This window comes from Vibrio sp. 1F279, from assembly GCF_041439815.1.
In the GTDB taxonomy this organism is placed as follows: Bacteria; Pseudomonadota; Gammaproteobacteria; order Enterobacterales; family Vibrionaceae; genus Vibrio; species Vibrio tasmaniensis_A.
Genome location: NZ_JBGOOU010000001.1, coordinates 1 through 410,536, shown reverse-complemented (window position 1 = coordinate 410,536; position 410,536 = coordinate 1). Strand labels below are relative to the sequence as shown.

Here is a 410,536-nt window from a genome sequence, read left to right as displayed (position 1 = left end):
AGCAGATCAGATCGTAGGTTCTGGATTTAGTTCCATTGAATTACGCAACAAAGCCACTTGCTCTTTGAACTTTCACTTGCTTAACCGCAATACGAAAAGCTTTTGACTCTGTAATGGACGGATCGCCTAAATATCGGACCATAATAGATTGCGAACGTCCAGGCTCTATAATTGCAGTTACTGGAATCACTAATAGCTCGTCATCTGCAGGCGTCGTGGTCTCTTTTCCGTATTCATTCATAGTCATAAATACTGGAGACAGTTCGACTGTGAGTGGTTCGGTAGACGAATTCTCAACCCTCATTGTCATTTGAGCTCTTTTACCAAGTGGCGTCATCTCCATAGACATCGGCTCTACTTTGAACGCATGAGCTGACAAACAAGTGAGTGACAATAATAAGAGAACAGTCCATTTATGCATGATCCATTTATACATCGCGATGAGCTCCAAATTAAACTAGAGTCGTAATACAACTGAGGTTAAGTTTTAATACAACAAAGGCTTAGATGAAGTCGGAGGCCAAATAATAGCCCCCGACTTATTCAACCTCTAATTTGAGGTGATATTTACGGTTAACGTATCTGAATAACCACCTGCCCATGGGGAGGTTTCTGTTGTCACAATATCAATGGACGCGGCAACACCAGTCGCCAATACTCCTGAACCACCATAAGAGTTACTGATTGAAACGTCATTTAGGCCTGGGCCTCCTGGCGCATTAAGCGTGAAAGGAGCTAAGCCTGAAGGGTTAAATGTTGCTTCGTATGTAAGAGCGTAGTCTTCGCTATCATCGGACTCTAGACCACCCTCAGCACTCGTCAGTGTTACAGTTGCACCATCGACGTCATTACACTTCATGTTAAGGCCACTAACAGAAAGGTTTTGAATTTGAGATACATTACCAAAGTCCATCAGTTGTGTTGAAAGACCAGTAACTTCACATACAGGTGAAACAAAACCAACTAGCTGGACATCACCAGGAGCGGCTTGAACTTGAGCACCAAAAATAGCTGTGACTGTTGCTGCGTAGAGTCACAGCTTTTTCATTAGAAATTCCTTTATCTTAAATGATTGGCTCGAATACTGCTGAGCGTATGTTGTTCTGCAGATACATTGCAGAGCTTTTACTTGGTCACGCTATGAATCGAAGGGTAAACTTCGATCTCAATAACGTCTTGATAATAACCCGCGAAACGCAAGCTATTTTCGAGTGCTACCCTAAGGCTCCCCTGTTGAGAGAAAGGAATAACACCAGAACTGTTTATCATTACTGGTGAAGTAAGTTGGCTGCTGTGCCTACTTTCATAAAGACGAAGCTCGTCTATTTGTAATGACAGATTATAAGTTTCAATAATATCAACCCCTTGGTGTTGATATTTTAAGCCTCCATATTTTGAATTAATCGTTATACCCAACGGACGGTTACAATACATATTAAAAGGCAATAGTTGCACATCACGGCGTTCCGTAAACTTCATGACATTGCCAGAAAAGAAATTTATTTCGCATCGGTCTTTGATCTGGCCATTAATTCCTAACGTTAAGGTGTTAGCACTGGTGTAGAATGAAAGTGACAGACTAAAAATTAACGTTGAGACGATGAATTTGTGAATAAATACGAATGCTCTAATCATCATTTCACCTCTCATTGATTGAATGTAACCTGTTGCTTAACTTTCAAAACTATAAGTGCTTTAAAAAATGGTGAAGTAGTAAAAAAAGTTTATTATTTAGACGAAGTATGAGTTTTAGTATGAGTTTAAGGTAAGGTATAAATAGTACATTTTTAGATAATAATTTTGTTTTCAATTAGATAGGCAGTTTTTGACCCACAGTTAAATTTACGAGTGGATTTTTATTAATTGATAAAATTAGAACTATGGTCTACGGCGTTATTTTTAGTGAATTTTTCGATGGATTATTCTTCCAGGAATATTTTATTTTTAGTTTTATTCACTGGTTTATAATTTGAATGTGACGATTTTTAATTGTAATATTGAAAAGTGGCTATCTATATTAGTTGGTAATTTCTATTTAAATTAGCCTCTTACGATGTTTTTTTAGAATTGGTGTGTTTTATTCTTAAATACCGTACGCGTGGCAAGTAAAAATTAAATTATTACGATTAAATTATTTGATTTTATCGTGCATGAAAAATTTAATCTCACAAATGAAAATCGAAATTTAACGATAATTTAATACTTAAACGCAGGTTTAATACATAGAAGGTATTCACATAGGCCAAAACAAGATTGCGTTCTGTTGCAGTTAATTTAGTTGAGTCTATTAGGCAGATTAGTCGGTATAGGTGAGGTGAATGATTATTTTAAAAGACTAAAGCTTCGTAAGGGAAGCTCTAGTCTTAATTGCTTTAATGCGAATCTTGTTCAGCGTTAAAGCGCACTTTCCAACTTAGTTAGGAAAGTCGCGATGTCTTTTGAACTGATATCTCTATGAGTAACAAAACGTACAGGGTTACCTGGTGACATTGTAATGCCTTGCTCTCCTAACTCCCGTGCGATACGGTTAATATCAATCGACTGATCTAACTTCGCAAACACAATATTAGTCTGAATGAAATCAGGGTTAACTGAGAAACCTTCTAACTTGCTTAGACCAATCGCTAGTTTTTTTGCGTTTTCATGGTCTACTTTAAGTTGAGCCACGTTCTCCGTGAGCACCATTTTACCTGCTGCAGCAAGAATACCAGCCTGACGCATACCACCACCGACCATTTTACGCAATCGACGAGCTTTAGCGATGTACGCTTTGCTACCAAGAAGTAGAGAGCCAATCGGAGCACCCAAACCTTTTGATAAACAAATTGTCATCGAATCGAAGTGTTGTGCGATCTCTTTAATGTGAACATCTAGTGCAGCCGCCGCGTTATAGACACGCGCGCCATCTAAGTGCATTTGCAGGCCGTATTGGTTTACGAACTCACGCGCTTCCGCTAGGTAAGAGACTGGCAGCACTTTACCATTGATTGTGTTTTCTAAACTAAGAAGCTTAGTACGAGCAAAGTGGCTGTCGTCTGGCTTAATCGCAGCAGCAAGCTTTTTAAAATCTAACGTGCCGTCAGGGTTGTTCTCGATTGGCTGAGGTTGAATCGAGCCTAATACTGTAGCGCCGCCAGCTTCGTATTTGTAGTTGTGCGCTTGTTGGCCACAAAGGTATTCGTCACCACGCTCACAGTGCGCCATTAAACCCAGTAGGTTGGCCTGTGTGCCGGAAGAAGTGAACATAGCCGCTTCAAAACCGGTTTCATTTGCAGCCCATTGTTCCAGTTCGTTGACGGTTGGGTCATCGCCATATACATCATCGCCTACTTCTGCATTTGCCATTACATCACGCATAGCTTGCGAAGGTTTAGTTACGGTGTCAGAACGAAAGTCCATGTTTATCTCCTAGAGTACTATTAGGTAGTCATATAATTGGCTATAGATGGCCACATAGTTGGGCTTTGCTTAAACAAGCGATGGTTTTGGTATCGGTAATTTGATCGTTGCGAATTTTATGTTGCAGTTCTTCCAAGCTAAGTTCGATAACCTCTATTACTTCATCTTCATCACATTCAAAGCGGGTAGTAAGGCTTAAGTCTTTTGCGATGAACAAGTGTTGGATCTCATCACAGAAGCCAGCTAAAGGGGTAACTTGTCCCAAGCTCTGGAAATAAGTTGCACTGTAACCCGTTTCTTCTTCGAGTTCGCGTTGTGCACATTGAAGAGGTGTCTCATCAATTTCCATCGTGCCAGCAGGGAGTTCCAAAAGCCATTTTTTAAGAGAAGGACGAAACTGGTTAATGAGGATGATTTTTCCAGACGAAGTGATAGGAAGAATAACGGCCGCGCCGGGGTGGTTTATTGTTGTATGTTTTACCACGACGTTCGTAGGGAGCGTCACGTTCTCTTCTATAAGAGAAATACTTTTCCATTGATGGATAACTTTACTCATGCAATCTGGCCACTTTCCTTGCCAATTTTTCTTATAACTGAAGACGTGTACCACCATAACGTCTATGGTGTCGAAAATAAAAGAAAAATTAGGGTTAACAATAGATTTAGTTTCACACCATTCGTGATGCTACTCTCATAATTGGAATCTATGATTGCGCGAAAATTGCAGCTTAACCATCTGATATAAAGGCAACTCAATAATAAAAGATACTTGTAACAAAGTGCTAACAAATGTATAAAAACGTATCTACACTCTCAACTGTTCAAAGATTTTCGGAGTAACGCATGAACCCTTCTATTTCCTCACATGCTGACAAGGCGCTACTCTCTGAAAGAATCAATAAATTAGCGCATGCTCTCTCTGATGGCGTTTATGAAAGAGAAGACACCATTAAGCTTTGTTTACTGGCGGCTCTGGCTGGCGAAAGTGTGTTCCTATTGGGCCCTCCGGGTATCGCAAAAAGCCTTATCGCTAAACGCCTCATCCAGGCTTTTGACAACAGTAGCTACTTCGAATATTTGATGACACGTTTCTCTACTCCTGAGGAAGTGTTCGGCCCACTAAGCATTCAAGAATTAAAAGACAACGGTCGTTACGTAAGGCTGACCGAAGGCTACCTACCAACCGCGCAAGTTGTATTCCTTGATGAGATCTGGAAAGCAGGCCCTGCCATTCTCAATACGTTACTGACTGTGGTTAACGAAAAGACATTTAAAAACGGCGCAGACATTGAGCGTGTGCCTATGCGCTTGTTGGTTTCAGCGTCTAATGAACTTCCTGACGAAGACAGTGGACTAGAAGCACTTTATGACCGAATGTTAGTTCGCGTGTTCGTCAACCGTATTCAAAACAAACAAAACTTCAAATCGATGCTAACGACAGGTACTTCTCAAGAAGCCGTCATTCCAAAAGGGTTAGCGATTACAGACATTGAATATCATCAATGGCAGAAAGAACTCGATAATCTGGAGTTGACGGATAATTCGTTTAACAAGTTATTTGAGCTAAAAACCATGCTTGAAGACACGGTTAAGAAGCAAGGCTCAGCGTCAGAGTCGGATTTGTATGTTTCGGACAGACGCTGGAAGAAAGCGGTTAAACTATTGAAAGCGAGCGCATTTTTCAGTGGCCGTGATAGCGTTAACCCGCTCGATATTATGCTTCTTCAAGATTGTTTGTGGCATAGCCCTGAATCTCGCGATGTGGTTCGTAGCGTTGTAAAAGATTTTGCGTTGAACCGAGCGTTTGATCAGCAAGAGTCGAAATCTCAAATTGAAATGTCTCGTGAAGAGCTAGAAGAGATTCAAGATGATGTTGAATCGACTCTGTCGGTGTCGCTCTCAGTGGAGTCAACCAGTGGCTTACGACGTAAAGACGTTTACCAACATGATATCAAGAACGCGAAAATGTACAGCGTCGGTAGCGCATACAATCTTATTAAATTGGTTATGCTGCAAAGCAATATGTCGGTGTCTGAATCTGAGAAAGGCGATAGTCGTTGGGTGTATGTAGCCAAAGATGATTTTGACCGCGTTCTAAAAGAAGGTCATGGCGACATTTATGGTTACGTAAACGAAAACAAAAATCTATGCCGCTTAAAGCTCGACTTGGATGCATCGAATCAATTAGTGATCAAAGATATTGCTAATCGTTCTGTATTGGTGAGTGTGGTGACTACTGACGGTTTAGATCAAGAACTGTATAACAAGTGGTTGAACGGCGCTGAGAAAGCCCTAGAACAGTTAACTGCAGCTGAATTCAAGTTAAAAAGAGTACGCACTGAATTCCATGACGCATTACCGCATAACTATATTGACCCTGATTTACCGAAAGCGATGGAATCAAGCTTACAGGCGGTAACACAAGAGCTTGAAACGACAAAAGTGAAGAGTAGCAAGATCGCGCAACGCATTAAGTTCATGAGTCAGTACTTTGAGTAAGAGGGGGAGCATATGTTAGGAGCTGACGGCTTAAACCTCGCTTTGATGGTGGCTGACTCTGGTATCATTGATACCGCGATGAATGATCTTATCGCTCGTTCTCAAGTGATGATGGCTGCTGAGAATAAAGGTGTGAAAACATCAGTCAAAAACCACTTAGTTAAATGGCGCGGTAAAGTAAAAAAACGCGTCACTAAAGTGTGTGAAACCGACCGTTTCCAAGAGGAAATCGCACTTTACCAAGAAGTGATTTACTGGGATGAATCTCAGTTTTTTGACGAGATTGATCGCGTTATTAAGAAGCTGGAGTGGCACTCAGCATTTTATCTACAAGCAAGACGTTTGATGGAAAACAATAAAGGTGTTTATAACGCGATGTTTCCACATTACTTTTGTGATCAATGGTACCAATCGCTGTCAGATGCCATCAAACAAGCTCAAGTCACCGAACTCGAAACAAGCAAAGAAAAAGTCTTAGCTGATCTTTATCAGCGCATGGAAACCATGAAAAACATGGACAAAGTGACAGAGTCGGGCGATGAAGGCAGTGTAGGGCGTTTGTGGGACATGGCATCGGCCAAATTAAGCAAAACAGACCTAACCATCATGAAGCGCCACGCTGAGTTTCTGAATAAGCACAAGGGTTTGCAAGAGATCGCAGAAAAGCTAGGCCGTATGGCTGGTGAGGAAGATGACCCTTCGCTACACAAAGCCCCTGTAGAAGAACTACAGATGGTTGAAGAGAAAAGCGATGAAGCAGTCGATGATATTGTTGGGATTCATGAAAGTGATGATCTCAACAAGATGCTGCCAAACGAAACCATGTTTCTCGCTTACCCTGAACTTGAGGTTATCTTTTATAAGCACTTGGCCGACAAGCGTTTATTGAGCTATCGTTCGCAAGGTAAATCACGGACATTACGTAAAGTGAAAGCGCAAAAGCCTGATAGCAAGAATATCGATATTGAAAAGGGCCCGTTTATCGTCTGTGTCGACGCTTCGGGCTCTATGAGTGGTTTCCCTGAGCAGTCAGCTAAAGCAATGGCTTATGCTTTGATGCAAATCGCTCTTGCGGAAGAGAGAGACTGTTACGTGATTCTGTTCTCTTCTGAGCAGATCACCTATGAGTTAACAAGGCAAGATGGCCTGCGTGAAGCGAGTGACTTTTTAAGCTACTCATTCCATGGCGGTACAGATTTAGAACCTGTTCTGATGAAGTCGATTGATTTGATGACGGGTGACAAATACAAGAACGCAGATTTGATCGTGCTTTCTGACTTTATTGCTCCTAAGCAGTCTGATGAAATGATTGCTCAGGTTGAAAAATTGAAAGAGCACAAAAACCGTTTTCATGCGGTTAGTCTTTCGAAATATGGCAACCCACAACTTATGACGATGTTTGACCATTGTTGGGCTTACCATCCAAGCCTCGTTGGCCGCTTCATGAAGAAGTGGTAGCGGTAGAACATCTTATTTAAATCGTTTTTGCTGTGTGTTTTTTGATTGAAGAGATCGAACATGCAGCAATTTGATTTAAATGTCAGCAAACAGAATTTAAATTCACATTTTTGTTTGACTATCTTCACCCAATCCGTAAAGTAGGCACCCGAACACAGCGGGGCTAACGTTTAGTCGGTTCTAACGTGTTGAAAAATGGCGCCTTGGCAGAGTGGCTATGCAGCGGATTGCAAATCCGTGGACCTCGGTTCGACTCCGGGAGGCGCCTCCATTATCTCTTTCGTAGAGTAATGAAAATGCGATACTAGCTCAGTTGGTAGAGCGCAACCTTGCCAAGGTTGAGGTCATCGGTTCGAACCCGATGTATCGCTCCAAATTTTGTAATGTTGATTCATTTTGACATTAAGATGGTGTTTTACTTTTCAGTAATCGGCATCGCAATAAAGAATTGCGTGCCCTGGTGGTGGAATTGGTAGACACAAGGGATTTAAAATCCCTCGGCGTTCGCGCTGTGCCGGTTCAAGTCCGGCCCGGGGCACCATCTATTTGATTGTTACCTCACTTGGTATTAATCAAAAGAGTTGTTCTCTTAAAACACTATTGAAGGCGCCTTGGCAGAGTGGCTATGCAGCGGATTGCAAATCCGTGGACCTCGGTTCGACTCCGGGAGGCGCCTCCATCACTTAGAAAGCCCGATCAGAAATGGTCGGGCTTTTTTACGTCTTTAGGAAAGTGATTTGGCTTTTGAGTGTTGCTAGTTAAAAGGTCCAAAGCTGATCAGTGAACTGTACTTTTTCGATACTGGATAACACGTTCAAGCCGTCACGCGAAACAACGGTATCATTTAGCTGAAATTTACCATTCCCCAGATCATGAATTTGGTATTCACTTTTAGGGCCATGAGCGATCACTGTATTTACCCCCGCGTTTCCGGTTACGCGGTTGTCATGCTCGTTGATCTCAATATTCGCATCATTGTTACCTGATAGCGTTAGTTTAGTCAGATATTGAGAGTGATGAGTATAGGACGTCGCTGGGTCATACTTCATTTTAAATGTTCCGGTGAATGTATCGGCAAGGTATGCATCGTAAGTCAAGGTTGGAGAGAAAATCTGTTCTACTATCGCTTGTGCATCGGGGTCTTCTTTTGAGAAATCGTCGCGGGTTTTAACTTGGTATAACCCCCACATACCTTTGCCGTTGTATGCTCCCCAAAGCCCGTAGTAGCTATCAATTACAGCGGCAAAGTACTCTTGATCAACGCTGACTTCTTCTTGCCACTCTTCTAAAATATCACGGGGTGGTGTGTAAGCATGGTGTAATGCTTGTCTCTGTATCGCATTAAATTCTTTTTGAAATTCAGGTAATGCGGTTACTGCATCTTCAGGCGCGTTAAAAACCCCGATGCCATAGTCATGGACTAAATGCAGTATTTCCTCATAAGAGGCGTCACGATGCTCTTCATAATCTTGTTGGACATACCATTCACCGCCTTCAACCTGAATCTCTTCTTCGAACAAGGGCTGCCCGGGCAAGTCATCGTTGTATCGTGGCTCATCGTAATAATTCATTAGCTTTAGTATTGCGCCATTGTTGGCCATCGCGTTTGCAATCTCGCGTTTTGAGTCAGTGCTCCCATACTTAGTGCCATCAACAGGGGTTAGATAGTGGTTGAGAACATTGACGGCTTTGACTATTTGATAATCGCTCAGGCGATCCATAATCAAAATATGGATAGATTTGCCATTCGGGGCATTGACCGCGACATATCGGTTGTAGCCTGCTTGAGAGTATTCAGCGAATTGAGAGGGAACGGCTTCAATCGTGACCCCATGTACAACTGACGGTGCTGCGTTTGCCTGATTGAATAGCGATTTACTTTGATTTGAACCGCATCCAATGAGAAAGATAGCTGTCGCTAAGGTAGCTAAAGATAGAGTTTTCATGACACACCTTATTATTCATACGAAGTATCAATATACGGAACTGCAGTGCGTTGTTTAGTGACAGAAGTTGCTGTTAGACAAACCCATACAATACCTTACAAATCGAGGCTTAATTCGTTGCTACTAACTTTACCGGCTGCGAGTGAAGTAAAAATGAAAGCCTTAAATCAATGGGCTTGATTTTGCTACCAGATTTGAGTTCTTTGTTAGGGGTGATTACTTGTCGTTTCAAGATACGTGAGAGTGGCTTGAAGAGTCGTTGAGGATCGGCGATCGAATTCACTTTCAAGTATTTCATAAACCGTATGTGCTTCAAAGTTTGCCAACTGTGGATAAAGTAACGGCTCTTCCAAAAGCAACCCGATCAGTTTCTTCTGGGGACAAACACCATTAAGCGCAAGTTGATTGAGCGCTGCGTGCTGAATGCCGATATACGAATGTTTGATCAATTCTAATAATTGTTGCTCGTCATTGATGTGTTTTATTAAGCCGACTCTTAAAGATAAGCAGGGTGATGACATCAGTGACAAACGGTTCTGTTGTATCCAATCATCGCCAAGCCAGTCGAGGATGTCGCCGATATTTTCGGATTGCTCATCTAGCAAGAGTTCTAACACGAGTAGATTAAAGCGTGATGTTTGTACATCGGAAAAGCTTATGCTGTGTCTACATAAGGCATGAATCCAGGCGTAGAATGCTGCTTTGGTTAGATGACTTATTTTGTCGTCAGAGCAAAGGCTGCACAGCCATGTTTTGTTTGAGCAAAACTCTAGAGCGATCGTTTGATTTTCAAGGCGCTCTATTTTTGCTGATCTTTTCGAGCGCTTCTTTACTGAAGTAGATGCGACGGTAGAGTTAGCGTTAGAGATAGCAGGTGAGTGAGCTTGTTTTAATGCATCAAGTGTTGATGTAATAAGTGCTGGTTGAGTATTAGCGTCAATGATTTCCGCGTTAATCATTTCATTTATAGGGGCTGTGTTCGTTGCTGTTCTACTTTTTACTGAAGAATCCGCAACTATGATACCTGATGTCCCTAAAGTGAGTTCTTTTAAATAGCTTTGGTGGCTAGTTTTTGGGTTTTTCGAAAGGTGTTCAATTAACAGTCGCTTGATAGAGTTACTACAAGCTTCCTGCTGAAGTTGTTGACGAATAAAGGTGACGCTAAGTTGTTCGGAAGTTTCAGTTAATAGGCTGTTTAGGCTGTCGAGTTGTTCTGACTCTTCCAACGTTGAAAACACTTGGTAGAAATGGGGTATAAAGCGGGCAAGTTGAAGCTGTTTGTGCTGACTTTCCAAACTGAAAATCAGCAGAAGGAGCGTTGTGGTTGAATAAGCAACATTGGGTTTATCTTGAAGTTGGTCAATGACGTCCAGCTTATCTTTGTTACTCATTAGCCCTGTGAGTGAATTGAGTGACATACCAGATAACAGCAATTCAAAATTAAGGTGCTTTATATCTACTAGGTAATTCCATTTCGCTAATTGATGTACGGAACTCTTTCTTATTGATGGATTTGAATGAGACAGGCCGTTTAAAAATACCTGCAGATATTCACGACAATCCATTTCAGATAGACGCTGAAATGCCACTTTTTGGCAGCTAATATCAGGGTGTTGTGTGGCTTTGTACAAGACTATTTTGTCTTGAGTGTTTCTCAAAAAAATCCGAGTATCAGCGGTGCTTTTGAGTACGTTGTTTTCATTTAGCAGAGTAGGGGAGTGGCGCGAAAGTAAAGCAATGAGTTTGCCTTTTAGATCTGGCTCCGGGTCATTCTGAAGTCGGTGTAGTAAACGCAGAGACTGTTCGTGATCTAATTCGTGTTTGTGATTGTCTAAAATCCGCGCAGCTATCAAGCGGATGTCATCTCCGTCATTCCAACCGCCATCCCAGTAGTCATTTTCGTCGCATACTGCTTCTAACAATACAGGAACAGCGAGTAGAGAGTGTTGGTTGTTCTCAATAGCCATTAACGATGCCAATTTAATTTCGCTGTCGTCCCAGTATTGATAGCAGTTGAGGATGGGCTCAATAGGCGCTGCATTATCTAAAGCGAGGCATTCAAGACTAGTGAGAACAAGGTCAGGATTCTGGGACTCTAACCTTTCTATAATCAGATATTTAGTGTTTTGAAAACGGCTTAATATTTGTGCTGCCAATACCTGTTCGGATAGGTTTCCAGTCAAATAGATGTTTTTAACTTTGTGAAGTAATTTATCTAGAGACATATATTCAAGCACCACTGAATTAACAAGTTTGAATAATAACTCTTATCATTTCTAATTGTATGATCCTAATCATATCTTTAATGTTTCATGTGTTAATAATAGGGGTAGATGATAGTAACCCCGAAGGAATGTCGATGAGCATCGCACTAAAAAGCTTGGTAGGAGTGTGTGCCCTTTTCTCTGCAACTCTATACGCCGCTCTGCCCCCTATGAGTATAAATACGGCGAAGGCAGAACTCGGTAAACGACTGTTTTTTGATACGCGCTTGTCCGGGGACGACTCGATATCGTGCTCCAGTTGCCACATTCCATCTAATGGTTTTTCTTACCCTGAACCGTTGAGCCCTGCCTATACGGGGAGTGATGGATTTCGCAATGCTCCAACACTTATTAATACAGCCTATAAAGAGGTGTGGTTTCACGATGGTCGTATTGGCACCAACCTAAACGATGTGGTGCGGGAGAATATCACTGAAGACTGGCTGATGAATATGGACATGCGTTTGATGCAGGAACGCCTCAAACAAGATCCAATATACGTCGAGATGTTTAAAGCGGCCAATCTTGGAGAACCGTCAAATGGCGGAGTACGCAAAGCTCTGCCTGAATACCTAAAAACATTGACTTCGAAAAACGTCCCTTTTGACAAGGGTGAGCTTAGCGACTTAGCGAGCCAGGGAGAAAAACTGTTCACAGGCAAAGCGGGGTGCAGCCAATGCCATAGTGGCGCGCTGTTTTCGGACGGAAAGGCACACAATACCGGAGTGCCAGAAAATCATGAGATATTTTTAGACCCCATGCGACATCAATCTTTTCTTGCCTACAACATGTTTATGGGTGTGCAAGATTACTTAACGTTAAAGCGCGATGTTGGTGCGCATGTTCAAACTCATAAAGCGGATGGTAGCGATCGCGGTAAGTTCATAACGCCAACGCTGCGAGAGCTCAGTCAAACTGCGCCGTATATGCACAATGGCATGCTTGCCACGCTTGAAGATGTGGTTGAATTTTATAATCAAGGTGGTGGCGAAGACTCAAACAAAGACTCTCGACTTACCACGCTTTCCCTAACGGACTATGAAAAAAAGGCGCTGGTGGCTTTTTTGGAATCGTTATCTGGAGACGCCCTTATAGGCGAAGAATACGAATGGTTAGACTATGACTTCGGCTACGAATACACGGAGGATTGGTCAAATGCTCGTAACTAAGCGCTCTGTATTAAAGACGGCACTCTTTATTCTTATTGGGATGGCGGGGCTTCCTAATGTTGTTTATGCAAAGGTACAGCTTGAACCTCTCAGGGAAGTACCTGTACCAGCGGACAATAAACAAACGCCTGAAAAAATAGAGCTGGGAAAGATCTTATTTTATGACGGTCGGCTAAGTGGCGATACGACTAGCCCATGTGCTGGTTGCCATATCCAATCTCAGGGCTGGGGTTTTCCTGATGACTTATCCATGGGATATCCGGGTACGGTACATTGGCGTAATAGCCAAACGATTATTAATGCGGCTTATTATGACAAATTTTTCTGGGCGGGCAGCGCTATGTCATTGGAAGCGCAAGCCAAAGATGCAGCGAAGGGCGCGGTCGCGGGTAATGGTGAAGATGACATCATGGAAGCGCGTTTAGCCTTAGTACCTGAGTATGTTGAACGCTTTAAGCGAGTGTTTGGTGATGATACTCCGAAAATACATAACGCTTGGCGCGCTATAGCCGCGTTTGAACGCACGATGATTCAACGTGACACACCAATAGACAACTATTTACTCGGTGACAAAACTGCTTTGTCTGAGCCCCAATTGAAGGGTAAAGCACTGTTTGAAGGCAAAGCGAATTGCATAGCTTGTCACAACGGGGCTTTGGCTTCTGACCAGAAATTCTACAACATTGGCGTGCCGCCAAGCCCTTGGTGGAATGATGATGGACTGGCACAGATAACGTTTCGATTTGAGCTTTATTCTAAAGGTGTCACCGAAGAGATGTACCGCACTACAAAAGCTGATCCCGGTGCTTACTTTCGTGCAAAACGTAAAGAGATGTTAGGTAAGTTTCGCACGCCAAGCCTACGTTATACAAAATACACTGCGCCCTACATGCACAATGGCACTATTCCAACTTTAGAAGCGGTGATTGATTTCTACGACCGAGGTGGTGTGGCGGATGACGGACGTACTACTGGTTACCCTCAGACAAAATCTGCTTTAATTCAACCTCTCGGTTTAACGGAGCAAGATAAAAAGAACTTACTGAGCTTTATCGAAGCATTTTCAGGTGAACAGATTTTTATTGAAGAGCCGACAATTCCAGAATACCAACCGTTATTTACTAAAGAAGAACTTGCTGGAGCAGAAAAATGATCGCCAACTCAGAGCAAAATTCGAGTAAACGACACAACAAATGCATGATGTCACGACGTGATTTTTTACTCTATTCCGGCGCGGCGACTGCCGTCTCTATGGTTCCTCTTACCTTATTTGCAGGAACGGATTCTGAAACTCAGGTTGAAGGTCGTATTGTTGGTTACCCGCGTAAGAAAATCGCAAAGTTAAGTCAACTCAGTAACCACATTCCGGTTCACTTTCAATATCCAGATGAAGGAAAAAACTCGATTGCGATGCTGGTTAAATCCGACATCGAATGTGGCGGTGGGATAGGGTTACAGCGAGATATTGTGGCGTACTCGATGACGTGTACTCATCAAGGTGGGCCTTTAACCGGTGCTTATAAAGCAACAGGGGAGCATCGCATTGTCGGGCAGTGTCCATTCCACCTGTCTACATTTGATTTACGACGTCATGGCATTATGGTTTCTGGTCAAGCCTTTGAGAGCTTACCTCAAGTACTGCTGGAGCTAGAAGGTGATGATATCTATGCGGTCGGGGTTATGGGATTGATCTTTGGTCGCATGGAAAACCTGATCGATGTGGAGGTAGTTTAATGAGTGAATCTTCTTCAAGCAATCAATCTCCTTTAAACCGTCAGTACCTTCAACCGACAAATACTTTACTGCCTCCTGTTCATGCTGAAGTTATCACAACAGCCTGTGATTATTGTATCGTGGCGTGCGGTTATAAGGTTTACCGTTGGCCTGTGAGTAGCCCTTCCGGTGGGCCTGCTGCAAGTGAAAATGCATTTGGTGTCGATTTCCCGGTTCATGCTCTGCAAGCTTGGGTTTCGCCACAGCAACATAATATTGTTTCGCATAATGGCAAACCACACCATGTGGTGGTGGTAGCGGATAAAGACATACAAGTCGTCAATAAAGGCGGTGATTCTTCGGTTCGTGGTGGACTGCTCGCAAGAAAGCTCTATAACCCAGAAACACCAACCAAAGATCGATTGAAGCAACCGCTTGTTCGAATTAATGGACAGTTGCAACCAGTTGAGTGGGATTTCGCATTGGATATAGCAGCCCAAGTCGGCCGTCATGTGATTGATATGCACGGTTCAAACAGTTACTGCGTGAAAACCTATTCTTATCAGTATATTGAAAACACCTACGCGATAACAAAGTATGCATTGCGTCATGTCAATACCGCGAATTTTTCGTTTCATGATACGCCGTCAGATGTCACCGCAACCCCAGGATTTCGAGATGCGGGTTTTGATAATTTTGCTCCAAGTTATGATGATTGGGGCGCGGCAGATACTTTGATGATCTGCGGAACAGATCCGTATGAGACAAAAACCATCATCTTTACGCAGTTTATTATGCCGGCGGTGCATCGTGGGATGAAAACCGTGATTTTGAACCCTCGTGAAACCGCTGGAATAGCGTGGCTTAAAGCTCAAGGTGGATTGCACCTCGATATTAATCCCGGTAGCGATAATCTTGTGATTGGTGCAATTGCTCGAGTGATCTTAGAGCAAGGCTGGCAAGACAATGAGTGGATTGAAAACTGGGTCAATAATAAATGGGAATCGAGCTCAGGTTTTGGTCAGGGTACTCGTAATACGCCATGGCAATGGAGAACCACTTGGGGCAAATTCCAAACGAATGGCTTTGATGATTATAAGCAATGGAATTTGGAGCAGAAAGAGTACGCACCTGAGTATGCCGCATCGATCGCGGGTATTGATGTGGAGAAGATCCACAAAGCCGCTGAGATGTTGGCAATGCCAGTCAACGGTCAACGAGTTAAAGCCTCAATTGGTATAGAGAAGGGCTTTTATTGGTCGAATAATACCGGGAATACCAACGCCATCGCCACCCTTGCAACGATAATCGGTACTGGTGGCCGAGAAGGGCGTGTGATTGGTCGATTTGGTGGGCATCAACGTGGTGGACTAGCCGGTGGGAAACTACCAAGGAATAAGTCACCTGAAAAAGTCGCAGGTAGGCGCAGGCGCTCAATAGACACCGATAGATATCTCTATTCCGGGCATACCCGTATGGCCCATGTCATTGGTACAACATGGATTCAAGCTATGTGTGGTAGTTATGGGTTGAAAGAGAAATTCACCGACTTAACAACACGTAATCCTCACCAAGCGATGCGACGTGATAAACAGCACATTATAGATACACTCAAAAAGCGTGCCGATTCCGGTGGAATGGTCGTCATCAATCAAGATATTTATTTACGTGATCCTATTGGTAAACAATTCGCTGATATCATCTTTCCGGCCGCGACTTGGGGGGAAGAGGATTTCATGCGTGCTAATGGTGAGCGTCGTCTACGCCTTTACCAAAAGTTCGCTGATGCGCCGGGTCAGGCTAAGCCAGACTGGTGGATTGTTGCTCAAATGGCTTCGCGAATGGGGTACGACGGGTTTGATTGGCAAAACTCAAATGACGTAGCTGAAGAGTCATCACGATTTAGCCGTGGTAGCCGTAAAGATTTCAATATGATTAAAGTCGCAGCACATGCTGAAGGAAAAACTCTTCATCAAAAGCTCGCTGAATTTGGTACTGAAGGGATCCAAGGGCCTGTTTTTTATAACTATGATACCAAAAAGCTGATTGGCACTAAGCGCCTACATGACACTGAAATGAGTTGGGATGATCTGGTCGATAAAGGGCTGCAAGATGGCCCTCAAGGCGCCAATATTATGCGTAAACAGCTCACTCAATTTAATAGTCAGACGGGGAAGGTCAATCTTCAAAAACATCCTTGGGATCTGTTTAGTGATTTTCATCGTTGGCTTACCCCAAAACAGGACGAGTTATGGTTTTCGAATGGTCGTATTAACGAGATTTGGCAGTCAGGGTTTGATGATACCGAACGCAGGCCTTACATCACTCATCGTTGGCCTGAAAACTGGATTGAAGTACACCCGGAAGATGCGGAAAAGCGGGGCATAGAAGCCGGAGATGAAGTGCTTGTGTACTCGGAGCGGGTGGCCAATTTTAAAGATACGATTCTGGGTATCGAGTCAGATGATTTTCAGTTTAGTAACCTAATGAAAAATGGTCACATTCAACTGGATTACGCGGAGATTAAAGCCGTTGCGATTGTCACCTCAGCCACGAAAAAAGGTGTGTTGTATTGCAATATGATGGACATGAAGAACCCAGCGAATGCTTTAACAACAAGGGTAGTTGACCAAATCAGTGGTAACTACAACTACAAAATGGGCGTCGCCAAAATAAAGAAAATTGGTGAATCAAAATATAAGCGTGAGTTTGAAGGGTTCTCCTTTGCACCACGTAACATTGTGTAAGGGAAGTTTATGTTTGGCGTATTATTGGTTTTGCATGTATTGGCTGCCACCATTTGGACGGGAGGGCACATTATTCTCAGCGTCGTTATCCTTCCTAAAGTCTTGAAACACCGTTCTCCAGAAATGTTATTGGAATTTGAGCAAGGGTACGAAAAGGTGGGAATGCCTGCTTTGGTAGTTCAAGTGGTGACCGGGTTGATGCTCGCTTATCACATGTTGCCGGACGTTAGCTTATGGTTTGATATGTCGATTCCATTGGCTCATGGCATTGCCGCTAAATTGACGTTGCTGTCTCTGACGGTATTGCTAGCCCTAGACGCACGCTTTCGTGTGATTCCAAAACTATCGAAGGACAACTTGGTTGATATGGCGCTGCACATTGTGCCAGTGACTATTATTTCAATTTTGTTTGTGGTTGTCGGAGTGTCATTTAGAACGGGTTGGCTAGTTTGATATGTTTGCACGTTTAGTGCGGAATATTTGACAATGTCTAAGTTAGATAAGTTAGATAAGTAAGAAGAAATAGCGCCAATTCGGCGCTGTTTCTTCTTGTTACTGACCCCTTACTGTCTTCAGGCTGGCATTCCTATCACACATCAACAGAGAGCTGATGCTTCAAGACAGGGACAAAGGTTATTGAATTTTTTGCTCTGCTTGATCGAGCAAGCCTTGCATCTTTTTCTGAGCTCTGCGACTCACACGTTTTTTGGCCGCGGTGCGAGCTTCTTCTAAGTTAACACTTGGATCACCAACAACCACGAGCGCCACCATTCCGTGTCGGTGGTGCACTTTACATTTGATTCCGTACACACCTGGCTTATCAAAAGTGACTTCCTGAGCGTTTGAACCGGATATCATAAGAGGCTTTGCGCCATCAGGAAGCATCCCTTGAATGCTATGAGCAGTATGAGAGCCAACGGTTCCTTTAAAAAGCACCTTGTCACCAGGTTCGATTTCTACGTAATCAGGAATGAATTGATACATCTTGTCGATGTTTTCAGAATTCATGTCCATCACTTGTTTGATGACCTTTGTTTCAGCAAACGCAGGGGCTGCAATAATAGATAGGATTAGTAAAATTAGGCGCATCGTATTCACTCTATTAAATAAGAATTATTTTCAACAATGCTAATTTATTCAGGGTTTGGTTGGAAGTTGATTTTTACATCACACATGTGAATCAAAAGGGTTCTTGTGTTAGATCAAGCAAACAAACCGATGACCCAAGCTATAAACTGAATTCATCACGACATTAAAGGGCGAACAGCTTTGTTTACATTCCGAATAGGTAGGAGTGGTTTTCACAATTACACATAGTTTTTCACGCAAACGGTGTTCTACATGTATTTATAGGTTTCTATATATATTTATAAGAAGCTAAATGAAAATGATTGTCATTTACTTGCGTTGTTGGTAACCTATTGTGAAACTTTACAACATTCCGCTTAATGCACTGAAGTGTATATAAAACCCCGCTAAACCCTATGTAAACTGTGGTTATTCGTTTGCTTTGCTTGTTAATTAAGCATATCTACCTCTTTTGTTCTACCCCTTTAGGGTAGTTTGTTTTCGTAATTGATTTACATCATATTTTCATTTTCTTTCATAATTCATTATTCGCTCAGTTAAGAAATATATAACCTTCAGGAATTCTTATGAGCAAGATGAAGCTAGTCGTAATCGGTAACGGGATGGTCGGTCATCGCTATATCGAAGATTTAGTCGAGAAGACAGATGTTGCAAACATGGACATCACGGTGTTCTGTGAAGAACCACGTGTTGCGTATGACCGTGTGCACCTTTCTTCTTACTTTTCACACCATACTGCAGATGAACTTTCTTTAGTAAAAGAAGGCTTCTACGAGAAACACGGCATCAACATGCTGATCGGTGAACGTGCTATCAACGTTAACCGTGAAAAGAAAACAGTTTACTCAAGCACGGGTCGTGAAATTCAATACGACAAACTTGTTCTTGCTACTGGTTCTTTCCCGTTTGTACCGCCAATTAAAGGCCACGAAGGTAAAGACTGTTTTGTTTACCGTACTATCGAAGACTTAAAAGCTATCGAAGCGACGGCAAAGAATTCTAAATCTGGTGTTGTTGTTGGTGGTGGTCTACTTGGTCTTGAAGCGGCTGGTGCACTAAAGGCATTAGGTGTGACGACTCACGTTGTAGAGTTTGCTCCCAAGCTTATGGCAGAGCAGCTTGATCTTGCTGGTGGTAATCAACTTCGTCAAAAAATCGAACGTATGGGCGTAAACGTTCATACAAGTAAGAACACGCTTGAAATTGCTCCTGAAGGCACTGAAGCTCGTAACGTAATGCGTTTTGCAGACGGTACAGAGCTAGAAACTGATTTCATCGTATTCTCTGCTGGTATTCGCCCACAAGACAAACTTGCTCGTCAAATGGGCCTAGGTATTGCGCCTCGCGGTGGTATCGAGATTAACGATCACTGTCAAACGACAGACAAAGATATCTACGCTATCGGTGAGTGTGCATCTTGGAACCAAACGTTCTACGGCCTAGTGGCTCCTGGTTACAAAATGGCGACAGTGGCGGTTGACCACGTTGTCGGTAATGAAAGCACATTTGAAGGTGCTGACATGTCTGCGAAGCTTAAGCTTCTTGGCGTGAAAGTAGGTTCTATCGGTGATGCTAACGGCCGCACTCCAGGTTGTAAGAGCTACGTTTACCAAAACGAAGAACAAGAAATTTACAAGCGACTAATCGTTTCTGAAGACAACAAGAAGCTGCTTGGCGCGGTAATGGTCGGTGATACCTCTGACTATGGTGATCTTCTTCAGCTAATGCTGAATGAAATCGACCTGCCAGAGCATCCAGATGCATTGATTCTTCCTGCTCACGCGGGTGCTGAAAAGCCAACACTTGGCGCTGATTCTCTTCCTGAGTCTGCTGTTATCTGTTCTTGTTTCGATGTAACTAAAGGCAAGATTGCACAAGCCGTTGCTGAAGGTCACCATACAATTGGTGATATCAAAGCAGTAACTGGTGCTGGTACTGGCTGTGGTGGTTGTATTCCACTTGTGACTTCAGTACTGAACGCTGAACTTGCTAAAGCCGGTGTTGAAGTGAAGAACGACGTATGCGAGCACTTTGCTTACTCTCGCCAAGAGCTTTTCCACTTGATTCGTATCGAAGAAATCAAAACATTCGATGAGTTACTAGAGAAATACGGTAAAGGCTACGGCTGTGAAGTATGTAAGCCTCTAGCGGGTTCTATTCTTGCTTCTTGCTGGGGTGAGCACATCCTTAAGCCTGAGCTAGTGAAACTGCATGATACCAACGATAACTTCCTAGGTAACATCCAAAAAGACGGTACTTACTCTGTTATCCCTCGTATGGCAGGTGGTGAAGTAACGCCTCAAGCACTAAGCGTTCTTGCTGATGTAGCGGCTGAATACAACCTGTACACCAAGATCACAGGTGCACAGCGTATCGGTCTATTCGGTGCTCAAAAAGATGACTTACCAGCAATCTGGAAGAAGTTAGTTGCTGCGGGCTACGAAACAGGTCAAGCGTACGCGAAGGCGCTACGTATGGCTAAGACATGTGTCGGTTCAACTTGGTGTCGTTACGGCGTTCAAGATTCAGTTGGCCTAGGTGTGATGATCGAGAACCGTTACAAAGGCATCCGTACTCCTCATAAGATGAAGTTTGGTGTGTCTGGCTGTACTCGTGAGTGTGCTGAAGCTCAAGGTAAAGATTTAGGTATTATCGCGACTGACGCAGGTTGGAACATGTACGTATGTGGTAACGGTGGTATGAAACCTCGTCACGCAGACTTACTTGCAAGCGACCTAGACCAAGAAACGCTGATCAAATACATCGACCGTTTCATGATGTTCTACATCCGCACGGCTGCGCCACTACAACGTACTTCGGTATGGATGGACAACCTAGAGGGTGGTGTTGACTACCTACGTGAAGTGATTGTCGACAACAAGCTTGGCATCAATGACCAACTTGAAGCGGACGTAGCTGGCCTTGTGGGTAACTTTGCTTGTGAGTGGACTGACACTATCAACGACGAAGCTCAACTTAAGCGCTTCTCACACTTCATCAATGCTGATGACCGTGATGAAAACGTTGTGTTTGTTGACGATGGCCGTGAACAACACCGCCCAGCAACATTCACAGAAAAACACCCAGAAGCGAAGGGCGACATCCTTCACGTTGAACTGGTTTAATTGGGAGACGACATCATGGCATTTACCAAAGTTTGTAAGATCGAAGACATTATTCCAGGTACCGGTGTTTGTGCGTTGGTTGGTGGTGAGCAAGTGGCTATTTTCCGCCCAACTAAAGCCGAAGAAGTGTTCGCTATTAGTAACACTGACCCGTTTTTTCAATCAAACGTTTTATCTCGCGGTTTAACGGTTGAGCACAAAGGTGAGCTTTGGGTGGCAAGCCCACTTAAGAAGCAACGCTTTAACCTAGCAACAGGTGTGTGCATGGAAGACGAGAGCTTCAGTGTAAAAGCGTATAAAGCTCGCGTTACTAAAGGTGCTGTAGAAGTTTCAGCATAGTTAGTGCGAAATCATAGTTAGTTCGAAATTTCGACACAGTTACTTAGCAAGATTTGATAGATCAAGGGTTCTAGTTATCGACATTGCCTTAATTCGGCAATTAGAACCTTTTCCTATCCGATTTCAACTTTTAATTTTAACTTTTTAAGGACAATCTTATGTCTACTGATTTTAAACCAGCAGAATTCGTTCAAACAATGATCGATGTAGGTGAAGCGAAAACGAAAACGAGTACTCGTGATCTTTTGATTCGAAGCACAATGGCAGGCATCATTCTTTCTCTTGCTGTTGTTGTGGCAATCACGACTATCGTGCAAACAGGCATTGGTATTGTTGGCGCTCTTGTGTTCCCAGTGGGCTTCGTCATTCTAAGTGTAATGGGCTATGACCTAGTAACAGGTGTATTTGGCCTTGCTCCTTTAGCGAAATTTGATAACCGTCCAGGTATTACTTGGGGTCGTATCCTACGTTGTTGGGGTCTTGTTGGTCTTGGTAACCTTATCGGTTCTTTAATTGTTGCAGTGTTAGTGGCAATTTCACTTACAGGTAACTTCTCTTTAGAACCAAACGCAGTTGCTCAAAAGTTCATTGCTGTTTCTACAGGTCGTAGCCTAGGGTTTGAAAACATGGGCATGGACGGCTGGATCACATGTTTCGTGCGCGGCATCTTCTGTAACCTAATGGTTTGTCTAGGTGTGATTGGTAACATGACTGCACGTACAGTTGCTGGTCGTGTAGCAATGATGTGGTTCCCGATCTTCATCTTCTTCGCACTTGTATTTGAGCACACAGTGGTAAACATGTTCCTATTCCCACTGGGTATGATTCTTGGCGCTGACTTCGGTATCGCGACATGGTTGAACTTCAACCTTATCCCAACAATCTTAGGTAACATCGTTGGTGGCCTACTGTTAACGTGTGTTCCTCTATACTTGACTCATGCTAAAACAGCTCCTTCTCTGGGCGCGAAGTAATACGGTAAACGTAAGTTAGTATGAGATTGAAAGCCCCAACAACGTGTTTGGGGCTTTTTTAGTTTGAAAGCTGTCAGTGTATTCTCGGGCAGACAACACCTTAGTTATCATAGGTGCGTTGTTTGCTATTGAGCAAAACATCCGCAATAGATTGTTTTGTTATAATTATTTCTATCTTCGTTAGTATTTAGACTGAATATTTATTTCAACACCTGATAGTCTAAGAGTTAAGGATTTTGATAAGTCATCATGAATACAGTGACTTATCACATAGATTGAAGCTTGAGATAAAACAAGCAAACCTTCGGAGCGCAGAATGTCAGAAGTATCGTCATCGAATGTTAAAGAAGTAAGCAATGGATTTGTTTCATTGGTAGGTGCAGGTCCGGGCGACCCAGACTTACTTACACTAAAAGCCGCACGAGTGATTCAACAAGCAGACGTTTTGGTTTATGACCGCTTGGTATCAAAAGATATCTTAGCGATGGCTAATCCAGAAGCTGAAATGTTGTATGTGGGTAAGAAGCTCGATCACCACTGCGTACCACAAGATCAGATCAACCAACTATTGGTGACCAAAGCACAAGAAAACAAGCACGTTGTGCGTCTAAAAGGTGGTGATTCGTTTATTTTTGGCCGTGGTGGCGAAGAGTGCGAAACGTTAGCTGAGAATGACGTGAGATTTGAAGTGATTCCTGGCATTACTGCAGCCGCAGGAGCGACCGCATATGCGGGAATTCCATTGACTCACCGTGACCACGCGCAAAGCGTACAGTTTATTACGGGTCATTTGAAGAAAGATGGCGAAGATATTGACTGGCGTTCTCTTGCTCAACACAATCACACGATCGTGTTTTACATGGGCTTGAAAGAGAGTCCGAATATTCAGAAGAATTTACTCGATAACGGTATGCGAGAAGACATGCCAGTTGCGATTATCGAAAATGGCACTCGCCAAGAACAGAAAGTGTTTAGAGGTGGGCTACGTGACCTAGCTGATCTTGCTGGCGTTGCAAAGAGCCCAGCACTGATTGTGGTTGGAAGTGTTGCTCAGCTCCATGAAAAACTGGCTTGGTTTAACAAGCAAGCTTAAGTGATTGATGATCAAGCTTAGCTTGTTAGCTTGGTTGATGGTTGATGGTTGATGGTTGATGGTTGATGGTTGATGGTTAACCAAAGGCTTAGCTGACCAAGAATCAAATACTGCAGCGGCTACTCTGTCGCTGCATTTCTTGTTGGCGCATGGGCATTTCGTCAATAATATTGGTGATTAAACTCCAATCGGTTTTACCACTCCACCTGTGTTTCTCTTTCCCGTCTTTGCCAATCAACACGGCAGTGTGTGAACCTTTGGGTATTCCATAACTGTTAGTCACTGCATCCAAATTAAACTCTTCAACTAACCATGCAGGAACGGTGTAGCCGCTTTCGGCGATGACCATGATAACTACATCTCGCTCGTCCAATTGACAATTGTTAATCAAGACTTCATTGAGAAACTCTTTTACGATCGAATCTTCTGTTGGAGCGAAATAAATAACGCTGCGGTGTGGCAGAGCTTTGGAATGAGAGTAGGCTGGGTAGGCGTGTAACGAGTTGACTGACAGAATCATAAACATAACCGTGCTTGTTATTAAAGCGTTCAGTGTTTTGGAAATTACGTTTGTTACCGATGCCTTAGTTATCGCTGCCTTAGTTATGGCTGCGTTAGCTATTGCCGCGCAGCAACGTCTCAATACTGAGTAAATGGTGTCGCTGCCGAGGCATGATCTGATTATTTGTCGGTACTTCATGTTCCACCTTCCTCGATAAACCCAAACAAGCTCTAAGTTAATAACAACTACGTTAAGCCAATAACAACTACGTTAAGCATAGCTAATGAGTTCATTTTTATTAAAGAAAGCGACTCGCATTTTAGAAGTGAATAGAATAGGGTATACGGAAAATCTAAAGGTATGAATTTATGGAAAACATAGCAATTTTGGTCGACGTTCAGAACGTTTACTATACAACACGCGATAAATACCGTTCTAACTTCGACTATAACCAGTTTTGGTATGTTGCCACGGAAGGACGTAACGTTGTCGAAGCCAATGCTTACGCAATCTCAAGCCAAGATCCTAAACAGCGCCAATTCCACCATATCCTTCGTGGTGTTGGTTTTAATGTGAAGCTAAAACCGTTTATTCAGCGTCGTGATGGTAGCGCCAAAGGGGATTGGGATGTCGGTATCGCGTTAGACGCGATAGAGCTTGCGGAGACGGTTGATACGATTGTTTTGGTATCAGGAGACGGTGATTTTGAAATCTTGGTAGAGCGAATCAAAGAGCGTTTTGGAAAGCCTGTTGAAGTGTATGGCGTTCCTGGGTTAACAGCTCAAAATCTTATCGATTCTGCCTCAAAATTTGTACCGATTGAAAAAGATTTTCTTCTATAGAGGAAATCACGCACTTTATAATTGAAATCAATAATAACGATAATTAGAATGCAAACAGTTCTTATTTGTCGGTGTGTGAAATGTCTCGTGTTTTAGTTGTTGATGATGATATTCAGTTGTGTGAGTTACTGGGTGAAGTGTTGGAAAATGAAGGGTATCACGTTGATACCGTTCATTGCGGTGAATCAGCTCTAGAGTTTATTCAATCAAATCCTGTTGATTTAGTCTTACTCGATGTGATGCTCCCTAATTTAAGTGGTATTCAAGTCGCAAGACGTATTTGTCAGCGTTTTGCTACTCCTATCCTTATGCTAACTGCGCTTAATGATGATGCCTCCATGCTAGATGGCTATCAAGCCGGGGCAGATCAATACATCGCTAAGCCTTTCAATGTTCCTGAGCTTTTGACCCGGATTAAGGTGATCTTACGCCGAGTTGGGTTTGAGCGACAAAGACAATCAATGGCTTCATCTAATCAAGGTTTGTGCGAGCAACTTACCCGTTTACCTTTAACGGGCACTGAAAAAGAGTTGCTCGATTATCTGATCAAAAATAATGGCATCGTTGTATCAAAATCTGACTTGCAAATACATGTCTTGAAGAAAGAGCTGTGCCCCTTCGATCGTAATCTAGATATGCATATCAGCAATATACGTCGAAAATTGGTGCAGGCTGGCTTATCAAAGCAACATATTAAAACTGTGCGCGGTCAAGGCTACAGTTACCTAGAGTCGGTAGGAGTATGAGTAACTGGTTTCTACGGTGCCCTGATTTTGTTATCAAGCGTAAGGATGGCTTAACGTTTCAGCTGTTCAGTTGCCTGACAGTGATTTTAGTCAGCATACTCATCCTTCAAGGTGTCGCAGAACGAGCGCTGATGAAAGCTTTGTTGAAGGTACCTGAACCTGTCAAAGCTGAAATGTTGGATTTGGCTTATCAAGCTAATGTACTGATCGAAGAAGGGGACATGGATGAGCTTGCCGACTGGGGCAATGCCCAACGTTATTATTTATTCATTATCGATGAAAACAACCGACCGATTACCCACCGACACATGCATCCGCATTTTGAATTTAAGTTGAAGTACCTGCGTACATTAGACCATCAACTTAGTGATCGTGTGAGTAAGCCTATCTTCGGCTTGCCACTTGATAACGGCAATACACTCGTGATCCAACTGCCAGGCCAGTTTCATCCAGCAAAATCCTTTGCTCCGTATTCCTATGCGCTGAAAGCTGTGATTGCTTTGATCGTGTTATCGCTGTTTTCCATTATTATGGCGAAAAGTCTGCAGCAGCCACTCGATCGTTTAAGGGAGGCCAGTCGAAGGCTCGCACAAGGAGACTTTTCAGTGAGTGTTGTGTCTGAGTTGGATTCAACTACACGTGAATTCAATGAGCTTGCCAGTGATTTTGACCATATGACCTTTGAGATTAAGTCTCTGGCTGAAAAGCAGCGTCGTTTGATTCGTGATGTATCACATGAGTTGAGGACACCGTTAGCAAGGCAGAATCTCGCATTACATTTACTACGTAGTAAGGTCGATGAAAAAAGTATGGGTTTACTCGAACGGATGGAAAGCGAAACGGAAGAGATGAATAAGCTGGTGGGTGAAATTCTTGAGTTCAGTCGCCTAGAAACCTCTCGCTATGATTCTAAGTTAACTCCAATGCATCTTGAGCATTATTGCTCAATGCTAATTGCGCAGATGCAAAATGACTTGAAACCTAATCAAACTTTGACTGGTGATTTGGAAACAGCGACATCAATGGTTAATGTTGATGAGAGGCTACTTTTGAGGGTGATCAGTAACCTTGTAGGAAATGCGATCAAATACGCAGGGGGCAATGCGGATATTGTCGTCAAGACCTACGGGCAGGTCAATGATAAGCGTTACAGTGTCATTTCTGTGGAGGATGATGGTGAAGGTATTCCAGATAACAAGATTGCAGATATCTTTGACCCGTTTACCCGCATTGAGTCAGCCAGAGATAAACAGTCTGGTGGTTACGGTCTTGGACTCGCGATCGTTAAGGAAGCCATGGGAGTGATGAATGGGCATGTTACCGCTGAGAACAGAGAAGGTGGGGGACTTAGAGTGAACCTTATGTTTCCTATCGTAGATTAAGCTTTAGGCTCAGCATTCACGCTCAGCCCCTGTAATGAGAAAATAGTTTCGGCTCAAAGGGCACCCAATAAAAAACGCCACTGTATCAGCAGTGGCGTTTTTGTATACACGCTTTTCATTATCAGGCTAAGGCACAGCCATTAATTGCGCCTTGACTTGAAAGTAAGAGCACCAGAGAAGCTAGATCATGCCTGTTGGCGTGCTAGCTTTACTTCTTCTTCTTTCTCACCGGCTGCTGGGTCATTGAAGCGAGCTTCGTCAAAAGATCCTTCAGATTTAGCCACAATGATAGTTACGGCACTATCACCAGTGATGTTTACGGCAGTACGGATCATGTCAAGAAGACGGTCAACACCCATGATTAATGCGATACCTTCGAGCGGCAGTCCAACTTGGTTCAATACCATCGCTAGCATAACAAGACCAACACCTGGAACACCTGCGGTACCCACAGAAGCCAGTGTCGCTGTTAGGATCACCATTAGGTAATCACCCATAGTCAGGTCGATGTTGTACGCTTGTGCGATAAACGCCGTTGCAACACCCTGCATGATAGCAGTACCGTCCATGTTGACAGTTGCGCCTAGTGGAACTGTGAACGAAGCGACTTTGTTGTCTACGCCCATGCGGTTTTTAGCCGTTTCCATTGTCACTGGAATCGTTGCGTTTGAAGATGCTGTTGAGAATGCAAACATGATTGCATCTTCCATCTTACGTAGGAACGTAATTGGGCTAAGGCCTGTAAACCCTTTAAGCATCGCACTGTAAGTTACTAAACCGTGTAACAGTAGAGTACCAGCTAACACTAAGAAATATTCCGCTAGGTTCCAAATTGCGCTTAAACCAAGGCCAGAGAACAGCTTCGCCATCAAGAAGAACACACCGTAAGGCGCAAGGTTCATCAGCAGCGCAACCAGTTTCATGATTACTTCGTTCAAATCAGAGAAAACCGCAGCGATACGCTCACCTGGTTTACCCGCTGCACTGATTGCAATACCAAACAACACAGCAAATACGATAACTTGTAGCGTTTTGCCCTCAGCCATCGCCTGAATAGGGTTGGTCGGGAACATGTCGATGATGACTTGGCCCAAAGAAGGAGCATCAGCTGATTTGAAAGAGCTCGCAGCAGTAAGATCCGCACCCGCTCCAGGTTGGAACAGGTTACCGATAGTCAATGCTAGAGTGATAGCAACGGCTGTAGTACCGATATAAAGTGCAAGCGTTTTGCCACCCATACGGCCAAGAGTTGATAAATCTTTAAGAGAGCTTGTACCGCACACGAGTGAAACGAAGACGAGTGGTACAACAAGCATTTTTAAACTGGCGACAAAGATCTGTCCGCCTACTTCAAAGAGTCCGTTAACGATGTAGTTGTTAACAAATCCGCTGTCTGCAAAAAGGGATTGAATGGCAAATCCCGTTAATATGCCCACGACCATGCCGAGGATAACTCGACCAGTTAGAGACATAGGTTTCTTGGTATTCATTTAGAACCCTCCTTATTATTTATAACTTTGATACCTTTCCAAAGTGAGCAGGAGATTAGCAGTCGGTTGTTTAAATCGAAAAACAAAAAATGAGTTTGGAATTACAGATGTGATCATAATCACTGATAATCGTTCAAATAAAACAAATTAAAACAAAATAATTCACCATTCATTTACATTTATCGAGTGTTTTATACAAAAAATCGTCGTTCTGAAGGTAATAAATAAGATAAGAGGATTTTGTTATAGATGTTTGCTTATTACATTGACTGCGCAAATGGCGGTGTTTCAAAAAGTTTGGCGCAGAGAACCGATTTTTAATTCAAGTGCTCGTTAAATGACTGTATTGAAATGGTTTCTTTTAACTGCAGGTTAACGGCTCGTCAGCTCGTCTTTACAAAACTTTACGAATGCAAAGAATGTAAATTTAATGCAAATAGTAATAGTTATCACTTATATTCCCCCTCGAAATAATTCAGTGGTACCGGAAACGGTCTAACGGACACATCGAATAAATAACAAAGTGTTCGTCTAAAAGAATAAAAGTGGAGAAAAGGACATGTTTTCAAAAAAGCCATTGGCTTTAGTGATCGGCGCAGTATTAGCTTCACCAGCAGTATTGGCAGAAGCAGTAAAAACTGACGAGCATATGGTTGTTGAAGGTCGTGATTACGGTTATAAAGCCGACACGAATACAACAGCAATGCGCATGGAGGCGACTCAATTAGAGACTCCAGGACAAGTTACGATTATCAGTGAACAAATCATTGATGAGCAACGCGCAAGCACGCTTGGCGAAGTATTAAAAAATGATGCGTCAATTTCAGCGGGTTCTAAATCAACAAACCGTGAGCGCTTCAACCTACGTGGTTTCTCTCTAGGAAGCAGTTCTGGTTACTTGCGCGATGGCGTTCAACACTGGTCTCATTACCGTCAACCGGTAGAACTACTAGAACGTGTTGAAGTACTAAAAGGTCCTGCAGGTTTGCTCTACGGTAAATCAGCACCTGGTGGCCTTGTTAACATGGTTGCTAAGAAGCCTACGTATGAAACTCAAGTTAGCGTAAGCCAAGACATTGGTTCTGACAGCTACACACGTACTACCGCTGATGTAAGCGGTTCCTTGAACGATGATCAAACTCTACGTGCTCGTCTTATTGTTTCACAAGAAAACCAAGACTCTTACCGCACACGTTTTGACGGCACAGATGTAGAGACTGACCGCTTTGTTGGTGGCCTATTTGTTGATTACGATATCAACGAAGATGTGATGCTATCTGCGCATTACGACCGTACTCAAGAGTTGGGTGATCTAGATAACGGCTCAAAGATTGATACGAAAACAGGTAAAGCGATTACCCCAAATACGGTTAATGACCAACGCTTCGCACAAACAGACAACGACGTAGCAAACTACGGTGTGGCTGTTACAGCAAACTTGAGCGATACATGGGCAGTTAAATCGGGTATCAGTCGTCAGTTTTACGAACGTCGCCGTACTGAATCAGATAACGTTATTGATTCAAAGAAAGACAGAAAAACCAAGAAAACACTAGGTTATGGTTACAAAGTGTCAGACCGTCATGATGAGTGGACGTTTGATACGGCTTACGTGGATTTTACTGGTGATGTTGATGCATTTGGTGTGAATCATCGTCTGTTGGTGGGTGCAAATGGGTTGCACTACGATTACAAGCGCCTGTACGTATCAGACTACGCTTGTTTTAACGCTTCAGAAGCAGACACAATGAAAGAGTGTGGCAAAGGCTTTGATATGCCTGCAGACATTCACTATAACAACGATGATTCAGTATCACACTCGAAGAGCCAACACTACGGTCTATATCTTCAAGATTTAGTGACGTTCAATGAGCAGTGGCAAGCACTTGCTGGTGTTCGTTTCGCTTACGATGATACAACGAGCAGTTCTGGTAAAGAAGAGAGCTACAATAACATCCTACCTAAGTTCGGTGCGATTTACTCTCCGGCGCCAAACGGTTCTATTTACGCGGTTTACTCTGAAAGTTTTGAACCTGTAAGTGAGATTTCCGATAAAGATGATGTGAACTTCGGCCATTCTCAAGATGCGAAGAAAGGTACACTTTATGAGCTAGGCTCAAAGTGGGAACTGTTTGATGAGCGTTTATTCGTATCAGGAGCAGTATTCCAGATCACACAAACGAACATGCAAGTTACAGAAGACCTTCCTGCATCTCATGCAAAAGATACTCGTACTACACAGGTGGGTGAGCAAGTTCACACTGGTGTGGAGCTAGCTGCGACGGGCTACGTGACGGATGCGTTCTCTGTAAGTGCATCAACAATGTTCTTAGATGCTGAATATAAGAATGACCCTGCTCTTAATGGTAAAACACCAGCAGACGTTCCTGAATTTACTGCAAGCATCTGGTCTACTTACGCATTCAACAACGGTACTGATGTAAACCTAGGTGTGTATCACGTAGGTGAGCGTTACACTGAAAGTGCTAACACGTTTAAGAAAGACGCTTACACTCGTGTAGATGCTGGTGTTGCACATACGATTAAGTACGATGAAAACTTAGACTTTGTTGCACGCTTTAATGTAGAGAACTTATTCGATACAGATTACCTAGAAGGCGGCAGCACTCGCGGCGTTGTTGTTGGCGAAGGTCGTAACTACATGGCTACGTTACAGGTAAAATACTAATTTGTTAGTAGGGTACTATTGGTAGCTTAAATATTAAGGGGAAGGTTTCGACTTTCCCCTTTCTTGATTCTGCTATTTAGTAAAAATACCCCTAGCAATGCGAGTGGTTTTTAATGATAATGAGACTGCTTATCAATAAAACTCATTTGTTCTTCTTCTAAAGTAAATGACTACAATTATGAATCTTTTAAAAACTAGCCTAGCACTTGCCATCAGTTTGGTTGCAACGTCATCGATGGCAAACAGCTTGGATCAAGCTCAATCAATTCAAAACAAGACCAATAACGCGTCGGCTTCGAGCCAAAAGGTTATTGATAAAAGCTCACAAGCAACATTATTGCTGCAAGCTGAGGTTGAGCGTCTGCAAGAAGAAGTGAAAAATTTAGAAATCTATCACGATCATCTTGCCGCATTGGTTAAGAGCCAAGATCAAGAAGCGCAGAGTATTGAAGGGCAGATCGACGAAATCAAACTAACACGTCAAGGTGTTGTGCCTTTAATGTACAAGATGATCGATGGTCTCCAGGAAGTTATTGAAAGCGATCTACCTTTCAAGACAAATAGCCGTCTGCGTCGCGTTGAAAAGCTGAAAGCGATGATGACTCGTGCTGATGTCAGTGATGCTGAAAAATATCGCCGTATTTTAGAGGCGTACCAAATTGAAGTGGATTACGGTATTAAGCTAAGTTCTTATTCAAGCCGTGTCGAGTTAAGTCAAGATAAAGTGCTTGAAGTTGATATTTTGCATCTTGGCCGCATTTCACTGGTCGCTCGTAACTTAAATGGTACCCAATATTGGTCTTGGGACCAAAATAGCGATCAATGGCAAGAGTTGGATTCTTCGATGAAATCTGAGTTGGACAAAGCGTACGATATTGCTAATAAGCAAGCGTCTCCAAGCTTAATCACTTTACCTGTTTCTTTAACTGTTGCGGAGGTTAAGTAATGAACTTAAAGCCATTAGCAGCATTGCTTTGTATTACGTCAATTTCATTTTCTGCTTTCTCTGCATCAGACACGACAGCTCAGCTTGTTAACAAAGCAAAATCAGAGAGTCGCACGCAAGCGTCTCATAACGTAATTCGTGAAGCTGACTTTAAAAAGACAGAACAAGAACTCAAAGCGATCAAAGCACAGCTTGAAGCTAAACGTAGCTCTATTCAAGGTGCGACCGATGTTCTGACTCAGACATTCAGTGATAACGAAAACAAGCTTGCTCGTTTAGAAGAGAAACTGCGTTTAGAAACAGGTAGCTTAGGTGAGTTGTTTGGCGTTGTAAGACAAAATGCAAAAGACCTTGAACATGAGCTTACGGATACAGTAACTAACGTAGATCGCGCAGCGTATACAGAAACTGTCTATCAAATCGTGGACGCAAAATCATTACCGTCAATGCCCCAGTTAACAGGTCTTTGGTTGAGCATGATGGAGCAAATTCAAGCAAGTTCAGAGATAAGTAAGTCGACAGTTTCACTAGTTAATAGTGAAGGGGTTACTGAAAAGGCAGAAGCTTATCGACTGGGTTCTATTGGTTTAGTCGCTGAGTCTGGTTACGTATGGTGGGATGCTAAACATCAAGATGCAATAGTTTACTTGAAGCAGCCATCACAAGGTCCAACACTGGCGTCGCTTTCTACTTTAGCGAATGGCGAAGTGTCTAACGTGGTCGTCGATCCTTCTCGTGGATTCATGCTAGAACAATTAGCTTTGGAACCAAGCCTAGCTGATCGTCTGCAAGCTGGTGGCCTAGTAGGTAAAGTTATTCTTGGCTTGTTGGCAATTGGCTTAATCATCGCATTGGTTCGTGGTATTTCTTTGGCTATCGCTCGTCAGAAGATTCGTGCACAGCTTAAGAACCCAAAACAAGCAGGTAATAACCCTCTGGGTCGTGTTCTTGCGGTTTACAGCAAAGAGAAAAATCAAACAGTAGAAGCATTAGAACTGCGACTTTTAGAAGCGGTAGTGGATGAACAAACTCACCTAGAGAAAGGTTTATCAATGCTGAAGCTTCTAGCTGCTCTAGCACCAATGCTTGGCTTGCTAGGTACCGTAACCGGCATGATCGAAACATTCCAAGTGATCACACAGTTTGGTAATGGTGACCCTAAAGTAATGGCGGGCGGTATTTCGATGGCACTTGTTACAACGGTACTTGGCCTTGTTGCTGCAATGCCACTGCTATTGGCACACAACATTCTGAGTACTCAGTCAGAGAACATTCGAAATATTCTGGAGAAGCAGGGCATTGGCCTTGTTGCTGAGCAGGCAGAGAAGTCTATTGAACCAAGCGCTGTTGTTTCACAAGTTGGGACTGCCGCGTAATGGATATTTTGTCGGGTTCTCTATTACCAGCGAGTTGGTTAACGAGTAACTGGCTGCTGTCTTTATCAAACTTTATGGAGCAGGGCGGTTTCGTCCTGTGGTGGCTAGCGGCTGTCGTCCTCGTTTTTTGGGTACTTGTGGTAGAACGTGTGCTTTATCTCGCGTTCTATTTTCCAAAGCAACGCCAAGCTTGGATTACAAAGTGGCATGAAAGAGAAGATCACTCTTCTTGGCATGCTAAAGCCATTCGTGAAGGTTGGTTGGGGCAAGCGAGTATCTTGCTTAACCAAAACTTGAACTTTATTAAGCTGTTAGTTGCTATTTGTCCGATGTTGGGTTTGCTCGGTACCGTAACCGGTATGATCTCCGTTTTTGATGTCATGGCGACTCAAGGAAGCAGTGATCCTAAATTGATGGTCTCAGGTATCTCGTTGGCAACTTTACCAACGATGGCGGGTATGGTTGCTGCATTAGCGGGCATGTTTGTTCATGCTCGTTTAGCGAAAGTCTGTAACCGCTTAGAATTGAAATTAGAAAAATCTTTAAGGAGTCAACGATGAGACTCGGTCGACGTCATTCTAAAAACGAAGAGGCTCAAATAGACCTTACTTCGATGCTTGATATCGTATTCATCATGCTTATTTTCTTCATTGTGACGAGTTCATTTGTTCGTGAATCTGGTGTTGAAGTCAATCGCCCGCAAGCTTCAAATGTAGTGAGCCAAAAAGATGCAGGTATCTTTGTCGCGATTACTTCTTCGAATGACATTTTCATAGATAAACGTGTTGTGGATGTTGAACGTGTTCAAGCGACGTTAGAACACTTGTTGCTAGAACAACCTGATGCTTCTTTGGTTATTCAAGCGGATGAACACGCTTACAACGGTACGGTTGTTAAAGTGATGGACGCCGCGAAAGGTGCGGGTGTTAAAAACATCGCGCTCGCTGCTGAAAAGCGATGATCTTGGAGGATCTTAATCAATGATTCGCCTATTTCTTGCATTACCTTTAGCGGGAGCGTTGGGTTTAGCACTATTTTCTTTCATGGCTTGGATGGTCGATAATGGACACCAACGTTCGCCAGAAAATGGTGAGACGTTAAGTTTCAACATGGTGATGGTTGAACAAGAACAAGAAGTACAGAGAAGACAACGTGCAGTCCCGGAACAACCCGAAATGCCAGAGCCGCCACCGCAAGCGCAAACGTCTCAGTCGCAAGCTGAAGTAACGCCTCTGAATTCAATGTCTTCACTGTCTTCACTGGATTTGAATACTTCAATTGAAGGCCTAGCGATTAACGCTCCAACATTTTCTGATTTTGGGTCAAATCAACAGGTAATGCCGCTTTATCGAGTTGAACCTCGTTATCCAGCAAAAGCGCTAAAGCGTGGCGCAGAAGGGTATGTCATTTTGTCTTTTACAATCGATGAAACAGGACGTTCTGTTGATATTCAAGTTACGGATGCAAATCCACGTCGTATGTTTGAACGTGAAGCGATAAGAGCACTTAAAAAATGGAAGTATCAACCCAAAGTCATCGATGGAAAAGCGGTCGCTCAGGTTGGTCAAACCGTGAAACTAGAGTTTAAGTTGGCAAAATGATGAAACAGATATGGATATTAGTGGGCTTGTTGATACTGCCCCTTACAGTACCGGCAAAAGAGCTAACCCAATACACCGTTATTCGTGTTCAAAAGGCGAATAAACTTGCTCAAGAGGAGCAGGTTAAACAGGCGATTGAGGTTTTGGCTAGTTTAGAGTTATCTAAAGGCTATGACAAAGCCTATGTCGCTCGCATGCTTGGTGTGTTTTACTGGCAAGATGGTAAAACAGAGACGGCAATCAAGCAGCTTACTTATGCAGTGGATAGTCGCTTATTGGTCGATGAACAAGCTTGGGTAACGAAACGTATGTTAGCTGATTTACTGCTTAGCGAGCAGCATTTTAAAGCGGCATTACCACACTATTATGAGCTCGTTAAAACAGCACCGGAAACTGAAAAGAAAGACACGCTATGGATGCGAATTGCTCAAGCTGAATACCAAATTGAAAACTGGACGAAAGTACTGGTGGCCATTGGTAATCGCGACAAGTTCAATTCAGAACCACAGTTGTCGCCTCTCTCGTTAAAGCTGGGAGCTCAACTACAGTTAAAACAATGGAAGCAATCAATTCATACGTTAGAAAGTTTAGTTGAACTTCAACCCGAAAAAGACAACTGGTGGCGTCAACTGGTCGGGATTCAGTTAAGACTAGAGCGTAGCCGAGATGCGTTGAATACCTTAGCGCTTGCTGAGCTACAAGGTGTTGAACTGAATAATTCAGACCGTAGGCTACTTGCTCAACTGTACGCGAAACGAGGCATCCCTGAGCGCGCTGCGCAAGAAATTAGCAAGTTAGATGACGCAAACAGCGATGTTCAACTTCTGGCTGAGCAAGCAACCTACTGGCAGCTAGCAAAAGAGTGGGACAATGCTATTGAAGTGTGGACGTTAGCGTCGAACATGAACACTCGATACCATTGGAATGTTGCTCAATTATTGGTTCAGCAAGGTTACTACAAGCGAGCTCTGGTTGCTTTAGACAAAGTGAAAGACAAGAACAAGCAAGCTGACGTTGCATTAGCGAAAGTACGTTCATGGTATAAGCTGAAGAACTTAGATAATGCTCTCGCTCAAGCTAAGCGGGCGAACAACATTGAACCGTCTCCTGAGGCTAAAGGGTGGATCAAATATTTGACCCAGCTGAGAACGGTAAGCGAAAGTGGAAACGCCTAATCACATATAGTTAGAAGCTAGAAAGCAGAGTACTAAATAAGACAGTGAAAGGGTGTCATTTGAATGTTCAAATGACACCCTTTTTTTGTATTCAATAGACTTAAACCTTAAACCTAGGTGCCTGAGCGGTGCTGTTATTTGACTGAGGTAAGAATAATACCAATCACGGTAAGTAAGTGATCATAAATAGCGCAGGAAAAATGCTTGAGAACAAGGCGGAAATTTTCGATAAGTAGTTATTCTACAATCAAAATTTCTAACGATGTTATCGAGTGTTTTAACCAGCTAGGATGAACAGTTATTTACTACGATTGGTATAAAGATAAAGAAAATTCAAGTTAAAGGCTGCACATCTCGCCACTGTGTGATCCCGCAATGATCACTCCGCTTTGGTCTACAATCCAGTTAATGGTGCAGTCACGATAGGGGTTTTTGAAAGAATGTTGTATTTCACCATTCTCGAGTGAGGTTTGAGTTTCTACCCAAGCAAATGTGCGTGACTCCCAAAATGTAACGGCTTGAGAGTGGGGCGTTAAATACAAAGCTTGCGCATCGGTAATATTGGAACCGATGTAACTCTCGATATATTCGTCAGTACTAACAATCTGGCTAGTACAAGCCGTTACCAATACAGCCAAAGCTACAATCATACGCATTTCTAAATCCTTTTAAACTTGCATGGTTATGTCTGTTTTATAGTCAATAAGCTTAAACCACTCTTGAGCTAATCGTCATGCCAATGCCCTTGATAGTGATCTCTGTTCTAAATAGCTTCAACTTCCTTTCTTAAATGCACGGAACTCCGACTAAACAGGGCCATTTTATAAGCTCTAGAGCTCAGGATATCTACGTTTCCCACTTATATTGCCGCGATTCTTATACGTATACAGTTCGATTGTTCTTCAGTAGATGTTATGTGAATTTCCTTGCGACGCGCGAGAAACGTAAACAATGTAAATTGAATGCCAATACGAATTATTATCAACTAAATTATCGCCATAAAATCTATAGGTACTGGTTTGTATGTCGTTAAAAAGTAGGGCAGTTCAATCATGGGCTCGTCGACTTCATGTTTATATTTCTATGGCGCTGTTGTTTGTTGTTCTTTTCTTTTCAGTGACAGGCATCACCCTTAATCGCCCTGAGCTATTTGAATCCAGCCAACCCAATATCCAACACTCTACGCTAACGCTTCCCACGAGTTTGTTTACGATTCAAGACGGTCGACTGAAAGCCGACGAGTCTGCTTTTGAAAAGTTTTTATTTGAAGAAGCAAACCTATCTGGCGTTCCTTCGGGGTTAGACATCTACGCAGAGATTGAAGACGGTGAGTTGCTCATCGGTGAAGTGTCTATGGACTTCAAAGGACCTGGCTACAACGCTTCTGTGTTTGTTGATGTGACTTCTGAAATGGTCGAGGTCGAAACCACGAATTACGGCGTGATTGCCCTGTTGAACGACCTACACAAAGGTCGTAACAGCGGTGAGGTCTGGAAATGGTTCATCGATATCACTGCACTACTGATGGTCTTCTTTGTACTGACTGGCGTGTGCTTACTGTTACCTAAGAAAAAAACACTCAATACCTCTATTAAATGGACGGTATTTGGGTCTGCAATTTCACTTGCTATCTATTTTGTCGCCGTACCGTAACCCGCGATCCGATCCATGAGGCGGTGTGAAGGTGAATTAAAGGCGCAACGGATTTGAAAGGTTGTTAAACATGAAAAAAATGAATTGGAGCAAATCGCTCCTTGCTTTGTCTCTTTTACCAAGCTTAGGCATGGCTGAGGTGATTCCTGACACAGCAAAGCTCGATGTGCATTTCGAGTTACCAAGAATTGAGGCCTCTCCATACAAGCGCCCTTACGTAGCGATATGGGTAGAGAACAGTGAAAGAAAGTCAGTGAAAACGATCGAGCTTTGGGTCGGCCAAGATGAATGGCTTAAAGATTTACGAAGTTGGTGGCGAAAAGTCGGACGTTACGACCGCGAACTCGTTGATGCCGTGACTTCCGCAACACGTCCTGTTGGTCAATATCGTTTTGCTTGGGATGGCAAAAATGATGCCGGTCAATCGTTAGAGCAAGGTGAATACACGGTTCATATTGAAGTTGTACGTGAACATGGTGGCCGAAACTATCTTCGCCAAAAAGTAGCACTCACTGACAAAAATGCTTCTTACCAATTAGAACCAACGGAAGAGACCGGTCAGATTACGCTCAACTATATCGTTAAGTAGTAGATAAAGAAGCGATAAATAATGGTAGCCATCGTAGACGCTCATTGAGTGACACGATTAAAAATTACAAATAATGGAATTGAACATGATGAAACAGACAAAAATAAAGGCGCTTGCTCTTGCGGGTGTAATGGCGTTCGGTCTAGCAGCAACGACGACTGCACAAGCTCACCCTCGTTGGGTTTTGCCTTCTCATTTCACCGTTTCTAAAGAGGGAGGGGATTGGCTAACGTTCGATGTGACGGCATCTCATGGAGCGTTTGTTTATGATAAACCAGCGGGCAGCGAAAATGCATATGTAATTATGCCAGATGGTCGTAACGAGCGTCCCAATTTTGTTGTTCTTAGTAAACGCCGTTCAATCTTTGATTTTTACTTTGAAGAAGAAGGCACACACAAGGTTGCGATTAACAACCAGCCGTCATACTACACGCTATACAAAGCGGGTCGTCGTGACACAGAGAAATGGATTAAAGCAACCAAAGTTGAGCGTGATTCATTGCTACCTGAGAATCCACGTGACGTGATAACACAGCTCAGCTTCACTCGCGCAGAAAGCTACATTACTGTTGGAAAGCCAACGGAAACAGTATTCAAAATTGAAGGCAAGCTTCTTGAGTTGAAGCCCGTGACACACCCTTCCGACATTCTTGAAGGCGAACCGGTGACATTCCAATTCTTCTTCAACGGTGAAATCCAGAAAGACGTGAAAGTAGATATTACTCGTGAAGGTACGCTTTACCGCAACCATCAAGAACAAATTGATTTAGTGAGTAATGAAAATGGTGAAATTACTTTCACTCCGGCCGTTGCTGGTCGTTACATAATGAAAGCGAACTATAAAGGAGAGTTGGTTGACAACCCATTGGCAGACAAAGCAAGTGCGAATGTGCACCTAACGTTCGAAGCTCAGATTCAATAGGCGGTTTTTCCGGGGCTGAATCCTTGAATTATTAGACTACCAACTATCTGACTAGAACTTTTTGGTCACCATTATTAGTTGAAAAAGACAAGGGCTCATTTGAGCCCTTTATTGCTCAGTTTACTACTGAGAATTTGCACTGTGGCTAGGGTACGAACCATGACAATAAAAACAAAACTTAACGTATTAATGACTCCTTGCTTAGCTCTGGGACTTGGTTTCGCTGCATTACCTGTGCAAGCACATTTTCCGTTGATGAGCTGTTGGTTTGAAGGCAAAACGGTTGCCTGTGAAGCGGGTTACTCTGATGGTAGTAAAGCGATAGATTACGCAGTCGCGATGTACGACTACGAAGATAACTTGATAGCGAAAGAGATGACGGATAAACGCTCTATTGTCGAATTTCCAAACCCAAATTCTGAGTTTTACCTTGTGTTTGATTCAGGTCACGAGTTTCCTGTTGAAGTCGACGTTGTAGAGATCAAAGAAAAATGATGATTCAAAGTGTACGCGCTGACACAGGCGGAAGAGAGGGCAAGTGGGTTGGCCTAATCATTATATTCATCCTTTGTTTTGCGACGGTTGCTATTCCGTTTAATCAAGCAGAATCTCATATCGAAGTGACCCTTGATCACCAAGTCTTAGTGACTGATGTTGAACAAGAAAACTTGGCGATGCTGTCAGAACTCCGTTTAGCTCATGAAGAGATTCGTGATCTTCGCATGGACTTAGACGGCGAATGGCCAAGTGTTGTGTCACTTAAAGATGAATGGGTTGCGCCATTTGTTGAAGACCAGAGTTGGAAGCGCAAAGGTTCTCATGCTTGGCTATTGGACGAGCGTGGTTACTACTTTTCTACGCCAAGTGAACACGCTACATCAAGTGAATATGCTGCACAAAGCGATCATGGCTTCGCGGACTCCTTTATTTTGAATGCGAATAGTGTTTCTCCGGAAATCTGGATTTTCTTTGGTGGTGTCGCAAGCCAACCTACTCAATTTGATGAAAACACATTGGAATCCGCAGGCTGGAAACTGGTGGTGAACGAGTCAGAAGTATCTGAACAACATGACGCTGCTTCTCATTAAGCAATGTTTCAAACTTTAGGTTCTCATCAGCAATATGTTCAAAAAGAAGATGTTCACAAAATCAAAAAGCTTACGGACTAATCAGCTCATTGACCATAAGTTCACAAATAATAAGAGATTTACTATGCGATTCATGACTCTATTGATGTCGTTAATGGCGGTGTTATCGACACCCAATGCATTGGCAAAAGAATACACAGTCGACAGCGATAAGTTGACGATAGGTATTACCCTACAGCCTTACTATAGCTACGTAAAAGCAGTGGTAGGTGACAAAGTGAACATCCTTCCTTTGGTTGATGCTGGCTTTAACCCGCATAACTACTTACCACAACCAAATGACTTGAAGCGATTGAGCCAGATGGATGCAATCGTGGTAAACGGTATTGGCCACGATGACTTCGCACTAAAAGTCATTTCAGCTGCGCAACGTGATGATTTAATGGTCATCGAAGCGAACAAAGAAGTACCTCTACTTCCTGCATTAGGCCAGTCTGTTGGCCAAGGCGCGGTGAACCCACATACGTTTGTTGGACTTTCTACAACAATCCAAAAGGTGTACACCATCGCGAGTGAAGTTTCTAAACTCGATCCAGACAATGCAGCTTTTTATCGTAAGAATGCACGTAAGTACGCTAAGCAATTTCGCTTTATGAAGCGTGATGCGATGTTGTCATTAGGTGAACTCGATACATCAGGTATGAAAGTGGCGACCACGCACAATGCTTATGGCTATATCCTTCAAGAGTTTGGTGTGGATGTTGCGGCGGTGATTGAGCCTGCACACGGTGTTGAACCAAGTGCGAGCCAACTGCAAGATACGATCGAGAAAATCCGCGCATCAGGCATTGATGTTCTGTTCTACGAGCTAAACATGCCAAACCGCTTTGTTGACACGATTGAAGCAGAAACAGGCGTTCAGCTTTATCGTTTCTCTCACATGACGCACGGTGAGTATCAAGACGATAAGGTAGAAGTTGAGATGAAGAAGAACTTAGAAACGTTAATCGAAGCCATGAAATTTGCTGCGGCTAACCAGACTAAAAGCGGGAAGGCGTAATGCAAGGTCCATCGATTTCAATCAACCAACTCGGTCTGCAATACGACAACAACGTGATTCTTGATGATATCACGCTAGATCTTAAAGCGGGTGAGTGCCATGTGATCATGGGGCCAAACGGCGGTGGCAAAACCTCTTTGCTACGTTCAGTTCTTGGTTTGACGCCTTTCTCTGGGCAAATCAACATTCATTGGCCAGAAAAGCCAAGCATTGGTTACGTTCCTCAGAAAGCGACCTTCGAATCGAGCTTACCTCTGACGGTAATGGATTTCGTCCTGCTTAACCAAACTCGAATTCCACTGTTTTGGCGTCGTAAGTCTAAGCAATTGGATCTTGCATTAGCGCAACTCGACCGTGTGGGAATGGCGACTCGTAGCGACCGCCGTATGGGTCAATTGTCGGGTGGCGAGCAGCAACGTGTGTTGTTTGCTCAAGCCTTATTGGATAACCCAAGCCTATTGGTGTTGGATGAACCTACGACTGGCATGGATGAGCAGGGCGTTCGTTATTTAGAATCGCTAGTTCGTGAATGTGTTGATGAAGGCCGTACGATTCTTGCCGTTCACCATGATGTAACCGCAGTGCGTCGCCTTGAAGCGAATGTACATGTTGTGAATCGATTCTTGGTGGATAGTGGTCCACATGAACAAGTACTACACCCTACTAAAATCGAGAGTCTGTTTCAGCACTATAGCAGTGGATCTGCCATCCCCAAATCGAAGGAGGTTGCGTAATGGAGTGGTTACGACAACTTGCCACTAGTGGCGTTGAAGCGGGTTTGTTATCAGACAGCTTCATGTATGCGTTTATGGTGAACGCACTGGTTGCCGCATTGTTACTTGGCCCGTTATTAGGTGGCCTTGGTACTTTGGTCATTGCAAAGCGTCTGGCATTCTTCTCTGAAGCGGTAGGTCACGCAGCATTAACCGGTATTGCCATTGGTGTTTTGCTTGGCGAGCCACCAGAAAACCCAATTATTGGTCTGTTTAGCTTCTGTATGATCTTTGCTTTGCTTCTTCACTTTGTAAGAAACAGAACCAACGTGCCATACGATACCTTAGTCGGCGTTTTTCTTGCGCTCGCTTTAGCGGTCGGTGCGGCATTGTTGATGTACGTGGCACGTAAGATCAACATTCACATGCTTGAGAATGTGCTGTTTGGTTCGATTCTGACGGTAACAGATCAAGACTTAGCGATTCTTGCAGGCAGCTGCGCGCTCATCATTTTGCTCTTGATACCGACGTTCAACCGTATTCTTCTCACTTGTATTAGCCCGGATATTGCCAAGGTGCGCGGCTATAACACCAGCTTCTATGACTACCTGTTTGTGATGATGATTACTTTGGTGACGATTGCTGCGGTGAAGATCGTGGGTGCTGTTTTGGTTGGTGCGTTATTATTGATTCCTGGTGCTACGGCGCGATTGTTGACTAAACGCATGGGAAGCTTTGTTTTGCTTTCTGCGTTGCTGGCAACCATTGCATGTTTAGTCGGAACGGTATTACCGATGGAACTTAAACTGCCTGTGCCGTCAGGCGCTTCAATCATCATCGTTTCTGCAACGTTTTTCCTAGCAGCAACGCTATACCGAATTATAAGAAAGGCATAACCATGACTCCTTTAATGAATCGTATTTCAAGCTCAGTAAAAACAGCGGCTCAAGTGGGTGTACTTGGTAGTGTGTTAATGGCTGGATCTGTGGTGTCGCTAAACGTGAACGCAGAAGATATCTTAACGAGCACACCTGTGACTTATGCATTGGCAACAGAGTTAACCAAAGGCACTGACATTACCACTGAATACCTACCACCAAAACGTTACGGTATTGATCGCTTACCTAACTGGTTTGGCACTAAGGGTGAAAGCAAGGTGCTTAAGTCAGGAGAGAAGGCGACCGTTGCGTTAACGCTGTCATCTATTTGGCAAGCGGATCCTACATTTGTATACGCAAGGCAAGGCAATATCCGCTTGGTTGAGGTGGATGCCGCTCAAGCTATTACACCGCGCGCACAAGGTGTTGCCGCGTTGACGCTATCAAGTGGTGAAGTGTCTAAGTATGCTTGGTTAAATCCAACCAACCTAACGCGCATGGCCGCCATCGTGGCTGACGACTTTAAGTTGTTGTGGCCAGCGCAAGCAGAGACGATTGATAGCAACCTACAACGTGTGATGTTGGATGTGCGTGAACTGATTAACAAGCAACAAGCGGTATTATTGGATAACGACGTAGATTCAGTATTGTTACTTTCAGAAAGCTTGGAAGATTTTGCTTCTGGTAGCCAACTGTTTGTTGAAGCACGTATGTTCAAAGCTGAACTGGAATGGACAGAACAAGACAAGGCCAAACTCAAAGCGATGTTTTCTGAAGATGACGCGCTATGGTTAGTGACAGCGAAAAAGCCTACGACTTTGATTAAGTCGCTGGTGCCTAATGAGCGAATTCTTGTAGTTGACTCGGTAGACCGCTGGGGAAGAGCAGGGATTAATGCAAAAGCGCCGTTCGCACGTTGGGAAGTTAAACCATTCAAAGGTTAATTGAATAGCTAAGTCGCTAGGTTAATACGGTAGGATCAAAAAAGCAGCCCAAATAGAGGCTGCTTTTTTTGTTCTTGTTCGTGGCCTCTGGTCAGAGTGCCTAGCAAGAACACTGCGAGTTTAAACTTACTCTGCAGCTTTTTTTTCTTTAGTTTCAATACCAGCTTCTTCTGCTTCAACCGTTGTCTCTACTGAACCCTCAGCTTGCTCTAGAGCGGCTTTCGCTTGTTCTTCAGCTTCCATTTTTGCGCGGTCAGCTTTAGAAATATAGCGAGGCTTGTTGCTACCATGCAGTTTAGAATTCGCCTGTTTCTGCCTTTTCTTTAGAATTTGATTGATTTTTTTCTTACGGTTCATTGCTGCATAGCCTTGTATTTAGTTTATGCGTGGAGGATAATCATTTTAGATCTAGAACTCAATATTTACATGGTATTCAGCAAGGAAAATATCACTATGCAGGCCGTCGAGACCGCACGTTTACGATTAAGAATGATCACACCTCAAGATGCGGCGTTTATTCAGCGATTATATAGCTCAGAAGATTTCCTGCGTTACATCGGAGACAAGGAGATCACTGATACTGACAAGGCTGTTGAATACATAGAAAACAACATTCTCAAAATGCATCAAGAGAAAGGTGTGTGCTTATTGGTGGTTGAAATTAAAGATTCCTCAACGCCGATTGGAGTATGCGGATTAATCAAACGAGATAACTTAGAGTCTCATGACATCGGCTATGGTTTTGTCCCTGAAGTCTATGGGCAAGGTTTTGCATTGGAAGCGGCACAAGCGATAATTGAACAAGCTAATCATAATGCTGATATCGATCATTTAGTTGCCATCACTACCTCTGATAACATTCGAAGTATCGCACTGCTGACTAAGTTAGGTTTTGTGTTCGAACGAGTTGAAGAGGCGATTAATGAAAGCGTCAATCTCAACCTGTACGGTCTCTCATTAGGTAATTAATCATGTTCCAACATAACAACATTCTACATGGCGAACTCGCAACGGAGTACAAAACCGTTATTGCGATGGTACACATCTACTGCAAAGATCACCACGGTGCGGTTCGTCAGAATAACGCGTTATGTGAAGAGTGTGAGCAACTGTTGCGTTATGCAGAGACACGACTTGATAGATGCCCTTATGGCGAAGCAAAGCCGACCTGTAATAAGTGTCCGATTCATTGTTATAAGCCTGACCCTAAAGAGCTGATGCGTTTAGTGATGCGCTATGCAGGGCCAAGAATGCTACTTAAGCATCCGATTTTAGCAATACGACATTTGATTCATGAGAAACGTAAAGTTCCAGAGAAGCCACTGCCGAATGTGTCTAATCGCCATATCCGAATGAACAAGAAGTAACTGGTGCTTTAAATTGGTCGCAGAAGAAACGAAAAAGGTCTGATTGCTCAGACCTTTTGTGTTTCTGCTAACTGCCTTATCAGAAGGCAGTCTTGTAGAAAGAATACTTTATGTATAAAGCTACACCGCTTGAGGCTCTTCGTAGGTAACCGTCAGGTTATTGATCCAGCGTCGGCTCAAATAACGGTGCGAGCATATTGCCAGTTTCACCACTTCTTCAACCAACATCAGGCCATAGATGTATTTGAAATCCCATCCAGCGACAAACGCGCCGTAAACACACACTGGAATGCCCACCATCCACATCGCGATGAAATCCATTCGCAAGCAAAAAGCGTTATCACCACCAGCACGAATAATACCGTTAATGATCACCATGTTGAGCATACGAATCACCACTGCAAAACACATGATCATCATTGCTGGCGAAGCAAGCGGGTACAATGCATCTGTAGAAAGGTTTAACCATGATAGTACATGCTCTTTACCCATAAACAGTAGCAAGCCAACGACAGCGCCAAAGCCAACGACGGCTTTAATGAATGTTAGACCCATGCTCATAGCATCATCAAATTCATCACGGCCCAGCGAATGGCCAAGCAATACTGAACACGCTACGGAGATACCAAAGAAGATCGAGTAACACAGCGATTCGAACGGCGCGAGCATCGAGAACACCGCAAGCTCTGTCGTGCCCATGTGACCAAAGATCATTTGATATGCCATTGTGCCCATTGCCCACAACACGGCATTCATCGTTAGCGGCAACGCAATACGACGGTAAGAAAGCCACAGTGATGGACGGTGTGGTGAGCTTGGGGTGGTTAGCAGCCAGTGTTTACGCACACGCATGTAGCTATACATTAAGCCCACTTGAATCAATCGCGCTAAGGTTGTCGCCAATGCAGCACCCGCAACACCCATTGCTGGAATGCCGAAAGCCCCTTTAATTAGAATGAAGTTAAGTGCAATGTTGAGTGCAATGGTAACACCACCTAGCAATAGTGGGGTTACGGTGTCACCTGATGAGCGCATGCTTGCTTCCACCACTACAACAATGTGAGTTAGAAGTAGAACAGGGAACCCATACCATAGGTAAGTCGCTCCAAGCTCAATCACGGTTTGATCGCTAGTTTGCAACATCATTAAAAACTGAGAACCAAGAGTGATGATTGCTGTAACAGGCAGCAGAACTTTTAAACCAAACACCATCGCGATGGATGATACTGTTCGTGCGCTTTTTCGGTCATTCTTTCCCCAGTATTGAGCGACTAATGTACCGTTTGCTGAGGCCAACCCTGCCATAATCATAATAGCAACGAAGTGCCATTTTGATGCAATTCCCACAGCGGCTGCTGCTTCCATACCAAAATCACTGACCATCAAGACGTCAGCAAGGGCAAGAATAGCAACCAGCGCACTTTGCAAAGCAACAGGCAAACCAAGTTTAACAATACGAGGTAATATGCTCTCTGGCTTGTTATTCATAGATGAGTTAGGGTTGATGTTAGTTGTCATAAGCTCTCCGATTTATGGCAGAACTATAGTGAGTTGAGCGAAGTAACAACATGTTTAAAAAACAACAAAACCTGTGCGAATCCGTCATTGATACCATGGAGCCTAAATCAACGTGGCAAGATGATGTTTTTCTCTCGGAACATTGCAAAGAACGTTTTTTGACCGTTGAAGATATCCCAGAGATGAAAAGCTTTGGTGTCTATATGGGCGGTATGGCAAAACTATACGATGGTTATTGGGTTGAGCGAGAATCCGTTAATGTTCATACTTTGATTTTCACTATGGAAGGCGGCGGCATTCTAACAACCACGACATCAGTACAAGCTATTACACCGTATACGCTGGTGGTTCTTCCTGCCGGAACCCCATTTCGTTTTGAACTCGACCCGCAATATAACTATTGGAAAATGGCGTGGATGCTGACCCCCGACACTCAGCAATGGTTGCACATCGCAAGTCTAGGTCAGGGGATTGTGCCGTTCGGAGAGTGTGAACAGGTTTGGTCACTAATGAACTTGGTTTACTTTGAGATAGGGGGCCGAGCCAGTTACCGTAAGTTACTCTTGAGTGAAATAGTCCGAACGTTGACGGGGTTTGAACCCAAATCAACAAGCACCACCGCTCGTGTTCAAGCGCTCTATAATGAGATTGAAAGTAGTCTGCATCAACCATGGACAGTAGCTGGTATGGCTCAAAGGGTGTTTATCAGCGAAGAGCAGCTTAATCGAGTTACCAAAACGCTCTTCGACCTATCACCACGCAGCAAGTTGATTCAACTAAGAATGGATAAAGCGACCAGTTTGTTAAAATACCAAGATTGGTCGGTGTCGATGATTGCCAACCGCTTGGGTTACAAAGATCCTTATAACTTCTCACATCGCTTTAAAAAGCATTTTGGTTTATCTCCAAGCCAATACCGTAAAAGCCATCGACTTCCCGGGTAGAGTTGGTAGTCCACTAAAAATTCGTTTCTTAGAACAATTCCACAAGATCAATTTTGCAGTAAATGTACGGTATTAAGTGATCTATCAATTTAGTATTTTTGTACCATTCGATAATATTGGAAATATCTTAAAAGACGATTGCTTATGAAACGTAAGGAATCCATACCAAAAATAGCGGATCACGTAGACGATTTTAAACTTCCGTCTAAGTGGGTTCTAAATAAAAAAGAGTTTCAATCTGGTACGAGGATCGTCCGAAATCAGGAGTGTGGCTCGATAATAGGGACGCTTGCTGAACCTCATCGTAAGGTTCTTTTTTACTTATATCAAAATAAAGGGCACGTGATCAGTAAGCGGGTTTTGAAGCGTGTAGGTTGGGCGGGGAAAGCCGTCACATCTGCGTCAGTTCTGGTTGCTATCTACGAGATAAGAAGGATCTTAGACTGTCGTTGTATAAAAACGGTTTCCAACGAAGGTTATGTACTGGAGGATTAATTTCCCTTTATTGATATCCTGTTCATATATTAATAATAAAAATTTAATCTCTTTACCGTATACGCTGCTTTCATTATCTTCGATTTTAAACGTCCACTTATAAGCGACGTTATACAAAAATGACTGAATTTAACTTTGTTGCTGGCTATATCGTAAGGGAATTGTATAAAAATGGACGCCTATCCTGTAATAGATACTCACCACTCTGAACACAACGTAATACTTGAACTCAACGGAAAAATAGTTGAACTCGACACCAAACTTATTCGCAATGTTGAAAACGGCTATGTTCTGGCTACCATGCCTTTAGCGTATCGTAAGATCATTCTGTTTATGAATCAAAACCGAGGGAAATTGTTCAGTGTCGGGCAATTGAAGAAGATTGGCTGGGAGAATGGGTCAGTCACTAACTCGTCAGTGATTGTTGCGATATCTGAGATCAGATCACTATTCGGGGATGGCCTAATCATTACCATTACTGGCGAAGGCTACATATTTCAGCCTTAACCTGAAGAACACCTCTATTTCTAATATTGATGCTTTTTGTCGACTTTTGCTCAGAAGTCATCAAACAAAAAGAGCTATTCGTTAGACGGAAAGTCATAACTAAGAGCTCTAGATGTAACTATCCTACCTGAGGAGGATAGTTGCCATTCGAACTTACTCGCCTGCAATCTGTAGAGGAGAGCGTTTTAAGCTAGCAATCAACATGTAGATCGTTGTAGCGAGTAGAGACGCGAACAGGTAAGTGAATAATCCCGCTTGTGAATCCATAAAGCTATCTGCAACCAATGGGCCAGCGACAGAACCGATGCTGTAACACAACAGCATAACCTGAGTCACTGACACTAGATAGCTTGGGTCTAAGTTACGACAACCCAAGTTAATCGCGATTGGGTAAAGTGCAAAAGTCGCCATACCTAACACAAACAAGCTCATACCAAGAACATAAAAATCATGGTTAATCGTTAGTACACCAATGCTTGCAACCCCTAGTAGGCAGAACAGAGCCATTAATAACACTTGTCCTATGTGGTGAGATAACCATGTCACCATCGGCTGAACAGCCATACCACCCATAATCACTAACGCCATCAAACCGCCAATATCTTGATGTGCGATGTTGCGTTGAGCGAGCTCAACAGGCATCAGTCCGTAAATAGATCCAAGTGTTAATCCAGATACAATACAGCCAATCAAAGCGCTGTGGCTCAGTTTGCTGATTTGCTTTAATGATAAAGACTGCGCATCGTGAATTTGTGGTGCTGTCGCTTGTCCGTACATCAACACAATGATTGCACCAAACAACAAGGTGAACATTGCGATGAAAGGTACGCCACCTGTAATACCAAGGTAACCGATGCCGAGTTGGCCAACGGCAGAGCCGCCGTATAGCGAACACATGTAAACGCCTAAGCGTTTCGCGCGCTGAGATTCGTCACCGCTCATTAACCAAGACTCTACAATCACGAAGATACCTGCAACCGCTACACCAGCGACAAAGCGGGCTAATAACCATACCGCTTGATGTGGGATGAGTGGTAACACAAGGATCGTTGCGATAAAAATAGCCAGAGCGATAACAAACGCATCTCTGTGACCAACACGTGCGATCGCACGTTCAATCAATAACGTACCGGCTAAAAGCCCTGCATAGAATGCACTCGCCAACCAACTCGATAGATTTTTGTCTAAGCCATACTCAGACAACATTAATGGTAATGAACTCATTAAATAGCCTGAAGCGATCGCGTAAAAAGACAATGCAATAACCGGAACAGTTATGCGAGTTGTTTGTTGGATGTTGTCCAATGCAGGAGCCTCTAAATAGTGGAAGAAACGATGAATTTTCCGCGACTATGGGGGAGAAACTGAATTGGGTAAAACGAATAAAAATAGTCGTTAAGATAAAAGAAATTTATCGAGATCTTGAGCTAAAATACCATAGCGGAATTTACGATTTTTCGAGATTTTATGCGGTCAAAAAGCCACTAGGATTATGTTCATTATGGTTTTGTAAGCGATACAATCATCCGCGTAGGTCATCCGTGATGGTTGTTGAACATCACGATAATTCAAGCGAAGAAAGTTAAGCTCATTGGTGCTTTATGAACATACACAACGTCATTGAACAGGCCAGAGAGGAATGGTGTTGTGTTCAACTTGATGTTACAAATACCCGCGTAAAATGTTCATTCGTATGGTGTTATCAATGACGGCAATAGCGTAAACGAGAGTTACACCCAATGGAGATAGGCAAATGGATAGTTATGATTTTATTGTTGTTGGCGGGGGCTCGGCAGGATGTGTAATGGCTGCAAGGCTGTCTGAAGATCCCAATGTCACGGTTTGCCTATTGGAAGCAGGTGGTAAAGACACAAGCCCATTAATTCATACACCCGTAGGTATAGCCGCGATGATGCCAACTAAGCTAAACAACTGGGCCTTTGAGACCGTTGAACAGCCGGGTTTGAATGGTCGTAAAGGTTATCAACCAAGAGGTAAGACACTTGGTGGGTCCAGTTCTATCAATGCGATGATGTACGCTCGTGGGCACCGTTACGACTACGACACTTGGGAAAGTTTGGGTAATGCAGGTTGGAGTTATGAATCGTGTCTGCCTTACTTTAAGAAAGCCGAAAATAACGAAGTTCACCAAGATGAGTATCACGGCCAAGGTGGCCCTCTGAACGTCACTAACCTTCGATCGCCAAGTCCGATGTTGGAACGTTACTTAACGGCGTGTGAGTCGATAGGGGTTCCCCGTAATGAAGACATCAACGGTGCTGCTCAGTTTGGGGCGATGCCGACGCAGGTAACCCAGTTGAATGGCGAACGGTGCAGTGCTGCCAAGGCTTACTTAACGCCAAACCTTTCGAGACCAAATCTTACGGTCGTGACCAAGGCAACCACGCATAAGGTCTTGTTTGAGGAGAAGAAAGCGGTAGGTGTTGAATACGGCTCGAATGGCAAGCGTTATCAGATCCAATGTAACAAAGAGGTGATTCTATCTGCTGGTGCATTTGGTTCTCCCCAGTTGTTATTACTGTCTGGTGTCGGTGCTAAAGACGATTTGGAGGCGCATGACATCGAGCAGGTTCATGAGTTGCCTGGAGTGGGCAAGAACCTCCAAGACCATATCGACTTGGTGCATTCGTACAAGTGCAGTGAAAAGCGTGAAACTTTTGGTATCTCGCTACAAATGGCCTCTGAAATAACCAAAGCTCTGCCGCTATGGCACAAAGAACGCCGTGGCAAGATGAGCAGTAATTTTGCAGAGGGGATAGGTTTTCTTTGTTCCCAAGATCATATCGCGGTGCCGGATTTAGAGTTTGTATTTGTGGTCGCTGTTGTCGATGACCATGCAAGAAAAATCCATACCAGTCATGGTTTTACGTCTCATGTCACCTTGTTGCGTCCGAAAAGCAACGGCAGCGTAACGCTCAATAGTAATGATCCTTATGATCCGCCTAAGATCGATCCTGCGTTTTTCAGTCATCCTGAAGATATGGAGATAATGATTAAGGGCTGGAAGAAGCAGTATCAAATGTTAGAGAGTTCGGCGTTTGACGACATCCGTGGTAATGCTTTCTACCCAGTAGACGCCAGTGATGACGAGGCTATCGAGCAAGATATTCGCAACCGTGCAGACACTCAGTATCACCCAGTCGGGACCTGTAAAATGGGCCCTAACAGTGATTCATTAGCCGTGGTAGATAACAATCTGAAAGTCTATGGGTTGAATAACTTAAGAGTTATTGATGCTTCTGTGATGCCGACATTGATTGGGGCAAACACAAACGCGGCAACCATTATGATTGCCGAAAAAGTCGCAGATCAAATCAAAAAGGAATACAGACTAGGTAAGCAAGAGTCTAGTATTCGAGCGAAAGGCGAAGCTGTGGTTTAATTCAAGAAGTTAAGTGATAACCATAAATAAAACAGTAGGTTAGATAGTCTTTGGTTGATAAGACTCTCTAACCTATTTTTGTGTGCATACTTAGAATAAAGCAAAAGTTAATTCAATCGCTTAAACGATAGCTTAAATAATAGTGTTACTTGGTTAGAGCTTGATTAAGCCATTGATCAAATTGACCTTTTGGTAATGCACCGTTAATCGTATCGACACGTTTACCATCTTTAAACACCATCACGGTTGGAATGCTTCTGATTTGGTACATCGCGGCAAGCTGTTGCTGAGCTTCAGTATCAATCTTAACGAATCGAATATCTCCTGAACGCTCTTTAGCAACGTCACTGAACACTGGCGCAAAGCCAACACATGGGTTGCACCATGTTGCCCAGAAATCGACAACCACTGGCTGTGAACTATTCAAAATAGATTGGAAATTAAGTGACGTTCCCTCGATAGGAGCGCCATCGAGCAATGCTGTTTTGCATTTACCGCAGGTTGGGCTTTCTGAAATTCTTTCTGAAGGAACTCGGTTTACGCCATTACAAGAAGGGCAACGTGTGTTGAATGTAGACATAACTTTCTCTTTTTATTGTAACTCCGTGTCTAACGCGATTTACGAATCACGCACGGAGCGCTTATACTGTTTAAAACTAGAATACGATACTTAAATAAAAACAAACAATAAATAGGTAAATGATGACAAAATTTTACGCCGAGATTACGGGCTGGGGAAAGTGTCTGCCACCAGCCGTGTTGTCCAATGATGATCTAAGCACTTTCATTGATACGTCTGACGAGTGGATTCGAACTCGAACTGGTATCGAAAACCGTCGTATCAGTCATGTAAATACCTCTGAGTTAGCGACTGTTGCTGCTCAACACGCAATGGCGTGTGCTGGTCTTACTGCCGAAGATATCGACCTCGTGATCATCGCGACGTGCAGCCCAGATTCCCTTATTCCAAATACTGCGTCTAAAGTTCAACAGAACCTAGGCATCAAGAGCGCAGCGGCTTTCGACCTTAACGCAGCGTGTACTGGCTTCATCTATGGCGTTGAAACCGCAACTCGACTGATTCAAGCGGGCAACTACCGCAATGCCATTGTTGTGGGTGCAGAACGTCTTTCATTCTTCATCGACTGGACCAAGCGTGATACTGCGGTTCTATTTGGCGACGGCGCAGGTGCTGTGGTTCTATCTCGCACTGAAGAGCAGGTTGGCTTACAAGAAGCGCAAATCGGTTGTGACGCCGAAGGCCGTGACATTTTAGCGGTACCAAAATTCGGTACTTCTATGGATCGCTTTGCTGCAGATAATGGCTACTGGGACTTTGATTTCGTAGGTAAAGAGATCTTCAAGCGTGCAGTGAAAGGCATGGGCGCTGCGGCACACACAGTATTGAGCCGCACAGGTATCTCAACCGACAATATCGACGTTGTGATCCCGCACCAAGCAAACATCCGAATCATCCAAACTCTGTGTGATATGGCGGGTATTGATCGCGAGAAAGCGTTTGTTAACATCCAAAACTACGGCAACACGTCGGCAGCTACTGTGCCAATTGCATTATGTGAATCGTTAGAGCAAGGTTTTGTTAAACCTAACTCAAACATCCTTGTGGCGGCATTCGGAGCCGGTTTAACTTGGGGCGCTGGTCATATTAAATGGGGCAGTCGTGTTGAACCGTTAGGCCAATCGAACGCTAAGCTGCCAGAAGCGGATAAGTCTGCTTTAGAGCTCTTAGAAAGAGCCATTTTACAGTGTAAAACGCGTCCTAACTCAGAAAGTGAGTAGCGGAGTATGGTACGAGTTCGCCTTTTAAGTCGGATTCGCCTCATTGTATAAATCGACCACCATAGTGCTCGTTTAATCAGGGACAGATCTCGTCCCTTTTGTTATTTCTTAGGAAGTGTTTTGAAGAAAGTTTTAGCAATTGGCTACGTTTGGCCAGAACCGAATTCATCGGCGGCTGGCAGCCATATGATGTCTCTTTTACGCCTGTTCAAGAGACAAGGTTGGTCCGTTGAATTTGCAACGCCAGCTCAAGAAACCGAGCACATGATCGATCTCTCTGAAGAGGGCATCACGAGCCAATCTATACAGTTAAATTGCGATAGCTTTGACCAGTACATTGAAGAGCTGCAACCCGATGTCGTGATGTTTGACCGTTTCATGATGGAAGAGCAGTTTGGTTGGCGCGTGGAAAAAGTATGTCCGAATGCCTTTAAGTTACTGGATACGGAAGACTTACAGTTCCTACGTAACGCGCGCCATGAAGCGGTTAAGAAAGAGACTGAACTGACCAAAGCGCATTTGTACAGTGACTTGGCTAAACGTGAAATTGCCGCAATCTTACGCTGTGATCTTTCGTTGATCATTTCAAGTTACGAGATGGATCTGCTTAAATCTGAGTTCAATGTCGATCCAAAACTGCTTCATCACTTGCCGTTCATGGTTGATCTTAATACACTTCCTGAAAGCACGAAAAGCTTTGAAGAACGCAAGCATTTCATGACGATAGGTAACTTTAGACACGCACCGAACTGGGATGCTGTGCTTCAGTTACAGAAGATTTGGCCGAAGATTCGCAAGCAGTTACCTGAATCCGAACTTCATATTTATGGATCTTATCCGCCGCCGAAAGCAACGGCTTTGCACAACCCTAAAACCGGTTTCCATATAAAAGGTTGGGCTAAAGACGCTCAAGAAGTGATGGAGCAAGCTCGTGTGTGTGTTGCACCTCTACGATTTGGCGCGGGCATTAAAGGCAAGTTGCTTGATGCGATGAAGCTGCAAACTCCGAACGTAACGAGTGAAATCGGCAGTGAAGGCATGCTACCACAAGGTGAATTGCAATGGCCGGGCGAGGTTGCTGATGATATCGACGAGTTTGTTGAAGCTGCAGTTGCTCTGTACAAAGATAAAGAGAAGTGGCTTAAGGCACAAAGCCAATGTCATTCAATCCTTGAAGCGCACTACGAGCAAAATCAACTGGGCGACACATTGATTGAGCGATTAACTGCGTTAGAGTCTGATCTTGAATCTCATCGACTGGATAACTTCTTTGGTTCGATGCTTAAGCACCACAGCATGGCGAGCACCAAGTACATGTCGCAGTGGATAACTGAAAAGAACAAGACTAAGTAACTAACAAAACAAAAACCGAATCAAATCATAAGCCCTTAGGTTAACACCTAGGGGCTTTTTTCATGCAGGGCGCTTGTTAATTTCAGACTTATAAACCGAACATTCTAGTAATACATTAGCATTGACTAATTTATATTTATTAGTAAACTCTAATTTAAATTAAGGGTGATGAGTTAATCGACGTTATGAGAGAGGTCAGTGATGAGTTTAATACCTTGGAATGCATTGTTCGGTGGCATGTTGTTAGGCGCGTCGGCAATTATTCTTATGTTAGGAATAGGGCGAGTAGCAGGTATTAGTGGCATTGTTGGCCACTTGTTACCGTCGAGAAAGAACAAAAGATTAGAATCAGGATCCGAATCGAACTCGGACTCCAGCATTGAGAAAACCGAAAAACATTGGCGACTTGCTTTTGTTGTCGGAATGGTCGTGAGCGACTGGTTATTGATTCCAACAGGCTACCAACTTCCGCAATTAGAAGAGATCAACTTCGCAGTGGTTATCATAGCCGGATTATTGGTGGGCTTCGGTACCAAGATGGCGAATGGCTGTACTAGCGGCCATGGCATTGTGGGGATGGCTCGTTTGTCCAAGCGCTCAATCATCGCTACTTGTCTATTCATGGGTGTGGCAATCGTAACTGTGTTGGCTAAGAACTTGATCGGTTTGGGGGCGTAATGAAAAACTCTTCACTTACTATCGTTATCGGTTTGGTCGCAGGTATTCTTTTTGGCTCAGGTATGATCATTTCAGGCATGGTTGACCCGAACAAAGTACTTGGGTTTTTAGATATTGCTGGCGACTGGGACATTAGCTTGGCATTCGTCATGGGTGGCGCGTTATTGGTCTTCGCTCCGTTTTATCACTTGGTCATTAAAAAGCGCGCTCAAGCCGTCAATGGCGAACCTTTAGATAGCGGTAATGATCCACTAATAGATAGAAAGTTGATCTTAGGTTCAACTGCTTTTGGTTTAGGCTGGGGGATTGCAGGCTTTTGCCCGGGCCCTGCAGTAACCAGCCTTAGTGGGGGTAATCCCACGGTATGGCTGTTCGTCTTAAGCATGCTGGTGGGAATGTGGTTGGCGGGTCGTACGAACAAAACCTGTTAGTAGCAAGCTTATCGCTGATTACATTGGCTTTGACGTTATTCGTTCTGAACTGACCAAGCATAGAGGTTGACTCGCTTTTAGCAAAAAAGCCAGTCAACCTCTTTCTATATCTACCGTTAGCTATGATCTGCCGTTATCTAAAATCTACTATTTAATAGTCGTTGAAACTGGGCAATGGTCGCTAAGTTTGTAATCAAGCACATCTTGCGTTTCAAAGACCTTCTGTTTAGCAGGAGAGGCATCTAAGGATTTGCTCACTACAATATGATCAATCACAGAACGGAACTGGTGCGTGCGATGGTTATTGCGGTTAGAGCGTACCTTACAATCTGCTCGAGTTTTTCTTGTCGCCAACTGAGCATCGGCATTTTGAGTTAAGTCTTTCCACATCCAATCTCTTGAGTAAGAAAGGTTATGGTTGAAATCGCCTAATATTGCGTAATCCTGACCTTGGCGTTCTCTTTGCTGTATCCACTTATTAAGTTGTTGCGCTTGGTCTTTGAGCCTTGAACAGTCACGGTTCGACTTATAAGCGCCGCTGCAACCTGCCTTTAAATGCACAGACAGCATGTGAATTGGTTTTGTATCCGTTTCCACAACCATATAACTGGCAAACCTAAGCTTGCTGTTAGCGCTCGATTCGAGAGGAAAGTCAGCGTAGTCGGTGAGTATGATTCCTTTACGAACCGCGAAGCCTGTGTATTGGTTTACTTCTTTGAACTGATGGTTGCTGTTTTCTGGTAATGCTCGGTCAGACATCAATATCTTGTATTGATCGCCAGCGATGCGCTGAATGGCATTGATGTCATCGACTTCTTGGAAAGCCAGCACATCCGAATTTAAGGATTGGAAATACTGTTCGAGCTTATCGAAATCCGCTTGATCACGTTGGTCAGAAAACTTATTCACAGCCTCATTGGTTGATAACCATTCGATATTCCAACTGGATATGGTTAAAGGTTCGCCAAATGCTTGGCTACTGAGTAAGCAGCCTAACATTATCCACTTTTGAAGTCGTTTCATCCCAAATATCCCTAATTTTGGTGTGCAATATAGTTGAGCCGTTATCCTACAACACTTACCGAAAATTCAACTCTTTTTAGCAGTTTTTTTATTGTTACATTGTTTCTTTTCGACTTGAGATCTCACGTAATAATATTGGATTTATCTTGTTCGGCGTGCCTATTTTATTGATCCAAATCAATACTCAATGTTGGTGGTTCTCGTTAAATACGCCACAATATCTAGTGTTAGTTAAACGATAAATCGCTCTATAGTGTGTTTGTGGATAAGTCTGTGAATACCTCAAGAGTAAGGAGAAGTGGTGAAATCAATCGTAATCAAGCGTGATGGCTCAAGAGCTCCATTCAGTAGAGATCGCATCCAAGCTGCAGTGGAAGCAGCATCAGACAAAACCGATAAGGAAATTGCTATTTATGCTCTGAATGTGGCATTAGCAGTTGAGTTGAAGCTCGAAGACTACGATGAAGTTCATATCTCTGAAATTCAAACCATGGTCGAGAACGAGCTAATGCAGGGACCATACAAGTCTCTTGCTCGTGCATACATTGAATATCGTCATGACCGTGACATCGCACGTGAAAAGCAAAGCGCTTTAACTCGCGAGATCGAAGGTCTGATCGAAGAAAGCAATGTTGATCTGATCAATGAGAATGCCAACAAAGATGGCAAAGTTATCCCAACTCAGCGTGATTTGCTGGCGGGTATCGTGGCTAAGCATTATGCAAAAACTCACATTTTGCCGCGTGATATCGTACAAGCTCACGAGTGTGGTGACATTCACTATCACGATTTAGACTACGCACCGTTCTTCCCAATGTTTAACTGTATGCTTATCGATCTTAAAGGCATGTTAACGCATGGCTTCAAGATGGGTAACGCGGAAATCGACACACCTAAATCGATCTCTACGGCGACAGCGGTAACTGCACAGATCATCGCGCAAGTGGCAAGCCACATATACGGCGGTACAACGATTAACCGTATCGACGAGGTTCTAGAACCTTACGTAATGGCGAGTTACGAGAAGCACCTATCACTAGCGAAAGAGTGGGATATTCACAGCCCAGAAGCTTTTGCTATCTCTCGTACCGAGAAAGAGTGTTACGACGCGTTTCAATCTCTGGAATACGAAGTAAACACACTTCACACCGCTAATGGTCAAACACCATTCGTCACGTTTGGTTTCGGTCTTGGCGAAAGCTGGGGTTCAAAACTTATCCAGCAATCTATCTTGAAGAACCGCATTGCAGGTTTGGGTAAGAACCGCAAAACAGCCGTATTCCCTAAACTGGTATTTGCAATCAAAGATGGCTTGAACCACCAGAAACAAGATCCAAACTATGACATCAAGCAATTGGCGCTTGAGTGTGCATCTAAGCGTATGTACCCAGACATTCTTAACTACGACAAAGTGGTAGAAGTGACAGGGTCATTCAAAACGCCTATGGGTTGCCGTAGCTTCTTGAATACTTACGAAGAAAATGGTGAGTTGATTCATGAAGGCCGTAACAACTTAGGTGTTGTTAGCTTGAACTTGCCACGTATTGCTATTAACGCAAAACAAGATATGGCTAAGTTCTACGAACTGCTTGATGAAAAATTGAAGCTAGCTCGTCGCGCTCTAGAAACTCGTATTTCGCGTCTAGAAAACGTGAAAGCGCGTGTTGCTCCAATCCTATACATGGAAGGTGCCTGTGGCGTTCGCTTGAAAGCAGACGATTCTATTGCCGATATCTTCAAGAATGGCCGTGCGTCTGTATCTCTTGGTTACATTGGCATCCATGAAGCGATGACAGCACTTTACGGCACAGACGTTCACCTGTATGACGATGGTGAAATGCGTGCTAAAGCGCTTGAGCTGGTGGAGTACATGAAGCGTGAAGTGGAATCTTGGACAAAAGAGACAGGTTACGCGTTCAGCTTATACGGCACACCAAGTGAAAACCTATGCAGCCGTTTCTGCAGCATCGACACCAAAGAGTTTGGTGTGATTGATGGTGTAACTGACCGTGGCTACTACACAAACAGCTTCCACTTAGACGTGCAAAAGAAAGTGAACCCATACGACAAGATCGATTTCGAGATGCCTTATCCTGAAATCTCTAGTGGCGGCTTCATCTGTTACGGTGAATTCCCGAATATGCAGAAGAACATCGAAGCACTAGAAAACGTGTGGGATTACAGCTACACACGTGTTCCTTACTACGGCACCAACACGCCGATTGATGAGTGTTACGAGTGTGGCTACAACGGAGAGTTTGATTGTACAAGTAAGGGCTTTACGTGTCCTAAGTGTGGCAACCATGACTCAACAAAAGTATCGGTAACACGCCGTGTTTGTGGTTACCTTGGTAGCCCAGATGCACGACCATTTAACTTCGGTAAGCAAGAAGAAGTTAAACGTCGCGTGAAGCACCTTTAGTAAGCTCTAAAATCATTAGCTAGCTTACTAAGAAGAGCTACGTTTCAAGAAACAAGATTGGTATCGGCGCTATGTCGATACCAATTCTTTTATTTCAGCTCTTACAGCATTTCGCTTCAAACTATTAAGCAATAACGAGTTTTCAAAACTGCCTTATGAACTACCATCAATATCACCCAATCGACGTTGTAAACGGCCCGGGAACACGCTGCACTTTGTTTGTGTCGGGTTGTGTGCACCAGTGTCGCGGGTGTTATAACCAATCGACGCAAAGTTTGGACTCAGGGCACTTGTTCACTCAAGAACTGCAAGACCACATTATCGCTGATCTGAACGATCCGCGAATCAAGCGTCGTGGCTTGTCGCTTTCTGGTGGTGATCCTCTGCATCCTGCAAACGTATCTGAAGTGCTTCAGCTTGTTCAGCGTGTAAAAGCAGAGTGTGAAGGTAAAGACATCTGGGTGTGGACGGGTTACGAGCTCGACGAACTCGATGAAAATCAGAAGCAAGTGCTTGAATACGTCGATACTTTGATTGATGGTCGCTTTGAACAAGATAAAGCGGATCCAATGTTGGATTGGCGTGGTAGCTCAAACCAAATCATTCATCGATTTACTGACATATAACAGTTGTCGTGGCTTAGCACACTCGTAAAACGAAAAAGGGCGTCATGGTTAGCGCAATGCAACCAATCGGCCCTTGGGTGTGAGTTCTTTTCGTTTATTCGCTTAAACTACCATTCAAGCAACGACCTGATCTGGCTCTTCTATTAAGTTGTTGATCCATTTCTTAGAGTGAATCCGCTGGCTAGTTAAAGCTATCTTCGCTAGCTCTTCCAGCAGCACAATCATCAAAACCCATTCTAGAGACCAACCCAGTACCAAAGCGGTGAAATAGGCGAGGGGAATACCAATGGCCCACTGGCCGAATATGTCGATGAAGATGCTGTAGTTGATGTCACCACCGCTTTTTAACACGCCTCCGATCCCAACCATGTTGAAGACTCTTAGTACCATACCGAGTGCCATTACTAAGGTAACGTTAACGGCCGTATCTTTGAGCTCTAAGTGAGTAAGACCGATCATGTATACGATCGCGGGTTTGGCGATAAAGCACATTAACGCCAGTAAAGCAGCAAGCCCACAACTCACTAACACATAGCCCCAAGCTGTATTCTCGACACGTTGATAGTTCTTCGCACCGATCTCGTTACCTAGAATGATGGAAGCCGCAACCGCAAAACCCAAAAAAGCAGAGATCAAAATGCTTTCGACAGGCGATAGCAAGGAAATGATCGCAAGTTCTCCAACCCCCATTTGGCCAACAATAACGTTGTAAATAAGAATCCCGCCCGCCCATGCTGTGTCATGAACCAACAGAGGTATGGCTATCGTGAAGTACTTCTTTCTATGCTTCGCTAATATCGCATCTCGCCAATTGCTTAATGTAGGAAATAGGTGGGCGTAGTGTCTCTTTGCCATAACAAGCAATGCAATGGTTTGAAAGAATCGAGATACCGTGGTGCCAATAGCCGCACCAACCACACCCAGTTCTGGAAACCCAAACAAGCCGAAGATCAATAGGGCGTTGAGAATTGCATTGACGATAATTGCCCAGATACTGATTTTGGTGGGCAGCTTGGCTTCGCCCACAGAACGAAGTGCACTCTCTAGCGGCACAACTACAGCGGTACCAATAAGGCTGGCTCCTGTTATCCAAAGGTAATCCGTTGCCAAGCGGACGTAATCAGGGTCTGAGGCCACCACAGACACGACTGATTCAGGAGCCAATGTATAGATGAACACAAAGGGCATGATGGCAAAGATCGAAAGTGCCCATGATTGCGCTAGTGTACGTCGAATTCCGTTGAAATCACCGGCACCAAAATATTGCGAAGCTAGCACGCTCACAGCTCCACTAATCCCCGATACCATGATCAAGTTGAAGAAGAAGATACGGTTGCCAACACCAACCGCGGCGGTTGCAGAATCACCAAGCTGATTGACCATTAAAATATCGACCACGCCAAGCAGTGAAAACAACATGGTTTGCAACGAGACTGGTAAACCGATGTGTAATAGTTTTTGCCAAAATTCTTTGTCTAAATGACGATATGTCGAGAGCATCGCATTTCCCCGGTAGTGATTATGCGAGAAGTTTATCGGCATTTGTTTTCGCTGTATTCTTCAGACTCATCACAAACTTTTGCCAAACTATCCACTTTGATAAGTTGGCCAATTGAATGAGTTAGCAGTGATATGAGTGATAAACAAGAAAGGTATGAGATCTCTGAAAAGACGCACCAAGAGTTTGTCGATCAAAGCCATGTATTGGCATTTGAAGAGCTCGGTATCGTTCAGTGTGGTACGGCGTCGTGCCGCGATTTTTTTTCGGTGTATCGGAAAAACCAACAAAAACACATGTTGCTGTATACCGTGAGAGGTAAGGGATGGCTCGAAAGCGAAGGGTGTCGCTACATTCTAGAACCAGGCTCTTGCATTACTGTTCCTGCAGGCGTTGAGAACGGTTTTGGTATTGAAGAAGAAACATGGCAGATCGCATGGATCTTTCTATCGCCTAATAAACAATGGGAAAATGTCGTCAGTGATGAAGTGAGTTATACGCTGTCTCCGGCGGCAGAAGTCGTCTCGTCGTGCATTCATACTCTGTTGAGAAGTATTGCCTTACCCATAGATTTAGGTGGAGCGATTGCCACTCACAGCGTTGCCCAAATAGAGTTCATGATTAATGCGCCGGTTCCGCAGCAGCAATCACGAAATTTGATTCGCTTAAGGCGCGTATTCGACAACGTACAAAAACAGTTGCACAAAGAGTGGAATGTTCATGAACTCGCGAGCTTATTCCCGTGCTCAGAGCCACACTTCCATCGTTTGTGTCAGCGCTATTGCTCACACAGCCCAATGACTCATATTATGCGTATGAGAATGGAATACGCTGCGCGGCTACTTAGATCGAGTGATTGGTCGATTCAACACATTGGTGAGATAGTAGGATATCCAAATGCCGCTAACTTTAGCACTCGGTTTAAAGCGTGGTCAGGAATGACACCAAGACAATTCAAACAAAGTGCACAATAGCGATCTTAATAGGGAGCATAGAAACATAAGACACATAGAAGCATGAGATACCTGGACATACAGCGCTTTGAATTGTGCAATAGGTTATTAGGTGTTTGAAATTTGCACTGTTTATCCGTTTGAAATGACCAATCTCTAATTACTTCTGATTACTTATGGTAACTAAGCGCTTCTATTAAAAAATGTTTCTGATTTGTCTACGATAATGTTAACGTGAAACTCATACTTGAATTTCAAAGGGTTGTGACTTTCATGTTTTCACATCTACCAAAACCAACTTTAGATCCAATTCTATCTCTCTCTGTCGCTTACCGCGGCGATACTCGTACTGATAAAGTCGACTTAGGCATTGGCGTTTACAAAAACGACCAAGGTGAAACACCGATCATGAAAGCCGTCTCTAAGGCTCAAGATATCGTTGTTGAAACACAGAAAACCAAAGCTTATGTTGGCCTAGCAGGCTGTGAAGAGTTTAATCAGAGCATGGTTGATCTGTTGCTTAAAGGGACTTCTGCAATAGGTCGCGTTGCTGCGATTCAAACACCAGGTGCAAGTGGTGCACTTCGCATGTTGGGTGACTTGATGAAAGTCTCTCAACCAGACACAACGGTTTGGATTTCAAACCCAAGCTACGTTAACCATAAACCGGTGATGGAAGCGGCGGGCTTAAAAGTTAGATACTACAATTACTTCAGTCCTGAAACGAAGCAAGTTGATACGGCTAAAATGTTGGCCGACCTTTCAAAAGCGGGTCCATCAGACGTGGTACTTCTTCACGGTTGCTGTCATAACCCAACGGGTGCTGACATTGATTTTGAAGCGTGGCAGGAAATTACTAAGTTATCGCAAAAGAATGGTTTCTTACCGTTTGTTGATATTGCCTACCAAGGCTTTGGTGATGGCCTAGAAGAAGACGCAAAAGGTCTTCAACATATGGCGAACAACGTAGAAGAGATGTTGATTACGACGTCATGTTCGAAAAACTTCGGTTTGTACCGTGAAAGAACGGGTGCCGCGATCGTTATCGGTAAGAACAGCGAACCCGTAGGCAATGCTAAAGGTAAGCTACTGACGCTGGCTCGTTCAACTTACACAATGCCGCCAGATCATGGTGCCGCGTTGGTTAAAACAATTCTTCAGAATCAAGAACTAACGGCGATTTGGAAACAAGAGTTGAGTGAAATGCAGCAACGTTTGTTAAATCTGCGCCAAAGTTTATGTAATGAATTGCGAAATACTTACAACACGTCACAATTTGACTTCATCGAAAGCCATAAAGGCATGTTTAGTGTACTAGGCTTTAAAGAAACTCAAATGAATCAACTACGTGAAGAATATGGAGTCTATGGTGTTGGTGATGGACGCATCAATATCGCGGGCCTTTCTGAATCCCATATTCCTTATGTGGCTAAAGCGATAGCCAACGTTTCAAAATAGAAGGTGACTGAATGTATAATTGGAAAGCGATTGTAGTTTTAATGCTAAGTGGTGGCCTGTTTGCTTGTTCGACAACTACTCAAGTTCCTGTCGAGCCAGAGCAAAAGCCTCAAGTAGAACAACCTGTTGTCGATGACTCTTCTAAGACTGACGCAACGGAAGGCGAAAAAGTAACGGAACCTACAGAGAAGCCTGAAGAAGTAAAACCAACGGAACCAGAAGCGAAACCAAAGCCTGAACAAAAACCGACTGCAAAACCAACCAAGACAAGTGATGGCAAACTGATTCTTGGCGAAGAGGAGTGGGTGTTTGTTCCTGGTCTTAAAGAAGCGTTTAAAGCACGAGTTGATACAGGTGCAACAACATCATCAATCAGTGCCGTTGATATTGTTGACTTCGAACGTGACGGTAAAGATTGGGTTAAGTTCAAAATTGAACATGACGGCATCACAACTGAAGAGATCAGCTTGCCGGTAGAGCGTTGGGTTAAGATCAAGCAGTCGAGCGCGGAAGGTACACAACGACGTGCTGTTGTTGTCGCTTCAATTCAAATCGGCGATCTAAAAGATAAGACTGAATTTACGCTAGCAGATCGAACGCATCTTTCTTTCCCAATTCTGTTGGGGAGAAGCTTCTTTAGAGATGTTGCCGTTGTCGATGTAGGTCAAAAATACGTTCAGAAAAAAGTAACTAAATAGCGTCAATCGGTATTCATTCGAATTAGAGTCTGATGCTTTTATTGATGAGAAATGGAATCCCTACTAATGGAATTAGTGGGGATTTTTTCTTTTTATGATGTAATAAACGACGAAATACACTTTATTGTGCGTTGTTCTTCATTCGTTCACTGTTTAACCTCGACAATGTGATCCTGATCTCTATATAATCCGCGCTTCGTTTTATGTTTAATCCATACTTTCGTACTTCTTATTTTGGCTAATTGAAATAGCCAAATAATTATCTGTCAGTACACGCTTAGGAATTAGTTCTTTGATATCTACCGCGAACATCACAATGCAATTTGGCGCAGAGCCGCTGTTTGAAAACATCTCTGCTAAATTTGGTAACGGAAACCGTTATGGTTTGATCGGCGCCAATGGTTGCGGAAAATCAACGTTCATGAAAATCCTAAGTGGCGCATTGACGCCAAGCTCGGGCAACGTTTCGATCACTCCTGGAGAAAAACTGGGTGTGCTAAGCCAAGATCAATTCGCTTTTGAACAGTACAGCGTTATCGATGTAGTGATCATGGGTGACAAAAAACTGTGGGAAGTAAAACAAGAACGTGACCGTATTTACTCTTTGCCAGAAATGAGCGAAGACGATGGTATGAAAGTCGCTGAGCTTGAAAGTGAATTCGCGGAAATGGATGGCTACACAGCAGAAAGCCGTGCTGGTGATATCCTAATTCAAGCGGGTATCGAAGAAGAGTTCCATTTCGGCCTAATGCAACAAGTTGCTCCGGGTTGGAAACTGCGTGTGCTATTGGCACAGGCACTGTTTGCAAACCCAGATATCCTGCTTCTTGATGAACCAACCAACAACTTGGACATTCACACGATTAACTGGCTTGCTGAAGAGCTAAACCAGCGTAAATGTACAATGATCATCATTTCGCACGATAGACACTTCCTTAACTCTGTATGTACGCATATGGCGGATATCGACTACGGCGAGCTACGTGTTTACCCGGGTAACTACGAGTACTTCTTAGAAGCGTCTGGTTTGATTCGAGATCAACTTCTAGCGAGCAATGCTAAGAAAGCGGCAGAGATCAGCGAACTGCAAGACTTCGTAAACCGTTTTGGTGCGAACGCATCTAAAGCGAAACAAGCAAGTTCTCGCGCTAAGAAGATGGACAAGATCACGCTTGATGAAGTGAAATCATCGAGCCGCATGAGCCCATCCATTGATTTTGGTGAAGGCAAGAAACTACACCGTCAAGCGCTTGAACTTAAAGAGCTTGGTCACGGCTTCGATGGCGAAACACTGTTTACTGGTGGTAACTTGCTGCTTGAAGCGGGTACACGTCTTGCTGTTATCGGTGAGAACGGTGTGGGTAAAACAACACTATTGAAATGCCTAGTTCAAGAGCTAGAGCAAAACGAAGGTATCGTTAAATGGTCTGAAAACGCATCAGTAGGCTACTGCCCACAAGATAGCTCGTCTGACTTTGATAACGACCTGAGTATCTTCGATTGGATCTCACAATGGCGCACAGTGAAGCACGATGACCTTATGGTACGTGGTATTCTAGGTCGTCTATTGTTTACTGCTGATGATGCGAACAAGAAAGCTCGTAACTGTTCTGGTGGAGAGAAAAACCGTCTGTTATTCGGCAAGCTAATGATGCAAGACATCAACGTGCTTGTGATGGACGAACCAACGAACCACATGGACATGGAAGCAATCCAAGCCCTGAACGACGCATTGAAGGTTTACACGGGGACGCTTATCTTTGTAAGCCATGACCGTGAGTTCGTTTCTTCGCTAGCAACACACATCATTGATGTAAAAGACCAACAATTAGTGAGCTTCCAAGGTACTTATGAAGAGTACTTGGATCATCAGAAAAAGATGCTAATGGTTAGCTTATAACAGTCTTAGTTGGTCTATAACTGTATTGGTTGACCTATAGTTGCATTAGTAATTAGGTAAACGGCTAGCAGCTAACTGTTTATTTGCTAACTATAATAAGAAAGCAATGAGAATAAGAAAGCCCCCGAACACAATAGTGGTCGGGGGCTTTTTGTCGTTCTGATGTTGGTTCTAATTTTAAACGCGGTTAAACAACATTGTTTAACCGCGCTCAAGAGCTAGAACGAATTATCCGTACGTCTAGTATTTAAACAATTGAACTTGAGTATTCAACTGTTGAGCAATACCGCGCAACTCTTCAGACAAGTGACGAGAGTTATCAGCCTCAGTAGACATGTTTTCTGATACATCATTAACCAACTGAATATTCTTACTGACTTCACCAGTAACCGATCTTTGCTCAGAAGCAGCATTCGAGATATGTGAAGCCATCTCTGAGATCTGTTGAATCGATGTCGCGATCTCTTCCAGTGCAATCGTCGCATTGTTTGCATCATCGACACTTGATTGCGCCAAGTCTTGGCTACGTTGCATTGATTCAACCGCACTGACGCTGTTTTTCTGAAGAGTCTCGATCATTTCGCGAATCTCGTCTGTAGAACTGTGAGTACGTTGAGAAAGAACACGAACTTCATCTGCCACAACCGCAAAACCGCGACCTTGCTCACCCGCACGTGCCGCTTCAATCGCTGCGTTTAAGGCAAGTAGGTTAGTTTGTTCTGCAATATCAGAAATGGTTGATAGAATAGTGTTGATGTCTAACGCATTTTTCTCTACTTCTTGAATGATTCCTGAAGCGTTCTCAACTTGTTGAGCAAGGCTAGTGATCGAATCTTGGTTGCGAATGATGACTTGCTTACCTTGTTCACAATTCTTTGTTGAACTGATCGCTGAATCAGCCGTCATTTGCGCGTTGTTTGCTACTTCTTCTGCTGTTGCCGACATTTCATGTACGGCTGTGGCAATCTGAGAAATTTCGTGAAGTTGGACTGATAGACCTTCACTTGTTTGACGAGCGACATTGGTACTAATTTCAGATTGCTGATTAAGCTGGTTTGAAGAGCCCGCAATATCACGCACTATCTCTTGAAGTTTTGCTATGAATGCGTTGACGTGATGCGCTAGAGTGCCAATCTCGTCTTTACTATGAACAGTCATACGCTGTGTTAAGTCGCCGTCACCTTTGGACAATGCTTCCATTGCCGAGCTTAGTGTCGTTAATGGCGACAGTGCTTTCTTGATGATAAACATCGCAACAAATGCGATTACAGCAAGTTGTATTAGACCAAATATTACCGACTGACGAACTAATGAATAGTAAGAAGCAAAAGAGTGATCTTTATCTATAACAACAGTGAAGTACCAGTCTGTATGAGGAACTTTCTGAGCAGAAAGAAGGGAGTCGGTACCTTTAATGGTTAACTCTTCAAATTCTGGATTTTGCGCAAGTGATTTGATTTTCTGAGCAGAAAGGTTGTTTGAAATATTAGAAACAGGCTTTAGCGTTAGGCCACGGTCTCTATGGGCAACAATGTTACCTTTACCATCGACAAGAAAAGCGTAAACACCAGGTTGCTCGATACTTACAATATCATTAATGAGGGTGTTTAAGTTCAGGTCTGCACCAATAACACCAGAGAAACCGTTGGTATTGAATGGGCTTGCAATTGTTACCACTAGGTCATTCGTAGCTACATCAACATAGGGTTCAGTGACGACTGTTTGACCTGCCGCCATAGGCGCTTTGTACCAATCTCGAGTACGTGGGTCGTAGTCTTGCGGTACTGGCAAATCACCACCTAGAAGAAAGCGACCGTCAGAAAGCCCTGCGTAGGCAATTTGAAACTTACCGGCACTTGTACTTTGAGTTAAATAGCTGGTTGGGTCATCGGTAAAAGTAAATGAATTTTTCGCTGCATTTACAACGTTAATTCGGCCTTCAATCCATTTTTCTATACCCGATACCGTTGTATCAGTTAGTGTATTTGAATATTGCTGAATGGAACGATAGGTTTCGTTAAGAAGTTGCTTACCTGTTACATAAGTCTGAATCATAGTCATTGCGAAAATAATGACAACAAACATCAATGTTAATTTGTTCTTGATTGAAATATTGCTAACACCCATTTACGGTACTTCACTCTATTAGAAATTTGGAAGAGAGTAGCAGTACGCCGTATTACCGTAAAGATATTTTATTACTGATTTTTATCAATAAATGAATAGTATAAAAATGAGTTATAAACGGAAGTGACGAGAAAGGGTGATTTTCGAGGGTTTTAAGCTAAATGTTTAGTTTTTAGTTGCAAAATCAGACATTAAGGCCAATAGGTCACGAGACTATTAGCCTTTAAGTTACCGTTTAAACAATCGAATTTAACATTTGCTCACTGATGGATCATAAGTGTTGAATAGACTTAAAAGCCAAATCGAGCTGACATTAAGAATTGGTGGCCGTAAGTACCGTTATTTCGAAGGTCAATACCTACTGAAAGCTGTTCTGTTGAGTGGAAGCGAGCCCCTACACCGACAATTGAACTCGTGTCGTCGCTGTCGACGAGTTGACCAAGGCGGGCGTTAACTTCAATGTTTGCCAGTAACCAAGCTCTTAAACCAATATTGATTTCAGTTTTAATGTGGTTACCATCATTACGTTCGATGTTGTGCAGTAACATCTGTCCAGTAATATCAGCCAACTGATTAATTGGGCCGTTGAACCCCATACCTACAGCCGCATCCCAATCCCCTTCAAATTCAGAATCGATTCGAGCAACAAAGTGTGAGTTTTGAGTGAACATTGTTGTGACTTCGCCACCAAATGTACTAGGGCTAATACCTGTGCGCAGCTCAAATGTATTGTAGTTAAAGTTGTTTGCATACGCAGAGAATGAACACAGTGTAACCAACCCCAAAAGGACCGTCTTGTTTGCGCTACCTAGCATGGTGACTCCATATTAATTATATTTTTCGGCATTATAATGCAAAAAAGCCTGCAATATGCAGGCCATTTGTTATAAATCATGCCTTTGAAGTCGACGGTACGGAGTTTGTATCTTACAAAACTTGAATATGATCTACTTCGATCTCTGGCGTTTTACCACCTTCGTATTCGCCAAATATACGAACTTTTGTATCTGCGGTGAGCGGTTGCGCTAGAAGGATATCGTCATCCAGTTCGATTTGAATTTCACTCTGACCATCAGAGAATACGAACGTATCGTTCTTTAGTTGACGAACAATCTTGCCATCTACGATTGCTTCTTGCTCTGCGAACATGCTGGTGTCTGCTAGTAGAGTCGCAACTGAAACGGTTTCAATCGGTCCCGTGTACGCAATAGCGCTCTGATGCTTGTGGTTACTGTCGCTATTGTTGTGATTACTGTTACTGTCGCTGTGATGGTCACTAGCCATTGCGAAAGTAGGAGCGAGGATAATAGTAGATGCGATAGCTAATACAGTTTTTTTCATGGTGAATCCCTTAATGTTGTTTTTATTAGAAACGTTTTTCTTAATTTGAAACGTTTCTTTTCGTGAGTGCGCTTATTTTGTTTGTAAGCTTCGTTTCGATGGAGCTATTAAACAACACTGGGGTTGAATCCAGAGTGAGTAACACATTCATTTTCCATTCATTTTATTGAGCATCTACACGACAATGACGTTAAGATGGAGGCAGAGAAATATTGCCCACAGCTATAAATTGAAAATTAAGAAATAAAGGATTTAAGTACAGATGCGATCACCGTTAAACGCCCTTATGGTTCAAGGGACAACGTCAGATGCCGGAAAAAGTGTTTTGGTGGCAGGTTTATGCCGTGTTTTGGCAAGGAAAGGCATCAAAGTGGCACCTTTTAAGCCTCAAAATATGGCGCTAAATAGCGCAGTGACAAAAGATGGTGGCGAAATTGGTCGTGCTCAAGCGGTTCAGGCACAAGCTTGTAATATTGAGCCTACCGTCCATATGAATCCTGTATTGCTAAAACCCAATTCAGATACGGGTGCGCAAGTGATTCTACAAGGAAGAGCACTGACGAATATGGAAGCGACCGGATATCACGACTACAAGAAAGTTGCGATGAATTCGGTTATCGATTCGTTTGATCGACTTTCTGAAGAATACCAAAGCGTGATGATTGAAGGTGCGGGCAGTCCCGCAGAGATCAATCTTCGAGAAAACGATATAGCGAACATGGGCTTCGCTGAAAAGGCAGACATCCCAGTGATCATCGTTGCTGATATTGATCGCGGCGGCGTTTTTGCACACCTCTACGGCACATTAGCTTTATTATCTGAATCTGAACAAGCGCGCGTAAAAGGCTTTGTGATAAACCGTTTTAGAGGCGATATTGCGTTACTTCAATCTGGTTTAGATTGGCTAGAAGAGAAAACAGGTAAGCCTGTGATAGGGGTTTTGCCTTATCTACATGGTTTTAACTTAGAGGCGGAGGATGCGATAACCTCTGCTCAAGAGTCTGATGGAGAAGCTAAACTTAAAGTCGTGGTGCCAGTACTAACTCGAATCAGTAACCATACAGACTTTGACGCTCTGCGACTTAATCCGTCGATTGATTTACGCTACGTAGGCAAAGGCGATCGCTTGAACAACGCTGATTTGATTGTGTTGCCGGGAACAAAATCGGTAAGAGCAGATTTGGAATACCTAAAACAGCAAGGTTGGGGTAAAGATATTCAGCGTCATTTACGCTTGGGCGGGAAAGTGATGGGTATTTGTGGCGGTTATCAGATGCTAGGGAATATCATCCACGACCCAGATGGCGTTGAAGGGAAACCTGGAAGCAGTGAAGGGTTGGGGTATCTTGATACTGAAACGACACTAACACAGCAGAAAACTTTAACCAATGTGTGTGGAACCATGACACTTGATGGCAAAACTGCACAAGTAAAAGGGTATGAAATCCACGTAGGTAGGACTGATGTCAATGAAACGGTATTACCGGTTCAGTTAGAATCTGGCAGTGTTGATGGTGCTGTGAATCAAGATAATTCAATTTTTGGTACTTACCTGCATGGCGTATTCGATAACAGTGATGCATTGTCGCTTATTTGCGAATGGGCAGGCGCCAATGATGTGACAGCGATTGACCATGAACAGCTTAAAGAGTTGGGTATCAATCGAATCGCTGATGCCATCGAAGATCACTTGAACCTTGACCTGCTTTGGCCTGAATTAACAGCTTAGGCCGCAACTTAGAAGTTAGCTCAAGAATTTAAACGAACAATAGATTAAATGAGAATAATGAAAAAACGAGTCATCCTTTTAACTATCGTCTTAGTTTCAGCACTGAGTTCTACTCATCTTTTGGCTGCTGAAAAACTACGAGTTTATGCTGCATCGTCGATGACGAACGCGGTTAACTTGTTGGTTGAAGAGTTTGAGAAAGATCATTCTGTCGATGTTATTCCAGTGTATGCGAGCACGTCGTCTTTGGTGCGCCAAATTGAACGAGGTGCGCCAGCAGACATTTTTATCTCGGCAAACGAAAAATGGATGACGCATTTAGTCGATCGCCAATTGGTTGCTAGTGACAATGTCACAAACTTGTGCGAAAACGAACTCGTGTTAATTTCCCCGAAAGATACGCCAATATCTTTGGACCTCTCAAGCGGTGACCAATGGGCTAAACTTCTAATGAATGAAAGACTTGCAGTTGGCAACACCATGTCGGTTCCTGCGGGTATCTATGCGAAAGAAGCGCTAGAAACGTTAGGTGTATGGGACGATGTGAAGACTCGATTGGCACCAAGTAACAATGTACGTATGGCATTGGCTTTGGTAGAGCGTAGTGAAGCTAAGCTTGGCATTGTTTACAAAACAGATGCATTACTATCTAAAGAAGTGAACCTAGTGTCGACGTTCCCATCAGATTTACATACGTCAATACGTTACCCTGTAGCGAAATTGAGCGATAAAGTCGTCACAGAACAGTTCTATACTTTCCTAAAGAGCGAAAAAGCGAAGGACACCTTGAACAGTTTTGGATTTGAAGTGCGTTAAATGATGTATCTATCGGAATACGAATACCAAGCCTTAATGCTGAGCTTGAAAGTCGCTGGTTTTGCCATCTTGTGGCTTATTCCAATCGGCATCGGCTTGGCATGGTTGCTTGCTAAGAAACAATTTGTGGGCAAAAGCATTGTAGAAAGTATTGTCCATTTGCCTTTGGTGCTTCCACCCGTGGTTATTGGTTATTTGTTGCTAGTGATGATGGGCAGACAAGGCGTTATTGGCTCTTGGCTTAATGACGTGTTTGGTATTGTATTTAGTTTTAGCTGGAAGGGCGCGGCACTTGCGTGTGTTGTTGTCGCGTTACCATTGATGGTTCGTTCTATTCGCCTGAGCTTAGAAACTGTTGATAGTAAACTTGAAGAGGCCGCAGCTACATTGGGCGCTTCACCTCTTCGCGTGTTCTTCACTATTACATTACCGCTGATGATCCCAGGGATCATTACTGGCACCATGCTTTCATTCGCAAGAAGTCTGGGTGAATTTGGTGCGACCATCAGCTTCGTTTCAAATATTCCCGGTGAAACTCAAACCATCCCTTTAGCCATGTATACCTTTATTGAAACCCCAGGATCAGAAATGGAAGCCGCACGTTTGTGTGTCATTTCTATTGTGATCGCACTGAGTTCACTGATGCTTTCTGAATGGCTCAACAAAAAGTCAGCAAAACGTTTGGGGGGCAACGCATGAGTCGCATGAGCGCTTTAGTCCTCCAATATCAGCAACAGCTTGGTGAAACGTTTTTTGATATTGACTTAGAATTGCCAAGTACTGGTATTACGGCAATTTTCGGTCGTTCTGGTGCAGGTAAAACTTCACTTATCAATGCCATTAGTGGTCTCAAACAACCAGATAGTGGCTTGATCAGCGTATCTGGAACCATTCTGTTCGATAGTGAAAATGGCATCAACTTACCAACGCACAAACGCAACGTCGGCTATGTATTCCAAGAATCGCGATTGTTCCCACACATGAAAGTCGCGGCGAATCTTAAGTACGGCATGAAAGGTGCTGACAAAGCGCACTTTGAGCAAATAGTCTCGTTGCTATCGTTGGGCTCGCTGCTTGATCGCTATCCAGCCCGTCTGTCTGGCGGTGAGAAGCAACGTGTTGCGATTGGCCGCGCACTGTTGTCTAAGCCCAGCATTCTATTGATGGATGAGCCATTGGCGTCTCTGGACTTACCTCGTAAGCGTGAAGTAATGCCGTTTCTGGAAAACTTATCTGAAACCGTTCAAATACCGATTATCTATGTCACTCATAGCCTCAATGAAATATTACGCTTGGCAAATCACCTTGTGATCATTGAGCAAGGCAAAGTTATTTCATCGGGGATGACGGAAGAGGTATGGGCATCGAGAGCCATGCAACCGTGGCAATCTTTTTCAGAGCAAAGTTCGTTGTTTGAAGCGACATTAGCGGAACATAATGATGATTATGCGTTGTCACGTCTAACGTTAGGTAAATCAACGTCACTTTGGGTTCAAAAGGTGTCGAGCGAGCTTGGCACTACGGTAAGGCTGCAAGTGAGGGCAAATGATGTCTCTATCACGCTACAGCAGCCGCAAGGCACTTCGATACGTAATATCCTTCCTGTCACTATAAAAAGGGTAGAGACGCACCAACAAGGCTCGAATAAGCAGAGTGTCGCTGTCGAGTTAGAACTTGAGGCCGGATGCTACCTATGGGCAACCATTACATTGTGGGCGCTGGATGAGCTGAATTTAGAAATTGGACAACGTGTCTACGCACAAATTAAAGGCGTGAGTGTCGCGCAAAAGGATATCGCGATAACGCACTAAGCTTATGAACTAAGTTTATGCAGCAAGCTCATGCGATAAGATATTCAGATCTAGCGGTAATACATTAAGGTCCCACGGCGTACCTGGTTTTTGGTTTCATTTTAGAACGGGTGAAACTCGATCTTGATTCTGTGACTCGATCTTGATTCCATAAATGACTACATGCGTCATTTTTATACGGTATAACTGCCAGTTTTGCGTCATAATTATGAGTCTTTGTGCATACTTTCGTGCAGTGAGAAAAGTTAGAATTATAAGAGCCACAATGAGAGTCCCTGCACTAACAAGAACCCAGACGTTGCGTTCGAATAATAGAAGAAGCGAGCAGAAAAAGAACGTATAGAAAAAGCTGCAGGTACAAAAAAGCCGCATGTTTTAAATAACATACGGCTTAATCATTAAGTTTTCGTTAAGCATTCAACCTAAATTTAGGTGCTCTGAATAGCTTAGCGGATGAAAACTTCTTTGAAATCACGCTTCAAGATAGCATCACGGCGCGCTTTCTTGATTTGCTTAGCCATGTCTTTTACACAGTTATGTAAAATTTGGTCAAGCAGTTGAGCTCGGTACTCTTCTTTTTCTTCATCAGACATGCCTTCTGGAAGTTTAAGAGTAGGGAACTCCTCCATCATGTTTACGCCAGCGAAAGCTTGGCTAACAGAGATTAGAGCGTGGAATTGCTCGAAGTTGTCTAAAACATTTTGTGCGCTTGCTGGAAGGCTGCTCCAAGTTTCACGCACTGCTTCTTCAGACACTTCGTGAATAGAAGTAACCATGTTGTGCATCTCTTTAGGCACTTCATCAAATTCGATAACTTGGCGAAGCTCTGGTGAGATAGTGGTTAAATCGATTTCTTGTACTTCGTTGTTTGTAGCGTCTGACATAGTATTTCTCTTTAAAAAGAAACAATGCTAAAAAGATCTGTAAAAAAGTCAATATAATATAGAGATTAGGGCATGATTTAAGCCCAAATTTGAGCTACTTTGAATATTCAACACTAGATAAAGGTGATGTGATGATAGAAAAGGGATCTTCGATGCGCATATTGCTGGTTGATGACGTTCAACTGGATAGGATGCAACTCGCTATTCGACTCAAGCAACTGGGTCATGTTGTAGAAGCTGTTGGTAGCGGAAAAGAAGCCCTGAATGTTTATTCTGATTTTGATCCTGAACTCGTGTTACTGGATATCAGCATGCCAGACATGGATGGTTTTGAGGTCGCTAACGAAGTTCGTCGGCAATTCCCAGAATGGGTTCCGATCATCTTTTTGAGCGGTCATGAAGAGCCTGAAATGATCGCAAAAGCGATTGATGCCGGCGGCGATGACTATTTGATCAAACCGGTAAACAAAGTTGTTTTGAACTCTAAGTTGATTGCGATGCAGCGTATTGCGCACATGAGACGAGAGTTAAAACAGAGTACCGCCAAACTCGAAGAACTGAATATTTTACTGCAACAACAAGCCAACGAAGACGGCCTAACCAAATTGTACAACCGACGATATATGGATACTAAGCTTGAAGAGAGCATTGCGTGGCACGGACGACGTAATATATCCATGACCGTCATACTACTCGATGTTGACTTTTTTAAGCCTTACAACGATAACTATGGCCACATTCAAGGGGATAAGTGCCTGCAAGGGCTTGCCAATACTTTGAAAGAGCTCTTTGTTCGAGCTGGAGAGTTTGTTGGACGTTACGGCGGTGAAGAGTTCGTCATCATTCTGAGTGATACCGACAGCTCCGCGGCTAATTTACAGGCCAATCGTGTAAAAGAAGCACTGCATCAAATGAACTACGTCCACGACTACTCAGCAGTGTCTGATAGGGTGACAGTGTCACAAGGTGTGTTGTCATTCGTCCCTGAAGGTGGTGAAGCTATCGCTTCTATTTACGAAAAGGTTGACCAAGCACTGTATCAGGCCAAGCAAAGTGGAAGAAATACCTACATACAACGCGATATTATGGAGCTTGAGCAATAGTTGACGAGCTTCGGTAGTAACCTGAATTATACTTCTAGTAGCTTATAAGCTAGGAAGTGACTTAAGTGATAAAAAAAATGCAGCATTCCAAGTCATTCGTCATGACTAACTCAAACAAAGGTCTTGTATTAACTCTGTTTGTTTCCGTGTCTCCAACTGCTGTTAACGCAGCTTCGCTCTCTGAACTGGTCAGGAAAGACATTGAACAAACCTTCGCAACGAGTGTTTTGCTCAATGATACGGATGTGTTTACCTTTGGCATTAATAATTTTGATCCCAACAAAGTCTTTAGTTTGGACAATGAAGATATTGGCTCTAATGACTCAGTAAGTCGCCGACAAAATATCGCGTCCCTCAGCCTTCCTTATACCTTTGAAGTGCCAAGTTATATTGAAGACAACCATCAAGAAGTAACACTTCGTTTATCTGCGTTGCGGATAGAGAAGGATGTTCAATATGCCAGTTCAACGATAAGCGACTTTCAAAAAGAGTCTGTTGTTTCTGGTTACGTTGAGTATGCGAACGTATCCCAGTTGAACGAATACTGGAGTTTTAGTTCTGCAATTGGTAACCATATTTCCTATTATCGAAACGATTTTGAATATCGTTCTTCGTTGCTTGCACCAATTCAAGGTCGCCTGGATGGTCTTTATCTGAACACGGATGCTTGGGCATACATAATAGAGCCTAAGATAAAGTTGATGTTTGAAGATAAGAATGACTGGGGTAAATATAAACTCAGTACCAGTTGGCATTACTTTAATGGTATAGGTTGGGGAGAAGCCAATAACGGTAACATTGGTCACCCAGAAGGTTGGTACATAGCAAATGAAGCTAAGATCTTCTATGACTTAGTTCGTTGGGACAAAAACATCACATCCATGTATTCCAGTATAAGAAGAATAGATATTGGTGGTGATACTGTCGCGTCTATGGGCACTACAGCTTACTACGAAGGTAGTGTAGGTTGGTTGCTTAACCCAAATCTGTTTAATGACTGGGTCGATAATGTAGGAATAGGGTTTACTATCAATTATGGAAGTAGTTTGAAAGGAGGGAGCTTAGTCATCTTCTTTAACCAAGATTAGTCTAAGCACCAACGCTTTCGATGTTCACACCGTTAAATTACGATGTTCAGAGCTTTACATTCCAAGACTTTCAACGTCTTTAACTATCGACACACAGCTTGTTTCGGCCAGTTTCTTTTGCTTTGTACAGTGCGTTATCGGCAAGTTTCAAGACTTCTACGGGTTGTTTAGTGGTTCTACTATCAGACAGCCCAATGCTCACCGTTACGTTTACGACTTCAGTTGATTTGTTGCTCTGACCACGTTTTTTAATGCCGACTTCATGGTCGTCAGGGCGATCGTTGCTATTTCGAATCGTCATATCGTAGTTTTGTACTTCCGAAATGAGAACTTGAAGGTGCTCTTTAACCTGTTCCGAGTATTTGCCTTTAAAAATAATCGTAAACTCTTCACCACCATAGCGATAAGCTTTTGCACCACCGGTTGTTTCACTCAATATACGTGCTACCAACTTCAACACATCGTCGCCAATGTCATGCCCGTAGGTATCGTTAAATTTCTTGAAGTGGTCGATATCAACCATCGCCATTGAGTATTTTCGCCCTAAGTGCTTCATATCCACTTCTAGTGCGTGTCTACCTGGAATGTTAGTTAAACGGTCATTAAAGGCCATATCGTGGCTAGCAGAGACGACATAGATAATGAATAGCGTACCAGACAGCGAGAACATCGTACTAGAGATGTATTGCACATCAAAAAATATGAATGTACTAGTAGAAAGTAAAATTGCGCTGTATACGACAACATCAATCGCGCGGTTGTATACCAGAACTAAAATCGACGTAAGGCCAAGTAAACAAAGGCTATACAGCACTAAAACGAAAGGTAGCCTCGAGAATCCGTTAACGATAAACAGGATACCTTCGCTCCATGACTCAAATCCACCTGACTGGAAATGAGAAACAATTAATTGCGCCCATACCGTAAACAGAACGAGAACCAAAGCATATAGGAACATGGATTTCGAGTTAACGCCGTTATCTGGGAAGGCATACACCAGTAAGCATGTTACAGGAACTAAAGCGGTTAACAGAGACAGTTCTAATAGAGTGGTGCCTGTGTTGAGTGGCGTTTGTAAACGAACTTGAATGATGAGGTATGCGACGAGCATGGTTAAGGACACCATGGCCATACGACCTTGCTTAAATGTGTGGCACAGCAAAACCGCAACGCTCAATAGAATGTATGGGAGGTTGCTAGCAAACCCTAAGTTTGAATCCGTCACTAGGATGACGTTGTTCATACCTGCAAGTAATATTGCTAATAGAAGTAAGGGAAAGCAAAATCGAAATATGCTCGACGTGACGAAAGAAGATGTCATTTATGTGGTGAGCCTAACTATAATGATGATCTTATATTTTAATTTTATACGTAGGATACGGGTAAACAAGCAATTGCCAAGCTTTTTCATTAAATTATAGCAAAAACATGATCATAGCTCGCTAATTGTACAATTAAATTTATATGTGTTTCAGTTGCTATTAACCTAAGAACGAGCTAAACAGTATATATGATAAATGAAACAGCCGTTATTGATACTTAACTAAATTAAGATAGTTTGTGCTTAAGAGTTAGGTGGTTACCTAAGTAGCAATGAACAGATGTTATACGCCTAACTGCAGAAGCGGCTAGCAACAACGGTAATTAGTTACAACAATGATTAGCTGTAACAACGATTAAACTAGAAACAACCGCTCAACATGGAGGTGTAATATGCAAATCAGTGTCGATGTCCATAACTATATGGAAACTTTGGTGGGAAATGTATTAGCGACAGAAGAGTATGTTTCTGGCTATACCAACGAGCAGTTAGCCGATCTTGCGTGTTTGGCTTTGGGTCAGCTTAAACCCATCTATATTCGCTTCGATGTCGATTTTCTATCGGCATTGCCAGAGGATAAATTGGTGCTGTATAAACGAAATAGTGAGATCGCGGTCAAAAATGCAGAAAGTATGATCATTGACGACAGAAGGCGAGAGCGTGACGACAATGTACCCGTAATCTTTAGTCAACATAATTTTGATGATGACGTTGAATTACAATGGTATGAAAAGCCATTGTTGAGCGGTAAACAGTCATGATAGTTTACGGTTAATGCGGTCATTTAAGGAGTAAAAACGTGGGATTCTTTTCTAGATTATTTAGTGGCAAAGAAAAAACCGAACAAAAAGTAGAAATTGAGCCAGTCGAATACAAAGGCTTCAATATCTATCAAGATGCCATTGCTGAATCTGGTCAATACCGTGTAGCTGGGCGAATCGAGAAAGAATTTGATGGTGAAATCAAAACCCATCGTTTTATTCGTTCAGATGTTGTTTCAAACAAACAAGATGCCGATGAACTGATGCTTAAAAAATCGCAGATGTTCATCGACCAAATGGGCGATAGCATTTTTAGCTAACCAAATAGGGTTAGAATTGATGTTGGTCATAATTTAGAGAGCTTTCAGTGTATATGCTGAAAGCTCTTTTTAGTTTTAGGAACAAAGAACAGCTAGTAGGTTGTTATTTAAAGGAATATTTGCAAGTGGTTTGACCTCTTGGCTCAAAAGAGGCGTCATTTCTTCAAATGAAGTGCTCCAATTCCATCCAAATCGTTATAAGTAATAACTTTTCCTGTTCTTTGAATAAAACGCTTGAAGTATTAGTTGTCGTTAGATACAAACGAATAAGTCATTGTGCCAATAGTCAAGGAATAGCTATGCAAATTGGTGTACCAAGAGAAACACTCGCAGGTGAAACGCGAGTCGCTGCTTCGCCGAAATCGGTAGAACAGCTTCTAAAATTAGGATTTGAAGTTTGTGTTGAATCACAAGCAGGTGCGTTAGCAAGTTTTGAAGATGCAGTTTATGAACAAGCTGGAGCAAAAATTGTCACCGCAGATGAAGCTTGGAAATCCGATATTATTTTTAAAGTTAACGCTCCGATCGTTGACGAAACTACAAATGAAATTGATCTTCTTAAAGATGGCGCAACATTGGTCAGCTTTATTTGGCCAGCTCAGAACTCAGAATTAATGGAACAATTGTCCACTCGTAATATTAACGTGATGGCGATGGATTCTGTACCTCGTATTTCAAGAGCTCAAGCGTTAGATGCATTGAGTTCTATGGCTAACATCGCGGGTTACCGTGCTGTTGTTGAGGCGGCGCATGAGTTTGGTCGATTCTTCACAGGTCAAATTACGGCGGCAGGCAAAGTTCCACCAGCGAAGGTACTGGTTGCTGGAGCGGGTGTTGCTGGCCTAGCAGCAATTGGCGCTGCGGGTAGTTTGGGTGCGATCGTTCGTTCGTTCGATGTTCGTCCTGAAGTAAAAGAGCAAGTTGAGTCTATGGGCGCTGAATTCTTGGAAGTGGATTTCAAGGAAGATACCAGCGCGGGCGACGGCTACGCAAAAGAGATGTCTGAAGCATTCAATAAGAAAGCTGAAGAACTGTATGCAGCTCAAGCTAAAGATGTCGATATCATCATTACAACGGCACTGATCCCAGGTCGTCCGGCACCTAAGCTGATTACCAAAGAGATGGTAGACAGCATGAGTGCTGGTAGTGTGATTGTTGACCTTGCGGCAGCCAATGGCGGCAACTGTGAATATACCGTTGCGGATCAAGTCATTACAACGGCTAACGGCGTGAAAGTGGTAGGTTACACAGATATGGTTGGTCGACTACCGACTCAATCATCTCAACTGTATGCAACGAACCTAGTTAACTTGCTGAAACTGCTTTGCAAAGAGAAAGATGGCAACATCAATATTGACTTTGAAGATGTCGTGCTACGCGGTGTTACCGTGGTTAAAGAGGGTGAAGTCACTTGGCCTGCACCACCAATTCAAGTTTCAGCTCAACCACAACAAGCTAAGCCCAAAGCGGTTAAACCGGAGCCTAAAGTTGAAGAGCCGGTTTCTCCAATTAAGAAAGTGGCAGGCATGGCGGTTGCTGTAGGTGCATTTGCTTGGGTAGCTTCAGTTGCTCCTGCTGCGTTCTTATCTCACTTTACCGTTTTTGTACTCGCTTGTGTGGTGGGTTATTACGTCGTTTGGAATGTAAGCCATTCTCTGCATACGCCTTTGATGTCCGTAACTAACGCGATTTCAGGAATCATTGTAGTCGGTGCACTGTTACAGATAGGACAAGGAAGTGGCGTTGTCACGTTCTTATCATTTATTGCCGTATTAATTGCAAGTATCAACATCTTTGGTGGCTTTACCGTAACCAAACGTATGCTTGAAATGTTCCGTAAAGACTAAGGAGTGACAGATGTCTGAAGGATTAGTACAAGCAGCTTATATTGTGGCTGCTGTATTCTTTATTATGAGCTTGGCTGGGTTGTCGAAACAGGAATCTGCGCGGGCAGGTAACTATTACGGTATCACGGGTATGGCAATCGCGTTGATCGCGACGATCTTTGGCCCACATTCTGCAGGTATTGTATGGATCATCATTGCTATGGTGATCGGTGGTGGTATTGGTATCCACTACGCAAGAAAAGTAGAAATGACTGAAATGCCTGAGCTGGTGGCAATTCTGCACAGCTTCGTAGGTATGGCAGCAGTACTTGTAGGTTACAACAGTTACATTGATCCACCTGCTACCGTTTCTATCAACCCTGCTGATATTCATGCAGAGCACGTGATCCACCTAGTGGAAGTGTTCCTTGGCGTGTTTATCGGTGCGGTGACGTTCACGGGTTCTATTGTTGCGTTTGGTAAGCTTCGTGGCGTTATCTCTTCGTCTGCATTGAACATTCCTCATAAGCATAAGTGGAACCTTGCGGCGATCGTAGTTTCTACACTACTGATGATCATGTTCGTTAAAGCGGACGGCAGTATGTTCGCGCTAATGGTGATGACTCTTATCGCATTCGCATTCGGTTACCACCTAGTGGCATCGATTGGTGGCGCAGATATGCCAGTGGTTGTCTCTATGCTGAACTCGTATTCTGGTTGGGCAGCAGCAGCGGCAGGTTTCATGCTTGCGAACGATCTGCTTATCGTAACCGGTGCATTGGTTGGTTCGTCAGGTGCAATTCTTTCTTACATCATGTGTAAGGCGATGAATCGCTCTTTCATCAGCGTTATTGCTGGTGGATTCGGCCAAGACGTGGTTGTGTCTGATGGTGATGAAGAGCAAGGTGAACACCGCGAAACATCAGCTGAAGATGTGGCTGACATGCTGAAAAATTCAAAGTCAGTCATCATCACTCCTGGATATGGCATGGCAGTAGCTCAAGCTCAATACCCAGTGCATGAAATCACTGAGAAGCTGCGAGCGCAGGGCATCAATGTTCGATTTGGTATCCACCCAGTTGCTGGTCGGTTACCGGGTCACATGAATGTGTTACTTGCTGAAGCAAAAGTACCTTACGATATCGTTCTTGAAATGGATGAACTCAACGATGACTTCAATGAGACCGATACTGTTTTGGTTATCGGTGCAAACGACACTGTGAACCCAGCAGCACTTGAAGATCCAAACAGCCCAATCGCTGGCATGCCAGTACTTGAAGTTTGGAATGCTCAGAACGTTATCGTATTCAAACGTTCGATGAACACAGGTTACGCAGGTGTGCAAAACCCACTGTTCTTCAAAGAGAATACGCAGATGTTGTTTGGTGATGCGAAACAGAGCTGTCTCGGTATTCTAGAGCATCTATAGGAAACACTTTTTAAGTATTTTCTAAGCAAAAGCATTAAGTCGTAACTAAATAAGGAGCTCATTAGAGCTCCTTTTTTTATTCATCTGAAAGTCGCTGTATCCTAAAGCAACAATCTATGACCCATAAGCAGCAATCTATGGCCCATAAGCAATAAGCAATAAGCAATAAGCACAGTCCGATAGACGGCCGTAAAACTCATTTGAATGAAGTTATAACGACTCAAACGATTAGCGAGTACAGCTGTGCAACATAGCCCTAATATGATCGAATTTGTCGCTATAACTCGTCATTAGCACGGTTTTTCATGCGGTTATAAATTTATCTTTGATAACGAATGGTATATATTTGATTGATCTATATGAATTTGCGTTGGTTTGTGATCATCAAAAGAACATTTACTCTGCTTATCGCTACATTATCAGTTTCAGTGAACGCGTTTGCTGACTCTTTACCTGAGCGTATCGATAACTTCACTAAACTTTTTGATCATGAAATGGCAATTGAATCTTATGATATTCGACTGCTTCAGGCTGATTACCCGACTCGCTTGATCATGCCGTCTTCTATGCTGCCGCAAACTGCTGAATACCCACTAAAAGACATCCAACGCTTATACCGGTTATCAAAAACATGCAGCGGAAAGTTGCCCTTAAGCCCTCTAATCACAGAGCCTTTGGTCTTTACTCGTGCAATGTGTAAAGGGACTAAACTTTCTGATCGTTGGTTTACTCGAAGTGGTTTGATTCATCCCGGTGGCGGTTCATATGCCGCACGCTACGTTGAGTTATACCCAGAGAAATTTGACTCGTTGAAGCGCTACATGCACATTCAAGAGCGACCGAACACAGAACACGATGAACTACTGTCTCGTCTACAGAAGATGGACAACGAAGCCATAACAGCTTTGCTAGCGGGTGCGAGTATGTTTGTTGAGCTTGATGAAATGTGGGTCAAGCGCGGCGATAGATATTACCTGTATAAAGAATCAGTTTGGAACGAAAATGCTACGCTCGCGGGCTTATCCTTTAGTTTGTCCTCAGAAGGCAACAGCTGTTTCGTCCAGCGCGGCAATGTATGTTGGGAAATAGAAGATCATTCAGAGCTTCTGCAGATCGCCATGTTTATTTTGGTGATTGCCAATATCCTACTCGTGTTGGGGTGGGCGGTTTACCGTTGGAACAGTAAAAAACAAGAGATGAAGAGCCGCATGCTGGTTCTTCAAATTCTAACGCATGAATTAAGAACACCGATTGCGAGTTTGTCATTGACGGTTGAAGGGTTTAGGCGAGAGTTCGAACACTTGCCAGAATCGGTATATGATGAATTTCGTAGGTTGTGTGAAGATACACGCCGTTTAAGGCAGTTGGCAGAAGCAAGTAAAGACTATTTGCAATCAGACAACCAACCGCTTGCAACAGAGTGGGTGCCAAGTGTTGAAGAGTGGCTTCAATACAAAGTTGAAGAAGACTTTGCTCCGGGCATTGAACTCCGCGTAAACAAAGATATTGCTGCAAAAGTAAACGTATATTGGTTAGGAACGTGTATCGATAACCTGATCAGAAATGCCGTGAAATACGGTGTTGCCCCAGTGATACTAGAACTGAATACTTCTGACAAGAAGCTGACATTCAAAGTTATAGATAATGGAGACTTGTCTCGCAAAGATTGGGGGCAACTAAGAAAGCCATTCGTAAGTAAGAGTGGACTCGGTTTAGGTCTGACGATAGTAGAATCTATGGTCGGAAAAATGGGCGGTCACATGACGCTTATCGGCCCCCCAACAACATTTATTTTGGAGATACCTTGTGAAACAGACATTGCTTCTCGTTGAAGACGATAAAAATTTGGCTGACGGTTTATTAGTTAGCCTTGAGCAAGCTGGATATGAATGTTTACATGCCGAGCTGATCTCTGAAGTTGAAGGCTATTGGGAACAAGCGGATCTTGTGATCCTAGACCGTCAACTTCCTGATGGTGACTCAGTAGATTCACTTCCCGGTTGGAAGAAAAAGAAAGACATCCCAGTTATTTTGCTAACGGCTCTCGTGACAGTAAAAGACAAAGTAGCCGGCTTAGACTCAGGTGCGAATGATTACCTAACGAAACCATTTGCAGAAGCTGAACTGTTTGCTCGAATCCGTGCACAGCTACGCCTACCTGATGCTGAAGATCAAGATGCATCAAAAGTGATGGCTCAAAATCTTGTAATTGACAAGGCAACACGTGAAGTGTTTTTTAATGAACTGGAAGTCACGTTAACGCGTACGGAATTTGATCTATTGCTATTCTTGGCAAGTAATCTTGGTCGAGTGTTTACTCGTGATGAGCTACTAGACCACGTTTGGGGTTACAACCACTTCCCAACAACTCGTACTGTAGATACGCACGTTCTGCAACTAAGACAGAAGTTACCAGGTTTAGAAATTGAAACCTTACGTGGCGTTGGCTACAAGATGAAAGCGTAATGAAAAAAGCCTTACTTCCACTACTCATTTTATCAAGCGTCATCAATACTGCACACGCAGCCGATTGGTTTAAGGACAGTGATGCGCTGACACAAGTGCACAAGCACCTGCTAGATAATGATTTAGCATTGATGTTTGATTCATTGGTGGAAGTTTGGCAAATCAATGCTTCGCAATCTCGCGAAGATCATCTCAATCAGCTGTTCGAGCAAGCATTGAACAAAGATTGTGGGAAAACGCTCACCAAAAACACTTTACCGGATTGGATCAGCTCGGTCGTAGTGAAAAGACACATTATCCAAAGCCCAGGCAGGGAAACATTCCGTGTGGCGATTGATGTTGAATCGGAAAGCAACATCCAAGACATCACCTTTGAGAAGTGGGTCGACAAGGTCGTTTCGTCTGACAGTGAGTTCACCAAAGGTAACCCGGTAATCAATAACACTTCAGTGAGCGTATACAGCAAACGTTATAGCTTAGCGTCTCAACTTGATTCCGGACTTTATCGCCTGACTGTAAAAGGAAATAGCGGTAATTCCTGGAGCACTTGGGTCATTCTTGGTGAAGTGGTTATGCGTCAACAAGTTCGTTGGGCATCTAAAGACTCTTGGTTGATCGATAAAAAAGCACTGCTGAACCCATACTGCCCATTACCAAAGCTAGACGTAGGTTTGTACGATTATGTCGATGAACGATATAAGCAGGTGTGGGGTAAAAGTTATGAATCCGATTATCCGACCAATTTAACGGGTGAAGAACTGCCCAATGATCGTTATGTTTTAGCCGTTTCGATGGTACATTCGCGCTGGCAAGGTGACATAGCGATAGAGCAAGCACAAACTATCAGTAAAACTTATGATATTTCTAGCGAAGAGTAGCTAAAGTAATTTAGAATTGAGCCGTTAATAATGTAAGGGATCTAACAAAGATAAACGGCATGAAAAATACAACTAAACTACTCGCAGCATCAATTGCATTCGCCAGTCTTCCTCTTTCAGCAGCAAACTACGCCATTGAAGCGCGTGGTGATGCGATGGGTGGTGTTGGTGTTGTTTCAGCAAACTTCCTAACAGCTCCATTCTATAACCCAGCACTTGTTGCTATTTATCGTCGTAACGATGATATGGGTATGATCACGCCAAGTTTTGGTGGTAGTTATAATGACCCCCAAGACATGAAATCAAATATTGATTCCGCTCTGGCTGCGACAAACACTACAGATTTAGATGCAGCTCTTAAAAAACTCGATGGTAACCAAGCTAATGTTGAACTTGGTGGTGTTGTCGCATTCGCTATCCCAAATCAATTTATAGCGGCTAACCTATTCGGCAAAGCCTATACAGAATCGTTTGCTACACCAAATGTTTACAATGAAGCATCAGCGACAGATGCCGATAAGCTTGAGTTGTCGACGGTAGAAGCCGTTGCTATTGGTGTTACCGAAGTTGGATTAACTCTCGCTAAATATCAAACCTTTATGGGGCAGCATATTTCATTTGGTATCACGCCTAAACTTCAACGTATTTACACATACAACTACGTTGCTTCTGTTAAGAGCTACGATTTGTCTGATGTAAGAGACAATGGTGAAGGTGAAACTTCTTTTAATATGGATGCTGGCGCGCTTTGGTTCACAGGTCCATTTCGAGTTGGCTTTTCGGCTACCAACTTAATATCTAGAGATATCAATACCAAAGATACATCTCAAACTTTAACGAGTACGACCAGCGGTGTGACACACAAAGTCGGTGGCCAATACGCATACAAACTAGAGCCAGTATATACCGTAGGTGCTGGTATCGTAGCGGACTACTTCACGCTTAGTGTCGACTATGACTTAAATGAAACCGAAAAATTTACTTCGTTCAAAGATAATGAACAGATGATTCGCGTTGGTACAGAAGTTGATGTTCTGCGTCAGCTTCAGCTAAGGGCAGGGTACTACAAGAATTTGGCATACTCTGGTTCAGAAGGTACAGTCACAGCAGGTATTGGTTTGTCGCCACTCAATTTGTTCCAGTTAGATTTAAGTGCTAACTACACAAATGAAAATGCAATGGGTGCATCAATCAATTTCCTTGCTAGTTACTAACAGTCCTTATATAGTTCTGCTCCTAAATAAAGGAGCAGACTATGCTAAACGACTTACCAACCCTTTCTCACGAAGAACAACAGAAAGCTGTTGAACGAATTCAAGAAATGATGACCCAGGGCATCAGCACAGCACAAGCTATCAAAATCGTTGCTGAGCAAATTCGTGAAGAAATGAGTAATAAAGAAGAGTAGGGCATTAGCCCTTCTTTTTTAACACCTTAGCGCACTATAACTAAATATATTACCCTCTAGTATATTATCTCGTACATACCAACTCTTTAGTTACCCAAAACCCCAATCTATTCAAAACCATTAAATGCCGTTTATTCAGTAAGTTACGTTGGAGTAATCCACTTATCAGGCTTTTCTTGGCTTCTAATTGTAATTAAATTACAGCAAGCTCTGAAAGCAATACAACCATCATTTTGGGTGTCAGTATTTATGTCACCATGTCTAAGTGGTTAAATCTATGGTGTTTTTTAAGGCTAGTGACGTTGTGACTTCCATTTTTTAGTGGATCAGAGTGCGTGATTAGAAGCGTGACGGGGGCAGAATAATAAGGATTTCCTCGAAGAGCAGCGCGAGATAAATAACTACGGTAATGTTCAAAACCGATACCGCGAGTGACTTACGACTGCTTAGAGAAAGCTTTTACTAGCCAGATATGTGCGGTTTAGAACAAGTAGTTAGGAAGCTTAGAAACGATACATATAACCTGAGAATGCGATTAATGGCGTTACTACAGAATGTGTTGTTACCGATGGTGAGAGCGCGCTTATAGGCCTACATAACGATTAGAATCCTAATGAGGCAGCAAAGCTTTTGGCTTGTTTAGTCAGCGTTGAAAATCTGACGGCTGCTTAAATGGAGAGTAGATATCGACAGGGTATTAATGGCGTCTTGATTGAGTATTGGAAGAGAGTTGAATGTGTAACTGCAGTCTAGTCAAGCGAGCTTTAGTACAACTTTGCGACTTGGTTTCGTCCGTTGTCTTTCGCTTGGTAGAGTGCCTTGTCTGCACGTTTAATTGCAGAACGTATCGATTCATGTTGCTTAAGCTGTGTTACTCCAGTCGAAGTCGTTACTTTAAGCGCTTTAGGCCAAACGCTTTGGTCGATTGCTAGGTATAGATTATTGATAGATTCGTTACACTGTAGCGCAGTTTGCTCCAGGCAAACTAAAAGGAACTCCTCACCACCCCAGCGATAAAGTAAATATTGCTCACCAAGACTCTCGTTCGCCGTTGCGACAAACTGAATAAGTACTTTGTCACCCACTTCATGGCCATGTTGATCATTGATTTGCTTAAAATGGTCTAAATCAAACAAAGCGATGTGAATGGTTTTTCCTTGCTGAGCTAACCATTCAAAATCATAGAAAGCATCTAAAGCTTCAGTTCTATTCCTACAGCCGGTCAACGGATCGGTTGTAGCCTTTATCTTTAGCTCTTCAATTTCTTGAGTCAACAAACGTTGTTGCTGTGCGGCATCTGTTCTTGTTCTTCTGGCTAGATATAACGCACAAGATATATAGTAAATCGCATACGTCACCCATAATCCAATTAAGAGTTCGCCTAACAAAGCTTTGCTGATGACTTTACCGCGGAAAACAATGCTCGAGATCTTAAGTGAATGGTGGCCATCAAGCGTGCTGGCTCCGAGCCCAAGCTCAACAGACACCGCGTTTGTAATGTCTACCGCGCTACTCGTAATAGGTTGATTGTAATGGTCAATCCACCAAAAAGGAACGTTGAAGTAGTTTAAGTCGATGTGGTTTTTATCCGGTAACGAGAAGTCTAAGCGATTGAACTTATTAGACATAGCATCGCCTTTCACGCTGTAATTCTTGTCGTAATTACGAATGTAGAAGCGAAACCTTGGGTCTTCTTGGCCTTGGTAATCCATATTAATGGTGACCGAATCGAACGTAGAGAGATCGAGCCCTTTACCTTGGGTCGATATAACGAACTCAATTTCACAGAAGGGTAAGCTATAGGTTCGTTCAAAGTCACACTGTAACTCAATTCCGTCTTCTGACTTATGTAATGAGCCTACGGTGCCACCATCGTGGTCTCTGTCTGTGTTAACGCGTGTAGGGTATTTGTCGGGTGTAATAACGTAGCTTTTATTCATGAGCGTATTAAAAGAGATCAACGACACTAGCGTGATTGCTAGGCAAAAAATCGAAAGGAATATGTTGAGTTTTCGGAATGCTTTGTCGCTCATGATACTAACCCGTACACGTGATTCGAATGTAATGCGCAATGCCTTAGAGTTGGCGCAATCGATGATTCTATTTGAGTATTGCCTTAGGTGGAATCGGTATACCTAAAACTAACGCAGAGCTCAGGTTATACAGTAAAGAGATTCATTTAACCAAATGTAAGTTTAAAACCTGAACGCAGAGCCTTGATTCTGAATGTTATTTGCTCAATAAGTGTGGTTTTTACGGGGGTAATAATATAACTGTATATTTATACAGTTATATTTGAAGTGGCTCGGTTTGTGTAATCAGAGCGGTGTGTACGAGTATTGTGGCTTGCTGTAATAACGAGTCACGAGGCCACTGTTACTGTTCATCAATTAAAGTGGAGGGTAGTTATGTTGCAGTGTCACTTTTTTAGCTCGTTTTATCGAAACACTTTGTTAGCTATATAAGCCTTCTTGCCGCTCATCTTATTTTTCATTCCCAATTACGCGCTATGGTGCGATACCTACTTGAATACTACGCATCACGAAGTGATGGAATTCGTTGATGCATTAATCATTACGCGGATTACAGGTGGAGTCTCAAGCCTTGGTACGATTGCGGCTTTGAAAACAGACATCAACTGGATAAAGCGAGTGCAGCAAGACCAAGAGCAACGGATACGAAAACTGGAGATACCGAATGAAAGGACACAAGTGCAAAGGCCGCCGACCAAACGGCCAACTTAAGAAAGGTTACACGATCAAGAACGGGCGCGTGGTTAGGGCGAACACCACACGAAAACGCTACAAGAAACGTCGATAAATCATATCAAGAAAAGGGCCATTTCCTTAGGGAAGTGGCCCTTCCTGTATTTCTTAAGACAACAATCTGCACTTTAGTCATCCAGTTTCACAGTTAATGATTTAAATCACTGTTATAACTAGGATTGATGATTATAATCTCTTCCCATAAATCAGACTAGACAGAAAAACTCTGTTTTTAAATGCAGAATTTTCTATCTAATAAGCGTTAGTTCTACTTATTAAATGGGCGTATTGGTTCATATGTGTGATTCACTTCTCATTCATATGCGCAGCTACTTCGATATTATTCTCAGGATTTATAAAACAACAATTGAGGTTAAAATGAGTGCTAGGTATTGCGACAAATGTGGTCAAAAAACAGAACATAAAGAATTGATTAAGCAAAAACCGTCCAAATATGGCAATAGTAAGAAAGAAAAGTTTAAGGAATTTCTTGCGGGTTTTTTTGGTGGGATGGCTAGTCCAGCAGGAGCGTCACTAGATTTAATCGATCGCTATGTAGTTTGTTTAGAGTGTGGTACTAAAACATTAGAAAATCATGGCGATGAATTTCAATAAATTGTGTTTTGTCCAGTCTAAGTCGTAGAGCTAACAACAAGCAATTAAAGCAGACTGTCAACGCTTGGGATTTTCAACTCAGTTCAGTTTAAGTGATTTTGGTGGTAATTTTGAACGTATTAGTAGCGTTGTCAGCTACTTAATTGGGTGTTATGCGTCACTCCAACTAGAGAAGGTAACACAAGTGGAAAGTGGAGTTAAAAAATCAGTTCGGTATCTTGCCTTGGGTATTCTTATATATCCGTTTCTTTACATGCTACTCAACTTTATTATCCCGATTCTAATGGCAACTTTGGGCGAAGGTAGTAGCTCGTTGATTGAAATTTTTGAGTATCTCACCTGGTTTATAATGCCTTTTTTTTCGGTGTTTTATCTGTTAGCTTTCCATCACTTTTCGCGAGTGTTAGGTAAATGGCATCAACGAGTTGGGTATACTTTGGTTTTAGCCGCTGTGCTAATTGAAATAGCGATGCCTTGGATGGATTCAGGTCTGGTGTTTAAGACAGCATCTTTTCTATGTCAGCTTTTCGAGATAGGTATTTTAGTTAGTTGTCTGTTCGTTTTTAGCAGTAAGTTGGGGCCAAACTCTGAGCCTGGCACGACCGTATATCGAACTGTTTAGGATTAATTCGTAACACGTGACATTTTTACTATACGTTGCGTTCTGTGTTTAAGGTGGTTTGCAGAAACATCGGTCTTACGCTACTCACCACTTAAGCGGGCGTTAGCTTTCTGAAGGTGTAAGCCTAAAACTATGCTGTTATAATCGAAACGTATTTGTATTTTGAGAAATGAGATGATGAAGTTTACGTTAGAAGGTAATGACTGTATGCCACCCATTTCCGGTGGCTATCTACTTATTTATCGCGGTACTGAAGAGGTTACGGTTGTTAGCGTACCGTCTCCTAACTTTGTGGCAGAGCGTTATAGGGATAGTGTTAGCGAAAACTATGATTCGTTTGAAGACGAGGAAGGTAATGAGTTTAACATTAATGTTTGGTCTTCCAATGTTGGTGTTGATTGGACGCTAGACGTTGAGACAAAGGATGGAGCGTTAAAAGAGCAAATTAGAGTGGAGTACCATGCTAATGAGTTCTGATACGGAATTTGATGTATATCTCAATACTTTCACTGAAGGACTTACGCAAATAAGAGCCCAAAGTAGAGATAGTTTTCACAACCAATTGTATTTTTCGAACGTGATAAGCTTAATGGAACAGTATCTTTCAAACTTGTTCATTTTTGAACTTACTAATTCTCCAGAATCACTCCGAAAACTAGCAAGCCATGACAAGTTTCGTTCTGCTACCGTGACGGTTCCTTTTGCTTTAAACAACCCTATTGATGAGTATTTGATACATTCAATGAAAGCATTGGTATGGCATCGGCTTAATGATGTTGAAATGTATTATAAAAAAGTTCTTGGCATTCGTTTTAATATCAGCAGAGAGCTATTAAAACAACTTGAGTTACGCCATGACCTTGTGCATCGAAATGGTCATACCTTAGATGGTGAGAAAGTAGATATAACGGATGACGATCTAGACCGATGTATAGCTTTAGTGGAGCCATTTGTTCTCGATATTCACGCAAAGTATGTAACCCAAAAAAGCTAATAAAGCATTTAAGAGTGTTGATAAAAATGGAGGCAATAATGTACAAGGAAACAGATTTTCAACTAAGCCAAGAAGAGTTTAGCTTTAAAAAAGATTCGTATCCTTTATCAAAAATTAATAATGTCAGAGTTAAGAAACTTGGCTTACTCGACAATCTAGGTCAAATAATATTTTGGTTATTTGTTTTCTCCGGAGCAGTTTGGTTAGCAATCCCAACTCTTGAGAGTACACCTTTTTGGTTGAAAGCTTTAGTTGTTACTTTAACGATTGTAGGTTTTATATTTGGTTTTCTTCGTTGTTCAAAATATGCGTTACAAATTGAATTTCGTCATATTGATGAAACCGGAGTTCAATGGGTAAATATAGCTAAATCTTACTCCAAATTTGATAGTGGGTTGTTTGAGCAACAAGTCGCGTTGCTGAAGGCAACATTCGTCTAACAAATTAATCAACACAATTTATTACATTCGGCATTGTAGGTTTGTCTTTAGTTTCGATGTTTAAGGCGTTATATTTTTCAAGTACGTCACGGGCAATAGGAAGAGTTAGTGTATTTTATAATTAATGATATTGAGTGGTGGAAAATTTCACTTCATAGTTTCATGAATGGATGGCTCCCTGGTATTCTGGCATTCTTTTTAGGTCTTGGGCTCGAGAAAATCACAAGTCGCAGAAAGCTAAAGCAAGAGTTAAAAAACAACCTACTTGAAATTTTCATACCTATATTTAATTCGGGAGAGGTCACAACACTCAGTTCAGCTGAAGATTGCCACCGTAACTTAAAGGCAACGTTCAATGCGTATACGCGGATCTATCCGAAGCTCTTTAATGAAAAGTCTGTTCAAAAATTATCCCAAATATTAGCAGACGGTTTTTTGATTGAAGGTAAAGTTAATAATAGCTACTTAAATCCAGATGAAATTCAAAAAATAATTGGTAATTTATAGTTCGTATCAAAAGAGAATAAATATAACAAACGATTCGACTATGGAAATTTTGGTTCGAATTAGCCTTAATGTTTAAGGCGGGGCTATGTGCATAATGGAACCTTGGATTTGGTGGTGTAAAGGAGAATAAATGAATTTAGATGAAATTGATTGGATGTTTATTGTAGCTGTTATATTCGGTGCCATTGCTTCTGTCTTAAAAGAACTGGAATCGGTCATTGGAGAAGGCGCGTTAAATTATGTGGTCATTTTCCTAAAGATTATCGCAGCTGTTTTGAGTATTTCTTTCGCTGTATTAAAGTTTCTAAAACTTAAGCCATATATAATATTACTAGGTTCCGATGATTTTGAAGAAAGAAAACAAGATGGTCGTAAATATTATCGTTTTGAGATAAAAAAGAGCGAACATAAAAAAGGTCAATCACCTTCTATTTCCGCTAGCCTTCTCAATAATGATGGAAGTGAATGTAGTATATTGATGACTCCGAGGACTGATTCTGATGGAAACATATCAGTGACTCATGCAGGGGTAACACTAATAGATAAAAAGCTTAAGATAGTTGTCAAAAATTAGGTCACATAACAAGCGCCTGAACATGACCTACGTACTGTTCAGGCGCCTCTGTTTTAGGCGCTTTCTTCTTGTTTCTCAGTTTGTTTCTTCTGGTTTTTTCTTATCGCGTCGAGTATTGCTTTCATGCGCTCTGGGGTCGCTTTGGGCGCGTTTGGTGCCGGCGCTGTGCGATTTGTAGAGCGGGGAAGTTGTGCTGCCATGTTGTCGCCCTCCATTAAGGCCCATTCGGCGATGAACTCGTGATATTCTTCAATTTTAGCCCCGATGTATTCTCGGTAACTGGTGTCAGTATAACACAAGTTGTCGTAGCGCTGAGGCCACACCTTCTTGTGGATCCCGTTGCCGGATTGCTCGTCGACGTGGAACGCCATCGTCATCGCTGTATCTATTCTTGTTAACAGGCAAGATAATCTGTCGAGATCTTGATAAAACGTGGCCGCATGGAAGCCCCCAGAGCCAGTAAACACCAGCTCTCCGGTGGTCGCGTTGTTGCCGATGGGCATGTCTATCAGCGCACCGGTGTTTTCCGTTACCGCAATCAAGCCAATCTCATCGCGTTCGTCGAGCGCTTGGGCTAATTGAATGTATTCCTCGTCAGAAATGAGGGCCAGAAGCACGGCTTGCGCGAGGATAATAGGGTGCTCATCACCCGAAAAAAAGATCACTTGCTCGAGACACACGATATGTTTGCGCGTCTCACAGTCGACTTCCAAACCGCTGACTTGGCTAGTCCACATGGCGTCACCCGCGATGAAAATGTTCGGGCTGGCTATTATCGTTGTCATGACGTTTTACGTTCCTAGATTAAAGAAGCTTATCTCGAGGGTTGTTGCTCTGAATGGCACCATTATTTGAATTTGGCCGGGATCCAGGGCTTAGGCGGCATGCGACGACCGCCACGAAATGGCAAGGGATGCTCTTTAGCCGGATAGTATTTCGGGGACTCAATTTTGCCGTGGCGCTCAACCAGTTGCCGGTGCTCGTCACGCCAGTACGCAAAACTGAGCAATTCCTTGGGATTGAATTCGCGATCTTCGGGGGTTATGAGAATGGCACGGTCAACGTTAATCCGAAATCCATTCCAGCGATGATCCAAGGGTAAGTAGCCACGGGCGTGAATGTTCATCAATTTTTCGGCCAGTGGATTGACCGGTACCGCGCCAGACAGCCAACGCTTGATCGTGATCGGTTGTACGTAAAAATACGCGGCGGCTTCATGAATGTCGTCGAAGTAGCGATTCAATAGATCGGCAAAACGGGGTGTGAGCATGTGATCTCCTTCAAGTTATCAAACATCCGTCTAATTATTTTTTCGATGACAAAACACGATTTTCATCGGTGAATTCGATGAAATCCGTCGTCAAATTGGAAAAAAGAACAGTGACGAAAACTAGGTATAACGTAAAATTGAAGGACGAAAACTAATTAATGATCGTATTTATGTGGAAACATTTTGAATTTCAAGCGTCTATAACACGCGTGTACGCAAAATCTGTAATGACTAAGGTGCTGAAACTTATCAGATTTCACGTACATCACTGCGTATTATGTACGTTATGTTAAATTAGTTTCGGTGTTTATAAGGCAGGTATCTTTATGTGATGCCCTGCCTTTATTTCATATCTGTACTCTCTGAATTCTACTGCGTATTTAACCATAGCGGTTATTTACCATAAAATACCTAATAACCAGTGATAATAATCTTCGATTTTACCCCCGGCATTAGTTAGAGCTTAACCGCCGGCAAATTTAACTTTGTAGCCTTTCTTTTCAAGATGCGCTTTGAGCTTGTCACGAGCGTCGCCTTGAATCTCGATGTTGCCATCTTTTACTGAGCCGCCACAACCACATACTTTTTTGAGTTCCGCAGCCATGAGTTTTAATGGTGCGTCATCTAGGTCTAAGCCTGTTACGATAGAAACGCCTTTACCTTTACGGCCTTTGGTTTCTTTTTGGATTCGAACAATACCATCGCCTTTAGGACGCTGGATTTTCTCTTCTTCAGGTTTAATACGACCTGTTTCAGTTGAATATACTAGGCTCATAATTTTACTTCTTTTGCTGTGCTGCTTTTTGTTTTGCGAGTAAGAAAGCCTCTATATGACGCTGGATTGCAATCTTGCCACCTTTAATTAGGCGCCCGTTAAACATGCAATACCAAGCGTTAGGCTCACCGCTATCATTTTTAATTTGGTAACCATGGAAGTTTTCAGCTAAGCCACCACCAGACGCTCTCGACTTGTTTAACGCTGTGAATTCTTTCGGGTCAATAAGGGTCGCAGTATCAATCCACCAATCAATACTCTTTTTCACAGCAGGTAAATTGCCTTGAATAATGTTGTTTTTTAGCTTGGCACGCCAAACGGTGTTGTTTGCATCCGCTGATTGTAGAGGAACGCCTCGGTAAACTGAATTTGCCATATCCATTGATCATCGTTTTGTTTTCATTACGTTAATCATAAGTATACTTCTAATGATATCAAGCATAATATGGCAAAAACACCTGTTGAGGTACGGTAATTTGAGAAAAAAAGTCCCTATTTTATCGGACTCTGTGATAATTAATTCATTTGTTGAAAAATTAAACAGCCACGCGACAATTGAAATTATAGATGAGTTAACAGGATATCAGTACTCTCGAAACTCCTTGTTGGGTATCTACAGTGATTGGAATCGCTACCATGCGTTCTGTACTAAAAATCGTATCAACACACTCCCAGCATCCATCACTGCTGTTCGGCGTTTTCTTGAGACTGAATCCAGTGAAAGAAAATTCTCGTCTTTGAAACGTTACACTGCAACACTTAGCTTGTTGCATACTGTGTTGAGCTTTGCTAACCCAATCAAGCATAGGCAAGTTCGTTTTACCCTGCTCCACTTGCAATCTCGAATGGCTGGCGACTCTAAACAAACCAATGCCATGACATCCGCACACCTTACTGAGTTAAACACGTTACTTTCCCATGAGAAATCGAGCTTAAAAGAGATCAGAGATATCGCGATTTATAATGTGATGTTCGAGTGTGCTTTAAAGCGATCTGAACTAAGGGCGTTGTCGATGGATAATGTGGAGAGCGTTGAGAATGAGTACCAGATTACAATAAAAAATTCAGTGTATAGGCTATCGCGAGTAGCAAGCGCCGCACTTGAGCGTTGGTTTTCGTTTACTGGAACACAAGACGAGTTGCCTGTATTTCGTGCGATAGACAAACATGAAAATATCAGTCTGCAACCTTTAGATGATTCGTCGATCTACAGAATATTGAGAAGAGCAAGTGACTTACTTCAATTGGCTGACAACCACCATTTCTCCGGGAACTCTATTCGTGTAGGTGCCGCACAAGAACTGTCGAAACAAGGCCTTAAGGTGAGAGAAATCCAAGATTTTGGTCGTTGGCTCAGCCCTGCAATGCCTGCACAATATGTGGGTTATTCGGGTACCTCTGAGAGTGAGAAGATGAAGTTTAAAGCACTAATCCCTTGGCAATGAGCTGATGGCTTTGTTAAGAGGCGGCTTGTTTATCTACGGTTTTTTATAGGCAGATTGTTAATAAACTGCTTAGTCAATCAACTGACTTTGCAAACCAAAAACTTCCGACTTAAAAACAAATAGCGCCTTGGCAGGTAAGCTCAAGGCGCTATTTGTTATCTAATGAGTTATATAAAACGGCTAAGATATTTTGGGTGAACTAAGAAATGCTTGTTCTCACGCAGTTCTCTAAGAACTGGCTGAATTTGTGGCCGTCATGTTCAACCATTTTTGGGAACATGGAAATTGGCGTCATACCTGGGAAGGTATTCACTTCGTTCAGGTAGATCTCATTGTCTTGTGTTAAGAAGAAATCGATACGAGACAAGTGACGAAGCTTCATCTGCGTGAATACCTTGCGGGCGCTATCTGCAATCAATTCACGCTGTTCATCGGTTAAGTTAGTTGCTTCAACTTCAGTAATTGAGTGGCTGTCTGCACTGTACTTCTCTTCGTAAGAGTAAAATGCGCCATTAGGTGCAATCACCTCGCCTGGCTTGCTTATCTGTAGCTCGCCATCGATTTCATAAGCGGCAACTTCTAGTTCTCTTGGCACCACGGATTTCTCAATAAGCACTTGATCAGAGAAGGTAAATGCTTTGTTGATTGCTTCACTTAATTCTTCTACTTGATTGACTTGGTAACAGCCAACGGAAGATCCCTGACGAGCCGCTTTGACGAACACTTTCCCCCAACTTTCAAAGGCTTGTGTCGCCTGTGCATGAGCTTGTTCAGTGTTGTCGGATAAGAACAGATAAGGCGTATTTGGGATACCCAGAGCGTCGTACCAAAGTTTTGATGTGATTTTATTGAAGCTGTTGTTGCTTGCTTCAGAACCACAACCTAGGTACGGAATCTTAGCCATTTCAAACAGTGATTGAATGTCACCTGTTTCGCCCGGGAAACCATGAATACAAGGAACAATGAAATCGACTTTAGATTCTAAGTTGTCGCCACGTAAGGTTTGATCGTTAATATCAAGATAAACCAACTCACCCGAATCAAGACACCAGCCTTCGTTTTTAATTTCAACTCTCACAACGTTAAAATCTGCAACGCTATTAAGTTGTTCAAAAAGGTAATTGGCTGAAACGATTGACACTTCATGCTCTGAAGATCCACCGCCGCAAAGTAGAAGGATGTTTGTGGTGTTCATGGGTAAATTCGGTCCTTGAAACTAGGAATACTGACTTCAATGATAAACAAAAGTCGAAATAGGTACAGTGTTTTGAATGCTAAAATTGTCATCTAAGGAGTGAGCGATTAACTATTAAACAAAACTAACCGTCATAAAACAAAAGAAGGAGCATTTGCTCCTTCTTTATGATTTAAAACTTAGTTTAACTTGTTAAGCGTTGGGTATTCAGAGTTCTTGATATCATCAATGCTCTTAACGAATGGCTTTAAGTTTTGAAAACTGCTCGGCAAAGATGAAATCGCCTTTTTAGCGTCTAAGCGTGTCGCGTAGTCACCGTAAAGTACAGTGAACCACTTAGTGCCGTTAACCATTTTGTAGTTTTCCCAAATTGGTTGGGAAGTGGTTGGTAGCATTTTTACAAAAGAATCGACTTTGGCTTGGCTGCCAACAGCAACAACTTGAACTGTGTAACCAAAGCGTTGGTTCATGTCTTGTTGCTTCTTGGTTGGAGCTGTAATTGTTGCAACCGGCTTAGCTCTAGTCGTGTGAGTGATTTTTTGTTCTACAGGTGTTGTTCTGACAACGTTGACCACGTTCTCTTCAACAACGGCAGTCTGCTCAGATTGAGATACAACTGGAGCTTCAACTTTAGCCGTTTTGAACTCTTCTTGATAGCTATCTGACGTTACATTGGTAACGTAGTTGTCAGATACACATGCAGCCAAGAGCAGTGGCAAAGTCACAATTGCAAGTTTTTTCATGGAAAGCTCTATATCCTTAATAATAATTACTATAAATCATGCCGATACGTCGGTTTAGAATCAAGTTAACTTTGAGATTATACACCATTAGTGGGTGACCTATTTCACAAACTTTATGCAGTGTCTGCTTATTCATCTTAATTCGGTGAATTTGCCATCAACCCGTGAATGAAAAGTAAGTTACGATGAACTTACGTGCATTGCTAGGATATGTCTATGAATCATCTTGATCCCCTACTTAAACCCCGTTCAATCGCTGTTGTTGGTGCATCTCAACGAGAAACGCGTGCAGGATATATCGTCATGAACAATCTGTTGCACGGGGATTTTAAAGGTGCGGTGATGCCGGTAACACCAAAATACGATTCTGTCGCGGGCGTCCTCTCTTACAAAAACATCTTGTCGCTACCTATCGTTCCTGACCTTGCTATTTTGTGCACTAATGCGACACGCAATGTGGCTATTTTTGAAGAGTTGGCCGAGAAAGGCATCGCTTCCGTTATTGTGCTCTCCTCAGACATGCAACAGCAAAGTGATAACGGTGAAACGTTTGATGAGAGATGTATTGCAATCGCCAAAGCAAACAATATTCGGGTACTTGGTTCCAATAGCTTGGGAGTTATTGTTCCGTGGTTAAATTTGAATGCCTCTTTTTCTCCGGTGACGGCGCTGCCAGGTAAAATCGCCTTTGTTTCTCAATCCGCTGCAGTGTGTACAACGATTCTAGATTGGGCGAACGATAAAGAGATCGGCTTCTCGGCGTTTATCTCGATAGGTAATGGCAGTGACATAGAATTCTCGGAGCTGTTGGATTATCTGAGTACCGACTCTCACACCGAAGCAATATTGCTTTATGTTGATAGTATTAAAGATGCGAGGCGCTTTATCTCTGCTGCGCGTGCTGCGTCACGTAATAGACGAATTCTAGTGTTAAAAGGCGGGCGAACCGCTAAAGGCCGGGCGGCGGCCATGCTACATACTGGCGGTGCCGATACGTTAGATATTATCTATGACTCAGCGATCCGACGCAGCGGCATGTTGCGAGTTAAGAACTTACATGAACTCTTTGCAGCGGTAGAGACTCTGACTCATTCAGTACCACTACGTGGAGAGCGCTTGGCTATTGTGACCAATGGGGGCGGCCCAGCGATCATGGCGGTGGATACCCTTTTTGACCGTGGTGGTAAACTTGCCGAGTTTTCTGAAGATACGCTAGAGAAACTCAATAAGGTTTTGCCATTGAGTTGGTCTCAGAGTAATCCAATCGATATTGTTGGTGACGCCGGTGAGCAACGTTATATCGATACGATAAACATCTTGTTAGATGGTGATGAAGCGGATGCGATTCTTATCATGCACAGCCCTTCTGCGATCGCACATTCAGCTAAAACAGCTGAACGAATTATTGAAGCCATTAAAAAGCATCCTCGCCACAAGCGATTTAACATTCTAACGAATTGGTCTGGTGAGCTAACAGCAAAGCCAGCACGAAAGTTGTTTACCGAAGCGGGTTTCCCAACCTATCGAACACCTGAAAGTTCAGTAGTCGCATTTATGCACTTGGTCGAGTACAGACGTAACCAACGTCAGTTAATGGAAACGCCAACCACGGCAGAAAAAGTCCATATTGAAGATCTAGCAGATGCAAAAAATTGGATAGAACGACAACTACTGGATAAAGATACAGTTAGCCTTGATACGCATCAAAATAGCCAATTTTTCAAGCACTTCAACCTAGATGTATTACCAACTTGGATAGCTTCTGACCCAAGTGAAGCGGTACATATTGCCGAAACGATTGGTTACCCAGTCGCAGTTAAACTACGTTCGCCAGACATCGCACATAAGTCGGACGTGCAAGGAGTCATGCTTAATTTAAGAAACAGCAATGAAGTCGCCAATGCGGCTCAGGCGATTCTCGATCGCTCTCAACTGTCTTTCCCTACTGCGCATATTCATGGCTTGTTAATTCAAGGAATGGCCAAACTCGCCGGCGGGCAGGAGCTACGTGTAAAAGTGACAACGGACGAAACCTTTGGTCCTATCATTTTACTTGGTCAAGGAGGTTCTGAATGGGATGAATCCATTGACGCTGCTGCCGCCTTTCCACCACTCAATATGACACTGGCGCGTTACTTGATCATTCGGGCGATTAAAAGTGGCAAGATTCGTCTGCAAAAACTACCTAACCCGATTGATATTGAAGGTCTCTCTGAATTGTTGGTGCGTATATCTCAGATGGTAGTGGATTGCCCTGAAATACATGATTTGGATATCCATCCAGTACTGGCCAATGGTGACAAGTTCACGATATTAGATGCCGATATCATCTTGAAAGCATACCAAGGCGATCCTCAAGAACGTCTTGCGATTCGTCCTTATCCAGTCGAATTGGAAGAGAATATCGTCCTTAAGGACGGCACTGAGGTGTTGTTACGCCCGATCCTTCCTGAAGACGAGCCGCTTCATGCTGATTTTATTCATCGTGTATCCAAAGAAGACCTTTACAAGCGTTTCTTTAGTGATGTGGGTGAATTCAATCATGAGGCGTTGGCTAACTTTACTCAGATTGACTTTGATAGAGAAATTGCATTTGTGGTCGTTCGAAAGGAACAAGGCGTACCCGCGATTATTGGCGTATCGAGAGCGTTGATTAACCCAGAGAACACCGATGCAGAGTTCGCTATTCTGATACGTTCCGATCTGAAAGGTGTCGGATTAGGCCGCATTTTGATGACTAAGGTTATTGACTACTGTCGTACAAAGCAGACCAAGCAGATGTCGGGCATGACGATGCCGACCAACCGAGGGATGCTGACACTAGCCCAGAAGCTGGGCTTTAAGCTAGATATCAGTTTTGAAGACGGTACTGCAGATATGGTGTTGCCGTTACTTTAACGCCCATGTTTTTTTTAGGTGTTGAATACACCAAGACTTGGCGTCGCCCATTTTGTTACGTCGCCAAGCCATTACGATGTCGATAGGCTGTGGTTCAGTACCCGAAATCTGTTGTAGAACGCCAGATTCAATCAAAGGTTTAGCAACACTATTCGGTAAGGTGCCGATCCCTAACCCTGCAGTTAGAGCCTCTACCTTGGCTGGGAAGCTTGTCACGGTCAAACGTGGCTGCTTTTCTAGAATATTGATGCTTAATGCTGGTTGGTCACGCGCTGTATCTGCAATTGCGACAACCCTGTAACTTTCTCTCGCCTTTTGGTCGAAATCACCAGAGCGCTTATGAACGTAGTGGTTTGATGCTGCAACCCATACCATTTCCATCTTGCCGATAATGTCACTTTTCATATCGTTCGGTATGGTGTCAACCTTTGGGCACACCAATAAATCAGCTCGGCCATCTGAAAGTGATTCCCAACAACCAGCCAAGATCTCTTCTTGTAACCGAACCCTAGTTTTACTTATTTTTCCGAGTTCATCGACCAATGGGAAGAAATTAGCAATCGGAATAATGCCATCAAAGGCAATCGTTAAATCCAACTCCCAGCCATTAGCAAGAATACTCGCGTCATTAACGAGCTGTTCAGTGGCACCAAGAATGATCCTTCCTTGCTCTAATATTAACTGCCCCGCTTCCGTGAAATTAGCACGGTGGCCTGAGCGATCAAAAATCATAATATCTAAGTCTTGTTCTAGCTTCTGGATTTGATAACTCAATGAAGAAGGTGCTCGGTCCATTTCGTTAGCCGCTGCCGCGAAGCTTCCACGACGATCAATGGCATCTAATATGTGTAAGGCTTCAAGTGTTATTGGGCTATGCATAACTTTCCTACTTTATAAGTGAGATCTGAATCACAAAAAGAGAAGCATTCACGTAGTGAATGGAACTGAAAAACTCTTTTTAATACATGTGTTTAATGACGCTAATTATGAATTAGTTGATAATATTGAAAATTATTTAAATGCAAATAATAGTAATTATCATTTAGATCCAATATCATCTTTCGCAAATCAAGATGATATTATGGAACTAAGGTAACTATCAGATGTATAAGCAATCCCTACTCTCTGCTTCAATCGTTTTAGCGCTTTCATCAACATCAGCCTTTGCTGAAGATTATGCCCTATTTGACGAGGTTGTTGTATCAGCAACGCGTACTGAACAAAACAAAGAAGACGTTTCAAGCTCAATTGAGTCTGTATCTGCAAAAGATATAGATAATCAAATGTCTAGCGACATAAAGCAAGCTCTTCAATACACGCCAGGAGTAGAAGCTCAAGGCGGTGGCCGTTTTGGTATTTCAGGCTTTAACATCCGCGGTGTTGAAGGTGATCGCGTTAAACTTATGGTAGATGGAGTTCAACAACCTACACCATATAACCCTGGCGCTTCTGAGCAACGTAAATATTCGAATGCGATCGAAGTCGATACATTAAGTGTCATAGAGGTGAATAAAGGCCCTGCTTCTACGCTTTACGGTTCAGATGCCATTGGTGGTGCAGTACTGCTAAGAACTAAAAATCCAGAGGATATGCTTAGAACTGACGGGGATGAAAACCGTTTTGGCATCAAATCTACCTATACATCTGCAGATGAACAGTTCAAGAACACAGTTTCTTGGGCGATGCGTAAAGATAAGTTAGAAACGATCGTTATGGCGACATACGCTCAAGGCCACGAGACAGAAACTCATTCATCAGGGAGCGAAGTTCAAGGTCCAGATCGTGGTGCAGAGAACCCAGCAGATACGGAATTAAGTAATATCCTAGCCAAAGCATTCTACAATGTATCAGATTCAAATAAGGTTGGTATTACGGTTGAGCATTACCAACGTCAATATGATGAAGATGAGCTAAACTACAATGGCTATCAGCTTATGCCGGGCTTTGTATATACTGATAATTACAACAAAGACACCAACAAACGTTTTCGTGCAACATTGGAACAACAGCTTAAGCTAAGCTCTTCAATTGCTGACTCTTTAGACTGGTCTCTAAGTTACCAAGACTCAAGTACTCTGAATAAAAACTACGATACAACTCGCTTCAACGGACGTCGACTTCGTGAGCGTGATGCTTCTGATGTAAACATGCAAGTTGATACACAGCTTTCTAAGCTAGTGAATATTGATGGTGCGGATCACGAATTCACATATGGTTTCACATACCTGCAGAATGACTTTGAACTAGAAAACTACGACCATAAATTTGATCGAGGCACTGTTACACCGGGTAGCACTGGTATACCTGATGCAGAAATAACGCAATGGGGTGTGTTTGTTCAAGACCAAGCATTTTTCATGGAAGACAAGTTGATTGTAACTGGCGGTCTTCGTTATGACTCATTTGTTGCTGACCCATCAACGGATGAAGGCTACAAGACTCAATATGAGAAGAATAAAGATGACGCCGTCACAGCTAAGCTAGGTTCAGTTTACCACATCAATGACAACCTATCGGTATTTGGTCAAGTTGGGCAAGGGTTTAAAGCACCTTCAGTTTACGACCTCTACTACTTCTACACTCGAGGTGCCATCATTGAAGCTAACCCTAACTTGAAAGCAGAAAGAAGTATCTCTTACGAGCTTGGCCTTCGTGGCAATAATGAACATGCTCGCTTTGAACTAAGCACTTTCTACACAGATTACTCTGATTTCATTAACCAAACGAAATCGGGTAAACAAGGCGGTAAAGACGTATACACCAAAGAGAACTTAGATAAAGTGACTATCTATGGTGCAGAGCTTTCGTCAACGATTAATCTTGACACCCTGTTAGACGCACCATTTGGTACCTACACTCGTTTAGCTGTGGCTTATGCTGATGGTGAAGATAAATCTACAGGTAAATCCATTGATTCAGTAGCACCACTAACGGGTACGCTAGGTCTTGGTATCGAACGCGAGACTTTCGGTTCAGCTTTAAATGTTAAGATGGTTGCTGCGAAAGATGAGTGGAACTCTGATGACAACGTAAACGTGGCTGGATACACAGTTGTTGATTTGACTGCTTATTACCGCCCTGTCACGGATTTAACCTTGCGAGCGGGTCTATTCAACGCATTAGACAAAAAATATTGGCTGTACAATGACATGTCAGGCCGTGGGCACGATTCTAAGTTCAACACCGATATTAAGTCTCAGCCGGGTCGTAACTGGGGTATATCTGCAAACTACGAGTTCTAGCTGGTTAGAAATCTAGTTCGTTGTAGAGCTAAGTTTATTGAAGACCTAGGTGATTAAAGATCTAGGTCGTTCCAAAATAAAGCCATACAAAAAATACTGTAGAAATTAAAAAGCCAGCTTACGATAAGCTGGCTTTTGTTATTTCACTAAAAGTTGTATCAAAAAGGGGTAAAGTGAAATTATTTCTCTGCCATTTCTTTCTTAACCATTACTGCAGCAGCAATGATGAAAGTGATGATTAGGCCTAGTTCCATGATTAACTCCAAAGAAAATTAACATTAAACATATAATTCGCGAGCATGATAACAACAACCGATACAGAATGATACTTTTTAACCACCAAATCACTTTTTATTCGATTTAGATCAAAAAAGATGCCCTAGAGCATCTTTTTGTACGTTAACTATTCATGAAATTACTCAATCAACCAGGGAAACCATCAGGATTTGTTGATTGCCAGCGCCATGTATCTTCAGTCATTTCAGCCAGTGTGCGTGTCGCATTCCACCCCAGTTCTTTCTGAGCTTTCGCTGGGTCGGCCCAACACTCTGCGATATCACCAGGACGACGCTCAACGAGTTTATAAGGTATCGCTTGGCCGCTCGCTTTCTCGAAGGCTTTAACCATATCTAATACACTTGAACCGTTGCCAGTACCTAGGTTATAGATGTGAAGACCGTTTTTACGCCCTACTTTCTCAAGTGCTGCAATGTGTCCATCAGACAGATCCATAACGTGGATGTAATCACGAACACCAGTGCCATCCTTTGTTGGGTAATCACTACCAAATACAGATAGGAATTCACGTCGGCCAACTGCAACTTGAGATACAAATGGCATTAGGTTGTTTGGAATACCACTTGGGTCTTCACCGAGTTCACCACTTGGGTGTGAACCTACGGGGTTAAAGTAACGTAATAACGTAATGCTCCAATCGGGGTTAGCCTTTTGGAAGTCAGTTAAGCACTCTTCAACCATGAGCTTGCTACGACCGTAAGGATTGGTTGCGCTTGTGGGAAAATCTTCTGTGATAGGAACACTAGCAGGATCGCCATAAACTGTTGCTGAAGAGCTGAATACTAATGTCTTTACGTCAGCGTCACGCATTGCATCGACAAGGACTAACGTGCCATTTACATTGTTGTCGTAGTATTCGAGAGGTTTGGCAACAGACTCGCCAACCGCTTTCAGGCCCGCAAAATGAATAACAGCTTCAATATTGTGTTTCTTCATAGTTTCAGTTAAAAGCGCTTTATCACGAATGTCACCTTCAATGAAATCAGGACGAACGCCAGATACTTTTTCGATACGTTCTAAAACGCTTGGTTTACTGTTGTATAAGTTATCGAAAAGCACAGGTGTCATACCTGCGTTAATCATCTGGATACTTGTGTGGCTACCAATGTAGCCCATGCCACCTGTAACTAAAACATTCATGTTTAGCGGACCTTTTAATTAAAAACACTCAACCTACCTCTTATGATACAACAGCTTAGGGTTGAGTCACAAACGCCTATGGCAGATACACCGCACGAGAGAACGAAAACTGACCTTTACCTTGAATTTCACTTAGACGTACACCTCAGCGCCAACCTTCAGAATTACATCAATGTCGCCATATGATTCATCACCTTACGTTTGCTCCCTAAACCGGAAACAAAATAGATGAAGCGCTGTTTGTCGAACACTTGTTTTTCAATTATCTTTAACCATAGTTTCTATACGTCATTGATGAAAGGAAGCATTTTTCACAATCCATTCTTTAGCGGGTTTGATACATGCCGTGACCTCATAGTAAATGCAGTTCTTGGTGTCGAAAATTTGAGTTAGGTCACTGTTTATTTATGGTATTTATAAGACCGTCATTACTCACCTCAACGTAAAGGGTTAGCACCACGTGACAACGAAGATTTCGCTTAATTGCGACATGGGAGAAAGTTTCGGCAATTGGAAGATGGGCGATGACGAGTCGGTCATGGAATGGGTCGATATGGCAAACATCGCTTGTGGCTTTCACGCGTCTGATCCGCACGTTATGTCTAAGACCATAAAACTGGCGCAGTACTATCACACCCAAATTGGTGCCCACCCTGGTTATCAAGATTTAGTTGGGTTTGGTCGCCGTTCTATTCCTCATACCATGGACGAGATCAGTGAGCTAGTTTGTTATCAAGTCGGTGCACTACAAGCGCTGTGCCGCTATCACCACACCTCTGTTGGCTATGTGAAACCTCATGGCGCCCTTTACAACGATATGATGGCGAACATTGATGTGTTTAATGCCGTTGCCCAAGCCGTCGCTGAATTTAACATCCCCTTGATGATTCTCTCTTCATCAGACAATCAACAGTATCTAGATATTGCTGACGATCATGACTTACCCCTCTTGCTTGAAGCGTTTGCCGACCGTGCATACTTGAATAATGGGCAGTTATCGCCGCGAACTCAAAAAGGCTCGGTTTACGTCAACCAAGACGACATCTACAACCAAGTCATGCAAATCATTAACTACGGTTCAGTCACGACCATTGAAGGTGAAAGACTGCCTATTGAAGCCGATACCATTTGTGTTCATGGTGATAACCCCCAATCCATCGCATTAATTAGAAAAATCAGACAAGACCTCAACGCTTTTAACTAATATGAAGCGTGTGATTGGTATGACGCATGGCCTTATCGCTCGCCTTACGAGCACCTAACCAATTGCTCGTAAGGTCTAATTGCTTTGTATTGGTTTGGACACGGAAGTTAGAAACGCCAAATAAGCAAATAAGCAAATAAGCAAATAAGCAAATAAGCAAATGAAAGACACTAAGTAAATCAAAGGCAAGTAAAAGTATGGAAACGAAATGACGACGAATCAAATTGAATTCAATATAGCGCCAGTCGCGGAATGCAGCGTTTTGGTGACCTTGACGCTATCGCCTTCAAATAATCAATCTAGCGCCGAATATGCGCAGTACATGGCTCATTTTTCCGATGCTATTCGTCAACACTTAGCATCTGTATTGATGAATGTGACACCGGCTTACCAAACAATATTGGTCGATTACTTACCTTATAGAATTTCAGAACATCAGCTCATGGAACAACTCAACTCTTTGTTGAGTCATGCTATTTCGTCCTTCTCTAGTGTTAGTAAAACGCGTAACACTATCGAGCTTCCCGCTTATTACTCACCAGAAACAGCACTCGACTTAGACCGATATCAAGCCAAAGGCATGTCGCTAGATGAGATCATTCAACATCACACCTCACAGACTTACAGCGTCAGTGCCATTGGGTTTACGCCTGGCTTTGCGTTTATGTCTGATGTAGTCAACGAGCTTGCTTTGCCTCGTCATTCAACCCCACGCTTAAGTGTGCCGAAAGGCAGTATCGCCATCGCGGATACGAAAACGGCGGTGTATCCTTCGGACTCACCGGGCGGTTGGAATATTATTGGCAATTGCCCACTCGCACTGTTTGATCACAGCCAATTAAAGAACGCTGATACCACGCAAACGCCGCTGTCTCTGCTTAATGTCGGTGATACGGTCCGTTTCATCGCGATTTCAAAACAAGAATTTGTTGAGCTTAGTTTTATGGATATTAGTGGAGGTGTCGCTAATGGTTAAGTCAAAAGCCAAACCAACGCTGACAGTCATTAAGCCCGGCCCGTTGAGTTTGATTCAAGACTTCGGACGATTTGGTGTCGCTCATCTCGGATTGACACAAGGCGGCCCTGTTGATGATTACTCGTATAGCTGGGCCAATCACCTGCTCGGAAACCCAGTAAACCAAGCTGCGTTGGAAATCACGCTTGGGCAATGTGCGTTACGAATCGATTTTGATTGTGAGATGGCATTATGTGGTGGCGATTTACAAGCGAAGCTCGATGGCAAACCACAGTCGAACTGGCGTACTTTTCAAGCTTTCGCAGGGCAAGTTCTCTCATTTGGTTTACCTAAAAATGGACTAAGGGCGTATTTAGCCGTTAAGGGTGGCTTCGATGTTCCATCAACTCTTCATAGCTGTTCTACGGTGACTCGTGAAAAGATTGGTGGATTAACGCAAGATGGAGAGCCATGCCAGCAAGGGCAACAAATTACTTTTACCCAACACCAACTCTCTCGCCCGTTTAAAGCGTTGAGTGTCACCTTCCGATACACGCCTAATTACAACCTACCAGTGAACCTGCGAGTGATTGAAGGCTATCAAAGCGAGCTGTTCTCAGAGTCAGCAAAAGCGACTTTGTATAACGCACAGTATCATGTTGACCAAAATTCTAATCGCATGGGTTATCGACTCAGTGGCGACCCCGTGGACTCGCCTGACATTTCGCTATTGTCAGAAGGCATTGCCTTAGGTGCGATTCAAATCCCCCAAGATGGGCAACCTATTGTGTTGCTTAATGACAGACAGACTATTGGTGGCTATCCGAAGATTGGATGTGTCGCCAGAGTCGATTTACCGCGCTTAGCACAAGCCAAACCTGGACATGAAGTCTCGTTTAGTAAAGGTGATCGCTTAGGATTACAAGATGTGTGGTGCCAGTGGGCTCAATTTTTCGGCTACTAGTTTTTGCGATGTGTTATGTGCTAATTGCTATGTAGCTAAGAATCATTAGCTAGAGAGATGTCATTCGGATAAGTTTCGGTATCTAAGCAGGCATTTGAATGAAGATTCGGCTTACCTATCGCGCAAGCCGAATTGAAGATGTTCAGCGTAGTAGATTATGACTGAGTATTAAGCGTGATCTTGGCCTGATACCTTTGCAAGGGCTTCTGGGTATCCGCGTTCTTGTGTCAAATCTATCGCTCTATTCTCAATATCACTTAGATTAAGTGACATTGTCACTGAATGTGTATCTTCAATCGATACTGATTCTGCGACATCAAACCAATGCTCAGCGACCTTTTGCGCTGCCTCTAAGGTTGAAGATGCTTTGACTACTTCAAGTCGAGCATAGCGATCACCACAGAATGACACGTCTGAAGCTCTTAAGCTCGGATCGGTTCCCGGAATCTGCTGTGCACCGAACAAAGGCTTACCACCTACCAGTGCAGAGCTAAAACTTGGGATGAACTGAGACATATGCGTTATCGCAGCGCGAGTTCTTAATTCGAGCTGCTCTTCACTCCAACCTGATACGATTTTCTTAAGAAGCTTAGAAGGCAACTGAGGCTGTGATGAATCTGTTGATGATGAAACAAGCCCACCCTCAAACAGAGTAATCCCTTCTGTCATACCGTGAAGTTGGAATACACCATCAGCGTACGGTGTTAACTGAGCCATGCCTTGCGGTGTGCCTCTCGGGCCATGGAAGATAACCTCTGGCCACTCTTCCTTACATTCTTGCGTATACGGCCACTGCGTAACGTATGCGGCTTTGAACTCAACAAGCCTTTGTTGCTTAGAACCGACAAAGTCATCCACGATGCCCGTTTCAAAGCCACTTGCATTAATCAAGTAGTCGGTCGTTAGGTGACAGCTTTGGTTCTCAGCGTCTGTATAAGTCAAAGACCAGCCTTGCGCTAACGATTCAACAGATTGTAATCGGCTGTTGGTTAACACGGTACAATTAGACTGTTGCCCCAAAGAGAGTTGAGCGGTTGCAGAAAGTCGGAATACACTCCAACCATACTCTTGAACCATAGCAACAGGATACTTAAGGGTTTCTAGATCCGTATGTTTAGCGAAAGGAATACACCATTCATCAAGTGATGTTGGTTTCAGAGGCTGAGTTTGAGCAGCAAGTGCTAGTAACTCTTCTTTACTATACAGCTTGTAATACTCTTCCGGATTACCAAGCACTTGGTTGCTTTTATCTTGACTAACAAGATCAGCATAAGCGTTCTTGATTATCTTTAGGCGCGGAAGAAGATCCAACGGCTCTCCACCATCACTGTGTGGAACAGCGATAACAGTCGGACGAATATTGATCGTGTGGGGAAACAAGCGGACGGTATCAATTGACTGCGTGAGCAACTGAAGACACTGCTCTACAGAAATATCTCGATACAAATTGCCACCAGCATGCAGATGGCAAATTGGTGGACCATTAACCAAACTCGGTCCTTTTTCCAAAATAGTGACCTTATAACCCAACTCACTAAAATGAATCGCGCTCGTCGTTCCGGCAATACCACCACCAACAATGGCAATAGAAGGCTGATTTGTATCCGTTTTGTTGTGGTTCATCGTGTTCTGTAGAATATGATTAACTGCCGCTATTCTACTTTTGTTCTGCTACGAATTAAAACACATTTTTATCAAGGTCTTAGATAGGCAGTATTTAATATCTATGTAAAAAACCTAAATAATCTCTTGACTCAATAACTCCAGATTGAGTTTTAAAGGTTATTATAACCGTCACATTTGTCCTAAGTGACGCCACATAAAGGCTGCCTCAGTACTCTTAAAACATAGATGTTAACTTATCCCTAAAGTTATCCACCGTTTTTGTGGATAACTGTTGATAACGTTCTTGCTAAGTTGCGCAAACCCTTTGTTTACAGGGACTAACCGCTGTTCATTAAATCGGCATTATTGCGCAATTAGTTTTAAAAAATACTAAAAAATTGGGAAATTAAGGTGCGATGTTCGTAACTTGTGCTACGCATTGGTCAAATAAAAAGCGGTCTAAAGAGACGTCTTATAAATAGTGAACGACTAAGTATAAGTAATTTCACTTTTAGACCGTTTTAAGCATTTGGTTAGATCTTGCTAGCGACTAACCAAAATCCTTGTTTACTGGTGCCAACAAACGTTTGATTAAGCTATTCACTACCCCAGCCAATGTTATAAACGTTAGCACGGGTAGCGCTATCCACAGTATTGGGTGGAGTGAAGGTTCTAACTCAAAGCCAAAGTTCATTACCCCTGCAACACTGAGTTCAGAACCTAGCGCAGCAATTGAGCCAGCTACTAACGCCATCACCCTGTATTCACACCAAATAGTGTTGAGAATACGCTTCTTACTCGCGCCTAAGGTTCGGTACAAGCGTATCTCTTGTTGTCTTTGAGATAAGCTCAGTCGCAACAGAGTGAAGATAAGCAATAGCCCCGCCACCACACCTAACGCGGCAAGTACGGTTATCGACCAAACAATCTGTTTGAGCAACTCTTGGATCTTGCTACCCATTTTACGAATGTCCATCAAACTCACGGTCGGGTGATTTCGAGATAATTCGTTGAGCATTTGGTTGTGTTGCTCTTCTAATCTGAAGCTCACCAACCAAGTAGAAGGAATAGCGCTCAAAACATCGGGAGTAAAAATGAAATAGAAGTTTGGCTTCATTTCACGCCATTCTACTTTTCGGATGCTGTTCACCTTGGCAGAGACGTTCTGGCTGTTGATTGTGAATGAAAGATCATCGCCAATTTTCAAACCAAGTTGCTCTGCGACATCGGATTCCACAGATACGCCCTGCTCTTGTGTCCAGCTGCCTTCTAATACTTCATTGTACTCAGGCAGGCTATCTCCCCAAGTGAAGTTGATCTCGCGACTTAGTGCATCTGTTTCTTCTGAGGTCTCGCTGTATTTCGCCGCCTCAGCGCCGTTAATGGTTGTGAGCCTTCCTCGTATAATTGGAAACGCTTGAGTACGCTCTACTTCGTTTGCATCAATTGTCTCGAGATAACTGTCTTTCTCATAGCTCGCAATATTCAGCGCAAACGCATTAGGTGCGTTCTCGGGCAAAGTTTGCTGCCAATCTGACAACAAGTCACTTCTCACTAGCCATATGATCGATAACAGCATCAAAGACAGCGCTAAAGAACCAAATTGAATCCCTGTTGCTAATGGTGTGCGATTAATTCGGCTCAATGCCAAGCGCATAGATGTCGACGTCGGCAGTTGACCCACCAAACGCAGAACAAACGTACTGACAATCGCGAGTACTAAGAACAGGCAAGCGATACCCACTAGAACTATCCATACCAACAGATTGTCACCGTACATCAGCATCATTGGAATAATAGGTACTAGCAACAACAGGTATTTCTTGTAGCTTTCATTAGACTGGTGACTTGATTGAATCACGCTGATTGCCGAAGTGCTTACCAAGCCAATTAACGGAATACCAAGAGCAGGTACACCAATGAGAATGCTTGATAAAATCGCCAAAATGACAGGTTCAATACCATAGCTAGGAAGTGGTGTTGGTAATAAGTCGCCCAGAGGTATACGAAGCAAAAATTCTAAGCCGATACCGATGGTAATTCCCAGTACTGCACCGATAACCACCAACAGAGACACCTGTACAGACAACCATTTAACGATCCACTGCTTGCTCGCACCTAAACTCTTAAGCATCGCAATAGTTTTACGACGACTCGCAACATAATGTTGGCAAGTGAGTACCAAAGTGGTCGCCGCCATGATCACAACGATAGCAACGGTTAGCGATAAGTATTGAGTCGTACTTTCGAACATGTCGTTAGTGCGGCTCGCTGAGTCTTGCGTGCGCCAGCGATCGCTTGGTGTTAATTCTACGCTGTCTTGTGCGGCTTTCAGTTTAGTATCATCACCGTTTAGAAACAGCCTAAAACTAACACGGCTGCCAGGTTGAATAGCGCCAGTGGCATCGATGTCACTTGTATGAATCAGCACAGCAGGCATTTGTTGGAAAGGGTTAAAACTCAGGCCCGGTTCTTGGGTGATACGCCCTGTTATCGTTAAATTGGCATCGCCAATAGTGACATTGTCACCAATTTCAACCTCTAGCTGCGCAAATATACGCTCATCAAGCCACAATTCACCCGGTTCAACATGATTGCTTATCGCGCTATCTGCTCCTTGCAGTATCATTTCGCCGCGTAAAGGATAATTGCTCTCTACGGCTTTAACGGTAACCAACTGCATCGAGTTATCACTGAATGCCATGGTTGAGAAGCGAGTTAACTGAGAGCTTTCTAACTGTTCAACCTGAGTCAGATCTAACAAAGGTTGTGGGATTGGGTTTGCCGATACAAATACACTGTCGGCGGTTAACGCATCTTTGCCCTGCTTTACGATCACTTGTTCCATACGCTCAGCTAAAGCTGAAAGCGCGAACACACAAGCTATAATGAGCGTTAGAGCGATGGATACCGGCCATAGCTGACCATGTCGAATCTCTTCGATACTCCATGAAAACAGTCGTTTGTTCAGTCCGTGTGATGAATTCAATTTACACTTCCTCTATGTGACCGACATGCATTTTCAAGGTTCGTTGGCAACGCTGTGCGAGCTTAGGGTCATGCGTGACGAGAACAAGCGTTGTACCGTGCGATGAATTAAGTTCGAACAACAGCTCGACGATTTTCGCTGCCGTTTGTTGGTCTAAGTTGCCTGTAGGTTCATCAGCAAAAAGGATTTTTGGCTTGATCATAAACGCGCGAGCTAAAGCGACTCTTTGTTGTTCACCGCCTGATAGCTGAGATGGCAGGTGATCAAGCCTGTCTTTCAAGCCCACTGATTCAAGCAAAGCCGTCGCGCGTTCGATGTCTTCGTCTTCACCTTTCAACAAACAAGGCAGTGTGACGTTTTGCAGGGCAGAAAGGCTTGGAATCAATAAGAAGCTTTGGAAAACAAACCCAACGGATTCACTGCGGATTTTGGCTCTCGCTTCGTCATCAAGCTGTGATAGAGGTTGGCCTAACAAACTGATTTCGCCAGAAGTTGGCACATCGAGTCCTGCAAGCAGCGTCATTAACGTGGATTTACCAGCACCTGAAGTACCGACGATCGCAACCGTTTCACCCTCACGAATATCGATATCAACATGCTCTAAGATTGTTAAATGTTCTTGATTAGTAGACACTGTCTTCGAAACAGCTTCTGCTTTAATGATGGATGTATGCATGACTCGACTAATTTCCTTTTTATTCTTAATTATATTTTCAACCGCTTCTTTGGCTCAAGATACCGAGTTAGATTCTAAGTTACTGGTGCTTGGTGATAGCTTGAGTGCTGGTTATAACATGGACATCAAACAGAGTTGGCCAAGCCTGTTACCAGACGCGTTAGCAAAGCATGACAAAACGGTAACCGTGGTCAACGGAAGTATTTCTGGTGACACAACTGGCAATGGCTTAGCTCGTTTACCACAATTGCTTGAAGAACACGCCCCAGACACTGTTCTTATCGAACTCGGTGCGAATGATGGTCTTCGTGGATTCCCACCTAAGCTGATGTCTGCGAATCTTGATCAAATCATTAAGCAGATAAAAGCTGCGGACGCGAAACCTATTATGATGAAGATTAAAATCCCACCGAATTACGGTAAGCGTTACAACCAACAGTTTGAGTACGTTTTTGCAGCGCTTGCTGATCAACAAAACGTGCCACTTTTGCCGTTTTTCCTAGAGCATATCATCCTCAAACCGGAGTGGATGATGAACGATGGACTGCATCCAAAACCAGAAGCTCAGCCTTGGATTGCTGAATTTGTCGCCAAAGAATTATATCAGTATCTTTAGGTTTTAATGGTCTAGCTCAATAAATTTTACACAGCTTTACGTTAGCCTGAGTGCATATCACCGTTAACTGTAAGGTTATTTATGCTGATCGAACCTATTATCAAGGGTGTGGTAGCCAAAAGCGCTCACCCTCTAGGCTGTCAAGAAGCCGTAAAGCAACAAATCAAGTTTGTTAAGAGTGCGCCGCAGATCAAAGATGGCCCTAAGCGAGTACTGATTATCGGTGCTTCCTCTGGCTTTGGACTTGCCGCTCGCATTGCCCTCACCTTTGGCGGTGCAAAAGCTGACACCATCGGCGTCTCATTCGAGCGCGGTCCTAACGAAAAATCCCTAGGCAGCGCTGGTTGGTACAACAACATTTATTTCAAGAAAGAAGCCGAACGAGAGCAACGCACTGCTATCAACATTGTTGGCGACGCATTTTCACAAGAAACACGTTCACAAGTTGTCGAAGCCATTGAAACCTACTTCGAAGGTGAAGTGGATCTAATTATCTATAGCTTAGCCGCTGGCGTAAGACCCAAACCAAATACCGAAGAATTCTGGCGCTCTGCCATTAAGCCAATCGGTGAAAGCGTGACTGGTGCGACTATCTCACTAGAGCACGACAACTGGGTGACCAACACACTTGATGCTGCAACGGAAGAAGAAGCCGAAAGCACACTCAAAGTCATGGGCGGCGAAGATTGGGAACAGTGGATAGATGAGCTGATCAATGCTGAATCTATTGCCCCAGGTTGCAAAACCATTGCTTTTTCTTACGTTGGTCCAGAAGTCACGCACCCTATCTACTTAGACGGTACTTTGGGCCGCGCTAAAATAGACCTTCATCAAACAAGTCACGCACTTAACCTTGAACTAGCTAACTTTGGCGGTAATGCTTACGCGACCGTGTGTAAGGCATTAGTCACCAAGGCGAGCGTATTCATTCCGGGGCTAAGCCCTTACCTACTCGCTTTATATAGAGTGATGAAAGAAAAAGAGACCCACGAAGGTTGTATCCAACAAATGCAACGCTTATTCAGCAGTAAGCTGTATGGACAAACCAAAGTACCACTTGATGGCGAGCGCCTAATTCGGATGGATGAATGGGAACTCGACCCAGAAACCCAAGCTCATGTGACTGAACTACTTGAAGCTATGGATGAAAACAACTTCCAATCAATCGGTGACTATCAAGGTTTTAAAGAAGAGTTTTTACAGTTGAACGGTTTTGCTCAACCATCGGTAGACTATAAAGAGAAACTTAACACTGATGATTTTATAAAGTTAAAGCCTTAATCGAAACTTATCTCATTACTGAGACCCAGATTCACATTTGAAAACCTCCGCAAAATTGCGGAGGTTTTTTTGTGCAACATTTCTTATACTTAGTTAATGTAATATTCACAGTTTATTTGGTTCATCTTAATTAACACAGGATGTGTTGATGCATTTAGCATAATTGACTCGGAGTCATATGAAGAAGATAAAAACGATAGACTTAGATATCCCTGACGATATGGCCTCCAGCTGGCAAAATATTGTCGACCTCTTAGCTCAAATCACTCAAGTGCCTGCTGCACTTATCATGCGTGTTCATACCAACTACATTGAAGTTTTCTCTACCAGCCACAGTCAGGATAACCCTTATAACAAAGGCGATTCTGAAACATTAGGAAATGGGCTTTACTGCGAAACAGTGATGGAGTCTCAGCAGCAGCTTTTAGTACCCAATGCGCTTGCCGATGTTGATTGGAAAAACAACCCCGACACAAAGCTTGGCTTAATCTCTTATTGTGGCATTCCGCTATTTTGGCCTAACGGCGAATTGTTCGGCACCATTTGTATCTTGGACTCGAAAGAAAATCACTACACGCCTACCTATATTAAGCTATTAGAAAGCTTTCGCACCTCGATAGAATCTCAATTAAAAACCTTGTTTCAACACGCTAAGCTCACTCAAATGAATCGTGACTTAAAAAGCCGAGTTGCGACTCGCACTAAAGATCTCGCGAGTCTTAATTATTCATTAAACCAAGAGATTGATAAGCGCAGAGCGGCAGAACAAGAGATCAATTTCCAAAAAAATCACGATCTCGGCACGGGTTTTTTGAACCGAAGTGCTTTTGAGTCGCGCTTAGATCAGAAGTTGTTGTCACAACAAAGGTTTACTGGTGGCTCACTCGCAGTAATCCATATTGGATTTACTAATGGCAGGCGCATTCAAGCTCGATATGGCTACAACGCGTTAGACCAAGTGCTTGTTGAATACCGACAACGCATCGACAGTATCTCTGATGTCGAGGTATTAACTGCGCGCCCTACTTCGGTTGACCTTGTGTTGGCGTTCAGCGTTAAAGATTTGCACCAACGTATCGAAGAACTATGCCAGACACTGGTAAAAGTCGGTCATTCAGAATTTGACATTGGTAGTGACAAAATTCATCTGCATGCCTTTATAGGGATTGCGATTACTGAGCACGACGATGGTGCTGACAGTATTATCCAAAAATCTTCAGAAGCGATGTTGGCATGTAAAGATTCCGGACAGAAGTTCGCTTACTATTCTCAGTCTCATGCTGAAGAACAAAGTCATATTAATAAGATTGAAGGTTATTTACTCCAAGCGGTTCGTAATGATGACCTTATGCTCTATTTTCAGCCTAAAGTATGCCCGTTGACTCATCGCTGGGTTGGTGCAGAGGCTCTACTGCGTTGGCGACACCCCGTTCTGGGAGACATATCTAACGAAACTTTAATACACATGGCCGAGCAAAACGGATTGATTTTCGAAGTGGGAAATTTTGCTCTGCGCAACGCTATAGAGCAAGCGAAAGAGTGGTCCGAATACGTTGAAGATTTCAAAATAGCCGTAAACGTATCTGCTATTCAATTGAAGAATGTTGATTTCGCAGACCAAATTATTCACCTGTTGGAAACCTATCACCTAGAACCTCATTTCTTAGAACTTGAAGTCACGGAAAGTTGCCTCATTGCAGATGAAGTCGTCGCGAAAAATACATTGGAATCGTTACACAATATTGGCGTTACATTGTCACTGGATGACTTTGGGACGGGCTATGCCTCATTTAGTTACCTTAAGAAATTCCCATTCGATACGATTAAAATTGATAAGAGCTTCATCGACCAAATGCTCAACTCACAGGAAGACTCGGAGATCGTTCGGTCTATAGTCCAAATCGCGAAAAAGCTCGACTTAAAAGTCACAATTGAAGGTATAGAATCGGAGGTTCAGGAGCAATTTATCATCAATGAAGGTTGTGATGTGGGACAAGGTTACCTTTATGGCAAGCCAATGCCGAGCCAAGAATTCGAACACAGCTTAATCAATCAAAACTATTTGGGGACAACTCGTTACGCTTAAAGCGAAAAAGAGCACTTTGTTTTGGATTTAGGCCTACTTTCTCTTTACTCTATAGGTGGTGATTTTTATAATCGCCGCCTTTCTGTTTTATCTTCCCTTTATATAGGCATTCCTCGTTATGGATCAGTTGACTGCAAAGCTTAAAAAGCTCGAAAAACAAAACTTCCGCGCATATCAACAAATTAAAGGTCAATACGACTTTGCTGATTTCGAATTACACATCGACCACGTTCAAGGTGACCCGTATGCATCATCTTCACGTTTTCGCGCAACACGCGCTTGGTCGTTAACAGGGTTAGATTGGCTTAAAGAAAAATCTTACGAATACCAAGTAGCAGCGCGTGATTTTATTGCACGTAGCTTCTCTGAATTTGCTAAGCAAGAAGCGACAGTGTCTATCGCACTAACCGGCCAAACTGTTTTGGATAACACATCTGTGGTTTTCACCGAGCACGGTATCGAAATTCGTTTTCGTATCAACCTACCCGCTGATGGTCGTAGTATTCTTGCAAAGAAAGCAATCAACATCATTACATTCTATTTGCCTAAGTTTATTCGTCGCGCAACTCTTGAACGCGAACTCAACATCGAAGCGATGATTAAGCATTGTGAAGCTGTTGAAGACCAAGACGCATTGCGTGCTCAATTGGAAGAAAACAACCTAGCAGCATTCGTTGCAAATGGCAGTGTATTACCTCGTATTGCAGGTAACTGCGACCTGCCAATGAAAGGCGCGGTTCCTTTCCTAGCACCAGAGTCTTTAAGTGTGACGCTAAACGCGCCAAACCAAGGTGATGTGACTGGCCTGGGTATTCCTAAAGGCATCACGCTGATCGTTGGTGGTGGTTTCCATGGTAAATCTACACTATTGAACGCCGTTGAACGTTCTATCTATAACCATATTCCTGGTGATGGCCGTGAAGGTATCGTGACTGCGACCGATACGATGAAGATCCGTGCTGAAGATGGCCGATGTGTACACAACTTGAATCTTTCAAACTACATCAACCATTTACCAATGCAGAAAGACACGTCTAATTTCAGCACACAAGATGCATCAGGTTCTACATCGCAAGCGGCTTGGCTACAAGAATCGATTGAAGCAGGCGTTCAAACGCTCCTTATCGATGAAGATACGTCAGCGACTAACTTCATGATTCGTGACGAACGTATGCAAGCGCTAGTATCAAAAGGTGCTGAGCCAATCACTCCACTTGTTGACCGTATTGGCCAACTACGTGAAGAGATGGATATCTCTACCATTGTTGTAATGGGTGGTTCTGGCGATTACCTAGACGTGGCTGACACTGTGATTCAAATGCACGACTACCAAGCAGTAGACGTAACTGATAAAGCACAAGAAGTGATAGCTCAACACCCTACTCAACGAACTAACGAATGTGAGACCGCATTAGAAACGTTTGTTCCTCGCTCGTTAAACCGTGCTGCACTGATGAACATTCTTACTGACGGTAAATTCCGAGTTAACGCGAAAGGCAAAGAGTCACTGCGTTTTGGTAAGGAATTCGCGGACCTTTCTGCATTAGAGCAGTTAGAATCAACGTCAGAAGTGAACGCGATTGGTTGGGCTTGGTTCCAGTTTGCACAAACTCCAGGTTGGTCAAACAACCCTGCTAAAGAGTTTAGCGCTATCTTAAGCGATGAGTGGCACGTGAACATGCCAAACTACGGTGACTTAGCGAAACCAAGAGTATTGGATGTAATGGCCGCTCTAAACAGAATGCGTAAATCTCAGTTCAAACCTTCGAACTCGAACTAATACCTCGCGTTAAGTTAATCTTTATTATTACGGCTCTCATTTATGAGGGCCGTTTTTTTTCGTTCAATTCCTATATTTCTAACTAATTCGCCCACTCTTTACGTGACTACATTGTTGGTCAGCGCTTTAATCATAGAAATCCCCAAAATCATGACACAGCTTTTACAAAACTATGGCGATATTCAGATAAAGTTCCGACTCGATAGGTGTAACTAAATGTAACAGACTCTTGAGGCTTCAATGAATCATAAACGCGTTAAGATGCGTGACCATAAAATCGAAGTAAACCTATTCAAAAACCGTGTAATCGTGGCGTTTTGTGGGATCTTACTGTTCACTCTCGTCTTAGTCGCCAACCTGTACCGACTTCAAGTCGACAATTTTGAAAGCTATCAAACTCGTGCTGATGGCAACAGAATCAAAGTATTGCCTATCGCGCCTACTCGCGGGCTAATTTACGATCGTAATGGTGTGTTGCTTGCCGAGAACAAGCTTGTGTTTAATCTAACGATGATTCCCGAGCAAATAGATGATGTCGATACCATGCTCGCCAAGCTAGACAAATACATCCCGCGTGATGTTGAGCAAATCGCTCGATTCAAAAAACGTTATCACAACACGCGCCGTTTCAAATCTGTCACTATATTAGAGAACCTAAGTGAAGAAGAGATCGCTAAGTTCTCAGTGCACCAGTACCAATTCCCCGGCTTATCGATTGATACGAACTTAAAGCGCTTTTACCCAAATGGAGAGGTGCTGACGCATGTATTAGGGTATGTGGCACACATCAATGATAGTGACCTAAAGAAGCTAGAAGAAAAAGGCATCGAAGCGAATTATCAAGCGACTACTATTATTGGTAAGCTCGGTGTCGAACGCTATTACGAAGATACCCTACACGGAACCAAAGGCTATCAAGAAGTTGAAGTAAACAGCCGTGGCCGTGTTGTTCGGACTATTGAGTACGTGCCGCCAGTTGCAGGCAAAGACATAGTATTAAATATTGACCTTGAACTGCAAAAATACGTATTTGAACAACTTGATCACCGAACCGGAAGTGCGGTTATCCTCGATCCAAAAGACAACAGTGTACTGGCGATGGCATCTAGCCCAAGTTATGACCCTAATCTATTTGTCGACGGCATTTCGAGTAAGAACTACCAACGTCTATTGAATGACCCTGCTCACCCGTTGGTGAATCGCACCACACTGGGCGTTTACCCTCCAGCATCCACCATAAAACCATTTATGGCCGTTGCTGGATTACAAGAGCATGTTATATCAGAAAACACCATTCGTGATGATCACGGTTCATGGCAAATTCCCGGTTCCAAACGCAACTCTAAATCATGGCGAGACTGGAAACGCTGGGGTCACGGTCCTGTTGACGTAACTCAAGCGATTGAAGAGTCGGTGGATTCATTCTTCTATCAAACCGCCTTTGATTTAGGTATCGACCGCATCTCAAGTTGGATGAATCGCTTTGGTTTTGGTGAACCTACGGGCATCGATATCTATGAAGAAAGTACCGCCAACATGCCAACTCGAGAATGGAAGATGATGCGTTATCGTACCCCTTGGTATCAAGGTGACACCGTCCCTATTGGTATTGGCCAAGGGTATTGGACATCCACGCCAATGCAACTTGCCAAAGCAACCTCGGTACTAGTTAATCATGGGAAGGTAATGCCACCTCATATCTTGAGAGCTACCTTAGATCACGGTGAAGATTTTGATACGCAAAAACTTGTTGAACCTGAGCCGATGCTGTCGATCACTGAAGTACCAGACGAGATATGGGATGTACCTATTAATGCGATGCGACTCGTAAACCACGGCAGTCGAGGTAGCGGCAGACGTGCATTTAAAGGAACTGACTACACTAGCGGCGGTAAATCGGGAACAGCCCAAGTATTTGATCTTGCAAAAGATCAGGTCTATAACTCCAAGAAACTGGCTCGGCATTTACTCGACCACGCGCTTTACACGGCCTTCGCACCTTACGAACACCCTGAATATGTCGCGACTGTGGTCATCGAGCACGGTAATGGTGGTTCCAAGGTCGGTGCTCCTTATATCCGTAAAGTACTCGACTATGCATTCGAACATAAGAGTGGCGAAAGCAAAGATCACTCATAGCATAATAAATGAAGTTGTAACGACGCTTAACCTAGTAACAATACATAACCTAGCAACAACGCATAGCCTAGTAACAATACAAACGTAATGACGACAAAGCCCCACTTGTGTCACTCACAACATGGGGCTTTTCATTTTTATATATAGGGCTTAAATTTCACTCTAAAGAGTCAATAACAGCGCAGTAAGAGTTACGTCGATCATGAACTTCGTAATACATGCCACGCTTCACAAAGCGTCTGGAATTTTGCCGTATTGCCCTCGTCTCTATCGGGATGCCACCGCAATGCCAGCTGTCGCCAACGCTTTCTTATTTCCTTATGCGTTGCGTCTACAGGGAGATCAAATAACTTCAATGCACGGTTTTTATCTAAATTGAGCGTATCAGCGCCAACAAACTTTCTGTACCGAGTCCAAAACTCGTTCAGCAGCCTTTTGACTTCACCTTCATCCGCTTCATAGTTAGCCCAATTAGTGTAGTAGTCTCGAAGTGGGTCTTGGTGATCAATGCTGTGGCTATTTCCATGATAGCTTCCATTCATCAATTCAATATCCATAGCTTGAACTTGAAGCCAACCATCAGGGTGCAACGTTTCTTGAAGCTGATACAGCGCATTCATAATGAGAAAGTTCTTTTTAAATAACTCCTTCTCAGGTGCTGCATCTAATACAGGCATAAACCCAAGGTCGTTTAGATGAGCCGCCAGTGTGTGTACTTTCCATCCACTTGGTTTTCGCTTAAGCACTTCCATAATGGGCCAAAGCAAAGGGTTCTCCATATGGCTATGAAAGCTTGCTCTCACACCTTGATTATTCGACATAGTTGGCTCGTTTGCGTTATTAAGTTGTTAGCTTGTTAGCTTGTTAGCTTGTTAGCTTGTTAGGCATGATGAATTGCCCTAGGTCAGTGGGCTGACTTCTCCGAATTGAAAGCGATTTTCTACGATTTGTCGAGCTTAATGGGACACCACCTTCAATTGCTTGGCTCAAAAGCCCGTTATCCATCAAAATTACGCAGCTAAGGTGACCAGTAATTGACTATAATTGGTTTAGCTCTTTGGAAAAACAAAAAAGGCCAGCAATTTTGCTGACCTCTGATATCTATAACAATTTTAGGACAAGGAACTAGTTAATTAGATAACACCAAGCTCTCTTAGACGTTCCATTAGGTATTCATTTGCGGTGTACTTCTCAGACAGTACAACTTCCGGTTTTGGGTGAAGGAATAGTGGCAAAGAGATACGAGATTTCTCTTGGCGTTCACCTGATGGATTAATTACACGGTGAGTTGTCGATGGGAAGTAACCACCTGATGCTTCTTGAAGCATGTCACCAATGTTTATGATCATATTACCGAAGTCACATGGAACATCTAACCACTCGTCATTCTGAGCTTTAACTTGAAGGCCCGGCTCATTTGCTGCAGGAAGAACAGTCAGTAAGTTGATGTCTTCGTGAGCGGCTGCGCGGATAGCACCTGGCTCTTCATCGCCTTGCATTGGTGGGTAATGAAGGACGCGAAGCAGTGTTTGTTCGCTGCCATTAATCATTTCAGAAAGCGCGATTGAGAACTTCTCTTGTACTTCTTGAGGCGCATGTGCTTCAACCCAACCTAATAGTTCTTGAGCAAAAGCATTAGCACGTTGGTAGTAATCTAGAATCTGTTCTTTTAACTGTTCAGGAATCTGACCCCAAGGGTATACGTGAAAGTATTCTTTGATGTCTTTTACAGTGTGGCCCTTAGCAACTTCAGAAACTGAAGGTGGAAAATATCCATCTTGTGTTTCAACATTGAAGTGGAAGTTCTCTTTCTCTTCAGAAATGAAGAATTGGTACCAGTTCTCGTAAATTGACTCAACAAGCTCTTTTGGGATGGGGTGATTCTTAAGAACACCAAAACCCGTTTCACGTAGAGATCGAACAAATTGTTTTGCTGCGTCGTCAGCAAGGTAATCGACAGTTTCCAGTTTCATGACTTTTCTTTCTTGTTATGTAGTAATGCAACGATTTTAAGGATCGCTTTGTTGTAAATCAAACTTTTGTGAAACTCTAACAACCGTTTGTCTAGATACTGGGCGATAACACTACTTTTCAACAAATCTGGTGATTAGATCTCAATTGAACACTGTTCATTATTATGTAACTATACATAAAACTTATAAAGGATCTGATGATGACAATTACGCCACTTGCTCAAAATAGACCTCTACTCTCACTAACTGCTGTCTATCTTGTTATCTTTCTCTTTTCAGCCTTTGCGCCATCTTCAAGAGCCGTTTGGATCGCTGAGATCGTCCCTGCTCTCGGTATTCTTATCGGGATATGGTGGTTATCCACCAAGCTCACCTTTTCTAAGACAGCTTATGCTCTGATGTTTATCTGGCTTATTTTGCACACGATAGGCGCAAAATATACCTTCGCAGAAGTGCCATTTGACTGGTTCAATAACCTTATTGGCTCTGAGCGCAATAACTTTGACCGAGTAGCCCATTTCTCCATTGGTCTTTATGCCTATCCACTCGCAGAGTATTTGATTCGTAAGAAATTGGCTCAGCCGATACTAGCCTGTTTCTTTGCCCTATTTGCGATCATGAGTGTTGCAGCAGGTTATGAAATTATTGAGTGGTGGTATGCAGAGATTGCAGGTGGTGATGAAGGTATCGCGTTCCTTGGCTCACAAGGTGATATTTGGGATGCACAGAAAGACATGCTGTGTGATACGACGGGTGCCATTGTCTCGCTATTACTGTTGCAACTTCAAGGACGAGTTAGAGCTCATTAAGCGCTAACCTTTCTTCTGAATATAAAAAACAATGTGAAATGCCACACGCATGATGTGTTGCGGCATTTTTTCTTCTGTACTACTTCATAGTTACCTTGCCCCCCACAAACTTGTAGGCAGGCGTACCTCGAACCAAGGTATCTCGCGCAAATTCAATTCCGCATTCAGGGCACACACAAGGGTCTTTTGTGAAATCTTCGACTATACGTTCCTTAAAACACTTTACGAGCGCCCCTTTGCCGCCTTTCCGATATTTAAAAAGTTGCGTTTTGCATTTCGCACAGAAAATCTGAACCGTTTTAGTCGGTTGTTTTTTGTTTGGTTTAGCCATAGAAGTTAATGATTGAACCTTTTATTTCTTAAGTTTAGGTGCGACAAGAACCAAGCTTATCCCAAGTAAGATAACAGTCGATGAGATAATAAATTGCATAGTAACAGGTTCAGATAACAACAAAACGCCACCAAGTGTCGCGATAACGGGAACAGAAAGCTGTGCAATGGATGCGACCACTGTATCCAGTTTTTTCACCACGTAATACCACAAACTATAACCCACACCAGAAGCCACTGAGCCCGACAATATTGCGTAAATCAAGCCTTGTTCTGTGATGGATATTTGCGATGCCACATTAGGGATGACAAGTAACAGGCTTACTAACACAAGGATCACTAACGAGCTAAATGCAAAGTTGGCAGTAGTGGATTGCAACGCGTTCGTGGATTTCTTACCCGCAAGTGTATAAATCCCCCAACCTACTCCAGCCAGCGCCATCAATATGATGGAGGTTATATCGGGCGAACTTGTCGAATCCGTCGGCATGAGTAAGTAAACGAGCCCAGAAACTGACAACAAACAACCACACCACTCTAACAATGACATTCTATTGTCAGCTAACAGGTGTGCGGCAATCATCGTAAATTGAACCGCGACAAACAGAACCAAAGCACCGAGACCTGCACCAAGCTCTAAGTAAGCAAACGAGAAACCAAACATATAAACGAGGAGTGACAATATTGATGTGAATTGAAACGGTAATTTGAGCTTTGTCTCTACCGACGTGTCGTTGTTTACTAGCTCCTCTCTAGACTTACAGTGGGAAGACAAAGTTAATAAAATCAGAAGTGTAAGCGCACCCGATATGATACGAACGATCGAGAAGCTCAAAGGATCTATGGTTTGATCCATCAAAGCCCAACGACACAACACTGAATTGGCAGCAAACGCCACCAGCGTTATAAATGTGATCATCACCGTTTGCATCGTGTTGTCCTAATCAAGTTATCTCTGGTCTTAGTCAACGTCCGGTTTTACCCAAACTTGGCTAAAGTCAAACCAACCCAGTGCATTGCACTTGGCGTTTTGCAGCGTACCGCATTGATCTTTGTTAACGCCTAACCAACAGTGGAACATTGGAATCAATTGATTGCTTTGCACCAATTGTTTACCTAACTGTCTTGCTGGGAATTGCTCGAATTCGCCCGAGCGCCAACGATCGATCATGTGACACCATTGATCGAAGTCTTCTGCCGGGCTAGATTCATCGAGAAAGCTGTAATCCATCAACCAGCCCGCTAACGCGTCATCTCTATTGTTAGCGATACCCATTGGATTAATCCAAATATCGACATTATCGGCGTGTGGAGGATCGGTTTCGTAACCATAAAGTTCAACGTCGACGTCATATTGCTTCAACACTGTAACAATAGCCTTCGCAAGTGTTGGAAACATTGGGTGTTGGCATTGGTAAGCCAATCTAATGGTTGGTTTCGCATTCGCTGGTGGACAAACCGGCGCGTTCAACTTGATATCATACCAACCGGGCTTTATCCCGTAAGCGTGTAACACTCCCAAATCGATAACAGTTTCTTTCGGAATGTGTACAAACAGATCGGCCGCATTCAAAGTATTCGATAAAAATTGCGCCCATGCAGGATCTTGTGCGATGCCCTTTTTCCGATTCAACAGTAAATAGGTACAGCCGGGATCAAGTTCGACTTCGTCGCTATCGCCGCGATCCGCCATTACAGGCTTAGAAAGACTTGGGTACACCATTGAAGAGTAAGCCTCATCAACAACCCAAACCTCAACACGGTCAATCAATGGCCTAAAACCAAAATATCCGTTGAAAGCCGTTAATACGAGTTGTTTATCATCATTCTTTTCAATGCGATACGGGCCGGTACCAATCGGTCGAATATCGTAGTCTTCACCACGTAAAATCATCGGTAAGGTGACTTTGGCAACGGATTCAGTCAGAGCGAGTGGGAAGTGTTTATCTGGTCGCGTTAAAAAGACATCAACCACACAGTTTGCCGGAGAAGAGACGTCTTTTATATGTGAGAACATATTGAGAGGTTCGAGTGCTAGCAGCGTATCCACAACATGATTAGTTAACAAAGGCTCTCCGTTATGAAAACGGACTCCGGGTCTCAAGAAGAATCGCCATTGATAATCGCTGATTCTTTGCCATGAATGAGCTAGATCGGGCTGTAATTGATCGTTCTCATCCAAACGTGTTAACCCACTGAATACCTGACAGGTAATATGCTGCTCAGATCGTCGCATCGACTTTGTCGGGTTAAGCATAGAAAGCGGTCGGTAATAAGGCAAACGAATAACCTGCTCACCTTCCTGGTATTGCACACCCAAGTAATTTTGAATAACTTGAGTCAGCTTGGCTGCATTGTGATCAAGCACTGACAGCGCTTGTCCAATTTTACCTTCTTGTAAGTAGCGTCTTGCTAAGTTTTCACTGACATCGCAACGATTCTGCTTAAAAATAAGTTGAGATAACTTGCCTCGCCCTGCCGCAGGTAACCACTCAACCCATCCTTCTTCTTCAAGCTTATTGAGTACCATCCGGGCATTACGACGGGTACAACAAAGCACATCCGTGATGTCGTCGAGCTGAACATCAGAATCTTTACCATCGAAGTATTCAAACAGGGTTTCAAATTGAACGCGAAGTCTTGGGCTGCTCATAAAGAGGAAAACTTATTCAAAGGACATTGAATTCAGTTTCCCTATTTTAAGACTTAAAATCAATCTTACTGATGTGATTTTCTTGCGATTTATTAGGTATGGTGTCCTAAGATTTGATTCAAATAGAAGGTCTAAGTACTTTTGCAGTATACGATTACATCACATCGCAGCCGATTTCATTGGCAATATCTCGAAGCTGCTGTTCGTTGTCTAATTTAATCGACCACTTGCATTCAGAACCATTGGCTGAAATGACATTTGCCCCTTTTCCTATCAGTTGGATTGCATCAACTTGAGCTTGTAGCGTTACTCTGTGCTCACCATCCAAACGAACGACAAGCTCATGTGCGGTTGCGATGATTTTCCCACTTTTAAACGTTATGACCATGGATTTCTCGGACTATTTTTAAATACAGATTACTTCTTATAAATACAAACACAGCTAACTAATGCTTAGCCTATTATCGCTTATGTTTCTTCACAGCAATAGTTAAACGACTTGTACAGACTAAGCGTTGACGCTCATCCGTGATGTTTATCTGCCATACTTGGGTAGATACACCTAAGTGAATAGGCTCAGCAGTACCGACAACATGACCTTCGCGCATGGATCTAACGTGGTTTGCGTTGATATCTAGCCCAACGCAATAGTAGCCTTCTGGAACGCAAAAATTAGCAGCCAATGAGCCAAGCGTTTCTGCTAACACAACCGATGCGCCGCCATGGAGCATACCTAAAGGTTGGTGGGTAAAATGACAAACCGGCATGGTTGCCACCAAAGAGTTGTCGTTGACCTCGGTGTATACAATATTGAGGTGTTCAATTAAGGTATTTTTTGAGGTCGCGTTGAAGATCTCTAGGTCAACGGGCTTTTTCCAAATACTCATGTAGGTTCCTTAATTATTGGCTTTGTTATCGCGTGTGCAGTTTTATCATCGTTAATAGGTTGATAAAACCAATAACGTTAGCATTACTGCTGGGATTATTACCGAAATAGTTATCTTACTGCTACTAGCTATTACACAAGTTGATGTTAACATGCATAAAAACCGAATACACAGAGGATATTGTATGACGTCATGGATGAAGTTTGCCTCGCTTCTTACACTCGCTGGGCTAAGTGCATGCAGCGCTTCCCCAACAGGCAGAAACCAATTACTGCTTTTTTCAGATAAAGATATGTCTCAGCTTGGAGCACAGTCTTTTGAACAAATGAAGAAAGAACAACCCATCAGCAAAGATGCAAAAACGAACGCTTATGTACAGTGCGTTGCAAACAGCATCACGCAATACATTCCTAAACAAGGTTTTAGTGAATGGGAAGTTGTTGTCTTTGACAGTGACCAAGTAAACGCATTCGCCCTACCAGGCGGAAAAATTGGCGTATATACCGGGTTGCTTAAGGTAGCGGTTAATCAAGACCAACTCGCAACAGTTATCGGACACGAAGTGGCGCACGTTTTAGCAGACCACAGTAACGAGCGCCTATCTCAGTCTCAAATCGCTAACACTGGCTTATCGGTTACTAGCATCGCATTAGGCGCATCAGAATACAGCCAATATCAAGGTATGACGATGGCTGCTTTAGGTTTAGGCGTTCAGTACGGCGTTATTCTACCGTATGGGCGAACTCAAGAGTCTGAAGCCGATGTTGTTGGCCTAGAGTATATGGCTAGAGCTGGATTTGATCCTAACCAAAGTGTCGACCTATGGCAAAACATGGCGAAGGCATCGGGTGGTAATCAGCCCCCAGAACTGCTTTCTACACACCCTTCGCACAGTACGCGTATCAAAGATCTGCAAGCGACGATCAAAACGCTTCCCCAATCGGGTTCTCCAAGACCAAATTGCAAAGCGTAATTTTACATTTGTCTAGACGCTAAACTTCGAATACAAAAATGCCCTATCCATATTGGCTAGGGCATTTTTTGTTTTGATTCTTGTTAAGTACCAAGAATTTGCAATGGTAGGCTTAATAGTTGATCACCAGTAGATGCAAAATACCAGATAACACCAATCAAACTACTCACCAAACCCACATACCAAACAAACGAAACGACTTGACCGTATTTGTCTAATGGTAACAAGTGACTGTGGTGACGCCCTTTCCATTCGAAAAGTATTTCCACACTACCCATAATCAATAAGAAACCAAACAAGGTCAGATTCAACTGATAACTCAGTACCACACCAGCAACAGCGGCTGCGATACACAATACAATACCAAGCACGCTGTTCATTGAGAAACTGATACTTTTCAGTACATGTCCGCCATCGAGAGGCAAAATTGGCAATAGATTAAACAAGTTCAATAGCGCGTTGAATACTGCAAGCCCAGCAAAGAACATCTCGCCAGTGATCCAGTACAACACGGTAAACACCAAAGACAATATCAATCCGAACAATGGCCCCATGATTGAGATAACTACGTCTTGCCAGCGCGTATTGATCTTCTCATCGGATAACGCTAAACCACCAAGGAACGGTATCAAATAGATGCCTTTGGTCTTCATGCCAAAGTATTTCATCGCTCTAATATGACCGTATTCATGGAACATAAGGCAAGCGATTAGAGCTAAAGCAAATTGAATTGAAAACAGCCATGAATACGCAGCCAAGCTCGCTGAGGCAAGTACGACTTTGATTAGCTTGGCACTTTTTAATGCTTTCATACCAAGCGACACTAATCCAATTAAGCTAAAACGCTTCTCAGGTTTAGGTGCTACAACGGGAGTTTGTTGCTCGATGTCTTTAGTGTCGCGGTTACCTTCGGCAATCGTTTGACCATTGACGGAGGCTTTGTAGTACATCTCAAATGGCTGCCATTGAACTGACGCTTTGACGTGACACTGCAACGTATCTTCGCCAGATTGCAACATGAATGAGTGAGTTCGAGCATTGTCTTGCTCTGAGGTCGCATCCAGTTGAGACACAAGTGTATTATCCCAGAACAGCTGTTGCCAACCAGCCATTGAACCTTCTAAACGAAGCGGTTTTCCAAGAAACTCTATCGCGAGTAATTCCAAACTTAAATTCCAATTTAATGCCATCGTAAATGAAACCGTATTATGCCGATTTAGCGATTAACGGTAAACACAAACAAAGTTGTTACATATTTAAGCAATTGAACACTATTTATTCCGTTAATGCGCATAAACATTCTGGTCACACCTCCAACCACGAATAAACCATTGATTGTATGCATATTATAAATGCTAAAGTCCCGCCCCTCAAAAATATAACTTCACAAAATGATAACTCATTCTTTGACTTTGCATGAAACATGAATTTAACATGTCATTTACATTGGAGCGTCACAAATAAGAATGCTCAGTGTGTTTTCAACAATAAGAATGAGATTTGATGCCCTAGGAGGGTCAAGGATGAAAACAATACAACGCTCTCTCGTTTCGCTTTCTGTACTATTTGCATGTAATTCACTTGCGGCTGGTTTCCAAGTTGCTGAGCACTCTGCCTCAGGCCTTGGACGCGCATTCTCAGGTGAAGGTGCAGTTGCCGATAACGCGAGTGTACTTGCGAGAAACCCCGCTGCAATGACCCTATTTGATACAGCCCAATTTTCAGGCGCGGTTTCTGTCGTTGATCCAGAAGTAGACATTACTCAAAACAATGTTCCAGGTTCTGGCGGGCAAAGTCAGACATCTAAAGACGTCGCTCCCCTTCAGATTGTACCTGGTGCTTACTACATTAGCCCAATCAATGAACAATGGGCTTGGGGCATTGGTATGTTTTCCAACTACGGTGTTGCTACCGATTACCCAGATGATATCTACGCAGGTGATCTAGCTGGTGATACATCACTAATGTCTGTCAATTTAAACCCAAACGTAGCGTATAGAATCGACGACCAATTCAGCATCGGCGCTGGCGTAAACCTTGTTTACGCAGAAGCTGAACTCAACCGACACCAAGGTGCTATTTCAAATGTTACTGGAGATCCTTCGTCGACGAAGTTAATCAGTATGACTGGTGAAACATTCGCATTTGGTTGGAATGTGGGTGGCTTATATGAATTGAATGAAAACAATCGATTTTCTATCGCTTATCGTTCGGAAGTTGACCTTGATTTTGACGATGGTGATTTCAAAGATTACACCGGTGGAATCGTACAAGGTAGCGCAACTGCAACGACTGGCCGCTTAAAAATTACCTTACCTTCAATTATTGAAATATCGGCTTTCCACCAACTGACCGAGCAGTGGGCTATCCACTACGGTTGGCAACAAACGGGTTGGAGCAGTTTTAAAGAACTTAAAGCGACCAGTCCAGATTGTAAAGATGGTGTGTGTTTTAAAAAGACAGAACACTACGAGGATAACAACCGCTACTCGTTGGGTGCGACTTATCAGTTGAATCAAGAGTGGACACTAAGGGCGGGTCTTGCTTATGACGAGCAAGCTGGTCAAGCAACGTTAAGTATCCCAGATAGCGATCGTTACTGGTACAGCACTGGCTTGACTTACCAATACAGCCCAGATCTTTCTATTGATGCTGGCTTTGCACTTGTACAAAGTAAAGATGGTGATTTCACGGAAACTAACGAACTGGGTCAAAAGCTTGAGTTTTCAGGCGATGCAGTAGCTTACCTGTCAGCAATTCAACTGAACTACACCTTTAACTAAACGGAATTAAAACATGAAAAAGTTATTTAGTGTTTCGCTGCTTGCTTCGGCGATGTTTCTTGCCGGTTGTGGTGATGACTCTTCGAGTTCAGGTGCCTCAACCGCCGTTAAATATGAGCAGTACATTCAAGATTCACTGGCTCGCACAACGAGTATTAAGTTTCATCTAAGTGGTGCTAACAAAGCGGTTCCACTGCCAAGCTTTGCTCTGATGGACACGACGGATGGCACTCTCGGGTTACCAACGGGTGGCAAAGATTCGTTAACTAATCCAATCGCGGCAATGAATACCATGGATGGCTGGTCTACTTCGATGCCAATCATTATGAATTTCGAAGGTACCGGTCTTGCCGACGGTGTCGCGACTGGCGGCGTTTACATTCTAAAACTTAGTAGTTCACTCACATCCACAACACCACCAACGGTTACAGGCGTTTTGACTCTAGGGACGCACTTTAATGTGTTATCTAGCGCTGCAACGGATGCCTTTACTATTGTATTTAAAGATTCACTCGATGCTTCAAGCGAATACGTGTTGGCACTGTCGAATGAACTGACCGATGTTAATGGCGACCCGGTAGGTATGTCGTCAAGCTACGCAGCTCTTAAATCAAGTTCAGTAACCTATACTGACGGCAGCTTAGCTCAAGCACAGAAAGTAACTCAGGGTGTAGAGAAAATCTTTGCAGGGGCGAATGTCGCCGGTAAAGTTAGCCTTGATAGCAAAAACATCATTTATTCGACGTGGTTTACCACCGAATCGGTTGGCGGTTCGCTTTTCGCGACAAAAGCAGCAACAGCGACTGGGTTGGCTTCTGCGAACCTAAATGGTGTATGGAAAGGCAGTGCAAACCCTAATTCGGTTGACCTAAAAGCCGCTTACACTATGTCGTTTCTTCCTGCAGTAACATTCAAAACAGCATTAGCCAATGACACTGATTTTGATAAATACATTGGTGGCGGTGACTCGACTAAGATTGCTAAAGCCAAATTTGCTATTGGGGCGATGTACGATGCATCAAATGCAGATGTCAATGTAAGTCAAGGGTCGGTTAAGTTACCTCACTACTTAGAAACAAGCAGCAGCAAATGGAATTCTCAGCCCTTTGAGTCAGGTATGCCTAGCCTAGCTAAGGTTTCAAATGCTCTAAGTAATAGTGCAGAAAAGGCGAACATGGCCGCTCAACTTATTGCTGCTGGTATTGATACAAGTATATTAGCGACGAGTCAAACAGAGCAGCTTAAACTCATTGGTTTAAACCTGACTCTTAAAGATGGTTCAGCACTTGATAGCGAGCGAGTCATCACCAAATACTCACCTGTCCCTCAAGTTAAATCATTAGAAGACGTCGAATTCTTACTGTTTACTCCAAATGGTTCTGATCCTACTAATGTTGTGATCTACCAACACGGTATCACCTCAGCGAAAGAAAACGCTTATGCTTTCGCTTACAACCTTGCAAAAGCTGGTGTAGCAGTATTGGCCATTGACTTACCGCTCCACGGTACACGTAGTTTAGATGATACTCGTTCGGCAAATACTGACGTTTTGGCTTATCTAAACTTAGCGAACTTACCCGTCGCTCGCGATAACGTACGTCAAAGTGCACTTGATGTAATGGGCTTACGCGCATCTTTAGCTGTTTCATTAAAAGCTCTCAGACTCGGTACTTCTCCATTGAAGGCCTTTAACCTAGCTACTGGCTCACAAGTGAAGTTCTTAGGCCACTCACTCGGCGGTATTGTTGGAACGACGGCAGTTGCAGCCTCTAACCGTACTCTCGGTAGTGTCGCAGCTAATTCGCTTTACTCATTCAGTTCAGCAGCGATAGAAAACTCAGGCGGTCAGATATCTAACCTTCTACTGGGTTCTACAGAGTTTGGCCCTCAAGTTAAGCACAGCGTTGCATTGAGCGCTTCAACTGAATACGCAGGTTTCGCAACCGCGAACTGTGGAAGCCTCTCTAGCAAACAGTGTTACACAACGTTTGAAGCAAACGCGACCGCTGCACAGAAAGCAACTATGACAGCCGCTTTCCAACAGTTCGCTTACGCTGCACAAACTGTGTTAGATACTGTGGATCCATTTACCAATGCTGCTTATCTAGTTGCTTCTGGCTCACCTGTTCTGCCTATTTATATGGGGCAAGTACAAGGTGATGATACAGTACCAAACACTGTGGCAAACGCTCCGTTCGCAGGAACGACACCGTTAGCAACTAAGCTTGGCCTAACAGTCGTTGATTCAAGTAAGACGACCCCTGACGGTGCGAAGGACTTTGTTAAGTTCAGTGATGTTGCTGCACACAGTACGTTTGTAATACCGCAAGATACCACTACACCAACACCTTTGGACGCAGGTCATCATGTAAGCATGCAGACACAAGCTGTAGACTTCTTGATCGACAACGCGTTAACTTCAGCATCTATTACTGCTTCTTTCTTGGAATAAGAATAGTTGCAATTAAACAAATGCCAGCCTAACCGCTGGCATTTTTGTTTCTACCACCAACCAACTATCCCTAGTTAACCGTTTGCATAAAACGTTAAAACACAAATGGTTGATCTCGGCTAAAATTAATCAAGACAGAATACCGTACGACCTCTTTCTTTATTGTAAATAAAGTGGATAATAGCCCCGTAATTAATACCTAATAAATGTGAGTCCATTATGTCTTCTGAAGCTACTATGCTAGAACGCTGCCAATCTAAATGTGAACTATGTGGTTCTGATTCTTCTCTTACTGCGTACGCAGTACCGCCACACAGCCACGTAACAGTGGATCACGGCATCATGGTATGTGACAAATGCCTTGGTGAGATTGACGATCCAAAAGATATCAACCACTGGCGTTGCCTAAGCGACAGCATGTGGAGCCAAGAAGCGCCAGTTCAAGTAATGGCATGGCGTCAACTTACTCGTCTGAACTCTGAAAGCTGGGCTCAAGACGCACTAGACATGATGTACCTTGAAGAAGAAACATCAGTTTGGGCACAAATCGGCATGTCTGCTGATGACAAGCCTCTTGATGTGAACGGCGTTGAACTTAAAAAAGGTGACGACGTAACAGTAATCAAAGACCTGCCAATCAAAGGTACTAACCAAGTGATTAAGCAAGGTACTGTTATTCGTGGCATCAGCGTTGGTGACGACCCTAAGCTTGTTTCTGGTAAAACAAACGGCGGTCAATCAATGTACGTAATCGCTGAGTTCTGCCGTAAGAAGTAATTCTTCTCTTAGCTGAACAAAATCTCAAAGGCGCTAATGAATAATTAGCGCCTTTTTAATATCTCAAATTTTCACGACTTAAAACTATCAATAAGTTGCTCGCGGTACTCTTTAATAACAGACACCAAAGAGCCTTTGATACCACTGACTTGCTTCGAGTGCGGGCACCACAAAGCGAATCCAAATTTGAATCCTTCCACCATTTGCGCAGAATGAATGGGCTCAATTGAATGTTTTGAAAACTCAGAGTCGGTAAAAAAAGCCTTAGGAAGAAGTGCCCATCCAAAACCCTCTTCAAGCATTTTGATCATTAACGAAAGCTGATCGATCTCTTCATAGTCAGAGCTCACGATAATCTTTTCAGACATACCTTCGTCAATCAGAGACTTCAATACGAACTGTTTAGAGTTCCTAAGTGCGACTAATACTTCGTCTTTATCGATATGTGAGAGTTCTCCCCCTTTTTGTCCGAATGGATAGAACTCAAAATGCCCAAGGAAAGTAGAATCAAAACTATGCATCGCTCGGCTATTGTGAGCATTCACAAGTCCAAAGTGATATTCCCCACTTTGTATTCCTTGTTTAATTTCGTTCTTATTCCTAACCAGAAAGTTCACTCGCATCATTGGGAAATCGTGTTTAAGTCGTTTTCGTATATCGACCAAAACACGTTGTGGAACGAAACTAGAATACGCGATTGTTATTTTCTCTAACCCACCATAAGAGAGGCTCAACGCCACTTTGTCAAAAGTACGAGCTTGCTCAATCGTCTGTTTTGCATAGTGATAAAGGAGGTGCCCGTCCTCCGTTGGTTCAACAGAGCGCCCGACCCTTTCAAAAAGATTCACTGCAAGGTGATCTTCCAAGTTTGTAATCACCTGACCCACGGTCGTTCTGTGCTTGTTAAGCTTTACCGCCGCCTTGCTAAATGACCGCTGTTCATAGACAGTCACAAACGCGAGAAGTTGTTCAATACTAAAGTTCATTTTAATGTACTTACTTTCTTGGTCATGCATACGAGATAGAAAAATATCTACTGCATCAGAATTAATAATGATAAAAAGACTGAACAAACGTGAATACTGATTTGTACCTTTGCTGCCTATCCTTCCTAGTATATACCTAAACCTGTCTGTATTTGATGGATCTGATCCTCTATATACGATTATTAACATCACCGCATTTCCTTTATCGTTACCTTCTTAAAACGATAGAGACAGACCCATGAACACAATGCCACATGAACTCGTGTGGGGTGAGATCTACTTCCCTCCTTTGCTATTGGTTATCGCGTTAGCTTATGTATTGACGATATTGACTGGCTCAATCGCGACAAAACTTGGGCTACATAAATATGTCGCTTTTCCTGCAATTGCCGAATTAAGCCTAATCGTGATTTTCGTCGGCGTTATCGGTCAATTCATTACCATCTTCTGAGGCATTCACCTTGATTAAACGTTATCTCATCACGCTACTACTGGTCGTTGCCGCAAGCTCTGTGGTTTATAGCTATTACCAATCTTATTCGAGTAATCCCTGGACTAGAGATGGTCAGGTCAGCGCATACATAGTTTCTATTACCCCTCGAGTCACCGGGCAAGTAACTAAAGTCCATATTGAAGACAACTCACAGGTAGTTAAAGGGGATCTCCTGTTTGAGATCGACCCAAGTATTTATCAAGCGGCCTACAATAAAGCACTCGCGACACAGAAACAGGCTCGCGCGCTCTTAGCAAAAGCTAAAAACGAAGAGCAACGCGCGTTGAACTTAGAAAAAAGAACGCCTGGCGCGCTGCCAGTGCTGACCTTGAATAACCTGAACAACGCGGTTGAGACGAATGCAGCTAACGTTGCACTAGCAAAGGCCAATGTTGAAGAGGCACATTTAAATCTCAAATACACCAAGGTTTACGCTCCAACGAATGGCTTCATCACGAACTTAAACCTACGAGAAGGCTCTCAAGTTGTCGCCAATACACCGGTAGTTGCATTGATCGATCAAGACAGTTTCTGGATCGAAGGCTATTTCAAAGAAACTGATCTGGTGAATGTTGGCCCTAACGACAAAGCGCTTGTCACTCTTATGATGCACAACAATATTCAATTGGAAGGCCATATCAAAAGCATTGGCTTTGGTATTGCAACACAAGACGGCAGCACAGGTAATGATCTTCTTCCTAACGTGAACCCAAACTTTCAATGGATTCGCCTCGCTCAGCGTATACCAATTAAAGTAGTACTCGATAACGTGCCTGAAGACTTGCAACTTCGTGTCGGCATGACAGCTTCAATCAAAATAATCAAATAGTTGGATGGCATTTATGTTCAGTGTATCGACCAAAGAAGCAATTAAGGCTTCTCTCGCGATTGTTATCTCTATCTGCCTTACTTTGTGGTTTCAGTGGGAAAAACCTTATTGGGCGGCAATTGCGGTTGCTGTCATGGCATTGAACGAGAGTTTTGCCCATTCAATAAACAAAGGCCATAACCGATTAATGGGAACCTTGTTAGGGACTGGTTATGCCTTTTTCTTGATTGCGATGTTTTCTCAGGACCGCTTTCTATTTCTGATGTTTTTCACCTTATTTCTCGGTACATGCATCTTCATGTCGAGTGATGAAAAATACGGTTATGTCTTTTCAATAGGCTTTGCGGTTTGCTCCATCATCTCTTGTATGGGTGGATTCGATAACCAAATTACATTCTATTTTGCAGTGCTTCGAATACAAGAAACTCTATTAGGTGTTATCACCTTCTCGATTGTTTATCGTCTGATCTGGCCTGTAAACACTGAGCAGAACTTTGTACAACGATTTGAAACAAGCAGAGAAACGCTGATAACAGCAATGAGCGATACCAACAACCTTTATATAGAAGCCTTAGAGTCCAATACCGCTAATATTGAAAAGCTCTATCAACTGTTGGATTTGCCGCTCGCTGGGAGTTATCACCTAAAAGAAAATATTCACGCATGGCGTTTACGAATCAACGAAATGGCGCATATTCAAGAGCGTCTGCTTGAACTCGCCTCGGATGAACTTACTCAACCTATTGATTGGCCAATTCTCACAGAAAAACTGGAAAAACTAGAGTTAATGGCGCCACACTTGTCATTGATTAATGATGTGCCGTTTGTGAAGAGTGAGAAGAAAAACGTTCCTTGGCACCATGAGCACCGTACCTTTGTTCAACACCTGGATGAAGATGGGAGAAAAGTCTTACAAGGAGTCTCGATGTTCGTAACGTCGCTACTGGTTTGGATATATCTACCTGTGCCGGGTGGTTTTATTTTTCCGATGATTGCAGGCGTATTTTCTTCCATGTTGCCGACGATGCCACCAAGTGTAATCAAAGATGCGTTTTTCGGGTTGATAGGCACAGGTACCATTATTTTACTTCAATACATCTTTATCATGCCGATGATGACTGAGTTGTGGCAATTGGCATTGTTCTATTTCATTAATAGCATGGTGATATGGAAAGTGTTCGCAACGCCTAAACTTATGGTGCACCGAATACTTGGCATTAACCTGCTGGTCGTACTGACGTCTGGCGCGCTTAATCTAACACCGGTTTATCAGATTCAAACACCATTACTGATGTTAACCACACTGCTCATCATTTTGATGATCGGCAAATTATTTACTGACCTCTTTAGAGTCAAGAGTGTCGTTTAATCTCGTTACGCGGATTCGCTAAACTGGGCTAAAAACAAAAAAGGCGCAATTAAGCGCCTTTAGAAATTCTATTTTTACTGACTCAATATCAGTTATTTCTCAACCAAACATCTTGGTTTTTAGGTGCTTTCTTCTTTTTCTTCTTGCCTGTGCCAGCCGGTGGCGCAACGGGTTTTAGTGCAGCAACAAGTTCAGCCGTAGCTTCTGCATCCACTTCAAAACCTTCAATTTGCTCACGCTCAAGACGGATTTTGTTCTTCTTCTCAATGATTGTGAAGTGATGGTAATCTTCGTGGTCGATCAAAGATAGCGCTAGACCAACCTCACCCGCACGACCACTTCGGCCAATACGGTGCATGTAGTCTGATGGGCTACGTGGTAAATCAAAGTTGATTACTACAGGAAGCTTTTCAATATCCAGACCACGAGCTGCGATATCTGTCGCGATCAGAACGTCAATCTCGCCAGATTTAAAATCTTCTAGGATACGAGTACGTGAACCCTGACCTTTATCACCGTGGAATACTTCCGCAATGATACCGCGCTTGTATAACTTATCAGCCAAATGCTCACAGCTGTTTTTCGCATTCACAAAGATCAGAGCTTGGCGCCATTCGTGTTGCTGAATAAGGTGCGCTAACAAAGCTGTCTTACGGCCTTTTTCTACTTCGAATACTCGCTGAACTAGCGTGCTCGCATTGGCACTTTGAAGTTGGACTTCAATTGGGTCGTTCAGTAATTCTTGAGTCAGCGTTTTAACTTGCTCAGGGAAAGTCGCAGAGAACAACAAGGTTTGCTTCTTATTCGGCAATAGCTTCAAGAGTGCATCAAGTTCTTCTGTAAAGCCAAGGCTCAACATTCGGTCAGCTTCATCAAGCACTAACGTTTTTACTTTATCGAGTTTGATAGCGTTGCTTGAGATCAGATCAAGCAAACGACCCGGTGTTGCCACCAAGATGTCTGTGCCGCCACGTAACGCTTGCATCTGAGTGTTCACCGATACACCACCGAATACACAAACAGTTTTGATTGCACCGTTGAAATGTACTGCGTAAGACTTAACGCTATCGGCAACTTGCTTAGCAAGCTCACGTGTAGGAATCAAGATAAGGCCAGAAACATAGTTACCTTTGCCCGAACGACGGTCTAAAGGTGCATCTTCATGGATCTTCTGTAACAGTGGAAGTGCAAAGGCTGCGGTTTTACCTGAACCTGTATTTGCGCCTGCAATTAGGTCGCATCCTGCTAACACACTTGGAATAACTTGCGCTTGGATAGGCGTTGGCTGTTGGTATTCAAGCTCGGTAAGACGAGCCATCAAAGGAGAGATTAAGCCAAGATCAGAGAAGTTGGTTGGTGTTGTGGTGTTAGTCATTAATTGCAGGAACTCAAAGCTAAAATAATAGCGCGCTATATTAACGTATTTCAGCAGTATTACGTAACTAAATCGCCCCTTTCTCTCGTGTTTTAGCAATGAGCCCCCACTACAACACATCCAGTATCAAGTTATCGCAAGTTTAATTCAGCCATCCTGCTACCGTTTGTTCCGGTGTATACGAGTTAGGTTCGGTTAACCACACGGCCACGGCATCTGGCGTGGCGACTAAAGGAGAGAAATCGATATTGAATTGCCATTCAGACTGACCACGTCGATAGCCGTCGTAAACCACGACAAAATCGTGCTCAAGTTTCTTACCTCTGTTCTCGCCCGCTTTAACGCTGGTGACTTCGTTCATCGCCAACAAGGCAATATGAGCGACATAATCACCTTTGCCTTCGTAATGCACGCTGAACGTATCGCCTTTATGGTTCACTGTTAATTTAGGATTAATTTGTTGTTGGGGCGATGGCAAGGTTCTGTCTAGCCAATTAAAGTAACCACGCCACTCTTTTCCATCGACGATAAAGCCCGGGGTATAAACACCACTTGTTACCCCATAAGCTTTGTACAAGCGTTGCTTCTGACTGAATGCCTTGCTGGCGAACTTATCTCCCCACCCTAAGTAATCCCAGTAATCGACGTGATAAGCGAGCGGAATGACTTGTGTCCAAAGATTAGGGTCGTCTTCAAAAGTACTAAGGTAGGCATCAGCAGGCGGACAACTTGAACAACCTTCAGAGGTGAACAGTTCGATAACCTGCGCAGGCTGGCCTTCGTTACTCCAGGTTTGTGCAAACGACACAGAAGAATGGGCGCCGATTGGCAAGGCAAGTAAACAGAGTTTAAGCAATGATGAATTGCGTGTGGCGTGTGACATACCGAGATCCTTGTACGAAGCGAATTTACTGGCGCTCAAATAAAGACCGTTATGCCTAAGTATTTCTTTCAGGTGATGAGTTTCTTTCAGATGCTGGGGTTATTCAGATGTGTAGTTTATTTCAGATGCACAGCTTATTTCAGATACAAAAACGCCAGCTTCAGAAGCTGGCGTTTTCTTAAAATTCTATATTTTTACATGTTAACGCAGAGATTAACGGTTGATACCGATATCGCGTTGCATGTGACCAGATAGGTCGCTTGAGTAGTAACTACGTGGAGAGTTGTCTACAAAAAGAATATCGAAAATGTGTGCAATCAATCCTTTGAAGTTAACCGAGTAGGTCTTCTTATCCATAGAGTTAGGAACAGCGATAGTATTCATTTGCATTGCTTGAGCCATGATTGCCTCTCTATAAATTTGTTTAAGTGGTTCGTTCTGATGACAAGAATAATAGGTGATTTTTTACACGTTAAAAAATGACTAAATTTGGACTTTCAGATTAGTTTTTCTAATAAAACAAACCGTTAACAAGGCGTGAAAATACATATTCACAAATGGTGAGTATAAATTCACAATGGCGTTAAAAACATGCATTTAGTACAAATACCCTTCAAATCACAGTGGCCAATGTCACAGAAATTTTACATGAATAAATTTCCCACTTCATCGACCACGTACCGATTATAAACTTTTCGATAAGTTATATTTGTTTCTAATTCACTTGTTCAATGTCTGGATTCTTCGCATAAATCGACGCTATAACCGCAACCGTCATGGTAGAAATAAGCACCGCCAACGACCAATACGTTGGGATAGCCCACTCACTGTCAACCAATAGCATTTTCACACCAATGAACACCATGATGAATGCCAGTGCAGGCTTCAAGTAGATGAACTTATCCATCATGCCTTGCAGAACAAAGTACAAAGAACGAAGGCCAAGCAATGCAAATACGTTTGCAGCCAGTACTAAGAATGGCTCTTGTGTCACCGCAAAGATCGCAGGAATAGAATCCAGTGCAAACATCACATCCATAACTGCAATCGCACCGATCACCAACATCATTGGAGTGAATGCCCATTTAGCACCCTGTTTAACCATTAATGCAGCGCCATGGAAATCTTCGGTTACCGGCATCACTTTACGAAGTAGCTTTTCAGGCAGTGTATTCACACTCTCCTCTTCGCCCTTGTCTAATGCCAGCTTAATACCTGTACCAATCAAGAACGCAGCGAACACGTAAAGTACCCAGTGGTATTCCGCCAATAGCTGTGCGCCTAGTGCGATCATAATTGCACGAAGTACCAATGCACCAATTACGCCCCAAAGAAGCGCACGTGGTCTTAGATGCTCAGGAACTTGGTATTGAGCAAAGATCATCGCGAAAACAAATAGGTTGTCTACACTGAGTGATTTTTCTAGCAAGTAACCCGTAATGAATGACACGGTTGCTTTTTGCGCTGTGTAGTCACTATTTGGTGCATAAATGTCCCAGAATAAGTAAATAGAACCAGCAAACAAAAATGCAAGTACAAACCAAAAAACGCTCCAGATTGCCGCTTTTTTAATTGTGACGTTCCCACCACGAGTCTGATAGATATCAATAGAGACGAGAATCACTGTTAGCAGGAAAAAACCCGCATAAGTCGTCATGATTGGCGATGAAAAAAAGGATTCACTATTTGTAGATAATAGAGATTGAGTTGAGTTCATTATTCCTCCGGGCGGAAGAACTTTACAAAGACCTTCCGCAAACAAAACATATCAAGTTCCACGACGGATCTTGATTGTGATTGCGTTGGTCTCGTTGAAGTGAAATATGGGATTTCACCTTTACATACCGGATAGGCTCTTAGCCTAACGAGATGACGACATGTAAACTTGCGCTAACTACTCCCCAAACGCGTGGATAATATTCCCCTATTTGTATTTCGTCTATTAAAATTTGCACTAGAAATACAAAAAAGGAGCAAATACTCCTTTCTTATTGATGCCACCCTGTCAAATAGACACTCGAATTGATTCTAAGAATAAATCCGCTAACCAAATTCACGATGGCACTGCGTAGTTACACTGCAAAACGATCAAGTAATAATTCTGCGCAAATTACAATCTTGCGTAAATTACAATCCTGCCGTCGGTATCAAATACACTAACGCAGACCAAACCGATACCCAACCAACCACCGCTACTGCATCTAACCAATCTTTCTTATCCATGCTTATCTCCACAAGAAGTGTGACCTGCAGGAATAAAGCATAAACAGTGCCAAATTTATAAACAGCTAGAACTAATAATGTTAAGTGCAAGCATTGACGCTGGCTATCTAAAACACTCCATGCAATTCAGCGGTTCATTGTGTTTAAGAGATTCTGGGTATTCTTGTAGAAACTCGATAAAACAGTCTGCCATAGAATCGGTCGTCACCACGCCATCACCTATCATATCTAAGACGGCGTTATAGCCCTCTTTTCCTTTCATGGTGTAGGCTGACGACGCGCCTCGGTAAATTCGATCGCGAGACACAGGCTGCCAACCGGATGTTTCAGAGTGTATTTCTAGATGATGAATCCTATGTCCTAAGGGTGCTTCTTTGTGATAACAAAATCTCAAGTTATGAGTATAAGGAAAGCTGCCAGAACCCGTGCCCACAACACCATTATCCAATGCATTGTTGATTGCTCCTTCGAGCATGCCTGCGATCGTTTCACCTTTTACGTCATACACACCAATGGGTACGGCAAACGGTAGTAGTTTTCCGGCAATATCGGCAACGGATACATCACCACTATTGAGTGAATTTCGCACTCCACCAGAGTTGTGGATAGCAAACTCAACTTGATGCCCTTTCTTATTCATCAAGTAGTGAAATGATTGAGCAACCAACGGAGCAAGCTGACTTGGACCTTTCTCATCTGGGATCCGAATATGGCGCAGTGTTGTGTCTGCATGAGCAATCACTTGTTGTTGAAGTTTTCGAACTCTCGGCTGGTATTTATCCGTCAGAATGCTCTGTAGCTCAGGATCTTTCTTACACACTGCAATATTAGGGTGATTATTCAAAAACTCACACGCCATATCATGAGCGTCGTCTTGCCCGACTTCACTTAGCTTTGCATCTATAAACAGTCGACGGCCTAACAGCAGTTCGTTCTTACCGTTGAAGTGAGTCACTTTACCTTCAGCATCGAACTCGATTTCGCAGTGTCCTAGGCTCATGGCGTGGAAACCCGCTTGCACAACATAGGTGTCACCGATTTTCACGCCGTAATCATCATCTTTAACTAAGCCAATATCAGAGAAATCACCTTGTAAGCGATGACTATGACCACCAACAATGACGCCAATACCTGTTACGTTGGCTGCTAATTCTAAATCAGCTTCGTAACCAAGATGGCTAAGTAACACAATCTTGTTGATACCAGCTTTATGAATCTGCTCAATGGTCGCTTTTGCTGTTTCTAAAGCATTTTCAAATGGTGTATCGATATCTGGATTGGCAATGCCTGCCATCTTGTCGATGCTTAAGCCGAATATTGCAACCTTCTCGCTATCAAACTCTTTCGTTATAAAAGAAGCACTTCGCGTTTCAGTCAGATAAGGCTTAACAATTTCGTTGTCCGCTAAGGTATGAGTTTTATTGATATCCTCATTCGATAGATTCCAGTTACCGGCCAACAGTGGGAATTTGATTCTTTTAGCGAAAATCGCAACGGGCTCATTACCCATGTCTAGCTCGTGATTGCCGAGCGTCATGGCATCTATATTAAGGGCGTTCAACAAATCGGCGTTGGCTTTTCCCTTGAATAAAGAAAAGTACAAAGTGCCCTGGAAGCAGTCACCAGCATGCAGGAACAGGGTTCCAACCTTCTGACGCTGGGCATCTTGTTCTATTTGTTTGAAGCGTGTTGAAATTCGAGCAAAGCCACCAGTACTGACATAAGGTTCAATGATGTGGTTGTTCATTTTAAGTGATAGCTGTAACGAGGTTGGTTCAAAGTATGAGTGGGTGTCGTTGATGTGTGCCAACACTATTTTTGTCGGCTTATTCTTTTTAGTCATATTTTCTTCTCTCTTTGTCCCTTCATACTAGGTCGAGAATCATGACAGAATCGTGAATTTTATGAAACTGCACTGCAAAAAAATACTCGAGATAGATCGAAAATCTCATTTTGCACCGTATAAATAAACAACGGGTTTTGTGACAGGTGAGCATACCAGATTTGTGTTTTTCGATTATGATTAAAGATATCTGTTAGCTTTCAAACAATTAGCAGAGCCTTCCGTTAGGAGTAAGCCTATGCAACTAGAAAGAATCGAGATTTCTGGCTTTCGAGGTATTAAGCGCATGTCTCTTGCGTTTGATGAGCTAACCACGCTTATTGGTGAAAATACTTGGGGTAAGTCTTCATTATTGGATGCCCTTTCCGTCGTTCTCCCTTCAGACGGAGTTCCATATCACTTCGAAATGACCGATTTCCATGTCGATTACTCAGTTTCACATCCACAGTCTCAACACCTTCAAATTGTTCTCGCATTAAAAGCCAACGATAAAAGTGAGCTAAATGCAGGACGTTATCGCAAACTCAAACCGGTGTGGGTTCAAGACGAGTTTGGTGTTTTTCGTATCTATTATCGAATCAGTGCCACGTTAGAACAATATGAAACGACCACACACTATGCATTTTTGGGGTTGGACGGAAACCCTCTCAAGCTTCATCACTCAGAAAAGCTCGCTCAAGAATTAATGACGTTACACCCTGTAATTCGTTTGAGAGACGCAAGGCACTTCGATCGCCCTTTCAACGGCAATTCACTTAACCACAATGCTCATCTACCGGGTAATGTTAACACTAACACCGTTCATGCTAGTAACGGGCACGCTAATAATGTGAGTGGAAATGGTAACGGCCAGAGTCAAACAACCAATGGTAATGGCAGCAATGGAAACGGAAATGGGCGTCAGGCAAGGATAGAAAAACGCATCGACAACACCTGCCGTCGCCTTATGGCGATACCCGGACATGTTAATAAAGGTGAAATGCGCAGTAGTCTTGAGTCGATGCAAAGCTTAATAGAACACTACTTCTCATTTAAGAGTGTCTCACGTAAAAATCCGAGAAAACCGCGTGATGGGTTACTTTACTCAGCTGGTGCGAACGACAAGAGCATTCATCAATTGGTCGAAGAGACCAAAAACAAACAAACTCGCTTATTATTCATGGGGTTACTTAATGCCTATTTGCAAGCAAAAGGGCCAAATGACTTAAGAAGATGTGCTCGCCCTCTTTTGATCCTTGAAGATCCAGAAGGTCGATTGCACCCAACGCACTTGGCAAGGGCTTGGAGCTTGATGCAAAAGCTGCCCATGCAAAAAATCCTCACGACAAACAGTGGCGATCTACTCGCTGCTGTGCCGCTTCAATCGATTCGTCGATTGGTACGTCAGTCAGATAAAACCATAGCCAACCAGCTCAATGTGAACCACTTCAGCAAAGATGAACTTCGTCGAATTGGTTTTCATATTCGTTTTCACCGGTCCGGCGCTCTGTACGCTCGCTGTTGGTTGTTGGTAGAAGGTGAAACCGAAGTCTGGTTGTTTAACGAGTTAGCCAACCAATGTGGGTATAACCTTGCTGCGGAAGGCGTTCAAATTATTGAGTTCGCGCAGTCTGGTCTTAAAGCGCTCATTAAAGTAGCGCAAGAGTTTGGCATCGATTGGCACGTGGTGACTGACGGAGACGCTGCTGGTAAGAAGTATGCGGCGACTGTGCTATCTAAACTCGGTAATGATCAAGAACGACATCGCCTCACAGAACTGCCTGACAGAGACATCGAGCACTACTTGTATATGAATGGGTTTGAGAACTTTTTCAGAGACATGGTTAAGATTCCTTATGACCACCCTATTCCAGCGAAAAAAGTTGTGGCTAAAGTTCTCAAGAAACACGCAAAACCAGACCTGGCTTTAGCGATCGTGTCTCATTGTGAGAATCAAGGACAAGACTGTATTCCATTGTTGTTGAGATGGACTTTGAAACGCGTGATCACCATGGCAAACGGAAATACCTAGCTTCTTGCTTATCTGATAAGTGCTATTAGTTCTTCTGTTGATAATTTCTTGAATTGACTAAGGAACCAAAACCAAAAAAGGCACACCAAGTGGTGTGCCTGTATAAATCGATATACAAATTAATTGGGGGTTATCTTGCAAGAGTTCACAGTGACTAAACTAAGGTTAGGTTAACGAATTAAGGCTAGGTTAACGAATTAAGCCTTGGCTTGCTTAGCGTGTTGTTCAACCGCTTCCGAAGATTGAGTCGATTTTTCGTGAAGCCAAAGCCCCGTTGCTTTCATCAAGTATCCAAAGACACCACCAAGCAGTAAAGATGGCACGACAAGTTGCCAATCGCCGCCTGCTGCAAACGTCGCGCAGCAACCAATGAAGGTCCCTGGGATATAACCTAGCCACGCTTGTTTGGCTTGAATACACATAAAGAAAGCGACAATAGCGGTAATCATATAGCCTAATATCTCTAACCCTGCGAAGGTTGAGCTTTCGATAATCACCATTGCCCAGAATACACCTGTCATGTTGGTCAGTAAGCTGCCTGCTAGTCCTTTAACACCGCCCGTTGGCGAAGCAAAATAACTGGTGCAACCTAAGAAACCGGCCCATGACAGCAAGCCGAAAGAGATAGCTATCCATCCCCATAGACCTGACAAAATACCTGTTGTTAATGAAATCGCGACTAATGTACTCATACTATTTCTAAAGCCTAATTACGAAATTCATCGCACCGGATTTAGCCTCACTTAAAATCAAGTAAGCATATTATGGGAAGAACGCCTTCTTTTAGCCGATCATGATCACATTAATAATGTACGCGAATGTGCATTTATCACCAGATAGAGACCGGAATCGCTTATTCAACACATTAGGTTATCAGTATATTATCAAATTACCGTTATAGAACTGACGGTTTGCCTTTCATCATGCGCTTACCTTCTCGCTTAATACATTCAGCAAGTGGGTTTTCTGCCATATCCGCACGCCAAATAAACGAAAGCGTACGTTCCATTTCAAGCTCAGGAACATTCAAAGTAACGAGCTGGCCAGATTCAACAAACTGCTCGACATCGAGATAAGGTAAACACGTTAAATATGGGCCGTTTGCTACCAAACTTCTTAAAACAGGAACGTGTTCATATTCTCGCCAAACATCAAGATCACCAATTAAATGATGAATAGAGCTATCAAAAACTTTGCGAGTACCTGAACCATGTTCACGCAATACCCACTTCGCTTGTTCTAGTTGCGCCAAACTGACACGTTCACGCTTTGCAAATGGGTGATGAGCCGATGCAACCACCGTTAAATGGTCGGTACACCACACTTCTTGATGAACTCGGTTATCGTCACAGCGACCTTCGATAACGCCAAGGTCATATTGGTAATCTAATACGCCATCTATAACCGCATCGGTACTTTGTACACCAAGCGAGATTCGCATCTCAGGAAAGTCGTTATCAATAATACTGATGAGGTCTGGAACCAGGTGTTCTGCCGGGGTTTGGCTCGCACCGAGTTTGAGCTCTCCACTCAATAAATGCTGCTCGTAAAAACCCATTTCAATTTGCTGTGCATCTTGCAGTAAACGCTTCGCTTTTGGCCTAAGCCACATGCCCCAATGAGTGAGCGCCATTTGCTTGCCCTGCCTTTCAAACAAAGGCCTGCCGAGCATTTTTTCCAACTGTGCAAGAGACATACTTGTCGCCGACTGAGTCAATGCAAGCCTATCAGCTGCCTGACTTACGCTTCCCGAATCTGCTACCGCGTCAAAGACGGCGAGTTGCTTTAATGAATAACGCAAAATCTATCCTTAATTCTTTTAATAACTTATGTCCTGCTGCTCGTTTTTTGTTAAGCCGATGAGCAATCAATTTCATTCTACGCCTAACCAAATCTATATCAATATTTTTGATGTGGTTTCTAAAAATTATCAATTTTACCTCTACCCCCCAACACCCTAATCTGGAATGGCAGGACACAACGAGCCCTGCAAAACATTACTGATTAACCATTACGGATTAACCAAGTCATTAACACTAGGAATTACACATGACGGATTGTTCAAGGGGGGGATATGGCAACCAGCACTTCTGAAAATCAGCAACTGTTCTCGCCAACAGAAATGATGGCGGAAGCCGAGAAATTTGCATTAAGCAAAGCAAATAAAACCAGCAGCATGACATTGAGTTTGGCAATCATGGCTGGCGCATTCATCGGGCTTGCTTTTTTATTCTACATCACGGTGACCACAGGTAGCGCTGATGCAGGATGGGGATTAAGTCGCTTAGCCGGTGGTCTTGCATTCAGCATGGGGTTAATCCTGATTGTTATTTGTGGTGGCGAGCTGTTTACCAGTTCGGTGTTATCAAGCATTTCATGGGCTAATAAGCAGATAACCTTCACCAAAATGCTGTCTATCTGGGGCAAGGTATATGTAGGCAACTTTATCGGCGCCATGTTCCTACTGGCTTTGGTAAGCGCAGCAGGCTTATATCAACTGGATGGCGGGCAATGGGGCTTAAACGCTCTAAACATTGCTCAACACAAGCTACACCACAGCCCTGTTCAAGCTTTCGCTTTGGGTGTGCTTTGTAACTTACTAGTGTGTTTAGCAATTTGGTTAACGTTCAGCTCAGCTAACGCCATGACTAAAGCAATGATGACCGTATTACCCGTTGCAATGTTCGTTAGCTCAGGCTTTGAACACTGTGTGGCGAATATGTTCATGGTTCCATTAGGCATCACAATTCAAGCATTCGCACCAGAGAGTTTTTGGATGCAAATTGGCGCAACATCAGCCCAGTATGCAGACCTGAACATCATGAAATTTGTCACTGCAAACTTAATACCAGTGACATTCGGCAACATTGTAGGTGGTGCGGTATTGGTCGGCTTAGCCAATTGGAGTATCTACCGTCGCCCGCAGCTTAAAGCGGCAAAAATTACAGCAATAACTCAAACAACAGAAATTACGTCAGTTAAGGAAACCACTATGAACACTACAACTACTATCAAGCAAATCATGAACACTCAACCAATTACACTGAGCGTAGAAATGCCTACTTCAGTGGCGATTGATTCACTTTTAGATGCTCAACTTGTTAGCGCTCCTGTTTGCGATGTTGAAGGCCGCCTAGTAGGTATCCTCTCTGTTCACGACGTAATGGTTGACCTTTGGTGCCAAGACTACATTCCGACTAAAGGTCAGAAAGTGGTAGACCTAATGAGCCGTGACGTAGTGGCTATTGATGCAAACGACAAACTGGTCGATGTTGCTGAGTTCCTATGTATCGATAAAGAACAACTGTACCCGACAACAAGCATGGGCTATGCCACTCGCCTGACCTCTCTTTCTTTAGAAGAGCGTGCAAAAGCGATGAAAGTAAGCCAACCACATATGCTTCCAGTGCTAGAAAATGGCGTAATGGTCGGTGTGATGACTCGTACTGAAGTTATGCAAGCACTACGTCCAATCTATGGCGACCGCCTAAACGTGGTTCCAAAGGCTGAACTAGAAACGGCTTAACTAGCGACTGTTTACAAAGCAAGCGTTTCATTAGAAACAAAGCAACGAATCGTAGGCTGAACTATTAGGGATTAGTCGTTCAGCTAGATAACTCAGTCATTGCAACGTTGACTGGCAGAGGTAAATGGTGGCTTAAGACGCAGTAAAAGGTTTGACACAAAACAGACCTAAACGCGTGGCCATTTACCTCAATAAAAAAGGCGCAAAGTGAAAACTTTGCGCCTTTCTCTATATTCTAGCTGCTTTGCTACTTTCCATATTACTAAATAACCGGCTAACGCTGCCCTATCTCGTATCGACTAGGATTTTGATCTTTCTAAATATGTTGATAGCTAGATTACTTCTTTACACCTTCAACATGCAGATCCATGTCTACATAGCTTGAAGCGCCCATTACTGGGATATTGAAGTCAGCAAGCTCTAGACGAGTTGTACCAACGAAACCAGCACGCTCACCACCCCATGGGTCTTGACCAGCACCGATGAATTCAGCTTCGATAACGATAGGCTTAGTTACACCGTGAAGTTTAAGGTCACCCATAACTTCAAGTTTGCCGTCGCCTTTATCAACCACTTTTGTGCTGTTGAATGTCGCATCAGAAAACTTACCAGCATTGATGAAATCACCGCTACGGATGTGCTTATCACGCTCTGCGTGGTTTGAGTCAAGGCTAGTTGTATCAACCGTTACGTTGATTTTAGACGCTTCAACGTTGCTCTCATCAAATGAGAAGTCACCTGAGAATGTGTTAAAACGACCTTGGATAAAGCTGTAACCTAGGTGGCTAACTTTGAAGTTAACTGAAGCATGCGCACCTTTTGTATCAATCACGTAATCAGCGGCGTTCGCAGCGAAAGGCATTGCCATAGCAAATGCTAATCCTGTAGCGATAATTGACTTTTTCATTTTGAAGCTCCTATCATTTTTCGTAGCGTATCGTCTTTGTCGATAACGTGGTGTTTTATCGCCGCTAAGGCGTGCACTGATGCCATAATGATCAGTACCCATGCAGCATAGTAGTGAACCGTTCCTGCGAGATCAGATTGGTTTGCAAATAGTTCACCCATACTTGGTACAGTGAACCAATTGAATACCTCGATCCCACGGCCATCTGATGTCGAAATCAAATAACCTGAAATAAATAGAACCGCTAAGTTAATGTACATAAATCCATGAGCGATCTTCGCCCCTACAACTTCATAGCTTTTACCTTCCACATTAGGTGACGCGGTAACTAGCTTCCAAAGCAAGCGGATAATGGTAACGGCAGCCAAAAGAATGCCTACCGAACGGTGGTAGTCTGGTGCTGTTTTGTACCACTCACTGTAGTAAGAAAGATCAACCATCCATAGGCCTACACCAAATAGGCCAAATATTGCGAGTGCTGAGATCCAATGCATTGCTCTTGCTAAAGGATTGTAATTTTTGACGTTGTTGTTCATGCATCTCTTCCGAATGTTAACGTGTCGTGTAGTTTTGAAAAGCGTACCCTACACCAAGTTTGCGTAACATATTATTTACCAAGTTTTACATTAGTTACATCATTTCAAATTAAACGAGTTATTCAAAAATTTTGAACAAGTTGCTTTATGGACAAATTTCTTTGTCGAACAATCGCTTGCTGAGTTATATTTCAACGATTTGTTCAATTTCATAGAGCTCATCTGATATGTCTAACATCTTACGTTCCATAACTTTTTGAGCGTCTTCTATCCCCTTGTTGTAATACACGGCTCCAAACTTTTTACTGATGAAGTCGACTAAGAATTCAGTGTCGAACTGACCAAGCTCTACATCGAGCTCATCTTGTAGGTACTTTTGAAGTGTATGAGTGAGTTCGGATTTTTGCTTTGAATCTAATTGAATGGTCATGGGTGTTTCCAAATAAAGAGTATGTAGAACAATTGTGATTAGCCGACTAAGCTATAATTTCGTTAGCTCACTGCAACTCTGCCAATCAGTTCAAGTTTTCTAACTAGCTATAATTCCTCATAATTTAGTTTACAGACCAGTAGAGTGCCAGTGCTATCCATAAAATCGCTCAGTAATGGTTAATTTTGATAGAGGGATCAAGAACTCGCACTTTGACAATAGGTAATGGCGCCGAAATTACCGTACTATTGCCCATCAATAAGATAGCAACCGTGTATAAGAGGCTTCATTGTTATTAGATCTGGTGATTAAAAGCGTCAATCAGTTTCAAGACGATTGCTTGAAACTTTGTGAGCGTCATTACCCTACCGTACACAATCAAGGGATCAGTGAACATCACATAGGCAAAGCGTTTGCGAGACGAATGGAGCACACTTTCGTTAGCTTCAATCATGCAAGCAACGTAAGCCCACTAGAAATGCTCTCTTCTGGTGAAACGCCACGACACTTCCGAATCTCTTCTGAAATTGGTACCGTTTGGATGATTAGCCACCATATGGTGAGCGCAGGAAAGACTTGTCGTAAAAAGTTGATGCTGGACATTCATAACTGGCAGCAAGAGTACGGATTTGCCATTCAACCCAATGACCTATTGATCATTGTCTCCGACCATTGGATAAGTCGAAGCAAAAACAGTGGTGAACTCTTGCATTGGTGGATGGGGGAACTCCCAGACCAGATTAGCGACTACAGCCTACAAGGTATCACGCTAAGAGAGAGTGATACTCAATTCGCAGATGATTTAAATAGTAACTTCAAAATCAGTCCGTGTTTTATCCGATTCGCTCACCCGCTAAAACGCTCTGGAAATCAACAACTAGTTCGTAAATACCTGCAACTTTATGCGGTAATACAATGGCAGTAAAATACAAGCCAATTTTCAATTTGATATATAACGTAAATAATTATACCTACACTTTTATTTTATAAAATAACACCTATATTCTACACATTTATTATCCGGGTTCTCCAGTTTACTAATTAATAACTTAACAACCTCAATATTAATTTTGAGAGACAGACATCATTTTTGTGTAACCACGAAGATCTATTTATTTTATTATTTTGATACTCCCCCAGAATGTAAGCCTTTAACCATATTTATTTCAGGTGTATACGTGTTAAGGCTTTATATTGATAGGGTTGATATGATATAGGTTACTCAGACATCAAATTCACTGAACCTATAAAAAAAGCTAATCAATATATATCCTTGATGCATAATGACCTTTATCATCCTGATTTTTCGCTGACTTTAATTATTTAGATGTTACCGTGACAAATTAATTTTTATTAATTGACAATTTATCAACACCTGTCAATATTATGACAACTGTGATGTATATTCTCGTCACTGAATAAACACCTTTTATTAGCGATTATGATTTTATCAGACAGAAGTGAATTTATTAGTTGTATATCTGTGAATGCCGATATGCAGTTTATTGCGAAATACCAAGACTTAACACTTACAAGTGTCTACCAACCTATATTTGATTCTTCTTTGACTCAGATAGGCGTAGAGGCTTTGGTTCGTATTTCCAATTGTAAAGGTGATGTCGTTCGCCCAGATCACTTATTCCATTCAGACGAAACCTCATACACAGACAAAATCAACGTAGAGAGGCTGAGCCGAGCCATTCACATCCGTAACTTCGCACAATCGACGGTCCGTCACTTAAACCTTTTTTTGAACGTACTTCCAAACGTTGGTGAGTTGTTTGCCTCTGAAAAAGTAAAAGACACTCTGTTAGCTAAACGTCTTCACGAGCTTAACTTATCGTGCGAACAAATCGTCATGGAGTTGGTCGAACTTAATGTAGAGAGTGAAGAACGCTTAAAAAACGCGGCGCACTCACTTGCAGATAATGGTTTTCAAATCGCGGTTGATGACTTTGGAGCACAGGCGTCAACAGAGCAACGTGTTCGTCATATCACTCCTCATATCATCAAAATCGATCGCTCTGTGATGTTGGATTTTGAAAACGGTGATACTCAAAAAATGGAGTTAGTAGTTAAGCTTGCCAACCAAATCGGTGCAAAGAGGGTCATCGAAGGGATAGAAACCCAACAGCAACTGACTGCGATGCAAAGTTTAGGCTTCGATATGTATCAAGGCTATCACTTAGCCATGCCAAAGCCGATTGAGTTGGATATCCGCCTAGCAATCTAGAGTCTGGCCCCTATTCTCTAATATACCGGAAGCCGCTTTACCATTGGCTAACCACTTTTGTAATACCTATCTTTGAAAACGCTCCTTGTTAAGGCACGCATTGCTATCGCAACGTCCTCTTAGTTCGGCCCTATCTTTGTCTTGTTTTATCAAACCATATCCGTAAAAAAGCCCAGTCAAAATAGACCGGGCTGGCTTAAAAGAATCTGTTTTATATCAATCCCTAATAACCCGCAGTGGACGGTTTGATTCTATATAGAATGGCGAACATCACTGGTACTACTATTAGCGTTAGTACTGTAGCAAAGCCTAAGCCTGCCATGATGGTAATCGCCATCGAGCCGAAAAATGCATCGAATACCAAGGGAATCATGCCCAAGATAGTCGTTAGTGCTGCCATAGATACCGGTCGTACACGACTGATCGCGCTGTCGATAACCGCTAAGTATGGGTCTTTGCCTGTTGAGAGCTCAGTGTTTATCTGGTCAAGCAGGACGATACCATTTTTCAAAATCATGCCGCTTAAGCTCAGTAAGCCTAGGAAAGCCGTGAAACTGAATGGCATATTGGTACCTAACAGACCAATCGAAACACCAATGATAGAAAGTGGTACCGTAAACCAAATTACAAGCGGCTTACGAACCGAGTTAAACAGAAGCATGGTGATAATAAACATCAGCAAGTAACCCATTGGTAGTGAACCAAATAGAGATTCTTGTGCATCTTTAGAGCTTTCGTATTCGCCGCCCCAGCTGATGCTGTAGCCTTCTGGTAGAGCCAATGCTTCTATCTTTGGTTTAACACGCGCAAACAAGCTCGCTGGCGTTTCATCACCCAATACATCGTGGTCAGCCAGCACGGTTAACGTACGCTTTCTATCACGACGTTGAATCAGTGGTTCAGACCATTGAAGCTCTACACCATCAATCACTTGCTCAACTGGAATGTAAGTTTGTAGCGATGGGCTCCAAATTTTCACATTGTTCAGTGATTCAAAGTCAAAACGCTCTTCTTCAGGTAAACGCGCAACGATAGGTAACATATGAGTACCATCACGCAGTAAGCCGATGTTGTAGCCACCAAACGCCATTTGTAACGTCTCAGACAAATCAGTTTTTGATATGCCAAGGCGACGTGCCTTTGATTCGTTAAACAGTGGCACTAACTCTTTAGTGCGTTCACGCCAGTCGTGACGAACATTTCGTGAGCCTGGATCGGCAAGTAAAACGTCTTCGACTTCAACGGCAATACTACGCAATACTTGAGGGTCAGCACCGATAATGCGAGCTTCTATCTTCGAAGCTGGTGACGGACCAAATTCAATCAGTTTGAACTGGAACGTTGGTTGCTCAAATTCGTTCGCTAAGTCTTTGTCCAACTCAGCTAGAACCTTAAACATGGCGTCACGGTCAGTGGTTCTTACTTGTAACTGGCTGTACGCTTCATAGCTTTTCTCTGGTTGGTATGTCAGAGCGAAACGTTGCATGCCCTGCCCAACCGTTGTGGTTACAAACTCTACGTCGTCTTCTTGACGAATGTAGCTCTCAACCTTTTCAGTCTGCTTAATGGTTTCACGAACATCTGTGCCCTCTGGCATCCACATATCGACGTAAAACATTGGCGTGTTTGATGGTGGGAAGAACTGTTGCTTCACCATACCAAAACCAACAATCGAACCAGCTAGCATAGCAATCATACTGACGACAGTTAGCCATCGGAAGCGCAATGCAAATTTCAGAGACGCACCGAATACAACGAACAGAATACCTTTGTATGGGTCATCGTTCTCATCGACTTTATCTTCTTCTTTAAGCAGCATCTCGGCAAGGAATGGCGTGAGTGTTAGCGCCGTTACCCAGCTCAAGAACAATGAGAAACACAATACCCAGAACAATGAGCCCATGAACTCGCCCGTCGCATCTTTCGACAACCCGATAGGTGCAAAAGCGGTAATAGCAATAATGGTCGCACCCAATAGTGGCCATTGCGTTTGTGTCACGATGTCTTTTGCTGCTTGAAGCTTAGTCTTTCCTTTCTTTAAACCAACTAGAATACCTTCAACGACAACAATCGCGTTGTCCACCAGCATACCGAGCGCGATGATCAAAGCACCCAGTGAGATGCGGTGCAGTTCGACATCGTTGTAGTCCATAAGAATGAACGTACCGAATACGGTCAGTAGAAGGACTAAACCGATAATCAAACCACTGCGTAAACCCATTGCGAACAGCAGAACAATAATAACGATGGCTACCGCTTCAACTAGGCTGATTAAAAAGTCACCACTGATTTGTCTACTTCTTGCGCTTGGTTGTAGAAGTAGTTCAGTTCTACACCCGCTGGTTTAATACTTTCTAGGCGATCCAGTTCCGCATCCAATGCTTTACCTATTTCAACCACGTTTACGCCTGAAGAGAATGCAATACCTAGGTTAATCGCTGGTTTACCGTTGTAAGTTAATACATTGCCCGGTTTTTCTTGGATACCTCGAGTAACCTCAGCGACATCTTTCAAACGAATCAGGTTACCAATGTCACGACCATGAATGATTAGGTTTTCTAGCTCTTCAACTGTGCTCAGCGTACCGTTAGGTTTGATCGTTAGGCTTTGGCCATTCAACATTACCTCGCCTGCCGATACCACACTATTTTGTTGTGCTAACAGTGACGTTACCATCGACATATCTAAGTTCAGCGCTGCTAAACGCTCAAGTGACATCTCAACAAACAATTGCTCTTGTTGGTCACCCGCAATACTTACTTTGCCAACACCGTCAACCAATTCGATTTCACGCGTTAGGTAATCTGCGTACTGTTTTAGCTCGACATAATCGTAGCCATCACCGGTCAGCATGATCATCACACCAAATACGTCACCAAAATCATCAATGATCTGAACTGAGTTAACACCACTGGGTAGTGTTGGCTGTAGATCGTTGATTTTACGACGCATTTCATCCCAAATTTGGGGCAACTCGTCTGGACCGTAGTCCATCTTCATGCTGACCATAATTTGAGACATACCATTCGACGACGTTGAAGTAATCTTGTCGATATAAGGCAGCTGTCGTATCTCTTTTTCAAGTGGATACGTTAACTCTTCTTCAACTTCCATAGACGTAGCGCCGGGGTAAGTTGAAATAATCATTGCATCTTTAATGGTAAAAGCTGGGTCTTCTAAACGGGATAGGTTGCCAAAAGACGACACACCGCCAATGGCCAAAATGACTAGAAACAGCCAGCTGATTACTTTGTTTTTTATTGAATATTCTGCGATGTTCATTCTGCTTTTCCTGACAATTCGATTCCGTCACGGAGTTTTCTTAGATTCGAGTTTACGAGTCGATCACCTTGCTCAACACCATGAGCGATTAATGCGCCTTGGCCACTGATTTTGTCGACTTCTACTTCGCTTTTGAATGCTTGTCCGTCTTCCATTTTCCACACATAGAACTGATTAGCTTCAGAGCCCGCTACTAGCGTTGTCATTGGTAACTGGTAACCTTGAACATCACTCAGACCCGCTTTCGCCATATCCACATTGACCGTGACGCTCGTGCCCGGCAGAATTTCACTTTCAGGCTGCTGCATCTGCATCCAAAACTCGTAGGTACGTGATTGTGGGTGCAATTCGCTAGTGTGCTCTAGATACGTCAGTGGATATTGCCCTGTGTGACCGCCAAAGGTCGCCTCAGGACGATAGCTATTTGAACGCATGTCTGGACTGATCGATGCCAAGATCGAATCTGATACTTGAATTCGTACATACACCTTATCGTTCTGGTACACGCTTAATAGTGTTTCACCCGGTGTCGTGTTTTCGAAACGTTGCTTGTCCACCGTAGAAACTGTCCCGGAAAATGGCGCTAAAAGCTCTGTGTAACTTAGCTTGCGTTTTGCAGCCGCCAAATTCGCCGATGCCAGCTTATAGTTAGCCGTTAGTTGGTCTAACTCTGACTGCGACAACATCTTGCTACCAAACATCTCCGTACCACGGGCCAACTGCTTGCTCGCCAGTTTGAATTGAGAGTTAGCATCAGTCAGATCTTGGAGATACGTCGCGTTGTCTAAGGTCGCAAGTAACTGGCCTTTTTCGACGTTGTCACCGGCTTCTACCAAGACTTGTTGGATTTCGCCTGCGAGCTTAAATGCCAAGGGGGTCAATTCAGCGGGCATTACCTGTCCATTAAAACTTCTGAACTGATCAGTCAGCGGCGCGCCAACGTCAAAGGTAGAAACCAATAAAGGCGGTTGTTCACGGTGTACAGCTTCATTGTTACAGGCTTGAAGTAACAAAACCGACGCGACAACAACTGATAATTTTAAAAGGTTCATTAAATACCCCCTCACGAAGCCAAGCTTTTACTTGCTGTCCGCCAGATAACACATCCACACCTGCTTCAACGATAAGATCACCAGAAGAAAGACCTTCTATAACTTTACCTTGCTCATCAAGCAGGACTTGTACTTTAGAAATCGATCGAGAGTCTGGGTTATAGCGCCATAGCTCGCCATGGTCAGCTTGTTTGGTTAGCCAAGCTGAATCAACAATGCCAATACCGTAGTCTGACTTACTCTTCTGAACTTCAACTTGCGCTGTCATTCCAGAAAGTAGATTGATGCCTACCGGCTTGTCGATAGATACAACCGCTTGGTAGCTGTTGGTGTCTTCATCTGGTTGTGTAGAGATCTCTCTAAAACGCGTTGGGATACGAATACCGCGGTGGCTATCCATTACAACCCACATGTTTGAGCTCGTTAGGTCTTGAATAGAACGGTCTTCAAGCTTAGATACCGGAATAGAGAACGTCACATCCATTTCACTGTGATTCAAAATATTAAGAACTGGCTGCTTTTCAGCAATTAACTGATATTGCTTACCAAACACCATCGATACCACGCCATCGAATGGAGCAACTAATGTGGTGTAACCAAGGTTTGTTTTTGCTTGTTCCAACTCAACGTCAGCGGCAGTAAAGGTGTTGACGGCTTGGTCGTAGTAATCGGTACTGACTAACTTTTTCGAATACAACTCAGAAGCTTGCTTGTATTGGCTGTTCGCCAAGTCAAATTTAGCTTGAGCTGCATCAACGGCAATACGGTAATCCGTCGCGTCTAATACGGCTAGCACCTGACCTTTCTTAACTTCTTGTCCCATACGAACATCGAAAGCTTCGATATCGCCACCCACTTGAAATGAAAGCGCAGCACGGTCGGTTGCATCCACTTTTGCGATAAAACTATCAAGCTCGATATCTGCCTGCAGAGGAATCTCAAATAACTTTACAGGCTTGATTACCTGCTCATTTTCCTCTGACTGAACTTTGTTACATCCAGTTAGAGAGCCTGCGAGCAATAGTGCGGCAATAACCGCGCCCGTACGCTTGGTCGGTATCGCTTTGATAGACAAATTGGATTGCATGATGCTTCTCCATTTAATTATTATGATTTATTACACAGGTGGGCAGTATATTTATTATTAAAGAATTCTCAAGCTTTACTTTCCACCTGTGCAGTATTTTTTATTTCAAGGAAAACAGTGTAGAATGTGGTAATCAGGTAAATGTAGAAATGAAGATGACTGAAAAGAAACAAGGCAGAAGAAGCGCGAAAGACGCTGAAGAGACGAGATTTTTGATCATGGGTGTAGCTGCGGATATGTTCTGTGAGCATGGTTATGACAGGGTTTCTCTTCGTAACATCAGTGAGAAAGCAGGCGTATCTCATAGCCTTATTCGCCACCATTTTGGTAGCAAAGAGAAAATCTGGCATGCTATAAGTGATTGTTTACATGATTATTTTCAGTCATACATTGCTAAAATCGTAGAAGAGTTACCAAAAGGCGTCGCGCCAAATATTACTATCTATTTATTCAGTATGCGCCTCTTTAGCAACATGATTCACTCACGCAAACCGATGCAACTTATCACCGACTCTGTTCGCCAAAAAGACAACTTGGTCGATTACTTTATCGACAATGTTGGTGATATCGAAAAACAAATTAATATGTTGGCAGATGAATATAATGATGCGAATCCAGATAATTTGATCAACATTTATGAAATTAAATGGCAAATGATCATGTATGCGCACGGAGCGGTATGCCTTACTCCTTTCATGGAAAGCACATGGAATGAAGGCGACATGCAATCGACACCTGAAGAAGCATTGTTAAATCATTGGCAATTGTTCAACAAGCAAATGATCAGCACCTTCAATATCACTGATGAATGGGTATTGAATACAAGTTCGATTGAAGAACTTATTTATGAAGTCCCTTGTGTGTGGAAATGTGAACACTAGCAAAACAAACACTAAAATCGCGGCTTCAAGTTTCACGCTTAATGCTTAATGCTTAAAACGAAAACGAAAACGAAAACGAAAATGCCCCGCTACTGAATATATCAGTAGCGGGGCATTTTTATGTCTGAGTGAGTCTGCCTATGTTTTAAACGATTCAACCAGTAGCAGGTTTAGCGACGCGCTTTACCGCGATTTTGATGAATCTTAAGTTTCGCTTTCATCTTACGTTTTTCTGATGAACGACTTTTACTGCGACCACCTCGATCGGGGGCTATATCTTTTTCTAGGCTTGGTTCAAAACCCTCTAGCCACTCTTGAGGCAAGCGAGTATCAAGTAAGCGTTCAATGTCACCCAGAAGATAAGCTTCATCTTGGCTCATCAAAGAGATCGCTAAACCACTGTTGCCAGCACGGCCAGTACGACCAATACGGTGAACGTAGTCTTCCGCTTTGAATGGCATATCGTAATTCACAACTTGTTCTAGCTGCTGGATATCAATACCTCGAGCTGCCACGTCGGTTGCAATTAGCGCGCGTACTTTGCCTGATTTGAAATCATCCAGTGCTTTTTGGCGCGCACCTTGGCTCTTATCACCATTGATTGATGCCGCTTTAATGCCATCTAGCTTAAGCTCTTTAACTAGAGCATCGGTACCCTGCTTAGTCTTAGTGAACACCAACACTTGTTGCCAGTTCTTTGAGCCAATCAAATAAGCCAATAATTCACTCTTGCGCGATTTATCAACGGGATAAACCATCTGGGTAACGGTGTCAGCGGTGCTGTTTTTTGGCGTCACTTGAATTTCGCTTGGCGACTGCATCATTCGATGTGCCAGAGCTTTAATTTTGTTATCAAACGTCGCAGAGAAGAACAGAGTCTGTCGCACCTCATTCATACGAGAAAGAATGCGTTTGATATCAGGCATGAAACCCATGTCTAGCATGCGGTCTGCTTCATCCAGTACCAACACTTCAGAGTGGCTCAACATGATGTTCTTAGTGAACATATGGTCGATAAGACGGCCCGGAGTCGCGACAAGAATATCAGCTCCCCCGCGTAGGTTTTCAGTTTGAACCTTCATACTAACGCCGCCGTAAGCCACCACGACTTTGATGTCGGTGCCCTTTGCGTAGCTGGTTACGTTATCGAAAACCTGTTGCGCTAGTTCACGTGTTGGTACCAACACAAGCGCACGAACTAGCTTCGGGTTTGGAATAACGTTGTCTTTTGTCTCGATTAATCTTTGGATAATGGGCAAACCAAATGCGGCCGTTTTACCTGTACCCGTTTGAGCACCAGCCAATACATCTTTGCCTTCTAATACCAATGGAATCGCTTGTTCTTGAACACTGGTAGGAGCCGTAAAGTTAAGCTCTGATAGCGTAGCAAGAAGATGCTCAGATAATCCTAGTTGGTTAAAAGATTTTGTAGATTCAGACATAGTATGATGCTCAAAGATTAAATAGGCGCGGATTGTAGCAAACCTGCATTACGCTGTTTACCTTTCCTTTTGATTTTTCTTCATTTGAAGCGAATTAAACTGCTTCGCTTCTTCTAAAACACTAGGATAAAGCTCATTAAAGTGACACTGCAACGTGTTGTAGTGCTGTTCTAGGTCGTGATAGCAAGACTTAAGCATCCCAAGCTTTGGCCGTCTCAAAGCCATGCGTTGCAATACCACCTCAATGGAAGACATGTCTTGATAACTTAGCAACCAACGTTGTTCTGCCATTTTCTGGTGAACAGTAATGAAGTGCTCAGGCCAATGAGGCTCTTGGTGTTCAAAGATCTGTTGATGGCTGTCTACGCAAAAGCGCTCAAGTGATTGCGTTGAGAACTGAGCCCAATGATTGGCTAAGCAGTGATCCCAAAATACATCGAGTGCGATAGGTGCAAAGCGTCGTGTTTGGTGTGAGAAAAGCGATTTTGCAGAACGAGACACATCATGATGATCAGTATAGCTATCAACGAATCGATGAAGTCTTATTCCGTCTGAAAGTGAGTTTGAATAATATTTACTAGGATCGCCTTTAACGAAGTCACCTAACAGATTACCCGCTAAGTTACTTTTACAATGCTTGGCGATGTGGAGGTGTGCGAGAAAGTTCATTGAACCTCATTAAAGTATCGAGAACTAAGTAACATGGTAAACGTACTCGTTTATCTTCGCGAACTTTAATGAGGATAGTTTTGTTATGACGCGTGAGCGAATGAGATTTGCTCAGTTTAAAAATTGTTTAATTTGAGAACGTTGAACTACAGAAACCTTTAGTTCAGTAAAACCTAATTAAAGATCTTAAAAACTTAGTTCGAAGACTTGAAAAGCTCTTCTGCTAATTGTTTAACCGTCTGTTCATAGTCAGATAAATCGATACCAATTTCCATAGCATCTAACAACTCTAGACTTTCGTCATTATAAGATTGGTCACTCATAGTGCCCCCTCTATTCCTTGGTGTGGACATGTTGTCCGATTAACTAGTGCACCATCTTGGACTTAAATTATGTCACTTTGATGAACGCACTCTACTCTACCCATTCCATATTTATAGCTTGAAGCTACTCGCGATCATTAGCGCTTGTTTACGCTAAAGGGGCATACGCGAACGACATATGTACTGCCACCTTACACCAATTACAACAAATTACCCTATAAATTTTGAAGCAAATCACACTCAAACGTTTGCTTAAGCATTTTTAATTCCTTATGCACCAATCACTGTACGAATTTATATACAGTGGATATTTTTAATTACATTAAACATTGCATTTGGAATTAAACTCAATCAAGATACTTAAAAATCGAGATATTCTTTGGGTTTATTCTCTTAGACCAGAAGAAATACAACGAAAACCCACCCTAACGTAAAGAATTATATACAATGAATAAATCAAAGGTTTTTGGTAGTACTTTGATCATTGCAGGCACAACCATTGGTGCCGGCATGCTCGCTCTTCCACTCGCATCTGCAGGAATTGGCTTTTCAACCTCACTATTTCTAATGCTTGGCTTATGGGCTCTAATGGCCTTCACCGCATTATTAATGGTAGAGCTTCATCAATTCGCTGAATCGGACGCAACTCTACACACGTTAGCTCACACGATTTTGGGAACGAAAGGAAAGTGGATCGCAAGCTTCGCCGTGATGTTTCTTTTCTACGCTTTGTGTGCCGCATACATTGCAGGTGGCGGTGCGCAGTTTAACCAACGTATCTCGGATATCGCAGGGATTGAACTCAATGGTCAAGTCACCACACTCCTATTTACACTCTTAGTTGCGGGAGTTGTGACGATTGGTACACACAGTGTTGATAAAGTTAACCGCGTTTTATTCGGGCTTAAACTGATTGCGATGGTACTGGTACTCAGTTTCCTTGCACCAAACATCACCTCTCAATACCTAATGAGCATGCCTTTGCAGCAAGGCCTGATTGTTGCTGCGATACCGGTTGTGTTTACCTCTTTTGGTTTCCACGGCAGCATCCCTTCAATTGTTCGATACCTGGATGGTGACGTTCGCTCATTACGTAAGGTGATGATTATTGGCTCTGCACTGCCTTTGGTCATCTATGTTTTCTGGCAGAGTGTTACGTTGGGTGTGATTAGCCAAGAGCAATTATTGTCTGATACTAGCTTGGGTGCGCTTCTAGTCTCACTATCGAAAACTGTTCATCAATCAAACTTAAGCTTGATCGTGGGTGTCTTTGCTGACCTTGCACTTCTTACTTCTTTTATTGGCGTGAGCTTGGGGTTATTTGAATTCATGGGGGACTCTCTAAGCAAGAAACTAGGCAATGCTAAACGCGTTAAGACGGCCGCTATCACTTTTTTACCACCATTAGGTTTTGCCTTGTTCTACCCACAAGGTTTTATCATGGCTTTGGGTTACGCTGCCATTGCACTTTCAGTGCTCGCAATTCTGCTGCCGACAGTAATGGTATACAAAGTTCGTTACACAGATTTATTAGTAAAACCTCACGCTACAGAATCAACTTACCAAGTGTTAGGTGGAAGCAAAGCGCTGTTTTTAGCGGGTAGCGTTGGCGTGTTTATCATTGCAATTCAAATCCTTATTTCAGTAGGGTTATTACCATCATTAAGCTAATAAACCCATCGAGAGCAAAAATACTTGATTGATGTCTCATTAACGATATATTGCTGTCATGAATTTTCATAATTAATCGATCGGAATCACATTTTTATTAAGGTCGGTTATTTAGAGTCCACGGTAAAGGATTTACCGTGGAGTTTTTATGAAAGAAGTACAATTTAGAACGATAGACAAACTGTTTATTAAAATGTCTATTAACGACAAGTTTTGGGTCATTTTCTTGATCTTTTTCGCCGCTGTAGCAAGCCTCGCTGGCTTCAACTATGTCAACAAGCTAGAACAAATTGACGCAAGTGCAAAACAGCAGGTTGAGTTTCAATTGCAAGGCATTTTATCAGCGTCAGATTCCCCAGCTTCGGTTCGTTCTGTTAGCCAACAAACACGCCTTCAAGAAACCACTATTTCAAACACGGGTTCGGTGACTGCTACGGCACTGGCACAAGATGGCAACTACTACTCTCTTACCGTTTCAACTACTGATACACAGAACCAAAAGCAGCAAGCTCTGTACACATTATTACTCAGTCTTTTATGGTGTTTGCCTTTTGGTCTTTTCTGTTACTGGGTTGCAACCTTCCTAGGAGGCGCACTTTGGGTTCTTTACTCAACCACTCAAAAGATTGGTGATGGTGATTTAACATCTCGCCTTGGCTTCCATCCAGGCCGAGATGAGTTTGGTACGATTGGTTGCGCCCTTGACCGTTCAATGGATACGCTAAGTGAACTAGTCAATAACGTAAACCAAAACGCAGCGACACTGAGTGAAACGTCAGCTTCTTTCGAAAAAGAGATGAAGCGTAGTGAAACACAGATTATGAGCCAGAATTCATCTCTAGACTCTGTTGCAACGGCAATGGATCAGATGACGGCATCAGCGAATGAAGTATCTAATATCTCTGCGCGCTCTACAGAGCAAGCGGAGCAAGATGCTCAACAAATCAATGATAGCCATGCTATGGTTCAGCAAGCAATCTCAGAGATAACCACCCTTTCTTCTTTGATTGAGCAAACCTCGTCTTCTGTTACGAGCTTGAATGTAAATACAAGCCAAATCAACGAAGTCATCACCACGATCAACGCAATTTCTGAGCAAACCAACTTACTTGCGCTAAATGCCGCGATTGAAGCAGCTCGTGCGGGTGAACAAGGTCGTGGTTTCGCCGTTGTTGCTGATGAAGTAAGAACGCTTGCTAGCAGAACTCAATCCGCTACAGTTGAGATCCAAACGATGATTGAACGCTTACAGCAAGAGAGTCAAAATATTGCTAAGATCACGGTGCAAACGGTTGATCAAGCGCAAACCAGTAGCCAACTCATTTCACATATCGGTGATGACGTAAACTCGATTGCAGATTCCGCACAAGCGCTAATGGACATGAGTCTACAAATAGCAACGTCAGCTGATGAACAAAGCAACGTAGCGAATACCATCGCTGCTGAGCTTAATGATATACGAGGCCAATCAGACGTAATCAAAGATGTCGCTCAAAACTCTTCAAAGGGCGTATCTAAGCTGACTGAAGCATCGGTTTCTCTGTCTCAAACTTTGGCAAGATACCGCACTTAGCACTTAGCTATCAGCTATTTGCACTTAATGTTTAATGCTTAATGCTTAATGCTTAATGCTTAATGCTCAGAATTAAGAACAAACCTAAGAAGGACTCATATAGAGTCCTTCTTTTATTGGTGTTGATTAATAATCATGGCAAATCCATACTCCTCAGTTATTAACATGAAGTAAGTCGCAAAGGAGGGATTAAGAGGAGCCAAAACTGTCTAATAATCGAGCTTAGGGGTAATCTATTTGAACGGGTCTTATTTTCGCTTACCCTTTTGCTGCAGGTGACACATAATGAATAAAACAGATGCACCATACACCGACGACATCACATGCCCTTTATGCCAACATGACGAATATCTACTTTCAGAAAGTGGAGAGAAGTTCACTTGTGCTGCATGTGGTTTCCACACAACACAATTAAGCAAAGTAGTCAGCCTTCAATTAGGCTCTACCCCACCAAAGCTCCAGAGTGCGGTATACCACCACTTGAGCAGCGCTTGCCATTAATCCAAATCGATATTTCTTCCAAACTGTAAATATCCTGAGCCGCTAGCTCTGCTATGTCGGCTTCGGTATTATCACTCAATGAACCTTCAAACGTTGGTCGCAATCTAAAAGATTGAATACCCGCACGAACCCCTGCTTCAATGCCTTTCACCGTGTCATCAACATAAATACATTCGTTTGGTAAAAAGCCCATATTCATTGCGGTATACATGATCAGGTCGGGCTCAGGTTTCCAGCTATTGGCATCAAAAGCTGAAAATACTTTGCCTTTGAAGTCGTCGAGCATTCCTGTCATTGCCAATGAAGATTCAACTCGAGATTTAGGCGCATTGGAAGCGATACAAAACTCAATGTCTCGTTGCTTGAGGAATTCAATAAGCTCAATAGCACCATCCATCGGCTTTAAATGGCGTTGGAACAAGGCTTCTAATTCAGTGCGATAAAGCGGCTCGAGTGTATCGATGGAGATAGATAGCCCTAAACGTGCTTGCGTATCCATTAAGATGTCAGCTAGCTTCCCACCTTGAAAGTGCACATAGCAGTCATTAACGCTTAACTTAGCCCCAAAGCCAGAAAACACATTCACTAAGGCTTGGCAACACAGCTTCTCGCTATCGATGAGTGTTCCATCACAATCGAAAATTACACATTTAGTTTGTTCTAACCGCATAGCTCTCTCACTCGCATTGAATTCAAGTTTTATCCTATAGTGTTCTTTCAATACGCGTGATGATTAAGGTAACACTTTACCTATCGGCCCTTATTTCTCTACGCGAAATATGCAGTGGATCACTTTATGCCTAACCATAAGCAACAGTACTCATTAAATTAATATACTTTGAGCGTCACCAATCACGACTTTATTTGCCAATAAACCGTTAATTCACGGTCAATTCTTCAATAACAATAGGTTTATCCGTTAATTCAATGCGACATTCAGCGGTGATGGTATCTGGATACGAATCACGAATAGCAACAAACTCGGGTAAGTAGCTCAATAATAACTGAGTAAGCTCAGGGTCAAACTGACAGCCGCATTCTCTCTCGAACAAATCGACAACCATCTCTAATGGCCACGGCTCTTTGTAACAACGAGCACTGAGTAGTGCATCAAACACATCCGCGACGGCCGTAATACGGGCAAACAAGTGAATTTCGTCACCCACTTTGCCATTAGGATATCCAGCCCCATCCCAACGTTCATGATGCTCGTTGGCAATGATAGCAGCCAGATTGGTAATATCACCGGCTCCACTCTTCAATAAGTTATAGCCTGCCGTTGTGTGAAGCTTCATCACTTCCCACTCTTGCTCGGTCAATTTACCTGGTTTATCCAAGATTGATTCTGGGACTGAAATTTTACCCACATCATGCATCGGACTAATGATCTCTATCATCTCGACCTCGCGATGGCTCAAGCCACGATACTTAGCAAGCAACGCAGACAACTTGGCGACACGCTTAACGTGATTACCGGTTTCGCCAGAGCGAGTTTCAATCGCCTCTCCGAGAACATGAATCATATCTTTTTGAATATTCAGTGTTTGCTTCTGAAGTTTTAAGATTCGTTTGCTCTTTTTAGCCAGTTCTTTCTTTTGGCGTAGAGTGACAAATTGCATCAAAATAATCAGGCTCAAACCTGCAATGACCATCGACAAACCCAATAGCAACTGAAAGTTTTTACGAATAAAGGATGAAGGCTCATTAATGAATACAGCCTCATCAGGTAGCGCACTCTCACGGATACCGAACTTTTTCATCGCTGGATAATTGAAAACAAAACGTTTGTTATCACCTGGAGTTAAAGGTTCGCTGAAACCAAGAGGTAGGTACTTATCGAGCGCCTTAACCGTCTCTTCACCCATGCTTTGAGAGTGATTCACATAGCCACCAAGTACATCTCCCGAAATATAGAACTGCCACAAAGCAAACACTGGAGCAGCACTTGCTTTAGACAAAGTATCCGAAACCTCTTGATAAGTATGATACACGCCTCGATTTAATTCGGTATTGTAATGACTGAGCAAAACCGCGTCATCAGCGGAGATACCTTCCAAAAACTGACGGGTACGCACTAACGATAGATCGCGTATTTCAACCAATGTGATATGAGGGAACTCAGTCATCACGCGATTCATCTCTTTGCGAATCAACTCAGAAGTGACACTGTAATCATTGATGAAATACAATGTTTTTAGGTTAGGTCTTAATTTCGTAATTAGATCAATATTGACGTCTATCTGATCGTTCTCATAAAGCACGGTTGCTCTATCAGACACCGAATACATGTCGGTACTGAAATCGTTAATACCGGCAGCAACGACAGGTGTGGAGCGATCAATCAAATTAGGCAGAGATTCAAGGAAGTTAGCCGCGTTGTCGTCAGTCGCGATTACACCATCAAACTTATAATCTGCATATTTGGTACGTAAGTAGTTCGCGATAGAATCGTAGTACTCAGGGCTATGGACGCGCTTTGAATCCAAATACTCGATTGAGAGTTTAACTTCGGCTTGAGATTGGCTGAACGCACTGTCTATCCCTTTTTGGAAGTCAGCGGTCCACTGATAAGAAGGTTCGTATGAGTGTAAAACTAGGATGCGTTTGATATCCCAGTCATTAGCAAAACTGAGTGAAGAATAAGCGCTAACACACAATACAGCGATTGAGAACAATAGCTTGTACATACAATACCCTTTAAATAAGACGGGGTATTTTACTTAGATTAACGCTTTCTCAAACAACCTTTAGTTCTCGACCCACACTTTATCGCGAGAAGCATGATCTTGTGCCCAAAAATCAAGGATCTGCTTAGCAAAAGCGTTGATACTTTGACCACTTCCAACCACAACGTCTGAGATTAGCAGAGAATCCTCCGCTTCTGTAACGATAGCGCTCGCTGCTACATCACCATTTTGAGTCCCTATGTATAAGACATGTTCGTCAGATAACATAATCTGACTCAAAAACTCTAACATGTACGCCCTTTCGGTTTCATCTTGGTAAGCGCTGGCTTGGTTAAGTGAAAAAAGTACGGTCAGTTTATGGAAGTCGACTTTATGCAGTTCATCAATTTGGGAAGGTGTTTGATCTTGGGTGAGGAGTTGGTATGTCTTGGACGGGAGTTTGCTTTGATAAAGTTCTCGGCCTAGCAGGCTCTCTTTTGCGGGGTAGGCAATATCGAGTTGACTAAACAGCCATTGGTTTTTCTTCTGTACAATTTCAGGTATTTCGTTATTCATTCTTTTAGTACCTACGGTTAGTATCCCCAAATGTCACAGCTATTTGGAAGACATATATTCGACTGAGGTGCCGAGCTACAAGCACAGAGCATACAGAGCATGACCAAGGCCAACAAGTACTTTAAATGCTTCATATTTTCCATTATCCAACAACATCCTTTAAGAACTTAACGAAAAGCTCTACACTCGTATTCAAGCTTTCAATATCCTTATAGTAAACAGAACTCTATAAATAAAAAGGACTTCTTATGAAAAAAGCCTTAATAGCAGCGGGTATCATCACAATGTTGGCTGGCTGTTCGGACAACGAGGTTGGCGACGTCTCTCTTGGATTCTTCACAATGAAGGATATCAAAATGTCTTCTTTAGATGATGATAAAATCGCAGGTGTGACTTGTCATATCGCTTCAATCGAAGCAAACCTTAGCCTTTCCGATCCAAGCGATAGCTCTATCTCTTGTCGTCAAACCGGTGAAATTACATCAGAAATGATTGCTAAAATAGACAAAAGCAAATCTGGTGAAGTGGTATTCAAACAATCAAAAAGTATCTTCTTTAAAACAATGAAGGTTCGTCGTATCTACGATGCAGAGAATCAATCACTGCTTTACTTATCATACACCACCAAAGAAACAGAAGGCAGTTTCAAGCATAGCCTTTCAACCGTTCCCCTATGGGGTACTGAGGCTTACGTTGATCCAGCAACACTCGTCCCAGCGGAATAGGCTCACGTAAATGCCCTCAAGCGAAAAGTAAAACGAGTCACCTGTACAGACATCGTACAGGTGATTCTAAATGTAATAAAAATGAAAGAATCAGAAACAAAATGTGATATCATGCGGCAAAATTTTTTCACTGTATTTTTCATATGAAGTTTCCTGGACAGCGTAAATCTAAACACTACTTTCCAACTCACGCACGTGATCCGTTGGTCAACCAAATGCAACAAACGCCTAAGCTTCACCGCGCAACAATTGTCGGTGTTGGTCAAACGATTGTTGATATCGAAGCCCGTGTTGATAACGCGTTCCTTGAAAAATATGAGCTGAGTAAAGGTCACTCACTGGTATTGGAAGAGAGTAAAGCAGATGCGCTGTACGAAGAGTTAGTTGAGCGCGGTTTGATCACGCATCAATACCCTGGCGATACTATCGGCAACACACTGCACAACTATTCCGTACTTGCAGACAGTAAATCTGTATTGCTCGGCGTTATGTCTAAGAAGATTGAAGTTGGCTCATTTGGTTATCGTTACCTTTGCCGCACTTCTTCTCGTATGAATCTAAATCACCTTCAAACGGTTGATGGTCCTATTGGTCGTTGTTACACGCTTATTTCTGAAGATGGTGAACGTACGTTTGCAATCAACGAAGGCCACATGAACCAACTGCTTCCTGAAAGCGTTCCTGAAAAAGTATTCGAGAAAGCATCAGCATTGGTTGTGTCGTCATACCTAATGCGCGGCAAACCTGAAGATCCTATGCCAAAAGCGGTACAAAAAGCGATTGAATACGCGAAAGCGCACAATGTGCCAGTTGTACTAACACTTGGTACAAAGTACGTGATCGAAGGTAATGCGGAATGGTGGCAAGAATATCTGAAAGAAAACGTAACCATCGTCGCGATGAACGAAGACGAAGGTGAAGCGTTAACGGGTGAAAAAGATCCGCTTCTAGCTGCTAACAAAGCACTTGAGTGGGTTGACCTAGTTCTCTGTACTGCAGGCCCTATCGGTTTATACATGGCTGGCTACACTGACGAGCCTGCGAAACGCGAAACCACTCTGCCATTGTTACCGGGTAACATCCCTGAGTTCAATAAATTCGAGTTCAGCCGTGCTATGCGTAAGCAAGACTGTCAAGATCCGGTAAAAGTATACTCTCACATTGGCCCTTATCTTGGTGGCCCGCGTGAGATTAAAAACACCAATGGTGCTGGTGATGGTGCACTTTCTGCACTTTTACACGACATGGCAGCAAACAGCTACCACCACGTAAATGTTCCAAACTCAGAAAAGCACGAGCACTCGTGTCTAACGTATTCTTCTCTGTCTCAAATTTGTAAGTACGCAAACCGTGTAAGCTATGAAGTGTTGACTCAGCACTCTCCTCGCCTTTCTCGTGCACTACCGGAACGCGAAGATAGCTTAGAAGAAACATACTGGGATCGTTAATCGACCACATTAAGTAGTTAACTCTTAGAGGTTAACGCCAAGCTAGATTACCCATTCCTTGAAGGGCTGCTATATGCAGCCCTTTTTGTATTCAACACCAATATAGCCGCAACTGAAGGTAATCAGATCGAATATTTTGCTCGTTTAAGATTTAATCTCGCGCAATGACTCTTTAGATCTGTTATCTTCCAGCACATAATTGATGTGGTTTGCCTTTACTTGGCAAATTTATACAGTACTATCGCCACGCAAACGTTTACGTACCACCTTTCGGTTCTGATATAAGGATCAAATATGCTGTCTGATATTGATATTTGTCGCTCTACTCCCCTTAAAAACATCAGTGAGGTTGCCAAGCAAGCTGGCCTGCACCACAACGAACATCAGCCATTAGGGCAATACAAATCTAAAGTGTCTCTCACATCACTTGAACGCCTCGCTAGCCAACAAGATGGTAAATTAGTCGTGGTTACGGCCATCACACCGACGCCTCTTGGTGAGGGCAAAACCGTCACCACTATCGGATTAGCGCAAGGCCTAGCAAAGATTAACCAATCCGCTATAGCCTGCATTCGCCAACCTTCAATGGGCCCGGTATTTGGTGTAAAAGGTGGTGCAGCTGGCGGTGGCTATTCACAAGTTGCCCCAATGGAGCAATTGAACCTTCACCTGACTGGCGACATTCATGCCGTAACAGTCGCTCATAACCTCGCCTCTGCCGCTATTGACGCTCGTTTGTATCATGAGCAACGTGAAGGGTTAGAAGCCTTTGAGGCTCGCTCAGGCTTAAAAGCTCTGGATATCGACCCACGCAGAATAGTATGGCGACGTGTACTTGACCACAATGACCGCGCACTGCGTATGATCACGGTTGGCAAGAACGAAGCAGGCAAAACAATTAATGGCTTTGAGCGCGAGGACGGCTTTGACATCTCAGCCGCTTCAGAGCTGATGGCTATTCTTGCTCTAACTGATGACCTTCAAGATTTAAGAAAGCGCATCGGGCGAGTGGTACTCGCATACAACAACCAAGGCTTGCCATTAACCGCAGATGACTTCAACGTAGCAGGTGCTATGACCGTCACAATGAAAGACTCCATAGAGCCAACATTGATGCAAACCCTTGAAGGGATTCCTACCCTAATTCACGCAGGGCCTTTCGCTAACATCGCACACGGTAACTCTTCTATTATTGCCGATAAGATTGCGTTAAAGCTGAGTGATTTTGTTGTGACTGAAGGCGGTTTCGGCTCAGATATGGGCTTTGAGAAAGCGTGCAACATCAAAGTGAAAGCATCGAACAAAAAGCCAGATTGTGCTGTTATTGTCGCAACATTACGAGGTCTAAAAGCCAACTCAGGTTTATACGATTTGAGACCGGGAACTCCGCTACCAGATTCAATCTTTAATGATGACCAAGACGCGCTCATTGCAGGGCTTGAGAACCTTAAATGGCACATCAACAACGTTAAGCAATACCAAGTGCCTACAGTTGTTGCGATCAATCGATTTCCACAAGACTCAGCTCAAGAGCTCGATGCTTTGAAACAGATGATCACCGACTTCGACCCAAGCGTTAGTGTTGAAGTAAGCGAAGCATTTGGTCAGGGTGGCGAAGGGGCGACTAAATTGGCTCACGCCGTAGTAAAAGCTTGCCAAAAACAGAGTGAATTTAAGCCTTTGTATCACTCAAAGCAAAGCCTAGAAGAAAAACTGATGGCCGTCGCTGAAGTTGGCTATGGCGCAGCAAGTATCTCGCTATCTCCACTGGCTAAAAAACAACTGGCCGAATTCAAACTGCATGGCTACAACGACCTATCGGTTTGTTTAGCAAAAACACCATTATCGATCTCGACAGAAGCACACGTAAAAGGTGCACCATCTCAGTTTGACGTACCCGTTAGGGAGCTAAAACTGTGTGCTGGTGCTGGCTTTATTTACGCGCTGTGCGGCAATGTAATGACCATGCCAGGCCTACCTGATAAGCCGGCTTTTATGTCGTTGGACATTGATAGCAAAGGAAACATCGTTGGCTTAAGTTAATTACGACAAGACATAGGCTAAAAATTAGCTTTATCTAAAATAGCCTGTCCGTACTATGCTCCCCATAATATTTACGGACAGGTCTCCTTCCTGATACCTAATTGCTCAATTAACACCCCAAATGCAATAAATTTCATTGAAACCAAAATAATATGCACATCTGATTATAAGTTTTGGGTCAAGATCACATTAATAGACCTACAAAATATATAGTATTGCGCTGATTTTCGAGGACAGTGATGAATACGAGTATAAAAAAACTAATCAGCCAATTTCTATGTACCCTGTTTGTCCTAGGATTAGTCCCTGCTCTCTATATAAACTCTGAATTTGAACGGGTTGAAGCCCAGTATGCGCTAAACATCAAACAATCTAATCAAAACCAAATCGAATACAGCTTCCATCAACTCGCTATTATTGTTGAGCAAATATCAAACGCGGTTCCCTCTATTGCCGACTCACAGACCCTACTTCGTTCCATTTCCGAGCCTTCAGTTACTAACAAACAAGCACTGCAGGATCTGTGGGTTGTATTGGCACACGGGCAACAATACTACTCTCAACTGCGTTTCCTAGATCTAGACGCTAATGAAGTATTCCGCGTCAACTATAAAGATGGCCACGCAACTGTCACTCCAGACCACGAGTTACAAAACAAATCCTCTCGTGATTACTACAAAAAGCTACAAGAATTAGAGATTGGAGAAGTTAAAGCTACAGGCATTGATCTAGAAGTTGAAAATGGAGAGTTAGTTCGCCCCTTTTCGCCGACACTTCGCATTATGACGCCTGTCACTGTAGGGGAGCACATTATTGGCTATTTCATTGCTAACCTAAATATGCGCGAGATCTATGATCGCTTACATTACCAGATAGGTACATCAGCGACAGTTCCGGTCATCCTTAATAATACTGGTCATGTCATCATGGGGCCCGACCCTGAGGATTCATTTGGGCATGTGATTGAATCACGTTCAGACAAGACGTATGCAAAACTCTCCCCAGGCCTGTGGCAGAATATTCAAAGCGGCACCTCATCCAGCTATTTTGATGGTAAAAACTGGTATTTTCACTCTGACATCAGCCCTAAGATTAAGCAGTTTGAAGGACCCATCTATATGGTTCTTCATATTGAAGAACATCAATTTAACACTCAGTTTCAACAAGAAAATCACGCCATAGTCGTTCAGATAATCATACTCTCGATATTGATTTCAATGATTTCTGCAGGTTTCGTACTGTGGAACAAAAATCATAAGAAGAACAGTATCGAAAGCCAACTCGCCAAAGCAGCAATGAACGGTATGTCTGCCCTATTAATCACAGACAAAAATAACCGAATCATACAAGTAAACCAAGAGTTCACCCGTGTCAGTGGCTACGAGTTAGAAGATGTAAAAGGTAAACAGCCTTCATTGTTTAACGCTGGCCGCTATAATGAAGAGTTCTACATTAAAATGTGGAGCGTCATTAAAGAGACAGGGATGTGGGAAGGCGAAGTGGTGAACCGACGAAAGGATGGCACCTTCATCACGGAAATTCTTCGAATACAAACCATCAAAGACTCAAAAGATGTGATTCAATTTTATGTTGCATCATTTGTTGATATCAGCAAACGCAAAGAGCTCGAGAATAAATTGAGAAACCTTAGCGAAAAAGATGCACTATCTGGCTGTTGGAATAGACGAAAGTTCGACCTGGAGCTTCGTGACGAGTGTTCTCGCGTTAGTCGCTACCCTAATCGCGAGCAATCTTGCTTAGCCATATTGGATATTGACCATTTCAAACGCATTAACGATAGGTTTGGACATGATTATGGCGATAAAGCCATACAAACAGTAGCACAGGTACTGCAACGTGAGTGTCGAGATACCGATTTCGTGGCTCGTATTGGTGGAGAAGAGTTTGGGGTTATCTTGCCTCACACGACACCACAAGAAGCCGACTATGTGCTTAATAGGCTGAGAATCGCGATCAGTATCGAGTTCGACAACGTCGTTACAATAAGTGGCGGAATAACCAACCTAACAGGTGAACCTGCACTCAATTATAAGTGCGCCGATTTAGCACTGTACGAAGCAAAAGCAGTAGGTAGAAACAGTGTATGTTTGTTCCTTGATAGCGAAATGAGCGAAATTGCATAGCAGAAGCCTGAGTCGCACCACCGCCCCGCTAACTTATTCATTTCACTCTAGAGTCGTTCACTCAACAATCAACTTGGTGCGGGGTAGAACTCCAGCGTATTCCCATCGACTACCAGAATGCAATCCATATTCGCAGCATGGGCTGCCTGCTTACCAAGGTGAGTATCTTCAAACACAACACACTGCTTTGGCTGTAAACCCATACCAAAACAAGCAGCTAAGAAAGTATCAGGGTTTGGTTTATGATTCTTCACATCTGTCGCTGTCACTAAGATATCCAACTTACTCAAGATATCCGTTTTATCTAACAGTTGTTCTGCGCTCTTGCGTTGACTGCCCGTTCCAACCGCAATCTTCTTGTCACCGAGATGGTCTATCAAAAGAGAATACGTACAAGGGATAATATCTCCTTTGTCTTCAATAGCTGCAAACGAAGCCATTTTAAACGTAGACACCGCTTGTGGGTCGAGCGATAAACCGTACTTACTATTTACCTCACCCGCGATCTTATAACTCGGCATTCCACCTAAGCTATGCAGCCAAGACGCTTCGAAATAAAAGCCGAACTCTTCCGCCGTGTGTTGCCATGCTTTCACATGTGCTGGCATTGTATCGATCAACGTACCGTCCATATCAAAGATTAATCCTTCATACGCCGTTAAATCAATTTTCATCACTACTACCACTCTTTAAGAAAGTTACTGATACCATACCCAATATTCAGTATCATGACCCCATATTACTGTTCAAAATGGATGTTTATGTTACAAATATCTAACTCTGTTTCAATTCAAGACTGGGAACTCCAGCTAACCGCGATCAGAGCTCAAGGAGCCGGAGGTCAAAACGTCAATAAAGTATCGAGTGCGATACATTTACGTTTTGACATAAAGCACTCAACCCTACCCGATTTCTATAAAGAAAAACTCCTGGCACATAAAGATGGTCGTATCACTAAAGATGGTGTGATTATCATTAAAGCTCAACAGTACAGAACTCAGGAGCAAAACCGAGACGATGCTTTGGTACGTTTGAAAGAGCTGATCTTAGAAGCAACAAAAGTTCAAAAAGTGAGACGAGCAACCAAGCCAACACGCGGCTCTCAAAAAAGACGTTTAGAAAGTAAAAAGCAAAGAAGCACCACCAAACAACTTCGCGGAAGAGTAGACTAATGGTTTCATGTCCGTAGTGAGCACCTCACCATGAAACAATCATTTTAGCTCTAACTAGCTGGACAAAAGACGATACCTGACATTATTTATTCGTAGACAATTTATTCGAAGACTGGTTGTTTGAGGCTACGTATTTAAAACACTATTGATTAGAAAATATCTATTGGAACAAAACGCTACTTCTGTTTTTTGACCGACAAAATCAGTTTAATCAATAGCATTCGCTCTTCACTGGTTAACAAACGACTAGCAGCAGCTACATCTTCCGCTGCTGCTTCAGACGCTCCTACAACGTCGAGTACGACATCCAAGTCCGTCACTTTCAAAGTTCTCGTGATCGAACGATACTGAGACATTTTGATATCAGCCTCTCCGCGCTCAATTCGTTGATAGGTTTTCAAGCTCATTCCTGCGCTAGCCGCTAATTTTTCTTGAGACCAATTGCCTAGCTTCCTACGCTCAATCAGCGCAATTACTATAGGTTCTTGTGACATAAGCACCTCCAGAATAGACAGTTATGACCTAATTTCAGCAAGAAGCAGACCATATTGACTTAGAACAGTTTACATAAGCGATTAAAGGCATATTATTCGGCCGATAAAAACGTTACGTTTCATGGACTTTCACACTTACAACGGCGTTAACGCGCGGGTAGATAAGTTTGAATTATCAGAGCTAGGAAATAAGAAAAATTGCAAATTGCGAATAATGATAGCGTGAAATTGGAAATTGCGAATCTCTATAAATTGGCATTTCCTTGCATACAACAGGCTTTAGAATCAGAAGATACCCGTAATGAAATTATTGCGGTACAGCAGAGATTACTGACTTACAAAGAAGTGCTGTTACACGGAAATATGCTAGAAGATAAAGAATTAAAACAGGCTTTTTCTGCATTGAACCAAAGCGAGAAAGGTGTTGTACAAGGTGGTATTCAAAATATCAACGATGCAATAAAGCAAATGGATGAAATTATCGAAAGGTATAGCAGGAAGGCGAAAATCAATAAGCAGGCTTATCAGCAAGTTTGAATCGATAGTACACCGAAATAACTAAGTCGACGCTGTCGCTTGTTAAAGCGTCGACTTACTCAAAAACAGGGTGTTTAACGTAAAGCTATTTTCTAAAGCGATTAAACGCTCTAAAGCCAGAAAACAACATCAACATACCTAGCAAGCCAAATGATACACTCCCACCACTGCTACCAGAGCTTGTAACGGGCTTCTTCTTCAAGCCGGAGTACGCAGATCTCTTAGCGTGTGTTGAAACAAATTTAGCAGTTTCTGTACCCGCGATCACGCTATCGATCCAATCTTTATAATCGTAGATTTCAGTAAATACGGACGTTACGATAGAACTACCACCACAGGTTGCAGGACCAAAGCTAGTAATACCGACTTGTCGATAATCAGAACCATCTTTCCAGTAAACTGGACCACCAGAGTCTCCTTGGCAGGTACTGCCATATAAACTAGTGAAAATGTTGAAATCACCTGTGAAACAAATTTGTTTACCAGTTAGAGGAGGATTTGGGTTGTCCTTACCTGTAAATGCGTTCTTGCACGTTGTGTTATCTACGTAAGCCAGAGTTACTTTCTGTAATAAGGTGGTTCCGTCAAAGCCTGTACGTGTATTACCATGACCAACGGCCACAAAATCACTCGCCGCATTACGATAAGTTTCATTTGATGGACGCTTCACAACATCGTTGATCGAATCAACATTGAGTGCACTTTCTAGCTTGAGAATAGCAACATCATTGCGCAAAAAGTCGCTGATTTCATCCGAGTAATCACTAGGGTAATAGACCTCAGAAACGCGCGCTTTCTGGATATTACCCTTAGGGAATTGAGAGGTATCTTCTATCTGAGGAACAACGACAGTAAACAACTGTCCTTCCTCATCACCATAAATACAGTGCGCAGCAGTCAAAACATGGCTTGGGTCAAGAATCGTTGCACCACAATATGAGCCCGTTGAGTAAACCCCATCGTAATCAATACGATCGATAAACAAGCTCGCCATTGATGGGAAATTGGTGACTGAAGCGTTGCTACCGTTAACGATATAAGGTGAAACACCGACATTAGGATCACTTTCGACCGAGTTTTCCGTCGCCATAACACTTGATGTGTAAATCAATGGAGCTAACAGCCCTAAAACGGCTTTACGAACCGGACTCATTGTATGGTTAACATTCATAGATAACTCCTTGTAACCCTTACTACTTATTTACAAAAATGATGAATCGTCACCATAACACGTTACGACTAATATTATAGTAAGCAATTTTAATGATATAGCCATATGTCTCGTTTTAAAAAAACGAACTTTCAGGTCGCCGCGCTTGTAGCGATATAGAAAGTTATACGCTCTTAAAATTAGATACGTTCATAAAAAGGGAGATGGGCTTAAAACCAAAAAGCCTACCGTTGAACTTCTCTACACAGAGAAGCAAACAGTAGGCTTTGTTTAGCTCAATAGTTTCTCTTAAAATAGATTAGCCACGGTAGTAACGTTGAGGTACGAATGGCATTTTTTCTACTGTCATAGGTAATTTCTTACCACGAACTTCAGCGAATACTTCAGTGCCAATTACCGCTAAGTCAGTACGAACATAAGCCATAGAAACAGGCTTGCCTGCGTTAGGGCCAGCAGTACCGCTTGTTACAACGCCAATCTTGTTGTCTTCAGCATCGAACAATTCAGCACCTTCACGTACTGGTGCTTTAGTTTGACCAACAAGACCAACACGCTTACGTTGAACATCTTTCGTTGCGATTTGCTCAAGAATGATATCAGCGCCAGGGAAGCCGCCTGCACGTTCACCGTCTGTACGACGTACTTTTTGAATACCCCATAGAAGGCTAGCTTCTACTGGCGTTGTCGTTGTGTCTAGATCATGACCATATAGACATAGACCACACTCAAGACGAAGTGAGTCACGAGCACCAAGGCCAATCCACTCAACTTCCGCTTCTGAAGTTAGCTTGCGTGCCAATGCTTCAGCGTGATCGTTAGGAACAGAGATCTCGTAGCCATCTTCCCCCGTGTAACCACTGCGGCTCACGATGCATTCAACGCCATCGATATCGACTTTTTGAACGTCCATGAACAACATGTCTGCAACGCTAGGTTGGAAACGAGCAAGAACTTCAGACGCTTTAGGGCCTTGAAGGGCTAATAGAGCGCGGTCATCAATCACTTCCATTTCGACGTCAGCTGGAAGGTGCGCCGTTAGATGGTCGATATCTTGTGTCTTACAAGCTGCATTCACAACAACGAATAGGTGGTCGCCTAAATTAGCAACCATCAGGTCATCCATAATGCCGCCCTGCTCGTTAGTAAAGAACGCATAGCGCTGCTTACCAGAAGGAAGGTCAATAATATCTACAGGAACCAAAGATTCTAAGACAGCAGCTGCGTTTGCACCATGTAGACGAAGTTGCCCCATGTGAGAAACATCAAAAAGACCAGCTGCATCACGAGTATGTAAATGCTCTTTCTTTACACCAAGTGGGTACTGGACTGGCATATCGTAGCCAGCGAAAGGAACCATCTTTGCACCCTCTTCAACGTGAAGCGCATGCAGTGGTGTTGTTAGTAGGTCTTGATTAGCGTGTTCTTGAGTCATTTTATTCTCCATGAAGCGTTGCAGGCTGTCCAAAATCGAGTCTGCCGCTTATATCTCTATTTAGAGTCGCCTCTAACGATACTGGTTAACGTTAGAAACAGTAGATAGTAAAAAGTGATGTCCTTTATATAGGCTTATATCGTTGGCTCTATAAATTATGAATAACTGTACAAAACCCATACAACTCACTTTCTAAGAATTCACTTCAGTAAACTTCAATCAGCATGAGTAAACCATGTTCACTATAATAAACAAGCCTGCGTCAGTTTTACACCCTTAACAATAGTCAAACAGCTCAAAATGTGACATTTAACAATTTAAAAACAATTGTTCGGTACATACAAAAACGCGATATTGATGATTTTCGCATCAATATCGCGTCTATTAGCTAACGTTCAAAACAAAAGCAAACGTTTGCATCCACTATAAGAAATTCAAAACTTGTTAGCTTATTTTGCAGTGACCTACAGTTATTTTGCAGTCACCCACAGAATGAGCGCATCTTCAGCACTAGTTGAAATCAGCATATGACCCATATTCGCATCGTAATACATGCTATCGCCTTCACTCATTGGCACGGGTTCGTAGAATTCTGAGTAGAACATCACATCACCCGAGATGATCATTAAGAACTCTTCACCATCGTGGCGCACCCAATCGTTATACTCTTCAAAAGTACGAGCTCTCACCCGACTCTTAAACGGCATCATCTTCTTATTAGAGAGCTCTGTGGCAAGCAATTCGTGTTCATAAGTGGGTGTTGGGTGTGGTTTACCTTGGCCTACTTTGGTTAAATCACGACGTCCTGTAGCGACTTTTTTTCTTGGTGGCTCAAAGAGTTGCGGCATATCTATCTGCAACCCCATAGCCAATTTCTGCATCGCTTGAAAGGTCGGAGAGATCTGTTCGTTCTCTATTTTACTGAGCGTAGAACGCGCCAAGCCTGTTCTTTGGCTTGCCTCTTCTAGCGTGATCCCTAGCTTACCGCGAATGTCTTTAATGCGCTGGCCGAGCCTAAGTGGTTCAATATTCTGGTCTAACGTTTCCTTCGCCAACGTTAGAGATGGGTACTCATCATAAATGTCTTCTGACATAGGTCCCTCACTAATTTTTTACTTCCTGTCTATTAATTTCATTGTTGCATAAAGCGCTTTGTTGATTAAAGAGCACACAGAGAAATAAAGCGTGCTCCCCGTAGCAAAACAAGAAAATCTGTTTCCTATTGGAAATTTTTGTTGAAAATTGATTTTAACGGAGCTATGTTATCGACTTGTTAGATGAAGAGATGCTACTTCGGCTTGCCGCAAATGATAGATTTAACATTTGTGAGAGCTGTTTTTTTACCCGATTTTTTGGGAACCAATTCGTGCTGCATTGACCCTACAACGATCGCTTAGATGCTGTAAGAGTATATTTAATACGCAATCAACGTATGTCTGTACCTATATAGCGCAAACGATACCGATGCAGAAATCAACGTAAGACCTAATGGACTATAAAAACAATCACCATTAGCTTAATGAAAGGTCTCGACAATGAACGCTTACCAAAACCACAGCTTAGACAGTTTTTTCTCTACGAACCTATCAGGTACTGACGACGCCGTATTTGCTGGAATCCAAGCAGAGAACACTCGTCAAAACGAACAAATCGAACTTATTGCTTCTGAGAACATCGTTTCTAAAGCAGTAATGCAAGCTCAAGGCACTTGCCTAACCAACAAATACGCAGAAGGCTACCCAGGCCGTCGCTACTACGGTGGTTGTGAGCACGTAGATACCGTTGAAGCTATCGCAATTGAACGTGCTAAACAGCTGTTCAAATGTGAATACGTAAACGTGCAGCCTCACTCTGGCGCTCAAGCAAACGGTGCAGTAAAACTTGCCCTACTTCAACCTGGCGACACAATCCTTGGTATGTCTTTAGATGCTGGTGGTCACCTCACACACGGTGCACGTCCTGCAATGTCTGGTAAGTGGTTCAACGCAGTTCAATATGGCGTAGACCGCGACACACTTGAAATCGATTACGAAGCAGTTCGCGCATTAGCTGTCGAAAGCCAACCTAAAATGATTATTGCAGGTGGTAGTGCTATCCCACGCGTTATTGATTTCGCTAAGTTCCGCGAAATTGCTGACGAAGTTGGCGCTATCCTAATGGTCGATATGGCACACATCGCGGGTCTTATCGCGACAGGTGCTCACCCTAGCCCACTACCACACGCACACGTTGTTACCACAACAACGCACAAAACACTTCGTGGCCCACGCGGCGGCATGATTCTTACGAACCACGAAGACATCAACAAAAAGATCAACTCTGCAGTGTTCCCTGGCCTTCAAGGCGGCCCACTAATGCACGTTATCGCGGCTAAAGCAGTGGCGTTTGGCGAAGCACTTGGCCCTGAATTTAATACTTATATTGATTCAGTGATCGACAACGCAAAAGTTCTTGCTGAAGTGTTGCAAACTCGCGGTTGTGACATTGTGACTGGCGGTACAGACACACATCTAATGTTGGTTGACCTTCGCCCTAAAGGCTTGAAAGGTAACGTAACTGAAGAAGCATTAGAGCGTGCAGGGATCACATGTAACAAAAATGGCATACCATTCGATACAGAGAAGCCTATGATTACTTCTGGTATCCGTTTAGGCACGCCAGCTGGAACCAGTCGTGGTTTTGGCACTGAAGAATTCAAACTTATCGGTGAATGGATCGGCGATGTACTTGATGGCTTAGTTGAAAGCCCTGAAGGCAATGCTGAAGTTGAGCAACGTGTTCGCAAGCAAGTTAAAGAGCTTTGCAAGCGCTTCCCTCTTTACCGTTAAACCAATTTTAAGATTTAAATTAAAACCTCATAAATTTTTGGAGAATAAGCAATGGACAATACACTAAAGTTTGCAGACAGCCACGAGTGGGTAAAAGACAACGGTGACGGTACTGTAACTATTGGTATTTCTGAGCACGCTCAAGAGCTACTAGGTGACGTTGTGTTTGTTGACCTGCCAGACACTGAAGACGAAATTGAAGCTGGCGAAAGCTTCTCTCTGGTTGAATCAGTAAAAGCAGCTTCTGATATCTACGCACCAATCTCTGGCGAAATTGTAGAAATCAACGAAGAATTAGAAGATAGCCCAGAGCTAATCAACGAAGAACCTTATGAAGGTGGTTGGATTGTTAAAGTGAAGATGTCTGATGCGTCTGAACTAAACAACCTTAAAGGTGCGGAAGAATACCTAAGCTCTGTAGAAGAAGACTAATAGGTAACCTCATTACGATAAAGCTGCTCTTTGGAGCAGCTTAATTTTAGGGGCTAGCTCACGGCTCCAGAGAGAAAGTAGAACATATCATGACTGAATTACTTCAAAGCCAATTACTGAAAGACTTGGGTACGCAAAACGAGTTTGTTGCTCGTCATAACGGCCCTAACAAAGCAGACCAGCAAAAAATGCTTGAAGCGATCAACGCGACTAGCCTAGACGCACTGATCGACGAAACGGTTCCTGCACAAATCCGTCTTGAAAAACCAATGACACTTGCTGCGCCACTGAGCGAAATGGACATGCTGACCTCTCTTAAAGAGATCGCTAACCTAAACCAAGTGAAACGTACTTTCATTGGCCAAGGCTACTACAACACATTCACTCCAAACGTTATTCTACGTAACGTTTTAGAGAATCCAGGCTGGTACACAGCTTACACCCCATACCAACCAGAGATTTCTCAAGGTCGTCTTGAAGCTCTACTGAATTACCAACAAATGGTAATGGACTTAACTGGTATGGAAATCGCGAACGCGTCTCTTCTTGATGAAGCGACAGCGGCTGGCGAAGCCATGACACTGTGTAAGCGTGCTGGTAAAAGCAAGAGCAAAGTATTCTTCGTTGCCGACGATGTTCATCCTCAAACACTAGAAGTTGTTAAAACTCGTGCTGAGTACATCGGTTTTGAAGTAATGGTTGGTGCTCTTGAAACACTTCCAGAGCAAGACGTATTTGGTGCGCTTCTCCAATACCCTGGTACAACAGGCGAAGTTCGCGACCTAACTGACATCATTGCGAAAGCTCAAGCTAACAAGACTCTTGTAACCGTTGCAACTGACCTACTTGCTTCTGCACTACTTAAGCCTGTTGGCGAAATGGGCGCAGACGTAGCAATTGGTTCAGCGCAACGTTTCGGCGTTCCTATGGGATACGGCGGTCCACACGCTGCATTCATGGCAACACGTGAAAAGCATAAGCGTACCATGCCAGGTCGTGTAATTGGTGTATCTATCGATACGCACGGTAACCAAGCACTACGTATGGCAATGCAAACTCGTGAGCAACACATCCGCCGCGAGAAAGCGACATCAAATATTTGTACAGCTCAAGCACTTCTAGCAAACATGGCGTCTTTCTACGCAGTTTACCACGGTGCAGAAGGCCTACGTACAATTGCTCGTCGTACACACCACATGACAGCTATCCTAGCAGCAGGCCTGACTAAAGCGGGTTACGAGCTAACAAACAACAGCTTCTTCGATACCATAACGCTGAACACAGAAGACAAGACAGATGCACTGTACGCGAAAGCGCAAGCAGCAGACATCAACCTTCGTCGACTTGTTGGTAAGATTGGTATCAGCCTAGATGAAACAACAACAATCGACGACGTGAACTCACTGTTTGCAATCTTCGACGTGAAAGAAGACGTTCAAGTACTGTCTTCTGACATTGCATCAAACGAGTTTGCAGCAATTCCAGAAAACTGCCGTCGTGAATCAGAGTTCCTAACTCACCCTGTATTCAATACGCACCACAGCGAAACGCAAATGATGCGTTACCTAAAACAGCTTGAGAACAAAGACTTCTCACTAACGCACGGCATGATCCCACTGGGCAGCTGTACGATGAAGCTGAACGCTGCTGCAGAGATGATCCCAGTAACATGGCCTGAGTTTGGTTCTATTCACCCATTCGCACCTCTAGAGCAAGCGGCGGGTTACACAGCGCTAGCGAAAGATCTTAAAGAGAAGCTTTGTGAAATTACCGGTTACGACGATTTCTCACTACAGCCTAACTCTGGTGCATCTGGCGAATACGCGGGTTTAATCGCGATTCAACGCTACCACGCAAGCCGCGGTGAAGCTCACCGTAATGTTTGTCTGATTCCAAGCTCTGCGCACGGTACTAACCCTGCAACAGCATCAATGGTGTCAATGAAGGTAGTAGTTGTTAAGTGTGATGAAGATGGCAACATCGACATGGCAGACCTAGCAGCGAAAATCGAGAAGCACAAAGACAACCTATCAAGCATCATGATCACTTACCCTTCTACGCACGGCGTATACGAAGAGCAAGTGAAAGAAGTGTGTGAACAAGTACACGCAGCGGGCGGTCAGGTTTACCTAGACGGCGCGAACATGAACGCTCAAGTAGGTCTAACTTCACCTGGCTTCATCGGTTCAGACGTATCTCACTTGAACCTACACAAAACATTCTGTATCCCACACGGTGGTGGCGGTCCGGGTATGGGTCCTATCGGCGTTAAATCGCACCTAGCACCTTTCCTACCAGGTCACATCGAAAACGGTGTACAAGGTTCTGACTACGCGGTATCAGCGGCAGATTTAGGTAGTGCTTCAATCTTACCTATCTCTTGGGCTTACATCGCAATGATGGGCGAACCTGGCCTAACAGACGCAACGAAAGTAGCGATTCTGAACGCGAACTACGTGATGGAAAAACTACGTCCTCACTACCCTGTTCTTTACCGTGGCACTAACGGCCGCGTAGCGCACGAATGTATTATCGATATTCGTCCACTTAAAGAAGACACAGGCATCAGCGAAGAAGATATCGCTAAGCGTCTAATGGACTTCGGTTTCCACGCGCCTACTATGTCTTTCCCAGTAGCAGGCACGCTAATGGTTGAGCCAACTGAATCTGAAGATTTAGAAGAGCTAGACCGTTTCTGTGAAGCGATGATCGCAATCCGTCACGAAATGGCAGCAGTGAAAGCGGGTGAATGGCCACTAGACAATAACCCTCTAGTAAACGCACCGCACACACAAGTTGACCTTTCAGGCGCAGAATGGGATCGCCCTTACTCTCGCGAACTTGCTTGCTTCCCATCGAAAGCAACCAAGAACTCGAAGTACTGGCCGACTGTTAACCGTGTAGACAACGTATACGGCGACCGTAACCTAATCTGTTCTTGCCCAAGCATCGACAACTACGAAGACTAATTTTTGTAGATTTTAGATAAACAAAAGCGAACCACTTGGTTCGCTTTTTTGTTTTTCAGATTATATGACTAAGAAAGCATTGACCTTACCGTAAGGGAAAGGTTTATGGTTGAGTGAAACCAACGATGAATTAGGAACTGATTATGGGATGTTGCAATAAAGCGCCAAAAGGTGGAGCCCCTCTTGGCTTGCTTCTAAAAGTAACGCTTGGGATTGGTCTTTTTGTTTTTCTACTGGCTTTGTGGCAATAAATTTGAGCTGAGCCCTTAAGGGACGCTTTCGACAGTGCCTTAGAGACAATCAAAAACAGAACTAGTATGTAATATTTGTGTGCCCCATCTTTAACCGGGTCTGCAAAATATAATCATGTTTCATTCTTCAACTCCAATTAAACAATGCTCTCCATGTTGAGGAAGAGCGTGAATTCCACCAATTCGCTTTAAATCGCACGCGGATAATGAGGGTTCAACCTGCGAATAACAGCACTGCATACACAGAATTTCAGGCTGCGCACAGATAGAAGAAATGATGACCTGATCACTTGTCGTGCATGGTGAAAAAGGTTTTTGTTCCCATGCAAAAGAACCAGTGCAAAAAAAAGCAACCTGTGCCGGTTTGCCGCATTTCTCGCAAAACCCACGTAATTTTCGAAAGGTCTCTTTCAGAGCAATTAAATCTTCTTTTCTTTCCCCTTGTTTATTATCGTGAAGGGCAAACTCTTCAAATTCACGCAATGGAGTTGGAAGGTATTGATAGAGACCTTTTCTTTTGTATTCAAAGTCGGGGGAGAAGACAACCAATCGTGCTTGTGACGTAGTAAATGACTTGCGATATTCCGATAATAAATGTTCTCGACATAAGGTCTGTCTTTGATATCCATACCATGAAAACCAAAGAAATTTTTTAGGCACTTTGACACAAAAATCAGTAACACTTTTTTCTTGGCACTTAAGACAAGTCATCGACACATCCTCCAACAATTTCCGTAGGGTCGCTTTTATACAATCAAACAGAATAGGAAAACTATGCTGTTTAAGTAGAGACCTAAGTAGCATAAAAAACCACGGTGTTTAGCGCATCACTTCAAGCTTCAGGATTACATTATCTATATGTGATACCTTAACCCTTTTCTTATAGGCCCGCCATGCGACTTAGTATTATTAAAACCAGGGGAGATACTAAAGTCTGAATAACTAAATTTAACACCCTCAACAGTAAAACTTTCCTGTTGATGCCCTCCATAAGGCATCGGGTTAAAGTTCTCAACACTTCCTTCAACAACATCATATTCACCCTGACCGTAATCAGATAAAAGGGAATATAATTGAACTATTAAGCCACCCCCACTTAAAGCAGCCCAAAGCACTGAAAAATAAGGAGTATTTTGAAAACCATACCTATACTTTGTTCAGTCGCTGGCTTACCAACAACTTGCACATCCCAGCTGGATAATTTCTTTCTATTTTTATAACCTTCAGCCGAAATATATATAAATAACAAACCGGGAAGAGCGAAACAAAGTGACCACAACCCTTCAAACTTTATATTATAAACAACTTCGTACATTACTACCTCAATTGAATGCTAACACCTTGGCTAATCCATTTGCCATAAACTCAAAATCGGCTTGAATTGAAAGTGCCAAACATTGTGAATCAAACTTAACCTTCTTGTTATACAAGTGGTTAATTGTGCTCTGCAGTTTCTTTAAAGAGCAGGTTCAGAGGTTTAACCAAAGAGTAAATCCACAAGCCAAATGCTACAAAGCACCACATAAATAATGTTAGAAACAAACTAAATATTGGCCACATTGCCAAGGCGAGCAGCAGGCCTGATATGCCCGTTACTGGTGTTTCATCCCACTTTACAGTCTCCGCACCAAATATAGATGCGATACCACATACTAAAAAGAAGACAAAGAAGCTCAGGCTAAAGCCGATAAAGAGCATTTTGAAAAGAGACCTTTTCGATATTTTCTTAACTGTAATTTCCATTTTCATCCCTGTATTTGTATAACAGCTGTGCTACAGAAAATTCTGCCTAGTTCATTAGTCACCAATTGTACTAGCCTTTGTCTTTCCATAACAATCACTCACACCACAACCTTAGTGATTAGCGTGGCAAATATATAAATTATCCATCTAGCATGATTCCCACGAAATCATGAACTTACGCGCGTTAAACCCGTGTTGTAACCATCAGAACCTATCCGTACCTCGGAGCAAGTGAAACTCTATAAATCCAAAGCTTGACCCTATACGGTAAGGTGTTTATATTGTCGCCCGCCCAACGGGGCACATCCTAAAATGCACACCGGCCATCCTGCCATCATTCGTGTATTTATATTGGTGTTGTGAACTTCCATGCTAACGAAATTTCGTCCTTTTACTCGTGAATCGGGTGCGCTTATGCATCTTTCGGTTCCAATCATTTTGACTCAAATAGCTACCCAAGCGATGGGATTTGTCGATACGACAATGGCTGGCCAAGTAAGCCCTGCCGACCTCGCCGCTATTGCACTCGGCACAAGCCTTTGGATTCCTGTATTGCTGCTACTACGTGGTGTGATTATGGCCTTAACACCCGTTGTTGCTTACCACCGCGGTGCACGCGACTTTCAAAGTATCTCTGTTGAATTCTTCCAGATGGTTTGGTTGGCATTAATTGCTAGCGTATTACTTATCGCTTATTTAGTGAGTGCGAAACCGATCTTAGAATGGATTGGTGTTGCCGCTGAGATCATTCCAATTGGCAGTGATTATGCGTTCGCCCTCGCCTTTGGTGTGCCGGGTATTGCCCTGTTCTACACCTTGAATGGCTTCTGTGAGGGTATGAACAACACCAAAGTGCCGATGATCATTTCTGTGGTTGGTTTGTTGGTGAATATTCCGGTCAACTACGTGCTTATTTACGGTAAGTTTGGCTTCCCTGAAATGGGTGCTGTGGGTTGTGGCTGGGCGACAAGCTTGGTTTATTGGTTAATGTCAGGAATGCTGTATTCCTACATTAAAGGTCATCACCACTACAAAACCATTATTAGTTTTGCAGACGCTAAACCAAAAGCAAAAGAGATGCTTCACCTTCTAAGATTAGGTTTACCTATCGGGATGAACATCGCGGTGTGTGGCAGTATCTTTGCGGTAATCGCACTGATGATTGGTCGTATTGGTGCAGAGAACGTGGCAGCGGCACAAATTGCACTTAACATCTCAAGCCTAACTTACGTGGTTCCTATGAGTATCTCATTTGGCATTACGATTCGTGTTGGACATGCATTAGGCGAGAAAGACGAACTCGGAGCGATTGAGCGCAGCAAAGTCGGTATCTTGGTTGCAGCGTTAATTTCATTGCTTTCGGTTGCGATGTTCCTGCTGTTCCCTGAGTGGATCATTAGACTTTACACGACCGACCCTGCAATAAGCGCTACGGCAGCGGTATTGTTGACCTTTACGGCGATGTACCAATTCAGCGATGCATTGCAAACGTCTGCTAACGGCGCACTACGTGGCTATAAAGACACTAAGATCCCGATGATCTTAGCTATCGCTTCATACTGGGGCTTAGCACTACCACTGGGCATGGTGTTGGGCTTAACAGACCACATTGTTCCTGCAATGGGTGAAGAAGGCTTTTGGATTGGTATCCTAACGGGCTTGAGCGTTTCAGCGACGCTGATGTTAATTCGCTTGCGATACGTGATTAAGAAGCGTGACTTGCCACCAGCAAGTGCTCCATTGGTAAACTAAGATAGAACATTAAACTAAGACAAAATAGCGCATTATTGCTACATCTACTACAAATATAGTCTCATCTACGATGAATCGTTTAAACCAATGGTGGATTTCGGCGTCGGCATATCACAAAAAAATAGCGCTCATGTATGACATAAGCGCTATTAAATTACTGGAGGCTCAACACATCTCTTAATGAGATATGTTGGGAGTTCTAGATTTTAAATGAACCGACATAACGATCGAGAACTTGTGATAACTCTGCCAACTGCTGGCTTGATTGCTCTAACTTCTCACTGGCGCTCAAACCATTTTTGACTGAGCTATTAACCGTATCCATGTTCATATTAATTTCATTCGCTACCGCTGACTGCTGCTCCGTTGCCGTTGCGACTTGCGTATTAATATCGAGAATAGCCAAAACTTGCGTTGAAATCTTTTCCAAAGCTTGGCGAGCCATTTCAGTTTCAGTCGTACCCTCTTCAATTAGGTTCTTACTATTACTCATCGAGCTAACAGCGTTCTTAGCTTCGGTTTGAAGTTGGTTGATCATAGTGTCAATTTCATCGGTCGACTGTGCTGTTTTTGTCGCAAGGTTACGAACTTCATCAGCAACAACCGCAAAGCCTCGACCAGCTTCACCAGCACGTGCAGCTTCAATCGCAGCGTTGAGTGCAAGCAAGTTTGTTTGCTCAGAGATACCTCGAATAACGTCAAGAATAGTACCGATCGACTGAGTATTATCAGCAAGGCTCACGATGATGTTAGAAGCACTATTCATTTCGGCTTCAAGGTTTGCAATCGAATTTGTGGTCTTCTCGATCGTCTTATGACCTTCTTGAGTTTCACTTGCCGCCATGTTTGCCGCGCTTGCAGCACCAGCCGCGCTAGACGCAATTTCATTAACCGTGGCGATCATTTCATTCATAGATGTCACGACCAACATGGTTTGTTCGTTCTGCTCTTGTCCTCTTTGCAATGCTTGCTGCGACTGTTCACGAAGCCCAATAGCGGTGCTATTTAATTCAACACCCGTATTCACTGTTTGAGTAATAATCTCGTGCACCTTGCCAACGAACACATTGAAAGCCGATGAGATTTGAGCAACTTCGTCATTCCCTTTGATAGGCAAACGTACCGATAGGTCACCATCACCTTCAGAAATATCGTGTAATGTGTTTTTCAATACTAAGAGAGGCTGCATCAGTTTGCTAAGAAGAAGCGATAGAACAACGAGACAAACAACAAAAATGAAAACCATTGAAGCTAGCTGGTAGCTAATAATACCGTTCGTTGCTTGGCTAACCTCTGTGATAGGAATGCCGATATCAAAGGTGCCGTACAGCTCACCGTTGACGTAGATAGGTGCCATGATGTCAAACACCCATACTTTTTGAACATCAGCGTACCATTTTGAATACTGTTGTACGCCTTGGGTTGCACCTTTAACGGTATAGCTATCTTCGTAAACCTTATTAAGTTTATTTTTATCGCTGTGAGCAATAGCACTTACGTTACTATCAATAACAATGGCATAAGTGACATCAGATCGCTGTTTCAGCTCACCCACCAGCTTTTGTAAATCTTGAACTGGGTTGTCTGAATTCTCTAAGATATACCCAGCATTTCCAGCCAAGAATTCGGCTTGAACTTGAGATTTGTTCAATATTATCTCATCGATTTTTTCACTTGAAATGAAATAGGTTGACGCCATACTCGCAGCGACTGCAATGCCAAACATAATAAAAACGGCAAATAGGATTGTTTTCTTCATTTAGGTTGTCTCGACGCAAGTTTGTTAAAAATTCTCTGAAGGTTTCAATAACTGAAACCAAAGCTCGCACGTTCTGTCTCGTGTTAGAGCTCCCACTAATCCTTTATCTGTCAAAATCTCGATAACTTTAGCTAAATTATATGAAAAGCATATGTTAGTCACACTTGCATAACATATGGCGTATCTAACGCGGAATCTACACTGGGAAATCTGATTAACAACTAATAAAGTCGTTTAGAAAAACATGCGCGAATACACAGCAATAGGCCAGAGACACTGCTATCGAACAAATAAAAAAGCGCGTTACTGCCAGTGGCAATAACGCGCTTCATGAATCGATATTTTGCGATATCGTTTTAAGCTATTCCGTTTAAGCTATATCGTTTTAATTAATCACTTTCACATAAGGAAGCACTCGGAATCCATCACGTACTTTTTGGCTCGGAATGTAATGGCGGAAAGCCAAGTTAAACACACCAGAGTCGTTCGCTGTTTTGATGTTGTTCACCGCATCATCGCCACAACCAAAGCTAACAGTGTAAGTACCGTCTGCATTTTTCTCAGCCGTGTTTGAGCTTACGTTCGCCACTTCACCAAACATAAAACCTTGTTTGTTGTAGACAGTTACCGACCAAAACGCTTGGTTTTTAGGGTCATCAAAGGTTGCCTGATGACAAGTGTCTGCTGGGAAGTTGCCAGAGACTTCGTAGATATTGTCATCTAACTGCGCGCCACCCCAACCGATAGCCGCACCCACCGCGTACTTCTCTTTGGTAAACATCTCTTTTGAAGCATCTTCAGGGCTGGTAAACATACCAAACGTCGCCTGAGCACCATCGCGTTTCAGTAGTTTTGGCATTTCCATCTTAAGGTTTTTCTCGACCTTCTCGAATGATTTCTCATCCACTTGCATTGCCATGAATTCGCCGTCTGCTTTTGCATCAATGCTCATCTGATCTTGGATTTTGTGAACTTCATCTTTGGTGAACGTCGCATCGGTACGAACGATGGCATACACGTGGTCACCACTGTGAGTAGAAAGATCAAACGTACCAGAACCGTATTGCATTGGCTGAATGCGGTGGTCTTCTGTAATCACTTCCATCGACATGTATTTGCCTTCAGGAATCTCAGGCAACGTAATCGTCGCGCCCTGTGAAACGTTAATCACAGCCATTGAGTAGTATGTGTCTCGGTTCATTCGAACCACAGGCTGTTTATCAGTTGGCGTTAGCTCGCGTTTGTGTAGGAATTTATTAACGCCAACAAGCTCTTGGTTTTTCAAATATTGGCGTGACGTTTCGTACACCGCGTAATTGTCGACGGTAGTCACTTCACCATCGGCATTGAAGAACTCTGTCAGAGTTGAAACTTCTTCAGCTGCGTAAGAAGAAAGAGAAACTGCGCTTAAACCTAAAACTACTAATGCTAATTTTTTCATTGTTGACCTCTAATAAAATCGATAACGCTAAATCAATACATAGTCCATTTGTTTTTGTTCGAACAGTTAGTTCGTTAACCGCTCAACTTGTGAACAATGTTATCAAGGCAGCATAAATTCACAAATGACATCGCCGCATAAGAGATATGCAGCGAAGTAATGTTACTTATCAACCTTTATTCTTGATTAAAATACAAACAATACAGTAGCCTATTTATAGACCATGCAATTCAGTATTTCCAAGGTGAGTCGTTAACAAAGATATGTTGATCGCGTATGTCGAAATTATTTTCGACTACCCTTAGCAAAGGTGATTTAAATAATTGCTTTAACTAACAATATTTATCTTTTCGCCATCTGGTGACCTGAATCTCACTTGATTAATTAGTCAATAGGTAAGCAAATGAACCCAACTTTAGACTCTATAAACCAACTAAAGCAGCAGATGGAATCCTCGGTAATTGGCCAACAACATATGGTTGACACATTACTGGTTGCACTACTTACAAATGGTAATGTTCTGCTTGAAGGATTACCCGGAACAGCAAAGACTCGTTCTATCAAATCATTGGCTTCTGCCCTACAAGTTGACCTTGGTCGTGTTCAATTTACGCCGGATCTGTTGCCTTCGGACGTAACAGGCACAGAGGTGTATCAAGATGTAGACGGCAAACCGACGCTTACCTTCCAACCGGGCCCCGTTTTCAACAATCTATTACTGGCCGATGAAATCAACCGCTCCCCAGCAAAGGTACAAGCTGCATTGTTGGAAGCAATGGAAGAGCGACAAATCACTGTAGCTGGCAAGACTTACAAACTGCCTGATCTATTCATGGTTTTAGCAACACAAAACCCGGTTGAACAAGAAGGGACTTACCCGTTGCCAGAAGCGCAAATGGACAGATTTATCATGAAAATAAATCTCGATTATCCAGATGCGGATGCCGAAGAGCAGATCATTAAGATGGTTCGCAGTGAGGAAAAACCAAGCACTGAGAAGCCCGCCCCCATTGATCCGCAGTGTATTTTTGATGCTCGTGATCAGCTACGCGACATTCATTGTAGCGACGCGGTTCTTAAATACATTGTCGCGATTGTGGTGGCAACAAGACAACCAGAGTTGTACCCAGAGTCACCCCTTTCACAATGGATTGGTGTTGGTTCAAGCCCGCGTGCAACCATCGCGTTAGACAAGTGTTCACGAGCGATGGCATGGCTAAACGGTAAGGACTTTGTCGACCCTGATGATGTTCGTAACGTGGTTCATGGGGTTCTGCGCCACCGCCTTATTCTATCGTACGATGCACTGGCTGAAGGCGTCAGTTCAGACAGAGTCATCGATGAGATTTTGTCTCAAGTTGCAGTAGCGTAACGCGAGAGGTCACCATGGAGACGAAACCAACACTTGATCCCGATATCTATACCAATCTAAAGGCATTGCGATTGTTGAAATACAAGGCGCATGGCTTTGACTTTCTACCTAATCAGCCAATCAACAGTGCGTTAACGGGTCGTCATGTATCTAAACTACGTGGACGTGGATTGAACTTTGAAGAGATGCGTCACTATCAGATTGGTGACGATATTCGCACCATGGATTGGAAAGTAACGAATAGAACGGGCAAGCCACACGTCAAAATATTCTCTGAAGAACGCGAGCGTAACGTTTATGTCATGGTCGATCAGCGCACCAGCATGTTCTTTGGCAGCACAGGTCGAATGAAATCTGTAGTTGCTGCAGAAATCGCAGCTTTGATTGCTTGGAAAGTCATAGACAGTACCGATCGTGTGGGCGCCATTATCTATAACGACAGTACTGCTCTGCCTATTTCACCACAACGCAGCGCAAATCATGTACTCAAAATACTCAATGAGATTGCGAGTAAGAATCAGCAGCTCAAAGCGGGAAAGGCTCAAGGCACACAATCCAATTCATTCGCTAAATTGTTCCATCAGGCGCAAAGGTTGGTTAAGCATGATGGGTTAGTGATCTTGATTACCGATGGTTACGGCTATAACGAGCGTAGCGAAGAACAAATCAAGGCTTTGTGTCAGCACAACGATGTAGTGTTGTGTCATGTTACCGACCCACTAGAGCATGATTTAGCCACGCTTAATAAGATGGTACTCAGCGACGGGCAATTGCAATTATCCGTATCAGGCCAAGAAGCACAGTTACGCGATGCATTTGCCAAAGACGTGGTTCAAGCCATAGATAATTTCACGGCAGTGGCGAAGAAATATCGAATCCCTGTATTGCCATTCAACACCGTCGATCCAACCGATGTTCAGCTTAGAAAAGCACTCGCGCGAGCTAAATAACTGAGAATGCAGACTATGACGACTAACACTGGGCTTGAACCTTTACAGCCAGACAACGTGAATCCATTAATGGCCTCTTTGTCTGAGCCTTCTTTGCCAGAAAGTATCTCGTGGCTACCGAATGCCCCAGGCTGGTACTGGTTACTCTTGTTGCTGTTTTGCTTCGCTTTATATCGTGTCTATTTAGTTATTCAAAAGTACTTAGCAAACACATACCGACGCGCTGCCTTGGTAGAACTCGAGCAACTCTCTTTGGAGGCTCAGTCTGGTGACATTTCATCATTTCAAAAGCTACCACAACTGCTACGAAGAACCGCATTGTACGCCTTTCCTCGTGCAAAGGTCGCCCCTTTAACCGGCACAGATTGGGAAAAATGGTTAGATGAGCATTGCACCAATCGCCAATTTTCATCCGAGTTCTCTACATCAGAACTCTCAGGTGTACTTGCTCAACTCGCCTACTCTTCAGCAGCGACATTAACGGAAGAAAAACGGAACGCCATCATGGATAACGTTGCACTTTGGATAAAGCATCACGAGGTGTCACATGATTGAATTTGAATACCCGATAGCGTTTGCATTGCTTTGTTTACCCTTTGCCGTGTATTGGTTATTACCTGTTTACAAAGAGTCAAAAAGCGCGATTCAAGTGCCCTTTTTTGATCGCCTGATAGCCGTCTCTTCACAAGAGCCCTCTGAAACCGCGGTCAAGATGAACCGTCGTAAAGTGCAATGGCTATTGGTCATTATCAGCTATCTCGCTTTAGTCGTCGCGATTGCTAAACCGATGTGGGTGGGCGAACCAATAGGACAAAAGAAATCCGCTCGTGAAATTATGGTCGCACTTGATCTGTCAGGTTCGATGTCAGAAGAGGATTTTGCCGATAAACAAGGTAACAAACACGACCGTTTAACGATTGCAAAGCAGGTATTGCGCGAGTTCGCGGCCCAGCGAGAACATGACCGCTTAGGACTAATCTTGTTTGCCGACTCAGCTTATGTTCAAGCGCCATTTACTGAAGATATTAACGTGTGGCAATCGCTGCTCGAAGACGTTGAACTTGGCTACGCCGGATTTCAAACCGCTTTTGGCGATGCGATTGGCTTATCAATTGCTGTATTCGAACAAGAACAGAGCCGTCAGCGAGTGATGATTTTGCTAACCGATGGTGATGACACCAGCTCGAAAATGCCTCCTGTCAAAGCCGCGGAAATCGCCGCCAAATATGGCGTGAAGATTTACACCATTGCAATTGGTGACCCGAGTACCAAAGGTCGCTACAAGATGGATCTTCCCACTTTAGAAAAGGTATCAGCTGTAACTGGCGGCCAGATGTTTCATGCCATGGACCGAAAGCAACTCGATCAAGCTTATGCAACGATAGATCAACTAGAACAGCAAGAGTTCGAGCTTTTATCTCACCGTCCTAAACACAGCTTGCACCACTATGCATTTGGCGTGTGTTTGGTGAGCAACTTACTCGCCGCCTTAATCGTGTTCGGTGCAAACCTGCGTCGTCAAAGACTTCATCAAAAAGAAATAAAGCGTGTTATTCGCCGCAGAGAGGAGCTAACCAATGACTGATTTCAATACATTGTTTGGTGGCGATATCACCCAGTTTCATTTCATGCGCCCATTATGGTTGTTAGCACTGGTCCCGTTCGTGTTGTTTTATCGTGCACTCGTTCAACAAGACGATTTAGTCGCACAGTGGCAGCCTGTGATGTCTAAAAACATGGTGGAACATCTGTCTCTCAACCAAAATCGAGCGCGTATGGTTTCTCCTAATCGATTGTTTTTGGTGTTTGCGGTTCTAGCCACACTCATTATGGCGGGCCCAACGTGGCAGCAACAACCTTCACCATTTTTTGAAGACAATTCCGAGCTGGTGATCGCCTTGGATGTCTCTGACTCAATGAATAAAACTGACATTCAGCCGTCACGATTAGAGCGCGCTAAACAGAAGATCAATCAGCTTGTTGAACTGCGCGGTGATGCGAAGACCGGATTAGTGATATACGGCGGCAGTGCGCATGTCGCTATGCCTGTCACCAAAGACAAAGAGTTAACGCGATACTTCCTCGATGTATTGGATGGAAGCTTGTTGCCAGATAACGAGAGCAAACCGGCTTCAGTGTTAAAGCCAACACTCGAGCTAATCTCACAAGCAAAAGCACCATCAACGGTTTTGATACTGACTGACAAGACCAATGACCAAGCGATAGAAGAATTCACTAAAGCGTTTGAACAACAGCAACACCAAGTGATCGTTTGGGCGATGGGCGAAAACCCACAAAGTGGCGGAAATGGCACGGCAGGTTTAACAGAAACTCAACTCGCTTCACTGTCACAACTGGCGCAAGCAGGTCATGGAAACATGGTTTCATTCACTCACGACGCTAGCGATGTAGAAGCGGTTTATCAAGGCATTCAAAACAACCTGTTTGCGGTCAGCGATAACGCCCTACCTTGGTTAGACGCGGGCTATTGGTTGCTGTTCTTGTTGCTGCCAATTCAATTGATGTGGTTTAGAAAAGGGTGGACGCTACAGTGGTAAATAATAAACAGGTAGTGAATCATAAGTTCGGTAATCTAACGAAGCCAACCTCTTCGACTCCGAACCAATCCAGTCGTTTAGCTTGGTTATCCAAACTTAAGCCAATGCACTTGTTGCTTGTGCTTATTGCAGGAAATCTGATTTGGGGAATAGCCGATAAGCACTCATTTTTTGATTTTTGGCTATCCAACGATCAACACGCTTATGTCGAGTTCAAACAAGGCAACTACGCACAAAGTGCCGCTCTGTTCGATGATCCAACATGGAAAGCCTACAGTCGTTATTTATCTGGTGATTTCCTTGGCGCGATTGACCAATTAAGCACACAAGTAAGTAAACAAGGTGGCAAATCGGCAGCGCTGACTGATTTCGCTAAATTTATCGTCGCGAACAGCTACGCTCATACAGCCCAATTTGATAAAGCCACGGCGCTTTACAACAAACTATTGAACAACGAAAAGTATTTAGAACAAGCGACCAACAACCTAGCCGTTGTGGAAGCGGCGATAGAGAAGATCAAGAACACACCACCGACAAAACAAGATTCAGAAAAAGTCATTGATGATAGGAAATTGGTCGACGACGAACCAAAAGAAGGGAGTCAGAAGGAGCTGGTGATCTCTGACCAAGTCTGGCTAAAACAGGTCAGACAAAATCCATCTAAGTTTCTAAGACAAAAATTTCAGCAGGAATACAGCAATGAACAAAACTAAATCGACAATCCGAGCATTCGACCCTCTGAAACATTGGTTTGCTGTCTTATCCGCGATGATGCTTTTAATTTCAATGCCTGCCAATGCTATTAACCTAGACCAGCTTGTCAGTGACGGTGAATTGAAGCTAAACGTTGAACTTAAAACTCAAGATGTCGCTGTGAAACAACAAGTCGCACTCGACGTTGAAGTATTGAGTACGCGCCCCTTTCAAGAAGAATTGGTATTACCTTACTTGGATATACCCAACACAGTCGTAAAGAAAGATGAGCAGAAAGTCGCTCGTTCAGCACGCACAATTGAAGGCATTAAGTGGTTTACACAAAAAGCACGTTACTACTTATATCCAATGCAAGCTGGCGAGTTTACCGTCCCTGAATTGAAGATTCCCGTTAGTGTAGAGCTTACCAGCGAAACAGTTGTTGAGGGCGTGATTCAATCGCAACCCATTAACTTTACATCCAAAATGCCCGTAAGCAACATTGATGCAGACGCGTTGATTGTTAGCCCAAATGCTGAACTTTCAATATCAACTGATCGTCCGTTAACCGACGAGTTCGAAGTTGGCCACGCTGTCACTGCAACATATACATTGAGCGTGGCAAATTCACACATGATGTTGCTGCCTGAGATCAACATACCAGACATATCTGGCGTTGAGTTGTATCGCAAACCAGCAGTCAAAGAAAACGTATTTAATCGCCTGAATAAGAGCAATACCGCGACACTCAAACAACAGGTAACGTTAATTCTTCAAGAACAAGGGAAAGTCGTCTTACCAAAACAGACCATGACATGGTGGAACACAAAGACCAATCAGCTGGAATCGTTGACTGTTGAGCAGCAAACGCTTCAAGTCGGTGACGCAAAGTTATTAGGCTCACTAAGCAACACTTTAGGATCGAGCGACGGGGCTCAAACCTTATCTAATTGGCTAAGCCAATATTGGTATTACTTGGTCATTGCGATAATATTCCTTGCTGCGATTGCTCGCCTAATCGGAAAACATTTTATTGATTTAAAGCGTTATTTTGTCGCACGCCAGCAATTGAATACCCAAAAGTTGAGTATTCAATTTTGTCGACACGTTGAAGAAAAGCAGTACAACAAAGCGGTGCAAACTATCTATGAGATTACGGGGCGAAAAGCTTTGTCGAAAGGCACGCTTCAACTGCCTCTAGATTCCAAATCAAACGACATTTGGAAGAAGTTATTGAAACTTGGCTACGCAAAAAATACTGAAGGCTCAGTTTCAGCTACCCTCTCAGTTTCACTAGCAGAAGCCAAAGCACTGTTAAAAGCCATCAATGACTCGCCCAAAACCCGAAGAGCAGCGTTTAAGTTTAATTGGAATCTGAACTAAGCGGTGACTTAACTTAGGATGTGCTGCTAACAAAGGTGTTGGCTCAACTTTCACAAACAACGTCTTCAATCACTGACACGACTAAGTTCTTAAACCATTGGTGTGCTGGGCTGGTAACGGTTCTCTTATGCTCAATCAAAAACAGTTCGAACATTAATTCGGGAACATTATCTAGAGAGAATATCGGCACTATTTTGTCGCCTATTCCCTCTAGTTCAGTCAATTTGTGAGTCGCAACCAAAATTGTATTAGAACTCTGCATCACTTCCACCAAAGTAAGAAGCTGCCCGCTTTTAAAGGCAATATCTCTCTGCATTCCATTCTTAACTAAGTAAGTGTCTACAGGGTGTTGCAGCCCATAATTCGAGCGAATATCGAGCGTGAGGTCGACAAAACGAGATTCGAGGCACTGCTCAAGCGTGACATTTTTCGCTTTCGCTAAAGGGTGATGTTCAGAAACATAAAATACCGGATAGATCTGTCCAAGACTCACGTATGGGAATTCGATTGGATTGCTCGGGGCTTCGATGTGAATAGTAAAATCTACATCTCGTGACAGCAGCTGACTGGTGGGCGTTTTCGCAATGGGATATTCGATAAGACTGGCGTTTGGAGCATCGTGCATGAAGCGTTCAGCAAGGGGAACAGAAAGCATCCGACTCATTAATGGCGGTACAGAGACAACAAAGGTTTGAACACATTCAGCAGAATCAAACGCAGATTTCGTTACTAGGCTTCGCATCGCCAATAGCAACTCTTCTAAAGGTGCTTGCAGTTCTAGCGCTTTTTGCGTGGGCACTAAGCCATTAGACTCTCGATAAAACAGTGGGTCATCAAACAACTCTCGCAAGCGACTTAAGGTACGACTCATCGCAGGCTGAGACAGATACAAGGTATTGGCTGCGCGCGTTACGTTCCTCTCTTTGATTAAAACACTTAACGACACCAATAAGTTTAGATCCAACCGAGAAAGCTGTTGTTCGATAGTCATCATAAGACATGCATCCGAGTAATATCACTCGTTAAATAATTGCACCATTGTGACTAACAAACAAGTCTCTGTTTAAACGATGCCACTTATATCCAACTAAAAAGGCGAACCCATCGGTTCGCCTTCCTGTTTAAAGAATCGTATTTATCGATTTATCGATTTATCGCCAAATATGAGCCAGCCGCAATCATTATTCCACCAGCACTTTGGTTTAACCTTTTATGTGCGCGTGGCGTTTTTAGCAAACCTGCCATTCTACCCGCGCCTACAGCGATAAGCATTAAACCAGACATTAGAGCGACAGACGCTAACGCGGAAACCAATACGATATCTTGTGAGCGTAAAATAGTCAGATCAATGAAAGTCGGCAAGAACGAAATATAAAACAGAATCACTTTAGGGTTTGAAGCTGAAATCAAAAAGCCTTGCGCGAAACTCGCGAGTTCGGATTTCTGGCTCTGTTTGGCCGCAAGTTCCGCAGAGCCTTGCACTTCAGGTAGGCTCTTAAACATCTTGTAGCCCAAGTAAATCAAATAAGCCGCACCAACGTAGCGAATCACCTCAAACGCAATCGACCAATTCTCGGCAATCGTTGCTAGACCAAAACAGGCAAGCGCAAGGTAAATAAGATCACTGCATATCATCCCTAACGATAGAGTGATGCACTTTCGCCAACCATTAACCATGCCTCGAGCTAAAATGGCAAATACGCCAGGTCCCGGAGTAATACCAAATACAAACATAGCAATAAAGAATGTAATCGCACCTTCTAATGACATTGGACTGTCCTTATCTATAACCCAACATAATTGATCATGAACGTATCATGGAGCTTCGATTCGCGTAAAGAACGTTTTTGACTAAGCACGTTTAACACAACTCATGTTTTGAATAAGTGTGACACGTAATTTCCCCACCACACTTAAACCTAGGCCCAGCCCCAAACATAAACTTGAACTTAAACCAGTCACCAAAGTGTTTTTCGTTAAGACACAAAAAAGGCGAACCTAGAGGCTCGCCTTCGAAAACAATGATCGAAAATCAACGTAACAAGATTAGTTAGCGATTGGAGACAGTAACTCAGGGTTTACGACTATATTTCTCACACCGTGGGCGTGATCTTCGTTAAAGTCATTGCCTTCACACCAGCTACCTACTGTCGCGATATTTACTTTCGCGACTTGTGGTCTAACGCTCCATGTTACTTGGAAAGGTGAACCTTGCTCATTGTAACCAGGACCCGTTGTAGAGCCTGCGTATTGAATCGCTGAACCCGTATTTTGAGGAATATTTGGTGCTTGGTTTAAACCGTTGACTTTAGAGTGTTTCGCTAATGCTTCAAAGTCGAGAGCTTTGTCGTCATTAACTAATACATAGACTTGAGTTTCAACACGCAGTTGCGGGTTGGTAATCGCGTCGTTAAAACAAGCGCCCAGTGTTTCGCCCGGTTCAACTTGCGCCGTTGAATAAACATAGTGAACTTCAATGGTGTCCCCCGAATGCAAAGAACCATGATCGCTCGGACAAACCTTGCCCTCAAATGGTTTCAGCTCAGCTGAACTCAACTTACCTGTGTATTTAAAACCACTCTGGAAGCCCTTCCCATCACCATTGCCAGCGTATTGAGTAAACTCGCCGCCTTTGTGCTCAGCGTTCTTATGGAAGTGAATATTACATAAGTTCATTGCGGTTGAATCAGGGGCATCCGAAAACAGTCTGGTATTTGTTCCTTTCAATGAACCCAAACCTCGTGGGGCTTGCGGGCCAAAACCTTGCCCTTGGGTGTTTTCAGAAAGCTTCGCTCTTTGTTCTGCGATAACACCATCTGATACCGACTCATGGTTCGCGTCAGATGCATTTGCATGAGCAGATAACATCACCACCGCGACGCTTAAACACACACTCTTGTTGTTCATATTTCTTCCCTAGAATATTGATAACTAAACCTAAACCTAAACCTAAACCGAACCTAACAGCAAACATATTACTATGCTCACACACGAATATAAGAGTTGTCTTTGTAAGATTAGATTTCATTGCTTACTTTAGGATGAGTATTAGAACCCCTGATGCATATAACAAGTCAAACAGGTTAAATTCGGCGAGTCCCTTCCAGAACGAATAATTTCCGACTTTGTTGACTGTTGTCTGACTCAAACGCTCAGATAAGTGAACTCGATTATTAAGCACAGTGATGGCCAGATTTAGGATCAAAAAAGGCGAACCACTGGGCTCGCCTTCATCGTTTCATTCTATCTATTAGGTTGGCGTTCTTGGTTAACGGTTTAACCATTACCGGTGGCAAATATCCCAAACGTCATGACATTTAATGCATCTGTCACGCCCTCTAGTGATTTAATCACGGTCTTAGTCGGTTGGTTATGACGAATAAAATAGCTTCCGATGCCTTTTTCACCGCTACTGTTAGCATCGCTTTCAGTTGTTTCTGTCGCTGCTACTTGAGAAGGTTCCACTGATTCTGGCTCTACATTGGCGCAAGTTATCGTGTCTTTATTTGAATCAAGGGTTGAGTTTGATTCATGATCAGTTATTGGTTGATGATTAACGAACGATTCATGGGAAGATTCAACGTTGGTCTCAGCACTTGTATCAATTGCAACATCGATATTGCTCTCTTCTTCCAAGCTTTTCGACATTGCGTCTTCGTTGCTCAATGTATTGTCGTCTAGCTGATTATTACTCGTTGAAGAACAAGCTGTTAAGAAAAATAGGCTAACGATGAATATGAGTAAGTTTCTCATCATAGTGATAAAGCACGAATTAATAAAACATCGTTCGATTGTAATTTATTCGATTGACTACATCCAGCACCAAGCAGCGTAAAAGTGAAATGTCATGTACTTGAAGAGTAAAGAAAAGCGTACGATTGTAGGTCTATAACTAATAATTCGAGACTTCAATCAGATTGCCATCAGGATCTCGAATATAAACGGAAACAATTTTTCCCGTCGCACCGGTTCGCTGTACTGGTCCCTCTTCTATCACGACGCCTTGCGCTTGGATATGTTCGACGACTTCAGCAATTGACGTATTGGTAATAAAGCAGAGATCTGCACTACCGACCTGCACACGCCTCGCCTTTGGCTCGAACTCGCTACCACTGAGGTGTAAATTGATCTTCTGCGTCCCAAATGACAACGCCAACCTGCCCTCGCCAAATTCGATAGGCTTCATTCCAAGTACCCGTTGGTAAAAATCGACCGTAACTTGTAAATCTTTCACGGTTAATACCAAATGATCTAAATGACTGATTTCCATCATTACTTGCCTGTAATTGAGAGTGATAAGGGCTTATTGGCGGTGACTAGGCACAGTTAGGTGAACAATGTCATTCGACAACCCACATAACTCATAACAGAAATGTAGGTTGGAATTACTTAACTTAGCCTTCGCGCTTACTGAGCGTGTAGGAAACTACACTATCATCACCAATCTTGAACACCCAAACATTCTCGCCATCCACAAACTGAAATTGATTGGCTGATTCAGTCGGTTTTAACTTCCCAATAAATTCAGACAATGCTGACTCGTTGATGATGAAGCTTCCTTCTGAAGTATTCGCATCCAGATCGTTATTCACTTCAATCTTCACTGTAGATTTAGGCAGAATGTCGGGTAACCAACCTCTGTCGAACAATCGCTCTTGTTTGGCTTGCGCATAGGTCGAATACTCATCGCTAACTACATCTGAACAGCCAGACATTAAGACCAAAACTGGAAGTAGCAAAGGGAGTAAAACGTTAGTTTTCATTTAATTACCATAACTTGAAAGTTGGAATTTGAGATCATACTTTGCCATACAACCTCATTTCCATCCACAAAATCCATTTTATAAATCAACCGTAATCATCATTCAAATTAATTGACTTTATTTACATACAGCCAGTGCTAGATAATATTCAGACCAAAGACGCCTTTTACATCGAACAGTACCTTTTGCGTTCTTTCCCTAGAGACTTCGCTACCATTTCGCAAAATAGCGATGAGCTGCGCTTTGTCATCCAACAGCTCAGCTCTTCTTTCACGAATAGGACGAAGCATCTCTTGTAAGCACTCTTCCAACACTTTCTTAGTTTGTCCATCGCCTAGCCCACCTCTTTGGTAATGCTCTTTTAGTTGACTGACATAGTTAGCGTCTGTGTGAAAAGCATCAAGATAAGTGAACACGATATTGCCTTCTACCTTGCCTGGCTCTTCAATTCGTAGATGATTTGGATCGGTATACATGGATTTGACTGCAGCTCTGATCTCTTTCTCTGTTGCACCCAAATTAATGGCGTTGCCCATCGATTTAGACATCTTACTTTTACCATCAGTACTAGGCAGACGAGATGCATTACTGAGAAGCGGTCTGCATTCATTCAAGATTGGTTTGCCAGCGAGCGAGTTAACCTTTCTTACAATCTCATTGGTTTGTTCTAACATCGGCAGTTGATCATCACCGACAGGCACTAAAGTCGCGTTGAAAGCGGTGATGTCTGCCGCCTGAGAGATGGGATAAGTGAGGAAGCCTGCTGGAATTGAACGGCCAAACTCTTTGTTCTGAATCTCACTTTTAACGGTTGGGTTACGTTCCAAACGAGCGATAGACACAAGGTTGCTATAGAACATGGTGAGCTCAGCCAACACAGGTAACTGTGATTGTAGGCAAATCGTGGTCTTGGTCGGGTCAATACCCACCGCAAGATAATCAGCGACCACATTAAGGATGTTGGACGAAACCTTTGAAGGGTTATGGGCGTTGTCGGTAAGCCCTTGCATGTCAGCGACCAATATCGTTTGGTCGTGAATATGCTGCAAAGAGACTCTTTGTTTAAGTGAACCGACGTAATGACCCAAATGCAAAGGCCCAGTAGCTCTATCGCCAGTCAGAATGATTTCAGGCTTGTTGGTATTGTTCTTACTGCCAATATTATTACTGTCGGTATGGCTGTTTGAGTTGGTATTCATGGTGTATCTCCAAGTTAGAAAGGCTACTGGAGATAAAAAGAGGCGACATTTTTGATGACATTCTTAGCTACCGTCCAGCAGCTAAAGAATGTGAGTATTCCGTGCTGCTCTATTGAGAGCACCACCAAAAGAAAATTGAAGTTGAAGTTGAAGTTGAAGCAGAATTAAATTTCATGGTTAAAACCTATCAACAATACAGACGAGCGACAACTGTTATTTACGCGCACCAAGAAAATAGGTCTTAAGATTAACAGGTTATAGGCTTAATCTTTACTGGAACACAGTTCAGTGATTCGGTCACACATGGCTTGATTGACTGAAAAGTGCGTATTCAAAAACGCCAATTGCGCGAGTGCCGATTCCGCCGTTCTGTCATAGCCTTGTGTGAACGTTGGTAACAATTGAGCAAATTGAGGGAAACGCGCCTCTAGCCTTCTGTCCGACATAAATTCATCAACGAATTCTGGCTCAGACGTTTCAGTTTGATCGACAAGATCGATTAGACGATCAAGCGCGTAAGATTGAACAAAGCGAGAGCCAGAAAGCTTCTCACCGCGATTATATCGGCTCATGCCCACATAAAGATTGGTTAACGCCTCGCCGATGATCCACTCTTGAGAATTCGCTTCAGCGACACCTTTTTCAAGTGGCGCACAGCACTGAGTATCAAAGTCGGCTTCCTGCCAAACAATGCGACCTTCAGCAAATGGAATATGCGCTAATTCGTGTGGTTCGAATACCGCAAACTCACAGAATATTCCATCGGCATAAAGTACTTTGTAGCCATCGATGGTGTTCCTTACGGCATAGTCGATTGGAAGAATGTCAGATAACCAATGCAAGCTGTCTAAGAAGTATTGCTTTTGTCCCGTATGCACTATCGCGAAGAAATCAACGTCTGAATACTGATCCAATCGCTCCGTTTCAATGCCAACAGAACCTAGCCCTAATAAAGCATGCGCCTTACCAGAAGCTTTCAAAGATTCCCCAATCGCATCTAAACGCTGTAAGAGTTTTTCTGGTGTATTTGGCTGTTGTGCTTGCATCGCTCTATCCCTATCAAATTGAATGCCACTCAACCTAACTGATAGTTAGAACATCTAAGAAGCTTAATTTATAAAATGTGTGTTTTGGATAACGATCTGCGCAAATTATTGTTTGAATTACGGTGGGATTTAGAGGTGAGAAAGAGTGTGTTCAAGCTATAAACAACACTCTTCTATCATGACTTATCTTTTTAGCAGCTTATATTTGCAACAACTGATATTTACAAACAATTAAACGATAAAAGATTCAGGGTTAAGCCGATGACTTCGCTAAGTAGGCTGCCATTTCTTGTGGTGGCACCATGCCTCCGCCTGTCGCCCACACAAGGTGTGTTGCATTCGCTAGCGTCGACTCATCAATTTCTAGACGAGTAAGGTATTCTCTATTCTGTTCAACATGAATCACACCCGGCATACCCGCGAGTGCTGAAGGCTCAAGTTGAATGCCCTCTGCTTGATTCAGCTCACCTAGCAATTGGTACATGCGTTCATCGGTTAATGTGTAATAGCCATCAAGTAAACGCTCCATCGCGCGACCCACGAAACCTGAAGCCTGACCCACCGCCAAACCGTCTGCGGCGGTGAGGTTATCGATACCAAGATCTTGCACCGCTATCTCATCATGCAAACCGGTATGAACACCAAGCAACATGCAAGGTGAATGGGTCGGTTCAGCAAAAATACAATGGACATGGTCGCCAAAGGCCATCTTCAAGCCAAATGCGACACCACCGGGGCCACCGCCTACTCCACATGGCAAGTAAACAAATAATGGGTGTTCTTTGTCTACTGAAATGTGTTGTTGCTCAAATTGCTGTTTGAGCCTTTGTCCTGCCACCGAGTAACCAAGAAATAGAGTTTGAGAGTTTTCATCATCAATGAAAAAGCATCGTGAATCTTGTTCTGCTTCTTTGCGCCCTTGCTCTACCGCAACACCATAATCTTGTTCATACTCAACGACGTTGACACCATGCTCACGCAGTTTGTTTTTCTTCCACGCTCTCGCATCAGCAGACATGTGAACCGACACTGTAAAGCCTAACTTGGCACTCATGATGCCAATCGACATGCCTAGGTTACCCGTTGAGCCTACGGCAATGCTGTATTGTTGGAAAAAGTCACGGAATTCAGGTTCGAGCAACTTACTGTAGTCATCGCTCTCACACAGTAACCCAGCTTCAATGGCAAGCTTCTCGGCATGCGTTAGTACTTCATAAATACCACCACGGGCTTTGATTGAACCTGAAATCGGCAAGTGACTGTCTTTTTTCATCATCAAACGCCCTTTGATAGGCTGCTGATAATGCGCTTGCAATACTGATTTCATAGATGGAATGTCAACAAGCTCAGACTCGATGATGCCATTGGTCGCTTGTGTTTCAGGGAATGCCTTCGCCAGATAAGGGGCAAACCTTTGTAATCGGACGCTTGCATCTTGAATGTCCTCTTCGCTTAACCCCACATAAGGTAAACCCTGTTCTAACGTCGTGATGTTTGGGTTAAACCAACTCACTTCTTCTAACGCTATAAGTTGTTTTAACAACGGGAAATCGTTGGTGAGCTTCTCTATATTTAATTCACTTTTTGGGTTCAAATCAGTCATGGGTGACCTTCTCTGGTATAGCGCCATCATCTCTGGTACACAGCAATCTGCGCTCTTACAAACATTTGGTTTTGAGCTTATTAAAACGGTATTTATTTAATTATTCAATGACCTGTAATTAACTAGGCTTACTTTGCTCGATACGTCTTACGACTTAATTGCTGACCACTGTCTTGATGTACTCACTAGGCGATAAACCAAATTTTCCTTTAAAGCGCTGACTAAAACGTCCTTCCGATTGGTAACCGCAAGACTGGGCCAATATCGCCACATTCTGCTGTCCGTTTTGTATCAGATAAAGTGCGTGACTCAACCGAACTTCAGCCAACACCTCACGATATTGCATACCTTCCAGTTTGAGCTTTCGGATAAGCGTGGCGCGACTCATCGCAAAGCGCTCTGCTACCGACTCTAACGGATGTTTCTCGTCCGGTGAATGCGAAAGGTAGTGGCTAAGTTTCTGGCTAAACGAAACGTTTGAGCTAATAAACAATCGATGCAACACGCCCTTCTCGGCTAATTGCTGATACAAACCCTGCAACCAAAATTGTTGGGTTTGTTCACTCATGCTCTGACGATCAAACGAAAACAACGCATTGAGAGAATCTTGCAAACCTCGATCTGCCTCCACGGTGGGTAAATCCAGTTCAATTGCTCGATCCTCGCTGAGATCGAGCATTGCTTGCGTCGGTTGGAAATGAAAACTGAATACACGCGAAAGGAAACGTCCTTTGTGGGGCATGTTCTCAAAACTCAATGACGCTGATGCCTCACACAACAGCAGCTCAGAATGTGAGAGTTCTGCCGCTGAGTCTTTCCAAAACAGGCGCTTACTGCCTGTAATGATCTGAATAATACTAGGGGATAGTATCCTCACATTACGCAGTTTTTGTAACTGCTCTGCACGAAAGATCGTCACTTGATATTGATGATTCATCTCATCCCCTTATTTGCTTATTTGCTTATTTGCTTATTATGTAGGTGTATAAGCTTTTAACGTGTATAAGTTGCCGTCAGTTTCGCTTTGTCTAAAGCCATGCTGTTCAACGTGAATCCAACCACTGCCGACGGCGTGTTTTCGTCTAGGTTAAGTTTGTCCGTTGGTAATGCCCAAACCGTGAATTGATAACGGTGCATACCATCTTTTTCTGGAGGACAAGCGCCACCGAAACCTACCGTTCCATAATCGATTCGGCCTTCTTTGCCACCCACTTTAGAGATATCGACACCGCGAGGTAGGTCGCTCACTGTTGCTGGAATATCAAACGCGACCCAGTGCCAGAAACCACTTTCAGTCGGAGCGTCTGGATCATAAGCCGTGACTGCAAAGCTTTTGGTTCCTGCTGGAGCATCTTTCCACATCAATTGTGGTGATAGGTTACCGCCGTCACAACCCCAACTTGAGTATTCAAAGGTCTTCGCCATTGGGTGACCTTCTTGAATATCGTTGCTGATTAATTCGAACGCTTGAGCAGAGCCTGCCGCCAAAATACTAATTGCTAATACTGATTTGATGATGAGTTTCATGATAGTTCCTCTTATTAGGTATGAGTCCAGTATAGTTCCCTCCACACGCCCAGTGATGACAATAAGTACACAATTATCTAATTTAACCCAAACAAATGATACTTACTGTATTTTTACTTTATTATTTAAAAGCATGACCCACTCGACAATTTGTTGTTAAAAGAACACTTGTTGACATTCAGGTTACAAATCGCATCCAAAACTCTTTAGACTCTCCCCACGACTTTTAACGAGAATGATTGGATGCACAGGTTTACCTTAGCCCTTGGCTTGATCTTTTGGCTCCCAACTCTAGCCAATGCCCAAAGTTTGCAAGACAAGTGGCAAACTCTGTATCAATTGAGCTGGCAATCGTCTCCTATCTCAGTTTCTCAGAAAGAGTTAACCCAGTACCCGAAAGCACTTCTTCAGGAAAGCAGCCGCTACCCGGATTTCAACCAATTCAGTTGGGAAGACATCGCCGCACTCGCCTCGATACAAGATCACTGCCGAGCGATTGAAAATGCCAACCCTTCTTTGAACGATGCCATCGAATTCGAACTCGCTGTGTGTCAAGAACAACCCTTGGATTCAATCTGGTTCGCGGCACACTCAAAACGACACCCTGCTGGTGGTAGCTTCGCTGATCGTTACGTAGCTCGTTACCCAGAAAACAGTGAGCAAATTCATCCGTTTTTGAGTATCAGTAATCCTTTGCATCCGTTATTTTCCAAGCTAGAAAACTTAACCACGCAAGGCAGAGAAGCACTGCTCAATGGATACCGCGCTTGGCAACAAGGTGATGAGCTTTGGTTGAGTGGCGAACAAGGTTGGAAAGCGATTCCATCGGAAGTTTGGAAGCCTATCGCCGAGCAACAAGAAGTGATCTTGTCAGGCGAAAGCTGTTCTTTTCGTTACAGTAACCTGTGCCTGAGCGAGTCGAGCAACGACAACCTGATCATGAAAACGTTGATCTTTACATTGCTGTTTACATTGTTATCCGGGCTCGGCAGAGTCTTGTACCTAAGAACAAAACAACGAAAAGAGAGGCAGTTCGTTTTACAGCTTCTTACTCATGAACTGCGCACGCCAATTACTAGCCTAGGTCTAACCGTCGAGATGTTCAGAAATCGTTACGACGATTTTCCCGATGAGACCCAAGGGGCAGTTTGGCGTTTAATCTCGGACTATCAAAGGCTTTCTCAGCTCACCGAAAACAGCAAAGTGTATCTAAGTTCGGATCAGTCGGAGCCTTTGTTAAAGCAAAACGCATCATTGGAAGAGTGGCTCGACCATGTCTGCGAAAAGCACAATATTGCTTATCAATGTGAAGCAAGAGATGTTGAACTTAACTTGCCTTATTACTGGCTGACCATCTGTCTTGATAACTTAATCAAGAATGCTAAGCAGCATGGACAAGGTAAGGTTTTAGTTAAGATCTCCCTTGCAGATAAACTGAGAATAGAAGTACAAGATGAGGGTCACTTCCCCTCTTTGATACAACGACTTATTTCAAGAACAACACCGTACGCCAATCACAAACAAGATAATATGGGCATTGGCCTGACTATTGTCGAACACTTGATGAAACAAGCGAATGGCCGTCTCATCATTCTCCGCAACCCAACCCGATGTATTTTGGAAATCGCTTATGAACACCCTACTGCTGATTGAAGACGACCCACTGCTTGGCCAAGGCCTCGTCAGCTTCTTTGAGTCCAATGGTTATCAATGCCTTTGGGTGCAAGATGCTCAGAGTGCCAGTAAGCTGTGGTTACGTGCCGATCTCGTGGTGCTTGATCGACAACTTGAAGACGGCGACAGCTTACGACACTTACCTAATTGGTTACTGCTCAAAGCGCTACCTGTGATTCTGTTGACCGCCAAAGTTGAAGTTCAACAACGTGTTGAAGGTTTAATGGCAGGTGCCAAAGATTACGTGACTAAGCCTTTTTCGAACGATGAATTGCTTGCTAGAGTCATTACGCAACTTCGTCCGTTAGGTGTTAGCCACTTAAACTACGCAAATATCCAAATCAACTTGTCGGAACGGATCGCTTATCTGGATGAAAGCCCAGTCACGTTGAAACCTAAAGAGTTTCAGCTACTGGTACTGTTTATTCAGAACCAAAGTCGTGTGTTTCACCGAGATGAGTTGCTCAATAAAATTTGGGGTTATCAAGCCTTCCCAAGCACAAGAACCGTTGATAACCACATACTGCGTTTACGTCAAAAGCTACCAACGCTAAATCTAGAGACGCATCGTGGAGTTGGTTATCGTTTGGCTGGGGAATCACAATGAAAGTAAACTCTCTAACAGCACTGTTCTGCACATTACCCTTTACAATGCCCTTTGCGTGTAATGCGGCTTGGTTTACAGACACGCCATTGCAACATACGTATCAATCTCTGCTTGATGAGCAACCTCAAGTCGCGTGGCAAGAGCTTCAAATCGCACTCAATCAACAAACACTTGATAGTGAGCTTTGGTTGCCAGTTAAACAAGAGATACTGAGCCAAACTCAATGCGGAACTTCACTAAGACAAGACACTGAGACGAAACATCACATTCAAGTTAGCTTTATCAAGCGCCACGGTCTTTCATCACAAGGCTATCAGATCAAAGTGTCTGCGGAGCAACTCAACGAAGTGTTAGAAGATCAAACACAACGTATTTCTCTGGTCTCGCCTGATGGGAAAGTGGTTATCGACGGACAACTCTATACTGATGTCGAATATCAAGAAATTGAAACCAGTGAGATGTTCATCAAACCGGAATCGGGTGTTTATCAGTTAACGATAGGTTCGAACAACTACCCTATTATTGTTGCTTTAGACGACAACAAGCGATGGCTTACACTCGAAAGCAAACTCAACGACCCTCACATTGTGGTAACACCGCCTGAGATAATCGACAGCTGCCCAGACGCCAATGTCAGTTGGCAGTGGTTTGACGAAAACTACGATATGTTAGGTTTCAAGGTGCCAATCAAAACAACGCAAGCATCTCTTCCTACAGAAAGCCCAACCGGATCTGAAGCTAAACACTTGAGTGCATCGGTTGAAATGTTTGAATACCAAGGTGCGATTGAAATCCAATATGTACAGCGTGTCGCGATGCCTTTCTAAGTTAAGCTCGCTATACAATGGCATTAAACACCTAAGGGAAAAAATAGAGACATATAGGTGACAAAACACCAACGCGATTTGGGTGTAATGACCGTACTTACCCTTTACGGAATCTAGATATGGTCAACGTTCGTCATCAACTTAATTTTACGTCTTTTGCTATTGCAGCTCTATTCACGACTTGTGCGCTCTCGGCAAACGCACAAGATAATCAAGTCACTCTTACCAACAAAAGCCACGTCAGTAACAGTAACGCTAGTCACATAGTGTCGATTTCAACAAAAACATTAGCGATAGATTGGAATGGCTTAAGTGTTAATAGCACTGCTTTGACCGTTGATCGTCAACCTCAAAAAGTTACTCACCTAGTCATAGACTCAAAAACCAAGGCATCTTGGACACTCATGCCGAGCGGAATCAATGTTGAAGCTGAGTTGAAGGAAGATAATCTTCTTGTCCAATTCACCTTACCTGAAAACACACAAGTAAAACGAAACCAACCCATTGAACTCGTTTGGTTTGACCTAGCAGAACAACAAACTCAGACTCTATTTCTGCCCTTTAGTGAGGGTATGCGCGTTCCTACCAACAATAAGCAGTGGGCCAATTACCTAGTCGACAACCATTCTGGAAGCAACACCACTCAAGACTTAAAAATGCCTTTTTGGACTGTACAGCAGAACGATCAATTCATCAGTTATCAGATGATTACCCCAACCAACAACCAATTGTTCTTTTCTGATGTATCGTCGGATACGTCCTCTGATGAGAAGACCAAGATTGATATGAGCGCTTCACATCAATTTACAACGCTGAATCAATCACGGCCTTTTACGGTTCGGATAACACTTGGAGACTCTTGGTTAGATGGTGCTAAACAATACCGTGATTGGCGTATTGATAATGGTCTCTCTGAATCGTTTGTCGAAAAGCAAAAGCGTAACCCAGATGTAAATAAGCTAATCGGCGCAAGCCACGTCTACTTGTTTGGTAAAGATGCTTTAAGTATCCAAGATGTGAGAGACTGGTGGGGATTAAAAGCCTGGTATCTCGAAGACTCTCAATTAAACATTTCAAGTGAAGCGAAGCGTGAGTTATCCCCTCTGTCTAAAGGCAAAGATTGGTTTAGCCAGTATCACAAACAACTGTTGTTGGACTCTATTAACCAGTCATTACAAAGCTTGTATCCTGTTGCAACGCCAACACTGCCTGATAACACCATAAAAGCTCAACACACCGCTGCTCAGAGCAAGAAAAGCTGGTTGATTAAGCATGCCTCTTCTTATCTCAATGCACCGGATACTTGGGGACAAGCCTTGTCATCAGGCATGGTCAACAATCTAAACAAAGCGGGCTTGAATAAGCTTTGGTTAGGTTTTGATAACTGGATGCCAGCATTCTATCAACCGAATGCAGTAGAACTGGCTAAGCAATCTGGTTATCTAGTTGGAACCTATGACTCCTACAACACAGCCATCCCTGCGAAGCTCAATGACAACTGGCTAACCGCCCAATTACCAAAACCGATGCGTGAAAGTTGTGCGATTGAAATGGCGGATGGCAGCCTAAAAAAAGGGTTTCGAGGAAACGGTTTTTACTTGAACCCGAATTGCCATTTGGATTATGTAAAACAGCGCGCCGTAGACATCATGCGTTTTGGTCACTTCAATAGCCTGTTCCTAGATGTTGATGCGACTGCGATGGCGCGTGAGGACTACAGCGATAATAGCAGTGAGACGGATATGCTTTCTGCCTTCAATAACCGAATGCAGTGGTTAAGCGATCAACCCGATTTGGTGCTTGGTTCTGAAGATGGTAATAGCCTGACGACAAAAGGCATCGCTTTTGCACACGGCTTAGAAACGGTCGGCTTTGGTTGGTCAGACAAAGAGATGAAAGAAGACCTACAATCACCTTATTACTTGGGTCGTTGGTATCCAGACCATAAACCTGACTTTTTCTTCAAGTCAGCTAAGGTCAAAGAACCCTACAAGTCATTGCTGTTTTCGCCTCAATATCGAATTCCGCTTTACCAAGCCGTTTTCCATGATGAAGTAATCAATACGCACCATTGGCACTCAGACAGCCTTAAGTTCACTAATGTACAAGCAGAAAAAGACTTAACCGCCATGTTGTACAACACACCACCGATGGTTCACTTGACCAGAGATGAAGCTTTATCAAGTTCAAGTCCAAGGATCAAAGCACTCAAACACTATCAAGATGGCTTTGAACCGATGCACGAACAGTTATGGGATAAACAGTTAGTCGATTTCGACTGGTTAGACAAAAGCGGCGAAGTTCAACAAACCGAGTTCAGTGACGGGAGTAAGATCATTGCCAACTTCTCTAACAAGGCATTTCGTTACAACGGTATCGATATTGCTGCCCTATCGGTCAAAGCTATATTGGCGAATGGGCAAGTCGTCGACTGGCAGCCCAATCATAGTTAGCTTCGATACGGTTTAGACAAAAACGAATAATAGGAAGCTTAAGCACTTATTTAACCGCTAATGTTCAGCCCGTTACTTGTGCTTCCTATTTTGAAAAGCAGTCAGTAGATAGTCGATAAAGACCTTCTTACGTTTCGGCATCAACTGTCTGTCTGCATACACTAGGCTTACTGAAACTTCTGGCATCTCATATTCAGGTAACAAGCGAATCAGCTTACCTGTCTTGAAGTGTTCCCGACAAATGAATTCAGGAAGCACCGCCAAGCCGAGCCCATCCACACACGCTGTTAGACATGCCGTGATGGTATTCACCCGCAACTGACACGGTAGATCGATCAAAATCGACTCACCGCCTTCTAATTGCAAATGCCACTTAGGTAGACGTGCCGCCTTGTTCACGACCTCAATCATCCTAAATGGAGGCTTAAGGTCATCGGGTGAAGAGATTTCACCGAACTGTTCTAAATACTCAGGGCTGGCTACCAATACACGCTTCGATGTTGTGAGGTAACGAGAAACCAAGCTCGAGTCCACTAGCTCACCAATTTGTGCGTAAAGATCGATCCCCTCCGCAATGATGTCGACTTCTCGATTCGACAGTTCTAAGTTCAAAATCACGTTTGGGTGCTCTTTTAGGAAACTGTGGATGTATGTGGCTAATACTTGATGCCCCAATTCGACAGGCAACACAACATTCAACTGCCCTCGGATCAAATCCTGATTGGCAGAAACCTCTAACTCAGCTTGGTTCATGATCTCTTGCATCTGCATGCTCGACTGATAAAAGCGCTCACCCTCTGGCGTTAAAACTAAACTTCGTGTCGAACGAGTGATCAACCTCACACCTAGGTGCTGTTCCAGCTCGTCTAGCTTTCGGCTGACGGTCGACTTGGTCATGTTCAATGCTTCAGCTGCGTGCGTGAAACTCCCACAATCAACAACTTGTGTAAAAACAGTCACAGCATTTAAGTCCATCGTACTTCTCCCAAAGCCCTATTAGTAAGATTCATGCAACAGTGTTTCCCTTTTTTCCTATCTTATCAATCAATCGAATTCATTTACAATTCGTTACATCTAAATAAAAACAAAATGAGAAATAAAAAATGACAGAGAACAACAACGCTTCGCAATCAGTAAGCACAAAAAAACGTAAAAAAGCCCCGCTTATTGCTACTGCGATCATGCTGTCATTAGGCTTAGCTGGCGCTGGATATTGGTATGGCTATGGCCAGTACTTCGAGTCAACCGACAATGCCTACCTACAAGGCGACATCACTAATATAAGCCCGAAGGTGTCGGGTTATATTGTTAAGTCTTACGTGAGTGATAACCAATCGGTTAAACAAGGTGACTTGTTGGTTCAAATTGATGATCGTGATTACCAATCTGCACTTGCTCAGGCGAATGCGCATTTAAGCGTCGTTCAATCAAGCGTACACAACCTTATCGCTCAACAAACGTTACAACGTAGCCAAATAAATCAAGCTGAGAGCCGTGTTGATTCCGCACAAGCTGAATACGAGCGTGCAATCCAACAAGTCGTGCGTTCTCGTAGCTTATTAAAGCGTAACTATGCTTCGCAAGATGAAGTCGACAGCATGGTCGCACAACAAAAAGTCACCCAAGCAGAACTTGAAGAAGCAAAAGCAAACCTTGTCGCAAGTAATGATCAACTAATCGTGATTGCGAGTGAAATCGAACAAGCAAACGCATCCGTGACTGAAGCTCAAGCACAAAGAGATCAAGCACAACTTAACCTTGATTACACCAAGGTCTACGCGCCAGCGGATGGCGTGATTGGTAAACGTAGCGTCCGTGAAGGCTTGCTGATTCAAGCAGGCGCGCCATTGATGAGTTTGGTACCAAACAACCAAGTGTGGATTGAAGCTAACTTCAAATAAACTCAATTAAGCGGTATTCATAAAGGCCAAACCGTAGAAGTCGAACTGGATGCCTTTCCGGGTCAACCACTTGAAGGCGTGGTAGACAGCTTCTCCCCTGCGACTGGCGCTAAGTTTGCGCTCCTACCACCAGAAAACGCGACCGGTAACTTCACTAAAATCGTTCAGCGTGTACCGGTGAAAATTACGATTCCAGATCAGCAAGAGTTGAAAGGTCGACTGCTCCCTGGTTTGTCTGTGGTAGCGACCATCGATAAACGAGGCTAGACCATGAGTAACACTGGTGTTGTCACCCAAACAAATGATGATGACGAGGTTTCGAGACGCCATTGGATCGCCCTTTTTGGCGGCTTAATCGGCGCGTTTATGGCGATCTTGGATATTCAGATCACCAACTCGTCTCTCAAAGACATTCAAGGTGCGCTGTCTGCCACCTTGGATGAAAGCTCGTGGATCTCTACGTCTTACCTAGTCGCAGAGATGATCGCTATCCCACTCAGTGGTTGGCTTTCTAAAGCGCTCGGTAAACGCCGTTATATCACGTGGACGACGGCCATCTTCACCATTTCATCTTTGTTGTGTTCGTTTTCTTGGAACATGACCTCGATGATTGTATTCCGCGCGATGCAAGGCTTCAGTGGTGGTGCTTTAATCCCGCTTGCTTTCTCGTTAGTGATTCAGTTATTACCTGTTAACAAACGTGCTGTGGGTATGGCACTGTTTGGCGTAACCGCGACCTTTGCTCCATCGATCGGCCCAACATTTGGTGGTTGGCTGACGGAGAACTTCTCGTGGCACTATATTTTCTATATCAATATTCCGCCTGCTTTGCTTGTGATCACCATGATCCGATATGGCTTGGATGATGAAAAGCTCGACCTTGGCACACTGAAAAAAGCCGACTGGTTTGGTATCGCGACCATGGCGTTAGGGCTAGACAATAAGTCTTTCGCTTCGATGATCATAGAGCCATTTTCAAGCATTTGGGTATGCAATGGTTCGCCCGGAACCGGCACATCATTGACCGGTACAACGGTTAGGTCTAAATGCGTTGCAACTTCATCAGTACCATCAAACACCTTGTAGTCGATGTCGATTTCACCATTGAAGTTTTCATTCGGCATGAAGGTAAACGTACCATCGCCGTTGTCGACCAAGTCACCGTTATCACCACCGTAAGTGATGTCAGAAATAGACAGCGTATCGCCTTCCACATCTGTGGTGTTCGCTAGCAAGTCATCTGCACTGAACGTGATACCTTGATCTTCATCTGTCGATAGAACAATCGGGCCAGAAACGATTGGCGCATCATTTACTGATTCGAAGTTGATGTTGATGATATTGCTGTCTGTCAGCTCACCATCGGTAACTTGGTAACCAAGTTCGATTTCACCATGGAAGTTTTCATCCGGTGTTACCGTCCAAGTGCCATCACCATTATCGGTGAGTGTTGCATGCTCTGAGTTTTCACCCACTAGCTCTAGATTTTCAATATCAAGGTCGTCGCCATCAATATCAGATGCTTGCGCCAGTAGTTGCTCTTCGGTAATCACAACCGAAGCAAACTGGGCAGAACCATCGGTATCGACAGTAATATTCGGAAGATCAGCCGTTAGTTCGATTTCGTTGTCACCCGCATGGATATTCAACTCAACCGTTTCAGTAATCTCTGAGCCATCTACACCAATCGATGTAAACACAGCTTCATCATGACAAGTTTGTGACACTGTCATGTTTTGAACGACGTAAGTACCATTACCTTGCACGGTACCAAGCTCAAAGTAAGACACCGGTTGATCAACCGTTAGCGTGTAATCTGTCTCGAAAGTACCACGGTCTTCTTTGTGGTAAGTCATCGAGTCAATTAGGTCGCCATCCTCATTGAACGCTTTGATTTCGACTTCTGTAAAATGACGAGACTCTTCCATGAACCAACCACCCAAACCATCTAGGTGGAAACTGATTTCATTGATGTCTTGACCTTCAACCGAAACAGTCAGTTTCTCATCACCACTCAGGCCTTGACGGTCTGTATCACCAAGTCCGTGACCAATGTGGGTGTTACCATTCCAGGCACCAAGAGGGTCATCGTTACTTTGAACGGTTACCGTTAAGTCACCATCTGAGAACTCACGCGTATAAGGGTCAACTTCTGTACCCCAATCATCCACACTCGCGTTATCGTCAAACGTACCGATTTGTGTGGTGTGTGTACCTTCAGCAAGAGCATCTTCACTTGGAACAAAGCGGACTTCGGTATCTGCAGGAACTTCTTGTCCTACTTCCAGTACCACCCATTCGTCATTCACATTCGCTTCAATGATGCCGTTTTCTGGCGCTTGGTCTAAACGTAGTGCTGGTTCTTCACGAAGTGTCACACCAACTGTTTGGTCTTCTTGTGCTTGGATGAAGATTTCATCGCCCGCTTCCGGCGCATCGTTGACAGGGTTAACCGTCAAGTCGAGTGTCGTCAGAACTTCATTTTCACCATCACTGATGCTGTATGTGAAGTCCAACTCGCCATTGAAGTTTTCTGTGTGCGTAATGGTGAATGAACCATCGTCATTCGCAACAATCGTCGCGTCAGGATCGTTGGTTTGTAGGTTAGTTGCCGTTAGCTCATCACCCTCAACATCGGTCGCATTCGCAAGTAACTGCTCTTGAGTAATGGTGATTGAATTATCTTCGTCGACTTCAGCCTGAATACCAGATGTTTCAGGGCCGTCATTCACAGCATTAACATCGATGCCAGCGGTTGTAGTTGCGGTTGCACCGTCTTCGTCAACGACAACAACGTCTAGTGAAATATCACCATCGAAGTTTTCATTTGGCGTAAAGGTGTAAGTACCATTGCCATTATCAACAAAAGAGCCGTCATCACCGGAGTACGATACTCCAGACAGTGATACATCGCCTTCAACATCGGATGAGTTTGCCAATAGTTGCTCATCACTGATCGTGATTTGGCCATCTTCTTGAACTGTGTACGATGTTGAGCCCGCAACTGGTGGATCATTCTCAGGCGTAACGCTGACATCGATAACCGCAGCCGTTGAACCTGTACCATCAGAGACATCGAATGAGAATTGAACATCACCATTGAAGTTCTCGTTTGGTGCAAAGCTATATGTGCCGTCGCCATTATCGCTAAGAACACCATCTGCACCTGTGTAGAGTACATTTTCAATCGATAGCTCATCACCATCAATATCCAATGCTCCAGCAAGTAGGTCTTCATCGGTGAAGAGTAACGTACCGTCTTCTTCAATCGTGAACTGTTGATCTTCCGCTTGTGGCAGGTCATTAACCGGATTCACAGTAACGTCTAGGCCAACTTGAACTGAACCACCATCGTTATCGATGATATCGAAGTTCAGATCTAGGTCACCGTTGTAGTCTGCGTTAGGTGTAATGGTGTAGCTGCCATCATCATTGTGTTGGATGATTGCGTTTTCATCAGTAGATAGATTGATAGCTTCTAAGTTGTCGCTATCGATATCACCTGCTCTTGCTAGCAATTGCTCTTGGCTTAGCGTGATGGAGCTATCTTCATTGATGGTGTAAGCCAAATCGCCCGATACTGGCGCATCATTGATTGGCAATACATCAACGTTAATGTGTGTTTCAACCGTTGCGCCATCTTCATCTTGAATGGTCACACCCAGTTGTACTTGACCATTGAAGTTTTCGTTAGGTGCAAAGCTGCATGTACCATCACCATTTACAGTGAAGATACCGTCCGAGCCATCGTAGTTAATGCCAACAAGCTCTACATCGCCTTCGACATCCGAAGCATTCACAAGAATCTGAGATTCACTGAACGTCAGTACCGAATCTTCATCAATGGTGTATGACGTTGGACCCGCAACCGGTGGATCATTCACTTCTAGTACGGTAATGCTCGCAGTGGTTTCATCAATCGAACCGTCTTCATCGGCAACAATAACGTCAAGGCTGATATCGCCACTGAAGTTTTCATTAGGAAGGAAGGTGTAACTGCCGTCACCATTATCTTGGAACACACCATCTGTGCCGCTGTAAGTTACGCTGTCAATCGACACTGCACCTTCAACGTCAGAAGAGTTTGCTAGCAACTGCTCATCAGAAATTGTGATGGCATTGTCTTCGTTGACCATGTACGAGGTTGAACCCGCAACTGGCGGATCGTTCTCAGGAGTCACACTCACATCAATGTTAGCGCTGACTGTTTCTGTGCCATCAGACACATCGAAACTGAAGTTCACATCACCATTGAAGTTTTCATTTGGCGCAAAGGTATAAGTACCATCACCGTGGTCGGTCAGTACGCCATCACCACCTGTATAGCTAATACCTTCAACGGTTAAGTCGTCGCCATCAATATCGGTGGCACCGGTGAGTAGGTCTGCATCTGTAAATTGAAGCGTACCGTCTTCTGCAATACTGAATTGTTGGTCTTGAGGAACCGGCAAGTCATTAACTGGGTTAACAGTAAGATCGGCGGTTGCTTGAACCGTGTCAGTACCATCAGTGATGTTGAATTGAATATCAATGTCACCATTGAAGTTCGCATCTGGTGTGATGGTGAAACTGCCGTCATCGTTAGCTACAACCGTCGCATCACCACCAACCGTTAAGTCGCTCGCGGTTAGGTCTTCGCCTTCAACATCGGACGCTTGAGACAACAGCTGTTCTTGGCTCAATGTGATTGAACCATCTTCGTTAACGTTGTAAGCCAAATCACCGGATACTGGCGCATCATTGATTGGCAGTACGTCAACATTGATGACGGTTTCAACCTCTGCACCATCTTCATCACGAATGGTGACATCAAGCTGAACTTGGCCATTAAAGTTCTCATTCGGAGCGAAGCTACAAGTGCCATCACCATTTACTGAGAAGATACCTTCAGGGCCATCGTAACTAATACCAACAAGCTCAACATCCCCTTCTACATCTGAGGCATTAAGCAACACTTGAGACTCGCTGAAGGTCAGTACTGAGTCTTCATCAATGGTGTAAGACGTTGGTCCTGCAACCGGCGGATCGTTCTCAGGAGTCACGCTAACATCAATGTTTGCAGACACGGTATCTGTACCGTCTGACACATCGAAGCTAAAGCTTACATCACCATTGAAGTTTTCGTTTGGAGCAAAGCTGTATGAGCCCCCACCCAGGTCAGTCAGTACGCCATCAGTACCTTCATAAGTGATACCTTCAACCGTCAGGTTATCACCTTCAACGTCTGTCGCACCTGTAAGCAGATCCGCGTCTGTGAACAGTAAAGTACCGTCTTCTGCAATACTGAACTGTTGATCTTGAGGCACTGGCAGATCATTAACTGGGTTAACAGTTAGGTCTGCGGAAGCTTGAACGGTATTGGTGCCATCAGAGATATCAAAACTGATATCGATGTCGCCATTGAAGTTCTCATCTGGCGTGATGGTAAAGCTGCCGTCATCGTTTTGAGTAACTGTTGCATCACTATCAACCGTTAGGTCGCTCGCAGTAAGGTCATCGCCTTCCACGTCAGATGCTTGAGAAAGCAGCTGCTCTTGGCTTAGACGAATCGAACCGTCTTCGTCCACTGAGTATGCTAGGTCACCAGACACAGGCGCATCATCAACCGCTGTAACACTCACGTCGATATTGGCAGACACCGTATCGGTGCCGTCAGACACGTCGAAGCCGAAGTTTACGTCGCCATTGAAGTTTTCATTCGGCGCAAAGGTGTAAGTTCCGTTACCGTTATCAGTAAGGATACCGTCACCGCCGTCGTAGGTCACACCTTCAACCGTTAGGTTGTCACCTTCGATGTCAGTCGCACCTGTTAACAGGTCGGCATCGGTGAAGATGAGCGTGCCATCTTCTTCTATTTCAAACGTTTTATCTTCTGGTACAGGTGCGTCATTAATAGGACGAACCGTTAAATCAATTGCGCTACTTATGGTTTCTTGGCCGTCACTGATATCAAAAGTAAGGTCTAGCTCGCCATTAAAGTCAGCGGAAGGTACAACTGTGAATGTACCGTCACCATTATCTTGAACCGTTGCATCTGCGCCGACTTGAACGTTTGAAGCAACAAGCTCATCACCATCAACATCACTTGCGTATTCGAGTAATTGTTCTTGAGTAAATGTTATGGAGCCATCTTCATCCATGATGTAAGCCAGATCTTGTTCAGCCTCCGGAGCATCATTTTCACTTTCCACTTTGATTTTGAACGTTTCACTTGTTGTCTCAGAATCAAAGTCATCTTCTACTTCACTGATTGTCTCTTCGTCAGAAGCTTGAACATCAACGGCGAATGTCTCTTCTACTGTCTGTGAATCGAGATCATCATCGACTTGTTGGCCATCCGATTCAGAAGATGTAGGACTCGGAGCTGCAGATGTACGTGCTGCTTGGCCTTGTTCTTCATTACCCTCAGCGTCGGCTCCACCTGTCGCAGCCTCTGCGTTATCGCCACCTACGGCTTGAGCGCCAGCACCTGCTCCGCCACCACTGCCAGCAGCATTATCCGAGCCAGCTTCCGAAGCCGCACCACCGACTACATTAGATTGAGCTGCATCTGAATCTCCATCGCTTTCTGGCGTCTCTTCTTGAACAGCAGCACCAGAAGCCGCTGCTTCTTCTGAATTACCAGCACCACTTGGATTGTCTTCCAACGCTTGGTTCACTTCGTCTGCCGCGTCGGTATTTTCAGCACCCGTCGCTACCGTCGACGCAATCGTGTTCTGTTGATTTTGTTGATTCTGCTGTTGGGAGGGTGTACCCGCGTCGTTCGTGTCCGTCTGTTCTACCGCGTCATTGAGATCTTCATTTTGGTTGTTTTGGTTATTTTCGCCTGCCATTACAGCCTCCGTTGCTACTAGCTAACTGATCGTATTTAGAGGCATTAAAGGACACCATTTTAAAAAACCAAGTTTTTATACAACTTTTTTCATATTTTCTTTTTTTATGCATAAAGATGTGAAAAGAAGCAAAAAAAAATTGAAAACTGCCTTTAAAGATCCTTAGTTATTGTGATTAAAGCAATTAAGGCAGTGGAATGATGATAGACATGACGAATTTGTTGCGTTCAATCGACAACAACCACAAAGGGCTGCAATTGCTATTAGGCGACTTTTATAAGGACTTTTCAGACGCAGCAATCAACATAGAAACGCTTCATAAGAGTAATCGCTTTGACGAACTCAACAACTACTCAAAAAAATTGAAGACCATCTTAACCTTGCTGTGTGACCAAGACCTACCGCCCAAAATGGCCAAATTGGAACATTTGAGTAAACACGAATTCCCTGCGCCGGAAGCGCTTTTAGAGGATGTAAAAACTGAACTACAAAACGTCAATAGACAAATCCATCACTTGTTGGATATTAAGGAAGTTGTAGATGACGAGTCATCGAGGTAGGTCATGAGCAATAACCAAATAGAGCATCACCTAAGAAAAGCGCTTGTTTCTAACAACGAGGCTTCCAAGGTCACAGCAGATGACACCATCGTGCTTGCAAGTGCGATGACTAGCGTTCACAAGACGTTACTCATCATTTTTCTACTTGCTTTGGTGGCTATCGCCGTAGCGTCACAGGCACGCATCGATATTGTCGTTTCTGTGCGTGGCGAGCTGTTACTAGAGTCTGATGTTGAGAAAGTTCAACACCTAGAAGGCGGTATTTTAGAAGAGCTGTTAGTGAGAAAAGGAGAAGTTGTGTATGAAGGCCAGCCGATTGCTCGAATCCGCTCACTCGACCGTAACACCCAACTCGATACAGTGAACACCGAAATCATACAGCTGGAACTCGATAAAATTCGTTATGAAAGCTTGCGTGACATGGTCGAACCAAACTTTGCTTCTTACATCGGAAAGTACCCAGAACAAGTTCAAGTCAACATGAATACGTGGCAGCAAGAGTTCTCGAAAAACCGTTCCAACGAAGAGCTGATCACTCACGATATTAAACACAAAAACTCTCTGATTGGATCAATGTTAAAGCGTCGCAAAAGCTCAGAAAACCAACTCTCGCTCATTCGCAAACAACTCAACATCAAAAACACGCTTTATAAAGAAGAGATGGCGTCCTATGTCGACGTTCTAAATATGAAAGTACAAGAATCCAATATGGTTCGTGAGATTGAAAACCTTGATGAGTCCGTCATGAACGAACGTTTCCAGCTCGACAAACTCGAAAAACAACATCGAGATTTAGTTGAGAACCGCAACTCTGAGTACCAAGCACAGATCATCCAGGCCAATAAAGACCTCAAACTAAAACGGATCTTGCAACCACAACATTCCGATAAGGTAGACCGCTTAATCGTCTACTCACCAGTGGATGGTGTGGTCGACAAATTACACTTCAACTTCCGTTCTGCGGTAATACCACCCGGCGAGAGTATCGCTGATATTGCACCAATCAATAACTCCCTACACGGTGAAGCGAAAATTCCGCGTAAAGACATGGGGTTTGTCGAAATTGGCCAAGCGGTAAAAGTAAAAATGGATACTTATAACTTCGCAAAATATGGATTTGTTGAGGGAACCATCGCCTCAATTAGCCGTTCATCATACGAAGAAGAAGATGCCGAATTCTATTTGGCAGAGATTGAGATTGATCGAAACTTTCTTGAACGAGGAGGCACTCAATACAAATTATCACCTTATATGGAATTTACCGCCGACGTAAAAACAGGCTCGCGTCGCGTGATCGAATACGCTGCAAAACCTGTGATGTCAGCCATCGAAGATGCATTCGATGAGAGGTAATCAATGAGCGGAAAACCTTCTTATAACATTTCCGTACCCGCTCTACGTCTGAGCATATTATTCAGCGTAGTACTGGCGGCGCTCGCTTTCTATTTATACTTTTCTTGGTCAAAAGTAGATTCGGTTGCTCAAGTGCAAAGTGCCCCACTGCTCATACAAGCTCAGAAGCTTAATCAGACCATCGAACAAGATATTCAAACTCTACAGCAGTGCTTAAGTACCGACACTTGTGTTACTAACGAATTCAATCTAGTTAACTTGAAGCGTGAAATAGATGAATTTAGATCGCTAGCCTCTTTGAACAAAACTGAATTTAGCTTGGTTGGCGCGACTGAATACACCCAACTTGAATTAGCTATCAATCGCTTTTCCGACAGCACTAAAACACGCAACGACGTACTCGACTTATACCTGTCACTGACGAACAACTACCTACAAATGGACGACAACTACCGCACCATGTTCAACAACCATGCGAGCGACTTGATGTCAGAGAAAAACGAGTTCTTTATCTGGTTGTTTATGGTGGTTGTGATACTGGCAGTAATCACGGTTCTATCGAATTCAGTTGCTATGTTGAAGCTGAAGAAATCCAGCTCTAATGAACGAGAAATCGACTATGAGTTCGATGCTCTCTATCAAGAGCTGAAACAACTCGACTTGCAAAGACTTGAAGAGCTTCTGAATGAAGTGAGCATCAATCCGAAGCAACGCCAGATCTACTCTCACCTCAAACTGATCTTCAGTAAATTGGAAGACCAAAAGCGTAATAACGACCTCTACAAACAACTGTATGCGCTAATCGGCTATGAGATTCGCGGAATCACCAACACCATCAATGGTGGTGTCCAATATCTGGTGCAAGAAACCGATGAAAACGGCGTATTGATGGCGAAGGATATTACCTCAGCATGTAGCACCTTATCTGAGTTAGCAGAAAACTATAACCGTTTGATTTCACAGGGTACGGAAAGTAAGTCGAAGGAATTCTCGCTACTGAGCGTGTTGTCTGAATTGATGATCCATATCAGCGCCAAAGTTCAGAGGAACGAAGGTCAACTCGACTGCTTTATCTCTGATAATTTGCCGAACCGTGTTGAAGGCCAATCCACCAGCTTGTTCTGGATCTTGTTCCTACAGCTTTCTAACGCCATCCAACTTAAATCAAACAAGAAGTTGTTCGTGACAATAGAGTCTGGCGCCGCTTCGGATATGGAAAATACACGTGTCACCATCAACCTTAATTTCCTTTCAACGTTAGATGTCTCTGTCGCCAAGCTCAATAAGCTCCATTGGAGCGATCATAAGCACCATACCACTAACACAGACGACTTAGCGAAAAGCGTATTAAAAGATTACGGGTATTACGAAAGTCACTGGTTCCAATCGGGTACACAGGAACGTTTTCAGATCGAGCTTGATCTCAAGGCGAAGAATTTCCATACAGAGAAAACTCGCTTCGACGGCAAGCGTTTACTGCTATGCGCCAATACACAAGTTCGTATCGATGTAATGAAGAAAATGCTCAGTAACTTGGGGCTTGATATCACTGAAATCCGCACTGCAAATGAGTTGTTTTCAGCGGCGAAGACCTTTGGTGAGTACGATGCCATCATGCTGACCGATACCTTTGAACCTAACAAGCTGCCATCACTGAGCAAAACGGTGAAATCTCAACTTAAGAATCATCCAAATACCAAGCTGTTGCTGTCAGTAACCAATACTCAGCATGCACAAGAGTGTCACAGCTTCGTCGATAAGATCATCAACTCCCCTGCGATTCCTTATGAGTTTATTCCGAACTTACTCACCATTATGGAAGCAGAAGCATCAGAAGAGCAGATGGAAAACAGTTCATTCCTTATCGTAGAGGATGACCGAGTTCAACAGATCTTACTTAAACGAATTTTAACCAAACAAGAGTATGAACCAGACACGGTTGGCGATGGTGCCGACGCAGTAGAGCACTTCATGAATAAACGTTCTGACATCATTTTCATGGACTGCATCATGCCAGGTATGGGCGGCATTGAAGCGACCAAACGCATTCGCCAGTTTGAACAAGAGAACGAGAAAAACCCTTGTACCATCATAGGGGCAACCGCATTGACCAGCAGTAACGAACACCAGGCTTGTATTGAAGCCGGAATGGATTACGTGATCAGCAAACCTTACAAAAGCGACCAAATCATCAAGGTGATCAACAAGTATGTGGCGGTACAGAAACTTAACTAGCAGCATTATGGCTGCGCTTGCATTCAGCACAACACCTTCAGTATCGGCGACGACCCTGCTTGAGGCGGTAGAACTCGGCCTGCAAAACAGCCTGTCTCTTCGTGCCAGTGATAAAGGTGTGGAAGAGAACGAATACAACATTGGGATCAGCCGATCTAAGTTTCTTCCTTCACTCAATGGTGCAGCCGATACCACATGGAATGAAAACGAAACCTTGTTATCAAGCGTGCCCGACGAAACCTCTAGCTATAACTCAAACAGCTACAGCCTTTCCCTTTCCCAATCGATATTCAATCTGGGTGATATTTTTAAATATGGCACGGCAAAACTCGACTTTAATATCGAAGAGATTAAACACGAGAACAAAATCCAGAGCACCATTTCTGAAATCGGCTCTCAATACTTCGAGTATTTGAAAAACAATGCGCAAATAAAAGCGACCAAAGTCGAACTTAAGTCGTCTGAGACTCGTGAACATCAGATGCGACGTAACGTAGAATTGGGGAACACAGCCGCCAGCGAGCTGTACGAAGTTATCGCTCAAAAAGAAGGCGTGTCGAATCGATTAAGAACCTTGCAGAAAGACCGCCGCGTCATTCTCAACGGGCTATCCATTCAGATTCAGTACCCTATCACTCCGTCACAAGACATATACGAAAGTGTGCCTTTAAAAGAGATAAACGAAACCGAACAACGCTCAATCATGGATCAAGCATTAAAGCTCAACAACGACTTGTTAGTGGCGAAGAAAAACGTCGAGAGAAGCCGACGAAGCTTAAAAGAGAGCGGTTCGAACTTCTTACCTACCGTGTCACTTTCAGCCAGTTATCGTCATGATGACGCCAATAACTACGACAAAACCGACATCACAGCGACAGGTGAAAGTAACTCAACCAGCGTTGGCTTAAATCTAGCCGTGCCTATCTTGTCTGGTGGCTCTGATTACTACGGATATCAAAAATCCTCGACGGCGATTGAACGTACTGAACTGCTTTATCAAGACTCGCTTTACACCACCCGTAACAACGTTAGCACCTCTGTGCTCAACATTAACGATTTTTCACAATCTATAAGTAGTTACGAAAACATCATTCGCGCCAACTATGCGTCTTATAAAGGGATCCAAAGGGCTTACCAGTTAGGCACCCGTACCATCACCGATTTACTTGCCGCAGAAAGTAAGCTCTTCAGCGCCTTAAGAGATTATGAAAGCGCACGATACGACTACATCATCGAAACCATCAAGCTCGAACAAACAAAAGGCGTACTCTCGATTCAATCTATCGAAAGCATCATGCAATTGATGAGTGATATCGAAGGACGAAACAATCAAGAATTAGTGCCTAAACACCTTCTCTCAACTGAGTCGTTGAAAACGGGAGGTCGCAATGCAAACTGAGCAGTTTTCTCAAAAGATCAATATGGCAGATAAGTGTTATCTGACTTTCTCTACGATAATTTCCACTCTATTTGGCTTGGTACTGCCCTTCTCTATTCTGATCATTTTCGACCGAGTATTGCCCAACCAAGCACAAGATACGTTGTTCTTGCTGTTCGCGATTATCTTGATTTCTATCTTCCTCGACTACCACCTGAAAAATCAGGAAGAGAAGATATCTTCCGTCATCATGAGGCAGTTTGAGACCAACTTAACCAACAAGGTGTTCCAGTCAATCTGTTTGGCTGAGATCTCCAAATTCCGCCGTTTAGAACCGGGGGAATACCTCGAACGAATCTCAACCATTCCAGAGCTTAAAACCTTCTTTGGTGGCGAATCAGTTCGAGCGCTGATTAACCTAGCCGTCAGTGTGATTACCATCCTCATCATAGGCCTAATTAACATATGGGCTGGCGTGACGCTTCTTATTGCCTCTCTGATCTTAGCCATTTTCGCTTGGAGCCTTTCTAAACAAAAGATTGGCAGCTTACAGAACAAGTCCGATATAGAGGGCTTAACCACATCCAAAATCATTGAAATCATCTCGAGCCCACTGGATATCAAGGCTCGAAACATGGAATACCGCGTTGAAAGCCTAATGACCCAAATGGTTGAAGAGCGCGAAGTTGAAAACATCAAATACGAACAGATTGAATCGAATTTTGGCTTGATCTTAGCGCTCATCCAACAACTCTCGATTGCTTGTGTTGTTGTGGTATTGGCAACAGCCGTGATCAATATGGAGTCAAGCCAAGGCATCATGGCCGCGATAATCATGTTGACCAACCGTTACTTTGCGCCCTACCAACAAGTGATGCGTACCGCGAGCCGCTGGGAACTAAACAAGCTCCATATACAGCGTATCGCCGAACTTCTTGAACTGGCCGCGTCGGTTGAACATCAACATGAGACGACCGAAGTAGAACGTATTTCTGTTAAATATTCTGAAAAGCAGCGTATCGAATTCGAACTCGGACAAACCTATTTGCTTACAGGGAAAAGTGGCTCCGGTAAGACCCACCTTGCCAACTGTATTACACGTCAGAACAATGATAACAAACTGGACATCATGATTAATAACACGCCTCTGAGTGACGTAAACTACAACGTTTGGCGTAACAGCGTGCTGATGGTTGATAAAACAAGTTCATTCGTGGAAGGGACCATTATTGATAACCTCACCTGTTTCCGTCCAAGCTTGAATAACACTGCTTTCGCCTTATGTGAAACCATGAACATCAAGGCGCAAATTGACGGACTTCCTGCTGGTTTTTATACGGAACTCAAAGGGCATATGCGCAATCCATTCTCTCGCCAAGTGGGATATGCTCTGTTATTAGTCAGAGCCCTGCTCGCCAGTAAACGTGTATTAATATTCGACGATATAGATTGTGTCTTTGATGAGGAATTTGCGCGCGTCGTGCTGACCAGTACCGCCTATCGTGCCAATGACAAAATCTTAATCATCGCCAGCAATAAGATGGATAAACTTAACCACCGCCTCAAACGCGTAAAACTTACCGGAGGTGACCAATGAGTATCCTAGTAGACTTCAATAATGTGCCGCAACGTGTTTTGGATTTTGAATCTAGTGGATACGACGAACGTTACAGTCAATCGCCACTTATTCGTGGTTTGGCCTACACCTTGATAGCGCTCGAATGGGAAGGCACGCCCGCTATACTCAGCGATGCTTTTATTCCAAAACCCAAAGACGGCGATAGCTTTACAGCAACCATAGAGCGCCTTGGATACCGCTGTGATGTGACCAAACTAAAGACACTCGAGAATATCGATAAATATCCTCACCCGTGCTTTATTGAGATAGAAAACCTCAGTGCCATCTTCTTAGGGACAAAAGATGGGAAGTTGCTGCTGTTTGATTACACGAACAACAACACCATTGAATACCCAATGTGTAAAAAGCCCTGCTTGCTGATTTCTATTAGCGAGTACTCTCGTCTGTTCCGCGAACCACCTCCGGAATCGCAAGACAGAAGCAATTGGATAAAATACGCTTTCTATCGTTACAACAATGAACTTAAAAGCCTGATCATTCTGAGCTTCGTCATCAGTATTCTCGGTGCATTGCAGCCATTCTTCATCATGAGTGTCTATAACTTCGCACTGACTTCGAGTTCTGAGGCGACACTGTATTGGTTAACCTTATTCGCCATTATTGTTGGCTTCTCGGAGTATTTCTTTAAAAAGATGCGGGTAAATATCATTGCCACGTCCGGTAAAGACCTCGCCGTGCACATCTCGCAAGCCGTTATATCTAAGCTGCTGTGGCTACCTTATGCGATGACATCCACTGCTGGGGTCTCTTCTCAGTTAGCTCGCTTGAAAGATATCGACACGTTCCGACGCTTAGTGACTGCAGAATCAACGCTTAGCTATTTTGATATGCCGTTTGTTATTGTATTCATCATTGCGATTGCTCTGATGTCTGGTACAGCGGCATTGGTGGTGATGGGTGGCTTAATATTAATGTTGGTGTTCTGTGTTTACTCTCGTTACATCTACTCACAAGCTACATCTAAAAGCTCTCGCGCTAACGCCATGGTCTCTTATCAATGGAATGAAATCCTTCGTGGTATCAAGACCATTCAAGGTTTGCCTTTACTGCGCGTGGTTCAATCTCGTTTTAGTGCCTCCCATATGCAAAGCACTAGTGATGCGGAGAATGTAGCTGTAACCAACAGTAAAATTCAGGCTGCTGGCGGTAGTTTGATTCAGGTGATTGGTACTGCAAGTATCGTGACCGCAGTAATCGGAGTCATGGAAGGCACTTCTGATGCGGGTGCCATGCTCGCAACCGTTATTCTCGTTTGGAAAGCACTAGGCCCGATAATGGGCATCTATAACTCAATTTCTAAGTTTCAATCCATCAAGGCTTCGTCGGCACAGATCAACAACTTGATGTCGATGAATGACGACAAGTTAACGCTAGAAAAAAGCCCGCCTATTCGGCTGTTCCAAGGAAATATTGTAGGCAGTGGTGTCAGCCACCGTTACACAGGGGCAGCAACAGGGTTAACCAACTTGGGGTTCAAAATACCACCCAGTGCAAAAGTGGTCATTTGTGGCCCTACGGGCTGCGGAAAAACCACCTTAATTTCAATCATTGCTGGGCTAGAAGACCGCTATCAAGGCGCAGTTTCTGTCGATGGTTACAACATTAAACAGTTCAATAGCTACCGTTATCGCACCTCAATTAACTACATCCCTTTTAACCTGCATATTTTTGAAGGCTCACTAGAAACCAACTTCATTCTGCATAACGGACTCATTCCGACAGAGAAAATGCAGGAGATGGTGAGCTTCTTCGAGCTAGACGAATGGCTGCCAGAAGGCTTGGCGACTCAATTGAGTGTCGATAAGTGCAAAGGTCTTCCGAATGGAATTCAACAAAAGCTGCGTTTGGCACTTGGTTTAGGCAACTGTGAGCAATCTCTGATAATCATTGATGAACCGTTCAACGGGGCTGAAAATGAAAACGCCCAGTATTTTAACCGCCTGTTCAGCGATAAGTTGCTGAATAAGACCGTCATTTTTTCGACCAATGATCCCGGTTTGATCGCTACTTCCAATATGAGTTTGGTTCTAGAACCTGATGGCAACTTGAAATATTTTGGCTTAACAGACAAATACTTAAACAGCTTGAGTTAAACACGACGATGCTTATTCACAAATTACTCGTTAGATAAATGGATGTAATTGACAAAAACATAAGTGAGAGAGATGATTCGCTCTAAAATCACCGATACAAAGGAAGCAAATGTACACATTCGTTGCAGACAAGCTTGATGTCGCTTACTTATCCGCAATTCCTGAAAACCATCAACTTCAGGGCTGCGATGTGCCTGAAGAGGAAATCGAACTTCGAGAGATCATAGAAGTTTGGTATGAGTGTGCCTTTCTACCCGCTTTCAATCTTCAGAAAATCGATATCGAGAACAAAGCTGAGTTAACCGTCGTACAATCAAATGTTCTGAGCAACGATACGCGTACGCTCGCTTTCCTACTCAAAAACAGAGTGTACCGCGCTGCACTGAACAGAATGCTCGGTGTTTGGGCGCTAGAACCTTCTGCAAAAACGGTGTTAGAGCAACTTCTATTTGAACTAAGTCTCGATAAAAATCACCCTAATTAACTCGCTTTTTAAGATACTCATCAATAAGCATCAAAATCAAACCGACCGCCAAACGCTATAAATTGCTAGCAAGACAAGCTATTTCAAAATAAGCTGTGGAATCACAAGAACTTATACCCCTCCCACACTTCCATTAAATTTACAGTTTCAAAGTTTCCATATCGGCATTTTTATTCTACTGTTTTTATATAAAACCAGTTGGATGGATCCTTAATATGTCGACACTCACGGTCTGGAATAACCTTTCAGTTAAACATAAACTCTTTGGCTTAGTTCTACTACCGATCTCATTGCTCCTTTTCTTAGCCGGTAGACAAGCTTACTTTCTGACGACGCAGTTAAACGATTTTGAGCGAACCAATCAGTTAGCAATTTACCTTGAAGATATCTCTGTCTTGTATCGAAGTACTTTGGCCCCAAACACTGAAGAGTTCGTTAATCGAAGTGCTAAGGTAAATGCCGAGCTCAAAGCACTTTCACCCAGCATATTTCTAAACAGTTCCGAAGAAGTGAACCAACTGCTGGCCGACTTCAGTGAGGCAACCTTGTCGACTATGAAAACGACCGACAGTTTCGATAAGCTGGATGCGATTGAATGGCAAAGTGACTTGTACCAACAATTGTTGCTAGCCATTGAGAAAGTCCCTTTTGATATCACCAAGCGTGAGATTCAACAGCACCTCACCGCCTTGCATCAACTAGAGTGGTTGATGTTTTGGTCAAATGAAGAATTTAAGCTCAGCGCTTCACTCTTCGATATTTACCAAAATCATCAAGAGTATGATTCTGAACTAGCCGAGTTGGTTGAAAGCCTCAATGCTAGGCAAGTTTTGTTCTTAGAAAGATTTGTGTCCTTGAATGCCAATACACATCAAGTTTCACTCATGATTGAAGTGTTTAAAGATGAGGCTTTTATGAAAAGCCAAGAGATACGTCACGCACTTCATAGTTCATCCACAATAAGCGCATTGACTCCACAAGAGATCACTACCGGACTCAATGCGATGAGTGCTCGCCTAAGCCTGTTGCAGAATTTAGGTGACGTGATCAAACAAGAGTTCCAAGCCGAAGTAGCTCAAGCGATCTCAGATGCTCAAACAGAAAGAACGCTATTTATTTCCATCGTCACGTTGCTTGCAGCAACTGTTATGGGATTAACCCTCAGTTTAGCGAAACAAGTCACCAACAATCTTGGGCTAGTTCTTAGGTTCTTAAAAAGTGAAAATGATGATACCCGCCCTTCTTTGGACAAACTGATTCAAGGCAAAGACGAACTCAGCCTATTTGCTCAGCAAGTAGAGCGACTGACCATCGAACGAGAACATGCAAAAGAGAAGTTAACGATAGCGAAAGAAGACGCAGAGCGAGCTAAAGAAGACGCCGAAGAAGCCAAAGACCACGCGATACAAGCTAGCAAAGCGAAAAGTAGCTTCTTGGCCAATATGTCTCATGAAATTCGAACCCCACTGAATGGCGTTATCGGTATTTCGGAGATTCTGTCAGACACACCACTTACACCAACACAACGTGATTATGTAGATACGATCGAGACCTCATCTCAACTACTACTAAGCCTGATCAACGACATCTTAGACTTCTCTAAGATTGAATCTGGCATGCTATTAATCAGCCCGCATTCGGCATCGATTAGAGAATCCATTTACGACATCGCATCTATTGTCGCGCCAAAAGCTAAAGAGCAAAAAATATCAGTGAACGTTGATATCAGCCCAGACACACCTGCACGCGTGATGATCGATGATCACCGATTAAGACAGATCTTGATGAACTTTATGTCGAACGCGGTGAAGTTCACAGCAGAAGGTGGCGTTACCCTGTCAATCCAAACGCTAAACAAAGCAGAAAACAATGTCACCCTAAGGTTTTCTGTGCGAGACACGGGGATTGGTATCGATAAACAGCAACAGAAACAGATATTCGAACCGTTCGCTCAAGAAGATGATTCAACGACCAGACAATTCGGTGGTACTGGTCTTGGCCTTGCGATCAGTACTCAGCTTGTTGAACTTATGGGTGGTCAGATCCAACTCGACTCCGTCAAAGGTAAAGGCAGTTGTTTCTACTTCGATCTAGAATTACCCATTGATTTAATGTTGCCAAAACCAAGCACAGCAACCGCCGACATTTATGTTCTAGGTAACGCGAACATGCTCTCTAAACGAATAGAATGGGACCTTAACCTCTATGGTTTAGAAATAACCCAACAAACGAGAGATACAGCTGAGCTTACACAACAACTCACGATTCAAAAGCACGCTAACCCAATCACAGTTGTCTTTGCTGAAGATGACACATTCCAAGCCAGTGACTATACCAGTGACTTAGATAAGCTCCACCAAAACGGCATCACTATCTGCTTGATTCGATCATTTTTGAGCGAGCCGGCTGACATCGGCAATTGTGTTACGGCTCAAGTATCACAGCCCCTACTCGGTTTACGTTTGATTAAAGCGGTTGAGCTCTGTGATACACAGGGTCGGGTTGAGCTTTCAGAGGCGAGCCAACCTTCTCTAGAGATACAACACAAAATTCTGATCGTCGAAGACAACAAGGTCAACCAAAAAATTGCCGGGCTTCATGTTGGTAAAAGTGGTTTTGAATTCGAGTTTGCGAATAATGGCCAGGAAGCCGTGGACATGTTCAGATCGAACCCTCACTACGCAGCAATACTCATGGACTGCATGATGCCGGTTATGGATGGCTTTGAAGCGACAAGTAATATTCGCCGCGTTGAAAAAGAGACCAATGCCACGCGTCGTATCCCTATCATTGCCCTGACCGCCAGTGTTATTGATGACGATATTCAAAGGTGTTTCGACGTGGGCATGGATGACTATGTGCCAAAGCCATTCAAATTTGAAATGTTAAAAGAAAAAGTACTTGCCGCCGTTGAAGCAATGCCACTTCCTGTTGCCTACAAAACTAAATCTACGAAAAAACCCGCGACCGTAACGCCGATTCTTAATGCTGCAGCTAAACGGACTGTGCCAGAGGAAAGAGAACAAAACCCGGTTCCGAGCAAATCTGAAAGAATACTGCTCGTCGAAGACAATCGAGTTAACCAAAAAGTCGCTTCGGTCATGCTAACAAGGGCTGGTTACGCTTTTGAAATTGCAGAGAATGGTCAAATTGCCGTTGATATGTACCAAAACGACAGTAGTTTCGACATTATACTAATGGATTGCATGATGCCCGTTATGGACGGTTTCACAGCAACTAAGGAGATTCGGGAGCATGAGAAAAACCTAGGCTTAAGCAAAACTCCTATCATCGCGCTAACCGCCAGTGTTATCGATGATGACATTCAAAAGTGCTTTGATTCAGGCATGGATGGATACGTAGCGAAGCCCGTAAGAAAAGAAAAGCTATTCCATCAAATAGAAAGTGCGACTTGTTAGGAGAAACCCATGGATTGGATTAAAACAATAAAAACACTTCCACGCAGAGTCATATTGCCAGTCGCGGTAGGGCTATTAGGAAACTTGCTTCTTCTCAGCCCAGCTCATGCCGCAGAAGATTACGCCATATTCTCTTTAGATTCAGGATTTGAAGAAATATCGATAAACAAAGCAAGGAAGCTGTATAGAGGAAAAACAAAACGACTCGATGGTAAACGTGTAGAACTTTCTGATTGGCCTGAAAACAGCAGCGAACGTGAAGTTTTTTACCAACAACTGCTTGGAAAAAACGCAGCTCAAATGAATGCCCATTGGGCGAGCTTATCCTTCTCAGGTAAAGCTCGTTATCCAAGAGAGATTAAATCGGCGTCCACCGAAACCTTGGTTGACTGGCTTGATGACAAGCCCAATCGAATTGGGTACGCCCCGCTCTCGACGCTCCCTGAAAATGCCAATGTTCTATACGTTATAAGCTCGGAGAAATAATATGAAAAAAATAATTACGTCAGTGCTATGTGCTTCAATTGCCTCTCCGGCTTTCGCTATTATTGAACTTACCGATAATTTTTCGTTAAGCGGATTTGGTTCTACTTCTTGGGCAACATCAGATAACGACTCCCCTTTAATCATCAACAATGGTTTTACCGATGAAAATTGTTATGACTGTGATACCACACTTGGAGTTCAACTCGATTACTTTTACAACTCATTTAAAGCTTCCGTACAAGTTGTCAAACCACCCCAATATGATTGGAGTGATCCTCAACTCGAGTGGGCTTACTTGGGCTATGAATTTAACGACTTCGATGTGAGTATTGGTCGATTACGACTGCCACTATTCCTTGCCTCTGAATACTATTATGTTGGCCAAGCCTATATGACGGCAAGACCACCGACAGAGGTGTATAACAGCGTTCTTGGTATTACCGCTTTCAACGGTGTCAAAGTGAGTTGGACTCATGATGTAACCGATGAAGCTACCCTACAACTCTCTCCATTTGTCGGAATCAAAGATAAGAATGAAGTAGAGTTCAATTCGACAACCGAGCTGGAATTCGAAACAAATCGAATGTTTGGTGCAAACCTTCAATTAAGTGGTGATAACTATCGTTGGAACTTATCTTTCCTTGATTCAAATTTCGATCAAACGACAAAAATTAAAAACGTTGGCACGCTTCCAACAGCAGACAACCAACACATCCAACTTTGGTCGCTAGGCGCTGAATATGAATTTGGCCAAGCGGTATTGGCGAGCGAAGGTCAAATCAGTGACGTTTCTTCATCCATGTACGCCAGCCTAGGTTACCATTTAGGAGTATTCACACCTTACGTAGTATACGGCGCGCAATTTAACGCCAATGAGCACTTAGAAGGGAATAGCTACTTAGTTGGTGTAGATTACGACTTGATGTCAAATATATCTATCAATGGTGAAATGCAATTCTTCGAAGCTCGTAGGTCAAACGGTGCCTTTATTGACGCCCCTAAAACCGATAAAGATGCATTGCTCTACACCATCATGTTGAGTTTTGTTTTTTAGCTCGAATTCAAATCGATGGTCACTTGCAGCAATTAAGATCCAAAAAAGCCAGTCGAATATTTCGACTGGCTTTTCATAAGCGGCTTATCTATTTACTCATTCAAATATTATGAGCTTGGCGCTACTCGCTTCTCTTTCAGCTGCTCAATAACATAGTCAGGAGCCACTTTACCTAGCTCACTTAAGCAATCATCGGTCTTGTCGTTGCCGTATCGCACGTAGATATCACATACTGCATATAACTGCTCCGGAGAACCAGAGATCAAATACGCCTTCTCGAACGATTTAGTCGATTTGTCGATATCCAGCTCTTCTTGTAGTACCCCATTCAAGTACCAGTAGTAGCTGTTATCTTTTGCAAGTTCTGCTGCTACTTCAATCTCTTTGGCTGCTGCTGCCTTGTCTTCAAGGCGAACCAAAGTTAATGATTTAGAATAGTGCATCGCTGCATTGTCCGGCACGTTCTTCAAACCACGATCCAACACCCCGACCGCTTGTTGATCTTTATTCTGAGCTCGGAAGTTATCCGCGTAGCTCAGCCAAACTTGAGGGTCTTTCTGGTGAGTATTAATCAACTCAAGATAAATCGTTTCCGCTTTATCCCATTCATTGTGCCAACGGAGCACGTCAGCGAACAACAATTGAAACTTTTCAGATTCTTGTGATTCCAAGAATGTGATTAACTCAGCGACGGGTTGTTCAATTTGTGCTTTCTGTTCTTTATCTAACGTATTGTAATCACGTACTAAGTTCGATGTTGCCGAGTGACGAACCATAGAATCTGAATCGCTCAGCAAAGGCGAAACTAACGCCCAACGATGCTCAAGTTGATATGGCGAAGAACCGATAATCGAAGCCTCACGAACTTCAGGGTTTTGATCTTTCAAACCTCTTGCCACCGCCACCAGCGCATTCTGGCTTGGGTATGAAGCAAGCTCTTGCAGTGCACCAGTACGATTCTCTATAGATTGGTTCTGATCTTGTGCCATGTAAGACAACTGTTGAATACGGGTTTGTGTGTCCGTCATTTCGAGCACTTGATTGATATTTTTTGCCGGTGCGTCAACAGTTTGCTGAACGCTATTCGCTGCCATCGCAGACGTTGAAACTAATGCGGACGTTGAAACTAATAAAGCAACAGCCGTCGCTAAACTCTTCTTCATCATAGTATTACCTTAAACTGGAGAACTTAGCCTGTCCTTAGACTCGTATCTGATTAAATTTGTCTTGGACCTGTTGACCCAAAAAACGAGTTAAAACTTGGTCTCGAACGTAGTTTGTTGCGCTTGTTTTGCACGATGTGCCATCAATACTGAGTCACTGAATTTGCCATGAGCAACCGGATGCCCCATCGCACGAGCGATATAAGCCATCGACTTGTCGACATGAGAAAAGAACTTGTGCCAACCTGCACATAAGTAGTTCAAGCCCGGTTCGCCTGCGCGAGTTTTGATAAAGCGGTTTTTAGGACATTCACCATGACAAGCAAACTTGTAATCACACTGCTGACATTGACTGGTCATTGTGCGTGATTTAGCGAAACCAAACTTTTGCTGTGGTGCGCTGTACGCCAAGTCATCAAGCTTCTCGTGATGAATATTGCCAATCTTGTATTCAGGGTAAACATAGTGGTCGCATGAGAATACGTCGCCATTAGGCTCCATCGCGAGGCCTTTACCGCAGATTTCATTCAGAGTACAAAGCGGGTTAGGACGCCCTATCCATGTTTCTAAACTTGCTTCAAAATACTGAACGAACACTTTACCGATGTCGTTCTTCGCCCACTCATCAAATACAGAAATAAGGAAGTTACCCCAAGCCAAGTCCGACACACACCACGATTCCATAATCGAGTCTTTATGGCCGGGGATCAGGCGTTTGTCGCCTTGCTTAAGTTGCTCACTCACTTGAGACGTTTGTGGCGCAACCGTTCTAAAGGTTTTTTGCTCAACGATAGGGATAAACTGCATTTGCGGTGACTTCACCACATCACGTAGGAAGCGATACACCTCAAGTGCATTTTGACTGGTGAGGTTATTCACACAAGTCAGCGTTGCGAATTTCACTTGGTGTTTGTGCAGCAGTTCAACGGCCGCCATCACTTGTTTGAATGTACCACGGCCTGCTCTGTTGACACGATACGCGTTGTGCAGCATTTCAGGGCCATCAATACTCAAGCCGATTAGGAAATTGTTCTGTGCTAAGAATCGCCCCCAGTCGTCATTCAATAATGTGCCATTGGTTTGTAGATCGTTTGAAATCAACACCCCTTCAGGTCGGTACTTTTTCTGTAGCTCAACCACGCGTTCAAAGTACGCTAAACCCAGCATGGTCGGTTCACCGCCCTGCCATGAGAAGATAATTTCAGGCGTATTTTGACCTTCGATGTATTGTCGGATGTAGGTTTCTAACGTCTCATCATCCATTCTTGGAGAACTGCCTTTCTTGTACTCCAACAAATCTTGCTTACTTAGGTAATAACAATATTTACAGTCAATGTTGCACGCTGCGCCAATTGGCTTAGCCATAACATGCAAGCGTTTAGACGCTTTACCATTGTATTGTGGACCTTGAGTAATATGCATGATTTATCTACCTATCTTAGTGTCTGTAGCCATCATAATGCCTATTTCAGTCAGTGGCATGTTATACCCTTTATAACCAATAGGAATGACCTTAAACGTTAAAATTGCCCTCTATTTCGAACATTCGAGGCACGTGATGAAATTTTTCAATTACAAACAATTAGCGGCGATCAGCAGCGTCACCATGACTATTTTCCTAAGCGGCTGTGCGAGCGTGCCTACACACCCTATCGCCCAACAAATCGACCAAGAGATGGTGCTAGTTGAAGGTGGTACATTCACCATGGGTTCGAACGATCCTGAAGCGACCAAAGCAGAACGACCAGCGCGAGATATAACTGTAGATAGTTTCTACATTGCGAAGTTTGAGGTGACTCAAGAATTGTTCGAATCGGTGATGGGTTCATCTCTCAGTTATTTCCAAAACCCACAAGTTCCGGTCAATAACTTAAGTTGGCAACAGGCGAACTACTTCGTTGAACAATTGAACGAACTTACAGGTGAAGAATACCGTCTGCCGACTGAAGCTGAATGGGAATTTGCAGCGAAAGGTGGCAACAAGAGCAAAGGCTATACTTACAGTGGTTCCAATAACTTAGATGATGTTGCGTGGTACTCAGCAAATTCTAAAAATAGCGCACATCCAGTCGGGCTAAAGAAGCCAAATGAACTAGGCTTATATGACATGACCGGAAACGTGGGTGAGTTTGTGATTGATGCCTTCGATGACACCTTCTACCGATTCGGTCCAACAGACAATCCTAACAACGCAAAACACAGCGACGTTGGTTTATCACATAAATCGGTTCGCGGTGGCAGCTTTGCTTATGACGAAAACGAATCTGAAAGTTACCGTCGCGACTTCGCAAGCCAATCGATCACTATGTCAGATATGGGCCTGCGTTTAGTTAAGGATGCGAACTAACTAAGGCTCTGAACTAGCTAGATATGCGAACTAACTAAAGATGTGAACCAGCTAAATGTGCGAACTAGCTAAAGGTGCCGACGGTTATGACTCAATAATCTTCACAAACAATCCTAAAAATACGATTCGCACTGTACACACGTTAGAAATCTGACCAAACGTTAGAACTTTGCTGCAATACTGAATAAGGAAACTCTATGCAATACACCAAGCTTTCAGGACTGACACTCGCGTTACTCTGTGCTCTCCCAGCTTCGGCTGCGGAAAAGCCAGATCTAGTCCTTCAAATCACGGTAGATGGCCTGCGCGCAGATCTAATCGAACGATATAAGCATAACTTCGGTGAAGGTGGTTTCCGGTACTTAATGGATGACGGCACTTACTACACCAACGCGAACTACCAACATGGCAACACGGAAACGATCGTGGGCCATGTGTCGCTTGCAACCGGTGCGCCACCGAGCGTACACGGCATGGTAGGTAACGTTTGGTATGACCGTAGCGAAGAGCGTTTGGTGTATAACGTAGAAGACGGCAACTACAAAATGTTGACCTCTGGCGCGGGTGTCGACAAAGCAACTGAGATCGACCCAACGCAGAAGACAGCACAGGGCGATGGACGTTCTCCTGAGCCAATACTTTCCACCACGTTTGGTGACGAGTTGACGATTTCCAATAGTGGAAAATCAAAAGTGTTCGGTGTATCAGTGAAAGACCGCGGCGCAATCTCATTGGCGGGACACAGTGGTAAAGCCTTCTGGTTCTCCAAAGCGCAATCTGAGTTTGTCACCAGCAACTATTACTACGACGAGTATCCAGATTGGGTATCACGTTGGAACGAGAAAGCAATTGCTGCTCAGTACTCGAAACAGAAGTGGGAGCTCTCATTACCACGTGACAAGTACACGCTTCAAGAACACGATACCGAACACAAAGTGAAACTCGGTGACTTCCAACGCACCTTCCCTCACCCTTATGGCCCTGCAAGTTACAAGTACTACAGCACAACGCTAACCGTTAGCCCAGCCGGTGACGAGATCACAGAAAACTTTGCAAGCACACTGTTGATGCAAGAGAAGCTAGGCCAAGGTGAAGTGACTGATTATCTGTCTGTGAGTTTCTCATCAAACGACTACGTGGTGCACTTATACGGCCCTGAAAGCCTAGAAACAGAAGACAACCTAATTCGACTTGATAAGACGATCGCCAAGCTTCTTAAAACCGTTGATAACCAAGTCGGGCTAAAAAATACATTAATTGTGTTGTCTGCCGATCATGGTGTCCCTGAATCTTCACCCGCGGCAAATGCGCTTGGCTTTAATCAAGCTCAATACTTCAATAAAGATACACTGCTCTCGAGTGGTGTTGAGAAACGATTGAAGGATGAATTTGGTCTAACCAAAGACGCAATTCGCTTGTATGCACAGCCTTATATCTATCTGAATCACGATTTAATCGCAGAGAAGAAACTTGACCTAGCTAAAGTGCAGGAAGCGATCGCAGATGAAATAGCGAAAGTGAAGGGTGTGGCGTTTGCAGTATCAAGCAGCGATATTGCAGCGAACCGAGTGCCTGATACTCATGTGATGCAGCTAATCAAAAACAACTACCACCCTGCTCGTTCAGGTGACGTGTATGTGGTATTTGCACCGCGTAGTTACATTAACGACATGGAAGGCCTTCAAATCGCCTCTACACATGGCTCGCCATGGAAGTACGATACGCATGTCCCTGTAATCTTCGCAGGCTACGACGTTGAAGCTCAGAAGATCTCGCGGGCAATTACGCCATACGACATTGCGCCAACACTTTCGAACAAACTAGGGATAACCCAACCAAGTGGATCAATTGGAGAAGTTCTGCAAGAAATTACCGAATAATAGATGTCATTGAGGTTTCTTAGTTTTAATGTCGAAACCCACACCAAGTAAAAGAGCCACTTATCAATTCAGACTGACTCAGTCAAAACAGATAAGCGGCTCTTTTTGATTGCCTGTAGTTAGGTCGAAATCCAATCAACGTATGTCAGTGCTGGGAATAACGGCTATTCGCACAAACATTTTCCATCAATCCCCCTTTAAAGGTTAACTTGATATGTCTTTTGCTGCCGCTTTGATCTTAGCGCGCAACCATTTGTGGCTAGGTTCATTAGTGCGACTCGGGTGCCAAATCATACACATATCGAGATCTTCCAATTCGAATGGTAGTGGTAGTGTTTTAACCGCGTACTTTTCAGAAAAACAACGCACCGATGACATAGGTAGCACTCCGATGTAATCAGAGCCTTCAATAACTGGCAGCATCTCTACAACGCCCGCAGCTCGATAGACTATTCTTCGTTTTTCAAGGTCACTGTAGTGTTCAGAACTCAATAAGCTTTTACGTGCATGCCAACGAGATACAACCACATGCTCAACTGATAGGAACTGCTCCATATCGATGGTATCACCAATCGTAGGATGGTCTTTGCGGCAAACGACCACCAGCTCCTCTTTAGAAATCACCTCATGCTTGAGCATGGTTCTTCCTTTAGGTGTCATATCAACAATCACATCATGTCTTTGAAGCCTTAAATCAGACTCGTAGTCTTCGGTAAATAGAGGGTGAACTTCTAATGCGATACCAGGTGCAACTTGGCTGATTAACTGCATCACTCTTGGCATCATTTCGTAGCTCGCCGCCGAGACGCAGGCAATTGAATAAACGCGGCCTGAAGTTTTGGGGTCGAAATCTCTTGATGCAGATAAGGTAGACGTAAAGTTTTTTAGCGCAGCGGCCATTGCAGGATAGATATCAATAGCGAATGTGGTTGGCTCTACGCCTGATGTGGTGCGGTGAAACAGTGGCTCGTCATAAATATCACGAAGCCTAGCAAGCGCTTTGCTCACTGCTGGTTGGCTTATATCCATGCGATTAGCAGCCCTAGATAAGTTCTGCTCTTCATAGATAGCAACAAATATAGGAATTAAATTGAGTTCGGTGCTTTTCATACAGTTCCATATTAAAGAAGCAGGTTCCCTATAGTAGAGAGCCTGCCGATTTTGTTCGATGCGAATGACTAAAGTTTGCTACTTAGTTCTATCTTTTAAGTCTGGCAAGGCTTTAGGGATTTTCAAGCGGTCGAAAATTGAACGAGAATTGCTAGAGTTTGATGTGTCATTGGGTAAGTTACGTAACCCTCTCCACAAACGAGTAAATACGTTTTTGTCTTCTCGCCCTTGTTGGAGGGATGCACTGTCTTCCACCCAACGTTTTTGTCCATTCAAATTACCAAGTTGCGCTTTACTTAGCTGCGCTTTATTCAGCTCTAGCTGAGAGGTTTGGTTTCGTAATTGACGATAGATAAAAGTTCTCAATGCGGGCCAATTATTTTGCTTAAGCAAACGACGCAATACCAACCAACTCGGTGTTGGTCGGTTCTTGTAATAGCGCTTCGCCGCAACGAATAACATGCCACATAACACTACTGCCAAACCAACGCTTATAAAGATCGACATGTAAGCCTTGATGAAAGATCGGAGCGTATGTTTTGCTTCAAACACCTCGCCTTTTATCACCACGCTCTCAAGACGCTGATTTTTGCTGTCCCACCACTGGAATGTGAACTCCGGTAAGGTAAATTCACCACCTTGCTGAATCACATAAACCGTCTCTTCAATTCTACTGGACCGATAGTCACTACGTTCTTGTGTGTCATCTAAACGATTAGGCTGAGGGTAAGCTTGATATTGCTGAGTCGATTCATTGGTCAACACATTGGGAAGTAACACCGACAAACTGTCTTTCGCTTTGACCGTCACGGTTCGAGTAACCGCATCACCCACTTTTAAGTCTTCGCTCGAACGTTGCCACTGCTGCTCAACATCCACGTCTGTCGCAGAAAACCAAGGCGATTCATCGCTTAGCAAACCAGACGGTAATGAGGCTTCAAACTTAATCGGCCGCGTGTAAAGCGTGCCGCCCACGTTTGAACCATCAGGAGCAGAAACTTGGATACGAACCGGCACGGTTGGAATAACAAACTCGCCAGAAGTCATCGGATAAAGTGTCACCTCCCAGCGCTGACGTGACCATGTACTGCCACCAACTCTTTCTGTGTAGTTCGTCGCGAGTTGGTTACGCTGCTTAGCGATCACGTTAGGGATTTCGATACTGCCGATTCGAGTGCCGCTCGTTAACCAGCGCGGTGTCGCCACCTCAATATTCAGAATCACTTGCTCATTTAAGCTGACTTTGGCCGGCGTTATTTTGTCGCCTGACTTTGGCTTTTCCCCTACCCAAGCGATAAGTTCCACATCACCACTTTTTTGCAGATCGAAGATATCGGCAGCAGAAGCAACAGCAGGAAAAAACCAACTCAACATAAGAGTCATCGACAGCAACCATGTACGGGCTGTGAATCGCGTTCGCTTTGATTGAATCGCTTCAAGAGCTAAATCGTATCGACTCATTGTGTTTGCTCCTGTTTTGATGCCTGTTCCTGTGTTGGTGTCTGTTCGATAGACGGTGCAGGATCTCTTAATTGAATTTGAAATTTCGACTTCAAGAAGAACTTAGGATCCGCTTCAACGCGTTTTAACCACTTGTCGGCAAGCTCTTGGCTGCCCAAGATTTCATTGGCGTTAAGCGTTTCCTTGAGCATCAATTCCGCTACCGTTTCTTCTTCGGCGCCATCACCCGTTCGCGGCTGATCGTCTTCGAGTTCTAAAGATTCTTCAGGGCCATCTGTGGTTCCAGACTGGCTTTCGCTGGTTCGGTTTACCTCTTCGACAATCCCGCTAAGCACTGCAAGGTTATTTTCCACATCCGTTTTTAGTTCTGGTGACAGATCCTCTTTCTCGCTTAGGGATTTCAAGAGGTCTCGCGCCGCAAGGTATTCGCGCTGCCTAGCTAACGCACTGGCTGCATTGTACAAACCAAGGTCAGTTTTGGTTTGCAGGAACGCACTGTGAGCGAGCTTAAAATCACGAGCATAGTAATAAGCCGCGCCCTTTCGCATCGGGTCAGTAAAATGTTTTGCAGCTTGAAGGTACTCCTTCTGGTTCAACAAACGTTGACCTTGCTGATCGGGCGTTAACCATAAGTCCCACCACCATTGAGCTGTTTTGTCCCAAGCCGTAACCGACTCCACCACAACGGGTTTCTCAGCAGTTAAGTTGACTGTTTTCGCAAAAGTGCTTGGTGAATAGATGCTGCCCGAAATCACTAGACCAACGACACACCACTGCACCAGCCATCCTTTTCTGAACCACAACAACATGATAATCGCCATTGGGATAAGCAAGCCATAGCCCATGTCTTTCCAAGGCATTGAAGATTCGCCGTTGAGCTGCATGTTTCTTTCAACCGCTCTGTTCAGTTGTTGGATATCCGAATCATCAACGGTCACCTCAACCACTCGTCCACCCGTCTTACTCGCTAAGTTACGCAGTGAATCTAGGTCGACTGGGTTATCGCTCACCACATTACTGTTTCCTGCGGCGAGAATGAGCAACTGATACGGATTGTCGTTAAAGAAACTCTCGTACGCCCTAATGGTGCTTGGGTTGACACCATCTGATACCAGCAGTACAGAAGAGCCTAACTCACCAGACAGTTGTTGATTAATCAATGGCAGTGCTTCTTCTGCTGACTTACCTGATACCGGCATGATATCGGGTGTGATAGCCGCTAGAAACGGTTCGAATACCTTGCTGTCTTGAGTAACGGGCATCGCGACGTGTGCGCTGCCTGCGTAAACAACTAAGCCCGTATTACCGCCTTTCCGAGCTGCTAATAAGTCTCTAATCTTCTGCTTAGATCGTTCCAAGCGACTCGGTGGTAAGTCTTTAGCGAGCATAGATTCACTGTTATCAAGCACAACCAACATCGACGCTTTGTCTTCACCAAAAGGCGAAGCCTCACGTTGCCATGTTGGGCCAGAACAGATAATGATGGCGATAGTTACAATCACCACCAATAGCTTCAATGGCAGCTGCCTACGCCAGCCTGTTTCACCAATGGTCAATGCATCACGTAAGTGTGCAGGTAGAATGTCTTTCCACGTTGGTTTGGTCTCTTCTCTCCAACGAACCCATAACAGGAAGAACATCGGAATAAAGGCCAACAACCACAAAGGTCGGATAAAATGAAACTGGGTAAAGAACTGTTGCAGAGTGAGAGAATCAGGCATCATCCTCTCCTTTCAATTTTTTAGTTTTAGAAGCCAAAAGCGACCTTCTACGTAAAGTCGCCAGACTAAAGGCAGTCAGATACATCACAACAACAATCGCCATTAAGTAATGGTGCAGCCCCTGTTTAGGGCGATAAGTGGTACTTTCATATAATTGTGGTTCTAGCTCACCAATCTGAGCGTAGGCTTTGGTAAGTTCGTCGCGGTTAAGTGCCTCAAAGGCTTCGCCACCTGACTCTTGAGCCACACGTTTGATGGTTTCCATATCCAACGCCACTTCTCCCACGGTTTGAGGATCACCCATGGCGATAACGTGAATACGAACGCCTTTCGCCTTGGCGACTTTGGCGGCATCGATAGGTTCAACAAAGCTTCCGGTGTCATTACCGTCGGTTAATACGATCACGACTTTCTCTTTCACGTTGGCATCAACACTTGAATCTTGAACGGCAGCACTTTGCTTCTCACTTTGCTCAAACACCTTAATCGCAAGACCAATCGCATCACCTAAGTGCGTGCTTTGCCCTGCCATCGCGACATCGGTTTGATTAAGCAGTTCAAGCCATACATCTTGGTCGGCGGTAAATGGCGTTTGTACAAACGCTGCATCACCAAACAAGATCAAACCGAGTCGGTCCCCTTTTCTGGTTTTCGCGAAATCGGCTAACACCTCTTTGGTCGCATCTAAGCGAGAGATTTTATCCCCTTGTTTAGACGTAAAATCTTGTTCAGCCATTGAGCCAGACAAATCGACAACCACCATCACGTCGCGACCTAATTGTTCACGAACTTGTGGCTCACCAAGAATGGTAGGTTTCGCTAATGCGCAGATCACTAATACCCAGGTAATGATCAGCGTAGTGCGTTGCCACCAGGTTGGTGTTAATTGGCTTGCACCTTCTGATGGAGCCTCGCCAATCGCTTCAACCAACTCACTGAAAAATGGCACCTTGATGGCCATTTGTTTAGTGCGATAAGCAGGTACGGCGAAGTAAACGAGTAAAGGCAAAGGTAGTGCGATAAACCACAGTGGGTGCGCAAATTCAAAGCTGGCAGATAAAACATCAAACATTGTCTTGCCCCTCAACCGTTACCTGTACATTCGGCTTGTGAAGTTTTAGCCACATCATCGCGGTTTGAATTACCTCTAATCGCTGTTCAAAGCTCAGACGCACATTAGGGTCAATTAGGCTTTGCATCCATAATTCCGAAACTTCATCGGCAAAGAACGCATTGCTGTTTTCACTTGTGTTAGCGCTAACAGGCAGATAAGCGTTCAGACGGTTTACATAGGCTTTTCCAAACAGCTTTGCATTGCTGCTGTCTAGGTAACGAAGCACCACTTTCAGTACTTTGAAGGTTCGTTCTGTTGAATTTTTGTCTCGTGCATCCAATATCATGAGCTCTTGAAGCGCTTCTTTGCGATAACGGTTATTCCACCATTTCTGCGCCAAACGATAAGCCAGATAGACAGCGACCAATAACAGAATGACGCCAAGGATCTTCCAGCCAATAGTTTGCGGCATCCAGCTCACGCTCTCGGGAATGGCGACATCGTGCAGATCGCGAAGGATATAAGTACTTGGAGGCGTATGTTCAACGGCCATCTAACGCCCTCCCACCAGCTTTTGAAGCTGAGAAATATGAGTTCCAGACGTATCTAATTCGATATAAGGGAGGTTTTTCATCGCCATTAATTTAGCAAGGGACTGTTTCTGGAGTGCAGCCTTTTGAGCAAGGCTTTCACTTGCGAGGTTAACCTTAGATTGGCTATCGAGATTAAGTTGAAAGCGACCATCACCCACCACCCAATTTGCGCTTGCGAGATCTTGAGGTAATGATTGTTCCAATGGGTCTGTGATCATTATGGCCAAGATATCGTTGTGTTGCTGTAACTGCTTTAGTCGGTCTAGATGTTGTTCTTGGCAGTCGCGCCAATCGCTAATAAAGATCAAGGTCGACTGCTTTAATCTCATTCGTTTTATCAGTTCAATCCATTGACTGAACCCGACTCCTTCGCTGTCACTCACACTCACGTCTAAGCTTTGATTAGCCTTGGTAAGATGCTTTAACTGAGCCAGTAAATCAGACTGTGAACGCTGCGCTTTGGTATGAAAGAGCTTTTGATGTGAGGCTAAAACAAAGCCAACACGGTCACCATCTTTCAGGACTCGCCATCCACACAATGCCGCGACTTCGGCCGCAACAACCGATTTCATGGTGTTTTGAGAAGCAAAGAACATCGAACTGCGCTGATCGACACAGATCATTACATTTCGGTCTTTCTCTTCGGTATAGCTACGAACATGAGGCTTACCCGTTCGCATCGTGACTTTCCAATCGAGATTACGGATATCATCACCCAATTGGTAATGACGTAATTCCTCAAAATTCAAACCACGACCACGAAACAGGGAATTATGTCGGCCCGACAATACACTGCCCGCCTTTAGATGAGGCAACAGAGAAAACGACTCAGCTTGAGCCTGGATTCGCACTAACCTTGAATAGTCACAGTACAGTCGAGGATCAAGGCCTTGCGGTTTAGGAGCTTGTGTTGGCTTAGCCATGACGCCCCCTAGTTATCCAATCTCAACATTATCAAGCAGTTCTTCAACCACTCTTTGATGGTCAATACCATCGGCCAATGCATCGTAAGACAACGAGAATCGGTGGCCTAATACGGTCGGCAACATGGCACGCACATCGTCCAACGTGACGTGGTCACGCCCTTGCAACCACGCATAAGCGCGAGCGCATTTATCCAATGAAATAGAAGCACGCGGGCTTGAGCCAATCTCAATCCACTTTGATAGGTTTGATTCTGGGTAACGCTCTGGCTTACGAGTCGCCATCACCAAAGCCACAATGTAGTTCTCAACTAAATCGGAAACGGCAATATCTGGAAGTTGGCGGCGAGCTTCAAGTACCAACTCAGGTTCAATATGCTCTGGAGTGACTAATTCCGAACTCGTCTCGCTGCCCAGCTCTTCGCTGCGCACAAGTCGAATGATGTCGCGTTCAGCTTCATCTTCTGGATAGTCGACCGTCACTTTCATAATGAAACGGTCCATTTGTGCTTCAGGCAGTGGATACGTACCTTCTTGCTCTACTGGGTTTTGAGTGGCTAGCACCATGAATAGATCTGGCAGAATATGAGTTTGACCACCCACCGTAATCGTCCCTTCCGCCATGGCTTCAAGCAGAGCCGCTTGTACCTTTGCAGGAGCACGGTTCACTTCATCGGCTAAAACAATACTGTTGAAAATAGGACCCGGTTGAAAGTGCAACTGAGGCTTTCCATCAAGCTCTTGATACACTTCTGTACCGGTTACATCTGATGGCAGTAGGTCTGGCGTAAACTGAATTCGACCAAAACTGGTGTTCAGTAGGTTCGCCAGCGATTTCACTGAACGAGTTTTCGCTGTACCGGGAAGTCCCTCTAAAAGCACATGCCCATTAGTCAATAACCCTATCACCAGAGCCCGAACGACGTGGCTCTGACCGATAACACTTTTCTCTGTTTGTTCAATCAGTTGGTTTATTGCTTGTTGCGCATGGTTCATAGGTCTTCCCTTAATTAAATCTGGCTGCGTACATCCTACTCACAAGCCCCATAACTATTAGTTATACACGTGATAATTGTTCATCAGCGCGATAAATTATAAACGTGATAATTGCTCATAAGCGCGATAATTGGTTACAAGCGGAATAAGCAGCAAGCACGATAGCCAAGCTCACCTCATCGCTTTATTTAAACTTAGCTTTCAATTGGTTAATGGCCTCCGGCGGTGCCACTTTGCTCAATGATGAAATACATTGCTCAAACGCCTTTGGTACGCCCAGTATATGGCTGTTTCGCGCCAACACTTCACACTGGGCATACAGGTGCTGTGGGTTGCGGCTAAATTGGTAAGCCTTGTGCAGTGATTGACTTGCCGCAAGCACATCAGATTTCTCCAAAGCCAATCCGTACACATACCAATATTGTGGGTCGGTTTGCGCAGTTTCAGCGGCTTGTTTAAGGTAGTCCGTTGCTTGGTCGTAATCTTTCACACGAAGCAGAGATAACCCTGTGCTGTATGGCAATACACTCGATTTCGGCTGAGCTTCAATACCTTGCTTCAACGTCGACAACGCTTTTGCTTCGTTACCTTGCGCTCGATACAAATCCGCCAAGTTGGCGTAGCTGTTTTCGAAGTAAGGCTCAATCTCGATAGCACCTTGATAGAACTCAATCGCTTTATCGTGCTGACCTAGATCGCGGTAAACGTTGCCTAGGTTAGTTCGTCCAAATCCTCTATCGGCATTAAATTGCTGTATCTCAATGTACTCTTCCAATGCAGGCTTGATTTGATCTTTCTGCAGAGGGTTCATTTCTCCCCAATAACGTACCAATGCACCTGCGGTTTCTGAACGAATCGACAATACAGGGTCTTTCAGTAGTGGCTCTAGAATTTGCCAACGGTCAGTGAATGGGAAACCAGACGAGCCTTGCACAACGCCCAAACGGATCATTTCATCATCATGTTTCACCGCTCTTGCAAGCGAGATAAGCGTATTCTTACCCGTATTTCCGCCCAAACGTTCTAAGCTCGATGCACGAATGATATTGCTTAAGCTGGAGTCCTGAGCCGAGTATGCCAACGCATCCTCTGCCCCTCTGTGCCCTATTGAGTCAGCATAAAAGGCAACGGCAAAGTGCTGCTGATTACGATACTTAGAATCTGGGAACCACTCACCGATTTGCTTATCTGCCCACTGGTCGGTTTGGTCTTCATGACAGCTAGTACAAACGTTCGGCGTTTTAATGTGTTGGCTAATATCAGGACGCGGGATATGCCAACTGTGGTCGCGTCTTGGGTCGACCTCCATGTAAGTCGTCTCTGGCATGTGACAAGTCGTACATTGTGAAGCTTCGGTATTCGCTTCATGGAATGTGTGCTTTTCAGGCGTGTATTCTGATGCAATGTGACATTGGCTACACACGGCTTCTTCCGCAATTTTTAGTTCAGCGGTATGGGGATCGTGGCAGTTAGTACATGTGACGCCTTTTTCAGCCATCACTGATTGAAGGAAAGATCCGTAAACGTAATCTTCATCGTAGATTTGACCATCGTTATGGTAAAGCTCAGGAGTAATCAAACTTAGACGATACTTATCAAAGAAAGACCCGTTAACGTGATCTCCCGTTTCATTTAACTGAGTACGTCTGCTGTGGCATTGCGCACAGGTTTGAACCTGATTTGTATGGATGATGTCTTTTGGTTGTAGGGTTGAGTTGCCCTCTTGGTAGATCCATTCTTTGACCGATTTCGACAAGTCGCGATCAAAGCCATAATGCGCCGAGATTTGAGCATCCTTTCCGCCGTTAGCTTTTGCTAGCTGGGCTTGTTTAACGTGCTCGCTTGCAGGGCCATGACAGGCTTCACAACCGACATTAATCTCAGACCAAGTAGTGTTATAGGTATTACTCGCGCTGTCGTAGTTCTTTTCTAGGTTCGTTGAATGGCAATCAGCACACATGAAGTTCCAGTTTTGACCGCTATTGGTCCAGTAGAATTCATCAGTGTTGGTGGTATCCGGGTAGAGGTTAAACCAGCGTTGACCGCCTTCGCCCTCAGTGCGAGAGTCCCAAGCGAAAGGAATCAACTGTACTCGACCGTCTTCAAACTCAACCATGTACTGTTGTAATGGTTCAAAGGCAAAGGTATAGCTGATTTTGTAATCTTTGAATTGCCCGTCCGGCCCTTCGATATTGACCCAAAACTCTTCTCCCTTGCGAAAAAAACGGTTGGGCTTTCCTTTATGAGTCACGGTTTGATCGTCGAAGTTGCCCAACACAGATTCATCATCGGCGTGCTTCATCGCCATATCATGATGAGAGCCTTGCCACGCTTCCACTTCTTCGCTGTGACAGTCAACGCATGCTTCAGAACCGACATACGTAGCCTTGGGAGAGCTGGCATCTAAAGTTCCTGAACCAATAAGCGTAGCTTCAGTCGTTGGAGCTTGTTCATTAGCATACACATTGACACTGAGTGTCGACAACATAGGTAAAGACAACATTGCGGATAATACTGCAACTCGCTGGTGTTTCAATCCGTTCACTAGTGAGCACAACCATGCAGACATAACATTCCTTGTTTTTATACATCCTTATGCTTAATAAGGTAGACGTAAAAACAATGAATTTACAATTATTTAGTGGCAGTGAGCTTGATTGTTGTGACTCATATTCACGACTGGTATTTACTCATCGATATGCGCATAAAAAAAGAGCTCCGAAGAGCTCTTTCGTGTTAGCAGTTTCAATAAACCAAAGCTTACTTATTATGGTTCTCTTGAAGTTTCTCCATAACCTGATCCAAGCTAAAGCTCGCTGCTTTTTGGCGTGGTGGATATTCAGCAAAGGTTTCTAAGAACTTGCCAACATACGCTTGAGCAGGAACAAACATATAAGCATGGTCTAACAACCAGTCATAGTAAGTATTCGATGTGATATCTGCGTTTTCGTATGGGTCCATTCGGAGGTTAAACAGCTTAGGAAGACGTAACGTTACAAACGGTTCTGCCCAAATTTGCATGGTACCCGTCGCACGCTGCTCCATGAACACCGCTTTCCATTGGTTGTAACGAAGTGCCGCAAGGTCACCGTCATCGGTAAAGTAGAATATCTCCGAACGACGGCCTTTCTCTTCTTCACCGGTTAGGTAAGGAAGGAAGTTGTAACCATCTAGGTGCACTTTAAACGTTTTATCACCCGCAGTATGACCTTTCAGTAGTTTCTCTTTGATCTGATCATCACCAGCGGCTGCAACGAAGGTTGGCATCCAGTCCATGTGGTGCATTATTTCATTTGAAACACTGCCCGGTTCAATCTTTCCTGGCCAACGAACCATTGCTGGTACACGATATGCGCCTTCCCAGTTGGTGTTTTTCTCACCACGGAACGGAGTTGTACCGGCATCAGGCCAAGAGTTCATGTGTGGACCGTTATCCGTTGAGTAGAAAACGATGGTGTTGTCTTTGATTCCCAACTCATCCACTTGCTTCAATAGTTGTCCAACGTGTCGATCGTGCTCAACCATACCATCAGCGTAGTTACTGATACCGGTTACGCCTTTGCTATCTGGCTGCACGTGCGTTCTAAAGTGCATTCTTGTTGCGTTCCACCAAACGAAGAATGGTTTATCCGCTTTCACTGCGCGATCCATGAAATCAAGTGCCGCGTCCAGCGTTTCTTCATCGACCGTTTCCATACGCTTACGCGTTAGTGGACCGGTATCTTCAATCTTGCCATCAGCGAATGATTTGATCACACCACGAGGGCCAAATTTCTTACGGAACTCTGGGTCAGTTGGGTAATCTTCATTCTCCGGTTCTTCTTCAGCATTCAGGTGGTAAAGGTTGCCAAAAAATTCGTCAAACCCGTGTGCTGTTGGAAGGAATTCATCTTTATCGCCAAGGTGGTTTTTACCAAATTGACCTGTCATGTACCCCATAGGTTTAAGCATTTCTGCAATCGTTGCATCCTCCGCTTGCAAACCAATGTCTGCTCCTGGAAGGCCTACTTTACTTAAACCCGTTCGTAATACACTTTGTCCCGTAATAAAGGTAGAGCGACCCGCAGTACACGATTGTTCAGCGTAATAATCGGTAAACATCATCCCTTCTTTGGCGATGCTATCAATATTGGGCGTTTTGTAACCCATTAAACCAAAGGTGTACGCACTCACATTGGATTGACCAATGTCGTCCCCCCAAATGACCAATATATTTGGCTTTTCTGCTGCAAAAGTGGCGCTAGACGCGGCCATCATTGCTGTACCCAAAATCGCTAATCGACGTTTAGCGCCATACTTCGCTGTCATAGAAACCTCTTCGTAAGTTATTTGCATCCTGCCCTACAACGTATAGTTCATTTTTTGCGCATACGCGAGATTACCTAAGCTATTAATATTTTTGTCATTTTCATCGAGATATGGATACAGAAGTCATCGATAAGGTTTACGGCAACAAACATGATAAGGATCACACATACAAACTAAGGGGTTGTTCTGGCAACACACTAAAACTTATATGAATCAACAAGTTAACTAGACATCATAACGATTGGTTATAAGCACTATAAAAGGACGGAACGGAATTTTGAGAATAACATTTGCTCATCGATGTGTTGTTCTAACGCATTAATCTTAAAAGTGAATCGGAGTCCTTATGGGTACTAAAATTAATAAACTAGCATTAGGTGTTGGCTTATTAGCAGCTTCTTCAGCGGCAACAGCAGCAGAAAAACCAAACATTCTTGCTATCTGGGGTGATGACATTGGTGTATTCAACATCAGTGCATACAACAACGGTATGATGGGTTACGACACACCTAACATCGACCGTATTGCTAACGAAGGCGCACTATTTACTGACCACTACGGTCAACAATCGTGTACTGCTGGTCGTGCTGCATTCCTAACCGGTCAAGAACCTTTCCGTACAGGTCTACTGACTATCGGTATGCCAGGCTCTGACCACGGTATCCCTGATTGGGCTCCAACTATCGCAGACCTTCTTAAAGAACAGGGCTACATGACAGCTCAGTTCGGTAAAAACCACATGGGTGACCAAGATAAGCATCTTCCAACGAACCACGGTTTCGACCAGTTCTTTGGTAACCTTTATCACCTAAATGCGGAAGAAGAGCCAGAGACATACTACTACCCTAAAGATCCTGAGTTCCGTAAGAACTTTGGCCCTCGTGGTGTAATCAAGTCGACTTCTGACGGTAAGATTGAAGACACAGGCCCTATGACGCGTAAGCGTATGGAGCATGCGGATGAAGAGTTCCTAGAAGAATCTTTAGCATTCATGGAAAAAGCGGTGAAAGCTGACAAACCATTCTTCATCTGGCACAACACGACTCGCATGCACGTTTGGACTCGTCTACAAGAGAAATACCAAGGCGCGTCGGGTATCAGCATCTACGCAGATGGCATGTTAGAGCACGATGACCAAGTGGGTATCCTCCTAGACAAACTTGATGAGCTTAAGATCGCAGACAACACTATCGTCATCTACTCTACCGATAACGGTGCAGAGACAGTTTCTTGGCCTGATGGCGGTGCTACTTACTTCCACGGGGAGAAAGGTACAACTTACGAAGGCGGTATGCGTGTTCCTCAGTTAGTTCGCTGGCCTGGTACTATCAAGCCGGGAACTAAGATCAACGACATCATGGGTCACCAAGACTGGATCCCGACTCTACTAGCAGCCGCTGGTGATGATAAAGTGGTTGATAAACTGGCTTCTGACAAAGGTGCGACTTACAACGGTAAAAACTGGCGTGTACACCTAGATGGTTACAACTTCCTACCTTACTTCCAAGGTAAAGAAGAGAAAGGCCCTCGTGACAGCATGCTTTACTTCTCTGCTAACGCTGAACTAAATGCGGTACGTTGGAATGACTTCAAGATTTCATTCGCTGTTATGGACGGTAACATTGTTGATGCCGTGCGTTTCCAACCAAACTGGCCTCAAGTCGTTCACCTACGTGCTGATCCATTCGAAAAAGCACCACACGAATCGGGCATGTACCTACGTTGGATGGCAGACAACATGTGGCTATTCGTACCTGTAGGCGGCAAAGTACAAGAGTTCATGAACACGCTACCTGACTACCCTATGCAGCAAAGCCAAGTGTTGAACCCTGGTAACTTCAACCAGAATGCTTACATGCTTCAAGGTAAACTTAAGCAACTAGAAGCGGCAGCAGCGCAAGCTAAATAATTAGCTAAAGCTTAACCAACCCTAGGAAAGTGAAACCAAGCCGTGATAGCTCAAGCGCTATCACGGCTTTTCAGTATATCAACAATGAAAACTGTCCCACATAAGCCTTTAACAAACGAGTGACGAACAAGGTTATCCGCATACATTTACTCGCATAGCCTTGTAGCTCGCCTCGTTTATGACCGTTACGTTAAGATTACGCAAATTTTTTCAAATCCCACGGACATCACTTGAAATACAGAGATATGCGTGCGATTGTATTTTAACTCACCCTAACAACTGTATGATTATGAAGACAATCCAAAGCATTGCCCTACTCTCAGCTATCGTTGCTGCACCTTCAGTATTAGCTGACGTTGAAATCCAAGTTCCATCCAGTGTTGATATTCTAGCGGTTAACGAAGCTAAGCCTGACTTAGACGGCGGCTTATTCTCTTCTCATAAAACACTGACGTTACCAGATGGTCAAAACCAAATCGTATTCCAATATCAACTTGCATTTGATAAAGGTAACGATCGTGAATTCGTAGACAGCGACGCTGTTATCGCAACATTCGATGCGACTGATACCACACTGACTTTCGATCTGCCAAAATACCGCAACACAGCAGAAGCAAAATCTGGGTTTAAAAACTTAGAGTGGAGCCTTGTTGACGAGAACCAGAATGAAATCAGCGTTAAGCAAGACAAGCTAGTTAAAGACGGTATGCAAATTGGACGTAAATACCCTCAAGAAGCAAAAGAATACAACCAGAAAGGCGGCATTGCTGCGCTAGCTATAGGTACAACAGCAGGCGCAACAGCGGCGGTTGTTCAACCTGTAACACTTCCAGCAAAAATTGATGGAAATGCGGCTAACACAGCTGAAGAAATGTTGTATTTTTGGTACGAAAAAGCCGATGCTGAAACGAAGCAGAAATTCAAAGATTACGTGAACAAGTAGATTCGATTACGAACAAGTCTATAAAATATCTCGTTCAAACCAAAGAAGCTGGCACACTGCCAGCTTCTTTGATTTTATCTAAATAGGACGTTATAGGTGTAAAAATCAACGATAATCAGGTCTAATCCTCGACATCAATAACATATCAATGTATTTCCCGCCTTTGAATGTACTCAGCCTTTTAGTGCCTTCTAACTGAAAACCCACTCGTTCATACAAAGCAATGGCAGCGTTGTTATCGGCATGAACCTCTAGATCCAGACGGACCAGATTAAGCCAATTATCAGCTTGATTAATCGCTTCTTTCATTAATGCCTTCCCAACCCCTTTGCCGTGTGCATCAGGGTGAATCGCAATCCCTAAGCCAGCACTATGTCGGTCTCTCACCTTAGTCGTCATGAATAAGGTAATGTGCCCAACGACTTTACCTGACACTTCTGCGACTAAAGTGAAATGGTCTGAATGACCAAACAATCGCTCCACTTGATCAGAGCTAAGGAAAGGTTTTTGTGAGGTATTTTCTGATACTGATGAATGACGATAAATATCAAAAATGTCTTGGTTGTCTGTGGTTTCAAGATGTCTAATTTGTATTTCCAAAGTGATTCCTTACTGTCTATTTCTATCCTTAAGCTAATTTTCATATTACGGATAGCAACGAGTAGCTACAACCGTAAGTGACAGAAATAATTGAATAATCGTCATAGCCCATAAACAGTCGCCACAGCCCATAAATAACAAAATCAAATACTAAAAATGCACCATTGAAGGCCCTCACTCGCCTGTTCATAGAGTAAAGTTCGCTCTCGAAGCAAATAGCTCAAAGGTATAATAATACCAATCGTAGTAAATAACTGTTCACCCTAGCTTGTTAAAAATCTCGATAACGTCGTTAGGTTTTTTGATTGTAGAATAACTACTTATCGAAACTATTTATTGAAAAGAGCAGCCTTGTTCTCAAGCTTTTTTCCTGCGCTATTTTTGATCACTTACTTACTGTGATTGGTATAAATTGATCCATCGCTTTGAGCCTTTCGTAATACCTGACGAAAATAACGGACAAACTCAAAGGATTCCAACATGATTAATAAAATTAGCAAGTCTCTATCTCTTCTTGTCGCTGCACTTTTTTTTAGTGCATTCGCTAACGCCAATCATCATGAGATGAAAAAAGATATCGTCGATGTCGCAGTAGGAAATGGATCTTTCAATACACTTGTAGCTGCTGTTAAAGCGGGTGGACTTGTAGATACTTTGAAAGGAGAAGGACCTTTTACCGTTTTCGCACCAACCGATGAAGCATTTGCCAAGTTGCCAGATGGTACTGTCGATATGCTTTTGAAACCGGAAAACAAAGACAAATTAGTCGCAGTGCTAACTTATCATGTAGTCGCAGGGAAAGTGATGGCGGCAGACGTTATGAAAATAGACAAAGCGACAACAATCCAAGGTCAAAACGTGATGATAAGCGTAAGCGATGGCACGGTTATGGTTAACAATGCAAAAGTGATTGCGGCTGATGTGGAAGCAAGCAATGGTGTAATCCACGTAATTGATACGGTCTTGCTCCCGAAATAATCAAATAGAAAGAAAGTCTCAGGCAAACCAAACTCTTTGAGGGTGTGACAATTCACACCCTTTTTAACCTACTGGGCTAAGCGTTGAGCATATCCAATTTTACCTACACTAGACATAACGTTAATGGCTACTTAGTGGTTTTCTCCATCACGTAATTAGTCAGCTTAACGCCACGTATTTCGACTTCCTGTTCATTCACTAACTTAAAGCCAAGGTGCTCATAGAAAGGCCTAGCGGTAATACTCACCTCAGAGAAGTATCTCGATACACCACGAAATCGACCAATCTCGAATACATGCTCCATCAAAGCTCGCCCTACACCTTTACCTTGATATTCATGATGACAAAAGAAGTGGTCAATCAACCCATTTGGTTGCAGGTCAGTATAGCCAACAATGTGGCCATCCAACTCCGCAACAAAAGGTTGGATACTATGCAGACACTTTTCCCACACCTCGGAGTCAAAGTCACTTGGAGCCCAAGCCTCAACTTGTTCTTGAGAATAGTCACGAACGTTAATATTTCGAACAGTATGGAAATAGATCTCCCATAATGCTTTGGCATCACTAACTTGGTAATTTCGAATTCTAACCACGACACAGTCCTTTCATGTATTGCTGATTACCTATTCACTACTTGATAGCAATACTAACGATAAAACACAGCCAGCCAAATAGTCACAACGTCTCTATCCGTACCAACAACCTTGTGCTTCTCTCTCGCGGCAATATTGATGTAATCCCCTTTAGACAAGGTAACGACACGTCCGTCTTCGAACTCAATAACACCTTGCCCCTCTAGCACCATAACCCATTCGTTTTCATCTTGGTCATACCAACCTTGTTCTGGAGAACTGTGCCCATGAGATATTATTCTTTCAATCCGCACATTCTCAGTAGTAATGATGTCGTTGAAGATTTCGTCGGTTATTGACGAAGGCACATCCGAGTAGATATTTGGCATCGCTCTCTCCTAATCCTTGTTAGATGAATATGGTGCATTGCTTTATCGTTTTATCTAAAGCCTAGCTTCCTGAGCTCCTAAGCTATAAGCCCTAAGCCACAGCACTTTTTCTGAAATAGAAACGATAATAGCCAACCAAGTTACTGCAGATAAATAGCGCTTCCATCAGTACAGCAGTTGGAGAACCAACTAAGTAATTGTGAACCAACCAAAAGCTAGTTCCGATGATCATCAACTCTCTTAATCGACGGTCATCTTTATTGAAGGCTGCAAAGGTTTGAAATACGGAAGCAAAGCAACTCAATATGCTAGTGAGCCCCGAGTAAGTCACAACCGTTGCGACTACTGACATGGAACTGAACAAATATTTAAATTTGGGTGACGTAGAAAACACGCTCGTCAAATATCGAATGGTCGCGATGATCATCAAACTTGCCGCCGTCCATTGTTCGAGCAAAATGAAATGACTAGAAATAAGAACGCCTGCAAAAAACAAGCATGTGACGATTTTCTTCCTCTCTTTAAATTGAAAAGACAGAAGATCGAAACAAATAGCAATTGCGACTAATACCTGAGAAAGATAAAAAGCTGACACGATTATTCCTTAAGTAGTGACCTAGCAGATTTAAATTATGACGTTGCTGTTTTATGAATGATATTGAAGTTTAGACTTTTAAAGTACCACTGATTACGGTGGTTGCAGACCCCATCAGTTTTATACGACCATTCGGTAATAGCTCTGTCGATACATACCCACCGCGGCGCGACGCTTGGTAAGCATTGAAATGCGCTTTGTTTAGTTTCTCGGACCAGTATTGTGTGAGAGCGCAATGCGCTGAACCCGTAACGGGATCTTCGTTAACACCCACCCACGGCGCAAAATAGCGCGAAACAAAATCAAGCTCAGAGTTCGACGACAATGCTGTCACAACAACGCCTCGACCTTTAATACGCTTTAGAGCATCAAAGTTTGGTGATAAATCTAATAAAACTTGTTCGCTGACAACCTCAATAAACTGCTTGGTATCGAACTCACTGTATGACACGACTTGGGCTTCACACAGCCCTAAATATTCAAGCAAATCTTTATTAGCATCCAATCCAAGATCAAGCACAGTACTTGGGAAGTCAAGCTCGATTGTGGAGTCACAAACTGCGGCAGATAGCTCCCCTGAAAGCGTATCAAACGTCACAACCTCACCCACATTGACTAACCCTCTTTCCTTCATCACATGCGCTGTTGCCAACGTACCGTGACCGCATAATTTGACTTCAACTTCTGGTGTGAACCATTTCAACGTCATCGTATTGAGGGCTAAGAATGCCGTTTCTGATACTGCCATCTCTTCAGCAATCGAATACATCAACGACTCTTCTAAAGGTTCTTGTGAAATACAAACCCCTGCAGGGTTTCCTTTAAAAGCTTTAGTTGTGAACGAATCCACTTGATATATCTCTAAATTCACAATGGCTCCTAGCTCTGATATTGAATTGACATTGCAGCCTACAATAAGCACAAACACCCCGAGCTACAAGTGTTCAACAGCAACATTATTAATACTTATTTAAGAACTAAGGAATGATAAACAAACAGTTATGAAAAGAATTGGTGGATTAAGCTGAGGGTTTAATATCGGGCAGATAAGAGATAAAACGTATCAGCCCTGGTAGGAAACAAGCACACATTCGCGGCACATAGGCATTGTATCGTGCCACAAACGGGTTACTCAGCAATGGTAACTTTATTGAATCTACTGACGTACCAGAGCAGATTTCACAATGGTCAAGCCAAGCAGACCCAACATAACTCCTGTCACTTTATCAATATAGTAAGCAGCGCGCGTAAACTCTTGACGCACTTTAGGCGTCGATAACAGGAAGATGATCGCCGCATCCCAAATAAAGACAACCACCGTCATCCAAATACCTAGGCCTAACTTAAACATGAAGCCAATGTCATTGTTCAACACAACCGTAAATAAGCTCAAATAGAACAATAGGTTTTTGGGATTAAGGATTCCAGATAGAAAACCCGTAACAAATTCTTTAAGAAAAGTGGTTTGAATGGAGACACCTTCTTCGACAACATCGATATTACTGTAATTACATTTTTTCGCTCTTATCGCTTGAACTGCAAGGTACACCAGAAACAAACCGCCAATAATTTTTAAAGCGATCATCACTGAAACCGAAGCTGCCAAAATAGAACCGACCCCAATAAGACACAAACCAATATAGACTGCATTGGCACTGGCAATACCGAATGCAACGCCGAGTGCTTTTCTACCCTTATTTTTAACAGCACTCTTTACCACAATCACAAAATCTGGTCCGGGGCTCAATAGCGCCAAAAAGTGAGCAATCGCCACGGTAACAAAAATCCCAACTAAACCTGCATCCATAAACCAACCTCCTGTTGTTCAATTAATGCCCCACCATTGCATAACTAACGAAAAAATGCTCAAGTAGATGAATATATATTTACTAACAACCTAATAATCAAACAAATCCCGTGTTTTCGTCGTGCCAAATCGGAAGTAGATGAGTCATTCGTGCACTTCTTCAGGCGTTCGTCGGTCAAAGGTTGATATCCCCTTGATTTAACATAATGATTTTGTGCTCAAAGCTTACTTTTAGTTCCAATTAGGTCATAGGATTTTCACACCTAAATGCATTGCGTTAGGTTGAACTGAAATTAGAGACCTAAATTTGAGCTATGTCGCAAAATTTGGGCTACGATTTAGTTAAGCAAAGTAGGAAAGGAATCCGTCAGTGAAAGCATTTTATGTTTCTGTTCTTGCGTCATCATCCTTTTTAACTGGCACAGCGTTTAGCCAACAAAATGATATTTATCTCTACAATTGGGATGAATTTCTATCCAATAGCGTCGTGACCCAACTAGGTGACACGTACGGCATTTCTTTGAAACAACAGTTTTTTTCTGATGAGTCGATCAGAGATGAAGTGCTATTGAGCGAACGTCGTGGCGCATTTGAGCTAGTCATTATAGAAAGTGTAAAGCTCAATGCGTTAGCCAAGCAGAACCTGTTTCATAATCTCAGTGAGTTACAACAATCCATTGCTGGTAACATAGATTCACGGTGGGTTGATGGATGTGGCGAGTATGGCATTCCCTACGCTTGGGGGACTGCGGGAATCTTATATCGCAGTGACAAAGTAAACACTCCCACCTCTTGGAACGCTATTCTCGAACCAGACACGAACAGCAGTGGCCGTATAAGTATGTATTACGAACCTACGGATTTGGTGAGTACTGCACTGTTAGCAAATCAATTTGATCCATTCACCAATAATGAGCAAGAACTTCGCGTTGCCTATAAAACCCTGCAAGCTCAAAAGCCACACCTAGAAAGCAACGAATACGTCATCGACTATATTCGCCAACCCGAACGTCTTGCTAACATCGACCTTGCCTACGGTTATTCTGGTGACAGTTATGTACTCAATGATTTGGAGCCTGATGCCTCTTGGTCCTACGCTGTGCCTCAAGAAGGCACAACGTTATGGTTAGAGTGCATTGCTGCGATTAATAACGGAGAGTTGTCTGCACAAGCAACAACGATTCTATCATTCTTGTCGCAACCCGAGATCGCCGCTCGAAACGCAATGGATTCATGGTTTGCAACTCCAAGCTCAAAAGCAAAAGCCTTAACAACACAAGAGTACCAAAATGATCCGGAGCTTTTCCCTAGCAAAGAGGTTTTAGAACGCAGCTATCTGTATCAGCAACTCGAACCCAATAGCATTCAAATTCGTAACCGCATTGTCGACAGTTTGAGATAATTAATGCCAGTATTAAAGAAGCTCTACTTTGTGCTCATTCCTACTTTATTGTTCGTATTTGCAATAGGCGGAATGGTTACTTACAACTTAGCCTCCAACCATGCCAAACACATGTACTTAGACGATGTGCAATCCGACGTAAACACAGCGCTAGTGGCCGCTGAGTACGAGCAACTTGGTCTATCTTTGCTTGTAAAAGATATTGGTTCATCGCTACAGTTCTTGCGATATATTCAAAACCCTAGTGACTACACAACCTTGTCCCTGCTGGAAAAAAGAGTGCTTCGCGTCTTAAACCAAAGTCACGTTAATCAGTTTGGTCAACGTAACATCTATATCGTTGACCCTAAGTTCCAGTTAACGCTATCTACGTTACGAGCAGACCCTTTCGAAGGGTTAAAAATCCCCGATAACATCTATGAAAAAATCTTCGATATCTATACCTCGTTAATCAATAAAAACGAGCTGTCTCATAAAGGCTTCTCATATATCTCTGTGAGTGGTGAACTTAGATACGCTTACGTTATTGCAATCGACCCTTACTTGCTCCCACAAGACAAACGCGCAAACGACAGCTTAAATCGATATATACTGATTGCAGATGGTCCATTAAAACAACTATCCAACTTACTAATAAAATACAACGATGATGACAATATGCAGCTTCTGATTGAGCCATCATCGAATACTGCACACATAGAGAATACGCAGTTTGTTATCAAATCGTTTGAACAAACCAAAGACAGAATCAAAGTTGAGATGAACAGCCGTCACTTCCTCGCTCAGGTTAATATTCGCGAAAAAAAATTCAATCAGGAAAAATCTATCATTGCTAAGCAGACCTTACTTGGCAGTTTGACGACACTATTCATTATTATGCTCATCGTACACATGGTGGTGCGCTACCAATTAGTACGTCCACTCAAAGAGCTACTACACGAGATATCGATTGGCGGACTTAAACTGAGGTATTTCAAACGTTCATCCGGGCACAGTGAAATTGATGGTTTGAAGAACGCTTACATTGATTCACTCACGGAATTAAAGTTCGAAGCTGAATTTGATCAATTAACTAAATTAGCCAACCGACGCTCGTTCATCCGACACCTCGATGTGCGTCTAAAAAGCTCGATAAGTCCTCATTGCTATCTGGTTTGCTGGGACATTATCGATTTCCGTAAAATCAATGATTTATATGGTGCAAAAGTAGGTGACAATGTACTCGTTAGTCTGGCCAAAACACTAAGAGAAACCCTGCAGAATCAACAATCCTCTTTCGGCTTCAGTTGCAGCGACTATTCAGTTGCAAGGCTAGGAGGAAACCAATTCATTGCCATATTGGAAATGGGTGAGCACCAATCAATAAACGAAGAAATTGAGAACATTAACAACACCCTAACGGGTACGACTTTCCTAGATTACTACGGATTCAGGCTTTCAATTGCAACAGGTGTACTACCCGTCGATACCCCTAAGTTCGAGGAGATATGGCACCGATGCATCGATGAGATGCTGATTAATGCCAAAGCGCACAGTGATGGAGAAAGCCGAATCGTTTACGGAGAAGAACTACTTCATTCACTAGAAAGACATGACGTTATCGAAAAAAGGCTATTGGAGTGTTGTGAAAGCGACAACTTTGAACTTCGCTTTATGCCCATCTTCAATGCTCAGACCCTGCAAATCGATGGCGCTGAATGTCTCATTCGCTGCCCTGCACTGTTTGACATTAAAGCGGGCCCAGATGAGTTCATTCCAGTCGCAGAGAGGAGCAATCTAATATCCAAACTCGACATGTGGGTCATTAGTACCGCAATAAAAAGCTATAAAGAGCTCTCTGAAATTCACAAGTACACAGGTAGCTTATCAATAAATATCTCAGCGATGGAACTTTACAATCGTAACTTTGCCGACAATATTCGAAAGGTAATCGAGCGTTATCAAGTACCACCAGCCAACATCATTATAGAAATTACCGAAACCAGTTACGTTAAAAGCAGTAAACTTACAGTGCAGACTATCGAAAGTATCAGGAGCTTAGGTTTAAAAGTGTCTCTTGACGATTTCGGTACTGGCTATACAGCTTTTAACCAACTTCTTCACTATCCTGTCGATGAGCTTAAAATTGATAAAAGCTTTATCGATAATATCGTCGACGACAAAGCTGACCGAAAGATGGTCGAATCCATGGTTAACTTAGGGCACTCTTGTGACACCTTCGTTGTTGGTGAAGGTGTCGAGTCTCTCGAACAATATCATCACCTTAAAAAAGCCAACTGCGACCTAATACAGGGTTATTTTTTCAGCCAACCACTCACTTACATTGAGTTCATTGAATTTGTTCGTGACCACAATCCGCAAACTATTCTGGATCAGCAAGCCCTTTTAGAACCAAGCTCTAACGAAAGGATTGTGGCACTTAATCAGAAACAGTAGTCGTATTCCGAAAGCATGACTACTTAATAACCACGACCAAACCTTGTAGAAGCTTAGCCTTGCATCGAGGTCAACAGCTCCATCATGTCTTTAGAGCTTATGTTCTTCTTGTGCCTCACTACGGCGTCAATCATCAATTCTAAGTTACCTGCAGAGATGTAATCACTAAGCACATCGTTAAACTTGTCCTGAATTTCGTCACTCGCGTACAAATGATCAGGAATGAAGAATAAGAACTGGCTTCCACTGCTACGGAATGAAATGGTGCTTTCAGGGATCTTGGTGGTCAAAGACTTAGCAGCCGAGCTCACCACAAGGTCCCCATATTCAAGGCCATATTTTTGATTAATCTCGGTAAGATTTCTGATTCGGACAAAATAGAGATCAAAGTTTTTGTCCTTCGAGTAGCTATTCTTAACAAATTTCATCAACGAAATTCGATTGCGAAATCCTGTAATAAAATCCGTAGAGTAGAGCTTTCTTTTAATAGAAAAGTCCATATAAAAAATAATCCCAGTCAATAACAAGATGCCAACAAGAAAAACGCTACTGATCCGATGAACGGTAACCAAGTTATCAACCATTGAGGTGTTTTCTTCAATCACAGGGCTTTGTAATCGAAACTTGTCATTAATAAAATCGACGAGTGTGTGGTAGCAAATATCGACTTTTTCTGCAGAGATTCCTTGGGCAACAACCCTTGACTGACCAGTTTAATTGAGGATTCCAAGCTCTTAAATTTATCAAATTCCGCACTAAAATAAGGTTTAAAGTTTGCTGACTTGATGAAATTGGAGGACTCAGTACTGTTAATTAATATGTCAAAACGGCTCCACGTAATATCGTACGCTAACCATAACTCATCATAATCAATAGTTTCAGAACGGCTTACCATCAAGAAATTGGCGTATTCTTTCACCAATTGAAAAACGAACCACGTTGCCTCATTTTGTCGGGTGGAAAAACTCTTATTGATATCGTTAATGCGGGTCACACTGTAGATATTAATGGTGAGTACCACTGCCGCTAAAGATAACACGACGACTTTAATTGCAGTCAATGACAACAGCTTTTTCATACTAAGTCCTTACAAATGAATATCGCGTATCTGCCAGATCATCTTGGCATGGAAGTCAGTGTTATCAATGTCTGGAGTCGAAGAAAGTGGATATATCAACCAGTACGGACCTTTTTCTCTGACTGACATAAATTGGCCATTCTGTTTAATCGCAATGATCGGCTGGTAGTCGTCAAAGTCTTCTTTGGGCACCACTATTTTATAATCGTTTAGTGCAACAAAAGTTACCTGCGAGGCCATGGGTAAATCCATAGTTTCAAGCACCGTTTGTAAGGCCACACCACTATAAACCAATTCTCCATCCAGCCAAGGTAATGACGTGGTGATTTCTTTTTGAGGAAGCAATAACAGTTGTTCTCGACTGAATTGATGCTTTTGCCCTAAGTGATCGAATATTGTCAGTTCCGATGCTGCAAAAATAGAAAATGAACACAGTGAAAGTATAAACAGAAGTGCAGCTCTCATTTTAAACTCCATTTTAAAAGGTCACTAATTTGAGTCTAGTTCATATTGGTCATTTGACTTGCTTAGACATTGCCTATTTTCTCAATGATGCAGTTCGAATCTTTCTCAAATAATGTTCCATTCCTATAACCAGGTGCGAACAACACCTTCCCCTTATCTAAATAAAACTTTAATTAGCGTTCATACAAGTAATCCCTGCTTTTTAAAGGCAATGAGTAATCCAATCCTGCCACTGAATACGTACTGACTAACAAAATTGACAATAAATATGAGTCAGTAAGTAGCGAGAACGCTTATGCATGCATAACCTTTACACCAAGGTGAGTGTTTTCTGAGGGTCATCAAGCACTCGCTCTTTTCTTCAATAAGGGAATACGTAATGAGATTAAATAAGCAAAAGTTTAACCCCATAACCGCACTTTCCATTCTGCTAATGACGTCTGTCATGAATCCAGTTTACGCAGAATCTAACAACGAGCAGTTCGAGTTAGGAAAACAAAAAGCCAAGGTGTGTATGACCTGTCATGGCGTTGATGGTATCTCAACACAAGACCCTTACCCGAACCTTCGCGGTCAAAAAGTCGGATACCTCATCTCTTCACTGAAAGATTATCAGACAAGGGAAAGAACCAGTGGTTTAGCGATTCTCATGCAACAACAAGCCGACACACTTTCAGATCAAGACATCCGAGATATCTCCTACTTCTATTCAATGCTCGGCAAGGATTCAAGTTCAGTTAGCGACTCAAAAACAGACAGCAATTCAAAACTGTAGGCAAGGAGCCTTGTTATGGAACAAGTGACAACGCAGTACAGCATCAAGGTCGTGAAGTACTTTATCATCGCCTCTTTAATCTGGGCGATTGTGGGGATGATCATCGGCGTGATCCTCGCCGCTCAATTGTATTGGCCTGTGCTCAATTTCGATTCTCAATATTTCCAATTTGGTCGTCTTCGCCCTCTGCATACCTCAGGCGTTATTTATGGGTTTGTGGTGAATATTCTAATGGGGACTTCACTCTATATTGCCCAACGAACTGGCCATTGTGAGCTGTTCAATAAAAGCCTGTCGTGGATGGTCTTTGGGGGATGGCAACTTATTCTACTGCTCGCGGTCATCTCCTTACCCGCAGGCCACACCAGCTCAAAAGAGTATGCGGAACTTGAATGGCCAATCGACTTAATGATTGTACTTGTTTGGGTGCTCTATGCAGTGTTGTTCTTTGGCACCCTAGCCAAGCGTAAGGTGAGCCACATCTTCGTGGCTAACTGGTTTTTTGCTGCTTTCATTATCGTTGTTGCCATGATTTTCATCGTGAACAATCTTGCGATGCCTGTCTCTGCCATGAAGTCCTACTCTGTATTCGCAGGAGCTCAAGATGCGATTGTTCAATGGTGGTGGGGACATAATGCCGTTGGTTTCTTACTGACCGCTGGTGTGATTGGTATGAACTACTATTTCATACCTAAAGCGGCGGACCGACCTATCTACTCATACCGTTTGTCTGTGATCCATTTCTGGGGCTTGGTCGGCTTTTACACGTGGGCCGGCACGCACCACTTAGTCTACTCTTCCGTTCCCATCTGGATTCAGAACATCGGGATCGTGATGTCATTGATCCTGTGGCTCCCTTCCTGGGCGGGTGCTTTCAATAGCGCAATGACCCTTCTACAAAACAAAGAAAAGCTGAAGTCCGACTACATTCTTTTGTTCTTTTTCTCAGCGATTCTTTACTACTGCTTGGCAACATTCGAAGGCCCGCTACTTGCGATTCGCTGGTTCAACATGGTGGCACACAACACCGAATGGATAATCGGCCACGTACATTCCGCAGCACTCGGATGGGTGGGAATGTCAGGGATAGCAGTTTTTTACTACTTTATTCCGCGCTTGTGGGGCCAGACCGATCTTTGGTCACGACGACTGATTAAGTGGCACTTCTGGCTTGCCCATGCTGGCGTCGCCATTTATGCGATTGCGCTTTGGGTCGCGGGTATCGGTGAAGGTTATATGTGGCTCGCTCAAAATGAAAATGGCGAACTGATATACAGCTTTGTAGAGGCTATGGACTTTAAAGCACCTTGGTTGTTCTTACGATTCTTTGGTGGTGCACTGTTTGTTCTGGGTTTATTCCTAATGGCATTTAACTTATTTAAAACCGTTCGTATGCCAGTAGTACATAACGCTAAACACGCCGTTAATGAGGGGGGCTTAAATGATGAGTAAAGACTTTACACATTCAATCGTCATTTTAATTTTGACCACCGTTGTCGTCGCTTCCTTCTCTCTGTTGGTTTGGGTAGTGCCTAGCATTGTCCGCGGAGATGACATTGCCAAAGGCAGCTTAGCGATGCCACTCACACCTCTTGAGTTAGCAGGACGAGACATTTACATCAGTGAAGGCTGTCATGTGTGTCACACCCAAATGGTTCGCCCTCTAGAACCAGAAGTAAAACGTAATGGTCGTCCGAACAAAGAAGCAGACGACATCTATGAATTTCCTAACTTGTGGGGTTCTAAGCGCACGGGTCCGGACCTCACTAATTTAGGGAGAAAGTATTCTGACCAGTGGCATGCTATTCACTTAATTGACCCTCGAAAAGTCGTACCGACATCGATCATGCCCGCCTACCCTTGGTTATTTGAACAGACTCTGTCAGGCGACGACATAAGCGACAAAATGGAAACCCTCCGCATACTTGGCGTTCCTTATACTGACCAAGAAATAGGTGACGCCAGATTACAAGTAAGAGGAAAAACCAAAGGTGAAGCTCTGATCCGCTATCTACAAAGCCTTGGTAAAGATACGTCACAGGAGGTATCACAATGAGTGCATTTTGGAATCTATGGGCGGTAATTTTAACCTTAATCTTCTTCGTTCTTATGGTGTCTGTTGTCGTTAAATATTGGCGTAGCAATCACCAAGCATATCAAGACCACACCCTTGGCACTTTTGATGGCATTGAAGAAAAGGATGCGCCACCGCCAAAACTACTCTTCATTAGCTATGCTATTGCCTTTCTATTGTCTGCTGGCTATTTGGTGCTCTACCCCGGGCTTGGTGAATGGGAAGGGTTAGTCGATTGGAAGCAAAGTGACGACAAACTCAGCTCACCCAGCACAACGTTAAACGAGCAATTCTCTCAAACAACGGAAACCACCCTCGAAGGATTGTCTGGCATACCCGAAATAGTAAACAGCGGACAAATCTTGTTCCAAACTCACTGCGCGGCTTGTCACCGCGACAACGCTCAAGGTCAGAAACACTTCCCTAACCTTATTGACCAAGAATGGCTATATGGTGGTAGTGATGAAGCGATCATTCATTCGATCGCCAAAGGGCGAAATGGCGCGATGCCGGGTTGGAGCGAGATAATGCGCCCCGATGAAGTGGCTAAGGTTTCTTACTACTTAGCTTCGCTCAATCAACGCCATACCGATGTTCCAGAGGTGAAAGTCAAAGTCGGCAAAGAGCTGTTTGCAAAATATTGTTCATCTTGTCACGCCGATGGTTCTATCGCGAATCCGGCGATCGGCGTCCCTGATCTTTCCGACGATATTTGGCTGCATGGCGGCAGTATTGAAGAGATTCAGCACACTATCAACAAAGGCTTGAACAACCTGATGCCTGCGTTTGATAAACAGCTTACGGAAAACGAGATACTCGCACTGGGTGCTTACATTCGACACGCGGGCTCAGAGCAACAGCAAAGACTCGCGAATCTAGAAGCTCAGTCTGTTGAACGTGGTGAATATCTCGCTTATGCCGGTGACTGCGTTGCGTGTCATAGTGCCGAAGGTGGCGAACCTTTTGCTGGTGGGCTGCCTTTTGTGACCCCTTTTGGTACCGTTTATTCAACCAATATTACGCCACACACAACGGAAGGTATTGGGACTTACGACTTTGAGGACTTCCGAGCTGCATTAGTCGCCGGCAAGGGTAAGAACGGTTATCTATACCCTGCTATGCCGTACACCTCTTATCAATACCTCACCGACCAAGACATGGTCGACTTGTGGAAATACATGCAGTCAATCACCGCGGTGCCGCGCCGCAATGACGACAACAGCATGATGTTCCCATCGAATATACGTCTAGGTCTGCTCGGGTGGAACATTGTGTTCATGGATACCGACCCGATTGACTATCAAGTGCCCGAAGAGCTTAAAACGGAAGTCGAAAACGTTGAGAAATGGCAGCAAGGGAAATATTGGGTGGCTGGCCTTGGACACTGCTCTGAGTGCCATACCCCGCGAAACATTGCTCAAGCTCTGATACCCGAACGTATTTTCCAAGGTAACTTGATTGACGGTTGGAATGCGCCCGATATCACGGCCAACGAGCTGTATGTCGATGGTTGGGATGAAGCGACACTGACCGATTTCTTACACACGGGTCACTCAGACAAAGGGACTGCTTTTGCGGGCATGGCAGACGTAGTAAAAAACAGTCTCAGCTTGATGACGCGTGAAGATATCGAGTCGATGTCCTATTACCTACTCAGTGGTGACATCAACAACACCATCAGCAGTGACGCCGTTCCGTTGCAGCCCAAAGGGTTTGATGAAGACTCTTACGCGACTGACATTTACACCACGTATCGCCAGACATGTGGAGCCTGTCATGGTGACGATGGTAAGGGACGTGACCCTATCGCCCCTACTCTGTTGAATAACGGCATAATCATGCACAGCGATCCATTCAACACCATCGCGGTAACCGTCCGTGGACTACAACCCACCTATCTCGACAAAGACAGAAACTTCATGCCAATGGCAAGCTTTGAAGATGTGCTGTCGGATCAAAGGTTAGCTGAGTTGATCACCTTCGTGCGATTGCACCTTGGAGATAGAGAGGAACCAGTAACGGCAGAACACGTTCGAGAGGTAAGAGAAACTCTTGAAGCTGCAGGTTACGCTGGAGGGTTACACACCACACCTGAAATGTACGAAAGTCGAGATAAGAACATTAACATTCGCTAGGTTCTGTACGTATTCAATTTACTCGGTAAGCAGCCACAATACGTTACTTCTATCACGGCTTAATCAATTAAAAGGAGACCAGCGTGTCTCCTTTTAATTGTTATCAAACTGACACTCTCAACGATTGAGACCACAACACAATTATAACTAACTGATTACACAATTAAGCAGAGCTGCACACAATGCGATCAATCTCGCAGAACAAATACAGTACCAGGTGCATAATACGCAAAATTTTATAAAGGTGCAGCAGAGGACAGATATGGATACAACTACACTCATCTACGATACATTGGAAGGTCTGTCGAGCGCAAAGCCACAGCAACACGCTCAAATCCGCCAAAATCTATATAACCAATTAGATTTATCATTTGAGAAGCAGTTGGCTTTGTATTCATCAGTTCTTGGTCCAGCAAGTGCTGGTAGATTGACCGATTTGGATAGCGCAGTGATGTCTGCACGCAAGATTGTTGGCTTAGAAAACAGCTAAGCAATCTTCAATCGCTCTCAACTTTAACGCTGCCACTGTGCAGCGTTTTTTATGGATGCCATTTACGATAAGTACCGTTGGTTACGATGAATGCAGTTAGGTACGATAAATACTGTTAGTTAAGATAAGTTCAATAAGGTCTGTTTTTCAAGTTACACGCATTCTCATTTGGTTAATCTTATTTTCCATTTTTAACAGGTGTGCAACCTCCACAATGGCGCTAATGTTAGTAGCACGTTAACCACACATCGGATTGAAGAATCATGAGAGTACTTATTGAATATACACAAACAGGCAAATACCGTGATCATGCGTGGGAAGCACTAACTATTCGTTCCAAGGGCGAAGTTCAAGCTGTGACTCCCTCTTATGCGGCTCAACTTATCGAACAGAACCGCGCCAGCTTATCGACTACTGAAAATCAAGATATCGTCATCCAACCATAATGAGTTTAGGAACTATCCCTCCCGGTTCTTAAACTCTCTGTTTTACTCGCTTTAGTAATCAATACGATACTGAGTAAAACAGAGTTTGATGACATAAAAAAACGCTGCACGGATGCAGCGTTTTCTTGTTTCTAGCGTATCTTGTCTCTAACGTAGATAACCTACGCAGAGAGTTTGACTATTTTGGCAGGTTCTCTAACGCTTCGACCATCGTCATTAATTTATCTACAATTCGTTCACCATCGACTCTCAAGCCATTGTGTTCATACTCGTTAGTGATCCACGCTTTTGAGTTTGGAATGTTCGCTAGCGTTTCACGGCTGTAATCCAGCTCTACATACATGTCATCCGCGTAAACTGCGCATGCCATTGGAACCGTATTCTTACTCAGCTGCTCTGCGTTGTACAAAGAGCCCCAGTCCGACTTCTCGGCCAACATATTTGCCGCTTCACGTAATGGCTTAAGCGTTTCTAGTTGGTCGAACATCCATGGGTACACCATTTCTCCGGTAAACCAGAACTCGCTACCCGATTGATAGTTAAAGTGTGGGTACTGCTCGCGTACTCGGTGTGCAGACCAGTTAGACGCTGCACCTTGGCAGTAAATCGATTCATGCAAAATAGCGTAGATTGGGTTCGTTAGGTAGCCCTGCTCTTGCTGCATTTGATTTAAGAAGCTGTAGCTCAACTGCTTGCTTCCGTTCACTTCAACAAACGCACTCTCCAGTGTGAAATACATTGGAAGGTTTGCTTCGCCGCCACCAAGATTAATACCTATTAGCTGGAACTGTTCAACTGTAAACACCTGACCGTTTGGCAGTCTCACATCATTGTTAAGCAGGTAATCAGAGATCTCGCGACACATAGCTTGTGCTTGTGGGAACTGAGCAAAGAAGGCTCTGTTTTTGTCTTCTACACGCTTGTAAGTCGCACGATAAACATCGTCAGCTTCTCGTTCAATAGAAGGAATGCCGCCCGTCACGTAGCAACGTTGCAAGCTCTGTGGGAACAGTGACAAATAGCTCAGTGTACAGAAACCACCAAAGCTTTGGCCAACCGTAGACCATTGTTTAACACCAAACTGCTCACGAATCGCTTCAGCGTCACGAACGATATTGTCGGCTCTGAAATGCGTTAAGTACTCGACTTGTTGTTCTGGAGAAAGGTGCGCCAACGTTTCATGACTGATAACCGTACTGTTGCCTGTACCACGTTGGTCCAGAAGCAGAACACGATAGTTTTGTAATGCACGCTTTAGCCAACCAGATTGACCGCTCACCCGTGGAGAAGGAAAACCTGGGCCGCCTTGAAAGTAGATCAACCACGGCAGCTCTTGCGCATCTTTAGCGAGATCAACCAGCTCACGTGCGAAGACTTGGATCTGTTGTCCATCTTTTGCTTGATAGTCGAGTGGCAACTCAAACGAGTGCTGACGATACAGGGTGGTTCCATCAATAAAGTTAGCTTGCACGCTTCATTCCTTTTTATCTGATTCTAAAGTCATTGGTACGAATAAAAATGGCGCCCTTTGGCACCCTTATGAGAAAGATACGCATAGTAGCTTGTAAATGAAACCGTTTGTTTAACATGAATGTGAAGGTGCTTCGTTTAAATGTTCAATTACCTCTCAATGGGTAACAGCGTGTGTCAAAACAGTCAGTTTAGAAGAGGTTGATCCAGCGAGAGAGTAAATGAATGAGGTAAAGAAAATCCAAAGCGTGAGGCAAATAAAAAGAGCTTAACGAGGTGAGGATACGTTAAGCTCTTTGGTTTTATCCGTGTTGATAAACTAACTCGCTTATTTGCCGTTAATCTATCGAACCTGTTAGTTCTAATGAACCTAATAAATCGAGCGACTATGAAGCCGTCAGTTCACCGGCACCTTGAGTCGAGCGTTCGCTGCTCTGAACTAAGATTGCGGTAGCGGTCTCTTTCAGTGCCGCCCACTCTCCATCATCCACCTCAATGCCATCGTTCCACGCTTTCTCTTGAGTTTTAAAAAGCGCTTCTGATTCAATGTGTGTTTGGTAGCCATCTGACAAACGTTCGATATCGAAATCCTGGACGGAAAGTTCGATGGTCATATTGTGGATATGTTCGTACGATGCCAGTGGCAAATCTGATAAAAACAGTTCCGGAGCAACGCAACCACGATTAAGAACATACAAAGTGCTCTTGGGGTTAGAACCGTTATCCCAACGTGCCATGCACGCAATACCTTTCGCAGCTAACTTTACAAGCTCGCTGTACGCCAACCAACGGTTGTGGCAATTATTTAACTCAATTTTCAGCGTCTTTTTACCGACCATTTGTTCAATGGCGTAATCGATAACCACAGGAAGGTGACACGCTAAGCTCGCCTTGTGCAGGTCGACTTCAACAGTGTTATCGCTGCGCACTTGAATGTCTACAGGGCAATCGTCTTCTAACCCCATAAAGTTGCTCGCATTATTAAAATGACGAACACCATCCAAGCCAACCATCTGTAAATCTGCCACCATGTTCGCTATCACATCGGCTTCACCACATGTACGACGCATACCCAAAAAGGCTTTATTAACGGCCGCTACCAGTTCATTGTGAGAAACGATCATAACGATTTACCTCCATGTTGAGCGTTGATATGTGTAGGAACTTGATTTGAGTCAGCCATCTCCGCTTCACTCGGTAACAGTGGGAACACCCATTCGTCCTGATGAATTTCATCAAGCAATGGCGCACCTTGGAAAAACGTCACTCGTACCCAACGATCTGAGCGAGGATCAAATTTAGTCGCACCAAACATTGCTAGCTTACAACGCAGTAAGTGCATTGGCGGCGAATCTTGATGCAGCACATTCATTTGAATGTCACCCATCGCTTTGTTACCTAGCGTCCACACACGGCGCGCAATGGCACGGTGTTGCGGCTGTTTAACAAGGAATTCGGCCAATGAAAGCTCAGGCGCAAATTGCAATAAAGCATGGTACAAACGATAAGCTTGACGGCCAATATCCAACGGCAGTTCACGCTCTTCACCCAACTCTTCGCCTCGAACTCCGAGCCTTGGCTCTTCTTTGTCTTGAGAGCGATACCAGAACCAGTAGTTGTTTTCTGCTTTAGTAAAGTCGGTCGTGATCGCCCAACGGTACTTTTCTTCTAGTACAACCAGAAGGTCTTGAATCTTTTTGCCGCTAGGAAGCGACAGTGTTTCGCTGCAATTCATTTGCTCTTGATGGGCGTCCACTAATTCTGGGTACAATTCCATCAAACATGAGATAAGGATTTCTTGGGCTTCCATACTCATTTGCTTAGATTGCTCGACTAACTGCGACCATGTATCGCACAGGCTGACAGAAGCTTCTAATGATTGTTCTGTGTGCTTCAAATCATCAACAGCAGCTTTGTTCAGCTCTTGTTGTGTTTCATTGATAGTAACGACTTGTTCTAAATGACAAATCGCTTTTTTAACTAAGGTACGTAGTGGCCCGATCAACGCCGTATTAGTCTCACTGGACAACACGCCCGCCAATGCATGTTCACGGGTCGTCATCCACTGATCGACAATACTAGGGTGGTTAATAAGGTATGGCGCCATGCCTAAACCAGTTGCATTACCAACACCAAGGTAACGTTGTAATCCTCGATGCAAGGTAATCGCTTGTTCACCGCCTTGTTGCTCTGCTAGGTAATGAACCCAGTCTAAGCTGAACTCACGCAGCATATACACCGCACACATTTGAGCGCTAAACGACTGATTGAAATCTTCATTTTTCTCTAAGATTTTAAAATCAGCGATGCCAAATTTGCCATTACCATAAACGGCAGTGGTTCGCAGGATGTAGCCTACTTCAGCCAGTTCTTTGGGCGTTGGTTGAACACCTTTAGCCAGGTGACTAACGATATGTTCAAACACACGTACACTTTTGTTTGCACGCGCTAAAACAAGCACATTGTTAGGATTACGGCCGGCTTCTTGAAGCGGTACATTCGCACGAAGTCTTTCAAGTAGGGTGACATCAACATCACCAAGAACAAGTGCAAACGTTACGTCCCACTTTTCAGCAATTACACGGTCATTTCGTTCGTCATCTGCAATCTCATCGCAGAAAACAACCAAATGATAAACATGGTTTGGCGTCGCAAGCTTATAGATAACATGACCAAAACCTTGAGCGTCTAATTGCCACTCATGTTTCGTCACTTTCCATTCTTGCTGGGCCATTTTACGAATCAGAGTTCTAACGAAGCTGATACGTGTTTGGTGCATTGCACCTAGCCTTTCCGGTGCCATGACGACAGTCGCGTCACGTAGTGCTGATTCAGTGTAGGTAGAACGATGTGCATCCATTTTGCTCACCACCTTATAGTTATAGGATTTTGCTAGCCATTCAGAACCGATCGTTGCCATCATTTGAAGCATTCGTTTTTACAGTGTGTTGGTTAGCTTTCACGTTATTTGGGGTAAGTGAACTCACCCCTTATTATTTGTCCTGACTAGATCGATTGACCTAAATACGTGCCGCCCGGTGTATCTTCACCAGTACGGGTTTCCTCTTCCTTTCGGAATCTTGTGTCAGCCTTCTTTCAAAGGCTGACACCTTGTTTCTCTTTCATTTTTAGAGAGCGTTTTCTCTGCAGGCTCTTTTCTTTACAGACCCTGCTCTTTTATAAACTCGGCTCTTCTACAAACCCTGTTCTTTTGCCATCTTGATTGCGATTTGAGGCGCATTCCAGAGCGATGGCAGTAAGATTATGGACACTGGTACCGCTGTGATTACGATGAACGATTGCAGCGCTGAAATGCCGCCAGAACCTAGGGAAATCAGAATCAACGCTGTTACCCCCATCATCACACCCCAGAAGGTACGAATAATTGCGTTAGGCTCAGTCTCACCACTGACTACCACACTAATGGTGTAAGTCATCGAGTCACCGGTCGTTACGATGAAGATCGTGGTTAAGATCAAGAACAGAATAGAAATAAGCATCGGCATAGGTAACTGCTGAGTTACCGCCAGTAGCGCGCCTGGTAAGTTGAAGCCTTCGAACGCTTTACTTACGCTGCCTGGGTCCGCAATTTCGAACGCAAGACCAGAGCCACCAACAATCGTGAACCAGAAACAAGTTACAAACGGTGCGATAAGGCTAATGGTTGATACCAATTGGCGAATACTACGACCGCGTGAAATACGAGCGATAAAGATTGCCATCATTGGACCGTAACCTAAGAACCAACCCCAGAAGAACACTGTCCACCAGCTTAACCAACCTTCGTCACCACGGTATGTTGCCATTGGGATGAAGTTATCTATCATGCTGCCTACACCTTGGATGTAGCCATTGAAGATGAAGTTCGTTGGACCAAAGATAAGGATGTAAACCATCAATGCCATTGCTAAAATTACGTTGTAACGGCTTAGCATCTGCATTCCGCGGTTTAGACCACTTAATGCAGACAATGTGTAAAGCACGATAGCGAACAAGATAATGATTAGCTGAGTTGTGAAGCCATCTGGAATACCAAACAGTTCATTCAGAGCGTAGCTGACTTGCAAGCCCAAGAAGCCGATCGGACCGATGGTACCCGCCGCTACAGCGACAATACAACATGCATCAATCAGTGCGCCGGTATGGCCTTTCAGTGCTCTTTCGCCCAAAACTGGGTAAAGCAAAATACGAGGTTTAAGAGGCAAGCCTTTGTCGTAGTGAAGGTGCATTACCACGATAGACGTCAAGCTGCCCACAATTGCCCATGCGAGGAAGCCCCAGTGCATGAATGATTGTGATAACGCATTCACTGCGCCTTGCTGTGCGTTTTCTTGTGCGCCATACAACGGTGGTGGGTTAACGTAGTGTGCGATAGGCTCTGCTGCTGCCCAAAATACACCGCCGCCCGCAAGTAGCGTACAGAAAATGATAGCCATCCAACGGAAGCCATCCATTTCCGGTTTCGCGATGCCGCCTAGGATAACCTTGCCTGTTCGCCCTGCCGCCAGGCCAAGACCAATAAGAAAAGTCAGAAGAAGAAGCATTTGCCAATAAGGGCCGAACACTTTTACAGACCAAGCAAAGCCCGTGTTTACTAGGGTAGAGAGTAGCTCCCCATCAAACAAAGCAAGCGTTACGAACAGAGCGATAAACCCGCCGCTGTACCATAATGCTGGGTTGGTAAGTCCTAATTTGTCTGAAGTCGATTCAGACTGGTTTGTGTTACTTGTTTTGTTGCTTGCTGTGTGTGCTTGACCCGCATTTACGTTTGAAGATTTCACGCTATTGGTTAAATCAGACATACTCTGACTCCAGAGGTTTCTTTGCAGCTGTCATTTTAATGATGACTACAAGAGGTGTATTTAACACCTGCCCTATTGTTTTTTGTGTTGGGCAGGCTAATCCATGTTTGGGTTACCGCGTTGCGAAATAGACCGTTGTTCCTTTTGAATAGTGAAATTGGTTACAACAGCACGTCTAAATGAACGTTTATTAGAAGGCTGCTAATTCGATGATTACTAGTGAGAAAGCACTTAACCCTTGCTTTGAGGCTCTAGGCCATCTTTCAAGAAGTTAAACCAGTTTTCTCCCAAGACTTGCCCAGCTTCAGACTCGCTGAAACCATGACGCATCAATCCGTTATAAATATTTTCCATACCCGCACTACCACAGAACCAAGGCAACGCATCTGGCCAACCTGAGTTGTTCGCAGAGCCTTCACCGTAGTCCATTGCTTTAGACCAACGACCATTTCTCATCCATTCAAGAACGGCTTGAGGTTGGTTTAAGCATAGGTCACTACCAATACCTAGGTGTTCTACGCCAACCATGTCAGCGGTCGTCGCAACCATTTGGCAGAAATCTTCCAACGTACATTGGCTGCCATTTGGTAGGTGGAATGGGTACAAGCTGAATCCGATCAAGCCACCGCGTGCGGTTAGGGCTTTAATCACATCATTTGATTTGTTTCGTAGTGCATCATGAGCAAACGTCGGGTTCGCATGGCTGATACAAATAGGACGAGAAGACAGGTCAATCGCTTCAAGCGTTGAACGCTCCGCACTGTGAGACATATCGATGATCATGCCCACTCGGTTCATCTCTTCGATCGCTTGCTTACCAAAGCGAGTAATACCTGTGTCGTTCTTCTCGTAGCAACCCGTCGCCAATAAGCTCTGGTTGTTGTACGTCAGTTGCATGATCAAAAGACCTTGCTGACGCATTACTTCGATAAGACCAATCTCATCATCGATTGGAGAACAATTTTGAGCACCTAGAAAAATGCCGACTTTGCCGGTCGCTTTTGCAGTTTCCACATCAGCCATTGAATGAATCGGCATGATAATGTCTGCATTCTGCTCGAATCTTAAGTTCCATTCTGCAAAGCGAGATAAGGTTTCACGAGCTGTCTCGTGGTAAACCGCGGTAGCGTGAACTGCTGTAATGCCGCTCGCCTTTAGTGTTTGGAAATATTCTCTGTTCCAATTGCAGTATTGCAATCCATCTATAACAATCCGTTGCTGGTACATAACCACTCCTATTGAAAGCTCAGTGTTCTAGCTCGGTTTTGAAAACACGCTCAAATAACATGTTTTCAAAAATGGGTTAAATCACTTGTCTAATTTCGTTTGCTGCTTTGGTTGGGGTGTTGGCCTGACTCTGTGAATCAGACCAATTCGATAGCTGGATAGCTAGAGACTTAATATCTTCAGCTATCCAATTCTTATATAGAAAGTTGATTAGTAAGGACGCTGGTAAGCTGTCTTCACTACTGTGTAGAATTCTTTCGCGTACTGACCTTGCTCACGAGGACCGAAGCTAGACTCTTTACGACCACCAAACGGTACGTGGTAATCGGTGCCTGCTGTTGGTAGGTTCACCATCACACAACCTGTTTGCGCTTGTTGCTTGAACATTGCGCTAGTACGTAGGCTTTGAGTAATGATGCCGCCCGTTAGACCAAAGCGAGTATCGTTTGTTGTCGCGATAGCTTCTTCTAAGTCAGCTACACGAATCACGCTTGCCATTGGTGCAAACACTTCTTCTTGGTTCACTTCCCAATCGTTCTTAGTATTCAAGAACAGCGTTGGAGACATGTAGAAACCTTCGTGTTTCATGCTTAGGCGTTCGCCACCAAATGCTAGCTCACCGCCGCTTTGACGGGCTTTCTCAACCCAACCTAGGTTTGCTTCAAGTTGGTTACCATCGACAACAGGGCCCATGAATACGCCGTCTTCTAGTGCGTGACCCACTTTAAGCTCGCTCATACGCTTGATTAGTGCTTCAACGTATTGGTCGTGAATGCCATCCATAACCACTAGACGAGAAGATGCTGTACATTTTTGACCTGCGCCAGAGAACGAACCTGCAATAGTCGCATCAACAGCTGTTTGAATATCAGCATCATCAGCAACCACAAGTGCGTTCTTACTGCCCATTTCTAGTTGGCAACGAACGAAGTTTGGTGCTGTAGCCGCCGCAACCTTACGACCTGTATCAACAGAACCAGTGAAGCTCACACCGTTCACTTCTTTAGAGTTGATCAGTGCATCACCTACTTTCGAACCGCTGCCTAGAACAAGGTTGAACGTGCCTGCTGGCATGCCTTGACGGTGGATAATTTCAGTTAACGCAACCGCACTTGCTGGTGTTAGGTTTGCTGGTTTCCAGATAACGCTGTTACCGAAAGCAAGCGCTGGAGCGATTTTCCAAGCAGCAGTCGCTGTCGGGAAGTTCCAAGGAGAGATGATGCCGATAACACCCACCGCTTCACGAGTCACTTCAACAGAAACGCCAGGGCGTACTGATTCTGCGTTGTCGCCAATTTGACGAAGCACTTCAGCCGCAAAGTACTGGAAGAACTGGCCTGCACGGTAAATTTCGCCACGACCTTCAGCAAAAGGCTTACCTTCTTCACGAGAAAGCAACGTACCTAGCTCATCACAACGTGCAATCAGCTCATCACCGATTGCTTGAAGTACTGCTTGCTTACGTTCAATCGGCGTTTTTTCCCACTCTGGTTGAGCGTGCTTCGCCGCTGAAATCGCCTGTTGAACTTGGTCAGCACTTGCTTGTGCGAAGTTACCGATGTTTTCAGAAATATCTGATGGGTTAATGTTCGCAACGGTACTTACACCCGCTTGCCATTCGCCGCCAATGTAAAGTGCGTTTTCTGCTTGAACATTCTGTAATTGAGTCATCATTCTGTCCTTGTAACGGTTAGGTTGCGTTTGAGCCTGGCAACCATCTGATTAATGAATAAAACGTTAATTTATATAAGAAATAACGTTTAAATCTTGTATCTAAAACTAAACCAAGACGCTTGTATCAATAAAGATATTTACAGACTAATTTCTTTACAAACAAATAACTTTAATCCGCAAATTGCCTCAGTTCACAGTATCTTTATTCAGGTTGAGAGGCTGATGCGTAAACCACGAACTCGACCAGCATCTCTTCTCTTGCTAACCCTGCAACGACGACCGCAGCACGGTTTGGATAAGGTGCATTGAAGTATTCTCCGTATACGCTATTTACCGTTTTTAGATATTCACGGTCTGTCACGTAAATCAGAACTTGCAGCACTGAATCCATAGATTCGCCTGCACACTCCAACGTATGAACAAGGTTGTTAAAAGTCTGACGCGTTTGCGCTTCGATACCGCCTTCTACTACTGCGCCAGTTTCATCAATTGGAATCTGCGCTGTGTATAGAGTGCCGTTATTAACGATTGCCCACTCTAGTGGTGCTTTTGAAGCAAAAAGCTCGGTTTTTACTGGGTGTTTTTTAGTTTGTGCGTTCACGATTCCATCCAACTTTGTAACAACTATGTTTCAAGATGGTTAAATACTGCACCTTGACGACTGATAAATCTAACGGTAAATTTTGTGCATTTGATAAATAAAATCTATCACCTTTAAAAAAGTAAGGTATAGCAAGGCCTAGAGAAGGATTCCTGTCATGAGTATTAAGCTACAACAGTTAAAACATTTTGTTTTAGTGGTCGAAGAAGGCGGATTTAGAGCGGCATCTCACCGAGCAAATCGCTCGCAAGCGGCACTTTCAACATCGATAAAAGAGCTAGAAAAAATTCTCGGCCAACCACTGTTTGAAACGGGCAACAAATCGACGCTGACACCTTTTGGCGAAATATGTTTACCGAAAATCATTCAATTCTTAAATGTTTACAAGGCATTAGATAACGACCTCCGTGCTGCAGCAGCTGGCCAACAAGGGCGAGTTCGAATAGCGAGTGTCCCTTCAGTGGCCGCAAAACTAATCCCTAGTGTTTTAGGGGCTTTTTGTGAACAGTACCCGAATGTTGAGGTAAGCTTAATTGATGATAACGCGGCGGGTGTAGAAGCAAGATTACTGTCTGGAGAGGTAGATGTTGCCCTCGGAAATAGCTCCCATTTAGAAGAAGAAAGCATCGACTTCACGCCTTTACTTTCCGACCCTATTGGTGTGGTCTGCCTCAAAGACAACCCTATCGCCTCTCAACGAGAGGGAATAGAATGGCAAACTTTGTTAAAACAACCCTTCATTCGCAACGGGACTTGTACCCTACTTGACCCAACACCTGCACGAATGCTCAGTGAACAAGCTTTGTATTCAGTCGAGAACATTACTTCGTTGTTTTCGGTGTTAGAGCTCGGGATAGGCGTGACCACGCTACCTAAACTGGCTTTCCCAACCAATGAAACCCGCTTGGTGTGGATTCCGTTGATTGACCCGCCTTTACAGCGTCAAATCGGTATTTTCAGATTGTCTGATCGTACGATCTCGCCACAAGCGCAGGCTTTTCATGACTTATGTATTCAATATTTAAGTTATGAAGACTAATAGAGGAACATGATTGAGTTTGTTTGCTTAAAAGCGGTTATTAGAGCAACACATCAAGAAATTCCAGCTCGAATCTCCAGACTTTGGCCTTTCTATCTTGGGCTTAGTGCCCTAACCTTCAGATTTTTGCCCTATCTTCAGCTCCTTACATCCATGTGAGGAGCTGAATTTCTTCCGTCATATTCATCTTAAACGCCTATTTTTCCGTTTCGAATCGCCAGAAAGACGTTAAGAATGAAGTCGTGACAAACTATTTTGAAAAATAATCACTTCCAGATAGAGAACGCCGTATAGATAAATCACTCAATGCACGAAGGCTTTCATCGCTGATTAAAACTGGCTTTATCCACTTGTAAATTTGCACGCAATAATCAACTTATAAATGACGCTAAGTGTTTGAATATACGTAATTGATAAGATCATAACTTGCCAAATTGCTATCTAAAACTTTTGCACAAAAACGCCCCTTTTCGCTGAAAATAAAGCATTTAAAATTTTCATGAATAAAGTTATACAACTATTACTTTCATAAATGAAAAACATTAATTTCAAAAATGGAATTATTGATGTCGATTTTTGTCGTTTTGATCACATAATTTTAGGCGTAGTTTATATTTTGTCGAAACGATAGCGAATTAGTTTTTATCGTTTAATTTCGTCAGGAGATATAAAGCCAGAAAGATTATTTCTTTGTTAACAAGTAAAGGTTTATTAACAAGTCAAATTGCTATTAACAAGTAAGTGCTAGTAACAAAACATATTCAAACTGTGTTTTATATTAACTTACACTGTTAAATATAGGGTTTTATTATGAGGCTTAATGGGATAAGTAGCGACATCCTTGTTGCTGCTAAAAGAGTTATTCTCTGCCAAATAGTATTAGCCGTCGGTGTAGTTTTATATGAAGTGTTTTTTGGTAATAAAGTAGATATGGAGTCTTCAGCTTTGGGTGTCGTAATCGCGATGTTACCACCGCTGTTTGGTTTTATATATGCAAGCCTAAAGGTGCACAAGAATCCTAATTATAGTTTACGTGACTTAATGCAAATGAGTCGTGTCGTGAAAATAACCTATACGTTCTTAATGTTTATCTTGGCATTCCAGTTTTTTAAATTGGATAACCCCGTAATATTATACGCGTACATTTTCACAATGATTGGGTACTTCTTAACACCATTTATTACTGCCTCTACAAGATCGGAGTACGTGTAGTATGGATCAAGTCACTACCGCTCACGAATACATAGAGCATCACTTAACCTTCTTAACTACAGGTGATGGTTTCTGGGCGTTCAACATTGACTCAATGTTGGTATCTTGGATTACGGGTTTATTGTTTATTGGAGCTTTTCGATATGTAGTGACCAAGGGCACTAGCGGTGTTCCAGGTCGTTTTCAATGTTTTATCGAGCTTATCTTTGATTTCGTTAACAACCTAGTCAAAGAGATTTTTCAAGCGGAGGATAAATTAATAGGGCCACTGGCATTAACCACTTTTGTTTGGGTGTTGTTAATGAATGCAGTCGACCTATTACCAATTGATTTAATACCAGGGTTAACTCGTGTAATGGGTTTAGAACACTTTAGAGATCTACCGACAGCGGATGTAAATGTCCCAATGTCGATGGCACTCGGTGTGTTTATTCTACTGTTAACTTATACGTTAAAAAATAAAGTTTTGAAAGGCTTTATCAAAGAGCTCACTACTCAGCCATTTGATAACCCTCTTTTATATCCTGTTAACTTCGTTCTTGAATTAATAACATTAATTTCAAAACCAATATCACTAGGCTTACGATTATTCGGAAATATGTATGCAGGCGAGATGATATTCATCCTTATCGCACTAATGCCTTGGTGGATGCAATGGGCACTTAGTGTTCCATGGGCCTTATTCCACATATTAATCGTATTCTTGCAAGCATTTATATTTATGGTACTGACCGTTGTTTATTTAGCAATGGCAACAGAAGAACACCATTAATTAATAACTAAAAATTAACTAACAAATTATTTATCGGAGATACAAATGGATATCGTAAGCGCAGTTTTATATGTAGCAGGTGCATTACTGATCGGTTTAGGTGCAGCGGGTGCAGCATCTGGTATTGGTAACTTAGCAGGTAAATACCTTGAAGGTGTTGCTCGTCAACCAGACCTTACTCCAATGCTTCGTACTCAATTCTTCATCATGATGGGCCTTGTGGATGCTGTACCGATGATCGGTGTTGGTATCGGTCTATACATCATCTTTGCCGTTGCTTAATTAAAAGCTTTGAAAAGATCGATTTGTAAATAATCAAGATTTAGTGAGGAAGGTATGAATTTAAATGCCAGCATGTTTGGTCAAGCAATCTCATTCGTGATTTTTGTTTGGCTATGCATGAAATATGTATGGCCCCCTCTCACCGCGATGTTAGACGAGCGCCAAAAAGAAATCGCTGATGGTTTACGCCACTCAGAGAATGCAGCGAAAGAGTTAGAACTAGCAAAATCAAATGGCGCACAACTCGTCGCAGATGCGAAAAAAAATGTGACCGAACTGATTGAGCAAGGCAAAAAACGCCGCAACGAAATCATCACCTTAGCTCACCAAGAAGGTGAGCAAGAAAAAGCGCGCATCTTAGAGCAAGGTAGAGCTGAGCTAGAAGGTGAACGTCAAAAGTTACGCCGTGAACTTCAGGCGGATATGGCAGACGCTGTTATTCAAAGTGCACAGAAATTGATCAGCAAAAACCTAGATTCTGAAACGAACCGAGCGTTAGTTGATCAAATGATAAGCGAACTCTAAACGGAGGCAATATGTCAGATTACACCAATATTGCTCATCCCTACGCTAAAGCATCGTTCGACTTTGCTTTAGGTGAAAACAAGTTACAAGAGTGGCACGAAATGCTGTCCATTCTTGTGACGGTAGCGGAAGAAGAAACGATTGCTAAGCAGATTTCATCAGCAGAAGGTGTTCACACACAGCAATCTGAAGAACTGGTCAATCTCATCATTCACGTTTGCCAAGGACTTGTTGATGACCACGTCATTAATCTCATTAAAGTCTTGGCTGAGAATGGCCGTCTTGCAGTGATCAGAGACTTGTTTAACTTGTTCAGCGACCTAAAGGACGAACATGAACGTGTAATCCCTGTCACTGTCACCAGTTCAGAATTGCTTACACAAGATCAAGTTACATCACTCACTGCTGCACTTGAGAAGAAATTAGAGCGTCAGGTTGAAATGGAACAGGTTATTGATGACTCGCTGGTTGGCGGGATCGTCATCAAGGCGGGTGAAACCGTCATCGATGGTTCTTTGAACACATCAATTAGCCGATTAGCCCATCAACTTCACGCGAGATAGGTAACAATTATGCAATTAAATTCAAATGAAATCAGCGATCTAATCAAAGATCGCATCTCGAAGTTTAATGTGAGCACCGAAGCTCGCAACGAAGGCACCATAGTCTCGGTTCGTGATGGCATCATTACTATTAATGGCCTTGCGGATGTCATGCAGGGTGAGATGATCGAGCTTCCAGGTGGTAAATACGCTCTTGCTCTTAACCTTGATACCCACTCAGTCGGTGCCGTGGTTATGGGGCCCTACACTGACCTTTCTGAAGGTATGAAAGTGAAAGGGACAGGTCGTATCTTAGAAGTACCTGTAGGTAATGGACTGCTTGGCCGTGTAGTGAACACACTAGGTGAGCCAATCGATGGTAAAGGCCCAGTGAGTTGTGACCGACTCGACCCTGTAGAAGTAATTGCACCCGGCGTAATCGAGCGTAAGTCCGTCGACCAGCCAATTCAAACGGGTTATAAAGCCGTTGATACCATGGTGCCTATCGGTCGTGGTCAACGTGAACTTATCATCGGTGACCGTCAGACGGGTAAAACAGCGTTAGCAATCGATGCGATCATCAACCAAAAAGATTCTGGCATCAAATGTGTGTACGTGGCTATTGGCCAGAAAGCCTCTACTATCGCAAACGTTGTTCGTAAACTGGAAGACCACGATGCGCTTAAAAATACCATCGTTGTTGTCGCATCAGCATCAGAATCAGCCGCGCTTCAATACCTAGCACCTTATGCCGGTTGCACCATGGGTGAATACTTCCGTGACCGCGGTGAAGATGCACTGATCATCTATGATGACCTATCAAAACAAGCCGTCGCTTACCGTCAAATATCATTACTACTTAAACGCCCACCGGGTCGTGAAGCCTTCCCTGGCGACGTATTCTACCTCCACTCACGCTTACTAGAACGTGCGGCAAGAGTAAATGCGGAATACGTTGAGAAGTTCACAAACGGTGAAGTGAAAGGCCAAACAGGTTCATTAACCGCGCTTCCTATCATTGAAACTCAAGCGGGTGACGTATCGGCGTTTGTACCAACCAACGTAATCTCGATTACTGATGGTCAGGTTTTCCTACAAACCCAACTATTCAACTCAGGTCTACGTCCTGCTGTTGACCCAGGTATCTCGGTATCTCGTGTGGGTGGTGCAGCACAGTGCAAGATCATCAAGAAACTGTCTGGTGGTATTCGTACATCGTTAGCTCAATACCGTGAGTTAGCGGCATTCGCTCAGTTCTCTTCTGACTTAGACGACATGACGCGCAAACAGCTTGATCATGGTGAACGTGTAACCGAACTGATGAAGCAAAAGCAATACTCGCCGATGTCTGTCGCAGAGCAAGCAACGGTTATCTACGCAGCAGAAAAAGGCTATTTGGCTGACGTAGAGTTGCACAAAGTTGCGCGTTTTGAAGAAGAATTAATTGCTTACGCAAAGGGCCAAAACCCAGAGTTGTTCGACACCATTAACGCTAACGGTGACTACAACGACGAGATCGACAGTGCACTTGCAAAGCTTCTCGGTGACTTTGTAGCGTTGAAAGCTTGGTAAACGCTCCGGTTTGTTGGCTGGAAATCAAAACAAATTAGGAGCAGATGATGGCAAATACTAAAGAAATTCGCACCAAGATAGGCAGTGTTAGTAACACTCAGAAAATCACCAGTGCAATGGAGATGGTTGCGGCAAGTAAGATGCGTAAGGTTCAAGACAATATGACGCTAACACGTCCATATGCCGAGAACATGCGCAAAGTTATCTCTCATGTCGCATCAGGGTCGCTGGAATACCAGCACCCCTACCTTCAACAGCGTGAACCAAAACGCGTTGCTTACATCATTATTTCGTCCGATCGAGGCTTATGTGGTGGCTTGAACTCGAATTTGTTCAAGAAAGTGTTAGAAGAAATGGAGATGTGGCGTACCAAAGGCGTTGAGGTAGAAACGACCCTAATTGGTTCAAAAGCTATCTCATTTTTCCAACGCAGCGGCAATGTTATCGCGCAAACGTCAGGCCTTGGTGACGCGCCTAAATTAGAAGACATTTTAGGTACGGTTAACGCGATGCTAGGGCATTACGACGACGAAAAAATCGACAGCTTGTATCTCGTGTATAACCAGTTCATCAACACCATGGTTCAAGAACCAACGACCTTGCAGTTGCTGCCCCACCCTTCAGATTCTGAGGCCGATGGAGGCGCGAAAAAAGCACGTCGTTGGGACTACATCTACGAACAAGCACCAAGAGACATCCTCTCTGAGCTGTTACATCGATACATTGAATCACAAGTGTATCAAGGCATCGTAGAGAGCATTGCCTGTGAGCAAGCAGCCCGAATGGTGGCCATGAAAGCGGCGACCGATAACGCAGGCCAACTCATTGATGATTTGCAGTTGGTATACAACAAAGCACGACAGGCTGCCATTACCCAAGAACTGAGTGAAATAGTCTCAGGTGCTCAAGCTGTCTAAGTGCAGACAAGAGTGGGTTAAGAATAGAATTTGAGGATTTAGAGATGAGTGTTGGAAAAATAGTTAAAGTTATCGGCGCGGTGGTAGACGTCGAGTTCAGCGGCGGCAACAGCCCACGCGTTTATGATGCATTGAAAGTGACTAGCGAGGAAGCAAGCTCTCTCGTATTGGAAGTTCAGCAACAACTGGGTGGCAGTATCGTTCGTTGTATTGCAATGGGTACGTCAGATGGCTTGCGCCGCGGCCTAACTGTTGAAAACACCGGTTCTCCAATCACCGTTCCTGTGGGCGAAGAAACCTTAGGCCGTATCATGAACGTTCTTGGTCAGCCTATCGATGAATGCGGTGAAATCGGTCAAAAAGAAAGCTACGAAATTCACCGAGAAGCACCCTCTTATGAAGAACAAGCAAACAGCACTGAACTTCTTGAGACCGGCGTTAAGGTTATCGACCTTATTTGTCCGTTCGCAAAGGGCGGTAAAATCGGTCTGTTCGGTGGTGCTGGCGTAGGTAAAACCGTCAACATGATGGAGCTTATCAACAACATCGCCAAAGCACACTCAGGTCTCTCTGTATTTACCGGTGTTGGTGAGCGCACTCGTGAAGGTAACGACTTCTACTACGAGATGAAAGAAGCGGGTGTTCTAGACAAAGTAGCCATGGTTTACGGCCAAATGAACGAGCCACCGGGAAACCGTCTACGTGTAGCATTGACTGGCCTGACTATGGCTGAGCGCTTCCGTGATGAAGGTCGTGACGTACTGTTGTTCATTGATAACATTTACCGTTACACGCTTGCGGGGACTGAGGTGTCAGCACTGTTAGGTCGTATGCCTTCAGCAGTAGGTTACCAACCAACACTCGCTGAAGAGATGGGTGTACTGCAAGAGCGTATCACTTCGACTAGACAAGGCTCTATCACGTCTATCCAAGCGGTATACGTACCTGCCGATGACTTGACTGACCCATCGCCAGCAACAACCTTTGCTCACTTAGATGCGACCGTTGTACTGTCTCGTAACATCGCGGCATTGGGCCTCTACCCTGCAATCGACCCATTGGATTCAACATCTCGCCAATTGGACCCGCTTGTGGTTGGTCAAGAACACTACGACATTGCACAAAAAGTCCAAACAACGCTGCAACGCTACAAAGAGCTAAAAGACATCATCGCGATTCTTGGTATGGATGAGCTGTCTACTGAAGACAAACAAACGGTATCTCGCGCTCGTAAGATTGAACGTTTCTTAACTCAGCCTTACCACGTGGCCGAAGTGTTTACCGGTCAGAAAGGTGTATTTGTACCGTTAAGCGAAACACTAAGAGGCTTTAAAGGCCTGTTAGGCGGCGAATATGACGATATCCCAGAGCAGGCATTCTTGTACTGTGGTTCTATCGACGAAGTGCTTAACAAAGCAAAATCACTCTAAGAGGCAGGTGCACCATGGCTATCGGAATTACAGATAATACATTTCAACTTAATATTGTAAGTGCGGAAGGTACGCTGTTTTCAGGTCCAGCGTATGCCCTAGCCGTTTCTGGCGCTGATGGTGAGCTGGGGATCCGCCCGGGTCACTCCCCGCTTCTCAGTAAAATAAAGCCTGGCGTGACAGTGTTTGTCACAGACCCTAAGTCAGAGGGACAAGTGCTTTATGTTTCTGGCGGGATGCTAGAAGTTCAGCCGGATGTGGTAACGGTGTTAGCCGATACTGCCTTGCACGGCCAAGATATTGACCGCGCTCGCGCAGAAGAAGCGAAATATGCAGCCCTAGAGAATATCAATAAGGGCAATGTAGACATCAACTTTGCACAAGCTCAGCTTGAACTCGCAAAAGCCGTTGCTCAGCTTCGCGCATCAGAACTGACGTCTTCTCGCACTCGACACTGAGAATAAGCGTTATTGGCCGTTAGCTGTGCTAGCAAACAAATACAAAAAAGGCTCACTAACTAGTGAGCCTTTTGATATCTGCGTAACGTAAAACCTAGGTCTAACGTTGCTTGATGTTCAAACGAATAGTTTTAAAAGATTCGTTTTAGAAAAGCAATTTAGAGCTGTACTTTAGAACTATAACTTAGAAGAATTCGATAGAATTACGGCCGCTTTTGTCATCACGTGTTGGCTTTGGCGCATCCGCTTTCTTTTTCGGTTTCTTCTCTTTTTTCTCTTTTTTCTCTTTCTTTGGTTCAGCCGTTGCGCTTAGCATTTCTGCTTTGCTTTTCTTAGATTCTTTCTTCTTAGAATCCTTTTTAGACTGACCTTTCTTCGCCTTGTTCTCTTTTTTAGGCGCTTCTTTCTTTTTCGGCTTTTCTGATTCTTCTTGTACTGGCTGATCACACACCACTACATAGTATTCTTGGTTGAATTCAAAGAAGTCGCCATCGTACATTTTACGACGCTTACGCGTTTCCAGCTCACCATTTACCGCTACGTAGCCTTCAGAGATAATGTGCTTAGCTTCGCCGCCGCCACTCACTAGGTTAGCAATTTTAAACACTTTGTAGAGCTCGATTGGCTGTGATGAAACATCAATACCAATTGCCTCAATTTCAATCTCTTCGCCTTCTTCGCCCAGCTCTTGGCCTTCGTAATCAGCGTCTTCGTAATGTTCTTGGTCCATGGTGACCTCTACCTAAATATGTACTTCTGAAATATTGGGCGCAGTGTAATCGTAAAACCACTAAATGACCATGTTGAATTGTGCTTCAAGCATCGAGTTCACTGGATTAAAGCTATCTTTAACGCCATAAAACAAAAGAAGAGAACTAACATCATTAGCTCTCTTCTTATTTAAACCATAGCTCAGTTACCGCTTGTTAGGTCGCTAAACTATAGATAGTTAAACCATGGCTAGTTGATCCATAGATAGCTCACTCAGGTGCTTTAAAAGAACCACTTCACGCCGACTTCGGCTTTTAGCTCGTAGTCACCTTCTAGCGTAACGCCTGTTGGTAGAGTGACATCTGCAGATGCGTATTGCAGTTTCGTCATTAGCCACTGAGTTCGATCTTCCTTAATAGGAGCGTTCATCATGATGTTGAAAGACGTCGACTCAAGTTCCACTGTATCGCCAGAAACGTTCATGTATTCAGGCCATGCTTGAACAAACGCGCCAGAATCGCCCATTGGAATGGTGGCAAACAGGTTTAGCATGTAGCCGTCTGCCGTCTCACCAAACACTTCACCGATGGTGTAGTTTACGTTTGGAAACAGCATTGCACCGCCGGTATAAGCAGGGTTAATCAAGCCAATAGCACCGACAGACATCAAGGTATTGTCATCCAAACCCAATGCCGAGTTCTTGGTGTGGATGAAGTCCGCCATGAAGCCAACACGTGGCATCAATGAGCTATCAATTGCTGATACTTGGAAATATTGAGCTCGGCTACCAAGGTAGTCAACGCCCATTGAATCTTTGCCAGGCTTAGCATCTGAGTCGCCAAAGTTACCTTCGATAAAGCCACCGAACTGAGTCGTTTCAGTCCATGATCCGGTTAGCATTGAAGACAAACGGATATCAGCGTCAGAAGTAACAAAAAAAGCAGCTTGTGTATAAACACGAGTGAGATCCGATGGATCAATCACTTGGCTTTCTTCTTCATTCGCAAAAGCAGTACCAGACATTGCAGCTAACATTGAAGCGGTCAGTAATAGTTTTTTCATGTGTAAACCTTATTCTCATTGGAGCCATAGCCGCTTCCGTACTCACATGGCTCATGTTTAATAACTTGGTCAGAGAAATACTCCCTGCCTCCATCAATTATTAGACGGTAAAAACAATCTTTAAAATTCATAACGAGGGGTAAAAACCATCAATGAAGCAACAACACACCTTTGCCGTCACTTTATTGAGGCTATGGGTTACTGTTGTTTCGTTTTCAGCTTTTCACGGAGTGTTTGGAAAATGGCATAGAAACCCGGAGTCATCATCGAACCGACCACCAGCACCATCAACATGCCACCCAGTAGTGCCAATCCAGTGGTGTTCTGAGAGATAGCCCCTGCACCATTTGCAAACACCAAAGGCAAGATGCCAAGGATGAATGACCATGACGTCATGTTTACGGCTCTAAAACGCATCTTGCCGCCTTGGATTGCTGCCTCTTCGATGCTTAAACCTTGAGTTTCACGCTTCAGCTTTGAGAACTCGACCATCAGAATCGCGTTCTTAGCTGCAAGGGAAATCAATAGAATCAAGCCAATTTGACCGTAGATAGACAAGGCCTGCCCACCCGCTAATAGCGCCGCGAAGGTGCCCACAGCAGCGGTTGGAGCCACAATAATGATCGCAGCAGGCAGAGCCCATGATTCATACTGAGCTACAAGGAACAAGTAGATGAATACCAGAGCTAAAACCAGAGCGATTTGAGCCGTGTTCCCAGCCAATTTCTCTTGATAAGCCATGTTCGTCCACTCATAGGTGTAACCCTGAGTGAGAACTTCCTCGGCGATACGCTCCATTGCGTCAATCGCCTCACCAGATGAGTAACCTGGAGCTGGATTTAGCTGTAAACGTGCCGCAGGTAACATGTTGTAGCTTGTAACTAGGTCAGGTTCTAATGTCGGTTCAATCGTTGCGACAGCAGACAGCGGAACTTGTTCGCCAAGCGCCGACGGGACATGTATGCGTAGCACATCAGATAGATCATTTCGTTGTTCCCCTTTAGCTTGAACAAAAACTCGGTAGCTTCTTCCGTTTAGGGCAAAGTCATTAACATATGAAGACGCCAGATGTGTCGCCATCGCATCGTTAATTGCACTGAGTGGTACGCCTAACTGACGCGCTTTCTCGCGATCAATTTCGACGTTGTAATGTGGAACATTGGCACGATAAGTCGTCATCGCATTGGTGATTTCTGGCGCTTGATTGGCCGCTGCCATCATCGCGTAAGTCACTTGCGCGAGTTCTTGAGCAGTGCGGCCAGACGTGTCTTGCACCATAAACTCAAGTGCATCACCGATACCAATACCTGGAATAGGCGGTAGACCCATAGCGATGCTCATCGACTTATCAATGCCATACAATTGCATGTTGATACGCTGGGCAACCGCAGCTTGTGTATGGTCGCCATCCATTGCAAGACGCTCATCCCAGTCTTTCAAATTAACAAACATGGTCGCTGAGTTAGCGGCAACACCACCGGTCAGAGCATTAAAGCCAATCGCACCTGCGAAATCTTCAATTGCTGGGTCTTGGTTTAATACCGCTTCAGCTTGACGGATCAAGTCATGAGTACGCTCTTTCGATGCGTTATCAGGCAAGAACATTGCGAGCGCCAACACGCCTTTGTCTTCAGCTGGAACAAATGCCGTCGGTAGCTTGTCATTCATCGTCACCATCGCAGCAATAGCCACTGCGAACGAAACTAAAAGCACTGCTGATTTGCGCACAATAAAGAGACTGCTTTGCCATACGCGTCTGTTACTTTGTCGAACATTGCATTGAATGCCACAAACCACTTAGCAGGTTTAGGGTTGCGCTTCATAACCATTGCACATAGTGCAGGTGACAAAGTGAGTGCATTGATAGCCGATAGCACCAAAGCGATACAGATGGTGATAGAGAACTGAGCAAACATCAGCCCCGTGATACCTGGCAGCAATGCCACAGGAATAAACACCGCAAGCATGACCAATGTTGACGCGACAATCGGGCCGGTGACTTCTTTCATCGCTCGATTGGTGGCTTCTTTGGCATCAATGGTTTGGTTTTCATTGAGAATGCGTTCTACGTTCTCAACCACCAAAATGGCATTGTCCACCACGATACCAATCGCCAGAATCAAGCCAAATAAGGTGACGGTATTGATACTAAAGCCACCCAATTGCATGAAAGCAAAAGTACCAATCAAAGACACAGGAATCGCAATCACAGGTGCAAGTGTTGTTCTAACGTTACCTAAGAACAGGTAAGTCACTGCAATCACAAGCCCGACAGCAACAATTAAGGTTTCGACGATACTGCGAATAGACGCTTCAACCGATAAGGTGGTGTCATATGGGATCGCGTAAGTCATACCGGCAGGCATGATGCTTTCGATGTCTTCCAATACCGATTTAACCGCAGCACCTGTTTCCAAAGCATTGGCATCTGGGTTAGCCTGCATTGCGACTAGAGCAGCATCTCCGCCATTGTAGGTTGCGTAGGCATCATAGAATTGGCTGCCAATCTCTACGTTAGATACATCTTTCAGATAGATTTGATTGCCGTCTGCTAAGGTTTTTACAATGATTTGTTCAAACTCTTCTGCACTCGACAGTCGACCTTGAGTGATCAAGTTAAACTGCAATGCGGCATTTTCACGACTTGGACCTTGGCCAATTCGCCCTGCAGGCACTACTGCATTTTGTTCACGAATGGCGTTCTTCACATCAAACGTTGTCACACCTAATGACGCCATGCGGTCCATATCAAGCCACACGCGCATGCCATAGGTCGCACCAATCAAATCGCTGCTCGCCAAGCCAGAGATACGAGCGATACGCTCCATGAAGTTTGCTTCAACCCAGCTGTTAAGCTCTAGCTCTGACATCGATTGATCTTCAGAGTAGAAAGCAATCGCGAGCAAGTCATCCGGCGCGGCTTTACGAATACGCACACCACGAGCACGAACTTCAAACGGCAACATGTTTTCAGCAACGGCAACGCGGTTAGATACGTTGACCATCGCCATATCGGCATCAACACTGTTATCAAAGGTAATGTTTAAGAAGTAACGGCCATCGTTGGTTGAACGCGACTGCATGTAAACCATGCCATCAACACCGTTCACTTCCTCTTCGATTGGATTACCAATCACCTCTTTTACAGTTTCAGCACTGGCACCCGGCATGAACGCGACGACACGAACTTGCGGAGGCGTCACGCTTGGGTACTCTGAAATCGGCATGGTTTTAATCGCAATCAAACCAATCAAGGTCAGGAAGATCGAGATAACAAACGCAAATTTCGGTCGGTCGATAAAAAATTTACTGATCATAATCTATTACTCCGCAACTGAAACAGGAGCACCAGGACGAATACGTTGCAGTCCGCCAACAATCACTGGTTCACCGGCGTCCAAGCCATTTGCGACGAAAACATCTTGTCCAATTCGATCACCTACAACGACATCACGACGTACCGCGTTGCCTTCTTCGATGGTAAGTACATATTGAGCGAGCTGATCTTGATGGATCGCTTTATGAGGAATTTGCACGCCGCTTAATGGTTCTGCACTCGTCAGCCCAACACGAACAAATTGATTTGGCAGCAGACCCGCTTCGCTGTTATCAAAAGAGGCAGAAATCGTCACCGTACCGCTGGCTGCATTCACTTTGTTATCAACAAAAGCGATGTTGCCTTGGTAGTCCGTCAATTGACCATCACGCTCAAGCAATACTGATGTTGCTTGCTTACCTTGAAGCTGATATTGACTCAGTTCGCTTTCTTTAATCGAGAAGGTCGCATCGATCGGATCCATCTTGATCAGGTCAATCAATGGGCCAAAGTTAGGTCCTACCATGTCACCGATAGAGAAGTTACTTTTCCCTAACTGACCTGAGTACGGTGCTTTAACTTGGGTTTGGTCTAAGTTATCTTGCTGAACTCTTACGTTTGCTCGCGCAGACACCACTCGAGATCTCGCCATCTCTAGCTCCGCAATACTCAAATCGAGCTGCGACTGTGAAATACCGCCCGACTTCAACATCTGAGTGGTTCTTTCATGGTTTAGCTGAGTCAAGCTCAGTGCCGATTGCGCTTCAGATAAGGTTGCTTTTGCCGCGTCAAATGCCGCTTGGTATGACGTTGGGTCAATTTCAAAAAGCACAGCGCCCGCTTCGACAAAGGCACCGTCATCAAAGAGTTTATTTAACAAGAAACCACTGGTTCTTGGTGTCAGTTGAGCAGACTCAACCGCCTCCATTCTTCCTATATGGTATTGGATTGGCGAATGTGCCATTTCCTCGGCAAGCACCACCGTTACCGGTGTACTTGGTACCGGAGCAGCTGTTTGCTCCGTAGGTTGTGAATTACCACCACAGCCTGCAAGTAAGATACTTGCGGTTAATAACGTTATTATTTTTTTCATCGTGTGTTCTCTACAAATACGTCGATACATTGAGTGACCGCATCCTGATTCAATCTGAGGTTTAATCTCAGGTGCCATCACATTTGATCTATTTTCTATTCGGCGTTGACGCCATGATTTCGAGCGAGCGCTTTAACCCGCTTTTCGACTAGCGTTTCAAACCAGCGTTAATCGCACTGATGTCTTCAGGTAAAAGCTCACCACCTAAGAACTTGAGCTGCAGTGACACCAAAATGAAATCAATTTGCGCTTCAGTCAGGTCTTGCTTCGCCGCATAAAGCTGACGAGTTCCGTTCAGCACATCGACAATCGTTCTGCTGCCAATTTCAAAACCTTGTTGAGTCGCAACAAGTGAGCGTTCAGCAGAATGAACAGAGTTGGCATAGGCTTGCTGAGCACTAATAAGGGCATTGAGGTCTTTTTCTGCACCGCGGATTTGACGCGTCACGCTTCTCCAAGATTGCTCTTGAAGCTGAAGGGCTTGTTGGTATTGAACTTTGGCTTGTTGTACTTCGTTGCTGGTTGCCCCGCCTCGGTAGACAGGCAAGGTCATTGCTACACCTGCAAACACGGTTGAGTTATCATCAATGCTATTAAACTGCTGCTTTGACTGACCCATCTCGGTTCTACGAATCTCGCTCGCAAACGTATAACGGTACTCAGCAACCAAGCCTAACGACGGTTGATGCCCAGCTTGCGCTAATTCAATCTGCTGCTTGCTTAGCTCAACCAGCTGTTTCTGAATTTGCATCTCAGGGTTAAATTGTTGCGCTTTTTCCTGCCATGTCAGCGCATTTTCTGGCGTTGGGATATTGGCGTCGTAACGGTCAGTATTCAGTGGATAAACCGACGTAAACTCATTGCCAGACAGCTCGTAAAGCGCGTCCAATGATTTCTCAACTTCGTTTTCAGCCACAATCACCGATGCAGAAACCAAATCGAACTGAGCGCGCGTATCAATCACGTCATTTTCCGGAATCATCCCCAATGAAAATTGACGTTCGGTTTGCTTAAGTTGCTCTTCGATCGCTTCTTGTGTCGCTTTGGTTTGCTTTAAGGACTCTTGCGCTTTAAGGGCATTGAAATAACCCACCGCGACTTGGTGTGAGACTTGGCTGAGCTCAACCTGTTGATTACTTAGCTCATTTGCCGCGTTCAGTTTCGCGTTATAAAGATTTTGCCCAACAGAAATAGACGCCTGTGCCGCGTTGGTGTCTATCTCGTTGAGTGTGGTGTAGCTGTTTCGAAGCACACCATACGCAAGGTTTGCATCAACCTGAGGTAAATACGCGGCACCTACTTTGTCTGCACCATAAGTAGCACTATCAATGGCTAGTGCTGCACTTTTTAACGCAGGGTTATTGTCGAGAGACTGCTGATACAGATCGCTTAAGCTGACACTTTCAGCCAATGCTCCGTAGCTCGTTAATGCTCCGGCCACCAGCACAGCTAACGCCGAGATCTTCATAGAAGATCTCGGCGTTCTGCGATTAACGGCAACCGTACTTGGAAGCATTGAAGTTTGTTTTTTCATGGAATGACCCACCAACACATCAAATGGATGAACGGACTTGCGCCCTTTTGAGTCAAGTTTTGCGATTTAGGGGGTTGAGCTGTAGCGCCGTCGGAATCAAACTTGTTCTAAGTCATGATTTGCTGGCAAATACCGAGGGTTTTGTGTCGGGTTCCACATAGAAATTGGATTTAATTAATTACTTATTAAATAGATTTAAATCAAAATTAGTCATAGCACCCACTGATAGAATCACCTCATTATCTATTCACTGAGTTAATCTCGTAAATGTCCGATTTGATTTGCACTCGTGGCTACATCACTTGGTTTCACCTAGAAAACGGGTTTGGTTTTGCTAAACCTGATCACGGTGATATTGATGTACTCATTCACATCAGTGTCATTGAATTTGATGGTGAAATTAACTTAGAGGAAGGTCAGCGAGTTTATATGGAGCTTGAGAAAGTAAAAGATAAGCCTCACTGGAATGCCGTCAAAGTGCTACCTCTGGCAAAACCATTCTCTGTATTAGAGCCAGTATGATGAATACTCATCAACGAGGTCGTCCTACGCTGTCGCCAGTTGTGAAGCTTGCTAAACACGTTGTAAAAGACTATCGAGATTACGTGAGCCTTAACCTTCGTTACCAAGCTCAGTTTCGTCAACACTACCCAGACCACAACGCAGAGCAGTTGGCTCTCATTAACGCCGACATCATCAGCGCCTCCGAGGAGTATAAGATTTGGAGCAGCATTGATAACCTAATGCTGTCTGCGCAACGTCATTCTGATCCGATCCAGCAATGGCAAAGCATTCAAGAGAAGGTATTAGGTAATGTGCTGCAACTTATTAGCCTGTACCAGCTTCGGATTAGATCGCTTCCGGCGCAGCCAAGGTCAATACTTTTGTGTGATTTCGCGGATCAGCTTTGGCTCCATGAGCAGGCTGTCACGCAAAAAGGAATCTCACAAAAGCGAATCTCTCAAACAGTAATCTCGCAAACGTTAGTTTCGCAAACAGTGGCCTCTTGGCTCGAAAGTACATTAGTTAAGGCGACTGGCTTTCAACAAGATGATTGGTTCTATACCGTCACTGAAAGCTTCAAATCAAGCATCAGAGAGCTTAACGGAGCTTTATTGAATGGTTCAGAAAGTCTCAATCATTTCTGGAGTGACGACACTTCGTTTGTGCTTGAGCGCATCAAGCATCAACGAAAGATCATTCGCTTACTGATGCTGCATATTATTGACAACAAAATAGATTCATTGCTGCTAAGGCAAGCACAAAGCAGCGCGGGCAGACCAGCACTCCCCTTGCCTGTGCAATTAATGCGACAAGAGCAAGCGCTTCAAGATACGTACCTCGAATACAGAAAGGTGTGTCATGCACACAACCAAGCAGCATTAAGCATCGAAACACTGGCCGCCAAGGCGCTCGAAAAAAACAGCAAAGCAACAACCCAAACAAAAGCCGGTAGAAAACCGATGAGCGAACTGCAAAAACTCGTCAATCAGAGCCTAGTATTAGAAGATCAGATACTGTGCCAAGAACATCAGCTTAATGAGCGCACCATCGATTGTTCAAAATTAAAATCTAACCAAAGTAGCGATGTTGAAAGTGGCTCGGCCATAGATAAACCCGTTAAGAGAGGACGCCCCACACTCTCGCCTCAAGACCAAATAGCTCGATTAAAAGCCAAACTCGACAACATAAATCAAGCCATTGAACAGTTGAAATCAAATACTAAGTCAGCAAACGCTGATACGATAGAGAGAAATATTTTGCAGTATCAAAGCCTTTGGCTGACCAATAAAATAGCGCACGCTGATCGCATATTGGCGAAACAAGAGAGTCCACTTGAGCTTGCTCGGCGTCGCAAGTGGGCTCAAAAGTTACTGACGATACGATCCACCTTAAGTAAGATTTAGACTTAACCTTGAGTGAGCCACGATGAGTTTCTACCTATTAAATCAAAATCTGCTTTATAACAGTCAAAGTGGAAAGCTGCTAAACCTGACGTCTTTGCAAGAGACGCAACTGCGTTCCAATGAGTGGAAATTGCTATCACTTTTCATTGAACATTCAGGTTCTGACCTCACATCAGCGTTTATTCTTGAGGCCATTTGGGAAAGTACGCGTGCAAAGTCGAGTGTCGCCACCGCGGTAAAAAACTTGCGTGCCCAACTGGGAGATTCGAGCGAACAACCAAAGTTCATCCAAACTCAAGTGATGAAGGGCTACGCCTACATCGGAGAAACTCAAGCGCTCACTGAAACAGAATACCAATCATTGATTGCTCGCCACGCTTCGTTATGGTCAAAAACAGCAAACTGGGTTCAATATAACAAAACCTTTTTTATTCATAATCTTATCCGGACAGTTTGCGTTCTATTTATCGGCTGGAACTTAGTCGGCTTATACCACAATGGCGCATTCAGTCGCCTAATCGCAGAGCCGACCATCGCGCCACCTATCCCGATGTTAATCCATCAAAACGCTGAGACGCCAAGTGATCAAGACATTCAAATCTGCCAATCGCTACTGATTGAAGCTCAACAGAGTGCACTCTTCGATACTTTACCCTTTCATCGAGAAAGCTCTGCCCCGTCACTGCCGAGATTGTATTGGCGAGATCACAATAAGGAGGTGCTTGTATGTCATCTATCACCACTAAAATAATCACAAGCGGTTTCATTATTGTGGCGCTGATGTCTTACGTCATCAAAGACATCTACATTTCTCAATACAGCCCAGAATCGGTGTTTGTCGATCAGTATTGGTCGTATGAGCACAGAAGATACCCAGGTCAATTTGGTTACTTGGCTCAGTTATGGGATATACGCGTCGTCGAGACGGAGTCTGAGGTCCTCATGACTAAAGACAAGTCTTATCACGCCATGCACTTCAATTTTTTCGCCCCATCAGGTTCCGTTGCTCAGGTGACAGTGAAGTTCGACACTGAGTGGCAACGCTTTGAAAACAACCATATCCAGTTTGATGTGATTGCAGACTCAATTCGTTTAGAAGAAGCATCAAGGAAAATTGATCAAGAAAAATTCCACGCATTCTCAAGAGATATAATCCTCCGTATGTTCTCAACGCCAAGAAAAATCATCTCTGTATCGTCACATGAAATCATCACTGAATTGCCGTATATAGGTTTGGTAAGGCAGATAAAAATAGACACACCGCATTTGCTTGAAGCGCGTTAATCGAACTCGAAAAATAAACACCTAGTATTGATCACATTTTCATCTCATTACCGAAGATAAAATTTAGCGAATTCAACATTAATGCGGGATAATTTCCATCATAAGGTCTGGGTTTACTTTCTATTGAGGTTTGAGCATGTTTTCTTATGAGCATCTATTGGCATTTTGCACCACGTACGAAGCATCTTCATACAGCGCAGCTGCCAAAAAGTTAGGCAAAGACCGCACCACAATACGAGACCAAGTAAAGGCCGTCGAAGACTTATATGGCGTTACGCTATTTGAAATCATCGGAAAGAAAGCAACACCGACTCAAGCGGCTGATCATATCTATCAACGCTCCAAGGTTGTGTTGAATAACACTGAGAAGCTCAGCACCTCATTAGAAAACATCTATATGGATGAGATGCTGACGCTCAATATCTATCACGACATTTCGCTACCACTCAATTTGGCTGTCAAAATCGAGCACGCTTTACAACAAAAATGCCCTGAACTTCGTGTGCATTGGCTGCATCGTAATCGAGAGGACGCGTTTGATAACATTGAATCTGAATCGAACAGCATCGCGCTTATGGAGCATAAAAACATCCAACGTTTTAGTAAAAATATCGAGTTCTTCTCTTTGGGCTATGGCAAGCTAGGTATGTATGCAGGAAAAAGAAGCAAACTCCCTCACCTCAACGCGCTGTCAATTGAAGACTTAAAGTTAGACAAGCAATATGTGAGCGAAAACCATTTCAACACGCTACCAGAGCTCTATTTTATTTCCCCCCAGTACCACCTAGTCAGCAATAACGACCTCTTATTAGAATTGGTAAAACATGACGGTTGGGCAATCATGAGTACCGATCTAGCAAAGCCCCTAGTCCAGCGCGGCGAGTTGGTAGCTCTCCAAGTAAAACAGGTCGCAAATCATTTTAATTTTGGACTAACCTTGTATTACCCAGTATCAATGGGTAACAAAGAACCACTACCTACAATCAAGAAAATCACTCAAGCACACTTCGCCCCATAGTTATATTAATGGGTTAAGGTAACAATATTAACGTGTTATCTAGCCATATTGATGGATTTTAACCCGCATATGCGAATTTTTCGTTTCTAGATTCAATGTCATGATGATTGCGTTCTCAAATTACAAAGGCATTCATCATGAATAAGAAAATTTTATCTACCGCTATTATTGCTACCTTCTCTATGGGCGTTGTTACTGCCGCCGAAGCATGTACCCGCTTGCTTTGGGATACACAAGATCAAGGCACATTCGTTTCACGTACAGTGGACTGGTCAGAACCAACCAACGTCCACCTCGTCAACATTCCAAAAAACAGCGCTTACCTTACCCACTTAAATAACTCTAACCAAGTAACCTCTAAATATGATGTCACTGGATTAACAACTTATGGGCAAATTACTGATGGTATGAATAGTGAAGGGCTTAGTGGTAATGTGCTGTACGACCGAAACATGGATACAGATGACTCAACGCAAGCTGACGACTTAGGTACGCTGACCTACCTTAAACATGTTTTATCGCAGTTTAGTACTGTTGAAGAGGCCGTTAAATTCGTTGAAAAATCGCAACCTGCCATTGAATTCGTACCCGGTATTCCCGTTAGAATTGCTCTGCACATTAGCCTTCAAGACACATCGGGTGACTCAGCAATTATAGAATTTAGAGCAGAAGGACCTCGAGTATGGCATGGCGCGGAATACACCGTAATGACCAACCAACCCGATTACGACCAACATCTGGCCAATGTAGAACGCTCTAAACGCGGTTGGGGGCCAAAAGAAGCACAATACTCACAAACCAACTTAGGGACTGGCGGTAATGCCAACCCAGAAGACAGGTTTGTACATTCAAGTTACTACATGGAACACCTTACGGAGCCGAGCAGCGTGATCAACGGTATGGTCAAACTGGACTCGCTTACTTACAAGATCCCACATGATGCGCCAATTGCACCCATTGATGGTGTGATGTCTGGCTACGCGACGGAATACGCGGTTAACTATCACCTACAATCAGGAGAAACGTTGCTTCGCTATCAGTGGGGAGATGACTTCACTCAGCTTCAATACAACATGCGAGATATCCAAGAATCTGGAAAAGCGATCAGCTTCCAGTTAATCCAGCCGGGTTTGATTGGAGATGTGACTGAAACGATCATTAAATCTGCAAACTAATCAAACTAAGCACGCGTAAACCTGAGACAAAGGCCACTTGGCCTTTGTCCTATTCATAATCAACACTCCGCTTCAACCAGAGTGCATCTACCGCGCTCTCACTCTCATCTTATATTAAGTACCTTTCAAAGCGATACTAAAGGTGGGTCTACAAATTCTTAGTTGCGTAACCCTTCAGTACTTCAACCAAACCTTTATACACATTGGTATTTTCAAAACTCGTTGGATAGAAGAATGAGAGCCCGAACTTCGCGCTGTGTGAAAGCAACTCATTGAACTCTATTCGGCGTAGCTGCTTCGTATTCACCGCTTCGGTCGCTAAGCTTTTTGGAAGTAACGCCCAGCCATTCACTTTCACTAATTCCAATAACATATCGTTATTACTAACGGTGCGAAAATACGGTGATATGCCCAACCACTCTGGCATGGTTTTGCTTTGGTTTTCACTGATGTATTGCGTTTCTAATTGAAGATCTTCAAGTCGAATCTCACCGATTTTGAACAAAGGACTATCAATCCGTGCGTAGGCAGCAATATCACCGTCACCAAGTTTGATGGCGCTGATTGGGTATTCCGACATGTTTTCCATTCGGTGCTGCATGATCGCAACTTTGTTGTGCGCTTGTGTCACATCAACCAAGATCTCATCTCGATTTCGATGCAGCCAATTGAGCACCATGTCAGGGTGAGCCTTCAAAACATGCTGTTCTATCTCCACCACTAAATCATTGGGCATCAGGGTATCGTGATAAAAATCTAAACGGGTCAGCTCTTGTTGATAAGCATTCATCATTCTTAGATGCAATCGCTCACTGTTTTGCACCAGTAGTTTTGATTGCTTATAAATAGAACGTGCAAAGCTGGTTGGTACTGCCTTTTTTCCTTCAATCGTAAATAAAATGGTTCGATAGCTGTCTTCTAGCGCTTTCACTTGTTCTCGAATGGTCGTTCTATCTTTACCAATCGCTCTTGCAGCCTTGCTATAGCTCTGTTCGTCATACGTCGCACAGAATGAGTTTAAGTGTTCATAAGAAAACATCCCTACCACCTTAGATAATTAATGTTTGGTTTTACCCATCATTATGCGTTATTAGAAACGTAATAACACTGCTAAATTAGCAACAAATGTGAGGCGAAGAGAGTTTTCACTCTGTATTTGAACGATAAAATTCGCTTCTCTATGTATTGGCAGTAAGCCCAGAAGTTAGCTATACACACTTATTTGAACAGAGTTACGCATTGCTAATTATGGGTTTACCGCCTCTCTTTTCTTATCACTTATCCGTGAATACAAAGAACTGACTTTCTAAGCGCTCACAGGAAGATTGATTTTCCAAAGCGCGATGGTCGACTGAATCCTCTCATAGAACAAGGCCGTTAGTTGAGAGCAATAGGATCCATTATGAAAAAGCTACTTCTCTCAACGGTTATTGCTGGCCTAGTCGCCACACCTGCTTTCGCCGAAACCTCTACTAGCCCTATCACGCTCTATGTATCGAACGACATCATTACTCTTTCAGATCACGATCATAGCAACGTCGACGCTATCGCAGTCCAAGACGGTAAAATCCTCGACCTTGGCGATCAAAAAACACTCACCACTAAGTACCAATCAAAAGATGGTTTTACGATTGATAAATCATTTGAAGATCGCGTTCTTACACCGGGCTTCGTTGAACCTCACGTTCACCTTTGGCTGATGGCGTTATTGATCGGCACAGACTTTATTACTCCTGCTGATTGGGATTTACCGTGGGGCAACGTTGTAGGCGTAATAGGCCATGATAACTACTTAGCCCGTTTAACTGAGTTAGAAAGTGAACTGGCAGAAGGCGAACCATTGGTAAGCTGGGGCTACCATCACTATTTCCACGGCAATGAAATGAGCCGTGAGTTGCTGAATAACATTTCTGAAGACCGACCAATTATCATTTGGCATCGTAGCTTCCACGAATTGTTCTTCAACGATGCAGCGATGGAAATGCTAGGTTGGTCTGAAGAAGACTGGACTGGCGAAGGCTATAACTACGATCAGCTAGACTGGGAACGAGGCCATGCTTATGAAGCTGGAGCTAAAATCCTTCTCAATGATGTAATGAGCTTCTGGGTAAATAGCGGCATTTTTGCAACGGGGATGGAGCGAACCAAAGATTACATCCACTCTGGTGGTATCACTACCGCGATTGACCCAGGTGTTGTTGCAACACCAGAGATGTTCGAACAAGTAGTCGACATTCTTGAAGACGGTAACTTCCCAATGGATTACTGGTTAATGCCAGCCGGTAACTTTACCTACATGATGGCGGATAACGACCCTGCCAAAGGTAAAGCGATTGCCGAAGGTTTGACTCAACACCCGTCTTATCAAGGTGAACAGATCAAATGGCTACCTAAATTCGTTAAGTTGTTCTCAGACGGTGCAATGTACAGCCAGTTAATGCAACTTAAAGATGGTTACACCGATGGCCACTCAGGTGAATGGTTGCAAGAGCCTAAAGATCTTGAAGCAAGTATGCGTCCTTACTGGGAAGACGACTACACGATTGTTATCCATGCCAATGGTGATCTAGGCTTTGAGACTGCACTGAACATTGTCGACAAGCTTAACAAAGAAAAAGGCAGAGACGATCACAGAACCAGCTTCCATCACCTAGGTATTACCGATAAAGACGACATCCCTAAAGCCGTTGAACTTGGCGCAAACTTTAGTGTAAACCCTTACTACACACATATTCTGGCTGAGCTTTACTCTGAACAAGGTATCGGTCAAGAGCGTGCAGAAGTGATGGCGCGTGGACGTTCATTCATCGATGCGGGTGGTATTTTATCATTGCACTCAGATTCACCAATGGCACCAGCGCAACCACTAGGGTTGGTTTGGGCTGCTGTAAACAGAATCGGTCTGTCTGGCAAAACGGTAATGGGACCTCAAGAGCGCATCACGGTTGATGAAGCAATGCGCGCAATCACGATTGATGCAGCATACACAGCACGTCTAGAAAATGAAGTTGGTACCATTGATATCGGTAAAACGGCCAACTTTACGGTACTTGACGACAACCCATACACAGTAAAACCTGAAGACATCAACAAGATAAAAGTTGAAGCAACGATTTACCAAGGTATCCCTGCTCCTGTAAAAAACAGTAACTCTGGTTTAGCCATGACTGAGCAAAATATGAAAGTTGTGAATGTAATCAACAGATACCACAACGCTCACGGTCCTCACCACCACCATGATCATGACCACGATGTGTGTGCGACAAGCTTGTACTTCCAACACGCTCTTACGGCGATTCAACAGCAATAACGTAAGCGCAATAACGATGAACATTGCTCTAAGCTGAGCGAAAGCATCTCAATAGCTTAAGCTTGATTGTTCTCAAAAAGTGATAGTCTGACCTCAGCGTCCGCTATCACTTTTTCTTTTTATGGTACATGTTTACCGATTCCGCTCTACAAAAAGCCCTTATTCAAATGGCCCTATACAAAACTCTCTAAACCAATCCGACACGCTCTCACACCTTCAATCCCCCTATCTCACTGATTTCCATATCACGGGCAAATATCCCGACACTTCACAGATCATCGAGAACGTTTGCCGTTCGGTGGCGCAACCTATTAGCCACAACATAGCTCAACAGGTGCGGCTTCCTAAATAAGGCTCTAGCGAATTGAACTCATTACATGAACAAGTATGTTCGTCATGCTTGGCAGTTGGCACTTAGCACTTAGCACTTAGCTGGGAGAGATAAAGCGCCCCGCAACTCCTCATCAACAGTGACACCTTATTAAATCCTTGCAGAACCAAAGACTTTTTCATCACTGATAACTCGTCAAGATACGTAGCTCATTGGTCACCTTCTCTCAATGTACCCTTGAGTACACACCTCCTCATTTTAACTGGCTAACCTCTTTTCGTAGCATCTCACTTCGCCTTATGAAAGCCACACAAATCTGATTTGATTGCGCTGTTTACCTCCATAACTGCGCCATTCTTCATCAGCCAATCTTCTCTTTTGTTCTCCTTTGATGACACCGGTATTGAAACGTCTATCAAATAGATGAAATACAATGAAAATTCAATAAATACAAAAGCTTAATAAAAACATAAAAACTTCAAAATTAGTTTTATCATCACCAAAATCGATAACATCGACCCGGTCAATTACAACTCAGGTCAATACTATGTCTACCATTTGGGAATTAGATATGGGTTATCTAGAGTCACTTGGCAAGGAGCTACGCGGATACATTAAGGATGATGAAGTGACGGTATTACCCCAGCTTAGAACGCAATATCTTGCCGAGCTAAATGCAGTTATTGAAAAGATGGTTTCGTCTTCAGCGAAAACAGATCAAATGGAAGCATTGGTAAAGGTTTGCCAACATATTGCGACAACGGTGAACACTTCTCGCTATCACCGACTTAGCCAATGTATCGAGCGTATTCACTCACTCGTCAACAAGTTACGTCACCAGCAGAACGCGAACTCGCAGCCTCTTAACGCGGATGCATTGTTTTTTCTCGCGCAAAACCATGGCATTGCGATCTCAAGACACGACCTCAACGACGGTAAAGCAAGTTCGGTGTCCTTCGCTTATCAGCAAGGTTATCTGTCCATTTCAGAAGCGTTTGATGCATTGAGTGCACTGTTTAAACATCAACGCCATTCACAACCGGCCAACACGCTAAACAGCCCTACTTATCTATCTCAATGCGCTTAGCCAGATTACGTTCTAACAATAAGATTTAATTATGAAATTTTTATCATTACCCTTTTGTTTAGCTCCACTTTTTTTATCGTCTTTAGCTAATGCAAGCCAACCATACTCTGATACATTAACCGGTGATTGGGGAGGAAATCGTAGTCACATTAAAGACAACGGACTCTCGCTCGATGCTGAATACACCAACGTTTACCAATCGGCGGTTTATGGCTCACCATCAAATTCAAATGAGTTCACACACCGTTTTGATCTGTTTGCAGCGCTTGATACCGAAAATGCAGGCCTATGGAATAACGGCACCTTTCGCACCCAGTTGATCTATCTAAACGGAGATGCGAACGACTTTGGCTTCTCGAGTTTGTCAGTACCTAATTCAGCCCATTACGCAGACAGCAGCAGCCCTTTCTTCTCATCCTTGTATTACACACACAAGTTTGATGACAACACCAACCTACTTTTTGGCAAGATCGACGCGTTTGAGCTACTACGAAATGCGCCATTCTACGGTGGTGCAACTCGTCATGGATTCATGAACATTGCTTTTTCTGCTCCACCAAGTGGCGTGACACCGCCATCATTTATTGGCGGCATCCTGAACCACACCATCGGCGATACACGAATCATGGCGATGATTTATGATCCAAGAGATCGATACGATGACAATTTAGGGTTCAATGATTGGTTTGATGATGGCGTGAACTTCTCATTAGGTGCGACTCACTCATTCAAACTGTTCGATAGAAGTTCTACGTTTGGTATGTCTGGTACATACAGCACTGAAGAAGGAGTGGATTACTCGTCTTTGGGTGAAACAGCGAAATATAAGTACAACATTCGAGCTCAAGCAACACACAATATCTACGAGAACAATGACGATACCATCGCGGTCTATCTAAGAGCAGCAGCGGCAGACGGTAATCCAAATATCATTGATGGAACGTTTGTTGGCGGCTTTGGAGGCAACGCTTTCTTCTTCGACAGACCTCAAGATCAATGGGGCGCGGGCTACTATTACTACAACTTGTCTAATGCGTTACAAAACAGCATTAGCGATTTGCCACTAGGAGCTGAATTAAAAGACGAGCAAGGTTTTGAGATCTACTACGCGTTCCAAGCGACGCCATGGTTAACCTTTACCGCGGATGCGCAATACGTCACACCTGCAGTCAGCACTCAAAGCAAAGTCGCGTTGTTTAGCCTAAGAACGAATATCGTTTTCTAACGTCACCGCATAAACTAAGACGCTCTAAATAAAAAGAGCCTGATCATCAATGATCAGGCTCTTTTTTTGATTGTCACATTGAATCGAAATTCATCGTTTAAGGCGTGCCAACCTCAGATAAAGACACCAATTGTTTAGTATATTCATGCTGCGGATTACCAAACAAAGTCTCAGTGTCACCTTTCTCTATTACCTCGCCTGCTTTCATCACAATGGTGTAATGACACAAGGATTTCACGACATTCAGATCATGGCTGATAAACAGATAGGTTAGGCCATACTTTTCTTGAAGTGACTTCAACAAATCCAGTACTTGAGCTTGGACGGTTCTGTCTAATGACGATGTTGGCTCATCGAGCAAGATAAACTCTGGTTTAAGGATCAAAGCACGAGCAATCGCAATACGCTGCCTTTGTCCGCCAGAAAATTCATTTGGGTAACGGTGACGAGTCTCAGGATCGAGGTCGACCTCTTTCATTACATCGCAGATGCGTTGGTCGAGTTCAGTGTCGTCCAATTGTTGATGTACTAACAAACCTTCGCCAATCACCTGAGCGACTGACATTCTTGGGTTTAGCGCAGAAAACGGGTCTTGAAAGACCACTTGCATACGGCTTCTAAACGGTAGCATTTGTTGGCGGTTTAAGCCTTGAATTTGTTCGTCAGCGTAGGTAATTGAACCTTCACTCTCAACCAACTTCAATATCGCCATACCGGTTGTCGATTTACCAGAGCCACTTTCGCCAACTAAACCGATTGAGTGCCCTTTCTTCAAAGTGAACTCCATGTCTGTTACGGCTTTGACATGAGAAATGGTTCGCTTAAATAAACCGCCCGTAATCGGGAACCAAACACGAAGTTGATTAACATCGAGCAGAGGTTCACTTTCCGGAGAAACTGGAACGGGCAAACCTTTCGGGTCAGAGTTGATAAGCTTTTGCGTATAAGGGTGAGCTGGCGCATTAAAGAGTGTTTTACAGTCATTACTTTCAACTAAGCGGCCATATTTCATTACCGCCACTCTGTCGGCAATCTTACGAACGATACTTAAGTCATGGGTGATAAAAAGCATCGCCATACCGAGCTCTTGTTGCAGGTCTTTCAACAAATCCAAAATCTGCGCTTGTACCGACACATCCAATGCTGTTGTCGGCTCATCAGCAATAAGTAGCTCTGGCTCATTGATCAGCGCCATCGCAATCATTACGCGCTGACGCTCTCCACCTGATAGCTCGTGCGGGTACGCTGATATCTTCTGCTCTGGGTAACGAATACCCACCTTTGAAAGCCACTCAATCGCCAAGGCTTGTGCTTTGTTGGTTCGCATTCCTCGGTGAATAGAAAGAATTTCAACCAGCTGCTTACCAACTCGGTGAAGTGGGTTGAGCGAAACCATAGGCTCTTGGAAGATCATACCGATTCGGCCACCACGAATCCCTCGCAATTGCCTTTCAGAACAACTCAGAATATCGGTGCCAGAGAAGTTAATCTTACCGTTTAAGTAGTGGGACGAGCCTTTAGGCAAAAGTTTTAGAATCGAGTTAGCTGTAACCGATTTACCGGAGCCACTCTCGCCCACCAGTGCAAGTGTCTCTCCTTTGTATATCTCCAACGAGACGTCTTGCGTCACTTGTTCTATCGAGTCTTTACGCCCGAAACCGACAGACAATTTATCGATGGTCAGAACTGGAGATGCATTAGAAGCCACCGCTGTAGACCCTGAAGTAGGAGCTGTATTTGAAGTCATAACCGATCCTTACTTCTGTTGATGTGGGTCGAAAGCATCACGTACCGCTTCACCAACGAAGACAAGTAACGTAAGCATCAGTGAAAGTACGACGAAAGCTGAGATACCAAGCCAAGGCGCTTGCAAGTTAGCTTTACCTTGCGCCAATAGCTCACCTAATGAAGGCGAACCCGCAGGCAAACCAAAGCCTAAGAAATCTAATGAGGTTAACGTAGTGACCGAGCCAGACAAGATAAACGGCATCATGGTTAACGAAGCAACCATCGCGTTGGGTAGCATGTGACGAAGCATAATGCGTTTGTCGTCAACACCCATGGCTTGCGCGGCTCTTACGTAATCAAAGTTTCGACAACGTAGGAATTCAGCTCGCACGATGCCAACCAAACTCATCCAACTGAACAGCACCATAATTCCGAGCAACCACCAGAAATTAGGTTCGATAAAACTGGAAAGGATAATCAGCAAGAACAGAGTCGGCATGCCAGACCAAACTTCAATGAAGCGCTGCCCGAACAAGTCGACCCAACCACCGTAGTAACCTTGTGTCGCCCCGACTACGACGCCGACCACGCTCGATACAATCGTCAGAATAAAACCAAATAGAACGGAAATACGGAACCCATAAATGATGCGAGCTAGCACATCGCGCCCTTTATCATCGGTTCCTAGCCAGTTCACTGAATCTGGCTCCGATGGCACCGCGCCTGAAATATCGAAGTTTATCGTATCGTAGCTAAAAGGAATGATTGGCCACACGATGTAACCGTTGTCTTCAATGAGTTCGATAACATACGGGTCTTTGTAGTCGGCTTCGGTTTCAAACTCGCCACCAAACTCTGTCTCGGCGTACTCATTGATAACAGGTACAAACCACTGATTATCATAAGAAACCAAGAGTGGTTTATCGTTGGCAATGATCTCAGCGAACAGGCTCAATCCAAACAAGATGGTAAATATCCAAAGGGAGATAAAACCACGCTTGTTTGCTTTAAAACGTAACCAACGAGCTTCAGCTAAAGGGTTGTTAAACATTTATTATCAATACCTTGTTATTCGTTCGCCATTAACGCGCTTCAAAATCAATTCGAGGATCAACCCAGGTATACGTCAGGTCGGAGATAATGCTCAGCACCAAGCCAAGCAAGGTCATGATATAGAGAGAACTAAACACCACTGGGTAATCTCGCTGAATAGTCGACTCAAAGCCAAGCAGGCCGATGCCTTCGAGTGAAAACATCACTTCAATCAACATAGAACCCGTGAAGAAAATACTAATAAATGCACTCGGGAAACCGGCAATAATGATCAGCATGGCGTTACGGAAAACGTGCTTGTAGAGAATACTGCTCTCGTCCAAGCCTTTCGCTCTCGCGGTGACCACATATTGCTTATTGATTTCATCAAGGAAGGAGTTTTTGGTCAACATACTGAGTGTGGCGAAACCGCCGATGACCATAGCGAAAATAGGCAAAGCCAAATGCCAGAAGTAATCGCCAATTTGTTGATACCAATTCAGTTGGTCGAAATTACTCGACACGAGTCCACGCAATGGGAACCAACTGAAGTAGTTACCACTCGCGAACAAAATAATCAGGATAATCGCAAACAAGAAGCCCGGAACGGCATAACCGACAATCACCACCGCACTCGACCAAATATCAAACCGAGAACCGTGATGTATCGCCTTCATGATGCCCAAGGGTATCGAGATCACGTAGATGATTAACGTACTCCACAACCCTAAAGAAATGGAGACGGGCAGCCGCTCGATGATTAAATCAATAACGTTACCGCCCTTAAATAGGCTTTCACCAAAGTTAAAGGTTGCGTAATTTTTCAACATATCGAAGTAACGAACATGAATTGGCTTATCAAAACCAAACTGCTTTTTGATCTCTTCAACCACTTCAGGATCAAGCCCGCGTGAGCCTTTATAGCCACTGGCAGACGCTTGGTCACTTTCGCTTAAATCAACTTCTTGTCCACCACCAGAAAAGCGCTCCATAATTCCAGAGTTATGCCCTTCTAATTGGGCAACAGCTTGCTCCACCGGGCCACCAGGGGCGATCTGAATGATGAAAAAGTTGATGGTGATGATCGCCCACAACGTGGGGATCACCAACAGTAAACGCCGAAATATATACGCGGCCATGCTAACTAACTCCTAGCGACGTTTTTCAGGAAGCAATGCCGCCTTCTCTTCTGAAATCCACCATGTATCAATACCTAAATCGTATTTAGGCAATACATCTGGACGCTCAAACTTGTCCCACATTGCAACGCGATATTCACCAACGTGCCATTGAGGGATGTTGTAGAAATTCCACTGCAATACGCGGTCAAGTGAACGACCTAGTGTAAGAAGCTTTTCAGGATGTTGTTGGTTACGAGCAATTTCTTCTGTTAACGCGTCAACCACCGGATCCATTACACCTGCAGTATTGTAAGTAGAATCAATGTAGTTAGAGTTCCAAACGATCATTAAGTTCGGGCTAGGATAAGGGTTGGCCGAAAACGATGAAGACACCATATCGAAATCGCGATCACGAAGACGCTTGATGTACTGAGTGGTATCGATAGTACGAATCTTCATTTCGATACCCATGCGTTTCAGGTTCTTTTGAACAGGTGTTGCGATACGTTCTGTGGTTGGGCTGTAAATCAGCAACTCAAACGACATCGGCTTGCCGGTCTTTTCGTTGGTCATCACTTTGTCTTTCAATACCCAACCCGCTTCTTTCAGCAGTTTGAAAGCGGTACGCATTTGGCTACGAATACGGCCGCTGCCATCGGTGACTGAAGGTTGGAATTCTTCGGTAAACACTCGCGCTGGAATCTGATCTTTGTACTGAGACAGCAATTCAACTTCAGCTGCGCTTGGTAAGCCTTTCGCCTCATAGTCGGTGTTCTGGAAATAACTACGAGTACGTTTGTACTGACCATAGAACATGTTCTTGTTCATCCACTCAAAGTCCATCGCATAGGTTAACGCTTCTCGAACTTTAGGATCTGAGAACACAGGAGATTGAATATTGAAGACAAAACCTTGAGTCGTTTCAGGCTTCTCATGGTTGATCTCTTCTTTAATGATGTAGCCTTTATCGAAGTTCGCGCCTGTGTAAGAGTTGGCCCAGAACTTAGCCGAGTTCTCGGTTCGAAGATCGAACTCCCCTGCTTTAAAAGCTTCCAACATTACCGTGTCGTCACGGTAGTAATCGTATTGCACTTGCTTGAAGTTATTACGGCCAACGTTGACTGGTAGGTCTGCTGCCCAGTAGTTTTCATCTAGGCCGTAGGTCACACTTTGCCCAGATTTATAGCTAATGATCTTATAGGGACCACTGCCTACTGGTGGCTCACTTAGAGGTTCAGACAGCTTTCTGTCTTTCCAGAAATGCTTCGGCAACACACGAGTGCTTTGCGCAAAGCTAAACAGCTTCTCGCGGTTTGGCTTGTTCATCTCAATTCGAACAACCAAATCAGAGACAGCCGTTACTGATTCAATCTCTTTGTAATACACGCGATACTGAGGCACACCTTCTTTCGAAAACTTGTCAAAGGTGAAGGCAACATCGTGAGCCGTGATTGGTTTACCATCTTGGAATTTAGCATTTGGGTTGATGTTGATTTCCATCCAAGTGAAATCACTGGCGTAGCGAACCTTTGAGGCGATCAATGGATAATACGCATCGATCTCGTCGCTCGGAGAAAACATCAAGGTATCGTAAATCTCCCCCGTATAGCTGGCAGCAACGCCGCGGGAACCGAATCGATTAAAGCTATCGTAGGTACCTATGCTGCCATAAGTCACTTTGCCTACTTTTGGCGCATCAGGGTTAACGTAATCGAAGTGAGTGAAATCGGCTGGATATTTTGCTTCACCAAAACCAACCAATTGTGTGGTTTCAATAAGGGTGACAGTAGGAGTTGATTCGGTATCAGAAGCGTGTGTGACGGAGGGATATAGAGCAATAAGCGGCAGCATGACTGCACATGACTTCAAATTAGACCTGAAAAACTGAGTGCGCTGCAAGGCTTTGCTTCGGAAATCTGTTCCCATTTGACTCTCCCTTCAAATGTTATGAATTCTATATTCAAGTTGATTAATCGGCTTTGAATGCATGCCGTTAAAACAAGTATAGGTTCAAATCTAACATCATGTAATAACTAATAAAACCATCAGCACTTCATCTCTGACGGTTTATTTACAATTAACTCGTCACCGCTCGAAGTTATTGGATGCAGTTGGCGCTGATTGCTTTGATTCCTTTAATTAGCTTGGTGGCGCTGGAAAGAACGGGGGAAGGAGATTGCTCTAGCGAGAATGACATAAGCCTCCACGGTTTAGATTCCCTTTGATTCGCTTTGAAAGTGAAATTTAGGTTCTAAATAATCAACAAACTATACTTTACTGGAGTATCCTTGCTGCTTAGGTCTAAATGGAATGACACTTTGAACAAACCAAACCACATAACATTTGCAACGTTCAACCTGCTGAACTATCTCGAACCGCCGAATGCGTATTATGATTTTGAGAACATCTACAGCTTCGATGAATGGCAGAAGAAACAGCACTGGATGGCTGAAACGATTCGTTCATTAGATTGTGATGTGATTGGCTTTCAAGAGATATTTAGCCCACAGTCTTTAGAGCAATTGATGAACGAGCTAGGTTATCCATACTTTGCAGTCGTCGATAGCGCAGACGTTGAAGATGATTACCTATACACCTCCCCTGTCGTTGGTATCGCATCCCGCTACCCAATTGAAAATGTACAGCCTGTTACGCCAGATTCGAAGTTACTGACAGCGTTCAACCTTGGAGACAATTTCTCATTCAACAGAACGCCTGTTCATGCCACGATTACGTTACCCCATTTAGGTTCAACCGACTGTTATGTGGTGCACTTCAAATCACAACGTCCGACAGAACCCAAAGCAGAATCTATCGATGTGGATAACGCTCAGCAAGGTGAAAAATCACAAAGTGACACGCTCACTCGCTTCCACCAAGAGCAACTTGGCTCTTGGTTATCTAGCGTGCAGCGCGGCCTTGAAGCTCAGATGCTGCATCAATACATCACCAATCATCGTTACCAAACCGATCAGCCTGTTGTGTTAATGGGTGACTTTAATAAGCCTCTATTCAACGACGAGTTTAAAGGGCTATTAAGTTATTCAATAAACAGAGACGAAAACAGCAAGCATTGGCTTTCCCACTTCCGGTTAAAAGACAGCTGGGATATTTATCATCAATTGCATGAACAAGACTTACTTGAACAACGCAAACCAACCCACTATTACGGTGCCTCTGGTTCTGTTCTGGATTACATTTTAATGTCGAACGAATTTGACTGTCAGAACTCATCAAGCATGATGGAAATCTCTTGCTACACAGTGCTCGACCATCACCTCATCAATCCCAGCTTTGAACACGACCAATTCAGTACTGACCATGCCATCGTTGCTGTCACCGCTCATATCCGTGAAGCCTAGCTATTCGATTACATCTTCAATCGAGAGTTACATGAGTTGAACATGAAAAAAACCGCAGTCAAAAACTGCGGCCTTCCACTTTAGCTAAACGGGTTGAGCCAACCTACGCCCCATTTAGAAACCGATTTACCGTTTAGCAAAGTGTGAAACTTAGAATGTGTACATTGCACCAAGATAGAATGAAGCCAATACGATATCTTTCTCTACCTTTTTTCGGTTCCAAGAGTTGCCCTCGTCAACTTCTACTGTAAATGCATCGGCTTCATAACCAAGTCTCAGGCTTAACTCAGAAAGCTTTTCTGGGGTGTACTCAACGCCAAAACCAACTCGTACACCTGCACCTGAATCATCTAAATCAGAACTTGAAGGGCGTGAACCGTCTGAATACTTCATATCGAGATCGATTGAAGATAAGCCAATTGTACCAAATGGGCGAACGCCATTATCAAACGTATAACCAAGGTTTGCAGCAATCGAAAAGACTTGAGGAGTCCATGTAAAGCCAGCGTTGCTTCTTAAAGGATATTTAGCAACCACATCACCATAATCCGTGTACTGAAGCTCAAGTGATACAATACGGTTAAACTTATAGCCAGCAATGATTCGGTAAGCATTGTCTTCTGCTTCAAACGTCACTGGCTCTTTAATTGATGAAAATAGTCCACCATCATCGACGCCAGAAGTACCAATGGCACCACCTAGATACAAACCACTGTCCGCTGCCATTACATTGTTTGCTGCAAATGCTGACATCATTGCGATGCTTAGAATTAATTTATTGCCCATTACTATTTGACCTTACTTAATGCAAATCAAGATTGTTACGCCTTCCTGTGCTGCACAATCTTGTTAGAGTTACCGACACCCCGTCGAATTCGCGAACATGATAGGCTCACAGAAAACAAAAAAATAAATAAAAATGTAATCACTTTATAACCCCAGACAACAGAATTAGTTAAAACACCATAAGAGCCTGAATAAAAAAGAAATAAAAAAACACCTAACGTTTGTTTGAACAATCTATTCCCTTCCAAATCATCCGGTTTTTAGGTTTTTCCACCTCGCACTTACGCAAGCTTACTTTCAAGAGTGGCGTGATTTTGCATAATCCACACGCTTTAGTAGCTTGCGACTTAACTCAATCTCAACCATTCAGAATAAGACGAATAGAAACACGATGAACCACACAATAGAGCTCAACGGCTTAATCATTGATACTGACTCTCGAACGATTACTAATGAACAGGGTAATAAAATCACTTTACGCCCTCACCTACTTTCGGTGCTCTGTTTACTGGCAGAAAATCTAGGGGATCCCGTTTCTAGGGAAGATATTATTGATATGTGCTGGGAAGGGGAACTCACTTCTCCTCACATACTTGCTAACGTCATCTATAATCTGCGTAATGTTTTTACGCGTTTAAGAACACCAGACATTCAGATAACCACAATCACCAAGTTTGGCTACATTTTGTCGGTTGACCCTACTTAATTAAATTTAAGCGACATTACATTGTGTCAAAACTGTATGGGCAACAAGCCGTAGCGCACTCTTTATATCTCCATTGAGAACGTATTTATGCAATCAATGGCGTTGATTAAGATCACTAAAAAACGCCCCATCGAAACGTTTCGATGATCGTTATCACACTCTAGCAAAGTGAAGAGTGCAAATGATAAATCAGACACTATTATCACTATCGAAACGTTTCGATGGTTTTTCTTGAGTTGTTCTCAACGCATTAAACGTTATTTTTCGATAGGTCGTGATATGAAAAAAAGTACTCTAATTAATTCTGAACTCTCTTACTTAGTGGCGACTCTTGGCCACACAGATGAAATCACGATTTGTGACGCGGGCTTGCCGATTCCAGATCACGTAACTCGTATTGATCTTGCCTTAACTCATGGTGTTCCGAGCTTTCAGCAAACAGTAAAAACCATGCTGGATGAATCTCAGATTGAAGGCGTTGTGATTGCAGAAGAGTTTGCGAAAGTAAGCCCAGACCATCACGCTGCACTGATTGATTTAGTTAAGACAGAAGAAGCGCGTTGCGGCAAATCGCTTTCGATTACTTACATCACTCATGAAGAATTCAAAGAGCGAACGCATGACAGCCGCGCGGTTATTCGCACTGGCGAATGCACGCCATACGCAAATGTTATTTTCCAAGCTGGCGTAACCTTTTAACTCAAGCTCAGCGTTTGAACCTAAGCGCAACGACAGCTCAGTGTCATCACTGAACCAAAACAATCAAATACAACTGGCCCCGAGTAAAGGAACCGACATGACTCAAGCCATTTTAGAACTTAGCTCAATTGAGAAAGCCTTCCCAGGTGTTAAAGCACTAGATAAGGCGAGCCTCAACGTTTACCCAGGGCGCGTAATGGCGTTAATGGGGGAAAACGGTGCAGGTAAATCAACGTTGATGAAAGTGCTTACCGGCATTTACCACTTGGACGGCGGCACTATCGCATACCAAGGTAAACCCGCAGCATTTAAAGGACCACGTGATTCACAACAAGCCGGCATTAGCATCATTCACCAAGAGTTGAACCTAATTCCTGAGCTAACCATCGCCGAGAACATCTTCTTAGGTCGTGAAATCACAGGCACCATGGGACGTATCTTGTGGAACGAAATGTACCAAGAAGCGGACAAGCTACTTAAACGCCTTAACGTAAAACACAGTTCAAAAATTCCTTTAGGTCAGCTAAGCCTTGGTGAGCAGCAAATGGTAGAGATAGCGAAAGCCCTATCGTTTGAATCTAAGGTCATCATCATGGATGAGCCAACGGATGCACTAACCGATACCGAAACTGAGTCTCTATTTAAAGTAATTAACGAACTACGTGATGAAGGCTGTGGCATTGTTTACATCTCTCACCGTTTGAAAGAGATCTTTGAGATTTGTGATGACATCACCGTGCTTCGTGACGGTAAGTTCATTGGACAATGTGAAGTAAAAGACACCGACGAAGATGGCCTAATCGAGATGATGGTTGGCCGTAAACTGGACGAGCAATATCCACGTATCGGACAGAGCCACGGTGAAACCTGCCTTGAAGTGATTGGCCTGACTGGTTCTGGTGTTCATGACGTGAGCTTTACTCTAAAGCGCGGCGAGATTCTTGGTGTATCTGGCCTAATGGGTGCAGGTCGTACCGAACTGATGAAAGTGATTTACGGTGCCCTTCCAAGTGAACGCGGCGTCATCAACCTAGAAAACAAAACCATCAACCCGGTAAGCCCGAAAGATGGCTTGGCGAATGGCATTGCTTACATCTCTGAAGACCGTAAAGGCGATGGCTTAGTTCTAGGGCTTTCAGTGAAAGAGAATATGTCTTTATGTTCACTTGACCTACTGACAAAGAGCGGTCAAATCCAACATAAAGACGAAGTGATCGCCGTGGATGACTTCATCAAGCTCTTCAACATCAAAACCCCGACTCGCGAGCAAATCATTGGCAACCTTTCTGGTGGTAACCAACAGAAAGTGGCTATCGCTAAAGGCTTGATGACAAAACCAAAAGTATTGATTCTCGATGAGCCAACGCGTGGTGTCGATGTCGGTGCTAAGAAAGAGATTTACCAACTCATTAATAAATTTAAAGCCGACGGCATGAGCATTATTTTGGTCTCATCTGAAATGCCAGAAGTGTTAGGAATGAGTGACCGCATCATGGTGATGCATGAAGGCCGTGTAAGCGGTGAATTTGATGCTAAAGAAGCAAACCAAGAATTATTACTGGCGTGTGCGGTCGGTAAAAAGATCAACGAGGACGCAGCATGAGTACTAAAACCATGAGCAAAACAACTGAAACTGAAGCGCCAAAGAAAAAACCATTAATCAGCAAAGAGTGGCTGATTGATCAAAAGTCATTGATTGCTTTGATCTTCCTGATTGTTGTCGTTTCTTTCCTAAACCCAAACTTTTTTACTGTCGACAACATTCTGAATATCCTGCGTCAAACCTCAGTTAACGCGATTATCGCAGTCGGTATGACACTGGTTATTTTAACCGCGGGTATCGACTTGAGTGTCGGCTCTGTACTTGCGCTTTGTGGTGCATTCGCAGCCAGCATGATTGGCATGGAAATCCCTGTGATGATCGCAGTGCCAACCGCTCTAGTAGCTGGTGCAGCATTAGGTGCTATTAGTGGTGTGATTATCGCTAAGGGTAAAGTCCAAGCCTTCATCGCAACGCTTGTAACCATGACACTACTTCGCGGCGTAACCATGGTTTACACCGACGGTCGCCCTATCTCAACAGGCTTCACAGACACAGCAGACGCATTCGCTTGGTTCGGTACAGGCTACGCAATGGGCATCCCAGTTCCAGTATGGATCATGGTCGTGGTGTTCGCAGCAGTATGGTACCTATTAAACCACACACGCTTTGGTCGTTACGTTTACGCACTGGGTGGCAACGAATCAGCAACTCGCCTATCAGGCATCGACGTAGACAAAGTGAAAATCGGCGTTTACGCAATCTGTGGCCTGCTAGCTGCAGTGGCTGGCATCATCGTGGCATCGCGTTTGTCATCTGCTCAACCTACCGCAGGTATGGGTTATGAATTAGACGCCATCGCAGCCGTGGTTCTTGGCGGCACAAGCTTAGCGGGCGGTCGTGGTCGCATTATGGGTACATTGATAGGTGCACTGATTATCGGCTTCCTAAACAACGCCCTAAACCTATTAGACGTATCTTCTTACTACCAGATGATTGCAAAAGCAGTGGTTATTCTTCTGGCAGTATTGGTCGACAACAAAAACAAATAAGACTCTAGTTTGAGTCAATGCAACACCCTGCTTTATCTATAGAAAACCCATAGAAAAGCACCTTTAATTGAAATATCTATCAGTAACAAACCTATAAACATTAAATCTATAAATAATGTAACAACGAGCTAGGGTTATCCAACCTAGCTCACCCTACATAAAGGACTTACACCATGAAAAAATTAGCGACTCTTATTTCTGCTGCCCTTCTTTCTACAACAGTATCTGTGTCTGCACAGGCGCAAGATACAATGGCAATCGTTCTGTCTACACTGAATAACCCATTCTTTGTAACCATGAAAGATGGCGCAGAAGCGAAAGCAGAAGAGCTAGGCTACAAGCTTATCGTTCTTGATTCTCAAAACGATCCAAGCAAAGAGCTTTCGAACATTGAAGATCTAACCATTCGTGGTGTTAAGGCAATCCTGATTAACCCTACAGATTCAGATGCAGTGTCTAACGCAATTCGCATTGCTAACCGTTCAAACATTCCAGTACTGACACTAGACCGTGGTGCAAGCCGTGGTGACGTAGTGAGCCACATTGCTTCTGATAACGTAATTGGTGGTGAAATGGCGGGTCACTACATCATGGAAAAAGTGGGCGAGAAAGCGAAAGTAATTCAACTTGAAGGTATCGCGGGTACATCGGCTGCTCGTGAACGTGGCGAAGGCTTCATGAACGCAGTAAACGGCAGCGACCTTGAGCTTCTTGCAAGCCAACCTGCTGATTTCGACCGTACTAAAGGTCTGAACGTAATGGAAAACTTGCTTGCTGCTAACCCAGATGTACAAGCGGTATTCGCTCAAAACGATGAAATGGCACTAGGTGCTCTTCGCGCCGTTCAGGCTTCAGGTAAAGAAGTGATGATCGTTGGCTTTGATGGCACTGAAGACGGTATCGCTGCTGTTAACCGCGGCCTACTAGGCGCAACGGTTGCACAACAGCCTGACCTAATCGGTTCTTTAGGTATTGAAATAGCAGACAAAGTACTGAAAGGCGAGACAGTAGACGAGTACGTACCAGTAGCTCTAAAAATCATCGCTAAGTAAGCTTGTTTGTTACTAAGTAGTTCAGTTTAACGCTGAAATCTAATTAAGCAGGGAGTCCCCTAGCTCCCTGCTCATTAGCTCACTAACTTGCTGACTCAAGAAAAAACAAAAAAACCGACAGTGCATCGCTGTTTCTCATAAGCCGTCTAACAAGGCGAGCAATTTACGTAATGAGAAAGACCCATGCATTTTCAAATACGATATATCATAAGGCTCGTATCATGACTCAACTGATTGTTTTAGGTAGCGTTAACGCTGACCACGTACTGCAAGTTCCTTCGTTCCCTCGTCCGGGTGAAACCTTGATTGGCGGTAACTATCAGGTCATCCCTGGCGGCAAAGGCGCAAACCAAGCCGTAGCGGCAGCAAGATTAAACGCAGACATTGGCTTCATCGCCTGTGTCGGTGACGACCCATTTGGTATCAACATTCGTCAAGATTTGGCTAAAGATGGCATCAACATCGACGGTGTGATCGTTGCAGACAACACGCCGACAGGCATCGCGATGATCCAAGTATCCGCAACAGGTGAAAACAGCATTTGTCTTTCTGCTGAAGCCAACAACAAGCTGACTTGCGACCAAATTGAACCGCATCTAGAGAAGATTCGTAGCGCTAAATACCTTCTAACTCAACTTGAAACGCCAATTGAAGGCATTGAATACGCAGCAAAAGTAGCTAAAGAGAGCGGCACTCAAGTTATTCTTAATCCGGCTCCTGCTCGTCCATTATCAGATTCATTGCTTGCTTGTGTTGATGTGATTACACCCAACGAAACCGAAGCAGAAGTTTTGACAGGCATTACCGTTACTGACAGCGCATCCGCTCATCAGGCAGCTTTGGCTTTGCACGCAAAGGGCATCGAGACGGTAATGATCACGCTTGGCGCAAAAGGCGTTTGGGTAAGTAAAAACGACAAAGGCGAGCTCATTGCAGGGTTCCGCGTTGAAGCAACGGATACAACCGCTGCTGGTGATACCTTCAACGGCGCATTGGTGACAGGCTTGCTTGAAGATATGCCACTTGAGCGCGCGATTAAGTTTGCTCATGCCGCTGCTGCTATTTCCGTAACTCGCTTTGGTGCTCAAACGTCGATTCCGAACCGTTCTGAAACCGATGCGTTTTTATCAGAGCAATTATCTGCCTAACTTTAGACCCATTTGAAGGCTTAACTCCTGAGCTAAACCGTAGTTAACGGATGTTAGCTTTCAAATTCGGTAACAACAAATAACAAGCATAAGCCCCTGTATTCAGGCAGAATATCGCGCAACGTGGCAAGTTACTCCCACAAGGATTTTTTTATGGCAACAATGAAAGACGTCGCTCGGCTAGCAAAGGTTTCTACTTCAACCGTCAGCCATGTGATCAACAAGTCACGTTTTGTCAGTGAAGAGATTGCTGAGCGTGTTAACAGTGCGGCTAAAGAACTCAACTACGCGCCGTCTGCATTGGCTCGCAGCTTGAAAATGAAGCAAACCAAAACCTTGGGTATGCTGGTTACTACCTCTACAAACCCATTCTTTGGCGAAGTAGTAAAAGGTGTTGAACGTCGTTGTTATGAGAAAGGCTACAACCTTATCTTGTGTAACACCGAAGGCGACAGCGACCGTATGAAGTCATCTATCGATACCTTGTTGCAAAAGAGAGTCGATGGCTTGATGTTGATGTGTTCAACCCTTGAAGGGCAGCATATTGACGTATTTGAACGCTACCCAGAACTACCTGTTGTGGTCATGGACTGGGGCCCAATGCTGTTCGCGAGTGATAAGATCCAAGACAACTCGCACCAAGGTGGCTACATGGCGACCAAGCATTTGATAGACAACGGCCACTCTCAGATTGGTTGTATCACCGGCCCACTTCACCGCAATCAAGCCTCTTCTCGTTATCAAGGCTTCAAGCAAGCGATGGAAGAAGCAAAGCTAGAGATCAACCCTAAGTGGATTGTTGAATCCAACTTCGAATGCGACGGCGGTTTTGACTCTTACCAAACACTAAAAACCCGAGGCGTAATGCCGTCAGCAATCTTCGTGAGTAATGACATGATGGCAATGGGTGTGATTCACGCTGCCGCACAAGATGGCACGTCGATTCCAAACGATCTTTCGATCATTGGCTACGATGACATCCACTTGTCAAAATACATGACCCCAGCATTGAGCACTATCCACCAGCCAAAACACCGTTTAGGTAAAGCGGCGGTAGATACTCTCTTGAACCGACTCAAAACACCAGATGCGTATCCGCAAGTTGTTGAGTTAGAGCCAACGTTAGTTGAACGAAGCAGCGTCAAAGCGATTTAGGGCTCAGCCCTCCACAGACTAAATCACAAAGGGCAAGGTTATCTAACCTTGCCCTTTTCGATTCTATTGCGTTTTACTTGTCTTGTTAACGATTCAACGCAGACGCTATCTGTTGTATTTCATCTAACACATCAACACCATTGTATTGAGGCGCAATAGACAAGTCTTGAATATTAATCGTTTCAACAGACTGATGCTCACTGAGTTGAAGCATTAAGTCTCCCTTCGGTGAATAGGTTCTACTGCCGCCACAATATGTCGCGGTAAAGGCATCAACCACATCTTGCCCGACGCGATTACAGGTCACGATATGACCCCCTTCTTCTAACGCTCTTGCTTGTGCAATGGCAAAGCTATGATGACCACCAAAATTCGCAGGATGGAGAATAACGTCTACCGACTGATACGGTCTCATGATCTCCGGGAACCATATATCAAAGCAAATCGCGACACCGAACTTCAAGCCTTTGTATTCAAAAGTAAGAAGTTCATTTCCTCTAGAAAAGTACTCTTTGTCGAATTTCGTTTGACTGACTTTTCTGTATTTATGACGCAAACCTGAACCATCAACCACCACAACGCTATTGTAATACTGACCATTATCTTCCTCAGCGACACCCGCAACGATTAACGTCTGATGTTTCGTGGCAAGCGCAGTTAATGAATCAATGGTCGGGCTGTTATTGAAGTCTTCACACAGTTCATGAATTTCTGCGGCATCGTTAAAGATATATCCAGTAGAGAACAGTTCAGGCAGCAACGTGATATCACCCACTGCCGTCTCAGCTTCCAAAAGCTCAGAGACTCGCGAGATGTTCATTTGTTTATTTTTGTATTCAACTTCAAGCTGGACAAGAGTGACGCTGACACTATTCAAAATCGAATCCTTATTCGGTAACACTTCAAACTTGAGACTAAGAACGACAGGGTAAGATAATCCCCCATCGCTTGCTGACTCGAGCGCCAATGGTTGAAGCAAGCGCACACTCTCATAAGCACTCAGTTCATATACTTCATCAGCTTGGGCTCTGGCAAAACTGGTGGTGTGCTGTCCATGTAGGTTAAGAAGTTTTCCCACACCTCATGCGTTCTTTGTTTAGTCAGCTTAGTTTTGCAAGAAAGCGCCATAAGACCTCGAATTGAGCCATCACGCCATTGGGTATACACCGAGTCACAATGTGCCGTCATGTAAGCTTGCCAACTGTCTTGAGCCATCTTGATTGAGCTAACCAACTCCGCATCATAAGCATTGTGTTCAAAGCTCGCTTCAAGGTATTGATCAAGCTCCACTTGTGCAGTATCCAACTCAATCGACGCACAGTGATTGATCTCTATGGTATTCATTGCATTCTCGCAATCGACAACATCATCGGAGGCTGATGCAAGCAAAGGTAAACACGTTAATAACACGACCGTTAAAGCCTTTTTCATTATTTATCCCCTAATTCAAAAGCACATATATGCGCCCTATTAATGCCAAGCATTACGAATCTTAACGACATAAGACGCCAATTGTTGATAACTGCGTTTAGGATTATGTCCAAAAACCACAAGAGCATACAACCACAGAACAAGAAGCATGGAAAACAAACCTGACTGGAAACCATCTAGGTACAACTCAGGTAGCAAGTCGACTACCTTTTGATAGTTCACAATTGAAATTGTTGTTTTACTGCTAATCAACTCATACGTTAAGCTTATTGGGCCCACTAAGGCCCAAACTAAAAACCACGACACGCCTGCGACAGGCACTAAACTCAGTAGCGGCTTAAGTTGCTTAATTGGAAAAATGAAATACAAAAGCATAATCAAATATAGAACGGCTAAAAACAAGCTCCATCCGTTAACGCTGACTCCAAAAATCCGATAACGCTCATCGACATACATGACTAACACTACCGTCCCCAATACGCTAAGCGATAATAATTTGCCCACATACCTCGTTTTAGAAAACCTGATCAGTACATAGCCAATCACAAGAAGAAAGCACGAAAGCCAAGCTAACACTTCTGGTTTGGTCTCAAAAAGACGAGGTGTTGCGGAATTAGACAAGATAAAGATCGCGTAGGTAGGAGCAATCATCAGAAACGCGATAAACACACGCACCAACATCCAAATCATATTTTTAATCATTACGCTCAAATCCACTCACTCGCATTATTTCAAAAATTACAGTTTTCCATTTGATGATAAAAAACCGGAAACAATCCGCTTCATCAAAAAACGCAAAAGTACTGAACAAAAAAACGACACTCTCAACCTTGGAAGCATATCTAACATCCTGATTTCTATAGTGCGACCATGCGTTACGCTATTTATATCAATAACTCAGACTTTTGTTCACACTATTTATGCATAAGCTTGCGTTATTATCGCTAAATTTATAAATTAAGTTGCATGCACACACCAATCGGTCACGCTTCTCTTAATATGGATATCAAGTACCACCATTTTGCCAAAACTTCGTTCTTCTTTGCCATTTCTTTCTTTTTTTTCATGGCATTGCTTATTCCTTTGACACCTTCTCATTACCAAACGTTAACCGAAGACACATCAAGGTTAGTAGAAACGAGGTTAGAAGGAATTCAATCAAGGTTCGACCGATTTTTATCTGAAATTACCCCAGATCAGCCTTGCGACGCGATTGTTAGACAACTTCGACAAAACGTTTTTGAAGCCGATTGGGTGAAAGAAGCCGCGGTGTTCGACAAGGAGAGTCGATTTTACTGTTCAACCACCGATGGTGAGGTTTCATTTCGCTTATACAACACCATCAGGCAGCGGCTCAATGACGCCCCAAATTTAACCACCTTATCGTATTCAAACTCAGCGATTACTAAGGTGCAATCCATTATGCTGATATTCTCGACTAAGGAAGGCTCAGGAGTGAGCCTGATGATTCCTCCGCACTTCATCTTTGAGCTTGTAGAAGCTAATTTGAATAGCCAGGGCATTAACTCTAAAGTTGAGGTGATCAAAAGAGACATTCACCCTACCGACCTCGGCTCATACAACGCGACAGTACGGATACGGTCAGACATCTACCCATTCACCGTCACCTCATACATTGGTTATCAGTATTATATTAACTTCATGCTGAGTCACTTATGGTTTGGCTTTCTCATGGCCGGAATTACGACCATTATTCGCCTTTCCCTCAAGCATAAAAAACAGAGCCAACGTAGCTTAGAATATTCGCTATCCAGTGCTCTGAAAAACAAACACCTACATGTTCACATGCAACCTATCGTTAATCAAAGCACCAATAAAATCGTAGGCTGTGAGTCATTATTGAGATGGAACGATCCAATTGAAGGTAACGTATCCCCTGCTATCTTCATTCCATTGGCTGAAAGTTTAGGCTTGATTGAGAAGCTGACCTATTTCGTGCTGCATGAAGTGTTAACGACATTAAAAAGTAATCAAGAGGTGTTTGCATCAAAGTACATCAGCGTCAACATCAGCCGAAACGTTGTATCCAACAGTAACTTCACGAATAAAGTGATTAGCATCTTTAAAAGACACCCTGAGATTCTCAAGCAAGTGGTTTTCGAGGTGACAGAGGATGGTGAGTGTTCTGATGCCGATATGGTCAAAATTAAGGACAACTTGCAAAAGCTATCTGATCTTGGTGTAAGAATTGCCATAGATGACTTTGGTACTGGCTACGCAGGATTAGACTTTGTAAGGCAATTTCCGTTCAGTATTCTCAAGATTGATCGCGTGTTCGTGAAAAACATATCCGACGAATCCAGTTTTGGTATCCCACTATTAGAATCCATGCTTCAGCTATCACGCACCTTAGGCATGCAAGTCATAGTTGAAGGCGTTGAGTACGAGTCACAACTGAAGATCTTGTCGAAACTAGGCGTCGACTACATCCAAGGCTTCTACTTCTATAAACCGATGCCAATAAGTCTCGCCATTAGCTTGATCAAACAGCAAGATTTTGAATCAGATAACGTTGAGAAACAAACAAACCAGACATTTCTTGCTACATAAGGCACTGAAAAAAATATAACACAAAGACTATAGATATCCTTTGATAAACATTTAATTCATCGCATCATTGGTGCATCACAAGGGATATCATGGAAAAGAAACTTCAAATCAAACTGGAGCCTAGCCTGCTGCTACTGAGAATTGGCATTTTGATCGTCTTCTTGTTCAGGGGCTTGGATAAGCTCCTTGTCCCTGAGCACGTGACATTCTAATTTGAAGCATGTTAGCCCACTACTAGGAGTGTGGTAACTCGAATTGGGTTCACTCTTAATTACTTGTTATACAAAGTTATCTACCTGACCAATAATCCATAACTTTCGGATATGCATGATATCTAAGTCCGTATAAAATAATCCCAGCAATTGCAGACTGACATGCTAGATTGATTACCACTTGAGTGAGATTAGGCTGATCGATTGCATAAAAATGAATGGCAACCCAAGGGGCAAACGCAATCATACTTGATATAAAAACATTCCCTCTTTGATACTTCATGATAAACCAAGTTTGAAAAGCAGGAATTATTAGAAAGCCTCCCATCATCGTTAGAATTACACTCAAAATCCCAGCAAAAAAAGCCGTTATAGATGAAGCCAATAAATGCATTAACAACTTAGCAATACGATTTAGCACTCTACCTCCCTTTCTATATAACGAATAACATGGATTTCCCCTTCCGAGGTTCTACAATATTTATGTGGTATCTATTTCTGCGCTATCTAACTAGCTAAAAACCACTTTAGCCTTCATGCCGTAAACCAAAATGGTAAGGTCATACTTCATAACTCGGTAACCCACTCTAAATTGCGGACTACAATAGCAAATATGTCACTCATGCGTATAAGCGTGAGGCCTGTGGTGGTTATCACAACCTTACCTTGGCCTCACTTGTCTTGAGAGAAACCTCAAAGCAATGTGCCCTTCAAGCCTAATCGTACAGTTTACTTAATAAAATGGTGCCGGGATTGCTCAACACTCAGGGATTTAGTGTTGCCAGCGTGAAGCCTTAATCCTTATTCGTTTATGTGGATATCAGCTAGCATGCGTTGAAAGGTGGTTCTGTTCTATAAAAATATGCCATTGCAATCTTCATGGCCATCCATCCTTCATATGTGAACATATCTTGGGGGGCATTTAAAGGGAACTCGATATATTTATAAAGTGGATTACTTTCATCAACACTCTCAATACTAATAAATTCCCAATTCTCCTCCGCCATTTTCATTTCAGATTGAATACTAGCAATATCTAATGTAGTTTCAGCAATAAAAAATAACTGGGGTTTACCTCCTCGGACGAGCTCCCTTGTAAACGCAAGCGGTATTAGGCTATATTGATCTGGTCTAAGTCCAATTTCACTTTTTATTTCCTTTTCTATTCCTTTACAGAAAAAGTCGAATGATAAGGTATTCGTAATAGTATCATTTTCATTCCATGCAAAAACCCCAGATGCAGAGCAATGGAATTTACCTAGGCCGTTATCCATTATAGCTTGTTCATTCCCACGAATGGGTATCAGTACTTCTTTTGTATTTGGATTAACGACAATAGCAGCCACACCTAGAGTATTTGAAAGTATTGATGATCTTAGAGGAGTAATTAGACCATTATGAGCTTTTTCATAATCATTTCGAATCGTTAGTAATGGGTCTTCCCCTAATACACCAGAAGCCCAATCTAAAGTTAGATTCGTTGCGACTTGATCAAAGTAAGTAGCTGGTTGGATATGAATTTTGTTTTCCGTTATATCAAAATTAGTGATACGTATTGAGTAATCGTTTTGCCACTCGCCTGATGTATCATCAATTTTTATCTTGCCTAAGGCTTTAAATAGTTCTACTGCTTTTTCTGAATGTTCTTTTAAATAGTCGGGAACCTGGTATTTCGCGTCAATAAAACACACTTCTAAATCATCTACATTTTTTCCATAAGAAAAGCCTTTATTTCCTTTTCTTAGAGGTATGGTTTCAGCATATGGTGCGCGACAGAATTTATATTCTTTTTCTAACTCATATTGACTATAGAATCTAACCAAATTATTAGTGTTAGATTCGACAAAAAGACCGATTTTATCTTGAGCATTTATTCCAGTTCTAGTCCGTTTTATCTTCCCTTTTTCAACTAAAGGAATGTTCGCAGCGAACCCTCCCACAAATGGAACGCTAATCTGTATAGTTGGATTTTCTTCTTTATAACGTTTCCAAAACCTCTTTAGACTTCCGATTACTGCTTTCATTCAAAACCCTCGATGTTAAAATCCATATTACGAATGACATGGATCCCCCCCTTTCGAGGTTCTGCCACATTTATGCGGTACCTATTTCTACGGTATCGACCTAGCTAAAAACCACTTTAGCCCTCATACCACAGGCCAAAATAGTAAGTCCTGCTTCATAAAGCATCACCCACTTTAACCTACTGACTACAATAGTAAATATGCCATTCATGCGTATAGGCGCTGAAGCGTGTGACAATGCACAATATTGGACAAGAACACTAAATAAACTAGGTCATACGGCCGTATTTTTAATATTGATTTTGGCATGTGTAAAGCTTGAGCCAACTCACTTAGCAGAAAGACAACGAGAACAAGGCTGGGGGCATTTGTGGAATAAGAATAAACATGGCGACAATAAACAGCAAATGACTAACGGCTTGATAAGATGACTATCACAACCTTACCTTGGCCTCACTCACCTTGAGAGAAACCTCAACACGATGTGCCCTTCAAACCTAATCGTACAGTTTGCTTAACAAAGTGACTTTGGGCTTATGCAAGCTTCAGGGGTAAATGCTGACTGTGCAACATCTCACCCCTTCTGAATTAGGATTACCTTTAATTCTCTAATGCTACTTAGCTCTCATATCTAAAATAGGCATATTTTCACCACCCAACATTGTTGCTGGCAGCTTTCCGTCCCAATTTTGAGCTTCGGTCAGTTTAATGATTAATGGGTTATCCCCAAGAGCTTTGGCCTTTGCATTAATCGCTTCTGCTTCAGCAAAACCTTTTAATTTAATCGCCTTCGCTTCAGCTATAGCGATAAGCTCAATACCATCAGCTTCGGCTTTTGCCGTATTTACGGCTCTTTGAGCTTCTAAGTTTTGTCTAGCCAGTTTATGTTTCTCTGCTGCGGCTAAGTTTTTCTCAGTCTGCTTAGTCTCGATTGAGGTAAGGTATTTTTTTGGTAGGGCTATATTTTCAATCTGTATATTATCTACGCTTACTGGAAACGCGGCCATTTCTTCAATTAAGTTTGATTCAATTGCCTGAATAGCACTTGCTCTATCTTGAATCAGTTGCTCTGCATCATACTTGGGAATCACATCCTTAGTTGCTGACCTAAACCTAGGGTCAAGAATGCGAGCTTCAAACTGTGGAAGACCGCCATACTGTCTAAAGAGATCTAACGCTGCAGATTTGTCTACCGTCCAGTTAACGGATACGACGACCGTGACTGGCATCTGCTCTTTTGTGCTTGAGGCCATTTTCTCTTCATTCTTGCGTGTCCGAACTTCAATCTCTTCAACGCTGTCGATAAACGGAACTTTAAAATGTAAACCTGGGCTTACCTGTGTTTTCGCTTCACTAAAGCGCTTAACAATACCAATGTGCCCCTCATTAACAGTATAAACGGAACTAAAGAGAACAAAAGCAACGGTAATTCCGGCACCTACCTTCTTAATAGGTAAGTTAAGTTTCTTCATTTCTACAGCTTGTTTCATGCTTTTTACCAACCAACTTATTATATGTGTAAATAATCAATATCAATCCTAACGCCCGTAAGAAAGTGAGCCCCACAGAGCTAACCAAGTACACGGTACTTTTATCATAACCGCCGAGCGTAACACATCATATTAGTCCTTATTTTTATTACTTGCCTGTTTTATATTCCATCACGAGCCTTACTATTTCATCGAGTTCCTCGCGTTCGTTTGACGAATATAACCCAGACTCTACAACACCAACGTCATCGTTATTGAAAACACCGACACGTAACTCATACTTTTTGGTTAAAAGGTATCCAGCGATGCCAATTATGGAAAACACACCAATACCAGCAAGTGGACGAAAAAGGAAAATAGGTAAACTAAACACAACCGCAATAAAAAACGACCTTGTGATTTTACTTTTAATGTCATGCTCTTTAACGTAGATATTTTCTAACGTATTAAGCTTAAGAGGCTTTGGGCTCTTCCTTGTTACAATCGAATCAGACTCAAGCCAAATATTCTTTTTGCCACTTTCCATTGTTCCTCCTCCATAAAGCCAACCAACTTAAAATACGATAACCCTATCTTTAACAACACCTTACCAGTCAAAACTTGCAAGGTAAATGATTAACGCTATTGATTCTCATTATCATGAGTGATGTCAGTTCATAATTTGATGGTGACTTTAACCTAGCCGAAAGGCATCGAAAATAAAGAGAATGGCATTTTCGGAATCAGAGGAGATGTGATGACGAAAGAAACCAAGAACAGCTAACTGGTTGATAAGATTGCTATCGCAACCTTATCTTGGGCTTGTTCAACACTTGGGATTTAGTGTTGGCTGCGCAACACCTTAATCCTTATTCGTTATGTGATGTTTTTCAGGCACTAATAGAAGCCAGACATAACCTCTAATGGTAACGATAAAAATTTTTCATTTCTGTTTTTATGGAAATTCACTAAAATCCGAGCTCTTTAATTTACATGATAAGAAAACAACACCAATGAAACACATCGCACTAGCTTTATTTCTAGCTCTTTCAGCTTTTACTGCTTACGCACACTCTGGTGGCACAGACAGTTACGGTTGTCACGTAGACTCACGCACAGGTGTGCGTCATTGTCACTAATTCTACTAATGTACTCGTTCTTCTACATTGATAAAAAACAGTTTCAGAAGAGCAGTTAGAAGAATTAATTTCTCAATGCATGACACCGAGTTGTGTTATGTTATGTCTATTTAAAATAAAGTTAGATTGGACGACCACGTCAAAATGAAAAAAACAATCGCAATAATTGCAATTCTTTTCACAGCGAATGTATTTGCTAACACACACACGACTATTATCAATGGCGATCGTGATAATAAAACATGTAGCACTATTGGCGACATTACAATTTGTAACTAACCAAGCCACTATTTGGCGGGGCTAAACCTCGCTATTTTCTACTTCCCGGCATTCTTACCCCATTCAAAATAAAAACGGGAAATGATACTCATCAATCCTTTGCATAATAAGGAATATCGTACCATTTAATTGGTAATTGGTGCATGATAGTATGCACGCGATTTACACCACCCTGGAAATACCAATGTTAAAAAAACTTGTCGCTACTTTTTCAATAATGCTACTTGCAGGCTGCGCTAACAACGCAATTGTTGAGTTACAAAAACTAGATACAACGTATTTAGAAAACAAGGAACTACTGATAATTGACGATGGCCGAACAAAAGACTCAATTAAAAAAATCATTGCTGCAAAATTAGACGAATACGGATATGACTACCAAGTTATTGATATCTCTCAGTCCAACTCAAAAACCACAGACGCCCCAAAACTAACATATTCTGCAAACTGGTGGTGGGATATGGCTACTTATATGCGTTACCTAAATGTTGAGGTTAAAGATAAAGGTCAAACGATTGCACTAGTAAAAATTGACACAGTAAAGTGCGGTGGCATTGATAAATTTGGTTCCGCTGAACGACGTACTCAAGTAACACTAGATCTTTTACTTAGTGATTTGACAAAAGACGAAGCAAACGAACTAATCTGTCTTGGTGGTACGCCAAACAACTAGTTCCTAAGGGCCTCTACTACGAGGCCTTTATAATACACGCTTCAACTAACATTTTTATTATGTGATTTTTTGAACTTAATGCCAAAATCCCCTTGCTTTAACTCAGCGTGGAACAACTTTATTTCCGTGCCCACTATTAATTTCTTGACTATTTCAATGTCTATTGGTGACGCTCTTACGCCAAAAGAGATTGATAAGATTTTTCCGGGTAACGGATAACCTCTATCACCTTGTGGTTTAAAAGTTCGCAACTCTTTTTCATATTTCCATTGCAAATATTTTGTGTATAAAATCTCTTTGCAATGATGCATTAAACCTATCTTTTTCAAGTAAAATTTTTGTATTCAATGACGGATAACTTTTAGTATATTTTACTTTTCTAGTTACCTCATGATTGCCCAATTCATTCTGCTCGTTTCTTTCTAGCTCAATAAAAATTCCATTGTGATTATCAGCATAATGAGACCACATTAGAATATCAGTTGCGTTTTCTGTCAGTAATACGATTCCAAAGTTTTCAAATGATGATGAAACCTATCAATATCTGGAATTACATTTTTGAGTTTGAATGCCATAATGTCTGGCTCATTGGGAAAGGCTCGTGCGATTTTATTTACATTAGTAGATGAAGTCATGGCGGTATTGCTGGGAAACGAGCATTTCGTATCGAAAGGATCATTAAATGACTCAGGTAGTGCATAGTTAATGCGTTCTGAAGCTATAATATCTAGTGTGAATTGATTCAGGGGCTTGTATTTTTATAAGGACGTCACTTCAGAATTTTTCATACATTTTCCACTCTACCTAAACATTCACACCTAATCACATAACAGCTATGTTAGACAGAATAATCCTGAATTTTGTCTCTGAAACAATTCTGTCTAGTTTCCAAGACGCGCTGCACTAGGTCCAATAACCCATTTAATAACATCATCTTACCTACTTATCTTCGTATCAGACATGACGAAAAGCAGAAAACCACCCAATATGTGAGTTGTTCATATCTTGGGTGTCGTGCTCTCAAACAAAAACGCCGACATGATAGTCGGCGTCTACGTTATAAGTATGGATGAATAAGAGGTAATAACTACTTTGCCATGGCACTCAAAAACTCGGCTTCGAACTCTTGATCGGCTTCTCGGGTTAGGCACTCCACTAGCCATTCGATGCTTTGATGGTCGAGCTTACTGTTGACTACGAACGCTTGCTTCACACCAAATTGATCCAGCTTGGCAGAGCCGTAGTTCTTGAATGATTTGTTGCCGTGATAATGGAGTGACTTAATTGCTTCTGCATTCGGTTCTGGTAAAGCATCGAGTGTGTTAGCAAGCTGAATCACCAACTCCATTGGGTTCTTAGAGGAAGATATGCGATACAGAAAACCGCCCTCCACTCTTTGGCGCACCCAGTAATCAAATCCGCTGCAATCCATCACTTTGTCACTGACCAGTGCGGCTTCACTACGATAACCACACGGCTCTACGACAACAGGTGTGTGTTTGAATTCTGGCTGTCCTGATGCAGCATCGGTATGAGGCAAGATCAGGTCACACGGCTTGCTGTCTTTGGCGGTCGGGGCGTTCCAGTGAATTGGCATGAAGACTTGTTCGCGGCGCATCTCTTTGGTCACCACTAGGCGGGCTTGGCACTCCCCTTGTGCGCTGCGTACTTTCACCACCGGGTTAATAGTGGCGTGGTTGAAAGCATCTAGCCCGAACTCTTCCAAGTTCAGTTCTGAAACCGTATCAGGGTGCATGGCGACAAAAGGCTCTGGCGTATGTTCACCTAAACCCGCCGCCAAGCCTGTGCGACTCATGGTGTGCCATTGGTCTCGGATTCGACCTGTGTTCATGATAAGTGGGAATTCAAGGCTGGTATCAGCAATGGGTTTGTCGTGTTCGACTGCAATAAACTGCGCTTTACCAGATTCGGTAAAGAACTCGCCAGTGGTGAACATACGCTGCTCAATGATCTCTGGTTGATATTTTAGCACTGGCCATTGCTGTGGAGTGAGTTCGCCATAGCCTTTCTCATCCAGTTGAGTGAGTCCAATTAAGCATAAGTCACGTGCTTTGCCTGTTTCATTGCCGAGCGCTGTCATCTCGCAATACTCTTTAAAGATCTCACCTTCGTGGCGATAATCAAACTGATCGTTGAACCCCATTTTTTGCGCCACTTCTTTCAAGATCCACCAATCGGGTTTGGCTTCGCCTGGGCTTGGTAATATACGGCGCTGCCTTGATATACGGCGCTCTGAATTGGTCACAGTACCCGACTTTTCACTCCAACCCTGCGCGGGCAGCACCACATCAGCCAAACGCGTGGTTTCCGTATCGGCAATGCAATCAGACACCACCACAAACGGGCACTTCTCTAATGCGGTTTTGATTTTTTCGCTATCCGGCAAACTCACGACGGGGTTGGTTGCCATGATCCACACGGCTTTTATCTTACCGTCGTTCATCGCATCAAATAGGTCTATAGCTTTTAAGCCAGCATGAGTCGCTAAGCTGTCGGTTTGCCAGAACTCACTAACGGTTTGGTGTGATTGCGGATCACCAAACTCAAAGTGCGCCGCTAACGTATTGGCTAAACCGCCCACCTCACGCCCGCCCATGGCGTTCGGCTGACCCGTTACAGAGAATGGCCCCATACCCGGATTACCTATTTTCCCGGTGGCTAAATGGCAGTTAATAATGGCATTCACCTTGTCACACCCTTGTGTAGATTGGTTCACGCCTTGGGAGTAAATGGTCAGCACTTTCTCGTTCGAAGCAAATAACTTGTAGAACTGTTCGAGTTGCTGCTCGGTAAGCCCTGTTAGCTCAGGAACGCTTTTGTCTCCCTTACTTGATTCGGTATAGTCTGATTCGGTATAACAATAATGACTTGCAGAACGAATCGCTTCAGTAAAGCCTTGAGTGTGGTTTTCTATATAGTCTGAATCTAGCTTGTCGTTATCGTCGAGATAGCCCAATAAGCCGTTAAACAACGCCACGTCTGAGCCAGATTCCAATGCCAAGTGAATGTCTGCGATTTCACAGGTGTCGGTATAACGCGGGTCGATGACGATGACTTTCAATGCAGGGTTGGCTTGTTTCGCGGCTCTTAGCCTTTGGAAAAGTACCGGATGACACCATGCTAGGTTGGAGCCTGTAATCACAACCAGATCGGCTTGCTCGAGATCTTCGTAACAGACAGGTACGGTGTCTGCGCCAAATGCTCGCTTATGCCCAACCACGGTTGAAGCCATGCACAGCCTAGAATTACTGTCGATGTTGCCACTGCCGATGAAGCCTTTCATCAGTTTATTGGCAACGTAATAGTCTTCGGTAAGCAGCTGACCAGACACATAGAACGCAACCGAATCGGCCCCAAATTCTTCAATCGTTTGATTGAATTTGTCTGCAACCAACTGAGTAGCACTATTCCAATCCAGCTCTTGTTTTTGCTCATTCTGAATATGAGCAGGCTGTGTTAGGCGTCCTAAAGGCGTCACAGTATCACCGAGCGCAATCCCTTTAGTACATAGCTTTCCATAGTTTGATGGATGATCTTTATCACCACGCACTTCTAGTTTTCCTAACGATGTCGGTCTCGCTTCTATTCCACACCCTACACCACAATAAGCACAGGTTGATTTTATCCAGCCGCTGTTTGAATCGGTCATCCGTTTCTCGCTCAATTATCCATAATTGTAATAACTGAAACCAAGCAAATAGCACGCCACTTAACACCACTCGACTAAATTGAAATATTACCACTTAAAAACAACAACTTAATGAAATTAAAAATATCAACACTGAACAAAATCGAACTTAGCCAAGATAGAAACTTAATTTTTGCACCATCTTGCAGAAAGTTGCACCACAAACGCTCATTTATATAAATCTAACAAAAATTTTACATACCACTTTAGGGGTAATTGCGTGCCACCTGCAATTTTTAAATTACTGAAATATATAGATTAAATTTTATTTGAATGAACAACTCGCAATCTGGCACCCTCCTTGCTCCACTAAAAACCAAGACTTAGAAAAAACATTTTTGTTTTTCTTGATGATTATGAATTGAGTGGAATCTCAACCCGGTATTCATCTGCTAACGACTAGAAATTAGATGCTAGTGATGGTGACGCCGAGAATAAGGAATGGATTATGAGCAAGAAGAAAATCGTCGTTGTTGGTAACGGCATGGTTGGACACAAATTTATCGACAACATCCTGCAATCAGACAGTGATGAGTTTGATGTTATTACTTTCAGTGAAGAGCCAAGGTTGGCCTACGACCGTGTTCAGTTGACGGCTTACTTCAAGCGCGGAAATGCCGAAGATTTAGCATTAACCAGCGAAGAGTATTACCAAAGCAATGGCGTCAATTACCTTCTCAACGCGAGAGTCGCTCAACTAGATACTGAAAATAAGTGCGTTGTGACTGAGTCGGGACATACCGAGAGTTATGACACCTTGATTCTGGCGACCGGTTCATTCCCTTTTGTTCCCCCTATTCCCGGTAACGACCAAGAACACTGCCACGTTTATCGCACCATCGAAGATTTAGACGCCATTGAACTATCTAGCAAAGGCAGTAAATCGGGCGTGGTTATTGGTGGTGGCCTGCTTGGCTTAGAAGCCGCAAACGCAGTCAAAAACCTTGGCTTGGAAACACATGTTGTTGAGTTTGCACCTCGCCTGATGGCCGTTCAATTAGATGACGGTGGCGGTGCCCTACTGCGCAGAAAAATTGAAGACCTTGGTGTGCAGGTTCATACCGAGAAAGCGACCTCTGAGATAGTCGCGGGTGAAAGCGCTCGCTACAGAATGAACTTTGCAGACGGCACCCACCTTGAAACCGATATGATCGTGTTCTCTGCCGGTATTCGCCCTCAAGATGCCCTAGCTCGAAGCTCTGATATCGCCATTGGTGAACGTGGCGGCATCGTGATTAACGATCACTGCCAAACCAACATCGACAACGTGTATGCGATTGGTGAATGTGCGCTTTGGGACAACAAGATCTTCGGCTTAGTCGCCCCTGGTTATTCCATGGCGAAAGTCGCGGCTTCGCATATTGTATCCGGCGGTACTGACGATGCTGCATTTACTGGTGCCGACATGAGCACCAAGCTCAAATTACTTGGCGTTGATGTTGCCAGTATCGGTGAAGTACATGACAAGACGGAAGGCGCTCAGTCGTATACCTATAACGATGAAATTGAACAAGTTTATAAGCGCCTGATCATCTCGGCAGACGGTACAAAGATTGTCGGTGCGGTATTGGTCGGTGATGCAGAAGCCTACGGTTCGCTACTGCAAATCAAACAAAATGACATGCCCCTCCCTGAAAACCCATCAGTACTGATTCTACCTAATGTCGCGGATGATTCAGGCTCGGCAATGGGTGTTGAAGCTCTGCCCGATAGCGCAGTGATTTGTTCGTGTTTTGATGTAACCAAAGGCGACATTAAAGACGCGGTTTCAGCGGGTTGCACCACGATGGCCGCATTGAAAGAAACCACTAATGCTTCAACAGGTTGTGGCGGTTGTTCTGCCCTTGCTAAACAGGTTCTCGATAGCGAGCTAAGTAACCTAGGTGTGGAAGTCTCTAACGATATCTGTGAGCACTTTGCGTATTCTCGCCAAGAGCTTACCGACATTATCCGCGTCAACAAAATCAAGACCTTCGATGAGCTGTTAGATTCTCACGGAAACGGATTGGGCTGTACCGTGTGTAAACCGGCTGTCGGTTCGATTCTGGCTTCCTACTGGAACGATTACATCCTCGAAGATCAACACATCGAACTGCAAGACACCAACGACATCTACCTTGGCAACATGCAAAAAGACGGCACCTACTCTGTGGTTCCGCGTATTGCTGGCGGTGAAATCACACCCGATAGACTGATTGTGCTTGGTGAAGTCGCTAAAGAGTTCGACCTGTACACCAAGATCACTGGTGGTCAACGTGTCGACTTGTTTGGCGCGCAACTTAACGAACTGCCAATCATCTGGAAAAAGCTAATCGATGCTGGTTTTGAAACGGGCCATGCCTACGGTAAGTCAGTACGTACCGTGAAATCGTGTGTCGGTAGCACTTGGTGTCGATACGGTGTCGACGACAGTGTTGGCTTAGCGATTCGACTTGAGAACCGCTACAAAGGCTTACGCTCACCCCACAAGATCAAGTTTGCGGTTTCTGGCTGTACGCGCGAATGTGCAGAAGCCCAATCAAAAGACTTTGGCATAATCGCCACCGACAAAGGTTGGAACCTCTACATCTGTGGTAACGGTGGTATGCGCCCTCGCCATGGTGACCTTTTCGCTACCGACCTTGATGAAACCACCCTGCTGCAATACATCGACCGCATTCTGATGTTCTATACACGTACCGCGGATCGCCTACAGCGTACATCGGTATGGATGGAAAACCTTGAAGGCGGCATTGAATACCTCAAGCAAGTCGTGATTGAAGACAAGCTCAACGTTGCTGAAGAACTTGAAGCCGATATCGCCCTTAACATCGAAAAATACCAGTGTGAATGGAAAACTACCATCGAAAACCCTGAAAAAATGAAGCGTTTCCAGCACTACATCAACAGCGAAGAAATGGACACTAGCCTGTCATTCATCAAAGAACGAGAGCAGCGTTTTCCTAAGCCGAGCTTGAGCTCTTCTTCAGATTCACAACGAGATGAAATGCTCACCAACGCAGACCAAATCGAAGTCACGGAAGTTTCGTAAGCCGAATTGACGGTCAGTGAATCAGTAACAACTAAACCCAATATCGATAGTCGACAGTGGCTCAGCCCAAGAAAACTGCTGTCGGCTATCACCCTAATTAAATTGATTATTAGTTTTATGTTTTGACTAGGAGAAAGTCATGGAAAATTGGACAACCGTATGCAACACCCGGGACCTAACCCCAAACGGTGGTATTTGCGCCAAAGTAGACGATAACCAAGTGGCTATTTTTTACTGCAAGCGCAGTGACACGCTTTATGGACTCTCTAATTACGATCCTGTTGGCAAGGCGAATGTGATGTCACGTGGTATCATTGGTTCATTAAGCGGTGAGCCTTACGTCGCCTCACCCTTATACAAGCAGCATTACCACTTAGAAACTGGCACGTGCCTTGAACAACCTGAACTCAAGCTCGTGAAATTTGAAGTTCGCAAGCAAGGAGAGCAGGTTCAGGTTCTCGCACCGCTTGCTATTGCCAGTTAACTAAACGCCGACATCATCATGTAAACGCTTTATCAGCGTGAGCAATTTCGGCACAGGGTTTAGCCACATTAATGCGTTCGAATCTCGGAAGTAACGCACAAGCTAAAGCCGGGTAATCTTCCAGATTTAAAGGATTTAAACCATGGATAACACAAAATTTTCGCTGCTTTCATTTACGGGTAAGATGAAAACCTTACACCTCAGTTGGATGGCCTTTTTTATCACCTTTGTCGTGTGGTTCAACTTTGCCCCACTACTGCAAATGGTGAAAACCTCGCTTGGCCTTTCAACTGAGGAAATCAAAACACTCCTTATTCTCAACGTTGCATTGACCATTCCGGCACGTGTCGCGATTGGTATGTTAACCGACCGATACGGCCCAAGATTAGTCTACTCTTCGCTACTCGCGGTCTGTTCAATCCCTTGTTTTATGTTTGCTCTGGCAGACTCTTTCATTCAAGCGGCGATTGCTCGTTTCCTATTAGGCTTCATCGGTGCAGGCTTCGTTGTCGGTATTCGCCTTGTGTCTGAGTGGTTCCCACACAATGAACTCGGTACGGCTGAAGGTATTTACGGCGGCTGGGGTAACTTCGGTTCAGCAGCGGCAGCATTCACGCTTCCAACTCTGGCTTTCGCATTTGGTGGTGACGATGGTTGGCGTTATGCGGTCGGTATCACTGGCCTTATGAGCTTAGCGTTCTCGTTTATCTTCTACAAAAATGTAACGGATACACCAAAAGGATCGACTTACTTCAAGCCTGCTCAAGTAACGGCAATGGAAGTGACATCCAAGGGTGACTTTTTCTTCCTACTCATTATGAAGGTCCCGATGTACGCCGCTATAGCGCTACTGACATGGAAGCTATCACCAAACAACATCAACATGTTGTCTGACATGGCGGTTAACTCGGTTTACGCAGGTTTAGCCGCACTTTACGTGTACGAAGTGTCGCAAGTTTGGAAGGTAAATAAGAACGTATTCAAAGAAGAAGTACCAGAAATTCACAGATACAAATTCAAGCAAGTTGCTGTGTTGAACGTGTTGTATTTCGCGACATTTGGTTCTGAACTGGCTGTTGTTTCTATGCTGCCACTGTTCTTCTCTGAAACCTTTGAATTAACGCCGGTTCTTGCGGGTATGGTTGCATCGGCTTATGCCTTTATGAACCTAATGTCTCGCCCAGGTGGTGGTTGGATTTCAGACAAATTCGGTCGTAAACCAACACTGCTTATTCTAACGATTGGTCTTGCTGTGGGTTACTTTGCAATGGGTCAAGTCGACAGTACATGGCCAGTATGGCTAGCGGTTGTTGCTGCAATGGCGTGTTCTTTCTTCGTACAAGCCGGTGAAGGTGCGGTGTTTGCAACAGTACCTCTGATTAAACGTCGTATGACAGGTCAAATTGCAGGTATGACTGGCGCTTACGGTAACGTGGGTGCGGTGGTTTACCTAACTGTGCTTTCATTCGTAAGTTACCAAACCTTCTTCTTGGTGATTGCAGGAACAGCAGTACTAGGCTTCGTTACTCTGATGTTCATGGAAGAGCCTAACGGCCAAATTGCTGAAGTGAATGACGACGGTAGCGTGACCTTGATTAACGTATCGAGCTAACCACTCATTGAATCGGGAGTAGTACCAAGGTGTGTTTCACCACTTTGGTACTACGTTCAAAGGCTCTGCATTCGCTAGAGCTTTTGTTCTTTCTCAGATGTGCTCTCAAGCAAATGAGAAGACGGCCAGTTAAGAAGAAGACCAGTTATGACAATTTCATTCAGCCAAGGGCAAGTCGTCACGCCGGAATCCAACAACCAGTTAACGCTTAAGTTTGGTGGTTATTCGAATCAAGGCGTACGTGATGAAAACCAAGATGCCATCATTGTAAAACACCCTAAAACTCGCGCAGAGCAAGAGTTGAAAGGCAGTGTTGCCTGCGTAGCAGACGGCGCGAGTTGCAGTGAACACGGCCAGAAAGCCAGTCACACCAGCGTGATGCAGTTTATAGACGACTATTACGCGACTCCCCAAAGCTGGAGCATTCAGCGTTCGGCGCAAAAGGTCTTAACGTCCCTCAATTCTTGGCTCTTCAACACGTCTGTTTCTAATATCCATCCCGCACAACAAGTGAACCACAATGCCCTCGTTTCGACGTTCAGCAGCGTGATATTAAAATCGAACACCGCACATATATTCCACGTTGGCGACAGTCGCATTTACTTACTAAGAGATGGTGAATTACGCCAACTGACCCGCGACCACACCCGTAAGAATATCGGGCAGAAGCATTACTTAACACGCGCCTTAGGCATGGATAACCAACTCAACGTTGACTATCAAACCCTGCCTATTAAGAAAAACGACTGCTTTATCCTCACTTCGGATGGTGTGCACGAGTTTGTCTCGCCCAACACATTCAATGAACACATCGATAAGCCTGGAGCGGATTTCGAATACGCAGCACAGACCATCTGTAACACCGCTTTAAGCCACAACAGTTCAGACAATGTGAGCTGCTTGATTGTGCAAGTTAGTCATCTACCTAAGCCTTCGCTCATCGAGTTCCATGAAAAACTGGCTAAACGAGCCATTCCGCCCGCTTTAAAGCTCGGACAAAGTATCGACAACTTTATGGTGCTTGAGGTGTTGTATGCAGGCTCTAGAAGCCATGTGTATCGTGTGATGCAAAAAGAGACACAAACCGAGTTCGTGTTAAAAGTCCCTTCCGTTCAATATCACGATAGCCCGTCGCAACTGAGAGCTTTCTTTAATGAACAATGGGCTGGCATCTTGCTGAACAATAAGAAGGTAATGAAGGTCTACCCGACGCCAGAGAACTCGCAATTTTTATATCAAATCTGCGAATGGGTAGAAGGCATCACGCTAAGACAATGGATGTACGACAATCCAAAACCGTCACTCAATGAAGTACGCGACATACTAGAAAAAATCACACAAGGTATTCGAGTATTACAACGCGCAGACATGGTGCACCGAGATTTAAAGCCCGGGAACATTATGCTTCAACATGATGGTGAGATAAAAATCATCGACCTTGGCGCTGTATTAGTCAGAGGACTTGAAGAGGGAGAGCTCGCAGACAAAGACGACACTCCATTAGGTGCGGTCAATTACATTGCACCCGAGACCATCAAACATAACACCGCGACCACCAGCTCAGATTTGTTCTCTATCGCTGTGATCGGCTATGAGATGCTAACTGGTGAATTGCCCTACTCTGAAATGACCGCACAATCACTTAAGCAATCTCGTCATCATCAGTGGGAATACCAACCCATCACTCAAAAACGAACTGACTTACCAAGCTGGGTGGATTTGGTGTTACAAAAAGCCTGCGCCGAATCGCCGAGCGAGCGTCATCAAGTGTTGGGGGATTTTGTGGCAGACCTTTACACGCCAAACCAAAGTTTGGTGAAAAGCAAAGCCAAGCAACCTTTGATAAACCGAAATCCAATCCAGTTTTGGAAGGTGTTGGCTTTGTTGCTCGGCATTGTTGCCATTGTAGAGTTGGGCTTATTGCTTAGTTCAAGTTAAGTGTCCAAGTTCGAGTTAATTACAGGTTCGAGTTAACTCCAAGTTCGAGCTAAGTGTCCAAATCTAACCTAGCTTGTTTAAACTAACTGGAATTAGCCTCGTCTCACTAAACTTCTCGGCACGAGTTCAATACCCGCTTGGTAACGCTTAGCGGATGCATTTAACGCCAAAGCAAAAGCGCTGTCGGCAATTACTTCAAACTGCTGCGGCAGTGAATGGACTTTAAAAGGCAAGAAGTCGAGCAGTCGGTTATCACCAAAGGTTGCCAGTTTTACTTGATTAATCAGCTCTGGTTTTTCAACCATTACATCCAACACACCCTCTAACAAGGTGTAAGACATAGTCACAATCGCATCAGGAACCGTGCCTTTTGCAATCCAACCCTCAAAAACCTCTCGCCCAGATTCCCTATCAAAGTGCTCACCATAACCCACAACCATCGGCTTGTTTTCTGCGAGCCCTGTTTGTTGAGTATGTGCTTTATTCGCAGCTTCAAAACCTAGGTGACGTTCGCGTGAGATATTTAGATCAGGAAGTGCGCCTATCAAACCAACACTATGAATATTGTCATCGAGAATCGAATGCGTCAGTTCAAATGCGGCTTCGAAATCTTCACTGAGTACGCAAGCAAAGTGCTCATCATCTAACGGACGGTCAATTGCGATCACAGGCGTTCCTGAGTTTTGCAACTTTAAGTAGAACTCGTTGGCGTCTGGCATTGAGCTCGCAACCAGCAAGGCATCAATACGACGACTTACCAAAGCTTCAGCCACTTTTCGTTCTGTTTCAGCATCATCATCAGAACAACCAATCAATATCTGGTAGCCCACTTTGCGTGAATTCTGCTCTATCAATTTTGCCAAACGCGCGTAACTGCTGTTTTCCAGATCCGGAATAATCAAACCAAATGAACGGCTATTACCAGCTCGCAACGACGAAGCGGCGTGGTCTGGACGGTAATTATACTCTTCTACAACCGCCATGACTTTCTGTTGAGTCTTTTCACTGATTCTGTATTTCTGCGCCTTGCCGTTGATGACATAACTGGCTGTGGTTTTCGATACTCCAGCCAACTTAGCGATTTCATCAAGTGTCATATGAGTGACCTGTATTTTGTGCGTAGGATCATATAACGAATGATCTGATCCCTGGATTAGTTGAATTATATGCTGAATCGATTCAGTATAAAAGCTGAAAGGATTCAGCAAAATCTGAAAAGTGACTTCAATCATCCTTTTGAATGAATCGAGCGTCATTTGTTGTTAATAAGCTTTCGTTATTTAGCTTTTCGTTATCCACGAATCAGACCGAATTAACGACACGCAGCAAAACTATTTTGAAAATCGAAATTGGCTTTGCTGAATTTTTTTACACTGAATGCTGAACCGATTCAGCTAAAGTAAAGCAAAGAGTAAAGTTCACTAATTCTTGCTCTAGTTGGAATCGTAGCGACACACAAATTCTCAAGCGATACGCTAAAGAGGCACCATGCTTAAATTATCAAAATCTGACATCACTCTAGGCCAAACGGCCAATGATAAGTTCCAAGCAATCCAAAATATTGCAGGCGACCTAACAGCCAAAGGCTTAGTTGACTCTGGCTACGTTGAAGGAATGCTGAACCGTGAAAACCAGAACTCTACGTTCCTTGGCAACGGTATCGCGATTCCTCATGGAACGACTGACACTCGTGGCCTAGTGAAAGAGACAGGCGTTGCGGTACACCACTTCCCTGAAGGTATTGATTGGGCAGACGGAAACCGTGTTTACGTTGCGATTGGTATTGCAGCTAAATCTGATGAGCACTTAGGCATTCTTAAGCAACTGACCAAAGTGCTAGCGGCAGACGGTGTTGAAGAGAAATTAAAGCAAGCAAAATCAGAAGACGAAATCATCGCCCTACTTAATGGCGAAGTTCAGCTAGAAGCAGACCTAGACGCTTCTTTAGTTCAGCTACTGTTCCCTGCAAGCGACATGATTCAAATGTCTGCAGTTGCGGGCGGCCTACTTAAGAACACAGGTTGCACAGACAACGCATTCGTTGCCGACCTTGTGACAAAAACACCAACTCACCTAGGCCAAGGCCTATGGTTGTTGGGCAGCGACAAAGGTGTAACTCGCACTGGCGTATCTTTCGTTTCAACAGCGAACCATTGTGAGTACGAAGGCACACCAGTTAAAGCATTGGTAGCATTCGCCGCTTGTAACAGCGCACACCAATCGATTCTGGCAAACCTAAGCAAGATGGTTTTCGAAGGTAAGCAACAACAACTGTTGACTGCAGATGCAGCGCAAGTCATTGGCCTTCTAAAAGGTGAAGCGGTTTCTACAGCTTCTCAAGACGACGACAACTGCGCAGTATTCAAAATCAAAAACGCACACGGCCTACACGCTCGTCCGGGCGCAATGCTAGTCGCTGAAGCGAAGAAGTTTGAATCAACAATCCGCGTGTCAAACCTAGATGGCGACGGAAAAGAAGTGAACGCGAAGAGCTTGATGAAAGTAATCGCTCTTGGCGTTAAACACGGCCACCAGCTTCAATTTGTTGCTGAAGGTGATGACGCAGCACAAGCACTTGAGTCTATTGGCAAAGCTATCGCTTCTGGCCTTGGCGAAGGTTAGGAAATCGATATGTCTGATAAACAAATCAAAGCCGTTACCGTAACCCTAAACCCTGCTCTAGATCTGACAGGTAGCATCGATGTGCTAAACGTAGGTTCAGTTAGCTTGGTGAACAAAAGCTCACTGCATGCAGCGGGCAAAGGCGTAAACGTAGCAAAAGTTCTTTCAGAACTTGGCGCAAAAGTGACAGTGACTGGCTTCCTTGGTCGCAATAACGAAGAAGCGTTCTGCCAACTGTTCGAACAGATGGGCGCAACTGACCGCTTTATTCGTGTCGACGGCGCAACTCGCATCAACGTGAAGTTAGTAGAAGAAAGTGGTCAAGTTAGCGACATCAACTTCCCTGGCGTAGCGGTAACACCGATTGCCATCGAGCAGTTTGAGCGCACTCTATTCGGGTTAGCTGAAGACCACGAATATTTCGTGATTGCAGGCAGCTTACCTCAGGGCATTTCACCTATGTTATGCGCATCGTGGATTCAGAAACTTCACGATATGGGCAAGAAAGTGTTATTCGACAGCAGCCGTGATGCACTTAAAGCGGGACTCGATGCACAACCATGGCTGATCAAGCCAAACGATGAAGAGCTATCTCAGTTATTCAACGCCGAACTAACTACACGCGACCAATGCCAACACGCAGGCCAAGCCCTAAGTGAAAAAGGCATCGATAACATCGTTGTGTCACTTGGTGCTGAAGGTGTGATGTGGCTTAACCAAGGTGAGTGGTTACACGCTCAACCACCGCGCATGCAAGTAGTAAGCACGGTAGGTGCAGGTGACACCTTAGTTGCAGGCCTATGTTGGGGTCACATGCAACAGATGCCAAAACCAGAACTTATTCAATTCGCAACCGCCCTATCTGCTCTAGCAGTTTCACAGGTAGGCGTGGGTGTAACCAGCCAACAAGAGCTGGATTCAGTACGACAAAATATCCAATTACAGGCGCTTAGTGCTCCAACTAGTCAGTTAGACACAAGTAAATAGGACAAAGGGATTATTATGAATATTACCATCATCACAGCTTGCCCAAGTGGCGTAGCAAACAGCATCATCGCAGCAGGCTTGTTAGAGCAAGCTTCAAAAACACTGGGTTGGAACGCCGCTATTGAATGTCAATCTAGCGTATTACCTAACTCTCCAGTATCACAAGACACGATCGACAGCAGCGATGTTGTGGTTATTGCTGCCAACACAAACATTGATAAAGCGCGCTTTGTTGGCAAAAAAGTGTACCAAGCAGCTATCTCTGAATGCACAGCAGATGCAAAAGCATTTCTAGAGAAAGCGGTAGCAGAAGCAACGGTATTAGACGCTTCTCAAGTTGAAAAAGCAGTTACCGTTACTAGTACTTCAACAAACTCTTCTACAACAGTAAGCACAGGCAGCAAGAAGATCGTAGCGATTACCGCTTGCCCAACGGGTGTTGCACATACCTTTATGGCAGCTGAAGCGCTGGAAGCAGAAGGCAAACGCCTAGGTCACCAGATCAAAGTGGAAACTCGCGGCTCTGTAGGTGCGAAAAACCAACTGACAGACCAAGAAATCGCAGACGCTGATCTTGTTATCATCGCTGCCGACATCGACGTTCCTCTTGATCGTTTCAACGGCAAAGCGCTATACAAAACCACAACAGGTCCTGCTTTGAAGAAAACAAAGCAAGAGATGGAAAAAGCATTCGCTGAAGCTAAGCCATACCAGCACACAGCGTCTTCAAATTCAGCGCCTGCTGATGAGAAGAAAGGTGTGTACAAGCACCTAATGACAGGTGTATCTCACATGCTTCCTGTGGTTGTTGCGGGTGGTTTGATCATCGCACTGTCTTTCGTATTCGGTATCGAAGCGTTCAAAGAAGAAGGCACATTAGCAGCAGCATTGATGACTATCGGTGGTGGTTCTGCATTCGCACTGATGATTCCTGTTCTTGCTGGTTTCATTGCATTCTCTATTGCTGACCGTCCGGGTCTGGCTCCAGGTCTAATTGGCGGTATGTTGGCTAGCTCAACAGGCGCAGGTTTCCTAGGTGGTATCGCAGCGGGTTTCATTGCGGGTTACGCAGCAAAATTCATTGCCGACAAGGTTCAACTTCCACAATCCATGGAAGCCCTCAAACCAATTCTGATCATTCCGTTTATCGCGAGTTTGTTCACTGGTTTGGTCATGATTTACATCGTTGGTGGTCCAGTTTCAGGCGTGATGAGCGCAATGACAGACTTCCTAAACAACATGGGAACGTCTAATGCGATTCTTCTGGGTGTGATTCTAGGCGCAATGATGTGTTTCGACCTTGGTGGTCCAGTAAACAAAGCGGCTTACACGTTCGGTGTTGGTCTATTGGCTTCACAAACTTACGCACCAATGGCAGCAATCATGGCTGCAGGTATGGTTCCGGCTCTAGGTATGGGCCTTGCAACTTTCCTAGTGAAAGACAAGTTTGAAGCAGGCGAGCGCGAAGCAGGTAAAGCATCATTCGTTCTTGGACTATGTTTCATCTCTGAAGGTGCAATCCCATTCGCAGCGAAAGACCCAATGCGTGTTATCCCAGCATGTATGGCAGGTGGCGCACTAACGGGCGCTCTATCAATGATGTTTGGTGCACAACTAATGGCTCCACACGGCGGCTTGTTCGTACTGCTAATTCCTGGCGCTATCTCTCCAGTGCTTATGTATCTAGTGGCGATTGCAGCAGGTACAGCGGTAACAGGTTTTGGTTATGCAGCTCTTAAAAAGATGAGCGATTCTAAAGTGACTGCAGAGGCTTAATCCCCCTACTCTGTTTAGCGGTTAAGGCTGACGAACAGAGGCTCTTGATAAAACAGTCCCTTGTTAAAACTGTTCCTTGGTAAAGCAAAAGGCTCCTCAATTGAGGAGCCTTTTTATTATTCGTTGTCTTGGGTCGTTAAGATGGGCAACTGGAATGAGAAGGTCACGCCTTCAACATCATCCATATCGATCTGACGAATCATCTCTACCAAATAACCTTGCACATCTAACTTCAAACCTTGTTGCTCAACCGCCTTAAACAGAGCTTCTAACGCTGTGCTGTACGCCACATCTGAAACCAGATAAACGTCGCTGCATAAGTAGTAGCCTTCAGGAATGGTCATATCATAACGATCTTTCGCGACTTGCCAATTTCCAATTTCAGCGTCGATGTCGTCCCATTTATTATTCATTTGCTTGATCGGCGTAGTGCCCATCAAGTGAGTCGACTTCTGACCATAGATTTCAAATACCGTGTCCCAATCAGGATCTTCCAACTTAAGCTTTTGCATGCCGCGTTCTGGATACCAAACTAGCTCGATCGGCATAGACTTAACTAGCTCTTTCTCCATAGAAGACTGCACACCTGGATGTGCTAATTTCTGGATGAATTCTGCCGTTTCCTTAGGTGTCGCGTTATAGCCCATTTCTCGAATATGTTTTGCTGTAACACCGAGCTCACGCTTGAGCGCCTTACCTAATGACTGTGACGATGAGTAGCCACAATACTGAGCAATTTCAATCACGCTCCACGGCTCATCATTGATCAACAAACCGACCGCGATTTGTAACCGAACACGGCTTAGATACTGGCCAGGAGTTTCATTAAACAACTCGGTAAACTGACGATGAAAGTGATAAGGCGAAATCGCGATCTCTGTTGCAATTTCTTCCCACGTACGACGCTCACCCCACTCTTCATGCATCAAGGTCAATGCATGCGTAAAGCGTTTTTGAAGGTGCTCTGGCAAAGATTCAATCAATGTAATCTCAGGCACCAGTTTAAAAGCTGGTTCTAAATGCAAAGCAGGTTTATTCTCTTGCGTCATACAGTCTTAGGTCTCTGGTACATTGGCTTTAGTCTTACTGTCGGTTAGCTTCGCTGAATTGGACAGCTTGGCTTCACTATCGTCTTTGTCCTTTATAAAATCAATCACGAGCGCTCCAAAGTGAGTTCTTCTAATGAATCTTGTTCGTCCGCTTCTTTTTCAATTAGATTTTCAACTAGCGGGGGCTTGCGGCAAAACAGGCCAAGCAACACGGGAATCAAAATCAGAGTTACCGCAGTGGCAAACAGCTCGCCAAACACCAAAGATACTGCCGCTGGTTTCAAGTATTGCGCCTGCTCTGCGGTTTCGCTTAGCAATGGCAACAATCCACACACCGTTGTAATGGTGGTCAAGAAAATCGCCCTCAAGCGGCTAGTACCCGCAATGACTAACGCTTGCTGTAACGGCACCCCTTGGCGGTATTCAGCGTTAAAACGAGTAATCAACACCAACGAATCATTAATCACGATGCCTGTCATGGCCATCATTCCAAACAACGATAGAATACTGATGGGTAAGTCCATCAAGTAGTGACCAAAAATCGCGCCCGCAAAACCAAACGGGATTACCGCCATGATGATCAGCGGCTGCCAGTAAGATTTCAAAGGCACAGCCAACAAGGTGTAGATCATCAACAACGTCAGAATCATCGCTGATTTAAAGCCATCCGACACTTCCCCTATCTCTTCAAACTCACCGCCCGCTTTGATGATTACGCTTGGATATTGTAGGTGCAGAGATTCAATCGACTCTTCGAGTTGCTCACGTGTTTTCTCTGGTGATTGTAGGTCGCGGTTCTGCTTCCAATACAGGTTGATCACTTGCTCTCGGTCGCGGCGGTAAACCACTTGCGGTTCTTGCTCATGACGAAACTCAGCAATATCCCCCATCATCACACTTCCGCCATTAGGTAACATGATAAGTGCCTGTTGTAGCTGAGCTAAGGTTCTGCGCTCCTTTCTCGGATATTGCAGAAGCACCTTGGTCTCTTGCCCATTTTCTAACAGGCGATGCACTTCTCTTTCGCCAAACGCTTCGCCTGCTAACTGAGCCAGTTTCGCTTGAGTTAACCCAAGCTGCTGACCATATTGATTCAATACCAAGCGAACTTGCGGTAAACCATCCTGACCGTCGTCGTAAACATCCGATACGCCTTTCAACGAAGCCAAAGTGTCCGCTAGCTCCTCGCTAACGAGAGAAGCAAGCTCACGATCATTGGAAGAGATCGTTAAGAATGTTCCACCAGCAGGCTCCTCTGCCGCGCTGAACTTAACCGAGTAAGCGCCTTCGATTTGACCTGTATTTTCTCTCCATCGCTTCAATAATAAATTACCCGGCAGTGAGCTTAAGGATTCGTTGGTGAGCTCAGCTGTGACTTCGATTTCGCCATAGCCATCAGACCAAGCAAGCAGGTTCACAACAGGCTTTTCCTGTAATGGGTAATCGTCCATTAAACCCTTTTCGACCTGTGTCATCGCTTGCTCAACTTGCAACAAGGCTTGGCGCTGTAAAGGCAACGGAGCGCCATCTTCCAGTTCAATAACCGCGGTGATGTAACGCCCCGGAATTTCAGGGAACAATGCACTGCGAATCGCACCGTTAGACCACATGCCATAAGCCAGTGAGATAACCGCCACAAACCCAAGCAAGGACGCGACTTTGTAGCCAAGTGCAAACTCCAATACTGGCTTGTAGATGTTGAGATTAAACCACTGTAACCCGCCTTGAGCGGCATTCTGAACCTTAGCGAACAAACCCTTTGATGGCTTTTTCACAGATAGCTGAGCCAAGTGTGACGGCAAGATAAATTTACTTTCGATAAGCGAGAATATCAGCGCAAAGATCACCACTGCTGAAAACCCAGCCAATACTTTGGCTAACTCGTTATTAATCCATAGCATTGGAGAAAACGCAGCGATGGTTGTGAGCACACCAAACACGGTAGCCACTGATACTGAGTTAACGCCCTGCCAAGCGGCTGTCTTTCCGTTTAGATTTGAGGAGCCGTTTATATTTAAATTCCCTGAGCTACTGACGTTACCCGTCCGTTTTTCATGTATCGCTTCACCTACAACAACCGCATCATCCACCAGCACACCGAGTACCAAGATAAAACCAAACAAGGTGATGTCGTTGATGCTGTAGTTGAACAACTGCATTGCTGCCAACGTTCCAGTCAGCGCAATTGGGATGCCCATCGCGACCCAAAAGGCGAGCCTGATTTCAAGAAAGATCCCAAGTAGAACTACGACGATCAATAAGCCTTGCCATGCGTTCTCACTCAAACGAAATAACTGCTCTTCAATGTAAGGTGCCATGTCGGCCATGGTATTCAACTCAATATCCGACGGCAAAATCGCGCGTTGGGCATCAAGCGTTTCACTGATCGCTTCACTGACTTTAAGCAGGTTGTCGGTTTGGCTCGTACTGACCAATAATGCGATGGCGTTAGAGCCGTTGTTACGCACGATAGAACCACTGTATTGGTAGCCACGACTTAACTTGGCGATATCACCCAACAGTATTTTTCCGTTGCTTCCTGAAATCACAACAAGTTGGTTCAACTTCTGTAAATCATCGGCGTAACCGTCACCACGAATCACCATTCGACCTTTGTCACTGATTAGTTCACCGCTACGAGTCTCAAGCGAACGCTGCTCAACGAGCTCTGCGAGGTCTTCTAAGCTCAATCCTAGCGCTTTCAGTTGGTCAGGATCGGGTTCGATAACCAGTTGAGATGTGCGAGTTCCCCAATTTGATACCTTCGAGATACGCGGATTCTTCTTCAGTGCTTGTTCAAGTTGCTTGGCGATGGGTTGCAGTTCGTCATCGGTTCTTGGCCCAGACACCACCACAAACGCCGCCAAATTGGTAAATTCGTTTCGCACAACTTGTGGTCTGTCCGCTTGCACGGGAAAACCATTGATCGCGTTGACTTGATTACGAATGTCGTCCAGAAGCTTGTCTAAATCTGTGCTGCTGGTTTTACGAACCATGACCTGAGAAATCCCAGCACTCGACTGACTGGTGATCTGTTTGATGCCTGCAATACCACTGATTGACTCTTCGATTCGCTGCGTAACACTCTCATCGATCTGTTGCGCCGTACCGCCAGGGTAAGTAACGCTGATACTGATGGAAGACGGTGCTATTTGTGGGAACGACTCGACACGCAATTGTCCAAACGCAAGCACACCACTGATAACAATCGCCATCATCAATAAATTGGCAGCAACAGGGTTATTGATAAACCATTTGGTCATCCAACTCATTGGTTTACCTCCTCAGTCTGTTCATCATCCGATTGGCTCGCGATCATGGATTCTGAACTATCATCTTGGTAGAAGTTAGGCTCAACTTGTTTACCAATTAACATCGATGAAAGCGGATATTGCACCACTCTGCGAACCTGTTCACTTTGCTGATTAAACCGAATATCAAGCACCTGATTACCTTGTCCAATCAAATATACCGACTCTTTACGTAGACGATCATTGTTGTCTAACGTCCACACATACCCGTCTCGTGTCATCGCACTTAAAGGTACGCTGACTACGTTATCCTTCAGCCTTAGGTTAACCACGGCTTGAACCTGTTGATTTGGAAACAATCTTGGCTTGCTTTGATAAGGCGCCTCAACCGAAAGCACGACTTGTCTTTGACGAGTGACCGAATCAACTTGCGGAGACACATAACGCACCTTTGCAGGCCACTGATCCCCAGAGCGGTTCACGACAGTGATACTTGGCTCAGTAAGGGCGGCTTGAACTTGTTGCCAATGCATTTCAGAAATCGGCAACTCAATATCAATCGAATCACTGGCAGCCAATTCAAAGGTCACTTGCCCCGCCTCTATCCACTCTCTCGGACTGATATGGCGTTTCATGATCACCGCATTAAAGGGCGCAGTAATCACTGATTCGTCCAACAACTTCTGTGCACTCAGGTAAGCCTGTTTCGCTTGTTTGAGATTAGCTTTCGCTGCAAGTAATTGAGGCTCTCTGCGAGCAAAAGACGAGCTCGTTTTCGGGTTCAGCATTTTTAACGCAACCGTTTGCTCATGCTTAGCCTGCTTCAACTCTAATTCTGCTTGTTTCAATGAGCTCAACGCCTGAGCCAAGTTCGCATCAACTGCGCTAGTATCTAACCTTGCTAACACATCGCCTTTGTTAACCAAATTCCCCGGTTCAACGCTTTCATCTAGCCATTTCAACTGTGCACTACTGGATGCTTTCAACTGCACAGGCCAACGAGCAGCAGTTACACCTAATACCGTTAGCGTTGATTGATGCTGTGATGGTGTTACCTCTAACACTGAAACTGGGGCAAGGACGGCTTCTTTCTTCACTGGCTGGGTAGCTTCAGGTTCCAATTCATCAACGACAACCAACGCGATAAAGATGGCTGCGCAACCGACTAATACAGAAAGTGGCTTTTTAAATTTCATGAGGTATCCCCTTGGTAACCTGTTGAGTGGAGGTGTGATTAAGGCGCTGACTGATTTCAGTGAGACGAGAAAGGGTTTGTAGCGTGATTGGTAGCATCACTGCGGTTTCAACAAACTCGAGTGAATAAGTGACGATGGAGAACACTTGACCAGCGGTCGGCTCGATAAGCTGACTCACCATCCATAAATTGCCGATAACCGCGCCAAATAACACGATAAAAATCAGCCCATAGACAACAGCTTCGGTATCAGACAGCTTGATTTCACACTGTTTTAGACGTTCAAAGTGCCAACGAAGCGCTGACAAGCGAACACCACTCAGTAGTTTCACTTGCTGTTCAACTTGGTCGTTAAATTGGCCATTGAGTCGTGTAAAGGTTCGGTGGAATACGCCGTAGATAACCAGAATCGACAGCCCTGCAAACAACATGCAAAGTGCCAATGAGAAGTGAAACGTTGAGAGGATAACCACCGTCGCGACCAGCTGAACTATCGCGGTCATCAAAGTAGGCAAATCATCTTCTAGGAAATCAACCAGCTCACGAGACATGGTTAGCCGGGCGTCTTTGGTCGAAATAGACAAACCGCGCAGGTTACGCTCAACAAGGTTTGCCAGTTTTACGCGAATAGCACCATACACACGGGTATCGTAAAAACGGCGAACGACACTGATGATCACCAGTACAAAAAGAATCAGTGCCAACATCATCAAAGGCTGAAAGCTTTGGTTTAGCACTCCGTCTATGGCGTGACCAATAAACAGTGGCAGCAGAATAAGCATCACGTTTTCAGCCAATACCATTAACCAAGTCGCGGCGACCTTTAATGGATTAAGCCGAATAATCGTCAGCAGAGAGATGGGATGTTTGAATAGCATTATTGAGCCCATAAATGAATATGGCGCCAGTATTACCAATCCAACATGGAAAAAAGTGTCCCAAATTGCTGTATTAACAAATTAGACGACAGACTCGCTTAGTCACTAGCTCGGTTACCTTTTGTTTACCTCGCCTCCTTTATTGTCCTTGATAAGAAAAATGAACAACAAGGAAAGAGCATGAAATTATTCGCTTCATTACTCACGACAGTCGGTATTACTGGTGTTGTCTGGGGGGTATTACATATTCAGCCAGCGGTTGCGGATGCTTCGACGGAGCAGCCAATTAATTCGACAGCACAGCCAATTAAAAAGGCATCAACAGCTGAGACGGCAGTAACTCAATCAGTAATAGCTCAATCAGAAGCAACTAAGCCCGTAGAGGTAAAACCACAAGTCACTGCAAACACGACTTATCTGCAAGGTTTGAGTAAGACAATTCCTTTAGAAGACGTGCCAAACCTATGGGTGGATTTCTACCAGAACCTCGAATCCGATGACGAAGAGGTCGCACAGCAACAGCAAGTCATCGTCGTCTATCAAGACATCAGCTTAGATTTCAGCGAAGCAACAATCATGATTGGCTTCCCGACTCAGCAATCAAAATTAAATAAAAACAAGCTCTTAATTAAGCTCCCGAACAAAGTCAAAGGCACGCTTCTACTAGGTAAAGGCGAACATACCGAACAGGAATTAGCACAAGCTTGGGAAGGTATCGCGATATTAAAAGAAGTGGACATGGTTATAGAGCACCACCAACTCAATCAGCATGGGTTGCCAGATTCTAGCGAGTTATACGTCTATTATAAGAACAACCAGTAAAGGATTTAGTTATGGATTTCACTATGGATAGCATTGGGAATTTTCTCTCTCAAACATTCACAGAAACGAGCATCATCCTAACCGAAACTTGGGTAGATGATAATTTTCTGCTGCTTGCTCTGGCTCTGTTTATCTTTGAGCTTATCCGCTATGCCTTTAAGAAAAAACTCAGCTGGAATATGTTGGGAGACAGCGCGACTAACTTAGTCACTCTGTTCTTCTTGTTGGTTACCGTTTTCTTTGTCGGGTTAGCCTATGTCGGCGCGTTTGTTTACGCCTACGAGAATTTCAGCCTAACTCAGCTACCGATATCCGGTTGGACAATTCTGGGTTGCTTGATCTTGGCCGATCTCGCGTACTACTGGGAGCACCGATTCTTGCACAGCAACGGTTTAGCATGGGGAACGCACTCAGTTCACCATAGCTCGCCTTACTTTAATATCTCGGTCGCTTACCGCTTTGGGCCTTTGGATTGGTTCTTCCCGTTCTTCTTCCACTTGCCGTTAATTCTGCTCGGCTTTAATCCGTTTGTGGTTCTGATGTGTGAAACCTTTGTTCAACTGTTTCAAACACTGCTGCACACCGAAACCGTTAAACGCTTGCCTCGCCCAGTTGAAGCGGTATTTAATACGCCTTCACACCACCGAGTGCATCACGCAACCAACAAGCAGTATCTTGATAAGAACTATGCAGGCATCTTCATTATTTGGGACAAGATGTTCGGTACCTTCGCTAAAGAAGAGGAAGAAGTCAGATATGGCGTGTTCCCGAGAATCAACTCTGTGAACCCATTTAAGGTATATTTCCACGGCTACGTTAAACTGTGCCAACAGTTATGGCATGCGCCAAATTGGAACTACCGACTACAACTTCTTATTCAGCCGCCTATCTGGGCCTGGAAAAGAGAACGAGAAACAAAGTAAGGACACTTATGAGCATTAACGCCCTGTTGATTGAAGACGACAGCGACTTGGCAGAAGCCATTGCAGACTATATGGAACTCGATGGGTTCGAATTCGATTTTGCTTACAATGGCAGCGCGGGCCTAAATCTCGCTTTAGAGGGGCGTTATGACATCATCTTAACGGACATCAACATGCCTAAAATGGATGGGCTTGATGTCTGTCAATCTCTTCGACAACAAGGCGTGACCACTCCGATTCTCATGTTAACGGCAAGAGACACATTAGAAGACAAGATCGCGGGGTTCGAGGTAGGTTCGGATGACTATCTAGTGAAGCCTTTTGCGATGGAAGAACTCAAAGTACGGTTGATGGCACTAGTGCGCCGCGCTCAAGGCTCCGTGACGTCACTGTCTGTGGCAGACCTCAAACTGGACTTGGACAAGCACCAAGCTGTTAGAGACAGCAAGCTATTGAAGCTGTCCCCAGTTTGTTGGCGAATGCTTGTGATGTTAGTGCGAAACAGCCCTAACGTGGTGAGCAAAGCCAAGCTTGAAGAAGCATGGGAAGATGAAATGCCAAGTTCGGATAGTATGAAGGCGCACTTGTTTAAACTTCGACAAGTGGTTGATGCGCCCTTTGACTCAAAGCTAATCCACACGGTTCATGGTATTGGCGTGGTCTTGCATGAGGAGCAGTCATGAAACAGGCAAACATGAACCGAGTCAGTATTAAGCGCGACATCTACCTCTATTTATTTGGCATCGTCGTGCTGCTGACTGCCATCTACAGTTTGATGGTTTCACAGAGCTACCACATTGGCCTTAATGAATCGGCAAAATATGGATTCTTGTATGAATTGGAAGTCGCAGAACAACGTTACATCGAAACAGGGCAATTACCAGACTATCAAAACCCGACATTCCAAGCCTTTCTAACCTATTCGGAGCTGCCCGCTAAATTTCAACAAGCCTTTGATTGGAAAGCGTTTGATAACGACGCTATTTATGATCATTACCAGCCTTCACCTAACAATAAATCAGGGCAATACCTCTATGCCGCCAAACATCAAGTTTCTGGTAAAGACGAAGCCTTGTACATCATTTCTGAGTACGATGAAGCCCTCTACTTGAATCTGTTCGAGCTCAACCCACCCGATTCCGTGAACCAAATTAACAATGCCTTCATTGCCATCGGCGCCCTTTTACTCTTGGTGTTTTTGATCATTCGCCTTTTGATACACCGAGTCACCAAACCGATTATTACGCTATCAAAATGGTCTGAATCTCTGGATGTGGACGACACTGAAGGGCTGACTCAGTTTCGATACAAAGAAATCGACCAGTTGGCTTCGCAGCTTGTTAAGAGCGTACAAGGTGAGCGTCAGGCCAATGAGCGTGAGAGCTTTTTCTTAAGAGCAGCTAGCCACGAGTTAAGAACACCGATTGCCACTATTTCAGCCAGTGGCGATATGCTGGTGCGGTTGTCTGAAAGTATTCCCAACAGCGGCCAACGAGCCGTCGCACGAATCCAACGCTCAGCCACCAACATGAAAGCCTTAGTGACAACTCTGCTATGGATGAGCCGTAATAACGAGATGGAAACCAACTATGAGCAAGTCAAGCTGACTCCCCTGCTCAATAACATTATCGAAAGCCAACGTTATCTTTTAAAAAACAAAGAAGTGGACATTCAAACCAAGGTTGAGCAAGAAGAACATACTCTGCCGCGCGAGTTAACTGAGGTTGTACTCACCAACTTAATCCGAAATGCATTTCAACATGGTGGTAGCGGAGATATCAGCATCACACTGACAGAACATCAGTTTGAGGTAACCAACCGTTTGGAAGATGAAAACCTAGCAAACGACTCTGAACAACAAACCTCTTTTGGTATCGGACTAGAGCTCATTGATCGCGTTTGTCAGAACCAAGGTTGGCAGTTTACTCATAAAACCAACAACAATGAGTTCATCGTTAAAGTCATACTGTAGCAATTTGCCCAAATGGTTATTTGATGGTGACCAAAAGTTTACCCTTGCTTGGTTATGCTAGTCGCACAATCTAGTTAGGAGTTATTTTATGGGTACTTGGATTTTAGAAACACTGTTATGGGCTGTGGTAACCGTGGCGGTTTGTGTCGCGATTTGGGGTCTTTACTTACCTAATATCCTAATCGCATTAGGCGTGTCGGTAGCGGTATCGCTGTTACTCGGAAATAGCTGGAGAAGCTAGGTATTTAAAAAGGAAATCGTTCGAAAATTAGTGAGCTTTGATACACCCGACAGCAGCTATGTTTATTCAGAACATTGGTTAGCTACAAACCGTCGGGCGCAAATTAAATTAGCTACTTAATGTATATTCAAACACACCGAGCTCACGGCCAAGCCAAGTCGCACGTACTGTGTGGTCTAGCGTTTCTTCACCGCCTGTTACCGGGTGAATAAGCACCGACATGTCACCGCGTTCTTTTTCAAGCCATTCAACAATGCCCGACTCTTTGTTCGCAAAGTGAATCTCAAACATCGGCATCTTATGCGGACCAACCAAACGCTGTATTAATGGGAAAGTCTCTAACACATCTTTACGCTCTGAGAGGATTTTCTGACGCAGTGTTTCTGCTTGCTCTGCAAAGCGCAGAGGGAAATAGATATGACCGTGGTACATGGCACCATCCTTTAGAATTATGATGTCGCAAGTTTATACCTAAACCGCCTTTAATAGCTAAATCTAAATAGGTGAGCTTGCTTTCGGAAGGATCAATTTGAAATGAGAAAACTAGAGTCTGTTATTCGAAGTAATCAAAAACAAACTCTAGTTATGTACAGCGAGTTAATTTTGAAGCGACTAAGGCTTAAGCTTTAAAACACGGTCGATATCTTCTGCGGAATGGCGCTCTGGTACTTGCTCCCACTCTTCGCCAAATGAACGGTTCACTACTCGACCTCGTTGGAAACCTTCGCGCGCTTCTAGTTGCTTCGCCCAGCGCACAACGTTGGTGTAAGACTCAACCTGTAGAAACTCAGCGGCATCGTAGATTTTTCCTAGCACAAGGTTGCCATACCAAGGCCAAATCGCGATATCAGCGATGCTTAGCTCTTCTCCTGCTACAAAATCGCTATTGGCGAGTTGTTTGTCTAACACGTCTAACTGACGCTTAGCTTCCATCGCAAAACGGTTAATCGGGTACTCTTGCTTTTCATCAGCGTAAGCGTAGAAGTGACCAAAACCACCACCTAGGAATGGTGCTGAACCTTGAGCCCAGAACAACCAGTTAATGGTTTGTGTTCTCGCTGCCCCTTCTTTTGGCAAGAAGTGACCAAACTTTTCAGCTAAGTGCATCAAGATAGATGCCGATTCGAAAACATTCACGTCTTCAGCACCAGACTTATCAACCAGTGCCGGTATTTTGGAGTTTGGATTCACTCCAACAAAACCAGAAGAGAACTGTTCAGCTTCACCAATGTTAATCAAATACGCATCATATTCAGCTTCTTTAACACCTGCCGCTAACAACTCTTCCAGCAAGATAGTGACTTTTTGACCGTTAGGTGTACCAAGAGAATACAATTGGAAAGCATGGTCACCAACAGGAAGCTCTTTATCAAAGCGAGCGCCAGATTCAGGACTATTGATATTTGCCCACTTGTTACCACCATCAGTATCGTTAACCCAAACTTTTGGCGGTGTGTATTGTTCTGACATGATATTTCCTTATTAATATAGGGTAGCTTTAACTGATATTAGGTCACGCTCCCTTGGTTAAAACCCCTAAATACAATTTCTTTTCAAACTGTTAAGCATGGCTTATTCCAGAAAGAAATAACCTGATTTATGAGATAGCACACGTAAAAGATAAGTGCCCAATCAAACCTAAGCCACAGAACGGTTAGTACGAAACATGATTTAGTCACGACATGCCTACAGGTCAAAGAAAGCTGTGATAAAATCGGGAGATTACAATTGATAAGGATTTGGCAATGTCTTCTGATTACACAGGCTCGAGTGCAGCGTACGCTCGCCAAGAGAAAGGCTACCGTGAAAAAGCACTGAAACTGTACCCATGGGTTTGTGGTAAGTGCGCGCGTGAATTTGTTTACTCGAACTTAAGAGAGCTGACCGTTCACCACGTCGATCACGACCATACAAACAACCCTGAAGACGGAAGTAACTGGGAACTATTGTGCCTTTACTGTCACGATCATGAACACTCAAAATACACAGACCATGACCGTTATGGCGTTGATGCCAAGGCTCGTTTAGACGACCACCAATCAGCGACCCACAACCCTTTCGCCGATCTAGCGAAGTTGATGAAGAAGTAACACGCGTTAAGAACGGTCTTTGCTAAATGATAGCGGCTAGATAATAGATAAATAACAAGAAACCCCAGTATGTCACCATACTGGGGTTTCTTTTATCTGCAATCATAACCAAATAATAGAGTTAAGAGAGGCCAGATCAAAAAGAGCCTTCCGAAGAAGGCTCCTTTTTAGAATTCTGAATTATACAGCGGCTTGTTTGCGAGACTCTTCTACCTGCTTAGCGCGCTTTTTAAGCGTCAACTTATCGCGGTATGCAAACCAAACGTAAGTCACTACGACCAAGAAGAAAAGGTATGACAATGAGAAAATGAACGGCGATTGAATGATATCGTTTGAGATACCCCAAGAAACACCGATAACGGTCACTGCAATTTTTGCAAAAAAGCCACACATCAATAGCATTAATGCCAACTGTGGGAAACGCGTGCTACGGAATGTCAGCCAGTAACAACTACCAACTGCTAACGCCGCAATATAGAAGCCGAATAGGAAAGAGTGAATATGGTCAGCTGCCGCTACACCACCAGAAATTGACATCAATAAAATTAAAAACAGTTTCATAATACTCGCCTCACCATAGGTTGGAAACGCATCCTTTCAAATTTGGAATCTCAGTTTGCGTACTATTTTCCCACTTTTTTTGTTCAACACAACCCCTCAAGTTGAACAAAATGTAAGCAATGGTGCTAACAAAAACCCAAATTAACAATCATTTAACATACTGTTTTTAATAAACCTCCGTTAACCCTTGTCTCATATGAATAAAGCGTCATTTCGATTTATTTTGTTACACAAAATTAACCTTGGAAAATATTTAAAATAATTCGTAACTCTGTGATATCCGCACGGGATACGTGGACAATCTGAAATGTGTATCGAAGAATCCCTTAAAAAATAAGCCCGCCACGCTAAAAAGAACAAAATAGAAAGGTATTAAACACAACTTACAAACCAACAAAAAACAACCCATTAACAATTTTGAGTTTATTTACCGAAAATGGAAAAAGAGATTCCAATCACATTTTTATTGGTTATAATCCGCGCTCTTTTGCGTTGTCTGTTGATAAACGCAAACTAATTTTGAAGAAACAATCACAATAACCCGTCTTTAGTTAAGTGGCTCACCACTGACCAACGACAAAACTGAGAATAAAAATGAGCAAGATTGATAAAGCATCACGTATCCTGCTAGCAGGCTTCTGTATCAACCTTTGTCTTGGCATCCTGTATGCTTGGAGTGTATTTAACAAGGCGCTAGTTACTGAAGCTGGTTGGAGTGCTGCTGAAGCATCTTCACCTTACGCTATTGCAACTATCACATTCTCTGTTTGTCTTCTTGTTGCAGGCATCCTACAAGACCGTATGGGTCCACGTAAGATCCTTATTCTTGGTACAGCGCTTACTGGCCTAGGTATGATTGCTTCTGGTTTCGCTACGACTCCTATGATGCTAAACCTAACGTTTGGCGTGATGACAGGTGCTGGTATCGGCTTCGGTTACGCATGTCTTTCTCCATCAGCAATGAAATGGTTCCATTCTTCTAAGAAAGGTATGGTTAACGGTCTAATCGCTGCAGGCTTCGGTCTTGCTGCTATTTACCTAGCACCACTAACTTCTGCGCTAATCGATAGCATGGGTATCCAAACAAGCTTTATGATTCTTGGTGTTGGTGTACTTGCAATCGCAGTACCTCTAGCGGCAACGATCAACAACCCACCAGCGGATTACACGCCAGCTGAGCCTAAAGTAAAAGAAGGCCAAGCACCTAAAGCGGTTAAGAAGACTGAAGACCTAACATGGAAAGTAATGCTGAAGACTCCTCAGTTCTACTCTCTATGGATCATGTACGCATTTGCTGCTTCTGTTGGTCTTATGATCATCGGTAACATCACTACGATTGCTAGCGTTCAAGCGAACCTACCAAACGCGGTTTACCTAGCGTCTATCCTTGCTGTATTCAACTCAGGCGGTCGTGTTGCTGCTGGTATGCTTGCAGATAAAATCGGTGGCGTACGTACTCTACTTTTAGCGTTCATCCTTCAAGGTGCGAACATGGCTCTATTCGCTACGTTCAACTCTGAATTTACGCTAATCATTGGTACGGCTATCGCAGCTGTTGGTTACGGTACACTTCTAGCAGTATTCCCAACACTAACTGCGGAATTCTACGGCCTGAAAAACTACGGTACGAACTACGGCGTGCTTTACACGGCATGGGGTATCGGTGGTGCTATCGGTGCTGCGGTTGTTGGTTACTCAATGACGAATGGCGAAGGTTACGGCCTAGCTTACACAATCTCTGCTGCTATGATGGCCGTGTGTATTGTTCTAGCTATCGTGACTAAACCAATCTCAGAAGCGAAAGCAACAGAACTTAAGCAAGCGCTTAACTCAGTTCTCGATTGATTAAAAATAGAAAGAGCTTAACCTTAGGGTTAGGCTCTTTTTGTATCAAGCGACTAATCCATTGACGATAGAAACCACTCCTCAGCTCTCCCCTACTTATTATCTCGACAACTTCAATCGACTGATTGAACACGCTCAAACACTCTATCCAGATCTGCTGAGTGACGATGAATGCCGTTGGTTGTCTGAATACAAACGTCTTTCAGTCGCAAGCCAGTGTCTAATGATTCGTTTGCTTTCTCGCAAAGGCTGCTGGTTTCGAAGTGATAAGCTCGACTATGCTGAAATTCCAGATCTGAAAAACGCCCTACAAGAGCTAAACACATCGAACTTCATTGCGTTAAGCCACCCTACCGAACAACATAATCTTGTCATTAATGATCTCGAATTAGGATTACATCTACTGACTAAACCAGAACTGTTCAGCGCATTTCCATTTCTTATGAACTATAAGACAGCGAAGAAAGACGAACTCTTGGCTTTGCTCGATCACCAACCTTTTAATAAGTTCCGAAACTTGTCGTTCGATTGTATTTACGTTGTCAAATCTGAAGTTATTGATGTCTTGCTGCTACTGTTCTTTGCCAATACTTATCAAGACCTAAGCCAATTCGTTCTTAGCGATCTTGGACTCAACACCTTCGAAAACTACCCATTAAGTAAACAGCGTCGTTTCTTCACCTCTAGAGAACAGCTCAATCAACTGCTCCAGATACGTGATATTCAACGCTTGTATTCAGAAGGGGACCGCAAAGACGGTGAGTTTCTGGAGCAGATTTTAAACTCGATTCCTGAAGAATCAGAGCACAGAAGCATTGCCAGAAAACGATCGCGTTTGATCAATGATATCGCTCGCGATCTAGAAAGGCTCAACCAAAACGATCAAGCTGTCTTTTGGTTCAAACAATCCGTACGTCCCCCAAGCAGAGAACGACTTGCACGCATCTATGACAAGCAAGATGAGCTAAACTTAATGTGTGACATTGTCACGAAAATGAAAGCGAATCCATCGGATGTATCAGAGCAGGAAGTCGCTATTAAGCTTGAAAACAGGCTACTACGGAAACAGGGCCACAAAGTTTCTCGAACCATAAAACCGAGCTGCAAAGAGATAAAACTGGAATTAGACCTCAGCCAAACGCGAGTTGAACTTGCGGTGAAGCAACACTTGGAAAACCAAGGTTGGGAAGTCTACTTTTCAGAGAACAGTTTTTTATGTGGATTGTTTGGCTTAGCCTTTTGGGAAGTGATTTTCGCAGACGTTGAGGGCGCATTTATCAATCGCTACCAACATCGCCCTCTGGATCTATACCATTCAAATTTCGTAGACAAACGAGTTAAACAGATCCAGGCTGCGTTTCAAACCATATCCGAGCAAGGACTAAACCAATTGCTTGATATCTACGACCAGAAATACGGTATCGCAAATCCATTCGTTCATTGGAACCATTTCCCTCAAGCACTCATTGAGCACAGTATGGAGGCTATTCCGAACGCCTTAATCGTCGAGCTATTCAAAGTGATGCTCAGTGAGCTAAAGCTATTTAGAACTGGGATGCCGGATTTGATTGCGTTCAAGGACGATGAATTTCATTGGATTGAGGTCAAAGGGCCCGGCGATAAATTGCAAGACAACCAGTGGCGATGGATCAAAGAGTTCGAGCGATTATCTGTTCCATTCTCGGTTTGCTACGTCAATCATTAGATAGTTGCCTAGTCTCTAGTCTCTAGTCTCTAGTCTCTAGTCTCTAGTCTCTAGTCTCTAGTCTCTAGTAAATAACTTACATCAATATCTTATCTATAAAATAGTCAGAACATGAGCTTTTTCAATCATTTTCGATATAATTAGAGAAAATGCCTAATCTTTAATACGTATGAATTTGAAAAAACTCTTCATTTTAGCTTTTGTTAGCGTCTTCTCAGGTTGTGCCGTCTACGCGGGGTTGAACTTCGATCAGCTCTTTGGTGAACAACAAGTCCGAGATCGCCAAGCGCCGATTCTTTCATCTCAAGCACAGCATTTCATTGACGAAGTCAAACCTATCATTGATAGCCGCTGTGTTGTTTGCCACGCTTGTTATGATGCACCTTGCCAGCTCAAAATGTCATCAGTTGAAGGTATCGACCGAGGGGCGAGTAAGGCACTCGTTTATCAAGGCACCCGTTTAACCGCCTCAGCCCCTACCCGCCTGTTTGAAGACGCGATAACCACACAAGAGTGGCGTGATGCGGATTTTCATCCAGTGCTTAACGAACGTATGCAGAATTCAACGGCTAACCTTGATGCTGGGCTTGTTTCTCGTATGTTGATGCAAAAAGAAAACCACCCTCTTCCAGATCAAACGCAACTTGAAGGCTTCGACTTTTCAACCGATCGCGACCAACAGTGTCCGACCATTGAAGAGTACGCTCAATACGAAAGAGATTACCCGACGTGGGGAATGCCTTATGGAATGCCGAACTTAGATAAAACGGAATACGCGACTTTAATGAGCTGGTTGGAAAATGGCGCGTTAATGAACGACCATATTCCACTGAATGATGCGGAACAAGAGCTCGTTGATATCTACGAGAGCTTTCTCAATAAGAGTGACAATAAAAGCCAGCTTTCAGCACGTTATATCTATGAACATCTGTTTCTATCACACCTCTACTTCTCTGATTTAGCTCAGCCAACACGCTTCTTCACCTTGGTTCGTTCTGCGACACCTCCAGGTGAAGCGGTTCAACGCATCACGAGTCGTCGACCTTACGACGATCCAAAAGTGGATCGGGTTTATTATCGCCTGATTCCAGAGCAAGGCACCATCGTCCACAAAACACACATGCCTTTCGCATTAAATGAAGAACGCCTGAACAATTGGAACACATGGTTTGTGGATGCTCGTTACGCTGTCAAACAACTTCCTAGCTACGCGATTGACGTCGCGGCGAATCCAATGACTTCGTTTGAAGCTCTTCCGGTGAACTCGCGCTTCCATTTCATGCTGGACACTGCACAAAACACCATCATGGCCTTTATCAAGGGGCCGGTGTGTCGCGGGCAGCTCGCACTCAACGTGATCAATGATAGATTCTGGGTACTATTCATCGATCCTGATAAAGCAGATCTGCCTGAAATTAATCAGTTTTATGCCAACCAGAAGCAAAACCTAAAGCTGCCTAGTGAACTAGAAAGCAACACTGTCCCTGTCACAAGCTGGGTGAGCTACGCGAAGCAACAAGCTCGATACCTTAACGCAAAATCAGACTTCACCAATCAATGGTTTGATAGCGGAGTAAATCTAGACACAGATATCATTTGGGATGGCAATGGCACGAACCGTAATGCCGCGCTTACTATCTTTAGACACTTTGATAGCGCTTCAGTTGTTCAAGGTTTAGTTGGCCCACAACCCAAGACAGCGTGGATTCTTGATTACGCCCTTCTAGAACGTATCCATTACCTTCTCGTTGCTGGTTTTGATGTCTACGGTAACTTCGGCCACCAACTGATTACCCGCATGTTTATGGACTTCTTGCGCCTTGAGGGTGAGAGTAACTTCTTGACCCTTCTTCCAAAAGACGTACGACACATTGAACACTCAAGTTGGTATGAAAACCAAAGCTCACAGTTGAGCGACTACTTGCAGCGTAATATTGCACCTTTTGACCAGCCAACCAACGTGATATACAAAACGACAAATCCTAAGCGTGAACTGCTTAATATGATCAAAGATAAGCTCGCGCCGATCCTCGATAATCGCTTTGATATTGTCGAAACAGGGTTCAGTCGGAAAAACGAAGCTCTGCTCAAACAAGTGAATTTGATTAAGGGAGTTGGTCTGCGTCATGTGCCTCAATTAGTGACGATCATGATTGAAAGCGAGAGCGGCGATGAGCAGCTGTTCACTATGATTCACAATAACGCTCACAGCAACATTTCAAGCCTGTTCAATGAAGAGGGTAATCGAGATTACGCCAATGACGACTTAACACTGGTACGTGGGGTTATAGGTAGCTACCCTGCCGCTTATCTGTCATTAACTGAGCGCGATATACCGACTCTGGTTAAAGCACTGCAAAGCTTGGACACAGAAAAAGATTACGTCGCGTTACTGGATAAGTTTGCAGTACGACGCAGTTCGCCTGAGTTTTGGCCATTCAGCGACCGAGTTCACCGTTGGTATCAACAAGATCAACCGATTGAGTTTGGTTTATTGGATTACAACCGTTTTGAGAATAGATAGTAAAAATAGATAGCGAGTAAACGGTATACCTTGATTCTAGCTTTTGAGCATTGACTATATTGCCTCGAGCGTCGGCTATATTGCTTGGAATGTTGGTGAGTCTTTCTTAGAGAACCATTGGTACACATGCTAAAAAAAATCCTCTGACGAATAGTCGTTCAGAGGATTTTTTATTTAGCTTGCAGATTAGGTATAAGCTTAAAACAGGCTCACATCGTTAAACGGAAACATAGGGCACAAGTGCCTTCAACGAATCTCTAACTAGTTCCGATAAAGCTTGGTCGTTATCTCGATACTGCAATAATGGTTCTTCGCTTGCTTCAATGCTCTGACACAAGCTGTACAGTGCTGATAGACCCAAACTACCCGCCGACCCTTTAAGTTTGTGCGCCAAGGACTTCACTTCTCGTCCATCATCCGCTTGACTCGCCTCAGCTAATTCATTCAAGGTCAGGTCACTGCTTTCATCAAACAGCGCAACGATCTGTTTCATTTTCTCTAATCCAAGAATCGACAGATCACCCTCTATCACTTTGGAATCAATCAATTTCACCGGAGCATCTCCTCGGTCTTGGGTATCATATTGAGCATGAATGGTAGCCGTGTGATTAGCCAAAACATCAGCCACCTGTGTGGCGTTCCGTTCATCACTGTTACTCTCAATAACGCGTTTATAGTTTTGTTTGCAAACAGCATCGTTCGGATCAGGCTGTGGTAACAACAGTGCTTTACCATCGAGTTGAGTAACGATGAGCTGAGAAAGAGCCTCTTTCTCCAACGGCTTAGGCAAGAAACCATCGAACCCTGATGCTAAATAGCTCTCGACTTCTTCATTGAATACATGCGCCGACACCGCCACCATAGGGGGTATATTTAGCGGCTCAGCCGTGGACGTTTGTTCTAGAATCGCTTTTAACTGTTGAATCAGCTCTATGCCATCACAATCGGGTAGATTGATGTCTACCAACGCAATATCAAACGCCTGCTCACTGAATATAGCTCTGGCCTCTTCTCCTGTTGTCGCCATCACAACGTCATGGCCTAGATTATTCAGAAACCCTTCAGCAACAATGCAGTTAACAGGGTTATCTTCAATCAACAATACTTTGGCACGGATACAAGCTTCAATAGTCGGTGCTTTCGTTTCAATCTTCTCACCCGCGAACAAAGGTACTGAGAACCAGAATTGGCTCCCTTCACCTTCTTCGGAATGAACACCAATATCACCGTTCATTGCCTGCATGATACTTTTGCTGATCGCTAGTCCTAGCCCTGTGCCACCAGTTTTATTGCGACCACTACCGGTTTGGGTGAATGCATCAAACAGACAAGCTTGCTCTTTGCTATCAATGCCAACCCCCGTGTCTGACACTTCAAACATCACTCGATTTTCATCTTCTATATCTAAGCTGATAAAGATATCGACTGAGCCTGTTTCAGTAAACTTAATCGCATTGCCAACCAGATTATTCAAAATTTGGCTGATTCGTGTTACATCACCACGCCAATAACGTTGTACGTTACTTTCAATATGGAAATCGAAATTAAGTTTCTTTTCAGCAGCACGTCCCTCCATTAGTTGGTAGGTATCTTTAACCATTTGGTAGAGATCAAACGAAGCCGTGCGTATTTCTAAATGCCCCGCTTCTATCTTTGAATAATCAAGCACGTCATTCAAAATGGCGAGAAGATTCTTGCCGCTGCGGTTAATGATATCGGCATAACCCGATTGCAAAGGATCTAGCCCAGTATCTTTAAGTAATCGAGCCGTACCTAACACACCATTCATCGGTGTTCGTATTTCATGGCTCATCGTCGCGAGGAAGGCGGACTTAGCCCGGCTTGCTTGTTCTGCGGCATTACGAGCCTTAGCGTGATTTTCCACCTCGACATTCAACTTCTCATTGGTTTTTTGCAGTTGATAAGTTCGGTCGGTGACCAATTCTTCTAAGTGCTCTTTATGTTCTTCGAGCTCACGTTTCGCCTTCGCTTCTCCAACGGCAACCACTTGTAGCGCCTGTGCCGTATTTCTCGCTGTAATAATAGCCTCACCCATATGAGCCAGTTCATCATTACCTTTAACCGAGATATCGATATTCAGACGCCCCTGAGCGATAGACATCAAAGCTGAAGAGTATTCAGTAAGACGTTTAACCACCGAGATATAAACAACTCGCCACACAATAACGGCAACGATAACCAAGCCAATAACTGAAATCACCGACAACGACCATTGAGCTAGATTCAGCGTGCTAGTTAGCTCATCAACCGCTTTTTTGGTACTTAGATTCGAATCATCGATCAATTGGTTAACCGTTGTATTCAGTTGCGAAAACAGCTCCAGCGTATTTTGCATCAAAAATTCAGATTTTTTGGTGTTCTCATATTGTTCTAGCGATATATCGAACACGACTTGGCGTTTTCTTAATTCTTCAAGAAGCTGAGACATCTGCGCTGAACGAGTCGGATCTTCGACCGCTTTCACACGGCGCGCCATAATTCTTAGATTAGATTCAAACTCAGATTGGATTTGATGAATACGTTCAACGTTAGTGACAGTCTGCGTTTCTTCAATTTGATTAAGCATTTTGTACGCCAACAAATGTAATTCGTGCAAGCGTTCGGACAAATCAAGGTCAACCTCAACAAGCGCATCTAAGGCTTGGTAGGCTTTATCAGTTTGCTTAGTTTCTAGTAGGTCATAGATGTGTGTGACGTTGGCAACTGCGATGGTGGCCGTGTTCAACACTTGGGTTCGGGTTAGCTGCTCTAGCTCTTCCGCAAGTAGACGCATCTCTTCAACACGAGAAGACAGTTCCTTGTTTAACCAAAGCTTACGTTCAACTGACACGCCCAACTCAGCCAGTGTATTAATAACACTTTGGACATTGTTTTCGAGTTTATTAAGAAGTTGGGAATCAAAACTGTCGACGCCAAGTTCTTTGATATGCTGAAGAAGCGACTCAAGTTGACCGAACAACATAGTGCCCGCTTCTTTTCTTTCTGCTTCATTTCTCGCATTAGAAAGCGTTTGTACCGACGAAATAATACGGTTACTCAACTCAGATACTTGACGAGCTTCGATCATGGCAGGAAGAGCAGAATCGACGACGTTTCTTTCAGTCTTTGCTACAAAGCTAAAACCAGAAACACCGATCAATGCAGACAATAAAACCAACAGGGCCATCACTAAGAATGAGGCCAGTAGCTTGCGTCCAATACTCGCTGAAGCTAACAACATAAACTCTAAACCTTAAAACGTTCTTCTTTACCCATGCAGAATACGCTATATTTTGCAGTGTTTCTTATCTAAAACCAATAAAACGGCAATTCATGCTATCTAGACCTTTAACTTCAAAAATTCTTCTCTCATTACTAGCATCAGTCACCACTGTAGTAAGTGCTAGTGAGCCTTTGAGCCCAATAAAACCGGCAGAAGCCACATCACAAAAAGAAAAAATTTGTGCCATTTATCCGCACCTAAAAGACTCTTATTGGTTATCGGTTAACTACGGAATGGTCTCAGAAGCAGAAAAGCAACAAGTCGAACTTAGAGTTTTGGAAGCTGGCGGTTACCCCAACGTAGCCAAACAGGCCTCACAACTGGTGCTTTGCACGCAATGGGGGGCTGATGCCATTATTTTAGGCACAGTTTCGCCTGACGCTTACCATGAGAACCTGACCAACTGGGTCGGAGCAACCCCTGTGTTTGCCACAGTCAATGAGTTAACCGTCAATAAAGAGCAACAAAGAGTATTAAAAGGCACGGTCGGTGTCGACTGGTATCAAATGGGCTTCCAAGTCGGAGAGTTTTTGTCGAAAAGACATCCAAAAGGGTCAGGAGAAACACCTATCGCCCTATTACTTGGCCCACAAGCAAGCGGTGGCACTAAACCTGTGGCGCTCGGGTTTTATGATGCAATCAAATCGAGCGATATCAAAATCGCGATCAGCTATTGGGCAGACAACGATAAAGAACTGCAAAGAAACTTGGTACAACAAGTCATCGAACAACCGGATATTCAATATATTGTCGGAAGTGCAGTCGCGATTGAAGCTGCGATAAGTGAACTAAGAGCTGCGGGTAAAACCAAAGAGATTGGGTTAATTTCAAGTTACTTAAGTCACGGAATCTACCGCGGTTTGCTTCGTAACAAGGTGCTTTTTGCACCAACAGATAAAATGGTTGAACAAGGTCGCTTGTCGGTAAAGCAAGCCACCCATTACTTGCGTGGTCAACCTTATGAAAAACATAGCGCACCCATGATTGAGGCACTGACACCCGCAACACTCAAAGATCAAATTATCGCTGACTCATTGTCACCTTCTGAGTTTCGCCCGGTATTCAGTGTGAATCCTTAGTGCTATATTGACTAAAGAACTCAAAACAATAAAAACGAATCAATCATTTAGGGAACATCCATGCAAAAAACGACGCGTACTATGCCAACGCATAAGAACATCGCTTTGGTCGCTCATGACCATTTCAAACCTGAGCTATTAAGATGGGTCAAAGAGAACAAAGAAAAACTACAAAAGCACTTCCTTTATGCAACGGGCACGACAGGTTCTCTACTCAGTAAAGAAACAGGCTTAGCGATTAAGAGCATGATCAGCGGCCCAATGGGCGGTGACCAACAACTTGGTGCCCTTATCTCTGAAGGCAAGATCGATATGATGATTTTCTTCTGGGATCCATTAAATGCCGTACCACACGACCCGGACGTAAAAGCACTGCTTCGTATCGCAAGTGTTTGGAACATCCCTGTAGCAACCAACCGCGCTACCGCTAACTTCCTGTTTAACTCTTCATTGCTTGAAGAAGAAGTGATCATTGAGATCCCAGACTACGAAGCATACTTGGCAGAGCGCACATAATCACACGTTAAATTAGCCCTTTACTAGGGCGTGTTGATCTTTCGAGCTGATTTTTGCAGCGAATTGCTGGGGATTTCTACAAGGCAGAGGCTTTGATGTGTAGCTAGCCTACATGAGAAGCCGATAACGTAGTAGAAATGGCTAGCAAACGCTGCCCGAAGGGTTCGGCTAAACACACTAAAGAGCCTGCATTATGAACTGCCCCCAATAGTTGGACATCAATTATTGGGGGCTTTTCTGTTTCTGAAAACGATTCTTTTGATCCACAAAAAAGCCTTGCTAGTTTCGCAAGGCTTCTCTTATTTTTCATGCTTCTAAAATCTAACTGCTATTTTTCTTCGAAGCGCTTCGCTAAATGATAGAACTCATTCACTTGCTCTTTTAGCTCTGTGGAGTGGTCTTTCACAGAATGTGTTGCAACCAGGTTTTGCTCTGCGGTAGAAGCGATAGACTGCATATGTAGGTTTACTTCGCTCGATAGTTCACGTTGTTTATGAGCAGAGCTTTCAACAGATTGCATCAGTTCATTCATCGATTGCATTAGATTTTCAACTTCAGATAAACGCTCTGCGCTCACCTTCGCAACATCACCACACGCGTCGGTTTGGTCTCTGTTCGCCAGAATATCTTTCTGCCAGCTTTCAATCGTCGCCAGCATGGTATCGATGCTCTCTTTAATCTGAACTGTGGCCTTTGACGTTCGTCCAGATAAAGCACGTACTTCGTCGGCAACAACTGCAAAGCCTCGTCCTTGCTCGCCTGCTCTTGCCGCTTCAATCGCAGCGTTAAGTGCCAACAAGTTAGTTTGTTCAGCGATTCCACCAATCTCTTCCATTATCTTGCTCACGCTTTGCGCTTGATCGCTCAATTGGTAAGTCGTGTGCGTCGCTTTCTCCGCCTGAGATGCCAAGTTTTCAAGGTTGCGGTGGGTTTGATCGATGCTCTCTTTAGCACCAGCACAAGTTTGCAAGGTAACATCGACAATTTGGTGAGCTTCTTCTGTACGAGAAGATACTTCATTGGCGGTCACTTCAACCTCTTCAGTTGCTTCACGTACCTGAAGAATATCTTTTGTCTGCTGATCGAGCGCTTCAGTGACTTGGTATGACGTCGCATTAAGGTTATCAGCTAAATCTTGCAATGGTTTCGCTGAGTCTGTCATACGGCCTAACACAGTGCGAATTCGGGCAGACATCAGCTTGAGATGAAAATCGGCAACAGAGAACTGACTGTTACCTGAGTAGACAAGGCGACTGACACTATCGAATTTAGATTGCAGTTTTTTCAACTGTAATGGTGTATCAATGAGCTCTTGTCGGAAAAGCAGTGCTAGAGCAGAAACAGGAAGAAGACTCAATATCCACTGCGATGCTTGCCCTACTTCTACAAGATTTGAAATCAGAGGCGCAGCCAAAGAGCCAAGTAACACTGCGTAACGAACACTGTCACTGATCTGTAGTGACCATTGGCGACCTGACGTCTCAGCTTTCAATAAGCTTTGATAAGCCTTGTCTGCGACTTGTACCCATTCGTTTTTCGGCTTAACACGAACAGACTGATAGCCACTTACCTTCCCGCCATCATAAATAGGGGTAACGTAAGCATCAACCCAGTAGTGTCCACCGGATTTAGTCTTGTTTTTTACGATCCCGCGCCAAGCCTTGCCTTGTTTTAGATTCACCCACATATCGGCAAAAGCCGCTTTTGGCATATCACCATGCCTAACAACATTATGGTGTTGCCCTAGTAATTCATCTTGGCTGTATTCCGCAATACGGCAAAAAGCGTCATTACTATAAGTAATCACACCTTTAAGGTCGGTAGTCGAGACAAGTTGTTCGTTTTCGCTTAGAAGCGTTTCACGTGATTGAGAAGCTGAACTGACAGTCATTTGGTATTAACTTCGGTTAATTATTATTGTAGCGGAGGAATATATACAATTATTAAAGTTATGACAAAATATGAAAGTAACATTTTGTACAGATGACTAGTATTTATACAAAAATAACCTATGCATGTCACAAAACCCTGAACGCTAAGTCTCTTCTCTAACTCTTATGCCTTTGATCTAATTATTCACACCTCTATCTGACTAAAAGTCATGACTCATCTAAATTAACTGCAGTGGTAAATTTCACGGTTCTCATAGAGACAGAGGTATGGAACTTGCGAATATTCAGATCTTTACGTAATACTCGCTCAACAAAGTCTTCGTAAGCTTGAATATCTGTGACTGTAACAATCAACATAAAGTCAAAGCTACCTGAGATCTGATAGCACTGAGTGACCTCTGCAGCCTTAGAAATAGAATGGCGAAAGATTTGATAGATATCCCCTCGGTCGCGCTCCATTTCCACGGACACAACTAGGGTCATCTTGCTACCAGTAAGCTCAGGATTAATGATCGATACATCACCGACTATCACGCCCTCTTGCCTCAATCGTTTCACTCGCTTTAAGCAAGCAGGAGGTGATAGCCCTACGATCTCGGCTAACGATTGATTAGGGATCCGGTTATTCTTTTGCAGTTCAACCAATATGCTTCTATCTATACGGTCTATTTCCATAATTTCTTAAACCATGATTTTTTGACTGATAATTTCTTACTTTACGACAATTTAAAAATCACGGGTAATTTTATAAGTTATTTTTGAAATAATAATCACAACAATCGCGGTAAGATCTTTTTATACAACACAACGAGTTATGGTCGTAGCAATGAAATCAACCTATCAATTTTTCAAAGAGCTCCTCAAAGAAATCTTCGATGTCACTTCGACGCTTTTCCGTATCATGATTCCAATCATCATATTGATAAAAGTCGTCGAAGAGCTTGGCGGCATAATGATTCTTAGCGAATGGCTAAGCCCTATAATGGAAAGCGTCGGATTACCCAAAGAAATGGGCTTGGTATGGGCAACTACCATACTCACCAACATCTATGCCGGGCTAATTATCCTTATTAATTCCGATGTTCCCTTAACGGTTGCTCAAGCTTCAATTTTAGGCAGCATGATGCTCCTTGCTCACTCATTGCCAATTGAAGGCGCAATTGCCAAAAAAGCAGGTGTTAGCTGGCTGGCTACCCTATCGGTGAGAGTGGGTGGAGGCTTAGTGCTGGCATGGCTACTCAACCTCAGTTATCAATACGGAGACTGGCTCAACTACCCAGCAACCGTGCTTTGGCAACCGGAAGTATCTGGAGACACGAGTTATCTTGGTTGGGCGCTTGAACAATTCAAGAACTTTGCGGTTATCTTCATGGTAATCTCAGCACTATTACTGTTACTCAAGATCTTAAAGGTTCTAGGTATTGAGAAACTCATGGCAGTATTACTGAGACCATTGTTAAGAGTGCTGGGAATCAGCAAAGACGCAACAAACCTAACAATAATAGGAATCACGCTCGGCCTTTCGTTTGGTGGCGGCTTATTAATCAATGAAGCCAAGAAAGGGCATATCTCAGCAAGAGACGTATTCACCGCAATCATGCTGCTCAACTTGCTCCACAGTTTAATTGAAGATACGTTGTTGATCCTACTCATCGGGGCTGATTTCTACACGATATTTTGGGGAAGGCTTGTATTCTCGGTGTTGGTTGTCGCTGTGATATCAAACGTCATTAAGCGCATGAATCCAAGCACTTGCGAACGGTATTTTTATCGCGATGTCTCTCAGTAATAAGTAAATCGCCAACAAGAATAAAAGGAAAAGAACTCAAATACGGGTTCTTTTTTACGACTTGGTACTCCTATCACCTCCGCTATTGTTAAATTTCACGCCCTGAAACACTGAAAATCATTCTCAACACCCTAATTATTGATATTTCGTGTGAAAATAATTTCAGCACAGGTATTTACTAATAACTCAATTATTAAATGCAATGTTTAAACACAGAGAATATAAAACGCATATTATTACTTATAACTCCATACCTTGTATAAAGTACTCTCAAGATAATAATCACTTCCCAACCAATATTATTAAAATCCAAACTATCAACTATTCATTCAAAAAAACTCATTAAATAGCTGATAATAAAATAAATAACGACCATTATTTGATATTAACTTTAAATGTTGAAATCGGAACGAACAATTGCTTGTAATAATTATCTATTTGATTGGTCAATTTTATAAATATATTTTGTTACATAATCAAAACTGATGGCTCTTTTTAATATGCTCCTTATAACAGCGCCTCTTACAACCGAGGCTCGCACAACTAAGATTCTTACAAAAATACCCATAAAAGCAATGACTTTAATGGTTCTAATTTTGTCATCACTGTCACAGGCTTCCACTATTGAGAACGATGAACTATTGCTTAAGTCATTGATTAAACGAGGTGTTATCTGTTCTAGCTTAACCTATGAGGAAAATCAAGAAGCTTTACGTATCTATCTCAACGCTAAAAAAGCGAAGAGCACTCCGTTTGATTTAAAAAGTAGAAAAGAGACAACCAATACAAAGGAGATAGAAAGTAAAAAAAATACAACAAACACACGTCAGTTAAATAAGACACCACAAGAGTGTATTAGGCCAAACTCGGACAACAGATCCGAATAAGGCAAGTTGATACTGATATCGACATGGAAATATAAAAGGAAAATATAATGAAAATGATGAGAAAAACATTGTTGGCTTCAGCAATGCTTACTCTATTTAGCGTCAGTAGTTATGCAAAAACACCTATTGATTTAGGCGTTGTTAATGAAGACAAACTCATTGAAATGCTAGTTAGACAGGGCTTAGTCGACCAAGATGCAACCGATGTGGCAAAGCACGACGCACTTGACCGCTACTTGAAGAATAAAATCAATTCCGGTTTTAAAGGTGACGCTCAATTCGGTAAAAAAGCACTTGAGCAACGAGCAAAAATACTTAAAGCCATAGAAAAAGGATCTGGTGTTAAAAAGGCGAGCGTCTTTGCGTTAGAAGTCGGCACCAAGCGTACCGATAAAGTACTCGCTCTGTTAGTCGATTTCCCTGATTTGAACTGGGATAACAACAAACTGACCGAAGAGCACACACAAATGCTCTACGAGAGCTACAACCCAGAACATTATCAAGAGTTGTTGTTTTCAAACTCTGGCTACACTGGGCCAAACGGCGAAAACCTAATCTCGATGCGTCAGTATTACCAAAGCGAATCTGGTGATAGTTACAGCGTTGCGGGCCAAGCTGCAGGTTGGTATCGCGCCTCTAAACCTGCGTCATTCTATGGGGGTAACTCCCCTACTACCGACAACGATCTCAACGCGCAAGAACTGGTTCGCGAAGCACTGAATCAATTGGCTCAAGATCCTAGCATCAACCTAGCCGATTACGATATTGAAGATCGTTACGATTACGACGGTGACGGAAACTTCCGTGAACCCGATGGTGTGATTGATCATCTAATGGTGTTCCACGCATCTGTTGGTGAAGAAGCCGGTGGTGGCGTATTAGGCCCTGATGCGATTTGGTCTCACCGATTCAACCTTGGTCGCACTCATGTACTTAAAGGCACCTCTAGCTCGCTTCCAGACCGCTTTGGTGGCCAATACGCAGCATTTGATTACACGATTCAACCGATTGATGCTGCAGCTGGTGTATGTGCTCACGAGTATGGCCATGATTTAGGCTTGCCAGACGAGTACGACACGCAATATACAGGCAAGGGTGAACCAGTCTCTTACTGGTCAATCATGTCTTCGGGCAGTTGGGCTGGTCAAATTGGTGGCACACAGCCAACGGCATTCAGCTCTTGGGCAAAACACTTCCTACAGAAGTCGATTGGTGGTCGCTGGGTTAACGATGATCAAATCTCGATTGATGACCTAGAAGACAACCCACAGGTTTATACGTTGTTCCAAACAACGGATAACAACCGTCCGAACATGATTAAAGTGGATCTTCCAGAAAAACAGATCGAAGGTTTAAAACCGTTTGCTGGTGAGTATTCGTTCCACTCTCAAAAAGGCGATGACCTGAAAAACAGCATGACACGCAAGTTGGTGATTCCAGCCGGCGATTCTGCACTGCTTTCGTTCAAAACTTGGTATGAAATTGAGAAAGACTACGACTTTGCACGCGTACTCGTGAATGGACAAGCCATTGCCGGCAACATCACCTCAATGGATGACCCGTACAATACTGGCCTCGTTCCTGCTATTGGCGGCGAATCTGGCGGTTGGATTGATGCTGAGTTCGACGTTTCACAATGGGCAGGCCAAGAAGTAGAGCTTTCGTTTGAATACATCACCGATGGTGGCTTGGCGATGGAAGGTTTCTATTTGGATAACCTCAGTGTGGTCGTTGATGGTGAAGTAACCTTAATAGACGATGGTGAGAGCAACTCCGCCTTCGCCCTAAATGGTTACAAGCTGAGTAATGGGTTCCACCAAGCGCAACACTACTACCTGTTGCAATGGCGCAGCCACATGGACGTTGATGAGGGTCTAGCCAACATCAAACGCATGGGCCAACTGATCTCATTCGATCCGGGTTTGATTATTTGGTACGTAGACGAATCTCTGACTGATAACTGGGTAGGCAAACACCCAGGTGAAGGTTGGTTAGGTGTGGTCGATGCCGACCAGAATGCAATGACTTGGGAAAAATCCGGTGAAGTCGCTCAAACTCGTTACCAAGTTCGTGATGCGGCGTTTTCACTCAAAGATCATACTCCAATGCGTCTTGTAAACAGCGACAATGATGTGCTCGAAGATACCAGTTTAGTTGGCAATGCTAGCTTCTCGGATGACCAAGATTACACATCGCCTCAAGCACCAGACTCAGGACGTATCCTGACGGAGTTTGGTTTAGCGGTCGATATTATGAATCAGAGTGACAACAACGAATACGGTGTGGTTCGCTTATCTAAAGTAAGCCAACACAACATCGCTCCTACTGCGAACTTCGAGCTTAATGTCACTGGCCTGAACGTTTCAGCACGTAACTTTAGCTCAGACCAAGACGGTGAGATCACCAGTTATCTATGGGACTTGGGCAACGGAACAACAAGTAACGAAGTGACACCAACTTGGTCTTACGAGCAAGCAGGTGAATACACGGTGAACTTGACTGTTGTCGACGACAAAGGCAATACCGATTCGTTCAGCTCCGTAGTGAGTGTTGAATCTCCAAACGCTCTTCCAGAAGCAAGCGCGAAGTACATTCACTTGGGTCGCTGGGTAACCATGTGGTCAACAAGTTCAGACAGTGATGGTCGTATTGTTGATACCGAGTGGACACTTCCAAACGGTAAGGTGAAACGAGGTCGTACATTCACTTCAATCTTCCCTTCATACGGTAAGCACAAGGTGACACTGAAGATAATCGATGACCAAGGCGGGATTACGACTAAGACAATTTTAGTCGACCTGTAAATCATAGCAGGCTCTATCATGAGGATTTACAAAATAAGCTTAAGTACTGTTGTCACAGGATATAAACCACGACAGCAGTTTTAAGAAAACGTCATTATTTAAGCCATAAGCGAAAGCCCTACCGATTCGGTAGGGCTTTTTATTGGTCGCAATTTAAGATACTAGGGGTTTAGTCACAGTAAAAAACTTGCTGAACCACCATTCGATGAACCATTACACGGGCTGCTTTTGAATGCGTGATTTACGCGCACTGAATGCAAACAACAAAATTACGGCCAAAACGAATGGTAAAACGTAAACGTTAAGGTTTTGCCAACCTACTGTTGACTCCAACCAACCAGACAGTAGCGCCGTGACAGTTACACAACCAAACACAACAAATTCATTGAACGCTTGTGCCTTGGCTTTATTTTGAGCTTGATACGACTGGCTAAATAAGCCTGTTGCAGCGATGAACATAAAGTTCCAACCCACACCAAGCACAACCAAAGCCGCTCTAAAGTGCCAAATTGACACGCCATGGATATTGATGGCAATACTCACCACAAATAACACGCCACCTGCAAGGATCATCATTCTTGAACCAAACTTCTCGATGAGGGAACCCGTAAAGAATGCAGGCACAAACATACCCAATACGTGCCACTCAATCACACCAGCAGCTTTAGTAAAATCGAATCCGCAACCAATCATCGCCAATGGTGTTGCCGTCATCAAAATGTTCATCACGGCGTAAGCAACCATGGCCGCAAACACAGCGCCAATAAAGTTCGGTGCTTTAACGATTACGCCTAAAGGATCGGCTTTGGGAGCCTGACTATTAAAAGAGACTTTAGGAAACTGAATGGTTTGTAAAATGAGTAACGCAAGAATGTTCAACCCAATCAAAGAAGAAAAAGCACCAATGTACAAGCCATCTGCTGACCATTGTTGAGACATAATCGCCAAGTTTGGCCCGAGTACCGCCGCCAACACGCCACCAGCCATCGATATAGATATCGCTCGATGACGGGCATTTTCATCACACACCTCGATTGCAGCAAAGCGATAAAGCGTGCCAAAACCTATGCCTATCCCAAGTAAGAACGTGGCGAAACAAAACAGATAGAAATTTTGCTGAGACAGTGCGTAAGTGGCAAGGCTAGCCCCTGTAATGCCAACCACATTACCAATGCTAAATCCTCGCTTTCTCCCTAATTTTCCTGAAATTAAAGATGCAGGAATGGTGGCTGCCATTAAGCCTAAAAACTGCAACGCAACAGGCAAAGTAATCATGCTGACACTGGGGGCAATCTGTTTGCCTATCAAGCCAATCACTGAGATCAGTAATATGTTGCCCGTCATCAACAAAGCCTGACACAGTGAGAGCAGCCAAACATTTCTATTCATCTTCGTTCCTAAATATGAGCACAGTTGGTCAATAGAACAAAAAATCAACAAAGTCGCAACTCTTTGTTACTTTTAATGAACTCACCAAAGCACTCAATTAAAGAGCCACGAGTCTCGACTTCGAAGTGTATTCCGCCAAAGGTGCTTTAATCTTCGTTGCTTTACGCTCTAGAGTTGAAATTATCATTACTTAAGATAATAATAATTTTGTGTTATTCAGAAGCTTTGTTATTCACAGGCTCTGTTACTTATAAGCCTTTTTATCCATAGGCGTTAGCATTTAAAGGTGAGTATGATTAATCCACTTTGGCTCAATACATTTAAGACTCTGGTTGAAGTTGGTCATTTCACCCAAACTTCAGAAAAGCTGTATATGACACAGCCTGGCGTTAGCCAACACATCAAAAAGCTTGAGCAAGCTTGTAACTGTGACTTGTTATCGAGAGAAAATAAGAGTTTCGAACTGACCGAACAAGGTCGGATTATGTATCGCTACGCTCTTAAACTGGAAAAAGACCAAGAAGATTTATTCGAATCTCTGAGTTTCGACAATCCTTATTCTGGGCAATGTCATCTATCCTGTTCGGGTTCACTCTCTTTGCGTCTGTATCCCAAGCTTCTTGAACTGCAGCAGCAACATCAAGACCTGAGCATCAACCTAGAAGCGGCACCGAACAAAAAGATATTGAACGACCTAATCGAAGGCACTACCGATATCGGCATTGTTAGGCATTCCCCGAACGACAGTTACTACCAAAGCCAAGTCATCGGCAAAGAAGCACTGTGTCTTATTGTCCATCACAGCCTTGCTGATTTAGAGATAACGCCACAAGTACTTCATGACATTGGTCTAATTGCACACCCAGATTCCGCTCACTACCTGTCTTTGTATTTCGACCTGTGTGGAGACAAGGATCTCGCGAACATTAACGTTAATGAGATACCAAGATCTGGCTACATCAATCAGCTTCACCAGATCTTGCTACCCGTATCAAAAGGGTTAGGTTTTACCGTGTTACCGGCTGGCGCGGTTGAACACTTCTCAGATAGAGACAAGCTACACGTTGTGCCGCCAAAGGTAGAAGTTGAGGAAACGCTGTATTTGGTTCAAAAACGAAACCGAAAACTGCCGCACCGATACGATACGGTTGTTGAACTGATCAAACAGAACGTGAGTGGTTAGTTCGGTATAGATAGATTTAAAGCCTTTAGCTAGTTCGTTATTTCGCTGTAAGAGCTAAAGGCTTTAATGTTGAAGTGATATTAATAAAAGACAGCTACTCAGAAGCGCTGAGCCCCTCTTTGGCTCGTTCAAAGTCGTAATGATCTAACGCACTTCGAACATCTTTGAGAACCGCAGAATGTGGATACTGTGCCAGTAAATCAGTCACATATTGAGTTGCGTCGTTGTCATAAGCATCCAACAGCGAATACAACTTAGCACGCTGCTCTTGAGTGATATTAGGCGAATTCGATGCATCAGCGCTTCTCACCTCAGTTTCTTGAGTACATGCCGTTTCAACACCTTGAGCACCAGAGCCATCAAAGCTGCTCTCTACCGTTTTGATCAATTCGATTAACCCAAGCTCAGCTTGTTTAAGATCCTGCTCATCACACGCCTTGTTATGCGCTTTGCTTTCAAGACCACCGAGTTGTTCAGCCAATTGCAACCCGCCAATAGAAGCCGCCATGCTTTTTAACGTATGTAGGTTCCGCTCTAACGTCACCCATTCATCTTGCACTAGGTTGTCGAAGGTATCCGACATAATGTCAGGCGCCCCTTGGCAGAATCTACCAAGCATCTTGTCTTGCAGCTTCACATCATGATGAGTCAGCTGACCGAACCTTGGCAATGAGAAAACAGGGAGAACCATCAGAGTATCAGAGCTTAATGTCGGACTGTTAGAGCTGCTATTTTGCATCCTAACTAAAGGCGACTCTGATGACGCTTTACCCTCAACCAAAACCTCCGGCACGATGTATTTCGTAATCAAAGCGGTGGCTTTATCGATGATAATGGGCTTATCCAAGAAGTCCGTGACTCCAGCCTCTCGCGCTCGCTGTTTCGCATCAGCAAACACATTGGCCGACATCGCAATAATTGGTACATCTTTATCAAACTCACGAATCAAACGTGTAGCTTCGAAACCATCCATAATCGGCATTTGCAGGTCCATAAAGATCATCTCATATTCATTGCTTTGAGCCAATTCCAGAGCCTCTTTTCCATTCTCTGCCAAGTCGGCATTCAAATTAGATCGGGTGAAGAATGCCAAAGCTAAATCTTGATTTAACTCATTATCTTCAACGAGCAATACCCTTTGACCTTTGAACTCTATCTGGTAATCCAGTTGCAGCTCTTGGGCTTTAAACTCTGCCAATTCTTCAACGCTTGATCTTGGCAATGTTAGAACAAACGAAAACTCGCTGCCTTGCCCGAAAACACTCTCAACACTAATTTGGCCACCCATTGCACGAATCAATTTCTGGCTAATATTGAGTCCTAACCCTGTGCCACCGAATCGACGCGTGGTTGTACTATCAGCTTGGCTAAATGCTTCAAAGAGCTTGTGTAGATTCTCATCAGAAATTCCTATGCCAGTATCGGCCACCATCACCTTCATAGTCAGACTGTTATCATCTGATTCAACAAGGGCTACAGTTAGCGAGACACCACCAGTTTCCGTAAACTTAATCGCATTACCAACAAGGTTAAGTATTACTTGGAACAGCCTTAATGGGTCACCAATCAACGGAGTGTTTAACTCTGGATCTATCGACATAGACAAGTCAAGTTGCTTCTCATTCGCTTTGGGTTCCATCAACTCAATGACATCTTGGAATGTCGTCACGGGATCAAATGGGATGCTATCAATGACAAGCTGTCCCGCCTCTATCTTAGAGAAGTCGAGGATGTCATTAATGATGCTTAACAGTGAATGCCCCGAACGGTGCACTTTCTCGATGTAATTTCGAGCGACCGGATTAGATATTTCGCCAATCGCCAGATAAGACAAACCAATAATAGCGTTCATTGGCGTTCTAATTTCATGGCTCATATTGGCTAAGAATTCCGATTTAGCTTGGCTCGCCAAATCGGCCCTCTGTTTCTCTTCTTCTAATTGCTCATTAAGGCGCTTCATTTCTGAAATATCGAATGCCCAAAATAGCGTGGCTATCTCGCCATCTAGCTCAAACAAATAATAGCTGACGAGCGCAACGAAACGGGTTCCATCAGATTTTCTAAGCACCAACTCCCGGTTTACTACCTTGCCATTGAGCATTAGCTCCTTATGTACATCATCCCGAACGGATAAAGAGTCATGAATAGAAGCTACATCGATAGAATCAAGATCGAGACCTTCAACCCCAAACAGCCGTTTCGCAGTATCGTTGGCATAACGAACTTTCTCTTCAAACACAACACTCGCGGCGATAGGAGAGCTGTTAAGCATATTGTAGAGCTGCTCCTGAGCCTTCTTAAGCGCCTCTGTTGCATCATTGGCAATGCTTATTTGTTTCGAGAGTTTTCGATTCCAGAAAACGATAAGTAAAACGATCACCAAAGCAAAACCTGAAATGGTATAAACCAATTCATAGTCAACTCTTTCTATCGCTTTTGGCGCTGCCCACTTCGCCGATATCTTTTGACGTTCTTCAGCAGAAATGCTCTCAATCGCCTTATTCACAATGGAATAAAGCAAAGGTTCAGACTTAATGACGTGTAAGGTTGGAGAAAGGAAAAAATCAAGTCGTCCGATAATTCCGACCTCACGATGACCAAATGAATCAATGAGGTAGTTTAGGACTTCGACAGTATCGATCATGCCATCTAGGGTTTCATCATCCAGTCGGTTAAGCCCATCTTCAGTGGATTCTACTTTCACCCATTCAATATTCGGGTATTTCCCGACAATCGCATCGGTATTTGCTGCGTTCTTCAAGATACCGATTTTCCATCCTTCAGCTTCCTCAAGCACCAAGCTACTTATGTCTCGTCTCGATGCAATAGCTAAACGGCTTGAAAACAGGCTCTTGACTGCTTTGACGTTGTCTCCTAACGAACGGTTCTCTTGTGCTGCGGAGACCAGTTCTACTTCATGATGATCAACCAAGCTTCGGGTCTCAGACCAACTTGCAACGTCTACATGGTTGATACTTAACCCTGTTTTCTGCTCAATGAGCGTTAGGTAATCGTCAATCATACCGATGTATTCACCGGTATTGGATACCGCCTCATAAGGCAACGAATTTGGATCGATACCTATCCGAACATCCGGATTGTCTTTGATCCACTTCCTCTCTTTTTGGCTTAGATTTAAGATCTCTCCTGTCAAATTACTCGCTTGATAAACATCCGCAATATAGCGTTTCGCCGCATCTCCGAATGAACTAAATTGTTCGACTGATGGAAAATAAACATGGTTCCGCTCTAACGACTGAACATCAAAGTAGAAAGTCATCGAACCAGAATTGGTGCTCCCTCCTTTGGTTCGATAATTTGCGACCTTGGTGACTGATGAAAAGTGAGAGGTGTTTTTCTTCTCTCCATATTCATCAACTAGGTTACCGATGTACCAAGATTTGATTGGACGATTACTATTATCCGCCTGTGCAGTGATCACCTGAAATGAACTGTCCGTATCGAAAATTTCAAAAACTTCGGTTAACTCTTCAAAGCGGTCATTGACGATAAAATACGCGGATATTTGCGCTATGATATTCGCCTTTTTAAGCACTTGGCTTAGATCATTCTGAACCTGCATCTCGATAATTTGGCTTAAACCGTCATCGGCCTGTTTAAGGTTGTTAATCGCGGCATTGAAGCTGTCTCTGATTTCCTCACTCTTAAAGTCAACATAGATCGGATACTCAACTTTATACTCGTCATGTAACGTTAGCTCTGCCATTTCAATAAAACGAGTATTGGTGATAAACCACTCCAGAACTCTTCGTTCAACCATTAACAGGTCAACATTTTGAGCCCTCAATTGTGAGAATGCCGATTCAAGACCTTCGTAATCTTCGACACGACCAATGTCTAACTTACCCTTCAGTACTTCAACAGACTTTTTAATTGGTGAGGTCTCGTCGAACAATAACGCCCCTAGTGATAGGTCGTTCTGAGACTCAAGTTTGAGCTTGCGGCGAGTCAGTGAAACAGGAACAAACTCAACATTAAGAACTTTATCACTTAGGAAATGAGCATTAGGATCATCAAACTGAACGCCAGAAACAAAGGCAATAGAATTATTGTTGTCGATGGCCTTTCTAGCGGCACTAGGAGGGAGAGTGACAACGTCACCCAGCTTATACCCCATATCATTAAGGGCACGTTGAATAATGTCGTGTTCTAGCCCGACCGCGGTGCTGTCTGGATACATATACGGAGGGTTACCAAAGCCAAATACGCCTTTTAGTGGCACTCGATAAGGAGAGGTATCTAGCCACTTTGATAAAATCTGGTTCTTATTTGCAACGTCAAAAGTTTCAATTTGTTTGTTGATTAGCGTCAGTAGCTCTGGTTCGTCATTTCGAATCACCATCGACGCTTCTAACTTTTTCCAATGCTCCAAAACATAGTTGACCGCTAGATCATGAACGCCAATCTTTTTCGCAAGATCCATAGTGGTGATAGGTTCACCGACCATGCCTTCAACATCACCAGACCCTAACGCACGCACCGCATCAATAACATTCTCAAAATCGACTCTTTCGATAGAGCTCAACCTCACTCCTGCACGCTCCAAGTCTATGTTTTCATTTACCATCGCAATGCGGCGTTTATTATTTTGATCTAGATTTCCATCGAGTTTTTTGTCGATAGGGACTATCACAGCCACCTGATAAGGAATATAGGGATCACTTGCAAGAAAACGTCCACCTTCACTTGGGTCGAACTGTTGGAATGGGAACACGTCGCCTCGCCCATCGACTAACGCCGCTTTGGCCTCGACGCGCGAGTTAACTGTGATAAACCGAACATGGACACCAAAACGCTGTTCAAGATCCAATGTCCAATCTTTGATGATCCCAGAAACCAGCCCGTCGTCATCGATGAATGAGTACGGGTAATGGTCGGAAAGCGCAATAAATGTGATGGTCGGTTGGTTTTCCAACCACTGGTTTAACTTAGCATCGGTCACTTCAGCCGCGTTTACACTGCGAATGACTAGTGACCAAACCAATAAGCCAATGATAAGAGATAATACAAAACGATTTAGTGACAACATCAAGCCATCACTCATCGCTAAACTTCTCTTTAATCGCAAGAATCTCGGGCAACTTAAGAAAGAACAGATCAACGATAGTTGGATCAAAATGTTTGCCTTTCTGTTCTTCAAACAAGCTCAGTGCCTCATCGACACTCCAAGCCTTCTTATAAGGACGCTCTGCTGTCAGGGCATCAAACACATCAGCCACCGCAGCGATTCTTCCTACCAAAGGAATTTCTTCACCCGCGATCTGGTTTGGGTAACCGCTGCCATCCCATTTCTCATGATGATATTGCGCCACCTGAATCGCCATACGCATCAGTTTGGAATCACTCTGCCTACCAAGAATTTCAACACCGTACTCGACGTGTTTCTGCATGGTATTCCACTCACCGGCATCCAACTTACCAGGCTTTAGCAGCACACTATCGGGAATGCCAATCTTGCCAATATCATGCATTGGTGCTGCATCACGCAACGTCTCGGCATCTTCGTCAGTCATTCCCAAGGCTTTAGCTAGCACTTCACAGTAGTGACTCATACGCTTAACGTGCATGCCTGTTTCATTGTCTTTAAATTCAGCAGCTCTACCCAGTATGTTCAGTGTTTCTAGCTTACCGAGATTGATCTCTTGAGTTTTCTCTTTTACCTGACTAAACAACGCGCGTTGTTGGTCATAAAGTGCGATATGCGTTTTCACACGCTGGAGTGCAATAGCAGGGGTTATCGGTTTGGTTAGGTAATCTACAGCCCCCAAGGAGAGCCCTTTTACTTCGGCTTCAGGTCCAATTTTGGCAGTAACGAAGATAATGGGGATATGCGCGGTGTTGGGCTGTTCTTTGAGCTGTCTGCAAACTTCATAACCGTCAATATCAGGCATCATGATATCGAGGAGAATGAGGTCTGGCTGAGGCACCATCTTGGCTATCTTGATGCCAATGGTACCGTTAATTGCTACTTTGACTTGATAGGTATCTTTAAGTATTGCAGTCAACACATCCAAATTGCTTGGGGTGTCATCTACGACTAACACTATGGGTTTACGACTCATTGATACCTCGTATAAAAATCAAACAGTTATAAATATAGTGTAGAACGATTTTTAGAGGTTAATCAGAAAAAATAGCAATTGTTTATTGAAAATGAAGAGTAGATCTTCGAGTGACATCAAACCAATGTTTGTCGAAGTATGAGCAGTCAATGTTACGTCGATTAAGTCATTATAATACAAAGGAAATTATACAGATTACTTTTGAATCCAGACCTTTTATTAACAAAATACAAACTGGCAAAAACAAAAAGAGCTCCTCACTTGGGAGCTCTTTTCACTTAAGTCATTAGAGAATCAAATAGCCTAGCGAACCAATAACCTAACGACCTGAATAATACATACAGATTCGAACACCATCGAACTCACGAATCTCAAATGGGATCTCGTAGATCGACTCCATCACTGACTTTTCAACCACTTCAGAGACCTTGCCCGACTTAACTACTTGGCCCCTCTTCATCGCGACAATGTTATCTGAGTAACAAGAAGCAAAGTTGATGTCGTGAATCACAATAACCACCGCCTTATTAAATTCATGCGCTAGGCGACGTAGCGTCTGCATGATTTCAACCGAGTGTTTAATATCTAGGTTGTTTAGTGGCTCATCCAAGAACACATAATCCGTATCTTGCGCCACAACCATCGCGATAAACGCCATTTGACGCTGACCACCACTCAATTCATCAAGGTATCTGTTTTGGATATCGGTAATGCCAAGGTGCTCTAGTGCCGTATCGACGATCTTATGATCTTCGTCTTTCAAGCGACCTTGAGAATGTGGGAAACGCCCAAAACAGACCAACTCACGAATCGTAAATCGCATATTGATGTTGTTTGATTGTCTTAACACAGCAAGGTGCTTCGCAAGCTCTTTGGTATCCCATTCAGCCAGTAATTTATCGCCAATAACGACCTCGCCCGCATCACTTTCGGTTAAGCGACTCGCCATAGAAAGCAGAGTACTTTTACCCGCACCATTTGGGCCAATGATAGAAGTCACTTCCCCTTTAGGGAACATGGCACTGGCATCATCCACCACAAGTGTCTTGCCATACTTCTTACTCAAACCTGTTAATTTAATCACTACTTATTACCTTTACTGAATTCTGGTGCGTAACAACAAGAACATAAAATACAAACCGCCGACCAAGTTAATGATCACGCTCACAGTGGTTTCAAACGCCATTACTTTTTCAATGAACCATTGGCCTGAAACCAATAGAACGACCGCTAACAAACTGCTCGCGATGATAAGCACACGATGTTGATAAGATTTGAATATCTGACGAGCTAAGCTCACGGTGATTAAACCAAAGAACAGCACAGGGCCAACCAAAGCCGTCGATACTGCGACCATCACTGACACAATCACTAAGGTAATCTGAGTCAATCGCTTGGTGTTAACGCCCAAGCTTGTCGCGTTATCAACACCAAGCCAAAGCACATCAAGCTTGGGAGCCAACAACCACAGGCCAAGCAAGCTCAAACCCAGTGGAATAAGGCTGAGGTAAACCAGTTCACCTTTCACGTTATTGAAGCTCGCGAACATCACATTTTGCAGCACGGCAAACTCGTTCGGGTCAATCAACATCGCAAGGAAGTTAGCCAAGCTTGAGAATACGCTGCCGCACACAATACCAATCAACAACAGTGTAAATACGTTGTTTCGCTTGCTCTTGAAGTAAAAATGGAACAGCGCAAACGAGAACAAGATCATCACAGTCACAGACAATGAAAAGTTTGCGATTGAATCAATCACCCAGAAACTGGTACTGCCAAACACAAACAGAAGCACCGTTTGAACCAGCATATACAGACTGTCAAAGCCCAAGATGGATGGGGTTAGAATTCGATTATTAGTGATGGTTTGGAACACCAATGACGATGCAGAGATCGCCACCGCCGCCAACACAATCGACAGCAGTTTTGGTAGTCGCAAAGATAAGAAGAACTCGTAGTTATCCCACGTAAGTCCTTGCCCCACAAATACTGCCGCCATCCCCAAAGACGCGATAGCCAGAATCGCAATTTTTACTGAATCACGCATTCGACTTGTCTCTCATGATTAGGTAGATAAAAATCAAGCCACCAAAGATGCTGATTACCATCGAGATTGGTATCTCATAAGGGAAGATGACGATTCGAGCTAACAAGTCACAAACCAATACCAAGATCACGCCCCAATAGGCTGTCCAAGGCAGAATCTTCTTCATGTTATCGCCCATCATCAGCGACACGATATTCGGCACGATAAGGCCAAGGAATGGGATAACACCGACGATCATCACTACAGAAGAGGCGCAGATAGCAACCAATGCCACACCAATGAAGACGATCTTCTGATAATTGAGGCCAATGTTTTTTGCGAAGCTTTCACCAATACTTGCCGCACTGAACTGACTCGCAAAGTAATAAGCCAACACAGATGCAGGAACCGCGAGGTAAAGGATTTCATAGCTGCCTTGCAATACACTCGCAAAGTTCGCCATCGTCCAAGCTGACATGGTTTGTACTAAATCGTATTTGTAAGCGATAAAGGTTGTTAGAGAGGAAATAACGTTGCCATACATGATGCCAATCAAAGGTACCAACACCGCATTCTTGAACTTCAAGTGTTGTAGAAAGCGGACCAATAGCATGGTGCCTAACACCGCAAACGCAAAGATAAAGCCTAAGTAGCTCCATTGAGCGGCATTACCCAGCACCAGAATACCGACGATGTACCCCAACATGGCGCAATCAATCGTGCCCATCGTAGAAGGTGCAGCAAACTTATTCTGAACAATCTGTTGCATTATCAAGCCAGCAACACTCAAGCCAGCACCGGCAAGCACAATCGCGAACAGTCGAGGGATCCGACTAACAACATAAATAGAGTTGGCGTGTTGGTTGCCATTGAAAAAATCGCTAAAACTGATCTCAGCGACTCCAATCATTAATGACGCAACGCATAACACAACAAGAAATACAGCAGCTGCAATGGGTTTTAACATAGAAGTAATACTAAAGGTAGGATCGGGGAGACCGTATAAAAAAGTGAAAAAGGGCTTATAAGAACACTCTTATAAGCCCGAGAATCTGATGACTAGTAACTATTGAATCGTACGTTCAATGTCACCCAACATTCTGTGAATCGCTGTTACGCCGCCACCTACCAGATACCAAGCACTTGAATCAAGGTAAACGATGTTGCCTTGCTGCGCTGCAGGTGTTGCTGCAACCAGTGGGTTGTCAAACAGCTGTTGTGCGCGCCCTTCTGACTTACCGATCGCTTTTTCGCGGTCAAGCACGTAAAGCACTTCAGGTTTTGCGTCAGCAATATATTCAAACGAGATTAGATTGCCGTGATTCCCTTTAATCGGAGCCACTGTCGCACTCTTTGACTCCACAAAGCCAAAGTCATCAAAGATGATTGAGAAGCGACTGCCCTTATTGAACATCGCAATGTTGTTGCCGTTGTTCATTAGCATCATTGCTGACGTTTCGTCAGACGCGACTTTGTCGTTAACCGCCGTGATAGACGCTTGAGTCTCTTTAATGAGCGCTTCTACTTTAGCTTGCTTACCGAAGAGCTTGCCTAGCGCGCGCCAGTTTTGCTGAGCATCAGCCCAGTATTTGTCACCTTCAATAGAGAACATGATGGTCGGAGCTATTTTTGCTAGTTGATCGTAAACCTTAAGCATACGGTTTTCGGCAATGATGATGTCAGGCTTCAGCATGTAGATAGCTTCAAAATCAGGTTCACTCAATGAGCCCGTATTTGCCGTCGTATCTTTGTACGAAGCTAGATAGTCAGGCATTAGGCTGTGAGGCGCGCCAACTGGCTGTATACCAATCTGATCAAGCACATCTAAGCTACCAAAGCCAAGTACTACAACGCGCTGTGGTACTTCGGTAAACTGCACCGTGCCCTTTACGTGTTCAATAGTGATTGTTTCCGCTTGAGCGGTCATTATCAATGATGATGCAAGAGCGATAGCAAGCCCACCCAATAACTGACGAACTGAATTGATTGTTTTCTTCATGTGTCTCCTTTGCCAAGGATACAAACCACCACTCATGACAATAAAAGTCACATTACTCATAGATGAGCATGGGGCGTACACAACGGCTAAATAACGATAATTTAAAGTCTGTCATTGCTTTGACAACAAACCTGTAACGCAAGTGAGAACTATTATCAATTATATTTGCGTTAAATTAGCGACACAACAACTTTATTATTCAGAAATGTAAAAGTGAGTATTCATGTTTTGCGTAGTCGGGAGATATATTAGGAATCAAAAATAGCAAAAAGCGCGAAGAGGAAAATGATCATCAATCTGAAGAAAAAACCTGATGGGGGAAAATGTCCGAAAACCCTGTAATTACAACGCTAAACCTCCTAATTACAACGCTAAACCTCAGAGTCACAAATTGTAATTTACAATGTAAATACCAAGTATAACAGACGCTTAACCACCACTAAATTAATACCTCAATTAAAACCACCAATGACAAAGAATACGAAGCGGTGCAAAACAGAGCCTCAGTCAGATACCTTGGTCAATCCCCTGTCCTTCGTTCATTTAACTATCAATAAGCGACGGCAAATCATTCAAAAATATTTTTAAATTTAATTAGAAATAGGGTTGTAATTTAAAAAACTAGGCGTATAGTTCGCCACCTGGCTCTAATCTATAGAGCTGTTAATGCTAAAGTAAGTCCAAGTTCCACATAGACAGTTCTCGATTCCCTCGTTACACCATCTCTGCGTCAGCTTTCACCCAGATAGTCATTCAATAGCTTTTAAATTCGATCCTACTACCGATCTCTCGTCATTCGCTCTTTTATCAGCGAAGTCAGAATAGATCGATCACTTAAATACAAATGTAATAAACACAAGGCACAGTTATGTCACGCAGAACAACACGACAAACCCATTGGTACCAACTATCACGCGAAAAAACAGTCAATAAACTAAAAGGTAATAAATGCTCAAGATTAAAATAGACTTACACAAAGAAGAGATTTCATGGGTCACCGAGATTCGACAGCTCAATAGCGATATACTCCACCGCCACATATTGCCCAAGCTACAACATCACAGTTATCTCATCGACTTTGAATTTAATGAACGAGAAAGCATCGGAACTATCGTTTCAGGCAACGGAAACACCCTAGGACATTTCACACTCCTATAGCATTTCCCATAGGCTACAAAAGAAACACCATCTAGTCCCAAAGATGTAAAAGATGTCACCCTCAATTCGCTCTAGCAGAACAAAATAGAGTAGAAGTAAAACAGATCAGAAACCTAGTCCTTTTTGCATTTCACACGCGGCTAACGCTAGCTAGGTTATCGTGCTTCTATTGAAACCAACTTATATCAAACTCTGAATCACCAATGAGTCATTATCATTGCATTCATGGACTAATAAGTTAACGGCATCGACCTTAACTTTTGATCAAGAGTATATAAGTGTTCTGCAGCTTGCATGTGTTGAGGGTAATCGCTGAATTTCTCACGATTCTCCTCATTCATCTTACATGTCTCATCCACCAGCATTAACTTCCAATACAGCTTTGTTGTATGCAGCATCGCCAGTAAAGGTTTGAACACCTCTTTCTCATAAGCTTGAATCAACTCTTCAATCAACTCGTCACGTTCGTCTTCACTTGCGATTGAACCTTCGGTTGCCGACAACACTTTTTGATACTTCAGGTTTTGTTGCAGCTTATCCATCACCGTTTGGTTTTCTTCCGCTAACTCAACAAGCTTCGACTTAATAATGTTCACCCAATTCTCTTGGCTCAGTACTGTGCCATCAACACTGTTAAAGTCTTCTCGTATCTGTCGTTCAACACCTTTTTGAGCTTTCTTTAAAACCGCACGCACCTTTTGAAAAGGCAGCTGATATTCCTTACTTAGCTCGATAATCAGTTTATGAAAACCACCGTTTGGAAGGTGTAAGTTTTCCTTAAACGTCGCCATTGCAGCTTCTTGCTGCTCTGTAAGGTGAGTCATTCTGTTTCCTATTCTTTATCACTTATGGTGCTGAGCCCGCGATCATACCACTATATAACCTCGTTTTTTCGGTAACTTGATAGGTTATATCTAGGTGCGTACTTAAATTCTCTCAATACGTTATCTTTTGGCTACTTATTAATCCATATGGCGTTAAATGGTAAAACTGGTCATCGATTAAAACCCATACTACACCTGTTCCAACAAAACAGACTTCTAACTTATACAGGTACTAAAATGAAAAAGATTGCACTTAAAATTGTAGGACTAACGGTTTTGGCTTCTGCGCTAACTGGTTGTATCGGCAGCAACGCCGTAACAGGGAAAGTGATGAAATTTAACGTTGAAGTTGTCGATAACCGCTATGCTCGTGCAGGTGTAAACTTCTTATTGGCGCCTGTATACGGTATTACTACCGCAGCAGACTATGTGGTATTCAACTCGCTTGAATTCTGGACAGGGAAAAACCCTATCAGCGGCGCACCGCACGTATTTGATACAAAAACAGATACCCACTTCAAAGTGAACGATGAGCTAGACCCAAGCTTGAAAGAAGCGCCTGTAGGACCGATTTCAAACAATCGTGCCATTGAGACAGGTGAGATGATTAAGATCGACGAAAACACGATTCAAATGGACATCGTCTATACGTCTGGTGAAACCGCGACTCTAACGGGCATCAAAAACGGTCAAAACGTTACCTATTACATGGATGGTCAGCTTGTATCGCAAACGACCATCGCTGAATTAGAGAAGATTCAAAGCTCTGAAGCTTAAGATTCGTAGCTCATAGGGAGTTCAACCTGAAAGCTTCGTTTGACTTTGAAACGCGTAAAGCAAAAAAGAAGCCCGGCTACTGCTGGGCTTCTTTGTATGTGTTCTATTATTTGTAAATGATCTATTGGGACTGAGACTGTGCAAGTCGAATGCTCACCAAGCTCGCGACCATGATGGCTAAATAGAAACTGCCGATAATGGACTCCATGAACACAAAGAATTGAGCAATAGGCAAAGCCGGTGATATGTCGCCATAGCCAACCGTGGTCAAGGTGATAAAGCTAAAGTACATCGCATTGAACAAGTTGGTCAGCCAGATTTGCTCTTCTAACCCGTTAAATGCATTAGGGAAGATTTCTAAAATCAACAAGTAGATAGTCGACCAAGCGAACCCTAACAACAAGTAAATACAGATAGAACCAATAATGTGATTGGGCGTCACCGTCTTTGCTTTCATTACCTGTTTGAGAGCGGAATAAATATGTGAGAACAGAAACACCGCCAATGCCGTTAACGTCACTATCGAAAGGTTATAGTCCTCCAAAAACGAGAATACCCCCGACACCGTAGCGGTTATCAATAGCAGACCATACCAAGAGCGATACAAGGCTCGCTCTTTATGTATTCCCACTATCGAAACAGCCAAAGTAATAATGATCAAAAACAGAATGGTCTTTTGACCTTGCGGATAAAACTGCTGCATCACCGCGCAACCAAAAAACAACACCAACAGTGCATAGAATAAGAAGTAGAAGTTGTCGTCTTTAGAGACTGGCTTCATCTATTTTTCCTCTGCCTCTGCTGGTTTTTTCTCAGTTTCTTCTTGGTTTTTCTCTTCAAGTCCAAGCCATGCCATCATCAGCTCATAGCTTAAACTCAGTATCACAGCACCAACAAACAGACCAACGATTCCTGACATCGCCATTCCGCCCAACGCACCCAGTAGAATAACCAACATTGGGATATGAGAGCCGCGGCTCAATAGCATCGGTTTCAAAATAGCGTCACTGCCACTGACCAAAATACACCACACTAAGAACAGGCTCGCCGCTAGCGTCGATTCAACACTGAACATGTAAATAATTGCAGGCAATAAAGCAAGAATCGGCGGAAGTTGAATAATTGCAATGAGCAGAACAGCTAATGCCCAAAACGCAGCCGCAGGAACGCCTGCAATCACTAAACCAATTGCTGACATAATGGATTGAATCACAGCAACACCTATCACACCCTGCACGACACTACGTACCGTTGATTTAGATAACTGTACCAACTCTTCACCTTTACCATCGGTTAGGCGAGCCACTAAGTGAGTGACCCCCGTTTGGCACTTATCGGCGTTACTCATAAATGCGCCAGCAATGATGGTAGAAATAATAAACTGAATAAACCCACCGCCGAGAGAGCCTAAAACAGAAGCAGCTTTAGTCGCAAACTGTTTCAGTTCGTCAGCATACTTTATGAACGTACCTTCAATATTATTGGAGGCAGCTACCAAGGTTGAATATACCTTCTCCCCAATGAATGGAATATCTTGTAAAGACTCTTTGGGTTTCGGCAGAGACAGGGTTCCGTCCTGTAGCCCTGTCATTAGGTCCGAAGCACTGGTGTAAATACCGGAAGAGAGCGCAACTAAAGGAATGAGCAGTAACAGTACTCCGATAAAGCTCAGTAATGCGCTGGCTTTTCCTTTCGACATTCCCGTCTTATTTGAAATCGCGACAGCAACTGGATAGAGCGCAGTCGCAATGATCGCCCCCCAAATAACCAATAGAATGAATGGGCGTAAAATCGCAAAACACCAGTAGACGAGCATAGCAATCGCTGCAATTTTGATGGCAGCGTCTATCGCCTGTTTTGAAAAATCGTCGGTTAACTTCATGAGACGTCCTTGTTAGACAAAATTAATGCTGATTTTGTAGAAACTTCCAATTCCGAGTTTCTAGGAATAAAGAGGCCAAAATCATATATATGCCAATTAGCAATAATTGGAATATGCGAATAAAAGTGTTGCTATCGATATCGCCGGAGCTCATCAATGTGCTACCGACAAGTACTAGCAAGGTACTAAATGCAGTGGCGAAAATCGGTGCTTTTTCGGGAACCGTGTAGATCTTCTTAGCAATCACAATAGCGACCAAGCCTATGAATAAAGAGTAGAAGATAATATTCGGAACAATCGAAAGGATTGAAAAAGCCGCTATCGCAAGCAAGCCACCAATGCCATTGCTGATCACCAGAAATGCACTTAATTTGACTGATTTTTCTGAAGTGATCATTAACGATAACAACGCAATAAACATCATAGTTAACAATGCTTCAGATATCTGAAAAATAAAGAAAAAGCACACAACGGGATAAGAGATAATCATCGCACGGAAAGCCGCATACCAGCGCTCTGTCTTATTGAAAGGTACCGACGCAAAGCCAGAGAACTCCGATTTAGGCTCAGGGAAAAACACATGCACTAACGCAAAAAGCATGACTGAAACCACACCAGAGGTCGCTAAGCCAGAGGCCAGCATGACTGAAACGCCAGGGTTATCAATCGCCATGAATGGCAACATCAAGACCGCAATCAACAGTATGGTGGCGAACAGGTTCCATTTTGGGTCGACAAACAAGTAGTAACCCCACAGCATCATTAACCCCACCAAAATCAGCAATGGAATTGGGTAATGGGTAATTCCTCGCGACAGCAATAAACCTAACCCCATCGTCACCACAACGGCCAAGAGCAATTCGTAGACCGTTTCCTTATGGAGGTTTGATTTATCAATTAAGAACTTAGCAGTGAACACTGGCGCCACAAACGCAAGTGGCCAGTTTATCCACGCCGCCAAGAAAACAGCCAACGTGACCCCGACAGTAAATCGCAGGATACGTTGCTGTGTTTGTTGGTCAGGAATCGGCTTATCGGACATAAGACAATACGCTAATCAGACGAATCCATACTTTGCCTATCGCGTTGAACACAAAGTTATCGCCGCTATAAACAATCACATCCGCTTGGCCACCCACTCGGAGCATGCCTGTCACTTCTTCATTATCAAATTCAATGGTGATAGGAAGCATCTGTGTTTGGCGCAACCAACCCGTTTGTTGGCTAGCTTGCGCAAGCTTACCTGCTTGATCATTTTGCCCCCAATCAACACCCCAATCGATGCTACTTACGCGCCCTTTTACCACTTTGCCCGGTGCGAAGTCTAACGCCACTTCAACTTCATCACCGACCGTTACATTACCTAGGCTGTTCTCTCGATAATAAGCTTCAATCCAAATATCTTCGGTTGAAACAAAGGTCATGATTGCTTGCCCTGCCGATGCATAAAACCCTTCAGACAGGCTAAAGTTAGAAACACCACCTTGTGTCGGCGCGGTTATCACGGTGCGCTCTAGGTTCAATTGAGCTTGTTCAAGTGCCAGCAACGCCGCTTTCACTTGACTGTTTTCTTGTCCCTCTTTACCCATTTGTTGCTTCGCACCTTCAAGATCAGCCTCTGCATTCACAACAGCTGCTCGAGAGGTCGCTAATGCTGCTCGCGCTTTATCTGCATCTGATTTAGAAACCACACCTTTGTCTGCCATCTCTAAAACACGCTTGGCTTGTAGTTTGGTGTTTTGTCTTTCAACAATCGCTGAAGTGAGTTTCGCTTGCGCTGAAGCAATACTCGCGGTTTGAGCACCGACATTTTGGCCTGCAATCTCTAAATTTTGCTCGGCTTGTTGTACTGCAATTTTGTAATCAGACTCATCTAAAATGGCTAACTTGTCACCTTGATTAACCAGTTGGTTTGGTTGAACCAGTATATCGAGCACTTTACCCGACACCTCAGGCTTGATTGGAACGATATAACCTTTTACACGAGCATTATCAGTTATAGGGATGATGCGGTCTGAAATGACACTGAAGAGCAACATGAATGCAACAAACAACAATAGGTAGTTTGTGACCTTTCTTACTTTGTCTTTTCCATTTTCTTGCTGGCCAACTTCTTCATTGGCTTCTTGCTTATTCCCTTTGGCTTCTGACATGGGGCTCCCTTCTAGATAACTAACATCAACAAAATTAATACTTTAAAAATAAACCCAGCAATGGAAAACTCAAGTAAATAGGGTTAGATTTATACCCAGTTAACTTGAAGATGCGCAGTTGAGCACCTGAAAATTATCATTTATT

Annotated in this window: 343 protein-coding genes, 4 tRNA genes and 11 pseudogenes; 202 read left to right on the top strand and 156 right to left on the bottom strand. The window is 43.7% G+C overall.

The window, feature by feature from the left end:
• Nucleotides 1-55: 55 nt before the first annotated feature.
• The 5 genes and pseudogenes from ACED60_RS01790 to ACED60_RS01770 form a co-directional block, all read right to left on the bottom strand.
• A pseudogene (locus tag ACED60_RS01790) lies at nucleotides 56-436 on the bottom strand (molecular chaperone); the annotation flags it as partial.
• 114 nt (nucleotides 437-550) lie between these two features.
• Nucleotides 551-1,009 (bottom strand): hypothetical protein, encoded by a 459-nt coding sequence (locus ACED60_RS01785; protein WP_371726786.1) that lies wholly within the window; start codon nucleotides 1,007-1,009, stop codon nucleotides 551-553.
• 116 nt (nucleotides 1,010-1,125) lie between these two features.
• A complete protein-coding gene (locus ACED60_RS01780; RefSeq protein WP_012600556.1) occupies nucleotides 1,126-1,650 on the bottom strand; it encodes a hypothetical protein in 525 nt (174 codons plus the stop codon).
• A 744-nt stretch (nucleotides 1,651-2,394) separates the two neighbouring features.
• Entirely contained in the window at nucleotides 2,395-3,399 is a 1,005-nt protein-coding gene (ltaE, locus tag ACED60_RS01775; protein ID WP_371726778.1) for a low-specificity L-threonine aldolase, read from the bottom strand.
• A 40-nt stretch (nucleotides 3,400-3,439) separates the two neighbouring features.
• The gene (locus ACED60_RS01770) at nucleotides 3,440-3,955 is read right to left on the bottom strand and encodes an NUDIX hydrolase (RefSeq protein WP_009845430.1); all 516 of its coding nucleotides are present in this window, start codon (nucleotides 3,953-3,955) and stop codon (nucleotides 3,440-3,442) included.
• Between the two features lie 287 nt (nucleotides 3,956-4,242).
• Here ACED60_RS01770 and ACED60_RS01765 point away from each other — a divergent pair, with 287 nt between their 5' ends.
• From ACED60_RS01765 to ACED60_RS01740, 6 genes are all read left to right on the top strand, one after another.
• The gene (locus tag ACED60_RS01765; RefSeq protein ID WP_012600558.1) at nucleotides 4,243-5,898 is read left to right on the top strand and encodes an ATPase RavA domain-containing protein; all 1,656 of its coding nucleotides are present in this window, start codon (nucleotides 4,243-4,245) and stop codon (nucleotides 5,896-5,898) included.
• Between the two features lie 12 nt (nucleotides 5,899-5,910).
• The gene (gene viaA / locus ACED60_RS01760) at nucleotides 5,911-7,356 is read left to right on the top strand and encodes an ATPase RavA stimulator ViaA (protein WP_009845428.1); all 1,446 of its coding nucleotides are present in this window, start codon (nucleotides 5,911-5,913) and stop codon (nucleotides 7,354-7,356) included.
• A 197-nt stretch (nucleotides 7,357-7,553) separates the two neighbouring features.
• Nucleotides 7,554-7,627: transfer RNA gene (locus ACED60_RS01755), tRNA-Cys, on the top strand.
• Between the two features lie 27 nt (nucleotides 7,628-7,654).
• Nucleotides 7,655-7,730 (top strand) — tRNA-Gly (locus ACED60_RS01750).
• An 80-nt stretch (nucleotides 7,731-7,810) separates the two neighbouring features.
• Nucleotides 7,811-7,897: transfer RNA gene (locus ACED60_RS01745), tRNA-Leu, on the top strand.
• 64 nt (nucleotides 7,898-7,961) lie between these two features.
• Nucleotides 7,962-8,035 (top strand) — tRNA-Cys (locus ACED60_RS01740).
• 79 nt (nucleotides 8,036-8,114) lie between these two features.
• Here ACED60_RS01740 and ACED60_RS01735 read toward each other — a convergent pair.
• Complete coding sequence (locus ACED60_RS01735; RefSeq protein WP_371726777.1) at nucleotides 8,115-9,302, bottom strand: hypothetical protein; 1,188 nt, start codon at nucleotides 9,300-9,302, stop codon at nucleotides 8,115-8,117.
• Between the two features lie 206 nt (nucleotides 9,303-9,508).
• The gene (locus ACED60_RS01730; protein ID WP_371726775.1) at nucleotides 9,509-11,527 is read right to left on the bottom strand and encodes a HEAT repeat domain-containing protein; all 2,019 of its coding nucleotides are present in this window, start codon (nucleotides 11,525-11,527) and stop codon (nucleotides 9,509-9,511) included.
• A gap of 134 nt (nucleotides 11,528-11,661) precedes the next feature.
• Between ACED60_RS01730 and ACED60_RS01725 the strand changes: the two genes are divergently transcribed.
• Genes ACED60_RS01725 through ACED60_RS01705 form a run of 5 tightly spaced genes read left to right on the top strand, consistent with a single transcriptional unit; the run spans nucleotide 11,662 to nucleotide 17,648 of the window.
• Nucleotides 11,662-12,735 carry a cytochrome-c peroxidase gene (locus tag ACED60_RS01725; RefSeq protein WP_371726773.1) on the top strand — a complete coding sequence of 358 codons (1,074 nt, stop codon included), beginning with the start codon at nucleotides 11,662-11,664 and terminating at the stop codon, nucleotides 12,733-12,735.
• Entirely contained in the window at nucleotides 12,722-13,888 is a 1,167-nt protein-coding gene (locus tag ACED60_RS01720; protein ID WP_371726772.1) for a cytochrome-c peroxidase, read from the top strand. The genes ACED60_RS01725 and ACED60_RS01720 overlap by 14 nt, the downstream gene beginning before the upstream one ends.
• Complete coding sequence (locus ACED60_RS01715) at nucleotides 13,885-14,469, top strand: arsenate reductase (azurin) small subunit (protein ID WP_371726771.1); 585 nt, start codon at nucleotides 13,885-13,887, stop codon at nucleotides 14,467-14,469. The genes ACED60_RS01720 and ACED60_RS01715 overlap by 4 nt, the downstream gene beginning before the upstream one ends.
• Nucleotides 14,469-17,195, top strand: a complete 2,727-nt coding sequence (locus ACED60_RS01710) for a molybdopterin-dependent oxidoreductase (RefSeq protein ID WP_371726770.1) — start codon at nucleotides 14,469-14,471, stop codon at nucleotides 17,193-17,195. Before ACED60_RS01715 ends, ACED60_RS01710 begins: the two co-directional genes overlap by 1 nt.
• 9 nt (nucleotides 17,196-17,204) lie before the next feature.
• Nucleotides 17,205-17,648: a CopD family protein gene (locus tag ACED60_RS01705; RefSeq protein WP_004731117.1), complete on the top strand. Its 444-nt coding sequence runs from the start codon at nucleotides 17,205-17,207 to the stop codon at nucleotides 17,646-17,648.
• 180 nt (nucleotides 17,649-17,828) lie between these two features.
• On the opposite strand, the gene ACED60_RS01700 is transcribed toward ACED60_RS01705, so the two are convergent.
• Complete coding sequence (locus tag ACED60_RS01700; RefSeq protein ID WP_102257981.1) at nucleotides 17,829-18,284, bottom strand: plastocyanin/azurin family copper-binding protein; 456 nt, start codon at nucleotides 18,282-18,284, stop codon at nucleotides 17,829-17,831.
• Nucleotides 18,285-18,850: 566 nt separating this feature from the next.
• Here ACED60_RS01700 and nirB (ACED60_RS01695) point away from each other — a divergent pair.
• The 4 genes from nirB (ACED60_RS01695) (at nucleotide 18,851) to cobA (ending at nucleotide 23,815) form a co-directional block, all read left to right on the top strand.
• Nucleotides 18,851-21,409: a nitrite reductase large subunit NirB gene (gene nirB, locus ACED60_RS01695; RefSeq protein WP_012600574.1), complete on the top strand. Its 2,559-nt coding sequence runs from the start codon at nucleotides 18,851-18,853 to the stop codon at nucleotides 21,407-21,409.
• 15 nt (nucleotides 21,410-21,424) lie between these two features.
• On the top strand, nucleotides 21,425-21,748 hold the full coding sequence (gene nirD / locus ACED60_RS01690; protein WP_009845418.1) for a nitrite reductase small subunit NirD: 324 nt from the start codon (nucleotides 21,425-21,427) through the stop codon (nucleotides 21,746-21,748).
• 158 nt (nucleotides 21,749-21,906) lie between these two features.
• The gene (locus ACED60_RS01685; RefSeq protein WP_012600575.1) at nucleotides 21,907-22,722 is read left to right on the top strand and encodes a formate/nitrite transporter family protein; all 816 of its coding nucleotides are present in this window, start codon (nucleotides 21,907-21,909) and stop codon (nucleotides 22,720-22,722) included.
• Nucleotides 22,723-23,038: 316 nt separating this feature from the next.
• Nucleotides 23,039-23,815 carry a uroporphyrinogen-III C-methyltransferase gene (gene cobA / locus ACED60_RS01680; protein WP_012600576.1) on the top strand — a complete coding sequence of 259 codons (777 nt, stop codon included), beginning with the start codon at nucleotides 23,039-23,041 and terminating at the stop codon, nucleotides 23,813-23,815.
• A 103-nt stretch (nucleotides 23,816-23,918) separates the two neighbouring features.
• Here cobA and ACED60_RS01675 read toward each other — a convergent pair whose 3' ends face one another.
• Nucleotides 23,919-24,407, bottom strand: a complete 489-nt coding sequence (locus tag ACED60_RS01675) for a DUF4174 domain-containing protein (protein ID WP_371726785.1) — start codon at nucleotides 24,405-24,407, stop codon at nucleotides 23,919-23,921.
• A 278-nt stretch (nucleotides 24,408-24,685) separates the two neighbouring features.
• On the opposite strand from ACED60_RS01675, the gene ACED60_RS01670 reads away from it, so the two are divergent.
• The 3 genes from ACED60_RS01670 (at nucleotide 24,686) to ACED60_RS01660 (ending at nucleotide 27,287) form a co-directional block, all read left to right on the top strand.
• The gene (locus ACED60_RS01670) at nucleotides 24,686-25,159 is read left to right on the top strand and encodes an NYN domain-containing protein (RefSeq protein WP_009845414.1); all 474 of its coding nucleotides are present in this window, start codon (nucleotides 24,686-24,688) and stop codon (nucleotides 25,157-25,159) included.
• Nucleotides 25,160-25,239: 80 nt separating this feature from the next.
• Nucleotides 25,240-25,905, top strand: coding sequence for a response regulator transcription factor (locus tag ACED60_RS01665; RefSeq protein WP_009845413.1), 666 nt, complete (start codon nucleotides 25,240-25,242; stop codon nucleotides 25,903-25,905).
• Nucleotides 25,902-27,287, top strand: coding sequence for a histidine kinase sensor domain-containing protein (locus tag ACED60_RS01660; RefSeq protein WP_371726769.1), 1,386 nt, complete (start codon nucleotides 25,902-25,904; stop codon nucleotides 27,285-27,287). The genes ACED60_RS01665 and ACED60_RS01660 overlap by 4 nt, the downstream gene beginning before the upstream one ends.
• A gap of 185 nt (nucleotides 27,288-27,472) precedes the next feature.
• Here ACED60_RS01660 and ACED60_RS01655 read toward each other — a convergent pair whose 3' ends face one another.
• Nucleotides 27,473-28,777 carry a dicarboxylate/amino acid:cation symporter gene (locus tag ACED60_RS01655; protein WP_012600580.1) on the bottom strand — a complete coding sequence of 435 codons (1,305 nt, stop codon included), beginning with the start codon at nucleotides 28,775-28,777 and terminating at the stop codon, nucleotides 27,473-27,475.
• Nucleotides 28,778-29,336: 559 nt separating this feature from the next.
• Here ACED60_RS01655 and ACED60_RS01650 point away from each other — a divergent pair.
• The 7 genes from ACED60_RS01650 to ACED60_RS01620 all read left to right on the top strand — a co-directional run bounded on the left by ACED60_RS01650 (nucleotide 29,337) and on the right by ACED60_RS01620 (nucleotide 36,564).
• Complete coding sequence (locus tag ACED60_RS01650; protein ID WP_371726768.1) at nucleotides 29,337-31,466, top strand: TonB-dependent siderophore receptor; 2,130 nt, start codon at nucleotides 29,337-29,339, stop codon at nucleotides 31,464-31,466.
• Nucleotides 31,467-31,644: 178 nt separating this feature from the next.
• The gene (locus tag ACED60_RS01645) at nucleotides 31,645-32,412 is read left to right on the top strand and encodes a DUF3450 domain-containing protein (RefSeq protein WP_017102102.1); all 768 of its coding nucleotides are present in this window, start codon (nucleotides 31,645-31,647) and stop codon (nucleotides 32,410-32,412) included.
• The gene (locus tag ACED60_RS01640; RefSeq protein WP_371726767.1) at nucleotides 32,412-33,788 is read left to right on the top strand and encodes a MotA/TolQ/ExbB proton channel family protein; all 1,377 of its coding nucleotides are present in this window, start codon (nucleotides 32,412-32,414) and stop codon (nucleotides 33,786-33,788) included. Before ACED60_RS01645 ends, ACED60_RS01640 begins: the two co-directional genes overlap by 1 nt.
• Entirely contained in the window at nucleotides 33,788-34,348 is a 561-nt protein-coding gene (locus tag ACED60_RS01635; RefSeq protein WP_371726766.1) for a MotA/TolQ/ExbB proton channel family protein, read from the top strand. The genes ACED60_RS01640 and ACED60_RS01635 overlap by 1 nt, the downstream gene beginning before the upstream one ends.
• Complete coding sequence (locus tag ACED60_RS01630) at nucleotides 34,345-34,749, top strand: ExbD/TolR family protein (RefSeq protein WP_371726765.1); 405 nt, start codon at nucleotides 34,345-34,347, stop codon at nucleotides 34,747-34,749. Before ACED60_RS01635 ends, ACED60_RS01630 begins: the two co-directional genes overlap by 4 nt.
• Nucleotides 34,750-34,768: 19 nt before the next feature.
• Nucleotides 34,769-35,389, top strand: coding sequence for an energy transducer TonB (locus tag ACED60_RS01625; protein WP_122047361.1), 621 nt, complete (start codon nucleotides 34,769-34,771; stop codon nucleotides 35,387-35,389).
• Entirely contained in the window at nucleotides 35,386-36,564 is a 1,179-nt protein-coding gene (locus tag ACED60_RS01620; RefSeq protein ID WP_371726764.1) for a tetratricopeptide repeat protein, read from the top strand. Before ACED60_RS01625 ends, ACED60_RS01620 begins: the two co-directional genes overlap by 4 nt.
• A gap of 338 nt (nucleotides 36,565-36,902) precedes the next feature.
• On the opposite strand, the gene ACED60_RS01615 is transcribed toward ACED60_RS01620, so the two are convergent.
• Complete coding sequence (locus ACED60_RS01615; protein WP_371726763.1) at nucleotides 36,903-37,220, bottom strand: hypothetical protein; 318 nt, start codon at nucleotides 37,218-37,220, stop codon at nucleotides 36,903-36,905.
• A 367-nt stretch (nucleotides 37,221-37,587) separates the two neighbouring features.
• Between ACED60_RS01615 and ACED60_RS01610 the strand changes: the two genes are divergently transcribed.
• The 9 genes from ACED60_RS01610 (at nucleotide 37,588) to ACED60_RS01570 (ending at nucleotide 44,411) form a co-directional block, all read left to right on the top strand.
• Nucleotides 37,588-38,217 carry a PepSY-associated TM helix domain-containing protein gene (locus tag ACED60_RS01610; RefSeq protein WP_017097635.1) on the top strand — a complete coding sequence of 210 codons (630 nt, stop codon included), beginning with the start codon at nucleotides 37,588-37,590 and terminating at the stop codon, nucleotides 38,215-38,217.
• 70 nt (nucleotides 38,218-38,287) lie between these two features.
• Nucleotides 38,288-38,806 (top strand): DUF2271 domain-containing protein, encoded by a 519-nt coding sequence (locus ACED60_RS01605; protein ID WP_371726762.1) that lies wholly within the window; start codon nucleotides 38,288-38,290, stop codon nucleotides 38,804-38,806.
• 85 nt (nucleotides 38,807-38,891) lie between these two features.
• Complete coding sequence (locus tag ACED60_RS01600; RefSeq protein WP_371726761.1) at nucleotides 38,892-39,728, top strand: DUF4198 domain-containing protein; 837 nt, start codon at nucleotides 38,892-38,894, stop codon at nucleotides 39,726-39,728.
• A 159-nt stretch (nucleotides 39,729-39,887) separates the two neighbouring features.
• Nucleotides 39,888-40,223 (top strand): hypothetical protein, encoded by a 336-nt coding sequence (locus ACED60_RS01595; RefSeq protein ID WP_009845399.1) that lies wholly within the window; start codon nucleotides 39,888-39,890, stop codon nucleotides 40,221-40,223.
• The gene (locus ACED60_RS01590) at nucleotides 40,220-40,816 is read left to right on the top strand and encodes a DUF6162 family protein (protein WP_017097632.1); all 597 of its coding nucleotides are present in this window, start codon (nucleotides 40,220-40,222) and stop codon (nucleotides 40,814-40,816) included. The genes ACED60_RS01595 and ACED60_RS01590 overlap by 4 nt, the downstream gene beginning before the upstream one ends.
• Before the next feature lie 124 nt (nucleotides 40,817-40,940).
• Nucleotides 40,941-41,876 carry a metal ABC transporter solute-binding protein, Zn/Mn family gene (locus tag ACED60_RS01585; protein WP_371726760.1) on the top strand — a complete coding sequence of 312 codons (936 nt, stop codon included), beginning with the start codon at nucleotides 40,941-40,943 and terminating at the stop codon, nucleotides 41,874-41,876.
• Nucleotides 41,876-42,610, top strand: a complete 735-nt coding sequence (locus ACED60_RS01580) for a metal ABC transporter ATP-binding protein (RefSeq protein ID WP_017097630.1) — start codon at nucleotides 41,876-41,878, stop codon at nucleotides 42,608-42,610. The genes ACED60_RS01585 and ACED60_RS01580 overlap by 1 nt, the downstream gene beginning before the upstream one ends.
• The gene (locus tag ACED60_RS01575) at nucleotides 42,610-43,485 is read left to right on the top strand and encodes a metal ABC transporter permease (RefSeq protein WP_371726759.1); all 876 of its coding nucleotides are present in this window, start codon (nucleotides 42,610-42,612) and stop codon (nucleotides 43,483-43,485) included. The genes ACED60_RS01580 and ACED60_RS01575 overlap by 1 nt, the downstream gene beginning before the upstream one ends.
• A 2-nt stretch (nucleotides 43,486-43,487) precedes the next feature.
• A complete protein-coding gene (locus ACED60_RS01570; protein WP_371726758.1) occupies nucleotides 43,488-44,411 on the top strand; it encodes an ABC transporter substrate-binding protein in 924 nt (307 codons plus the stop codon).
• Nucleotides 44,412-44,537: 126 nt separating this feature from the next.
• Here the strand turns inward: ACED60_RS01570 and ACED60_RS01565 are convergent, their stop codons facing one another.
• Entirely contained in the window at nucleotides 44,538-44,768 is a 231-nt protein-coding gene (locus ACED60_RS01565) for a DUF2986 domain-containing protein (RefSeq protein ID WP_009845393.1), read from the bottom strand.
• 96 nt (nucleotides 44,769-44,864) lie between these two features.
• Between ACED60_RS01565 and ACED60_RS01560 the strand changes: the two genes are divergently transcribed.
• Both ACED60_RS01560 and ACED60_RS01555 read left to right on the top strand, forming a co-directional pair.
• Nucleotides 44,865-45,380 carry a GNAT family N-acetyltransferase gene (locus ACED60_RS01560; RefSeq protein ID WP_371726757.1) on the top strand — a complete coding sequence of 172 codons (516 nt, stop codon included), beginning with the start codon at nucleotides 44,865-44,867 and terminating at the stop codon, nucleotides 45,378-45,380.
• A 2-nt stretch (nucleotides 45,381-45,382) separates the two neighbouring features.
• A complete protein-coding gene (locus tag ACED60_RS01555) occupies nucleotides 45,383-45,778 on the top strand; it encodes a nitrous oxide-stimulated promoter family protein (protein ID WP_371726756.1) in 396 nt (131 codons plus the stop codon).
• Between the two features lie 120 nt (nucleotides 45,779-45,898).
• Here the strand turns inward: ACED60_RS01555 and ACED60_RS01550 are convergent, their stop codons facing one another.
• Entirely contained in the window at nucleotides 45,899-47,296 is a 1,398-nt protein-coding gene (locus ACED60_RS01550; protein ID WP_371726755.1) for an MATE family efflux transporter, read from the bottom strand.
• Between the two features lie 50 nt (nucleotides 47,297-47,346).
• Here ACED60_RS01550 and ACED60_RS01545 point away from each other — a divergent pair, with 50 nt between their 5' ends.
• From ACED60_RS01545 to ACED60_RS01535, 3 genes are all read left to right on the top strand, one after another.
• Nucleotides 47,347-48,240, top strand: a complete 894-nt coding sequence (locus tag ACED60_RS01545; RefSeq protein ID WP_371726754.1) for a helix-turn-helix domain-containing protein — start codon at nucleotides 47,347-47,349, stop codon at nucleotides 48,238-48,240.
• Between the two features lie 144 nt (nucleotides 48,241-48,384).
• Nucleotides 48,385-48,735 (top strand): transcriptional regulator, encoded by a 351-nt coding sequence (locus ACED60_RS01540; RefSeq protein ID WP_371726753.1) that lies wholly within the window; start codon nucleotides 48,385-48,387, stop codon nucleotides 48,733-48,735.
• Between the two features lie 171 nt (nucleotides 48,736-48,906).
• Nucleotides 48,907-49,242: a winged helix-turn-helix domain-containing protein gene (locus tag ACED60_RS01535; protein WP_012600601.1), complete on the top strand. Its 336-nt coding sequence runs from the start codon at nucleotides 48,907-48,909 to the stop codon at nucleotides 49,240-49,242.
• A gap of 153 nt (nucleotides 49,243-49,395) precedes the next feature.
• On the opposite strand, the gene ACED60_RS01530 is transcribed toward ACED60_RS01535, so the two are convergent.
• Complete coding sequence (locus tag ACED60_RS01530; protein ID WP_017097622.1) at nucleotides 49,396-50,547, bottom strand: MFS transporter; 1,152 nt, start codon at nucleotides 50,545-50,547, stop codon at nucleotides 49,396-49,398.
• Here ACED60_RS01530 and ACED60_RS01525 point away from each other — a divergent pair.
• Both ACED60_RS01525 and ACED60_RS01520 read left to right on the top strand, forming a co-directional pair.
• Nucleotides 50,547-50,755, top strand: a pseudogene (locus tag ACED60_RS01525) (hypothetical protein). The gene ACED60_RS01530 and the pseudogene ACED60_RS01525 overlap by 1 nt on opposite strands.
• A gap of 240 nt (nucleotides 50,756-50,995) precedes the next feature.
• The gene (locus tag ACED60_RS01520; RefSeq protein WP_371726752.1) at nucleotides 50,996-52,645 is read left to right on the top strand and encodes a GMC family oxidoreductase; all 1,650 of its coding nucleotides are present in this window, start codon (nucleotides 50,996-50,998) and stop codon (nucleotides 52,643-52,645) included.
• Between the two features lie 145 nt (nucleotides 52,646-52,790).
• On the opposite strand, the gene trxC is transcribed toward ACED60_RS01520, so the two are convergent.
• Entirely contained in the window at nucleotides 52,791-53,225 is a 435-nt protein-coding gene (trxC, locus tag ACED60_RS01515) for a thioredoxin TrxC (protein ID WP_017097619.1), read from the bottom strand.
• A gap of 122 nt (nucleotides 53,226-53,347) precedes the next feature.
• On the opposite strand from trxC, the gene ACED60_RS01510 reads away from it, so the two are divergent.
• The 4 genes from ACED60_RS01510 to ACED60_RS01495 all read left to right on the top strand — a co-directional run bounded on the left by ACED60_RS01510 (nucleotide 53,348) and on the right by ACED60_RS01495 (nucleotide 56,907).
• Nucleotides 53,348-54,445, top strand: a complete 1,098-nt coding sequence (locus ACED60_RS01510) for a ketoacyl-ACP synthase III (RefSeq protein WP_371726784.1) — start codon at nucleotides 53,348-53,350, stop codon at nucleotides 54,443-54,445.
• Nucleotides 54,446-54,565: 120 nt separating this feature from the next.
• On the top strand, nucleotides 54,566-55,798 hold the full coding sequence (locus tag ACED60_RS01505; RefSeq protein ID WP_371726751.1) for a glycosyltransferase: 1,233 nt from the start codon (nucleotides 54,566-54,568) through the stop codon (nucleotides 55,796-55,798).
• A gap of 201 nt (nucleotides 55,799-55,999) precedes the next feature.
• Nucleotides 56,000-56,476 carry a YeeE/YedE family protein gene (locus ACED60_RS01500; protein ID WP_371726750.1) on the top strand — a complete coding sequence of 159 codons (477 nt, stop codon included), beginning with the start codon at nucleotides 56,000-56,002 and terminating at the stop codon, nucleotides 56,474-56,476.
• On the top strand, nucleotides 56,476-56,907 hold the full coding sequence (locus tag ACED60_RS01495) for a DUF6691 family protein (RefSeq protein WP_371726749.1): 432 nt from the start codon (nucleotides 56,476-56,478) through the stop codon (nucleotides 56,905-56,907). The genes ACED60_RS01500 and ACED60_RS01495 overlap by 1 nt, the downstream gene beginning before the upstream one ends.
• Before the next feature lie 147 nt (nucleotides 56,908-57,054).
• Here the strand turns inward: ACED60_RS01495 and ACED60_RS01490 are convergent, their stop codons facing one another.
• The gene (locus ACED60_RS01490) at nucleotides 57,055-57,930 is read right to left on the bottom strand and encodes an endonuclease/exonuclease/phosphatase family protein (RefSeq protein WP_371726748.1); all 876 of its coding nucleotides are present in this window, start codon (nucleotides 57,928-57,930) and stop codon (nucleotides 57,055-57,057) included.
• Nucleotides 57,931-58,231: 301 nt separating this feature from the next.
• Between ACED60_RS01490 and nrdD the strand changes: the two genes are divergently transcribed.
• Both nrdD and nrdG read left to right on the top strand, forming a co-directional pair.
• Complete coding sequence (gene nrdD / locus ACED60_RS01485; protein WP_009845338.1) at nucleotides 58,232-60,352, top strand: anaerobic ribonucleoside-triphosphate reductase; 2,121 nt, start codon at nucleotides 58,232-58,234, stop codon at nucleotides 60,350-60,352.
• 155 nt (nucleotides 60,353-60,507) lie between these two features.
• Nucleotides 60,508-60,978: an anaerobic ribonucleoside-triphosphate reductase-activating protein gene (gene nrdG / locus ACED60_RS01480; RefSeq protein ID WP_009845339.1), complete on the top strand. Its 471-nt coding sequence runs from the start codon at nucleotides 60,508-60,510 to the stop codon at nucleotides 60,976-60,978.
• A gap of 114 nt (nucleotides 60,979-61,092) precedes the next feature.
• On the opposite strand, the gene ACED60_RS01475 is transcribed toward nrdG, so the two are convergent.
• Nucleotides 61,093-62,520 (bottom strand): MATE family efflux transporter, encoded by a 1,428-nt coding sequence (locus ACED60_RS01475; protein WP_371726747.1) that lies wholly within the window; start codon nucleotides 62,518-62,520, stop codon nucleotides 61,093-61,095.
• A 90-nt stretch (nucleotides 62,521-62,610) separates the two neighbouring features.
• Here ACED60_RS01475 and ACED60_RS01470 point away from each other — a divergent pair, with 90 nt between their 5' ends.
• The 4 genes from ACED60_RS01470 (at nucleotide 62,611) to ACED60_RS01455 (ending at nucleotide 67,485) form a co-directional block, all read left to right on the top strand.
• Nucleotides 62,611-63,450 carry an AraC family transcriptional regulator gene (locus ACED60_RS01470; RefSeq protein ID WP_371726746.1) on the top strand — a complete coding sequence of 280 codons (840 nt, stop codon included), beginning with the start codon at nucleotides 62,611-62,613 and terminating at the stop codon, nucleotides 63,448-63,450.
• 252 nt (nucleotides 63,451-63,702) lie between these two features.
• Nucleotides 63,703-64,887 (top strand): amino acid aminotransferase, encoded by a 1,185-nt coding sequence (locus ACED60_RS01465; protein WP_371726745.1) that lies wholly within the window; start codon nucleotides 63,703-63,705, stop codon nucleotides 64,885-64,887.
• Nucleotides 64,888-64,898: 11 nt separating this feature from the next.
• Nucleotides 64,899-65,585 (top strand): RimK/LysX family protein, encoded by a 687-nt coding sequence (locus tag ACED60_RS01460; RefSeq protein ID WP_371726744.1) that lies wholly within the window; start codon nucleotides 64,899-64,901, stop codon nucleotides 65,583-65,585.
• Between the two features lie 292 nt (nucleotides 65,586-65,877).
• The gene (locus tag ACED60_RS01455) at nucleotides 65,878-67,485 is read left to right on the top strand and encodes an ABC-F family ATPase (RefSeq protein WP_371726742.1); all 1,608 of its coding nucleotides are present in this window, start codon (nucleotides 65,878-65,880) and stop codon (nucleotides 67,483-67,485) included.
• Between the two features lie 240 nt (nucleotides 67,486-67,725).
• Here ACED60_RS01455 and ACED60_RS01450 read toward each other — a convergent pair whose 3' ends face one another.
• The 3 genes from ACED60_RS01450 to ACED60_RS01440 all read right to left on the bottom strand — a co-directional run bounded on the left by ACED60_RS01450 (nucleotide 67,726) and on the right by ACED60_RS01440 (nucleotide 70,953).
• Nucleotides 67,726-69,612, bottom strand: a complete 1,887-nt coding sequence (locus ACED60_RS01450) for a methyl-accepting chemotaxis protein (RefSeq protein WP_371726741.1) — start codon at nucleotides 69,610-69,612, stop codon at nucleotides 67,726-67,728.
• 290 nt (nucleotides 69,613-69,902) lie between these two features.
• Nucleotides 69,903-70,427: a hypothetical protein gene (locus ACED60_RS01445; protein WP_009845348.1), complete on the bottom strand. Its 525-nt coding sequence runs from the start codon at nucleotides 70,425-70,427 to the stop codon at nucleotides 69,903-69,905.
• Between the two features lie 112 nt (nucleotides 70,428-70,539).
• Entirely contained in the window at nucleotides 70,540-70,953 is a 414-nt protein-coding gene (locus tag ACED60_RS01440) for a YgiW/YdeI family stress tolerance OB fold protein (RefSeq protein ID WP_012600619.1), read from the bottom strand.
• Nucleotides 70,954-71,215: 262 nt separating this feature from the next.
• Between ACED60_RS01440 and ACED60_RS01435 the strand changes: the two genes are divergently transcribed.
• The 4 genes from ACED60_RS01435 to modC are packed head-to-tail and all read left to right on the top strand — an operon-like array spanning nucleotide 71,216 to nucleotide 75,309.
• Entirely contained in the window at nucleotides 71,216-72,682 is a 1,467-nt protein-coding gene (locus ACED60_RS01435) for a cobyric acid synthase (protein ID WP_371726739.1), read from the top strand.
• Between the two features lie 57 nt (nucleotides 72,683-72,739).
• Nucleotides 72,740-73,498 carry a molybdate ABC transporter substrate-binding protein gene (gene modA / locus ACED60_RS01430; protein ID WP_371726738.1) on the top strand — a complete coding sequence of 253 codons (759 nt, stop codon included), beginning with the start codon at nucleotides 72,740-72,742 and terminating at the stop codon, nucleotides 73,496-73,498.
• A complete protein-coding gene (gene modB / locus ACED60_RS01425; protein ID WP_371726737.1) occupies nucleotides 73,499-74,197 on the top strand; it encodes a molybdate ABC transporter permease subunit in 699 nt (232 codons plus the stop codon).
• A 5-nt stretch (nucleotides 74,198-74,202) separates the two neighbouring features.
• The gene (modC, locus tag ACED60_RS01420) at nucleotides 74,203-75,309 is read left to right on the top strand and encodes a molybdenum ABC transporter ATP-binding protein ModC (RefSeq protein ID WP_371726783.1); all 1,107 of its coding nucleotides are present in this window, start codon (nucleotides 74,203-74,205) and stop codon (nucleotides 75,307-75,309) included.
• Between the two features lie 446 nt (nucleotides 75,310-75,755).
• Here the strand turns inward: modC and ACED60_RS01415 are convergent, their stop codons facing one another.
• Nucleotides 75,756-76,193 (bottom strand): DUF3069 domain-containing protein, encoded by a 438-nt coding sequence (locus tag ACED60_RS01415; RefSeq protein ID WP_004731036.1) that lies wholly within the window; start codon nucleotides 76,191-76,193, stop codon nucleotides 75,756-75,758.
• Between the two features lie 131 nt (nucleotides 76,194-76,324).
• Between ACED60_RS01415 and ACED60_RS01410 the strand changes: the two genes are divergently transcribed.
• Together ACED60_RS01410 and ACED60_RS01405 are read left to right on the top strand one after the other, a co-directional pair.
• Nucleotides 76,325-77,296 (top strand): diguanylate cyclase, encoded by a 972-nt coding sequence (locus tag ACED60_RS01410; RefSeq protein WP_371726736.1) that lies wholly within the window; start codon nucleotides 76,325-76,327, stop codon nucleotides 77,294-77,296.
• A gap of 101 nt (nucleotides 77,297-77,397) precedes the next feature.
• Nucleotides 77,398-78,384, top strand: a complete 987-nt coding sequence (locus tag ACED60_RS01405) for a Solitary outer membrane autotransporter beta-barrel domain (protein WP_371694879.1) — start codon at nucleotides 77,398-77,400, stop codon at nucleotides 78,382-78,384.
• A gap of 79 nt (nucleotides 78,385-78,463) precedes the next feature.
• Here ACED60_RS01405 and ACED60_RS01400 read toward each other — a convergent pair whose 3' ends face one another.
• A complete protein-coding gene (locus ACED60_RS01400) occupies nucleotides 78,464-79,705 on the bottom strand; it encodes a GGDEF domain-containing protein (RefSeq protein WP_012600626.1) in 1,242 nt (413 codons plus the stop codon).
• A 392-nt stretch (nucleotides 79,706-80,097) separates the two neighbouring features.
• Between ACED60_RS01400 and ACED60_RS01395 the strand changes: the two genes are divergently transcribed.
• The 9 genes from ACED60_RS01395 to ACED60_RS01355 all read left to right on the top strand — a co-directional run bounded on the left by ACED60_RS01395 (nucleotide 80,098) and on the right by ACED60_RS01355 (nucleotide 88,793).
• Nucleotides 80,098-80,466 (top strand): late competence development ComFB family protein, encoded by a 369-nt coding sequence (locus tag ACED60_RS01395; RefSeq protein WP_009845358.1) that lies wholly within the window; start codon nucleotides 80,098-80,100, stop codon nucleotides 80,464-80,466.
• Between the two features lie 38 nt (nucleotides 80,467-80,504).
• Nucleotides 80,505-80,786 (top strand): HlyU family transcriptional regulator, encoded by a 282-nt coding sequence (locus ACED60_RS01390; protein ID WP_012600627.1) that lies wholly within the window; start codon nucleotides 80,505-80,507, stop codon nucleotides 80,784-80,786.
• Nucleotides 80,787-81,085: 299 nt separating this feature from the next.
• Entirely contained in the window at nucleotides 81,086-82,633 is a 1,548-nt protein-coding gene (pntA, locus tag ACED60_RS01385; RefSeq protein WP_009845360.1) for a Re/Si-specific NAD(P)(+) transhydrogenase subunit alpha, read from the top strand.
• A 10-nt stretch (nucleotides 82,634-82,643) separates the two neighbouring features.
• Entirely contained in the window at nucleotides 82,644-84,041 is a 1,398-nt protein-coding gene (pntB, locus tag ACED60_RS01380; RefSeq protein ID WP_009845361.1) for a Re/Si-specific NAD(P)(+) transhydrogenase subunit beta, read from the top strand.
• 359 nt (nucleotides 84,042-84,400) lie between these two features.
• Nucleotides 84,401-85,873, top strand: a complete 1,473-nt coding sequence (gene vxrA, locus ACED60_RS01375; protein WP_009845362.1) for a sensor histidine kinase VxrA — start codon at nucleotides 84,401-84,403, stop codon at nucleotides 85,871-85,873.
• Complete coding sequence (vxrB, locus tag ACED60_RS01370) at nucleotides 85,848-86,507, top strand: response regulator transcription factor VxrB (RefSeq protein WP_009845363.1); 660 nt, start codon at nucleotides 85,848-85,850, stop codon at nucleotides 86,505-86,507. Before vxrA ends, vxrB begins: the two co-directional genes overlap by 26 nt.
• Nucleotides 86,507-87,385 (top strand): DUF2861 family protein, encoded by an 879-nt coding sequence (locus tag ACED60_RS01365; RefSeq protein ID WP_017098137.1) that lies wholly within the window; start codon nucleotides 86,507-86,509, stop codon nucleotides 87,383-87,385. The genes vxrB and ACED60_RS01365 overlap by 1 nt, the downstream gene beginning before the upstream one ends.
• Before the next feature lie 59 nt (nucleotides 87,386-87,444).
• A complete protein-coding gene (locus ACED60_RS01360; protein WP_371726735.1) occupies nucleotides 87,445-88,599 on the top strand; it encodes a conjugal transfer protein TraF in 1,155 nt (384 codons plus the stop codon).
• A 41-nt stretch (nucleotides 88,600-88,640) separates the two neighbouring features.
• Nucleotides 88,641-88,793: a YoaH family protein gene (locus ACED60_RS01355; protein WP_004731009.1), complete on the top strand. Its 153-nt coding sequence runs from the start codon at nucleotides 88,641-88,643 to the stop codon at nucleotides 88,791-88,793.
• Nucleotides 88,794-89,557: 764 nt separating this feature from the next.
• On the opposite strand, the gene ACED60_RS01350 is transcribed toward ACED60_RS01355, so the two are convergent.
• The gene (locus tag ACED60_RS01350) at nucleotides 89,558-90,865 is read right to left on the bottom strand and encodes a GGDEF domain-containing protein (RefSeq protein WP_371726734.1); all 1,308 of its coding nucleotides are present in this window, start codon (nucleotides 90,863-90,865) and stop codon (nucleotides 89,558-89,560) included.
• 477 nt (nucleotides 90,866-91,342) lie between these two features.
• On the opposite strand from ACED60_RS01350, the gene ACED60_RS01345 reads away from it, so the two are divergent.
• The 8 genes from ACED60_RS01345 to ACED60_RS01310 all read left to right on the top strand — a co-directional run bounded on the left by ACED60_RS01345 (nucleotide 91,343) and on the right by ACED60_RS01310 (nucleotide 95,310).
• Nucleotides 91,343-91,537, top strand: coding sequence for a hypothetical protein (locus ACED60_RS01345; RefSeq protein ID WP_371726782.1), 195 nt, complete (start codon nucleotides 91,343-91,345; stop codon nucleotides 91,535-91,537).
• A gap of 399 nt (nucleotides 91,538-91,936) precedes the next feature.
• Complete coding sequence (locus ACED60_RS01340) at nucleotides 91,937-92,173, top strand: hypothetical protein (RefSeq protein ID WP_123300957.1); 237 nt, start codon at nucleotides 91,937-91,939, stop codon at nucleotides 92,171-92,173.
• Between the two features lie 184 nt (nucleotides 92,174-92,357).
• Nucleotides 92,358-92,795: a hypothetical protein gene (locus ACED60_RS01335; protein WP_371726733.1), complete on the top strand. Its 438-nt coding sequence runs from the start codon at nucleotides 92,358-92,360 to the stop codon at nucleotides 92,793-92,795.
• Nucleotides 92,796-92,969: 174 nt separating this feature from the next.
• Nucleotides 92,970-93,272, top strand: a complete 303-nt coding sequence (locus ACED60_RS01330; RefSeq protein ID WP_017102032.1) for a hypothetical protein — start codon at nucleotides 92,970-92,972, stop codon at nucleotides 93,270-93,272.
• Complete coding sequence (locus tag ACED60_RS01325; protein ID WP_241810802.1) at nucleotides 93,262-93,789, top strand: hypothetical protein; 528 nt, start codon at nucleotides 93,262-93,264, stop codon at nucleotides 93,787-93,789. The genes ACED60_RS01330 and ACED60_RS01325 overlap by 11 nt, the downstream gene beginning before the upstream one ends.
• 38 nt (nucleotides 93,790-93,827) lie before the next feature.
• On the top strand, nucleotides 93,828-94,229 hold the full coding sequence (locus tag ACED60_RS01320) for a hypothetical protein (protein WP_017102030.1): 402 nt from the start codon (nucleotides 93,828-93,830) through the stop codon (nucleotides 94,227-94,229).
• A gap of 108 nt (nucleotides 94,230-94,337) precedes the next feature.
• Nucleotides 94,338-94,736: a hypothetical protein gene (locus tag ACED60_RS01315; protein ID WP_231903193.1), complete on the top strand. Its 399-nt coding sequence runs from the start codon at nucleotides 94,338-94,340 to the stop codon at nucleotides 94,734-94,736.
• Between the two features lie 130 nt (nucleotides 94,737-94,866).
• The gene (locus ACED60_RS01310) at nucleotides 94,867-95,310 is read left to right on the top strand and encodes a hypothetical protein (RefSeq protein ID WP_231903191.1); all 444 of its coding nucleotides are present in this window, start codon (nucleotides 94,867-94,869) and stop codon (nucleotides 95,308-95,310) included.
• A 53-nt stretch (nucleotides 95,311-95,363) separates the two neighbouring features.
• Here the strand turns inward: ACED60_RS01310 and ACED60_RS01305 are convergent, their stop codons facing one another.
• The 4 genes from ACED60_RS01305 to ACED60_RS01290 form a co-directional block, all read right to left on the bottom strand.
• Nucleotides 95,364-96,095: a hypothetical protein gene (locus ACED60_RS01305; protein WP_017102028.1), complete on the bottom strand. Its 732-nt coding sequence runs from the start codon at nucleotides 96,093-96,095 to the stop codon at nucleotides 95,364-95,366.
• A gap of 62 nt (nucleotides 96,096-96,157) precedes the next feature.
• The gene (locus ACED60_RS01300; RefSeq protein ID WP_017073518.1) at nucleotides 96,158-96,580 is read right to left on the bottom strand and encodes a phage protein; all 423 of its coding nucleotides are present in this window, start codon (nucleotides 96,578-96,580) and stop codon (nucleotides 96,158-96,160) included.
• Between the two features lie 463 nt (nucleotides 96,581-97,043).
• Nucleotides 97,044-97,355 (bottom strand): stress response translation initiation inhibitor YciH, encoded by a 312-nt coding sequence (gene yciH / locus ACED60_RS01295; RefSeq protein ID WP_012600635.1) that lies wholly within the window; start codon nucleotides 97,353-97,355, stop codon nucleotides 97,044-97,046.
• 4 nt (nucleotides 97,356-97,359) lie between these two features.
• Nucleotides 97,360-97,731, bottom strand: coding sequence for a DUF3319 domain-containing protein (locus ACED60_RS01290; protein WP_029222765.1), 372 nt, complete (start codon nucleotides 97,729-97,731; stop codon nucleotides 97,360-97,362).
• A 100-nt stretch (nucleotides 97,732-97,831) separates the two neighbouring features.
• Between ACED60_RS01290 and ACED60_RS01285 the strand changes: the two genes are divergently transcribed.
• Nucleotides 97,832-98,800, top strand: coding sequence for a tyrosine-type recombinase/integrase (locus tag ACED60_RS01285; protein WP_371726732.1), 969 nt, complete (start codon nucleotides 97,832-97,834; stop codon nucleotides 98,798-98,800).
• A 199-nt stretch (nucleotides 98,801-98,999) separates the two neighbouring features.
• On the opposite strand, the gene ACED60_RS01280 is transcribed toward ACED60_RS01285, so the two are convergent.
• Nucleotides 99,000-99,995 (bottom strand): D-alanine--D-alanine ligase, encoded by a 996-nt coding sequence (locus ACED60_RS01280; protein WP_304570727.1) that lies wholly within the window; start codon nucleotides 99,993-99,995, stop codon nucleotides 99,000-99,002.
• A gap of 179 nt (nucleotides 99,996-100,174) precedes the next feature.
• Nucleotides 100,175-100,738, bottom strand: coding sequence for an SPOR domain-containing protein (locus tag ACED60_RS01275; RefSeq protein WP_009845372.1), 564 nt, complete (start codon nucleotides 100,736-100,738; stop codon nucleotides 100,175-100,177).
• Between the two features lie 216 nt (nucleotides 100,739-100,954).
• On the opposite strand from ACED60_RS01275, the gene ACED60_RS01270 reads away from it, so the two are divergent.
• Complete coding sequence (locus ACED60_RS01270; protein ID WP_371726730.1) at nucleotides 100,955-103,636, top strand: bifunctional acetate--CoA ligase family protein/GNAT family N-acetyltransferase; 2,682 nt, start codon at nucleotides 100,955-100,957, stop codon at nucleotides 103,634-103,636.
• Here the strand turns inward: ACED60_RS01270 and ACED60_RS01265 are convergent.
• Nucleotides 103,628-104,515 (bottom strand): LysR family transcriptional regulator, encoded by an 888-nt coding sequence (locus tag ACED60_RS01265; protein ID WP_009845374.1) that lies wholly within the window; start codon nucleotides 104,513-104,515, stop codon nucleotides 103,628-103,630. The two genes, ACED60_RS01270 and ACED60_RS01265, sit on opposite strands and share 9 nt — an antisense overlap.
• A gap of 224 nt (nucleotides 104,516-104,739) precedes the next feature.
• Between ACED60_RS01265 and ACED60_RS01260 the strand changes: the two genes are divergently transcribed.
• Nucleotides 104,740-106,878: a TonB-dependent hemoglobin/transferrin/lactoferrin family receptor gene (locus ACED60_RS01260; protein WP_065679019.1), complete on the top strand. Its 2,139-nt coding sequence runs from the start codon at nucleotides 104,740-104,742 to the stop codon at nucleotides 106,876-106,878.
• Between the two features lie 423 nt (nucleotides 106,879-107,301).
• On the opposite strand, the gene galE is transcribed toward ACED60_RS01260, so the two are convergent.
• Nucleotides 107,302-108,315, bottom strand: coding sequence for a UDP-glucose 4-epimerase GalE (galE, locus tag ACED60_RS01255; RefSeq protein WP_371726728.1), 1,014 nt, complete (start codon nucleotides 108,313-108,315; stop codon nucleotides 107,302-107,304).
• 460 nt (nucleotides 108,316-108,775) lie between these two features.
• Between galE and ACED60_RS01250 the strand changes: the two genes are divergently transcribed.
• The 3 genes from ACED60_RS01250 to ACED60_RS01240 all read left to right on the top strand — a co-directional run bounded on the left by ACED60_RS01250 (nucleotide 108,776) and on the right by ACED60_RS01240 (nucleotide 111,438).
• Nucleotides 108,776-109,519 carry a 5-oxoprolinase subunit PxpA gene (locus tag ACED60_RS01250; RefSeq protein WP_371726727.1) on the top strand — a complete coding sequence of 248 codons (744 nt, stop codon included), beginning with the start codon at nucleotides 108,776-108,778 and terminating at the stop codon, nucleotides 109,517-109,519.
• A 208-nt stretch (nucleotides 109,520-109,727) separates the two neighbouring features.
• Nucleotides 109,728-110,495, top strand: coding sequence for an allophanate hydrolase subunit 1 (locus ACED60_RS01245; protein WP_371709818.1), 768 nt, complete (start codon nucleotides 109,728-109,730; stop codon nucleotides 110,493-110,495).
• Nucleotides 110,488-111,438, top strand: coding sequence for a biotin-dependent carboxyltransferase family protein (locus ACED60_RS01240; protein ID WP_371726725.1), 951 nt, complete (start codon nucleotides 110,488-110,490; stop codon nucleotides 111,436-111,438). Before ACED60_RS01245 ends, ACED60_RS01240 begins: the two co-directional genes overlap by 8 nt.
• A 168-nt stretch (nucleotides 111,439-111,606) precedes the next feature.
• On the opposite strand, the gene ACED60_RS01235 is transcribed toward ACED60_RS01240, so the two are convergent.
• From ACED60_RS01235 to ACED60_RS01225, 3 genes are all read right to left on the bottom strand, one after another.
• Nucleotides 111,607-113,061 (bottom strand): FAD-dependent oxidoreductase, encoded by a 1,455-nt coding sequence (locus ACED60_RS01235; protein WP_371726724.1) that lies wholly within the window; start codon nucleotides 113,059-113,061, stop codon nucleotides 111,607-111,609.
• A 532-nt stretch (nucleotides 113,062-113,593) separates the two neighbouring features.
• Entirely contained in the window at nucleotides 113,594-116,032 is a 2,439-nt protein-coding gene (locus ACED60_RS01230; protein ID WP_371726723.1) for an ABC transporter permease, read from the bottom strand.
• A gap of 1 nt (nucleotide 116,033) precedes the next feature.
• Nucleotides 116,034-116,708: an ABC transporter ATP-binding protein gene (locus tag ACED60_RS01225; RefSeq protein ID WP_009845334.1), complete on the bottom strand. Its 675-nt coding sequence runs from the start codon at nucleotides 116,706-116,708 to the stop codon at nucleotides 116,034-116,036.
• Between ACED60_RS01225 and ACED60_RS01220 the strand changes: the two genes are divergently transcribed.
• The 5 genes from ACED60_RS01220 to mrdA all read left to right on the top strand — a co-directional run bounded on the left by ACED60_RS01220 (nucleotide 116,707) and on the right by mrdA (nucleotide 124,610).
• Nucleotides 116,707-117,324, top strand: a complete 618-nt coding sequence (locus ACED60_RS01220) for an arylesterase (protein WP_371726722.1) — start codon at nucleotides 116,707-116,709, stop codon at nucleotides 117,322-117,324. The genes ACED60_RS01225 and ACED60_RS01220 overlap by 2 nt on opposite strands.
• 81 nt (nucleotides 117,325-117,405) lie before the next feature.
• Complete coding sequence (gene fabV, locus ACED60_RS01215; RefSeq protein ID WP_017097928.1) at nucleotides 117,406-118,605, top strand: enoyl-ACP reductase FabV; 1,200 nt, start codon at nucleotides 117,406-117,408, stop codon at nucleotides 118,603-118,605.
• Nucleotides 118,606-118,783: 178 nt separating this feature from the next.
• A complete protein-coding gene (locus ACED60_RS01210) occupies nucleotides 118,784-120,691 on the top strand; it encodes an EAL domain-containing protein (protein WP_371694866.1) in 1,908 nt (635 codons plus the stop codon).
• 118 nt (nucleotides 120,692-120,809) lie between these two features.
• Complete coding sequence (locus ACED60_RS01205) at nucleotides 120,810-122,471, top strand: P-loop domain-containing protein (protein ID WP_371726720.1); 1,662 nt, start codon at nucleotides 120,810-120,812, stop codon at nucleotides 122,469-122,471.
• Nucleotides 122,472-122,711: 240 nt separating this feature from the next.
• Nucleotides 122,712-124,610, top strand: a complete 1,899-nt coding sequence (mrdA, locus tag ACED60_RS01200) for a penicillin-binding protein 2 (RefSeq protein ID WP_371726719.1) — start codon at nucleotides 122,712-122,714, stop codon at nucleotides 124,608-124,610.
• Nucleotides 124,611-124,810: 200 nt separating this feature from the next.
• On the opposite strand, the gene ACED60_RS01195 is transcribed toward mrdA, so the two are convergent.
• Both ACED60_RS01195 and ACED60_RS01190 read right to left on the bottom strand, forming a co-directional pair.
• Complete coding sequence (locus ACED60_RS01195; protein WP_065679007.1) at nucleotides 124,811-125,431, bottom strand: DNA-J related domain-containing protein; 621 nt, start codon at nucleotides 125,429-125,431, stop codon at nucleotides 124,811-124,813.
• Nucleotides 125,432-125,743: 312 nt separating this feature from the next.
• Entirely contained in the window at nucleotides 125,744-126,583 is an 840-nt protein-coding gene (locus tag ACED60_RS01190) for an isopenicillin N synthase family dioxygenase (RefSeq protein ID WP_371726718.1), read from the bottom strand.
• Nucleotides 126,584-126,783: 200 nt separating this feature from the next.
• Here ACED60_RS01190 and ACED60_RS01185 point away from each other — a divergent pair, with 200 nt between their 5' ends.
• The gene (locus tag ACED60_RS01185; protein WP_122047331.1) at nucleotides 126,784-127,392 is read left to right on the top strand and encodes a DUF2238 domain-containing protein; all 609 of its coding nucleotides are present in this window, start codon (nucleotides 126,784-126,786) and stop codon (nucleotides 127,390-127,392) included.
• Nucleotides 127,393-127,471: 79 nt separating this feature from the next.
• On the opposite strand, the gene ACED60_RS01180 is transcribed toward ACED60_RS01185, so the two are convergent.
• The 5 genes from ACED60_RS01180 to ACED60_RS01160 all read right to left on the bottom strand — a co-directional run bounded on the left by ACED60_RS01180 (nucleotide 127,472) and on the right by ACED60_RS01160 (nucleotide 131,262).
• Nucleotides 127,472-127,723, bottom strand: a complete 252-nt coding sequence (locus ACED60_RS01180; protein WP_009845325.1) for a hypothetical protein — start codon at nucleotides 127,721-127,723, stop codon at nucleotides 127,472-127,474.
• A gap of 21 nt (nucleotides 127,724-127,744) precedes the next feature.
• Nucleotides 127,745-128,653, bottom strand: a complete 909-nt coding sequence (locus tag ACED60_RS01175; protein WP_371726716.1) for a DMT family transporter — start codon at nucleotides 128,651-128,653, stop codon at nucleotides 127,745-127,747.
• 30 nt (nucleotides 128,654-128,683) lie between these two features.
• A complete protein-coding gene (locus tag ACED60_RS01170) occupies nucleotides 128,684-130,375 on the bottom strand; it encodes an SgrR family transcriptional regulator (RefSeq protein ID WP_371726715.1) in 1,692 nt (563 codons plus the stop codon).
• 154 nt (nucleotides 130,376-130,529) lie between these two features.
• Nucleotides 130,530-130,763 carry a DUF3389 domain-containing protein gene (locus tag ACED60_RS01165; protein WP_009845322.1) on the bottom strand — a complete coding sequence of 78 codons (234 nt, stop codon included), beginning with the start codon at nucleotides 130,761-130,763 and terminating at the stop codon, nucleotides 130,530-130,532.
• Between the two features lie 73 nt (nucleotides 130,764-130,836).
• Entirely contained in the window at nucleotides 130,837-131,262 is a 426-nt protein-coding gene (locus tag ACED60_RS01160; RefSeq protein ID WP_017097935.1) for a hotdog fold thioesterase, read from the bottom strand.
• 184 nt (nucleotides 131,263-131,446) lie between these two features.
• Between ACED60_RS01160 and ACED60_RS01155 the strand changes: the two genes are divergently transcribed.
• Complete coding sequence (locus tag ACED60_RS01155; protein ID WP_012600658.1) at nucleotides 131,447-132,235, top strand: M48 family metallopeptidase; 789 nt, start codon at nucleotides 131,447-131,449, stop codon at nucleotides 132,233-132,235.
• Nucleotides 132,236-132,318: 83 nt separating this feature from the next.
• On the opposite strand, the gene ACED60_RS01150 is transcribed toward ACED60_RS01155, so the two are convergent.
• Nucleotides 132,319-133,401, bottom strand: coding sequence for a site-2 protease family protein (locus ACED60_RS01150; RefSeq protein ID WP_371726714.1), 1,083 nt, complete (start codon nucleotides 133,399-133,401; stop codon nucleotides 132,319-132,321).
• 357 nt (nucleotides 133,402-133,758) lie between these two features.
• On the opposite strand from ACED60_RS01150, the gene ACED60_RS01145 reads away from it, so the two are divergent.
• From ACED60_RS01145 to ACED60_RS01135, 3 genes are all read left to right on the top strand, one after another.
• Nucleotides 133,759-135,018 carry an outer membrane protein transport protein gene (locus tag ACED60_RS01145; RefSeq protein ID WP_009845318.1) on the top strand — a complete coding sequence of 420 codons (1,260 nt, stop codon included), beginning with the start codon at nucleotides 133,759-133,761 and terminating at the stop codon, nucleotides 135,016-135,018.
• Nucleotides 135,019-135,031: 13 nt separating this feature from the next.
• Nucleotides 135,032-137,470: a VolA/Pla-1 family phospholipase gene (locus ACED60_RS01140; protein ID WP_371726713.1), complete on the top strand. Its 2,439-nt coding sequence runs from the start codon at nucleotides 135,032-135,034 to the stop codon at nucleotides 137,468-137,470.
• Nucleotides 137,471-137,689: 219 nt separating this feature from the next.
• Nucleotides 137,690-138,247 (top strand): PhnA domain-containing protein, encoded by a 558-nt coding sequence (locus ACED60_RS01135; RefSeq protein ID WP_004730927.1) that lies wholly within the window; start codon nucleotides 137,690-137,692, stop codon nucleotides 138,245-138,247.
• Between the two features lie 71 nt (nucleotides 138,248-138,318).
• Here ACED60_RS01135 and ACED60_RS01130 read toward each other — a convergent pair whose 3' ends face one another.
• Nucleotides 138,319-139,233 (bottom strand): LysR family transcriptional regulator, encoded by a 915-nt coding sequence (locus ACED60_RS01130; RefSeq protein WP_032555132.1) that lies wholly within the window; start codon nucleotides 139,231-139,233, stop codon nucleotides 138,319-138,321.
• Nucleotides 139,234-139,471: 238 nt separating this feature from the next.
• Here ACED60_RS01130 and ACED60_RS01125 point away from each other — a divergent pair, with 238 nt between their 5' ends.
• The 3 genes from ACED60_RS01125 to ACED60_RS01115 are packed head-to-tail and all read left to right on the top strand — an operon-like array spanning nucleotide 139,472 to nucleotide 141,924.
• Nucleotides 139,472-139,684 (top strand): DUF1656 domain-containing protein, encoded by a 213-nt coding sequence (locus ACED60_RS01125; RefSeq protein WP_004730923.1) that lies wholly within the window; start codon nucleotides 139,472-139,474, stop codon nucleotides 139,682-139,684.
• 10 nt (nucleotides 139,685-139,694) lie between these two features.
• Nucleotides 139,695-140,555 carry an HlyD family secretion protein gene (locus ACED60_RS01120; protein ID WP_009845314.1) on the top strand — a complete coding sequence of 287 codons (861 nt, stop codon included), beginning with the start codon at nucleotides 139,695-139,697 and terminating at the stop codon, nucleotides 140,553-140,555.
• Between the two features lie 13 nt (nucleotides 140,556-140,568).
• Nucleotides 140,569-141,924 (top strand): FUSC family protein, encoded by a 1,356-nt coding sequence (locus tag ACED60_RS01115; protein ID WP_102257719.1) that lies wholly within the window; start codon nucleotides 140,569-140,571, stop codon nucleotides 141,922-141,924.
• 88 nt (nucleotides 141,925-142,012) lie between these two features.
• On the opposite strand, the gene ACED60_RS01110 is transcribed toward ACED60_RS01115, so the two are convergent.
• The 5 genes from ACED60_RS01110 to ACED60_RS01090 all read right to left on the bottom strand — a co-directional run bounded on the left by ACED60_RS01110 (nucleotide 142,013) and on the right by ACED60_RS01090 (nucleotide 148,248).
• Entirely contained in the window at nucleotides 142,013-143,299 is a 1,287-nt protein-coding gene (locus ACED60_RS01110) for a DEAD/DEAH box helicase (protein WP_371726711.1), read from the bottom strand.
• 142 nt (nucleotides 143,300-143,441) lie between these two features.
• Nucleotides 143,442-144,182, bottom strand: coding sequence for a DUF1223 domain-containing protein (locus ACED60_RS01105; RefSeq protein WP_371726709.1), 741 nt, complete (start codon nucleotides 144,180-144,182; stop codon nucleotides 143,442-143,444).
• 213 nt (nucleotides 144,183-144,395) lie between these two features.
• Complete coding sequence (locus tag ACED60_RS01100; RefSeq protein WP_009845310.1) at nucleotides 144,396-144,584, bottom strand: hypothetical protein; 189 nt, start codon at nucleotides 144,582-144,584, stop codon at nucleotides 144,396-144,398.
• A 313-nt stretch (nucleotides 144,585-144,897) separates the two neighbouring features.
• Nucleotides 144,898-145,899: a TerC/Alx family metal homeostasis membrane protein gene (locus ACED60_RS01095; RefSeq protein WP_371726708.1), complete on the bottom strand. Its 1,002-nt coding sequence runs from the start codon at nucleotides 145,897-145,899 to the stop codon at nucleotides 144,898-144,900.
• A 609-nt stretch (nucleotides 145,900-146,508) separates the two neighbouring features.
• Entirely contained in the window at nucleotides 146,509-148,248 is a 1,740-nt protein-coding gene (locus ACED60_RS01090) for a bifunctional UDP-sugar hydrolase/5'-nucleotidase (RefSeq protein ID WP_371726707.1), read from the bottom strand.
• A 238-nt stretch (nucleotides 148,249-148,486) separates the two neighbouring features.
• On the opposite strand from ACED60_RS01090, the gene ACED60_RS01085 reads away from it, so the two are divergent.
• Nucleotides 148,487-150,259 (top strand): DUF2813 domain-containing protein, encoded by a 1,773-nt coding sequence (locus ACED60_RS01085; RefSeq protein WP_371726706.1) that lies wholly within the window; start codon nucleotides 148,487-148,489, stop codon nucleotides 150,257-150,259.
• Nucleotides 150,260-150,456: 197 nt separating this feature from the next.
• On the opposite strand, the gene ACED60_RS01080 is transcribed toward ACED60_RS01085, so the two are convergent.
• Both ACED60_RS01080 and ACED60_RS01075 read right to left on the bottom strand, forming a co-directional pair.
• A complete protein-coding gene (locus ACED60_RS01080) occupies nucleotides 150,457-150,951 on the bottom strand; it encodes a DUF1097 domain-containing protein (protein WP_102250468.1) in 495 nt (164 codons plus the stop codon).
• A gap of 203 nt (nucleotides 150,952-151,154) precedes the next feature.
• Entirely contained in the window at nucleotides 151,155-152,060 is a 906-nt protein-coding gene (locus tag ACED60_RS01075) for a LysR substrate-binding domain-containing protein (protein ID WP_009845304.1), read from the bottom strand.
• A gap of 273 nt (nucleotides 152,061-152,333) precedes the next feature.
• On the opposite strand from ACED60_RS01075, the gene focA reads away from it, so the two are divergent.
• The gene (gene focA / locus ACED60_RS01070; protein WP_009845303.1) at nucleotides 152,334-153,785 is read left to right on the top strand and encodes a formate transporter FocA; all 1,452 of its coding nucleotides are present in this window, start codon (nucleotides 152,334-152,336) and stop codon (nucleotides 153,783-153,785) included.
• A 337-nt stretch (nucleotides 153,786-154,122) separates the two neighbouring features.
• On the opposite strand, the gene ACED60_RS01065 is transcribed toward focA, so the two are convergent.
• The 3 genes from ACED60_RS01065 to ACED60_RS01055 all read right to left on the bottom strand — a co-directional run bounded on the left by ACED60_RS01065 (nucleotide 154,123) and on the right by ACED60_RS01055 (nucleotide 155,658).
• Nucleotides 154,123-154,692: a YceI family protein gene (locus tag ACED60_RS01065; RefSeq protein WP_029222775.1), complete on the bottom strand. Its 570-nt coding sequence runs from the start codon at nucleotides 154,690-154,692 to the stop codon at nucleotides 154,123-154,125.
• Complete coding sequence (locus ACED60_RS01060; RefSeq protein ID WP_371726705.1) at nucleotides 154,689-155,228, bottom strand: cytochrome b; 540 nt, start codon at nucleotides 155,226-155,228, stop codon at nucleotides 154,689-154,691. The genes ACED60_RS01065 and ACED60_RS01060 overlap by 4 nt, the downstream gene beginning before the upstream one ends.
• Nucleotides 155,229-155,412: 184 nt before the next feature.
• Nucleotides 155,413-155,658 (bottom strand): DUF2164 domain-containing protein, encoded by a 246-nt coding sequence (locus ACED60_RS01055; protein WP_017059821.1) that lies wholly within the window; start codon nucleotides 155,656-155,658, stop codon nucleotides 155,413-155,415.
• Nucleotides 155,659-155,947: 289 nt separating this feature from the next.
• Between ACED60_RS01055 and ACED60_RS01050 the strand changes: the two genes are divergently transcribed.
• Both ACED60_RS01050 and ACED60_RS01045 read left to right on the top strand, forming a co-directional pair.
• Nucleotides 155,948-156,583, top strand: coding sequence for a hypothetical protein (locus tag ACED60_RS01050; protein WP_009845296.1), 636 nt, complete (start codon nucleotides 155,948-155,950; stop codon nucleotides 156,581-156,583).
• 570 nt (nucleotides 156,584-157,153) lie between these two features.
• Nucleotides 157,154-157,891: an EAL domain-containing protein gene (locus ACED60_RS01045; RefSeq protein ID WP_371726704.1), complete on the top strand. Its 738-nt coding sequence runs from the start codon at nucleotides 157,154-157,156 to the stop codon at nucleotides 157,889-157,891.
• 223 nt (nucleotides 157,892-158,114) lie between these two features.
• Here ACED60_RS01045 and ACED60_RS01040 read toward each other — a convergent pair.
• The 3 genes and pseudogenes from ACED60_RS01040 to ACED60_RS01030 all read right to left on the bottom strand — a co-directional run.
• Nucleotides 158,115-161,173, bottom strand: a pseudogene (locus ACED60_RS01040) (efflux RND transporter permease subunit).
• Nucleotides 161,170-162,225: an efflux RND transporter periplasmic adaptor subunit gene (locus tag ACED60_RS01035; protein ID WP_371726702.1), complete on the bottom strand. Its 1,056-nt coding sequence runs from the start codon at nucleotides 162,223-162,225 to the stop codon at nucleotides 161,170-161,172. The pseudogene ACED60_RS01040 and the gene ACED60_RS01035 overlap by 4 nt, the downstream one beginning before the upstream one ends.
• Nucleotides 162,226-162,232: 7 nt before the next feature.
• A pseudogene (locus ACED60_RS01030) lies at nucleotides 162,233-163,312 on the bottom strand (efflux RND transporter periplasmic adaptor subunit); the annotation flags it as partial.
• A gap of 149 nt (nucleotides 163,313-163,461) precedes the next feature.
• Here ACED60_RS01030 and ACED60_RS01025 point away from each other — a divergent pair.
• Nucleotides 163,462-164,193: a TetR/AcrR family transcriptional regulator gene (locus tag ACED60_RS01025; protein ID WP_371726701.1), complete on the top strand. Its 732-nt coding sequence runs from the start codon at nucleotides 163,462-163,464 to the stop codon at nucleotides 164,191-164,193.
• Between the two features lie 170 nt (nucleotides 164,194-164,363).
• Here ACED60_RS01025 and ACED60_RS01020 read toward each other — a convergent pair whose 3' ends face one another.
• From ACED60_RS01020 to ACED60_RS01010, 3 genes are all read right to left on the bottom strand, one after another.
• Complete coding sequence (locus ACED60_RS01020) at nucleotides 164,364-165,635, bottom strand: DEAD/DEAH box helicase (RefSeq protein WP_135384314.1); 1,272 nt, start codon at nucleotides 165,633-165,635, stop codon at nucleotides 164,364-164,366.
• A gap of 57 nt (nucleotides 165,636-165,692) precedes the next feature.
• On the bottom strand, nucleotides 165,693-166,304 hold the full coding sequence (locus ACED60_RS01015; RefSeq protein WP_032555041.1) for an ACP phosphodiesterase: 612 nt from the start codon (nucleotides 166,302-166,304) through the stop codon (nucleotides 165,693-165,695).
• Between the two features lie 194 nt (nucleotides 166,305-166,498).
• The gene (locus ACED60_RS01010; protein WP_017059831.1) at nucleotides 166,499-166,627 is read right to left on the bottom strand and encodes a hypothetical protein; all 129 of its coding nucleotides are present in this window, start codon (nucleotides 166,625-166,627) and stop codon (nucleotides 166,499-166,501) included.
• A 447-nt stretch (nucleotides 166,628-167,074) separates the two neighbouring features.
• Here ACED60_RS01010 and ACED60_RS01005 point away from each other — a divergent pair, with 447 nt between their 5' ends.
• Entirely contained in the window at nucleotides 167,075-168,298 is a 1,224-nt protein-coding gene (locus ACED60_RS01005) for an aromatic amino acid transport family protein (RefSeq protein WP_371726700.1), read from the top strand.
• Between the two features lie 148 nt (nucleotides 168,299-168,446).
• Nucleotides 168,447-169,871, top strand: a complete 1,425-nt coding sequence (locus tag ACED60_RS01000; RefSeq protein WP_009845230.1) for a methyl-accepting chemotaxis protein — start codon at nucleotides 168,447-168,449, stop codon at nucleotides 169,869-169,871.
• A 442-nt stretch (nucleotides 169,872-170,313) separates the two neighbouring features.
• On the opposite strand, the gene ACED60_RS00995 is transcribed toward ACED60_RS01000, so the two are convergent.
• The 3 genes from ACED60_RS00995 to ACED60_RS00985 form a co-directional block, all read right to left on the bottom strand.
• Nucleotides 170,314-171,042, bottom strand: coding sequence for an HAD-IA family hydrolase (locus ACED60_RS00995; protein WP_371726699.1), 729 nt, complete (start codon nucleotides 171,040-171,042; stop codon nucleotides 170,314-170,316).
• A 208-nt stretch (nucleotides 171,043-171,250) separates the two neighbouring features.
• A complete protein-coding gene (locus tag ACED60_RS00990; RefSeq protein ID WP_371726698.1) occupies nucleotides 171,251-173,059 on the bottom strand; it encodes an HD domain-containing phosphohydrolase in 1,809 nt (602 codons plus the stop codon).
• A gap of 60 nt (nucleotides 173,060-173,119) precedes the next feature.
• On the bottom strand, nucleotides 173,120-173,614 hold the full coding sequence (locus tag ACED60_RS00985) for a hypothetical protein (protein ID WP_029222777.1): 495 nt from the start codon (nucleotides 173,612-173,614) through the stop codon (nucleotides 173,120-173,122).
• Between the two features lie 248 nt (nucleotides 173,615-173,862).
• Between ACED60_RS00985 and ACED60_RS00980 the strand changes: the two genes are divergently transcribed.
• The 4 genes from ACED60_RS00980 (at nucleotide 173,863) to ACED60_RS00965 (ending at nucleotide 179,974) form a co-directional block, all read left to right on the top strand.
• The gene (locus tag ACED60_RS00980; RefSeq protein ID WP_009845193.1) at nucleotides 173,863-174,339 is read left to right on the top strand and encodes a CreA family protein; all 477 of its coding nucleotides are present in this window, start codon (nucleotides 173,863-173,865) and stop codon (nucleotides 174,337-174,339) included.
• A gap of 143 nt (nucleotides 174,340-174,482) precedes the next feature.
• Nucleotides 174,483-175,787 (top strand): inosine/guanosine kinase, encoded by a 1,305-nt coding sequence (locus ACED60_RS00975; RefSeq protein WP_009845192.1) that lies wholly within the window; start codon nucleotides 174,483-174,485, stop codon nucleotides 175,785-175,787.
• Between the two features lie 294 nt (nucleotides 175,788-176,081).
• On the top strand, nucleotides 176,082-177,830 hold the full coding sequence (locus ACED60_RS00970) for a formate--tetrahydrofolate ligase (protein WP_102257716.1): 1,749 nt from the start codon (nucleotides 176,082-176,084) through the stop codon (nucleotides 177,828-177,830).
• Between the two features lie 239 nt (nucleotides 177,831-178,069).
• Complete coding sequence (locus ACED60_RS00965) at nucleotides 178,070-179,974, top strand: diguanylate cyclase (protein WP_371726697.1); 1,905 nt, start codon at nucleotides 178,070-178,072, stop codon at nucleotides 179,972-179,974.
• A 68-nt stretch (nucleotides 179,975-180,042) separates the two neighbouring features.
• Here the strand turns inward: ACED60_RS00965 and ACED60_RS00960 are convergent, their stop codons facing one another.
• Nucleotides 180,043-180,648, bottom strand: a complete 606-nt coding sequence (locus ACED60_RS00960) for a beta-phosphoglucomutase family hydrolase (RefSeq protein ID WP_371726696.1) — start codon at nucleotides 180,646-180,648, stop codon at nucleotides 180,043-180,045.
• A gap of 87 nt (nucleotides 180,649-180,735) precedes the next feature.
• Here ACED60_RS00960 and arfB point away from each other — a divergent pair, with 87 nt between their 5' ends.
• Nucleotides 180,736-181,146 carry an alternative ribosome rescue aminoacyl-tRNA hydrolase ArfB gene (arfB, locus tag ACED60_RS00955; protein ID WP_012600691.1) on the top strand — a complete coding sequence of 137 codons (411 nt, stop codon included), beginning with the start codon at nucleotides 180,736-180,738 and terminating at the stop codon, nucleotides 181,144-181,146.
• Nucleotides 181,147-181,322: 176 nt separating this feature from the next.
• On the opposite strand, the gene ACED60_RS00950 is transcribed toward arfB, so the two are convergent.
• Nucleotides 181,323-181,640, bottom strand: coding sequence for a helix-turn-helix domain-containing protein (locus tag ACED60_RS00950; RefSeq protein WP_009845174.1), 318 nt, complete (start codon nucleotides 181,638-181,640; stop codon nucleotides 181,323-181,325).
• Nucleotides 181,641-181,838: 198 nt separating this feature from the next.
• On the opposite strand from ACED60_RS00950, the gene ACED60_RS00945 reads away from it, so the two are divergent.
• A complete protein-coding gene (locus tag ACED60_RS00945) occupies nucleotides 181,839-182,177 on the top strand; it encodes a hypothetical protein (protein WP_102257712.1) in 339 nt (112 codons plus the stop codon).
• An 85-nt stretch (nucleotides 182,178-182,262) separates the two neighbouring features.
• Here the strand turns inward: ACED60_RS00945 and ACED60_RS00940 are convergent, their stop codons facing one another.
• The 3 genes from ACED60_RS00940 to ACED60_RS00930 form a co-directional block, all read right to left on the bottom strand.
• Nucleotides 182,263-183,348 carry a trypsin-like serine protease gene (locus ACED60_RS00940; protein ID WP_371726695.1) on the bottom strand — a complete coding sequence of 362 codons (1,086 nt, stop codon included), beginning with the start codon at nucleotides 183,346-183,348 and terminating at the stop codon, nucleotides 182,263-182,265.
• 298 nt (nucleotides 183,349-183,646) lie between these two features.
• Nucleotides 183,647-184,780 carry a glycine cleavage system aminomethyltransferase GcvT gene (gene gcvT, locus ACED60_RS00935; RefSeq protein ID WP_029222778.1) on the bottom strand — a complete coding sequence of 378 codons (1,134 nt, stop codon included), beginning with the start codon at nucleotides 184,778-184,780 and terminating at the stop codon, nucleotides 183,647-183,649.
• Between the two features lie 470 nt (nucleotides 184,781-185,250).
• A complete protein-coding gene (locus ACED60_RS00930; RefSeq protein ID WP_012600696.1) occupies nucleotides 185,251-185,874 on the bottom strand; it encodes a helix-turn-helix domain-containing protein in 624 nt (207 codons plus the stop codon).
• A gap of 441 nt (nucleotides 185,875-186,315) precedes the next feature.
• Here ACED60_RS00930 and ACED60_RS00925 point away from each other — a divergent pair, with 441 nt between their 5' ends.
• From ACED60_RS00925 to gcvP, 3 genes are all read left to right on the top strand, one after another.
• Nucleotides 186,316-187,608, top strand: a complete 1,293-nt coding sequence (locus ACED60_RS00925) for a serine hydroxymethyltransferase (protein ID WP_017097964.1) — start codon at nucleotides 186,316-186,318, stop codon at nucleotides 187,606-187,608.
• A 51-nt stretch (nucleotides 187,609-187,659) separates the two neighbouring features.
• Nucleotides 187,660-188,040, top strand: a complete 381-nt coding sequence (gene gcvH / locus ACED60_RS00920; RefSeq protein ID WP_371726694.1) for a glycine cleavage system protein GcvH — start codon at nucleotides 187,660-187,662, stop codon at nucleotides 188,038-188,040.
• An 89-nt stretch (nucleotides 188,041-188,129) separates the two neighbouring features.
• A complete protein-coding gene (gene gcvP, locus ACED60_RS00915; protein ID WP_371726693.1) occupies nucleotides 188,130-191,009 on the top strand; it encodes an aminomethyl-transferring glycine dehydrogenase in 2,880 nt (959 codons plus the stop codon).
• 371 nt (nucleotides 191,010-191,380) lie between these two features.
• On the opposite strand, the gene ACED60_RS00910 is transcribed toward gcvP, so the two are convergent.
• From ACED60_RS00910 to ACED60_RS00900, 3 genes are all read right to left on the bottom strand, one after another.
• On the bottom strand, nucleotides 191,381-191,971 hold the full coding sequence (locus ACED60_RS00910; protein WP_017092111.1) for a hypothetical protein: 591 nt from the start codon (nucleotides 191,969-191,971) through the stop codon (nucleotides 191,381-191,383).
• Nucleotides 191,972-192,356: 385 nt separating this feature from the next.
• Nucleotides 192,357-192,575, bottom strand: coding sequence for a hypothetical protein (locus tag ACED60_RS00905; protein ID WP_253820981.1), 219 nt, complete (start codon nucleotides 192,573-192,575; stop codon nucleotides 192,357-192,359).
• A 119-nt stretch (nucleotides 192,576-192,694) separates the two neighbouring features.
• Nucleotides 192,695-193,009 carry a hypothetical protein gene (locus ACED60_RS00900; protein WP_026012397.1) on the bottom strand — a complete coding sequence of 105 codons (315 nt, stop codon included), beginning with the start codon at nucleotides 193,007-193,009 and terminating at the stop codon, nucleotides 192,695-192,697.
• A 363-nt stretch (nucleotides 193,010-193,372) separates the two neighbouring features.
• On the opposite strand from ACED60_RS00900, the gene ACED60_RS00895 reads away from it, so the two are divergent.
• Complete coding sequence (locus ACED60_RS00895; protein ID WP_371726691.1) at nucleotides 193,373-194,755, top strand: MATE family efflux transporter; 1,383 nt, start codon at nucleotides 193,373-193,375, stop codon at nucleotides 194,753-194,755.
• Nucleotides 194,756-194,954: 199 nt separating this feature from the next.
• On the opposite strand, the gene ACED60_RS00890 is transcribed toward ACED60_RS00895, so the two are convergent.
• Both ACED60_RS00890 and ACED60_RS00885 read right to left on the bottom strand, forming a co-directional pair.
• Nucleotides 194,955-196,481 carry a methyl-accepting chemotaxis protein gene (locus ACED60_RS00890; protein ID WP_017079164.1) on the bottom strand — a complete coding sequence of 509 codons (1,527 nt, stop codon included), beginning with the start codon at nucleotides 196,479-196,481 and terminating at the stop codon, nucleotides 194,955-194,957.
• 418 nt (nucleotides 196,482-196,899) lie between these two features.
• Entirely contained in the window at nucleotides 196,900-197,955 is a 1,056-nt protein-coding gene (locus tag ACED60_RS00885) for a DUF1254 domain-containing protein (protein WP_371726690.1), read from the bottom strand.
• A gap of 403 nt (nucleotides 197,956-198,358) precedes the next feature.
• On the opposite strand from ACED60_RS00885, the gene ACED60_RS00880 reads away from it, so the two are divergent.
• From ACED60_RS00880 to ACED60_RS00850, 7 genes are read left to right on the top strand one after another with little or no spacing between them, the layout of a single operon-like run.
• The gene (locus tag ACED60_RS00880) at nucleotides 198,359-199,327 is read left to right on the top strand and encodes a MoxR family ATPase (protein WP_104214525.1); all 969 of its coding nucleotides are present in this window, start codon (nucleotides 198,359-198,361) and stop codon (nucleotides 199,325-199,327) included.
• 14 nt (nucleotides 199,328-199,341) lie between these two features.
• Nucleotides 199,342-200,277, top strand: a complete 936-nt coding sequence (locus ACED60_RS00875; protein WP_371726689.1) for a DUF58 domain-containing protein — start codon at nucleotides 199,342-199,344, stop codon at nucleotides 200,275-200,277.
• Nucleotides 200,278-200,292: 15 nt separating this feature from the next.
• Nucleotides 200,293-200,832: a DUF4381 domain-containing protein gene (locus ACED60_RS00870; protein WP_371726688.1), complete on the top strand. Its 540-nt coding sequence runs from the start codon at nucleotides 200,293-200,295 to the stop codon at nucleotides 200,830-200,832.
• Nucleotides 200,825-201,862: a VWA domain-containing protein gene (locus tag ACED60_RS00865; protein ID WP_371726687.1), complete on the top strand. Its 1,038-nt coding sequence runs from the start codon at nucleotides 200,825-200,827 to the stop codon at nucleotides 201,860-201,862. The genes ACED60_RS00870 and ACED60_RS00865 overlap by 8 nt, the downstream gene beginning before the upstream one ends.
• Nucleotides 201,855-202,835 (top strand): VWA domain-containing protein, encoded by a 981-nt coding sequence (locus ACED60_RS00860; RefSeq protein ID WP_371726686.1) that lies wholly within the window; start codon nucleotides 201,855-201,857, stop codon nucleotides 202,833-202,835. Before ACED60_RS00865 ends, ACED60_RS00860 begins: the two co-directional genes overlap by 8 nt.
• The gene (locus ACED60_RS00855) at nucleotides 202,829-203,548 is read left to right on the top strand and encodes a hypothetical protein (RefSeq protein ID WP_102453650.1); all 720 of its coding nucleotides are present in this window, start codon (nucleotides 202,829-202,831) and stop codon (nucleotides 203,546-203,548) included. The genes ACED60_RS00860 and ACED60_RS00855 overlap by 7 nt, the downstream gene beginning before the upstream one ends.
• Nucleotides 203,535-204,911: a BatD family protein gene (locus ACED60_RS00850; protein ID WP_371726684.1), complete on the top strand. Its 1,377-nt coding sequence runs from the start codon at nucleotides 203,535-203,537 to the stop codon at nucleotides 204,909-204,911. Before ACED60_RS00855 ends, ACED60_RS00850 begins: the two co-directional genes overlap by 14 nt.
• A 43-nt stretch (nucleotides 204,912-204,954) precedes the next feature.
• On the opposite strand, the gene ACED60_RS00845 is transcribed toward ACED60_RS00850, so the two are convergent.
• The 11 genes from ACED60_RS00845 to ACED60_RS00795 all read right to left on the bottom strand — a co-directional run bounded on the left by ACED60_RS00845 (nucleotide 204,955) and on the right by ACED60_RS00795 (nucleotide 215,049).
• Nucleotides 204,955-205,905 (bottom strand): LysR family transcriptional regulator, encoded by a 951-nt coding sequence (locus ACED60_RS00845; RefSeq protein ID WP_371726683.1) that lies wholly within the window; start codon nucleotides 205,903-205,905, stop codon nucleotides 204,955-204,957.
• Nucleotides 205,906-206,054: 149 nt separating this feature from the next.
• On the bottom strand, nucleotides 206,055-206,681 hold the full coding sequence (locus tag ACED60_RS00840) for a LysE family translocator (protein ID WP_371726681.1): 627 nt from the start codon (nucleotides 206,679-206,681) through the stop codon (nucleotides 206,055-206,057).
• Nucleotides 206,682-206,957: 276 nt separating this feature from the next.
• A complete protein-coding gene (locus ACED60_RS00835; RefSeq protein ID WP_371726680.1) occupies nucleotides 206,958-207,818 on the bottom strand; it encodes a delta-class carbonic anhydrase in 861 nt (286 codons plus the stop codon).
• Nucleotides 207,819-208,187: 369 nt separating this feature from the next.
• Nucleotides 208,188-208,667, bottom strand: a complete 480-nt coding sequence (locus ACED60_RS00830) for a hypothetical protein (RefSeq protein WP_121602521.1) — start codon at nucleotides 208,665-208,667, stop codon at nucleotides 208,188-208,190.
• A 136-nt stretch (nucleotides 208,668-208,803) separates the two neighbouring features.
• Nucleotides 208,804-209,181 (bottom strand): VOC family protein, encoded by a 378-nt coding sequence (locus ACED60_RS00825; protein WP_260256579.1) that lies wholly within the window; start codon nucleotides 209,179-209,181, stop codon nucleotides 208,804-208,806.
• A gap of 124 nt (nucleotides 209,182-209,305) precedes the next feature.
• Nucleotides 209,306-209,674, bottom strand: a complete 369-nt coding sequence (locus ACED60_RS00820) for a hypothetical protein (protein WP_371726679.1) — start codon at nucleotides 209,672-209,674, stop codon at nucleotides 209,306-209,308.
• A 137-nt stretch (nucleotides 209,675-209,811) separates the two neighbouring features.
• On the bottom strand, nucleotides 209,812-210,873 hold the full coding sequence (gene trpS / locus ACED60_RS00815) for a tryptophan--tRNA ligase (RefSeq protein WP_371709944.1): 1,062 nt from the start codon (nucleotides 210,871-210,873) through the stop codon (nucleotides 209,812-209,814).
• 263 nt (nucleotides 210,874-211,136) lie between these two features.
• The gene (locus ACED60_RS00810) at nucleotides 211,137-211,919 is read right to left on the bottom strand and encodes a hypothetical protein (protein WP_371726678.1); all 783 of its coding nucleotides are present in this window, start codon (nucleotides 211,917-211,919) and stop codon (nucleotides 211,137-211,139) included.
• Nucleotides 211,920-212,172: 253 nt separating this feature from the next.
• Nucleotides 212,173-213,552 (bottom strand): D-serine ammonia-lyase, encoded by a 1,380-nt coding sequence (locus tag ACED60_RS00805; RefSeq protein ID WP_371726676.1) that lies wholly within the window; start codon nucleotides 213,550-213,552, stop codon nucleotides 212,173-212,175.
• A 124-nt stretch (nucleotides 213,553-213,676) separates the two neighbouring features.
• Entirely contained in the window at nucleotides 213,677-214,459 is a 783-nt protein-coding gene (locus ACED60_RS00800) for a helix-turn-helix transcriptional regulator (protein ID WP_012600719.1), read from the bottom strand.
• Between the two features lie 56 nt (nucleotides 214,460-214,515).
• Entirely contained in the window at nucleotides 214,516-215,049 is a 534-nt protein-coding gene (locus ACED60_RS00795; protein WP_029225307.1) for a YbhB/YbcL family Raf kinase inhibitor-like protein, read from the bottom strand.
• A 243-nt stretch (nucleotides 215,050-215,292) separates the two neighbouring features.
• On the opposite strand from ACED60_RS00795, the gene ACED60_RS00790 reads away from it, so the two are divergent.
• From ACED60_RS00790 to ACED60_RS00775, 4 genes are all read left to right on the top strand, one after another.
• Nucleotides 215,293-216,702, top strand: a complete 1,410-nt coding sequence (locus ACED60_RS00790; RefSeq protein ID WP_371726675.1) for a DUF3404 domain-containing protein — start codon at nucleotides 215,293-215,295, stop codon at nucleotides 216,700-216,702.
• Nucleotides 216,680-217,330, top strand: coding sequence for a response regulator transcription factor (locus tag ACED60_RS00785; protein ID WP_371726674.1), 651 nt, complete (start codon nucleotides 216,680-216,682; stop codon nucleotides 217,328-217,330). Before ACED60_RS00790 ends, ACED60_RS00785 begins: the two co-directional genes overlap by 23 nt.
• Nucleotides 217,327-218,157, top strand: coding sequence for a DUF2861 family protein (locus tag ACED60_RS00780; protein ID WP_135382899.1), 831 nt, complete (start codon nucleotides 217,327-217,329; stop codon nucleotides 218,155-218,157). The genes ACED60_RS00785 and ACED60_RS00780 overlap by 4 nt, the downstream gene beginning before the upstream one ends.
• A 119-nt stretch (nucleotides 218,158-218,276) precedes the next feature.
• Nucleotides 218,277-220,610: a glycoside hydrolase gene (locus tag ACED60_RS00775; RefSeq protein WP_371726673.1), complete on the top strand. Its 2,334-nt coding sequence runs from the start codon at nucleotides 218,277-218,279 to the stop codon at nucleotides 220,608-220,610.
• A gap of 72 nt (nucleotides 220,611-220,682) precedes the next feature.
• Here the strand turns inward: ACED60_RS00775 and ACED60_RS00770 are convergent, their stop codons facing one another.
• A complete protein-coding gene (locus ACED60_RS00770; RefSeq protein WP_371726672.1) occupies nucleotides 220,683-221,585 on the bottom strand; it encodes a LysR family transcriptional regulator in 903 nt (300 codons plus the stop codon).
• Nucleotides 221,586-221,713: 128 nt separating this feature from the next.
• Between ACED60_RS00770 and ACED60_RS00765 the strand changes: the two are divergent.
• Together ACED60_RS00765 and ACED60_RS00760 are read left to right on the top strand one after the other, a co-directional pair.
• Nucleotides 221,714-222,778: pseudogene (locus tag ACED60_RS00765) on the top strand (HlyD family secretion protein).
• 3 nt (nucleotides 222,779-222,781) lie between these two features.
• Nucleotides 222,782-223,447: pseudogene (locus ACED60_RS00760) on the top strand (MFS transporter); the annotation flags it as partial.
• Here the strand turns inward: ACED60_RS00760 and ACED60_RS00755 are convergent.
• Nucleotides 223,447-229,344, bottom strand: a pseudogene (locus tag ACED60_RS00755) (cadherin-like domain-containing protein); the annotation flags it as partial. The pseudogenes ACED60_RS00760 and ACED60_RS00755 overlap by 1 nt on opposite strands.
• A 197-nt stretch (nucleotides 229,345-229,541) precedes the next feature.
• On the opposite strand from ACED60_RS00755, the gene ACED60_RS00750 reads away from it, so the two are divergent.
• The 10 genes from ACED60_RS00750 to ACED60_RS00705 all read left to right on the top strand — a co-directional run bounded on the left by ACED60_RS00750 (nucleotide 229,542) and on the right by ACED60_RS00705 (nucleotide 244,045).
• Nucleotides 229,542-229,904 (top strand): hypothetical protein, encoded by a 363-nt coding sequence (locus tag ACED60_RS00750; protein ID WP_371726671.1) that lies wholly within the window; start codon nucleotides 229,542-229,544, stop codon nucleotides 229,902-229,904.
• Nucleotides 229,905-229,907: 3 nt separating this feature from the next.
• On the top strand, nucleotides 229,908-231,257 hold the full coding sequence (locus ACED60_RS00745; RefSeq protein WP_371726670.1) for an HlyD family type I secretion periplasmic adaptor subunit: 1,350 nt from the start codon (nucleotides 229,908-229,910) through the stop codon (nucleotides 231,255-231,257).
• A 3-nt stretch (nucleotides 231,258-231,260) separates the two neighbouring features.
• Nucleotides 231,261-233,492, top strand: coding sequence for a response regulator (locus ACED60_RS00740; protein WP_371726669.1), 2,232 nt, complete (start codon nucleotides 231,261-231,263; stop codon nucleotides 233,490-233,492).
• Nucleotides 233,467-234,891 carry a TolC family protein gene (locus ACED60_RS00735; protein WP_371726668.1) on the top strand — a complete coding sequence of 475 codons (1,425 nt, stop codon included), beginning with the start codon at nucleotides 233,467-233,469 and terminating at the stop codon, nucleotides 234,889-234,891. The genes ACED60_RS00740 and ACED60_RS00735 overlap by 26 nt, the downstream gene beginning before the upstream one ends.
• Entirely contained in the window at nucleotides 234,881-236,467 is a 1,587-nt protein-coding gene (locus ACED60_RS00730) for an ABC transporter transmembrane domain-containing protein (RefSeq protein ID WP_371726667.1), read from the top strand. Before ACED60_RS00735 ends, ACED60_RS00730 begins: the two co-directional genes overlap by 11 nt.
• Nucleotides 236,464-238,602: an ATP-binding cassette domain-containing protein gene (locus tag ACED60_RS00725; protein WP_371726666.1), complete on the top strand. Its 2,139-nt coding sequence runs from the start codon at nucleotides 236,464-236,466 to the stop codon at nucleotides 238,600-238,602. The genes ACED60_RS00730 and ACED60_RS00725 overlap by 4 nt, the downstream gene beginning before the upstream one ends.
• Before the next feature lie 109 nt (nucleotides 238,603-238,711).
• Complete coding sequence (locus tag ACED60_RS00720) at nucleotides 238,712-239,086, top strand: hypothetical protein (protein WP_009844972.1); 375 nt, start codon at nucleotides 238,712-238,714, stop codon at nucleotides 239,084-239,086.
• A gap of 215 nt (nucleotides 239,087-239,301) precedes the next feature.
• A complete protein-coding gene (locus ACED60_RS00715; RefSeq protein WP_371726665.1) occupies nucleotides 239,302-242,505 on the top strand; it encodes a response regulator in 3,204 nt (1,067 codons plus the stop codon).
• A gap of 9 nt (nucleotides 242,506-242,514) precedes the next feature.
• A complete protein-coding gene (locus tag ACED60_RS00710; protein ID WP_009844970.1) occupies nucleotides 242,515-242,991 on the top strand; it encodes a hypothetical protein in 477 nt (158 codons plus the stop codon).
• 1 nt (nucleotide 242,992) lies between these two features.
• Nucleotides 242,993-244,045, top strand: coding sequence for an ABC sulfate transporter permease (locus ACED60_RS00705; protein WP_009844969.1), 1,053 nt, complete (start codon nucleotides 242,993-242,995; stop codon nucleotides 244,043-244,045).
• Nucleotides 244,046-244,152: 107 nt separating this feature from the next.
• Here the strand turns inward: ACED60_RS00705 and ACED60_RS00700 are convergent, their stop codons facing one another.
• Together ACED60_RS00700 and ACED60_RS00695 are read right to left on the bottom strand one after the other, a co-directional pair.
• On the bottom strand, nucleotides 244,153-245,211 hold the full coding sequence (locus ACED60_RS00700; protein ID WP_371726664.1) for a hypothetical protein: 1,059 nt from the start codon (nucleotides 245,209-245,211) through the stop codon (nucleotides 244,153-244,155).
• Nucleotides 245,212-245,298: 87 nt separating this feature from the next.
• Entirely contained in the window at nucleotides 245,299-246,630 is a 1,332-nt protein-coding gene (locus ACED60_RS00695; RefSeq protein WP_017080106.1) for an anaerobic sulfatase maturase, read from the bottom strand.
• 136 nt (nucleotides 246,631-246,766) lie between these two features.
• Here ACED60_RS00695 and ACED60_RS00690 point away from each other — a divergent pair, with 136 nt between their 5' ends.
• Nucleotides 246,767-247,555, top strand: a complete 789-nt coding sequence (locus ACED60_RS00690; RefSeq protein ID WP_004730504.1) for an SUMF1/EgtB/PvdO family nonheme iron enzyme — start codon at nucleotides 246,767-246,769, stop codon at nucleotides 247,553-247,555.
• A 197-nt stretch (nucleotides 247,556-247,752) separates the two neighbouring features.
• Entirely contained in the window at nucleotides 247,753-249,435 is a 1,683-nt protein-coding gene (locus ACED60_RS00685) for an alkaline phosphatase family protein (RefSeq protein WP_371726663.1), read from the top strand.
• Nucleotides 249,436-249,639: 204 nt separating this feature from the next.
• Here the strand turns inward: ACED60_RS00685 and ACED60_RS00680 are convergent, their stop codons facing one another.
• The 9 genes from ACED60_RS00680 to ACED60_RS00640 all read right to left on the bottom strand — a co-directional run bounded on the left by ACED60_RS00680 (nucleotide 249,640) and on the right by ACED60_RS00640 (nucleotide 261,601).
• Nucleotides 249,640-250,545 carry a LysR family transcriptional regulator gene (locus ACED60_RS00680; protein ID WP_371694488.1) on the bottom strand — a complete coding sequence of 302 codons (906 nt, stop codon included), beginning with the start codon at nucleotides 250,543-250,545 and terminating at the stop codon, nucleotides 249,640-249,642.
• Nucleotides 250,546-250,623: 78 nt separating this feature from the next.
• On the bottom strand, nucleotides 250,624-252,006 hold the full coding sequence (locus ACED60_RS00675) for a BatD family protein (protein ID WP_371726662.1): 1,383 nt from the start codon (nucleotides 252,004-252,006) through the stop codon (nucleotides 250,624-250,626).
• Entirely contained in the window at nucleotides 252,003-253,727 is a 1,725-nt protein-coding gene (locus ACED60_RS00670) for a VWA domain-containing protein (protein WP_371726661.1), read from the bottom strand. The genes ACED60_RS00675 and ACED60_RS00670 overlap by 4 nt, the downstream gene beginning before the upstream one ends.
• The gene (locus ACED60_RS00665) at nucleotides 253,720-254,799 is read right to left on the bottom strand and encodes a VWA domain-containing protein (RefSeq protein ID WP_371726660.1); all 1,080 of its coding nucleotides are present in this window, start codon (nucleotides 254,797-254,799) and stop codon (nucleotides 253,720-253,722) included. The genes ACED60_RS00670 and ACED60_RS00665 overlap by 8 nt, the downstream gene beginning before the upstream one ends.
• Nucleotides 254,792-255,334, bottom strand: a complete 543-nt coding sequence (locus tag ACED60_RS00660; RefSeq protein ID WP_108111939.1) for a DUF4381 domain-containing protein — start codon at nucleotides 255,332-255,334, stop codon at nucleotides 254,792-254,794. Before ACED60_RS00660 ends, ACED60_RS00665 begins: the two co-directional genes overlap by 8 nt.
• Nucleotides 255,335-256,297, bottom strand: coding sequence for a DUF58 domain-containing protein (locus ACED60_RS00655; RefSeq protein WP_371726659.1), 963 nt, complete (start codon nucleotides 256,295-256,297; stop codon nucleotides 255,335-255,337).
• Nucleotides 256,298-256,309: 12 nt separating this feature from the next.
• Complete coding sequence (locus ACED60_RS00650; RefSeq protein ID WP_012600753.1) at nucleotides 256,310-257,293, bottom strand: MoxR family ATPase; 984 nt, start codon at nucleotides 257,291-257,293, stop codon at nucleotides 256,310-256,312.
• Between the two features lie 184 nt (nucleotides 257,294-257,477).
• A complete protein-coding gene (locus ACED60_RS00645; protein WP_371726658.1) occupies nucleotides 257,478-259,862 on the bottom strand; it encodes a tetratricopeptide repeat protein in 2,385 nt (794 codons plus the stop codon).
• Between the two features lie 191 nt (nucleotides 259,863-260,053).
• On the bottom strand, nucleotides 260,054-261,601 hold the full coding sequence (locus ACED60_RS00640) for an arylsulfatase (protein WP_009844956.1): 1,548 nt from the start codon (nucleotides 261,599-261,601) through the stop codon (nucleotides 260,054-260,056).
• Nucleotides 261,602-261,947: 346 nt separating this feature from the next.
• Between ACED60_RS00640 and ACED60_RS00635 the strand changes: the two genes are divergently transcribed.
• Entirely contained in the window at nucleotides 261,948-263,510 is a 1,563-nt protein-coding gene (locus tag ACED60_RS00635; protein ID WP_371726657.1) for an arylsulfatase, read from the top strand.
• 289 nt (nucleotides 263,511-263,799) lie between these two features.
• The gene (locus ACED60_RS00630) at nucleotides 263,800-264,453 is read left to right on the top strand and encodes a DUF2057 family protein (RefSeq protein ID WP_122047059.1); all 654 of its coding nucleotides are present in this window, start codon (nucleotides 263,800-263,802) and stop codon (nucleotides 264,451-264,453) included.
• 105 nt (nucleotides 264,454-264,558) lie between these two features.
• Here the strand turns inward: ACED60_RS00630 and ACED60_RS00625 are convergent, their stop codons facing one another.
• Nucleotides 264,559-265,053 (bottom strand): GNAT family N-acetyltransferase, encoded by a 495-nt coding sequence (locus ACED60_RS00625; RefSeq protein WP_371726656.1) that lies wholly within the window; start codon nucleotides 265,051-265,053, stop codon nucleotides 264,559-264,561.
• Between the two features lie 480 nt (nucleotides 265,054-265,533).
• Here ACED60_RS00625 and ACED60_RS00620 point away from each other — a divergent pair, with 480 nt between their 5' ends.
• A complete protein-coding gene (locus ACED60_RS00620) occupies nucleotides 265,534-266,031 on the top strand; it encodes a fasciclin domain-containing protein (RefSeq protein ID WP_009844953.1) in 498 nt (165 codons plus the stop codon).
• Between the two features lie 127 nt (nucleotides 266,032-266,158).
• Here ACED60_RS00620 and ACED60_RS00615 read toward each other — a convergent pair whose 3' ends face one another.
• From ACED60_RS00615 to ACED60_RS00595, 5 genes are all read right to left on the bottom strand, one after another.
• Nucleotides 266,159-266,626 (bottom strand): GNAT family N-acetyltransferase, encoded by a 468-nt coding sequence (locus ACED60_RS00615; protein WP_371726655.1) that lies wholly within the window; start codon nucleotides 266,624-266,626, stop codon nucleotides 266,159-266,161.
• A 53-nt stretch (nucleotides 266,627-266,679) separates the two neighbouring features.
• Nucleotides 266,680-266,994: a cupin domain-containing protein gene (locus ACED60_RS00610; RefSeq protein WP_371726654.1), complete on the bottom strand. Its 315-nt coding sequence runs from the start codon at nucleotides 266,992-266,994 to the stop codon at nucleotides 266,680-266,682.
• Nucleotides 266,995-267,085: 91 nt separating this feature from the next.
• Nucleotides 267,086-267,589 carry a YgjV family protein gene (locus ACED60_RS00605; protein ID WP_009844950.1) on the bottom strand — a complete coding sequence of 168 codons (504 nt, stop codon included), beginning with the start codon at nucleotides 267,587-267,589 and terminating at the stop codon, nucleotides 267,086-267,088.
• A gap of 70 nt (nucleotides 267,590-267,659) precedes the next feature.
• On the bottom strand, nucleotides 267,660-268,460 hold the full coding sequence (locus ACED60_RS00600) for a PhzF family phenazine biosynthesis protein (protein ID WP_371726653.1): 801 nt from the start codon (nucleotides 268,458-268,460) through the stop codon (nucleotides 267,660-267,662).
• 285 nt (nucleotides 268,461-268,745) lie between these two features.
• Nucleotides 268,746-269,396, bottom strand: a complete 651-nt coding sequence (locus tag ACED60_RS00595) for a LysE family translocator (protein WP_371726652.1) — start codon at nucleotides 269,394-269,396, stop codon at nucleotides 268,746-268,748.
• A 370-nt stretch (nucleotides 269,397-269,766) separates the two neighbouring features.
• Between ACED60_RS00595 and ACED60_RS00590 the strand changes: the two genes are divergently transcribed.
• Together ACED60_RS00590 and ACED60_RS00585 are read left to right on the top strand one after the other, a co-directional pair.
• Entirely contained in the window at nucleotides 269,767-270,798 is a 1,032-nt protein-coding gene (locus ACED60_RS00590) for a PotD/PotF family extracellular solute-binding protein (RefSeq protein ID WP_371726651.1), read from the top strand.
• A gap of 3 nt (nucleotides 270,799-270,801) precedes the next feature.
• Complete coding sequence (locus ACED60_RS00585) at nucleotides 270,802-273,234, top strand: putative bifunctional diguanylate cyclase/phosphodiesterase (RefSeq protein WP_371726649.1); 2,433 nt, start codon at nucleotides 270,802-270,804, stop codon at nucleotides 273,232-273,234.
• Nucleotides 273,235-273,287: 53 nt separating this feature from the next.
• Here ACED60_RS00585 and ACED60_RS00580 read toward each other — a convergent pair.
• Nucleotides 273,288-274,312, bottom strand: a pseudogene (locus tag ACED60_RS00580) (diguanylate cyclase domain-containing protein).
• Nucleotides 274,313-274,321: 9 nt separating this feature from the next.
• Nucleotides 274,322-274,789 carry a hypothetical protein gene (locus ACED60_RS00575; RefSeq protein ID WP_370736702.1) on the bottom strand — a complete coding sequence of 156 codons (468 nt, stop codon included), beginning with the start codon at nucleotides 274,787-274,789 and terminating at the stop codon, nucleotides 274,322-274,324.
• 367 nt (nucleotides 274,790-275,156) lie between these two features.
• Here ACED60_RS00575 and ACED60_RS00570 point away from each other — a divergent pair, with 367 nt between their 5' ends.
• From ACED60_RS00570 to ACED60_RS00545, 6 genes are all read left to right on the top strand, one after another.
• Nucleotides 275,157-275,552 (top strand): cytochrome c, encoded by a 396-nt coding sequence (locus ACED60_RS00570; RefSeq protein ID WP_371726648.1) that lies wholly within the window; start codon nucleotides 275,157-275,159, stop codon nucleotides 275,550-275,552.
• A 15-nt stretch (nucleotides 275,553-275,567) separates the two neighbouring features.
• Nucleotides 275,568-277,004 (top strand): cytochrome-c oxidase, cbb3-type subunit I, encoded by a 1,437-nt coding sequence (gene ccoN, locus ACED60_RS00565; protein WP_371726647.1) that lies wholly within the window; start codon nucleotides 275,568-275,570, stop codon nucleotides 277,002-277,004.
• Nucleotides 276,994-277,608, top strand: coding sequence for a cbb3-type cytochrome c oxidase subunit II (locus tag ACED60_RS00560; protein WP_017098968.1), 615 nt, complete (start codon nucleotides 276,994-276,996; stop codon nucleotides 277,606-277,608). The genes ccoN and ACED60_RS00560 overlap by 11 nt, the downstream gene beginning before the upstream one ends.
• Nucleotides 277,605-279,761: a c-type cytochrome gene (locus ACED60_RS00555; RefSeq protein WP_371726645.1), complete on the top strand. Its 2,157-nt coding sequence runs from the start codon at nucleotides 277,605-277,607 to the stop codon at nucleotides 279,759-279,761. The genes ACED60_RS00560 and ACED60_RS00555 overlap by 4 nt, the downstream gene beginning before the upstream one ends.
• A gap of 262 nt (nucleotides 279,762-280,023) precedes the next feature.
• Nucleotides 280,024-280,251 carry a PAS factor family protein gene (locus ACED60_RS00550; RefSeq protein WP_004730426.1) on the top strand — a complete coding sequence of 76 codons (228 nt, stop codon included), beginning with the start codon at nucleotides 280,024-280,026 and terminating at the stop codon, nucleotides 280,249-280,251.
• Between the two features lie 263 nt (nucleotides 280,252-280,514).
• Nucleotides 280,515-280,697 carry a hypothetical protein gene (locus ACED60_RS00545; protein WP_017102586.1) on the top strand — a complete coding sequence of 61 codons (183 nt, stop codon included), beginning with the start codon at nucleotides 280,515-280,517 and terminating at the stop codon, nucleotides 280,695-280,697.
• A gap of 178 nt (nucleotides 280,698-280,875) precedes the next feature.
• Here ACED60_RS00545 and ACED60_RS00540 read toward each other — a convergent pair whose 3' ends face one another.
• The 7 genes from ACED60_RS00540 to ACED60_RS00510 all read right to left on the bottom strand — a co-directional run bounded on the left by ACED60_RS00540 (nucleotide 280,876) and on the right by ACED60_RS00510 (nucleotide 290,471).
• Nucleotides 280,876-282,168, bottom strand: coding sequence for an alpha/beta fold hydrolase (locus ACED60_RS00540; protein ID WP_371726644.1), 1,293 nt, complete (start codon nucleotides 282,166-282,168; stop codon nucleotides 280,876-280,878).
• 385 nt (nucleotides 282,169-282,553) lie between these two features.
• Nucleotides 282,554-283,291, bottom strand: coding sequence for a DUF3726 domain-containing protein (locus tag ACED60_RS00535; protein ID WP_102257620.1), 738 nt, complete (start codon nucleotides 283,289-283,291; stop codon nucleotides 282,554-282,556).
• A complete protein-coding gene (locus ACED60_RS00530) occupies nucleotides 283,288-285,090 on the bottom strand; it encodes a hypothetical protein (protein ID WP_371701088.1) in 1,803 nt (600 codons plus the stop codon). Before ACED60_RS00530 ends, ACED60_RS00535 begins: the two co-directional genes overlap by 4 nt.
• A 271-nt stretch (nucleotides 285,091-285,361) precedes the next feature.
• Entirely contained in the window at nucleotides 285,362-286,969 is a 1,608-nt protein-coding gene (locus ACED60_RS00525; protein ID WP_371701086.1) for a BCCT family transporter, read from the bottom strand.
• A 231-nt stretch (nucleotides 286,970-287,200) separates the two neighbouring features.
• Nucleotides 287,201-288,196 carry a membrane dipeptidase gene (locus ACED60_RS00520; RefSeq protein ID WP_029222845.1) on the bottom strand — a complete coding sequence of 332 codons (996 nt, stop codon included), beginning with the start codon at nucleotides 288,194-288,196 and terminating at the stop codon, nucleotides 287,201-287,203.
• A gap of 210 nt (nucleotides 288,197-288,406) precedes the next feature.
• Nucleotides 288,407-289,867: an aldehyde dehydrogenase family protein gene (locus ACED60_RS00515; RefSeq protein ID WP_004730413.1), complete on the bottom strand. Its 1,461-nt coding sequence runs from the start codon at nucleotides 289,865-289,867 to the stop codon at nucleotides 288,407-288,409.
• A gap of 205 nt (nucleotides 289,868-290,072) precedes the next feature.
• The gene (locus tag ACED60_RS00510) at nucleotides 290,073-290,471 is read right to left on the bottom strand and encodes a RidA family protein (protein ID WP_004730412.1); all 399 of its coding nucleotides are present in this window, start codon (nucleotides 290,469-290,471) and stop codon (nucleotides 290,073-290,075) included.
• A gap of 157 nt (nucleotides 290,472-290,628) precedes the next feature.
• Here ACED60_RS00510 and ACED60_RS00505 point away from each other — a divergent pair, with 157 nt between their 5' ends.
• From ACED60_RS00505 to ACED60_RS00460, 10 genes are all read left to right on the top strand, one after another.
• Nucleotides 290,629-291,510, top strand: coding sequence for a LysR family transcriptional regulator (locus ACED60_RS00505; RefSeq protein ID WP_017099346.1), 882 nt, complete (start codon nucleotides 290,629-290,631; stop codon nucleotides 291,508-291,510).
• A gap of 810 nt (nucleotides 291,511-292,320) precedes the next feature.
• Nucleotides 292,321-292,722 carry a hypothetical protein gene (locus tag ACED60_RS00500; RefSeq protein WP_017098977.1) on the top strand — a complete coding sequence of 134 codons (402 nt, stop codon included), beginning with the start codon at nucleotides 292,321-292,323 and terminating at the stop codon, nucleotides 292,720-292,722.
• Between the two features lies 1 nt (nucleotide 292,723).
• Nucleotides 292,724-293,494, top strand: a complete 771-nt coding sequence (gene atpB, locus ACED60_RS00495; protein ID WP_371726643.1) for a F0F1 ATP synthase subunit A — start codon at nucleotides 292,724-292,726, stop codon at nucleotides 293,492-293,494.
• Nucleotides 293,495-293,539: 45 nt separating this feature from the next.
• Entirely contained in the window at nucleotides 293,540-293,776 is a 237-nt protein-coding gene (atpE, locus tag ACED60_RS00490) for a F0F1 ATP synthase subunit C (RefSeq protein ID WP_004730405.1), read from the top strand.
• A 54-nt stretch (nucleotides 293,777-293,830) separates the two neighbouring features.
• Nucleotides 293,831-294,301: a F0F1 ATP synthase subunit B gene (locus ACED60_RS00485; RefSeq protein ID WP_004730401.1), complete on the top strand. Its 471-nt coding sequence runs from the start codon at nucleotides 293,831-293,833 to the stop codon at nucleotides 294,299-294,301.
• Between the two features lie 11 nt (nucleotides 294,302-294,312).
• The gene (locus ACED60_RS00480; protein ID WP_371726641.1) at nucleotides 294,313-294,864 is read left to right on the top strand and encodes a F0F1 ATP synthase subunit delta; all 552 of its coding nucleotides are present in this window, start codon (nucleotides 294,313-294,315) and stop codon (nucleotides 294,862-294,864) included.
• Nucleotides 294,865-294,873: 9 nt separating this feature from the next.
• Nucleotides 294,874-296,415 (top strand): F0F1 ATP synthase subunit alpha, encoded by a 1,542-nt coding sequence (atpA, locus tag ACED60_RS00475; RefSeq protein ID WP_016794807.1) that lies wholly within the window; start codon nucleotides 294,874-294,876, stop codon nucleotides 296,413-296,415.
• Nucleotides 296,416-296,462: 47 nt separating this feature from the next.
• Nucleotides 296,463-297,332: a F0F1 ATP synthase subunit gamma gene (atpG, locus tag ACED60_RS00470; protein ID WP_012600781.1), complete on the top strand. Its 870-nt coding sequence runs from the start codon at nucleotides 296,463-296,465 to the stop codon at nucleotides 297,330-297,332.
• A gap of 44 nt (nucleotides 297,333-297,376) precedes the next feature.
• Complete coding sequence (gene atpD, locus ACED60_RS00465; protein WP_004730394.1) at nucleotides 297,377-298,762, top strand: F0F1 ATP synthase subunit beta; 1,386 nt, start codon at nucleotides 297,377-297,379, stop codon at nucleotides 298,760-298,762.
• Between the two features lie 14 nt (nucleotides 298,763-298,776).
• Nucleotides 298,777-299,220, top strand: a complete 444-nt coding sequence (locus ACED60_RS00460) for a F0F1 ATP synthase subunit epsilon (protein ID WP_004730391.1) — start codon at nucleotides 298,777-298,779, stop codon at nucleotides 299,218-299,220.
• Between the two features lie 184 nt (nucleotides 299,221-299,404).
• Here ACED60_RS00460 and ACED60_RS00455 read toward each other — a convergent pair whose 3' ends face one another.
• The 5 genes and pseudogenes from ACED60_RS00455 to ACED60_RS00435 all read right to left on the bottom strand — a co-directional run bounded on the left by ACED60_RS00455 (nucleotide 299,405) and on the right by ACED60_RS00435 (nucleotide 306,936).
• The gene (locus ACED60_RS00455; protein WP_371726639.1) at nucleotides 299,405-299,950 is read right to left on the bottom strand and encodes an RNA-binding S4 domain-containing protein; all 546 of its coding nucleotides are present in this window, start codon (nucleotides 299,948-299,950) and stop codon (nucleotides 299,405-299,407) included.
• A 263-nt stretch (nucleotides 299,951-300,213) separates the two neighbouring features.
• Nucleotides 300,214-300,993 (bottom strand): hypothetical protein, encoded by a 780-nt coding sequence (locus ACED60_RS00450; RefSeq protein ID WP_012600785.1) that lies wholly within the window; start codon nucleotides 300,991-300,993, stop codon nucleotides 300,214-300,216.
• Between the two features lie 198 nt (nucleotides 300,994-301,191).
• Nucleotides 301,192-304,310 (bottom strand): annotated as a pseudogene (locus ACED60_RS00445) (efflux RND transporter permease subunit).
• Between the two features lie 6 nt (nucleotides 304,311-304,316).
• Nucleotides 304,317-305,402 carry an efflux RND transporter periplasmic adaptor subunit gene (locus ACED60_RS00440; RefSeq protein WP_371726637.1) on the bottom strand — a complete coding sequence of 362 codons (1,086 nt, stop codon included), beginning with the start codon at nucleotides 305,400-305,402 and terminating at the stop codon, nucleotides 304,317-304,319.
• A gap of 148 nt (nucleotides 305,403-305,550) precedes the next feature.
• Nucleotides 305,551-306,936, bottom strand: coding sequence for a TolC family outer membrane protein (locus ACED60_RS00435; RefSeq protein WP_371726636.1), 1,386 nt, complete (start codon nucleotides 306,934-306,936; stop codon nucleotides 305,551-305,553).
• A gap of 267 nt (nucleotides 306,937-307,203) precedes the next feature.
• Between ACED60_RS00435 and ACED60_RS00430 the strand changes: the two genes are divergently transcribed.
• The 6 genes from ACED60_RS00430 to ACED60_RS00405 all read left to right on the top strand — a co-directional run bounded on the left by ACED60_RS00430 (nucleotide 307,204) and on the right by ACED60_RS00405 (nucleotide 312,320).
• Complete coding sequence (locus tag ACED60_RS00430; protein ID WP_122047081.1) at nucleotides 307,204-307,458, top strand: cold shock domain-containing protein; 255 nt, start codon at nucleotides 307,204-307,206, stop codon at nucleotides 307,456-307,458.
• Nucleotides 307,455-308,843 (top strand): hypothetical protein, encoded by a 1,389-nt coding sequence (locus ACED60_RS00425; protein WP_371726635.1) that lies wholly within the window; start codon nucleotides 307,455-307,457, stop codon nucleotides 308,841-308,843. The genes ACED60_RS00430 and ACED60_RS00425 overlap by 4 nt, the downstream gene beginning before the upstream one ends.
• Before the next feature lie 22 nt (nucleotides 308,844-308,865).
• Nucleotides 308,866-309,594: a transcriptional regulator gene (locus ACED60_RS00420; RefSeq protein WP_371726634.1), complete on the top strand. Its 729-nt coding sequence runs from the start codon at nucleotides 308,866-308,868 to the stop codon at nucleotides 309,592-309,594.
• The gene (locus ACED60_RS00415; RefSeq protein ID WP_371726633.1) at nucleotides 309,570-310,127 is read left to right on the top strand and encodes a hypothetical protein; all 558 of its coding nucleotides are present in this window, start codon (nucleotides 309,570-309,572) and stop codon (nucleotides 310,125-310,127) included. The genes ACED60_RS00420 and ACED60_RS00415 overlap by 25 nt, the downstream gene beginning before the upstream one ends.
• Nucleotides 310,128-310,263: 136 nt before the next feature.
• Nucleotides 310,264-311,145 (top strand): LysR family transcriptional regulator, encoded by an 882-nt coding sequence (locus tag ACED60_RS00410; RefSeq protein ID WP_009844919.1) that lies wholly within the window; start codon nucleotides 310,264-310,266, stop codon nucleotides 311,143-311,145.
• 137 nt (nucleotides 311,146-311,282) lie between these two features.
• Complete coding sequence (locus ACED60_RS00405; protein ID WP_012600794.1) at nucleotides 311,283-312,320, top strand: linear amide C-N hydrolase; 1,038 nt, start codon at nucleotides 311,283-311,285, stop codon at nucleotides 312,318-312,320.
• A gap of 148 nt (nucleotides 312,321-312,468) precedes the next feature.
• Here the strand turns inward: ACED60_RS00405 and ACED60_RS00400 are convergent, their stop codons facing one another.
• The gene (locus ACED60_RS00400; RefSeq protein WP_102535101.1) at nucleotides 312,469-313,359 is read right to left on the bottom strand and encodes a LysR family transcriptional regulator; all 891 of its coding nucleotides are present in this window, start codon (nucleotides 313,357-313,359) and stop codon (nucleotides 312,469-312,471) included.
• Between the two features lie 363 nt (nucleotides 313,360-313,722).
• Between ACED60_RS00400 and ACED60_RS00395 the strand changes: the two genes are divergently transcribed.
• From ACED60_RS00395 to ACED60_RS00385, 3 genes are all read left to right on the top strand, one after another.
• Nucleotides 313,723-315,630, top strand: coding sequence for an amidohydrolase (locus tag ACED60_RS00395; RefSeq protein WP_371726632.1), 1,908 nt, complete (start codon nucleotides 313,723-313,725; stop codon nucleotides 315,628-315,630).
• 878 nt (nucleotides 315,631-316,508) lie between these two features.
• A complete protein-coding gene (locus ACED60_RS00390; protein WP_371726631.1) occupies nucleotides 316,509-317,048 on the top strand; it encodes a hypothetical protein in 540 nt (179 codons plus the stop codon).
• 31 nt (nucleotides 317,049-317,079) lie between these two features.
• The gene (locus tag ACED60_RS00385; protein WP_135381885.1) at nucleotides 317,080-318,273 is read left to right on the top strand and encodes a carbohydrate porin; all 1,194 of its coding nucleotides are present in this window, start codon (nucleotides 317,080-317,082) and stop codon (nucleotides 318,271-318,273) included.
• A 97-nt stretch (nucleotides 318,274-318,370) separates the two neighbouring features.
• On the opposite strand, the gene yejF is transcribed toward ACED60_RS00385, so the two are convergent.
• From yejF to ACED60_RS00365, 4 genes are read right to left on the bottom strand one after another with little or no spacing between them, the layout of a single operon-like run.
• On the bottom strand, nucleotides 318,371-320,020 hold the full coding sequence (gene yejF, locus ACED60_RS00380) for a microcin C ABC transporter ATP-binding protein YejF (protein WP_371726630.1): 1,650 nt from the start codon (nucleotides 320,018-320,020) through the stop codon (nucleotides 318,371-318,373).
• Between the two features lie 9 nt (nucleotides 320,021-320,029).
• Complete coding sequence (locus ACED60_RS00375; RefSeq protein ID WP_009844912.1) at nucleotides 320,030-321,052, bottom strand: ABC transporter permease; 1,023 nt, start codon at nucleotides 321,050-321,052, stop codon at nucleotides 320,030-320,032.
• A 31-nt stretch (nucleotides 321,053-321,083) separates the two neighbouring features.
• Nucleotides 321,084-322,172 (bottom strand): microcin C ABC transporter permease YejB, encoded by a 1,089-nt coding sequence (locus tag ACED60_RS00370; protein ID WP_004730359.1) that lies wholly within the window; start codon nucleotides 322,170-322,172, stop codon nucleotides 321,084-321,086.
• A gap of 12 nt (nucleotides 322,173-322,184) precedes the next feature.
• Nucleotides 322,185-324,080: an extracellular solute-binding protein gene (locus ACED60_RS00365; RefSeq protein ID WP_371726629.1), complete on the bottom strand. Its 1,896-nt coding sequence runs from the start codon at nucleotides 324,078-324,080 to the stop codon at nucleotides 322,185-322,187.
• 392 nt (nucleotides 324,081-324,472) lie between these two features.
• Here ACED60_RS00365 and ACED60_RS00360 point away from each other — a divergent pair, with 392 nt between their 5' ends.
• Entirely contained in the window at nucleotides 324,473-325,516 is a 1,044-nt protein-coding gene (locus tag ACED60_RS00360; RefSeq protein WP_371726628.1) for an endonuclease/exonuclease/phosphatase family protein, read from the top strand.
• Nucleotides 325,517-325,666: 150 nt separating this feature from the next.
• On the opposite strand, the gene ACED60_RS00355 is transcribed toward ACED60_RS00360, so the two are convergent.
• Nucleotides 325,667-326,302, bottom strand: a complete 636-nt coding sequence (locus ACED60_RS00355; RefSeq protein ID WP_371726627.1) for a porin family protein — start codon at nucleotides 326,300-326,302, stop codon at nucleotides 325,667-325,669.
• Nucleotides 326,303-326,693: 391 nt separating this feature from the next.
• Here ACED60_RS00355 and ACED60_RS00350 point away from each other — a divergent pair, with 391 nt between their 5' ends.
• The 7 genes from ACED60_RS00350 (at nucleotide 326,694) to ACED60_RS00320 (ending at nucleotide 333,654) form a co-directional block, all read left to right on the top strand.
• Nucleotides 326,694-327,008, top strand: coding sequence for a winged helix-turn-helix domain-containing protein (locus tag ACED60_RS00350; RefSeq protein WP_017099336.1), 315 nt, complete (start codon nucleotides 326,694-326,696; stop codon nucleotides 327,006-327,008).
• 279 nt (nucleotides 327,009-327,287) lie between these two features.
• Nucleotides 327,288-327,707: a D-ribose pyranase gene (gene rbsD, locus ACED60_RS00345; protein ID WP_009844907.1), complete on the top strand. Its 420-nt coding sequence runs from the start codon at nucleotides 327,288-327,290 to the stop codon at nucleotides 327,705-327,707.
• A 97-nt stretch (nucleotides 327,708-327,804) separates the two neighbouring features.
• Nucleotides 327,805-329,310 carry a ribose ABC transporter ATP-binding protein RbsA gene (rbsA, locus tag ACED60_RS00340; RefSeq protein WP_371726626.1) on the top strand — a complete coding sequence of 502 codons (1,506 nt, stop codon included), beginning with the start codon at nucleotides 327,805-327,807 and terminating at the stop codon, nucleotides 329,308-329,310.
• Nucleotides 329,307-330,299: a ribose ABC transporter permease gene (gene rbsC / locus ACED60_RS00335; RefSeq protein ID WP_009844905.1), complete on the top strand. Its 993-nt coding sequence runs from the start codon at nucleotides 329,307-329,309 to the stop codon at nucleotides 330,297-330,299. The genes rbsA and rbsC overlap by 4 nt, the downstream gene beginning before the upstream one ends.
• A gap of 173 nt (nucleotides 330,300-330,472) precedes the next feature.
• Nucleotides 330,473-331,351, top strand: coding sequence for a ribose ABC transporter substrate-binding protein RbsB (rbsB, locus tag ACED60_RS00330; protein WP_012600805.1), 879 nt, complete (start codon nucleotides 330,473-330,475; stop codon nucleotides 331,349-331,351).
• Between the two features lie 221 nt (nucleotides 331,352-331,572).
• The gene (gene rbsK, locus ACED60_RS00325; protein WP_371726625.1) at nucleotides 331,573-332,499 is read left to right on the top strand and encodes a ribokinase; all 927 of its coding nucleotides are present in this window, start codon (nucleotides 331,573-331,575) and stop codon (nucleotides 332,497-332,499) included.
• Between the two features lie 153 nt (nucleotides 332,500-332,652).
• Nucleotides 332,653-333,654: a substrate-binding domain-containing protein gene (locus tag ACED60_RS00320; RefSeq protein ID WP_012600807.1), complete on the top strand. Its 1,002-nt coding sequence runs from the start codon at nucleotides 332,653-332,655 to the stop codon at nucleotides 333,652-333,654.
• A gap of 85 nt (nucleotides 333,655-333,739) precedes the next feature.
• Here ACED60_RS00320 and ACED60_RS00315 read toward each other — a convergent pair whose 3' ends face one another.
• The 3 genes from ACED60_RS00315 to ACED60_RS00305 all read right to left on the bottom strand — a co-directional run bounded on the left by ACED60_RS00315 (nucleotide 333,740) and on the right by ACED60_RS00305 (nucleotide 335,787).
• Nucleotides 333,740-334,531 carry a carbon-nitrogen hydrolase family protein gene (locus ACED60_RS00315; RefSeq protein WP_029222843.1) on the bottom strand — a complete coding sequence of 264 codons (792 nt, stop codon included), beginning with the start codon at nucleotides 334,529-334,531 and terminating at the stop codon, nucleotides 333,740-333,742.
• Nucleotides 334,532-334,653: 122 nt separating this feature from the next.
• Nucleotides 334,654-335,085 carry a lysozyme inhibitor LprI family protein gene (locus ACED60_RS00310; protein ID WP_009844901.1) on the bottom strand — a complete coding sequence of 144 codons (432 nt, stop codon included), beginning with the start codon at nucleotides 335,083-335,085 and terminating at the stop codon, nucleotides 334,654-334,656.
• A gap of 39 nt (nucleotides 335,086-335,124) precedes the next feature.
• The gene (locus ACED60_RS00305; RefSeq protein ID WP_371726624.1) at nucleotides 335,125-335,787 is read right to left on the bottom strand and encodes a hypothetical protein; all 663 of its coding nucleotides are present in this window, start codon (nucleotides 335,785-335,787) and stop codon (nucleotides 335,125-335,127) included.
• Nucleotides 335,788-336,084: 297 nt separating this feature from the next.
• On the opposite strand from ACED60_RS00305, the gene ACED60_RS00300 reads away from it, so the two are divergent.
• Nucleotides 336,085-337,656 carry a cyclic diguanylate phosphodiesterase gene (locus ACED60_RS00300; RefSeq protein ID WP_371726781.1) on the top strand — a complete coding sequence of 524 codons (1,572 nt, stop codon included), beginning with the start codon at nucleotides 336,085-336,087 and terminating at the stop codon, nucleotides 337,654-337,656.
• A gap of 288 nt (nucleotides 337,657-337,944) precedes the next feature.
• On the opposite strand, the gene ACED60_RS00295 is transcribed toward ACED60_RS00300, so the two are convergent.
• On the bottom strand, nucleotides 337,945-338,289 hold the full coding sequence (locus ACED60_RS00295) for a hypothetical protein (RefSeq protein ID WP_240797166.1): 345 nt from the start codon (nucleotides 338,287-338,289) through the stop codon (nucleotides 337,945-337,947).
• Nucleotides 338,290-338,358: 69 nt separating this feature from the next.
• Here ACED60_RS00295 and ACED60_RS00290 point away from each other — a divergent pair.
• Nucleotides 338,359-338,525: pseudogene (locus tag ACED60_RS00290) on the top strand (IS110 family transposase); the annotation flags it as partial.
• A gap of 167 nt (nucleotides 338,526-338,692) precedes the next feature.
• On the opposite strand, the gene ACED60_RS00285 reads toward ACED60_RS00290, so the two are convergent.
• On the bottom strand, nucleotides 338,693-339,892 hold the full coding sequence (locus ACED60_RS00285) for a hypothetical protein (protein WP_371726623.1): 1,200 nt from the start codon (nucleotides 339,890-339,892) through the stop codon (nucleotides 338,693-338,695).
• Between the two features lie 61 nt (nucleotides 339,893-339,953).
• On the opposite strand from ACED60_RS00285, the pseudogene ACED60_RS00280 reads away from it, so the two are divergent.
• A pseudogene (locus ACED60_RS00280) lies at nucleotides 339,954-340,176 on the top strand (IS110 family transposase); the annotation flags it as partial.
• Nucleotides 340,177-340,506: 330 nt separating this feature from the next.
• Here the strand turns inward: ACED60_RS00280 and ACED60_RS00275 are convergent.
• Together ACED60_RS00275 and ACED60_RS00270 are read right to left on the bottom strand one after the other, a co-directional pair.
• Entirely contained in the window at nucleotides 340,507-341,382 is an 876-nt protein-coding gene (locus ACED60_RS00275; RefSeq protein ID WP_371726622.1) for a prohibitin family protein, read from the bottom strand.
• Nucleotides 341,383-341,530: 148 nt separating this feature from the next.
• Nucleotides 341,531-341,908 carry a hypothetical protein gene (locus tag ACED60_RS00270; protein WP_371726621.1) on the bottom strand — a complete coding sequence of 126 codons (378 nt, stop codon included), beginning with the start codon at nucleotides 341,906-341,908 and terminating at the stop codon, nucleotides 341,531-341,533.
• A 466-nt stretch (nucleotides 341,909-342,374) separates the two neighbouring features.
• Here ACED60_RS00270 and ACED60_RS00265 point away from each other — a divergent pair, with 466 nt between their 5' ends.
• Both ACED60_RS00265 and ACED60_RS00260 read left to right on the top strand, forming a co-directional pair.
• A complete protein-coding gene (locus tag ACED60_RS00265; RefSeq protein WP_102257609.1) occupies nucleotides 342,375-342,500 on the top strand; it encodes a YHYH domain-containing protein in 126 nt (41 codons plus the stop codon).
• Nucleotides 342,501-342,963: 463 nt separating this feature from the next.
• The gene (locus ACED60_RS00260; protein ID WP_032555003.1) at nucleotides 342,964-343,452 is read left to right on the top strand and encodes an Sbal_3080 family lipoprotein; all 489 of its coding nucleotides are present in this window, start codon (nucleotides 342,964-342,966) and stop codon (nucleotides 343,450-343,452) included.
• A 41-nt stretch (nucleotides 343,453-343,493) separates the two neighbouring features.
• Here the strand turns inward: ACED60_RS00260 and ACED60_RS00255 are convergent, their stop codons facing one another.
• The 3 genes from ACED60_RS00255 to ACED60_RS00245 form a co-directional block, all read right to left on the bottom strand.
• Entirely contained in the window at nucleotides 343,494-343,763 is a 270-nt protein-coding gene (locus ACED60_RS00255; RefSeq protein WP_009844891.1) for a hypothetical protein, read from the bottom strand.
• Nucleotides 343,711-343,923, bottom strand: coding sequence for a DUF2971 domain-containing protein (locus ACED60_RS00250; protein WP_083783993.1), 213 nt, complete (start codon nucleotides 343,921-343,923; stop codon nucleotides 343,711-343,713). The genes ACED60_RS00255 and ACED60_RS00250 overlap by 53 nt, the downstream gene beginning before the upstream one ends.
• Nucleotides 343,924-344,539: 616 nt before the next feature.
• Complete coding sequence (locus tag ACED60_RS00245; RefSeq protein ID WP_371726620.1) at nucleotides 344,540-347,137, bottom strand: molybdopterin oxidoreductase family protein; 2,598 nt, start codon at nucleotides 347,135-347,137, stop codon at nucleotides 344,540-344,542.
• A 472-nt stretch (nucleotides 347,138-347,609) separates the two neighbouring features.
• Here ACED60_RS00245 and nirB (ACED60_RS00240) point away from each other — a divergent pair, with 472 nt between their 5' ends.
• The 4 genes from nirB (ACED60_RS00240) to ACED60_RS00225 all read left to right on the top strand — a co-directional run bounded on the left by nirB (ACED60_RS00240) (nucleotide 347,610) and on the right by ACED60_RS00225 (nucleotide 354,226).
• Nucleotides 347,610-350,192 carry a nitrite reductase large subunit NirB gene (gene nirB / locus ACED60_RS00240; RefSeq protein ID WP_371726619.1) on the top strand — a complete coding sequence of 861 codons (2,583 nt, stop codon included), beginning with the start codon at nucleotides 347,610-347,612 and terminating at the stop codon, nucleotides 350,190-350,192.
• Nucleotides 350,193-350,331: 139 nt separating this feature from the next.
• The gene (nirD, locus tag ACED60_RS00235; protein ID WP_102307015.1) at nucleotides 350,332-350,676 is read left to right on the top strand and encodes a nitrite reductase small subunit NirD; all 345 of its coding nucleotides are present in this window, start codon (nucleotides 350,332-350,334) and stop codon (nucleotides 350,674-350,676) included.
• 142 nt (nucleotides 350,677-350,818) lie between these two features.
• Nucleotides 350,819-352,288 (top strand): NarK family nitrate/nitrite MFS transporter, encoded by a 1,470-nt coding sequence (locus ACED60_RS00230; protein ID WP_371726618.1) that lies wholly within the window; start codon nucleotides 350,819-350,821, stop codon nucleotides 352,286-352,288.
• A 147-nt stretch (nucleotides 352,289-352,435) separates the two neighbouring features.
• On the top strand, nucleotides 352,436-354,226 hold the full coding sequence (locus ACED60_RS00225; RefSeq protein ID WP_371726617.1) for a protein kinase: 1,791 nt from the start codon (nucleotides 352,436-352,438) through the stop codon (nucleotides 354,224-354,226).
• Between the two features lie 92 nt (nucleotides 354,227-354,318).
• On the opposite strand, the gene cra is transcribed toward ACED60_RS00225, so the two are convergent.
• Nucleotides 354,319-355,323: a catabolite repressor/activator gene (gene cra / locus ACED60_RS00220; protein ID WP_009844886.1), complete on the bottom strand. Its 1,005-nt coding sequence runs from the start codon at nucleotides 355,321-355,323 to the stop codon at nucleotides 354,319-354,321.
• Nucleotides 355,324-355,714: 391 nt separating this feature from the next.
• Between cra and fruB the strand changes: the two genes are divergently transcribed.
• Genes fruB through fruA form a run of 3 tightly spaced genes read left to right on the top strand, consistent with a single transcriptional unit; the run spans nucleotide 355,715 to nucleotide 359,611 of the window.
• Entirely contained in the window at nucleotides 355,715-356,848 is a 1,134-nt protein-coding gene (gene fruB / locus ACED60_RS00215; protein WP_009844885.1) for a fused PTS fructose transporter subunit IIA/HPr protein, read from the top strand.
• 9 nt (nucleotides 356,849-356,857) lie between these two features.
• The gene (gene pfkB / locus ACED60_RS00210) at nucleotides 356,858-357,835 is read left to right on the top strand and encodes a 1-phosphofructokinase (RefSeq protein ID WP_371726616.1); all 978 of its coding nucleotides are present in this window, start codon (nucleotides 356,858-356,860) and stop codon (nucleotides 357,833-357,835) included.
• Between the two features lie 15 nt (nucleotides 357,836-357,850).
• On the top strand, nucleotides 357,851-359,611 hold the full coding sequence (gene fruA / locus ACED60_RS00205) for a PTS fructose transporter subunit IIBC (protein WP_135384227.1): 1,761 nt from the start codon (nucleotides 357,851-357,853) through the stop codon (nucleotides 359,609-359,611).
• Nucleotides 359,612-359,727: 116 nt separating this feature from the next.
• Here fruA and ACED60_RS00200 read toward each other — a convergent pair whose 3' ends face one another.
• The 4 genes from ACED60_RS00200 to ACED60_RS00185 form a co-directional block, all read right to left on the bottom strand.
• On the bottom strand, nucleotides 359,728-360,660 hold the full coding sequence (locus ACED60_RS00200) for a helix-turn-helix transcriptional regulator (protein WP_371726615.1): 933 nt from the start codon (nucleotides 360,658-360,660) through the stop codon (nucleotides 359,728-359,730).
• Between the two features lie 104 nt (nucleotides 360,661-360,764).
• On the bottom strand, nucleotides 360,765-363,932 hold the full coding sequence (locus ACED60_RS00195) for an efflux RND transporter permease subunit (protein WP_371726614.1): 3,168 nt from the start codon (nucleotides 363,930-363,932) through the stop codon (nucleotides 360,765-360,767).
• Nucleotides 363,929-365,107, bottom strand: coding sequence for an efflux RND transporter periplasmic adaptor subunit (locus ACED60_RS00190; protein ID WP_371726613.1), 1,179 nt, complete (start codon nucleotides 365,105-365,107; stop codon nucleotides 363,929-363,931). Before ACED60_RS00190 ends, ACED60_RS00195 begins: the two co-directional genes overlap by 4 nt.
• Nucleotides 365,097-365,984, bottom strand: coding sequence for an ABC transporter six-transmembrane domain-containing protein (locus tag ACED60_RS00185; protein WP_371726612.1), 888 nt, complete (start codon nucleotides 365,982-365,984; stop codon nucleotides 365,097-365,099). The genes ACED60_RS00190 and ACED60_RS00185 overlap by 11 nt, the downstream gene beginning before the upstream one ends.
• A gap of 180 nt (nucleotides 365,985-366,164) precedes the next feature.
• On the opposite strand from ACED60_RS00185, the gene ACED60_RS00180 reads away from it, so the two are divergent.
• The 5 genes from ACED60_RS00180 to ACED60_RS00160 all read left to right on the top strand — a co-directional run bounded on the left by ACED60_RS00180 (nucleotide 366,165) and on the right by ACED60_RS00160 (nucleotide 369,942).
• Nucleotides 366,165-366,806, top strand: coding sequence for a hypothetical protein (locus ACED60_RS00180; RefSeq protein ID WP_371726611.1), 642 nt, complete (start codon nucleotides 366,165-366,167; stop codon nucleotides 366,804-366,806).
• Nucleotides 366,807-366,817: 11 nt separating this feature from the next.
• Nucleotides 366,818-367,729 carry a sterol desaturase family protein gene (locus ACED60_RS00175; RefSeq protein ID WP_086967786.1) on the top strand — a complete coding sequence of 304 codons (912 nt, stop codon included), beginning with the start codon at nucleotides 366,818-366,820 and terminating at the stop codon, nucleotides 367,727-367,729.
• Nucleotides 367,730-367,737: 8 nt separating this feature from the next.
• A complete protein-coding gene (locus ACED60_RS00170) occupies nucleotides 367,738-368,412 on the top strand; it encodes a response regulator transcription factor (RefSeq protein WP_371726610.1) in 675 nt (224 codons plus the stop codon).
• A complete protein-coding gene (locus ACED60_RS00165) occupies nucleotides 368,409-369,701 on the top strand; it encodes a sensor histidine kinase (protein ID WP_371726609.1) in 1,293 nt (430 codons plus the stop codon). Before ACED60_RS00170 ends, ACED60_RS00165 begins: the two co-directional genes overlap by 4 nt.
• Before the next feature lie 88 nt (nucleotides 369,702-369,789).
• A complete protein-coding gene (locus ACED60_RS00160; RefSeq protein WP_009844874.1) occupies nucleotides 369,790-369,942 on the top strand; it encodes a hypothetical protein in 153 nt (50 codons plus the stop codon).
• Between the two features lie 108 nt (nucleotides 369,943-370,050).
• Here ACED60_RS00160 and ACED60_RS00155 read toward each other — a convergent pair whose 3' ends face one another.
• Both ACED60_RS00155 and yghU read right to left on the bottom strand, forming a co-directional pair.
• Nucleotides 370,051-370,374 carry a DOPA 4,5-dioxygenase family protein gene (locus ACED60_RS00155; RefSeq protein WP_009844873.1) on the bottom strand — a complete coding sequence of 108 codons (324 nt, stop codon included), beginning with the start codon at nucleotides 370,372-370,374 and terminating at the stop codon, nucleotides 370,051-370,053.
• Between the two features lie 180 nt (nucleotides 370,375-370,554).
• Nucleotides 370,555-371,412 (bottom strand): glutathione-dependent disulfide-bond oxidoreductase, encoded by an 858-nt coding sequence (gene yghU / locus ACED60_RS00150; protein ID WP_009844872.1) that lies wholly within the window; start codon nucleotides 371,410-371,412, stop codon nucleotides 370,555-370,557.
• Nucleotides 371,413-371,687: 275 nt separating this feature from the next.
• Here yghU and ACED60_RS00145 point away from each other — a divergent pair, with 275 nt between their 5' ends.
• A complete protein-coding gene (locus tag ACED60_RS00145) occupies nucleotides 371,688-372,032 on the top strand; it encodes a YajD family HNH nuclease (RefSeq protein ID WP_004730279.1) in 345 nt (114 codons plus the stop codon).
• A gap of 180 nt (nucleotides 372,033-372,212) precedes the next feature.
• On the opposite strand, the gene ACED60_RS00140 is transcribed toward ACED60_RS00145, so the two are convergent.
• Nucleotides 372,213-372,593: an NADH:ubiquinone oxidoreductase gene (locus ACED60_RS00140; RefSeq protein WP_371726608.1), complete on the bottom strand. Its 381-nt coding sequence runs from the start codon at nucleotides 372,591-372,593 to the stop codon at nucleotides 372,213-372,215.
• Between the two features lie 594 nt (nucleotides 372,594-373,187).
• Between ACED60_RS00140 and ACED60_RS00135 the strand changes: the two genes are divergently transcribed.
• From ACED60_RS00135 to ACED60_RS00125, 3 genes are all read left to right on the top strand, one after another.
• The gene (locus ACED60_RS00135) at nucleotides 373,188-374,438 is read left to right on the top strand and encodes an OFA family MFS transporter (protein ID WP_371726607.1); all 1,251 of its coding nucleotides are present in this window, start codon (nucleotides 373,188-373,190) and stop codon (nucleotides 374,436-374,438) included.
• A 40-nt stretch (nucleotides 374,439-374,478) separates the two neighbouring features.
• On the top strand, nucleotides 374,479-376,143 hold the full coding sequence (locus ACED60_RS00130; RefSeq protein ID WP_371726606.1) for a VRR-NUC domain-containing protein: 1,665 nt from the start codon (nucleotides 374,479-374,481) through the stop codon (nucleotides 376,141-376,143).
• Between the two features lie 169 nt (nucleotides 376,144-376,312).
• Nucleotides 376,313-378,667 carry a fatty acid cis/trans isomerase gene (locus ACED60_RS00125; RefSeq protein WP_371726605.1) on the top strand — a complete coding sequence of 785 codons (2,355 nt, stop codon included), beginning with the start codon at nucleotides 376,313-376,315 and terminating at the stop codon, nucleotides 378,665-378,667.
• Between the two features lie 217 nt (nucleotides 378,668-378,884).
• Here ACED60_RS00125 and torS read toward each other — a convergent pair whose 3' ends face one another.
• Both torS and ACED60_RS00115 read right to left on the bottom strand, forming a co-directional pair.
• A complete protein-coding gene (gene torS / locus ACED60_RS00120; protein WP_371726604.1) occupies nucleotides 378,885-381,908 on the bottom strand; it encodes a TMAO reductase system sensor histidine kinase/response regulator TorS in 3,024 nt (1,007 codons plus the stop codon).
• Between the two features lie 64 nt (nucleotides 381,909-381,972).
• Nucleotides 381,973-382,137 carry a hypothetical protein gene (locus tag ACED60_RS00115; RefSeq protein ID WP_232281790.1) on the bottom strand — a complete coding sequence of 55 codons (165 nt, stop codon included), beginning with the start codon at nucleotides 382,135-382,137 and terminating at the stop codon, nucleotides 381,973-381,975.
• Here ACED60_RS00115 and torT point away from each other — a divergent pair.
• Together torT and ACED60_RS00105 are read left to right on the top strand one after the other, a co-directional pair.
• A complete protein-coding gene (torT, locus tag ACED60_RS00110; RefSeq protein ID WP_231847903.1) occupies nucleotides 382,082-383,029 on the top strand; it encodes a TMAO reductase system periplasmic protein TorT in 948 nt (315 codons plus the stop codon). The genes ACED60_RS00115 and torT overlap by 56 nt on opposite strands.
• Nucleotides 383,030-383,089: 60 nt before the next feature.
• The gene (locus ACED60_RS00105; protein ID WP_009844869.1) at nucleotides 383,090-383,545 is read left to right on the top strand and encodes a methylglyoxal synthase; all 456 of its coding nucleotides are present in this window, start codon (nucleotides 383,090-383,092) and stop codon (nucleotides 383,543-383,545) included.
• Between the two features lie 328 nt (nucleotides 383,546-383,873).
• On the opposite strand, the gene ACED60_RS00100 is transcribed toward ACED60_RS00105, so the two are convergent.
• On the bottom strand, nucleotides 383,874-385,436 hold the full coding sequence (locus ACED60_RS00100) for a methyl-accepting chemotaxis protein (RefSeq protein WP_371726603.1): 1,563 nt from the start codon (nucleotides 385,434-385,436) through the stop codon (nucleotides 383,874-383,876).
• Nucleotides 385,437-385,644: 208 nt separating this feature from the next.
• A complete protein-coding gene (locus tag ACED60_RS00095; protein WP_122047453.1) occupies nucleotides 385,645-386,112 on the bottom strand; it encodes an Lrp/AsnC family transcriptional regulator in 468 nt (155 codons plus the stop codon).
• Nucleotides 386,113-386,263: 151 nt separating this feature from the next.
• Here ACED60_RS00095 and ACED60_RS00090 point away from each other — a divergent pair, with 151 nt between their 5' ends.
• The 3 genes from ACED60_RS00090 to ACED60_RS00080 all read left to right on the top strand — a co-directional run bounded on the left by ACED60_RS00090 (nucleotide 386,264) and on the right by ACED60_RS00080 (nucleotide 390,917).
• Nucleotides 386,264-387,226: a hypothetical protein gene (locus tag ACED60_RS00090; RefSeq protein WP_122047475.1), complete on the top strand. Its 963-nt coding sequence runs from the start codon at nucleotides 386,264-386,266 to the stop codon at nucleotides 387,224-387,226.
• Nucleotides 387,227-387,801: 575 nt separating this feature from the next.
• Nucleotides 387,802-388,113, top strand: a complete 312-nt coding sequence (locus ACED60_RS00085) for a hypothetical protein (RefSeq protein WP_371726779.1) — start codon at nucleotides 387,802-387,804, stop codon at nucleotides 388,111-388,113.
• Nucleotides 388,114-388,160: 47 nt separating this feature from the next.
• The gene (locus ACED60_RS00080; RefSeq protein WP_135382027.1) at nucleotides 388,161-390,917 is read left to right on the top strand and encodes an immune inhibitor A domain-containing protein; all 2,757 of its coding nucleotides are present in this window, start codon (nucleotides 388,161-388,163) and stop codon (nucleotides 390,915-390,917) included.
• 213 nt (nucleotides 390,918-391,130) lie between these two features.
• Here ACED60_RS00080 and ACED60_RS00075 read toward each other — a convergent pair whose 3' ends face one another.
• Nucleotides 391,131-392,306, bottom strand: coding sequence for an MFS transporter (locus tag ACED60_RS00075; RefSeq protein ID WP_371726602.1), 1,176 nt, complete (start codon nucleotides 392,304-392,306; stop codon nucleotides 391,131-391,133).
• A 292-nt stretch (nucleotides 392,307-392,598) separates the two neighbouring features.
• On the opposite strand from ACED60_RS00075, the gene ACED60_RS00070 reads away from it, so the two are divergent.
• Nucleotides 392,599-393,489: a LysR family transcriptional regulator gene (locus ACED60_RS00070; RefSeq protein ID WP_371726601.1), complete on the top strand. Its 891-nt coding sequence runs from the start codon at nucleotides 392,599-392,601 to the stop codon at nucleotides 393,487-393,489.
• Nucleotides 393,490-393,583: 94 nt separating this feature from the next.
• Here the strand turns inward: ACED60_RS00070 and ACED60_RS00065 are convergent, their stop codons facing one another.
• The 6 genes from ACED60_RS00065 to ACED60_RS00040 form a co-directional block, all read right to left on the bottom strand.
• A complete protein-coding gene (locus tag ACED60_RS00065; RefSeq protein WP_371726600.1) occupies nucleotides 393,584-398,554 on the bottom strand; it encodes an ATP-binding protein in 4,971 nt (1,656 codons plus the stop codon).
• Nucleotides 398,547-399,572: a two-component system response regulator gene (locus ACED60_RS00060; RefSeq protein WP_135382031.1), complete on the bottom strand. Its 1,026-nt coding sequence runs from the start codon at nucleotides 399,570-399,572 to the stop codon at nucleotides 398,547-398,549. Before ACED60_RS00060 ends, ACED60_RS00065 begins: the two co-directional genes overlap by 8 nt.
• 319 nt (nucleotides 399,573-399,891) lie before the next feature.
• Nucleotides 399,892-400,656, bottom strand: coding sequence for an ABC transporter ATP-binding protein (locus tag ACED60_RS00055; RefSeq protein ID WP_102257601.1), 765 nt, complete (start codon nucleotides 400,654-400,656; stop codon nucleotides 399,892-399,894).
• Between the two features lie 12 nt (nucleotides 400,657-400,668).
• Entirely contained in the window at nucleotides 400,669-401,619 is a 951-nt protein-coding gene (locus ACED60_RS00050) for an iron chelate uptake ABC transporter family permease subunit (RefSeq protein WP_012600923.1), read from the bottom strand.
• On the bottom strand, nucleotides 401,612-402,565 hold the full coding sequence (locus tag ACED60_RS00045) for an ABC transporter permease (RefSeq protein ID WP_371726599.1): 954 nt from the start codon (nucleotides 402,563-402,565) through the stop codon (nucleotides 401,612-401,614). Before ACED60_RS00045 ends, ACED60_RS00050 begins: the two co-directional genes overlap by 8 nt.
• A gap of 99 nt (nucleotides 402,566-402,664) precedes the next feature.
• Nucleotides 402,665-403,597, bottom strand: a complete 933-nt coding sequence (locus tag ACED60_RS00040) for a siderophore ABC transporter substrate-binding protein (RefSeq protein ID WP_029223728.1) — start codon at nucleotides 403,595-403,597, stop codon at nucleotides 402,665-402,667.
• A gap of 948 nt (nucleotides 403,598-404,545) precedes the next feature.
• Here ACED60_RS00040 and ACED60_RS00035 point away from each other — a divergent pair.
• Nucleotides 404,546-404,755, top strand: coding sequence for a hypothetical protein (locus ACED60_RS00035; protein WP_004731601.1), 210 nt, complete (start codon nucleotides 404,546-404,548; stop codon nucleotides 404,753-404,755).
• 230 nt (nucleotides 404,756-404,985) lie between these two features.
• Here ACED60_RS00035 and ACED60_RS00030 read toward each other — a convergent pair whose 3' ends face one another.
• Nucleotides 404,986-405,579, bottom strand: coding sequence for a hypothetical protein (locus ACED60_RS00030; RefSeq protein ID WP_102250288.1), 594 nt, complete (start codon nucleotides 405,577-405,579; stop codon nucleotides 404,986-404,988).
• A gap of 237 nt (nucleotides 405,580-405,816) precedes the next feature.
• Between ACED60_RS00030 and ACED60_RS00025 the strand changes: the two genes are divergently transcribed.
• Entirely contained in the window at nucleotides 405,817-406,356 is a 540-nt protein-coding gene (locus tag ACED60_RS00025; protein WP_371726598.1) for a DUF3332 family protein, read from the top strand.
• Nucleotides 406,357-406,477: 121 nt separating this feature from the next.
• On the opposite strand, the gene ACED60_RS00020 is transcribed toward ACED60_RS00025, so the two are convergent.
• From ACED60_RS00020 to ACED60_RS00005, 4 genes are read right to left on the bottom strand one after another with little or no spacing between them, the layout of a single operon-like run.
• Nucleotides 406,478-407,137 carry a potassium channel family protein gene (locus tag ACED60_RS00020; protein WP_017101524.1) on the bottom strand — a complete coding sequence of 220 codons (660 nt, stop codon included), beginning with the start codon at nucleotides 407,135-407,137 and terminating at the stop codon, nucleotides 406,478-406,480.
• Nucleotides 407,138-408,238, bottom strand: coding sequence for an AI-2E family transporter (locus ACED60_RS00015; protein WP_017096361.1), 1,101 nt, complete (start codon nucleotides 408,236-408,238; stop codon nucleotides 407,138-407,140).
• A 22-nt stretch (nucleotides 408,239-408,260) separates the two neighbouring features.
• Complete coding sequence (locus ACED60_RS00010; RefSeq protein WP_371726597.1) at nucleotides 408,261-409,280, bottom strand: DUF2955 domain-containing protein; 1,020 nt, start codon at nucleotides 409,278-409,280, stop codon at nucleotides 408,261-408,263.
• A complete protein-coding gene (locus ACED60_RS00005) occupies nucleotides 409,270-410,391 on the bottom strand; it encodes an HlyD family secretion protein (protein WP_017096363.1) in 1,122 nt (373 codons plus the stop codon). Before ACED60_RS00005 ends, ACED60_RS00010 begins: the two co-directional genes overlap by 11 nt.
• Nucleotides 410,392-410,536: the final 145 nt, after the last annotated feature.

Coding starts and splice junctions, on each gene's coding strand:
- ACED60_RS00690 (WP_004730504.1), top strand. CDS start 246,767: ATGAAATTTTTCAATTACAAACAATTAGCGGCGATCAGCAGCGTCACC.
- ACED60_RS00355 (WP_371726627.1), bottom strand. CDS start 326,302: ATGGGCAATAAATTAATTCTAAGCATCGCAATGATGTCAGCATTTGCA.
- ACED60_RS01235 (WP_371726724.1), bottom strand. CDS start 113,061: ATGAACCACAACAAAACGGATACAAATCAGCCTTCTATTGCCATTGTT.
- ACED60_RS00550 (WP_004730426.1), top strand. CDS start 280,024: ATGGATACAACTACACTCATCTACGATACATTGGAAGGTCTGTCGAGC.
- ACED60_RS01190 (WP_371726718.1), bottom strand. CDS start 126,583: ATGAAACTGGAAACTGTCGATTACCTTGCTGACGACGCAGCAAAACAA.
- rbsB (WP_012600805.1), top strand. CDS start 330,473: ATGAAAAAATTAGCGACTCTTATTTCTGCTGCCCTTCTTTCTACAACA.
- ACED60_RS01060 (WP_371726705.1), bottom strand. CDS start 155,228: ATGAACAACAACGTCAAAAATTACAATCCTTTAGCAAGAGCAATGCAT.
- ACED60_RS00285 (WP_371726623.1), bottom strand. CDS start 339,892: ATGAAAGCAGTAATCGGAAGTCTAAAGAGGTTTTGGAAACGTTATAAA.
- gcvT (WP_029222778.1), bottom strand. CDS start 184,780: ATGACTCAAGAACACGCTAATCAAGACCTACTAACAACACCACTGCAT.
- ACED60_RS01670 (WP_009845414.1), top strand. CDS start 24,686: ATGGAAAACATAGCAATTTTGGTCGACGTTCAGAACGTTTACTATACA.
- ACED60_RS00405 (WP_012600794.1), top strand. CDS start 311,283: ATGAATAAGAAAATTTTATCTACCGCTATTATTGCTACCTTCTCTATG.
- ACED60_RS00745 (WP_371726670.1), top strand. CDS start 229,908: ATGAGCAATAACCAAATAGAGCATCACCTAAGAAAAGCGCTTGTTTCT.
- ACED60_RS01410 (WP_371726736.1), top strand. CDS start 76,325: ATGATAGAAAAGGGATCTTCGATGCGCATATTGCTGGTTGATGACGTT.
- ACED60_RS01195 (WP_065679007.1), bottom strand. CDS start 125,431: ATGTCGAATAATCAAGGTGTGAGAGCAAGCTTTCATAGCCATATGGAG.
- ACED60_RS00455 (WP_371726639.1), bottom strand. CDS start 299,950: ATGGACCAAGAACATTACGAAGACGCTGATTACGAAGGCCAAGAGCTG.
- ACED60_RS00270 (WP_371726621.1), bottom strand. CDS start 341,908: ATGGAAAGTGGCAAAAAGAATATTTGGCTTGAGTCTGATTCGATTGTA.
- ACED60_RS01460 (WP_371726744.1), top strand. CDS start 64,899: ATGTATAATTGGAAAGCGATTGTAGTTTTAATGCTAAGTGGTGGCCTG.
- ACED60_RS00070 (WP_371726601.1), top strand. CDS start 392,599: ATGATTAATCCACTTTGGCTCAATACATTTAAGACTCTGGTTGAAGTT.
- ACED60_RS00890 (WP_017079164.1), bottom strand. CDS start 196,481: ATGTTTGGCATTGCAGTCGCTGCGAGTATGGCGTCAACCTATTTCATT.
- ACED60_RS00665 (WP_371726660.1), bottom strand. CDS start 254,799: ATGTTTGATGTTTTATCTGCCAGCTTTGAATTTGCGCACCCACTGTGG.
- ACED60_RS00650 (WP_012600753.1), bottom strand. CDS start 257,293: ATGAACCATGCGCAACAAGCAATAAACCAACTGATTGAACAAACAGAG.
- cobA (WP_012600576.1), top strand. CDS start 23,039: ATGTCAGAAGTATCGTCATCGAATGTTAAAGAAGTAAGCAATGGATTT.
- ACED60_RS01180 (WP_009845325.1), bottom strand. CDS start 127,723: ATGGCTAAACCAAACAAAAAACAACCGACTAAAACGGTTCAGATTTTC.
- ACED60_RS01260 (WP_065679019.1), top strand. CDS start 104,740: ATGTATAAGCAATCCCTACTCTCTGCTTCAATCGTTTTAGCGCTTTCA.
- ACED60_RS00960 (WP_371726696.1), bottom strand. CDS start 180,648: ATGAAAATTGATTTAACGGCGTATGAAGGATTAATCTTTGATATGGAC.
- ACED60_RS01625 (WP_122047361.1), top strand. CDS start 34,769: ATGATTCGCCTATTTCTTGCATTACCTTTAGCGGGAGCGTTGGGTTTA.
- ACED60_RS00715 (WP_371726665.1), top strand. CDS start 239,302: ATGTCGACACTCACGGTCTGGAATAACCTTTCAGTTAAACATAAACTC.
- ACED60_RS00105 (WP_009844869.1), top strand. CDS start 383,090: ATGCAAAAAACGACGCGTACTATGCCAACGCATAAGAACATCGCTTTG.
- rbsC (WP_009844905.1), top strand. CDS start 329,307: ATGAGTACTAAAACCATGAGCAAAACAACTGAAACTGAAGCGCCAAAG.
- ACED60_RS00480 (WP_371726641.1), top strand. CDS start 294,313: ATGTCAGATTACACCAATATTGCTCATCCCTACGCTAAAGCATCGTTC.
- yghU (WP_009844872.1), bottom strand. CDS start 371,412: ATGTCAGAACAATACACACCGCCAAAAGTTTGGGTTAACGATACTGAT.
- ACED60_RS01490 (WP_371726748.1), bottom strand. CDS start 57,930: ATGAAACGACTTCAAAAGTGGATAATGTTAGGCTGCTTACTCAGTAGC.
- ACED60_RS00135 (WP_371726607.1), top strand. CDS start 373,188: ATGAGCAAGATTGATAAAGCATCACGTATCCTGCTAGCAGGCTTCTGT.
- ACED60_RS00115 (WP_232281790.1), bottom strand. CDS start 382,137: ATGGCACAAATTTTTTCTTTTTGTGATGTGGCTTCTGCCGGTTTTATT.
- ACED60_RS01495 (WP_371726749.1), top strand. CDS start 56,476: ATGAAAAACTCTTCACTTACTATCGTTATCGGTTTGGTCGCAGGTATT.
- ACED60_RS01065 (WP_029222775.1), bottom strand. CDS start 154,692: ATGAAAAAGTCAATTATCGCTACAGGATTAGCATTTGCTATGGCAATG.
- ACED60_RS00870 (WP_371726688.1), top strand. CDS start 200,293: ATGACGACTAACACTGGGCTTGAACCTTTACAGCCAGACAACGTGAAT.
- ACED60_RS01635 (WP_371726766.1), top strand. CDS start 33,788: ATGGATATTTTGTCGGGTTCTCTATTACCAGCGAGTTGGTTAACGAGT.
- ACED60_RS00535 (WP_102257620.1), bottom strand. CDS start 283,291: ATGATCGTTTCTCACAATGAACTGGTAGCGGCCGTTAATAAAGCCTTT.
- ACED60_RS00425 (WP_371726635.1), top strand. CDS start 307,455: ATGATGAATACTCATCAACGAGGTCGTCCTACGCTGTCGCCAGTTGTG.
- ACED60_RS00680 (WP_371694488.1), bottom strand. CDS start 250,545: ATGAAAAGCACCGAACTCAATTTAATTCCTATATTTGTTGCTATCTAT.
- ACED60_RS01025 (WP_371726701.1), top strand. CDS start 163,462: ATGAAGATGACTGAAAAGAAACAAGGCAGAAGAAGCGCGAAAGACGCT.
- ACED60_RS00265 (WP_102257609.1), top strand. CDS start 342,375: ATGAAACACATCGCACTAGCTTTATTTCTAGCTCTTTCAGCTTTTACT.
- ACED60_RS00500 (WP_017098977.1), top strand. CDS start 292,321: ATGAGGCTTAATGGGATAAGTAGCGACATCCTTGTTGCTGCTAAAAGA.
- ACED60_RS01210 (WP_371694866.1), top strand. CDS start 118,784: ATGAAGAAGATAAAAACGATAGACTTAGATATCCCTGACGATATGGCC.
- ACED60_RS00365 (WP_371726629.1), bottom strand. CDS start 324,080: ATGGGAACAGATTTCCGAAGCAAAGCCTTGCAGCGCACTCAGTTTTTC.
- ACED60_RS01125 (WP_004730923.1), top strand. CDS start 139,472: ATGAACACAATGCCACATGAACTCGTGTGGGGTGAGATCTACTTCCCT.
- ACED60_RS00570 (WP_371726648.1), top strand. CDS start 275,157: ATGAGATTAAATAAGCAAAAGTTTAACCCCATAACCGCACTTTCCATT.
- ACED60_RS00985 (WP_029222777.1), bottom strand. CDS start 173,614: ATGAATAACGAAATACCTGAAATTGTACAGAAGAAAAACCAATGGCTG.
- ACED60_RS00660 (WP_108111939.1), bottom strand. CDS start 255,334: ATGGCCGTTGAACATACGCCTCCAAGTACTTATATCCTTCGCGATCTG.
- nirD (WP_102307015.1), top strand. CDS start 350,332: ATGGAAAATTGGACAACCGTATGCAACACCCGGGACCTAACCCCAAAC.
- ACED60_RS00390 (WP_371726631.1), top strand. CDS start 316,509: ATGTCTACCATTTGGGAATTAGATATGGGTTATCTAGAGTCACTTGGC.
- nirB (WP_371726619.1), top strand. CDS start 347,610: ATGAGCAAGAAGAAAATCGTCGTTGTTGGTAACGGCATGGTTGGACAC.
- yejF (WP_371726630.1), bottom strand. CDS start 320,020: ATGACTTCAAATACAGCTCCTACTTCAGGGTCTACAGCGGTGGCTTCT.
- ACED60_RS00980 (WP_009845193.1), top strand. CDS start 173,863: ATGAAAAAAGCCTTAATAGCAGCGGGTATCATCACAATGTTGGCTGGC.
- ACED60_RS00095 (WP_122047453.1), bottom strand. CDS start 386,112: ATGGAAATAGACCGTATAGATAGAAGCATATTGGTTGAACTGCAAAAG.
- ACED60_RS01090 (WP_371726707.1), bottom strand. CDS start 148,248: ATGACTAAAAAGAATAAGCCGACAAAAATAGTGTTGGCACACATCAAC.
- ACED60_RS01000 (WP_009845230.1), top strand. CDS start 168,447: ATGAAAGAAGTACAATTTAGAACGATAGACAAACTGTTTATTAAAATG.
- ACED60_RS00785 (WP_371726674.1), top strand. CDS start 216,680: ATGAACACCCTACTGCTGATTGAAGACGACCCACTGCTTGGCCAAGGC.
- rbsA (WP_371726626.1), top strand. CDS start 327,805: ATGACTCAAGCCATTTTAGAACTTAGCTCAATTGAGAAAGCCTTCCCA.
- ACED60_RS01265 (WP_009845374.1), bottom strand. CDS start 104,515: ATGCATAGCCCAATAACACTTGAAGCCTTACACATATTAGATGCCATT.
- ACED60_RS00940 (WP_371726695.1), bottom strand. CDS start 183,348: ATGAATGTTAACCATACAATGAGTCCGGTTCGTAAAGCCGTTTTAGGG.
- ACED60_RS01500 (WP_371726750.1), top strand. CDS start 56,000: ATGAGTTTAATACCTTGGAATGCATTGTTCGGTGGCATGTTGTTAGGC.
- ACED60_RS00165 (WP_371726609.1), top strand. CDS start 368,409: ATGAAACAGGCAAACATGAACCGAGTCAGTATTAAGCGCGACATCTAC.
- ACED60_RS01415 (WP_004731036.1), bottom strand. CDS start 76,193: ATGTCAGACGCTACAAACAACGAAGTACAAGAAATCGATTTAACCACT.
- ACED60_RS00035 (WP_004731601.1), top strand. CDS start 404,546: ATGCTCAAGATTAAAATAGACTTACACAAAGAAGAGATTTCATGGGTC.
- ACED60_RS01645 (WP_017102102.1), top strand. CDS start 31,645: ATGAATCTTTTAAAAACTAGCCTAGCACTTGCCATCAGTTTGGTTGCA.
- ACED60_RS01010 (WP_017059831.1), bottom strand. CDS start 166,627: ATGAGTGACCAATCTTATAATGACGAAAGTCTAGAGTTGTTAGATGCT.
- ACED60_RS01510 (WP_371726784.1), top strand. CDS start 53,348: ATGACAAAATTTTACGCCGAGATTACGGGCTGGGGAAAGTGTCTGCCA.
- ACED60_RS00040 (WP_029223728.1), bottom strand. CDS start 403,597: ATGAAGAAAACAATCAATTCAGTTCGTCAGTTATTGGGTGGGCTTGCT.
- ACED60_RS00450 (WP_012600785.1), bottom strand. CDS start 300,993: ATGAAAAAACTATTACTGACCGCTTCAATGTTAGCTGCAATGTCTGGT.
- ACED60_RS01720 (WP_371726772.1), top strand. CDS start 12,722: ATGCTCGTAACTAAGCGCTCTGTATTAAAGACGGCACTCTTTATTCTT.
- ACED60_RS00520 (WP_029222845.1), bottom strand. CDS start 288,196: ATGTACCAGCAACGGATTGTTATAGATGGATTGCAATACTGCAATTGG.
- ACED60_RS00585 (WP_371726649.1), top strand. CDS start 270,802: ATGCCAGTATTAAAGAAGCTCTACTTTGTGCTCATTCCTACTTTATTG.
- ACED60_RS00775 (WP_371726673.1), top strand. CDS start 218,277: ATGGTCAACGTTCGTCATCAACTTAATTTTACGTCTTTTGCTATTGCA.
- ACED60_RS00860 (WP_371726686.1), top strand. CDS start 201,855: ATGACTGATTTCAATACATTGTTTGGTGGCGATATCACCCAGTTTCAT.
- ACED60_RS00770 (WP_371726672.1), bottom strand. CDS start 221,585: ATGGACTTAAATGCTGTGACTGTTTTTACACAAGTTGTTGATTGTGGG.
- ccoN (WP_371726647.1), top strand. CDS start 275,568: ATGGAACAAGTGACAACGCAGTACAGCATCAAGGTCGTGAAGTACTTT.
- ACED60_RS00830 (WP_121602521.1), bottom strand. CDS start 208,667: ATGATGAGAAACTTACTCATATTCATCGTTAGCCTATTTTTCTTAACA.
- ACED60_RS01145 (WP_009845318.1), top strand. CDS start 133,759: ATGAAAACAATACAACGCTCTCTCGTTTCGCTTTCTGTACTATTTGCA.
- ltaE (WP_371726778.1), bottom strand. CDS start 3,399: ATGGACTTTCGTTCTGACACCGTAACTAAACCTTCGCAAGCTATGCGT.
- ACED60_RS00645 (WP_371726658.1), bottom strand. CDS start 259,862: ATGTCTGCATGGTTGTGCTCACTAGTGAACGGATTGAAACACCAGCGA.
- ACED60_RS00795 (WP_029225307.1), bottom strand. CDS start 215,049: ATGAAACTCATCATCAAATCAGTATTAGCAATTAGTATTTTGGCGGCA.
- vxrA (WP_009845362.1), top strand. CDS start 84,401: ATGAATTTGCGTTGGTTTGTGATCATCAAAAGAACATTTACTCTGCTT.
- ACED60_RS01590 (WP_017097632.1), top strand. CDS start 40,220: ATGATGATTCAAAGTGTACGCGCTGACACAGGCGGAAGAGAGGGCAAG.
- ACED60_RS00875 (WP_371726689.1), top strand. CDS start 199,342: ATGGAGACGAAACCAACACTTGATCCCGATATCTATACCAATCTAAAG.
- ACED60_RS00575 (WP_370736702.1), bottom strand. CDS start 274,789: ATGGAGTTTAAAATGAGAGCTGCACTTCTGTTTATACTTTCACTGTGT.
- pntA (WP_009845360.1), top strand. CDS start 81,086: ATGCAAATTGGTGTACCAAGAGAAACACTCGCAGGTGAAACGCGAGTC.
- ACED60_RS01520 (WP_371726752.1), top strand. CDS start 50,996: ATGGATAGTTATGATTTTATTGTTGTTGGCGGGGGCTCGGCAGGATGT.
- atpE (WP_004730405.1), top strand. CDS start 293,540: ATGGATATCGTAAGCGCAGTTTTATATGTAGCAGGTGCATTACTGATC.
- ACED60_RS00910 (WP_017092111.1), bottom strand. CDS start 191,971: ATGACTTGTCTTAAGTGCCAAGAAAAAAGTGTTACTGATTTTTGTGTC.
- ACED60_RS00370 (WP_004730359.1), bottom strand. CDS start 322,172: ATGGCCGCGTATATATTTCGGCGTTTACTGTTGGTGATCCCCACGTTG.
- ACED60_RS01340 (WP_123300957.1), top strand. CDS start 91,937: ATGAGTGCTAGGTATTGCGACAAATGTGGTCAAAAAACAGAACATAAA.
- ACED60_RS01275 (WP_009845372.1), bottom strand. CDS start 100,738: ATGAAAAAACTTGCAATTGTGACTTTGCCACTGCTCTTGGCTGCATGT.
- ACED60_RS00885 (WP_371726690.1), bottom strand. CDS start 197,955: ATGAAAAAATTAGCATTAGTAGTTTTAGGTTTAAGCGCAGTTTCTCTT.
- ACED60_RS01730 (WP_371726775.1), bottom strand. CDS start 11,527: ATGTCTCTAGATAAATTACTTCACAAAGTTAAAAACATCTATTTGACT.
- ACED60_RS00415 (WP_371726633.1), top strand. CDS start 309,570: ATGTCATCTATCACCACTAAAATAATCACAAGCGGTTTCATTATTGTG.
- ACED60_RS00180 (WP_371726611.1), top strand. CDS start 366,165: ATGAAATTATTCGCTTCATTACTCACGACAGTCGGTATTACTGGTGTT.
- ACED60_RS00015 (WP_017096361.1), bottom strand. CDS start 408,238: ATGAAGTTAACCGACGATTTTTCAAAACAGGCGATAGACGCTGCCATC.
- modB (WP_371726737.1), top strand. CDS start 73,499: ATGATGTATCTATCGGAATACGAATACCAAGCCTTAATGCTGAGCTTG.
- ACED60_RS00820 (WP_371726679.1), bottom strand. CDS start 209,674: ATGAAAACTAACGTTTTACTCCCTTTGCTACTTCCAGTTTTGGTCTTA.
- viaA (WP_009845428.1), top strand. CDS start 5,911: ATGTTAGGAGCTGACGGCTTAAACCTCGCTTTGATGGTGGCTGACTCT.
- ACED60_RS00020 (WP_017101524.1), bottom strand. CDS start 407,137: ATGAAGCCAGTCTCTAAAGACGACAACTTCTACTTCTTATTCTATGCA.
- ACED60_RS01475 (WP_371726747.1), bottom strand. CDS start 62,520: ATGCCGATAAACTTCTCGCATAATCACTACCGGGGAAATGCGATGCTC.
- ACED60_RS00300 (WP_371726781.1), top strand. CDS start 336,085: ATGGATATCAAGTACCACCATTTTGCCAAAACTTCGTTCTTCTTTGCC.
- ACED60_RS01225 (WP_009845334.1), bottom strand. CDS start 116,708: ATGCATACATCCATCATTAAAGCAGAAGCTGTTTCGAAGACAGTGTCT.
- ACED60_RS00800 (WP_012600719.1), bottom strand. CDS start 214,459: ATGAATCATCAATATCAAGTGACGATCTTTCGTGCAGAGCAGTTACAA.
- ACED60_RS00515 (WP_004730413.1), bottom strand. CDS start 289,867: ATGACTCAATTACAGAATGTTCAAGCAGAAAACGCACTTTACATTGGC.
- ACED60_RS00555 (WP_371726645.1), top strand. CDS start 277,605: ATGAGTGCATTTTGGAATCTATGGGCGGTAATTTTAACCTTAATCTTC.
- ACED60_RS01085 (WP_371726706.1), top strand. CDS start 148,487: ATGCAACTAGAAAGAATCGAGATTTCTGGCTTTCGAGGTATTAAGCGC.
- ACED60_RS01015 (WP_032555041.1), bottom strand. CDS start 166,304: ATGAACTTTCTCGCACACCTCCACATCGCCAAGCATTGTAAAAGTAAC.
- ACED60_RS00190 (WP_371726613.1), bottom strand. CDS start 365,107: ATGAAATTTAAAAAGCCACTTTCTGTATTAGTCGGTTGCGCAGCCATC.
- trpS (WP_371709944.1), bottom strand. CDS start 210,873: ATGAATACCAACTCAAACAGCCATACCGACAGTAATAATATTGGCAGT.
- ACED60_RS00125 (WP_371726605.1), top strand. CDS start 376,313: ATGAATTTGAAAAAACTCTTCATTTTAGCTTTTGTTAGCGTCTTCTCA.
- ACED60_RS01470 (WP_371726746.1), top strand. CDS start 62,611: ATGAGTGATAAACAAGAAAGGTATGAGATCTCTGAAAAGACGCACCAA.
- ACED60_RS01305 (WP_017102028.1), bottom strand. CDS start 96,095: ATGACAACGATAATAGCCAGCCCGAACATTTTCATCGCGGGTGACGCC.
- ACED60_RS01555 (WP_371726756.1), top strand. CDS start 45,383: ATGTTCCAACATAACAACATTCTACATGGCGAACTCGCAACGGAGTAC.
- focA (WP_009845303.1), top strand. CDS start 152,334: ATGGCAACCAGCACTTCTGAAAATCAGCAACTGTTCTCGCCAACAGAA.
- ACED60_RS01545 (WP_371726754.1), top strand. CDS start 47,347: ATGTTTAAAAAACAACAAAACCTGTGCGAATCCGTCATTGATACCATG.
- arfB (WP_012600691.1), top strand. CDS start 180,736: ATGTTACAAATATCTAACTCTGTTTCAATTCAAGACTGGGAACTCCAG.
- ACED60_RS01705 (WP_004731117.1), top strand. CDS start 17,205: ATGTTTGGCGTATTATTGGTTTTGCATGTATTGGCTGCCACCATTTGG.
- fruB (WP_009844885.1), top strand. CDS start 355,715: ATGCTTAAATTATCAAAATCTGACATCACTCTAGGCCAAACGGCCAAT.
- ACED60_RS00375 (WP_009844912.1), bottom strand. CDS start 321,052: ATGTTTAACAACCCTTTAGCTGAAGCTCGTTGGTTACGTTTTAAAGCA.
- ACED60_RS01600 (WP_371726761.1), top strand. CDS start 38,892: ATGATGAAACAGACAAAAATAAAGGCGCTTGCTCTTGCGGGTGTAATG.
- ACED60_RS01595 (WP_009845399.1), top strand. CDS start 39,888: ATGACAATAAAAACAAAACTTAACGTATTAATGACTCCTTGCTTAGCT.
- ACED60_RS01620 (WP_371726764.1), top strand. CDS start 35,386: ATGATGAAACAGATATGGATATTAGTGGGCTTGTTGATACTGCCCCTT.
- rbsD (WP_009844907.1), top strand. CDS start 327,288: ATGAAAAAAAGTACTCTAATTAATTCTGAACTCTCTTACTTAGTGGCG.
- ACED60_RS00905 (WP_253820981.1), bottom strand. CDS start 192,575: ATGTACGAAGTTGTTTATAATATAAAGTTTGAAGGGTTGTGGTCACTT.
- ACED60_RS00545 (WP_017102586.1), top strand. CDS start 280,515: ATGAGAGTACTTATTGAATATACACAAACAGGCAAATACCGTGATCAT.
- ACED60_RS01550 (WP_371726755.1), bottom strand. CDS start 47,296: ATGACAACTAACATCAACCCTAACTCATCTATGAATAACAAGCCAGAG.
- ACED60_RS01715 (WP_371726771.1), top strand. CDS start 13,885: ATGATCGCCAACTCAGAGCAAAATTCGAGTAAACGACACAACAAATGC.
- ACED60_RS00065 (WP_371726600.1), bottom strand. CDS start 398,554: ATGAGTGATGGCTTGATGTTGTCACTAAATCGTTTTGTATTATCTCTT.
- ACED60_RS00320 (WP_012600807.1), top strand. CDS start 332,653: ATGGCAACAATGAAAGACGTCGCTCGGCTAGCAAAGGTTTCTACTTCA.
- ACED60_RS01650 (WP_371726768.1), top strand. CDS start 29,337: ATGTTTTCAAAAAAGCCATTGGCTTTAGTGATCGGCGCAGTATTAGCT.
- ACED60_RS01135 (WP_004730927.1), top strand. CDS start 137,690: ATGTCTTCTGAAGCTACTATGCTAGAACGCTGCCAATCTAAATGTGAA.
- nirD (WP_009845418.1), top strand. CDS start 21,425: ATGGCATTTACCAAAGTTTGTAAGATCGAAGACATTATTCCAGGTACC.
- ACED60_RS00140 (WP_371726608.1), bottom strand. CDS start 372,593: ATGAAACTGTTTTTAATTTTATTGATGTCAATTTCTGGTGGTGTAGCG.
- ACED60_RS01400 (WP_012600626.1), bottom strand. CDS start 79,705: ATGACATCTTCTTTCGTCACGTCGAGCATATTTCGATTTTGCTTTCCC.
- ACED60_RS01105 (WP_371726709.1), bottom strand. CDS start 144,182: ATGTCACACGCCACACGCAATTCATCATTGCTTAAACTCTGTTTACTT.
- ACED60_RS01450 (WP_371726741.1), bottom strand. CDS start 69,612: ATGGGTGTTAGCAATATTTCAATCAAGAACAAATTAACATTGATGTTT.
- ACED60_RS00460 (WP_004730391.1), top strand. CDS start 298,777: ATGGCTATCGGAATTACAGATAATACATTTCAACTTAATATTGTAAGT.
- nirB (WP_012600574.1), top strand. CDS start 18,851: ATGAGCAAGATGAAGCTAGTCGTAATCGGTAACGGGATGGTCGGTCAT.
- ACED60_RS00160 (WP_009844874.1), top strand. CDS start 369,790: ATGGGTACTTGGATTTTAGAAACACTGTTATGGGCTGTGGTAACCGTG.
- ACED60_RS00100 (WP_371726603.1), bottom strand. CDS start 385,436: ATGACTGTCAGTTCAGCTTCTCAATCACGTGAAACGCTTCTAAGCGAA.
- ACED60_RS01770 (WP_009845430.1), bottom strand. CDS start 3,955: ATGAGTAAAGTTATCCATCAATGGAAAAGTATTTCTCTTATAGAAGAG.
- ACED60_RS00200 (WP_371726615.1), bottom strand. CDS start 360,660: ATGACGCAAGAGAATAAACCTGCTTTGCATTTAGAACCAGCTTTTAAA.
- atpA (WP_016794807.1), top strand. CDS start 294,874: ATGCAATTAAATTCAAATGAAATCAGCGATCTAATCAAAGATCGCATC.
- ACED60_RS01630 (WP_371726765.1), top strand. CDS start 34,345: ATGAGACTCGGTCGACGTCATTCTAAAAACGAAGAGGCTCAAATAGAC.
- ACED60_RS00675 (WP_371726662.1), bottom strand. CDS start 252,006: ATGAGTCGATACGATTTAGCTCTTGAAGCGATTCAATCAAAGCGAACG.
- ACED60_RS00780 (WP_135382899.1), top strand. CDS start 217,327: ATGAAAGTAAACTCTCTAACAGCACTGTTCTGCACATTACCCTTTACA.
- ACED60_RS00185 (WP_371726612.1), bottom strand. CDS start 365,984: ATGCTATTCAAACATCCCATCTCTCTGCTGACGATTATTCGGCTTAAT.
- ACED60_RS00700 (WP_371726664.1), bottom strand. CDS start 245,211: ATGATGAAGAAGAGTTTAGCGACGGCTGTTGCTTTATTAGTTTCAACG.
- ACED60_RS00695 (WP_017080106.1), bottom strand. CDS start 246,630: ATGCATATTACTCAAGGTCCACAATACAATGGTAAAGCGTCTAAACGC.
- ACED60_RS01095 (WP_371726708.1), bottom strand. CDS start 145,899: ATGAACTCAACTCAATCTCTATTATCTACAAATAGTGAATCCTTTTTT.
- ACED60_RS00845 (WP_371726683.1), bottom strand. CDS start 205,905: ATGATGACTATCGAACAACAGCTTTCTCGGTTGGATCTAAACTTATTG.
- ACED60_RS01605 (WP_371726762.1), top strand. CDS start 38,288: ATGAAAAAAATGAATTGGAGCAAATCGCTCCTTGCTTTGTCTCTTTTA.
- cra (WP_009844886.1), bottom strand. CDS start 355,323: ATGACACTTGATGAAATCGCTAAGTTGGCTGGAGTATCGAAAACCACA.
- ACED60_RS01570 (WP_371726758.1), top strand. CDS start 43,488: ATGACTCCTTTAATGAATCGTATTTCAAGCTCAGTAAAAACAGCGGCT.
- ACED60_RS00950 (WP_009845174.1), bottom strand. CDS start 181,640: ATGTCACAAGAACCTATAGTAATTGCGCTGATTGAGCGTAGGAAGCTA.
- ACED60_RS01320 (WP_017102030.1), top strand. CDS start 93,828: ATGTACAAGGAAACAGATTTTCAACTAAGCCAAGAAGAGTTTAGCTTT.
- ACED60_RS01655 (WP_012600580.1), bottom strand. CDS start 28,777: ATGAATACCAAGAAACCTATGTCTCTAACTGGTCGAGTTATCCTCGGC.
- ACED60_RS00720 (WP_009844972.1), top strand. CDS start 238,712: ATGTACACATTCGTTGCAGACAAGCTTGATGTCGCTTACTTATCCGCA.
- ACED60_RS00010 (WP_371726597.1), bottom strand. CDS start 409,280: ATGTCCGATAAGCCGATTCCTGACCAACAAACACAGCAACGTATCCTG.
- ACED60_RS00505 (WP_017099346.1), top strand. CDS start 290,629: ATGAGTATTAAGCTACAACAGTTAAAACATTTTGTTTTAGTGGTCGAA.
- ACED60_RS00050 (WP_012600923.1), bottom strand. CDS start 401,619: ATGCGTGATTCAGTAAAAATTGCGATTCTGGCTATCGCGTCTTTGGGG.
- ACED60_RS01330 (WP_017102032.1), top strand. CDS start 92,970: ATGATGAAGTTTACGTTAGAAGGTAATGACTGTATGCCACCCATTTCC.
- ACED60_RS00640 (WP_009844956.1), bottom strand. CDS start 261,601: ATGACAGCGAAGTATGGCGCTAAACGTCGATTAGCGATTTTGGGTACA.
- ACED60_RS01700 (WP_102257981.1), bottom strand. CDS start 18,284: ATGCGCCTAATTTTACTAATCCTATCTATTATTGCAGCCCCTGCGTTT.
- atpG (WP_012600781.1), top strand. CDS start 296,463: ATGGCAAATACTAAAGAAATTCGCACCAAGATAGGCAGTGTTAGTAAC.
- ACED60_RS00225 (WP_371726617.1), top strand. CDS start 352,436: ATGACAATTTCATTCAGCCAAGGGCAAGTCGTCACGCCGGAATCCAAC.
- ACED60_RS00085 (WP_371726779.1), top strand. CDS start 387,802: ATGACTTTAATGGTTCTAATTTTGTCATCACTGTCACAGGCTTCCACT.
- ACED60_RS01580 (WP_017097630.1), top strand. CDS start 41,876: ATGCAAGGTCCATCGATTTCAATCAACCAACTCGGTCTGCAATACGAC.
- gcvP (WP_371726693.1), top strand. CDS start 188,130: ATGACTGAATTACTTCAAAGCCAATTACTGAAAGACTTGGGTACGCAA.
- ACED60_RS01435 (WP_371726739.1), top strand. CDS start 71,216: ATGCGATCACCGTTAAACGCCCTTATGGTTCAAGGGACAACGTCAGAT.
- ACED60_RS01245 (WP_371709818.1), top strand. CDS start 109,728: ATGACGACGAATCAAATTGAATTCAATATAGCGCCAGTCGCGGAATGC.
- modA (WP_371726738.1), top strand. CDS start 72,740: ATGAAAAAACGAGTCATCCTTTTAACTATCGTCTTAGTTTCAGCACTG.
- ACED60_RS00730 (WP_371726667.1), top strand. CDS start 234,881: ATGCAAACTGAGCAGTTTTCTCAAAAGATCAATATGGCAGATAAGTGT.
- ACED60_RS01660 (WP_371726769.1), top strand. CDS start 25,902: ATGAGTAACTGGTTTCTACGGTGCCCTGATTTTGTTATCAAGCGTAAG.
- ACED60_RS01005 (WP_371726700.1), top strand. CDS start 167,075: ATGAATAAATCAAAGGTTTTTGGTAGTACTTTGATCATTGCAGGCACA.
- ACED60_RS00260 (WP_032555003.1), top strand. CDS start 342,964: ATGTTAAAAAAACTTGTCGCTACTTTTTCAATAATGCTACTTGCAGGC.
- ACED60_RS01360 (WP_371726735.1), top strand. CDS start 87,445: ATGAAAAATACAACTAAACTACTCGCAGCATCAATTGCATTCGCCAGT.
- ACED60_RS00670 (WP_371726661.1), bottom strand. CDS start 253,727: ATGCCTGATTCTCTCACTCTGCAACAGTTCTTTACCCAGTTTCATTTT.
- pntB (WP_009845361.1), top strand. CDS start 82,644: ATGTCTGAAGGATTAGTACAAGCAGCTTATATTGTGGCTGCTGTATTC.
- ACED60_RS01710 (WP_371726770.1), top strand. CDS start 14,469: ATGAGTGAATCTTCTTCAAGCAATCAATCTCCTTTAAACCGTCAGTAC.
- ACED60_RS00740 (WP_371726669.1), top strand. CDS start 231,261: ATGAGCGGAAAACCTTCTTATAACATTTCCGTACCCGCTCTACGTCTG.
- ACED60_RS01395 (WP_009845358.1), top strand. CDS start 80,098: ATGCAAATCAGTGTCGATGTCCATAACTATATGGAAACTTTGGTGGGA.
- ACED60_RS00310 (WP_009844901.1), bottom strand. CDS start 335,085: ATGAAAAAGGCTTTAACGGTCGTGTTATTAACGTGTTTACCTTTGCTT.
- ACED60_RS00350 (WP_017099336.1), top strand. CDS start 326,694: ATGAACCACACAATAGAGCTCAACGGCTTAATCATTGATACTGACTCT.
- ACED60_RS00305 (WP_371726624.1), bottom strand. CDS start 335,787: ATGATTAAAAATATGATTTGGATGTTGGTGCGTGTGTTTATCGCGTTT.
- ACED60_RS00705 (WP_009844969.1), top strand. CDS start 242,993: ATGAAAAAAATAATTACGTCAGTGCTATGTGCTTCAATTGCCTCTCCG.
- ACED60_RS00420 (WP_371726634.1), top strand. CDS start 308,866: ATGAGTTTCTACCTATTAAATCAAAATCTGCTTTATAACAGTCAAAGT.
- ACED60_RS00525 (WP_371701086.1), bottom strand. CDS start 286,969: ATGTCTGATTTAACCAATAGCGTGAAATCTTCAAACGTAAATGCGGGT.
- ACED60_RS00790 (WP_371726675.1), top strand. CDS start 215,293: ATGCACAGGTTTACCTTAGCCCTTGGCTTGATCTTTTGGCTCCCAACT.
- ACED60_RS00610 (WP_371726654.1), bottom strand. CDS start 266,994: ATGCCAAATATCTACTCGGATGTGCCTTCGTCAATAACCGACGAAATC.
- ACED60_RS01110 (WP_371726711.1), bottom strand. CDS start 143,299: ATGACTAACACCACAACACCAACCAACTTCTCTGATCTTGGCTTAATC.
- ACED60_RS00005 (WP_017096363.1), bottom strand. CDS start 410,391: ATGTCAGAAGCCAAAGGGAATAAGCAAGAAGCCAATGAAGAAGTTGGC.
- ACED60_RS01615 (WP_371726763.1), bottom strand. CDS start 37,220: ATGCGTATGATTGTAGCTTTGGCTGTATTGGTAACGGCTTGTACTAGC.
- ACED60_RS01020 (WP_135384314.1), bottom strand. CDS start 165,635: ATGTCTGAATCTACAAAATCTTTTAACCAACTAGGATTATCTGAGCAT.
- ACED60_RS01220 (WP_371726722.1), top strand. CDS start 116,707: ATGACTCGACTAATTTCCTTTTTATTCTTAATTATATTTTCAACCGCT.
- ACED60_RS00840 (WP_371726681.1), bottom strand. CDS start 206,681: ATGTCATTAGAAGGTGCGATTACATTCTTTATTGCTATGTTTGTATTT.
- ACED60_RS01290 (WP_029222765.1), bottom strand. CDS start 97,731: ATGGCAAATTCAGTTTACCGAGGCGTTCCTCTACAATCAGCGGATGCA.
- ACED60_RS00995 (WP_371726699.1), bottom strand. CDS start 171,042: ATGCGGTTAGAACAAACTAAATGTGTAATTTTCGATTGTGATGGAACA.
- ACED60_RS01725 (WP_371726773.1), top strand. CDS start 11,662: ATGAGCATCGCACTAAAAAGCTTGGTAGGAGTGTGTGCCCTTTTCTCT.
- ACED60_RS01310 (WP_231903191.1), top strand. CDS start 94,867: ATGAATTTAGATGAAATTGATTGGATGTTTATTGTAGCTGTTATATTC.
- ACED60_RS01130 (WP_032555132.1), bottom strand. CDS start 139,233: ATGAACTTTAGTATTGAACAACTTCTCGCGTTTGTGACTGTCTATGAA.
- ACED60_RS01610 (WP_017097635.1), top strand. CDS start 37,588: ATGTCGTTAAAAAGTAGGGCAGTTCAATCATGGGCTCGTCGACTTCAT.
- ACED60_RS01765 (WP_012600558.1), top strand. CDS start 4,243: ATGAACCCTTCTATTTCCTCACATGCTGACAAGGCGCTACTCTCTGAA.
- ACED60_RS00025 (WP_371726598.1), top strand. CDS start 405,817: ATGAAAAAGATTGCACTTAAAATTGTAGGACTAACGGTTTTGGCTTCT.
- ACED60_RS00430 (WP_122047081.1), top strand. CDS start 307,204: ATGTCCGATTTGATTTGCACTCGTGGCTACATCACTTGGTTTCACCTA.
- ACED60_RS01185 (WP_122047331.1), top strand. CDS start 126,784: ATGACAATTACGCCACTTGCTCAAAATAGACCTCTACTCTCACTAACT.
- ACED60_RS01355 (WP_004731009.1), top strand. CDS start 88,641: ATGCTAAACGACTTACCAACCCTTTCTCACGAAGAACAACAGAAAGCT.
- ACED60_RS01560 (WP_371726757.1), top strand. CDS start 44,865: ATGCAGGCCGTCGAGACCGCACGTTTACGATTAAGAATGATCACACCT.
- ACED60_RS00255 (WP_009844891.1), bottom strand. CDS start 343,763: ATGCATCATTGCAAAGAGATTTTATACACAAAATATTTGCAATGGAAA.
- ACED60_RS00710 (WP_009844970.1), top strand. CDS start 242,515: ATGGATTGGATTAAAACAATAAAAACACTTCCACGCAGAGTCATATTG.
- ACED60_RS01465 (WP_371726745.1), top strand. CDS start 63,703: ATGTTTTCACATCTACCAAAACCAACTTTAGATCCAATTCTATCTCTC.
- ACED60_RS01445 (WP_009845348.1), bottom strand. CDS start 70,427: ATGCTAGGTAGCGCAAACAAGACGGTCCTTTTGGGGTTGGTTACACTG.
- ACED60_RS01155 (WP_012600658.1), top strand. CDS start 131,447: ATGACGTCATGGATGAAGTTTGCCTCGCTTCTTACACTCGCTGGGCTA.
- ACED60_RS01540 (WP_371726753.1), top strand. CDS start 48,385: ATGAAACGTAAGGAATCCATACCAAAAATAGCGGATCACGTAGACGAT.
- ACED60_RS00440 (WP_371726637.1), bottom strand. CDS start 305,402: ATGAAAAAAATAATAACGTTATTAACCGCAAGTATCTTACTTGCAGGC.
- fabV (WP_017097928.1), top strand. CDS start 117,406: ATGCTGATCGAACCTATTATCAAGGGTGTGGTAGCCAAAAGCGCTCAC.
- ACED60_RS00230 (WP_371726618.1), top strand. CDS start 350,819: ATGGATAACACAAAATTTTCGCTGCTTTCATTTACGGGTAAGATGAAA.
- ACED60_RS00850 (WP_371726684.1), top strand. CDS start 203,535: ATGAACAAAACTAAATCGACAATCCGAGCATTCGACCCTCTGAAACAT.
- ACED60_RS00400 (WP_102535101.1), bottom strand. CDS start 313,359: ATGTTTTCTTATGAACACTTAAACTCATTCTGTGCGACGTATGACGAA.
- ACED60_RS00155 (WP_009844873.1), bottom strand. CDS start 370,374: ATGTACCACGGTCATATCTATTTCCCTCTGCGCTTTGCAGAGCAAGCA.
- ACED60_RS01045 (WP_371726704.1), top strand. CDS start 157,154: ATGCAGTTTATTGCGAAATACCAAGACTTAACACTTACAAGTGTCTAC.
- torS (WP_371726604.1), bottom strand. CDS start 381,908: ATGTTGTTAGCTTCAGCGAGTATTGGACGCAAGCTACTGGCCTCATTC.
- ACED60_RS00090 (WP_122047475.1), top strand. CDS start 386,264: ATGAAATCAACCTATCAATTTTTCAAAGAGCTCCTCAAAGAAATCTTC.
- ACED60_RS00930 (WP_012600696.1), bottom strand. CDS start 185,874: ATGTCAGAAGACATTTATGATGAGTACCCATCTCTAACGTTGGCGAAG.
- ACED60_RS01055 (WP_017059821.1), bottom strand. CDS start 155,658: ATGACCATTCAATTAGATTCAAAGCAAAAATCCGAACTCACTCATACA.
- ACED60_RS00175 (WP_086967786.1), top strand. CDS start 366,818: ATGGATTTCACTATGGATAGCATTGGGAATTTTCTCTCTCAAACATTC.
- atpB (WP_371726643.1), top strand. CDS start 292,724: ATGGATCAAGTCACTACCGCTCACGAATACATAGAGCATCACTTAACC.
- ACED60_RS00250 (WP_083783993.1), bottom strand. CDS start 343,923: ATGTGGTCTCATTATGCTGATAATCACAATGGAATTTTTATTGAGCTA.
- ACED60_RS00275 (WP_371726622.1), bottom strand. CDS start 341,382: ATGAAACAAGCTGTAGAAATGAAGAAACTTAACTTACCTATTAAGAAG.
- pfkB (WP_371726616.1), top strand. CDS start 356,858: ATGTCTGATAAACAAATCAAAGCCGTTACCGTAACCCTAAACCCTGCT.
- ACED60_RS00410 (WP_009844919.1), top strand. CDS start 310,264: ATGTTTTCTTATGAGCATCTATTGGCATTTTGCACCACGTACGAAGCA.
- ACED60_RS01345 (WP_371726782.1), top strand. CDS start 91,343: ATGGAATTCGTTGATGCATTAATCATTACGCGGATTACAGGTGGAGTC.
- ACED60_RS01035 (WP_371726702.1), bottom strand. CDS start 162,225: ATGAACCTTTTAAAATTATCAGTTGTTGTCGCGTCGGTTTTGTTACTT.
- ACED60_RS01240 (WP_371726725.1), top strand. CDS start 110,488: ATGGTTAAGTCAAAAGCCAAACCAACGCTGACAGTCATTAAGCCCGGC.
- ACED60_RS00075 (WP_371726602.1), bottom strand. CDS start 392,306: ATGAATAGAAATGTTTGGCTGCTCTCACTGTGTCAGGCTTTGTTGATG.
- ACED60_RS00080 (WP_135382027.1), top strand. CDS start 388,161: ATGAAAATGATGAGAAAAACATTGTTGGCTTCAGCAATGCTTACTCTA.
- ACED60_RS01100 (WP_009845310.1), bottom strand. CDS start 144,584: ATGGCTCAAGCAATGCAAATGAATACTATCGCTGTTCCTAACTCTATG.
- ACED60_RS01405 (WP_371694879.1), top strand. CDS start 77,398: ATGACTAACTCAAACAAAGGTCTTGTATTAACTCTGTTTGTTTCCGTG.
- ACED60_RS01575 (WP_371726759.1), top strand. CDS start 42,610: ATGGAGTGGTTACGACAACTTGCCACTAGTGGCGTTGAAGCGGGTTTG.
- ACED60_RS00810 (WP_371726678.1), bottom strand. CDS start 211,919: ATGCAAGCACAACAGCCAAATACACCAGAAAAACTCTTACAGCGTTTA.
- ACED60_RS00805 (WP_371726676.1), bottom strand. CDS start 213,552: ATGATGGCGCTATACCAGAGAAGGTCACCCATGACTGATTTGAACCCA.
- ACED60_RS00895 (WP_371726691.1), top strand. CDS start 193,373: ATGCTAACGAAATTTCGTCCTTTTACTCGTGAATCGGGTGCGCTTATG.
- ACED60_RS00620 (WP_009844953.1), top strand. CDS start 265,534: ATGATTAATAAAATTAGCAAGTCTCTATCTCTTCTTGTCGCTGCACTT.
- atpD (WP_004730394.1), top strand. CDS start 297,377: ATGAGTGTTGGAAAAATAGTTAAAGTTATCGGCGCGGTGGTAGACGTC.
- ACED60_RS01270 (WP_371726730.1), top strand. CDS start 100,955: ATGAATCATCTTGATCCCCTACTTAAACCCCGTTCAATCGCTGTTGTT.
- ACED60_RS00880 (WP_104214525.1), top strand. CDS start 198,359: ATGAACCCAACTTTAGACTCTATAAACCAACTAAAGCAGCAGATGGAA.
- ACED60_RS01325 (WP_241810802.1), top strand. CDS start 93,262: ATGAGTTCTGATACGGAATTTGATGTATATCTCAATACTTTCACTGAA.
- ACED60_RS00060 (WP_135382031.1), bottom strand. CDS start 399,572: ATGAGTCGTAAACCCATAGTGTTAGTCGTAGATGACACCCCAAGCAAT.
- ACED60_RS00030 (WP_102250288.1), bottom strand. CDS start 405,579: ATGACTCACCTTACAGAGCAGCAAGAAGCTGCAATGGCGACGTTTAAG.
- ACED60_RS01685 (WP_012600575.1), top strand. CDS start 21,907: ATGTCTACTGATTTTAAACCAGCAGAATTCGTTCAAACAATGATCGAT.
- ACED60_RS00385 (WP_135381885.1), top strand. CDS start 317,080: ATGAAATTTTTATCATTACCCTTTTGTTTAGCTCCACTTTTTTTATCG.
- fruA (WP_135384227.1), top strand. CDS start 357,851: ATGAATATTACCATCATCACAGCTTGCCCAAGTGGCGTAGCAAACAGC.
- ACED60_RS01080 (WP_102250468.1), bottom strand. CDS start 150,951: ATGAGTACATTAGTCGCGATTTCATTAACAACAGGTATTTTGTCAGGT.
- ACED60_RS00925 (WP_017097964.1), top strand. CDS start 186,316: ATGAACGCTTACCAAAACCACAGCTTAGACAGTTTTTTCTCTACGAAC.
- ACED60_RS01735 (WP_371726777.1), bottom strand. CDS start 9,302: ATGAAAACTCTATCTTTAGCTACCTTAGCGACAGCTATCTTTCTCATT.
- ACED60_RS00865 (WP_371726687.1), top strand. CDS start 200,825: ATGATTGAATTTGAATACCCGATAGCGTTTGCATTGCTTTGTTTACCC.
- ACED60_RS00990 (WP_371726698.1), bottom strand. CDS start 173,059: ATGTACAAGCTATTGTTCTCAATCGCTGTATTGTGTGTTAGCGCTTAT.
- ACED60_RS00485 (WP_004730401.1), top strand. CDS start 293,831: ATGAATTTAAATGCCAGCATGTTTGGTCAAGCAATCTCATTCGTGATT.
- ACED60_RS00595 (WP_371726652.1), bottom strand. CDS start 269,396: ATGGATGCAGGTTTAGTTGGGATTTTTGTTACCGTGGCGATTGCTCAC.
- ACED60_RS00685 (WP_371726663.1), top strand. CDS start 247,753: ATGCAATACACCAAGCTTTCAGGACTGACACTCGCGTTACTCTGTGCT.
- ACED60_RS01300 (WP_017073518.1), bottom strand. CDS start 96,580: ATGCTCACACCCCGTTTTGCCGATCTATTGAATCGCTACTTCGACGAC.
- ACED60_RS01205 (WP_371726720.1), top strand. CDS start 120,810: ATGGATCAGTTGACTGCAAAGCTTAAAAAGCTCGAAAAACAAAACTTC.
- ACED60_RS00750 (WP_371726671.1), top strand. CDS start 229,542: ATGATGATAGACATGACGAATTTGTTGCGTTCAATCGACAACAACCAC.
- galE (WP_371726728.1), bottom strand. CDS start 108,315: ATGAATGTTTTAGTTACAGGTGGCATGGGCTACATTGGTAGCCACACA.
- ACED60_RS00170 (WP_371726610.1), top strand. CDS start 367,738: ATGAGCATTAACGCCCTGTTGATTGAAGACGACAGCGACTTGGCAGAA.
- ACED60_RS01780 (WP_012600556.1), bottom strand. CDS start 1,650: ATGAGAGGTGAAATGATGATTAGAGCATTCGTATTTATTCACAAATTC.
- ACED60_RS00835 (WP_371726680.1), bottom strand. CDS start 207,818: ATGAACAACAAGAGTGTGTGTTTAAGCGTCGCGGTGGTGATGTTATCT.
- ACED60_RS01585 (WP_371726760.1), top strand. CDS start 40,941: ATGCGATTCATGACTCTATTGATGTCGTTAATGGCGGTGTTATCGACA.
- ACED60_RS01665 (WP_009845413.1), top strand. CDS start 25,240: ATGTCTCGTGTTTTAGTTGTTGATGATGATATTCAGTTGTGTGAGTTA.
- ACED60_RS00970 (WP_102257716.1), top strand. CDS start 176,082: ATGCTGTCTGATATTGATATTTGTCGCTCTACTCCCCTTAAAAACATC.
- ACED60_RS01115 (WP_102257719.1), top strand. CDS start 140,569: ATGTTCAGTGTATCGACCAAAGAAGCAATTAAGGCTTCTCTCGCGATT.
- ACED60_RS00395 (WP_371726632.1), top strand. CDS start 313,723: ATGAAAAAGCTACTTCTCTCAACGGTTATTGCTGGCCTAGTCGCCACA.
- ACED60_RS00630 (WP_122047059.1), top strand. CDS start 263,800: ATGAAGACAATCCAAAGCATTGCCCTACTCTCAGCTATCGTTGCTGCA.
- ACED60_RS01160 (WP_017097935.1), bottom strand. CDS start 131,262: ATGAGTATTTGGAAAAAGCCCGTTGACCTAGAGATCTTCAACGCGACC.
- ACED60_RS01140 (WP_371726713.1), top strand. CDS start 135,032: ATGAAAAAGTTATTTAGTGTTTCGCTGCTTGCTTCGGCGATGTTTCTT.
- ACED60_RS00635 (WP_371726657.1), top strand. CDS start 261,948: ATGGGTACTAAAATTAATAAACTAGCATTAGGTGTTGGCTTATTAGCA.
- ACED60_RS00145 (WP_004730279.1), top strand. CDS start 371,688: ATGTCTTCTGATTACACAGGCTCGAGTGCAGCGTACGCTCGCCAAGAG.
- ACED60_RS00655 (WP_371726659.1), bottom strand. CDS start 256,297: ATGGCTAAGCCAACACAAGCTCCTAAACCGCAAGGCCTTGATCCTCGA.
- ACED60_RS01565 (WP_009845393.1), bottom strand. CDS start 44,768: ATGAACCGTAAGAAAAAAATCAATCAAATTCTAAAGAAAAGGCAGAAA.
- ACED60_RS01280 (WP_304570727.1), bottom strand. CDS start 99,995: ATGAACACCACAAACATCCTTCTACTTTGCGGCGGTGGATCTTCAGAG.
- ACED60_RS01165 (WP_009845322.1), bottom strand. CDS start 130,763: ATGGTCATAACGTTTAAAAGTGGGAAAATCATCGCAACCGCACATGAG.
- ACED60_RS00825 (WP_260256579.1), bottom strand. CDS start 209,181: ATGGAAATCAGTCATTTAGATCATTTGGTATTAACCGTGAAAGATTTA.
- ACED60_RS00965 (WP_371726697.1), top strand. CDS start 178,070: ATGAATACGAGTATAAAAAAACTAATCAGCCAATTTCTATGTACCCTG.
- ACED60_RS00975 (WP_009845192.1), top strand. CDS start 174,483: ATGAAGTTTCCTGGACAGCGTAAATCTAAACACTACTTTCCAACTCAC.
- ACED60_RS00725 (WP_371726666.1), top strand. CDS start 236,464: ATGAGTATCCTAGTAGACTTCAATAATGTGCCGCAACGTGTTTTGGAT.
- trxC (WP_017097619.1), bottom strand. CDS start 53,225: ATGTCTACATTCAACACACGTTGCCCTTCTTGTAATGGCGTAAACCGA.
- ACED60_RS01640 (WP_371726767.1), top strand. CDS start 32,412: ATGAACTTAAAGCCATTAGCAGCATTGCTTTGTATTACGTCAATTTCA.
- ACED60_RS01175 (WP_371726716.1), bottom strand. CDS start 128,653: ATGCAAACGGTGATGATCACATTTATAACGCTGGTGGCGTTTGCTGCC.
- mrdA (WP_371726719.1), top strand. CDS start 122,712: ATGAATCATAAACGCGTTAAGATGCGTGACCATAAAATCGAAGTAAAC.
- ACED60_RS01365 (WP_017098137.1), top strand. CDS start 86,507: ATGAAAAAAGCCTTACTTCCACTACTCATTTTATCAAGCGTCATCAAT.
- ACED60_RS01535 (WP_012600601.1), top strand. CDS start 48,907: ATGGACGCCTATCCTGTAATAGATACTCACCACTCTGAACACAACGTA.
- rbsK (WP_371726625.1), top strand. CDS start 331,573: ATGACTCAACTGATTGTTTTAGGTAGCGTTAACGCTGACCACGTACTG.
- ACED60_RS00900 (WP_026012397.1), bottom strand. CDS start 193,009: ATGAAAATGGAAATTACAGTTAAGAAAATATCGAAAAGGTCTCTTTTC.
- nrdG (WP_009845339.1), top strand. CDS start 60,508: ATGAACTACCATCAATATCACCCAATCGACGTTGTAAACGGCCCGGGA.
- ACED60_RS00560 (WP_017098968.1), top strand. CDS start 276,994: ATGATGAGTAAAGACTTTACACATTCAATCGTCATTTTAATTTTGACC.
- ACED60_RS00195 (WP_371726614.1), bottom strand. CDS start 363,932: ATGAGTTGGATGACCAAATGGTTTATCAATAACCCTGTTGCTGCCAAT.
- ACED60_RS00735 (WP_371726668.1), top strand. CDS start 233,467: ATGTGGCGGTACAGAAACTTAACTAGCAGCATTATGGCTGCGCTTGCA.
- ACED60_RS00045 (WP_371726599.1), bottom strand. CDS start 402,565: ATGTTAAAACCCATTGCAGCTGCTGTATTTCTTGTTGTGTTATGCGTT.
- modC (WP_371726783.1), top strand. CDS start 74,203: ATGAGCGCTTTAGTCCTCCAATATCAGCAACAGCTTGGTGAAACGTTT.
- ACED60_RS01440 (WP_012600619.1), bottom strand. CDS start 70,953: ATGAAAAAAACTGTATTAGCTATCGCATCTACTATTATCCTCGCTCCT.
- yciH (WP_012600635.1), bottom strand. CDS start 97,355: ATGAGCCTAGTATATTCAACTGAAACAGGTCGTATTAAACCTGAAGAA.
- ACED60_RS00435 (WP_371726636.1), bottom strand. CDS start 306,936: ATGAAAAAACAAACTTCAATGCTTCCAAGTACGGTTGCCGTTAATCGC.
- gcvH (WP_371726694.1), top strand. CDS start 187,660: ATGGACAATACACTAAAGTTTGCAGACAGCCACGAGTGGGTAAAAGAC.
- ACED60_RS01170 (WP_371726715.1), bottom strand. CDS start 130,375: ATGAGCAGCCCAAGACTTCGCGTTCAATTTGAAACCCTGTTTGAATAC.
- ACED60_RS00530 (WP_371701088.1), bottom strand. CDS start 285,090: ATGATGGCAACGATCGGTTCTGAATGGCTAGCAAAATCCTATAACTAT.